The organism is Kribbella sp. NBC_01510, from assembly GCF_045040325.1.
Lineage (GTDB): Bacteria > Actinomycetota > Actinomycetes > Propionibacteriales > Kribbellaceae > Kribbella.
This window is the reverse complement of record NZ_CP109418.1, coordinates 2,437,134-2,892,814: the sequence shown is the minus strand read 5'-3', so window position 1 is coordinate 2,892,814 and position 455,681 is coordinate 2,437,134. Positions and strand designations below refer to the sequence as shown.

Below are 455,681 nucleotides of genomic sequence, written 5' to 3'. Positions count from 1 at the left end.
CCGGCTCTCGGTCGACATCTATCCGCAGGGCAAATCGTCCTTCTCGCTCTACGAGGACGACCGCGTCACCCGCTCGACCAAGTCGGCTCAGCAAACCTTCGCGGTGGACGCGCCGACGCAGTCCCGTGGCGACGTGACCGTGAAGATCGGCGCCAGCGTCGGCTCGTACACCGGCAAGCCGGCGACCCGTCCGTACGAGCTCACCGTCCACACCGGCACCGCGCCGCGTGAGGTCACGGTCGACGGACGCCGAACCAGCTGGAGCTACGAGAACGGCGTCGTCCGGATCGACACCCCACCGATCTCGACCGCACACACCGCGGTCGTCCGGCTCGCCGACACCTCCTCGGTCGGCGGTGGCAGCACGGTCACCAACACCTTCGGCACTCCGGAGCTCACCACTCCCTCGCTGTGGAACGCTCCGGGGCAGGCCACCGAGGTGAGCGCCGCCTTCCGCAACGGGACCACGACGACCGCCCGCGACGTGCGCCTCGACGTCCAGGTCCCCAGCGGCTGGACTGTCACCGGCTCGAACACCTTTGCCGGCGTAGCTCCGGGCAAGACGGTCACGACCAAGCTGCAGGTCACCCCGGCAGCCGACGTCAAACCCGCGAGCTTCACGCTGGAGCTGAAAGCCAGCTATGTTGCCCAGGGCAAGAGCTACACCAACAGTGCGGTGGCAACGGCGCAGTTGCCGTATGCCTCCTTGTCCCAGGCGGCGAATGTCGTCGGGATCAGCGACGCGGCAACCTATGCCCAGGGCAACTTCGACGGATCCGGCGACAGCTACAACGGCGAAGCGCTCGCCACGGCCGGCTACACCCCGGGTGCCACGGTCACCGTCCAGGACGCGCAGTTCACCTGGCCGACCGGAGCGCCCGGAACGCCCAACCTGGTGAAGAACCAGCCGGCCCCGATCCTGGTCTCCGGCACCGGTACGCACCTCGCGCTGCTGGGTGCGGGCGCGAGTCTCAACGCCCGCGGCACGGTGACGATCATCTACACCGACGGCTCCGAGTCCCAGGGCACGTTCCAGCTACCGAACTGGTGCTGCCAGGACCCGGCGACCGGTGGCGCCAAACTCGCGGTGTCGGTGAAGGGCCGCTACACACCAGCGGGTCTGAGCAACACCACGACCGACTACCGGGTCTTCTATACCGCCGTACCGCTCGATCCGGGGAAGACGGTCAAGGCGATCAAACTGCCCGGCGGCGGGCTGGGCTTCTTCGCCGCCACGATCGCCGACAAACCGTTGCCGCCGGCACCTACTGGCGAGCAGTGGGTGAGCGACCTGGAGTTCCTCGACTCGACGAACGGCTGGGGACCTGTCGAGCGGGATCACAGCAACGGCGAGGACGGTGCCGGTGACGGCGGCCCGATCACTCTCGACGGCGTGCAGTACGCGAAGGGCCTCGGCACCCACGCGCCGTCGTCGGCCAGCGTGCGGCTCGGCGGCAACTGCACCACCTTCACCGCCAAGGTCGGGGTGGACGACGAGATGGAGGACCGCGGCAAGGTCAGCTTCAAGGTCCTGGTCGACGGGGTCGCCAAGTACACCTCGGATCTCCTCACCGGTACGTCGCCCACCGCGGACGTCTCGGTGAACGTGGCCGGCGGCCAGACCCTCACCCTGCAGGTCACCGACGGCGGCGACGGCATCACCAGCGATCACGCCGACTGGGCGGACGCCAAGGTGACCTGCAACCCATAATCGCCGGACCTTGCCCACTGAGATCTGGGGTTGCCCCCTCAGATTCTCAGTGGGCAACCCTCCGACTCGGGGGATGACCCCCGAGTCGGAGGGTTCGCGCTGATGGGTGGGGTGGCGGGGGTGGGTGCGAGGATGGGGGTGTGAGTGAGCTGACGGGGACGGATGTGGACGCGCTGCGGCGGGCGTTCACGGCAGCTGGATACACGGTGGACGGTGTGGCCGACCGGCTGGGTCCCCAGGCCAACGGGGCGCTCGCCCGCAACGAGACGACTCTTGCGGGCCGGCGCACCGGCGGCGGTGACGAGCTGGACACGATGATCCGGTTGTTCCTGCTGCAACACGCCGTACCGGAATCCCTTGTCACACAGGCGATTCCGGGCCTGGATTTGGTTGCTCTTGGCATCATCAAGGTCAGCGCCGGGGAAGCGCGGGCCGTCCTGGACATCCGGCCGTTCGCGGAGGACGACCGGCAGTGGTGGGTGATCGCCGACCTGACGCCCGGGCTCGACGGGCGGCGGGAGCCGATGCGGTCGGACTACGTGCTCGGGATCGCGCCGGCCAGCCTGAGCCTGATCCACCTGACCGTGCCGATCAAAGCCGAGCGAGCGCTGGACGTCGGCACCGGCTGCGGGATCCAGTCGCTGCACCTGGCCGACCGGGTCAACCAACTCGTCGCCACCGACGTCAACCCGCGAGCGCTCCAGCTGGCCCGGTGGACGGCCGCGCTGAACCGGATCGACCTCGACGTCCGCGAAGGCAGTCTGTACGAGCCGGTCAGCGGCGAGCGGTTCGACCTGATCGTGAGCAACCCGCCGTACGTGATCTCGCCACCCGGTGGCGGGCTGACCTACCGCGAGACCGGGTTCGCCGGTGATGCCGTCGTAGAGCAACTCGTGCGGCAGGCGCCGTACCACCTGACCGAGGGTGGCTGGTGCCAACTGCTCGCCAACTGGACCTGCGTGCGCGGCGAGGACTGGCAGGACCAGATCGCCGGCTGGACGGGTGACCGGTCCGCGTGGGCGGTGCAGCGCGAGCAGCTCGACCCGTCCGAGTACGTCGAACTCTGGCTGCGTGACGCCGGTCTGCACGGGTCCCCGCAGTACACGGCCCGGTACGACGAATGGATGCGCTGGCTCGACGAGCAAGAGGTCGAGGCGATCGGCATGGGCTGGATCACCGTGCACAACGTGGAAGGCACGCTCGAGGCCGAGGCCTGGCCGTACGAGATCGAGCGGCCGATCGGTCCGCACGTACTGCGCCGGTTCGAGCGGGCGGAGGGGTTGCCGGACGACCTCATCGGCCTGCACCTGGTGCTGGCGGAGGACGTGGTCCAGGAGACGAGCGGTCAGCCGGGTGCCGAGGACCCCGCCACGATCGTGCTCCGGCGGCAGCGTGGGATGCGGCGGGCGGAACAGGCGGACACCGTGCTGGCCGGCTTCGTCGGCGCGTGCGACGGCGACCTGAGTGTCGGGCAGATCCTGGGCGCACTCGCCGACCTGCTCGATCGTCCATTGCAGGATGTATACCGCGAGTACCTGCCGGCGATCAGACGCCTTGTCGTGGAAGGCTTTCTGGACTACTGACGGCGCCGGCGCTTCTCGGCGTACATGCGCCGATCGGCCTCGGTCAGCAGGTCGGCCACCGGCGTACCGTCGGTGCTGCTCGCCTGGCCGATGCTGAGCCGCAGCATGGCGAACCACGGCTCCCGGGCCAGCGCCGCCTCCCGCTCCGCCGCGGCCTTGATCCGCTCCACCAGCTCCCGCGAACCACGCTCGTCCGGCTTGTCCAGTACGACGACGAACTCGTCCCCACCGGCCCGCGCCACCACGTCCTCGGCCCGGCACTGCTCGGACAGCAGTTGCCCGACACGACGCAGTACGTCGTCTCCGCAGGCGTGCCCGTAGCTGTCGTTGATCACCTTGAGGTTGTCCACGTCGATCGCGATCACCGCCACGGACCGCCCGGCGTCGTGCGCGACCGACATCCGCTCGTCCAGCGCGCGGCGATTGCCCACACCGGTCAGCGGATCCTCCCGTGCGGCCCGCCACTCCGCGTCATGCCGGATCGAGAGCTCATGGTTGGCCAATGCGCTGCGTACGGCGTACAGACCACGCAACCGCTCCGCCCACCAGCCTCTGGTGATCGCCCGCGCGTACTGCAGCCCAGCCACCGCTCCCGGATCGCCTGACTCCGCCACGATCAGCACAGTCGTGTGCCGGATCAGTGCCTCGACCGGCGGATCGGATGTGGGTGGCAGGTCGCTCCCGGCTCGGTGCGCAGCCTCCATGGCGTCGTCGAGCCGTCCGATGGTGGCGTACGCCTTCGCCAGATACGCTCCCGCGATCGCAGCGAGCTCCAGGTCGCCCAGCTTGGCCAGCTGGTCCCTGCAGTCCTTGAGGATCACCGCGGCCTCGGCAGCGTCGGTCTGGTCGTTGCTGGCGGCCAGCCACAGCCTTCCGGCGATCGGCCAGTACCCGAGCAGGTCGGCACGGACGATCACCTCGACCGCCTCACCCGCCCACTTGTGCGCGGACCGCCTCCGCTCGCGGATCTCCTCGTCGTACGACGTGTCGCCCAGGCGCTCGAGTTCGTGCGCCCAGCGCAGGTTGGACTCGGCCAGATTGAGCCGGTTGATCGCGGGCGCCTCGGCCAGCCCGAGGGGATCGTGATCGCCTTCCGCGGCGAGCTCGAAGTGCGGGACGCACAGCTCGTACAACCTGAGCAGGTCGTAGGCGTAGCCGAGGCCGGTGTGCGCCCAGCCGGCCAGCCCGAGGTCGCGGGTCCGCGAGAGCGCGTTCTCCGCGGCGACCAGGTCCGCGACCGAGTCGCCGCCCTCGCCGGTGCGGATCAGCGTGACGATCCGGATCGCGATCGCGTTCGCCTCCCAGCCGGGCTCGTCGATCGCGCGGGCGACCCGGATGCAACCTTCGACGGCGTCCAGCGCCTCGACCGCGTCGGTGGCGTGATGCGCCGCGACGGCCCGCACATACTCGGCCGCGGCCCGCTGATGGCTGGGCTCCGGCCCGAGCTCGGTCAGCAGCGCGTTGATCTCGAGCGCGGCCTCGGCCGGACCGCCCGACTGGGCCAGCGTCATCGCCGCCGCGATCCGTGCCGTCACCCCCGACGTCTCGCGCACCACACCTCCCCTGAGTGCCTCACTCGTGCCGCGTCTGCCCGTAAATCATCTTGTGGCGCTTGTCCCCGTACAAGCGCCGATCCGCCGTGGCGACCAACTGATCCACACCGACGCCTTCCGCGGTCGCGGCGTACCCGATGCTCAACCCGAGCCGCCCCAGCCAGGGCTTGTCCGTCGCCGCCCCGATCGCGGCGACCGCGGTCCGGATCCGCTCGGCCAACTGCGCACCACCCTTGGCGTCCGGCTGGTCGAGCACCACGAAGAACTCATCGCCTCCCGATCGAATCACGGCATCGGTCGCTCGCGCCTGTTCTACCAGGAGATTTGCAACAACCTGCAGCAATTCGTCCCCACAGGCGTGCCCATACGTGTCGTTGACCAGCTTCAGGTCGTCGACGTCGATCGCGAGCAGGGTCACCGCGCGCCCCGAGTCCCGGTCCGCGGTGAGCCGCTCGTCGAGGGCGCGCCGATTCCCCACGCCGGTCAGCGGATCGTGCCGCGCCGCATGCCACTCGGCATCGTGCCGCGCGGACAGATCATGCGTGGCAAGCGCGTGCCGTACGGCGTTCAGCGCCCGCTGCCGCTCCTTCCACCAGCCCCGGGCCACCGAGCGCGCGTACTCCAAGCCGGCCTGGGCTCCCGGACCGCCGACGGCCGCCGCGATCTCCGCTCTGGTCTGCAGCACGAGCACATGCGTCGACGGATCGGCCAACGGAATCAAGTCATCCGCGGCCCGGTCCGCCGCGGCTCGCGCTTCCTCGGGTTTGCCATCGGCGTGCAGGGCTCTGGCCAGGTAGGCGCCGGCGATCGCGACGCGCTCGGTCTCACCCAGCTTGCTGATCTGGTCGCGGCACTCGGTCAGCTCGGTGACCGCCGCGGCCGGATCCGCTTCCGTGGCAGCCGCCGCGAGCCACAGCCGGGCCGACAGTCGCCAGAACTCCTGGCTCTCGTCGTCGACGATCACGCGCTCCGCCTCCCGCGACCAGTACGCCGCCGAGGCGAGCCGATCCTGGATCTCCCGGCCGTACGACGGATCACCGAGCCGCTCGAGTTCGTGGGCCCAGCGCAGATACGTCTCGGCCAGGTTGAGCCGGTCGATCGCCAGCGACTCGGCCAGCTCGAACACGTCGTCGTCGAGCTGAGCGGCCAGCTCGTAATGCGGAATGCACAGTTCGAAAAGTCTCAGAACGTCGTACGCGTAGCCGAGACCGGTGTGGGCCCAGGCGGTCAGGCCGGCGTCCTTCGTCCTGTCGAGGGCGTACTCGGCCGCGACCAGGTCGTTGACGGTGTCGCCACCGCGGCCGCTGCGGGCCAGGTTGATGATCCGGATCGGCAGCGCGTTCGCTTCCCAGCCGGGCTCGTCGATCGCCTTCGCGACCGCGATGCAGTCGTCGACCGCACGCAGGGCCTCGTCGGCGTCACTCGCGTGGTGGGCCGTGACGCCGCGCACGTACTCCGCGGCGGCGAGCTGGTAGCTCGGCACCCCACCCAGCTCGGACCGGACCGCCTCGATCTCGGCTGCCGCGGTCGCATGCCCACCGGACTGGGCCGCTGTCATCGCAGCGGCGATCCGGACGGTCAGCGCATCACCCGTCGACATCTCGCCACTACCCATACCCGCCGACGGCCTTCCCCTGTTCCCGTCACCCGCACCTCGGGCCGGACCGCCCATTGTGACCACCCACCCCCACCTCTGTCACGACCCGATCCGGCCAACGACCACCTAGTGCCATCTCAGCACTACTCTCGAGAACCACCAGTTCCGATTTGCCTTGACCCCAAGGGCAGGGTTTTAGGGTCGCGGGATGAAATTCGCCGTGAGCTACAGCACGCCGTTCTACGGGATGGATCCGGACAAGCTGGTCGGGTACGCGCAGCGGGCCGAGGCTTGTGGTTTCGAGGGTTTGTACGTCCCTGAGCACGTGACGCTCTATCGGGGCGCGACCTTCGGCAGCGTGGAGATGCCGACCACGTTGCCGTACGCCGATCCACTCGACCTGCTCGCGTTCGTCGCGGCCGCGACCGAGCGGCTCCTGCTGGGGACCGCGGTGTTGCTGCTGCCGTATCACCATCCGGTCGTGCTGGCGAAGCGGCTCGCGACGATCGACGGGTTGTCGAAGGGCCGGATGCGGTTGCTGAGCGTTGGTCTGGGCAGTCTGCCGGGCGAGGCCGAGGCGATGGGCGTGGATTTCTCGACCCGTGGCCGTCGTACCGACGAGGCGATCGACGTACTGCGGCTGCTGTGGTCAGGGGACGCGGACGGCGTGAGTCACACCGGCGAGTTCTTCGCCTTCGAGGGTTTGTGCAGCTTCCCTCAGCCGCTCGCGCCGCTCCCGATCCACATCGGCGGCTCGTCCCGCGCCGCGGCTCGCCGCGCCGGCCTGCGCGGCGACGGCTACTTCCCCGGCGGCGCGCTCCTGCCTGCTGAACGCACCGCCCAGTGGGACCTCGCCCGTACGACGTCCGGCCGCGACGACCTCGAGTACACCCGCTGGGCCTCCACCGACCTGACCCCGCAATCGGTCGCGGCGTACGAGGCACAAGGCGTCACCCGCCTGGTCGTCAGCCCGCCCACCCTGGACGACCTCTCAGCCTTCGCAGAACGCTTCGGCCTGAACGCCTGAACGCCTGAACGCCTGAACGCCTGACCGCTCAGCCGGCAGCTTGTTCGGCGGGGCTGGCGTGGAGTTGGACGGGGAGGGTCTCGACGCCGTAGACGATGGAGAAGTCGCGGAAGCGGAGTTGTTCCTCGGGGACGGCGAGGCACAGGTCGGGGAAGCGGTGTGCGAGGGCCGTGAAGGCGGCGCGGAGCTCCATCCGCGCCAGTTCGGCGCCGACGCAGCGGTGCATGCCGTGACCGAACGCGAGGTGCGCGGACGACACCGTACGGCGTGGGTAGAAGTCCTCGGCGTCGTCGCCGAACACCTGCTTGTCCCGGTCGGCGCCGGACAGCGACACCGCGACCAGGTCGCCCTTCTTCACCTGCTGGCCGAACAGCTCCTGGTCGTGCCGCGCGAACCGCGGAAACGCCACCTGCACCACGGTCAGATACCGCAGCAGCTCCTCGACGATCCCGTCGACGGCGCCCGGCTCGTTCCGGATCCGTTCGAAGTTCTCCGGATCGCGCAGCAGCACCAGCGTGCCGAGCGCCAGCATGCTCGCGGACGTCTCGTACCCACCCAGGAACACCCCGTCCGCGAGACCGCCGAGCTCGATGTCGTCGATCGCGTCGCCCTGCTCGCGGATGATCGACCCGATCAGCCCGTCGCCGGGGTTCGCCCGCTGCTTGCGGACGATCTCGAACAGGAAGTCCCGCGACTCCGAAGCCGACCCGAACACCCCGATCCCACCGCCGGACAGGTCGAACCGGGCCGGCCCGAGCGCACGGAAACGGTCCCGATCGGACTCCTCGACGCCGAGCAGGTCCGCGATCAGCAGGAACGGCACGTTGAAGGCGAAGTCCGAGACGATGTCGGCGACCGGTCCCTTCGCCTCCATCAGGTCCAGCTGGTCGTTGACGATCTTCTCGATCGCCGGCTCCAGCCGGGCCAGCCGGCGCTTGGTGAACTCGGGCGTCAGCAGCTTGCGGAGCCGGGTGTGGTCCGGCGGATCGGTGAACCCGAGACCGCCGATGCCCTCCGACGGCTTGTTCGGGTCCGAGCCGACCAGCGGCCGGATGTCGTTGCTGAAGTTCGTGGTGTCGGCGAGCACGGACTTCGCCTCGGCGTGACCGCTGACCACCCACACGTTGAGTCCGAACAGGTGGGCCAGTTTGTGCACCGGCTCGGTCTCGCGCACCTGTGCCAGCACCGGCACCGGGTCCACGCCCTCCCGGCGCAGCGGCATCGAGACCGAGCTCGGGATCATCCGCATCTTGGACAGGTCGAGACCACCCCTGCGGGTGGTCCTGCTCAAGATCCGGTTGCCGACCCATCTCTTCAGGTATGTCGCAACCATGACTTCCACGCGCCCTCTCTGAAACTGCTGCCCCCGACGGCTTTCGTCACCTAAAAGCTAACGTTGCCAAGGACCAGATCTAATGGTGTTGGCACTACTTCGGTAATGGCGTTGGCACCACCATGGGAGGGGTCCATGGTTCTGCCAGCACAGACCTTGTCACAGACGAGATCCCCGCAGCCACCGGAAACCACCTGTACACCGCCCTGGACCACGGCACGCCGTACATCAGGGTCACTTCAGGGAAATCACAGCCGAAAGTAGGATGCGCCGACCACCGGTGGTCTGTTGCCCTGTCTCTCAAAGGTAGTACGGCGTCACCATGCGGATGACCTCGGTGATCTTCGCCTTCACCTGATCCCGCTGTGGGATGTGGGCAACGTCCTGAACGCCGGGCAGCCGAAGACCATGGTCGACGAGCAGGTAGAGAGCTCGCAGGGTGCGGATGGTGTTGGTCACCTCAGGGGTGATGCCTTCCGCGGGCGGGGTCGCGAACGCCCGCAGCGCCGGGTCCAGCCACTCGGTGGCGTCCGAGTCGGTCAGGTCCGGGCGGGTCAGAGTCACGGCCAGGGCGTAGCCGAGGCGGTCGTCTTCCATGTCGCGCAGGACGTACGGCGTGGGCGTGAGCAGGCGGCCGATGCCGAGGCGGAGCATCTGGACGGGTTCGACCGCCGGGTGCAGTCCGAGGGTGCCGAGCAGGTCGGCGCCGTGCGCGACGGCGTGCAGCCAGCCGAGTTTGGCGTCGTACCCGCGCAGGTCCTCCTCGGCGACGTACCAGCGCTCGTACGGCGGCACCCAGCTCGCCTCGAAGACACCGGCGGAGACGATCGCGTCCAGGATCAGTGGGGCGAAGGTCCGGGCCTGGATCTCGCTGTCGCCGAACCTCGGAACCATCTCGTCGCCCAGGGCGCGCAACTGCTGGGTGGAGAGCACACCACGGCCGATCCAGGTGGCGAGTACGGAGTACGCCTGCCTGTCCCGCACCAGCGGATCCGGCGACCGCAGCATGCCGGTCAGCTCCGCGACCAGCTCGTCCACCGGACGATCACCCGGAACCGGGTACCCGTCTTCTCTTACCTGCGCCCAGTCGGTCATGCGCGGCACGGTAGACGCTTCCCCAGGCCACCCGCTACCCCATGCCCAGGTACGCCGCCCGACACAGGGAAACGGCCCGTGGCGCGTCCGGTCTCCCAGACGTTCCACGGGCCGCGTAGCGACCAGGACCCCTCAGCCCGGCCGGGCCCCACGCCCCGGCCAGGGCCCCTCAACCTCAGCCGGGGTGGTCTGCATCAGGCGTCGCGCTTGCTCGCCGTGACCAGGGCGATCGTCATCAGTGCGGCCGCCCAGCCGGCGAAGTACAGCAGTGCCCACCAGGGGCCGAGCGCGTACTGGTCGCCCGCGTTCTGGCCGGCCAGGCCGAAGTCCTGGCCCTGGTTCAGGAACGAGCTGCCGTTCGCGAACGGCGCCCACTTGGCCAGGTCGTCGCCGACCTTGGGGATCAGGGTGACCAGGTTCTCGACCAGGAGCGGCCAGAGGATCAGGATCGCGATCGCGCCGGCGCTCTGCCGGATCAGGATGCCGACCGCCACCGCGATCACCGCGGAGATCGCGAAGACCAGGCCCTGTCCGGCCAGCAGCCGCCACTCGGCACCGGTGTTGATGGAAAGGTCGGCGGTGCTCGCGAACAGGCTGCCGACGCCCCAGGCGCCGAACGACGCGATCAGGCCGACGACGGCCGCCAGGAAGGCGACCACGGCGGTCTTGCCGAGCAGCAGCGCGGCGCGCTGCGGGACAGCCTGGAAGCTGGTCCGGATGGTGCCGAACCGGTACTCCGTGGTGACGGCCAGCGCGGCCATCACCATCATCACCATCTGGCTGAGCTGGGCGCCCGGCTGGGTGATGAAGATCGTCGCCTGCTGCTCGTCGGCACCCTTGAGGAAGCCGGTGGTCAGCGCCGCGAAGCCGACGGTCAGGAAGGCCGCGATGACCATGCACCACCACGGCGAACGGGTGGAGAAGAGCTTGATCCGCTCGACTGTGATCACCGACATGTCAGTTGTCCTCCTTCGGACCTGCGGCCACCTCGGTGGCGGTGGGCGCGTCCAGCTGGGTCACCGCAGCGATCTCGTCGTGCGCGTGGTACTCGACCGAGTCGCCGGTCATCTGCATGAAGGCCTGCTCCAGCGAGCCGCGCTGCAGGGTCAGCTCGTGCAGCACGATGCCGTGCGCAGCGGCCGCCTCACCGACGTGGTCGGTGGTCAGGTCGCCCTCGACGAACAGGACCTTGCCCTCGTTCTCGATGTCCTCGATCCGGGTGACCAACTGCTGCTGGTGCAGTACGCCGGCCAACTGGTCGAGCTGCGGCGTCCGCACCTTGACCGTCGTACCGCTGGCGCGGTCGACGAACTCCTGGGTGGTGCTCTGCGCGATCAGCTTGCCGCGGCCGATGACGATCAGTTCCTCGGCGGTGAGCGCCATCTCGGACAGCAGGTGGCTGGACACCAGGATGGTCTTGCCCTCGTCGGCCAGCCGGTGCATGAAGGTGCGGATCCAGACGATGCCCTCCGGGTCGAGGCCGTTGACCGGCTCGTCGAAGAGCAGCACCTCCGGGTCGCCGAGCAGGGCGCCGGCGATGCCGAGCCGCTGCGACATACCCAGCGAGTAGGCGCCGGCCCGCTTGCCGGCGACCGCGGTCAGGCCGACCATCTCCAGGACCTTGTCGACGGAGTCCTTCGGCAACTTGTTGGACGCGGCCATCCAGGCCAGGTGGGCCCGGGCGGACCGGTTCGGGTGCACCCACTTCGCGTCCAGCAGCGCGCCGACCTTGGTCAGCGGCCGGTGCAGGTCGCGGTAGCGCTGGCCGTCGATGGTGACCTCGCCGGCGGTGGGGGCGTCCAGGCCGAGGATCATCCGCATGGTGGTCGACTTACCGGCCCCGTTCGGGCCGAGGAAGCCGGTCACCTTGCCGGGTTTCACCTCGAAAGACAGGTTGTCAACGGCAACGGTTGCGCCGTATCGCTTGGTGAGGCCCTTTGCCTCGATCATCGCCGTACTCCTCGTTCGGGTGGCGCGTCAGTTGGTCGTCGGGACGTTCTGTGTCGCATTCAGTATCGAGGTCGGACGGGGCCAGATCATCGGACCCGGGGCGGATCCGGTGTGTCCACCCGTGGGTTGATTCTGCCGTCGGGCTGGAGACCGCTGCCATCGGTTAAAGCCCTGACCACAACCCCGACGATCCCCCATCCACCCAGCGGGGCGCATCAGCCGAAAGTCGACGGCCGGCGCTACTTCGGGCTGGTTGACCGCGACCGCCAGGGACTACCAGAAAGGCGGAACGGCCCGCCGGGTGATCCGGCGGGCCGTTCCGCTCGAGCTACATCGGTGTACGACGGGTTCCGCCGTACGACTGCGGTCAGGCGGCGGCGTTCACCTCGGCCGGGGTGTCGGAGATGACCGACTCACGGCGCTTGGAGACGATGACGGCCACGGCCAGGATCAGCACCGCCACCAGGGCGATCGCGATCCGCAGCGGGGTGTTGGTGTTCTCGCCGATCGTCGACATACCCACGACGGCAGGGGCGATCAGCAGCGAGACCAGGTTCATCACCTTGATCAGCGGGTTGATGGCCGGACCGGCGGTGTCCTTGAACGGGTCACCGACGGTGTCACCGATGACGGTGGCCTCGTGCGCGGGCGAACCCTTGCCGCCGTGGTTGCCGTCCTCGACCAGCTTCTTCGCGTTGTCCCAGGCACCACCGGAGTTGGCCAGGAAGACCGCCATCAGGGTGCCGGACGCGATCGCACCGGCCAGGTAGCCGGCCAGCGCCGAGGCGCCGAGACCGAAGCCGACGGCGATCGGCGCGGTCAGCGCGAGCAGACCCGGGGTGGCCAGCTCACGCAGCGAGTCGCGGGTGCAGATGTCGACGACCTTGCCGTACTCCGGCTTGCCGGTGCCCTCCATGATCCCGGGGATGTCGCGGAACTGGCGACGTACCTCGTAGACCACCGCGCCCGCGGCGCGGCCGACGGCGTTGATGGCCAGGCCGGAGAACATGAACACCACCGCGGCACCGATGATCAGACCGACCAGGGTGGACGGGTCGAAGACCAGCGCGTCCGCGTTGAACGCCGCGTCGCCCGCGTCGTTCAGGACCGCGTAGATCGAGTCGGTGTAGGAGCCGAACAGCGCGGTGGCGGCCAGTACGGCGGTCGCGATCGCGATGCCCTTGGTGATCGCCTTGGTGGTGTTGCCGACGGCGTCCAGCTCGGTCAGGATCTGGGCCGCTTCGCCGTCGACGTCACCCGACATCTCGGCGATACCCTGCGCATTGTCGGAGACCGGGCCGAAGGTGTCCATCGCGACGATGACGCCGACCGTGGTGAGCAGACCACAACCGGCCAGCGCGATCGCGAACAGGGCGACGACACCGGAGCCGCCGACCAGGAACGCGCCGTACACGGCGGCCGCGATCACCAGCGCGGTGTAGACGGCGGACTCGAAGCCGACCGAGATACCGGACAGGATCACGGTCGCGGCGCCGGTCAGCGATGTCTTGGCGACGTCCTTCACCGGCTTGTCCTCGGTGCCGGTGAAGTAACCGGTCAGGGCCAGGATGATCGCGGCCAGCACGATGCCGATGATCACCGACACGGTGGCGATCAGCCGCGGATCGCCGTCGTGGGCGGCGATCACGTCGGTGGCGCCGGTCAGGTCCCTGAAATGGCTCGGCAGGTAGACGAATGCGGCCACCGTGCACAGGATCGCGGAGATCACGGCGGAGACGTAGAACGCGCGGTTGATCGTGCGCAGCCCGTTCTCGCCGGTCCGCGGGCGGGTCAGGAAGACACCGATGACCGCGGTGACGGCACCGATGGCCGGCACGATCAGCGGGAAGATCAGGCCCTGCTCACCGAAGGCAGCCTTGCCCAGGATCAGCGACGCCACCAGCATCACCGCGTACGACTCGAACAGGTCGGCCGCCATACCGGCGCAGTCACCGACGTTGTCGCCCACGTTGTCGGCGATGGTCGCCGCGTTGCGGGGGTCGTCCTCGGGGATGTTCTGCTCGACCTTGCCGACCAGGTCGGCGCCGACGTCGGCGGCCTTGGTGAAGATACCGCCCCCGACCCGCATGAACATGGCCAGCAGGGCGGCACCGAAACCGAAGCCCTCGAGCACGGTCGGGGCGTTCCCCTGGAACAGCAGGACGACGAGCGCGGCGCCGAACAGGCCGAAGCCCACGGTCATCATGCCGACACTGCCACCGGTACGGAACGCGACCCGCATCGCCGGGTTGCGGCCCTCGTCCCGGGCCGCGGCGGCGACCCGGACGTTGGCACGCGTCGCGAGCCACATACCCATGTAACCGATCAGGGCGGAGAAGCCCGCACCGACCAGGAAGAAGACGGACCGGAAGATCTTCAGCGTGGTCTCGTTGCCACTGTCACTGTGCGCGGGCAGCAGGAACAGCAACAGGAACGCGGCCACGGCGAAGACCGACAACGTCCGGAACTGCCGGTTCAGGTAGGCGGCCGCGCCTTCCTGGACCGCTGCGGCGATCGTTTTCATGTTCTCGGTGCCATCGTTCGCGGCAAGCACCTGGCCCCGGAAGACCATCGCAAGGGCGACCGCGAGGATCGCGATCACTCCGACGACGATCACCAGTGTGGTGTTGCTCGACGAAAGATCCACCGCTTGTGGTGCAAGCAGCGCGGACATCCGTCCTCCTTGTAGGCAACCCATCCAGGCTTGACGGCCCCCATCTGCCGCAACCGAAGGGTTGGGGAAATACGACAGCGCCAGGAACTGGCGCGGTGGGTCACTCTAACGGGTATCCGACCAGACCTGACGACAGGGTGGTCTACGCCATACCCGGGTGTCGGGACACTAGATGACTCCTCGTGGTGGGGTGGATACCTTTTCGCTGTGGTCAGATCGCCGAATCGATGTCCGGATGGATGTCGAAGACCTTGTTCAGGCCGGTGATCCGGAACAACTTCAGCAGCCGTTCACGGGTGCAGACAAGGGACAGCGAGCCGTCGTGGTTACGCACCCGTTTGAGTCCGCCGATGAGCGCACCGAGACCGGTGGAGTCCAGGAACTCCACGCGTTCCAGGTCGAGCACGAGGTCGTAGGAACCCTCGTCGACCAGCGCGGCGATCTTGTCGCCGAGCTGCGGCGCGGTCTCGACATCGATCTCACCCGTCGCCTCGATGACGGTCCGCCCGCCCTCGGCGCGCGCGGTCAGCGACAGACTCACTTCAGCCTCCGATCCGTGAACTGCTGCATTCAACCATGTACGGACCGTGAGAAGGGCCGTTGCCGAAAACTCTTTCATCTCGTCAGACCGAAGTCGATCTCCACCCCGAAAAAGCCGCGTGCATCTGTAGTGTGCACCCGCTCGTGCACGCCGGCTGCTGCTGTCCGTGGCCGGGACTAGGCTCACGGTATGCGTGCGGGTGGTGAGGCGGCGGCCGTACTCAAGCGTTTGGCGAACGGCCGCGACGATCGGCTCACCCATGTCGAGTCCGTGCCACCCCGGGTGGGGCAGACGTGTGCTTGGCCGCGCTGGGTTCCGGACGACGTGCTCAGCCAGCTCGCCGACGCCGGGATCATCACACCCTGGACGCATCAGGTCGCCACTGCGGAAGCGGCGTACTCCGGTCGGCATGTCGTGGTCGCAACCGGTACGGCGTCGGGAAAGTCCCTCGGCTATCTGCTGCCTTCGTTCGCGACGTTGAGCATCGCGCAGGCCGCGTCACCACATCGGCGGACGGCCTCGGTTCTGTACCTGTCCCCGACCAAAGCTCTGGCGCACGACCAGCTCCGCGCGGTCTCGTCGTACACAGTGCCCGGTCTGCGCGCCACGACGCTGGACGGCGACTCGGAGCGCACCGAACGCGACTGGGCCCGCGACCACGCGACGTACGTGCTCAGCAACCCGGACATGTTGCACCGCTCGGTCCTGCCGAACCACCAGCGCTGGGCGCGCTTCCTGGGTTGCCTCCAGTACGTCGTGGTCGACGAGTGTCACCACTATCGCGGCGTCTTCGGTGCGCATGTCGCCGGCGTACTGCGCCGACTGCGTCGAGTCTGCGCGCAGTACGGCGCCCATCCGATCTTCGTCTGCGCTTCGGCGACGGTGGCCGAGCCGGCGGTGTCCGGCGAGCGACTGACCGGTCTGCCGATGGTCGAGGTGGTGGAGGACGGCTCTCCCCGCGGCGGCATCTCTTTCGGCCTGTGGGAACCACCTCTGACCTCACTGCGCGGTGAGAACGGCGCTCCGGTACGGCGTTCTGCCACGGCGGAGGTGGCCGACCTACTGACCGATCTGGTCGTGTCGGGCGTGCGGACTGTGGCGTTCGTGCGCTCTCGTCGTGGCGCGGAGACAGTCGCGATGACAGCCCGGGAGAACCTGGTCGAGGTGGATCCTGCGTTGTCAGAGCAAGTGTCGGCGTACCGGGCGGGCTATCTGCCCGAGGAGCGTCGGCGACTCGAGAGCATGCTGCAGAGTGGTGAGCTCACTGGGGTCGCGGCAACCAACGCTCTGGAGTTGGGCATCGACATCGCCGGACTGGACGCCGTACTGCTGTCAGGTTGGCCTGGCACCCGGGCGTCGTTATGGCAGCAGGCAGGGCGCGCCGGCCGAGCCGGTGGGGACGCCCTGGCCTTGCTGGTGGCCCGCGACGACCCGCTGGACACCTATCTGGTCCGCCATCCGGCCGCCATCTTCGGACGCCCGGTCGAGGCGACGGTCTTCAACCCGGAGAACCCGTATGTCCTCGGTCCGCAGCTGTGCGCCGCCGCGCAAGAGCTGCCACTCACCTCCGATGACTACGAGATCTTCGGCAGTACGACGCCATCCGTGATCGCGCAGCTCGTCCGGCAGGGTTTGCTCCGCGAACGACCGCACGGCTGGTTCTGGACGCGCCGGGAGCGGGCCGTGGATGCCATCGACATCCGATCGGCCGGTGGCAAGACAGTGCAGATCGTCGAGGATCAGACCGGTCGGCTGCTCGGCACTGTCGACGGCGGCTCCGCGCATGCCTCGGTCCACGAGGGCGCTGTCTACGTGCACGCAGGTGAGTCGTATCTGGTCAGGACCCTGGACCTCGAGGAGCACGCAGCCGTCGTCGAGCCGGCGTCGCCCGACTACACCACCTTCGCCCGGGACGTCACCGAGATCAGCATCCTGGCAACCGAAGCGACCTGCACCTGGGGCACGGCGGAGTTGTCGCGCGGCTGGGTCCAGGTGACAAGCCAAGTGATCTCGTACCAACGCAAGCTGATCGCGACTGGCGACGTACTCGACGAGCAGCCCCTCGACCTGCCGGAGCGGACCCTGCGGACCAAGGCGGTCTGGTGGACCGTGCCCGACGCAATCGTCGAGAGTCTCGGGCTGTCCGACGTACCCGGAGCGGCGCACGCGGCCGAGCACGCGTCGATCGGCCTGCTCCCGCTTTTCGCCACCTGCGACCGCTGGGACATCGGTGGCGTCTCCACCGCCCGGCATGCCGACACCGGGAGCCTCACCGTCTTCGTGTACGACGGTCACCCGGGCGGAGCCGGATTCGCCGAACACGGGTACGCCGCGGCGCGCGAGTGGTTGACCGCGACACGCGAGGCGATTGCACACTGTGAGTGCATGGACGGATGTCCGTCGTGCGTACAGTCGCCCAAGTGTGGGAACCAGAACAACCCACTCGACAAGAGCGGCGCGGTCGCGCTGCTCACCGCATTACTGAGCAGTGAGGCCTGAAGAGTCCGGCAGCCCCGGGCGGAGAGGCAGCTTGCCATGGTTGTTCTCGGGATAGTTCTGATCACGCTTGCCGTGTTACTCGGGCTCGGAGTCTCGGTGTCGTCCACCGCCTCCACCACGCTGGAAGTGTTCGGCGTCGACTTCGGCGTCGCCGTACCGACTGTGTTCTTCCTCGGCGTGGCGGCCGGGCTGGCGCTGATGGCCGGCCTGTGGCTGACGAAGAAGGGACTCGGTCGCGGCTACCGCCGCCGCAAGGAGATGCGCGAACTCCGCGCCCAGGCTGCCACTACACCGAGCGACACCGTCGGCGGCGAGATCACGGAAGGTGACGCCGGCGCCGACCAGCCGGCAGCTCTCGAGACCGCCCGAGAGGCGCCGGCCGACGAACGTCTCGCGACCGAGCAGGAGCTCGCTCCGGACCCGGGCGACACCAAACAGCCGCACTGAGAAACTCTGTTGCCGAAGGCATCAACTAACGCGGCGGCGATCCCCTTCATCGCCGGATTGCCGTAATATCTCGATCACCGCACAGCCTCCACACGGCGGACCTGCAGCAGGGTTTCGATGCCTTGCGCAACGACCTTGCCCTGGCAGTTAGTTGCCATTGGCATCAAGTTCCGTGGTCGCGCCATAACCACCGCCGACCCAGCTGTGCCTTACTGGTTGTGGCGTCAACGTCGCGTTGAGTCACTATCGGCCTTCCGGGCCACACCACCTCCTCACGGAGGATCGACCCGCAGTTCGCCCTACGCGCAAGGGGTGTCCGTCGCGGTTCCCGGAACCCGGACCGGCTCACGCCGCGGGGTCCCGACGACCTGACGCGAGCTGAGATGGCACGACCTCTGGAGGTTGTCTTGATCATCCAAAAGGTATTGAGCCGCACCGGCGTGGCGGTGCTCGCGGTCAGCGTGGCCCTGGCCACCGCCGTACCGGCGCAGGCCGCGAACCCGGTCTCCGGCGGCTCGACCGCTCCGGGCGTCGAGGTGGGCTTGGCGCAACAGATCGCCACCCGCGCCGACACGCGGTACTGCCTCACCTTCGTCGCGGCTGCCAAGGTCCCGATGGCGGTCATGATGGCGTGTGCCCCGGGCAAGGAGGGCAAGACCCAGGAGTGGATCTACACCGAGTCAGGCCGGCTGCAGGTCGCCATGAGCAAGAGCGTCGGTGGCGCCCTTGCCAAGACCGGGGCCTGCCTGGACAGCGGTGCAGACCTGGCAAAGGTTCCGGCCTCCGCTCCACTGCTGGTCCTGCCCTGCCGTAGCGGCGACGGCCAGAAGTGGACCTACGACGAGGACGCCGGCACGTTCGTGAACGCGGCCAGTGGTCTCGCCCTGACGTCTCTGCTTGGCAAAGGGAAGGCCAAGCAGGCACAACCGACCGGCACCATGTCCACGGCCGGCACACCGATCCAGGGCTGGAGCGCACTGCCGCTGCCGGGTCTGGACATCCTGGGCGCGGTCCTGGCACTCGTGAACGCACTACTGGCCTCGCTGGGTCTGGCCCTGCCGCTGCCGATCGCGAACGCGGCTGCCAGCCTGCTCCAACTGGTTCGTCCACAGCTCCCGATTCCGGCACAGATGACGGTGCTGCCGAAGCAGATGATGCAGCTGGCGCAACGCTGATCCGCAGTGGATCCTCAGCCAGACGGAGGACAGCCGGCCCCGACGATGTCGGGGCCGGCTGTTTCTCACTCCTTCGCGATCGACGCTGCGTTCAGTTGTCCTGGTGATCTCGTTCGGGGGTGGAGCGGTGCTCGGGGTGATTCCGGGATCCCCGCTGCTTGCGCGTCAGCGGGAGCCCGGCGGGATCGTCACCGGCCCACCAGCCCGGTCGCGGCCGTCACCAGCCGGCCAGGGGGGTCACCACCAGCACCAGTGGTGGCAATGCCTGAGCACGTCGTCGAGAAGGCAGGCAACTCCGTGAAGCAGCCCCATGTCGTTCACCTCCGATCCACTGAACCGATCGGCAAGACCGTACCGCCGCTGCTCACGTTCTGTATCTACTCAACTACCTGTTGCCACACAACCTTGAGCATCCTTTAACTCTTCCGCAACGCGTGCCGCGGACTTCCAGGTTGACAGTTCGCGCTTGGTTGCCTACAGCCCCTGGCAAACGTTCGTCCCAGGGTTGGGAAAAAGTCTTCACATAATCGCCAAGGAGTGCCAATCTTTGACCGGCACTCTTGCTGGACCACTTTCGCTAGGAGCCCCCCAGATGCGATCACTCACGCGGTTGACCACCGCAGGCGTCCTCGGCGCCGCGACCCTTGCCCTGCTCACCGGCTGCCTCGGCTCGTCCGACGCCGGCAGCGGCGATCAGGACGCGAACCGGAACTCCGAGGCCAAGAAGGTCGAGCTGACGATCGGCTCGAACTCGGTCAAGGGCGGCAAGAGCAGCGCCGGCGCCACCTTCCTCGAGGACGTGCTGATCCCGAAGTTCGTCGCCGATCAGAAGGGCAAGGGCGTCGACGTCACGGTCAAGTTCCAGGGTGACGGCTCCGACGACGAGGTCTACAAGCAGAAGCTGTCGCTCGACCTGTCGAACAAGTCCGGTCCGGACCTGTTCCAGATCGACGGAATCTGGGTCGGCGAGTTCGCTCAGGCCGGGTACATCAAGCCGCTCACCGACACCGTCGGCGACACGGCCAAGGTCGACGACTGGGACGGCTGGAAGCAGATCCCGGAGGCGGTGCAGCAGCTCGGCAGCTTCGAGGGCAAGCGGTACGGCGTTCCCGGTGGCACCGACGGCCGGGTGCTGTTCTTCAACAAGAAGCTGTTCCAGCAGGCCGGCCTCCCCGCCGACTGGCAGCCGAAGTCGTGGGACGACATCATCACCGCCGGCCAGGCACTGAAAAAGCTGACCGGCGTCACCCCGATCCAGATCAACGCCGGGACGGCGATGGGCGAGGCGACCACGATGCAGGGCGTTCTGCCGCTCCTGGTCGGCACCGGCGCCACCGTGAACACCGACGGCAAGTGGCTGGGCGACACCCCGCAGCTGCGCCAGGTGCTGGACTTCTACCACCAGATCTACAGCACCGGTCTCGGTGACCCCGTGCTCCAGCGCGAGGCCAAGGGCCGGGACAAGTCGTTCGCCGAGTTCGCCGCGAACAAGGTCGGCATCCTGCTGGAGAGCGACTACTTCTGGCGCAGCGTCGTGGAGCCGAAGGCGGGCGTCGCCAAGATGGCCGACCGCGACACTGCTGTCGGCTACGCGCTGATCCCGGCCAGCAAGCCGGGCGGCGGCGTCAAGGGCCAGGACTTCGTCTCGATGTCCGGCGGCGGCGCGACCGTGATCAACCCGAACACCAAGTTCCCGCAGCAGGCCTGGGAGCTCCTGCAGTTCATGAACTCCGCGGACATGGTGAAGGCATCGCTGGACGGCGCCGCCAAGATCACCCAGCGCAACGACGTCAACAGCGAGGTGCTCGCCGGCGACCCGATGCTGAACTTCGTCGCCACCAAGGTCCTGCCGATCACGCAGTTCCGGCCCGGACTGGCGGAGTACCCGAAGATCTCGGCCGCGCTGCAGCAGTCGACCGCTGACGTGGTCGGTGGCAAGACGACCGACGCGGCGGCGACGGCGTACCAGAAGGCCGTCGAGACCGCGGCCGGCAGCAAGGACAAGGTCACCAGCAACTGATGACTTCCGCTTCCGCACCCGTGCCGGGCGATCCGGTCCGGGAACGCGGTCCGGCAGCCCGCCGGGGCCCCGCTCGTGATGTGGCGGGGCTCGGCGTCGGCCGGGCCTTCGGCTTCGTCGCTCCGGCCCTGCTGCTGGTCGGCGCGTTCCTGGTCTTCCCGGCGGTCTGGACCATCTACATCGGGCTCACCAACTACCGGCTGACCGGTGTCGAGGCCGTGTCGCCGTCGATGGTCGGGCTGTCCAACTACACCAAGGCGCTCAACGACGCGCTCTTCCACAACGCCTTGTGGCTGACGATGTTGTTCGTCCTCGGCTCCGCGATCATCGGCCAGAACATCCTCGGCTTCACGCTGGCCTGGGTGATGCGACGTACCCGGCCGGCCGTTCGCCGTACTGTCGAGGCCTTCGTGCTGCTGGCCTGGATCCTGCCGTCGACGGTGGTCGCGTACCTGTGGGTCGCGTTCTTCGACCGCGACGGCGGCACGCTCAACAGCGTCCTCGGTACGCCGGGGACCGCATGGCTGATCGACTACCCGATGGCGTGCCTGGTGTTCTTCAACACCTGGCGCGGCACGGCGTTCTCGATGATGCTCTACTCCTCCGCGCTGCAGGCGGTCCCGCCGTCGCAACTGGAGTCGGCGCGGATGGTCGGTGCATCCGGCTGGCAGACGCTGCGGGACGTGGTGTTCCCGCACATCCGCGGGCACGTGCTGACGAACACGCTGCTGATCTCGCTGTGGACGGCGAACGACTTCTCGCCGTTCCTGCTCACCAAGGGCGGGCCGAACCACGAGTCCGAGACGGTGCCGGTCTACATCTACAACGTGGCCCTGCAGGGCGGCGAGCTCGGGTACTCCTCGGCCATCTCGTTCCTGCTGCTGATCGCGAACCTGCTGGTCTCGCTCATCTACCTCCGACTGTTGAGGAGGCGCTCGTGAGTACGCGTGCCGCGGCGCTCACGCCGGCGTTCGTCGTACGGCGGATCGGCTTCTACGTGCTGATCTGCGCGATCACGCTGTTCTTCGCCGTACCCATGCTGTGGATCGCGTCGGCGCCGTTCGACAAGAACCCCGGTCTCGGGGTGCGCTGGCCGGACTGGACGCTGGAGAACGTCCGCAAGACGCTCGACCATCCGTACGCGATGCACTCGATGGTCAACTCGCTGCTGATCTGCGTGACGACGGCGGTGGCGGTGACCGCCTTCGCCGCGCTGGCCAGCTATGCGTTGTCGCGCGTCCGTCTCCCCGGCCGGGACGCGTTGCTGTACGGGCTGTTGCTGCTGTCCTCGGTCGTCACCGGGACCGCCGCGATGGTGCCGATCTTCGTGATGATGTTCCAGCTCGGGCTGATCGACTCCCGGTTCGGCGTCGCGCTGGTGATGACCGGCGGGCTGTTGCCGGCGGCAATCTTCATCCTGAAGGACTTCGTCGACGCGGTGCCGAAGTCCTACGAGGAGTCGGCCCGCGTGTTCGGCGCGTCCACGGGACAGATCCTGCGGGACGTCGTACTGCCGGTGGCGCGGCCCGGCCTGGCCACCATCATGGTCTGGGCGTTCGTGAACTCCTGGGGCAACTTCCTGGTGCCCTTCCTGCTCATCCGGTCGATCGACAAGCAGCCCGGTGCGGTGCTGATGCAGACCCTCACCGACGAAGGCGGCAGCGTGAACCTGCAGGTGCTGCCGGTCTTCTCGCTGCTGTTCTCGATCCCGGTCGTCGTGCTGTACCTGCTGGTGAACTCGCGGTATGGGTTCCGCTTCCATGGAGGGATCAAGAGCTGATGGCGGGCATCGACATCGAAGGCCTGGCGACCGTCTACCCGAACGGCGTGCGCGCCGTCGACGGGCTGGACCTGCACGTGGCCCACGGCGAGTTCTTCGCGCTGCTCGGCCCGTCCGGCTGCGGCAAGACCACGCTGCTGCGGACGATCGCCGGACTGGAGGCCGCGACCGAGGGCACGGTCCGGATCAACTCGGCCGACGTGACTCGGACCGAGCCAGGCAAGCGCGGCGTGGCGATGGTCTTCCAGGACTACGCGCTCTTCCCGCACATGAATGTGGCGGAGAACATCACCTACCCCCTGAAGGTACGACGTGTCGCCCTGGCTACTCGTACGGCGACAGCGGAGCGGACCGCTGGTGCGCTGTCGCTGCAAGGACTGCTGGAGCGCAAGCCAGGCCAGTTGTCGGGCGGACAGCAGCAGCGGGTCGCACTGGCCCGCGCCATCGCCTCCCAAGGCAAGGTGCTGCTCTTGGATGAGCCGCTGTCGAACCTCGACGCTCGGCTGCGGCTGGAGGCGCGCACCTTCCTCAAGAAGCTGCAGCGCGATCTGGGCATCACCACCGTCTTCGTCACCCACGACCAGGCCGAGGCGCTCGCGCTGGCCGACCGGATCGCGGTGATGGAGTCCGGCAAGCTGCGGCAACTCGGTTCGCCGCGCGAGGTCTTCGCCCGTCCGGCCAACACCTTCGTCGCCAACTTCATCGGCTCCACCCCGATGAACCTTCTCCCCGGCAAGGTCGCCGCGGGTTCCTCGGGCACCAACGGCTCGTCCGCCGCCGAGGGCTCGGTCACGGTCGCCGGCGGCTCGTTGCCCGCGACAACCTTCTCGGCCCCCGCCGGCGCGGAGGTGACCGTGGGCATCCGCCCCGAGTACCTCACCATCGCGACGGGCGACGTCACCGGCCCGGTCCTGCGTGGCACAGTCGTCGTGGCCGAGAACCTGGGCACCCAGTCCCTGGTCAGCGTCGACTGCGACGGCACCCTGGTCGGCGTGACCGTCCCGGAAGAAGATGAGCCGTCCCCCGGCGCAACCGTCGTCCTCACCGCCCCGGCCTCCCGAGTCCTCCTGTACGACAAGGAGTCCGGCGACCTCCTAGCCCGCCAACCAGCCCCCGTGCCCTCATGACCGACAACCTCCCGACGGTTACGGTCGACTGATGGCTGTCACGTCGTACCGCCGCGTCTGGACCCTCGACGACCGCGCCGAGTCGGTCTACCACTCGTTGCCCGTCGACATCCCGGCCGGTTGCCCGGGCCTACTCGTCACGCTCACCGTCCCGCCGATCGAAGGCGCGGTCATCGACATCGGGTGCGAAGGTGCGGCCGGTTGGCGTGGTTGGTCCGGCGGCGCGCGCCAGACGTTCGCCATCACACCGTCCGCGGCGACGCCCGGCTACGTCCCCGGGGAACTCGAGCCCGGCACCTGGTGGGTCGTCCTCGGCCTCCATCGCATCCCAGTCGAAGGCGTCGAACTCATCGTCGAAGCCGTGACCGGCCCCGTCGACACCGTGCCGGGCCTCGCGGAGTACGCCGACGCCGACGCGGCGATCGCCGTACCCGCAAGACCGCCACGACGGTCGCTGCCCGCAGCGCCAGGGCTGAAGTGGGTCGCGGGCGACTTCCACGCACACTCTCTCCACTCTGACGGCTCGACCCCGATCGCGAACCTCGCCGCCCTCGGCGTCACCGCCGGCCTGGACGTGCTGGCGGTCACCGATCACAACACCGTCGCGCATCACCTCGAACTGCCGTCGCTCAGCAAACGCTTCGGAATCGGCCTGATCCCCGGCCAAGAGGTGACAACCGACACCGGCCACGCGAACGCCTTCGGCGACATCGGCGTCATCGACTTCCGTCAGCCCGCCGCCACCTGGGTCTCCGAGGTCGCGCGCCGTGGCGGCCTGCTCTCGATCAACCACCCACTGGGCGGCGACTGCTCTTGGCGCCACCCACTCCCGGAACACCCACCACTCGCCGAAATCTGGCACTCGTCCTGGCTGGACCACACCTGGGGCGGTCCCATCGCCTGGTGGCAGGCATGGGGCCTGGAGAGCACAACGCCAATCGGCGGTAGCGACTGGCACAACCCAACCTCACTCACCTCACCCGGCACCCCGACCACCTGGATAGCCGTAGACGCCGCAGCCGAAGGCCCCGACGAGCTGCCACTCGCGGTCCTAGCAGGCCTCGCCGCTGGTCGCACAGCCCTCTCCTGGTCCTACACCGCCCCAGTCCTAGTCCGCACCGACAACGAACTGGTCGCCCTGGACGCCCCCAACACCCTCGTGATCTCACCCAACGGCACCCGCCACCCCATCCACACCCCCCGGCAATCCATCCCAGCCAGCCCGGGCCCCCACCTCCTCGTAACCCACACCGGCCAATTCCTCTCCACCTGCGCCTAACCTCACCCACCTGCGCCGCCGGCCTCCCCCGCCTACACCTCGCGACCCCGCGGTCTCCCGCCCCATCTGCGGCTGCCCGCCTCCGCCTGCGGCTTGGCACCTCGAGCACAGCTCCACCTACGCCGACCGAGGCCGCACCTTCTCGGGAGCGCCCAAGACCTGGCCTCCGCCTGACGTGTCCGAGGCCGTGCCTCCACCCGAGCCTGCCCAAGGTCCGACCTTCGCCTGTGACCGTTGGAGACGGCGGAGGGGCAGACTGAGCTGATGACAACCGGACACCGTCAGGTGATCGTCGTCGACGCCGCGAACGTGATCGGCTCCCGCCCCGACGGCTGGTGGCGCGACCGCCCTGGCGCAGCCCGTCGCCTCCTGACGAAACTCGCCGTACTCCAGCAACACCTCGACGACACCGACATCATCGTGATCCTCGAAGGCGCCGCCCGAGCCGCCGTCTCCGGCCCCGACGCCCCCGACACCGGCGAACTGAGTGTCGTCCTCGCCCCCGGCTCCGGCGACGACACCATCGCGGCCATCACCGCCGAGTCCACCGCCCAACCCAACACCCCGGAAGTCACCGTAGTAACCGCCGACCGAGGCCTCCGCCAGCGCATAGAACCCACCGGCGCCACCCCAGTAGGCACCCGCTGGCTCCTAGACCAACTCGACTAACACAGGTCGTGAAGCCGTGACCATCGCAATCCAGAACGTCGTCTACGCCGACCACCCCTTCTGCGTGTAGCCACACCCCGCCAACCGCTCGGATCGACCGTGGGCGGGTGGGTCAGTCGAGGAGCCAGCCGTTGTGTTCGGCTATTTGGATGGCGTCGGAGCGGGTGCGGGCGCCGGTCTTTCCGATTGCCGACCAGAGTCGGGTACGCACTACACGCTCGGAGACGTCGAGCTTTCGTGCCATCAAGGCGACCGAACCACCATCGCGGGCTGCCCGGAGCGTGTCGGTCTCGTCTTCGTTGAGCGGGGTCTCGGAGTACCTGAGTGTCTCGGCCGCGAGGTTTGCGTCGACCACGCGCAGGCCGAGGTGCACCCGTCGTACCGCATCTGCCAACTGCGGAGCCGGACTTCCCTTCAGTGCGAAACCCTTCGCGCCGGCATCGAGACCACGTCGCAGGTGCACCGGGCGCCCGTACGTCGTCAGCATGACGACCCGGCATTCCGGCATCGAAGTACGTAACCTGGTGGTCACGGTGATGCTGTCGTTCCCCGGGCCGGCGGCGTCGAGTAGCGCGACGTTCGCACGATGCCGTTTCGCGGCACTCACCACGTCGTCGCTTCGGTTGAGCTCGGCAACGATCTCCAGATCGCGCTCGCGCTCCAAACCGCTGCGCAGCAAGCCGCGGCTGAGGATCTGGTCATCGACCAGCAGCAGCCGGATCCGGTCGGGCAAACGGACCTCCGAGGTAACCGTCCGGGCGCCGGGGAAGTACGTCCGGGAGGAATGAGCAGGGACTCGGTTCCAGATCATGAAGCCCGGTCCCACGCCCCGTCCACATCAACGCGGCATCTCTACCAGATTGCGACCAGATCGCGACCCCACCAGAACCACCCCAACCCACCACATCCCCACAACCTCCGACCACGCAGTCTCCCAAGCACCAAAGCGCAGCCAACCCGGACGGACCCGCAACGCCATCAACCCTGCAAGCCGACGTATGGCCGCAGGCGCGAATGCAGGGCCCACCGACGGGAGGGGCGCGGGCGCAGATGCAGGAGCCCACCAGCAGAGGAGTGCGGACGGAGGGTTATGGGATGGCCGGGGTGGGTTGGGTGGAGTGGTGGGTGGGGACGGGGTGCGGCAGGCGGGGGCGGAGGTTGAGGTAGACGAGCAGGGCGGTGGCGAGGATCAGGGTTGCGGCTACGGAGAGAGCGAGGTGCATTCCGGTCAGTTGGGTAGCCTGGGTGGCGGCGATCGCGGCGAGGACTGGTGTGCCGACGGTGCAGGCCACCTCTTGAGTCATTGAGGTCAGGCCGGTCGCCAGACCCTGCTCGCTGTCCGCGACCCCAGACGTGCCGATCACCGAGTAGGCGACCATCGCGGCGACGTGACCGAAGAAGCCGATGAACAGCGCGGGGACAAGGATCACCAGCGCGATCCGATGAGCTCCCAGGAACGCCAGCGGCAGCGTCGCGATCCCCTGGATGGACATGCTCACGGCCACGACCCGCCGCCCCCCGAAGCGTCCGATGATTCGCCCTGCCAGGACTCCGGCGGCCACAGACGCCACGCCTGGCACCCCGAACACGATGCCGGTCGTCAACGGTGAGAGCTTCAGCGTCTGCTGCAGGTACAGCGTCGTCAGGAAGATCATCCCGGTCACCATGGAACACGTCACCAACCCGGCCACGTTGCCCCACGTCACCGATGGCCGCTTGAGGATGCGCAGTGGCACGAGCGGCGCCGACGTTCGCAGCTCGATCACGGCGAACGCAGCCAGCAGCAGTACGCCGACACCCGCAGATCGAACGCTCCCCTCGATCACCGCATAGACCACGGCCATCAGCCCGCCGGTTACGGTCACTGCTCCAGCCACATCCAGCTTCGCCCGAACTGCCACCGAGCTCTCCTTGACCACGAACGGGCCGAGCACCAGCACAGCCACCGCGGCCGGAACGTTGATGAAGAACGCCGCCCGCCAGCCAAACAGGCTGACAAGGGTTCCGCCCACCAACGCACCTACGGCGAACCCGGCCGACCCCAGGGCACCTCTCAGCCCGAGGACCCGCTCACGCCGCGCACCCTCGGCAAAAGTCGTCGTGAGCAACGACAGTGCGGCGGGCAGCGCCATCGCGGTAGCGAGCCCCTGCAACGCCCGCGCGGTCAGAAGCACCTCGGCACTGCCCGCGAAACCGCCGAGCAACGACGCTCCAGCCAGGAGAACCATGCCGGCCAGGAAGAACCTGCGCCGACCGTACAGATCGCCCAGCCGGCCGAACAGGAGCGTGAAGCCGGCCGCCGGCAACGCGAACGCCGACGAGATCCACGGCAACCCCTCAGGCCCCAGTCCGACGCCCGCCCCAGCCTCGGGCAGCGCCACATTCAGGATCGAGAAGTCGATCGACAACATGAACCCGGCACCCAGCAGGACCAGCAAAACCAGCTGTTCCCGAGTGCTGAACCGCACCCCAACCCCGCCAGCCATCACAACCTCCGACTATTTAGCAACTGATTGGTTGCTACTTTATAGCAACTGATTGGTTGCGTCAAAGATCGGGCGTCCTGCGCCGATGGCGGCAGGTCAGAGGGGGCCGGCTCGCGCAGTGGTGGTCAGTGTCGGGTGGGTGAAGGGCAGGCGCAGGTCGAGGGCTACCTGGATGGTTACTGAGGTCGGCGTGAGGTGGCAGGCGACCAGATCGACCTTGTGGAGCGCTGCTATTCGAGCCGCGATGGCGCAGGGAATCGTGCGGTCCAGCGCGGAGGAGCTGGAGGTGGTCAGGTCTGGGCCGGGGAGGTCTGACGCCGTGCGCGCTCCGGTGATGTCGAAGGTGGTTGCGCCTGAGGCCGTCGTACTCGCGTCAGCGGCGGCTGGATTGGCTAGGGACTGGGCGGCGCTCAAGGCTGTTAGGTCTGCTGCGGTCGCCAGCTTGTGGCGGGCTGTGGAGATTGTGGACCAGAGGATGGCGGCGGCTAGGGCTGTTAGGAGCAGTACGGCGGCGAAGAGGGAGTGGAGGGTGGCGCTTCCTTTCTCGTTGTGGGTCATGGGGATTCTTCCTGGCTGGGTTCGGACTCGAGGGTGGCGTGCGCGGTGAGGTGGGTGGGGGCTAGGGCTGACAGGAGTGGGGGGTTGTGGGTTGGGGTGGCTGTGACTGTTACGTGGATGTCGGGACCTTCGCGCGAGATGGTGATGCTGCCGGTGGGGATGGTGCGGTGGCCGATGGCCTTGGCTTGGTCGGGAGGTTCGCCTCGGGCTACTGCGCGGGCTACGTCTCGGGCGGCGTCGATGCATTGGATGTTGAGGATGACCAGGCCGATCGACCAGATGCCTAAGAGGAGAAGGGAAAGCAGGACTGGGAGTGTGATCGCGAGCTCAGCGGTGACAGCACCGCGCTCGGACGGTTTGGGTTGCCTGGTGGGATCGCTGTGGTCGGTTGGGTTGGGTTGGGCTGTGGGGACAAGGTGATTCGGGGTGGCGGGGGCTGGGGCTCTGGTGGAGGGCATCTGGGGCTCCTTGGGGCGGCCGGTCGGGTTGAGGGGTGGACTCGACCGGCCGCCTGGTGGGTGGGCGGGTTAGAGCTGGACGCCTTCTACGCCGGCCAGTTTGAGGGCGTAGTTGATGAGCGCTTTGAGGGCGTTGAGCATCACGTCGGACTTGAGGAGTGCGACGAGGATGCCGCCGAAGCCGCAGGCGGCTACGACGCTGACGGCGTACTCAGCGGTGGCGGCGCCGCGCTGGGTGCGGGCGGGGGTGTGGAGATGGTTGCGGACGGCTACTAGTGCCTTGGACATCTGGTACCTCCGGGGGTGCGAAGCGGCTTGTCCGGATCGCTTACTGACAACATGCCGTTGCCGGACGGCCTTTTTTGAAGGAGTTTCGGGGCTGTGGATGACGCACTTTCAGGGGTTGAGCAGGTACGGGACGAGGGCGTCGGCGATGGTGGGGACGATGGAGAGAAGGACGAAGGCCGGCAGGAAGCAGAGGCCTAGCGGGAGGGCGGAGCGGGACTCTGCGGCGCGGGCTCGTTGATCGGCTGCGTGATGGTGCGTTTGGCGGGTGTCGTCGGCTAGGTGTTCGAGGGTCTTTGAGAGCGGTGCGCCTGAGCGGATTGAGCGGTCGATTGCTCGGGCGACGGATGAACAGGCTGGTTCGGAACGTAGGTGGGACCACGCGTCGGCCGGGTCTGCGCCTAGGGCGAGGTGGTGGGCGACCTTGGTGAAGAGGTCGGCTAGTGGGCCAGGGACTGCGGTTGCGACGAGGCTGAGGGCTTGTTGGGGTGGGCGGCCTGCGCGGAGGCAGGCGGTGAGGAGGTCTACGGCTAGTGGGAGGTCGCGGGTGATCCGGGCTGTGCGTTGTCTGATGGCGGTTGGTTCGAGGCGGGAGAGGGCGCGAGGGATTGTGTAGAAGGCGAGGGCCGCAGGTATGGCGCCCCATGGGAGGCCGATGAGCAGGAGTGCGCCGATGGCCGTGGTGACTGCTGCCAGGCGATGGGCTCGGGGTGTTCGGGGTCGGGTGGAACGCGGCGGCGTGGTCAGGCGGCGGAGGTTGGGATGGGGTGCGGTCAGCAGGTAGGTGGTGATCGCCAGAGCTGTGGCTGCGGAGAGGGTCGGGGGCATGAAGAACCTCGGAGGACGGTGGGGGTAAGCGGATCTCGGACGGGTGAGTCGTCCCGTGGGGAGGCGGGTTGTCGCGCGGGGCGCCGGGCAGGCGAGTTGTTACGTGGGGGTGTCGGAGAGGCGGGTTGTCCAGTGGAGGCCTAGGGCGGTGAGGGTTAGGCCGGTGGTTAGGCAGAGCCAGCCGGTGGGGGTGGCGGTGAGGAAGGTCAGGGGGTTGGCGCCTAGGGAGTAGCCGAGGGCTATGCCGAACACGGGGAGGGCGGCGAGGATGCGGGCGGTGGAGCGGGCCCCTGCGAGGCTGGCTTCGGTTTGGCGGTGGATGGCTTCGTCGGCGCGGAGGGAGTCGGCGAGGCGTTCGGTCAGGGCGGCGAAGGCGGCTCCGGATTCTTCGGCTACGCGCCAGGCTGCGGCCAATGCGCGGAGGCCGGTGGCGCCGGGTGACTCGGCTGCGAGTTCTAGGGCGCCGGGAACATCGCCGCCGAGTTTGGCTGCTGCGTGCGGGACGTGGAAGTCGGGGCTGATGGATGCGGCGCCCTCCAAGGCGTCGACGGGTGGGCGGCCGGCGATCAGGTCGGCTGTTAGTACGTCGAGGGCTTCGATGATCTGGGTACGGCGGGCTGCGGCTGTTGTACGGCGTCGGTGTTGGGCTCGTTGTACGGCGACCAGGGCAGCGACCACGGCGATCGCGATGGTCGAGACCAGGATCTGTGCGCCGAGGGTGAGGAGGGTGGCCGTGGCGATGGACGCGACCAGCCAAAGGCGGCTCGGCGAGGGTAGTCGCGTCAGTCGGCGGCCGTCCGGTTTGCTTCGGCGTACGTCCGGTTTGTCACGGCGTGGCGGCGGGTCGGTGAGGCGGTGTAGGCCGCGGCCTGGTTTCGGCAGGATCAGGGCGCTGGCGAGGAACACCAGTAGCCCTGAAACCACGGCGCTGCTCATGCGGCACCGCTCAGACCGGGCTGAAGGCTGGTGAAGAGCTGGGCTGGAGGGAGGAGGGTGATGGTGCCGTTGGGGTGGAATTGGACGGCGGGATGGGTGGTGACGGTGCCGGTCGGGTGACGGGTGAGGGTTTGGATTTCGGTGATTCGGCGGGTGCCGTCGGGAGTTCGGGCCAGGTGGATTACGGCGTGGACGGCTGAGGCGAGTTGGCTGTGGAGGGCTTCGCGGGTCAGGCCGGCCAGGGCGCCCAGGGCTTCCAGGCGGGCTGGTACGTCGGACGCGGAGTTGGCGTGGATTGTGCCGCAGCCGCCTTCATGGCCGGTGTTGAGGGCGGTCAATAGGTCGACTACTTCGGGGCCGCGGACCTCGCCTACTACGAGGCGGTCTGGGCGCATGCGGAGTGCTTGGCGGACCAGGTCGCGGAGGGAGATCTCGCCGGTGCCTTCGATATTGGGAGGGCGTGCCTCCAGGCGCACGACGTGGGGGTGGTCTGGGCGGAGTTCGCTTGCGTCCTCGACGAGGATGAGGCGCTCTGATGGGTCTGCCAAGGAGAGGAGGGAGTTGAGCAGGGTTGTCTTGCCGGTGCCGGTGCCGCCGCTGATAAGGAACGCCAGGCGGGAATTGAGCAGGTCGCGGAGTATCGGCGTACCGGCTGGTGGGAGGGCGCCGGCGGTGACGAGGTCGTCGAGGGTGAAGACGTGGCGGGAGGGGACGCGGAGCGACAGGCAGGTGCCGGGGGCGGCTACCGGTGCCAGTACGGCGTGGAAGCGGGTGCCGTCGGAGAGTCGGACGTCGACGTATGGCGTGGCGTCGTCCAGCCGGCGGCCTGCGGCGGCGGCCAGGCGGGTGGCCAGCCGGCGGATGGCAGGTTCGTCGCCAGTGCGGACGAAGACGCGTTCCAGGCCGTGGCCGCGGTCTATGTAGACCTCATCGGGGCCGTTGACGAGGATGTCGGTGATGCCTGGCTCGGCGAGCAAGGTGTCGAGGGGGCCGGCGCCGAGGGCCTCGCGGCGGAGGGCGGTGACTACTGCGAGGACCATTGCGTCGCCGCAGATGGTGCCGTCGGCGCGGAGGGCGGCTGCTACGTGGGCGGGAGTTGGTTTGGCGCCGGTCAGGGCGAGCGTGCCGCGGACACGGTCGAGGAGCTCGGGCGAGACGGAGGCGCCGTCGAGAGCCGAGATGGATCTGCCGTGGAGCGTGTTGGGGGTTGGGTGTGCGTTCATGCGGTTTCCGATCCGAGTGGCTCCGGCAAGCGGGGGCTCAGGCTGCGGTTGATTCGGGGGTGGGGAAGAGGTCGAGGATCTGGGTGGCGGCTCGGGACAGGGGGCCTCGGGGGTGGGGGTCGAAGCGGCCTTGGTCCATCGAGACCGGGAGGTCGCGTTCGGGCGTCACTTTTGTTGCTAAGGGCAAGGAGAGGTGGGTGGCAACATCGGTGGCCGAGAGGCCGTGGGGGCGGCGGGATTCCCGGGCCACCACTCGGAGGTCGCCGGCTACGGCGCGGAGAGGGCCGACCAAGCGCTTGGCTGCAGCGACGGAGCGGACGTCGCAGGGCACGACGAGGAGGGTTGCCGCCGCACGGATGAAGCCCTCCTCGACGGCGGGATCCGCACGGCGGGGAAGGTCGACCACGACCAGATCGCTGCTGCGTTGGGCGGCGCCGATCACCGAGCTCATCGTGTCGGGTGGCAGGGCGGTCACGTCGGACTGATCCCAGGACAGGACGGCCAGTCCGTCGACTGAGGGCAACGCGGAGCGTAGGGCGGCGGCGCTGACACGGCCTGAGGCGTTGAGGAGCTTGGGCCAACGGTCGCCGGGATCACGTTCGATGCCGAGGGCGAGCTCGATGCCACCGCCCAGGGGATCGCCGTCGATGAGCATCGTCCGGAGGCCGCGCCGGTTGCCGAAGACCGCGACGGCCGACGCGAGCGTGGTGGCACCCGCTCCCCCACAGCCGCCGACGAAGGCGAGAGTGAGAGCTGTCCGGACCGCTCCGTCCACCGCGTCCGCAAGCTTGCCGGCGAGCGCGGATTCGTCGTCGGGCAGGCGGAACACCCCGTCGGCGCCGACGTCGAAGGCACAGCGGTAGAGCTCGTCACCGTCCAGCGCGGAGCCCACCATGACGACACCCGGCCGCGGCGCAGGCTGGGCGCGCGCCAGTGGCTCGGCCAGGTCTCGCCCGACCACGACCAGCGAGCAGGAGTGCCAGCTCCGGCGCAGGCCGATCAGGTCGGGCTCGACCAGTGGTGTGATCGCGGCTGCCGCCGACAGCCGGAGCAGGTCGTCGAGCAGGATCTCGTTGGTAGTTGCCAAGAGCACCGATGTGGGAGGTGAATTCGTGTCCATGCCTTAGAAGATGCCGTTGCCGGACCCACTTCGCGCATCCCACCGGAATCCCTGTGGACAAAGGGTTGTCGGGTTTCCGTCAGCAGCGGGAACCCGCCACGACGAGGCGGCGACCAACCCGCCGGGAACGGTTACGGTTCCTTTCGAAGCGTCTTTAACTAAATTTCACCGGACCGCTTCCGTCCCACGCTCCGGAGGACCCGCCCATGAGTCGATTGCGCATGCTCGCCGCTACGGCCACCGTCGCCGCCACCGCTCTGATCGCCGCCGCCGGCGTCTCGCTGGCCACCCCAGAAGCACGCACCGCCACGGCTGCGACGAGCGGCGGCGTGAAGACGGCGTACTTCACCCAGTGGGGGATCTACGCCAACGCGTTCTATCCGAAGAACCTGGTCACCACCGGTGTGGCCGGCAAACTGGACTTCCTCAACTACGCGTTCGCCAACGTCCACCCGACCGACCACACCTGCTTCATGGCCAACAAGGCCGCCTCGCAGGACGAGAACAACCCGAACGCCGGTGACGGCGCCGGTGACGCGTTCGCCGACTACGGCAAGTCGTATGGCGCGGACATCAGCGTCGACGGGGTCGGTGACGTCTGGAACCAGCCGATCCAGGGCAACTTCAACCAGTTGAGGAAGCTCAAGGCGAAGTACCCGAACCTGAAGATCCTGATCTCGATCGGCGGCTGGACGTACTCGAAGTACTTCTCCGACGCCGCCTCCACCGACGCCAAGCGCAAGGCCTTCGTCAGCTCCTGCGTGAACATGTTCCTCAAGGGCGACCTGCCGGTGGTCGACGGCTTCGGCGGCCCCGGTACGGCGGCCGGCATCTTCGACGGCATCGACATCGACTGGGAGTACCCGGGCTCGCCGAACGGTCACGTCGGCAACCACTACAGCGCCGCCGACAAGCAGAACTTCACCCTGTTGCTCGCCGAGCTGCGTGCCCAGCTTGATGCCTATGGCAACCAGATCGGCAAGCGCTACTACCTGACCGCGGCCACTCCGGCCGGGCAGGACAAGATCGCCACGATCGAGACGAACAAGATCGGGCAGTACCTCGACTACAACAACGTGATGTCGTACGACATGCACGGCGGCTGGGAGGCCACCGGGCCGACCAACTTCCAGGACCCGCTCTACACCGCTCCCAATGACCCGAGCAATCCGATCCCACCGGGCTCGGGCAAGTACTCCGTCGACGCCGCGGTCAAGGCGTGGACGACTGGTGACCCGGCGTACGGCATCCCCGGCGGGTTCCCGGCCGGCAAGCTCACCATCGGCTATCCCTTCTACTACCGGGGATGGAAGGGTGTTCCGAGCACAGCCAACGGCAAGTACCAGACCGCGACCGGACCGGCCGACGGACACGCGCTGAGTGGCAACGTGCCGGGTGTCTCGTTCTACAAGGAGCTCACCGGCTTCGTCGACAACCCGTCCGTGTCGTACTTCGACGACGCCACCAAGTCCTCGTGGTTCTACAGCAACGGCACGTTCTGGTCCGGTGACAACGCCCAGTCGATCAAGGCCAAGGCCGACTACCAGCACTGCAACGGACTGGGCGGCGCGATGATGTACTCCCTCGAGGCGCTGGACCCGAACGTCACGCTCTTCAACGCCGTCGTCAACTCGGTCAACGCCGAGACCCCAGGCTGCAGCGGCCCGCCGACCACACCGCCGACCACGCCTCCCACCACACCCCCGACAACACCGCCCACCACTCCACCGACCACGCCCCCGACCACCCCTCCCACCACACCGCCGACGCCTCCCACGGCCACCCCGTGGGCGCCGAACACGACCTATGCGACCGGTGCGCTGGTGACCTACAACGGCGTCACCTACAAGTGCATCCAGGGTCACACCTCCCTGACCGGCTGGGAGCCACCGAACGTCCCCGCACTCTGGGGCCGGGTCTGATCACGTACCGCCCACTGATCGGAGCATCATGAAACGCATCTCTCTGGCCATAGCGGCCATCACCGCAGTGGTTGTCGCACTGCTGACAGCACAGGCGGCGAACGCGGCAGGAGTCACCGCAGCCTTCACCAAAGTGTCGGACTGGGGCAGTGGCTTCGAAGGCAAGGTGACCGTCACCAACGGCACCACCAGCTCACTGAGCACCTGGTCCGTCGCACTGGACTTCCCGTCCGGTTACACCGTGAGCAGCGCGTGGGACGCCACCCACACGAGCAGCGGCCAGACCCACACCTTCACCCCGCCAAGCTGGGCTGGACCGCTCGCACCGGGCGCTTCGGTCAGCTTCGGGTTCAACGGCAGCCCGGGGAACTTCCCCGGCCTCGCTGCCTGCCGGCTCAACGGCGGCTCCTGCTCGGGCGGCGGTGGCGGGACAGTCCCCGGCGCACCGACAGGCCTCTCGGGTACGGCGTCCTCGAGCTCGGTGAGCCTCAGTTGGTCGGCGACGTCCGGCGCGACCAGCTACAGCGTCTACCGCAACGGCACGAAGGTCGGCAGCCCGACCGGTACGTCGTACACGGACTCCGGGCTCAGCGCGAACACGACGTACAGCTATCAGGTCAGCGCGTCCAACAGCGCCGGAGAGGGTCCGAAGAGCGGCAGCATCTCGGTCAAGACCACGACAGGTGGTGGCGGCAACACGGGCAGCGCGAAGGCAGCGCCGTACCTGTACATGGGCTGGGGAGACCCACCGAGCCCGACCACCGTGATGAACGCCACCGGCATCAAGTGGTTCACCATGGCCTTCATCCTGTCGTCCGGTGGCTGCAACCCGGCCTGGGACGGCTCGAGGCCGCTGCAGGGCAGTGCGGACGCGAACGCGATCGCGGCGATCCACGCGGCCGGCGGTGACGTCGTACCGTCGATCGGCGGCTGGCAGGGCAACAAGCTCGGCCCGAACTGCAGTACGCCGGAAGCACTCGCCGGCGCGTACCAGCAGGTGATCAGCGCCTACGGCCTGAAGGCGATCGACGTCGACATCGAGAACACCGACGAGTTCGAGAACGAGGCGGTCCAGGACCGGATCCTGAGCGCGCTGAAGATCGTCAAGCAGAACAACCCCGGCATCCAGACGATCCTCACCTTCGGCACCTCGACGACCGGCCCGAACTACTACGGCAACCGGCTGATCGAGCGGTCCGCGGCGCTCGGCGCGAACATCGACATCTTCACGCTGATGCCGTTCGACTTCGGCAGCTCGAACGTCTACAACGACACGGTCGGCGCGTCGCAGGGCCTGAACAACAAGCTCAGAGCGACCTTCGGCTGGAGCACCGCGGAGGCCTACGCCCACCAGGGCATCTCCGGGATGAACGGTCTGTCGGACCAGCAGGAGATGACCACGACGGCGACCTGGCAGAACATCACCAACTGGGCCAAGAGCAACGGGCTCGGCCGGCTGGCGTTCTGGTCGGTGAACCGCGACCGCGGCTGTGCCGGCGGCGGTGTGGTCTCCAACTGCAGCGGCATCGCGCAGCCCGACTGGGAGTTCACCCGCATCACGGCAGGGTTCTAACTGGTACGGCGCCGCACGGGAAACCGTGCGGCGCCATCAGCCGGCCTTGATCGCGTCGACGATGAGGCCGTTGCGGGCGTTCTGCCCGAGCGGCATCGAGGGGTGCAGGCCGTCGCGGAGATATCTGGCCAGGCGGTTCGGCTTGGCCGCCAGATGCTCGGCCCAGTGCACGATCCGGAGGTTCTCATACCGGCGCTGCGCTTCCGCGAGCTGCAGGTTGATCCAGGCGCTGTTGCGCTGGTCGGAGACCTGCACGCCGGGCCCGTGCGCCGTCCGGGCCGCCTGCACGTTGACCCAGTAGACCGTCCGCTCGTCGCCGACGATCTGCATCGTCCGGTCGACCTGAGCGGCGACCGCGGGCGGCGTGAAGATGTCGTTGGACCCGACCGACATCAGGATCCGGTGGGGCAGGCCATAGTCCTGCGCCCAGGTGTCCAGGGCGTCGACCGCCGGGGTCACCGGCCGGCCGGCCCAGTTGTGCACGGCGACGCTGATGCCGAGCTGGGACAACTGCCTGGCCAGCGGAGGCCCGTCCTGGACGCCGATGCTGTCGCCGAACATGAAGACGCCGTCGTTCTCCCGCGTCTTGCGGACCTGCGCCTCGCTCGAGATCGCGCGCGCCTGCCGCTCCCAGGCGCCGAGCACGCCCGACCCGTAGTTGCCCAGCGAGGTCAGTCCCGTCACCGACTCGGCCGACGCCGAAGCGGCCGCGACTGTCGACGCCGCGGCCGCCGTACCGGCCGCGAACAGCAGTCGCCGGCTCGGCCGGAACGAACTGAGACTCTTCCTCACGGAGGAAAGCGTGCGGTGGAAAGGCCTCTGACTGCAAGTCGACAGCGGGAAAATTGGACGAACGCTACGGAAGTCGCTGCCGGGGAAGTCAGGTGGACGTCACCGGCCGGGAGCGGACGAATGTCCGGAATCGCTCGGCCGCCGGGGTCAGCTGGGTCCGCAGCCGCCAAGCCATGCCGATCTCGCGACGAGCCTGGACACCGGCCAGCGGCACGGACACGGCTCCACTGTCATTCCCACGGACGGCCCCGGACGGCAGGACGGCCACCCCGAGGCCGGCACCGACCAGACTGTCGATCGTCGCCAGGTCGGTCGCTTCGAAGGCCAGCCGTGGCGTGAAGCCGGCCGCTCGGCACAGCTCCTCACTGATGCGGCGGAATCCGAACCCCGGCCGCAGCCCGATGAACGGCTCGTCCGCCGCCGCGGCCAGCTCCACCCGCCGCCGCGCCGCCAGCGGATGCCCCGGCGGGACGTGCAGGCACAGCCGCTGCTGCTCCAGCAGATGCCAGCCGAACACCTCCGGGTCCGGTCGCGGCGCGACGATGCCGATCTCGGCCTCACCGCTCTCCAGGTCCTGGACGATGTCGTGCGCCGGCTCCTGCCGCAGCGCGAACCCGACACTCGGCGCAACCTCGCGGAACGCCTTCAGCAGATCCGGCACCAGGCTGGTCGCGACCGAGTGCAGGAACCCCAGCCGGACCGTCCCCGACTCCGGATCGAGCAGCGCGTCGATCCGCTGCCGCGCAGCGTCGACCGCCGCCGTCCCGGCCTGGGCCGCTTCCAGCACGAGCCGCCCGTACGGATTCAGTCGCACGCCCCGGTGCTCGCGCTCGAACAACTGCACCCCGAAGGCGCTCTCGACCCGCCGGAGCGCGCGGGACAGATTCGGCTGACTCGTCCCGAGGGTCGCCGCCGCCTCGGTCAGGTGCTCGGTCTCCGCGAGTACGGCGAACCACCGCAGGTCCTCGACATGCATGCCGAAAGTGTATCGATTACTGCCGAGATCGACATTTCACGTATCGCACAAGCTGTGCGACCGTCGAGGACATGCACAAGTCCGCCGCCCTCGAGCCCGGGTACCTGCCCGGCGATCCGGAGTACCGCAGACTTTCCATCGCTCTCTTCGCGGCCGGATTGGCGACGTTCGCACTGCTCTACAGCACACAGCCGCTGCTCCCCGAGCTGGTCGACGCATTCCACGTCTCCCCCAGCCAGAGCGCCTTCACAGTGTCGCTCGCCACGCTCGGGCTCGGCATCGCACTCCTGATCGCCGGTCCGGCCTCCGAGGTGATCGGCCGCACCACACTGATGCGCTGGTCGGTCGCGGCGACTTCCGGCTTCGCCCTCCTCAGCGCAGTCGCCCCGACCTGGCGCACCCTGCTCCTGCTCCGCGGTCTGCAGGGCGTCGCGATGGCTGGGCTGCCTGCGGTCGCCATGGCGTATCTCCGGGAAGAAGTCCACACGGACAGCCATGCACGCGCCAGCGGCCTCTACATCGCCGGGACGGCGGTCGGCGGGATGGCGGGCCGCCTCATCGCTGGAGGCTTAGCGGATATCGCTGGGTGGCGATTCGCGGTCGGTGGCATCGCGATGGTCGGGGTCGTGTGCGCCGCACTGGTCTGGCTCCTGCTCCCCGCTTCGCGGAACTTCCGTCGAAGCTCCGGACGCGTGAGCATCTGGCCTGTACTGCGGGATCCGGCGTTGCTCGCGCTGTACGGCATCGCAGCGACCGCGGTCGGCGCATTCGTCGCCGTCTACAACGGAGCCGTGTTCCGGCTGTCCGGAGCGCCGTACCACCTGAGTGCCGGAGCGGCCGGGCTGGTCTTCTGCGTCTATCTGCTCGGGTCGGCCGGCTCTGCCACCGCGGGGTCGCTCGCGGACCGCTACGGGCGACGTGCGGTCGTACCGGTCGGCTGCCTGATCACGCTGGCCGGTGTGGCGGTCACTCTTGCCGCGCCGCTGCCGCTCATCGTGCTCGGTCTCGCACTGATGACCGCTGGCTTCTTCGCGGTCCATGGTGTGGCCAGCGGCTGGGTCCCCGCCCGGGCACACGCCAGCGGCGGAGGCACAGGCCAGGCGTCCAGCATGTACCTCTTCTCCTTCTACCTGGGCTCGTCTGTCTTCGGAGGTCTGGCAGGTACGGCGTGGAGCCGCGCAGGCTGGAGTGGAGTCGCCCTCGAGGCCGGAGTGCTGTTCCTGGCGACGCTGGTGCTCGCCGTACTGCTGAAGAACGTCCCCAGCAGGGTGCGAAACTGATCGGGTGACGAAAGCGACCGATGCAGCCGATCAGTTGGGTCTCAGCTACCAGGTGACCCGGCACGGCCGAGTGAACTCGCTGGAGGAGGCCGCGGCGGCCCGGGGCATCGAGCCGGCCAGGCTGATCAAGACGATCGTGGTCCGGTTGTCCGACGACGACTACCGGTTCGTGCTGGTCCCCGGTGACCGCGAGATCGCTTGGCCGAAGCTGCGGACGCTGCTGGGCGTCAACCGCATCTCGATGCCCGACAAGGACACCGCGTTCGACGTGACCGGCTATGTTCGCGGCACGATCACCCCGCTGGGCAGCACGCGTCCCTGGCCGGTGATCGCCGACGAGCGGATCACCGGCACGGTCTCGATCGGCGGCGGCGACCACGGCGTCGGCATCACGGTGGACGCCGAGGCGCTGGCCAAGGCGCTCAACGCCACCGTCGCCGATGTCACCGACTAGACGAGCAGGCCACGCTGCCCGGCTCGAAGCCCGGCTTGGAAGCGCGTGGTTGCGTCGAGGGTTTTGAGGATGCGTTGCATCCGGCGTTCTACGGTGCGTTGGGCCACGCCCAGGCGGCGGGCGATGGCTTGATCTGTCAGACCGGCTGCGGCCAGGGAGAGCAGTTGGCGATCGTCGGAGGTCAGGGGGCCTTCGCTGGTCGACGGGGTCAGCGGGGTTGCCTGCTGCCAGAGCAGGTCGAAGAGGCGCAACAGGGCGTCCAGCAGGCTCGAGGGGCCCAGTTCCACGACCACGTCGGGACCAGTGGGGAGTAGGCCGGTGCGGCGGTCCGCCACGAGCAGCTTCAGCGGTACGTCGCGAAGGATCCGGCACCCGGCCGACCTGGCAGCCACCAGGTCACCGGGCTCCGAGAGCGACGCCATGTCGTAGATGGTCCGGTACGACACCCCGTGCGCACGGGGTGGTTCGATCGGCACCACGGCGTACGGCGGCCGGTCCAGGACCAGCACCTCGTCCTGAGCGCACTGCTGTGCCTGGTAGAACCGCTGAGCGATCGCCTCGGCCCCTCGGACCACGGTGAAGGCATTGCGCCGGCGAAACTCGGAAGAGAGCACCGAAGCACCCAGTCGAGCCTCGACGATCGCGGCCTGCTTCCGCAGCGCCAGCAACTCGACAGCAGCCTCCGGCACGGCGGGCACGTAGCGAGCCGGGCGCACCGGCGTCCGCGCGGCCAGGCCGAGGGACAGCAGAGACCGCAGGTGCCGGCCGACGCGGGTGGCCGGCCAGCCGGTGTCCCGGACCAGATCAGTCGTCGTTGACTCCGGGCGGGCCAGAAGCGCCCGGTAGAGCTGCTCGTCCTCCGAGCAGACACCGAGCGCCTCCAGCACCGGAGCGGGGCGGTAACTGTGCATGTCAGGGCAGGGAGTGGACGTGGGCACCGACCTGGTTGGCGAACGCGCTGCCGTTCAACGCGTCCCAGTTGGTCGACCAGGTCATCGCACCGCGCAGCGACGGCCACGTGGTGCTCGGCTTGAAGTTGCCGCAGTTCGTGCCCTTGGTCAGGCAGTCCAGCGCGTTGTTGACGATCGTCGGTGAGACATAGCCGCTCCCGGCTGCCCGGGACGACACCGGCAGGCCGAGACCGACCTGGTCGGGCCGCAGCCCGCCCTGCAGCATGATGCAGGCCTGGGCGGTGATGAAGTCGACCGTGCCCTGGGAGTACACCTGTCCGTCGCAGCCGTTCATCGAGCCGGAGTTGTAGTACTGCACGTTGACCACGGTCAGGATGTCCTTGATCGCCAGCGCGAGCTTGAAGTACTCGAACGAGGTGCTTTGCATGTCGATCGTCTGCGGCGCCATGGCGATGATCAGCCCGCTGCCGAACTGGCTCTGCAAGCTGCGCAGCGCCTGACCCAGGTACTGCGCGTTGACACCGTTCTCGAGGTCGATGTCGATCCCGTCGAAGCCGTACTCGCGCAGCACCGAGAGCGCACTGCTCGCGAAGTTGGCCGCGGCGGTGGGGTCGGCGACCGAGATGGTGCCGTTCTGGCCGCCCACCGACAGGATGACCTTCTTCCCGGCCGTGTGCTTCGCCGCGATGTCGGCCTTGAACTGGGCGACGGTGTAGCCACCCAGCCCGGCACTGTCCAGGGTGAAGGTGATGCCACCGGGCCGCGACAAGTCGGCGTCGGCGAAGGCCACCGCGATCAGGTCGTACGCCGACTGCACATCGGAGATGCGCTGCACGGTCGCACCGTTGTTGAAGTTCTGCCAGTACCCGGTGAGGACGTGTGTCGGCAGGTTGCCGGCTGGCGGCGGGTCGGTGGGACCGCTGGAGGTGATGCCGGACACGGTCGCGCCGTACGGCGAGCAGTTGCCGCTCGGGTCACACGCCCGCACCTTGAAGGAGTACGTCGTACTCGGGCTCAGCCCGGTCGCGGTCCAGTTGGTCACGTTGCCGACGCTCTGCGCGGCGCTCGTGCCCCGGACGACGTCGTAGTGGTCGATGCCGTTGGCGTCGGACGCGGCGGACCAGTTGAGCTGCAGCGAGCTCGAGGTCGGGCTGCCGACGGTCAGTCCACCCGGAGTCGACGGCGGCGTGGTGTCCGCAGTCCCACCCGGTCCATCCAGTACGACGTCATCCGCCTGGTACGGCGGGAGCCCGTACCAGCCATGCAGATAGATGGTGACCGACGTCGCCGACGCACTCGTGGTGAACGGGACGGTCAGCTGGCTCCAGGTGGAGCTGGTGGTCCAGGTGCTGGCCCCACCGTCGACCCCCAGGTACACGTTCGACCCTTTGACCCAGGCAGACAGCGTGTACGCCGTATTGGGTCGGACCGCTATCGACTGGGTGCAGCGCGCAATGTCGTTCGAGCTCGGACTGGACTGGAGCGCGTAGGAGCCCGAGTGCGGGCTGGAGGTGGTGACGCTGCCGGCCGGACAGGACCATCCGGACAGGCTGCCGGACTCGAAGCCGGCGTTGGTGACGAGGTTGGTGGCGGCGGACCCGGTCGAAGGGACCAGGAGCAGGCCCAGGAGGGCCAGAGCAAGCGCGAGCAGGCCGGTGATGATCGCTGCCTGGGGGCGGTGTGCAGGCGGGTTCATGGCTTACAAGCTGTGACCGCGCAACTACATTGTCAAGACCCTGCATAAAGTGAACGCGCTCTCACGCGCGAAAAAGCTGAGAACTGTACAGGTCTTTACACGGGGAACCCGGAGGAGGAAAGGCGACGGCCCCCGGCGGGGGGGTGACCGGGGGCCGTCTTCGGCCACGGGCTCGGGGGGAGGAGCCGGGGGCCGTTCAGGAGGCGACAGTCTGCCACTGTCAGGGGGTATGTACCCCCCAAAACCAGATCTCACACATCTCGATTCGATTGCGAACCAGACCCGTGTCGTCCAAGCGTCAGACCCGCCGGTCAGGCGGTTCCAACCAGTGTCACTGTCACACTGCGAACTAGTCTAACGGGATACCGGCCGACACAAAAGCCCGGGTCTCTCGGCGTTTCGCCCGGCTGCCTATGCTCGACCTCATGGAGCCCTCCAGCCCGCCCCGATCGGCCGCTTTCTTCGATCTGGACAAGACCATAATCGCCCGCTCCAGCACCCTCGCGTTCTCCCGGCCGTTCTACGCCGGCGGGCTGATCAACCGCCGGACGGTGCTCCGCAGCGCGTACGCGCAGTTCGTCTACCTGCTCGGTGGCGCCGACCACGACCAGATGGAGCGGATGCGCGAGTACATCTCCGCGATGTGCACCGGCTGGGACGTCCGGACCGTGCAGGCGATCGTCGCCGACACCCTGCACCACATCGTCACCCCGATGATCCACGACGAGGCGGTGGAGCTGATCGAGCAGCACCACGCGGCCGGCCGGGACGTGGTGATCGTGTCCTCGTCGGGCGCCGAGGTGGTCGAGCCGATCGGCGCGATGCTGGGCGCCGACAAGGTGATCGCCACCCGGATGGTCGTTGCCGACGGCAAATACACGGGTGAGATCGCCGAGTACGCGTACGGTCCGCACAAGGCGACCGCGATCCGCGCGCTGGCCGCGGCCGAGGGCTACGACCTCGCAACCTCCTACGGTTACTCGGATTCCGTCACCGACGAGCCGATGCTGGCCGCGGTCGGTCACCCGTACGTGGTCAATCCGGACAAGGCGCTGCGCCGGCTGGCCGTCGCGCGGGACTGGCCGGTGCTCGACTTCAGCAAGCCGGTCGGCCTGGCCGAACGGTCCCGTTTCCGGGACGTACGGCGCCCCGCCGCAGCCACCGCGGTCGCCGGACTGGCGGCCTTCGCGCTGTTCCTGGCCGCCCGCCGACGCAGCCGCCGGGGGCTCTGAAACTACCCTCCGCCGGAGCCGTCGAGAGGCCCGAAAGCTGAAGGATGCTTCATTGTTCTCAACTCCATGAAGGCCACGCATCCCCTTCACAGGAAGGGTTTTCAGGAGTACAAAGGAAGCACAAAGGATCTTCGGATCCGGTAGAGATTGCACGGCAGTCAGGCACCCACGCGGCGACCAGCCCATCCCAAACGGGCAGCTCGACCCAGGCTTGATCCTGGGCGGCAAAACAGGTGCACGCATGGTAACCAGAATGACGTGCCAGCGGCGGCGTTCTCATCAGAGGACGCCGTTCGCACGTCAGGCCCTGGTCCCCAGCGGCGAGCGCTCGGCACCGAGTGACACGACCTCGCACGACCGCAGCAACCAATCACGAACCCCGGTCAGTCCTCGCGCTGCGTAGTCATCGAGGCCCGATCCATAGGTCGCCGCCAACTCCCAGTGACCGGCCTCCGGCACCGTAACCGCCACCGGATCGATGCCCCTGGCAACTAACAGGCAGCGTTCGGCGGCCCGGGCAACGAGTCCGTTCGCGGTCGGGAAGGGGCGCAGGACGGCCAGTTCGGCGTGCACGATAGCTGCGACGACCAGGCCGGGCGCCTTGGTCGGCCGGGTCAGGTTCTGCGCCAGCGCGCTCAGCCGCTCCCACATCTCGTCCGCCGGCGGCGCCGGCAGCAGACCCGGGATGTCGTCCGGCACCGGCTCCTGAGTGGTCCGCAGATGGCCCAGTTCCTGTTCCGGGCCCAGGTCGGCCGCGGCCAACTGGTGCAGTCTGGTCCAGACCTGCACCGGTGCGGTGTCCACGCGCGGCGCGAGCGCCATCAGCTCGCCGGTCATCCGGACCGCGCCGGAGGACAGTCCGTCGCCGGTACCCCGGCGTACGTCGTCCAGCGTCGCCGTGCTGCCGGCCAGCGCGGCGGACGCGTGCGCGCCGAGCAGCAGCGCCTCGGCAGTCATGTCCGAGCCGACCTTGCGCAGCCCGCGGTCCCGGAGCAGTACGTCGACCGCGTCCCGCGCCGCCCGGGCCGCCGACCCGACCCCCTCCAGACCGGCCAACGGCTCGAACACGTCTGCACTCATAGCTGCACCTTAAGATGACGTGGCATGGCGCTCGGCATCGTCCCCAAGTTCAGCATCGTGGTTCCGTGTCATGGGTCGCGGGCCTGGCTGCGGCCGTGCCTGGACTCGGTGCTGAGCCAGTCGTTCACCGACTTCGAGGTGATCGGGGTGGACGATGCCGACCTGGGCGGCTCCGGGCGGATCCTGGACGAGTACGCCGCCGCCGACCCGCGGGTGCGGGTGCTGCACCTGGACGAGAACGTCGGCCTCGGCTCGACCCGGAACGCCGGGCTGAAGGAGTGCCGCGGCGAGTACGTGCTGTTCCTGGACGCCGACGACCTCTACCTGCCGGGCTCGCTGGAGGCGATCGCCGGCCGGATCGACGCGACCGGGCAGCCGGACATCGTGCTGTTCGACTACGAGCGGGTCTTCTGGGACGGCCGGGTGGTCCGCAACCAGCGGCACGACGCGTTCGCCCGGGAGGGCGCGGGGGTGTTCACCGCGGCCGAGCGGCCGATCTTCCTGACGTTCCTCGAAGTGGTCTGGAACAAGGCCTGCCGGCGGGACTTCCTCAGCCGGCACGGGTTCGCGTTCACGGCCGGCTTCTACGAGGACGCGCCCTGGACCTACTCGACCATGCTGACCGCCGAGCGGATCGCCACCCTGGACCGGGTCGTCGTGCACTACCGGCAGCACCGGACCGGCGGCAACATCCACGCCACCAGCGGCCGCAAGCAGTGGGACATCTTCGACCAGTACGACCAGGTGCACGCGTTCATCCAGTCCGATCCGGAGCTGGCCGGGTGGCGCCGGTTCGCGTTCGACCGGTCGCTCGACCACATCCTCGCCGTACTGGCGAAGCCGGAGCGGATCGATCAGGACGACCGGGCCGACTTCTTCCACGCGGCGCACGCGTTCGCGAAGCGCTGGAAGCCAGATGGGTACACGACTGACCGGACCGGGCGCGGGTTCAAGCGCTGGCTGCTGATCCACGACGACTATGCGACCTACTCGACGCTCAAGCTGAGCGCGAAGGTGTTGCACGTCTCGAGTCCGCGCAAGACGGTCGGCAAGCTGCGGCGGCGCGGCAAACTCGACCCGAACCTGGCGGCCTACACGGCGTACTGGTTCAAGCAGTTCGCGTGCAACCCGCGGGCGATCTACGAGAAGGCCGCCGAACTGGCGCCGCACCTGCGTGGGGTGTGGGTTGTCGACGCCGACCACCTGAGCGCCATCCCGGAGGGTGTCGAGTACGTCGTCGCCGGCTCACCGGCGTACCAGAAGCTGCTGGACCGGGCGACGTACTTCGTCAGCAACATGAACTGGCCCAAGGAGCTGGAGAAACGCGAGGGCCAGATCCACCTGCAGACCCAGCACGGTACGCCGCTCAAGACGATGGGGACCGATCTCCGGTTCTTCCCGGCGGCCGCGAAGGACCTGGATCTTGAGGAGTTGATGCGCCAGGTCGACCGGTGGGACTTCAACCTGTCCTCGAACCGGTACTCCTCGGAGATCTGGGAGCGGACCTACCCGGCGTACTTCGAGGAGCTCGAGTACGGCTACCCGCGGAACGACCGGCTGCTCACCGCGACCGTCGACGACGTCCGCGCGATCCGGGCCGGGTTCGGGTTCGACGACTCGCAGCTGGTCGTGCTCTACGCGCCGACGTTCCGCGACGGCGTCGACTCGATCCGGACGCCCAGCGGCCTGGTCGACCTCGGTGGGGACGGGATCCACCTGGACCTGGACCAGTTGGCGAGCGCGGCCGGTGAGCACGGCCGGGTGCTGGTGCGGACGCACTACTCGTTGTCCAAGGCACCGGATGTGCACTCCGGCAAGGTGATCGACGTGTCCGAGCACCCGCGCGTCGAGGACCTGATGCTGGCGGCGGACGTGCTGATCTCGGACTACTCGTCGATCACCTTCGACTACGCGAACCTGGACCGCCCGATCGTGCTGCTGGTCGACGACAAGGGCTTCTACGACGGGCGCCGGGGGACGTACTTCGACATCACCGAGTTCCCGCCCGGGCTGATCGCGCGGTCGGCCGAGGAGTTGCACGCCGCCTTCCGGACCGGCGCGTTCGCCTCGCCGGAGGCGGCCAAACACCGCCATCTGTACCGGGAGAAGTTCTGCGAATACGACGACGGCCGGGCGGCCGAACGAGTAGTACGACGCGTCTTCCTCGGCGAGACCGACGTACCGGCGATCGTGCCGCTCGCAGATCGCAAGGCGGCACCCTCGCCGCACTTCATGCATAATGGCTGACATGTCGATCAGCCTGGAGTTCGCCCACGCCCTGCGCGTGCGCTCCAGCCTGCGACGACGACGCACTGTCTGAACACCCCAGCCTGTTCCAGTCGCGTCTCCCTTGAAGGACTTCATCATGTCCGCTGTTCTGCCTGTCCTGGCCGCCAGGCTGTCCGCCGCCGCCGCGGCCGCCTTCGGTTCGTCGTACGCCGACCTCGATCCCGAACTGCGGTCGGCGACGAAACCCGAGTTCGGCCACTACCAGAGCAATCTCGCGCTGCGGCTCGGCAATCTGCTGAGCCTGCCGCCGCGGGAAGTCGCGGCACGCCTGGTCGCAGCCCTCGACCTCGCCGACCTGTGCGAGACCCCGTCGATCGCCGGCCCCGGTTTCATCAACCTGACCTTGCTCCCCTCGACCCTCGCGACCGCGGTCAACCAGCCGACCACCTTTGGGCCGAGGAACCAGCGGGTTGTCGTCGACTACTCCCAGCCGAACGTCGCCAAACAGATGCACGTCGGCCACCTGCGGTCCACGGTGATCGGCGACGCGCTCTGCAACGTGCTGCGGTACGTCGGGTACGACGTCATCCGGCAGAACCACGTCGGCGACTGGGGCACGCAGTACGGAATGATGATCGAGCAGTTGCTCGAGGAAGGTCTCGACGCGGAATCCCTTGATCTGCGGGGATTGCAGCTGCTCTACGAGCGGAGCCGGAAGCACTTCGATGTCGATGGCACCTTCGCCGACCTGTCCCGGAGACGGGTGGTGCTGCTGCAGTCCGGTGATCCGGAGGCGCGGGCGATCTGGCAGTGGATGGTCGACGTGTCGCTGGACGACTTCGAGCAGGTCTACGCGCTCCTCGGCTCCAATCTCCAGCGGGCGGATGTGGTCGGCGAGAGTGCGTACAACGATGACCTGCCGACGATCGTCGACGAGCTGACCGAAGCCGGCCTGCTGACCGAATCCGACGGCGCGCTGTGCGCGTTCCTGCCGGGCTTCGTCGGGCGGGACAACCAGCCACTGCCGGTGATCGTGCGGAAGTCCGACGGCGGCTTCGGCTACAGCGCGACCGACCTCGCCGCCATCCGGCACCGGGTGAACACCCTGCACGCAGATCGGATCGTGTACGTCGTCGACCACCGGCAAGCCCTGCACTTCGACCAGATCTTCACGCTCGCCCGGACCGCCGGTTGGTTGCCGCCGGCAATTCCAGCCGAACACGTGTCCTTCGGCACCGTGCTCGGACCGGACGGAAAGCCCTTCAAGACAAGGGCCGGTGGCACGGTGAAGCTGACCGCGCTGCTCGATGACGCCGTCGAACGGGCGGATGCACTGCTCGAGGGCAGAGCGGGCATCGATCGGCCGGCTACCGCGCGAGCGGTCGGGATCGGTGCCGTCAAGTACGCCGACCTGTCCAGCGACCGGGGCAACGACTACGTGTTCGACCTGGACCGGATGGTCGCCATGACCGGCAACACCGGCCCGTACCTGCAGTACGCCCATGCCAGGCTGACCCGGCTCCTCACGAAGGCCGGCTCCGAAGGCGGTGAGGTGGTCGAGCTCAAGGACCCGGCCGAGGAGCGGCTGGCCTTGTTGCTGACCGGCTTCGCGAGCACGGTCGCCCAGGTCGCCGACACCCTGCAGCCGCATCGGCTGTGCACTTATCTCTACGAGGTCGCGTCCGCACTGTCCGTCTTCTACGAGCGGTGTCCGGTCCTGACCAGTGACGGCCAGACCCGGGCGAGCCGGATAGCCCTCTGCACGGCGACGCGGAAGGTGTTGCAGGATGGACTCGGCCTGCTCGGGATCGAGGCCCCTGACGCGATGTGACACTTCGGAGGTTGCCCATGTTGCCGTGGTCCGCTGAGCTCGCCGGGCGGTTGGAGCAGACGACGTACGAGAGCGAGTTGCTCCGCGGGAATCCGCTGGGTGATCCGCACGAGCGGCCGGTGCTGGTCTACCTGCCGCCGGGGTACGACGAGTCGGACCAGCGCTACCCCACGATCTACGTGACGATGGGGTACACCGGTCACGTCGGGATGTGGTTCAACCGGGTGCCGTTCCGGCAGCCGTATCCGGAGTTGCTGGACGCGATGTTCGCGAAAGCGGATGCGCCGCCGGGAATCGTCGTGTTCGTCGACTCGTGGACGAAGTACGGCGGCAGCCAGTGCCTCGACTCACCCGGCACCGGGCAGTACCACTCGTACCTGTGCGAGGAGATCGTCCCCTGGGTGGATGCGACGTACCGGACCATCGCGGACCGCGATCACCGCGCCGTCACCGGCAAGTCCAGCGGCGGCTACACGGCCATGGTGACGCCCCTGCTGCGGCCGGACGTGTTCGGCGCGCTCGCGACGCACGCCGGCGACGCGGCCTTCGACCTGTGCTACCGGCCGGAGTTCCCGGTGCGCGCCCGGACGCTGCGGGACAAGTACGACGGCAGCTACGACAAGTACTTCGAGGAGCTCGCGACCCGGGCCGGCCGAACCACGAACGAGGATCTGCACCTGCTCGAGATGTACGGGTACGCCTCGGCGTATTCGGCCGAACCGGACGGCACGGTGCTGCTGCCCTTCGACGATCTCGGCGCGGTCATCCCGGAGATCTGGGAGCGCTGGCTGTCCCGCGACCCGGTCGAGATGGTCAGCCAGCCGCAGTACGCCGATGCGCTGCGCTCACTGAAGGCCGTGTGGATCGACGCGGGCCGGCAGGACGAGTACTACCTGGACCTCGGCGCCACCGCGTTCCACCGGGCCGCCCAGAAGGCAGGTCTGCCGGACGAACGAGTGCACTTCGAGCTCTTCGAGGGCACCCACGGTGGCATCGAGTACCGCTACCCGCTCGCGGTCCGCTGGTTGTGCGAGCAGATGCGGTAATTCGGATGCCCCGAGCCCACCCGGGCCGTACCTTCGAGCCATGAGCTGGCCGGAGGGGATCGTCGCGCGCCCGATCGACAAGGGTGATGCCGAGGCGTGGGCGGACTTGCTGGCCGCCAGGGAGAAGGTCGATCAGGAGGGCGAGATCTACGGCGCCGAAGACCTGATCGAAGAGCTGCAGGACCCACGCCTGGACGCGGCCCACGACACCATCGGTCTGTGGGACGACGGCCAGATGGTCGGGTATGGGATGGTGCGTATCTCCGAGACCGTGGTGGACGTCGACCGGGTGCACACCGAGGGCACCATTCATCCGGAGTGGCGCCGACGTGGCCTCGGCACGACGCTGGTGCGCTGGCTGATCCACCGAGCCGGTGAGCTGCACGCGGCGAAGCACCCGGACGCGGTCGGAGAGGTCAGCAACGGCACCATCAGCACGAACACCGGCGCCAACCAGTTGCTGCGGAGCTTCGGCTTCGAGGAGGCTCGGTACTTCATCGACATGAAGCGCTCGCTGGACCAGCCGGTCCCCGACGCTGCGCCCGCGGACGGATTCCGCCTCCAGGTGTACGGTCCCGAGCTCGACGAGGCGCTGCGGCTGACCCACAACGAGGTGTTCCTCGACCACTGGGGCTTTACGCCACGGAGCGTGGAGAGCTGGAAGGCGAGGCACGCCGGATCCCGGTCGTTCCGCGGCGGATCGTCGTACCTCGTCCTGGAGGGGGAGACGATCGCGGCGTATGTGCTCTGCTACGAGTGGGACGCCGACACCGCGCTGACCGGGATCCGGGAGCTCTACATCGGCCAGGTCGGCACCCGGCGCCAGTACCGCGGCCGCGGGCTGGCCCGGGCCGCCCTGGCGAAGGTCCTCACCGAGGCCGCACAGGCCGGCTACCAGCGGGCCGGTCTCGGCGTCGATGCCGACAACCCCACCGGTGCGCTCGGCCTGTACGAAAGCCTCGGCTTCACGGTTCACAGCAAGTGGATCACCTACCGCTTGCCGCTCTGATCAGACGTGTGAGTCGGCCACCACGGGCTCGGTGGTCGCCTCGACCGGCTCGGCCTTGCCGCGGAACCAGGTCCACGGGCGGACGCTGACCACGATCATGGTCAGGCTCAGTACGGCGTACACGAGGGAGCCGATGAAGGCGGCGTGGACGCCGTCGACCAGGACCTCGCGCGGGACCCTCGAGGTCGAGTTGCGGCTCGCCGTGCCGAAGATGGTGACCAGGATGCCGAGGCCTAGTGCGCCACCGACCTGCTGGACCACGTTCAGCATGCCGGATGCGGCGCCCGAGTCCTCCGGCGCGACGCCGGAGATGGCCCGGCCGACCAGCGGGATGAAGATCATCCCGGCACCCGCTCCGAACAGCAGCAGCGGTCCGACCACATCGGCCAGATAGGTGCTCTGCGCGTCCAGTCGCGTCAGCCAGACCGTGCCGAGCGCGACCAGCGTCGATCCGGTCAGCATCAACTTGGCGCCGTCGATCCGGGCGACCAGCTTCGGTACGACGCGCGACGCGGTGAACAACAGACCGGTCAGCGGCAGGAAGGCCAGACCGGCCGCCAGCGGGCTGAGCTCGAGCACACCCTGCAGGTACTGCGTCAGGAAGAAGAACATCCCGAACATCGTCCCGACCACCAGCAGCATGGTCAGGTACGCCGTCGACCGGCTGGCGGACCGGAACAGCCGCAGCGGCACGATCGGGTGGCTGACCCGGCGCTCGATCAGCACGAACGAGACCAGCAGGATCACACCGGCCGCGAACGCGGCCAGCACCTCGGGGGACGTCCAGCCGGCGTCGGCGACCCGGATGAAGCCGTACACCAGCGAGGTGATGCCGAGCGTCGAGGTGAGCGCGCCGGCCACGTCGAACCGGCCGGTCTCCGGCTCGGTCTCGGTCAGCACCCGCCGGGCCGCGAAGACCAGGCCGATACCGATCGGGACGTTGACGAACAGGCCCCAGCGCCAGGACGCCCAGTCCGTCAGCATGCCCCCGAGCACCAGGCCGACACTGCCGCCGCCGGACGACACCAGGCTGTAGTAGCCGAGTGCCTTCATCCGCTCCGGGCCTTCCCGGTAGGTGAGCATGAGCAGGGTCAGGGCCGCCGGCGCCGCGATGGCACCGCCGATGCCCTGCAGGACGCGGGCGGCGAGCAGCAGCTCCGCGTTCGGCGCGAGACCGCCGAGCAGCGAGGCGAGAGTGAAGATGCTGACGCCGGTGACGAACACCCGGCGGCGACCGAGCAGGTCCCCTGCGCGGGCGCCGAGCAGGAGCAGACCGCCGAACGCGAGGGCGTAGGCGTTCTGCACCCACGACAGGCTGGACGGGCTGAAGTGGAGGGCGTGCTGGATATGCGGCATCGCGATGTTCACCACGGTGCCGTCGAGGATCACCATCAACTGGGTGATCAGGATGACTGAGAGAACGACCCCGGGCCGCCGGGCAGGCGTGCCTGAGGCGGCGCCGGCCGGCGCCGCGGCTGTTGCCGACATATTGCTCCTTACCCCGAAGGGGCTACAGTTGGGAGGGAAAAGCGGAGCGCTCCTCCGGATACGATACGGAGGCACCCTCCGCTTTAGCAAGCGATATTCTGCGTGAACTTTGAGCGGCATGCCCGCCACGGACAGCGAGGAGGCCGGATGGCGCCGACACCGTTGCCGTCGATGCGGCCGACCCGCGCGGACGCGGCGCGGAACTACGACCTGCTGGTGACGGCTGCGCGGCAGGCGTTCTCCGAGCACGGCACGGACACCTCGCTGGAGGAGATCGCCCGCCGGGCCGGTGTCGGCATCGGCACGCTGTACCGGCGGTTCCCGAGCCGGACCGCGCTGCTCGAGGCGGTCTATGTGGACGAGATCCAGTCCGTCTGCGATCGCGCGTACGACTTCGATCGGGAACTGCAGCCGTTCGAGGCGCTGGCCGCCTGGCTGCGCAGCTTCATCGGGTACGGACTGTCCAAGAAGAGCCTGGCCAGCGAGCTCATTGTTGCCCTAGGCAAGGACTCGCAGTTCTTCCAGGTCTGCAAGCTGAACGTGCAGGACGCCGGGCAGCTGCTGCTGGACAAGGCGAAGGCGGCCGGCGAGGTCCGGCAGGACCTCGACCTGACGGACATCATGCGGCTGGTCGGCGGCATCAACATGGGTCGCGACATGGAGCCTGAGCAGGCGCACCGCCTGCTCGACATCGTGCTGTGCGGCCTCAGGCCCGCTGCTTCCTGACCTTCATCGGCGCACCTGCCGGCGGGCGTCGAGCTGGGCCTGGTCGGCCGCGGTCAGGCCGGCGTGCCAGCCGGCGCCGTTGGTGATGCGCGTCCGTCGGGTCGTCGTGTTCGGGAAGAGCTTGGTGAACAACGCGTCGACCTGTTCCTCCCGCTTCGCGAGCACCGGCAGCAGCCGGCCCGCATCCGCTTCGGGTACGGCGGCCTGCGTCGCGGCCGTGGTCGCCTCCAGCCGCTCGCCGATCCGCTGCGCATACGCCATCAGGAAGGACTGCCGGAACGATCGCGTCCGGGACTCACCCCGATGACCGATGTGCTTGCCTGCAGCAAGCATCGCCCGGTTGGCCTGTACCAGCAGGGAAGTGCTGAGGAGCTCGGTGTGCTGCAGATCCAGCTCGGCCCCGACGATCGTGACCACAGCGAGTGCGTCGATCACGACCGTACGGCATCGATTCGCCGAGGCCACGGCGCCGACGAGCTGCGCCTTGGCCGAGACGTACGGCGTATCGACCCAGAGCCGGCGACCCGCGGAGTCGTCCGGGATCTCCACGTCGGCCTCGAGCAGCGCGCTGTCGAGGGAGAACTTGGCCATCAGTTCCTGAGCCTTGCCGGACAGGGCTTCCGCCTCCTCCGGGAACTCGGTCGCTTCCGCCTTGGCGAGCAGGCTCCGGATCCGCGCCAGCATCTTCCCGTTCGCCGGTACGACGGGTTGTCCGCCGCGGACCGTCGTACCGGGCAACGGGTAGAGCCGGGCCAGGACGGGCAAGGACTGCAGGAAGCCGGACAGCGAGAGGGCGTGGTGAAGGGTGAGGTAGCGGCCGACGCGGGCACCCGCGGCCCAGGCCGTCAGGCTCAGCTCGGTGAACGGCTGCGGGACGCCGAGGTCGGTGAGTTGATCCAGCCAGCGCGGGTCGATGGTGGCGGCTCGGTAGCTCTGGTGTTCCGCGGAGATCGCGGCCAGCAGCAAGGGTTCGACGCCGGGGTCCAGCTTGCGACGGCCGTGCTGGACGACATCGGTGGGCGCCCAGCCGCGCTCCCAGGCGGTCCGGAGCAGACCGCCCAGGAACGTCTGCACGCAACGATCCACCTGCGCCTGGTCGCGTTCGTCGTACGCACCCAGCCGCGCCAGTTGCGCGTCGGCCTGGTCGTCGCGCACGGCAACGACGGCTGCCGCCATCGGTAACAATCGCAGGATTTCCTGGTCACTCACGACGTCGAGTCTGACACCCACCGAAGTTCCCACCCAAACGGGAATGCGTTCCCTTGTGGAAAACCCTGCCGCTCTGAAGGCTGGCCGAAGACAGCGCCCGAAGAGCTGCCCAAAGGACGCTGCCCAAGGGGGATCAGGCACCTGGCCTGGCCGCAACACATCGGGGAGGAACAAGCATGACTCAACTTGCCGACAGTGGCATCGGCGATCTGCGCCGAACGATGGGTGGACCGGTGCTCGGTCCGCACGATCCTGGGTACGACGACGCGCGTCGACTGTGGAATGCGGCGATCGACGGGCATCCCGCCGTGATCGCCCGTTGCCAGAGCGCAGCGGACGTCTGCCGGGCGGTGCTGTTCGCGCGCGACCACGGACTGGAGATCGCGGTCCGTGGCGGCGCCCACAATCCGGGCGGCTCGAGCACCGTCGAGAACGGGCTGATGATCGACCTCAGCCTGCTGAACGAGGTCACGGTCGACCCGGTGGCGAAGCGCGCCCGGGTCGGCGGTGGCGCCCTGCTCGGGCAACTCGACGCGGCGGCCCAGGAGTACGGCCTGGCGACACCGGCCGGCATGATCAGCCACACCGGCGTCGGCGGTCTCACCCTCGGCGGTGGCATGGGGTGGCTGACCCGCAAGCACGGGCTCAGCATCGACAACCTCGTCTCGGTCGCGATCGTCACCGCCGACGGGCAACTCCGGCGCGCCTCCGCCGACGAGAACCCGGACCTGTTCTGGGCTGTTCGCGGCGGCGGCGGCAACTTCGGTGTCGTCACGGAGTTCGAGTTCCAGCTGCACGAGGCCGGGCCGATGATCCAGTTCGGCCTGGCGTTCTGGGATCTCGACCGTGGCGCCGACGTACTCCGGATGGCCCGCGAGGTGATCGCGAAACTTCCCGACGAGGTCAATGTCGTGGTCGGTGCGGTGAACGCGCCGCCGGCTCCGTTCGTGCCCGCCGAGTACCACTTCCGGCCCGGGTACGCGCTGATCGTCACCGGCTTCGGATCGGCCGAGGAGCACGCCCAGGTGATGGACGAGATCCGTTCGGCGGTGCCACCACTGGTCGAGTTCGCGAGCCCGATGCCCTACCTGGCGTTGCAGCAGCTGCTGGACGAGGCGAACGCGTGGGGATTCCACGCCTATGACAAGGGCTTCTACCTCGACGACTTCACCGAGGACGCGATCCAGGTCATCACCGAGCAGGTGCCGCTCAAACAGTCACCGGGATCGGTGCTGTTGTTCTACCGCCTCGACGGCGCCTATTCGAAGGTCCCGGAGGACGCCACCGCGTTCAGTGGCCCCCGCGCGCCCGGCTTCGCCGGCTTCATCATCGCGGTCTGCCCGACGCCGGAGCTGCTCGAGCAGGACCGGGCCTGGGTGCGGTCGTTCTGGGACGCGCTCGTGCCGGTCAGCCGTGGCATCGGCAGCTACGTCAACGCGATCAGCGATGCCGGCGTGGACGATCGGGTCCGGGCGTCGTACGGCACGAAGTACGACCGGCTGGCCGCGATCAAGGCGACGTACGACCCGGACAACATCTTCCACCGGAACGCGAACATCAAACCGGCCTAGATCGAGGCTGCACCATCGATGACCAGGACCTGGCCGTTGATGTTGGTGTTGTCGAGGAGGAGCATCCGGACGACGGGGACGACGTCGTCGGGTTCGGTCAGGTGACCGGTCGGGGTGCGGCGGACGATCTGGTCGAGTTGGGTCTGGCCGAGGACGGCGGACATCTCGGAGGCGAAGAAGCCCGGCGCGACCGCGTTGGCCAGGATGCGGCCGCCCAGTTCACGCGCGAGTGAACGGGTGGCCGCGTCCATGCCACCCTTGGTGGCGGAGTAGGCGACCAGGCCGGGATATCCGCGCTGAGCGCAGATCGAGGTCACGTTGACGATCCGGCCCTTCAGGCCCTTCGCGAGCATGCGGCGCAGGACGAACCGCGTGAGGATCAGCGGCGAGGTCAGGTTGGTCTGGATGATCTCGGCGAGGTGATCGGCCGAGGTGTGCACGTGCAGCGAGTCCTGGCCGATGGCCGCATTGTTGACCAAGGCATCGATCGGACCGAGCTGCGTTTCGACGGCCTTGACGAAGGCCTGGCCGGCGGCGGCATCGTTGATGTCGACGGAGCCGTAGTACAGGTGGTCCGGGTACTTCTCGCCGAGGGCGGTCAGCTCGGGCGTCACGGTGCGGGCGAAGGCGGCGACCTTCAGGCCGGAAGCGAGCAGGTCGGTGACGATCGCCAGGCCGAGGCCGCGGGAGCCACCCGACACCAGCACGACCGACGCGGGCGGGACAGTGCTGGGCTCAGACATCGCTCTTCAAGGTTTCCTTCTGCGGGATCTGATCGAGGAACTTGATCCGCCGCGGTACGCCGTAATCGGGCAGACGGCTCGAGCACCACTGGACCAGGTCGGCGTCCGTGATCGGGCCGAGCGCCCGGTTCGGAACCACTTCGGCCGCGACCATCCGGCCGACCAGCGGCGCCTTGCGCGCGAAAACCCGCGCCCAGGAGACCCCCGGGTGACGCATCAGCACGTTGCGGACCACTCCGGCCGACACCTTCGATCCGCCGACGTTGATCTCGTCGGTGTCCAGCCGCCCGGTGATCAGCACTCGGTCCCCGTCGTACTCGACCCGGTCTCCGGTGTGTACGGCGCCGACCAGGCCGGCACCGTGATGCGGCGAACGGATGACCAACTCGTCGCCTTCGACCGAGAGGATCGGGCGGTCCGGGTCGGGCGTGCGATCGAGCCAGTCTTTCGGGAAGCCGGCCTTGCCGTCGTGCACGACGATCGACGCACCGACCTCGGAGGATGCGTAGATCCAGGAGATCCGCGCCTTCGGGAAGATCTCGTGGAGCTGGTCCAGGATCGCCTGGTCGACAGGCTCACCACCGAGCGTGATTTGCTCCAGCGGTACGGCGCCCAGCGTGTCGGCGTCGCGGTAGATCGCCTGCCGCCAGAAGGTCGGTGTGCCGGAGGCGGCGGTGACACCGTGTTCGGCGGCGATGGCAGGCCAATCCTCGAGTTCGTCCGGCTCGATCACGACGAGGCCCTGATCGGCGTGGGTCAGTGAGAGCGTGACGACCTGCCACCAGGCATACGTGCCGGGAGAATAAGGGAGCAGCCAGGTGCGCGGCGGCTGGTCGCCGGTGACGGTGGTCAGGCTCTCGAGAGTGTGGCCGATGCGCTTCGGGCGACCGGTCGAGCCGGAGGTGAGCAGCCAGGCGCGGCCGGACTCCTCGACCCGCTTGAGTTTTGCCGGTGTCACTTCCCCATCGGGCAGCACGATCGCGAAACCGGACTCGCCCAGTTCTTCGCGCATGCGCTCGTCGACGCGGGTTCGGGTGGCGACGAGAAGCTCGGTGCCGTGCACCGCGTGGTGGCGGAGGGCGGCTAGCGCGTCGGCGCCGTTGTCGACCAGGACGGCGGCCGGCGACGGCAGTTGCGGCAGTTTGTGCAGGGTCCGCCAGGTCAGGCGTTTGCCGGCGACGACAACCGTGTTGTCGTCGCCGATCAAGGCGGTGGTCCGGCGCCGCGCGGTCACGCCGACTGGAGCTGCTCGATGAAATCCAGCACGTCGCCGACAGTGGCGATCCGGCGCAGCCCGGGGGCATCGAAGTTCAGCTCGTCACCGAGCTCGTCCTCCACCCGGAGGGCCAGCTCGGAGAAGTCCAGCGACCGGAACCCGATATCGCGCAGATCCGCCGCGTCCTCACCCGGCAATATCCGTCCCTGAGCCGTCATCACCTCACCCATCAACTCTCTGACCCGACCCCGTGGCACCGAACTCATAAGCCCAAAGCCTAGCGTCCCCATCCGGTGGCACCCCCGGCTAAGGGGGTTCCGGGGGCGGCGCCGCCACCGGCGGGCGGCGGCGTACCCAGGCTTTCAGGCGTTTGATCCGCGCCGAGAGCTCCCAGCCGACCAGGGCGATCAGCGGACTCGCGGCGGCGACGGCGGCGAGCAGGACCTCCTCGACCGGCAGTCCGGCGATGTGGAGGGCGACCATCGGACCTCCCGAACGCTGCGTGATCTGGGAGATTACTGAGTGTAAAGGTGAATTCCCTGGCCGTAAACGGCTTACCGGGCGGGGACGCGACTCGGCAGGCTCATACACTTTGCCGATGATCAGAGGCCGGGGGAAGCGCGTGGCCGCGGTCCGTGGGAAGCGCCTGGCGGCGATGGTGAGCCTTCCGGTGCTGCCACTGGCCTGGTTCGTCGCGTTGCAGGAGCAGCCGCCCTGGATGGCCGGCGCGTATCTCGGGTACCTCCTGCTCATCATCGCCGTACCAGGCACGATGTTCTGGCGGCGGCTCACCGGCGGCACCGGCTGGTTCGCGGCGGACGCGGTCCTGGGGACGGCGTTCGGCCTGGCCGTCGAGACGCTGCTCTATCCGATCGGGATGCTGTTCAGCATGCCGTTCGCGGCGCTGCTGATGCCGGCGCTGGCGTTCGGGATGTGGCGGGCGCTGCCGCGGCGCAAGCTGCCTGAGCGGCCGACGCCGTGGTGGGCGACGGCCGGGGCGATGGTGGCGGTCGGCGTCGCGGCCGCGTGGTTCGTCCGCGTCGGATCGCACCTCATTCCGCTGGTGGGACCGGACGCCCTCCGGCCGAACTCGGACGCCCCGCACAACCTCGCGGTGGCCGCCGAGCTGACGCACCACTTCCCACCACGCATTCCGTACGCCGATGGCAGGTGGCTGACCAGCCACTGGGCGGCGTACGACCACATCGCGTCGTCGCACTGGATCACCAGCGTTCCACTCGACGTACTGACGTTTCGGATCGTGCCGTTCGCCTGGATCTTGCTGACGGTCTTGGGAGCCGCTGCGGTCGGCATGCTCCTCACGGGTCGCGCTGTTGCCGCTCCGATCGCTGCTGGACTCACTGTGGCCGCCGGTAACCTGATCGCTTGGCCGTGGGCGGTGTCGGACCGGGTGTTCGCGGATGGCCCGTTCTCACTGGGCCAGCTGACCAATCCGCCGCAGGCATTCTCCACTGTGCTGTTGCTGCCGCTCATCGCTGTCACTGCGTTGCTCTTGCGCCGTAAGCCGGGTCAGACGCGCGGTCAGGTGTTCCGGCTCTTCGTGGCTGCCGGAGTGTTGATTGCGGCGTTGGCTCTGACGAAGGCGACCACACTGCCCGTCTACGCCACCGGACTGGCCGCTGCGTGGATCTATCTGACGGTCCGGGCCGGACGGCTCAACCTGCGGGCACTGGTGCTCGGTGTGGCGGTCGCGGCCGCGTACGCGGTGACCTTCTTCGTCGTACTGCGTGGCGCCGCGTCCGGTGTGCGATTCGATCCGGGCGCGACGTTCGAGGACCTGGCCGACCAGATGGGTGGCGAGTCCGCGGTGGCGGTCATCGCGGTCGTCGTGGTACTCGGCTGGGTCATGCCGGCAGTCGGCGCACTGCTGATCAGGCGACGCCTGCCACGCGACCCGATGCCGGTGTTCCTGCTCTTCGGCTTCGCCGCCGCGATCCTGGGCGCGTCCCTGCTGTACGACCAGGGCCTGACTCCAGTGTTCTTCGTCCGCACCGGCTTCATCTACGGCGTACTGCTCGCGACCTGGGGTCTCGGGTCGCTGGAGCGTCGCCAGTACTACGTGGCAGCGATCGCACTGGCCATCGGGGCGGCCGCGATCTACTGGGGCCGCGACCGATCGGACGGTTCGTGTACGTCGACCCGCTGCTTCGCACAGGGCCCCGCGGTCGCTCTGGTGATCGCAGCACTCGGCATCGGCGTGCTCGGGCTCGTCCTGCGCGGCTCACGTCGTACCTGGGCTGTCATCGCCGTCGCCGTCCTGTTGGGTACGACGGCGTCGACCACGGTGGCGTCGGTGCGGAAGTTCGCCACACCGCCGTTGACGGAGTACGCCTCGATCGCACCGGGTGGGATCGAGGCGGCGCGCTTCATCCGGCGGAACTCCGGGTCGGAGGACCGGATCGCCACCAACGTGCACTGCCAGCGCGCCCGCGCGTCGCACTGCCTCACTGGCTCCTACTGGATCGCCGGGTACGCCGAACGCCGGGTCCTGGTCGAGGGCTGGGCCTACCAGAGCCGAGTCGACGACACGTACCCCGACGGCGTCCAGAGCGCCTTCTGGGACCAGGAGGAGCTCCGCCTCAACGACGAGGCCTTCACCAACCCCACCCGCGACGTCGTGGAGACGCTGCGAACCAAGTACGGCGTGCAGTGGCTGCTGCTCGACGAACGCGTCAGCGCACCGCCCAAGAACCTGGACCGCCTGACCGAGCTCCGGTTCCAGTACGGCACGGTCCGCGTCTACCAGCTCTACCCGCCCCCGCCGGCCAACCCGTTCCCGTCCCAGACCCCGTCACCGACCGGCACGCCGTCCCAGACGCCGAGCTTCCCCACCGGCTCGCCCAGCCTCCCGACCCAGACGCCCGGTCTCCCGACTCAGACGCCCGGGACCTCGAGCCTGACTCCCGGACAGACCTTTCCGAGCCAGCCCTTCCCGACCGGAAGCTTGCCGACCGGCAGCCTCCCGCCAACCTTCCCCACCGGCCCCCTCCCAATCCAGCTCACCACCACCCCAGGCCTCCGAAGCCCCTGAGACGGGTGCCTGCGCCCGCCCGGAGTGTTGATCGCCGCGACTGCCGCGACCTCGGACAGGTAACTAGGGCCCTCGGACACGGCACAGCCTGTCCGAGGACCCCAGGTGGTGTCCCAGGAGCGTCAGTGCAGGGAGATGGTTGGGATGGGGATGCTCTGGTTGGCGAGGCGGTCCAGGGCGGTGACTGTGTAGAGGTACTTCGTGCCGGGGGTTGCTGTGGTGTCGAGGTAGGACTGGGTGGCACCGGTTGAGCGGAGTGTCGCGATCAGGTTGCGGGCGTCGTTGTCCGGGCAGTGGTCGCCGCCCAGCAGTTCGCGACGGTAGATCGCGTACGACGTGGTGTCGCTCGTCGTACGACGCCACTTGACCTGGACGCCGTCAGCGGTGCGAGTGGCCTGGACGGCCTGGACCGGGAGGGGCGGGCGTGAGTCCAGCGACGGCATCGCGGGGATGAGCGCCGGACGGGTGTACCAGGTGTTGTTCAGCAGTGTGGTCGCACCGAGGCGGTCGGCACGCACGTCCTTGGCGGAGAAGTAGATGTTGCCCTTCACCTCGGGGATCGTGCTGTCGAACGCCAGGTGGTCACTCAGCTCCTGCGGATCCGCCCAGTCCGGCGACTGCGTCGACGTACCGACCTTGTACGTCGCCTCGCCGATGTAGAGGTGCACATGGGTGCCGCGGACCTGGTCGGCCCACCACGGGACGATCTTGTTGTAGTCGGCCGGCGCGAACCCACCAGCCCAGTAGACCTGCGGGACGATGTAGTCGATCCAGTCCTCGCGGACCCACTTGCGGGTGTCCGCGGCCAGGTCGTCGTACGTCTGCACGCCCGCGGTGGTGTCGGAGCCTTCCGGGTCGGTGGCCTTGTTCCGCCAGACCGCGAACGGCGAGATGCCGAACTTCACCCACGGCTTGATCGCCTTGATCCGCTGCTGGATCTCCTGGATCAGCAGGTCGATGTTGTGCCGCCGCCAGTCGGCCAGCGTCGGGAAGCCCGCGCCGTACTGCGCGTACGTCGCGGCGTCGTCGAAGACCTGGCCGGCCACCGGGTACGGGTAGAAGTAGTCGTCGAAGTGCACGCCGTCGATGTCGTAGTTCGACACCGCGTCCATGATCGCGTCCTCGACCAGCTTGCGGGCCGCTGGGATCCCGGGGTTGTAGTAGAGCTTCCCGCCGTACGTGACGACCCAGTCCGGGTGCTGCCGCGCCGGGTGGGTGGGGATGAGGGCGTTGATGTCGGTGCCCATCGAGAGCCGGTACGGGTTGAACCAGGCGTGCAGCTCGAGGTTGCGCTTGTGCGCCTCGGCGACGGCGAAGGCCAGCGGGTCATAGCCGGGGTCGCCGCCCTGCGTGCCGGTCAGGTACCGCGACCAGGGCTCGACCTTGGACGGCCAGAAGGCGTCCGCGGTCGGGCGGACCTGCAGAATGACCGCATTGTGGTGCTGGCGGACCGCGTCGTCGAACCAGGAGATCAGCTCGGCCTGCTGCTGTGCCGCGCTCAGACCGGTCTTGGACGGCCAGTCGATGTTCACCACCGACGACACCCAGCTCGCCCGGAACTGCCGCAGCGGTGTGGTCGGACTCGGGGCACAGCTCTGCTGATCCGCGGGCACCTGCGCGGCCGACGCCGTACCGGCCACGCCGCTCAGCAACAGACCTGCCGTCACGCCTAGAACACCCATGGCTCGCCAGACTCTCATGTCACTCTCCGACCGTCGTTCAAGGTGAAGTCGAAAGATGTTTACACATCAAGGCGCTTGAAGAGAAGACGTAGCGCCTCGTCGAGGGCCGTTGGTGCGCTTAGCGGTGGTCCGGTCGTTCGCTGGCAAGGCGGAGGAGGAGAGCAATGCGGAGCATTGCGCGACGACGACAACGCCGCCAGCGGGCGTCCGGGGCGCCGCTAAGTGTGCCGAACGGTCCTCGACGAGGCGCTAGGTTAGGAACATGTTGCGCGCCGCCACCGAAGACGATGTCGATACCATCCGGCGCCTGCGTAACCAGCAGGCCAATCGCGATGTCAGCATCACGGCGCATGAGATCAGTGCGGACGAGCACGCTGCGTGGTGGGCGAAGGCCTCGGCCGACCCGACGCGGCGGGTGCTGATCTACTCGCGGGACGGCGTGACCGCCGGAGTCGTGAACTTCTTCGACATCGAAGGATCCACCGGAGCGTGGGGGTTCTTCCTCGACGCGGACGGTCTGGCTGAGCGCGGCGAGACGTTGCCCGCGTGGATCGAGGTGATGCGCGAGGCCACGTCGTACGCGTTCGACGAGCTCGGCCTCGACGTACTCACGGGCGAGGTGCTCGAGCACAACACCGTGGTCCGGCAGATGAACCGGCGGTTCCGCTTCACCGAGGGGACGCCGGAGCAGCGGTACGCCGACGGCCGCGAGATCACCGTGATTCCGATCAGCCTGCGCAAGCAGGACCGTAGACAGGGGAAGTAAGTGAGCACCATCGACATCGGCGGAGTGCCGGTCGGGCCAGACCACCAGCCGTTCGTCATCGCGGAGATGTCGGGGAACCACAACGGCGATCTCGAGCGGGCCAAGGACATCGTCCGCGCGGTGGCGGAGTCCGGTGCGCAGGCGCTGAAGCTGCAGACGTACACCGCGGACACGATGACGCTCGACGTCGACCTGCCGGCGTTCCGGCTGCCGGTGGAGCACGAACTGTGGAGCGAGGCGCGGCTGTACGACCTCTACGCGGAGGCGCACACGCCGTGGGCGTGGCACGAGCCGATCTTCGAGCTGGCGACGTCGCTCGGGCTGGTGGCGTTCTCGTCGGCGTTCGACCAGAGCGCGATCGACTTCCTGGAGAAGCTGAACGTCCCGGCGTACAAGGTCGCGTCGAACGAGATCGGCGACCTCCCGCTCGTCCGTGGCATGGCGGAGACCGGGAAGCCGATCATCATCTCCACCGGCTCCGCGACGCTGACCGACATCGACGCCGCCGTCCGCGCGGCCCGCTCGACCGGCAACGAGCAGATCATCGTTCTGTCGTGTACGGCGAGTTACCCGGCGCCGCCCGAGCAGTCCAACCTGCGCGCGATCCCGGTCCTCCGCGACGCGCTCGGCGTCCAGGTCGGCCTCTCCGACCACACCATGGGCATCGGCGCCGCGATCGCCGCCGTGGCGCTCGGCGCGACCGTCATCGAGAAGCACGTCACGCTCAAGCGCGCGGACGGTGGCGTCGACGCGGCCTTCTCCCTGGAACCGCAGGAGCTCGAGTCACTCGTCGAGAACACCCGCATCGCCCAACTCTCCCTGGGCCGCCCGATCATCGGCCCCAAACAGGCCGAACAGAACGTCCTCCGCTTCCGCCGATCCCTCTACGTCACCCAGGACGTCCACGCCGGCGACCCCATCACCCCCGACAACGTCCGCTCCATCCGCCCCGCCGGCGGCCTGGCCCCCGACACCTTCCAACAGATCGAAGGCCGCCCCTTCCGCCTAGACGCCAAGGCCGGCACCCCCCTCACCTGGGACCTCCTCTAGCCGACTCCCCAGGAGGCTGCCAGCAGCCGCGGTGGTTCGTCCGTCGGCGTACCGAAGCACGGGTAGTAGTCACCCCCTGCCGGCCAGCCGCCCGCCTGCGCCCGCCCAGTGGACTCCTGTTTTGAGGACTACTACCCGTCGCTCGGTACGCCCGCCAACCCCAAGACTGTCCAAGATGTCTGGGCCAGCCGATCTGTGGAAACAAATGTGCACCCAGTGACAATTTTGTTCCACAAAGGGACCGGCGGGTGCCGAGCAAACCTAAGGCCGGGGCGTTTGTCGCTCACCGCGGCAGGGGTGCGTCATCCCGAGGCCCCAGCGCAACATGCTCGGCTCGGGCGTCTGCCCCCCGCCGAGCCGGACCGCTCCGTCGCACTCGAGTCCCTCGACGACCCAGCGGCGCGCGTGAGCGGGCTCTCCACGCGGGCGCGGTTCTTCCAGTTCGCCCACGACTTCCGGCGGAACGCGAAGGTGCCGTTCGAGTACGGCGTCCGCGGAGACAGGCTCGTGCTCCGACTGGCCGATGCGATGGACTTTCTCACCCGTAAGGACTACGGCGACAACTGGGTGAGCGAGGCGCACGAGCAGTTCTGCGGCCTGAACCTCGCCGGCTGGTCCGCGGTCGCCGAGCGGGCCGGGTTCCACGTCGACCCGGCGTCGAGGGCCTGGCGCAACGACTGGGTGATCGAGCACAGGATCGCCCCGGTCGCGTCCCTCACCTCACTCGATGGCGACCCGATCGACTGGCCGGACACCCGCCAACTCCTGGTCGCCCGCCGCTGATCAGCGCACCTCGACGTGTAGCGTGCCCGCTAGCGGCCCGACGGCGAGAGCGTGCGAGTCACGCGAGATCGTCAACGGCAACCGGCTGGACAGGAACGGCTCGCACTGCACCGCATGCGACGAACCGTCCAGCGCCGTCGCGAACAAGATCCAGTCCGCCGGGAGCTCGTCCGTCCGCAATGCATCCACGTCCACCACCGCCGCCCACCCGTCGTCCGAGACGGTACGGCGACAGGCCACGTCCACGTAGTCGTCGGAGCCGGCCAGGTACCGCCGCCAGCTGAACCCGACGTCGCCCCAATCCGGCCCGCGCACCACCAACATGTTGCCAGCAGCAACAGCAGCGGTGGCCGTCATCCGGATCGGGGACTCGTGCAGATTCACGTACCCGCCGGTCGACCGGGTCAGCATCACCACCCGGCCACCCTCGGCATGCGAGACCAGTCGGTCGCCGGCCGTCCACAACAGCACCTGCTCCTGGCCCTCGCGACCGCGCATGCGGAACGCCCGCGCCGTCCGCTGGCTGAACGGGTCGTCCGGATTCGTCTCCTCGATGATCGGCCGGATCGGCAACCTCGCGGTGAAATCGCGGCCGTCGATCTCCAGCGGGACTTTTTCCTCGCCGCCCGCCACCGACCGGGTGACGAACAGGGCCGGATGGTCGAACCTCGACCGGCCGTGCAGCACCAGCGCATCAGGCGTCTGCTCGACCGAGGTCAACCGGCAAGGATCGGTCAGCTGCCGAACGACGAAACAGTCATCCTTGCCGGGACCTGGCTGAATCCAGCTCATGTCGTCGATCCACGCGCCCGGCGGCCATCCCGGGCTGCCGGCCCGTGGCCCGCGCAGCCTGTCCCGCCGCCGTACGCGGCCGGACCTCATCGTCACGTCGAAGTGGGCCGGTCCGGCCGTGCACTTGGCGAGCAGCTCACGATCCAGCAGTACTTCGAACCCGACCTGGGCCTCGTCGCCGTGCAGATCGGTCTCGGCATACCGCCGTACCTTCAACGGATAGGGCCTGCCGGCGATGACGAGTGCGATGCGGAGGCTCGAGGCGCGTTTGGTCTCCAGGTGCCGGATCTCGGCTGTGCCTTTGACCGACAACTTGCCGTCGACCCACGTCACCTCGCGCACGCTCGTCGCCAGCGTCAGGTCCTGCTCCGACGCGACGTACAGCTCCTGGGGTACGGCGGCCTCGCGCACGCCCGGGTAGTCGAGCTGCCACCGCCCCGACCGGCGTACCGCACGCACCTCCCGACGCTGTCCGTCGCGGAACACCGCGAGCCGCCGGAGCAGCTCGACGTCACCGGCCCGGAGCGCCGCATACTGCAGCCGGTCGAAGCGAGACGCACCGTCGAGCGCCGATGCGTCCAGTCGTTGGATCAGCGCGTGGGTGAGCTCGACGAGCTGCTGCTCTTCCTCCGCGGGAACCGTGCCGAAAGCCGTCAGCAGGGCCTGCAGGTCGATCTGGGTGAAATGCGAATGCACCCGCTCGCGCACCGGCGGCAGGGCTTCCTCGACCAGGTCCAGCACCATCCCGGCCGAGACGACCCGGTCGCGGAGGTTGCCGAGCTGGAACTTCTGCTGCGTGATCGAGTCGCCCGACTCCCGCTCGCGCCAGTAGTAGACCGGAGCGGCGAGCGTGTCGACGGTGACCGCGGCGAGATGTGCCTTCAGGGTGACCGGGTAGTCCTCGTAGCGGATCGCCGGAAAGTGGAAGCCGAACTCGTCCCAGAACGAGCGCCGGTAGACCTTGTTCCAGACCATCCGATCCAGCACGAGGTCGGGTGTTTCCGACACGTGGGTCGCCAGCCGATCCTGGGTAAAGCACTGCCGGTGGAGCCACGAGGGCCGGACCCCATAGCTGTTGTTGAACCGTCGCGCGTTGCCGCCGGCGAAGTCCGAGCCGGTCCGGTCCAGGGTCCGGACCAGCATCCCGAAGCCGTGCCGAGTGACCAGGTCGTCGCTGTCGACAAAGGCGACGTACTCCCCGACGGCGTGATCGACACCGGTGTTGCGCGCGGGTCCGAGTCCCGCGTTGTCCTGCTGGACGATCCGGAACCGCGAGTCCCGGATGCAGTACTCCTTGGCGATCACCGCACTGTCGTCGGGTGAGCCGTCGTCGACGAGAATCGCCTCGAAATCCGTCCAGGTCTGCCGCGCGATCGAGTCCAGACAGTCGCCGATGTACGCGCCGACGTTGTAGAACGGCACCACCACGCTGAGCCGGGGCCTCACTACCGCAAGCTCCGCAGGCGGCGGGAGAGCTTGCGGGCCATCACCCGCGGCTTGCGCACCTGGGCGGCGTGGAACACGACCCGGGAGAGGGCGTACGTGCGTGATCCGCGGATGCGCTCGTGGTCGGCGGTCAGCTTCTGCAGCTGGATCCGCAGCTCGCGGATGCGGTTCTCGCGCGTCTTCATCGCCTTGTTGCGGAATCCGAGCGTGCGCTCGAGACCGTAGACATGCCCCTTCAGCTCGAACAGCTCACGCCGCGCGGCCTCGGCGTCCGCCAGTGCGGTGCGTACGTCGGCAGCCGCGTGCTCGCGTGTCTCGAGTACGCCGGCCAGCGCGGAAGCCAATTCCTTGCCGCGAGCAACGTGTCCGGCGGAGGCCGGTGCGGTGTCGGGTGAGGTCGCCTGGACGGGCTCCGGCAGTTCGATGCCGGACATGCTCATCCAGGTGGACACCAGATCGTCGCCGACCATCCACGGCGGCCACGGGTGGCGTCGATGGCCGCCGATCAGCCGATCGTGGAACCGATACCAGGCAGCCGCCAGCAGGTCCGCCTTGTCCGTCGGATCCGCAGTCGCCCACGGCGAAACCCCGTAGGCAAAGGTGTCTCCGTCGACCACGACGTCGTCCCACCGAAGCACGACCTGCGAGTCAGCGGCCCAATCCCCGAGGCAGGAGGCCAGTTTCCGGAAGCCGGGAACGTCTTCGGCCGCTGCCAGCCGGAAGAGAACGGACTCGACGGTCACGCCGCCGGGAACGGCCGACGGGACGACGCTCGCGTCGAACACAGGCGTGGTCGCGGACGCCGAGCGGTCGGCTGCGGCCGCGGGGACGCCAGCCGTGGGGCGGTCAGCCGCGGACCTGTCGGCGGTGGGGCTGTCAGCCGTGGGGCTGTCGGCGGCGGGGCTGTCGGCCGCGGGACTGTGGGCCGTGGGCGGTGTGGTGATGGTCGTCCGCCAACCGGCGGGGCCCTGGTCTGCAGTGAGAACGGCCGGGCCGGATTGAGCGTAGACGGCATGGGCGGCCGGGACGCCGGAGATTGCGAGCCACGCGGTGGGGATAGCCGGCAAGAGGCCGGCCCGGGCGGCGGAGTCGACGCCCTGGGCGATGGACGAGAGCAGCGGAACGTCGCCCGCTTCCAACGCATCTGCGGCCAGACGCGTAGGCAACTCCCCCGGCCGAGCGGCCGCGGCGACCTCCGCGGCGACGAAAGCCCGCGAGCCGAAGTCGGCGTAGATCGCCGCCGTCCACGGCAACGCGGCTTCGAACTGAGAGACCGAGACCGGGCGCGACGGGTCGTCGTGCAGCGGCCGCCACTCGTCGTCGCCATGGCGCTCGTCCGCCGGACGGCTGTCCAGCAGATTCACCAGGGAGAACTCGTTCTCGAGACCGAGCACGACCACCGCATCCGGAGCAGCGAGCGCCGCCAACGCGTGCAACCGCTCGGTCCAGCTGAGGTCGCCACTGTCGTAGCCAAGGACCCGATCAAGACCGTCAGCGGCGATGACCACCTCGAACGGCTCGGCGCGGAGGCCGTCCAGTGCGCCGGCGACGACCTGGAGTCGGTCGGCGAACTCCGCGGCCGACTCCTCGGCGTCCGACACCGAGCGGAGCAGGATCGTAGCGTCGGCGGTCCGGTCGAGGACCGTCGAGATCAGCGGGCGAGAGTGCGGCCCGACGATCAGGGTGCGGCGGTCGCCGGGGAGGACGTCGGCCAGCACGGCGGCCAGAGCCGGATGGTTGTCGGCGCGGTCGGTCCAGGGTTGCATCTCGCCGAGGACCACCTGAAGGTCAGACACGCTCTCTCCAATCGAACAGCATCCGCAACTCCGCGGGCGGCATCATCCAGGGCTTGCCGAGCTCCAGGTCGGTGGTCGCCCGGGCGGCTTCGAGGTCGATCGACGTACCGAGCATCTCCGGCCACAGCCGCTCGATCCGGCTCTGCCCACCGAACAAGGGGTTCTCGCCGTCCATCTCCATCGGGTCGCCGTACACCGCGGGTTCGCAGCCGGCCGCGACGCCGTAGAAGATTGCCGTCGACAACCGGTTGGCGGCGACCCGCTTGTGCCGCCGCAGCTCGGCCAGTTGCTTGAACAGGAAGCGCCGATCGGTCCCCTCGTACGAGAACCCGCGGCGCCCGAACGACACCACCCGGAAGCCCGCGTCCTCGTAGAACCCGCGGACTTCGGGACGGTCGTACTCCGTGTAATACAACGAAAAGGTGACCGGCCCGGGCTCGGTCTCGCGGATCTCGTCGATCAGTCGCTGATGGTCGCCGTGGATCTTGCCGCCCTCCCACCCGTGGAAGAGGAACCACAGCGTGCCCTCGCGCTCGACCGGCTCGGCTTCCTTCTCGAGCTCCAGCAGGTAAAGGAACGGCGCGCCGATGCTGTGGTAGTTCCGCCGGCCGAGCGCATGCCCGCGGCGCCGCGGTGCGTCGCTCCAGGTGAAGCGCCAGGCGCCGTCGTAGAACTCGTGCACCGGGTTCCACCCACAGCCGATGTTCCAGCCGTGCTGCAGATAGCCTCGCAGCCGCGGCGGGTGATCGAAGTCGAAACCCGCGTAGCGACTGAGGATGTGCGTCTGGCCGTAGTAGTGGTTGTGGTGATGCATCAGCGGACCTCCACGTGCAACGTGCCGGCATGCGGCCGTACGGCGAGAACGTGCGCGTCTCGCGAGATGGTCAACGGCAACCGGCTGTACAGGAAGGGCTCACACTGCACGGCATGCGATGAGCCGCCGGGCGCGGTCGCGAACAGGATCCAGTCCGCCAGCGAGGCCAACGGGTCGTCAGAGACCCGCTCCGCCGCCGCGGGGATCAGCGCGTCCACCTCGACCGCCGCTTCCCAGCCGTCGCCGGACAGGGTACGGCGGCACGCGACGTCCAGGTGGTCGTCGGAGTCGGCCAGGTAGCGCCGCCAACCGAAGCTGACGTCACGCCAGTGCGACCCGCGCACCACCAACATGTTGCCCATCGCAACGACAGAGGTTGCCGTCGTCCGGATCGGGGACTCGTGCAGGTTCACGTACCCGCCGGTCGACCGCGTCACCGTCACGACCCGATCGCCTTCGGTCCGGGACACCGCGGACTCCCCTGCCGTCCAGAGCAACACCCGCTGCTGTCCCTCGGGGCCACGGAGCCGGAACGATCGCGTCGTCCGCTGACCGAAGGGGTCGTCCGGATTGGCCTGCGCCAGGAGGTCCGCGATCGGCAGTCTCGCCGTGAAGTCGCGGCCGTCGACCTCCAGCGGGATCTCTTCCTCGCCACCCACGATCGGCCGGGTGGCGAACAACGACGGCTCGTCGAACGAAGACCGGCCGTGCAACACCAGCGCATCCGGCGTCGGCTCGACCGACGTCAGGCGGCCAGGATCCGTGAGCCGGCGTACGGCGAACCATCCGTTCTTGCCCGGGCCGGGCTGAATCCAGCTGGCGTCGTCGATCCACGCACCGGGCGGCCACCCAGGACTGCCCGGCCCCTGCCCACCGAGCGTGCCCCGCCGGTGCCGTCGCCCGGACGTCATCTGTACGGCGAAGTGCGCCGGAGCACCCGTGCAGAGAGCGAGTAGTTCGCGATCCAGCACGACCTCGAATCCGACCCGCGTCGTGTCACCGTGCAGGTCCAGCGCGTCGTACCGGCGTACCTGGAGCGGGTGCGGAGTGTCCTCGATGACCAGGGCGATCCTCAGGCTCGAGGAGCGTCCGGTCTCCAGGTGACGGATCTCGGCGGTGCCCTTGACCGACAGCGCGCCGTCGACCCACGCCACCTCGCGCACGCTCGTCGCCAGCGTCAGATCCTTGTCCGACACCCGGTACAACTCCTGCGGTACGACGGCCGCCCGCAGGCCCGGGTAGTTGTAATCGAGCTGCCGTGACCGCGGCCGGGACACTGCCCGGGCACCACCGCGGAGTCCGCCGTCGTTGCGGAACAGGGCGAGCCGCCGGAGCAGCCCGACGTCGCCGGCGCGGAGCGCGGCATGCTGAATCCGGTCATACCGGTGAGTGGCCGCCAGGACTGACGAGTCGAGCCGGTCCAGCAGCAGTCGCGACAGCTCGACGAGGTGCTGCTCCTCGTCGGCCGGCACCGAACCGAACGCGGACATCAGCGTGAGTACGTCGATCTGGGCCAGGTGCGCGTGCACCCGCCGGCGGACCCACGGCAGGCCGTCCTCGACCAGGTCCATCACCATCCCGGCCGAGACGACCCGGTCGCGGAGGTTGGCGAGCTGGAACTTCTGCTGGGTGATCGACTCGCCGGACTCGCGCTCGCGCCAGTAGTAGACCGGCGCCGTGATGGTGTCCACGGTCACGGCGTCCAGGTGCGCCTTCAGCGCGACCGGGTAGTCCTCGTAGCGGATGGGCGGGAAGCGGTAGCCGAACTCGTCCCAGAACGAGCGCCGGTAGACCTTGTTCCAGAGCATCCGGTCCAGCACGAGGTCGGGCACCTCGCAGACGTGGGTCGCGGACCGGGTGCGGGCGAAGGGCTGCCGGTGCAGCCACGACGGCCGGACCCCGAAGCTGTTGTTGAACCGCCGCGCGTTGCCGCCGGCGAAGTCGGACCCGGTCCGGTCGAGGGTCCGGATCAGCGACTCGAACCCGTGCCGCGAGACCAGGTCGTCGCCGTCGACGAACGCCAGGTACTCACCCGTCGCCGCGCGGATCCCGGTGTCGCGGGCCGGCCCGGGCCCGGCGTTGTCCTGCTGGATGAGCCGGAAGCGCGAGTCCCGGGAGCAGAACTCCTTCGCGATCACCGCGCTGTCGTCGGGCGACCCGTCGTCGACCAGGATCGCCTCGAAGTCGCTCCACGTCTGCCGGGCGATCGAGTCCAGGCACGGCTCGACGTACTCACTGACGTTGTAGAGGGGCACGACCACACTCAGCCGCGGCGTCACTCCGGCAAAACCCCCCTCGCTGAAGTTAGGTGTGCACCCCCAAGGCACCTACGGAGCGTAAACGAGGTGAAGGGTCACAAGGTTATGCACCGGCTCGAATCCGTAGCGGGCCCAGACCCGCTGGATGCCGGTGTGGTGCGCCTGCGTGGACACGACCAGGCGCCGGCTCGTGCAGGCGTCCTCGATCGCGGCGAGCAGGTGACCGTACCGGCCGCGGCCCTGCTCGGCCGGGACGACGCCGGCGAGCTGGATCTCGGTCCAGGAGCGCTGCTGGTCGATCGCGGCCAGCGCGAGCACCCGGCGGTCGGGCCCGCGCAGGACCACCGCGCCGGCGTCGGCGATCCGCCGGCGGGCCCAGTCCTGCCGGCCGGCCAGGGCGAGCGTCCGGTCGAACTGCGGGTTGGCGCAGTAATGGTTCCCCGAGTCGCCGAAGACGTCCGCGACCACGTCGTCCACCAAGACGTCGTCGGCCGCGGGTTCGACCTGCGCGCTGAACCCGGCCAGTGGCGCCGGCCGGCGGCCCTTGCCGGTCGGGAGGGACCAGAAGACGACGGTGTCGGCCAGCAGCGCCTGCCGCGGCCCGCTCGTCAGCGCCGCGAACCAGGTGGTCTCGCGGGCGGGGTAGCGCAGCACGATCACGTCGGCGGTCGATCTCTCGACGGCGGACAGCACTTCGGCGAGCGGCGTACCGGCGGAGGCGGACACGGACATCCGGTCGATCGAGACGCCGAACCGCTTCGCCGCGTCCACGGACGGCCGCACGGTCAACTCACCGGCCTCGAGCGCGTCGTACCAACTCATAGAGGAGGGAGCTTAGTCGTTTTCGTCGACTGTTTCGGCGAAGGTGTGGTGTCCGTGGTCCTCGAGGCTGTCGTAGCCGACGAGGAACTGGGGGCGTCGCTGGCTCGACTGGAACAGGCGGGCCACGTACTCGCCGAGCAGGCCGAGGCAGAGCAACTGGATCGCGCCGATCACGCTGACCGCCAGCACGGTCGACGTCCAGCCCGGGATGCTGCGGCCGGTCAGCTTGATGACCAGCGCACCGATCACGAACACGCCCGACAGCATCCCACCGAGCAGCCCGAGCCAGGTCGCCAGCCGCAGCGGCGCGGCCGAGAACGCGGTCACGCTGTCGAAGGCCAGCCGGAGCATCTTCGAGAAGCTGTACTTCGTCGTCCCGGCCGCTCGCTCCGCACGCACATACTTCACTTCCGCGCTCGGGAAGCCGAGCCACGGGATCACCAGCCGGAACACCCGGCCGTCCTCAGGTAGCGCGTTCACGGCATCGACCACCCGGCGCGACACCAGCCGGAAGTCGCCGGCGTCGAACGGGATCTCCTTGCCGACCAGCCGGCACATCAGCCGGTAGTACATCCGCGCGGTCGTCCGCTTCAGCCAGGTGTCACTCGACCGGTCCGAGCGAACGCCGTACACGACATCGACGTCCTGGTCGCGGACGGCGGTGAGGAACTCGGCGATGACCTCCGGCGGATCCTGCAGGTCGGCATCGATCGTCACCACGTACTCGCCCCGGGCCCGGCGGAAGCCGGCCGACTGGGCGGCCTGATGACCGCTGTTCCGGAGCAGCCGGACCACGCGCAGCTGAGCCCAGTCCTTCGCGGCCTCGAGCAGCAGCGTCGCGGTCTGGTCGCGGCTGCCGTCGTCCACCACGATCAGCTCGTAGGTGATCCCGAGTCCGTCCAGCAGCGGCCGCATCCGCGCGAAGAACATCGGCAGCACTTCCTCCTCGTCGTACATCGGTACGACGACGGAGAGCGCCGGCTGATCGGTTCGCATACTCCGGGACATTACTAGCGGTGACACTCCGCATTCGTGACGCAACAGATTTCACATTACTGTTACGACATGCGCGCGAGGGCGAGGCGGCGGGGGCCGCGGACAGCGGGGCCCTCCCTTTCCGGTCTGGTGGCAGGGCTGACGGTGCTGATTCTCGCGATCGTCCTGCTCGCCCTGCACTCGACCTTCTACGAACTCGGCCGGTTCGTCCTGTTCACCGGGCTCGCGGTCGCGCTGCCCGGGTTCGCGCTGTGGCGGCTGATCGGCAGCTACGGACGCAATCTGGTCGAGGACCTCGCCGCCGGGTTCGCAGTCGGCACCGCCGCGCAGGTGATCGTGTATCTGGCCAGCGCGTCGATCGGGCTGCAGGCCTCGTCCTGGGTCTGGGCGCCCGTCGTACTGCTGCTCACCTTCGCGGACAGCGACGTCCGAGCACGGGTCTGGCGGCGGGTCGACCAGCCCCTGCGACCACTGCAGGCGTGGCTGCTCGCCGCGTCGACGGCGGTCGTCGTACTGATCGTCTACCGGCGCGGACCGGGTCAGTTCCTGCCGGCGTACACCGATCCGCTGCGGGCGTACCCAGATCTCGCCTTCCAGCAGGCTCTGGCCGCCAGTGCGAAGTACGACGTACCGATCTCGACGCTGTGGCTCGGTGGCGAGCCGATGAAGTACCACACGTTCTTCCACCAGGCGACCGCAGCGACGGCGTGGGGGACGCGGATCGACCTGACCGACCTGATCCACTCGCTCAGCTGGCTGCCGTTGTTCCTCGCCGGGTGCGGACTGGTCTTCGCACTGACCACCCGGTTCACCCCGACCGCAGAGACGGGCGCGACATGGGCCGGGCCGCTGGCCGTCCTGATCGCCGGGCTGGGTGGGGCTGTGCAACCACTGGCTGATCAGGGACTCGGCGGGATCTCCACCGCGGTCGCGGCGTACCTGAGTCCGACGCAGAACCTCGGCGTCCTGATCGCACTGGCGCTGTGCATCGTCGCGGTCGATCTGCTGCGTTCGGGGGCGCCGCGGAGCCGGTGGGTGCTGTTGATCCTGCTCGCCCTGGTCGCGGCCGGGGCGAAGTCGACGATCCTTCCGCTGCTGGGGCTCGGGTTCGCTTTCGCGTTCCTGCAGTTGGGGATGGCCCGGAAGAGCACGCGTACGGCGCTGCTCGGCGGACTGCTGTCGTTCGTGGTGTTCCTGGCCGCGTTGATCACGATCTTCGGCGGCAGCACGTGGGGGACGCAGATCAAGCCGTTCGAGACGTTCGTCCAGCTGGCGCCGTACCCGACGCTGGTCGCAAACCCGCATGCCAAATCGTTGTCGGCGGCAACGACTCTACTGAGCTGGGGACTGGCGGCGTCCGGGCTACTGTTCGTCGGGCGGAAGTGGCGGGACACCGGGGCGGTGTTCCTGCTGGGCTTCGCGGTCGCCGGGCTGCTCGGGACGATGCTGACGACACAGTCGGGGGTCAGCCAGCTGTACTTCCTGCGGACGGCCTTTCCCGTTGTCGCCGTACTCGCGTCGGTCGGGCTGGCCAATCTGGTCGGACGACTCGGCGATCGGCGGGCTGTGGTGCTCGTGGGTGTGGCCGGACTGCTCGGGCTTGCGGGACTCGCCATCGCCCGAGTGGAGTCGGCGGACCTGCGTGGGATCAAGGGTCCTTGGCTGTGGACGGCTGCTGTGCTCGGGACGGTCGCCGTGGTGGTTGCCCTTGTGTGGAAGGCGTTCCGGCGGCCCGGCAACGTGTTCGTGGCTCTGCTGGCCGGTGCGGTGGCAGCGAGCATGATCGGGGCGACGCTGGTCCCGCTGCAGGCGTTCGTATCGGGCAAGGCGTCCAATCTGGTCTTCGCCCACCCCTTCCGCGGCGGTGCGACCGCTGCCGAGGCCGGTGCGGCTCAATGGCTGCGCCGGAACAGCAGACCGGGCGATCTGGTCGCGACCAACGCGCACTGCATCATCGAACGCAACGGCCTCTGCGACAGCCGGCACTTCTGGCTCGCCGCCCTGTCCGAGCGGCCGGTGCTGATCGAGGGCTGGTCGTACTCCAACCAGGCCAACCGGATCGCCCTCACCACCGGTGGGAACCCGAGCCTGATCCCGTACTGGAACCGTGAGGAGCTGGCCGCCAACGACGCCGCCTTCAAGGCCCCGACGCCCGCGGCGATCGAGCGGCTGCGCAAAGCCGGCGTGCGCTGGCTGTACGCCGACCATCGAGCCGGCGACGTGTCACCAGCACTCCGCAACTACGTCCGGCTCCGCCACGCCACGCTGGACGCCACCATCTACGAGCTCAGATAAGCGCCAGCAGCGCGTCGGCCACGCGTGTGCGCCCGAGGCCGTCCACGAGCTTCCAGCCCGCCGAAGCGAGACGGGCGCGCTCCAGCGGATCGGTCAGCAGACGTTTGAGCACAGCGGCCGCCGACGACGGGTCATCCTTCAGCTCGGACAGCACGCCGACGCCGGCCGCCGTACCGGTGGCTATCGCGCGCTCGTACCCCATCACCTGGTTGTCCACGACACACACGAGTCCACCCGTCGCACCGAGACACAGCAGCTCCCACGTCGACGTACCCGAGGCGCTGATAGTCAGATCGGCCTCGCGAACCGCCGCCGCCAGCTGATCCGTTGGTGCGATCACGTCAACGTGTTGCCCCGGTTGGAGCTGGATCGCGGCGATCCGCGCGGAGAGGTCGGCGGTCGGCGCGACCACGGTGGCCTCGAACGGCACGCCGGTCGCCACGAGCGCGTGGACCACGGGCGCACCGGCGCCGAACGCGTCCGTCCCACCGAAGAACGCGAACACCTTGGGTACGGCGACCTGCCGCGGCGCGGGTGGTGCGGACGGGCGGAGAGCGAGGATCTCGTCGCGGATCATCACGTACTGGAGCCCGGCGAGCCGGATCGTGCCGGGTGGCAGGTTGGGGCGGTCGAGCTCGGCGGAGAGGTTCTGGTCGACCAGCAGGTCCGCCTCTGCGCCGCGGAAGTCGCCGTCGACGACGGCGAGGGTGGGGACACCGGTCGCACGGACGGCACGGTAGACCGACGGGTCCAGGTCGTAGCCGTCGAAGACCACCGCATCAAGGCCGAGCCGGCCGACCAGCTCACCATGCTCGTCCGGTGTCGACACCGCCCGCTCCACGCCGATCCCGCGGGCCGCGATCTGCTCCGCGGCCCACGGCACCGTGTGCGCGTCGCAGACGAACACGATCTCGACGCCGCGTCGCCGTACCTCCTCCGCCAGCGCCAGGCACCGCATCACGTGCCCGATCCCGGCCCCCGGACCGACATCACACCGCATCCCGACGCGCTTCACGCCCCGACCGTATCGGCTGCATATCGGCTTTCGGCCGCGGACCCCGGGTGAGAATCCGCACTTGTGGATAGACTGGTAATACGTAGGAGGCGTACTACGTAGGAGGCTAGGATGCGACTCAACAGCAAGGGCCAGGTGACGATTCCGGCCGAGCTCCGGCGGAAGCACCATCTGCACGAGGGGGACGAGGTGACCGTGATCGAGGCGGCGGACGGACTGCGGATCGTGCGGGTCGCGGAGGCGGAGAGCCGCGGGCAGCGGCTGGTGCGCGAGATGCGCGGGCGGGCGACGAGCGCGATGAGCACCGAGGAGCTGATGGAGCTGCTGCGTGGCGACTGACCGGACCTCCGACCTGCTCGGCGCGCGGCGCGCCGACCCCGCGGCGGGCGAGCAGCCCGTGACCCTCGTCGACACCTGTGTGCTGCTCGACATCCTGACCGACGACCGCGAATGGGGCGAGTGGTCCGCGACCGCGGTGGCGGAGGCCCGGGACCAGGGCGAGCTGGTGATCAACCCGATCGTCTACGCCGAGGTGTCGGCCGGATTCGACCGGATCGAGGACGTCGACGCCGCGCTCCCGGCCGGCGACTTCCGGCGCGAACCGCTGCCGTTCCCGGCCGGATTCCTGGCCGCGCACGCCTTCGTGGCCTACCGGCGCCGCGGCGGCGCGAAGACCTCGCCACTGCCGGATTTCTACATCGGCGCACATGCCGCGGTGCAGCGCTATCAGGTAATCACCCGCGACCACCGTCCGTTCCGGACGTACTTCCCCAGCGTTCGTTTGATCACGCCCGGCTGAGACGCGGGATTGAGAGGGCGGCGGGACGGGCGGCTATTGTTCGAATCTGCACTGCGCGTACGGTGCTAAGAACTGTCCGTCAGAAGGGTCCCGCTCGAGTGTCCATCCTCACCGGCTCCGACATCCTCGTCACCGGAGGCACCGGTTCCTTCGGCCGGGAGTTCGTCCGGCACGCGCTGGACCAGCTGAACCCGCGCCGGATCATCGTCTTCAGCCGCGACGAGCTCAAGCAGTGGGAGGTCCGCCAGCGGTTCGGCGACGACCCCCGGCTGCGGTTCTTCCTCGGTGACATCCGGGATCGGTCCCGGCTGTTGCGCGCCATGCACCGGGTCGACTACGTCATCCACGCGGCCGCCCTGAAGCAGGTCGACAGCGGCGAGTACAACCCGTGGGAGTTCGTCCAGACCAACGTGGTCGGTTCGCAGAACGTCATCGAGGCCGCGATCGACTCCGGCGTGAAGCGCGTGGTGGCGCTGTCCACCGACAAGGCGTCCAGCCCGATCAACCTGTACGGCGCGACCAAGCTGACCGCGGACAAGCTGTTCATCAACGGCAACCACTACGCGGCGGCGTACGACACCCGCTTCAGTGTGGTCCGGTACGGCAACGTGATGGGCAGCCGCGGCTCGATCATCCCGAAGTTCCGGGCCCTGCACGCGGCCGGCCAGTCGCTGCCGATCACCGACCTGCGCTGCACTCGGTTCCTGATCACGCTGCCGCAGGCGGTCGAGTTCGTGGTCGACTCGTTCGACCTGATGACCGGCGGCGAGCTGTACGTGCCGCGGATCCCGTCGATGAAGGTGACCGACCTGGCCGAGGCGATCGCGCCCGGCGCGAAGATGCACGACATGGGCCTGCGCCCGGGCGAGAAGCTGCACGAGGAGATGATCAGCCCGGAGGAAGGCCGGCGCGCGCTCGCGCTCGGCCAGCGGTTCGTGCTCCAGCCCGACCTGGCCAGCTGGGGCTATCTCCCCCCGGCCGACGGCATCCCGGTGGCGGACGGGTTCCACTACGCGTCGGACACCAACGACCTGTGGTACTCGATCGACGAGATCCGCAAGATCCTGGAGAGCGACGTCTAGAACATGATGCCGTACGGGCGTCAGTCGATTTCTGACGCGGATATCGAGGCCGTCACCGCTGTACTGCGAGGTGACTGGCTCACCACGGGGCCGGCGGTCACGGCGTTCGAGCAGGTCGTCTCCCAGCTGGCTGGTGGCCACCGCACGGTCAGTTGTACGTCGGGGACGGCGGCCCTGCACATCGCGTACGCCGCTCTCGGTGTGCGACCGGGTGACGAGGTCATCACCACCCCGATGACCTTTGTCGCAACGGCATCCTGCGCGGCGATGCTCGGGGCGAAGGTGGTCTTCGCGGACGTCGACGAGGACACCGCGTTGATCGATCCCTCGGCCGTCGACGTCGCGCTGACCGAGCGCACGAAGGTGATCGCGGCCGTCGACTACGCCGGCCAGGCCGCGGAGTACGCCGTACTGCAGCCGCTGGCGGACCGGGTCGGCGCGCGCACCCTCGCCGACGCGGCGCACTCGATCGGTGGTTTCGCCGACGGCCGTCCGGTCGGGGATCTGGCCGACGTGACCACGATGTCGTTCTTCCCGACCAAGAACCTCACCACCGGCGAAGGCGGCGCCGTCGTCTGCAAGGACCCGTCGATCGGCCAACGGGCGCACGAGTTCCACTTCATCGGCCTCGTCCGCGACCCGGACCGGTTCGAGATCACCGACGAAGGCCCGTGGCATCAAGAGGTGCACGAGTACGGCGTGAACTACCGGCTCACCGACCTCGGGGCCGCGCTCGGGTTGTCGCAGCTCACCCGACTCGCGGAGTTCAAGCGCCGCCGGTCCGAGATCACCGCCCGCTACAACGAGGCGTTCCATGGAGTGGACGGCCTGCGTACGCCGGTGCAGCGCGCCGGCGTGGATCCAGCCTGGCACCTCTATCCGGTCCGCGTCCTCGGTGGCCGCCGCCGCGAGGTCTTCGAAGGCATGCGGGCGGCGGGCATCGGCGTCCAGGTGAACTACATTCCGGTCTACTGGCACCCGGTGTTCGCGCGGCAGGGGTACCGGCGCGGCCTGTGCCCGAACGCCGAGGCTTTCTACGCTGAGGAGTTGTCACTGCCCCTCTTCCCCGACCTGACCGACGCCGATGTCGACCGGGTGATCGACACTCTGACGAAGCTGGTTCGTTAACGTGACTGATGTGACCCGATCGAACTTGATCGGCGGAGAGATGCTCAACTGGTCGGATCTGCACCCGGTCGACGCCCGCCCCGCGGCCGCCGGACCCGCAGCCACAGCACTCCTGGCCGCCGCCCTCCAGCCCGGGGACTCCGTGCTGATCGCCGGCCCGCACGCCGTCGACGTGATCACCGCTGTCGCCGCCCGGGTCACGTCGGTCGACCTGCTGCTGCGCTCGGCCCCGGACGCGGAGGAGATCGCCGAACTCCTCGACGAGACCAAGGGCCAGGTCTTCTGCGGCGCCCTCGACCGCTTCGGCGCCGACGAGACGTACGACGTGATCGTCGCGCTCGACGGCCTCGAGCGGCTCGTCGGCCCGGACACCCCGAAGCTGACCTGGACCGAGGCCCTCGCCCGTCTCCGGTCCCGGCTCGCTCCGACCGGCCGGTTACTCCTCGGCGCCCAGAACTCCTTCGGCGTCGAACGTTTGATCCAGCCCGCGATCACGGCCGCCCTCCCCCGCGACGAGGACTGGGCCCGCGACGTAGCCGACACCGCTCCCGCCGGCATCAAACCGCTGCAGGCCGCGCTGCGCGACGCAGGTGTCGAGATCGTTCAGACCTACGCAGTCTTCCCGTCCCTGGTCGAAGCTCAACTCGCTGTGACCTCGGTCCATGGTCTGGCGGCTGTCGCCGCCGCCAGGACGGTTGCCGCACGCAACGCAGGCCCGACGCTGATGGACCCCTACCGCCTGGTGCTGGACGCAACTGCGGCGGGCCTGGGCAGCGACCTCGCACCCGCGTGGTACTTCGTCGGCGGGGCCGAGCGGCCGGGGGACGCCGCCTCCACCAGCCCCAGCGTGCTCCCGGAGTGCGCCGTCCCCACCGGTTCCGGTGTCCTCTTGGAGGAGCACCTTCTTGCTGCCCTGCGGGTCGATGACCAGGCGACTGTGCGCCGGATCATTCCTGACTACGTTGCCTGGCTCGGCGACGGGGGTGCGGGATCGCCGGACAACGTGATCCTGGACGGGACGTCGTACCGGCTGTTCGGGGAGGCGCAGGACGGGGATGTGGTCACGCATCTCACCCGGTTCGCGCGGCGGGTGCTGGAAAGTGGCTCACGGCAACCATGGCCTGCGGGTGGCGACCCGCACGCGTTGACCGCACGGCTGGCGTCGATGGCCGGGATCACTGTGACAGAAGAGGTTTCGGCCTCGGCCGAGGTGATCCGGCCGATGGGGAGTGCCGAGCAGCTCGCGACCGTGGCGCGGCTCGCGGACGAGCTGGCGCACGCGAGCGCCCGGGCGATCCTGTTCGAAGGCACGGTCAGCGGGATCCGCCGGTCACTGCCCTACCGGGTCGGCCACGCGGTGCTCAACCCGGCCCGGGTGATCCGCCGCCGCGTGAAGCGCCTGCTGCGGAAGGTGCGCCGCTGATGCACCACGCGAACCACTTCTACGGGCACGCCAACATCATGGCGTCGTACGCCGGACTCGCGAAGCCGCCGCGGATCTGGGGGTACCTGCAGCACGGCTGGAACATCCTGGACGGCTTCGCCCACGGCACCACCTTCGCACCCGGGACGCCGAAGTTCGTCTGGTCCGACAGCGTCCGCCGGCGCGGCCACTCGATGGGCCTGCGCAACTACTCGGTGATCGGCTCGGTCTGGCTCTACCTGCTCGAGGTGCATCCCGAGCTGGCCACGCCGGCAAAAGGTGCCGCGGGCACCATCTTCTACCCGTTCCACGGCTGGGAAGGCCAGCACGTGCTGGGCGACCACGGCCGGCTCATTGCCTCGATCAACGAGCATGAGACCGGCCCGGTGACCGTCTGCCTGTACTGGAACGAGTACGAGAAGCAGGAGATCCGCAACCTCTACCAGGAGGCGGGCTTCCGCGTGATCACCCATGGCTACCGAGGCCTGCACTGGCGCCGGACCGACGCCAAGTTCCTGGTCAAACAGTTGCGCGAACTCCGCAGACACACGCGGGTCGCGTCCAACCGGCTCAGTTCCGCCGTCCTGTACGGCGCGTCGATCGGCCTGCAACCGGGGGTCTACGGCGACCCGATGGTGCTGGAACACGAACATCCCTCCTTCGGCGGGCAGGCCAGGATCAAGCGGCTCTGGCCGGAGCTGGACCAGCCGTTCGTGCCGCCCGCGATCGCCCGCGAGTTCACCGACACCGAGCTGGGCGCCGGCCATCTCGCCGGCCCGGCCGAGATCCGGGAGTTGTTCCGATGGAACCCCTGACCATTGGCATCGTCACGCAGGTCCGGGTGACCAGCTCGCGACTGCCGGCCAAAGTCCTGCTGAGCGTCCGCGGCCGGACCTATCTCGAGCATCACCTCGACCGCCTGCGCGGCACCGGCCTTCCGGTGATCGTGGCGACCACCACGAACTTCAACGACGACGTCGTGCTGGAGGTGGCCGCGCACGCCGGGGTCCCGGTCTTCCGCGGCAGCGAGGACGACGTCCTGAGCCGCTTCGCCGGAGCGGCCCGCGAGCACGGTCTGGACGGGATCGTCCGGGTGACGTCGGACTGCCCGCTGATCGATCCGGAGGTCGTTGCCGCCGGCGTCGATCGCTGGCGGGCCGAGAACGACCTCGATCTCTACGTCTCGAACTGCCTCGAGCGGACCTACCCCCGAGGCATGGACTACGAGATCTTCTCCGCGGCCCGGCTGTACGACGCCGAGGCCAAGGCGACCCTGCGACCTGACCGTGAGCACGTGACGCCGTACCTGCATCAGAACCGGTCCGGCGAGATGCGGCTGCTGAACCTGCCCTGGTCCGGCGGCGGAGCGCAGTACCGGCTGACCCTGGACACCCCGGACGACTGGAAGTTGCTCGACGCCCTCATCGAGGACTTCGACGCGACCACCCTGAACTGCGCCGAACTGGTCGCGATCCTCGACGCGAATCCGCAACTGGCCACGCTCAACGCGCACATCGAACAGAAGAAGCTCGGCGAGTGACGACGCGGCAGGCTGCTGCTACGGCATGATTTGCGGTGATGACCACCGATGATCCAGGTTCCGAGCCGGCGAACGAGGCCCGCGCGAAGTCGTTCGGCGCGGTAGCGGCCGCGTACGACGCCGGCCGGCCGACGTTTCCGGGTGAGGCGCTGACCTGGATCCTGGGCCGGGGCCGCGGACTGCAGGTCCTGGATCTGGGCGCCGGCACCGGCAAGCTCGCCGCGGTGGCCGCCGGGCTCGGGCACGATGTGGTCGCGGTCGACCCGTCGCAGGAGATGCTCGAGGTCTGCCGTCGGCGACCCGGCATCGACACCATGGTCGGAGCGGCCGAGTCGATCCCGCTCGCGCACGCCTCGGTGGACGCGGTGATCGTCGGTCAGGCCTTCCACTGGTTCGACCACGCCCGCGCGCTGCCCGAGATCGCGCGGATCCTGCGGCCGAACGGCGTACTCGGCCTGCTCTGGAACAACGCCGACACCGTCGTCCCCTGGGTCCGCCGGATGGTGCACGCGATGCAGGGCAGTGACCACATCGCCGGCGACCGGTTCGACCCGATGCCGATCCTGCTGCAGTCGGATCTGTTCGCCCTGGTGGAGACCGCCCGGTTCCGGCACTGGCAGGATCTGGACCGGCTGGGCCTGCGGCAGCTGGCCCTGTCGCACTCCCGGATCGCGGTGCTGACCGAGTCCCGTCGCGAGGCCGTGCTCGACCAGGTCAATGCTCTGTACGACACCACCGCGCGTCCTCCCGAGCCGCTGCGGATGCCGTATTTCACCGACTGTTACCGCGCTCGTCCCAGCGATCTGGCGAATTACCGCCGTACTCTCGACGCGCCGGTCGCCCCACATCTCTAAAAGGGCGAAACGTTTTGGTTGCGGTAGGTCACAAACCCGCGACTTGCGGCTAACGTGCACCTGTTCGTGTCCAGCAAAAGGGGATCTCATGGACGAGCAAATGGTGCGCGAGCGCGACGCCCGCGCCTATGAGGCGGTGTACGAGACAGCCGACTTCACCGAGCTGCGACGGCGCTACAAGAACTTCGTGGTGCCGTGGACCATCACGTTCATGGCCTGGTACCTGGCCTATGTCGCCTGCTGCAACTGGGCCCGCGACTTCATGGACCACAAGGTGGTCGGGCACGTCAACGTGGCGCTGATCTTCGGCCTGCTGCAGTTCGTGTCCACCTTCGTGATCGCCGCGCTGTACGGCCGGTTCGCGAACCGGAAGCTCGATCCGCTCGCCCAGGGGCTCAACGCCAAGTACAAGAGGGAGCGCCGCCGGTGAGCGCAATTCCTGTGTTGTTGCCGCTGGCCGACGCCGAGCCGGGCAACCGGGCGCTGACCATCGCGCTGTTCGGCGCGATCGTCGCCGTGACGCTGTACATCACCTGGTGGGCGTCCCGGCAGAACAAGACCGCCGCCGACTACTACGCCGGCGGCCGCTCGTTCAGCGGCGCGCAGAACGGCCTCGCCATCTCCGGTGACTACATGTCCGCGGCGTCGTTCCTCGGCATCTCCGGCTCGATCGCGCTCTACGGGTACGACGGCTTCCTCTACTCGATCGGGTTCCTGGTGGCCTGGCTGGTGGCGCTGCTGCTGGTCGCCGAGCTGCTGCGGAACTCGGGCCGGTTCACGATGGCCGACCAGCTCGCGTACCGGATGCGGCAGCGGCCGGTCCGGACCGCGGCCGCCACCTCCACGATCGTGGTGTCGATCTTCTACCTGCTGGCCCAGATGGTCGGCGCCGGGGCGCTGGTCGGGCTGCTGCTCGGCGTCAAGAGCGAGGGTTTGAAGGCGGGCGTGATCATCCTGGTCGGCGCACTGATGATCATCTATGTGACCTTCGGCGGCATGAAGGGCACCACCTGGGTACAGATCGTCAAGGCCGTGCTGCTGATGTCCGGCGCGGTCCTGATCACCTTCCTGGTGCTGCTGAAGTTCCACTTCAACCTCTCCGAGCTGCTCGGCGCGGCCTCGGCAAAGTCCGGCAAGGGCGAGGCGTTCCTGCAGCCTGGACTGCTGTACGGCAAGGACCTGACCGGTCAGATCGACTTCCTGTCGCTCGGCCTCGCACTGGTCCTCGGTACGGCGGGCCTGCCGCACATCCTGATCCGCTTCTACACCGTGCCGGATTCGCGGGCCGCGCGCCGGTCGGTGCAATGGGCCATCGGTCTGATCGGCGCGTTCTACCTGATGACGCTGGCCCTTGGGTTCGGCGCGGCCGCGCTGTTGGACACCAGCAAGGGGTCGGCTGTGGCCGAGTCGAAGGGTAACGTCGCCTCGCCGCTGCTGGCCGAGTCCGTCGGCGGTGGCGCGGATTCGCTGGGCGGCTCGATCCTGCTCGCGCTGATCGCGGCGGTGGCGTTCGCGACCATTCTCGCGGTGGTCGCCGGTCTGACCTTGACCTCGGCCTCGTCGTTCGCGCATGACCTCTACGCCAACGTCATCGCGAAGGAGAAGCCGTCCGAGCAGAGCGAGCTGCGGGTGGCCCGGTTCGCCGCGATCGGGATCGGCGCGGTCTCGATCGCGCTGGCGATCCCGGCGCAGAAGCTGAACATCGCGTTCCTGGTCGCACTCGCCTTCGCAGTCGCGGCGTCGGCGAACCTGCCGGCACTCCTGTTCAACCTGTTCTGGAAGCGGTTCAACACCGCCGGCGCGGTCTGGAGCATCTACGGCGGCTTGATCTCGGCCGTCGTCCTGGTGGTGTTCTCACCGGTGGTGTCCGGCAAGCCGACCTCGATGATCACCAGCGCCGACTTCGCCTGGTTCCCGCTGTCGAACCCGGGCATCGTGTCGATCCCGCTCGGCTTCCTGTTCGGCATCCTGGGCACGTACCTCGGCCGGGACAAGTCGAGCGAGGACCGCTACCACGAGCTCTCCGTCCGGTCCCACACCGGCGCCGGCGCGGAAGGCGTCGCGAAGCACTAGTTTCTGGCACTCAAAGGGCCGGTTCGCGTTCTGCGAGCCGGCCCTTTCAGTTGATCTGGAAGATCGTCGCGAACACATCCAGGTCCGCGGCGCTTGCCTGCTTGCCGACGATCCCGTCGGCGCGGGCTTTCGCGCCGTCGATCGCACCGGTCAGCAGCGGTGTCAGCGGCGCCATCGCCTCGACGACGACCACGTTGGCCGGCGCGGGCTCGGGGAACTGGCCGGGCGCCGCTGTCAGCGTCGGGCCGGAGCTGAGCGCGTGCACGACGATGTCGCCGAAGCGCAGTTCGTAGGCGAGCTTCCCGGTCCCGCGCTTCGGTGGGTGGTACGTCGACCGCAGCGCCATCACCAGCGAGTCCGCGGTGGCGATCTCGCCCGGCCGGAGCTCCCCGAGTGACCGCGCTCCCCAGCGGCCGAGCGCGAGTACGACGGGCTCCAGGTCCAGCCCGTACGGCGTGAGCTCGTAGACGATCGCGCCCGACGGCCGGGGCTGCACGTGGCGCTCGACCAGGCCGGCGCTCTCGAGCTCCTTGAGCCGGGTGGCGAGGACGTTGGTCGGGATCTTCGGCAGGCCGGAGCGCAGATCCGTGTAGCGCTTCGGGCCGACCAGCAGGTCGCGGACGATCAGCAGCGCCCAGCGCTCCCCGACGAGCTCGAGCGCCCGGGCGACCCCGCAGTACTGGCCGTAGGTCTTCGTCGTCATGTCTCCAGTCTACTTGACAGAGTCTGCTTGTTTTTTACAAGCTTGCTTCATGACGACTATGACGAAGCAGCAGCGCGAGGAGTTCCTGGCCGGTCAGCACATCGGGGTGGTGAGCGTGGGCCGCCCCGACGGATTGCCGCCGACCACCGTGCCGACGTTCTACGCGTTCGAGCCGGGCGGCACGCTGACGATGTTCACCAACACCCAGGGCCGGACCACCGCTCGGGCCGAGGCGATCAAGTCGACGGGCGTCGTCACCTTCCTCGTCCAGGAGGAGACCTGGCCGGCGAAGTACGTCGCGGTCGAGGCGACGCTGGACTCAGCCACCCGGCCGACGATCGAGCAGATGCTGACGATCACGCGCCGGTACATGCCCGAGGAGGCCGCGCAGCAGTTCGCGCACGCCGAGGTCGACAACCCGGACAGCACCATCATCTTCTTCAGCTTCACCCCGACCCGTTGGTTCTCCGGCGACTACTCCTGACTTCCCCTGGATCAGGAAGCAGATCAGCGGCCTGCTCGGCCGCTGACCGCTGTCAAAGCCCCACCAAGCGTCACGAGGCGTTGACGCTCGCGTAGCCATGCCGTAACAATAGGCCAGCGTCGCGCAAGAAACGAGCAAAACTAGAGCAAGTTTCCGACTTTTGCGTGGCGGCTATTTCCTTGCGTCCTCACCCCCGCCCACCAGGAGAGGCCATGCGAATCCCGAAGTGGCGGCTGCCAACCGCCTTGCTCGCCGCGAGTCTCGCGCTCGCGGCCGCCCCGCTCGTCCCCCCGACCCCGGCCGGCACCGCGGCCGCCGCCGTACTGGCCGGACCGAACCTCGCCGCCGGCAAGGCCGCGTCGGCCAGCAGCGTCACCCAGACCTACGTCGCGTCGAACGTGACCGACGGCAACCAGGGCACCTACTGGGAGAGCGCCAACAACGCGTTCCCGCAGTGGGTCCAGGTCGACCTCGGCTCGTCCGTCGCGACCAACCAGGTCGTGCTCAAGCTGCCGACGGCGAACTGGGGTGCCCGCAACGAGACCCTCGCGGTCCAGGGCAGCACCGACGGGCAGAACTTCACTGACCTGTCCGCGTCCGCGTCCCGCGCGTTCAACCCACCGAGCAACACCGTGACGATCGACTACGGCACGGCGACCGCGCGCTACGTCCGGATCCGGATCACCGACAACACCGGCTGGCCGGCCGGACAGCTGTCCGAACTCGAGGTCTACGGTCCGGCGACCGGTGACACCCAGGCTCCCACCGCCCCGGGCAACCTGGCCTTCACCGAACCCGGCACCGGCCAGATCCGGCTTAGCTGGAACGCCTCGACCGACAACGTCGGCGTCACCGGGTACGACGTGTACGCGAACGGGCAACTGCGGACCAGCGTGGCCGGCACCGTGCTCACCTACACGGACAACCAGCCGGGCAGCGCGTCGATCACGTACTTCGTTCGCGCGAAAGATGCCGCTGGCAATCAATCGCCGAACAGCAACACGGTGACCCGCAACGGCAGCAGCGGACCCGGCAGCAACCTCGCGCTGGGCAAGCCGATCACCGCGTCCGGGTACACGTTCACCTATGTCCCGGCCAATGCCAACGACGACAACGTCCAGACCTACTGGGAGGGCGACGCCAACCCGGCCACGCTGACCACCCAGCTCGGCGCCAACGCGGACCTCAGCTCGATCGTGATCCGGCTCAACCCGGACTCGGCCTGGGGACCGCGGACGCAGACCTTCTCGATCCTCGGGCGGGAGCAGAGCGCGTCCGGGTTCACCACGGTCGTGCCGAGCGCGGCGTACAACTTCAGCCCGGCGAGCGGGAACAGCGTGACGATCCCGGTCAGCGCCCGGGTGGCCGACGTACGGCTGAACTTCACCGGCAACACCGGCGCACCGGCCGGCCAGGTCGCCGAACTCCAGGTTATGGGCGTGCCGGCGCCGAACCCGGACCTCACGCTCTCCGACGTGTCCTGGACGCCGACCTCGCCGGTCGAGACGGACACGATCACGGTCCGCGCGACCGTCAACAACGGCGGTACGGCGGGCTCCCCGGCGACCGACGTCAACTTCTACCTCGGTGCCACCAAGGTCGGTACGGCGGCCGTCGGCGCACTCGCGGCCGGGGCGTCGGCCACGGTCAGCGCCTCGATCGGCACCCGAGACGCGGGCAGCTACGCCCTCAGCGCGAAGGTCGACGAGTCGAACACTGTCATCGAGCAGAACGACGGGAACAACACGGCGAATGCGTCCGGACCACTTGTCGTGACCCCGGTTGCGAGCTCGGACCTGATCGCGGCTGCGGTCAACTGGACGCCGGGCAATCCGGCCGCCGGGAACTCCGTCGCCTTCTCGGTCACCTTGAAGAACCAGGGTAGCGTCGCATCGGCATCCGGCGCGCACGGCATCACGTTGACAGTGCTCAACGGCGCCAATGTCGTGACCACCTTGACCGGCTCGTACAACGGCTCGATCGCGGCCGGCGCGACCACTCCTGCTGTTGCCCTCGGCAACTGGATCGCGGTGAACGGTCGCTACACGGTGCGCGTCGTACTCGCGGATGACGCGAACGAACTGCCGGTCAAGCGGACCAACAACACCAGCGAGCGGCCGTTCTTCGTGGGCCGCGGTGCGAACATGCCGTACGACCACATGGAAGCCGAGGACGCCTCCATCGGTGGCGGCGCGTCCGTGATCGGGCCGAACCGGACCATCGGCGACCTGGCCGGCGAGGCGTCCGGACGGCGCGCGGTGACGCTGAACTCGAACGGCTCGTACGTCGAGTTCACCACGCGGGCCAGCACGAACACCCTCGTTACCCGGTTCTCGATCCCGGACTCGGCGGGCGGTGGCGGCCAGACGTCGTCGATCAGCGTCTACGTGAACGGCAGCTTCGCGAAGACGTTGCCGCTGACCTCGAAGTACTCCTGGCTGTACGGCGCGGAGGCTTCGCCGAACAACTCACCAGGGTCCGGGCCGGCCCGGCACATCTACGACGAAGCCAGCATCATGCTGGACCAGACCTACCCGGCCGGGACCAAGATCCGGCTGCAGAAGGATCCGTCGAACGGCACGACGTACTCGATCGACTTCGTCGACACCGAGGCCGCGACGCCGATCGCCAACCCTGGCACGGGTTTCGTGACGCCGGCCGGGTTCACCCAGCAGGACGTGCAGAGCGCACTCGACCGGGTGCGCCAGGACACCACGCTGCAGGGCGTGTACCTGCCGGCGGGTGACTACCAGACGTCGTCGAAGTTCACCGTGTACGGCAAGGCGATCAAGGTGGTCGGCGCGGGACCGTGGTTCACCCGCTTCGTGGCACCGCAGACCCAGTCGAACACCGACGTCGGCTTCGACGCGCAGTCGTCCGCGAACGGATCGACGTTCAGCGGATTCGCGTACTTCGGCAACTACGACAGCCGCAACGACGGACCGGGCAAGGTGTTCAACTTCGCGAACACCTCGAACATGACCATCGACAACGTCTGGGCCGAACACCAGATGTGCCTGTACTGGGGCGCGAACACCGACAACTCGGTGATCAAGAACTCGCGGATCCGGGACTCGTTCGCCGACGGCATCAACATGACCAACGGCTCGGCCGGCAACACCGTCAGCAACAACGACGCCCGGTCCACCGGGGACGACAGTTTCGCGCTCTTCAACGCCACCGACAACGGCGGCGGCGAGGTCCGGGACAACGTCTTCGAGAACCTGTCCGCGTCGCTGACCTGGCGGGCCGCCGGCTTCGCGGTGTACGGCGGGACGAACAACGTGTTCCGCAACCTGTACGCCGCGGACATGCTCACCTATCCCGGCATCACGATCAGCTCACTCGACTTCGGTATCCCGATGAACGGCTTCGGCGCGACCCCGCCGACCCAGTTCCAGAACGTCTCCGTGGTGCGGTCCGGCGGTCACTTCTGGGGCAACCAGGCGTTCCCCGGGATCTGGATCTTCTCGGCGTCGAAGGTCTTCCAGGGCATCCGGGTCAGTGATGTCGACATCGTCGATCCGACGTACAGCGGCATCATGTTCCAGACCAACTACGTCGGCGGGCAACCACAGTTCCCGGTCGCCGACACCGTCCTGACCAACGTCACCATCTCCGGCGCGCAGAAGAGCGGCGACGCCTTCGACGCCAAGTCCGGCTTCGGCATCTGGGCCAACGAACTCCCCGAACCAGGCCAGGGCCCAGCCGTCGGCAACGTCACCTTCAACAACCTCACCCTCACCAACAACGCAGTAGACATCCGCAACACCACCACAACCTTCACCATCACCCGCAACTGACCCACCCCCCACGCATTGCCTTGTTCTGCAGCAGTCTGGGGCAGTTCGATCTGCCCCGACCTGCCCCGGTGTCACACTCGCAGCCCTGCCTCCGCACGTGTAAAGGTCGAACCTTGCACTCAACAGGGCGGGGAAATGCCGATCCACGTATTCGTCGACGAGACCAAGGCTCGAGGGCTGCTGATGGCTGCTGCGCGCTGCCCGTCGGGCGATGTCACCGTTACTCGCAAGGCACTCAAGGGACTGCTGTTGCCGGGACAGGAACGGCTGCACTTCAACCACGAGAGACCCGCACGTCGCAAGCAGATCCTGGAGGTCATTACGGGGTTCCATCTGCTCGTGGATCTGTATCGCGCGGATCGGGACACGCATGCGGATCGCCGTCAGTGTCTCGAGGCGATCGTCAGGGACTGCGCTTCGTCCGCCGAGCGGCTTGTCGTTGAGTTGGAGGAGTCGACGTATGAGCATGATCGCCGGTGGCTGCGTGACGCCACTCGTCGCTTCGGCTGCCACGAGACGCTTCGGTGGGACGTGCTGGTTGCCAAGGCCGACCCGTTGCTTTGGGTGCCGGATGCGGTTGCCTGGAGCTGGATGCGCGGTGGTGAGTGGCGACGAGCCGTGGCGCCGTTCTGTCAGCTGAGAGGGCTGTGAACGCGCGAAACCCGGCTCGTCCACCGTCCGGTGGGCTGCCGGGTTCACTTCCGGGGGACTCTTGTCCCCCGGCGTACTCAACTGTAGCGGGTGTCGGCGGTTTGGGGAGGGGGTTTGGGGATCTGCCCCAGGTTGCCCTGGGTTGCCCCGGACAACAGGTTGTGGGCGGTGGGGGTCAGGGAGTGGAGGGCGGTGCCGTTGGTTCGGTGGGTGGTGAGGAGGCCGGCAGAGCGGAGGACTCGGGTGTGGTCGGAGGTGGAGGCCAGGGAGATGCCGACGCGGCGGGAGAGTTGGGTGGTGGTGGCGGAGTGGCTGAGGGCGCGGAGTACGGCGGCCCTGGTGCGGCCCAAGAGGTCGGCGAGGGCGTCGGGGGTGGCTAGGTCGTCGGTGGGGAGGTCGGCGCAGGGGTAGACGAGGACTGGGCGACGGCCGGGGGCGTCCAGGGCCAGGCAGTCGGCGGTCAGGGACGACGGGTAGAGCTCGAGGCCCCGGCCGTTCAGATGGATGTCCAGCGTCGACCCGCCGGTCAGGCCGTAGCTGGTCAGCACCGGTGTGAACCACTCGACGTCGGGATGGAGTGAGCCGAGGAGCGCGTCGACGCCGCCGTGGAGTACTGCCCGTGAGCGGACCGCCAGGTCGGCGCCGTATCGACGCTGTAGTTCGGACGTCGCGGCGTATTGATGAAGCTCGTGGACGGCGACGCCCAGCGCGCGGCGGGCTCCGGCGCGGCCGCTGAGCAGACCTTGCATGAAGGGGTCGGGCTCGGCCGGGAGCCAGCGGCCGAGCTCGTCGCGGACCACGTCGGCCGGGGTGTTCATAAGGATCTCCACCGCTGGTTCCAGACCAGGCCCCGGCACCTCGGGGGTGAGGAAGTCAGGGAATTGCCCGGTCGGGGCGATCAGCTTGAACAGCGGCCGCATCGACGGCCTGATCCGGTGTCCGATGTGGCGGCGCCACCGCCGCGCGATCGGTGGGATCGCGCGGTCGCCCAGCGCGCGGGCCGCGAGGGCGGTGTCCCACAGCGGATGAGGTTCGGCGGGGAACGTGACCCGGCCGAGGTCCGCGGCGGTGAAGTGGATCCGGATCATCTCCCGATTGTGCCCGCCCGCAGGTCAGCTCACCGACCACTTCGGTTCTGGCCGAATCCGGTCGCGACCGACCGCCGGCCCATCCCACGCTGTCGCGATGAAGCGGATGGTGGTTCTCTCGATCCTGGTCCTGATGGTGTCCGGACAACCCGCGGTGGCTCATGCCAGTCACACGCGACCCTCGACGTACGTCGTCTCGACCACGCCAGGCGAGACGCTCGAAGGGATCGAGGTCACGCGCGACGGCACCATGTATGTCACCAGCGTCGGGACGGGGGCGGTCTATCGCGGCAGCACGTCGTCTCCACGCTTGAAGCTCTTCCTGCCCGCGGGCGCTGACGGCCGGACCTCGGCGACCGGCGTCCACGTCGACCGGTGGGGCCGCGTGCTCGTCGCCGGCGCGAGTACGTCGAAGCTCTTCCTGTACGACGCTCGCGGCCAACTGCTCGTCGTCCGCGAAGCTACCCCGGGCTCGTTCCTCAACGACTTCACGATCACGGGCGACGCGGTCTACGTCACCGATTCCGCGAACAACCAGATCTGGCGCGCGCCCCTCACCCGCCACGGACTGGGCGAGCTGAAGCCCTGGCTCACCCGCGACCAGATCCAGCCGATCCCGTACTTCATCAACGGCATAGTCAGCGACGGCCGCACCCTCCTGGTCGGCGAGCAAGGTCAGGACGTCACCTATCGCATCGACGTGCTGACCAAGCAGGTCAGCGTCCTCGAGGTGCCCAACGGCATCCTCTCCGGCGACGGATACCTGCTTGAAGGACACCACCTGTACGCCGTCTACAACGCGGGCGGCGGCAAGTACGTCGCCAGGCTCGCACTGCTGAACCATGACCTGACCAAGGCGACCCTGATCGCGGACTCGAGCCCGGGAGCGGCCGGCGCCACCCCGACGACGATCGCCCGCGACCGCGGCCGGCTGCTGTGGGTCAACAGCCAGCTCGACGTCGCCCCGGGCACCCCGCCGTACACGGTCTCGGTGGTGCCCGGCCTTCACTAGAGGTCGTCGGCGAGGCGGGAGAGGGCTTGGCCGGCGTTGAGGATCAGGGCCTGGTCGGCTTCGTCGAGGCGGTGGAGGAGTTTGCCCAACTCGTCGGCGGCCTGGCGGCCGGAGGCTTCGACCGTGGCGACGCCGGCCTCGGTGAGGACGACCGCGGTGGCCCGGCCGTCGACGGGGTCGGGCTCGCGGCGAACGAGCCCGGCCTCCTCGAGGGACGCGACCGTGGTCGTTGCGGTGGGCTGTGAGCACGGCACCCGGGCGGCGATCTCGCCGATCCGGATCGGTTGCTCGTCGGCGATCAGCATCAGCGCCAGGAACTGCGTCGGGTGCAGATCCGTGGTGGTTCTGCTCCGGCGCAGGTGCCTGACGATCCGGTGCATGCTCACCAGCAGTTGCAGGGTCTCCTGCGCCATCGCGATCACCTCCGAAGGAAGCGCCATCCTGGCACAGCTGAGAGCGATCTCCTATGACTGGTTCCAGCGGATGTCCGGCTTGTAGAGATCCAGCCACGTCGCGAGGGACAACGTTTGCTCCAAGTGCCTGCGCGCTTCCGGGGCAGCTGAGCGAGCGAGTTGGGTGGCCGCCTCCCGGTCGATGAGGTCGAAGACCGGGTGGTGATCGGAGCGCAGGCCGCGGAGTTGGCCGGCGATGGCCTCGACATACGCATTTCTGACGATGTGTGATCACAAGGGGCGGATCCGGTGACGAACCTCAGAGGTGGACGGCGACCACTCCGAGAGCGAAGGCGAGTCCGGTCAGCCCCAGCATCGTGGTCGCGAGAACGATCAGCCGGCGTTGGAGCGCGGGCACTTCCGATGCGGTCGCGAACACCCGGCGCGGCCAGTGCCGCCAGGAGACGTACCAGAAGATGCCGGTTGCACAGAGCAACAACAAGCCCTTGACGGCGTGGATCCACCAGTGCTCGTGATGCATCAGCAGCAGGACCAGACCGCTGAGCGCGATCGCCGCGATCAGCCCGACCACCTTCCAACGATTGCCTGAGGCAATCACTGCGGTCAGCGTCTCGCGGCCCTCCTGATCGGGACCGAAGTACCTCTTCAGCTTCGGCTGGACGACGAACAGCGAATAGGCCATCCCACCGACCCACGCCGCCGCCAGGCCCGCGTGGATGATTGCGACGAGGGCAGTCATGCCCGGCAGCCTAGGCCGTGCGCGGACCACCCGTCAGGCGGCGACCGCAGCGCGTGTCCGGAGCGGCCGTCAGGCGGTGACCGCCTCGCGCTCGGCGGCGGGCTGCTGCCGGTTCATCCCGCGGAAGCTCGGAATCAGCGCCGGCGCCATGGTCGCGGCGAAGTACGCAAGCCCGATCGTCAACTGTGCGGGCGAGAGCCCGATACCACTGACCAGGATGCCACCGAGCACGCCCCCCAAAGGCATCAGCGACCAGGACAGGGCGCTGGTCAGCGACGTCACCCGGCCGACCATCTCGCGCGGGATCCGTTCGAACTGGACGGCGCCGAGCACCGGGTTGAGGAAGCCCGAGGACAGTCCGCCGATCGCACACATCGCCAGGATCGCCCACAGTGGGACGCCGAGCGCGAACAGGACGAAGCGCGGCAATCCGGTGATCAGGAAGGCGACCAGATACGTCGCGAACCGGGGTAGCCGCGCGCCGTACGCCGCCGCCACGACCGAGCCGAGCATCGACGCTCCTCCCCAGACCGAGAAGACCAGGCCGACGGCACCGGCTCCGGCGCCGGAGTCACGCGCCCAGACCGGGAGCAGGACCGACGACCAGGCCAGGTCGAGCAGGTTGGTCACGGCGACCATCACGCACAGGCTCGTCAGTACGGCGTCACCGCGCAGGAACCGCCAGCCGGCGCGCAACTCCATCGCATACGACGTGCGCTCAGCGACGGACGACGCGACCGCGGGCTCGGCTACGGACGACGCGGACTCGGGAGCGACGGACGAGGTGGGCTCGGGGGCGACGTACGAGGTGGGCTCGGGGGCGACTGTTTCGACCACTTCATGCCGGTCGGGACTGCCGTCGACCAGGCCGCGGGTGGCGAGGACGAGAACGACGGCGCAGACCGCGAACGAGACAGCGTCGACGGCGACGGCGTTCGCCGCGCCGACCGCGACCACCAGACCACCGGCGATCGCGGCGCCGATCATCGTTGCACCGCGCTCGATGGCCGACGAGAGCCCGGTCGCCCGCTCGTACGGCACGCCGGCGCGCTCGACGAGGGCCGGGATGAGGGCCGTGCCGGCTGCGTCGCCTGGACCGCGGAGCGCACCCGCGACCGCGACCAGGCCGAGCAGGATCGGGAAGGTGAGCGCACCGGTGTGGTGCAGCAGCGGGATCATCCCGACCGCGAGGAAGGAGAGCACGTCGGCGTTGATCGCCATCCGGCGCGGTCCGACCCGGTCGACCAGCGGCCCGCCGAACGCCTTCAGCAGCACCATCGGGGTGATCTCAGCGAAGGCGACGAGTCCGGTCCGTGTCGGGGAACCGGTTGTCGTGAGCACGAGCCACGGGATGGCGATCATCGAGACCCGCGTGCCGAGCAGGGAGATCGCCTGGGCGGTCAGCCAGCCGTAGAGCGGGACGCGCCGGCTGCTGACGCTCATGAGTCCTCTCCCTCCAGGACCACGGTGCCGGGGCGCGGGAAGGCGTTGAGGTTGACCACGAACGAACCGGTGCCGGCCGCTTCCTCGCCGTCCTCGCGCCAGTCGTCGATCAGCTTCGCCAGGGCTTCGACCAATTGCTCAGCACGCTTCGGGGTGAGTCGCAGATGCCAGTCACTGGTGGTGCTGGCCGCTTGCCACGGCGCCGGGAGGTAGCGCCGCTCCTCGGCGTGCTGCATCAGCGTCTCGGTGTACATCAGCGCGACGGTGTGCAGGTAGGCCTCGGCACTCTCGGCTTCCTCCTCGCCGGCGCGCGCATCGAGATTGGCGCGGGTGCTCTCGTGGGCCGCCTTCCACCAGCGGTCACGCGCGTCGCCGCGCTCGGTGTCCTCGGCGATGAACCCGTGCTCGGCCAGCTGACGAAGGTGGTACGACGCGGCGCCGGTGTTGAGCTTGAGCTGCTGTGCGAGCTGAGTCGCCGTCGCCGGCCCCTCGAGCCGGAGCAGCATCAGCATCTTCAGCCGGGTCGGGTGGGACAGCGCCCGGAGCCCGGCGGCGGACGGCGTGATCGCGGAGGATGCCATATCCACAACATATCTTTGCAAAGATCCTTTTGCAAAGGTATGCGTGCAGTTTCTTGAACCCGGCACGCAGAAGGCCCCCGGAGCGGCGTTCCGGGGGCCTTCGGAGTACGACGCGGCGGGCCTAGTCCTCGTCAGCCTTGCCGGACTCGAGGTTGGACTTGATCAGGTCCATCACGGTGGAGTCGGCGAGGGTGGTGACGTCGCCGACCTCGCGTTTCTCGGCGATGTCGCGGAGGAGGCGGCGCATGATCTTGCCGGAGCGGGTCTTCGGCAGCTCGGCGACGACCATGATCTGGCGAGGCTTCGCGATCGGGCCGATCTCCTTGGCGACGTGGTTGCGGAGTTCCTGGACGACGTCGGGACCACCGTCACCGGCCTCGGACCTCAGAATCACGAAGGCGGCGATCGCCTGGCCGGTGGTCGGGTCGGAAGCGCCGACGACCGCGGCCTCGGCGACCTTCGGGTGTGAGACCAGCGCGGACTCGATCTCCGTGGTGGACAGCCGGTGGCCGGACACGTTCATCACGTCGTCGACCCGGCCGAGCAGCCACAGGTCGCCGTCCTCGTCCTTCTTCGCACCGTCACCGGCGAAGTACATCCCCGGCCAGCGGGACCAGTAGGTCTCGACGAACCGCTGGTCGTCGCCCCACAGCGTGCGCAGCATGGCCGGCCACGGCTTGGTGATGACCAGGTAACCGCCGGAACCGTCCGGCACCGACTTGCCCGCGTCGTCGACGACGTCCACGCTGACACCCGGGATCGCCTTCATCGCGGCACCCGGCTTACCCGCGGTCACGCCCGGCAACGGCGAGATCATGTGCATGCCGGTCTCGGTCTGCCACCAGGTGTCGACCACCGGCGCCTTGTTCCCGCCGATGTTCTCGCGGTACCAGATGTAGGCCTCCGGGTTGATCGGCTCGCCGACCGACCCGATCACCCGCAGACTCGACAGGTCGAACTTCTCCGGGATGTCCTTGCCCCACTTCATGAAGGTCCGGATCGCGGTCGGCGCGCAGTACAGGATCGAGACCTTGTACTTCTGCACGATCTCCCACCAGCGGCCCTGGTGCGGGGTGTCCGGGGTGCCTTCGTAGAGCACGGACGTGGTCGCGTTCGCGAGGGCGCCGTACACGATGTAGCTGTGGCCGGTGACCCAGCCGATGTCGGCCGCGGTCCAGTACACGTCGGTGTCCGGCTTGAGGTCGAACACGCCCCACTGGGTGTACGACGTACCGACCAGGTAGCCGCCGGTTGTGTGCAGGATGCCCTTCGGCTTGCCGGTGCTGCCGGACGTGTACATCACGTACAGCGGGTGCTCGGCGTCGAAGGCCTCCGGCGTGTGCTCGGGCGACTGCTTCGCGACGAAGTCGTCCCACCACAGGTCGCGGCCGTCCACCATCGCGGTGTCCTGGCCGGTACGGCGTACTACGAGCACGTTGCGCACATCGGGGCAGTCCACCAGCGCGGCGTCCACCGCGGGCTTCAGCGCTGCTGCGGCGCCACGGCGGTAGCCGCCGTCGGAAGTGATCACCACGCGGGCGTCGCAGTCCTGGATGCGGCCCTTCAGTGCGTCCGCGGAGAAGCCGCCGAAGATGACCGTGTGCGGGGCACCGATCCGGGCGCAGGCGAGCATCGCGACCACGGTCTCGGGGATCATCGGCATGTAGATGGCGACGATGTCGCCGGGCCTGACGTTCAGCTCGAGCAGCGCGTTGGCGGCCTGGCTGACCTCGTCCTTGAGCTGGGCATAGGTGATCTCCCGGGTGTCGCCGGGCTCGCCCTCGAAGTAGTACGCGACCTTGTCGCCGAGGCCGTTCTCCACGTGCCGGTCGACGCAGTTGTACGCCGCGTTCAGCTTGCCGTCGGCGTACCACTTCGCGAACGGCGGGTTGCTCCAGTCCAGCGTCTCGGTCGGCTCGGTGGCCCAGGTCAGCCGCTTGGCCTGCTCGGCCCAGAACCCCTCGAAGTCGGCGGCGGCGCGGTCGTAGGCGTCGGCCTTGAGGTTCGCGTGCGCGGCGAGCTCGGCCGGCGGCTCGAACCTGCGCTCCTCGTGCATCAGGTTCGACAGTGCCTCGGACTGGCCCCCTGCCTGGGCGGCTCCGGACTGGGGTGACTCTGCATTCGTCACGTCGACGACTCCTCCTCGCTGGCTTCGGCGCGCTGGCGCGCCCGCCACCTTTCTACCAACGCCGGAGCCGAGGCGGAACCGGTGTATCGCCGAGCAGCCCCCGATCTGCGCCGAACAGGACCAATTCCAGGCCGGGCGGCCGGAGATTCCGGCGTACGACGGAACCGTTCGGACGGCCCGTGCATCGGAGTGGTCGTGAACGCGACGCAGCCGAAACCCCAGATGCCCGAGCCGACTGCTTCCGCCGCGGGGCCCCGGAAGATCTCCCGCGCCGCCCGCCGCCGGGTCCACGCCCGCGAGCACCGCGTTCGCCGTACCCAGAAGGCTGCTCGCGCTCAGCTCCCGGTCTGGTAGCTACTGGTGCTGGGCGAGGAGGCGGCCGAGGAGAGTTGTCAGGCGGCCGCGGTCCGCCGGTGAGAGCGCGGCGAAGATCTCGTCCTGGGCCCTCGTGGCCAGGGTGGTCAGGCGCCTGTACTGCCGGCGGCCCGACGGGGTGATCGTGATGATGTTGCAGCGCCCGTCGTCCGGGTCCGGTGAGCGTTCGACGTACCCGTCCGCCTCGAGTTCGTTGAGAGCGGCAACCACGTCGCTGCGGTCGATGCAGCTGCGCCGGCCGAGCGCCGCCTGACTGGCCGATCCGAACTCGACCAGCGTCGCGAGCAGCCGGAAGTGATAGCCCCGCGCACCACCCGCGGCGAACGCCTCGCCGACGATCCGCTGCGCGTGCGTCGCGCTCTGCGTCAGCAACCAGCTCGGCAACTGCGTCAACACACTCGGCGTCTGCTCGTCCACGCCGCGCAGTCTAACCATTGGCTGACCCTACGAATCCCGCGCGTCGAGCAGTTCGTCCCAGTGCTCGGCCGTCCACTCGCAGACCACCCGCATCGGCTCGAGCAGACTCCGGCCGAGCTCGGTCAGCTCGTACGTCACCCGCCGTACCGGTGTGGTGTGCTCGGTCCGGTGGACGAAACCGTCCCGCTCGAGCGCGCGCAGCGACTGGGTGAGCACCTTGGGACTGACCCGCGCCAACGGCACCCGCAGCTCGGAGAACCGCCGCGGCCCGTCCTCCAGGCAGCGGATCACCAGCCCGGCCCACTTGTCCCCGCCGATCCGGAACGGCAGCAGGGACGACGGGCAGATCTCCTCGAACATGTCCGTCCGCAACGCCTCCATGGCATTCACGGTATCCAACCGGTAACCGGCCCGCCCTTTACGGTCGCGGCATCAGCGGATCGAGGAGGTTGCAGTGAGCAAGATTCTTGTCATCGGGGCTCGTGGCCGAGCCGGGCGGGCAGCTGTGGAGGAGGGGCGCCGGCGAGGTCACGAGGTGACGGCTGTCGCGCGTACGGCGGGAGACGGACTGGTGGGTGGTGACGTGACTGATGCGGAGCGGATCGCCGAGCTCGCGGTGGACCACGACGCCGTGATCGCGGCCGTGTACGACGGCGGCACGGACCCGGCCGTGTTCTTCCCTCGGGCGTCCCGAGCGCTCGTCGACGCTCTGGAGAAGGCTCAGGTCGACCGTCTGATCTGGGTCGGCCTCGCGTCGGTCCTCCCCACTGCCGACGGCACCCTGCTGATGGACACCCGCGGCTACCCGCAGGAGTACCGGTCGTTCTACCTCGCGCACCGCACGGCGCTGGAGACCTTCGCGGCGTCGACACTCGACTGGGTCTCGGTGGCACCGGCCGGCGACTTCGACCATGCCGACCCGACGCGCTCCGGCGGCTACCGCGTCGTACCAGGCGACGCTGCCGGGCTGATCTCGTACGCCGATCTCGCTATCGCGCTCGTGGACGAGGTGGACCAGCCTGCCCATCATCGCGCGGCTCTCGGCGTAGTGGTCTAGACGGGGTTCTCGCGGGCGGGGCGGCGGGGCGGTAGGTTCAGCGGCATGGCTGGGGCCGAGGGGTACTTGCAGAAGGCGTTGGAGATCGCGCAGCGGGCTGCGGAGACGCAGGTCGGGCCGATTCGGGTCGCGGCCGGGTTGGTGGTCGAGGCGCTGACCACCGGGAAGCGGTTCTGGGTGTTCGGGACCGGGCACAGTCACGTGCTCGCCGAGGAGTTGTACGGGCGGGCCGGCGGGCTGGCCGACGTCCGGGCGGTGCTCGAACCCGGGCTGATGCTGCACGAGGGGTTGCAGAAGAGTTCGCTGCTCGAGCGGTTGCCCGGGCTGGCCGACGTACTCCTGGAGATCAACGAGATCGCCTCGGGTGACGTCGTACTGATCGCGTCGAACTCGGGGCGGAACGCCGTACCCGTGGAGTTCGCGCTCGGGGCCCGCAAACGGGGTGCGCAGGTGATCGTGCTGACGTCGATGGCCCACAGTACGGCGACGACGTCGCGGGCCCCGGGTGGTCAGCGGCTGTTCGAGACCGCGGACGTGGTGATCGACAACTGCGGCGTCCCCGGCGACGCCCTGATCGAGGTCGACGGCAGCCCCGAACGCACCGGAGCCACCTCAACCATGGTCGGCGCCATGCTCGTCCAGGCCCTCACGGTCGAGATCGTCACCCGCCTCGCCGAGTCCGGCCAAACCCCAAATGTCCTACGCAGCCTGAACGTATAGGCCGGGTCAGGTCGCGCGGTAGGCGACGGTGATGTCGTAGCGGTCGGAGCGGTAGGTGGAGCGGCCGAACTCGATGACCTCGTCGGAGGCGGTGCGGGGCGCTGAGGTGATGATCAGGCAGGGGGTGGTGGAGTCGATCTCGAGGAGGGCGGCGTCGCCGGGCTCGGGCGGGGCGGCGACGATCGACGCCGAGACCATGCCGAGGGTGACGCCCCAGCGGGACGACAGTTCGCCGTACAGCGAGTTCTCGCCGAAGTCGATGTCTTCGAGGCCGGGGTAGCGGTGCAGGGACAGCGCGGTGCGCTCGATCGCCATCGGCTCGCCGTCGGCGGTGCGTAGCCGGACCAGGTGCAGCACGGGGGTGCCGACCGGCTCCTCCAGCTCGCGGGCCAGGTCCTCGTCGGCCGAGCCGACCCGGTGCTCCAGCACCTTGGCGCCGGGCTTGATACCGCGGTTGATCATGTCCTGGCTGAACGACGACGCGAGCATCCGGGACGGCCGCGGCTCGGCGACGAAGGTGCCGCCACCGGGGCGCCGGGCGGCCAGGCCCTCGGCCACCACTCGGTCCACCTCCTGGCGCACGGTCATCCGGGCCACACCGAAGCGCTCCGCCAGGACGCGCTCGGAGGGCAGCACGGTACCGACGGCGAGGGATCGGGTGAGGTTCTCCAGAATCTCGCGGATCTGGTCACCCTTCGGCCGATCGGTCCGAAGCTCCGTGGGGAGTTCGGCGAGGTCGCCGGGGTTGTTCCTTGGGCGGGCCATGAGGTCAGTATCCCTGGGAATCTGCCCGGCAAACCGGTTGCCGGGGGTCGCGAGCCGCGGTCGTGCTCCTGATCATTCGAGTGCCTCGGCCGCCTTGACATCGCTGTCCCGAACGACCTTGTCAGCCTGACTGTAACGGCTGCTACCACTTCACGGCCAGTGAGCCATCCACAGGTTGCAGGAATTTCGGACCGGGTAGTTTCGTCATCATGACCGCGGCACAGTTCGCACAGGAGAGCTCATCCACCGGCGAGTGGAAGCGGCAGGGCAATCGATTCACTGGCCGGATCACCCGCGATTCCCGATCCGCGCCCGGCCAGGGCCCGGACGATCAGGGCCGCTGGCCGGTCGAGCCCGGTCGGTACCGGCTGGTGGTGAGCCTGGCCTGCCCGTGGGCGCACCGGTCGGTGATCGTCCGGCGTCTGCTCGGCCTGGAGGACGCGATCAGCCTGGCGATCGTCGACCCGATCCGGGACGAGCGCGGCTGGCGGTTCACCCTGGACCCGGACGGCCGCGACCCGGTGCTCGGCATCGAGTTCCTGTCCGAGGCCTACCTGCGGACGGACCCGTCGTACGACGGCCGCGTGACGGTGCCCGCGATCATCGACACCCGCACCGGCGAAGTGGTCACCAACGACTACCCGCAGATCACGCTCGACTTCTCGACCGAGTGGACCGACTTCCACCGCGAGGGCGCACCCCAGTTGATCCCACCGGACCGCGCCGAGATGGACGAGTTGATCGAGGACATCTACCGGGACGTGAACAACGGCGTCTACCGGTGCGGCTTCGCGACCAGCCAGGAGGCGTACGAGGCGGCGTACGACGCTCTGTTCGCGCGGCTCGACGTCCTCGAGGAGCGGCTGGCAGACCGCGCGTACCTGCTCGGGGACACGCTCCGCGAGGTCGACGTCCGCCTCTTCACCACCCTGGTCCGCTTCGACGCGGTCTACCACGGCCATTTCAAGTGCAACCGCCAGAAGCTGACCGAGTTCCCCCACCTGTGGGCCTACGCCCGCCGCCTCTTCCAACTCCCGTCCTTCGGCGAGACGGTCGACTTCGACCAGATCAAGCGCCACTACTACGTCACCCACGACACGATCAACCCCACCGGCATCGTCCCCAAGGGCCCGGACCCGCGCGTCTGGACCACCTGATCAGAGGGCGGGCCTGCCCGTAGGTACTTGCTCTCGGCAACCTTCGGCGCACTGACGAAGGCCTCCTCCAGGCCGATGGTCTTATCGTTGAGGGACTGATCCAAGATGGCGGGAGTCGCGATGATCGACGTGCTGGTCCTCGACGTCAACGAGACGCTGACCGACCTCGAGTCGCTGCGGGACGGATTCGTCGCGGCCGGCCTGCCCGCGCACAGTCTGGACACGTGGTTCGCGGCGACCCTGCGGGACGGGTTCGCGCTGACCGCGGCCGGGGCGTACGCCGACTTCCGCGTGGTCGGCGGTGACGTCCTGGCGAGCCAGTTGGCCGCCGCTGGGATCGACCCCACCGAGGAGACGATCAACGGCGTACTGTCCGGCTTCACGCGTCTTACGCTGCACCCGGACGTCGAGCCGGGACTCCGCCGGCTGCACGAGTCCGGCGTACGGATCATCACCTTGACCAACGGATCGGCGGCGATGTCCGAGCGTGTCTTCACCGAGGGCGGGATCATGCCGTTGCTCGAACACCGACTCGACGTCGCCGCACCCCAACGCTGGAAGCCCCACCCGGACGCCTACCGGTACGCCGCTGACGTGTGCGGCGTGCCCGTGGGGCGGATGGCGCTGGCCGCGGTCCATCCGTGGGACATCGACGGCGCCCAGCGGGCCGGTCTGCAGGGGATCTACATCGACCGGCGGAGTACGCCGTACCCGAAGGCCTTCCTGACACCGGACATCGTGGCCGAGGACTTCCTGGCGCTCGCGGACTCGCTTCAGGCGAAGGCGAAGTAGCGCAGCCAGAGGTACGGCACGGCAATGGCGATCGTGATCGCGGTCATCACCAGCCCCTTTCGGGTGAAGGCCCAGAAGCTGATCGGTGACCCGGCCCGCAGCGCGAGGCCGATCACCACCACGTTGGCGCTCGCGCCGACAGCCGTCGCGTTGCCGCCGAAGTCGGCTCCGATCGCGAGCGCCCACCAGAGTGCGTGTGCCTGAGCGGGGTCCGCGATGCCTTTCGTGAGCTCCAGAACGACCGGACTCATGGTGGCCACGTACGGGATGTTGTCGACGATGCCGGACAGCACCGCGGAGACGACCAGGATCAGCATCACGGTGAGCAGGACGTGTCCCTCGGTCGCCGAGCCGACCCGGTCGGCCAGGTCCGTGATCACACCGGTCTTGACCAGGGCGCCTACCATGACGAACAGGCCGGCGAAGAACAGCAGTGTCTGCCACTCGACGCTCGACATGTAGTCCCGCGTCGGGACCTTCGAGATCAGCACCAGGACGCCCGCCCCGAGCAGCGCCACGATCGACGGCTCGATGTGCAGGAACGACTGCCCGACGAAGCCGACGAAGACGAGCAGCAGGACGGCACCGCACTTGATCAGCAGGGTCCGGTCCTCGATCGCCTCGCGCTCGTTCAGCCGCATCACGTCGTTCACGCGCTCGGGATCGACCTCGAACGACCCTTTGAACAGCCGCGGCAGCACCAGGCAGAACACGATCAGCACGATCACGACCAGCGGGGTCATGTTGATCAGGAAGTCGTTGAAGGTCAGGCCGGACCGGCTCGCGATGATGATGTTCGGCGGGTCGCCGATCAGCGTGGCCGCACCGCCGATGTTCGAGGCCATCACCTGGGCGATCAGGAACGGGATCGGGTCGATGCCGAGCCGGTCGCAGACCAGCAGCGTCACCGGAACAACCAGCAGCACTGTAGTCACGTTGTCCAGGAACGCCGACGCGGTCGCGGTGATCAGCGTCAGCAGGATCATCACCCGCAGCGGCGATCCCTTGGCCCGCTTGGCCGCCCAGATCGCGACGTACTCGAAGACACCGGTACGGCGGAGCACACCGACGATCACCATCATCCCGAACAGCAGGAAGATGACATTCCAGTCGACCCCGGTGTCAGGCGAGTAGAACGCATGATCGGAGTCCGTCACCCTGAGCGCGAGCAGCACGCCGGCACCACCGAGTGCGGCCAGCAGTTTGTGGACCCGCTCGGTCGCGATCAGCACATAGGCGATCACGAACACCGAAACCGCGACGACCGTCATGCGGTCATCGCGCTGTCGGTCAGTGCGGAGTGATCGCCTGCTCGAGCAGGCGGGACGCGGTGATCGCTCCGAGGATGTGACGGTCGCGGACCACGACCACCAGTGGGCTGCGCAGCCGGGCCATGATGGCGGCGATCTCGAGGATCGTGTCGTCGTGGTTGACCACCGCGATCTCGCGGGGCTCGTCCGGCAGCAGCTTGCGGACCGTCAGCCCGGTGAGCTTGTCGGCGATCCGATCCGCGAGGGACTCGTCGATCACCCGGGCCAGCGACGGGTCGTCCTGGACGTAGCGGGGAACCAAGAAGCGGACCACCTGCGAGGCCGGCAGAACGCAGCACGGGCTGCCGTCGGCCTGTGTCACGATCAGCCCGGGCAGCCGATGTGACGCCAGCAGCTCGACCGCCTGCCGGGCGTCGTCGTCCAGGCTCACCACCGGGAACTCTTCGGCCAGTTGCTCTCCGTGCACATCTGCAGCGTACGCCGGGATGCGGCCGCCGGATGATCCCTCTCACGCGGCTCTGACAGACGGTGCGCACAAGACCTCCCGGGCAACGGCGACCGGCTCGCACCCCGGCGTGGGCACGAGCATGCCGACCAGACTTCCCGGCGCACCGCCCCCAACCCTGCCGCAAGCGGGCAGCGCAGGCAAACACCAACAGTTAGAATCGCCCTGTCGGAATCGCCGTCCGGCGGACGCGGCGACCTGATCACACGGTGTGCCGGGAAGCCTGGTCGGCAGTGTCCGAAACGACCCCGAACAAAGGGCTTCGAGCATGAGCCAGACTCGGCGGATCCGGCAGAAGAAGCGCGCGTTCCCGCGAATTCTCGGGCACGAACGAGCCTTCCTGGCCGACACACTCCGTGCTGAGACCACGGGTGGACTGCTACTCCTGGCCGCTGCGGTGGTCGCGCTGGTCTGGGCCAACTCACCCTGGCAGGACAGCTACCACCACCTGCTCGAAACCCAGCTCGGACCGCTGACTGTCGAGGGCTGGACTTCTGACGGAGCTCTGACACTGTTCTTCTACCTGGCCGGTGTCGAGCTGAAGCGGGAGCTGGTGGTCGGCACGCTGTCGAAGCTGAGCGAAGCGGTGGTGCCGGTGGTCGCGGCCCTCGCCGGAATGGTGCTCCCGGCAATCATCTACCTGGCGGTGAACCTGACCGCCAGCCACGGCCGGCCGAGCGGCTGGGCGGTGCCGACGGCAACGGATATCGCGTTCGCCCTGGCCGTGCTGGCGATCGTCGGGTCGTCGTTGCCGAGCGCGCTGCGGGCGTTCCTGCTGACGCTGGCGGTGGTCGACGACTTCGGCGCGATCCTGGTGATCGCGGTGTTCTTCTCGCACGGCTTCCACCTGCTCCCGCTGCTCGCCTCGATCGCCCTGATCGCGCTCTGGTACCTGCTGCAGCACCGCCGCGTCAGGACGCCGTTCCTGTACATTCCGATCGCCATCGGCGCCTGGTGGTTCATGCACGAGTCGGGGATCCACGCGACGATCGCCGGGGTGGCGCTCGGGCTGGTCACGCGGGTGGTGCCGGATCCGGGTGAGGAGCACGCACCGGCCGAGCGGATCGAGCACCGGCTCCGGCCGTGGGTCGCGGGCATCGCCGTACCGCTGTTCGCGCTGTTCGCGGCCGGGGTGACGCTGAGCGGCAGCGCCGTGCGGCAGCTGCTGACCGACCCGGTCGCGATCGGCGTGGTCGCGGGTCTGCTGTTGGGCAAGTCGATCGGGGTGTTCGGCGGGTCGTGGCTGACCGCGCGCTTCACCCGGGCCGAGCTGAACTCCGACCTGGCCTGGCGGGATGTCGCCGCGGTGTCGGTGCTGGCCGGGATCGGGTTCACGGTCGCGCTGCTGATCGCGCAGCTCGCGTTCGGCGCCGATGTCGCCCAGGTCGAGCGCGCGAAGGCCGCCGTACTGATCGCGTCGGTGCTGGCGGCACTGATCGCCGCCATCCTGCTCGCCCGGCGCAACCGGATGTACGCCGACTGAGCCTGGGGTACACGGGGTTGGGGAGTCGCGGCGGTAGTGTCAGGGGACGGACGTGTGGAAGGAGTGCCATGTCGATGGGGCAGAACGGGGATGAGCCCACGATCGGCCAGCTCGTCGCGAACGCCAGCAAGGACCTGTCGGGCCTGGTCCGCGGCGAGATCGAACTGGCGAAGACCGAGCTCAAGAAGACCGCCGTGAAGGCCGGGACCGGCGTCGGCATGTTCGCGGCGGCGGCCTTCCTGCTCGTGCTGGTGATCATCCTGCTGTCGATCGCCGCGGCGTTCGGACTCACCGCGGCCGGGCTGGACCCAGCCATCGCGTTCCTGATCGTTGCCGGGGTCTACCTGCTGATCGCGGTGGTGCTGGTGCTTATCGGGCGGCGGACGTTGGCCGGCGCGAAGGGACCGCAGCGCGCGATAGAGAGCTCGAAGGAGTCGGTCGAGGCGCTCAAGGCGATCGGCAAGGGCGACCAGGAGCCCGCGCTCGAGTCCCGGCCCGAGCCGGGCGTACCGCGCTGAGCCCGGCGGGTGTCGTCGACCTGCTGGTCGACGGGCCTTGGTCGCACTCGCTGGTCGCGGCCAACGGGGCACGGTTCCACGTCGCGGAGTGCGGCGCCGCGGACGACCCGCTCGTCCTCTTCCTGCACGGGTTCCCCGAGTTCTGGTGGGCCTGGCGGCACCAGCTGCCAGTGGTCGCCGAGGCCGGCTACCGCGCCGTGGCCATGGACCTGCGCGGGTACGGCGCCAGCGACAAGACGCCTCGCGGTTACGACCCCTACACCGCCGCTGCTGACGTCTCGGGCGTGATTCGATCCCTCGGCGCCACGGATGCCGTCGTGATCGGCCATGGCTGGGGTGGGTTCATCGCCTGGTCGGCCGCCGTACTCGCACCGCGACAGGTCCGCGGACTGGCGGCTGTCTCCGCGCCACACCCGCTCGTGCTGGCCCGCTCCGGTCTGACGAAGGCGCTGACCCGCACTGCCTGGTTCCAGCTGCCGATCCTCCCGGAGCGCCGGCTGCTGGCTCAGGACGGCATCCACATCGAGGGACTCCTCCGCGCCTGGTCCGCGCCCGGAGGCACGTTCCCGGACGCGGAGGCGTCCCGCCGCTACCGCGCGGCACTGCAGGTCTGGCCGGCCCCGCACTGCGCGCTCGAGTACCACCGCTGGTTCGCCCGCTCCCGGCTACGTCCTGACGGCCGCAAGTACTCGGCCAGGATGCGTACGCCGATCGACGTGCCCGTGCTGCAGCTCCACGGCGCCCAGGACTCCGCGGTGTCCCCCACCGCGACCACCCCTCCTCGCCTGGCCACGGCCTCCCTCCGCCACGAACTGCTCGCCACCGCCGGTCACTTCCCCCACGAAGAGACCCCGGACCTGTTCAACAGCATGCTGGTCAACTGGCTGGCCAGTCTGGAGTGAGACCTACCAGGTCTGCGTCCGTTGGTCCAAGGTCGCCGTGACGACCCAGGTCTTGTGCTTCTCGATGCGATACTTCGCCCACGTCCAGTGGTTGCAGTCGTGAAAGAGGCTCACGTCGACCTCGGCGTGGTCGGCCTCGTCGGCTATCTCGCTGACCAGGGTCACCCCGACCCGACGGTCGCGGCACGTCGGAGGCGCCGGTGACAGATCCTCGTGGAACGCGATCGGGGCGGTCTTGCGAACAATCGCCGCCATCAGCCTCCTCTGCGGGTCGGAGAAGGCAGGGCCTTTTCCGGCTTTCGACTCGTCCAACACGAACACCGTCTTCCAGCCCTGCCCCGGCGTCACCTGCCGAAGCATCGATTCGATGGCAGCAGCCCAGATCATGGCGTCGTCGCCCTCGGACCGCACCGTCGTACTCACCTGGCCGGCGGGTGACACCGCATCCGGGTCGCCGGCGCGATCGACGCCGTACAAGACTCCGGCCAGTACGACGAGGACCGCGGCGGCCGCGAGCAGCACCGGCCCGGGGTTTCGGCGCTTGGTTGCCAGAGGCAACTCGTCGACCAGATTCTCCTTCTCCGCAAAGGTTTCACGGAGCAGCTGTTCGATATCGTCGTCGGTCAGCTTGGCCATGTCAGTGCTCCTCCTCGGCGGGCAGGTGGGTGCGCAGGGCCGCCAGCCCGCGGGCGGCGTTCGACCTGACGGTTCCGGGTGCGACGCCGAGCACCTCGGCGATCTCGTCGTCCGGCAGGTCTTCGTAGTACCGGAGCACCAGGACCGCGCGCTGCTGGCGCGGCAGCCCGGCGAGCAGACGCCACGCGGCGTCGCGCTGGGCCTGCCGGGAACCGATGTCCTCCTCGGACGGCCGGTCGATCGGCTCGGCGAGCGGGACCTCCCGGCTCTTCAGCAAGCGGCGCCAGCTGAGGAACTCGTTGACCACCATCGTGCGCAGGTACGCCTCAGGGCTTTCCACCGCGCTGATCCGGTCCCACTTCCGGTGCGCGCGGGCGAACACCGTCTGGACCAGGTCCTCCGAGCTGTGCACACCGCCGGTCAGCATCAGGCCGAGCCGGAGCAGTCGCCGCTCGCTCGACGTCACCAGTTCGTCGAACGACAACGCCCGTCTCACCCCATCCGTCGTCACCGTCACACCTCTCCAACGCGGCGGCGGCGCCGATCTGCTGCACGACCTAGGTGCAGCTTTGGGTGGAAACCTCCTGGGTGGCGGTGGAGCCGTCCTTGGCGTCGTCGGAGACCTGGTCGGCGGTGAGGACGTAGCCGGTGCGGTTGTCCTCGACCGAGGCGGCGAAGACCACGCCGTACACGGTGCCCTTGTTCGACAGCAGCGGTCCGCCGGAGTTGCCGGGACGGACCGAGGCCCAGATCGAGTACGCCTCCCGGGTGACCGTGCGGTCGCCGTAGATGTCCGGGCCGCGGAGACGTTCCTCGGATCGGATCCGGGCGGGCTCGGAGTCGAACGGACCGTTCTCCGGGTAGCCGAGGACCACAGCCGGGTCGTCGGCCTTGCCGGTGAAGTCGAAGTCCAACGGCGTCTCGGTCAGCTTGGGCACGTACAGTACGGCGATGTCGGTCTCGGGATCGAAGAGGACAACGGTCGCGTCGTACTTCTTGTTGTTCACCTGGACCTGCGGCGAGCTCACCCCGGCGACGACGTGCGCGTTCGTCATCACCCGCTGCGGCGCGTAGACGAATCCACTGCCCTCGAGGCCGCGCGAGCAACTGGCGACCCCGGTCACCTTCGCAATCCGGCTGTACGCGTCCCGGACCGGCTTCTGCCGGGCGATCGCGGCGTCCGGCGGTTGCGTCTCGCGGATCCGCTCGGGCACGAACGGATCGAGGAAGCGCGGGAACAGATCGGTGTTGACCACGTCGTTGAACGACTGCAGGGCCCGGTCGGCGCTGCTCGGCAGCAGCTCGTCGACCTTCGCCAGCACCTGCGAGCCACGCACCGCCGACGTCACGCTGGGGATCCGCGCCCCGCTGACCGCGACGCCGAGCACCCAGGACACGATCAGCACCGACACCGCCGCCAGCGCGGCGCCGCCGAGCGCGTCGAGGAACTTCACCGGCCGCCAGGACATCCTGTTCCGCAGTCTGGACCCGAGGACGGCGCCGAGCGTCCGGCCGATCGAGGCCAGCAGCACCACCAGTACCAGCGCGGCGAACGACACCGACACGCTCGGCGAGAAGTTGTCGAGCACCCGCGGCACGCCCCAGACCCCGATGGCGGCACCGGCGAGCAGGCCGAGGGTGGCGCAGGCGCCCAGCACGAACCCCTCGATGTATCCCGAGATCGCCACCAGCGCGGTCACGATCACCAACGCCCAGTCGAGCTTGCTCACTCCGCACCTTCCGGCTCTTCACCTGTCGACCGGCCGAGGTCGTGCTCGATGGCGGTCAGCCGCCGCACGTCCTCCGGCCGTCGCCCCTCGCTCCGCCAGGCCGCCTCGACCAGTCGGTCGGGCAACGGTACGACGAGCGAGGGGTCCCAGTCGCGCGCCCACCCGCCGAGCAGGAGCAATTTGTCCAGCAGCCCGGCGGTGAAGCCCCAGATGTAGAGGTCGCCGATGGTGAAGGCCGGCCCGGTGAAGCCGGACGGGTGCAGGCAGCTGATCCGGTTCGCCGGGTCGGCCAGCGCGCGCAGCGGCACGGTGTGCACCGAGGCGACCTCGGCCGGGTCGACCACCGCGACCGGCGACGGCTCCCGCCACCAGGCCAGCACCGGCGACACGCCGAAGTTGCTGACCGGCACCCACAACGCCGGCCAGACCGCGAACGGTACGACGCCGGCCGGATCGAGCCCGGTCTCCTCCTCGGCCTCACGCAACGCGGTCCGCACCAGTCCCTCGTCGCCGGTGCCGTCCTCCGGATCGACACCACCGCCGGGGAACGCCATCTGGCCGGCGTGCTTGCGCAACGTCCAGGCCCGCTCGGTCAGCAGCACCTCCGGCCCATCGTTGCCATCAGCAAGCAAAATCAGCACGGCGGACTTCCGCACCGACGGATCGTCCGGCGGCAGGAACCTCGACAACTCGTTCGGATCAACCGCCTCCGACGCCTTCGCCAACGTCTCGAGCCACTCGGGGATCTCCACACCTTCGAACGTCATGGTGTGACCCCTAGCTTGTCCTTCACCAGTTGGTCGAGTTGTTGCTGCGAGGTGAGGACGCCGCGGTGTACGAAGACGACGACGCCGTCCTGGTTCACGAACGCCGTCAATGGCGGACCGCCGACCTTCAACGGTGACTGGATCGCCTTGTCCTGGTCGACCAGGTGTGGGTAGGCGAGTCCTTCGTCGGTCGCGAACCGCACCGCGAGCTCGGGTCGCGGGTCGGCGTAGTCGATCCCCAGCATCCGCACCTTGCCCGACTTGGCCAGCTTCGCCAGGTACGGCGCTTCGTCGCGACAGGGACCGCACCACTGCGCCCACACGTTCACCACCAGCGGACCACGCAGGTCGGCGAGCCGGATGTCCGGTCCGCCGCCCAGGCACGGCAGGCTGACGTCCGGCATCCCGTCGCCGACCGGCGGCTTGGACGGCGTCGCCGGGCAGGGAGCGAGCTTGTCCGCGCCGGCCACCGCAGTCGGAGTGGTGGCCGACGGGGTCGCGGCGGGCTGTTCGGATCCACACGACGCCAGGACCAGTCCGGCGACGAGCCAGCCGATCGCGCACAGCGTCGTACGGAAGTTCACGCGGGGACCTTCACCAGCTTCGCCGCCGCGACGGGGTCGGTCGGGCCGGTGCCGTACGACGGGCACCACTGGGCGACCGGGCAGGCGCCGCAGGCCGGCTTCTTGGCGTGGCAGCGGCGGCGGCCGTGGAAGATCAGCCGGTGCGACAGCATCGTCCAGTCCTTCTTCGGGAACAGGGCGCCGATGATGTGCTCGACCTTGACCGGGTCCTCCTCGGTCGTCCAGCCGAACCGCCGGACCAGCCGGCCGAAGTGCGTGTCGACCGTGATGCCCGGGATGCCGAAGGCGTTGCCGAGGACGACGTTCGCGGTCTTGCGGCCGGTGCCGGGGAGCTTGACCAGCTCGTCCAGCTTGTTCGGCACGATGCCGTCGTACTCGTCGACCAGGGCCTGGCCGAGCTTGATCACGCTGTTGGTCTTGGCCCGGAAGAATCCGGTCGGCTTGAGGATCGCCTCCATCTCCTCCCGGTCGGCCTCGGCGTACGCCTGCGCGGTCGGGTACCTGGCGAAGAGGGTCGGGGTCACCTTGTTCACCGTGACGTCGGTGGTCTGGGCCGACAGGATGGTGGCCACCAGCAACTCGAGCGGGCTGGTGAAGTCCAGCTCGCAGTGAGCGTCCGGATACGCCTCGGTGAGCACCTTGTGCATCTTCCGGGCCCGGCGGACCAGCTGGGTGGGGGTCTCGTCGGTATAGACCGGCGCCTTGCGGGGGAGCTTCAGCGGCACCACCGCGAGGGGCTCCGCGACACGCTGAGATGGCATGGAGGCAAGCCTACGTGGCGGTCCCGACACCGGAGGGGCTACGGTTTTGGGGCAACCGGGTGTGAACGACCCGGTGCCGGGCGGGGTCGATCCCCCGTTCGCAGCCGTGGTCGAAGGTCCTAGGAGGCCCAAAGTGGATGCCGCAGTGCTCCGACAGGCACCGCTGTTCAGTCAGCTCGACGACGAGGCGGCCGACGCCCTGGCCGCATCGATGACCGAGAGCCGGCTGCGCCGCGGTCAGGTGCTGTTCCACGAGGGCGATTCCGGTGACCGGCTGTTCATCGTGGTCGAGGGCAAGGTCAAGCTCGGCCGCACCTCCGCGGACGGCCGGGAGAACCTGATCGCCGTGCTCGGCCCGGGCCAGATGTTCGGTGAGCTGTCGCTGTTCGACCCGGGACCGCGGTCCGCGACCGTCACCGCCGTCACCGACGCCTCGATCATGTCGCTGACCCACGACGAGCTGCTCCGCTGGCTGGACGGCCGCCCCGCGGTGGCCCGTGGCCTGCTGCTCCAGCTGGCCTCCCGGCTGCGCAAGGTCTCCGACGTCGTGGCCGACCTGGTCTTCTCCGACGTACCGGGCCGGGTCGCCAAGGCCCTGCTCGACCTGGCCAGCCGCTTCGGCCGCACTGCCGACGACGGCGTACACGTCCATCACGACCTGACCCAGGAGGAGCTGGCCCAGCTGGTCGGCGCCTCCCGCGAGACCGTCAACAAGGCCCTGGCCGACTTCGCCTCCCGCGGCTGGGTCCGCCTCGAGCCCCGCTCCGTGGTCCTCCTCGACGTAGACCGCCTCCAACGCCGCGCCCGCTAACAGCCCACCCCGTCGACCCGTCGCACCCGGCCGCCGAACCCGCTCGGCCCCGCCGGCCCGCGAACCACGCCCCGCCGAGATGGCTGACCCGCCCGCCCGGGGTTCGGCGAACCCTCCAACTTGGTGGGCATCCCACCAGTTGGAGGGTTGCCCACTGAGAATCTGAGGGGGCAACCCTCCGGCTCGTGGGGCAGGCCGGGCAAGCCCAGCCGGTCAGGCGCGGGCGAAGGCTTGGCGGATGCGGGCCACGACCTGGGCGGGGCGATCGAAGTCGGCCCAGGTCGTACGCACGACCTGCAGGCCGAGCGCCCGCGGCCGGTCCTCCCGAAGCTTCTCCCGGACCAGGCTTTCGGGCGTCCCACCGGCGTACTTGACCAGACCGTCGAACTCGACCACCGTCCGCTGGTCGGGGAAGTAGAAGTCAACCCGGGCCACGAAGCCGTCCGCGTCGGTGAACACCACCTGGAGCAGAGGAGCCGGAAGGCCGTAGGTGTACATCAGGACTCGCAGCCGCGACTCCCCTACGGACTCCGACAACGGATCGCTGAAGTCCAAGGCAGCTCTCGCCGTCGCACTACCGGGCCAGAACTCGGTGACCCCGAGCAAACGCCGCAGCTCATCCGCAACGTCCGGATGATCACGACGTACGGCGTCGGCACTGATCACAGCCGCCTCGAAAGACGACGAACAGGCTGTCTCGAGGAGAGCGCGCGGAACGGCGGTCGCGGGCAGGCCGCTCACCACCGCCAGGTCCGCGTCCGCCAGTTTGCCGCGATGATGGTGCACGCCGCCGATGCGACCGCCGCGGTGGCGGTCGAGTCTGCTGACGTGGACCTCCGCGAGATCCGGTCCCCACAGGGGTACGCCATGCAGCACGAGGGCCGATTGGTGGCTGACGACAACCGTCCCGGGACGCAGGGAGTTCATCACCGCGTGGACAAGGCGCTGGTGCCGCATGATCTGCTGATCCCAGGGCGCGAGGTGGCTCAGATCCACCGCCTCGGCGTACTGGCCGTAGCGGATCCGCTCCCAGCGGCCGTCCCGGATGCGGTCGTGGATCTGGCTGGGCGTATAGCCGGAGTCCGCGGCCTGCACACGGCTGTACACGCCGCCTTGTCCGTCCGCGAGCAGCTTCAACTTCGGGTTCACCCGCCAAGCATGAGCCGCGCCGCCCGTCCCCCGCCGCCCGTCACCCCCAACCTGTGGATAACCGCGCGAACCCACCAGTCCAGTGGACATCCCCTCAGTTGGAGGGTTGCCCACTCAGATTCTCAGTGGGCAACCCTCCAGCTCAGTGGGCAGCCAGCCTCTCAAGGAGCGGAAGCCTCGCGGGACGGGCTAGGAGTTGAGGTAGTCGAGTTGGGCTCGGACGGAGCGTTCGGCGGCGGGCCAGAGGGTTCGGTCTACGTCGGAGTACACGTGTTCGACGACGGCCTCTGGGGTGGTGTGGCCGGCGGCTACTGCTGCGCGGACCTGGTCGAGGCGTTCCTGGCGGTGCTCGAGGTAGAAGTCGAGGACCGCGGTCGGGTCGTCGATGACGGGGCCGTGGCCGGGTAGCAGGCGGTCGACGCCGGCTGGGGAGTTGGCGAAGGCTCGGAGGCGTTCCAGGGAGTCGAGATAGGGGCCGAGGGCACCGTCCGGGTGGGCTACCACGGACGTGCCGCGGCCGAGGACCGTGTCGCCGGTCAGCAGGGAGCCGTCCTGCGGGAGCCAGAAGCAGACCGAGTCCAGGGTGTGACCCGGTGTCGGCAGGACCTCGATCCGGAGGCCGTCGGCGGTGATGACGTCGCCTTCGGACAGTCCGTGAGCGTGGTCGGTGGGGATGCGGAACGCCGGATCCACCGCCCGGACCCCACATCCGGCCTGGTTCGCGAACCAGGCAGCACCCTCGGAGTGATCCGGGTGCTTGTGCGTGAGCAGTACGACGGCGACGTTGCCGGCCGCGTCCAGGACCGCGCGGAGATGGTCCTCCAGCATCGGCCCGGGGTCGACCACCACCGACCGCTCCCCGTCCGGCGCCCGGAGGATCCACGTGTTGGTCCCCTCCAGCGTCATCAGGCCGGGATTGTTCGCGAGCACCCGGCTCGCGTAGTCGGTGACTCTCATGTCGTCTCCAGGTAGGCGTCGTCGCCGTCCACCCGCACGGTCGGCAGGACCGCCCGGATCTCGCGGTCACCCGCCGCGGCCAGGCTGGCGGCGACGTCGGCGTACGGCGTGAGTTCGCGGCAGCACACGTACGTCGGGGGCAGCATCAACAACTCACCGGCCTCGACGGCGGCGACGGCGTCGGCCGGGCGCATCCAGGCGACCTGGTCGGACTCGCTCGTCACGTCCCGAGTGATCTGGCCGGCCGGAAGCGCTGCGACGAAGAAGCAGGTGTCGTACCGCTTGGGCTCGAACTCGGGCGTGATCCAGTGCGCCCACGGACCCAGCAGATCGGCCCGCAGTACCAACCCACGCCCGTGCAGGAACTCGGCAAACCCGAGCTCGCGCGTCTCCAGCGCGATCCGGTCGGCCTCCCAGTCCGCCCCGGTCGTGTCGCCGACCACGGACGAGCTCGACGGCCCCGCCAGCAGTACGCCGGACTCCTCGAACGTCTCCCGTACGGCGGCCGCCACGTAAGCCGCCGCGGTATCGGCCGAGCACCCCAGCCGGTCCGCGAACCAGGCCGGCGACGGCCCGGACCACGAGTCGGCGATGGTCGCGTCGGTCGCGTCGACCCGGCCGCCGGGGAACACGGTCATCCCGGCCGCGAACGCCATCGACCGGTGCCGCCGGAGGAGGTAGACCTCCGGTCCGGCGGCAGTGTCACGCAGCAGGATGACCGTCGACGCCGGCCGCGACTCGACCGGCGTCCGCGCTTCCCGGACGTGCGCCAGCGCCGTCTCGGCCATCCGGCCGGACATCAGCTGCGATGTGAGATCGCGCACTGTCAGCCCACCGCCCCGGTCGGCGGTCAGCCGACCTCGACGATCAGCTCGACCTCGACGGGAGCGTCGAGCGGCAGGACGGGCACGCCGACCGCACTGCGGGCGTGCTGCCCGGCCGCGCCGAAGACCTGGCCGAACAGCTCGGAGGCGCCGTTCGCCACCTGCGGCTGACCGGTGAAGTCCGGCGTGGAGGCGATGAACGCGACCGCCTTGACGATGCGCTTGACGTTCGCCAGGTCGCCGATCTCGGACTTGACCGCGGCCAGCGCGTTCAGCGCGCACTGCTGGGCGCACTCGCTTGCGACCTCGGGGCTGACCGCGTCACCGACCTTGCCGGTCGCGATCAGGGTGCCGTCACGCAGCGGCAGCTGGCCGGACGTGTAGACGAGGTTGCCGGTCCGCACCACCGGGATGTAGGCGGCGACCGGCTTGGCCACCTCGGGCAGCTTCAGGCCGAGCTCGGCCAGCTTCTCCTCGGGGTGGCTCATTTGTCCTCGATCTCCCGCTTGAAGTAGGCGACCAGGTTCTCGGGGTTCAGGCCCGGGACGACCTGGACCAGCTCCCAGCCGTCCTGGCCGAAGTTGTCCAGGATCTCCTTGGTCGAGTGGACCAGCAGCGGTGCGGTGAAGTACTCGAACTTCTTCATGACACGGACTCTAACGGGCTCCGCTCCCGGTGTGCTGTGGGCCACGTCCTACCCTGGAGATCATGGCGAGGCTGCATGTGGTGACCGGTAAAGGGGGCACCGGGAAGACGACTGTTGCGGCTGCCATGGCGTTGTCCCTGGCCGACCAGGGGAAGCGCATTCTGCTGGTCGAGGTCGAAGGACGCCAGGGGCTCGCCCAGCTCTTCGACGTACCCCCGCTTCCGTACGTCGAACGCCGGATCGCCCAGGGGCCCGGTGGCGGCGAGGTGTTCGCGCTGGCCGTGGACGCCGAGGCCGCACTGCTGGAGTACCTCGACATGTACTACCACCTCGGCCGGGCCGGGAAGGCGCTCGAGAAGGTGGGGGCGATCGACTTCGTCACCACGATCGCGCCGGGCCTGCGCGACGTACTGCTGACCGGCAAGGTCTACGAGGCGACGCGACGGAAGTCGCACGGGCGGCTCGCGTACGACGCTGTCGTGCTGGACGCGCCGCCGACCGGGCGGATCGCGCGGTTCCTGAACGTGAACCACGAGGTGGCCGGCCTGGCCAAGGTCGGACCGGTCCGCAACCAGGCGGACGCGATCATGGGCATGATGCGTTCGGACGTCACCCGGATCCACCTGGTCACGCTGCTCGAGGAGATGCCGGTCCAGGAGACCCTGGACGCAGTCGAACAACTCGAGGCCATCGACCTGCGGATCGGATCGATCGTGGTGAACATGGTCCGGAAGAGCCCGCTCGACGACGACGCGCTGGCCCTTGCGGTGAAGGAGAAACTGCCGATCAGCGAGCTGACCAGAGGCCTGCGGGCGGCCGGGCTCACGGCCGGCGGCGAGCTGGTCAAGACGCTGGCCACCGAGGCACACGACCACGCGATCCGGGTCGGACTCGAACGCGAGAACCGCGACCGAATAGATGCCCTGGGCAAGAAGGTCACCGAGCTCGCACTGCAGCCAGAAGGCATCGACCAGGGTGCCCTGGTCGACCTGGCCGAGGAGTTGCGCGGATGAGTGCCCTGCATCTGGATGCGTTGATCGACGACCCGGCGACGCGCATCGTGGTTACCTGCGGCGCGGGCGGGGTCGGCAAGACGACCACGGCCGCGGCACTTGGTCTGCGCGCTGCCGAGCGCGGGCGGAAGGTCGTCGTACTGACGATCGACCCGGCGCGGCGGCTGGCGCAGTCGCTCGGGCTGACCGAGCTGGACAACACCCCGCGGGCGGTGGCCGACGTCGACACCGCGAACGGCGGCCGGCTGGACGCGATGATGCTGGACATGAAGCGCACCTTCGACGACGTGGTGCTCGCGCACGCGACGCCGGAGAAGGCCGAGCAGATCCTGGCGAATCCCTTCTACGTCGCGCTGTCGTCGTCGTTCGCGGGGACGCAGGAGTACATGGCGATGGAGAAGCTCGGCCAGCTGCACAAGCAGGCGGAGGGCACCGGCGAGTGGGACCTGATCGTGGTGGACACCCCGCCGTCGCGGTCGGCGCTGGACTTCCTGGACGCACCGGAGCGGCTGGCGTCCTTGCTGGAGGGACGGTTCCTGCGGTTGCTGCTGGCGCCTGCCCGCGGGCCGTTCAAGCTGATGTCCGCCGGGGTGAACATGGCGATGTCGGTGCTGAACAAAGTGCTCGGTGCTCAGGTGCTGACCGACGTACAGACGTTCGTTGCCGCGTTCGACACGTTGTTCGGTGGTTTCCGACAGCGGGCCGAGCAGACGGTAGCGCTGCTGCGGGAGCCGCACACCGCCTTCCTGGTGGTGGCCGCCCCGCAGAACGACGCGCTCCGGGAGGCGTCGTACTTCGCCGAGCGGTTGCGTGAGGAAGGCATGCCGCTGGCCGGAGTCGTCCTGAACCGGGTGACGAACACGCAGGTGCGGGATCTGTCGGCGGAGCGCTCGCTGGCTGCGGCGGAGCGGCTGGAGGAGGCGGAGAAGTCGCCTCTGACGGCCGCCGTACTGCGGCTGCACGCGGACAAGATGCAGCAGGTGGTCGGCGACCACAAACGCGCGGACCGGTTCCGGCGCGGCCACCGCTCGATCCGGACGGTCGAGGTGCCCGCGCTCGCCGACGATGTGCACGACCTGAGTGGTCTACGCCAGATCGCAGACCTGCTGACTGCCTGATTTCACCGTCAGCGAACGCCGGGAATGACCTGGTGGGGCCTGTGGTTGAGCCTGTCAGACTCAATCTTTGATAAGGGTGTGACAGCGTGACCGATACGTTGAATCTTCCTGTTCTGCCGCTGGACGACGTTGTGGTCCTGCCGGGAATGGTCGTGCCGGTCCGACTGGCCGACCCCGAGGCACGGGCGGCGATCGACGCCGCGCAGGCCTCCGGCGAGGACAAGGTGCTGCTGGTACCGCGGCTGGACGGGAAATATGCAAAGGCCGGGACGCTCGGTGAGATCGAGCAGATCGGCCGGCTGCCGGGCGGAGCCCAGGCGGCCGTGATCCGCGGGACCGCTCGGGTCCTGATCGGCGCCGGGACCACCGGTCCGGGTGCCGCGCTCTGGGTGAGCGCTACCGAGCTGCACGAGATCACCGACTCCAGGTCGGCCGAGCTCGCCCGCGAGTACAAGACCCTGACGACCTCTGTGCTGCAGCGTCGCGGCGCGTACCAGGTGATCGACTCCATCAAGCAGGTGAACGACCCGGCGGAGCTGTCCGACCTGGCCGGCTACGCGTCGTACCTGACCAACGAGCAGAAGTCCTGGCTGGTGGAGAACGCGAACGTCTCCGAGCGGCTGGAGAAGCTGATCGGCTGGGTGAAGGACCACCTCGCTGAGCTGGAGGTCTCCGAGACGATCCAGAAGGACGTCCAGGAGGGCATGGAGAAGCAGCAGCGGGAGTTCCTGCTGCGCCAGCAGATGGCCGCGATCCGCAAGGAACTGGCCGAGCTGGACGGTAAGGCCGAGTCCGAGGAAGAGGACTACCGGGCCCGCGTCGAAGCGGCCGACCTGCCGGAGCACGTCCGCAAGGCCGCGCTCACCGAGGTCGACAAGCTGGAGCGGACCGCGGAGCAGTCTCCCGAGGTCGGCTGGATCCGGACCTGGCTGGACACCGTCCTCGAGCTGCCGTGGAACGAGCGGACCGAGGACAGCTACGACATCCGCGAGGCGCGGGCCGTGCTGGACGCGGACCACTCCGGACTGGATGACGTGAAGGAGCGCATCACCGAGTACCTGGCCGTACGGCGTCGCCGCGCGGACCGTGGTCTCGGTGTGGTCGGTGGGCGTCGTAGTGGCGCCGTACTGGCTCTGGTGGGTCCGCCTGGTGTGGGTAAGACCTCGCTGGGCGAGTCCGTGGCGCGTGCGATGGGACGGAAGTTCGTCCGGGTCGCGCTGGGTGGTGTTCGGGACGAGGCCGAGATCCGCGGTCACCGGCGTACGTACGTCGGTGCTCTGCCGGGCCGGATCGTTCGGGCCATCACCGAGGCCGGGTCGATGAACCCAGTGGTGCTGCTGGACGAGATCGACAAGGTGGGCGCGGACTACCGGGGCGACCCGACCGCCGCGCTGCTGGAGGTCTTGGACCCCGCGCAGAACCACACCTTCCGGGACCACTACCTGGAGGTCGAGCTGGACCTGTCCGACGTGGTCTTCCTGGCCACGGCGAACGTGCTGGACTCCATCCCGGCGCCTCTGCTGGACCGGATGGAACTGGTGCAGCTGGACGGGTACACCGAGGACGAGAAGGTCGTCATCGCCCGTGACCACCTGCTCCCGCGTCAGCTGGAGCGGGCAGGCCTGACGGCGGACGAGGTGACCATCGAGGACTCGGCGCTGCGACTGCTGGCCGGCGAGTACACGCGTGAGGCCGGCGTACGGCAGCTGGAGCGTGGGATCTCCCGGGTGCTGCGCAAGGTGACGGCGAAGCTCGCGCTTGGCGAGGACGTCGGCAACCTGACCGTCGGCGCGGGTGACCTGAAGCAGTACCTGGGCTCGCCGAAGTTCACGCCGGAGACGGCGGAGCGTACGGCGCTGCCGGGTGTGGCCACTGGTCTGGCAGTCACGGGTGCCGGCGGTGATGTGCTCTTCATCGAGGCATCGCTGGCGGACAAGGAGACCGGCCCGACCGGAGTCACGTTGACCGGACAGCTCGGCGACGTGATGAAGGAGTCGGCGCAGATCGCCCTGTCCTACCTGCGGTCGCACGGCGCGGAACTGGGTCTGCCGGTCGGCGATCTCGCCGAACGGAACACCCACATCCACGTGCCTGCCGGTGCCGTCCCGAAGGACGGACCGTCGGCGGGTGTGACCATGACGACGGCGCTGGCGTCGCTGCTGTCCGGGCGGCCGGTTCGTTCGGACGTCGCGATGACCGGTGAGGTGTCGCTGACCGGACGGGTCCTCCCGATCGGTGGGGTGAAGCAGAAGCTGCTCGCCGCGCACCGGGCCGGGCTGACCACGATCCTGATCCCGAAGCGGAACGAGCCGGACCTGGAAGACGTGCCGGAGTCCGTGCTGTCGGAGCTGACCGTTCACCCGGTGAGCGACGTCCGCGAGGTCCTGGAGCTGGCGCTGGAACCGGCCCAGGTCGACGTACACCAGTACGCCGCCTGACCCGTCGTACCGCAGGAGGGCCCGAGCGATTGCTCGGGCCCTCCTCCTTTTGGATGAAACTTGAAGGCGCTCCCCGCAGAGCGTGATGGAGCTCACAAACACGGCGGTAACCCAACCGGGCGTTCCCGTAGTCTCTATAACCATGCGCGTCAGGGAGAAGGGTGACCGGGGAGTCGTCCAATCGGTGGTTCTGTTCCTAGGGGTGAGCGTGCTGTCGGGGGCCTTGGCCGCCGGTCTGGCCATCCCGTTCGCCGGCTTGGCCGGGTTCACCACACAGAAGACCAACGAGACCCTGAAGGACCTGCCGCAGCAGTTCGACGAGGTCCCGCAGAAACAGAAGAGCACCATCCTGGCCGCCGACGGCTCGGTGATCGCCACCCTGGCGGAGCAGAACCGGGTGCCGGTCAAGCTCAGCGCGGTCGCGCCGATCATGCAGAAGGCGATCGTCGCGATCGAGGACGACCGGTTCTACGAGCACGGCGCGCTGGACCTCAAGGGCACCCTGCGCGCGCTGCTGCAGAACAAGTCCTCGGGCGGGATCCAGCAGGGCGGCTCGAGCATCACCCAGCAGTACGTGAAGGTGAGCCTGGTCGAGAAGGCGAAGACGCCCGACGAGGTCGCGGAGGCGACTGCCGACACGTACCAGCGCAAGGTCGCCGAGCTGCGGTACGCGATCGCGGTCGAGAAGCAGTACTCGAAGAACGAGATCCTGGAGAAGTACCTCAACCTGGCGAACTTCGGCGACGGCGCCTGGGGCATCCAGGCCGCCGCGCAGCACTACTTCTCCGTGAACGCCTCCCAGCTGACCCTGCCGCAGGCCGCCCTGCTGGCCGGCCTGGTGAAGAACCCGACCGGCTACGACCCGACCAACGACATGAAGCGCGCCAAGGACCGCCGCGACGTGGTCGTCAAGCGGATGCTCGAGCTCAAGGTCATCTCGGTGGCCCAGGCGAACTCGGCCCTGAAGACGCCGGTGATCGACCCGGCCAAGGTCCGCCCGAACAAACTCGGCTGCGCCAACGGCCCGTACCCGTTCTACTGCGAGTACATCGTCTCCCAGCTCGAGGCGAACCCGGCCTTCGGCAAGACCAAGGTCGACCGCGAGAACTTCCTCAAGACCGCCGGCCTCACCGTCCGGACGTCGCTCGACCCGAAGATCCAGAAGGCCGCGCAGCACTCGATCGACATCCACTCCAAGCCCACCGACTCCGCGATCGCCGCGATCACGATCGTCGAGCCCGGCACCGGCCTGGTGAAGGCGATGGTGCAGAGCAAGCCGTACGGCGGCAAGAAGAACCAGACGTCGTACAACTTCAACGTCGAGAAGTCCTACCCCGGTGGGTACGGCGGCTTCCAGAACGGTTCGACGATGAAGGCCTTCACGATCGCGGCCGCGATCCAGAAGGGCATCCCGCTCAACTACCAGATCGTCTCGCCCAGCCCGATCGACCTGGGCGGGAAGAAGTGGACGACCTGCGACGGACACGTCACGGCCGAGCAGGGCTGGTCGCCGCAGAACTCGACCAAGAACGTAGCGGACCCGACGATGGTCGAGGCGGCGCAGAAGTCGACCAACACCTACTTCATCCAGTTGTCGGAGCAGACCGGCCTGTGCGCGATCTCGAAGATCGCGACCTCCTTGGGCATGGTCGACGCGCAGACCGGCCAACCGCTCGGCCAGTACCCGTCGATGACGCTCGGCGTCGGCCTCGTGACACCGCTGCAGCTGTCCAGCGCGTACGCCGCCTTCGCCGCCCGCGGCATGTACTGCACGCCGTGGCTGGTCACCTCGATCAAGAACGCCGCCGGCAAGTCGGTCGGGTCGCCCGGCGCGAACTGCAAGCAGGCGCTGGCCCCTGAGGTCGCCGACGGCGTGAATGCGGTTCTGCACCAGGTGATGGAGCAGGGCGGCACCGGTCAGCACCTGAAGTTCGGCAACAGCGACCTGGCCGGCAAGACCGGAACGATCCAGGAGAACAAGGCGGTGTGGTTCGCCGGGTACTCCAGCAAGCTGGCTGCCGCCTCGGTGGTCGCCGACGCCTCACTCCCGTACCGGAACCTGATCAACCAGACGCTCAACGGCGACAAGATGAGCGACGCGTCCGGCTCCGGCACGGCCGGGCCGCTGTGGATGACCGCGTTGCAGGGTGCTCTGCAGGGCACCGCGACGACGCACTTCACGGCGCCGTCGGACAAGACCATGCGCGGCAACGTGAAGGATCTGCCGTTCGTGAACGGCATGAACCCGGACGACGCCGCCAACAAGCTGCGCCAGGCCGGCTTCCAGGTCGAGCTCGCCCCCGGCACGGTCGACTCCGAGGAGACCGCCGGCACGGTCGCCTACACGACTCCGCGCCAGCGCGACGGCGCCCCCGAGGGCTCGAAGGTCACCATCTACATCTCCAACGGCAGCAAGCAGAACCAGCCGGGCCAGCCGACCAACACCGCCCAGCCGCCAGGTACCAAACCACCGGGCGCCCCGACCACGATCAACCCCAACTGCCCACCGTGGAACCCGAAGTACCCGAAGTGTGGCGGCAGGGGCCGCTAGCAACTGAGAAGGGCCTCGTCCGCCAGGACGAGGCCCTTCGTCGTCGTTGCGTCAGGCGCCCAGTTGGCGCTTCACCTCGGCGGAGACGACGCCGCCGTCGGCCTTGCCCTTGATCTTGGGCTGGAGGGCGCCCATCACCTTGCCGATCCCGCGGGGACCGAGCTCGGCGGCGCCGGTGCTGGCGATGGTCTCGGTCACCAGGGCGACGATCTCCTCCTGGGACAGCTGCTCCGGCAGGTACTCGGCCAGGATGTCCGCCTCGGCCTGTTCCTTGTCGGCGAGCTCGGTGCGGCCGGCCTCGCGGTAGGCGACGACGGACTCGCGGCGCTTCTTCGCCTCCGAGCTGAGGACGTCGACGACCTCGGCGTCGGAGAGCTCGCGGGCCGCCTTGCCGGCCACCTCCTCCTTGGTGACCGCGGTGAGCGCCATCCGCAGGGTGGACTTGCGGATCTCGTCGCGCGCCTTCAGGGCGGCGGTCATGTCGTCGTGCAGGCGCTGCTTCATTCCGGAGTTGGACATACCTGAGATTGTGGCAGGCTGGTGAAATGAGTCTGCGCGGGATTGCCACCACCACCCTCAAGGCCACGGCGGTCGTCGGTGCCGTGGGCGCCGTCTGCGTCGCGTACGCGGCCGGCGTCGAGGTGCGCTGGTTCACACTGCGCAGAGTGACGGTGCCGGTGCTGCCGGAGGGATCCACGCCGCTGAAGGTGCTGCACCTGTCCGACCTGCACCTGTGGCCGACCCAGGAGCGCAAGATCAACTGGGTCAACGGTCTGGCCGCGCTCGAGCCCGACCTGATCGTGAACACCGGCGACAACCTCTCCCACGAGGATTCGGTCCGGCCACTGCTCCGCGCGTACGGCGATCTGCTCGACGTGCCGGGGGTGTTCGTGTTCGGCTCCAACGACTACTGGAAGCCGCATTTCAAGAACCCGGGCAAGTACTTGCTGCCGGCCCACAAGCAGCGGCACAAGCCGCACGGCCCGGACCTGCCGTACGAGGAGATGCGGCGCGCGTTCACCGGCGCCGGCTGGACCGACCTGAACAACGCCAAGGCGACGGTCAAGGTCAACGGCCTACGGCTGGACTTCGCCGGCACCGACGACCCGCACATCAAGCGCGACCGGTACGACGAGGTCGCGGGTGAGATCGATCCGACGGCCGACCTGTCCATCGGCGTCACGCACGCGCCGTACCAGCGCGTTCTGAACGGCTTCGTCGGCGACGGCTATCCCCTGGTCCTGGCCGGCCACACCCACGGCGGCCAGCTCGCCGTGCCGCTGTACGGCGCCCTCGTGACGAACTGCGACCTGGACACGTCGCGGGTGAAGGGCCTGTCCACGTGGGGCCACAACGGCCGCCAAGCGGCTCTGCACGTGTCCGCGGGTCTCGGCACTTCGCCGTACGCGCCGGTCCGGTTCGCCTGCCGGCCGGAGGCGACATTGCTCACTCTGGTGCCGCGGATAAACCCGATTTCGTCCCCACGGTCGGCGCATGTAAGCTAACGGCGACTTCGGGCTGTGGCGCAGCTTGGTAGCGCGCTTCGTTCGGGACGAAGAGGTCGCAGGTTCAAATCCTGTCAGCCCGACCAACACAAGGCGGTGACTCCGGTCACCGCCTTTGTGCTGTCTACGCTGGCGTCATGCAGCGGGTTGATCTGGGTGAGCTGGAGTACGAGGTCGCGGCCGAGGAGATGCGTGGCTGGGTCGAGGAGCGGGTGGCGGGGGCGGCCGAGGACCGGCTCTTCCTGCTGAGTCATCCGCCGGTGATCACGTACGGGCCGCGGACCGTGCTGGACGACCTGCCCGCGGAGACGACCGGCATCCCCGCCGTGGCGGTCGATCGCGGTGGGTTCGCGACGTACCACGGGCCGGGACAGCTGGTCGGGTATCTGGTCGTCGACCTGAAGTCGCGCGGACCGGTGGACATCGTGCGGTGGGTCGAGAACGGGCTGATCGACGCGCTCGGCTCTCTCGGCTTCCCGCTGGTACGACGGGACACACCGAAGGGGGCGAGCAGTCTGGTCGGGGTGTGGACCGAGGACGGCCGGAAGCTGTGTTCGATCGGGATGCGGATCCGGCGTGGCGTGACCAGCCACGGGTTCTCGGTGAACGTGGATCCGGACATGACGGTGTTTCACACGTTCACGAGTTGCGGGCTGCACGACGTCACGATGGTCTCGCTCGCCGACCTCGCGGCCGAGCGCGGCATCGCCACCCCGACGGACGCGGAGGTCCGCGACGCGATCGCGGACTCCCTGGGAGCCGTGTAATCCCGATAGCCTGCGGCAATGAGTCAGGACGACGACGGCCGGATGCCCGAGGATCTCGAGGCAATTCTGGAGGCCGCCGACGAGGACGAGGCCGAGGAGGGCCGGTTCGACGCGCCGCCGTTGCCGCCACTGCTGATCCTGGCCGTCGTGGGGTTGTTGTGCGGGTTCGCGACCATCGCGCTGGTGTGGCTGAGTGAGCGCAGTTGTGAGCGGTTCCGCGACACCACGAACTGCGGTGCCCTCGGGTTGCCGCTGCTGGTTCTGATCGTGGTCGTGACCATTGTCCTCGGCGGGCTCGCGCTGAGCCGGCTGGCGATGCCGCACCCCCGGCTGATCGCGTTCCTCGGGGTCGCGTTCATGCTGGTCCTCGTACTGGCCTTCCTGACCGGGAACCTCGACTCGCCGTGGACCCTGGCCGTCGTCCCGGTCCTGACCGCGATCACCTTCCTGCTCGCCAATCTCGTCGCCCGACTGCTGGAGCGTGCCGATGCCTGACCTGCCCGTCTACGAGTGCCCGCGGACCCCGGCCACGCCGAACCTCGACGGCACCCTGACCGACCCCGCCTGGGACGTCGCCCCCTGGACCACCGACTTCGTCCCGATCGCCGGCGAGGGCCCGGCGCCGCGGTTCCGGACCCGGGCGAAGCTGATGTACGACGACCAGTACCTGTACGTCGGCGGCGTCCTCGAGGAGCCGCACCTCTGGTCGACGATGACCGAGAAGAACAGCAAGCTCTTCCACGAGAACAACTTCGAGCTGTTCCTCGACCCGGACGGCGACGGCCAGAACTACTACGAGTTCGAGATCAACCCGCTCGGCACGATCTGGGAGCTCACGCTGCCCAAGCCGTACGTCGACGGCGGCGTACCGATCGACCCGACCAACCTGCCCGGGTTGCGGACCGCGATCCACCTCGACGGCACGGTCAACGACCCGTCCGACACCGACACGGCATGGTCCGTGGAGCTCGCCGTACCGTGGGCCGACCTGGCGTCGTACAACGCAGGCCGGGCGACCCCGCCGAACCCGGGTGACGAGTGGCGGATGAACCTGATGCGCTGCGAGTGGCCGGTCGAGGTGGTGGACGGCGCGTACGTGAAGGGTGACGGCATCGAGTTCTGGGTGTGGTCGCCGCAGTACATCGAGGACATGCACCGGCCGGACCGGTGGGGGGTCCTCCGTTTCTGACCCGGTGGCATGGCGTTCACAGGCCCGAGTAACAATGAGTTACGTGACTTTCGGGGGCTCCGGCGAGCTGAACCACCTCGAGGGCGACCAGGTCGTCAGCGCGATCGAACGCGCGTGCGAGAGCGACCTGCGGACCGCCCTCCGGTTGGTGGCGCGGTACTCGGCGTACTGGTGGTCGCGCGGCCTGCAGGACGAGGCCGCCGCGGCCGCCGAGCGGGTGCTCAGCATGCTGGGCCGGACCGTGCCGGTCGGGCTCGACGAGGAGTACCTGCTGGCGGTCATCCACGGGGCCGCGTCGGCCGAGCAGGAGCAGGTGGAGCTGGCCCAGCAGATCGTGCTGACGGCGACCGGACCGTTCCGGTACTCCGTGACTGTGCTGCTGTGGTCGCTGGTGTTCGGACCGTTCGAGCCTGCCGCTGTGGTCGAGGACGTCCTGGAGCGCAACGAGTCCGGCGACGCCTGGGCCCGCGCAGCCGTTGAGCTCTGCCGGGGCTATCCGGGTCTCACGCGCGCAGCGCCGAGTGATGCCGCCCAGGCATTGCGTACGGCGCTGGGACGCTTCCGGATGCTCGAGGACCGCTGGGGCATGTTCCTCGCCCTGACCGCACTCCGGCAGGTGGTCGACGAGCCGCTGGACCTCACGACCGACGCTCTGCGGCTGGCAGAGGAGCTGTGCCTGGGTGAGGAGACCGCGCGGCTGCTGTGTGAGCGCGGCGACCTCTACCGGGCCCTGGGCAAGCTGGAAGACGCGCACGAGGACTACAGCCGCGCTCTGGCCATCGGCGAGCACGCCGACTTCGCGGAAACCGTGGCGGCCGCCCGGCTCGGTCTGGCCCGCACCGCCCGGCACTCCGGCAACCTCCCCGCGGCCCGCGCCCACCTCTCCTCGGTCCTGGCGTTCCCCGAGCTGGAAGACGCCCACTCCGAAGCCCTGCACGAACTCGCGGTGCTGAACGCGTCCGAAGCCTCCGCATAGCACCCGACCACATATCCCAGCGGTACGCCGGTACATCTGTGGCGGCGGCCACATCGCGGGAGGGCAGCGGGCTAGTTAGAGTCGGGGGCGACCCAGCATTGTGACTGCAACGGAGCAGCTGATGGATAAGACGTACGAGTCGCCGCAGGCCGCGGTGGACGACATCGGGGACGGCGCGAGCCTTGCGGTCGGCGGCTTCGGGCTGTGTGGCAACCCGATGGAGCTGATCACCGCTCTGCACGACAAGGGGGTGACCGGGCTCAGCGTGGTGTCGAACAACTGCGGCGTCGACGACTGGGGTCTCGGCATCCTGCTCGCGGACAAGCGGATCGCCAAGATGACCTCGTCGTACGTCGGGGAGAACAAGGAGTTCGCCCGTCAGTTCCTGTCCGGTGAGCTGGAGGTCGAGCTGACCCCACAGGGCACGCTGGCCGAGAAGCTCCGCGCGGGTGGTTGCGGAATCGCCGCGTTCTTCACGCTGGCCGGCGTCGGCACCCAGGTCGCCGACGGCGGGCTGCCGCAGAAGTACAACCCCGACGGCTCGGTCGCGAAGGCCTCCGAGCCGAAGGAGACCCGGGAGATCAGCGGCACGACGTACGTGCTGGAGGAGTCGATCACCACGGACTTCGGCCTGGTGCACGCGCTCAAGGGCGACACCCAGGGCAACCTGGTCTTCGACCGCAGCGCGCGCAATTTCAACCCGCTGGCCGCGATGGCCGGGCGGGTCACCATCGCGCAGGTGGAGGAGCTGGTCCAGCCTGGTGAGCTGGACCCCGACGAGATCCACCTGCCGGGTGTCTACGTCCAGCGAGTAGTTGCCGTTGGCAAAAATATCGAGAAGCGCATCGAGAAGCTCACCGTCCAGAAGAAGGAGGCCTGAGCATGCCACTCACCCGTGAGCAGATGGCCGCCCGGGCCGCTGCCGAGCTGGCCGACGGCGAGTACGTGAACCTCGGCATCGGCCTGCCGACCCTGGTCCCGAACTACATCCCCGACGGCGTCACCGTCGTCCTGCAGAGCGAGAACGGCATCCTCGGCGTCGGCCCGTACCCGGTCGAGGGGGACGAGGACCCGGACCTGATCAACGCCGGCAAGGAGACCGTCACGACGCTGCCGGGGGCGTCGTTCTTCGACTCCGCGCTGTCATTCGGGATGATCCGCGGCGGCGCGATCGACGCGGCCATCCTGGGCGCCATGCAGGTCTCGGCCAAGGGCGATCTGTCCAACTGGATGATCCCCGGCAAGATGGTCAAGGGCATGGGCGGCGCGATGGACCTGGTGCACGGCGCCAAGAAGGTGATCGTGCTGATGGAGCACGTCGCCAAGGACGGTTCGCACAAGATCCTGGAGGAGTGCGACCTGCCGTACACCGGCCGTGGCGTGGTCAACCGGATCATCACCGACCTGGCCGTGCTGGACATCACCGACGACGGGCTGCAACTGGTCGAGCTCGCCGACGGCGTCACCTTCGACGAACTGCAGGAGAAGACCGGAGCCCCGATCAAGCAATAGGCTCCGCCGCGTACGGCCCGGTCAGCCCAGTGCTGGCCTGGCGGTACGACGAGCTCGCCCGGCTCCGGTCCGCGTACTGACCGGTGGGTGTCTGGAGACCGGCGGTGCGGTCGCGGAGGTGTTGGTCGAAACAACCACGCTCCGGGACCTTGTACCCCAACCAGGGGGCTGCGACAGGCAATAACCTGTTCAAGCCAACGACGACCTGTTCAAGCCCCCCGGCGCGTAGTCCACCGCGCCCACCAGCGCTACTGGCAGGGGTGAACAGAAGCGTCAGGTGGGCATGGAGCGAGCCTGCCGTACGGACAGGTTGTGTTCAGCTACCGAAAGACACCTGTCATCCCTGTCGAAAGTCGGGTATACGGGACGGGTGGAGCTGGATGTGCTGGTGATCGGTGGAGTGGGGATCGACACGATCGTGCGTGTGCCGAGCCTGCCGTTGGCGACGGTGGAGACGATCGGGGTCGAGCCGATCGAGTCGTACCTGGGCCACACCGGCCACGGCGTCACCCTCGGCTGCCACCTGCTCGGCCTGCGCACCGCCCTGGTCGACGTGATCGGCGCCGACGCCGAGGGCGATCGCATCCGCCGGGCGTACGACGAACTCCGCCTCCCCCTGCACGTCGCGCTCCACCCCAGCGGCACCCGCCGATCGGTCAACCTGGTCGCACCCGACGGCCAGCGCCTCTCCCTGTACGACGCCCGGCACCCACCCGGATTGCAGGTCGACCCGGACCTGTGGCGGCTGAACGTCGTCCACTCCCAGCACGTCCATGTCTCGATCATGGACTTCGCGCGCTACGCCCTGGGCGACGCGATCGCCGTCGGCTGCACGATCTCGACCGACCTGCACGACTGGGACGGGCGCAACGACTACCACAAGGACTTCGCGACGGCGGCCGACATCGTCTTCGTCTCGACCAGCGCGCTGCCGCCGGACGCGGTCGACTGGATCTTCGCCAACGGCCGCGCCGAGGTCGTCGTCGCGATGGCCGGCGCCGACGGCAGCTACCTGTACGTCCGGAACCAGCCCGCACAGCACCTGCCGGCCATCCAGCTCCCCGACCGGCCGGTGATCGACACCAACGGCGCCGGCGACGCCTACGTCGCCGCGTTCCTGGCGCGGTACCTCGATGGCGTCACCTGGTACGACGCTGCCGTCGCCGGCTCGATCGCGGGCGCCTGGGCCTGCGGCTCCCCCGGCACCCACACCGACCTGATCACCGCCGAGGAACTAGCTGTTCGAAGTAGAAAGCACGGATGAAGCAGTCCCGCGGCTGATCGACCGCGAAGAGCACGCAGTCGACGACCGACTGGGCCGTCAGGGCGGCGCCGGTCTCCCGTGGGCCGTCCTGCACGAAGTCGGGTGGGAACAGCGAGATCACCCGGATCCCTTCCGGCCGCAGCCGCTCGGACAGGATCTCGGCGTACCCGGCCTGGGCGTGCTTGGCGGCGTAGTAGGCCGGGTGGGCGTCGGACCGATGCTGCCCGACCTCGCCCGCAGCGGAGATCAGGTTGACGATGTCCGGCTCGGCCGAGGCTCTGAGCAGCGGCAACAGGCGCTCGGTGAGCAGGACCGTGCCGGTGCCACCCCGGCGATGGTGTCGGTGATGTCCGCCGCGGTCGGGTCGCCGACGAGGTAGCGGGCGCCGCTGTTCACGAGGATGTCGAGCCGGTCGACCGGCAGCTCCTCGATCGACCGCGGGTTGGCGAGATCGAGGACGGCGGGTGTTGCCTGGCCGCCCGCGGCCTGGATCACGGCGACGGTCTCCTCGGCGGCGGCTCTGGTGCGGGAGGTGGCGAGGACGTGGGCGCCGCGGGCGGCGAAGGCGAGGGCGAGTTTGCGGCCGGTGTCGCGGCCCGCGCCGGTGACGAGGACGTGAGTCATGCCGCAGGAAAGCACCTCAACCCGACTGGAGGTCAACCCCGGGTCATCGGTGGGTGGAGCCGGGTGGCGATGGCGCGGTGGAAGAGTTGGGCCGGGCGGCCGCCGTCGCGGGTCGTGGCGCCGACCGTTCGACGAAATCGGGGGTCTTGGTGACCTTGCGATGGAAGTTGCGCGGGTCCAGCGGCGTACCCCAGACCGCTTCGTACACGGCACGCAGCTCGGAGATGGTGAACTCGGGCGGGCAGAAGGCCGCCGCGAGCGGTGAGTACTCGAGCTTGGCCCGGGCGCGCTCGACCCCGTCGCCCAGGATCCGGTGGTGGTCGAACGCGAGCCGGCCCGGACCGTCTTACGAGGCGAACACAGAAAGTTGCAGGCGAAGTCTGTCCCGTGATGTGCACAAGAAGTGACCGAGCGGATCGGATCTGTCCACAGAATAGGCCCTCAGCGGGATACACGCGCCTGGGATCCGGTCAGTTTCACCGGCACGGGCAAGGAGTCGGAGAACACCGTCGCTACTAGATCCGACTACAGGCACGACCGGATCGGGCGGTTACCCCAGGTCGAGGCTCCCCGCTGACCGCGCCCGATCACTCGATGGGATAACCCATCGCGGTGGCGGTTCTCTCTTCGCGTTACGAGAGGAGAACCGACAACTCCATGGGATATCCGGCGCTCCGGTCGGTTCCGCGGGTGTGTGCCCGTGCCGTCGACCGGATCGCCGGGCCATCACAACGAGGCGAGGACGAAGACCTCCCACGTGCGGTCGCAGCGAATCGGTGACTGTGATGGCCTGGAAGTCCGCCCACACCCGGCCTGGCGGGTGTGGCGGTGCCGCGCCGCTGACCGGACCTGCACCACTCACCAAGCGGCGCGACGTCAGAGATGCCTCGCTCGGCCGCGAGTACTCGGTGGCTGACGGACCGGGTTGGTGAGTGCGCCACGTCCGCCCAGGCCGAGACCCACGGGCCGGCCGCCCGGCCCAGGCTGGGGAGGACCTTCCACCCGATCCGGGATCGATCCGGGACGAGATCCTCCCCATCCCAGCGGCAACGCTAGAACACGGCCGACTGCCCGGACGCGCTGGAGGCGAACGAACCACCCACCCACGGATACGTCAGAAGTCAGCGCTGGGGCTGGTTGTTGGAGGTGAGGTCGGCGTAAGCGGTGACGAGGGCCGCCGAATCCTTTTCCCAGTTGAGTTCTGCGGCGGCGGAGCGGACTCCGTCGGCGTAGGTGGTGTAGTTCTCGATCAGGGTTCGGACGGCCGCGGTCAACGACGGCGCGTTGCCGGGCTCGTACAAGGTGCCGAGCTTGTACTGGGTCACCACGGCGCGCATCTCGGGGAGGTCGGCGGCGACGACCGGGACGCCGGCGCGGACGGCGTGGAAGAGTTTGTTGGGGAGCGCTAGCCGGTGGTTCTCGCAGGTGTTGGTGAGCGTGACCAGCGAGATGCCGTACGAGCGGAGTGTGTCGTCGACTTCGTCGATCGAGCGTTCCGCCACCGTCTCCACCGGGCCCAGATCCAAGCGGTAGTTGGGATCCACCGACCCCATCAGGACCGTGCGGAACGGCGCGAGCTCACGCGCGGCCGCGACCACGGTCGGCAGATCCCGGCCGGCACCGACGCGACCGGCGTACAAGAGACCCTCGGGCCGATCTAGCGGCGGTGGCACCTCGTCCGGCTTCGGGAACGTGTTGCGTACGACGCGGACGTCCGGCAATCCCCGGGAACGCAGCCGAGCCGCGATCCCATCGGACACGGTGATGACGAGCCGAGCCTTCGATGCAAGCGAAACCTCGAAGCGACGCCCACGGGCACGCCAGAGCGGCGTCGGCCGACCCGGCAGGGCGCGGTCGAACCACAGCTCATGGGTGTCGTAGACCAATTTCGCCGACCACTTCTCGGCGTACTCCGCGGCGAGCTCGAGCGTGTTGAAGTCATGCGCGTGCACGACGTCGAACGGTCCCGCGGCGGCCACTCGAGGAGCCGCCGCGACGCGCCACTGCTTCTCGGTCCGGTTCCGGTGCTCGGGCAGCAGCAGCCACCGGCCGAACCGCTGCACCAGCACCTTCGGCCCGCTCCGGCCGTGGCCGACCGCAAGACCGCCGTTGCCGGTCCGCAGCCCGGCCGAGCGTGACACGGACTCGACCGTGATGCCCGGACCGACCTCGAAGCCTTCCGGAACATCCCGGCCGATCACATGCAGCACGTGACCGGCCGCGGCCAGCGCCGTCGCCTCCCGCAGGATGCGCGAGTCCCCGGCGATCGGGGACTGCGCGATCATCAGAATCCGCACTACTTGCCGCCGGCCTCGAGCTCGTTGTTGACGAACGGCAGCAGAACCTCCACCGACCGGTGCCCGTCATGCAGCTCACGGACGTATTCCGGCCCGGCGTCGGCGATCTTGCGGGCCGTGTCGCGCTCGGCGACCAGCCGCTCGATCACCTCCGACAGGTCGTCCGGGGTCGCCTCCGCGATCGGCAGGCCGGTCGGCAGCAGGTCGCGGACGGGGTCCGCGATGTGCCCGACGGTGACCCGCCCGGCCGCCATCGCCTCGCACGCGAAGACGCCGTACGAGCCGAGCAGCAGCTGGTCGACCACGATGTCGGCGCTCTTCACCATCTCGGCCAACTCGGAGTGCGGGACACCCTGCACACGCTGGTACTCGATCAGCCCCCGCGCATCCAGGTCCGTCAGCACGGGGTCGACGTACGCCGAGCCCTTCAGAGCCGACGCCGACGGCGCGTGCAGCACCACCGGCACCTCACGCTCGAGCACCGGCTGGGTCGACGCGAACTCCCCGACGTCCACGGTCAGCGGCAGCCAGATGCCGTCCTCGACGAACTCCAGCAGGTCCGGCGTGGTGACGAAGATCGGGCCTTCGTACCCGTCCAGGTGCTTGCGCATCAGGTCGTTCGCCGACTGCAGTCGAGAGGTCAGCTCGTCATCCGGGTTGCGGAACGGCGACCACCGGTACCGCGCCCGGTGCTGCGCGGGATCGCGGATCTCCGACCCGTGGAAGACGAGGCCGTGCTTGATGCCCGCCTGGTCCAGCATCGGTACGTCGTTCGTCCACATCTGCCCGCGCTGCTGGCCGAACATCGGCCGGCCGGCCTCGAACAGCACGTGGGTGACCTCGCGCAACGCGTACGCCGTCAGCTCCAGCTGCCAGCGCAGGTCGGACCGGTACTGCCGGTACGTCCCGGTGCGGTGCACGCGGAAGTCGAACGCGCCGCTGCCCGTGGTCAGCGACTCGGCCTTGAGATCCGGCACCTCACGTTCGAGCGCGGTCGCCCACAGCCACGCCTGACCGGCACTGTTGACCGGGCCGAGCAACAGCCGCCGCTGCTTCTTGATCACGCGGCCGCCCGGCTGGACGACCTCCAGCGACCGGCCGACCAACTCGCCGTACACGCCGCGCAGCTTGGCCGCCTGCCCGGCCCAGGACACCTCCTGCTGGTAGCCGGGATCGGCCACCCGCTCGCGGTAGGTGTCGATGTCGCCGAGGACCGTGCGGACCTTCGACGCGAGATCGTGCGCGTCCGCCGCGACGAACACCTCGCCGATCCGGACCCGGTCGACGAACTCCTTCATGCTCGGCATGTCGCTGACCACCACCGGGAGCCCGGCGAAGGCGTACTCGAACAGCTTGTTCGGCAGCGACATCTCGTGGCTCGGGTAGCGCAGAATCGGGATCAGCCCGACGTCCGCGGTCCGCAGGAACGCGACCACCTCGTCCGGCTTCACCGGGTCGATGCAATGCAACCGGTCCTGAACCTCGAGCGCCACGGCCTGTGCCTGCAGGTCGCGTACGGCGTCGGTCGCGACACCGGGCACGCACACGACTGCCAGATGCACGTTCGGCAGGTCGACCAACGCCTGCACGGCGGTCTGGATGCCCCGCGCCTTCGTGACGCCACCGCTGTAGACCAGCAGCGGTACTTCGGAGGCCAGACCGAGCCGGGTGCGGATGTCCGGTACCTCGACCGACACGTCCGCCGGATTCGGCGTGTTCATGATCACGGTGGGCTCGTGGTCGAGCTTGTGCTCGCGCTGCAACCGTTGAGCGATCGCCGGGCTGACGGTGATCACCCGGTCCGCGTCGTTGATGTACTCACGCTCGTGGTTGGCCCAGGCCGCGATCGAGCGCCGGGTCCGAGCGCCGTACCGGGACAGGCCGGCGACGTACTCGTGCGCGTCGTACACGACCTTGAGGTCCTTGCCGCGCAGCTTCGCGCGGCCGGCGGCGCGGGTGGCGACACCGATCACGTGCATGTCGTGCGCGTGCACCACATCGGGCTCGAGGCGGTCGATCAGGTCGCCGAACGCGATCTCCAGGTCCAGCGCCTCGGGGTGCAGCTTGCGCCACGGCGCCGGCCAGCCCAGCCGGTGGATCACCCCGTCGTACGCGCGCCACCCGAACTTGAACGGTCCGTCGGCCGTGTTGCCGACGCCCTTGCGCACCCAGGTCGCCTTCTTCGCGCCCTGCCAGCGCGACCGGCGCAGCAGCCGGGTGGCCACGCCGAGCTTGAACTTGACCGGATTGCCCTTGCCCGCCTTGGCGCGCGCGATCGCATGCCCGGAGTCGGCCTTCAGCTCTTTCAGCTCGGCCTGGATCCGCTGGCTGCGGGCGACGTACGTCGATCGGTACCTGTACCCCACCAACGGCGGCCGCCAGTCCCGGCGCGCGGTGCGGCTGCGTTTCCGCTCCTCCCGCAGGGAGAACGGCACCGCCACCCGGACGATCAGCGCACCGTCGAGCAGCTCCCTCGACGGCAGGCCGCTGTCCGAGACCCCGAGCACAGTCACCTCTGCTCCGGTCTCGGCCAGTGCTGCGGCCTCTTTGCGGACCCTACTGTCGTTGGTGACGTCGTTGGCGACCATCATCACGACCCGCAGGTCGGCAGTTGTCACTGGCTGACCGACCTTCCGATCACAATCCGGCGGACGCCCGCCCAGCGGGCCGGGTCGGTCCGGTCACGGCCGTCGACGAGCACCTGCACGCCCGGCAGCTCGGCCGGGGTCAGCTGCGCGTACTCGGCGTGGTCCGCCTGCAGCACCGCAGCGTCCACCGGCGTCCCCAGCGCGTACGGCGTGAAGCCGAGCTGCTGGAGTTCCTCGTCGGCGTACAGCGGGTCGTGCACGGACACCTCCGCGCCTCGGGCCTTCAGCGCCTCCACAGCCGGGAAGACCCCGGAGAACGCGGTCTCCTTGACACCACCACGGTACGCCGCACCGAGCACGACCACCTTGGCTCCGGTCAGATCGCCGTACGCGCCCTCGAGCAGGCCGACGGTGTACTCCGGCATGCCGAGGTTCGCCTCGCGGGCGGCGCGGACAACGGTTGCCTCCGGGTCGGTCCACAGGTACAGCCGCGGGTAGACCGGGATGCAGTGGCCGCCGACCGCGATACCGGGCCGGTGGATGTGGCTGTAGGGCTGCGAGTTCGACGCCTCAATCACCTGGTGCACGTCGATGCCGTTCTGGCCGGCGAACCGGGCGAACTGGTTCGCCAAGCCGATGTTGACGTCGCGATAGGTGGTCTCGGCCAGCTTCGCCAGCTCGGCCGCCTCGGCCGAACCCAGGTCCCAGACGCCGTTGGCGCGCTCCAGGTCCGGACGCTCGTCGAAGTCCAGCACGGCCTCGTAGAACGCGGTGGCGCGCTTGGCGCCCTCCTCGGACAGACCGCCGACCAGCTTCGGGTACTTGCGCAGGTCCGCGAAGACGCGGCCGGTCAGGACGCGCTCCGGCGAGAACACCAGGTGGAAGTCCTGGCCCTCGGTCAGGCCGGAGACCTCCTCCAGCAGCGGCTTCCACCGGTTCCGGGTGGTACCGACCGGCAGGGTGGTCTCGTAGCTGACCAGGGTGCCCGGGCTGAGGTGCTCGGCCAGCGAGCGGGTCGCGCTCTCCATCCAGCCGAACTCCGGCTCACCGGTGTTCTCGTCGACGAACAGCGGCACGACCAGCACCACCGCGTCACTGCCGGGGATGGCGTCCGCGTAGTCCGTGGTCGCCCGCAGGCGGCCGTCGGCCACGGTCTCGGCGAGCAACTCGGCCAGGTGGGCCTCACCCGGGAAGGGCTCCTGCCCGGCGTTCACCTGCTCGACCGTCTTCGGGTTGATGTCGACACCGACGACCTGATGACCCTTGGCCGCGAACTGGACCGCCAGCGGCAGTCCGATCTTGCCTAAGGCAACAACACTGACACGCACAGGAACTCCACTAGGTAGTGATTCTTCATCGGGGGCCTCGCAACTTCCGTTCCATCGGGCGCTCGACGAACTTGTAGAGCAGCCACGAGGCGAAGATCGAGATGATCAGGACTCCGGCGTACCAGGTCAGGTTGGACCAGCCGATCGGCCCGGCCACACCGTGGTACTCCTTGATCGCGTACAGGATGGTCGCGTGGATGAGGTAGAACGCGTACGACCACTGGCCGAGTGCGACCAGCGGCCTGCTGCGCAGCAGGGATCGGCCACCGCGCATGTCCCGGGACGCGACGGCCAGGATCAGGAATCCGTACAGCAGCGTGAGAATTTCCTTCTGGCACAGGCCCATGGTGATCGCGAACGGCACCTTCGCCGGGTGCGAGCCGGAGTACCACAGCAGGAGCAGCCCGCCGATGGTCACCCCGAACGCGAACCAGACCGGGATCCGCGGCTTCCAGCCGGACCGCAGCGCGATCGCCAAGCCGATGCCGAACAGGAACGCGACCGAGTGCAGGACCGGTTGCGGTAGCACCGGTACGACGTCCTTGTAATGGAACAAGGCCAGTCGATAGGCCCCGCCGAGCCCGATCACCGCGACACACAGGATCAGGCCACCGGCGGTCTTCAGCGTCCGCGTGGCCCGCCAGACGAACGGGAAGTACGCGTAGAAGAACGCCTCCACCGACAACGTCCACCCGGCCGGGTTGCCGCCGTACAGAATGTCCGGGTTGTTCGACCAGCCGTGCAGCAGGAACACCGACAGCACCAGCACGGTGACCGAGATCGGCTTGATCCAGGACATCCCCGCCGGCGGGTCGACCCGGTAGAAGACGAAGAACGCCAGGAGCAAGGTGAACAGGTACAGCGGGACGATCCGGGCGAACCGGCGCCGGTAGAAGGTCCGGATCTTCGTCCCCGGCTGGGCCGACCAGGTCAGCACGAAACCCGACAGCACGAAAAAGAACGTCACCCCGGACGTGCCGTACTTCAGGAAGCGGAAGATCGGCAGCGGCGCCAGGTTGGTCATGTGGTGGCAGAACACGAAGAACGCCGCCCACCAACGCAAACCAGTGAGCGACTCCACCCGCGGCAACCGTCCCGTCGGGGAGGCCGGCGGCGGGCCGGACTCCCCTGGGAACACACTGACAGGCGCGCCGCGTGGCGGGGTCGCCACGTCGGCCGCCAGTGTCGGCGGCTGCTGCTGGTCTTCTTCGGCGGCCTTCGTCATGTGGTTACTCCGCTAGGGCGGCGACAACCCGGCCGGCGGCCTGGCCATCGCCATAGGGCATTGGGCGATCCCCCGCGGGAGCCGGCCGGGCGGCCAGCTCGGGCAACTTGCTCACATCTGACGTGAGGACGTTCCAGCCGTCCTCCAGCGTCTCCACCCACTCGGTCTCGGTGCGCAGCGTCGTGCACACCCGGCCGAGCAGGAAGGCTTCCTTCTGCAGACCCCCGGAGTCGGTCACCACACCGGCCGAGCCGAGCACGGCCGCGACCATCTCCGGGTAGGCCAGCGGCTCCCGGACGTGCAGCGAACCGTCCGGACGCTCCAGCTTGATCCCGTACTGCGCGCACTTGGCCACCAGCCGCGGGTGCGCGAGCAGCAGCACCGGTACGCCGGCCGCAGCGAGACCGTCGACGATCGCGGCCAGCCGGGCCGGGTCGTCGGTGTTCTCGGCGCGGTGGATCGTCGAGACGACGTACTCGCCACGCTTGAACGGCAGGTCCAGCGGCTTGTCCTGCACCGCGTCGCGGACCCGGAAGCACACATCCGTCATCACGTCGCCGACCAGCCGGGCCCTGTCCTTCAGGCCCTCGTTGGCCAGGTGGTCCATCGCCACCTGGGTCGGGGCGAGCAGGATGTCGGCGGCGTGATCGGTCAGGACCCGGTTGTGCTCCTCCGGCATCCGCCGGTTGAACGACCGCAGCCCGGCCTCCAGGTGCGCCACCGGCAGGTGCATCTTCACCGCCGACAGTGTCCCGGCCAGCGTCGAGTTGGTGTCGCCGTACACGAGCACCCAGTCCGGCTGGTGCTCGTCCAGTACGGCGTCCATCGCGGCCAGCATGGCACCGGTCTGGACCCCGTGGCTGCCGGACCCGACGCCCAGGTGGACGTCGGGCGCCGGGATGCGCAGGTCGGCGAAGAACACGTCGGACATGTTCTTGTCGTAGTGCTGCCCGGTGTGCACGATCACGTGCTGGTGGTCGGTGGCGGCGAACGCCTCCGCCACCGGGGCCAGCTTCACGAACTGTGGGCGAGCCCCGACGACACTCAGGACCTTCATGACTGGGCGGACTCCCCGGCGACCTGGATCGTGCGGTCCTCGGCGGCGGACTGGATCACGGCCTCGGCCACCTTGACGGTGGTCAGACCCTGCTGCAGCGTGACGATGTCGGCTTCCTTGCCGAGCACGGCGTCACGGAACGCCTCGTGCTCGGTGCGGAGCGGCTCCGGCTTGCTGATCGCGTACCGGATCATGTCACCCTCGCTGACACCGCGGAAGTGCGCGACGTCGTCCCAGGCGGTGGCGACGGTGCCGTTGGCGTGGAAGGACAGGTCGGCCGTCAGCGTGTCGGCGATGAACGCGCCCTTCTCACCGGTGACGACGGTGAGCCGCTCCTTCATCGGCGACAGCCAGTTGACCAGGTGGCTGGTCACGGTGCCGTCGGCCAGCTTGCCGGTCACGGCGATCAGGTCCTCGTACTGCCGGCCGGACTTGTGCGCGCTCTGCGCGGACACGGTGACGAACGGCGACTGGGTCACCCACGCGGTCAGGTCGATGTCGTGGGTGGCCAGGTCGAGCACCACGCCGACGTCGGCGATCCGGGATGGGAACGGGCCCTGGCGACGGGTGGTGATCTGGTAGATGTCACCCAGCTCACCGTTCTCCAGCCGCACCCGCAGCGCCTGCAGCGCCGGGTTGTACCGCTCGATGTGACCGACCGCGCCGACCACACCGGAGGCCTCGAACGCCTTGGCGATCTCGGTCGCCTCGGACGAGGAACCGGCCAGCGGCTTCTCGATCATCGCGTGCACGCCGGCCTCGGCCAGCGCCTTCGCGATCTCGGCGTGGTACTGGGTCGGCACCGCGACCATGCAGTAGTCGATGCCCTCGGCAATCAACTGCTCGATCGTCTCGTGCACCGGACGACCGCCGGCCACGCCGAACTTGTCACCACCCGGGTCGGCGACGGCGACCAGGTCGACGCCGTCGAGGGAGGCCAGCACGCGGGCGTGGTGCCGGCCCATCATGCCCAGGCCGATCAGGCCGGCTCGCAGGTTCGCCATCTCACGCGCCAGCCTTCGCCACGGTGTTCACCGCGGCCACGATCCGGTTCAGGTCGTCCTCGGACAGCGAGGGGTGGACCGGCAGCGAGAGCACCTCGGCCGCGGCCTTCTCGGTCTCCGGCAGGTCCAGCTCACGCTTGAACGACGGCAGCCGGTGGTTCGGGATCGGGTAGTAGACGCCGCAGCCGACGCCGTACTCGGTGCGCAGCGCGTTCGCGAAGCCGTCGCGGTCCTCGGTCACCCGGATCGTGTACTGGTGGTACACGTGGGTCGCCTCGGCGGCGACCGCCGGGATGCCGACACCCTGCAGGTTCGCGTCCAGGAAGGCCGCGTTCTCCTGCCGCTGCTTGGTCCAGCCGGCCAGCTTGCCCAGCTGCACCCGGCCGATCGCGGCGTGCAGGTCGGTCATCCGGTTGTTCAGGCCGACGACCTCGTTCTCGTACTGCTTGAGCATGCCCTGGTTGCGGAAGAGCCGCATCCGGCGCTCGAGGTCGGCGTTCGCGACCGAGTTCATGCCGCCCTCACCGGACGTCATGTTCTTGGTCGGGTAGAGGCTGAACATCGCGAACTCGCCGAAGGTGCCGACCTGCGCGCCGTTCCAGGTCGCGCCGTGAGCCTGCGCGGCGTCCTCGTAGATCTGGATGCCGTGCTTGTCGGCGATCGCCTGCAGGGCGGTCATGTTCGCCGGGTGACCGAACAGGTGCACCGGCATGACGGCCTTGGTCTTCTCGGTGATCGCGGCCTCGACCGCGGCCGGGTCCAGGCAGAAGTACGTCGGCTCGACGTCGGCGAACACCGGGGTGGCGCCGGTCAGCGCGACGCTGTTCGCGGTCGCGGCGAAGGTGAAGGACGGAACGATGACCTCGTCACCCGGTCCGACGCCCGCGGCCAGCAGACCGAGGTGCAGGCCTGACGTGCCCGAGTTCGTCGCGACGCACGCACGGCCGGAGACCAGCGCTGCGCCGAACTCCTGCTCGAACGCCGCCACCTCGGGGCCCTGGGCCAGCATGCCGGACTGCATGACACGGTCGACGGCCTCGCGCTCCTCCTTCCCGATGATCGGCTTCGCGGCCGGAATCGGCTGCACCATCAGTTCTCCTCCATGTCTTCACCGGCCGGCCGCAGCCGTCCGTCGGTTTCGATGTATGTCTCGCCCGTGTTCGGGCACTTCCACTCGCCGTTCCCGACGTCGAGCAGCGGAACTCCGGCCTTGCCGACCCACTTGAGCCGGCGGGCCGGAACGCCTGCGACCAGCGCGAAGTCTGGCACGTCCTTGGTGACCACCGCACCCGCGGCGACGGTGGCCCAGCGACCGATGGTGACCGGCGCCACGCAGACGCTGCGCGCCCCCAGCGAGCAGCCTTCCTTCATGGTCACGCCGACCGGTTCCCAGTCGTGCCCGCTCTTCGGTGAACCGTCCGGGTTCACCGCGCGCGGGAAGTAGTCGTTGGTGAGCACCACGGCAGGTCCGATGAACACGCCGTCCTCGAGCGAGGCGGGCTCGTAGACCAGGGCGTAGTTCTGGATCTTGCAGTTGTCGCCCATCCGGACCCCGGTCCCGACATAGGCGCCGCGGCCGACAATGCAGTTCTTCCCCAGGACCGCGTTCTCGCGGATCTGGGCCAGGTGCCAGACCGACGAACCGTCGCCGATCTGGGCGCTGTCGTCGACGTCGGCCGAGGGCGCGATGCGGGACGTCACAAGATCTCCTTCGCAATGAGCCAGCTGGTGAGTGCCTGGGCCGAGCGGCGTCCGTCGTGCAGCTCCGCCACGAAGCCGGGGCCGGCGGCCGCCCGCTCGGCGGCGGCGTCACGATCGGCGATCAGGCCGGTCACGACGTCACCCAGGGTGTCGGGATCCGCCTCCACGATCGGCACCTCTCGCCCCGTCAGACTACGCACCCGGTGGCGCACCGCGTCACCGACGTACGAAACCACGATCCGCCCGGCGGCCAGGGCTTCGGCGGCCGCCACGCCGTACAGGCCGATCCGGAGTTGGTCGACAACGATGTCGGCGTCGCCGATGACGCCCGGCATCCGATCGTGGGCGACTCCGGTGATGCGCCGGTACTCGATCTGACCGCTCTGGTGCAGACCGGTTAGGACGGCGTCGATCTCCTCGGTGCCCTTGAGCTTCGCGTTCGACGGAACGTGCGCGATCACGGGCTTCTCGCCGGAGAACAGCGGGCGAGCGGCCTGCCGCCACGGCGCCGGGTCGATCGCGACCGGGAGCCACTGCGCGTCCGGTACGTCGTCCAGCAGGTCGACCGTGGACACGAAGACCGGCAGGCCGAGGCTGTCGATCAGCTCGGCATGCCGGCGGGCCTGCTTCTCCAGGCGCTCGGTCAGTTCGTCGCCCGGGGTGAACGGAGACCACTGCTCACGCTTCGCGTGCCGACTGGGCAGGCGGATGTCGGAGCCATGGAACAGCAGGGACACGTTGATGCCCTGGTCAAGCATCGTGGCGATGTCGGCCGCCGCGTCCGGGTAGCCGCGGGAGCCCAGGATCGGCCGCAGCGACTCGATCATCACGTGCGAGTACGACGCCAGCACGTGCTGCTGCTGTGCGCGCTGCCAGCGAGGCTGGCCGAACCACGCGAGCGGTACGCCGTAGTCGTTCTGGAACTGGAACTGGCCCTTGCGGTGCAAGGAGAACGAGACGGCGTCGACGTCAGCCAGGGTCTTGGCGGCCTGTGCCCAGGCGTGCCCCTGCCCGGCGGAGTTGGTCGGTCCGACCAGCATCCGCACTCGCGTCGTCGCCACCGGCGGAAAGGCCGGCAGTTGCGCGTACGAGTACCGCAAGCCCCGCAGGCGCCGCCGGACCGCTCCCGCGGTCCGGGCAAGTGGCGCCGGCAGGTGCTCGCGAATCGAACGCGTCACCGTCATCGTGTCACCCATTACCTGCCGGAGCCTTCAGCTTTTCCGGCGCAGCCTTCAGCTTTTCGGGCGCAGCCTTCAACTGATCCAGCTCCCGCCGGGCCGCCGGAATCCCCAGCACGACCGGCGTACTCGCCCGGCGCTGGCCCAGATTCCACCCGGCCCAGATCGCGCCCGCATCCAGCGCGACCACCACATCAGCCTTCTCGATCGTCGCCATCACATCCCGGCGACTCAGCACCCGGCCCCAATACGTCTTCCCCAGATCCTTGCTGGCCCGATTCCCCCGCAGGAACTTCACCGGCGCCGACGTCTTAATTGCCTTAGGCAACATCCGCCCAGCCACCTTCCGAGCCTTCCGCGCCCGCCAGGCCACAGCCTTCCGCACTCGCTTGATCCCAGTCGGTTTGGGTTTCGGGGCGGGTGCGGGCTGGGGTTCTGGTGCGGCTGCGGCTACTTCGGCGGCGGCAGGTGCGACCTCGGCCTCGTCGGCAACCACAGCTTCCGGCTCGGCGACCGCCTCCGGCGCGATGACCGCGTCGGGTGCTTCGTCGGTGGGGTCGGCGACCGGCTCCGGTGTGGGAGCAACTGGCATCCGGCCCGGCCCGATGAGGGTGAAGGTGTGGACCTTGTCGGCGACAGGGCCGGCGGGGGCTACCCAGCCGACGACGTCGAGGGTGATCTCGGCGTTGCCGAGGTCCTCGCGGACGGTGTCGAAGTACGTGGGTGGCAACCGGCGCGTGCTGAGCAGGACGACGTTCTTCATGCCGCCACCCCCTTCACGGCCACGGCCAGCGCTTCGATCCGCGGATCCAGCTGCAGATCACGCCGGTACGACGCACCGAACTCGCGCGCCTTCGCCCGGATCCCCTCGTCGGCCGTCCGGGCAGCGTGCGCGGCCTCGGTCAGCGCCGCCGCGATCGCCTCGGGCGTCACCTCCGACACCGGGAACCACAGTGGATGACCCCGCAGTACGTCGGACGCCGCGTTCTCCGGGTCGTGCACCGACACGACCGGCAATCCGGTCGCCAGGTACTCGAACACCTTGCCGCTCGTCACGTACCGCCCCTTGCCGAGCATCAGCAGCTGGACGTCGAACTCGTCGTACGCCTTGGCGATCTCCGCCTTGCCGACCGGCCCCTCGTAGCTGACCCCGTCCTCGGACGCGCTGTTGATCGTGCCGAGCATGTCCGCGCGCGGCTGCGCGTAGTACCCGAGGTAACCGTGGATCTTGGCCTTCGCGCCGGCCAGCTCCTCCGACGACGAGCGCGCGAGCTGCCAGCCCTCGACGAACTCGGCCAGCGGCACCTTCGGCGACACGGTCCCGACGTACCCGAAGACCAGCGGCCGGTCGGTCACCGGGCCACGGTCGCGGGTGTCCGGCACCAGGTCGGGGTCGAAGCCGTTGGCGACGGTGTGCATCTTCGCGGCCTGCGCCGGGTAGAGCTTCTCGTGCCACTCCTTGATCGGGTCGTTCACGAACCAGACCTCGCGAGCGGACTCGACCAGCTTCTTCTCCCACTTGGCCGCCCGGCTGTTCGGCTCGTGCAGCCGGTCACCGGTGAACACGTCCAACAGCCACGCGTCCCGGTAGTCCATCACGTACTGGACGCCGTGCTTCTTGTGCAGGTGGTACGCGGCGGTGAACGCGACGTGCGGGTTCGCGGTGGCGACCGTCAGGTCGACCTTGTGCGCCTGGTGGATGCGCTCCGCGGCCTTCTCGATGATCGAGCGCCACGGCCCGTACCCGGTCTCCGGGAACGGGATCTGGTCCTGCTTCGTGCGCCACTTGCTCCACAGCTTCGGGTTGGAGGCCCGGCGCTTGGACCACTTGCGCAGGTCGGCTTCCAGGATCGGCCACTCGAACGGGACCCGGACGACCTCGATGGACGGGTCGATCCGCTCCTCGAGGGTCAGGTCGGCGCCGGTGAACCGATGGAAGGTTTCGCGGTCGGCCGTCAGCACGGTCACCTTCCAGCCGAGCGCGGCGAACCGGTTGGCCGTGGCCAGGGCCCGGTAGACACCGCCACCTCGGCAGGGCGGATAGCCCCAGGCGACGTACAGCATGTGTGGGCGGTCGGTCATGCCCTTCCTCTCAGCAGGTTCAGGCTCTTAGCAGGTTGAGAATCGCGTCGGCCAGTTCGTCGTACGGCGTGGTCGCGGGCAGATGGTCAGCCGCCCACTGCAGCGCGTGGTCACGCAGCTTCTCCAGCTCGCCGGGATCCGCGGACCAGCGCCGCAGGGTCTCGGACGCCTCCGCCACCGACTCCACCAGGACTCCGCCACCGGACTCCTCGATCACCCTGGTCTGCCGGGGCAGGCGGGTGGACAGCACGGGAAGACCGCTGGCGAGGTACTCGTAGATCTTGGACGGCATCGCCTCCACGAACGCCGGCGTCGGCTGCAGCATCGCCAGGCTCGCCCAGGCTCCCTGGGTGAGCCGCCACGACTCGGCCGGTGGCTGGCGTCCGTGCAGCCGGACCCGGCCGGCCAGGTCGGACTGCCCGATCCGGGCTTCGAGCCGGTCCCGGTCCGACGGTGCGACCGGGCCGATCAGGTCGAGAGACCAGTCCGGGGCCGCGGCGACGGTCTCGACCATGTCGAACAATCCACGGCTGGCCCGCAGGTCCCCGACGTACACCGCGCGCGGTGAGCCGGACGGCGGCGTCGGGGCCAGGAACGGGATGTACGGCAGGTTCTGCACGACCAGCCGCTGCTTCGCCTCGTGCGGGGCGAGGTGCGAGTCGGCGACGACGGTGAGGTCGGCGCCGGCGGCCAGCTTGGAGCTGGCCCGGACGATCAGCCGGGCGGGCAGACCGGCCGGGCCCTTGGCCCAGGCGCGATCGGCGAGCAGCCGGGTGTAGTCCTCGTGCACGTCGGCGACCATCTTGCGCCGCCGGACGGTGGTGACGAACCGGGTGATCGGGATCATGTCCGGATCGACCGTCATCACCACCTTGGCGTTGGTCCGCCACGGCAGTACGGCGGTCCGCGCCAGCCGCTGGACCAGGTTGCCCCGCGGTCCGGCGTGGATCGTGGCGCCCGCGGGCCCACCGGCCGGCTCACCGAGACCCCAGAGCTCGACGCTGAGGTCCCGGTGCTGCAGCGCCGCGGTGATCTTGTGCAGGCGCGCGTCAGCGACGTCATGACCGGTCGTGATGATCCCCACGTCCGGCGCCGTGCTGCGTGACATCGTCAGAGGTCCTCGAGAGAAACGGCTTCTGCTTCGCCGACCTGCAGGAACTTCGTGTAGGCCTGGATCACCTCGTCCGGCTCGCCCCGCATCATCAGCTTGCCCTTGTGCAACCAGATGCAGTCGTTGCACATCTCGCGGACACTGCTCATCGCGTGGCTGACCAGGAACATGGTCCGGCTGTTCGTGACCAGTTCCGACATCTTGGCCGCGGCCTTGGTCTTGAACGACGCGTCACCGGCGGACAGCGCCTCGTCGATCAGCAGGATGTCCGGATCCATGTGCACGGCCACGGAGAACGCGAGCCGGCTGAACATGCCGGACGAGTATGTCCGCATCGGCATCTCCATGAAGTCGCCGAGCTCGGCGAACTCGGCGATCTCCTCGTACCGCGCCTCGATCTCCTTGCGGCTCAGACCGGCCGCGAGTCCACCCAGTACGACGTTCTCCTTGCCGGACAGCGCCGCGTTGAAGCCGACGCCCAGTGACAGCAGGGTGGAGACCCGGCCGTGCACCTCGATCCGGCCCGAGGTCGGCGGCAGGATGCCGGCGACCGCGCGCATCAGCGTCGACTTGCCGGCGCCGTTCGCGCCGATGATGCCGATGGTGGTGCCGTGGTTGACGTCGAAGGAGACGTTCTGCACGGCCTTGACCTCGCGGACCGCGCGCTCGCCGCGACCGAACCGGACGATCGCGCTCTTGAAGGTGGGTACCCGCTCGAACGTGGTCCGGTAGGTGATGGACACGTCCTGCACCTTGACCGCCGGCATACCCGACGTGCTCTTCTGCATCGGCTTCTTCTCGGTCTCAGAGACGGACAACGAACTCACGCTCCCTCGACATGAAGAACAACGAGCCCACCACGAAGGCAAGGATGGCCCAGAACCCGGCACCGGCCCACATCTGCCACTTCGGGATGTCACCGCGCACCAGGAGGTCGGTCCAGCCGCCGAGCAGCGGATACAGCGGGTTGTACTGAATGAAGCCCTTGAACTTGGCCGGGGCCTGCTCGGCGAACCAGAGCACCGGCGACATGTAGAGCCAGATCCGCACGAAGTACGGCAGGAAGCTCGTGGTGTCGCGGAAGTACACCTGCAGGGCGGCGAAGATCATGCCCATGCCGGCGGCGAAGATCGTCAGCATGATCAGGAAGGCCGGGGCCAGCAGCATCGGCCAGCGCAGCGGCTGACGCATCGCCAGGTGGATACCGAAGTACACGACCAGGGTCGGCAGGAACCGGTGGAATGCCGTCCGCACCGCGGACAGCGGCAGGAGCATCCGCGGGAACGACTGGTTCATCAGTAGCTTGCCGCCACCGACCACGCTGGCCGCACCGGCGGTCATCGCACCGGAGAAGTAGTAGAAGGCGAACAGGCCGCCACACATGTGGGCGAACCGCTCCGCGGCACCGACCCTCGAGGCACCGCCGGCGATGATGTCGGTCAGCAGGTAGTACACCAAGGCGAGCAGCAGCGGGTTCAGGACCAGCCACACCTGTCCGAAGAAGGTGTTGGTGTTGGCCGCCCGGATGTTCGTCCGGGACATCTCGGCCGCGAACTCCCGGCGCTGCCACAGTGCCTTGAAGTAAGGACGCAGCGCCGGTAGGCCGACCTTGTGCGGTTCGTACACGTGCACCGACGGGTTGAACTCCTCGTCGACGCTAGTCGCGTTCATTCAGGCGACGCCTCTCTCTGCCGGAAGTCGAGTCTCTGTGGCCGATCACCTGGGTTTCGGCGGTTGCCGCCCGGTACGACGGCGGGCCACGCAGACCGGGAAGCAGAGTAGCGGATCTGCTCACACGCCGACGACACAGTGGTCCTCCATAGTGAGCAACGACGTACAGACGGCTACCGAACGTCGCACGCCACTATGCCCACAACGCCAGAGTCGTCCTCCGCCGATCGTTACCCGGAATATACATTTGACAGCCATCGACGGCCAAAACGCCTTCCAGCGCAACGGAAACGGCGCAGCGACCATGCTCACCGTCCGCCGGGGCGAACGACAGTGCACAAGGTCAAATCGCGGTCAATTCACCAGTACGACGCTACCCGCGCCCGGGAAGTTGTCGTGACATGTCCCACCCAGCCCCACGACCCGGTCATGGGGCCGCCCGACCTGGACTGAGGAGCGTAGGGAGCCCGGTCATGGGGCCTCCCGGCCTGGACTGAGGAGCGTAGGGAGCCCGGTCATGGGGCCTCCCGGCCTGGACTGAGGAGCGTAGGGAGCGAAGCGACTGGAGCGACGAGGGAAGGGCGGGAGTACAAGCCCCATGACCCGCCGCGCCGGAGGCGTGGCCAAGGGCACAGCGACCGGAGCGACGAGGGAAGGTCGGGCGTAAAGCCCCATGACCGCGCCGAGCCGGAGGCGAGGCCAAAAATCACTGTGGGACCCCAGGAGGTGCTTCCTGGCCGGGGCGAGCCGGGCGGCGGACCTGATGTCCCCGCTCCCCATGGACAGCCTCACCATCCACGGAGCTCCGCTCGGCACCTCCCGGGGCCTCACACGCGATCCAGGGACCCGTCCGCGGTGGGCGGAGGCGGAGCGGGCACGCGCCGGATCGGCCGGCACGATGACCAGGGCGGCGGTCATCGCACCTTGGGCTCGTCCCCAGACGTGCTGCGATCGCCGACAGGTGCGCGCAGCAGATGTGGGGACGGGCCCGAGGCCGGCGGAAGGCAGCGCGGCCCGGCATCCCTGCAAAGATGCCAGGGCGGGTGCGCTGGGGACGGCAGCACCGATGCGAACCGCGGTACGGGGCGGAACCGGTCGCATCGGGCTCTCCTCCTCATCGGCCTCACGATGGAGATGCACAGTTTGTACACCCTCCGGCACAGCCGGTGATGGCACGGGAGTGCGAGGGCACCGATGCGCCGGGATCGAGACCCAACCGAAACGGGCTCCGCTGACGTAGCAGCGAACTCAGGCCAGAATTGGAACAGCAGCCCGGCGGCGCTCAGGTGGTCCGTCGCCGGGCTGCTGGACCTCAATTCTCGCTCACAACTGCGCGGAAATGGTGGCCAGATGGTGACACGGCACAAGAATGCTGACAGGACAACAAATATCGCTAGGCGCATTCACGACGACACGGACAGTGCGATCGGCGCTGGATCGGCCGTCTTATTCTGGAGGGACGGTTGCCGACGGTGACAGCATTCGGAAGGGAGGGGAAGTTGTGAGCACAACGGACACGGAGCGTGCCGACCATCTCAAGGTGCTCGGACTCACTGACGACGAGATCAAGGTCTACCAGCACCTGCTGCGGACCGGTCCGTCGTCGATCACCGAACTGGACGAGGCGGTCCCCGATCGGTCGGCGAGCATCGATTCGACGCTCGGCGGGCTGGTCCAGGCGGGCCTGGCCCGACGGTCCGGATCGGACCGTTCCCGCTTCCTGCCGGTGCCCCCGGACGCCGGTCTGGAGGCGATGACGCTGCGGCGCGAGTCGGAGCTGAAGCAGGCCCGGATCGAGGTCCTGAACGCGTACGACGAGTTCCGCCGGACCGTGCACAACGAGTCGACCACGCACCTGATCGAAGTGGTCACCGGCAGCGCGATCATCGAGCGGATCCACCAGATCAAGGGCGGTGCGCAGCGGGAGATCCTGGCCATCGACTCCCCGCCGTACTACATCGGCGGCCCGAACCAGGAGGAGATCGAGCACCTCAAGCGCGGCATCTCGTACCGGGTCGTGTATTCGCCCGAATCGGTCGAGGTGCCCGGGTATCTGACCGAGAACATCCTCCCGTGTGTGGAGGCCGGTGAGCAGGCCCGGGTGCTGCCCGACGTACCGGCGAAGCTGACCATCATCGACGCGTCGATCGCGTTCGTGTCGATGTCGGTGCGCGACACCGATGTGAACCGGTCGCTGCTGATCATCCGGCCGAGCAGCCTGCTGACCGCGTTGATCGGCATGTTCGAGCTCTGCTGGCGCAACGCGCTGCCGCTGCACGCCTCGGTCGGCACCGAGGACGACCGGCTCGAACCGATCGAGCGCCGGCTGCTGGCCCTGCTCGCGACCGGCGCCGCGGACGACACCATCGCCCGCACGCTGGGCATCAGCCGGCGGACGTTCTTCCGCTATCTCGAGCGCCTGATGAACCGCACCGGCGCCAGCACCCGCTTCCAGCTCGCGTTGCACGCAGCCCGGGAGAACTGGCTCTAGCAGTTGCCGAAGACAACAAAGGGCTCCCACTCGGGAGCCCTTTGTTTGTTGGGAGATTCAGGCCTTGGCGGCGGTGAACTCCTTGGCGACGACCTCGGCGATCTGGGCCGTGTTCAGGGCCGCACCCTTGCGCAGGTTGTCGCCGCAGACGAACAGCTCGAGCGCGTTCGGGTCGTCCAGCGACTTGCGGATCCGGCCGACCCAGGTCGGGTCGGTGCCGACCACGTCGGCCGGGGTCGGGAACTCACCTTCGGCCGGGTTGTCGAACAGCAGCACGCCCGGGGCGTCCCGCAGTACCTCCCGGGCGCCGTCGGCGTCCACCTCCTGGACGAACCGCGCGTGCACCGACAGCGAGTGCGTGGTGATGACCGGGACGCGGACACAGGTCGCGGAGACCTTCAGATCCGGCAGCCCGAGGATCTTGCGCGACTCGTTGCGGACCTTCAGCTCCTCCGACGACCAGCCGTCGTCCTTCAGCGAGCCGGCCCACGGTACGACGTTCAGCGCCAGCGGGGCCGGGAACGGGCCGAGATCGTTGCCGATCACCCGGCGGACGTCGCCCGGCGTGGTGCCGAGGTCGCGATTGCCGGCGACCTTCGTCAGCTGGTCGTAGAGCGCGTCGATGCCGTCCTGACCGGCCCCGGAGGCGGCCTGGTACGACGCGACCACGAGCTGCTCGAGCTCGTAGCGGTGGTGCAGCGCACCCATCGCGACGATCATCGACAGCGTCGTGCAGTTGGGGTTGGAGATGATCCCCTTCGGCCGGTTCCGGGCCGCTTCGGCGTTCACCTCGGGCACCACCAGCGGGACGTCCGGGTCCATCCGGAACGCGCCGGAGTTGTCCACCACGACGGCGCCCTTGGCGGCCGCGATCGGCGCCCAGTGCGCGGACACGTCGTCCGGTACGTCGAACATCGCCACGTCGACGCCGTCGAAGGCGTCCTCGCTGATCGCGACGACCTCGACCTCCTCGCCGCGGACCTTCAGCCGTTTGCCCGCGGAGCGCTCGGACGCGATCAGCCGGATCTCTCCCCAGACGTTCTCCCGGGTCGAGAGCAGGGCCAGCATCACCGACCCGACGGCGCCGGTCGCCCCGACCACCGCCAGCGAGGGCAGGCCCGCCCGGTCTTCGGTCTCGTGATCCAAAGCGCTCACAGGTGTCACCGTCCAGTTCCTCCGTACACGACAGCTTGGGTGTGCTCGTCGTCCAGGTCGAATGCAGTGTGCGCCGCTGTGACGGCTGCGTCTACAAGGTTCTCGTCGATCACCACCGAGATCCTGATCTCCGACGTCGAGATCATCTCGATGTTCACGCCTGCGTCGGCGAGCGCGGAGAAGAATTTCGCCGACACGCCCGGGTGCGAGCGCATGCCGACGCCGATCACCGACACCTTGCCGATCTGGTCGTCGTACAGCAACTGCTCGTAGCCCACTTCGTCCTTCATCCGGGCCAGCGCGGACATCGCCCGGGCGCCGTCGGCGCGGGGCAGCGTGAACGAGATGTCGGTGCGGTTGGTGGCCACGGCCGACACGTTCTGCACGATCATGTCGATGTTGGTCTCGGCGCCGGCGACCGTCTCGAAGATCCGGGCGGCCTCACCAGGCTTGTCGGGCACGCCGACCACGGTGATCTTGGCCTCGCCGCGGTCGTGGGCAACGCCGGAGATGATCGCCTGTTCCATCTGATCCAGTTCCTTCGCATCGACGACCCAGGTGCCTTCCTTCTGCGAGAAGGAGGAGCGCACATGGACAGGGACGTTGTAGCGCCGCGCGTACTCGACGCAACGCAGGTGCAGCACCTTGGCGCCGCAGGCAGCCATCTCGAGCATCTCTTCGTAGGAGATCTTCGGGATCTGCCTCGCGGCCGGCACGATCCGCGGGTCCGCGGTGAAGATGCCGTCCACGTCGGTGTAGATCTCGCAGTAGTCGGCCTCCAGCGCGGCGGCCAGCGCGACCGCGGTGGTGTCGGAGGCGCCGCGGCCCATCGTGGTGATGTCCTTGGTGTCCTGGGCGACGCCCTGGAAACCGGCCACGATCGCGATGTGGCCCTCGCCCAGCGCTCCCTCGATCCGGCCCGGCGTGATGTCGATGATGCGCGCGTTGCCGTGCGCGGACGTGGTGATCACGCCGGCCTGCGAGCCGGTGAAGCTTCGCGCCTCGTAGCCCAGGTTCGCGATCGCCATCGCCAGCAGCGCGGCGGAGATCCGCTCACCCGAGGTGAGCAGCATGTCCAGCTCGCGCGGCGGGGGCAGCGGAGAGACCTGCTGGGCCAGGTCCATCAATTCGTCGGTGGTGTCGCCCATGGCGGAGATGACCACCACCACGTCGTTCCCGGCCTTCTTCGTCGCGACGATCCGTTGGGCCACGCGCTTGATGCCATCGGCGTCGGCGACCGAAGAACCGCCGTACTTGTGTACGACGCGTCCCACAGCTGACTCTCCTCAAACCACTGGTTGCGGTACGCCGTGCGGCGTTGCACCAGGCGTAGTCGTTTCCGGGTCATTCTAGCCGTGACCTGCTCGTTGCCTACCGGCTGACCAGCACCTGGGCGCACAGCACTTGATACCTTCCGCACCCCACCGCCCCGGTCGTCCGGCCGATCCGGACGCCGCCGGAAGGTTCCACGGCGACGCTCCGTACGGGCCGGAAACCGTCCGGCCGGACACGGCTCTTGTTCATATAAGTCATCACTGAAATACTGTGGACGTGCACGCGTTCGACATTCTCGGCGACCCGGTCCGGCGCCGGATCCTGGAGTTGCTGGCCGACGGCGAGTTGCCGGCCGGCAGTATCGCGGCGGCGATCGGCGACGAGTTCGGCATCAGCCAGCCGGCCGTCTCCCAGCATCTGCGGGTGCTGCGCGACAACGGGTTCGCGACCGTCACCGTGGACGGCACCCGGCGGCTGTACGCCGTCGACCCCGGCCCCCTGCGCGAGATCGACACCTGGCTGGACCGGTATCGCAAGTTCTGGATCAACCGCCTGGACGCCCTGGAGACCGAGATCCATCGCGGCCGCCGGAAGAATTCCGTCGACTGACGTGTCGATCCGGCCACCGGCCGGTCGACGCCTCGGTGAAAGGCAACCGATCCCGAGGAGTCACCATGCGCAACATCATCGCCGGACTGTTCATCTCGCTCGACGGAGTCGCCGAGGCGCCGGGCACCTGGCACTTCCCGTACTTCAACGACGAGATGGGCGGCGCGGTCGAGGCGATCTGGTCGCGGTCCGACACCATGCTGCTGGGACGCAAGTCGTGGCAGGAGTTCGCGTCGTACTGGCCTGAGCACCCGGAGGCCGACGGCGCCGACGTGATGAACGGCACACCGAAGCTGGTCGTCTCGAACACGCTCGACCAGGTCGACGCCTGGCAGAACTCGTCACTCCTGAAGGGCGACCCGATCGAGGCCCTGACCGAGCTGAAGCAGGGACCGGGCCGCGACATCAGCATCAGCGGCAGCCTGACGCTGACCCGCTCGCTGCTGCGCGCCAAGCTGATCGACGAACTGCACCTGCTGATCCATCCGATCGCGCTCGGTTCCGGCGCCCGCCTGTTCGACGGCGGCGACCACATCCCGCTCGAACTGGTTTCCTGTACGCCGTTTTCCACCGGCGTGCTGCACACCGTGTACCGATCGGCCTAAACATTCGGCGCCGCCGCTGCATCTGAGTTGGTAAGGAGACTCAGAGGAGCGGTAGAGATGCGCAACATCGTGGCCCGACTGTGCATGTCGGAGGACGGCATCGTCGATCGGCCGGAGCAATGGCTCCCCGACGCCGGCCAGGCGCTCGACCAATTGGTGACCGGTGCGGAAACGGTCCTGCTCGGCCGGAAGACGTTCGAGCAGTACGCCGGTTCCGTCACCGGGCTGGATCTCGCGCGCAAGCTCGTCATCGCGTCCCGGCCGGTGCTTGCGCGGCGGGACACCGAAGTACTGCAAGGTGATCCGCGCCGGGTGCTGACGGCGCTGAAGGACGTGCCCGGCGACGACCTTCACGTCGTCGGCAGTCTGGCGCTGGTCCGTTCGCTGCTGCGATGGAGGTTGATCGACGAGGTGTCGCTCCTGATCCACCCGGTGGCCGCGGGCCGCGGCACGTTGCTGGATCGCCGTACCCTGCGGCTGATCTCGATGTGCGCGCGCGATGGCGGCATACTGGAGGCCAGCTACCGCGTGCTCTACGCCGCGACCGCGGCGCCTTCGAGGTCGGCGGACTCGGCCGGGCGATGGGGCGGCACGCGCAGCACGGACAGCGTCGCGACGAGCGCGAGGCCGGCCATCAGGACCCACGCGTAGCGAACCCCGAACGACTCGACCAACGCACCCGCGATAGCGGAGCCGGCCGCCGAGCCGATCATCCCGCCGCTCAGCATCCAGCCGAAGATCTCCGTCCGGGCGGAGGCCGGCGTCAACCCGCCGAGCCGCTCGTAGATCGCGCCGACCGTCGGCGCGATCAGAGCGCCGGCCGCGAACATCATCACCGACAGCGCCACGACGGAAGAGGTGGCGAAGACGCAGCCGACGACCAGGACCGTCATCGCGAGCATCCGTCGCCAGACGTGCGACTCACGCCGCCCGGGCAGCGCGCCGCCGACGAGACCGCCGGTCAGACTGCCGAGCGCGGCCACCATCTCGAGTACGCCGGCGATCAGCCGGTTGCCGTGCTCGTCGGCGAACGCGACGATGCCGAGCGACATCGCCGCGAAACCCGTGACCATGCAGGCGAAAGCGAACAGGAGCGCGAACCGATGCCGATGGATGAGCAACTCGCGCACGGTCGGCCGGACACTGCCGTCCTCCTCGTGGATCGCCCGCGGCTGCTGCTTGAGACCGAACCACCAGATCGCCCCGGCCGCGGTCGCGGCACAGCCGAGCAGACCTGCCCGCGGGCTGGCGAAGCTGACCACCAGCGCGCCGAGCATCGGACCGATGACGAAGAGGAGTTCTTGGGCGGTCGCGTCCAGCGCATAGATCGCCCGCAACCGCGCACCGTGTACAAGACGCGGCCAGCTCGCCCGCAGCGCCGACGTCACCGGCGCGACGAACATTCCGGCCAGCGCGGCCGCCAGGGGCAGCACCCGATACCAGCTGTCCGGCAGCATGGCGACGACCGCCATCAACACGCCCCACGTCATCCCGGTGGCGATCAGGACCCTACGTGCGCCTCGACGATCCGCGCGCCGCGACCACACCACGCTCGCGACCGCCATACCGACCGAATAGCCACCGGCCACCACACCGGCCCAGCCGAAGTTGCCGGCCGCATCCTTCGCCAGGAACGACAGCGGCACCATCGTCGCCATCACCGGCAGCCGCGCGATCAGAGCCGAAGCCAACAACGCCATCACACCGTGGGTCTTCCAGAGATCGCGGTACGACGTCAGGTCCATGGGCTGCATTCTGTCCTGACAGAGCCGGCCGCGGCCTCGGGATTTCTCCCTATCTTGTTGTCGGCGACGTATGCGAACATGTGTTCGTGTCCGAATCCCGCGGGGCGACCATCCTGCATGCCGACCTGGACGCGTTCTACGCCTCGGTCGAGCAGCGGGACGACCCACGCCTGCGCGGCCGCCCGGTGATCGTCGGCGCCGGCGTCGTCCTCGCCTGCAGCTACGAGGCCAAGGCGCTCGGCGTCCGCACCGCGATGAACGGTGGACAGGCATTGCGCCGCTGCCCCGGCGCGATCGTGGTGGACCCGCGGATGTCGGCGTACTCGGAGGCCAGCAAGGCCGTGTTCAAGGTCTTCGAGGAGACCACGCCGCTGGTCGAGGGATTGTCGATCGACGAGGCGTTCCTCGACGTCGGCGGGTTGCGGAAGATCTCCGGGACGCCATTGGAGATCGCCCAGCGGTTGCGCACCGACGTGCTGTCGAAGGTCGGGCTGCCGATCACGGTCGGGGTGGCGCGGACGAAGTTCCTGGCCAAGGTTGCCAGCGGGGTCGCGAAGCCGGACGGGTTGCTCGAGGTGCAGCCCGAGCGGGAGCTGGAGTTCCTGCATCCGCTGAATGTCGAGCGTCTGTGGGGCGTTGGCGAGGTGACCGCAGAGAAGCTGCGCAGCCGGGGGCTCACCAAGGTCGGTGATGTCGCGATGCTGCCCGAGGCCGCGCTGGTCGCGATGCTCGGGCGGGCTTCCGGGCGGCATCTGCACGCGCTGGCACACAACCGCGATCCCCGGCCGATCGAGGTCGGCCGTCGTCGGCGGTCGATCGGTTCGCAACGAGCCCTCGGCCGTTCACCCAAGTCGCCGGCCACCCTCGACGCCGTACTGGCCGGCCTGGTCGATCGGGTGACGCGCCGGATGCGCACGGCGGGGCGGTCCGGTCGGACTGTCACGTTGCGGCTGCGCTTCGACGACTTCAGCCGGGCGACCCGGTCCCATACGTTGCCGCAGGCGACAGATCAGACGCGGGCGATCCTGATCACCGCGCGGGCGCTGCTGACCACCGCCGGGCCACTCATCGCGGCACAGGGGATCACGATGATCGGCATCTCCGTCGGCAACCTGGAGAACGAGGCGGCACAGCAGCTCGCGCTGCCCTTCGACAAGGCGGCGAACGACGAGCTGGACACGGCCATGGATCGGGTGAAGGACAAGTTCGGCACGAATGCGATCACCCGTGGGATCCTGCTCGGCCGCGACCAGGGACTGACGGTGCCGATGCTGCCCGACTAGGTTCCTCGTCCGAGTAGGTTCTTTGTGCGGCTAGGTTGCTTGCCCGGCTAGTCGAGCCGCAGCTCCAGGGTCAGCTCGTCGCGCAACGGGATGTCGTACGCACCCGTCAGCGGGATTGACGGTTTGAGCTTGCGCGATGCGTCCATCGCGTCCGGAGTGACGCCGACGATCCGCAGCCCACGTCGCTGGTAGAACCGCAGCGCGTCGAGGTTGTCGTTCGTGGTGATCAGCCACAACCGGCGCGCGCCCGCTTCGCGGGCAACTTCCGTCGCGGCCGCCAGCAAGGCGCTGCCCGCACCCAGGTGTCGCACTGGGGCGTCGATGGTGACGACCTCCAGCTCGCCGTCCGCCAGCGTGTAGGTGAGCAGACCCATGATCCGGTCGTCCTGCTCGGCCACCAACGCCGGCAGCGTCGCGGCGTCATACGCGACTCCGTGCGCGACGGCGATCGCGCCGCCCCACGCGGCGGTCAGGATGTCGACGATGGCCGCGTGATCCGCGCCCGTGGCAGCTCGTACCTTCATGTCGGTCAACGCTAGTGCCTCGCCAAGAAACGTCGAGGTCGTCACCGCACTTGCCTTCCGCCTGGGTCAATTTCAGGGGAGTCGTTGTGGCACTGGTGGTGACGTCTTGCGGTCGTGAAAATGGGGTTGGGGTGCCCGTTGACGCCGGTTGGTTCTTGGTCGTAGGAGTCCGTAGGTGGAGTCTGGCGCCGGGGCCCGACCTGATGGGTCATGCATTGTTGCTTCGAGCACGCCGGTCAGAATTTCGGTTCCCGACCGTGGCCCCCGGGCATCCCGCCGAGCGGTGTCGTTGTGGGTGGGAGGGTGGTCGGGGTGAGGTCAGAGCCGGTAGTGGTCGTTGATGCCGAGCAGGAGGAGACTCTCGAGCGGGTTGCCGCGGTCGATGTGGCCAAGGCGACGGGCAGGGTGTGCACCCGGCTGCCTGATCCGGGCCGTCGCGGGAAACGGGTGACCAGGGTGTGGGAGGTGCCGGCCACGACCAACGCGATCATCGAACTGGGTGATCAGTTGATGGTTGAGGGGGTCGAGCGGGTGGTGGTGGAGTCGACCTCGGATTATTGGCGGCCGTTTGTGTATCTGCTCGGTGCGGCTGGGCTGAGGGTGTGGCTGGTGAACGCCCGCGAGGTCAAGAATGTCCCGGGCCGGCCCAAGACCGACACGATCGACGCGGTCTGGCTGGCCAAGCTGAACGAGCGGGGGATGCTGCGGCCCTCGTTCGTGCCACCCGCCCAGATCCGTCAGTTGCGCGACTACACCCGGCTGCGCTCGGATCTGGTCGCGGAACGGTCCCGGCACAAGCAGCGGCTGGAGAAGCTGCTCGAGGACGCGCTGATCAAGCTGTCCACGGTGGCCTCGGACATCTTCGGTGTCTCCGGGCGGGTGATGCTCGAGGCGCTGATCGCCGGCCGCCGCGACCCGCGCCAGCTGGCCGACCTGGCGCGGGGCAAGCTGCGGGTCAAACAGGCCGCGCTGGTCGAGGCGCTGACCGGCCGGTTCGACGACCACCACGCCGAGATCGCCCGGATGCTGCTCGACCAGGTCGACAGCCTCGACGCGCAGATCGACCGCATCACCGCGCGGATCGACCAACTCCTCACCGACATCCCCGAACCTGTCGACCCCACCACCAGTGGCCAGGACAGCGGCGAGGGCGGGGGCGAGGGCAGTGGCGAGGGCAGTGGCGGATCTGCACCGTGCGAGGCCTCGCGGTACTACCCGCCAGCCCAGCGGCTCGCCGAGATCCCTGGCATCGGCCTCAAAGCGGCCCAGGTGATCATCGCCGAGATCGGCCTGGACATGCGCCAATTCCCCACCGCGAAACACCTGGCGTCCTGGGCAAAACTCTCCCCCCGCACCATCCAGTCCGGGCCGAGGAACCGATCCGGGCAGACCGGCAAGGGCAACCCCTACCTCAAAAGCGTCCTCGGCGAAGCCGCCGCCGCAGCCTCCCGGACCGACACCTTCCTCGGCGAACGCTACCGGCGACTGGTCAAACGCCGCGGCAAACTCAAAGCCCTCGTCGCCGTCGCCCGCTCCATCCTCGTCATCATCTGGCAACTCCTCGCCAACCCCCACGCCCGCTACCACGACCTCGGCCGCGACTACCACAACACCCGCATCGACAAGAACCGCAAAGTCCGCACCCACCTCCGCCAACTCCAAGCCCTCGGCTACCACGTAACCCTCACCACCACCTGACCCCCACCACCACCACCACCCCACCGCACACCCAATCCAGCCTCGCCCCACCCGCGAGACCACCCCACCCTGCCCAGCCAAGGTCGTTATTTTCCGGTCAGAACCTCGCAGCTGCACCCTTCTACCCACCGCATACCTGGGGTGAAGGGACCAGATCAGGGGTGAACCCCGCACCTGGCCGCCGGGGCCGGCTTCGGGGTGATGGTCGCTCCGAATTACCTCCCCAACCTTGCTTGACGCGGCATTAGTACGAGTTGTCGTGCAGGTGGCCGGCGTACCAGTTGAGGGCGGCGCGGAGTTCGTCAACCTGGCGGATGCGGCGGTTGACGGTGGCGCCGTGGGCGATCGGGTAGATCCTGATGCCGCCGTGGTGCCGTCGCTTCGGCGCCGGCAGCGTGGATTGGTACGGCGCTTCGAGCCACGCGATCAGCCAGGGACGTCGGACGTCACCGCCGACGCGGAGCCGGGTGACGCCGTCCCAGGGGATCATCCCTTGCTTGTAGCCGCGTTCGACCCTCAATCCCTGTGGGGACAGGCGAAGGACGACGCGACGGCGCAGGACGAGGCGCCAACTGCGGATGGCGAAGTACAGGAAGATCAGGTCGACGATTCCGAAGAATGCGGTGGTTGCCGGGTGCTGGGCTTGCATCTGCGGGTCGCGCTGGATGAAGGCGAGGAAGAGGACGGTGGTGATGCCTGCGATGATCGCCGGCCGCGTCCGGCTGGTAGTGAAGGCAGCGCCCGTCGGTTGTGCCGGCCGCGGTTGCCCTGGTTGCGGTTGCGCCGACTGCGGTTGCAGGGCTTGCGGTTGCAGGGGTTGCGGTTGTGCCGGTCGGGCGGGGAGGAGTTTGGTCGGCGGTAGCGGGTAGGGAATCGTCTCGGCGGGTGGGCTGAGGAGAGCTGGGCTCGCGGGTGATCCGAGCACCTGGAGCAGCTCTTGCGGCGTCGGCCGCTCCGCGGGATCGCGTGCGAGACAACGGCGTACGACGTCCTGCAGTGGATTGGGGAGCGGCGGGATGTGTGGTTGCTCGTGGACGACTCGGTGCAGCAGGGACGCCGGATTCCCGTGCGCGAACGGACCACGTCCGCTGGCGGTGAACACCAGCACGGCCCCGAGCGCGAACACGTCGCTTGGCGAGCCGATCACCGTACCGGTGATCTGCTCCGGCGACAGGTAGCCCGGCGTACCGACCACCACGCCGGTCGCGGTCAGGCTCGCTTCCTCCAGTGCGCGGGCGATGCCGAAGTCGATCACCCGCGGACCGTTGTCGGTCAGGACGATGTTCGACGGTTTGAGATCGCGGTGGATGAGGCCGCTGGCATGGATCGCCATGAGCGCCTCGGCGAGGCCGCCCGCGAGCGATTGCACCCCACCGGGCGTCAACGGGCCGGACGTGTCGATCGCCTTCTGCAGCGTCGGTCCGGGCAGGTACTCCGTGGCCAGCCAGGGATGCTCCGCGTCCGGATCGGCGTCGACGACCGCGGCCGTGAACGCACCACCGACCTTGCGCGCCGCCTCGATCTCGCGGGCGAACCGGGCCCGGAAGGCCGCGTCACCGGCCAGTTCGTCGCGAACCACCTTCACCGCGACCAGCCGGCCACCGGGCGACCGCGCGAGGTAGACGGCGCCCATCGCACCACGACCGAGCCGGCCCTGGATCGTGAACGACCCGATCACCGCCGGATCCTCTAGGTGCGTCATCGGGCGACACGCTAACGCGCTTCAGGACCGCGGGTAACCGATCTCGGCGATCCCCTCGGAGAGATCGGCCAACCGGCGCCTCGGGTTGAGCGAAGTCACGACGTACTCGGTCAGCGGCATCAAGCCGTAGGCGTGCCGGACCGACTCGAGGTCGAGGGCGACCTCGTAGTAGTCCTCCGCGAACGTCAGGTACGCCTCCGGCCGTCCGTCGGCGATCACCTCGAACAGCCAGTCGGCGCCGTCCTTGTCAGCGTTCTCCACCGGACCGCAGCGCCACGCGGAATCCTCCGTCGTACGCCAGAAACACACCGTCGCCCTCGGCACATCGTCACGGAACGCGGGCTCGTCGCGCGCTGTCTGAAAGACCTCCGGGACGCCGTCGAGCAGTCCGGGCCAGGTCCGCATGCCGTTCACCCACGGCGACATCGGCGACTCGTGGTCGAACCCGTACGCGAACGCGCCGGCGGGCGAGAACACGATCGAGTACTCGTTGCCAGACCCGTCCCGCATCAACGCGGCCTCCTCGATCTCCGACCAGCGCGCGTCGAACGAGAAGAAGTTCAGCAGGTCCTCGTCGTCATTGAGGATCAGATCCAGAACTGCGAGCGCACGACTGATCCGCCGTACCGTGGGCGGATCGGGCAGCCGCCGGATCAGGTCATGGACAGACATCGCCCTCCTCCGAGCGTCAGAACCCACTCGTACGGCACTGCCAGGACGAGAAGGACCAGTGTCGCGGTCACCGCGACCACGATCGGTCGGGTTGGCGTGGTTGTGAAGGTAGCGCCGACTTCTAGGTCCAACGGTTGCTGCACCCCAGGCCTCCTGACCGGATCGAATCCTCACCGTAGTGGCTGAGGCACCCCTCGCGGGGTCCGGTCGGAGGCGGCCTGTGGATAACTTCAGCGGCGCTGGACGGCTTCCTCCGCGACCTCGACCAGCTCGCGATCGGTGGCCTCGGTCTCGGCGTCGTGGGCCGGCTCCAGCCGGTCGTGCGCGATCAGCGACTGGATCGCCCGCAGTACGGCGCTCGCCGCGGCACCCCACGTGGACACGTACGAGAACTGCCACCACCACAGTGCCTCGACGATCCGGCCTTCCTCGTAGTGCGCGAGGCCGTGCACGAGGTCGGTCGCGATCGCGGTGAGGTCGTCGGACAGCCGGTTGACGGTGATCTCGGGCGGCGCGGCGTACGGGTCGAAGACCTCGGCGTACTCGTCCAGGCCCTCGAACAGCACCGCGAGCCGGTCCCGCATCGCGTCCAGATCCGGATCCGGTCCGGCGTCGCTCTCGAACCGCTCCTCCGGGACGAAGTCCTCGAACGCGCCGAGCCGGCCGCCGGCGAGCAGCAGCTGGCTCACCTCGAGCAGCAGGTACGGCAGCGAGGCGAGACCCTCGTCCACGCCGTCCTCGTCCGGCTGCGCGGCGATGTCGCGCACCGAGATCAGGAAGCTCTGCACCTGGTCGGCGATCTGTTCGGCGAACTCGGTGAGGTCCTCGGAGTCCGTGCGCAGTGCGCGCTCTGCAATATCGGTTGAATCAGTCATCTATCGATCGTCGCCCTTCAAACGCCCGTCCGAGTGTGACCTCATCCGCGTACTCGAGGTCACCGCCTACTGGAAGTCCACTAGCCAAACGGGTGACGCGCAACCCCATGGGCCGCAGCAGACGGCTCAGGTAGGTGGCCGTCGCCTCACCCTCGAGGTTCGGGTCGGTGGCTAGGATGATCTCGGTGACCTCACCGCTGGCAAGCCGCACCATCAGTTCCTTGATCCGCAGCTCGTCCGGTCCGATCCCCTCGATCGGCGAGATCGCCCCGCCGAGCACGTGGTACCGGCCACGGAATTCGCGGGTCCGCTCGATCGCGACCACGTCCTTGGCCTCTTCGACCACGCAGATCAGGCTCAGGTCGCGGCGCGCGTCACGGCAGATCCGGCACTGCACTTCCTCCGCGACGTTGCCGCAGATCTCGCAGAACTTGACCCGCTCCTTGACCTGCACGAGCACGTGCGCGAGCCGGCGTACGTCGGTCTCGTCGGCGGCGAGCAGGTGGAACGCGATCCGCTGGGCGGATTTCGGACCGACTCCGGGCAACCGGCCGAGCTCGTCGATCAGATCCTGAACGGCCCCCTCGTACACGTCAGCCCGGGTTCTGACCGGATGGGCCGGTCCCACTGCCCGGGTTCGTGAACCCGACGCTGCCGCTGGTGCCCTGGTTGCCGGGCTTGTCGTCACCCTGCTCCACGGCGGGAGCCGACGTACCGGGCAGGCTGAAACCGGCCGGACCACCGGCGCCGGGAACATCCGCTCCGCCGCCGAACCCGGGCAGCCCACCGGCCAGCGGGCCCATCGCCCGCGCCGCGGCTTCCTTCGCGTTCTCCGAGGCGTCGCGCACCGCGGCGACGATCAGATCGGCCAGTGTCTCGGTGTCGTCGGGGTCGACGGCCTCGGGCTTGATGTTCAGGCTGAGCAGCTCACCCGTGCCCGACACCAGCGCGGTCACCAGCCCACCGCCGGCGGAGCCCTCGATCTCCTGGCTCTCCAGGTCGGCCTGAGCCTCCATCAACTGGTTCTGCATCGCCTGCGCTTGCGCGAGCAGGTTGGACATGTCGAAGCCCCCAGCACCGCCACCGTCGAACACCGCGATCTCCTCGTCCCAACCGCTCCGTGTCTAGCCCGAGCCTCAACACTAGCCGGTCCCCCCGACAACCCCACGCTCTCCCAGAAACCGACCAGTCTCCCCAACTTTTCCACACCCCTGTGGACACCCCCAATCCACACCCCGTGATTCCTGTGCACACCCACCGCAACCACCCACACCCCCAGCCCCACCCCTGTGGAAAACCTCCGCCCAGCGACCCACCTCTCACCGGCGCCCCCACAGCGACTTGGCACAGCACGACGCCGGGCGGTTGGTGCTGCGCGCGCGACCCCAGCGTCAACCAGCGAGGTCGACGCCCGAGAACCTAACCGTCCTCCACCGGCCACGACGACGTACCGAGCCCCGACACCGGCCGGTGGGTGCCCGGTGGCCAGCGGGCTTTGCGATCGGCCGGTGGGCGTTTGCGGTTAGCCAGTTGGCGGGTGGTTGTGGCTGAGATCAGTTGGGTTCTTCGGTGATGATTTGGGCGCCTAGGGTCTCGCGCAGGAGGTCTGTGTGGGTGCGGGAGTCTTCTTCCAGCACCACGTCGTCCTCGCCGATCGCGTCCGCTTCCTCCTCCGGAGTCAGCGGCACCACCGGAGCGGCCGGCGCAGCAGCCGCCCGCCGCGCCTGCTCAGCCGCAACCGCCGCCTCTGCAGCGCGCCGCTTACTCGCCGCCTGCTCACGCCGATCACCCCCAGACCCGCCAGCCGACCCACCCGACTGCCTGGTGGTCGCGGCCGACTGCCCAGCTCCCGGCGCCCGCGTCCCGGGCCCGTCTGCGCGAGCGGCTCGCGGACCCTGCCGCGACACCGGTACGTCGTCCCACGGATCAGGCTCCGGCGGTACGTCGTCATACTCCGGATCCGGCGGCTCCTGGAGGGCAACCGCCGTACCTGCGCCATCACCCCACTGCCCAACCCCTGCAGCCCCGCCCGCACCAGCCTGCCCGGCGTTCCGTCCCGGGTTCACCGACGACTGACCACCGCCCGGCTGATCCCCGGCCCCGCCTACAGCGCCCCCACCCGCACCAGGCGTCGCCGCCACACCCGTGCCCCACGCACCGGTCCGAGCCTCCGGGCCAGCGGAACCCACACCACCCGACGCCGATCCCGCGGCGGCAACCCGGCCAGCCGCAGCACCACCACCGCCAGCCGGACCCGCACCTGCTCCACTCGCCCCGAGCCCGCCCGCACCGGATCCACTCGCGCCAGCACCACTCGAGGCCGCACCACCCCTGGATCCGCCCGCACCACCCGCGCCGAGACCACCCGCGCCGGATCTACTAGCCCCCATGCCACCAATGCCGGGAGCACTCGCGCCGGGACCACTGGCCGAACCACCGACTCCAGAACCATCCACGGCCTGTCCACCGACTCCCGGACCGGCCGCAGAACCACCCGCGGCCGAACCACCGGCTCCGGAACCTGCGACCGACCCGTCGGCTCCGCCACCCGTGCTCGTTCCACCCGCCGCCGAGCCGGCTCCGGAACCTCCGGCCGACCCACCGGCTCCGGCGCCCGCGCCCGGACCGCCTGTGCCCGGACCGCCTGCGCCTGGACTACCTGCCTGCGGGCCGCCTGGTCGGGGGCCGGCTGGTTGGTGTGCGCCGCCTGCGCCGGGATCGGTCGATGGGTCGACGACGGCTTCGATCCGGCGGTTCAAGCCGATGGTGTCGATCATCGCCTGCCGGAGGATCTCGTCGCTGCCGGAACGGGCGAAGCTCTCCCGCGCCCCCGCGTTCACCAATCCCAGCGTCAGTGTCTGATCGTCGACGGCGATGACCTGCGCGTTCTGGCTCAGCATGATCCAGGCGAACCGCCGCTTGCTCTTCACCGCCTCGAGCACCTCAGGCCACAACCGCCGAATATCCGCCAGCCCCACAGAACCACCAGACGGCGCCCCCGAGCCCCCACCCACCGGAGCACCAGCCGTCCCCGAAGCACCACCGACCGCCTGCCCAGCACCAACCACGGGCGCCGGAGCCGCAGACTCATCGCCCCACGCTCCGGTACGCCCTGCACCAGCTGCCACCGAACCGGAACCGGAAGCGCCGCCATCAACAGCACCCCCGCGCCCTGCGTCTCCCGTCCCAGCGCCGCGCCGCGACGTACCGGCACCCCCGCTGCCAGCGGTACCAAGTGCACCACCTGTCGCCGTGCCACCACCGGCCCCCGCGCCAGCTGCATCCCCTCCGGCCGCCGCGCTTGAGGAGTCAGCTTCGGACGGGGCGACGCCTGAGCTGGCGGCAGCTGCCGGTGCTGGGTACGCAGCGGCCTCGGCGTCGGCGGCAGCTTCGGTCGCCGTCGCAGCGTCGGGTGTCGTGCCGACCGCACCAGCGGCGGCTCGGACTGCGGCTCGGCTGGCGGCAGCGTCCTGGGAAGCTCCGCCGCCGAGACCCGATGGGGCCGCGGGGGCGGCGTCTGGCGTAGTGGTGGGGACCCCGATGGTTAGGCGTCGTTCCATCCGGTCGAGGCGGGCCTGGATGCCGTTGGTGGAGTCGTCGGCACCGGGGAGGAGGACCTTGGCGCAGATGAGTTCGAGCTGAAGGCGGGGTGCCGTCGCGCCACGCATCTCCAGCAGACCGGCCGCGACGATGTCGGCCGCCCGGGTGAGCTCCGCCGAGCCGATCCCGGCAGCCTGAGTCTGCAGGCGCTCGCCTTGGTCCTCAGCGGCTTCGATCAGACCAGAGGCAACAGCATTCGGTACGGCGGACAGCACCACGAGATCCCGCAGTCGCCGCAGCAAGTCCTCCGCGAACCGCTTCGGGTCCTGCCCGGTCTCGATGACCTTCTCGATCGTTTCGAACACAGCCGCACTGTCATGCGCGGCGAACCCATCAACACACGCGTCGAGCAACGAGTCCGGAGTGAACCCGAGCAGCGCGACGGCCAGCTCGTACGTCACGCCCTCCGGACCCGCCCCACCGATCAGCTGGTCGAGCACACTCAGCGAGTCACGCACCGACCCGGCACCCGCGCGCACGACCAGCGGCAGCGCGGCCGACTCGATCGCGACACCCTCCGACTGACAGAGCGAGGCCATGTAGTCGCCGAGCACCTTCGGGGGCACCAGGCGGAACGGGTAGTGGTGGGTCCGGGACCGGATCGTCCCGATCACCTTGTCGGGCTCGGTGGTGGCGAAGATGAACTTGAGGTGCGGCGGCGGCTCCTCGACCAGCTTCAGCAGGGCGTTGAAGCCCTGCGTGGTCACCATGTGCGCCTCGTCGATGATGTAGATCTTGTAGCGGCTCTCGACCGGCGCGAAGAACGCCCGCTCACGCAGGTCCCGCGCGTCGTCCACACCACCGTGCGACGCGGCGTCGATCTCGATCACGTCGATGCTGCCGGGACCGCCGCGCGCCAGGTCGGTGCATGATTTGCACACCCCGCACGGCTCCGCGATCGGGCCCTTCTCACAGTTGATCGCCCGCGCCAGGATCCGCGCGCTGGTGGTCTTCCCGCACCCGCGGGGCCCGGAGAACAGATAGGCGTGGTTCACCCGGTTGTTGCTCAGCGCGTTCCGCAGCGGCGCCGTGACATGGTCCTGCCCGATCACCTCGGCGAACGTCTCCGGGCGATACCGGCGGTACAACGCAAGGGGTGCTTCCACGCCCGCCACCCTAGCGCCGCGCCCCGACAAAACCAGCCTCGTCCCCGCGGTGCGCGAGTGGGGTGCGAGGGATCGGTGGAACCGGGACCGTTCTAAGGTGAGGCAGGTGGACACTGGGGACGAGTTGCAGCAGGCGGCGATCGGGCGAGCCCGAGAGGTGCTGCCCGAGGACGAGCGCATACTCGCGGTCTACCTGATCGGAAGTTACGGGACCGGCGAGGCGGACAGGTTCAGCGACGTCGACGTGCATCTGGTCGTGACCGACGAGAGCCTGGAGTGGTTCGAGGAGAACTGGGCCGACGTACTGCGGACGGTCGCTGGGCCGACCGTCCTGGCAGATCGGGTGCCCGGGTTGATCGGTGGGCTCGGGATCACCGCCGACTGGCTCCATGTCGACCTGATCGTGCATCCGCTCAAGTCCTTCGATCGGTTCGGGTACGACGGTGTGCGGGTGCTGTTCGACCGGGACGGGACGTTGTTCCCGGAGGGCGATCTCCCACGGAAGGGCGGTCGGCCCGGAGACCCGTACTGGCCGGCGGTCGCGGTCAACCTCTTCTTCTACTTCCTCGGGAACCTGGTCACGGTCCTCGGCCGCGACGAACGGATCGTCGCCAACCAAGGCATCGGGGCGGTCCGCGACCAACTCATCACCCTGATGCTCGCCGAGCGCGGCGTACGTCGTACCGGTGGGGCCAAGCGCCTCAACGCCTACCTCTCCGACGAACAACGCGCCGTCCTAGAAGCAATCCCCGCGGCCGGCGCCGACCCCGCGGCCATCGTCGCGGCCAACCAGTACATCTGCCGCGAGTTCATCCGCCGCGGCACCGCCCTCGCCCACCAAACCGGCGAGCCGTGGCCGACCGAGTTCGTCGACGCGACCCTCGCCTACCTCCGCCGTCAGTTCGACGTGGACTTCAGCTGACGCCCCCGAGGAGCCGATGAGCGCCAGCTGACGCGTCCACCCGAGCTACTCGAGGTGGTAGTTGGCGAAGCGCGTGCGGAGGTCCTTCTTGGAGAACTTCCCCACCGAGGTCTTCGGCACCTCCTCGATGAACTCGACGGCGTCGGGAAGCCACCACTTCGCGACCTGGGGGCGGAGGAAGTCCAGGATCTCCTCGCCGGTCACGGTTTCGCCTTCCTGGCAGACGATGCAGGCGAGGGGGCGTTCGTCCCACTTCGGGTGCGGGACGCCGATGACGGCGGCCTCCTTGACGGCCGGGTGGGCCATCAGGAGGTTCTCGAGCTCGACCGAGCTGATCCACTCGCCGCCTGACTTGACCAGGTCCTTGGTGCGGTCGACCAGGCGAACCGAGCCGAACTGGTCGATCGCGGCGACGTCGCCGGTCTTCATCCAGCCGTCCTCGGTGTTGAGCTGGGCGCCGTCGTCCGGGCGGTAGTACTCGGCGGCGATCCACGGGCCGCGGACCTGCAGCTCCCCGGTGGCCTTGTCGTCCCAGGGCAGCGGAGTGATCGACCCGGGCTCGACGATCCGCACCTCGACCCCCGGCAGCGGCAGCCCCTGGCGGGCACGGAGCCGGGCCTTCTCGTCCTCAGCAAGCGCGTCGTACCGGGCCGGCACGTGCGACGCGGTCGCCACCGGGCTGGTCTCCGTCATGCCCCACGCCTGCAGGATCGGCCGACCGAGCTTCTCCCGGAAAGCCTCCGACAAAGCCGGCGGTACGGCGGATCCGCCACAAGGGATCCGCCTGAGCTTGGGCAACTCGACCCCGTCCAGCAACGGCAGCAGACCCTGCCAGATCGTCGGCACGCCCGCCGACAACGTGACCTCTTGTTCTTGCAGCAACTTGAGGATCCCCTGCGGACTCATGTCCGGTCCCGGGAACACCAGCGACGCGCCGGCCATCGGCGCCGCGTGCGCCAGGCCCCAGGCGTTCGCATGGAACATCGGCACGACCGGCATCACGGTGTCGGTCTCGGCCAGGCCGAGACCGGCGTTCGTCAGGACGCCCATCGAATGCAGCCAGGTCGATCGATGTGAATACACGACGCCCTTGGGATGGCCCGTCGTACCGCTCGTGTAGCACATCGCGGCGGCCTGGTTCTCGTCATCGACGTGGAACTCGACCGGCTCGGCCGCGGCCAGCAGCTCCTCGTAGTCGTGGAACCGGGGATCATCCGGCACCTCCGCACCGGGTGCTCCCGGTGGGAGGTCGTCCATCACGACGACATGGCGGATCAGCGGCAGCCGCTCGAGCAGCGGCAGGAACAGCCCGAGCAGCGATTTGTCGACAAAAACGACCTCGTCCTCGGCATGGTTCGCGATGTAGACGACCTGGTCAGGGAACAGCCTGATGTTGAGCGTGTGCAGGACCCGGCCGGTGCACGGCGCGGCGAAGTACAGCTCGAGGTGGCGCCCAGAGTTCCACGCGAAGGTGGCGACTCGGCCGTCCGGACTAGTCCCGAGCGTGTCCAGGACACCGCCCAGGCGTCTGGTCCGCGCGGCCCAGTCGCCGTACGTCAGCTTCGTCGGCGCCGGCCCGCCGGTGTAAACGGTCTTGTCCGGGTAGAACTGCTCGGCCCGGAGAAAGATGGTGTCCAGGGACAGCTGGTAGCTCTGCATCAGACCCTTCATGCCAACACTGTGCCAGTCGCGATGCCACCTTGACCATGAAGAGTGCCGGACTTTCTCCGGCACTCTTCCGGCACTCGGAGCAACGAACGATCGCGGCACAGATAGATGACACAACATACGTGTCGTGTAATATATCGGCCATGAAGGTTGTCGAGGAGCTGCGTTATCTCGTGCTGGCGATCCAGCGCGAGGGCACCCGGCTGCTCGCCGCCGAGCTGCGACCGCTCGGAATCACACCGTCCCAGGCCGAGGTGCTGCGGGTCCTGCGCGATCACGGGCCGCTGACGCTCAACGCCCTCGGCGACCTGCTGGTCTGCGAGACCGGCAACAGCCCGAGCCGCCTCGTCGATCGGCTGGTCGGGCAAGGGCTGGTGAAACGTGGCATCGACAAGGTTGACCGGCGCTACCTCGCGCTCAGCCTGACCCCGCAGGGCCGGGCGCTGCACCGGCGCGTCGTCACCGCGGAGAACCGCCTGCACCGGACCATGCACGACCTCGTCGCGGGCCAGGCGCTCGACGAGACCATCACCACGCTGCGCGCCATCGCCGACGCGTTCCCCGCCGGGGCCGCGCTGGCCCGCCGGCGAGACCCCGAGTACGACCACCACCTCGCCCAGGAGAGATAGTCATGGAGCAAGCCACCGAGGCCGTCCCCGCCGACCCGACGGCGATCCGGCACGTCCTGCTGGACGCGCTCGCGCTGCCGGAGTGGAACGAGGCGTTCCTGACCATCGACGGACCGGAGCAGGCGGAGCTAGGTACGAGATACGCGCTGCGGGTGCGCCCGGGCCTGGCCGGCGAGTTGCAGTACACGGCGGTCGCGGCGGATCGGATCGAGATCACCTGGCAGGTCCCCGGGTTCCGCGAGGTCGGCATCTGGACCATCGGCCCGGACCGCCAGATCACTCACACGTTCGAGCAGTCCGGGCCGTTGGCAACGGTTCTGCGCCCGGCCTACCGCAACGTCGCCACCATCCGCCTGGCCCGCCTCGCCAACCGGGTCCGCCAGCTCGCGCACACCGCCTGAGCGCTAGACGGCCAGCGGCAGAGCGCGCTTGTGGGCGGTTCGCCGGTGGGTGCCGATGATCGTCGCGGCCGCCTTCTCGTCGATCTCGCGGCCTTCGAGGAAGTCGTCGATCTCGTCGTACGTGACGCCCAGGACGACCTCGTCGGGCACGCCCGGGTTGCTGGTCTCGAGGTCGGCCGTCGGCACCTTGCCGGTGATCTCGTCAGACGCGCCCAGGCGTGAGCCCACCTCACGGACCCGGCGCTTGGTCAGGCCGGACAACGGCGTGAGGTCGCAGGCGCCGTCGCCGTACTTGGTGAAGAACCCCATCACCGCCTCCGCCGCGTGATCCGTGCCGACGACGAGACCGCCGCGTGCCCCGGCGATGACGTACTGCGCGATCATCCGCTGCCGTGCCTTGATGTTGCCGACGTGGAAGTCCTCCCGGGCGCCGAGCCCCGCGTGCCGGACCGACTCGACCATGGCGTCCGTGGCCGGCTTCACGTCGACCACGAGCGTCTCGTCCGGCTTGATGAACTCCAGCGAGCGCTGCGCGTCCACCTCGTCCGCCTGGACGCCGTACGGCAGCCGCATCGCGATGAACGTCGCCTGACCGCCCTCCGACCGCACCCGCTCCACCGCCAGCTGGCAGAGACGGCCCGCAGTCGCAGAGTCGACCCCGCCGCTGATGCCGAGCACGTACGACGTCACGCCGTTCCGCCGGACCTGGTCGGCCAGGAACTCCACCCGGCGCTCGATCTCGGTGTCCGGATCGAACGACGCGGTGACGCCGAGCTCGGCGATGATCAGTTCCTGCAGGTAACGGCGCTCGGCGCTCATCGGGCTCCCTCGCTGTGGTCGGTCGAAGCGCCACCAGCCTAGACAGCCCGGACATGAGGATTCCCCGCGCACCCGGAAGAGCTCACTTACCCTTGCTGCCTTCCGGCCCTGGGGGAGTTGGGCGAGATACCGCCACGCGGGGAACCGGAGACGAGTGTACGGGATCTCCTCCGCAGGCCCGAAATCCCGCCCCCGGACTACTCTGGTTGCGTGACGGATCATCAATTCGGCCCGTTCGGGATCTCGACGGGTCTGGACAGCAGCGAGCAGTCGATCGAGGCCGCGCGGGCGGCCGAGGCGCTCGGGTATCCCGCGATCTGGCTGTCCGGCGGCCCGCTGCCGGGACTCCAGACCATCGTCGATCTGGTCGGCGCGACCACCTCGATCAAATTCGTCAGCGGCATCCTCGCGGTCGTGAGATACAGCGCGGCCGACGTCAGTACGACGTACGCCGCGCTGGAAGCGTCCGCACCGGGCCGGTTCACGGTCGGACTGGGCGGAGCGCACGGCCCCAAGCCGCTCGCCACGCTCAACGCCTATCTGGACGAGATCGACGTACCAGTGGAGCGGCGTGTGCTTGCAGCGCTCGGCCCGCGGATGCTGGAGCTGGCCCGGGACCGGTCCGCCGGTGCGTACCCGTTCCTGATCAGTGCTGCGTACGCCGCTGAGGCACGCAAGGTACTCGGCCCGGACAAGCTGCTGTCGGTCAGCCACCTCGTCGTACTGGAGTCAGACGCGGACCGGGCCCGGGCGATCGCACGGGACACCATCGGCTTCTTCCCACGAATCCCCGGGTACGCCGCCTCCCTCGAGCGGCAGGGGTTCAGTGCGAAGGATCAGGCTGAGCTCCCGGACCACATGGTCGACGCACTGGCCGCATGGGGTACCCCGACCGACATCAAGGCGAAGCTGACCGAGCATCTGGACGCCGGCGTCGACCACGTCGCGGTCAACGTGATCACAGGTGTCACCGGCCCCCAGCCTGTCGAGCAGTGGAGAGCGTTAGCCCCCACGCTGCTTGCGTAGCAGCGCCGGGATCCAGTGGTCGCCGTACCGGCTCTGGAGCTCCGGCTGCTTCCAGTCCTCACCCGTGATGACGCCTCGGCAGAGCGGTGAGCCACAGGTGCAGCGCAGCTCGTAGTCCACACCGGTAGAGGTCCCGTAGTCGCTCGTCACCTCGTCGCCCACCGCGATGTCCCGGCGGGCCTCGAGCGTGACGGCGTCGATCCACCACATGTTCGGGTCACAACTGTGGTTGCCATAAGCAATCACAGGGCGAGGGTCGTTGCTCAGCACAAGGTGTTCGTCCTCGCCGATCGTGATCGTGTCGACGGGCGGACGCTTCAGGAGTTCGCGGAGCTCCGCCGTGTTGACCCGGCGGCCGGACAGTTGGCCGACGACTTCACCCTTGGCGATCGGCTGCGTCGCGAACAGGCCCTTGCCCGCGACGGGCGACTCCCGCACCTCCAGCGCGGGATGCGCCCAGGTCAGCTGCTTCTCGTAGAGGCGTGCGGTCGACTCCAGTTTGTCGTAGCGATACGGCCGCTCCTCACCGGTGGCCGTAAACCCCTGCCGCAGCCAGAAGCCCGTCGCGATCCGCGCGTTCGTGTCCACGATCGCGAGCCGGATCGTCCGCACTTCGGGCCACGAGGTCTCGACGTACCGCTGGACTTCTTCGTACGTCGCTCTGCCGAGACCGCTGCCCTGGTGGTTCCAGTGAACTTCGAGCAGGCCGATGAAGGCGGTGTGGTCGTTCGGATAGCCCCTGAGCAGGTCGACGACGGCAACCAACCGGTTGGTGACAAACGCGCCGAGGACGACCTTCCCCTCCTCGGGCAGGCCCTCCGGTCGCATCATCAACAGGCTCTGCGCGTCCGCAGGCCCCGGCGGGTAGCCGGTGATCCGCTCGGTGTAGCCGGGATCGGATTCGATCAACTCCTGCAACCCATCCACGTCGCCCGGTGCGATCGGGCGCAGTACAAGGCTCATTTCTCCAGTTCCTCGATAGTGCCGGCCATGATCGCCCGGACGTTGGCTGTGACGCGGTCCGCCGGCCAGTCCCACCAGGCGATCCGGAGCAGCCGGGCAACGTCGTCGTCGGAGAACCGCCGGCGGATCAGCTTGGCCGGATTCCCACCGACGATCCCGTACGGCGGTACGTCGTCGACCACCACCGCACCAGACGCGACGATCGCACCGTCCCCGATCGTCACGCCGGGCATCACCAGGCTGCGGTATCCGAACCACACGTCGTTCCCGACCACGGTGTCGCCGCGGCCCGGCAGTCCGGTGATCAGATCGAAGTGCTCCGCCCACGCACCACCCATGATCGGGAACGGGAACGTCGACGGCCCGTCCATCCGGTGGTTCGCACCGTTCATGACGAACGTGGTGCCCTCGCCGAGCGCGCAGTACTTGCCGATGCGCAGCCGCTCCGGACCGTAGTGGTAGAGCACGTTGTTCGCCTCGAAGGCGGTGGGGTCACGCGGGTCGTCGTAGTACGAGTAGTCGCCCACCTCGATCAGCGGCGACGTCACCACCGCTTTCAGCAGCACCACGCGGTCCGTGGCGGGCATCGGGTGTACGACGTTCGGATCCGGTGCACCGTGCATACCGCGACCCTAGATGAGCAGGCTGACCACCAGCAGCCCGATTTCACCTTCCTGTGCACCCTCGCGTATTCTCTGCGCTTGGAGGATTCGCCTAGAGGCCTAGGGCGCACGCTTGGAAAGCGTGTTGGGGGCAACCCCTCACGAGTTCGAATCTCGTATCCTCCGCCACTCCCCCGGAGCCAAGAAGCCGCAGGTCAGAGCGTGGTTTCGGGCTCCAGAGGGACTAACAGAACGAAGGGCCGGTCCTTGCGGCGCGACCGGCCCTTCGTCTGTCAGGGTCTCAACAGGGGTCTCAACGACCCCTTCAAGCCGACTGCTGCGCCCCGCTCGATCCGTTCTCAACGCCTGCTGCCGCGCCGCCCAGATCAGGCCGCCGACTCGCTCAGCGATGTCCATCCGTACCGGCGCGGTGATGTGCTGGTACCGCGTGACCGTCGTGGATGACGACCAGCCCATAACGTCCATTACAGCTCGATCGGGGACGCCCAGCAGAAGTAGCACGGTGGCCGCTGTGTGCCGGGTATCGTCTAGGCGGCCGTCACGGAGTGCAGCGGCGGTGAGGAGAGACTTCCACTCCCGGCGGTCCACGTTCGGGCTGAGCGGCTTCCCGGTCGGCCCGGCGAAAACCCAGCCCTCCTCATTCCAGAGTTGCCGCGCAAGCGCACGTTCCGCGGTTTGCTCCTTCCAGTGCTCTCGCAGGATCTCTGTCAGCTCGGCTGGCAGCCCGATCGTCCGCCGACCTGCTCGCGATTTTGTCGGTGCAGTGTCCGGCCGCGCCAATCTCGAGGCATGTGCCATGGAACCGGCCGATGTCGCAATACGTCAGGTTTGCATGCTGCAGAATTGCTGCAGCTGCAACGAAGGAGTACGGAGAATGACGGACATCGGGGCTGACCCGAAGCCAGCGCCGACGCGCAGGCGTAAAGCGTCGGAGGCCGGCGCGGAGGCGAACGAGCTGGGGCTCCATCGTGTCGACGCTTGTCACCACACTCGGCGTCGGCCTCAGCAGTCCCAATCCGTCTCATCAGTCTTCATGAAGGATACCCTCGGCTCGATATGCAGTGATGGACTAAGCGCGTTTCCACTGTCCCGAGATGTTTGCCGCATCAATGCTTCCCGTATGCCGAATTCTGTTGTAACATCTCGCAACAGCTAGCGCAGATTGCAATTCTGCGAAAGATAATGCACCCCCCCTCGGATGAGAGCAACACGTGAAAGCTAGAGAGAAGATCGAAGATAAGCCCGTAGGTCTGAAGATTCTTTTGAATAGGGCTTTGCGATCACAGAGCTACCGCAAAATAGGCAAAGCTCAGGGTTCGGACTACTCGGTGGGCAGTAGCACGATCAGCAAATTCCTGGTCTCGGCCATCTTCCTTGGGTCGGCCATATCAATCAATCGCATACTTGACTTGACGCTCTGGCATTCCGTTGTCCTCGTCGCCGGAATTTTCGTCGCCTGGATTGCGCTTGTCTTAATCTTCGGCGTGCCGGAGACCTTGATTGTATTCCTGCTCATGTTTTTGTGGCTGGCTGCCGGTGGCTATCTGATCATTTCAGGTGAGCTCTCGACCCTCGTGTTCACCCATCTTCTACCTTTTGGCGTCATCCTGGGCGTGGGATGGGTGGGAGGATCCATAAGGCTTGCTGGACATGTGCCTCTTTTCGTTCCGCTCGCCCTAATTATCGTTCTCCTCCCGTTGCTCACCGAAGATCCATGGAAACTCGCTTCGGAAGCAGGAGCAAGGATAGCGATACTGGCGGCTCTGTCGATAGTCCCGCTCTGCTATGTGCTGATTCTTCGCATTGCGAGGACGGATGTAGGTACGACTTTCGCGCAGGGGGCGAGCCGAATAGGAGCGGAACCATCCAAATTTAGCGCCAGAGCGTCGCGGTTCTTATTGAAGAAGATGCGGCAGAGTGGGGAGGTCGAGCTTCGCGACGATGAAGTTCGGGAAGAGATCGAAGCCGCGTATAGCCGGATGGACAGCTACCTAGAGCAGGCCACATCGCTCGCTGGTCGGGCCTTCCGAGTAAGGGCAGTCCGGCGACTGCTTACGATGGTTATCGGCATATCCCTGGCGGTCTGGTTGCTCATCTACATTCTCGCGTGGGCCGCTATGCCTGTCAGCTTAGCGAAGCAATGGTCAGGTCAGGACGTCGCGTTTTGGACGCCTTCTCCGCTTGGCTTTGAGCTGTCCCTGCCGTTAGGTCCCTATTTGCTCGTCGCCGCCCTGCTCGCGACCGTAGCCTGCGTCGGCTTCCTTGGCTTCGCTCTAACCGAGGATCAGTATTCCGAGGCTCTATGGGGTGCCGTGATTCATCGAACGGCTGAAGATTGCCTAATGTTCGCCGTCCCGTATTTGCACCAGAACGACACGGCTGAGATAGGGGATGGCGAGCCAGTTTTGAGGGCCGCCGGTCAAGGCTCGTGCGTTGAATAGTGCCGCCTAATGTCGCCGACGATCGCTCTCGACTGCACTTGAGATGACTCTTCGCACCCGGGTCGCATCGAACGGCCGGGGCTTGGCCGGACCAGGCGCCGTAGCGCTCGCGCCCTGGAAGCGCTCTTTCCGCGGACGGCGCCGAGGATCGGACTCAGATTGCCTCCTCAGCCGTCGTGCCCGCTTCAGCGCCTTTGAATCCGAGGCCTCACCCGTGAGCCTGCGTAGCTCGGCCCGAAGCGCCGATCTCCGCTGGCCGGCCGATCGTGTTAACGCTCGACCATTGGTCGCAAGGGAGTCGTGTTCCTTCAACACCCGGAGCAGTTCTGGCAGATTTATCGAATCCTTGGACATCAGTCACCCCACTGCCTACATCGTGGTGCGCCGGACGTCGTTACTGAAGTTCAACCGTTCGCGCTTGGAGCGGGAGACTGCAAGTGCTGAGCAAGGGGCACAGCCCCACGTGTTCCAGCAGGGTGGAGACGGCTGGAACAAGACGTTGGCGGGCTTTGTCGGGTAGCCGAAGGTCTCAATGTGGGTCTCATCCGTCATCGTTTGGCAAGGTTCGTAGCCGTTCGTCGCGCCTGCGACAGCGGCCGAGGATAGCCGCTCGGCCCGAACCGAACATTGGATTGCGGTCTTGGAAAGCGTGTTGGGGGCAACCCCTCACGAGTTCGAATCTCGTATCCTCCGCCACTCCCCCGGAGTCAAGAAGCCGCAGGTCAGAGCGTGGTTTCGAGCTCTACAGGGATGAGCAAGGAAGAAGGCCGGTCGCATCCGCGATCGGCCTTCTCTCGTTCAGGGTCTCAACCAGGGTCCGGGACGGGCTCACCAACGGCGGCCGGTGGATGTCCTGTCAACCTGGAGCGATAGCTGCGAGCCTGGGACCGCTACAGCTGATCAACCGCGAGCGCCAGGAGGAGCGATGTCCGAGGAAAAGATAGAGCACGCGGTTCAGCAGGCGCTGGCTCGCGAGGGGATCGCCGATGAGGTGATCGCTGCGGGCCAGTTCAGCCCGCGCGGCCAGACCGGCTCGCTCTTCGCCGGCGGTTTGGCGGGCGGCAGCTTGGGCGAAGTCGGTGGCTCGGTAGGTGAAGCCGTCGGTGAGGCCGCGGGCGTGATCGGTGGCATGCGCGCGAACGCGGCCGCCCACGGGATGCCCGAGTTCATGCTGGTCGGAGTGACCGCCGACGGGGTTTACGGCTTCGAGGGCCGGTCGCGCAGCAAGGAGCCCGGCGCGATGGTCTTCAAGGTCGCGAGGGCGGGGCTGGAGGTGACGGTCCACCAGCGAGTGAACGTCAGGGTGCTCGAGCTGATCCATCCCGAGAGCGACTCGCGGATCGAGCTCGAGGGCAGCAGGATACCGCTGACCCATTCCAAGGACGTGATCGAAGCGCTCTCCGAGGGCTAGTCACAGCGATACGCCCGGGGGCGTTTAGCTTGAGCTTCTGCTCCGCGCCGGGCGTACTTAGAGTGTTCTCGTGAGTCTGTTGTCGAACGGGCGGTACAGGCACGGCCTCAGGTCGATGGTGGGGCGCGATGCCAGCGAAAGTGGACGGGCGGCGACTCCACTCGAGTTGCTCTACGACCTCACATTCGTCGCAGCGTTCGGCGTCGCTGCCGGCGAGCTTGCCCACGGTGTCAGCGGAGGCCACCCCGCCGCTGCGACAGTGAGCTTCATCATTGCGATGACGACCACAGTGTGGGCGTGGACGAACTTCACCTGGTTTGCATCCGCCTTCGACAACGACGACTGGCTTTTTCGAGTTCTCACCATGCTCCAGATGGCCGGAGTCCTGGTCTTGGCCATCGGATTGCCGCCGCTCTTCGCGTCGATCGAGAGCTCCGGAAATGTCGACATCGGACTCGTGGTCGCCGGGTACGTCGTTATTCGGGTGGCCGTCGCGCTCCAGTGGGTACGCGCCGCGCACGATGACCCACAATACCGGCGACCGGCCTTCATCTATGGTGTGGTTGTAGGCCTCGCGCAGCTCGGGTGGATACTTCTCGCGCTGAGTCATTTCACGGTGGTTCCTTCACTCGTGGTTATCGGTGTCCTCTTCACCATCGAATCGCTGGGTCCGGTCGTCGCCGAGGCAAGGGGCAGGTCGAACGGGGGTGTGACGCCGTGGAATCCCCATCACTTGGCTGAGCGATATGCGCTCCTCACGATCATCGCCCTCGGTGAGACGGTCCTGGGGACTCTGTCCGCCGCGACGCAGATCTCGGCGCTCCACGGATGGACGGTCGATGCTGTGGTCGTCATTGCTGCCGGCGTCGCGATGTCCTTCGCACTGTGGTGGGTCTACTTCCTGGTGCCGCACGGACTCGCCCTCCGCGCTCGCCGCAAGAAGGTGGTGCCCTGGGCGTACGGACACATTGCCCTGTTCATTGCCGTCGCGGCGACAGGCGCAGGCCTCCATGTCGTCGGCGGCGTCTATGATCCTGATCATCCCGTCCAAGTGCGGACGGCAGTAGTCGCTATCGCCGGCCCCGTGCTGCTCTTCATGCTCACCCGCTACCTCTTGTTTGCGTGGCTCATCTCCTCACTTCCACGTAGCGTCCTACTTCACTTGGCCGTACTGATTCTCCCGATCATCGCGATCGTCCTTGCGTCTGTCGGGTCGCCGCTGTGGGTGTGCCTTCTTCTCACCCTGGCCTGTCCCGTCACAGTGATCGTGACCTACGAATTGGGCGGATGGCGCGCCCACGAGATGCAGCTCGCCGGACTCCTGGCACCTCCAGCATCGTCCGAACGAAAGGCTTGAGCAGTGGCAGACGCAGAAGCAGCTCATGGCGACCTCACCGACAAGCTGGCGGCAGGAGTCGGCGATCGCGGAATCACACTTGCCTACGGCGACAAGCAGACGATTGATGGGGTCGATATCATCCCCGTCGCGTTCGTCAGCTACGGATTCGGTGGTACCCAGGGCTCGCCGAAACTCGGCGACGGCGGAGGGGGCGGTGGCGTCGCGATTCCGCTGGGCGCGTACGTCGGCGGCGCGGACGGCGTTCGCTTCCGGCCGAACACGATCGCCGCGCTTGCTGTCGCCATTCCCGTCATCAGCACTCTGGGATGGGCTATCTCCAGGGTGATAAAGGCGGCGAAATGAGTATCGTCCCCGCGCGAGCGTGGCTTTGGTCTCTGGGAGGATGACACAAAGCCGGGGCGGCTCTCTGGTTTGGGAGCCGCCCCGGAGTCGGCTCGTTGGTCAGTGAACCGTGGGCCGGGTTGGGGTGATTCGGGTGCTGACGGAGGTCCAGGTGACGATGTCGCCGCGTTTCAGGGGCATCGGGTCACCGTCGCCGTTGAGTGGTGCCGTGATGGTGGCGACTTCGCGAAGCCCGAGGAACTGGCCGGTTCGGGAGTCGATGATCAGTTCCTTGCGGATGCCGAACTGCTCCACGAGGCTGATGGCGCGGCCGCTCTTACCATTGAGGTTCACCGCATCGGCCTGGAGTTGAATGCCGGGAATCTGACGGGCTGCCTCGTACAGGGCAGCGCGAAGATCGGCCGGCGCGATCCCCGAGGCCAGGATGGTGACCATGCTGTCGAACACCCTGGCGTTTGCCACCTTGGGATCCATGTGCGGGTAACGAAGCATGTGATTCTGCTCGCGCAGCGCCGCCAGGAGCGCGGACGGATCCCGTGGCAGCCGGGCGAGATAGTCGCCGGACGGGTGGAACAGGCTGGGTCTGCAGACGTTCCCCCTCCCTCGGGGGGCGATGGATCCGCCCTCCATTCCCACCCCGCAGGCATCGCGGGACCTGAGGGTCTCGGGCTTGATGTTCAAGGGGTCGGTCTTGTTCCAGAGCGTTCTGGCCGCCTCACTGGAGAACGTCTTCTTGGCGTTGAGCACCATAATGACGGTGTACGGCGGGTTCTGGTCAGGGGTGACCCACCAGTCGGTCACGTTGAGGCTGGTGCCATGGAACTTGTTGCCTGGCCCGAAGTTCCACGTGCGCTGGGTTCGTTGGGTGATCTGGCGATAGTGACCGGGTGGGATCGGCGCGTCGGGGTTGGCGCTGGTGTGTGCGGCGGCGGTGGCCAGGAAGGTGCTGGCGTCAGCGATGGCGCCAGGTGTCGCCGTACCGCCGTCACGGGTGACCACATCGTTGACCAGGAAGCCGGCGGCCAGCGTCGCGGCCAACGCACCGGCAACCAGCACCCGGCGCCGGGCCGTGGAGCGGCGGCGGACAGGAGGCTGGGGCACCAGATGCTGGCGGGCGCGGGCCAGTGCGACCGGATTGGGAGGGGGAACGTCGTCGCGCACCCGCTTGAGCAGGTCGATCTCGTTCATGATGGGTTCTCCAGGAAGTCGGGGCCGAGAGCCGCACGCAGGGCTCGCCGGGCTCGGTGCAGGCGGGACGCGACAGTCCCGACGGGGATGTCCAGGGCGTCGGCGATCTCGGGGTAGCTGAGGTCTTCCCAGGCGTAGAGCAGCAAGACGTCCCGCTCACTCTGCCGCAGGCCGGCCAGTACTCCGGCCAGCGCACGAGAGGCGGATTCTGCGTCGACCCGGGAGGCAACCTCCGCCGCGAGGATGTCCGCGCCTTCGAGGGATCCACCCGGATCGGAGCGCGAGTACGCACGGTACTGGCGGACCTCGTCTCGCCGTCGGCGGCGGACCAGATTGGTGGCGATCCCGTAGAGCCAGGGCAGGGCGCCAGCCGAGGACTCGTGGTAACGGTGTCTGCGTTCGAAGGCGATCAGGAACGTCTGACCGACCAGGTCGTCAGCCTCGCTGCTGCCGAGTCGACGGGCGACGTAGCGGTGGATCGCGACGGCATGCCGATCGAACAGCAGGGCGAAGTCCTGCGGTGCATCCTGACTGGACGAGATGAGTTGGGCATCCGGGTCCGTCGTCGGGCTCGGCGCCGGGGCCAGGGCGGGTCTCGGCGGCGGATGGTGTTCGGGTGGCATGCGTTCAAGGGCGAACGATGCCGCTTGGGGTCGGTTCACAATGGCTTCTGCCCGATCGGCCGACAGCACTTCCCGCCCACCCAGAAACCATGCCAGGACCGCGACCGACTCCCTCTCGTTCAAGGGGTGACGTGCGTCACGTCGTGTCAGGGGTTGGGGGTCGGCGGTGTCTTGAGGGCATGAGTGAACACGAGACACAGCACAAGGTCGTCGTCATCGGTGGTGGGTATGCCGGGACGCTCGCGGCCAACCATCTGCGGCAGCGCGACGGAGTCGACATCACCCTGGTCAACCCGCGACCGGACTTCGTCGAACGGGTGCGGCTGCACCAGTTCGTGGCCGGCACCGACGACGCCACGATCGACTACGGGACACTGCTCGGCGAGGGCATCCACCTGGTCGTCGACAGCGCCCTGCGGATCGACACCGCCGCCCGCGCGGTGCAACTGGTGTCGGGCCGAACGCTGCAATACGACTACGTCATCTATGCGCTCGGCAGCACCGCGGCGATCCCGTCATCAGTGCCTGGCGCGGCCGAATTCGCTTACCCGATCGCCGAGTTCGAGGTTGCGCGGCGGCTGCGCGCCAGGCTGGACGAGTTGCCCGTCGACGCTCCGGTCACCGTGGTCGGCGGTGGACTGACCGGCATCGAGACGGCCGCCGAGCTGGCCGAGCAAGGACGCAAGGTCACCCTGGTGTGTGGCGGAACCCTGGTGCCGTCCTGGAGTTCTCCGGGTCGCCGGTACGCCGCCAAGTGGCTGTCCCGGCACGGTGTCACCGTGCGCGAAACTGACGCTGTGACCGAGGTCCGGCGGGATGCGATCGTCGTTGCCGACGGTACGACGCATTCGAGCGCACTGACCATCTGGGCGACCGGTTTCGGCGTACCGGAGTTGGCCGCCGCGAGCGGGCTGCGTACTGACTCGCTCGGCCGGCTGCTCACCGACGAGACGTTGACCAGTGTTGACGACGACCGGGTGATCGCCGCCGGAGATGCCGCGGCACCGTCGGGTCAACCGCTGCGAATGAGCTGCCAGGCCGCCGGACCGCTGGGGGCGCAGGCCGCCAACACTGTGCTGAGCCACATCGCGGGGACCGAACCGGCTGCGATCAACCAGGCACTCACCGGGTCGTGCGTCAGCCTCGGCCGGCACGCCGCCATGCGGCAGCTCGCCCGCAAGGACGACACCGTCGTGAACATCTACATCGGTGGTCGACTGGGCGCCGCGATCAAGGAGAAGACCTGCAAGCTCGCGGTGTCGAGGATCCGTCGCGAGGCCCGCGAGCCAGGTTCCTGGGCCTGGATCAAGGGCGGTCGGCAGCTGGAGCGGCCGCAGGTGGTCACGTCCCCATGACCACCGATGAACATGCCGAGCGGTTCACTCTGTTGCGGCCACTGCTGTTCACGATCGTCTACGAGATCCTCGGCTCCGCCACCGAATCCGACGACGTACTGCAGGACAGCTATCTGCGGTGGCCGAGGTGGACCTCGCGACGGTGCGGGACACCAGGTCGTACCTTGCGCGGCTGGTGACCCGTCAGACGCTCAACACGTTGCGGGCGAGCACACGCCGGCGCGAGGACTACGTCGGCCCCTGGCTGCCCGAACCGCTGCTGCTCGACGAGAACGACCCGTCGGCCGACGTGGTGCTCGCCGAGTCGGTGTCGATGGCCATGCTCGTACTGCTCGAACACTCACCCCCGACGAGCGTGCGGTGTTCGTGCTTCGCGAGGTGTTCGGCTTCGGGTACGACGAAGTCGCCGCCGCGGTGGGCAAATCCGTCGCGGCGGTCCACCAGGTCGCGCACCGCGCGCGCGAACACGTGCAGGCGCGACGCAGGCGATTCCAGCCCGTCGACACCGCGAAGACCGCGCGGATCACCGAGCAGTTCATGACCGCGACGGCGACCGGTGACCTGGCGGGGCTGCTCGACCTGCTCGCGCCGGACGTCGTCTGGACCGCCGACAGCGGCGGCAAGGTCACTGCGTCGCGCCGGCCGGTGGTGGGCGCGCGGAAGGTGGCCGCCGTCCTGATGGATCTCTTCCGCACCGGTCGGGAGAGGCCCGGCCTGCGGCTCCAGATGGCCAACTACAACAACGCGCCCGCGATGGTCGCCAACCTCGGCGACCACCCCGAAGGCGTCCTGCTGATCGAGATCACCGGCGAGAAGATCACCAACCTGTACGTCATCCGCAACCCGGACAAGCTCGTCACGATGACGGTCCCGCGTCAGATCAGCCGCTGAGAATGAGCCCGGAGCCCTGGCAGAGAACCGGTCCGGCCGCATCAGCGGCCGGACCGGTCTCGTGAGTCGTCGAACCGACGAGCTAGTGCGCGATCGGCGCCGGCTCGCGGTGGCCGGTGTCGATGGCCAGATCGCCGACGTAGTTGATGCGCAGCGTGAAGCGGTCCGCGCTGTTGGCCTTGACCCAGTCCGCGGCCTTGGTTGCGGCGGTGTCGGCCTGCGCCCTGGTCTCCCAGGTGCTGATCGAGACGAAGGCGTTCTTGTCGACCTGAGCCACCCCGTAGGACACGAAGCCGTCGCTGCCCTTGAACAAGGGAACCATCTCGGCCTTCGCCTGGGTGACTACCTCGTCGAACGTGCCGGTCTTGATGTCGTAGAGAGCTACGCGCGTACAGCGCATGGTGTGCCTTCCTATCGTGGAGCGGCTTGCGTAGACCCACAAACCAGTTCCACCACCGAACCTACGCTGGTATTTCAATACTAGCAATAGAATTCCTGGATTAAGATTCCGGTATACTCTGTGTCATGGCTTGGGGCTTCCTGACGAACCACGCGCAGGCACTGCTGTGCATTGCCGACGACCCGGGCGTGCGGCTGCGGGAGATCGCCACCACGCTCGGCATCACGGAGCGCGCGGCCTTCGGCATCGTGACCGATCTGGTGGAGGCCGGTTACGTGGTCAAGGACAAGAACGGCCGCCGCAATCGCTACGCAGTCCAGGTCGACAAACCCCTGCCGGGGGCTCTGCTGCGACAGCGAACGGTCGGCCAACTAGTGACCCTCCTCGCCCGCACCGACCTCGAAACTCGCGACCACGCCTGAGCACGGCTCGGCGCTTCAGCGGCTGGCGCGGGTCGAGGCGGTGGCGACGCGGGAGATCACGGCCGGGTCACATCACTCGCCGTTGTAGGCGGCCAGGACACGCATGGAGCCACTGGTGACGCGGATCTTGCGGTCGCGAAGGAAACGGAGGCGTTCCACCGGCGGGACGAGCCGCGAGACCGGGTGGAGCAGCTCCCGGACACGGCGGCTGACGAACGGCAGGGCGTAGTACTGATAAGCGCTGTCGACGGCGCGGACCGTGTAGCCGCTGCGGTTCAGCAGTGTGGTGATAGTTGCCGGGTCGTAGTAGCTGACGTGCTCGGGGATCTTGAACGACACCCAGCGCGATCCGGAGGCGCGGGCCAGCAGGCTCTTGATGTTCGGGGTGACCATGACCACCAGGCCACCGGGCCGGAGCAGGCGGCCGGCCTCGCGGAGGAACTCGGACGGCTCGGTCAAGTGCTCGATGAGGTGCGACCCGAAGATCACGTCGTACTTCTGGTCCTGGATCTCGGGCACCTCCTCGAGCAGACCGCAGAACACGCGGCCGGGGTGGCGCGTCGCGGCCCACTTGACGGCCGCCGGGGAGAGATCGATGCCGTAGGCGTCAAAACCGGCATCGAGCGCACACTGCAGGAAGTAGCCGTACCCGCAGCCGACCTCGAGGATCCGGCCGCTGGGGACGAACTCACGGATCCGGCGCACGTCCTCGCGGAACGTCGCCAGGTACTCCTGCTCCTGGTCCTCGTACTCCGAGTACCCGGTCCCGGCGCCGCCCTCGAAGTACGAGTCCCCCTCGTACAGGGCGCGCAGCACGTCCGCGGTCGGCGTCGGCACCAGCTGCACCAGGCCGCACGACGGGCACTCCTCGATGCCGTAGCCGTCCTTCTCGCCGCGCGGGCGGAAGGCGCCGGTCTCAGCACACAGAATGCAAGTCGCCATGAACAGGCTCCCCCTAGGTCCGCCCCGGGCGGGCGAGGTTTGACGAATCTAGTTGATTCGGCAGTCAATCAGCAACGGATCACGGCTGAGTGCGGTCGCCGGGGCGGACGAGGCCGGTTTCGTAGGCGAGGACCACGGCCTGGGCGCGGTCGCGGAGGCCGAGCTTCGCGAAGATCCGGGCGACGTGGGTCTTCACGGTCGCCTCGCTCAGCGTCAGTTCGGTGGCGAGCTCGGAGTTGGACAATCCGTGGCCCATCAACGTGAGGACCTCGACCTCCCGCGGCGTCAGCGCGGCGAGGTCGCGGTGGATCGCGGGCTGGGCCGGGGCCGGGATCGCGAACCGCTCCACCAGCCGCCGCGTGATCGACGGAGCCAGCAGCGCGTCGCCGGTGGTGACCAGCCGGACGGCTGCGGCGAGGTGCTCAGGGGTGACGTCCTTCAGCAGGAACCCGCTGGCTCCGGCGGCCAAAGCGGCGTACACATAGCGATCCAGGTCGAACGTGGTGAGGATCAGGACGCGGCAGTCGGTGGGCTCGGCCAGGATGCGGCGGGTCGCCTCGAGACCGTCCATCGTCGGCATCCGGATGTCCATCAGTACGACGTCCGGCCGCAGCCGGCGGACCGCATCGACGGCCTCGGCACCGTCGCCGGCCTCACCGACGACCTCGATGCCACGCGCGTTCAGGATCATCCGGAACCCGGTCCGCACCAGGGCCTGGTCATCGGCGATCACCACTCGAAGGGCGCTCGTCACAGGCGCTCCAGCGGGATCTTCGCGCGGACGCGGAACCCGCCACCCAATCGACGCCGCGCATCGAGATCGCCGCCGTAGACGGCCACCCGCTGCCGCAACCCCAGCAGTCCGTGCCCCTCGCCACCACCTGACGGTGCGCGGCCTCCGGTCAGCACGCTCGGCCCGGTGTTGAGGATCTCGACCCGCAACGCGTGGTCGGCGTACCGCACCGTCACCTCGGCCTTCACCCCGTCGCCATGCTTGAGCGCATTGGTCAGCGCCTCCTGGATGATCCGGTACGCCGTGACGTCTACCCCGGCCGGAAGTGGTCGAGGGTCCCCCGAGATGCGCACCTCCACCGGCAACCCGGCGAATGCGATCCGGTCGATCAACGGACTGAGCCGGCTCAGACTCGGCTGTGGGGCCAGTCGCTCGTCCTCCTCACCACTGGCCGACGGTGCGAGCAGGCCGAGCAGATGCCGCAGTTCGGCCATGGTGTCGCGGCCGGCCGCTTCGACCGCGAGCAATGCCGCCTCGGCTTGATCGGGCTGGGTCTCCAGCACATGCCGCGCTGCACCGGCCTGGATCACCATCACGCTGACGTTGTGGCTGACGATGTCGTGCAGGTCGTGAGCGATCCGGGCCCGCTCCGCGTCGACCGCGGTCTGCGCGGCACTCTCCCGTTCGCGCTCGAGCAACCACCCGCGTTCCTCCAAGGCGCGGGTGTGCGCCCGCCGCGCCCGGAGAAGGGCCACAGCGAGCGCCGCTGCGGCCAGGCAGGCCACCGCGGCGACGAGCAGCCAGATCGTGGTCACGAGAACCACTGTCCCAGGGGCGTTCCGGATTCCGCATCATCCGCTGGTGGCACGCCGTACATCTCCAGGATGAGCAGGCGCGGACAGTACGCCGGCAGGCTGACGTCAGACGGGTGCGGGCGGTCCTAGCGTGAACGCATGACGGATGACGAAGGCAACGGACAGGTGGTCGTGCGGCTGACCGACGTACGCAAGGAGTACGGCGACTCCGTCGCACTGGACGGGGTGTCGCTGGAGATCCGCGCCGGCGAGGCGGTCGCCGTCATGGGACCGTCCGGCAGCGGCAAGTCCACGCTGCTCAGCATGGTGGCCGGGCTGGACCGGCCGACCTCGGGCTCCGTCGTGGTGCACGGCGACGACCTCGGCACGCTGGACGAGAAGGGCCTGGCGCTGTACCGACGCCGGCGGATCGGCATGATCTTCCAGTTCTTCAACCTGCTCGACGACCTGTCCGCCCTCGACAACGTCGCACTGGCCGCGCAGCTGACCGGTACGTCGGCCCCGTCCGCCCGGAAGCGCGCCCTCGAACTCTTCGACGAACTCGGCATCGCGGACCGCCGGAACATCTACCCGGCCCAGCTGAGCGGCGGCGAACGGCAACGCGTCGCCGTCGCCCGGGCGCTGATGAACCGCCCCGCCGTACTGCTGGCCGACGAGCCGACCGGTGCCCTGGACACCCGTGCGGGCGAACAGGTCATGGACCTCCTGCTGGACCTCAACCAGATCGGCCAGACCCTGCTGCTGGTGACGCACGACCAGCAACTCGCGACGCGCTGCGCCAGCCGGGTGATCGAGTTCGTCGACGGGCAGATCGCGGGCGAGCGCAGCCTGGAGCGTACGTCGTGAGCGCCGTGTGGCCGGTGTCGCGAGCAGCGGTACGGCGACGCCGGATGCAGACCATGGTGATCGGTGTGGTTGTTTTGCTGTCGACCACGATGATCGTGGTGGCGCTGGGATTGCTGGCCGCGTCGAGCAGGCCCTTCGACCAGGCGTACACGAAGCAAAGTGGTGCACACCTGGTGGCGTCGTACGACAGAAGCAAGGTCAGCGACGCCCAGCTCACCAGCGCGGCGCAGAGTGCCGCGGCTGTAGCCGGACCGTTCGAGCAGGCCACGCTCGACCTGAGTTCGACGCGGATCATGGGGATCCCGCTCTCCCTGGTGGCGGTGGGACGGGCAGATCCCGGCGGCCCGGTCGACCGCCTGAACGTGTGGAAGGGGCGCTGGGCGGACAAGCCGGGCGAGATCGTGCTGAACCGGAACCCGACCGACTCCACTGGCCGTGGTGCGCCGACGGTGGGTTCCACAGTGACCGTGGCCGGCGGTCAGCGGCTGACCATGGTCGGATTCGCCTACAGCGTCAGCGGATCGGCCGATGCGTGGGTCACGCCGGCCCAGATGACTTCGTTGAAGCCGACGTCTACGCAGATGCTCTACCGCTTCGCCCAGGCCGCGACCAACGCACAGGTGTCTGCTGGTCAGTCCGCAGTGACCGCCGGTCTGCCTTCCGGTGCGCTGGTGGGCACTCAGTCGTACCTTGCGCTGCGAGCACTCGCCACGGGCGAACCGAACACGTTTGTGCCGTTCTTGATGGTGTTCGGCTGGCTCGGGCTGGCCGTCGCCGTGCTGATCGTGGCCAACGTGGTCAGTGGTGCTGTGGTCGCCGGCTTCAAGCACATCGGCGTACTCAAGGCGCTGGGGTTCACACCTACGCAGGTGATGACGGTCTATCTGGCCATGGTGTCCATTCCGGCGATCGTCGGCTGCGCTATCGGCACTGTGCTGGGCAATGTGCTCGCGGAGTCCTTGCTGACAAGGGCTTTCGAGAACTATGGCGCGGGCGGCATCGGCGTACCGGTCTGGGTGGACGTGGCTGCGATGCTCGGCGTACCTGCGCTGGTCGCGCTGTCCGCTCTGGTGCCTGCATTGCGAGCGCGGAGTCTGTCGGCGGCTGAGGCGATCAGTGCGGGCAGTGCACCACGGGCCGGGCGTGGGTTGCGGGCGCAGCGGTGGCTGAGTGGTACTCGGTTGCCGCGGGCGGTGAGCCTAGGTCTTGGGCTTCCGTTCGCCAGGCCGGCGCGTACGGCGCTGACGCTCGCGGCCGTCGTACTGGGTGTCACGAGCGTGACGCTGGCGGTCGGGCTCGGGAAATCCTTGACGACCTACCAGACCGCCGCGAGTCGGGTCGGTGCGGTTGACCTGGCGATGTTCGGAGGTGTCCCGGACGGCGGGGCACCACCTCCAGGTGAGGAGGCCCCACCGGGCGCCAAGCTGAGTGACGCGGCTGACGAGGCGTTGCTGCGGTCCACTCCGGGTGCGTCGTCGGTGACGGCGAGCCGGGAGCTGGATATGCGGCTGGCCGGGACGAATACGGATCTGCGGGTGTCGTTCTACCGCGGGGACTTCGAGACGCTCGGCTATCGGATCCTCGACGGGCGGTGGTTCGACGGTCCGGGGCAGGTGGTGGTGTCGGAGCGGTTCCTTCGCCAGCGTGGGTTGGCGGTTGGGGACACAGTCACGTTGCAGGCACAGGGGAAGAGCGTCCAGGTGCGGATCGTCGGTAAGGCGCTCTACAACTCGGGTGACGAGGTGTTGTCGAACTGGCAGACCTTGGCGCTAGTGGCCCCGACCATGCGCGCCTCGCTCTACGAGATCAACCTCAAGCCGGGCACGGATCTGGACGCCTACGTCAAGGCCGTGCAGGCGGGCGACTCCGGACTGCAAGAGACCTCCGGTCAGGACGCGGGCAGCTTCGTCGCGATCGTGCTGGCAACCGTCGTACTGCTGACTCTGATGCTGGGGACCGTGGCTGCGCTCGGCGTCTTCAACACCGTCGTCCTCAACACCCGCGAACGCCGCCGCGATCTCGGGATGCTCAAGTCGATCGGCATGACGCCCAGCCAGGTCACGCTGATGGTTGTGACGTCGATGACTGCTCTGGGCGCGATCGGCGGCCTGCTGGGCATCCCCTTGGGGATCCTCGCGCACCGCTTGGTCGTCCCCGCGATGGCGAACGGCGCCCAGGTGGCAATGCCCGCCTTCATGCTCGACGTCTACCCGCTGTCGCTCCTGGCCCTGCTGGTCCTCGCCGGCATCCTCATCTCCGCCGCCGGCGCCTACATCCCGGCCCGCTCCGCCGCTCACACCACCATCGCCGAGGTTCTCCACAACGAGTGACTGTCGGTTCCCGCTGATAGGAAGACCGGCATGACTGATCGGGCGCGAGTGGTGGTGTCGGTGACGGCGTCGGTGGATGGCCGGGTGACGCTCGGGCGGGATCGGCTGCTGCTGTCCGAAGAGGCCGGGTCGATCTGGCGATCGATCTGGCCCACGGGCGCGGATGCCGCCTCGGCCGCGCGTACGGCGCTCTTGGAGGAGCTGTACGCGCCGACGGCGATCCTCGAGGGCAGCGGCACCTTCGTCACCCCGGACGCCGGCCCGCTCGACCTTCCGCCGGCGGATCACGTCGAGTTGTACGAGGACTACCTGCCCGCAGTGCCGCCGAACCACAGGAAGTGGTTCACAATCGTCGACAGCCGAGGCCGTGTGCACTGGGACATGAAGGGCGGCGACGGGACCGATCTCCTTCTGCTCGTCGCCCGCACGACACCCGCGTCGCACCTTTCCTATCTACGCCGGGAGACCATCCCGTACCTGGTCGCAGGCGAAGACCGAGTCGACCTTTCCCTTGCACTGCAGAGGATGCGCGACGTCCTCGGCGTCACCTGCGTCATCTCCGAAGCCGGCGGCGGCCTGAACGGCGCCCTCCTCCGAGCCGACCTGATCGACGAACTCCACCTCGTCCTCCTCCCCACCGCCATCGGCGGCGCGTCGGTCCCATCCATCTTCGACGGCTCCGAACTCCTCCCCGACACCCTCCCCACCGCCCTGCACCTCCTCTCCACCAACACCACCCCCGACGGCGTCCTGTCCCTCCGCTACGAGGTCATCCGGTGATGCCCGCGGAGCAGGTACTCGAGCTCCTGGACCTGCTGGACGCTCGGGGCATTGATGTCTGGGTCGACGGCGGCTGGGGGGTCGACGCCCTGGCCGGCCGGCAGACGCGAGAACACGGCGACCTGGACCTGGGAGTGGTTCGACCCCACCTCGACACGGCGATAGAGGTGCTGGGAGCGACCGGCTACGCGGTGACAGACGCCCGGTTCGTCGAAGTGACTGTGCAGCTCACGCACGCGGAAGGGCACCGAGTAGACCTACATCCCAGTACGCCGATGCCCGGCGGCGGCACCGAGCAGACCGACTTCGACGGCAACACCTTCCACATCCCACCGCCGGAGATCGGGCGGATCGCCGGTCGCGAGGTGCGCTGCCTGCCGTTGAGTGCGCAGTTCCACACCCACCAGGGCTACGACCTACGCCCGCAAGATCACCACGACCTCGCGTTACTCAATCAGGTGGTGTGGGAGCGGGCCTCGGAGAAGCACGTTCGGGAGTACGACGAGTTGCTGGCGGAGGCGCGGGGGGATGGGCTGCTGGAGCGGCGGGAGGTGGAGTTGCTTGGGCCGGTGCTCGCGACAGGGCCGGTCGTGGTGCATTTTCAGAGTGGGCATGGACTGGATGACGTTGGGCTGGTGAAGGCGGGGGCCCGGCTCGTGGTGGGGGTGGACTACAGCTCGGTGGCTGTCGGTGCGGCTCAACGGCGGGCTGTCGAGCTGGGGGTGAGTTGCCGGTACGCCGTCGCCGAGGTGCCCGGCGTACCCGTGCGAGACGGGTGCGCAGATCTCGTGTACACGGGTAAAGGCGCGTTGATCTGGATGCGTGACATCGCCGCGTGGGCTCGGGATGTGGCACGGGTACTGCGGCCAGGTGGACACCTCTTCGTGTACGAGGCTCACCCCGCCGTCCCGCTGTGGACGTGGGACGAGGACGAGCCGCGGATCCGGCCGGACCGCAGCTACTTCGCCGAGTCACACGTCAACGACACCTTCCCCGGCAACGGCGCCCGCGAATGGCAATGGAACCTCGGCCAGATCGTCACCGCGATCACCACGGCCGGCCTGCACCTGCAAGTCCTCGAGGAGTACGCCGAACCCTTCTGGCGACCCCAGGACGGCACCACCGCGGCCGCGTGATCCGGCCGGCTCCCCAACTTGTTCGGGCTACTGGCCCGCCGCCCGGCCGCGGATCACTAAGTATTCGGCGGGTACGACGACCTGGCTGGAGCTTGACGTGTGGTGCGGGTGAAGAGGTTGATCAGGTCGGCACGGAGGGCGGGCCAGCGCCGACCGACCAGGCGAGCGCAACCCGGCCGGCCGCGACGGCCTCGTCGTACATGAGGACCTCCTACCCCGCCGGCCGACGCCGGCACAAGAGCTCAGAGCAAGGGCAGCAGCGCGGCCTCCTCACGATCCAGGTGGGCGTTGAGGAGGGCGACGATGCGGTCGACCTCGGGCAGGAGATCCGGCTCGGGTCCTATGACCAGCTTCTCCAGTTCGGCCAGGTGTATGGCGATCTGGTCGTGTTCGGACTGGAGTACGGCGATCTCGTCCGATAGCTCGGGGTGTTGTTCGAGCGTGGCCGGGAAGAGGCCGCCGGATTCGCCGGTGTGGTGATAGTGCAAGCCTTGGCACACCGTGAGGCAGTTGACGCGGAGCTGCGCGCCCAGGCCCGCGGTGCCGGATGTCGCGACTTCCTCGCGGATCAAGGTGAGTTCCCGGCGGAACGCGGTGTGGATGAGCTTGAGGGCATCGGCGAACGAGCCACGATCGCCGGTGGGCGGGCCTGGCTGCGGGACGAGGGCGACGACCGGGATGGTCCGGGTGGTGCGGGTCTGGTAGTCACCCCAACCCGAGTCCGCCTCGACGAGTCGCGCGAAGACCTCGTCGCGCTCGGCGTCCCGCAGTACGACCGCGGTGGCTGGGTAGGTGAAGAGGCCGGTCTCCACGGTGACCGCCGGATCGGCGATCAGGTTGTGGTACCAGTCGGGGTGCTTGGGGCCACCGCCGGCCGAGCCGACGACGAGGACCCGCTCACCGTCCGGGTAGTACCCGAGGAGCGTGGTGTGCGGCCGGCCTGAGCGTGCGCCGGTGGTTGTCAACAGCAACAATCTGGCGTCGGTGAACGGGCCGCCGACCTGGCCGTCGTTCGCCCGGAACTCCTTGATGATCTGTTCGGTGAAATCGTTCAGTGGTCGCTTCTCTCGTGAGCTGGGGGTGGAAACCTTGCCGACAGAGAGAAACGAAGGCGGGCCCCGAACGGCCCTCCCGGCGCTCAGAACGCGCCCGGGCACCCAACTCGTGCATGGCCCATGGCCGACCCGGCAGTCACGCGGAGCATCCTAACCACCCACCAGGCCAAACCCGAGGAGAGCCCGTGATCCGGGCACCCATCAGTCTGGTGTGGGCTGCACATTGTGGGTCAGATGAGTCACTCGGCCGGTGAGGTAGCGCAGCGGTCCTTGAGGCAACTGCCAGACGGCGCTGACTCGGCCTGGCACCGGCCGTCCGTCGATGACGGTCCAATCCTGCACAGGAGTGCGCCACTCTGCGCGGACCAGTCCTCCGGCCAGGTCGGCGTACCGGTCGGTGGTGCTGAAGTCGCAGGGCGCGCCCCGTTCATCGAGGAAGACCCTGGCGCGGACGGTACGCCCGGCATCGGTGAGGGCCACGTCGAAACTGTGCCCATCGACCGGCTGCCAGGACGTCGCCGGGCCAAGCAGCAGCGAGGGCGCGAGCAAGATCGCATCGTTGAGGTAGGTCGTCAGCTCACCGATGTCGAACTCATCTCCCTGGCCGTCTGCGACAACGATCCTGTCGAGCAGTTTGCCGAGCATGCGACCGTGCCCGTGCAGATAGGTGTCAGCGCCGACCATCGGCACGACGCGGGCGAAACGCAGCCGCATCACGAAGATGCGGGCGACCTCGATGCCGGAGTTGTACTGCCAGGCTTCGGCGGGCATCCAGCCAAGCCGTGGCCGCAGCCGGAACTTCCCGACGAACCGGGCCCGGAAAGACCACTCCCGTGGCCGGCCGACCACGCCCATGAAGCGCAGGTAGCGCTGAACGACCTCCGGCATCCCGGCCAGGTCGGCGTCGGTTACCAGTGCCTCGTCACCGGTGCCGGCGGGCAGCCCGGCGGCTTGGACCGCCTCGACGAGTCGACGGCTCAGGCGGTCCCGGCCCCAGCCCGCGGGCGTGTCATGTGTTGTTGTCATCACGGTTCCTGCGGCGAGGCGAGAGCGGCATGGCTGGTCCTGTGCGTGCTGAAATCAGGTGGTCTTCTCCACCCTTCACCAGCGGACGTCGCGGCAGTAGGGACGAACGTCCTCAGTTGCGCCACTTCGTAGACAATGTCCAGGTGACCAGCCCCCCGCTACGTGATCGCCTTGTTCAGGCCGGGATCGAACTGCTCGAGGAAGAGGGGCTCGCGAACCTCACTCTGCGCGCCATCACCCGGCGCGCGGGTGTCTCCCACGGCGCTCCCCGCCGGTACTTCCCCACCCACAACTCCCTGCTCGCCGCGATCGCCGCCACCGGCCTCGCCGACCTCGCCTCCCGGCTCGTGCCACAGGACGGCGACAAGGAGGCTGACGAGCTGTTGATCGAGGCAGCGCTGCGCTATCTGGACTTCGCCGCCGAACGCCCAGGCATGTTCGAGCTGTTGTTCCGGCACGACCTGCTGGCAGGTGCCGGCGGCAACCTCCGGGCGACGTCACTGCCGCTCTTCCAGACCTTCGTCGACCTGGTCGCCCAGGTCCGGCCGACCGACGCGCAAGCACGCGCGACCGCCCTCTGGACCAACGTCCACGGACTCGCCACCCTCCGCGCGACGAACGCCCTCGAACTCCTCGGTACGACGGACCTGACGCCGATGGTGAAGCACGTCGTACGCGTCCACCTCAGCTAGCGCGCAGAGCGCCGTACAGATCCCGCACGAAGCAGGTATGTCCGGGATCAGATCATCCAGGTGAGTCCGATGCCTTCACCGCCGACCGCCCACGCGTCGTGATAGCGCGCGCTCAGCCCGGTCCCCTCGACCAACTCGGCCCGCTGGTCGCGGCGGGTCGGGTGGCAGACCGGCAGTGATCCGCCTACCCAGTGTCGTTTGCCAGGTGCTTGATGTAGCTGGGATGGGGGAATTTGGCAAGGTGTTGGAGAAATCATTTCGGGAAGGCGCGAAAAAACCTCACGAATGCTGTAACGGCGGCCACACAGGGACGATAAACGGGTGAGCGACCCGGCAGGGGGGCCTAGCGGGACGCTCCGGTGTTTCTTCGGGACCACCGCATGTGGAGGGGGGCCTCGCAGGTGCTCGCCCGGGGCGGGGTGAGCACCTGTTCGAGGCTTCAGCCCTTGATGCCCACGTTCGCCATTCCCTCGACGAACCGCTTCTGGGCGAACACGAACAACACGATCATCGGCAGCGTCGCGAGCGCCGTACCCGCCATCAGATACGGCCACTGGATCTCGGCCGGGTTCTGCGAGAAGATCGCCAGCCCCAGTTGCAGCGGGCGCATCGTGTCCGACGTGGTGATCATCAGCGGCCAGAGGAAGCCGTTCCAGGCCGCCTCGATCTGGAACACGCAGATGGTGATCAGCGCCGGCTTGATCAGCGGGGTCATGATCCGCCAGAAGATGCCGAACTCACTGAGCCCGTCCACCCGGGCCGCCTGGGCCAGCTCGTCCGGCAGGGAGACGTAGAACTGCCGGGCCAGGAAGGTGAACAGCGGCGCCGCCCCGAGCGGGATGATCAGACCCCACCACGAGTTCAGCCAGCCGATACCGCCGTGGCCGAGGATGTTGTTGCCGCCGAACAGCGGGATCGACTTCACGATCATGAACAGCGGCACCAGGATGATCTGGAACGGCACCAGCAACAGCAGGATGAAGTAGTTCAGCAACATCTTGCCCCCGCGCAACGGCAGCTTCGCCAGCGCGTAGCCGGCCGTCGTACAGACCGCGAGGGTGAACGCGGTCTCGCCGACCGCGATGAACAGGCTGTTGCGGAAGTACCGCAGGAACGACGCGGTCTGCATCGCCTCGGTGAAGTTGCGCCAGCGCAGCTCTTTGGGCAGCCAGCTGAACGTGGCGATCTCCAGATTGTTCTTGAACGCGGTCAGCAGCATCCAGACGAATGGCGTGATCATCAGGATCGCGCCGACCAGCAGCACGACGTACAGCAGGATCCGGCCGGGCCGGAACGCCGACGGCTTGCGGGAATCCACCGCCGGCAACGTAACGCTAGTCATTGGCATCCGCCCTCTGGATCAGGCGCCCGACGCTGATGAAGGCCGCGATCACGAGCATCATGATCACGGTCTCGGCGGACGCGTAGCCGAGTTTCAGGTCCTGGAACGCGTTCTGATAGATGTCCATCACCAACACCCGGGTCTCCGAACCCGGACCGCCCTGCGTCATCACGTAGACCAGGTCGAACACCTGGAACGTGCCGACGATCGAGGTGATCAGCACGAAGAACTGCACCGGACCGATCGCCGGCCAGGTCACGTTGGCGAACTTCTGCCAGCGGTTGGCGCCGTCCAGCTCGGCCGACTCGAGCAGGTCGCGGGAGACGCCCTGCAGCGCGGCCAGGTAGATGATCACCTTGGTCCCGAGGCCCTGCCAGATGCCGACCACCATCAGTGACGGCAGCGCGGTCGCCGGGTCGGCCAGCCAGCGGTTCGGCGCGAACCCGAACAAACTGAGGAACCCGTTCGCCAGCCCGGAGCCGGGGTTGTAGATCCACAGCCAGATCGTGGCCACCGCGACCGTCGCGGTCACGGTCGGGATGTAGAACGCGGTCCGGAAGAACCCGAGTCCCTTGATCCTCTGGTTCAGCCCGATCGCCACCGCGAGCGAGATCGCCATCGAGATCGGGATCACCACGATCGCGTACAGGACCGTGTGCCACAGCGACGCCTGGAAGTCGACGTCGCGGAACAGCTCGGAGTAGTTGCCGAAACCGACCCAGGACCAGGTGTCACCGAAGCTGTAGTCGGTCAGACTCAGCACCAGTACGGCGACGACCGGGATGACGATGAAGATGCCGGAGTGGAGCAGGGCCGGGGTCAGCAGGGCCCAGCCGGTCCGGACCTGACTGCGGAGCAGCGTGCCGCTGTCCTTGGCCGGAGCTACCTTGCGCGGGGTGTCCAGTGCTGGACGTTCAAGTGTTGTGCTCATCGGGACTGTCCTGCCAGGTCGGCCAGCGCCTTGGCGGGATCCTTCTGTCCGAGGACCGCCTGGGTGAGCTGGATGTCGAAGTTGCCGCGCATCTCGAGCCAGTTGGACGGCACCTCGTTCTCGTTGACGGCGTACTGCAGGCCGTCGGCGACGAACTGGCTCAACGGGTTCGATTTCGCCTGCGGCGAGTTGCTCGCGTCCGGGTAGGCCGGGATCTTCTTGTTCAGCTTGGCGATCGCGTCCAGCGTGTCCTTCTTGGTCAGGGTCTGGATGAAGGTCCAGGCCGCGTCCTTGTGCCGCGCGCGTGACCCGATCGACGCCAGGTCGCCACCGACGTACTCGATCTCCTTGCCGCTGTTGAAGCGGAAGAACTTCAGGTCGTCGCAGTTCTTCTGGCCGATGCCCTTGTCCGAGCAGTCGACGCCGCCGTTGACGATCCCCATCGCGGCCTCACCGGTGAGCACGAGGGGTTGCTGGGCGGCGTTCGCCTGGCCGTACGGCTGGACGTTGTTGATCATCGACTTGATCCACAACAAGGTGTCCAGGCCCGCCTTGTTGTTGAAGTTCGGTTCGCCGCCCACGTAGAGCGGCGTACCGGTCGAGGCCAGGAAGGTGGTGAACGACTGCCGGAAGCCGGTGGCCGACGCGAGGTCGAAGCCGCTGCGGGTGATGTTCCCGTTCTTGTCCCGCTTGGTCAGCTTCTCGGCCGCGGTCTTGATGTCGGCCAGCGAGGTCGGCGGCTTGTCCGGGTCCAGGCCCGCTTCACGGAACGCACTCTTGCGCAACGCGACCGCGCGGGTGTCGGCGATCAACGGAAAGGCGTACAGCTTGTTGTCGTACGTCGCCGCCGGGATCAGCGCCCCGAGGCTCTTCTGCTTGATCACGTCTGGGGTCACGCCGTACTTGCCGAGATCCTCGAAGATCCGCTTCGACGCGAACGGCTGGACCCAGCCGACGCCGGTGACCATCACGTCGTACGGGATGCCGGCCGCGATCGAGGTGGACAGCTTCTCGTTCAGATTCTTGTACGTCGCGAAGTCCGGCTCGACCTTCATCTTCGGATAGGTCCGGTGGAAATCGTCGACGACCTTCTGGAACTCCTCCCGGCCCTTGGTACTGGGCGGGAAGGACGGGAGCAGCACGCGCAGCGTCCCGGTGGCCTCGGCCGGCGGAACCCCGTCCGTACTCTTGTCGATCACCCCGTTGCCACAACTGCTGACCACAACGCTGAGCGCTGCGGCCAGCAAGGTCAGTCCCACACCACGTCTCACAGGGGAACTCCTTCGCTGCCGAACCTGTTTCGGCCGGGTCCGGCGGACCGGACCACCACCCAAGTGCAGCGAAAGTATGGGAAAGGGCTTTCCTCGTCAAGGCCTCAGAGCTCGAATGATCAAATCCGATCACTCCCGGAACTAGATCGATCAAAGTTCCGTCCAGAGGGCGCGTCAGCGGTCTGCTGGGAGTGCGCTCACCAGCAGGAACAGATCAGGTCTGGCGGCCCGGATCCTGGCGCTCTTGCCCCGCAGTCGTGGTCGTGCGACGGGAGCCTTGCTGAGCGGCGGGCAAGCGGGTCGCCGACCGCAACGGCTGCGACCCGCCCAAGCCAGCCCGCGCCGCAGCCGCCAGATCAGGCGGCAACGCCGGCCCCCGAGGCCCGCTGGCTCGCATCGGCTCCTGAGGCCCACTGGCCGGCCCTCGACCCTGAGCACCTCGATCCTGAGCCTGCCCTTGAGCAGGCCCCTGCCGACTCCCGCGATTCTGCTCCACCCCGGCCGCCCGCTGCACCTGCTGCTCAGGGGCCGGCATGTTCCACTGCTGCTTGAGGGTCCGGATCTCGTCCTGGCCTGCGCGGGCGGCGGCCGCGCCCGCCTTGGCGGACTTCCGGCGAAGCTGATCCCCGTCCAGCTTGCTGAGATCGTCGACCCCGGCGAACGCCGGCTTCATCGCCGCCTCGATCCGCCGGACGGACGCGTCCCGCTCCTGGTCCGGCACCATTCCCGGGAGCTCGCTGTTGTCGTACAGAAGTTCGGCTGCAACCCGGAACTTCTGCTCGGCGTTGACGACGGCAAGCCTGCGGACGGCCTCCTCGGAGCCCAGACCGGTGTCGCGTCCGATCGCCTCGGTGAATCTCCGCGCGGCCGGGGTGAACTGACGGTACGACGGGTCCGCGTCCGCCGAGCTGATCCCGGGCGCGACCTCCTCGAGCCCGAGGTCGTCGATGTAGCGGTTCAGGTTGTCGTAGCTGTGGACCTCGGTGACGCCCTCCTCCAGCGCACGCACGCTGGGGTCCTTGAACGCCTGCATGGCGTCCTTGTGGTCGCTCCCCTCGGCCGCGAGGAGGTGGGTGTTCTCGTGGAACACCGTCTTGACCGCCTCGCGGTACCACTGCAGCGTCTCGGCGTCCTGGTTGTGGACGCGAGCGTTGGCGAACATCTCCTTGATCGGAGCGTTCACCTTCTCGTCGTTGTACTCGACCGTGTTGTCCCACGTCACCGCTCCGCGAACCTTGCGTTCGGGTGCGGCGGCGACCTGCCGACCGTTCCAGGACGAGTGGTGCGCACCAGAAACCCGGACGGCGGACCTGGCCTGCTCCGCCATCAGCTCCTGGTAGCTGGTGACTTTCACCTGCTGTCGGGTTCCAGGGCCAGAATCAGCATGTACAAGGATTCGTTCAGCTCGAGGATCGGCGCCTGCTCGGTGCGCGGGACGCTCTCGGCGATGCGGTTGATCTCGGCCATGCCGGCCTCGGCGCGGGCGATGCGTTCGGCTGGAGTGCCGTCGCCGACGCCGGCAGCGGAGTGGATCCGGATGGCTTCCATCATCGCCGGGGAGATCGGGGGGCCGTCGGCGGCTTCGGACAGGATGCCCTCGATGTCGGCGATGTCGTTCTCCGCGGAGCGGCGGTCGGCGGGGTCTTCGATGGTGGCGGCGAGGTCTTTCAGGCGGATGACCGCGGCCGGTAGCCAGTCCGGGAGTGTTTCGGCGTCGAGGACGTCGAAGACCGGGTCGTACTCGGTCCGGAACTGGTCGTAGTCCATGTCCTGCCCTTCGTCCTGGTAGCGACCTTCGAATTTACCTGGCCGAGCGGCCAACGGCGGCTGGTTCGAGCGCGCCGCAGGAGGTTCGGATGTTGAGGTGGGGCAGGAGGCTGAGGTGCTGGACGGGTCCGGGTGTGGACTGGAGTTTGCGCAGCAGGAGCTCGCAGGCCGTCTCGCCGAGGGCGTACTTGGGCGGGCAGACCGCCGTCAGCGGTACGACGGCCAGGGCGGCGGTCACGTCGTTGTAGGCGATCACGGCGAGGTCGTCCGGAACGCGCAGACCGCGCTCCATCGCGCGCTCGACCAGGCGGGCGCCGTGCTCGTCGGAGTGCACGAGCACCGCGCGGCTCCCGAACGCCTCACACTCGGCCAGGAACGCGTCCAGCTGCGCGAGCGCCGAGGGATCGTCACCGGCAGCCGGCAGATCCACCGGCGACAGGAACACCTCGACCCCGAGCGCCGCCGCGGCCGTCTCGATCCCGCGCCGCAGCCAGTACGCCGTCACCGTCGCCTGCAGGTTGATCGCGATCCGGCGGTGCCCGAGCGCCGCGAAGTGCCGCAGCGCCAGCATCGCGCCGTACGCGTGATCGGTGCGGACGTGGTCGTACTCGCGCGCCACCTGCGGGAACCCGAACGCCCGCTCCATCAGCACCACCGGTACGTCGATCTCGTCCAGCCGGGCGTCGAGCTTGTCCGCGTCCCCGTCGCCGAGCGCGGTGCTGATCAGCAGCCCGGCCACGCCGATGCCGAGCACCTTGTCGATCCGCTCCCGCTCCATCACCACGTCGTACCCGGACACCCCGAGCACCAGGCGGGCGCCGTACCGGCCGGCCGTCGCCTCGGCGCCGCGGATCACGTCGGAGTAGTACGTCGCCGCACTCGGTACGACGATCCCGATCGTGAGCCGGCTGCCCTGCGCCTGCTGGTCGGCGGGGCCGGCCCCGATCGCGCCGCCGTGCACCCGCCGGAGCAGGCCGCTCGCGTCCAGTTCAGCCAGGTCCCGGCGTACTGTGATCGCGGAGACGCCGAGCTCGGCGACCAGTTCGGCCACCCGGAGCCGGCCGTGCCGGCGCAGGCTCCGCAGGATCAGCTCGTGGCGCTCCGGTGCAAGCATGCGGTCCCCTGTGATCTCGGGTGATTGTTTGTGATCATACGATCAACCAGCGCCCACGCGGAACGAGGAGGCAATCGGTGGCTGTTCCCCCACGTGATGGCAGCGTCGGCCGAACGAACACCGTGATGGCGAAGCTGTCGACGATCGGCGACCTGCTGATGCTGCAGCTCGTCTTCCTGGTGCTCGGCTTCGGGATCATCACGCTGTTCCCGGCGGCGTTCGCGCTGCAGCGGGTGCTGCCGGACGCGATCAGCCAGGACCGGCCGCAGTTGCTGCGGCGGTACTTCAAGGAGTTCGGCTGGGCGATGCGCCGGTTCTGGCTGACCGGTTTCGGGCTGTACGCCGGCGGCGTGATGCTCGCGTTCGGGATCTCGTTCTGGGCGTACTCCGGTGGTGCGGCGCGGGTCTTCGCGCTCGCGATCCTGATCCCGCTGACCGGGATGATCCTCGGCCTCTACCTGAGCGGCCTCGCCGTCCTCCCGGACGCGCCGGAGACAGCGACCATGAAAACGGTCTTCCGGTCGGCGAACCTGTTCCTGCTCCGCCGCCCGATCCCGGTCGCCGGCGGGGTCGTCGTACTGCTCACCTGGTTCGCGCTCGCGTCCCAGGTCCCGACGCTGCTGGTGGTCGGATCCGGGCTGGTGCCGGCATTGACGGCGTACTGGCTGTCGCGGGTGCGTCGGGAAAAAAGTTCTGAGGACGTGTCAATCTGAGGGCTCCGAGTTCGACGTAAGGGTGTAAGGCCCAAACGACGGACTTCAAGGAGACATAGACATGTACGCGACGACCGACTCCCTGGCGACTCCGCCGGCCGCGCAGGGCGGCCGCTCGCGCTGGCTGGCCCTTTACACACTGTGCGCGGGCATGTTGATGATCGTGCTCGACGTCACCGTGGTGAACGTGGCCCTGCCGGCCATCCAGGACGATCTCGGCTTCACCAGCTCCTCGCTGGCCTGGGTGGTGAACGCCTACCTGATCGCGTTCGGCGGCCTGCTCCTGCTGGCCGGTCGCCTCGGCGACCTGCTCGGCCGGCGGAACATCTTCGTTGCCGGACTGATCGTCTTCACCGCCGCCTCGGTGCTGTGCGGGCTGGCCGGGTCCCAGGAGGTGCTCGTGATCGCCCGGTTCATCCAGGGCGTCGGCGGTGCGCTGACCTCCGCGGTGATCCTCGGCATGATCGTGACACTGTTCCCGGAGCCGCGGGAGCAGGCCAAGGCGATCGGTATGTACGCCTTCGTGGCGTCGGCCGGCGGCTCAATCGGTCTGCTCGCCGGTGGTGTTCTGACTCAGGCGATCAGCTGGCACTGGATCTTCTTCGTCAACCTGCCGATCGGCGTGCTGACCACCGTCCTGGCCGTCAGGCTGATCGAGAAGGACAAGGGTCTCGGGCTCGGCCGCGGCACCGACGTACCGGGTGCGGTGCTGATCACCGCCGCGCTGATGGTCGGCGTGTTCACCATCGTCAAGCCGGCCGCCGAGCTCGGTTGGACCGCCCCGCGGACTGTGGTGTTCGGTGTAGTAACGCTGGTTCTCCTGGCGGGCTTCATCGTCCGTGAGGCGACCGCCGCCAACCCGCTGGTCCCGCTGCGGATCTTCCGTTCCCGGACGCTGACCGGTGCGAACCTGATCCAGGCGCTGTCCGCGTCCGGCATGTTCGGCATCTTCTTCCTCGGTTCGCTGTACCTGCAGCGAGTGCTCGGGTACGACGCTCTCGAGATCGGACTGGCGTTCCTGCCGACCACTGTGGTGATGGGACTGCTGTCGGTGAGGTATTCCGAGAAGCTGGTGATGCGGTTCGGTCCGCGCCGCCCGCTGATCGCCGGACTGTCGCTGATCGTGGTCGGATTGGCGCTGTTCACGCAGGCTCCGGTTGGTGGCAACTACTTCGTCCACGTGCTCCCGGTGCTGGTCCTGCTGGGTCTCGGCGGCGGCATCTGCTTCCCGGCGCTGATGGGCCTGTCGATGGCCGACGTCAAGCCCGAGGACGCGGGCCTGGCCTCCGGCCTGATCGGCACCATGGGCGAGGTCGGCGCCGCCCTCGGCCTGGCCATCCTGGCAACGCTGTCCGCCACCCGCACCGCCGCGGTCGCCGACACCAAGCCCGCCCTGGAGGCCCTGACCGACGGCTACCACCTCTCCTTCGCCGTAGCCGCCCTCATCGTCGCCGCCGCGGTAGCCATCGCCATCACGGTGATGCGCCCCACCAAGCAGCAGGCGACCGAGGCTGACACGGAAGAGAACCTCGCCCTCGACGCAGCCTGACACCTAACGAGACGAGGGTTCGCCGTCCACGTCGGACGCCGAACCCTCGTCGACGTTTCGATGCCGCCGACGACCGCTCAGCCGGCTCGATACACCCAGCACAAGACCTAGCGGTGCGGCTATGAGCAGGCTCGTGCGTACTGCGAAGAGATCGGACAGGAACAGAAGACCCAGGAAGACGACGAAGCCCGCAGTCAGAACTGATGCCAACCCTTCGTGCTCACGGGTCCACCGCTCGAACCGCCCGTCGTAGAAGCCTCTGGGCGCGATGGCAACAAAGCCCGTGAGCAGCAACGACCACGTCGCCCAGAGGTAGTCGTGCCAACCCGCTGCCTCCGGTAACGCGTAGAGGCAGACGAGCAGAATCGACAGCGCGAACAGCCGCACCGTCCGACCGGGTCTTCTCAGACTCCAACTCGCGAACGTCTCGTGCCGGTGTTTGAGCACCGAAGCCACCCGCGCCAAGACGGTCATGTCTGATCCGACGATGGTCGTGGCGTGCTCCGTCTCCAGACGACACCAACCACAGCCAGCCCGGCCGCGACCGGAAGAGCAACCGCCGCGCTGAGCCTGCGGTCCAGGAAGTACCTCAGGAGAAGGAAGCCACTGCTCCCGATCACCGCGAGCGCGACGAAGCAATCCAGCACCGGATGGGCCCGCTCCCAACGGCCGATGCGGTCGACCACAGCGGGCGCGATCGCCGCCGGAAGTAGCACCATGGTGAAGAGGACGGCCGCCAGCACATTCTCGAACCGATGGTGGAGCACCGCGCGGACGACGAGCGCCGCCACCATCACCAAGCTCCACCCCCGCATCAGGCCGCGCGGCGGTACGAGTGTGCGCTCGACGAACCGGTCGATCTGCCCCATGTGATCCCCTCCCCGAGGAGATGGTCGCATGTGGCGGGCTCCGGCGTGCGAGTCCGCCATACCGCATCCCACGGACCAGATGATCATTTCCATGGGTGCGCGGCCCGGTCCGGAGGCGTGCCCCGCACCGCCCTCGGTCGGCGTCGGCAGGCTTGAGGAGTTCTACCTCTCGTTTCGGGCGCGCAGCGCTTCCCCAAGCCAGCCAGTCCTCCCTGTGCCACGGGTCACCGCTGGCGGCGGGATCGGCGCGCACCGAAATAAAGCGCAGCTCGACAGGACGTATACGCCCACTGCCGTCCACCGCCCACCTGAGGACACCGCGAATCCGGCTCGATTGCCGGATACCTCCTGTCGAGCTGCCCACGTCACTGATCGGCGTTGCGTGTGCTCCGACTGTCCGGTCCCGTGCCCTCGGGTTGTGAGGCGTGAGGGCGGGGTTGTCCACAGGTGGAGGGGATGGGGTTTCGGGGTGGGGGGTGGGATGGGGAAGGATATGGCTCACGCGGGCGCTGGTGCCGTGGGTTTGTTGTCGGTAGAGGGGAATCGGACAGTGGTGGTGCAGTCGGTCGAGCAGCGGATCGCCGAGGAGCTGGAGGTCGGTGAGAATCAGGTGCGGGCAGCGGTCGCGCTGCTGGACGAGGGATCGACAGTCCCGTTCATCGCGCGGTACCGCAAAGAGGTCACCGGGATGCTCGACGACGCGCAACTGCGTACGCTCGAGGAACGCCTGCGCTACCTGCGCGAGCTGGAGGAACGCCGCCAGACGGTGCTCGAGTCGATCGAGAGTCAGGGCAAGCTCGACGACGCGCTGAAGGCCTCGATCGTCGCCGCGGACACCAAATCGCGGCTGGAGGACATCTACCTTCCGTTCAAGCCCAAACGCCGGACCAAGGCGATGATCGCCCGGGAGAACGGCCTGGAGCCACTCGCCGACGGGTTGATGGCCGACCCGGACGTGGAGCCGATCGCGGCCGCCGCGGTGTTCGTCAACGCGGAGGTCCCGGACCCACAGGCCGCGCTGGACGGCGCGCGGGCGATCCTGGTCGAGCGGTTCGCCGAGGACGCCGACCTGATCGGTGAGTTGCGCGAGCGGCTGTGGACGCAGGGCCGGCTGGCGTCGGCGGTGCGGGAGGGGAAGGAGACCGACGGCGCGAAGTTCTCGGACTACTTCGACTTCGACGAGCCGTTCACCAAGATGCCGTCGCACCGGATTCTCGCCATGTTCCGCGGCGAGAAGGAGGACGTACTGACGCTGACGGTCGAGCCGCTCCCGGCCGGGGTCGAGGCCGACGGACCGACGGAGTACGAGTCGACCATCGCCCGCAAGGTCGGCGTGGAGAACCAGGGCCGTCGCGCCGACAAGTGGCTGGTCGAGACGGTCCGCTGGGCCTGGCGGACGAAGATCCTGGTGCACCTCGGCATCGACCTGCGGATGCGGCTGCGTCAGGTCGCCGAGGACGAGGCGATCCGGGTGTTCGCGGCCAACCTGCGCGACCTGCTGCTGGCCGCCCCGGCCGGCACCCGCGCGACCATGGGCCTCGACCCGGGCTTCCGGACCGGTGTGAAGGTCGCCGTGGTGGACTCGACCGGCAAGGTGGTCAACACCGGCGTCATCTACCCACACCTCCCGCAGAACCAGTGGGACAAGTCGATCGCCACCCTGGCCGCGCTGGCCGCCGCGCACAACGTCGAGCTGATTGCCATCGGCAACGGTACGGCGTCGCGCGAGACCGACAAGCTGGCCGCGGAGCTGATCGCCAAGCACCCGGAGCTGAAGCTCACCAAGGCGGTCGTGTCGGAGGCCGGCGCGTCGGTGTACTCGGCGTCCGCGTTCGCCTCCCAGGAGCTGCCCGGGATGGACGTGTCGCTGCGCGGCGCGGTCTCGATCGCGCGCCGGCTGCAGGACCCGCTGGCCGAACTGGTCAAGATCGACCCGAAGTCGATCGGCGTCGGGCAGTACCAGCACGACCTCCCGGAGAACTCACTGTCCCGCTCCCTCGACGCGGTGGTCGAGGACTGTGTGAACGCGGTCGGCGTCGACCTCAACACCGCGTCCGCGCCGCTGCTCACCCGGGTCTCCGGGATCACTCCGGGCCTGGCCGACAACATCGTCCTGCACCGCGATCAGAACGGTCCGTTCACGTCCCGCACTTCGTTGAAGGACGTCGCGCGGCTGGGCCCGAAGGCGTTCGAGCAGGCGGCCGGATTCCTCCGGATCCCCGAGGGCGACGACCCGCTCGACGCGTCCAGCGTGCACCCCGAGGCCTACCCCGTCGTACGGCGGATCCTCGACGCGACCGGTCAGGACGTGAAGGCGCTGATCGGGTCGGCCGAGCTGAAGCGGCTGAAGGCGGCGGACTTCGTCGACGACTTGTTCGGTCTGCCGACGGTGACGGACATCCTCGCCGAGCTCGAGAAGCCCGGGCGGGACCCGCGGCCGGCGTTCAAGACGGCGGTGTTCGCCGAGGGCGTCGACAAGATCGCCGACCTGAAGCCGGGGATGCGGCTGGAGGGTCAGGTCACCAACGTGGCCGCGTTCGGCGCCTTCATCGACATCGGCGTCCACCAGGACGGGCTCGCGCACGTGTCCGCGCTGTCGAAGAACTTCGTCAAGGACCCGCGCGAGGTGGTCAAGCCCGGCGACATCGTCACCGTGAAGGTGCTCGAGGTCGACATCCCGCGCAAGCGCATCTCCCTCACCCTGCGCCTCGACGACGAGGTCGGCGGCGGCGCCCGTACGCCGGGCGGCCAGGGCAACCGTGGTGCCGGCGGCCAGGGCGGTCGCGGTGCGGGTGGCCAAGGCCGTGGTCCCGGCGGTCAGGGCCGTGGTCCCGGCGGTCAAGGTCGTGGTCCCGGCGGTCAAGGTCGTGGTCCCGGCGGTCAAGGCCGCGGTCCCGGCGGCGGCCAAGGTGGTCAAGGTGGTCAGGGCGGTCAGGGCGGTCAGGGCGGTCAGGGTGGCCGCGGTGGGAACCGTGGACCTGGCGGCGGCCAAGGTCGTGGTGGCTCCCAGACCGAAACCCCGATGGACGAAACGTCTCTCGCCGACGCCTTCCGCAAGGCAGGCTTCACCGTACGCTGACCCGGCTACGCAACACGCCCGCCCCAAGCACCTAGGGGCGGGCGTGTGCGCTTCCGATGTCGAGACGACGCGGACGACTCCGACGTACCCCGGTGAAGCCACCGAGGAGGACAACCTGATGCGCGATCTGATCGTCACCCAGAACATCACTGTCGACGGCGTGATCGGGGCGGGTGACTGGTTCGGCCCGGCCGACGGCGGGCCGGATGTGCTCGAGGCGGTGCGCGAGCAGTCAGCCCGGGCGGACGCGTTCCTGACCGGACGCCACACGTTCGAGGACATGCGCGATTTCTGGCCGAAGCAGACGGACGACACCACCGGCATCACCGCGTACCTCAACCAGGTCCACAAGTACGTCGTGAGCACGACGCTGCAGGAGCCGGGCTGGGAGCCGACCACAGTGCTCCGCGGACTGGACGACGTACGCAAACTGAAGGAGGCTGACGGCCGCGACATCGTGTGCACCGGAAGCATCCAACTGACTCACCAACTGATCGCGGCCGACCTGGTGGATGAGTACCGGCTGTTCGTCTATCCGACGGTGGTCGGCAGCGGGCGGCGGTTATTCGTCGACGGCACACCCCACAAGCTGCGACTCACCACTAGCCGCGCGTTCGCCGGCGGCGTCGTGCTGCTGACCTACCGGTGACAGCTGATCAGTCGGCGACCTCGTAGCCGGCCGCTTCGATCGCCGTACGGATCGCGGCCGGCTCGAGCTCGCGGTCGCTCACCACTGTGACCATCGACGTGGCCAGATCCACGGCCACGGACTCGACCCCCGGCACGGCCTCGAGCTCATCGATCACGAACCGCACGCAATGCCCACAGCTCATCCCCGCCACCCGGACAGTCGTCGTCACACGCTCACATCCCGCGTCGCCTGCGTGGTACGACGGATCCGGCCGTCGGGCGCGAGTTCGCCGAACAGGTACACCTCGGTCGAGATCGTCCGGCCCCGGCGCATCTCCGCGTGGATGGTGAACCGCGCCGCCAGCCGATCGCCGGTGCGCATCGCCTCGTGGACGTCGTACGAGCAGGCCACCAGGTTCTTCCGGATCGGCCGCAGGTGGTCGATCAGCCGCCGCCGATCCAGCGTGACGCCATCGGCGATCTGCTCGACGTCGGGCGTGTAGTACCGGTCCACGACCTCCGCCGCATCGCCGCCGGCCACGACCTCCCGGGTGAACGAGCCGAAGAAGTCCGCGACGAACTCCCGTGCAGTTAACTCTGACATACCGTCAAAGATAGGTGGATCGGCTAATCTTGACAAGGTGTCAAAGAATGAGCCGGTACGACGGAGACGTCGGGCGGACGCGGATCGGAGCCGGGTCGCGATCCTGACCGCGGCGATCACACTGCTGGACGAGCGGATCGACGCGAGCGTGGAGCGGATCGCCGAGACAGCGGGGGTCACGCGACAGACGGTGTACGCGCACTTCCCGTCCCGCGACGTGCTGATGAACGCCGTCGTCGACGAACTCACCCGCGAGACCACGCAGGCGATCGACACCCTCGACCTCGATCACGGCCCCGCGCTCGACACACTCCTGCAGTTGATCGACCTGGGCTGGCGAAGCTTCGAGCAGCATCCCCTGCTCCTGCATCTGCCGCAAACCGCCGGACCGGACGAGCGGCACGACCCTGTGGTCGAGCGGTTCGAACGGCTGATCCGCCGAGGTCAGCGCGCCGGCGAGATCACCCGCGACCTCCCGGTCGCCTGGCTGGTCGACGCGCTGATCGCGCTGGGCCACGCGGCCGGCGAGGCGGTCGCTTCCGATCGCCTGCCGGCCAAGAAGGCCGCCACCGCACTCCGCACGACCGTCCTGCGACTGCTCACTCCGGGATAGGCGAACCACTCAGCTGTGGACGACCTTCAGGACGTTGCCGTTCTTGTCGTAGGCGGTCAGTTTGAACTTGCCGGTGCCGTGCGAGTCGGGGTCGAACCAGGACAATGCGAACCAGCCGTCGTGGAGCGTGATGTCGTGCACGTTGCGGCTGCCGACCGGCGCGATCCGGATCCGCGCGATGTTCGAGTCGGTCCGCCCGGTCCCGTCGTAGTACTTCGTCTCGCACCCGGTGCAGCCCTGGCTGTAGCCGACGTACCACTGCGCGAAGTGGTCGTCGAACTTCAGCCGACCACCGGCGTCAACGGCATAGATGCCTGGCCCGGATCCGGCCGGAGTCGCGGTGCCGTCCGGCTTCGGGACCAGCGCGCAGTCGACGTACTCGCGGCCCGACGGAGACACCGCGATCAGGTGGGTCACTCGCCCGGGTGCTGTGTCCGACGCCATCACCCGCCAGTTCCTCAGGTCGGTCCAGAACATCACCGAGCAGTTCCTCAGCTGGGCTGACGCCTCGGCCGGCATCGGGTCGCGCTGAGCGGCTGCGGCGAGGGCCCTCGACGGCTGATCTCCGCCGGGGATGGTGCACAGCGCGAACCGCTCGCCCTGCTGCTGCGCGTACGGCACTGTATGGGTCGTCGACCAGAAGAAGTTGGGTGTGAGCGGGCGCTTGTTCTGTGGGTACCGCAGCGTGCACAGCCGCGTCGCCTCGGCGAGGGTGAGCTTCACCGCGGCCCCCGCCTCGCCGCGCGGAATGCCCGGGACCGGGGTGAAGTCGGGCTGCACCGCCTTGGTCGCGAGTGCGTTCGTACCGGTCACAGCAGGTTGCCTGTCGGCGGTGTTCAGGTTCGGAAGCAGGCTCGCGGCGATCGCGACCACGGCAACGCCGGCGACGCCTCCGCCGGCCGACAGCAGCCTGCGCCGGCGGCGGCCGCGGTGAGCGCGGGCGAGGAGTGCGGGCGCGTCGATCGGGTCCAGCGGATCCGCGCCTGCGAGGCGGCGGAGTTCGGCGCCGATGTCATCCATGTCGTTCTCCTTCACAGGGCTCGCTCCGTCTGCCGGGCCCGGTCGATGGCGATCCGGAGAGTTGCGAGTCCACGCGCCACCTGGCTCTTCACCGTGCCCTCCGAGCAGCCCAGAATCTGGGCGGTCTGCTCGACGGACAGGTCCTCGTAGTACCGCAGGACCACACAGGCGCGCTGCCGCGGCGCGAGCGCGCCGAGCGCGGTCAGGACCTCGTCCCGCTCGGCGTGCTCGTCGGTATGATCGCCCGGCAGAACCCGGTCGGAGGGCAGGTCAGCGGTCGGCACTTCCCGGCGCCAGGGGCGCCGACCGCTGTCCAGGGCCACGGTGACGACGACGCGGCGGGCGTACGCGAGCGGGTTCCCGCCGCGATCCACCTTCGACCAGGACCGGTACAACTTGTACAGCGCGTCCTGAACGACGTCGTCGGCGCGATGCCAGTCCCCGCAGACCAGGAACGCGGTCCGCCGCAACGACCCACTGGCCGCCGCGACGAACTCGACGTACTCCCGATCCCGATCCACCACCGCCCCTCACTCTCCCTTGTCCCCCTCATTACGGGCAGCGGGTCGTCCGGGGTTGCATCAGGCCAGCAGCAAGAGATCGAGCAGTCGGTTCAGGTCCGCATCCGACAACGGACGATCGAGTACGGCGGTGAGCCCGTCGACGGCTCGAATCACATCGGCCCGGACCGCGGATCGGGAACGCGACTGAGCCACGGCCAAAACCCTGATGACCTGGCCGGATCGATCGGAGCCGCTCAACAAGTCGGCGGAGGCCTGTGACGCCTGGGACGCGTCAGGTGGCTCGTCGGCGATGCCGACCTCGAGCCGGGTCCCCAGGGCGGTGGCGAGCCGGTCGAGCGCGGCCACGGTCGGATTGCCGCGCCCGTTCTCCAGGTTGGCGATATAGGGCACGGACAGTCCCGCGTCGACGGCGACCGACGCGATGGTCCGCCCCGCTGCCTTGCGCCGCTCACGGAGGCGCTCACCCAATTCCACGACCGTCAGCCTATTCTCACAGAACACTCTTGCCAAGATCTATCTCGTCAAGATAGTTTCCCAGGCCGTGAGGACACTCCGGAACCGCGACTTCCGCCGCCTGTGGATCAGCGGCGGGATCTCCGGCATCGGCTCGTGGCTGCTGGTGGTCGCGATCCCCGTTCTACGTGTTCGCGCTGACCGGATCCACGGTCGCGACCGGCCTCACGCTCGCCCTTGAGGCGCTGCCGGCACTGCTGCTCGGACCGTGGGCCGGCGTACTGCTGGATCGCTGGGACCTGAGCCGGGCGATGTGGATCGCTGATCTGGTCAGCGCCGCCGCGGTCGCACTGATCCTGTTCGCCGACGCGGACCGGATCTGGTTGATCTACCTGGCGATCCTCGCCGAGAACATCGCCACCATGGTGTTCCGGCCGGCCTCCCGCGCCCTACTCCCCGCCGTCGTCGGCACCGGCAACGAGCTCGCGGCCGCGAACGCCCTGAACGCCTTGACCAGCAGCACGATCCGGCTCGCCGCACCACCGCTCGGCGCACTGCTGCTGGCCGGTCCGGGTATCGAGTTCGTGCTGGCCGTCGACATCGCCAGCTATTTGTTGTCAGCGGCAATCATCGCGACCGTCCGGACCCACAGACACCCGTCCGGCCGAGAGACATCACGACCCCTCGAAGGATTCCGGTACGTCGTCCGGCACCGCGCACTCCGCGGAGTCCTCGTCGGCCAGACGATCTTCCTCACCGCGAACGCCGGCCTCACCGCACTCCTCGTCCCCTTCGCCGTCGACCGGCTGCACGCACCCGGCTACGTCGTCGGCTACCTGATCTCCGGCCTCGGCGCCGGCTACCTGATCGGCGCCGCCCTGAGCACGAGGGCCGCGACCTGGCTGGGGACTCGCGAACTGCTCGCCGTTACCCAGTTCGCGACGGCCGCGGCCTTCTTCGCCCTCTTCAACGCCCCGAGCATCCCGTGGGCAGTCGTGGCCGCCGGCCTGATCGGCCTTCCCGGCAGCATCCTCCTGATCACCGCGGAGACCACGATCCAACGGACCGCACCGACCGCCATGCTCGGACGCGTCGGCGCACTCTTCTTCGCCGCCGACTCCCTCGCCCTCCTGATCGGCGCCGTCGCCGCCCCGGCCGTGACGCTCGTGCTGGACCTGCCCTTGACCCTCAACCTGCTGGCGGCCTTCGCCGTACTCGCGGCACCTTTGACGCTGGCCGTCGTACCGGGTCATCCGGCGGCTTTCACCAGAATTTCTACCGGTGCGTGAGCAACCGGGTGCAAACGGTTAGCAGGACGTCATATATTCTGCGGCGGTCGAAAAGACACGGTCGCCGAATCGTTATTGGTAAATTACTGCAAACCTTCTTGACAGCGGTTTTCCGCGGTCTACTGGGCCTCTCCGAGAGGGCGCTGACCAGCGGATTCGAATGATTCCCTACTCTGCGTTAGGGCTCTGTAAAGGTCCCTTCGGAAGTGTTCCGGAGGGACGTGCCGGTGAGGTGTTCTTTATCTCAGCACCGGACAAAGCCGTCCGGGGCGCCGACCGACACTGCTGAAGGACCGCTGATGACCGAGACGCTCGAAATCCCTGCCGCGCACCGTCGGGTGCGGGTCTGGTTCGGCGCTCACCCGATTGCGGACCACACCGCCACGGCGGACCAGGCAGCGCAGTACGAGGAAGCCATGCGGCGGCGGTTCGCCTCCCTCCGGGTGACGAGCGAGCCGGTGCTGGCGGAGAGCACCGCGGAGCCGGGACGATGACCACCCGGCCGACGCTGCTCGGGTATGTACGGGCCGACGCGCTGAGCTGCGCGGAGGAGCTGGCCGCGGCGACGGATTCGCTCGTCGCGTTCGCCAGTGCGGAGGGTTTCACCCTCGGCACCGTGTACACCGAGCGCGACGCGGCCGAGTCCGCCGCCTTCCACGCACTGCTCGAGGAAGTGAAGCGGTCCGACGTCCGTGCGGTCGTCGTACCGACGATGAACCACCTCGGCACGGTCGGCACCCCGGCAGCGATGCAGCAACACCTCGAGTTCCACCAGGCGCAGGTCTGGGCGGTCGACTCGAGATAACTCCACACAGGCAAGCGGAGCTGACGTCTTGACCCCTGCATCGGCGTCGGTTCCGCTCTCCACCTCCACAGCTGCACCGGGGATGCCCGGGCGGTAGTGGACTATCAAGGCCCCACCGGCTGCTACCGGTGGGGCCTTGTCGTCGGTACGGCGGTTCAGGCGACGATCGTGTAGCCGTAGCGCTTCATCACCGTGGCAACCGCGGCGTCGAAGCTGCCGGTGTCCTCGAGCTTGAAGTGCACCTGCACCTTGCGGATCACCCGCTGGAAGTGCAGGTGCCACGGCACACCGGCCGGCGGAACGGTCTCGGCCCTGGTGATCGCGCCGACCCTCGGATGCGCCGCCCAGGCGATCACCCGGGCCCGGTCCGCGCCCCACACCCCGGTCATCGCGTCGTGCGTCCGCGCGTACGCCATCGCGGCCAGCGAGATGGTCGAGTCCGGCACCGGCTGCTTGGGCGCGTGCGCCTTGAGGTACAGCTCCCAGGTCATCCCGTAGAACCCGGGCGGCCCGTCGTCCTTGCCCCGGTTGGCCAGGCCGTTGCGTTTGCGGTGGTACTCCACGACCTGGGTCGCCGCGCCCCGGGACAGATCCTTGTCCCCGACCGCGATCGCGTGCACGTGATACGGCCAGTTGCCCTGAGCCGGCGTACGCAGCCAGGCCGCGAACCCGACCGCGCGCATCGCCTTCACGACAGCGACCCGCTGCGCGACACTCTTCGTCCGTACGTCGATGTCGATCGCTCCGCCACCGTCGTGGGTGCCGGCCGACGCCTCTACACCACTCTTGTTGTACGACCCCTGCAGGATCGCGAACTTCGACTTGTACAACTTCTCCGCAGCCTCGACCATCGCCGCGGTCCGCTTGTTCAGCGCCCAGCCCCGCCAGACGATCCTTGCCTCAGGCATCTGCTTCACCGCTGACCGGACCGAGGATCAGGTCCGCGTCCTCCGCGGCCCCGAGCGCCTCCAGTTCGTCCAGGTCGGCCTCGGACAGCTCGTCGTCGAACACATCCGGCATCGTGTTTCCTCCCCTGGCGTCCGCGTACCTCCCCCGGCACGCGAAATCGCCGTCCAGCGTAGGCGGGACCCGGGTCACAGGTCGAGACACCTCCGGGCCGAAGGTTTGAGAAACGTGAAGATTTCCGCTCGGTCCGCGTGCCGGGACGTGTGAGCCGCGCGCGGTTGGGTACGTCTAGGTGGTCCCGCGGTTCGGTCAGTGCCATTCGGGCATGGGTGGTGTTCACCGAGCCGCGAGTTCTCCCACTGAGGGGCGGGAGAACGACCGGCGCCCGGCGGGCGCATCTATCCCAGGATGCGCTCGCCGAGCTCGGCGCTCACAACGCCGACGCGACGACCAGATACCGGTTGAGGCTGAAGAAGTAGCCGGCCCCGAGGCCGCGCAGGTCCGCGGCCCACGCGCGCGCCTCGTCCGCGGTGACGCCGCCATGGCCGGGCACGAACCCGGAGACGATGTCGATCAGGCCGGCGCTGTACGTCCGATTGTCGTACCCGGTGTTGAGGAGCGGCACCACCTGCTGGTGGGTGAGCATGAAACCGGACTTGGCCAGTCCGTCGGCCAGCGTCCGGGGCAGATGCGGATCGGCGAGATGGTCCTCGAACGCGGTCAGCACCCGCGCCATCCGCGCGTCGTCACTCGACCGCCACACCACCGAAGCCCAGTCGGTGTCCAGCAGTACGACGCGACCCGCCGGCCGCAGCACCCGGTGGACCTCGTCCAAGGCACCGGCCACGTCGTCGACGTACTCGAAGACCTGGGTGGACACGACCACGTCGAAGCTCTCGGCCGGATGCGGGATGCGCATCACCGACGCCGCCTCCAACTCGATCCCGGGTCCCGCGCCGGCGCGGGTCCTCGCGATCGCCAGCATGCTGTCGCTGATGTCGATCCCGCAGATCCGCCCGGTCGGCCCCACCTCTTCAGCCATCTCCGCCGCGAGCAACCCCGGCCCGACGCCGACATCCAGCACCCGATCCCCCGGCCGCAACGCCAGCGCCACCCGCACGATCCGCCGCTGCTCGACCATGTCCGACGTCGTGTACATCGCCTCGGTCTTCCGAGACACTTCCGGATCGAACTGCAACCCGCCCATCCCAGCCTCTCCGCCCATGCCCACATCATGGTCCGCCACCCCGCCGTCTGGGAGGCCTCGGTAATTCGGGCGCGTCGCCAGTACTGTCGCGGCTAGCTTGTTCGGGTGATCGAACTGCCTGAGGAGTTCCTGCGGATGCCGCGCTGGTGGACGGAGGGCGCGGACTGGCTGGGTGGGCTGACCCGGGCTGTCGAGGAGCAGTGTGCACGGTGGGGGTTGGAGATCGCCGGGCCGGTCGCGCACGGATCGAACGCGATCGTGGTGCCGGTCATGCGGGGTGGTGACGACTTGGTACTACGCATGTCGCCGCCCGGCCGCGAGGTCGAGGAGCAGGCCCGAGCGCTGCGGTGGTGGGACGGGCGCGGCATGGTCCGGCTGTACGACGCCGACGTCGAAGCCGGTGCGATGTTGCTGGAGCGGCTGACGACGCCGCTGACGAGTCGGCCGGTCGACGAGGCGGTCGCCGTACTGGGGCACCTGATGCGGCGGTTCGCGGTACCGGCTCCGGATGATGTGCCGTCGACCGCTGCGATCGTGGCCCAGCGGTCGGCCGCGTTGGAGCGGCAGTGGGAGCAGTTGGGTCGGCCGTTCGACGTCAGTGTGCTGCGCGAGGCGTTGCGCGTCGCCCCGGACCTGGCCGAGACCACGTCAGATCTCGCAGTGAACGGCGACTTCCACTCCGATCAGGTACTCGCGGGCTCCCGGGAGCCGTGGTTGACGGTCGATCCGGTGTTGTTCCGCGGCGACATCGCGTACGACCTCGGCCGCGTGCTGTGGACGCGCCTCGACGAGATGGCCGACATCGTGCCGCACTTCGACACGGCCGTGGGCGCCGCCGGTCTGGATCGGGATCGCGCGCGGGACTGGGTCGTCTGGCGGACGGTCGACTACTGGCTCTGGGGCTTGTCGGTCGGCCTCACCGAGGACCCGGTGCGGTGCGCCCGGCTGGTCGCCGCCTTCTGACCGCTCAGGCCGACTTCCAGATGAAGCGGCTCCGCATCATCCGTGGGGTGTCGCTCGCGTTGGGCGCGATGGAGTGCAGGATCCACGGATGGGTCACGTAGACGTCACCCGCGCGACCGGTGAGCTCGACCACGCGGACCGGTAGTCCGTCGAGATCGGCCTCGACCATCGGATCGACCGGCCGCTCGCCGGCCGAGGTCAGGTTGCGGAACCACGGATCGGACCGCAGCACCTGGTCGCGGATCGCGGTGAACTCGCGCTCGTCCGTCGTACTCAGGTAGCGAGCGATCACCTGCGGCGATCCGGCCACCTGCGGAGTCCCGCCGCCACCAGGCTCGAGATCATCCAGCAGAGCCCAGATCTTCACCGCCGCCAACTCGTCCGCAGGCTGGTCGAACCCGACATCGGTGTGCCACTGGCGATGCGGCACCGCCCAGCCGTCGCCCGTCGGCATGGTGACCAGCACCTGACCCTGATGCGGCGGCTGCTTCCACTGGCCAAGGAGGTCGTCGAGCGCCGACCGCAGGCGAGGGCCGAGGATCGCGTTCGCGACCGAGTGTCGCTTGGTGGTCTTCAGCCCGGTCGGCCGCAACGTCGTCCAGGTCGAGCGGTCGTCCGGATCCATCCCGTGCCGGTCCTTCAGTTCGGACCACAGCACGTCCCGCATCCGCGCGGCTTCGTCGGCCGAGAACGCCGCCGGGACCTTCACGATCCCGTCGCGCTCGAAGGTTTCCAGATCCTGGGCGCTGAGCATCCACCCATGCTGCGCCGGGCCGCCAGGACCTGCCACCCAATTGACAGGCCCTGGCGATCGATGCCCCGGTCAACGAGGGGACTAGTGCGCGGGGGCGAAGTCGTGGAAGCCGATCAGCTTCTGGATCTTGCCGTCCTCGGTGAGCACGACGATGTCCGTGCCACCTGCCACCGGTTCCTGGCCGTCAGCCTGCAGGTGCCAGGTCCAGCGCAGGTAGGTGTGGTGCTCGTCGATGTCGCCGATGCGGACGAAGGACAGCCCCGGGAACATCTGCTGCGCGGCGCCGACCAGCTTGTTCAGCTCGTCGTGGCCGTTCGTCTCGAAGCTCGGGTCGACGAAGGTCGCGTCCTCGGTCCAGGTCCCCGCGATCAGTTCGGCCCGGCGGTCGGCGTCGGCGGCGTTCCACATCGCGAAGTACCGGTCGGCGAGAGCGTTGGCGTTCATGGTGTTTCCTCCTCGGAAGTTCGGATGACCAGAACCCTGCCGCCGGTCCGTAGGTCCGGTCGATGACGTCCGAGGTAATGGCGTTGTCTATGCAAGCGGTTACGGTCGGACCATGGCAGCGACGATCGAGGAGACGTTCCAGCGCCCGGTGGGTGAGCTTCTGCGTGGCTGGCGGGAGCGCCGCCGGCTCAGTCAGCTGGAGCTGGCGAACCGGGTCGAGGTGTCCACCCGGCACGTGAGTTTCGTGGAGACCGGCCGGTCCAGGCCGAGTCGCGAGATGGTGCTGCGGCTGGCCGAGCATCTCGACGTACCGCTGCGGGATCGCAACCAGCTCCTGCTGGCCGGTGGTTTCGCGCCGATCTACAGCGAGGCGTCGCTGCACTCACCGGCGATGCTCGCGATCCGGACGACGCTGCGCCGGCTACTGAAGGCCCACGAGCCGTACCCGGCCCTCGTCGTCGACCGCTGGTGGAACATCGTCGAGACGAACGCCGGCATCCAGCTGTTCACCGCCGGCGTCGACGAAAAGTTGCTCCAGGCACCGATCAACGCGCTCCGGCTGACCTTGCACCCGGACGGCCTGGCCCGCCGGATCGGCAACATCGCCGACGTGCGCGCCGCCGCCCTCGGCAGCCTGCAGCGCCAGGCCGCGAGCACCGCCGACCCCGAGCTCCAGGATCTGTACGACGAACTCCGCCGGTACGCCGTGGACGACCGGCCGGCGCATCCGGGGCCGGCCGAGATCGTCGTACCGTTCAAACTGATGCACAACGGCCACCAACTGTCGCTGCTGACGATGATCGCCACCTTCGGCACGCCGCTCGACGTCACGGTGTCGGAGCTGATGATCGAGTCCTTCTACCCGGCCGACGCCGAGACGGCCGAGTACCTCAGGGCGCTTTGATGACCACTCCGCCTCGCGACCTGGCCGACACGGTCGAGCTCCACCTGTGGTACCTCGACCAGTACCGCGGCGTCATCGAGACGAAGCTGACGGGCCTGTGTGAGGAAGACCTGCGCGGCAGTCGCCTGCCGTCGGGCTGGTCGCCCCTGGAACTGCTCAGGCACTTGGCCTTCGTGGAGCGACGCTGGCTGCACTGGGGATTCGCGGGTGAGCCGGTGGATCACCCTTGGGGCGACTCGGGCGACGATCCGGACGGCCGGTGGGAGATCGGCCCGGACGACACTCTCGAGGGCCTCTTGGCCGCGCTGCACGAGGGCGGCGAGCTCACCCGGCAGCTGGTCGCCGGGGTGGATCCGGCGACTCTCGGCGCCGCCGGTGGACGGTTCGACGCCGACGACCGCCCGACGCTGAACTGGATCCTGTTCCACGTCCTGCAGGAGTACGCGCGGCACACCGGCCAGCTGGACGTCGCGCGGGAACTGATCGATGGGGTCACCGGCGAGTAGGACTGCAGGGTGCCTACTCGCCGGTGACCACCGGGATGCCCTACCGGCTTGAGGAGGGGTGACCGGTGGGGAGTGCGGTCGGGAGGCTCGGCGTCGGGACGATCGGCTTCGTGGTCGGGAGCGTCGGCAGCGACGGCTTCGTGCCGGGGTGCGACACCTTGCCCGGGTCGATCGTGACCGTGACCTTCACCGTCGGAACGGCGGCCTTCGGCACGGACGGCTTGGTGGTCGGCAGCGACGGCTTGCCCGGCAGGCTCGGCTTCGACTGCGGCAAGGACGGCTGCTCGGTCGGTACGCCGTGCACGCAGTCAGCCACCGACGGAACCGGGACCGGCTTGCCAGGCACCGACGGCACGGTCGTCGGCAGCGACGGCGCGGCGGTCGGAACCGGCAGCTTGCTCGGAAGAGTCGGCTTGCCGGTCGGCACCGACGGAAGCGTGGGCTTGCCCGGCAGCGTCGGCTTGGCGATCGGCAGCGTGGGCTTTGCCGGAAGGGTCGGCTTCGTCGTCGGCAGCGTCGGCTTCCCCAGCAGACTCGGCTTGACAGTCGGCAGCGTCGGCTTGCCCTGGGGGAGCGACGGCAGCGTCGGCTTCGTCGTCGGGAGCGACGGCTTACCCGGCAGCGACGGCAGGGTGGTCGGCACCGACGGCAGGGTCGGCTTGCCGGGCAGGCTCGGCTTGGTCGTCGGCACGCTGTTCGGGTCGATGGTCTTGTCGATCGAGACCTCCACCTTCGGCAGCGCCGGCTTGCTCGGCAGGCAGGTCGGGTCGACCGACGGCGGCTGCGGAGTCGCCGCCGGCACCACCACCGGCACCGGTGGCTTGTCGCCACCGGCCAGCAGGTTCTTCACGTCGGTCGGTCCCCCGACCGCGGCGGACACCGTCGCAACGGTTCCGGCGAGTGCGGTGACGCCCGCCGCGGCCAGTCCGCGGCGAAGCCAGGCCAGCCGCTTGCCGCGCCGCATCAGGTCGGCGGGGTCCGGCTGCCACGGCTCCAGGTCATAGTCGAGAGCGTTGCGAATCCGCTCGTCACTCATCAGTTTCCTCCAACTCCGGTATCGATCAGGTCGGGTGCCAGACGCAGCTTGGCCAGCGCCCGGGAAGCCGTGCTCTTCACGGTCCCGGCCGCCACACCGAGCAGCTCGGCGGTCTCGGCCTCGGAGAGATCCTGCGAGTAGCGCAGCGCGACGACGGCTCTCTCCCGGACGGTCAGGCCGGCGAGAGCCGAGAGCACGGCCTCCCTGGTCTGCACGTCCTGGGCGAAGTCCGCTACCGCTCGCTGGTCCCAATCGTTCTGCACCGGGTCACTGGGTACTTCGTTGTTCCAGCGCCGGCGGGCCTGCGTGAGGAATCGGTTGACCAGCACCCGCCGTACGTACCGCAACGGGTCGCCGCTCAGCCGGTGCCATTTCGGATAGGAGCGCATCAACGCCTGCTGCACCAGGTCCTCGGCGGTGTGCCGATCGCCGCACAGCATCTCCGCGAAGCGGAGCAAGGGGGTCGACTGCGCCAACACGAAGCGCTCGAAGTCGGCGTCCGCGGTCCGGGTCATCGATTCTCCTCTGCCTCTGTCACACCGGTACAAACCCACTGGGTGATCGATCGGGTTCTGTTCGGTCACCAACTCCTTCGAAGAAATTTATTCACGGGCTATGCAGAGTCGCGGTTCATTTGTCACATTGGGTGCACACACCTTCACCGCCCCGGAGGTTCCGCCCATGCGTGTCACCCGAAGTATCAAAGCCCGTCGGCAGGCCATCGCCTGCCTGGCCGCCGCCCTCGCGATCGCGCCGCTCGCCGCCATCGCCCTCCCGAGCTCCGCCGCGGAGACCGACCCCGCCGTCGTCGCCACGCAACCTGTCCAGGGATCCAGCAACGTCAAGGTCGACGGCAACCGGATCGTCCTCGGCGACGCCCCGGCCGCGATCGGCTCGACCGAGATCAAGCAGCGCTCCGGTCTGGCCGAGCTCACCCCGGTCCGCTTCGGCGCCGCCACCTCGGCCGTCGTCGTCGGCTACACCACCGGCACGCCGGACAGTTCGTCGGCGGAGGTCGACGTACGGGCCTGGGTCAACGGCAGGTGGTCCGAATGGACGGCCGCCAAGGCCGGTACGCCGACCGCCCTGCCCGGCACGAGTGACCAGATCCAGCTGCGGATCATCGTCAGCGCACCACCGACCGGCGCGAGCCCGTGGGTCGGTGACGTGACCGTTCAGCCCACCGACCAGGCGGCCCCGAGCGGGATGATCATCCAGGCCGCGCCGCTGCAGTCCCGGGTCTTCGCCACCCGCGAAGGCCTGGTCGGCGGTACGACGGCCAACGGCCACGTGATCGTGAGTCGCGACCACTTCGTCGCGCTGCCGTCACGACGAGGACTGGCCGGCAACGGCTCCGGCACGTACTCGGTCAAGGTCTGCACCGCCTCGCGCTGCGCCTTCGAGCCGGTGTGGGACGTCGGCCCGTGGAACACCAAGGACGACTACTGGAACCCGAGCGCGACCCGCGAGATGTGGAAGGACCTGCCGCAGGGCAAGCCCGAGGCACAGGCGGCGTACCAGAACGGCTACAACGGCGGGAAGGACCAGTTCGGCCGGACCGTCGCGAACCCGGCCGGGATCGACCTCGCGGACGGCGTGTTCTGGGACGCGCTGGCACTGCCGGACAACGGGTTCGTGGATGTGACCTACCTGTGGACCGGCGACGGCGGCCGTGGCACGGTCTCGATCTCGTCCGGCTACCTGAACATCCGGAACTCGGCGAGCTCGTCCGGCGCGGTTGTCGGCATGGCAGGCAAGTCGGCGCAGGTGACGGTCGAGTGCCAGACCACCGGGCAGAGCGTCACCGGCTCACAGGGCACCAGCAGCATCTGGCTGCGGGTCAACGCCGGCATGTATGTCGCGAAGGCCTGGGTGTCGGCCGGATCCTTCGGCACCTGCTGAACCACCAACCCCTCCCCACGGCGGCCGCACGCTCAATGAGCGTGCGGCCGCCGCTTTGGATCCGGGGTCAGCAGCCGTGGCTGATCTGGGCGCAGGTGTCCTCGCCCCAGACCAGGAGGAAGTCACGCAGGGCGTGGCCGTTGGCGCCGTACAGCGTGACCTTGATCAGTGTGGTCGGCGCTGTGCCTTCCTTCCATGGCGTTGTGGTCTGGTGTTGCATCACCCAGTACTTGCCCTGGATGACAGCGTTCGTGGTGCGGCCGTCGGGGAAGGCATACGAGATCTTGGTGACACCGGACGGCAGTTGGCCGGCGGCCCAGTAGTACTCGTACTGCTTGCCGTTGATCGGGATCAGGTTGTTCGCGACGGTGAAGGCTTCCGCGTCGCCAGGCGCCGGATTGGCGAGCTTGGTCGGTTGCCGGATGGAGCCCTGGCCGCCGCCGGTCCGGGCGTAAGCGGTGTCGCAGCCGGCCCAGTAGTTGCTGTCGGCAAGGATCAGCACGGTGCCCGGCGTACCGTCCAGGCGGGCAACGGCCTTCGCCCGGCTGCCGGGATTGCCCTCGCCGGTGTCCTTCAGCCACTGCTTGCACGCGGCGACCGGATCCGCCGGCGGCTGCTGCTCTTGCGGCTTCTGCGGCTTCGGCCTCGGTACGACGACCTTGCTGCTCGGCACCGGGGTCTGCGCAATCCTCGGTGTGGCAGCGGGCGTGACTTTCCGCGTCGCAGGTACAGGGGTTTCCGCGGCACTCGGTGTCGCGGGCGTTTGCAGGACCGGCGTTGCCGGGCCACCGCCCCCGACCGCCACGTCCGGCCTTCCGCTGCGGGCCATCGCCGTCCCCGCGATCGCGACGCCGGCCACCGCCGCGACCGCGAGTCCGCTCACCAGGATCCCGGTCATCCGCCGTTTCCGGCCCGGTTCGATCATCGTTGCCCTCCACAACTTTCTTGGACTCTGTCGGACTGAAGGACGCGCCTCGGGTCCGGAAGGTTCTGGTGCTCAGCAGCCGTGGCTGATCTGGGCGCACGTCTGTAGTCCCCAGGTCAGCCGGAAGTCGTTCACGACGGCACCCGACGCGGACAGCAGGCGGACCCGGATCGTGGTCGTCGGCGGGCCGCTCGGCGGCACCCGGTCGGAGATATGCCGCAGCAGCCAGAAGCCGCCGTGGACCACGGCGTCCTCGGTCGCGCCGTCGGGGAAGGTGTACCGGATTCTCGCCACGCCGTCGGGCAGCATCCCACCGGCCCAGGAGAACTCGCGCTCGCCGTCCGGGCGCGTGATCAGGTCGTCGGCGACCGCGAAGGCGTCCGTGTCCTGTGGGCTCGGCTTCTGCAGGCGCGCCGGCCGCCGCGCCGACACCTGCCGGCCGAACGTGTTGTCGCATGCCACCCAGTAGCGGCTGTCCGCAATCACGATCGCGGTGCCGGTCTCGTCGCTCAGCAGGCTCCGCTGGGTGGCCTTGGGGCCGGGGCCCGGCTCGCTTGCCGCCGCCGCGCGGCAGGCCGCCGCTGTGATCGGGATCGCGCCAGGCGTGCTGGCCGGCGGCCTCGGGGTGGTGGCCGATGGCGTCGGGCTGTTCGGGGACATCAGCGCCGTCGGTCCGGGATTCGCCGGTTCGGGAGCCTGCCCGAGCAACCTGCCGCCGGCCAGGAAGCCGCTGGTCGCGACTCCGGCGACCGCTATCGCGGCGACCGCGGTCGTGGCGAGGCCGCGCACCTTACGCCGGCGGCGAGCTCCCGAGATCACGCGAGCAGGATCGAGGGGCGCGATGCTGCCGTCCGGCGCCAGGGCGGCCCGTAGGTCGTCCTCGGGCAGGGTAGTGCCCTTGTCGTTCATGCTCGCTCTCCTACATAACTACCGCTCAGCTCGGGCGCGGCCCGCAGCTTCGCCAGCGCCCGCGCGTTCGCGCTCTTCACCGTGCCGACCGCGACCCCCAGCAGCGCCGCCGTCTGCTGCTCGGTGAGGTCCTCGACATACCGCAGTACGACGACCGCACGCTCGCGCCGGGTCAGCGTCGACAGCGCAGCGCCGACGGCGAGCTTGCGCTCGACCGCACCCGACGGGTCGGCGACCGTTGCACCGAACCCAGCGGTGTCGCCCGCGTACAGTTCCAGCTCGCTCGCGTCGCCGCTAGGCCGCTCGCGCCACGGCCGGCGTCGTACCCAGGACAGGTGCTGATTGACCACGGCCCGCCGGACATAGCCGAAGGGGTCGGCCAGCTCGATCCGATCCCAGCGCAGGTACGCCTTCTCCAGCGCGGTCTGCACGAGGTCCTCCGCCAGGCCGGCGTCACCACAGAGCATCCGCGCGAAGTGCACCAACCGCGCGGACCTGGCCAGCACGAAGGCCGTGAAGTCGTCGTCGCGACTCCCCGAACCGGCCATGTGTTCTCCGTCCTGCCACCCTCACCCCTGGAGACGCCGTACCGAGGTGAATGGTTCTGCGCCGGCGGCGGAAGATTGCCGACGGGTGCAGGTCGGTCAGCGGCGGTCGGTGGGCGCCGTCGCGCCGGTGGCGACCGCGTGGTCGGCGCCGCGATCGGCCGGGGAGCTGTCGTGCGACCGGACCGGGGTGATCGGGGTCAGCCGTGGGAGAGGCAGCGTGTCGGCGGCCAGGCGAACGCGGTTGCGGCCGGCGGACTTGGCGGCGTACATGGCCCGGTCGGCTCGGAGCAACAGGTCGTCGACAGTGCTGCCGTCGGCCGGGTGGACGGCCACGCCGATCGAGACGGTGAGCCGGAACGTGTCGGGGTCGAGATCCGGCTCGTCCAGTACGCCGGCGCACATCGCGGCGAGCGGGCTGGCGGCGACGGCGTTGCGGAGCCGGTCGGCAGTGACCGTCGCCTCGTCGAGGCCGGTGTCCGGCAGCGCGATCACGAACTCCTCGCCACCGAACCGGCCGATCACGTCCTTCGCCCGGATCGCACTGCGCAGGATCGTCGCGACCGCGCGGAGCGCCTCGTCGCCGACCAGGTGCCCGTGCCGGTCGTTGACCTGCTTGAAGTGGTCGATGTCGATGAGCAGCACCGCCATCGGCTCCCGCTGGGTCCGCGCGGTCCGCAACATCTCCTCAGTACGGCGCCGCCACCAGTCGACCCGGGTCAGGCTGGTCTTCGGATCCGTCTGCGCCTCGGACTCCAACTGGCCGAGCAGCAGGGCTCGCTGCGCGGTCAGCGTGATCGGGATCGCCACGAACGCGAACCACGGGCTGATCAGGCAGGCCGCGGCCAGCAGGCAGCCGAGGGTCGCGGCCGTCACGTCGGTGCAGAGATCGTCCAGCCCACCGACAGCCTCGCGCCAACTGCTGCCGGGGATGATCAGCGAGATCGCCAGGCCACACAGCACGGTGTCGGTCACGACGTACGCCATCGCGCCGGACACCATCGAGACGACCAGGCCGAGACCGCTGTCGCCGGTCAGGTCGCGAGCCCAGACGAAGACCGCGTGGGCCGCTCCGACCGCGAGCACGTACACCGCGGTCGAGAACGCCCATCGATACGGGATGCACTTGCCGGCCCGGATCCGCCACCAGATCCGGAGCAGGACGGCGACCAGGATTGCCAGCGCCGGGTGCAGGATGACGGCGGCCGCGATCATCCAAGCCGGCGCCAGGTCCTTGTGCAGCGCTCCGCCGCGACGCCGCCGGTTCTCGACCCGGCGGGCACCCTCGACCGAGATCAGCGCGGACACGGTCAGTGCGAACACCACGTCCAGGCCGCGCCAGTCCGGCCGGTCGGTGAACGCCTGCACGCCGTACCCGATCGCGGCGAGGTCGACGAGCACCACAACAGCGAACGCCGGGACCGTCAGGGTCCACAGCGCCCAGGACCGTATCGCTCGCCTACTCTGCGCAACCATCCCTCCCACCGTACGACGAGTAGGCGTCTCGTCCCAATCCGCGACGGCGCGCTGTGGATGACGAGTTGGAAACGATGGTCAATGGTTGATGATTCAGTCGTTTGATCAACGATCAAACGACTGAATTCCCTGCCTGCGCAGGGTTTACTTGTGGCGGCGGGCTGCGCCGAAGAGCCCGCGGACGATCTCGCGGCCGGCGGAGCGGGCGAACTGCTTGAAGACCGTCGAGCCGATGACCGCCTCGACCACGGACTTCTCCTGCTTCTGGGCACGCGGCCTCGGGGCCTCCGGCTGCTTGGCCTGCTCCTCCGTCCGGGCCTGCTCGGCGCCGGCCTGCACCTTGGCGGCGAGCATCTCGTACGCCGACTCCCGGTCGATCACCGCGGTGTACTTCGCGTTGTTCGGCGAAGCCTGCACCGAGGCGGTCAGCTGCTCCGCGGAGGCCGGCGCCATCAGCGACTGCGGCGCCCGCAACCGGGTCCACGCCACCGGCGTCGGCGCGCCCTTCTCGTTCATCACCGTCACGATCGCCTCGCCGATCCCGAGCTGGGTCAACACCTCGCCCAGGTCGTACGACGACGTCGGGAACGTCGACACGGTCGCCTTCAACGCCTTCGCGTCGTTCGGCGTGTGCGCCCGCAACTGGTGCTGCACCCGCGAGCCGAGCTGCGCGAGCACGTCGTCCGGCACGTCCTTCGGCGTCTGGGTGACGAAGAAGACGCCGACACCCTTCGACCGGATCAGCCGGACGGTCTGCGCGATCGCCGACAGGAACGCCTTCGACGCGTCCGCGAACAGCAGGTGCGCCTCGTCGAAGAAGAACACCAGCTTCGGCTTGTCCGCATCGCCGATCTCGGGCAGGTCGTGGAACAGGTCGGCCAGCAGCCACATCAGGAACGTCGAGAACAGGGCCGGCCGGTCCTGCAGGTTCGGCAGCTCGAGCAGCGAGATGACGCCCTTGCCGTCGCGCTGCTGCATCAGATCCGCGGTGTCGAACTCCGGCTCGCCGAAGAACGCCTCGGCGCCCTGGTCGGCGAACCCGATCAGCGACCGCAGGATCACGCCGGCGGTCGCCGCGGACAGCCCGCCGAGCTCCTTCAGGTCGTCCTTGCCCTCGTCGGACGTGAGGTGCTGGATGACCGCGCGCAGGTCCTTGATGTCGAGCAGCGTCAGTCCGGCCTTGTCGGCGTAGTGGAAGATCAGTCCGAGCGAGGACTCCTGGACGTCGTTCAGCCCCAGCACCTTGGACAGCAGCACCGGCCCGAACGACGTGATGGTGGCCCGGATCGGGATCCCGGTGCCCTGCCCGCCCAGCGCGTAGAACTCGGTCGGGAACCCGGACGCGGTCCAGTCCTGGCCGATCGACTTGGTCCGGGCCAGCAGCTTGTCGTTGCCCTCACCCGGCTGCGAGATGCCGGACAGGTCGCCCTTGATGTCGGCGGCGAACACCGCGACACCGGCCGCGGACAGCTGCTCGGCCATCAGCTGCAGCGTCTTCGTCTTACCGGTACCGGTGGCGCCCGCGACCAGGCCGTGCCGGTTCACCATCGAGAGCGGGATCCGGACCGCCGCCTCCGGTTTCGGCTCGTCGTCGACCAGCAGCGCGCCCAGCTCGATCGCCGCCCCCTCGAACGCGTAGCCCTGCTTGACGGACTCCACGACGTCGGCTGTCTCGGCCATGTCAGCGTGCCTTTCCCCGGTTGACAGAACTACCCGCTGCGCATGCTAGTGCCCCGGAGCGTGGATCGGACCGTTATCCACACCCCGGGGCACTCGGGGACCTCAGCGCATCACGACCACATGGGTCGCGCCGGCGGCGAAGGACCAGATCGTGGCCGACATCGACGCCGACACCCGGATACAGCCGTGGGAGGCCTTGTAGTTGGTGCCGAGCAGCCAGTCGGCGTGGATCTGCTTCCCGGTGGACTTGTACGTCGGGATCTGGTGGAACCCGATCCCGCAGGGCGCGAACCGGACGAAGTTGTTCAGGTACAGGCTCGCACCGTCGGTGTTCTTCCGGACCCGGGCGGCCCGCCCGCACTTCGCGCCACTCGTGTAGTTACCGGCCTTCAGGTACGTCGGATTGTCGATGATCCCGCCCTGCCGGACGACCTTGCCGCGGGCATCGATGAGCCAGACCCAGTTCTGCGTCTGGCTGATCACGATCCGGCGGCCCGTGCCCGACCGGCGCGGCACCGCCCGGACGTCACACCGCTTCGCGGTCGAGGCCATCAGCCGCGAGTACGTCGTACTGCTGAGCGAACCGGTCTGACTCAAGACGTTGGCGGCCTGGAACCGCACGGTCGCCGCCTGGGTCATGGCGCCGGCCTTGCCGTCGACCGGTCCCGCCATGCAGCCGAGCCGGTTCAGCCGGGTCTGGGCCGCCTTCACCTGGGACACCGTGATCGCGTCCGCCGGCAACGTCATACCGAGTGCGACGACCGTGATCGTGGCCGTCGCGAGGCCGAGTTTGGAAAGAATTCGCATGCGGTTAACCCCCTTGGTCGTGAGCGCTGTATCTGGCTCACTGCTCCCGATCCCGGTGGGACGTCTGACGGCACCGAAAGGTTGAGTCACCTCTCCGGGCTGTTCCGGTGACCTTCACGACCTCTCACAAGACCTTTTACCCCGCTAGACTTCGGGGGGTGATCTTCAAGCGTGTCGGGGAGGAACGCCCGTACCCGGACCATGGGCTCAAGCCGAAGGACTGGTCGTCGCTGCCGCCACGGCAGGTGCGGCTGGACGAGCTCGTGACGACCAAGGGCACTCTCGACCTGAACGCACTGCTCGACGAGGATTCGACGTTCTACGGCGATCTGTTCGCACACGTCGTGGAGTGGAAGGGCGACATGTACCTCGAGGACGGCCTGCACCGCGCCCTGCGCGCCGCGCTGCAGCAGCGTCTGGTCCTGCACGCCCGGGTTCTGGTCGTGGACTGACCATGTCTGCTCACGGGGGGTTGAGCCGATGACAGCGATCCATCCGCAACCGAGGCCACACTCGCGGATCCACTGGCGGACGCCGATCACGATGGTGATCCTGCTCGGCATCCTGGCCGGCGGCGGCTGGTGGGGCTGGAAGTCCCTGATCAACAGCAGCGCCGAGCCGACCTGCGTCGAGCAGAAGCTGCCGAACAACCGGCTGGTGCCCAAGCAGGTCGTGCTGAACGTCTACAACGGCGGTGCGAAGGCGGGCTCGGCGCAGCGGGTCGCGGATGCGTTGCAGAAGCGCGGCTTCAACATCAGCAAGATCGCGAACGAGCCCAAGGGCGACAAGATCGACGTGGTCTCGATCCGCGGCGCCAGCGAGACCGCGCCCGAGATGCTGCTGATCGCCGGCCAGCTGAATCAGAAGGCCCTCCTCATCGGCGACGGCCGCACCGACCACACCGTCGACCTGGTCATCGGCGCCGGCTTCGGCTCGGTGAAGCTCAAGGGCCTCCCCTCCGTCACCGTCCCCCCGAACGCCAACGTCTGCCTGCCCGTCATCCACACCCCCCAACCAGTCCCCTCCGGCCAGAACCCGAACTGATCAGTCGGTCGCCCCGAAGTTGCCCTTCTCTGGCGAGGTCAGGGTAGGTCAGGATCGGCGTAGACCTCCGCAGTGTTGCGCCAACGAGCGATGAGCAGCAGCACCGGGCCCGGGACGCCGAGGTCCACACTGGCCTCCCACACCTCGACGAGCTCCTGCGCGAATTCGGTCTGACCGTCGGTCGGCAGGAATCGAATCCATGGAAATACCTGCGGCAGGATGTCGAGCAGGTGGGTGGAGCGCAGGGTCGGGTTGTCCATCACAGCACGCAGGGTCCGCGCGCCAAGCTCAGCCCACTGACTCTGCACCGTTACGCGATCGACAGTGGTCAGGACCAGGTCGTCCTCGGAGCCGCGGCGGTGGACGCGGAGGGCGCGGTGCCGGCTTGCCTTCAGCTTTTCCACTGTTTCGTTGGGGCGCTGAAGCAGGTCCGAGAAGTTCACTTCCTGCAGGTCTGACATAGTTCAAAGGTAGTTCAGAACTAACCCCTAGGCAACCGAGTCGAGCTCAGAGCTGTTCGCGGCCGCGTTCGCCGAACCAGCCGGCCAGGCGGCCGGCTCGGGAGACGGCGCGGAGCCTGCGGACGGTCTGGTCGCGGAGCGGGCTGGGGGCAACGACGAGGAGGGAGTCGGCGGCGCGGAGGACGGTGCGGCGGTCCGGGACGAAGGCGCGGTCGCCGCGGATGATCAGGGAGACCGAGACGCCGGCCGGGAGGCGGAGTTCGCCGATCTCGACGCCGGCCAGGCGGGACTCGCTCGGCACGTGCACCTGGATCATGTCGGCGCCGAGCGACTCCAGCGGCGCCACGTCGATGTCCACCTCGTACGCCGCGGTCTCGTCGAGCACCCCGAGCCGGCGCGCCAGCCAGGGCAGTGACGGCCCCTGGAGCAGCGTGAACAGCAGCACCAGCACGAACACCACGTCGAAGATCCGGTCCGCCTGCGGTACGCCCTCAGCCAGCGGGATCGTCGCGAGCACGATCGGGACCGCGCCGCGCAACCCCGCCCAGGCGATGAACGTCTGCTCAGCCCACGGCAACCGGAACGGCGCCGCCGACACCGCCACCGATGCGAACCGCCCGACCACCGTCACCGCGATGCCGATCACCAACGCGAGGAGTACGTCGTTCAGCCGGAAGCGACCCGGTGACGCGAGCAGCCCAAGCATCACGAACAGCCCGATCTGGGCCAGCCACGCAATCCCGTCGACGAACGACCGAGTGGCCATCCGGTGCGGCAACTCGGCCCGTCCGAGCACCAGCGAGGTCACGTAGACGGCCGCGAACCCCGACACGTGCAGCAGCACCGCGCCACCGGCGTACGAGATGATCGCCAGCGACAGGACCGCCAGCGGATACAGACCGGCCGAGCCGAGCGCCATCCGGCGGATCAGGCCGACGCTGAGCCACCCGATCACGAACCCGAACAGCGCACCGATCACCAACTCGTAGAGCACCAGGCCGCTGAAGTACAGCAGCCCCTTCTCACCAACCTCGCCCGTGCTGACCAGAGTGACGAGCAAAACGGTTGGCGCGTCGTTCAGACCGGATTCGGCCTCCAGCGCACCCCGCAACCGCGGTCTGACCGGGACCCGCCGCAGTACCGAGAACACCGCGGCCGCGTCCGTCGGTGACGTCACGGCCCCGAGCAGTACGGCGATCTGCCAGTCCAGCCCGAGCACGAAGTGCGCCACGCAGGCCACCACGCCCACGCTGATCGCGACGCCGACAGTCGCCAGTACGACGCCCAGCGGCATCACCGGGCGCACTTCGTTCCACCGGGTGGTCAGACCACCCTCGGTCAGGATCACCACCAGCGCGGCGAACCCGAGCGCATGCGCGAGCTGGGCATTCTCGAAATGAATGTGCCCCGGCCCCGACTCGCCGAGGACGAGCCCCATCCCGAGGTAGATCAGCAGCGACGGGAGCCCGAGCCGCCCCGACAGCCGGACGGCCACCACCGCGACCAGCAGCACCGCGGCCCCGGCCAGCAGGATCCGATCGAGCTCCTCAACATCCATGTGGGGCCCCTCGTCGAGTCAGGTCCCGAGAGACGAAAACCCTGACGCATCACACAGCATCAGGGTCTCCGGCCTAACTTCCACCCGCGAAGGGTGGTTGGCGGTGGCGGAGGGATTTGAACCCTCGGACGGGGGTTGCCCGTCACGCGCTTTCGAGGCGCGCTCCTTCGGCCGCTCGGACACGCCACCGCCGGAGAGGCTATCAAGGTCTGTGCCCGATAAAGAAATCGCGGAGCCGGGCACCCGCCTCGTCGGCCATCACGCCGCCCACGACCTCGGGCCGATGGTTGAGCCGCCGATCCCGGACGACGTCCCAGAGTGAACCCACGGCCCCCGCCTTCTCGTCGTACGCCGCGAAGATCAGCCGGTCCAGCCGGGACAGCACGATCGCGCCGGCGCACATCGTGCACGGCTCCAGCGTGACGACCAGCGTGCACCCGGTCAGCCGCCACTCGCCGACGTGCCGAGCGGCGGCGCGGATCGCGAGCACCTCGGCATGCGCGGTCGGATCGCCGGTCGCCTCCCGCTCGTTGTGGCCGCGGCCGATCACCGTGCCGTCGGCGTCCACGACGATCGCCCCGATCGGTACGTCGGGCCGCGCCTTCTCCCCCTCCGCCAGCGCGAGTGTCATCAACCGCCCCCACTCGCGCCGCAGCGCCGGACTAGCCAACGGCTTCGATCGCCTCGTGGAACTGGTTGCCGAACCCGAGTGCGTCGGCGATCTCCTCCAGCATCTCCTCCGGATAGAGGTCGACGTCGTCGCACAGCGCGCCCAGATCCATCGCGCTCATGCCGAGGTCGGCGATGATCGCCAGGTCGCCGGCCGGGACCTGCTCGTCGTCGTCATCGGCGAGCGGGATGTCGAGCTCGTCCACCACCTGCCGGGCCAGCGGCCACTCGGTCGCGGCGGTGACATCGGAGATCAGCAACCGGGCCCGGCCGCCGATCACCCGCAACAGGATGAAGAAGTCCTCGTCGACCGAGAGCATGCCCAGGACACCGGCCTCGCCCGGGTAGCGCCGGAGCGCGGACACCACCGTGGACAGGTCCGGCTCACCGCGCAGCACCAGCGGTGTGACGGTCCAGACCCCGTCCTCGGTGTAAGCGGCGACCGCGAAATCGAGATCGGTGGTCATCGGCCCAGCCGTGGCATCAGACACCGGATCATCGTCGCAGACAAGCGCTCCGCACGGGAGGCATTCGCGATCTCGACGCGATATCAGATCCACGAACACCGGTCAACGGTCAGTGACCGTACGTCGCTCTCCGCAGGGCTACGCGGAGCCGCCGGAGCCGGGCGCGCCGGCAGGGGGCAGATTCCGGTGCCCGGAAAGCAGAGCACAGTCGAGTCTGACAGCGAGCGCGCTTTCCCGCCGCGAATCGCCGACGGTACCGTTCCGGCTTATGCAGATCCTCGTCGTGGACCACCCGCTCGTCGCCCACAAGCTCACCGCGCTGCGGGATGAGCACACGGACTCACCCACCTTCCGGCGACTGACCGAGGAACTCGTCACGCTGCTCGCCTACGAGGCGACCCGGGACGTCCGCACCGGTCCGGTCACCGTCCAGACGCCGGTCGCGGAGGCCCAGGGCGTCAAGCTGACCGCGCCGAAGCCGCTGGTGGTGCCGATCCTGCGGGCCGGCCTCGGCATGCTCGAGGGCATGTCCCGGCTGCTGCCGACCGCGGAGGTCGGCTTCCTCGGCATGATCCGGAACGAGGAGACCCTGACGGCCTCGACGTACGCCGAACGGCTGCCGGAGGACCTGTCCGGTCGGCAGTGCTACGTGCTCGACCCGATGCTGGCCACCGGCGGCACGCTGGCCGCGGCGATCCAGTTCCTGGTCGACCGGGGCGCCGACCACATCACCGCGATCTGCCTGCTCGCGGCGCCCGAAGGCGTGCAGCGGATCGAGCAGGAGCTGGCCGATCTCCACATCCCGTGCAACCTCGTCATCGCGGGGATGGACTCGCATCTGAACGAGAAGGGCTACATCGTGCCCGGCCTGGGCGACGCCGGGGACCGGCTGTACGGCGTCGCCCAGTAGCAGTCAGACGAGCTTGGTCCGGTAGAAGAGGTTGGCCCGGCGGTCACCAGTGACGCCGGAGGCGAACCCGAAGCAGAGCCGCGGGGCTCCGAGGTGGTCGACGTACACACCGACGCCTTCGGCCTCGCGGTAGACCAGGTCGGCACCGTCCAGGATCTTCACCGACTCGACGACCTCGCCGCAGTTGATGTCGTAGCACCAGAGCTTCGACGTCGCCTTCTCCGGACCGGGTTCGCCGGCGTACGCCTCGCCTTCCCAGAGGTAGACGTACGAGCCGTACAGTGCCCAGCCCTGGAAGTCGATGTCGGCGGTCATCGGCGGTTGCTTGAACGAGGCAACAGGATTCGAGAAGTTGCCCGCCCGCGCGGCCGCCAGCGAGTACACGTTGATGTGAAAGCCGTCCGCCAGCGTGTGGCGGATCCCGATCCGGCCGTGCCGCTGGTCCACCGAGGGTGTGAACACGGCGCCGTCCGCGACCGGCTTCCACTTCCGCAGGCCTGGGGAGTCCTTGGTCAGCGTCGCGCCGTCCTGCCAACGGAAGCGGGCGATCTGCCGGCCACGCCCGTTGGCCGTGTCCACGTCGGTTTCGGTCCACAGGTACGTCGTACGCCCGACGGTCTCGGCCCCGATCGAGACGGCGTGGCCGAACCCACTCAGGTACATCTGGCCGACGACGTCACCGCTCATCGTCAGTTGGGTCAGGGTCAGGTCGCCGCTGTTGGCGCCGGTCTTCGAGCGCAGCTGACCGGTGAAGAGCCGCTGGTTCCAGGTGTCGAACGCGATCGACTGCATGACGGTGACATCGGCCAGCGGTTTGCTGCGGAACAGCTCACCGCCCGGTCCGTCCAAGGCGAAGCGTCGAGTGGGCAGCAGGTCGAGCGTACGGGCGGAGGCCGGTAGGCCGACCGCGCCTGCGACGAGCATCGCACCGGCACCAGTGAGCAATCCACGGCGGGAGAGGTTGTCCATATCGCCCGACCGTAAGCGTTTTACCGCGAACTGTCAGCAGTCCGCACGAATTTTTCTGCGAACTACTCAGAGATCAGTGTTAGAACGCATAGGGGTACGGCGACCAGTCCGCCGGGCGCTTCTCCAGGAACGAGTCGCGACCCTCGGCGGCCTCGTCGGTGCCGTAGGCGAGGCGGGTCGCCTCGCCGGCGAACAGCTGCTGCCCGACCAGTCCGTCGTCGATCAGGTTGAACGCGTACTTCAGCATCCGTTGCGCGGTCGGCGACTTCGCGCAGATCTTCTTGCCCCACTCGAGCGCGACCGTCTCGAGCTCGGCGTGCGGCACGACCTTGTTCACCATGCCCATCCGGTACGCGTCCTCGGCGGAGTACTCGTCACCGAGGAAGAAGATCTCCCGCGCGAACTTCTGCCCGACCTGCCGGGCCAGGTACGCCGACCCGAAGCCACCGTCGAACGACGCGACATCCGCGTCCGTCTGCTTGAACCGCGCATGCTCCGCGGACGCCAGCGTCAGGTCCGCGACCACGTGCAGGCTGTGCCCGCCGCCCGCGGCCCAGCCCGGTACGACGCAGATGACGACCTTCGACATGAAGCGGATCAACCGCTGCACCTCGAGGATGTGCAGCCGCCCGGCCTTCGCCGGATCGATGCTCTCGGCCGTGGTGCCCTCGGCGTACTTGTAACCGTCCTTGCCGCGGATCCGCTGGTCGCCACCCGAGCAGAACGCCCACCCGCCGTCCTTCGGCGACGGGCCGTTGCCGGTGAGCAGCACGCAACCGACGTCGGTCGACATCCGCGCGTGGTCCATCACCCGGTACAACTCGTCGACGGTGTGCGGCCGGAACGCGTTACGTACCTCAGGCCGGTTGAACGCGATCCGCACCACCCCGGCGTCGACCGCCCGGTGATAGGTGATGTCGGTCAGGTCGAAACCGTCCACCTGCTTCCAGGCCGACGGGTCGAAGATCTCGGAGACATGCGCGGCATCGGTCACGCCGCGAGCATATTTCAGCCGCGTGCGGTGCTTTCCCGCAGCACGACCTCGGCCTTGAACGTCTCGGTGGTCGCGTCGCCGCCCTCGATCGCCAGCTCCAGCGCCCGCCGGCCCATCTGCTCCAGCGGCAGCCGGACCGTCGTGAGTCCCGGCCAGACGTCCCGCAGCGTGGCGATGTCGTCGAATCCGGCCACTCCCAGCCGGCCAGGTACGTCGACCCCGCGCGCACGCAAAGCGGACATCGCACCGACCGCCATCACGTCGTTCACCGCGAACAGACAGTCAACGTCGGCCTGCCGATCCAGCAGCACCCCGGCAGCGGCGTACCCACCGTCGCGGGTGAACTCGCCGGCCTCGACCGCCACCGGCTGCAAGCCGGCCTCGGCCAGTCCCGCAACGAATCCGTCCCGGCGGTCCCGCGCCGTGGCGAGAGTGTCCGGCCCACCCAGTACGGCGAACTTCCGCCAGCCGAGCCCGATCAGCTCGCGCGCCAACGCCGCCGCGCCGGAACGGTTGTCCGGCTCGATCGTGTGGGCCGGCATGCCGGACTGGCTGACCAGCGCCAAACCGGCACCGGAGCTGAGGAACGTCTCGACCTCGGTCGCGGTCCGGGCCAGGCTCTCGGCGTCGGTCCGCCGGCTGCCGATCATCACCGCGGCCCGCGCCCGCTGCGCCCGCAACGACGACAGATAAGCGATCTCGCGCTCCGAGTCCCGGAACGTGCTGGCCATCATCACCAGCAGATGGCGCTCGTCCGCGGCGCGCATCACGCCGTTCGCGATCGCGGCGAAGTACGGGTCCTCGATGTCGTGGACCAGGATGCCGACCAGGTTCGTCGACGACTTCGCCAGCGCCTGCGCCTGCGCGTTCGGCGTGTAGCCGAGCTCGTCCGCGGCCGCCTTGACCCGTTCCTGCAACTCGGGGCGGGGCACTCGATCCCCGCCGTTGAGCACGCGGGAGGCAGTCGCCACCGACACGCCCGCGCGCTGTGCCACGTCCAGCAATGTCACCGGTGCTCGCAGATTCACTGGCCTACCCTTTCCTGCTCTCCCCCCAGGGGTGGTGGCGGTCACCTTATCGGAATCAGTGTCTCGTTACGCTGTGTCGCCGGGAAGTGCTTACCAATCTCGGCAGAACCTGGCTTTGCGGCGCGGGAGTGACTAGCCTTCCGAGCCATGACGACCGTCCGCGCCAGGGTGACGATCCTGGTCTCGTCCACCGTGCTCAGCCTGGCGACCGTGACCGGTCCGGCCATGGCTGCCCCGATCCCGGACGACCCCGGTGCCGGCGCCGGACCGGCCGCCACTTCGAGCGTGCCGGAGCACATCGACACGGCCACGAAGAGCACTCAGCCGGTCTACGACTACGACGCCGCGATCCGCGAGTCCGTGTACGTCGACACCACGATGGACACCGACTCCGACGGCAAGGACGACGTGATCGCCGTCGACATCGTCCGGCCGGTCGAGACCGCGCTGGCCGGGGTGAAGATCCCGGTGATCATGGACGCTTCGCCGTACTACTCGTGCTGTGGTCGCGGCAACGAGAGCGAGAAGAAGACGTACGACGAGAACGGCGTCATCCAGAAGATGCCGTTGTACTACGACAACTACTTCGTCCCGCGGGGCTACGCGGTGATCGGCGTCGACATCGTCGGCACCGGCCGCTCGACCGGCTGCGGCGACGTCGGCGGCAAGGACGAGATCGACTCCGTGGTCGACGTGATCGACTGGCTGAACGGCCGCAACACCGCGCACACCGCGGACGGCCGCCAGGTCAAGGCGACCTGGACCACCGGCTCCGTCGGGATGATCGGCAAGTCCTACGACGGCACCCTGGCGAACGGGGTCGCGGCGACCGGCGTCAAAGGCCTGAAGACGATCGTACCGATCTCGGCGATCTCCTCGTGGTACGACTACACCCGCTCCGGCGGCGTACCGTACTCCGACGACTACATGCCCTGGCTGGGCGGCTACGTCGGTCACGACAGCCCTGCCTGTGAAGCGGTTCGGGGCGAGCTCGGTGACAACGACGACGACGAGACCGGCGACTACACCGCCTTCTGGTCCGAGCGTGACTACCTGAAGGACGCCGGCAACGTGAAGGCGTCCGTCTTCATGACGCACGGGCTCAGTGACTACAACGTCCAGACGAACCACTTCTCCCAGTGGTGGACCGCACTGTCGAAGAACAACGTGCCCCGGAAGCTGTGGCTGGGTCTTGAAGACCACGTCGATCCTTTCGAGTTCCGTCGTGACGCCTGGGTGGACGAGCTGCACAAGTGGTTCGACTACTGGCTGCAGGGATTGCAGAACGGCGTCATGAAGGAGCCGATGGCAACGATCGAGACCGCGCCCGATGTCTGGCGCAGCTACCAGACCTGGCCGGCCGTGAACCGTCCCATCTCCGTGCCGCTGTCCGCGGGCAAACTAGGTGCCCAGGGCAAGGGATCGGTGACGATCACGGACGACCCGGACCTGACCGAGGACGACATCGTCGCCGACCCGACCACGGTGATCGCCGGCAGGCAGATGTTCCTGTCCGCGCCACTGCCGGTGCCGATCCGCATCAGCGGTACGTCGTCGGTCACGCTCAAGCTCAAGTCCGACTCGACCACGACGCCGGTCACCGCCCGCCTGATCGAGTACGGCGACGCCCAGCGGTACACCGGGGTCCGGCGTACCGACGTGAGCTCCTGCGAAGGCGCGAGTACGGACTATGACGACAGCTGCTACTACACCGTCGAGAAGCTGACCGCACAGAGCGACCACGGCATCATCAGCCGCGGCTGGATCGACGCCGCCCACAGCAAGTCCCTGAGCAAGCCGACTCCGCTCACCCCCGGCCAGTGGACCACCGTCACCGTTCCCCTCCGCGCCCAGGACGAGGTGATCCCGAAGGGCCGCATCCTAGGCCTCGCGATCACCCTCTCCGACACCGAGTGGACCAGCCCCAACGACACCGGCGCCACCATCGACATCGACCTCGCCGGCAGCAAACTCAACCTCCCCGTCACCTCCGGCACGATCGCCGCCCCCACCAAACTCACCCCCATCGACGTCGACATCACCACCCCCACCCAACGCCCCGACCTCCACGACCCCACCAACTAACCTGGTCCGACCCCGCCCCGTTCGCCGAGTCGTGGATTTGGGTTGATTCCATCGCCGTTGCGCAGCCCTGAGTCACGACTCGGGTTTCGTACCTCCCGCCGGATGCCACGACTCGAAGTCCCTGTGGATAAAGGGGATGGGGTGGTCGTAGGGCTGGGAGAATGGTGGGATGTTGTTCACGGCGGCGCAGGCACAGGCGGCGGGGATGTCGCGCGGGGTGTTGCGTGGTGTGGGATACCGCCGAGTGCTGGGGTCTGTGTACGTGGCTGCCAGTGTCGCGGTGACGCCCCGGTTGCGCGCCGAGGCCGCATTGCTTTTGATGCCTGGTGCCGTGGTGAGCCACCACACCGCCTTGAACTTGTGGGTCGCGGACGCACCGGCCGGTGACGACGTACATGTGAGTGTCCGCCGTGATCCCCATCGAACCCTGCCGCGCATCCATGGTCTGCGCGTTCACGAAGTACACAACCTCGAGTGCGTGCTGCGGGTCGGACTGCCGCTGACGCCCCCCGACCGCACGTTCCTCGACGTCGCCCCGTACTGCGACCTGACCGAACTCGTCACGGCCGGCGATTCGCTGGTACGGCGCGCTGGGGCAGACCCCGAGCACCTGAGAGAGATGGCGTCGGCGGCGATCGGCGTACGTGGTGTCCGGCTCGCCCGGGAAGCGGCCGCACTCGTTCGGCGCGGGGTCGACTCGCCCATGGAATCGCGGCTACGGCTCCTGCTCGTCCTAGCCGGTCTCCCCGAGCCCGCGGTCGGCCGAGTGATCTACGACGCCGACGGAGGCTGGCTGGCGAAACCGGACCTGTGCTACCCGGACCTCAAGGTCGCGATCGAGTACGACGGGCGACACCACGTACTCGATCTCCGCCAATGGCGGCGAGACATCCGCCGGCGCGAGAACCTCGAGCGCGAAGGCTGGCTCGTCCGCGTCATCACAGCCCACGACCTCCTCGAGTCCCCCACCACCGTCATCGCCCGCATCTCCCAAGACCTCCACACCCGCCGCCACCACCTGGCCGCTTAGCCCATCGAGTCGTGAATGGCGGCTCTCATCCGGCCCGGATCCGAGCGCGAACCACGACTCGGCGAGTTACTTGCCTTCGGCTACGTAGTGCATGGGGTCGCCGAAGCCCAGGTCGGTGATGCCGGCGGTGTAGAAGGCGCCGATCAGGAGGGAGCGGCGGTGGGCGGCGAAGGTGAGTACGTGCGCGACCATGCCGCCGTACGTGAAGACTCGTGGTGGTTCGCAGGTCGTGTCGACGAAGCTCTCGTCGAAACGGCCCTCCTCGTTCAACTGGTTGACCAGGGCAACGAAGCGGGAACCCGCGATCGCGTGCCGCTCACGCAGTTCGGAGATCGGCGTGACCACCTGCCGCCCGCACTCCGGCACCTGGAACGGCCGGTCCTCCACCGACGCCAGCCACATCTCCTCCTGCCAGACCAGCCGATCCAGCAGATACCGGATCGAGATGTCGTCGTCGATCCCTTCCACCGACAGCTCGATCGGCCGGTCCAGCGCCGCCGCGTCCAGCCGGGCGCCGCGCTCGATCATCTCGCCGGTCAACCAGACGTGATGCTCGACCATCCTGACCAGTACGTCCATCCCTCTCACCTCTCTCCGCGCCGGCAGCCTCAAACCCGCCGGCGGCTGAAAATGAACCCCACTCGGCGCCGTCAGGAAGAACACCCGCGACGCCTCCCGCCGCCACTCCCGCGGCGACATCCCATAAGCCCTGGCGAACGCCCGAGTGAACGCCTCGTGCGACCCGTACCCCGCCTCCACCGCCACATCCAGTACGGCGACCTGCTCAACCAGCAACCGGTACGCCGCCCGCTCCAGCAACACCCGCCGCCGGAACGCGAACGGCGACTCCCCCGCCACCGCCCCGATCACCCGATCGAAATGGAATCGCGACAAATGCACCCGTCCGGCCAGCCCGGCCCCGTTCACCACCGCAGTTCCCGGCCCGGCCATCCCCTCAGCCACCACCGCCACGAACTCCTCGAACACATCCGCCATGCCCCCACTGTGCCCGACCCACCCCCGCCGCATTTGATCGAAATTGCGGACCTGTCAATCACGCCCGAGGCGATCACTCGCGCACCCCGTGCGGTCGCGCCGGGTGCTGCCTACCGGAGTACTCCGCAGTGTGTAGTAGTGTGGTCAGTAGAGCACCGGGAGGGCGGTCTGAGGGGTCCGGCCTTCCGGTGCGTTAGGGAGGTTGGGATGGACACGAGCCAGTTACTCAAAGGCGTGCTGGATCTGGCGGTGCTTGCCGTGTTGCGGGACGCCGACGGGTACGGGTACGACGTGCTGCGGCGGCTGCGGGCCGCGGGGCTGGAGGATGTCGCGGACGCGTCGGTGTACGGGACGTTGCGGCGGTTGTTCGCGGCCGGCGCGTTGACGTCGTACGTGCAGCCGAGTGAGGAAGGGCCGCACCGGAAGTACTACGGGCTGAACAAGACCGGCCGCGAACTGCTCCAACAGTCCACCAAGACCTGGAACCACTTCGCCGACACCATGTCGGTGTTGCTGCTGGAGAAGGAGGCCGCGTGAACAGCACTCTGACCGGAGCGGTCGCGATCTACCTGGCCCAGGTGCGGGCCGAACTCAGCGACCTGCCACCGGGCGAACTGGAGGATGTGCTCGACGACGTCAGTGGTCACCTCACCGAGGTGGCCGCCGAGTTCGAGGGCGAGTCGACCATCGCGGCCTTGCAGGAGCGTCTGGGCACACCACAGCAGTACGCCGACGAACTGCGCACCGCGGCCGGGTATCCACCGCGGACCCAGCCGGTCGGCGACGCCCATCTCGACGCCGGCTGGAAGGCGCTGCGCTGGGGCCTGATCGCGGCCACCGCCGGACCGTTCTTCATTGCCGTCGGCATCTTCGCGTGGCAGCAGGACGCGACCGCGTTCTTCGGTCTGCTCGGACTCGCGGTGCTGTTCGGCGGGGCCTTCCTCGGCGTACGGGCGCTGCACGGCAACGACCCGCGGATCGTCCTCGACACCCCGCACGGTGCCCGCGGCACCGCCGCCATCCACGCGTGGATCGAGCAGATCCCGCCGCATGCCCGCCGCGAGCTGGTCAGCATCGGCCAGCCGGTCTGGTGGGTCGCCCGCGGTGTGATCGGCGCCGGCGGCTTCTTCGCGTTGTTCGGCGCGAACTCGGTCACCGTGGTCGGCTCGATCGCCGGCGCCGCGGTGTCGATCTGGATCGGCCGCAAGACGCAGCAGGACCGGCGCTGGCTCTGGTACGTCGTACCGCTCAACGTCGTCGCGGCGATCGCGGTCCCGGCCTTCCTCGCCGCCGCGTACGCCGGTACGTCGTTCGGCGTGTTCTCCAACTACAACGACTACCGCGGCGGCTCGTCGGCGTACAACCCGCCGTCGAACGGCCTGACGCTGGACGGGAAGCAGGTCTCGAACATCTACCCGTTCGATGCCCAGGGCAAGCAGGTCGACGTCCGGCTGTACGACCAGGACGGCAACCCGATCAGCCTGCCGCTGCAGGACTGCGCGACGAACTACGGCTCCGGCGACCGGGACACGACCAGCAACCTCTTCCCGCAGGCCGTGGTCAGCCCGGACGAGAACGGCAACTCGGACCCGGAGAACTGCAAGGACACCAGCAAGGCCCCGTTCGTCCCGCCCCCGGCGCCGGCCACCCGCACAGAGCCGAGCCCGACACCGAAGCCCAGCTCCGGACCGACCCCGAAGCCGTCGCCCCCGCGCCCGGGCGTGACGCTGACGGTGCAGCCCAGCCGCTAGGCCGCGAGCAGCTTGGTGAGGCGGACGGCTCCGGCCGGTGCGGGTTCGGTGGAGAGCGTGTAACCGGCCTTTTGGTACAGCTGAATGTTGCGGTCGCTGTGTTCGCCGGTGAACAGCCCAGCGGCCGTGACTCCGTACGGCGCCTGGGCCTCGGCGAAGGCCAGCAAGCGCCGGCCCAAACCGGTGTGACGCTGGTCCGGGGCAACCATCAGCCGGCCGATCTCCCAGCTGTCCCCCTCACGCCGCGCCCGCACCGAGCCGACGAGACGCCCGGCGGATCGCACGCACCAGGTGGACCAGGTGCGCAGACCGGCCACGACCTCGGCCTCCGACTCCACCAGGGCCGGCAGATCGAGCCGTGAGTTGGCGATCGCCTCGTCGACCCAGCAGCACCGCTGCAGCACCAACAGTTCGGCCGCATCCCCGAGCACAGCGGGCACGATCGCGGCCGACTCGAGCGCACTTGTCCCCGTGTCCTCCCGGTACAACGGCCGCAGGACGCCGGCCACCCGACTGAGCTGGCGCAATGCATCGCGGGCCCGCACGGCCAATCGCTCCGAGTTGATCACAACGCCATCCTGCAGATCATCGGCGATCCGGAGAAAGATGTCGCTCCCGATCGGCAGCATCCGCAAGGACGCCGCCACGCCCCGAGCCATCTGGACACCGCGGGTCCCGGCCGAGGTGTTCCCGTACCCGATGAACAGGCACGGCTTCCACGCCCACTCGGCGTACAGATAGTCGAACGCGTTCTTGAGCGTGGCCGGCATCGCGTAGTTGTACTCGCTCGTCACGAAGACGAGGGCGTCCGCCGCCGCCACCCGCCGGCTCCAGGACCGGGTGTGCTCGTGCAGGTAGTTCCCGCTCGACGGATGCTCCGGCTCGTCGAGGAACGGCAGGCCGACCTCGGCCAGATCCGCCACCTCGAGGCGCACCCCGAGCTCGGCCGCCACCTCCGCCGTGGCACCGGCGAACCACTGCGCAACCGCCGGCCCCAGCCGCCCGGGGCGAGTGCTGGCAATGACCAGCAGAATTGTCTTTGACATGTCAACGAGCGTACACCTGTTCTTTGACACGTCAAAGAAGTACGATCGGACCCGTGACCGAGACGCGCTGGCTGGACTCCGACGAGGAGCGGGCCTGGCGTGCGGTACGGCGGTTGCTGACCGTGGTCCCGTCCCGGCTCGCCCGTGACCTGAACCAGCTCGGCCTGTCCACCGCGGACTACGAGGTGCTCAGCACCCTGTCCGAGAAGCCCGGCCGGCGCTGGGGGCTGAGGGACTTCGCGGAGAAGATGCAGTGGTCGCGCAGCCGGTTGTCACACCACGCGGCCCGGATGGAGGCCCGCGGCCTGATCGAGCGCGAACCCGATCCCGCCGACGCGCGCGGCTCGATCTATCACCTGACCGACCACGGCTTCGATGTACTCGCGGAAGCCGCGCCCGGGCACCTCGACTCCGTCCGGCAGCGTTTCATCGACCACCTCAGCCCCGAGGAGCTCGCCGTCCTGGAGCGAGTCTCGACCAGGATCGCCGACCTCCCCGACTGATCAGACGAAGGCGGCGGCGACGCGGTGGTAGGTGTAGCCCAGCTTGCGATAGAGCCCGATAGCAGCAGCGTTGTCACCGTCGACCATCAGAGCGGCCCGGCCGTGCCGCTTGATCAGTTCGGCCGTGACGAACCCGCACACCTGCCGGGACAATCCCTTGCCCCGGGCAACAGGCCGGGTGGCGACGCCGGCCAGAAATCCGACCTCCGGTGCGCTCCACGCGTCCGCCGCGATGCTCAACAGTTCCCCGCCATCACCGCTCACCGCAGCCCAGCGCCGTACGCCGCCACGCCCGGGCCACGCGTACGACGAAGGAGACGCCTCGGCCAGCAACTCCTCGACCCCGGCGTCACCGTCGAGCCAAGCCGCGGTCGTGGTCACGTCCGGAGTCTGCACCGTCTCCATCCAGCCGAACGCGGCCGCGAACTGCATCCCCGGCACGCGATCCGCCAGCTCCCGCAGCAGCTCCTCCGAGCCGAACGGGCGGAAGCTCGGTCCGACCTCGGCCAAGACGCCGGCCGCCAACCGAGCGGCCGGTTCCGCGGACCCGGACACCGCGAGCCGGTCGCGCTTCGAGAGGTCCGGTGACGCCACGGCGACCGCGTCACCGTCGTACCAGGCCCGGACGCCGGGGCCGAAGCCTTGGGCGGCCCAGACGATCAGCGGATCGCCTCCACTCGCCCGGATCAGGTCAGCAGTGGTCTGGATCTCGCGCACCCGATCATTGTCCCCCAGGCCGTTGGAGGGCGTACGGCGTGAGGTGGTGATAGCCACGGACCGAGACCCGGCGGAGGCGGCGCAGGCGGAAGTCGGGGTGACCGTCAAGGGCGGCGGCGAGCTCACGGTCGGCCAGGACACGGCCGGGTTTGCACTCCGACGTGAGGCGGGCGGCGAGGTTGACGACTTCGCCGTACACGTCGCCGAGCCGGATCAGGATCGTGCCGTAGGACAGCCCGATCCGCAGCTCCGGGAGATCCTCGGCCGCGGTCACCGCGTCCTGCAGCGCGAGCGCCACCGCCGCACCCTGGGCCGCGGTGTCGGCGACGAACAGCACCTCGTCGCCGATCGACTTGATCACCCGGCCGCCGTTCAGCGCGACCACGTCGGCGGCCATCCCCTCGAACCGCTCGATCAGCTGCCCGAGCTCGGCCTCCGTCAGCCTTCGCGTCAGCCGGGTGAAGCTGACGATGTCGGCGAACCCGACCGCCCGCACCCCGCGCGCCACCTCGTCCGACCCGGCCATCGCCCGCCCGGCGGCCGCGGCCAGGTGCCGGCGCCACACGTAGGTCTGCAGCCGCTCCATCGCCGGCAGCAGCATCCCCGCCACCTCGAGCGCCTCGTCCGCCGCCAGCTTCGACCCGCCCAGGAACTCCACGAACATCGCCGACTGCCAGGACGCCAGCCTGGACTGCGTCTGGCCGAGCTTCCGCGCCAGCGAGGACTCCATCTCCGGATCGATGAAATCGTCGTCCTCCAGCGCCGCCACCAGCCGCAGCGCCTCGACGTCGTCGTCGGTGAACGCGACCTCGTCGTCCGGCACGGTCGCGAACCCGAGCGCGTGCCACATCCGCTCGGCGCGCGCGCTCGAGATCCCGGCCCGCTCCGACACCTCGATCCGGGTGAACTTCCGCTCCCCACCCAGCAGCGTCCGCTCGAACTCCCGCTGCATGCCCGCCAGATCTACCTGAGCTCCGGCAGCGGGGTCGGCGTCAGGAACCACCGCGGCGCTCGGCGATGGTCGCGTCGATCGCCTCGCGGAAGGCCGGCAGGCGGCGGGTCAGGTCGTCGAACTTCTCCCGGGTGAAGTGCAGCAGCTGCAGCCGGGACTTCGCCGTGACGGTTGCCGTGCGCAACGTGTTCTTCCGGACCGCGACCTCGCCGGCGATGTCGCCGGGCCCGAGCTCGGCGATCTCCTGGCCCTTCTCCCGCACCGCCGCTGTACCACTCAGGATCAGGTACGCCGCGTCCGGCGGGGTCTGCTCCAGGATCAGCGACCAGCCGGCCGGCACCGAGACCTCTTCGCCGGCCCGGAAGATGTCCCTGATGTCGCGTCCGGACAGATCCGCGAACAGCGGCAGGTCGCGCGGGGATGTCCTACCCAGTGCCACGTCGATCCTCCGAGCCCGCCGGGCCACCCCGGCGATCAGCCGATGTTTCCAGTCGGTAACTCTAACGGCTGCCCGGGGCAGAGGTCACTCGACCCTCCGCCGGCGGCGCGGGCGGCCGGCACGACGACGTACCGGGCGGCGTGGTCCGACCAGGCGAGGCCCGGCGAGGCGATCCTCGAGGCGCCGGGCCTCGCGACGGATCGGCTGCGCGACGTACTCGCCGAGGATGACGCCGGACGCGAGCGCGACGCCGATGGCGATGGCCGTCACCAGGCTGAAGATGCCGAGCAGGTTGCCGAGGCCCATCAGCTCGTACAACCCCTTGTAGATGGTCAGTCCCGGCAGCAACGGGATCGAGCCCGACACCACCAGGACCAGCGGCGGTACTCCCGACCGCCGGCCGAGCGAATAGCCTCCGAGACCCACGGCGAAGGCCGCCGCCGCGGTCGACCACGCCGGACCGAACGAGGCTCGCGTCATTAGCGTGAACACCAGCGACCCCAGAGCGCCCATCATTGCGGCCGGCAGCAGCGCTCGGAGCGGCGCGTACGACGCGTAGGCGAAGGCGACCGCCATCAGCGCGCCCGCACCGACCATGATCGGCAGGTTCGCCAGCTGGATCGTCTGCGCCTCGATCCCGACGCTCAGGCCGAACTTGAGCCCGATCGCGAGACCGAGCGACACTCCGGCGATGATCCCGCCGGTCAGCAGCATCGCCTCGAGACTGCGCGCCGCCGCGGTCACGTAGTACCCGGTGATCGCGTCCTGGACCGCACCGGTCAGCGCGATCCCGGCGAGCAGCATGATGATGCCTGCGGCAACGACCAGGGACGGTTTCACCGGCGCGTGGACGGCGTACAGGATCAGGGCGACCGCGGTCGCGACGAAGGCGCCGGCCACCTGCTGGTAGAACGCGGGCAGCCGCTGCCGGTTGAACCACCGGTTGTTCAGGTCGATCACGATCGCCGTGACGACCGCCACCAGCGTGATCAGCCAGCCACCACCCAGCAGGAGCGTGGCGCCACCCGCCATCACACCCCAGGCCAGGACGGCACTCCAGCGCGAGTACGGCGGACCCGCCGAGGTCAGCCGGGCCAGCTCACGGCTCGCCTCGTCCCGGGTCACGTCGCCGCGGGCGAACCGCCGTACCAACTGATCGACGTCGGTCAGCCGGGAGAAGTCCTGGGACCGATAGCGAACCAGACGGACGTGCGTCTCGGGCGCGACGTCCGGCGCGGCCTGGTACGAGATCGTCATCGAGGTGAAGGTGATGTCGACCTCGCACCCGCGCAGCCCACCGGCCGCGGTGACCCCGAGCATGGTCGCGGTCGCGTCCGCCGTACCGGCGCCACTGGACAGCAGCACCTCGCCCACTCGCAACGCCAGATCGATGGTCCGGTAGACCTCCCGCTGCTCGAGCTCCATCACTCGCCGAGCAGCCGGTGGGCCATCGCCAGGTCGGTGATCAGGATGTTGACCCACCCGCCGAGCAGCGCAGCGCGGATCGCGGAGTACTTCCGCTCGCCACCTGCGACCCCGATCCGGCGCGGCACCGCGAGCAACTCCTTCGCGGTCACCCCGATGACTCGCTGGTCGAACGTCGAGCGCACGTGCTTTCCCTCTTCGTCGAAGAACCGGAAACAGACGTCCCCGACCGCGCCGAGCCGGCGCAGCTCGTCCTGGTCGGCCTCGGCGACCGCGTTGCCACTGCGCTGGAGCAGCGGCGAGGGCTCGAGGCTGCCGATTCCCACCAGGGCGTCGGTGAGCTGTCCCCACGTGCCCAGAACGTCCCGAACGGACACGTCGTTCATCATCGCGCGCCGCACCGCGGGCGTCCCGACCAGGCCCGGCGCGGGCAGGTAGACGGGCATCGCACCGGTCAGCTCGGCGAACCGCGCGGTCAGCCGGGTGGCTTGCATCTGCACCGCCGCGTCGCCCAGCCCGCCGACGATCTGGACCACCTTGTCCACCACCGGCACGCTCTTGCGCGGCATCCGGTCCACCGCGCTGATCAGCGTCTCGCTCCAGGACGAGATGCCGATCACGTGTCCGCCGGTCAGCGTCATGTCGAGGTACGCCGCCGTGCCCGAGCCGAGCGCCGGCAGCACCTCGTCCCCGCTCCCCGCGGTGTCGACGACGACCGCGTCCCGCAGTCCGTAGCGGCCCTGCAGCTCGTCCTCGAGGTCGCTGTGCACGCCGCTCGGCATGGTCACCACGGTGTGCACGATGCCGACCTCGACGGCCTGCTTGAGCATCCGCGACACCCGGGCCTGGGAGAGGTTCAGCTCGGCGGCGATGCGCGGCTGCCGGATGCCCTTCTCGTGGTACATCCGGGCCACCTTCGCCAGCAACCGCAGCTCGTCCAGCCCCGGCTGACGCACTGCGCGGTTGGCGTTCACCTCGACCCCCTAACAAACGATCAGGAATCTGGACTATAGGTCAGATAAACTCAGACCGAATCTGCAAGACCACACGTGCTCTGGGGTCGGTGAAATTCCGAGCCGGCGTCTGACACCCTGCCAACGTCCGAAGAAGCGTGGGCTATAGGCCACACTTCTTCGGACGCGAGCGTCAGTGGAGGAGCCGGCGGGCGGCGTCCGCGATCCCCTCGGCGGACAGCCCGTACCGGTCCAGCAGGTAGCCGGCCGACCCCGTGGGCGCGAACTCGGGGATCCCGAGGATCGACACCCGCGCCGGATGCTGCTGTACGACGGTCTCCGCAACGGCACCGCCAAGGCCGCCACCGGACACCGCTTCCTCGGCGGTGACGATTCCGGCCGTCTCCCGCGCGGCCGCGACCACGGCTCCGGTGTCGAGCGGCTTGACCGTCGGCATCGACAGCACCCGGGCCGAGATGCCCTCCTCGGCGAGCCGTTCGGCCGCGGCGATCGCCCGCCACAGCACGGTCCCGTTGCTGATCAGCGTCACGTCGTTCCCGTCCCGGACCGTGATCGCCTTGCCCAACTGGAACTCGTAGTCATCGGCGTAGACCTTCGGCACGCTCATCCGGCTGACCCGGATGAACACCGGCCCGTCCGAGGCGGCCGCCCAGCGCAGCGCCGCCGCCGTCTCGATCGGGTCGGCCGGAACGATGATCGTCAACCCGGAGATCGCCCGCAGCCAGGCGATGTCCTCGATCGAGTGGTGCGTCGGGCCGAGTTCGCCGTACGCGACGCCCGGGCTCATACCGCACAACTTCACGTTGGTGTTCGAGTAGGCGACGTCGGCCTTGATCTGCTCGAGCGCGCGCCCGGTGAGGAAGCACGACGCGGCCGAGACGAACGGGATCCGGCCGCCGTTGGCCAGCCCGGAGGCGACCCCGACCATGTCCTGCTCGGCGATGCCGACGTTGATCAGCCGGTCCGGGAACGCCCTGCGGAAGCTGTTCAGCTTGCTCGAGCCCACCGAGTCGTTCACCACGCCGACGATCCGGTGGTCCGCGTGCGCGAGCTCGGCCAGGGTCTCGACGTACGCGTCCCGGCAGTCGTACCTCGGCTGGTCCGCGATCGAAGAGACTTGCAGGACGGTCATGGGGCCTCCCGGCCTGGACTGAGGAGCGTAGGGAGCGAAGCGACTGCAGCGACGAGGGAAGGCCGGGAGCCAAGGGCCCATGACCACGCCGGCGCCGAAGGCCCGGCCAAAAGCAGGGTCATGCGGACCGCCTGCCGTGGCGCGCCAACTCGGCCAGCGCCTGGTCGAACTCCGCCGCGTCCGGCACCCGGTGGTGCCACGCGACGTTGTCGCTCATGAACGAGATCGGGTGGCCCTTGTGCGTGTGCGCGATCACGAACGTCGGCTTGCCCGGCCGGAACGGTACGGCGGACAGCACGTCGAGCAGCTCGCCGTGGTCGTGACCGTTCACCTCCACCACCGCGAACCCGAACGCCGTCGCCTTCTCCGGCAACGGATCCAGGTCGTTGGTCTCCTTGGTGGTCGCACCTTGCTGCAGCCGGTTCCGGTCCACGATCACGGTCAGCCGATCCAGCTGGTACTGCGAGGCCGCCATCATCGCCTCCCAGTTGCTGCCCTCCTGCAGCTCGCCGTCCCCGACGAGCACATACGTACGGCGCAACGACATGTCGAGCCTGGCCGACAAGGCGTGCCCGACCGCGACTGGCAGGCCATGTCCGAGCGGGCCGGTGTTGGCCTCGACCGCCGCGACCTTGGTCCGGTTCGGGTGACCGTTCAGGGCGGACAACGGCTTCAGGAACGTGACCAGCTCGCTCACCGGCAGGAAGCCGAACGCCGCCAGCGTGGTGTAGAGCGCTCCGGCGACGTGTCCCTTGCTCAGGATGAACCGGTCGCGCTCCGGGTCGGCGACCGTCTCGGGCGAGATGTCGAGCACCGCGCCGTACAGGGTCGTCAGGATGTCGATGGCGGAGAAGTCTCCGCCGATGTGCCCGGCGCCCGCGTGGTGGACCAGCTTGAGGTCCTGGATCCGGATCTGTTTCGCGGCCTCGGCGAGGTGCGCGATCTGCTCGACGCGGCTGCTGTGGATCGGCAGCCGCCCGAGCACGGGCATGGTCGTGTGTTCGACCGTCAGCGTCATGCCAGCTCCGCCATCGAACTCAGCAGCACCTTCTGCACCAGCTTCTGCGCGGCCAGCGCGTCGTGCGAAGCCTGCGCCGCGGCCAGAGCGTCGTCATCGAGTACGTCGAGCGCGTGATGCACCGCCTTCAGAAACCGGATCGCCTGCTTCGCGGCCTCGACACTGTCCTCGCGGAACGGGAACTGGTCCAGCTGCCAGACGCCCTCCCAGTTGTTCTTCCGCAGGGTGTGGAAGAACTCGAACGTCTCGACCAGGTGCACCGAGCCGACGACCATGTCGTCGTCCCAGCCGCGCAGGTTGTCGTTCACGTCGATGGCGAACAGCCGGCCGTAGTCGATCGCCAGCTGGGCCGCGTCGGCGGGCGTCTCCTGGCCGTAGAGCGAATGGCCGAAGTCGAGCAGGATGCCCAGGTTGGGCAGGCCGATCTTCTCGATCCCGAGCAGCGTGCGGGCGACGTTCGGGAAGATGATCTTCACCCGTGGCTCGCGCGGCTTGTACTCGATCACGAAGTTGATGTCCGGGTGCGCGGAGACGAGCTCCTTCAGGCCGTCCAGCGCCAGGTTCCAGATGTCGTGGTAGTCGACCTGGAACGGGTAGTCCCAGCCGTCCTGGCCGGGCCACAGCTTCACGTACGAGCAGCCCAGGTCCTTCGCCAACTCCGTTGCCTGATGCAACAGCTCCATCGCCTGCCCGCGGACGGCGGGGTCCGGGTTGGTGAGCGAGCCCTTGACGAAGTCGCGGGTGTAGATCTCGGGCGTGATCGCGATCGCCTTGAGATTGTTGCGTTTCAGCGCGTCCTTGACGTCGTCGAGGGTCCCGTCGTACCCGGCGAACGGCCAGTTCAGGTCGACCACGGACAGGTCGCCGACGGCGCCGGCCCGGTCGATCTGCTCGAGCAGCCCCACCGGCGGCCCGTAGCCGTCGGTGGCGTAGCGGTCCTTGTAGGTCGCGAAGTGCCAGATACCCGCGCCGAAGACCGGCAGGTCGGTCATGAAGTGCTCCTTTGGTGGGCGAAGCGGCGGATCTTGGCGAACATGTCCTCGAGCAGGAACCGGACGTCGACCTGTTCGACCACACTGATCGGGTTGTTGGTGCCGGGCAGGTACCAGCCGTCGACGCCGAACCGCGGAGCCGGACGGACGCGCAGGTTCCCGCTGCTCGGGTAGAGCATCAGCGCGATCGCCGGCGAGTCGCCAAGGGACCGGGACTCGATCGGTTCGCCGTGGTAGGTCGCGTTCCACTCGTGCAGTTGCTCGATCAGGTACTTGCCCAGCGGACCGGCATCGCCGATCTTCTCGTCCAGCTCGGCGTATCCGACCGACACCTTCGTGTAGACGTCGCTGGGCACCTGCCAGACGGTGATGCCGGAGCCGAACACCACGTTCGCGGCGTGGATGTCGTTCGACAGGTTGAACTCGATCCCGGGGTACGACGTGTGCCCGTAGTACCCGCGCCCGCCGATCCAGATCACGATCACGTCCCGGTGCACGATCTCGGGGTCGAGCAGGATCGCCGACGCCATGTCGGTCAGCGGACCGAGGAAGGACACGAACAGCGGATCGTCCTTCGACGCCAGCTTGGACTCCTCGATGATCAGCCGCGCACCGGGCGAGTCCAGCGGGGTCTGCTCGTCCGCGATGCCGGTCGGCGCGCCGTTCGCGACCGGGACCTGACCGGTCAGGTCCAGCAGGTCCAGCAGGTGATCGATCTCCTCCCGCGACTCCGCCATACTGCGGTCCGACCGCCGCGTGCCGAAGTGGGCCGCGATCAGGCCGCGGATGTCGAGGGTAGGCGACAACAGCCCATGCACGATCGCGAACTGATCGTCCACCTCGTTCTTGGCGTCGGTATCGATGATCACCCGCCGTCTGCTCGGCTTCACCGCGGCTCCCTTACTGCGAATAGATATTCAGTAGTGCATAGTTTATCGCGACGAGTGTCGTCACGAGGCTAGAGTCCCGTCAAGAGCTCGGTTGAAAGTTGTCAGATCCGGAGGGTTCGATGCTGCGAGCGGTACTCGCGATCGACCAGGGCACCACGAACTCGAAGGCGGTCCTGGTGAGCGCGGACGGCGGCGTGCTGGCGACCGGATCCGCGCCGGTCGGCCTCTCCACTCCGCGGCCGGGGTGGGTCGAGCAGGACGCCGATGACCTGTGGAAGAGCGTCTTGCGGGCGATCGCGTCCTGCCTCGCCGCCGCGGAACACAGCGTGCTCGCGGGGCGGGTGGAGATCGTCGGAATCGCCTTGTCCACCCAGCGCGAGTCGATCGTGGGGTGGAGCCGCCAGGGTGAGGCTGTCGGCCCGGTCATCGGCTGGCAAGACGTGCGCACGGCCGCATGGTGTGCATCCTTGCCTCCATCCACTGCTGAACTGGTGCGTTCGCACACCGGGCTGCGAGTGGATGCGATGTTCTCCGCGCCGAAGCTTCACTGGTTGCTGACGGAGACGGGTGCTGATCGTGTCGGCACCGTGGACTCCTGGTTGATCCATCGGCTGACTGGTTGCCGCGAGCACCTGACCGACGCCGGCAACGCGTCACGGACCTTGCTGTACGACGTACGCGAGCTCGACTGGTCGGACGGGCTGCTGGACGCATTCGGCGTACCGCGGTCGGCGCTGCCGGAGGTGCGTGCGTCGAACGCCGGATTCGGCGCGACGGCAGGGGTTCCGGGGCTGCGCGACGGGATCCCGATCGTCGTCGTACTCGCGGACTCGCATGCGGCGATGTACGGACAAGGGTGCGTGCGGGCCGGGATGATCAAGGCGACGTACGGGACCGGGTCGTCGGTGATGACTCCGGTCGATGGCTTCATCCCGGGTGGGTGCACGCTGGCCTGGTTGACCGACCAGCCGTTGTACGCAGTAGAGGGGAACATCGTGTCTTCCGGCGCGGCGCTCGCCTGGACGGCCGCGATGCTCGGTCTGCCGGATGTCGGCGCGTTGATGGAGCTGGCGGCGACGGTTCCTGGTGCGGACGGCCTCGTTCTGGTGCCGGCGTTCGCCGGTCTCGGAGCGCCGCACTGGGACCGGCAGGCCCGGGCCGCGCTGACAGGGATGAGCAACTCCACCACGCGCGCCCACATCGCCCGCGCCGCCGCCGACGCCGTCGCACAGCAGATCTGCGACATCGCGGAAACCATCCCGGCCACGGACGGCACGCCCCGGCGCCTGCGGGCCGACGGCGGCGCGACCGTCTCCGCCCTCCTGATGCAAACCCAGGCCGACCTCCTCGGATACTCGGTCGAGGTCGCCGACGTCCCCGAGATCTCCACCCTCGGCGCCGCCGAACTCGCCTGGACCACTCTCGGCCAGTCGACCACCTGGTCCAGCACCCGCACCTACCGCGTCTTCGAACCCACCCTCGCCACCCCGGCCCGCACCACTTCCCGCGCCCAGTGGGCCGCCGCCGTGGCCTCGGTCCACACCTGAGCGGCGCGTCGGTCGCCTTTCCGGAAACAAACCGGCACCTGGCGACGGTTTCTTTCCGGAAAGCGCAGGATGGCCCCCCGCTCCCGCAACTGAGCGGACGTGGTGCCCCACCTACCCCTCCTCCCACTTGACCCCCTTTCTTCCCCCTCGCCACCGTCGGTTCAGATCCCGAAGTAACTCCTTGTAGCTGACCGGATGTGGTCGGAGATCGCTTTCCGTTACAGGTTGACTCCTCGTGACAGCCCACCTAAGGTTGCGGTCACAAGCCTTGGAAAGGGCTTTCCGGGGCTGGGAGGGAGGCCGGCATGTGCGAATACGCGCCAGGTTCCGCCGCGGCACTGCCCGGCGGCATCGGCATCTCGTTGCTGACGGTGTACGACATCGAGGCACCGGACGGCCTGGTCGGCGGTGCGCCGCACGTCCACCTGGCCTGCTCCGAGGGGTACTACGTGATGGCCGGCTCCGGTGCGGTCCAGACCCTCAACCCGAAGGGCTTCACCGAGACCCCACTGCAGGTGGGCTCCGTCGTCTGGTTCGACCCCGGCACGATCCACCGGCTGATCAACGGCGGCGGTCTCAAGATTCTCGCCCTGATGTCGAACTCCGGTCTCCCCGAGGCCGGCGACGCCGTACTGACGCTCCCGCCCGAGCACCTCACCGACCGCGAGACCTATCTGAACGCGACCACGCTGACCGGCGAGGGTGAGGTCCGGACGCTGTCCGCGATGGCCCGGCGTGACCTCGCGGTCGAGGGGTTCGCCGTACTGCGTAAATCCTTCGACGCCAACGGCCCGTCGGGCCTGGACGACTTCTACGCGGCCGCGGTCCGGATCGTCCAGCCACAACTGGCGGACTGGCGCAAGCGCTGGGAGCAGGGCGCCCGCCGCCTCGCCGACGAGACCGGCGCCGCGCTCGACGCGCTGGAAGCCGGTACGGCGCCCCACCTACAGACCGCTGAACTCCATCAACTCCCCGCCCCCACCGAGCTCGGCCGGCACGGCATGTGCGGTCGCCTCGACATCTACGACATCACTTCGTGAGAGGCAGAACTGTGAACGAGCGACGCGTCGGCATCGTGATGAACGGCGTCACCGGCCGGATGGGCCTGCGCCAGCACCTCGAGCGTTCCATCGTGGCGATCCGCGAGCAGGGCGGCCTGCCCTCCGCCGACGGCACGATGATCATCCCCGAGCCGATCCTGGTCGGCCGCAACGAGCTGAAGCTGCGCCGGATCGCGGAGCAGTACGACCTGACCCGGTGGACCACCGACCTGTCCGAGGCGCTGGCCGAGCCGGACGTCGAGATCTACTTCGACTCCCAGCTCACCCAACTGCGCGAGAAGGGCGTCCGCGCCGCGGTCGAGGCCGGCAAGGCGATCTACTGCGAGAAGCCGATCGCCGAGAGCCTGGAGGCCGCGATCGACCTTGCCCGGCTGGTCCGCGACTCCGGCCTGAAGAACGGCATCGTCCAGGACAAGCTGTCGCTGCCCGGCCTGCGGAAGCTGAAGCGGCTGGTCGACGGCGGGTTCTTCGGCCGGATCCTCTCGGTCCGCGGCGAGTTCGGCTACTGGGTCTTCGAGGGTGACTGGCAGGAAGCCCAGCGGCCGGCCTGGAACTACAAGCAGGAAGAGGGCGGCGGCATCGTCCTCGACATGTTCTGCCACTGGCGGTACGTGCTCGACAACATCTTCGGCCCGGTGAAGTCGGTCTACTGCCAGGGCGCGACCCACATCCCGACCCGGGTCGACGAGCAGGGCAACGAGTACACCGCCACCGCGGACGATGCGGCGTACGGCGTGTTCGAGCTGGAGGGCGGCATCGTCGCGCAGCTGAACTCCTCGTGGGCGACCCGGGTGTTCCGTGACGAGCTGGTCGAGTTCCAGGTCGACGGCACCGAGGGTTCCGCGGTCGCGGGCCTGCGCAACTGCCGGGCTCAGCACCGGTCCGCGACGCCGAAGCCGGTCTGGAACCCGGACCTGCCGGCCACCGAGATGTTCCGCGACCAGTGGGCGACGGTGCCGGACAACGAGGTGTTCGACAACGGCTTCAAGGTGCAGTGGGAGATGTTCCTGCGGCACGTGGTCGAGGACGCGCCGTTCACCTGGGACTTCGTCGAGGCCGCCAAGGGCGTGCAGCTCGCCGAGCTCGGCCTGCAGTCGTGGCGGGAGGGCCGCAAGCTCGAGGTCCCGCCGCTCGACCTCGAGGGCCGGCCGTGACGCTGGAACTGCGCCTGCCGCTCGACGGCGGGCTGGAAGAGTACCGGCTGGCCGGCGAGCCGGTTGCCCAGGGCACCTATACGCCGGCGGCGAGCCGGCTGGCCTTCGCCGCCGCACACGTTGTCGCCGACCCCTTGGGCGACAACTCGCCCGGACAGCCCGCGGTGATCGACTGGGAGCACACGCTGGGATTCCGGCGGCACCTGTGGTCACTCGGGCTGTCCGTGGCGGAGGCGATGGACACCGCGCAACGCGGGATGGGCCTGGACTGGGCGGCGACGGAGGAGCTGATCCGGCGATCCGCCGCCGAGGCGCCCGACGGCCGGATCGCTGTGGGAGTTGGCACAGACCAGCTCACCACCGCGCCTCGACCCGCTGCCGGCTCGCGCGGCGACCACTCCTTGGACGCGGTGACCGCGGCGTACGAGCAGCAGCTTGCGCTTGCCGAGGAGGTCGGGGCTCAGCCGATCTTGATGGCCAGCAGGGCGTTGTGCGCCGCGGCGACCTCACCGGACGACTACCGCAAGGTCTACGACAACCTGCTCGGCCAATCGAGCAGGCCGGTGATTCTGCACTGGCTGGGCCCGATGTTCGACCCGGCGCTGGACGGCTACTGGGGCAGCGACTCGCTCGACACCGCGGCCGACGTCGTGGTCGATCTGATTGTCGACAACGCGACAAAGGTCGACGGCATCAAGGTGTCCCTGCTGGACGCTTCCCGAGAGGTTGCCCTGCGCAACCGTCTGCCGGAGGGCGTTCGGCTCTACACCGGCGACGACTTCAACTACCCCTCGCTGATCAAGGGCGACGAGAACCGCTACAGCGACGCCCTGCTTGGCATCTTCGCCGCGATCGCTCCGGCGGCCGCGGCGGCCCTGAAGGCGCTGGACGACGGCGATCTGGACACCTACGACCGCGTCTTCGCGCCGACGGTCCCATTGGCCCGCCAGATCTTCTCGGCACCGACGTACTACTACAAGACCGGAATCGCCTTCCTGGCTTGGCTGAACGGGCACCAACCCGGATTCTCGATGGTGGGTGGCCTGCAGACCGGGCGGTCGCTCCCGCATCTGGCTGACACCTTCCGCCTTGCCGATCAAGCCGGCGTACTCACGGATCCGGAGCTTGCCGTCGAGCGGTTCGGGCAACTGCTGCGTGTGGGTGGAGTCGACGCGTGAACCGATACAGCCTGAACCAGGCGACGACGAAGTACTGGCCGCTCGAGGACGTGGTCGCGGCCAGCGCCAAGGCCGAGCTGTCGTGGATCGGCCTGTGGCGCGAGCCGATCCAGGAGTACGGCGTCGACAAGGCAGCGCGGCTCGTCACGGACGCGGGCCTGAAGGTCTCGTCGCTGTGCCGGAGTGGATTCTTCACGTCGACCGATCCGGCCGAGCGGAAGGCGAAGATCGAGGACAACCGGCGCGCGATCGACGAGGCCGCGACGCTGGGTACGTCCGTGCTCGTGCTCGTCAGCGGTGGTCTGCCGCCAGGCTCGCGTGATCTCGATGGGGCTCGTTCGATGGTCCGCGATGGGCTGGCCGAGCTGGCGCCGTACGCGGCAGAGCGTGGGGTGAAGCTGGCGGTCGAGGCATTGCATCCGATGTTCTGCTCGGATCGGTGCGTGGTCTCGTCGCTGGGTGGCGCGCTCGAGCTGGCCGAGCAGTTCCCGGCGTCGCAGGTGGGTGTGATCGTGGACGCGTATCACCTGTGGTGGGACGCCGACGTCTATCGGCAGATCGAGCGGGCCGGCGAGCGGATTCTGTCCTACCAGGTGAGCGACTGGGTGGTTCCGTTGCCGGCGGACACGCTGCTCGGGCGCGGCATGATGGGCGACGGTTCGATCGAGCTGCGCCGGCTGCGCGAGGCCTGTGACGCGGCCGGGTACGACGGACCGATCGAAGTGGAGATCTTCAACCAGGAGCTGTGGGACGCGCCGGGACAAGAGGTCTTCGACCTGGCGCTGGCACGCTATCAGGAACACGTCATCTAGTAGCTGAGGAGCTGCCTGTATGAGTATCCCCGCCGACGGCATCGGAATGCACCTCTACACCATGCGGGAGGTGTTGGCCGAGGACTATCCGGGGACGCTGAAGCGGCTCGCCGGGATCGGGTATCGCACGGTGGGGGTGAGTGGGCGGTTCGACCACAGCGCCGAGGAGATCCGCTCCTTCGCCGACGACGCCGGGCTGTCGATCGTGCTCGAGCACGTCGGGTACCCCCGGATGACGGACAACTGGGCCGGTGCGCTGGCCGACGTACAGACGTTGGGCGCGCAGTGGATCGTCGTACCGTCGATTCCTTCCGAGTTGCACTCCGTGGAGGGGTTCAAGACGGCGGCGGCCGCGTTCACCGAGGCCGGCAAGGCCGCGCGGGATGCCGGCCTGAAGCTGCTGTTCCACAACCACGGGCACGACTTCGATGCGGTGGACGGACAGGTTCTGTACGACATCCTGCTCGACGTGAACCCGGAACTTCTGGGCTTCGAGCTGGATCTGTACTGGGTGGTTGACGGTGGCCACGACCCGGCAAAGTACTTCCAGGAGCACCCCGGGCGGTTCCCGGCGCTGCACGTCAAGGACATGGCCGCGGACGGTTCCTGGGAGGACGTCGGTGCGGGCAAGCTCGACTTCGCGGGCATGTTCGCCTACGCGACCGAGGGTGGGGTCGAGCAGTGGCTGGTCGAGCACGACAAGCCGGCCGACGCCTGGCAGTCGGCCGAACGGAGCTACCGCGGGCTGACCGAAATCCGGTACTGACAAGCGCTTAACCGGATCAAAGGTGATTACAACTGCTCACGGCGGGTGAGATCGGCCTATTCTCGACCCGTGCCCAACGACGACCCATCGGTCCGGCTGACGGCTGTCCGCCGCCTCTACGAGGTGAGCGCGCGGATGGGTGCGGGGCGCAGCCTGGCCGAGACCCTGCAGGCGGTGGTCGACGGGGTCGTCGACGGGCTCGGCTTCGGCATCGCCGTACTGAATCTGCGGCATGCCGACGGGAAGTTCGAGGTGTTCGCGGTCGCCGGGTCGCCGGAGGCGCGGGAGGCCCTGCTCGGCCGGGTGAGCGCGGCGGACATCTTCGACGCCGACTTCGCCATCGCGGACGAGTGGGGCGGCCTGCGCTTCGTGCCGCACGAGCGGCTGCCCGAGGGCGAGGTGACCGGCTGGGTGCCCGACGTACCGGTGTCCGACGATCCGGCCGCCTGGCATCCGCTGGACGCACTGTTCGCGCCGCTGTACTCACCGAGCGGTGAGCTGGTCGGGATGCTCTCGGTCGATCTGCCCGAGGACCAGCGCCGGCCCGGGCCGATCCACCGGGAACTGCTGGAGATCTTCGCCACCCAGGCCGGCCTGGCGATCGACAAGGCCCGGCTGACCGATCAGCTGCGGGCCGAGAAGGCACGGCTGGAGGCGAGTGAGACCACGTTCCGGATGGTCTTCGAGGGCGCTGGGAACGGGATGGCGACGATCGCCTTCGACGGGCCCGACGCCGGCCGGGTGCTGCGGGTGAACGACGCCTTCTGCCGGATCACCGGGTACGACGTCGATAAACTGCTCGGCGCCCGCCTGCCGGACTTCCTCCGCGACGAGGAGCCCGGGCAGTCCCGGCGCGAATTCGACGAGGTTGCTGCTGGCAACGCGCCGTACCGGTTCGAGCGGCTCTTCTCGCAGCCCAGCGGGAACGAGATCTGGCTCGGCGGTACGGCGGCGATCGTCGAACAGGGCACCAGCCAGCCGCAGATCCTGCTGATCCAGATCGACGACGTGACTGCCCGCAAGGACGCCGAACGCGAACTGCGCCACCACGCCGCCCACGACCCGCTCACCGGCCTGCCGAACCGGCGGCTGCTCCAGCATCGCTTCACCTCGGTCCTCGAGCGGACCCGAGCGTCCGGCCGGCCCGGCGCCTTGCTGTTCTGCGACCTGAACCACTTCAAGCTCGTGAACGACAGCTACGGACACGAGGCCGGCGACCATGCCCTGCGCGAGATCGCCGCCCGGCTGTCCACCGCGGTCCGCCACGGCGACACCGTGGCCCGTCTCGGTGGCGACGAGTTCGCCGTACTCGCCGAGGACATCGCCGGTGAGGACCTGACGACGTTGATCTCCCGCCTCGAGTCCGCGGTGAGCCGACCGCTGCCGAACATCGCGGTCGAGGTCACGACGAGCATCGGCACCGTCCCGATCACGCCGGACGCGAGCGACCTCGACACCCTCCTCCACGAGGCCGACCAGGCCATGTACGCCGCGAAGCACCGCCGCTCGTAGGCTGCTCGGATGGACGAGGTGGAGTTGCGTGGCGGGTTCGTGAACGTGGTGGTGCGGCAAGGAGACGCCGTACTGCGGAAGCCCGGTGAGCGGGCCGGTTTCGTGCATGATCTGCTGCGGTTGCTGGCGGGGTGGGGTGGCGCGCCGCGGTTTCTCGGTGTGGATGCGGACGGTCGGGAGCGGCTGAGCTTCGTCGACGGGTACGTCGCGTGGGAGCGGCCGTGGCAGCCCGCCGTCATGTCCACTGATGCATTGCACTCGGTGGGCCGCTTGGTCCGCGAGTTCCACGACCTCACCGCGGGTACGGCGCTCGCCGGCGACCAGGAGGTGGTCTGCCACAACGACCTCTCGCCGAAGAACACCGTCTACACCGACGACGGGACGCGCGCCATCGCCTTCATCGACTGGGACATCGCCGCCCCGGGTGCCCGCATCCACGACGTCGCCTTCATCTGCTGGCAGTACGCCGACCTCGTGAGCCTCGACCGGGCTGTCCCGCACTGGAAGGCGCTACTGGCCGGCTACGGTCCGGCCGATCTCACCGCACTTGTCCCCACGGTGCTGTGGTGGCAGTCCCGCGCCGCCGACGGCATCGACGCCCAGGCTGCGGCCGGTGACCAGGCCATGCGGCACCTCCGCGACCTCGACATACCGAACGACATCCGTCGGACGCGCACCTGGGTCGAAGCTCACGCCGACGAATTGCAGGAAGCTGCAACCGGCCAGTCTTGAACCGCCGCCTCCGCGTGTGCTTCAAATAGGGGCTGATCATCAACGTGGGGGGGATCCACAGTGCTACGGAAACTCGGTCTCGGCGGCGTGGTCTGATGCGGACGGTGATGAGTGGGCCTGCATGGGTCGCCTACGCGCAGATCTATGTGGAGAGCTCGGAGAACTACGCCGACCTCGGCGAGTGTTTCGCCGGGCAGCGGAACGGGTTGTGCGGGGCGGCGGTCGAGGGGAAGTTGTTCCTGATCACCGGGCTGCACACTGGCAAGGTCGGGTTCGTGGTCGAGGTGCACGACAAGATGCCGTCGGTCGAGTACAGCGCGGACGAGGTTGTCGAGGCGTCGTACCGGCCGTTGGGTGCGGCGGCGCTGAAGGGTTGGGGCGGTGAGGGGCGCTGGCCGCTGGACCTGGAGCAGGTGAGCTACCGCGTGCGGTATTCCGGCTGGGGAATGGATTCCGGACATCAGGCCGGACCGCCGATGGACGACGAGACGCTGATCGACCGCTACCTCCTGCAGTTCTGGCCGGCACCACCTGCGCCTGACCGCGTGATCAGGCAGACCGGCAAGCAGGCGGCGTACTGGCACAAATACGCGCGGCAACAGCCGACCCCGGCGCAACTCGCGGAGATCAAACGCGAACGCGCGCGCCTCGAGTAGGACCGGCGCCTCTTCGCAGACGGCGGGCAACTGATCAGCGAACTGCGGCGGGCGTTTCCGGGGTTACGAACCCAGTTGGGCGAGGGCGGCGTCGGTTAGACGGTAGACCATCCATTCGTCTTGGGGGCCGGCGCCCAGGGACTTGTAGAAGTCGATGGCGGGGGTGTTCCAGTTGAGGACGGACCATTCGAGGCGTTCGTAGCCGTTGGTGACGCATTCCTGGGCGAGGGCGGTGAGCAGGGCCTTGCCGAGGCCGGTGCCGCGGGTCTCGGGGCGGACGAAAAGGTCTTCGAGGTAGATGCCGTGGACGCCGCGCCACGTGGAGAAGCTGAGGAACCAGAGTGCGCAGCCGGCCACCTCCCCCTCGTGTTCGGCGACGTGGCAGAAGACCGCGGGGGCATCCGCGAACAGGGCGGTCTCCAACTGCGCCGCGGTCAAGTGGCATTCGTCCGGGGCTCGCTCGTAGTAGGCGAGTCCGTAGACCAGTTCCACGATCGCCGGGACGTCCTCTCGCCGGGCTCGCCGTACCCGCTCGTCAATCTGCATGGGAACATCCTGCCCTCGACACCGATTCAGTACCGGGAGTGCTGAGTTTGTGCGGATATTCCTGTTTGAATCGGCGCCCGTCGCGCGCGAGGTTGGAGTCATGGCAGCTGACACGAAGAAGACCCGCCGGATCGGTGACGTCGAGGTGTCCGCGATCGGGCTCGGCGGGATGCCGATGTCGATCGAGGGCCGGCCCGACGAGGAGCGGTCGATCGCGACCATCCACGCCGCGCTCGACGCCGGGATCACCCTGATCGACACCGCCGACGCGTACCACCTGACCGCGACCGACGACGGTCACAACGAATCCCTGATCGCTCAGGCACTGGCGTCGTACGGCGGCGACACGTCGCACGTGCTCGTCGCCACCAAGGGCGGCCACCTCCGGCCCGGGGACGGCAGCTGGACTGTGGACGGCTCACCGAAGCACCTGTTCGAGGCCGCCGACGCGTCCCTGAAGCGGCTGGGTGTCGAGGCGATCGGCCTGTACCAGTTCCACCGGCCCGACCCGAAGACGCCGTACGAGGACTCGATCGGGGCGATCCGCGACCTGCTCGACGCGGGCAAGATCCGGCTGGCCGGCATCTCGAACGCGAACCCGGCCCAGATCAAGCAGGCCAACGAGATCCTCGGCGGCCGCCTCGTCTCGGTGCAGAACCAGTTCTCTCCCGCGTTCCGCTCCAGCGAGCCGGAGCTCGACCTGTGCGACGAGCTCGGCATCGCATTCCTCCCCTGGTCGCCGCTCGGCGGCATCTCCAACGCGGGCAACCTCGGCACCAAGCACCCCGCGTTCCACCAACTCGCCGCCGAACTCGGCGTCAGCCCACAGCGCCTGACACTCGCGTGGATGCTGGCCAAGTCGCCGTACGTCATCCCGATCCCCGGCTCCAGCCGGCCGGAGACCATCCGCGACTCGTACGCCGCGATCGACCTCGAGCTCACCCCCGACCAGGTCGCCACGCTCGACGCCGCCTGACGCCGGACCGCGGCGCGGAATAGCTCCGCGCCGCGTGGTGTTCCTGTCACGTTCCCGAGATGACAGGAGGCCCGCCATGGAAGACATGCGCGCATTGAGCTACGGCCTTGGCCGGCAATACTTCGAGGACCGGGACTACCGCGGCGCCATCCGCGCCCTCCGCCCGGTCGTCGACGAAACCCCCGACGACGTCGGCACCCGGCTGCTGCTGGCCCGCGCCTACTACCACGCGGCCCTCCTCAAGCCCGCCGAAGAGCACCTTCTCGAGGTCGTCGAACGCGAGCCCACCGAGTACTACGCCCACCTCATGCTCGCCCGCACCCTCGAACGCCAGTCCCGCCGCGACGAAGCCACCAAGCACCGCCGCATAGCCGCCGCCCTCACCGGCGACGACGAGCTCCTCGAGCCGCACACAATCTGACCGGCGCAGCCGACGGCCCGCGATCCCCCGTGGATCGCGGGCCGTCGGCGTTCACCGGGCAGGATGGAATGACTCGCGGGGGATTGGCGTTCTCCCAGCAAGAGTAGTTTAATAGTGAACTATCTAGGCGAGGAGGACCGATGCAGTTCGGTGTGTTCAGTGTTGGGGATGTGACCGAGGACCCGACGACTGGGACGACCGTGAGTGAGGGCGAGCGGATCAAGGCGATGGTGGCGATCGCGCTGAAGGCCGAGGAAGTCGGGCTGGACGTGTTCGCGCAGGGTGAGCACCACAACCCGCCGTTCGTGCCGTCGTCGCCGACCACGCAGCTCGGGTACATCGCGGCGAAGACGTCGAAGATCATCCTGTCCACCTCGACGACGCTGATCACGACCAACGACCCGGTGAAGATCGCCGAGGACTACGCGATGCTGCAGCACCTGGCCGACGGCCGGGTCGACCTGATGATGGGTCGCGGCAACACCGGTCCGGTCTACCCGTGGTTCGGTCAGGACATCCGCAACGGCATCGCGCTCGCGGTCGAGAACTACGCCCTGCTGCGCCGGCTCTGGCGCGAGGACGTCGTCGACTGGGAAGGCAAGTTCCGTACGCCGCTGCAGGGGTTCACGTCGACCCCACGGCCGCTCGACGGCGTACCGCCGTTCGTCTGGCACGGTTCGATCCGGTCTCCCGAGATCGCCGAGCAGGCGGCGTACTACGGTGACGGGTTCTTCCACAACAACATCTTCTGGCCGGTCACGCACACCAAGCGGATGATCGAGCTTTACCGCAAGCGCTTCGAGCACTACGGGCATGGCGCCGCCGACCAGGCGATCGTCGGGCTCGGCGGTCAGGTCTTCACGCGGAAGAACTCGCAGGACGCCGTCAACGAGTTCCGGCCGTACTTCGACAACGCGCCGGTGTACGGACACGGCCCGTCGCTGGAGGACTTCACCCGGGAGACACCGCTGACGGTCGGCAGCCCGCAGCAGGTGATCGAGCGGACGCTGACCTTCCGCGAGGAGTTCGGCGACTACCAGCGTCAGTTGTTCCTGATGGACCACGCCGGGTTGCCGCTGAAGACTGTGCTGGAGCAGCTGGACATCCTTGGTGAAGAGGTCGTTCCGGTGCTGCGGAAGGAGTTCGCGGCGAAGAAGCCGGCGCATGTGCCGGACGCGCCGACGCATGCTTCCCTGAAGGCCGCGGCCGAGCGGGCGCACGACCTGGAGACGATCGAGGAGCCGACCCGATGACCGCACCTGCTGAACGGGTGATCGCGGTGGTGACCGCCGGGCTGACGACACCGTCGTCGTCCCGGCTGCTCGCCGACCAACTGGCGGCCGCGGTGCAGGATGAGCTGTCCGGGCGCGGGATCGCGTCCCGGGTCGAGCTGATCGAGGCGCGCGACCACGCCCACGACCTGACCAACAACCTCCTCACCGGCTTCCCGACGGCGTCGTTGCAAACCGTTCTGGACACGGTGACCGAGGCCGATGCGCTGATCGTGGTCAGCCCGACCTTCAGCGCGTCGTACAGCGGTCTGTTCAAGATGTTCTTCGACGTCCTGGACGACCAGGCCCTGGCCGGCAAGCCCGTCCTGCTCGCCGCGACCGGAGGCACCGAGCGCCACTCGCTGGTGCTCGAGTTCGCCCTCCGCCCCCTGTTCGCCTATCTGAAGGCGCTGCCTGTCCCCACCGGCGTGTACGCCGCCTCCACCGACTGGGGCCCCAACGCCGCCAAACTCCGCACCCGCATCACCCAGGCGGCCACTGAACTGGTCGCCGCCCTCCACCATGAGGCCCCCACTCACGCCGATCCCTACGACAACCCCACCCCCTTCGAAGACCTGCTCAACAGCTAATCGATCAGCAGGGAGATGCCGTCGAGGATCCTGGTCAGCCCGAACGTCAGGGCGTGGGCCGGATCGATGACGGATTGGAAGTGTTCGCCGACCGCGGTGCCTACGCGGCCGGCAACGGGGAAGTGTTTGGCGCTGCCGGACATGACGTGGGTGAGCGTCGGGGAGATCTGACGCCACCACTCCTCGTCGGTGAGGCCGGACTCGCGCTGGGTGCGGAGCTGCTCGGCGCCGGCGCGGGCGGTGCCCTGGACGTGGGTGAGGACCAGGGTGAGGGCCGAGTCCATCTCGACGTCGGTCAGGCCGAGGCCGTCGAGGGGGCGTAGCTCGGCCTCGTACTTGGCGGTGATGTTCGGGCCCAGCGCCGTACGCATCGTCGGGACCTCGTGGATCCACGGGTGCGCGGTCAAGACGTCCCAGTTGCGGTGGGCAATGAATTCCAGCGCAGCGCGCCAGCCGCCGGGCTGCCGCGACGGCTCGTCGACGTCGGCGTACAGGTCGCCGTACACGCGGTCGAACATCAGGTCGGTCAGCTCACCCTTGCCGGGCACGTGCGTGTAGAGCGACATCGTGCCGACCTTCAGCCGCTCGGCCACCATCCGCATCGAGAGGGCCTCGAGCCCCCCGCCGTCGGCCAGCTCGATCGCCGCGTCGACGATCGCGCGGACGGTCAGACCGGAGCGGCCGGGCTTCGTGTGGCTCCCCCAGAGCAGCGCCAGACTGCGCGCCGGATCGGACGCTGCCACCTTCTTTCCAGCCAAGGAACTAACTCCAGCCGCTCGTCGTTGTCCCGATCGTACCCGAGCCGTACAGTGTACGGTACACTCTACGACTCAACTCGGGCGAGAGGTGGGACGTGACAACGGAACGTGTGATCGAGGCCGTCGGCGTACGGAAGCACTACAAGGGCGGCACCGAGGGGGCAGGGCTGAACGGGTTCGACCTGGAGGTCACCGCCGGCACGGTGACGGGCCTGCTCGGCCCGAACGGCGCCGGCAAGACGACGGCGGTGCGGATCCTGTCCACGCTGCTGGAGCTCGACTCGGGTACGGCGACCATCGCGGGGTACGACGTCCGACGGCAAGGCGCCGAGGTCAGACGGCGGATCGGACTCGTCGGCCAGTACGCCGCGATCGACGACGTACTGACCGGGAGGCAGAACCTGGTCATGTTCGGCCGGCTGAATCACCTGGGCCACTCGAAGGCGGTCCGCCGGGCGGACGAGTTGCTCGAGCGATTCAGCCTGACGGAGGCGGCCGGGCAGGCGGTCAGCAAGTACTCCGGCGGGATGCGGCGCCGGCTCGATCTGGCGGCGAGCCTGATCGTGGCGCCGGCGGTGTTGTTCGTGGACGAGCCGACGACCGGTCTGGATCCGGCCGGGCGGCTCGAGGTGTGGTCCGCCGTACGCCAGTTGGTCGACGGCGGGACGACGGTGCTGCTCACGACGCAGTACCTGGAGGAGGCGGATCAGCTGGCGGACCGGATCTCGATGCTCAAGGCCGGCAAGGTCGTTGCCGAGGGCACCCCGGACGACCTGAAGACGCAGCTCGGATCCGACTGGCTGGATCTCGTACTCGCGGATCCCACCGACGTGCCGCGGGTGCTGCGGTTGGCGGAACCCTTGGCGGACGGGGAGATCCGGGTCAGCGACGTACGGATCAGCGTGCCGGTCAAGGACCGTACACGGGCGCTCGTGGTGATGGCCAACTCGTTGCACGAGGCAAGGATCGAACCGGAGGACATTACCCTGCGCAGACCGACATTGGACGAGGTCTTCCTGCATCTGACCGGGGCGGAGGTGGCGGCATGACGGCCTTGGGCTGGGCGCTGGCGGACAGTTGGACGATCGCGCGGCGGACGCTCGTGCACTGGCGGATGCAGCCGGGGATCGTGATCTTCAACTGGTTCTTCCCGGTGCTGATGCTGCTGATGTTCGGCGCGCTACTGGGTGGTGCGATGGACTTCCCGGACGGACAGTCGTACTACGAGCTCCTCGTGCCGGGGATCTTCGCGCTGGCGATGCTCTTCGGGCTGGAGGGCACGATGACCGCGGTCACGACGGATGCCGCGAAGGGTGTCACGGACCGGTTCCGATCGTTGCCGATGAGCTCGGCGGCAGTCGTGATGGGGCGGTGCATCGCGGACATGCTCGACTCGGCGGTGACGCTGCTCGTGCTGGCCGCGACCGGGCTCGCGCTCGGCTGGCGGTGGCACGAGGGTGTGCCGTCCGCGCTGGCCGCCTTCGGGTTGCTGTTGCTGCTGCGGTTCGCCTTGCTGCGGGTGGGGATCTTCATCGGGCTGACCGTGAAGAACGCGCAGAGCGTGACGATAGTGCAGGTCCTGGTGTGGCCGATCGGCTTCCTCTCCAGCGCTTTCGTGGCCACATCGACGATGCCGTCCTGGTTGGGCACCATCGCGCAGTGGAACCCACTCTCCGCGACCGCCACCGCCTCTCGCGCCCTCTTCGGCAACCCCGACCCCTCGGCCACCTGGATCGGCGCCCACGCGGAGATCGCCGCGGTGATCGCCCCGTTGCTGCTCATCGCAGTCTTCCTGCCACTCTCCGCACATCGGTTCCGCACCCTTTCGCGATAACTGGGTACTGGACGGTCATGGCCGTTCGGGACGGAGCGGTACGACGAGCGACGTGGAGTCTCGCCTACGCCGTGGGGCGTGTGCTGGGATCACCCGCGGCACGTCGTACCGCCCCCCTGGTCGGCTTCTCCGAAGGACGTCGGCGTCCACGCGCTGACGGTGGCGAAGCGGCTGGAGGAGCTCGGCGGCGGACGGGTGATCGCGGTCGAGCCGGCCGCGGACTGTTTCGCGACGGAGCGATCGTCCAGGAGGTGCCCGTGATCCGGCTGGACGACTGGGCGCCCTCTCCGGAGCGACCCGCACGCTCAAGCGGTTGCAGCCACGCGCTCTGCCGGTCGAGAACAAGCGAAGCGAGTCGAACGCGCGGCTGCACGCGATCCTGGACGAGATGGGCTACCTGCCGGCCGGCGAGACGCTGGACCACAACGCGCTGTTCCGGCCGGAAAGCTTGCTCACGGCATCAATTGGCCGCCGTTGACCTCGATGATCTGGCCGGTGACGTAGGAGGCCATCCGGTCGGAGGCCAGGAAGAGGATGGTGCCGACGCACTCGTGCGGGGTGCCGGTGCGCCCCATCGGGATGGTGGCGATCATCGCGGTCATCTGCTCGTCGCCGGTGTGCCGATCGTGGAACGGGGTCTTGATGACGCCGGGTGAGATCGCGTTCACGCGGATGCCCTCGGGGGCGAGTTCCTTGGCCAGGCCGCGGGTGAACGTGCTGACGGCGCCCTTGCTGGTCGCGTAGACGACCGAACCGCCGCCTCCACCGTGCCGGCCGGCGATCGAGGTCACGTTCACGATCGCGCCGCCGCCCTGCGCGCGGAACACCGGCACGATCCGGCGGCTGAGCGCGAACACCGAGGTCAGGTTCACGTCCAGGATCCGGTGGAACTCCTCGTCCGGTACGTCGGCCACCGGCGACCGCTTGACCAGGTCACCGGCGTTGTTCACGAGCACGTCGATCCGGCCGTGCTGCGCGAGTACGTCGTCGATGAACGCGTCGGCCGACTTCGAGTCGGCCAGGTCCGCCTGGTGCAACGACGCCGTACCGCCGGCCGTCTGCACCGCGCCAACGGTGTGCTTCACGCCCTCCTCGTTGCGGTGGTAGTGCAGCGCGAGCGTCGCCCCGGTCTCCGCGAATCCCACCGCCGCAGCAGCCCCGATCCCGCTGCTGGCGCCCGTCACGACCACGACCTGATCCCTGAAATCCAGATATCCCATACGCCCTATCCTCTCCTAGTGCCACGCACCGTTCTGATTGCCGTGCATGTCGCCTGGCCGGCCGGGATCCTCCTGCTGCGACTGATCACGAGGGTCCGCCGCCGGTGCCTGGCGGCTGCTGGCATCGGGTGGCTGGCTGCGGTCGTGGTGGCGACCACAGCCACGCCGACCTCTCGGGCACTGCCGATCGGGCTCATCCTCGGAGCGGGGATCGCAATCGGCGGCTGCCTCGCGACAGCGCGCGGGGTGACGTTCACCTGGGAGCAGCAGCAGACGTACTGGGCGTACGACGGGAAGATCCCACCCGGCGATCGGCTCGTGGAGGTCCTGACCGGGCTGGTAGGGCTCATCGGCGTGATCGCGCTGGCTTGAACGCGCCGTGAGCGCAGTTGCCATTGGTGGGTGGGCGGTAGATTCGATGGATGGGATACGCGCTCGGGGAGCTGGGGCTGCGGCGGTGGCGGACGGCTGACGCGCTGCGGCTGGCCGCGGCTCACCAGGATCCTGAGATGAGAACCCAGGGCGGGATCGTGGACCGGGCGTCCGCGGTGGACTGGATCGGCCGCGTCGCGGACCTGGACAACGGGCATGTGTACGCCGTCGCCGATGCCGACGACCACCCGATCGGGTGCGTGGCCGTGACGAACATCGACCGCCACCAGGTGGGCTGGACCTGGTACTGGACCCTCGCCGACGTCCGCGGCCACGGCGTCGCCCGGGACGCACTCCGCGCCCTCGCGGACTGGGCCCACCACGACGCCGGCCTCTACCGGCTTGAGCTCGGCCACCAACTCAACAACCCCGCGTCCTGCGCGGTCGCGGCCGGCGCGGGCTTCCTCTCCGAGGGCCTCGAACGCCAACGCCTCGCGTACGACGGCTCCCGGTACGACGTGGAGCGCCACGCCCGCCTGATCACGGACCCGCTGACCCCGCCCGAGCGCCCAGTCTCCATCAGCGTCTGATATCCGCCCTGGTTCTGCGACCCCGCAACAAGGACTCGCGGGTCAGCACCTGGTCGACGGTCCGCTCGATCAGGTCGTGGCCGACGACAAGGTTGGGGGTGCTCGTCGCCGAGGGCAGCAGACGAGCTCGACTGCCGAGTCATCGACAGGCTGATTGGCGGTGAGCAGTCGAGGTCGATCAGGCGGCGTTGCCTACCCCGTTCTCCTCCCGAGAGCCGTGTGATGTTTCCCCTTGTGGATAAGGGCTTTCGGGGCTCGGCGATTTGCCGCAGCTCGATGGCGATGCGTAGAATCGAAGACATGTTCGAAGGAGATCTGGCGACGCTGTCGACGGCCGACCTGCTGGAGTCGGCCGTCGAGTGGCGTGCCGTGGGTGTCCGGGCCGATGTCCGGGTCCTCGAGGTCGCCTTGGTCTATGCCGATCGCTTTCACCCTGACGCGGGCCCGGTCCGCCCGGGCCGCCGTTCCTGCGACGGCCGCGAACGCGCGGTGGTTTTGGGTGGTGACGGGTGTCCGGAGGTCTTGGAGTTCGCGGTCGCGGAGTTCGCGGTGGTGCTGGGGATCTCACCCCGGGTCGCCGCGGACTACCTGGGGCAGGCGTTGGCGTTGCGGCACCGGTTCCCGTTCACCTGGGCGCGGGTCCTGGCCGGTGAGGCGACCGCGTGGAAGGCGTGCCGGATCGTGGCCGACTGCGTGAAGCTGTCCGCGGACGCCGCCGCCTACGTCGACCAGCGGATCGCACCCCTGATCGATTCGATCACCCCGTACCGGTTGGACAAGATCGTGAAGGCCGCGAAGATGCACGCCGATGCCGATTTGGCGCGGGCCGAGGCCGCCGAGAAGGCCCGCGAACGGGGTGTGTTCGTCGGCCGCGCGGATGAGCACGGCACCAAGACCATGTACATCAAGGCCGCCGCCGGTGCAGTGATCCGGACCAAGGCGACCCTCGACGCGATCGCCGAGGCGTTGAAGACCTTCGGCGACACCCGCCCGGTCCAGCATCGCCGCGCGGACGCGGTCGGGATCATCGCCGACCCCCGTTACACCCAAGAACTCCTCACCCAGGCCCGCCACCACCACCTCACCACCCCAGCACAGGACACAACGGCCCCGGACCCCGCGGGGCCGGACGCCGCCGGGCCTGTGAGCACGAGCCCTCGGGGTGCGAGCCACCGGGGCACCGGGTGCCCCGAGGCCGGTGACGACGATCGTCCTCACGCGACCACCGACCTGGCCCGAGCTGATGTCGACCACCAGGTCGACTCGGGCCACGGCATCGCTGCCGCGGGGGCGAGCGGGATGCCCGGCGCGGGCTCGGCATCCCGGAGGGGTGACGAGGACCGGACCAAGAGACACGACGAACCCGGCCCGGACGACGAGGCCGACCGCGACGCACCCCACCCCAGCAGCGCCCTGCCCGACCCCCTCGACACCCCCGACACCGTGCCGATCGAACCCTTCGACCCCTCCGACCCCGGCCTACACCTCGACCCCGACGACGGCCGGCCCCTGAACGCCGCCGCCCGCCGCGCCCTGCACGCCCGCCTCGCCCAAATCAAACAAGACGCCTACACCACCCACGCCACCCGAACCGGCGCCGACCGCGCCGATAGTCCCGACCGTACCCGCGGACGGGTACGTCCGGGCCAGACCCAGATCTATGTCCACCTCACCGACCACACCCTGGCCACCGGCACCGGCGTCCTCCGCGCCGAAACCATCGGGCCCCTGCTCGCCGACCAACTGGCCGACCTCATCGGCCACGGCCCCTACACCGTCAAACCCGTCATCAACCTCAACGACGCCATCAGCGTCGACGCCTACGAAATCCCCGACCGGATCCGCGAACGCATCAAACTCACCCACCCCGTCGAACTGTTCCCGTTCGGCACCCAAGAAACCCACCGCGGCATGGACCTGGACCACCTCCAGCCCTACGACCCCCTCGGCCCACCAGGCCAAACCAGCACCACCAACCTCGCACCGCTCGGCCGGTACGGCCACCGGGTCAAGACCCACGCCCACGGCTGGACCGTCCGCCGCCTCGACCACCAGACCCTGGAATGGACCACGCCCCACGGCTTCGTCTTCCATGTCACGCCTACCGGCACTTTCAGGGCGATACCAGGATCACGATCGCAATAGCCGGCGCCGCGTTCAGCCCCGCCAGACAGGTCAACAGAACTGTCGGAGGCCGCGGATACGGTCCGATTGTGGACACCCATCCCGCGCTCGATGTCGTACTGACCGACGATCCGATCGACGCCGAGGTCGCCGTCGTCGCGGATTCGCTGGACGAATTCAACCTCAGCGCGAGCGGGGTTCAGGACCGACGGGCACTGGCTGTGTTCGTGAAGGACCCCTCGACCGGACGGACCCTCGGCGGGTTGACCGGCCGGACCTCGCTGGGGCTCTGGTTCGTCGATCTGCTCTATCTGCCGGATGCGCTACGCGGGTCAGGCCTGGGGAGCAGGATCCTTCAGGAGGCAGAAGCCGAGGCACGGGATCGGGGCTGTGTCAGCGGCGTCGTCTACACGATCAACTTCCAGGCGCCCGACTTCTACAAACGCCACGGCTGGACCGAGTTCGGGCGAATCCCGAGCGACGCCGGCATCAGCCGGATCTTCCTCAGCAAGAGCCTCGGCTAGAGGAACCGCTGCGGCAGTTTGGGGTGGCGGTTGACGTCTTTGTAGAGGAGATAGCGGAAGCGGCCCGGGCCGCCGGCGTAGCAGGCCTGCGGGCAGAAGGCGCGGAGCCACATGAAGTCGCCCTCCTGGACCTCGACCCAGTCCTTGTTGAGGAGGTAGACCGCCTTGCCTTCGAGGACGTAGAGGCCGTGTTCCATCACGTGCGTCTCCGGGAACGGGATCACCCCGCCCGGCTCGAAGCTGACGATGTTGACGTGCATGTCGTGCCGGACGTCGTCCGGATCGGCGAACCGTTGCGTCTTCCATCGACCCTCGGTGCCCGGCATCTCGCGACCCTCGACGTCGGCCTCGTTGGTGACGAAGGCCGGCGGTACGTCGATGCCCTCGATCCGCTCGTACGCCTTCCGGACCAGGTGGAAGGTCGCGGTCGCGTCGCTCGTGTTCCGCAGAGTCCAGTCGCCGCCCGGCGGCAGGTAGGCGTACCCACCCGGCGCCAGCGCGTGCTTCTCGCCCGCGACCGTGAGTACCAAGTTGCCTTCGACAACGAACAGAACGGCCTCGGCGGCTGGGTCGGTCTCCGGCTTGTCGCTGCCGCCGCCCGGCGCGACCTCGACGATGTACTGCGAGAACGTCTCGGCGAACCCGGACAGCGGCCGGGCGATCACCCACAGCCGGGTGCCGTCCCAGAACGGGAGCCGGCTGGTGACGATGTCGCGCATCGTGCCGCGCGGAAGGACGGCGTACGCCTCGGTGAAGACCGCGCGGTCGGTGGTGAGGTCGGTCTGCGGGGGCAGTCCACCCTTCGGGGCGTAGTAGTTCATCGTTGTGCTCCTCGGGTCAGCAGGCGGCCACGCGGGGCCGCCTCGATGTCGACGGGGTGGCCGCGGAGCCAGGTGCTCCGGACGACACCGTCGAGCGTCCGTCCGTCGTACGGCGTGATGGCGTTCTTGTGCTGCAGGGACTTCGCGTCGACGACGAAGGTGTCGTCGGGGGCGAGGACACAGAAGTCGGCGTCGGAGCCGACCTCGATCCGGCCCTTGGTCTTCAGTCCTACCTGTGCGGACGGAGCGGCGGACATCCAGCGGGCGACATCGGTCAGGGTGAAGCCGCGGCGGCGGGCCTCGGTCCAGACGGCCGGCAGGCTGAGTTGCAGGGAGGCGATGCCGCCCCAGGCGGTGCCGAAGTCGCCGGTGTCGAGGTGTTTGAGGTCGACCGTCGACGGCGAGTGGTCGGAGACGATCATGTCGATCGTGCCGTCGCGGAGCCCTTCCCAGAGCAACTCACGGTTGGCTGCTTCGCGGATCGGGGGGCAGCACTTGTACTGCGTGGCGCCTTCGGGGATGTCCTCGGCGGTGAAGGTCAGGTAGTGCGGGCAGGTCTCCGCGGTGATGCGTACGCCGGTGTCGCGGGCAGTGGCGATCCTGGGCGGGATGTCGGCGCTCGAGACGTGCAGGATGTGGACGCGGCAGCCTGACCGGCGCGCGAGCTCGATGACCTCGACGACGGCGGTGTTCTCGGCCACGCGCGGGCGGGAGCGCAGGAACGCGGGATAGCTGGCGCCGTCCGGCGGCGGCGCCTGATCGATCCGGTGAGCGTCCTCGGCGTGCACGATCAGCAACCCGTCGAACTCGCTGATCTCGGCCATCGCGTCCTCGAGCTGACTCTGGTCCAGCGGCGGGAACTCGTCGACGCCCGAGTGCAGCAGGAAACACTTGAAGCCGAAGACGCCGGCCCCGTGGAGTGGGCGGAGCTCCGGGACATTGTCCGGGATCGCGCCACCCCAGAAGCCGACGTCGACGTACGCCTGAGGCTGCGCGGTCTTGCGCTTCAGCTCGAGCGCCGGGAGGTCGCAAGTCGGCGGGATGCTGTTGAGCGGCATGTCGATGATCGTGGTGACGCCGCCCGCCGCGGCTGCTCGCGTCGCGCTGGTGAAGCCTTCCCACTCGGTCCGACCTGGGTCGTTGACGTGGACGTGGGAGTCCACGAGGCCCGGGAGCAGCACCTCGTCGTCGGCTAGCTCTACGTGCCGCTCGGCCGCGAGGTCGGCGTCGTACGGCGCGATCGCGACGATCCGCCCGTCGCGGACCCCCACGGCAGAGGCCGTCTCCCCCGCGGCACGCACCACCCGGCGGGCCCGGATCAGAAGGTCCAGCGCGCTCATGCGATGCCCCTCTCACTTGCAGTCATCGTAGGTGCTCCCTCGCGATCCACTCCCCAACCCGCTCCAGCAACGGCGCGGGCTCAGCAATACACCGCCGTACGTCGGGCTCCAGGTCGGTGAGCGCGTACGCCGCAACCACGCCAGCCGCTCGTAGTTGCTCGTGGTCCAACCGGTTGACCCCACACACCGCAACCACCGGGATCCCGAGTGCTGCCGGGGAAACAGAGGCTCCAGGTGCCCCGGCGGAGCCAGGTGCTCGAGCGGAGCCGGGTGCTCCGGCCGACCCGGGAGCGGAGCCGGGTGCCCCGACCGAGCCACGTACACGGGCGGCGGCTGCGGCTGCGGCTATGCCGGCTACGGCTTTGCCGTGCAGGGTTTGCTCATCGAGGGCACCTTCCCCGGTGATCACCAGATCCGCACCAACGAGTTGCTCGCGGAAGCCCACCAGATCAAGAACCAGCTCGATCCCCGGGCGGAGGTCGGCATCCAGGAGCGCGAGCGCGGCGAAGCCCACCCCACCTGCTGCTCCAGCGCCCGGCGCGTCGCGCAGGTCGCGGCCGGTCTCGCGGGCGACGAGGTCGGCCCAGCGGGTGAGTGCGGCGTCGAGATCGGCTACCTGCTCGGGGGTGGCGCCTTTCTGTGGGCCGTAGACCGCCGCGGCACCCTTTGGTCCGGTCAGCGGGTTGTCGACGTCGCACGCGACGACGATCTCCACTCCGCGAAGCCGTTGGCGGAGTGCGGGCAGGTCGAGAGACTCGGTCCCGGTGAGGGCGTGGACCAGGCCGGCGCCGCCGTCGGTGGACGCGCTGCCGCCGATGCCGAGGATCACCTTCCGGCAACCGGCATCGATGGCCGCCGCGATCAGCTGGCCGGTGCCGTAGGAGGTGGCGGTCATCGGAGCCGGCCGGCCGCCGGGAAGTCGGACCAGACCGGAGACATCGGCCAGCTCGACGACGGCGACATCGTCACGACCGCCAGAGCGACCGAAACCGCGTGGAGCACCGCGGTCGGCGGATGCGCGGCGGCGGGCGTAGGCGGTGTGGACTGGTTCGCCGGTTGGGCCGGATGCGGTGACCGGCACCAACTGGAAGCCGGCGGCGACGGCGGCGGCCAAGGTGCCGTCGCCGCCGTCGGCTACTGGGATCGCGACCACGGTGGCGTCAGGGCGGACCCGCCGTACGCCCGCATCGACCGCGGCGGCGACCTCCGCGCTGGTCAGGGTGCCCTTGAACTTGTCGGAGGCAACGATCACCCGGGGTGCCGGCATCAGTCGAGCAGCGCCAGGGCGGTGGGCGCGTCCGCGGGGACCTCGGCGAGGTCCTCGAATTCGGTGATGTTGTCGATTTCGAGGCCCATGGAGACGTTGGTGATCCGTTCGAGGATGATCTCGACGACGATCGGGACCTGGTGTTCGACCATCAGCTTCTTCGCCTGCTCGAGGGCGGGGAGGATGCCATCGGGCTCGAAGACGCGGAGGGCCTTGCAGCCCAGGCCTTCGGCGACCTTGACGTGGTCGACGCCATAGCCGTTGAGTTCCGGGCTGTTGATGTTCTCGAACGAGAGTTGCACGCAGAAGTCCATGTCGAACCCGCGCTGCGCCTGCCGGATCAACCCCAGGTACGAGTTGTTCACGACCACGTGGATGTACGGGATGTTGAACTGCGCCCCGACCGCCAACTCCTCGATCAGGAACTGGAAGTCGTAGTCACCCGACAACGCCACCACCATGCTGTCCGGATCCGCGACCGCGACCCCCAGCGTGGCCGGCACGGTCCACCCGAGCGGACCCGCCTGGCCGGCGTTGATCCAGTGCCGCGGCCGGTAGACGTGCAGCATCTGCGCGGCCTGGATCTGCGACAACCCGATCGTGCTGACATACCGGACCTCAGGCCCGAACGCCCGATTCATCTCCTCGTAGACGCGCTGCGGCTTGATCGGCACGACGTCGAAGTGCGTCTTCCGCTGCAACTCCGTACGACGCTTCCGGCACTCGGCCGCCCACGCGGACCGGTCGGCCAGGCGGCCTTCCAAAGCCCTCTCCCGCGCCACCTCGACGAACACTTCCAGCGCGGCGCGAGCATCGGACACGACGCCGTAGTCCGGCGCGAACACCCGCCCGATCTGCGTCGGCTCGATGTCGACGTGGATGAACTTCCGCCGGCCCTGGTACACCTCGAGGCCGCCGGTGTGCCGGTTCGCCCAGCGGTTGCCGATGCCGAGCACCAGATCGGAGGCCAGCAGGGTCGCGTTGCCATAGCGGTGCGACGTCTGCAGCCCCACCATCCCGGCCATCAGCGGGTGGTCGTCCGGCAGCACGCCCCACCCCATCAACGTCGGCACGACGGGAATCCCGGTGAGCTCGGCGAATTCGACCAGCAGGTCGGCCGCGTCCGCGTTGACGATCCCGCCACCGGCGACGATCAGCGGCTGCTCGGCGGCGGCGAGGAAGGACAGCACCTTCTCGGCCTGCGCCCGGGTCGCGGCCGGGCGCGACACCGGCAGCGGCTCGTAGGTGTCGATGTCGAATTCGATCTGCGCTTGCTGCACATCCACCGGCAGATCGATCAGCACCGGCCCCGGACGGCCCTCACGCATCACCTGGAACGCCTTCTGGAACGTCCCCGGCACCTGCGCCGCTTCCATCACCGTGACCGCCCACTTGGTGACCGGCTTGGCGATCGAGGCGATGTCGACGGCCTGGAAGTCCTCCTTGTGCAGCTTGGCGACCGGCGCCTGGCCGGTGATGCACAGGATCGGGATCGAGTCTGCCGACGCCGAGTACAGGCCGGTGATCATGTCGGTCCCGGCGGGCCCCGACGTACCGACGCAGATGCCGATGTTGCCGGCCTTGGCCCGGGTGTAGCCCTCGGCCATGTGCGAGGCGCCCTCGACGTGACGGGCCAGCACATGCTTGATCCCGCCGTGGTTCTTCATTGCGCTGTAGAAGGGGTTGATCGCGGCGCCGGGCAGCCCGAACGCCTGCGTGGACCCTTCCTTCTCCAGGATCAGGACCGCGGCGTCGACCGCGCGCATCCGGGTCATCAGCCGATCTCCTTTCCGGACAGGCGCTCCACGCCACGCAGCAGCGCGGAGTGGTCGAGACCGCCGTCACCGTTGACCCGAGCTGACGCGACCAGCTGCGCCACCAGCGCACCGAGCGGTACGACGACACCCGCCTCACGCGCGGCGGCCGTGACGATGCCCATGTCCTTGTGGTGCAGGTCGATCCGGAAGCCCGGCTGGAAGGAGCGCGACAGCATGTTCTCCTTCTTCTGGTTCAGTACGGCGGAACCGGCCAGCCCACCACCGAGGACTTCCAGGGCCGCCTTGGTGTCGACGCCGTACGCCTCCAGGAAGATGACAGCCTCGGCCACGGCCTGGATGTTGGCGGCGACGATCAGCTGGTTGGCGGCCTTGACCGTCTGGCCGGAGCCGCTCGGACCGACGTGGACGACGGTCTTGCCGACGACGTCGAACAGCGGCTTGGCGGTGGCGAAGTCGTCGGCCTCGCCGCCGACCATGATCGACAGCGCGGCGTTCTTGGCGCCCGCCTCGCCACCGGACACCGGGGCGTCGAGCAGCCGGAAACCGAGCGCCCGCGCCTGCTCGGCGAGCTGCTGCGTGACGTCGGGCCGGATGCTGGAGAAGTCGATGATCAACGTGCCGGTCTCGGCATGCTGGAAGACACCGTCCTCTCCTTCGAGGACGTCCTGGACGTCGGGCGAGTCCGGCACCATCACGCAGATCACGTCCGCGCCCTTGACCGCGTCGGCGATCGAACCGGCGGCCCGGCCGCCGGCGTCGACGAGGGTCTGGGTCCGCTCCGGGCTGCGGTCGAGCCCGGCCACGGTGTGACCGGCGTTGGCGAGGTGAACGGCCATCGGGTTCCCCATGATGCCGAGGCCGATGAAGGCGATGTTCGTCATGTCAGTCTCCTGGTCAGCGGCGCTCGTACGGGAGCCACGCGAAGCTTTCGTCGGTGCTGGTGGACGGCTTGTACTCGAGCCCGACCCAGCCGTCGTACCCCTGCGCCGCGAGGGCGCTGAGCTGCTGGTCGAGCGGGAGGGTGCCGGTGCCGGGCTCGTTGCGGCCCGGCGCGTCGGCGATCTGCACGTGCCCGACCCGGTCGGTGTGCTCCGCGATCACCCGGTCGACGTCGTCGCCGTTGACCGCGAGGTGGTAGAGATCCGCGAGCAGGCCGAGGTTCGGTACGTCGTACGCCGCCTGGACGCGATCGATCACGGCCAGGGCGTCGGCCGCGGTCCGCAGCGGGTACTGGTCCGCACCGCTGACCGGCTCGACCAGCACCGTGGCGCCGATCCGGGCCGCCGCGCGGGCGGCCAGGGCGAGGTTCTCGACCGCGAGCTCGTCCTGCTCGGCCTCGGTGTGAGCGTTGTCCCGGTTGCCGTAGAGGGCGTTGAACCCCTGGGCGCCGAGCCGCTCGCCGATGCCGACGGTGACCTCGACGTTGTCCCGGAACTCACTCGACCGCTTCGGCCAGGACACCAGGCCGCGGTCGCCGCCCGGCATGTCGCCGGCGAAGAAGTTGAGGCCGGTCAGCTGGACGCCGGCATCCGCGATCGCGGTGACGAACGCCTCGACCTGCCGGTCCGGCGGCACCGCCTCGACGAACGGCCACCAGAACTCGACGGCGCTGAAACCGGCGCGCCGGGCGGCCGCGGGCCGCTCCAGCAGGGGCAGCTCGGTGAACAGCAGCGAGCAGTTCACCGTGTGGCGCAGTGGGTGGCTCATGGCAACTCCATGTTTTCCGTATTGCGGAAGTCAAATTCTGTTCTGCGAAATGACCATAAGGCGGTCGTGTCGAGACCGTCAAGCACCCGGCCGAGCCGACAGGCAGCCGGCCGCGAGCGCTGTCTCGCGTACGGGCGCGCGTTGTACGTTCCTCTAAAGACCCCGGATCTGGAGGAGGTGCGTCGTGCTGCTGTCCGAACTGCTCGACGCACCGGAGCTCGGGCTCCGCCTCCTGCACTCCGCCGGCGGTGCGCTCGACCGGCCGACCGGTCGCCTCGTGACCACGGACCTGCTCGAACCCGGCCGCTACCTGAACGGCGGCGAGGTCGTCCTCACCGGCCTGGTCTGGCGCCGGCGACCGGCGGACAGCGAACTGTTCGTCGCCTCGATGGCCGGCCGGGGTGCCGCCACGATCCTGGCCGGCAAGGCGTTACTGGGCGAAGTCCCGGACGACCTGCTCGCGGCCTGCCGCCGGCACGAGGTCACCCTGATCGAAGTGCCGATCGAGATCGCGTTCGCGGACGTGACCGAGTACGTCGCCGCCGCGGGGTCGGCCGAGACCGGAGCCCGCCTGTCCGCGAGTCTGGTCCGGCAGCGCCAACTGCTGTCGTCGATCGCGGCCGGCCGCAGCCTCGACGAGCTCGCGGCCCGGATCTCCGCCGAGATCGGCCACGACTGCCGCGTGCTCACGTCCACCGGGCGGCACGTCGTACCCGGGCCGGGTGAGCTGGACGCCGAGACGCTCGACGTGGTCACGCGGCGGTTCCTGACCGCCGATCGCACACCGGCGGTGGCCGAGGCCGGCGGGGCGTCGTACAGCCTGTTCCCGGTGGGATCGGGGCTCGGCAATCGGCTCACGGCCTGGGTGCTGGTCATCGAAGGGGACCACACGCAGTGGTCCCACGACCATGTCGAGGCCGTGCACGAGTTGTGCGCCATCGCTGCGCTGGACCGAGCGAGGCGCGACGAAGGGCGACGGGCACTGCGGCCGCTGGTGGCTGATGCGCTGGCGTTGGTCGAGTCCGGGGCGCCGCATGCGGAGGTCGCCGTACGACTGCGGCAGGCCGGATCCCACGCGGAGCGGCCGATGGTCGTCGCGGTGGCCGAGCTGCGGGACGACGGACCGAGCGAGGTCGCGCTCAGCCTGTTCGAGGACGTCGCTCTCACCGTCGGTCCGGCGGTGGTCGCGCCTGGCCGCGACGGCTTGCTGGTCGGGTTCCTGCCGTTCGTACCGGGGTTGCCAGAGCAAATGCGGCGGGCCTTCGGGCGACTCGCCCCCGGGCTCGTCCGGGCCCGGCTCGCGGTCGGCATCAGCGGCGAGACCACGATCGACGCGCTCACCGGTGCGCTCGAGGAGGCCCGCTTCGCACAGCGCGCGGCCGGGGCGGGACGCGCGCCAGTGTCGGTGGTCACCTCCGACGAGGTCGCGTCGCATGTGCTCCTGCTCGCCACGCTGCCTGATGACGTACGGCGTACCTACACGCACCGGGTCCTCGGACCGGTGCTCGAGAACGATCGCCGTACGCATGCCGACCTGCTCGCGACGCTGCAGGAGTTCCTCGCCTGCTCGTGCTCCTGGTCGCGTACGGCGGAGTCGCTGCATCTGCACGTCAACACGGTTCGCTACCGGATCGAACGCGTGGAGCAACTGACCGGACGCGATCTGTCGCGGCTCGAGGACCGTGTCGACGTGTTCCTGGCCCTGAAATCGCTCTGATTGTGTGATCCTCCAAAGCCGGCGTTCATCAGCGGTTCAACTTCGGAGGTTCATCGGGTGCAATCCCGGCCGCGCTGAGCAGATGCTGGCGTGCAGGTCAAACCTGCCGACGCCAAGGAGCGTGTCCCGATGAAGGCCACCCTGCGACCGAGCCGCCGTGCCAGCCGCCATCCAGTCGACGAGGTCCTGCCGGTCGGCAAGCTCGCGGTGTACGGCACGCAGCACGTCCTCGCGTTCTACGCCGGCGCCGTGATCGTGCCGATCCTGCTGGCGAACTCGATCGGGCTCACCACCCAGCAACTCATCCACCTGATCAACGCCGACCTGTTCACCTGCGGCATTGCCTCGATCATCCAGTCCGTCGGATTCTGGAAGGTCGGCGTCCGGTTGCCGCTGCTGCAGGGCGTGACGTTCACGGCAGTGTCGCCGATGATCGCGATCGGCCTGGCCGCCGGCGGCGGGACGCAAGGCCTGCTCGTCATCTACGGCGCGGTCCTAGTCGCCGGTCTGGCCACCTTCTTCATCGCGCCGTTCTTCAGCAAGCTGATCCGGTTCTTCCCACCGGTGGTGACCGGCTCGGTGATCACGATCATCGGCCTGGCGCTGCTGCCGGTGGCGGCCGGGGACGCGGTCGGCGGCGCGGGCCCGACGGCCGACCCGACCAGCGGGAAGAACCTGGCGTACGCGCTCGGAACGCTCGGGTTGATCGTGCTGATCCAGCGGGTCTTCAAGGGCTTCATGGCGACGATCGCCGTCCTGGTCGGCCTGGTCGCCGGCACGATGGTCGCGTGGGCCTTCGGCGACACCCACTTCGGCGCGGTCGCCGACTCGGCCTGGGTCGGTGTCACCCAGCCGTTCTACTTCGGCTGGCCGAAGTTCTCGATCGCGGCGATCATCTCGATGGTTGTGGTCATGCTGATCACCGCGGTCGAGACGACTGGTGACGTCTTCGCGACCGGCGAGATCGTGGAGAAGCGGATCGGCAAGGACGACATCGCCCGCGCGCTGCGGGCCGACGGCCTGGCCACCACGATCGGCGGTGTCTTCAACTCCTTCCCCTACACGTGTTTCGCGGAGAACGTCGGCCTGGTCCGGCTGACCCGGGTCCGCAGCCGCTGGGTGGTCGCGGCCGCCGGCGGGATCATGATCCTGATCGGCCTGGTGCCGAAGGCCGGCGCGGTCGTCGCGGGCGTCCCACACCCGGTACTGGGCGGCGCGGCGCTGGCGATGTTCGCCACCGTGGCCGTGGTCGGCATCCAAACCCTGGCCAAGGTCGACTTCCACGATCACCGCAATGTCGTCATCGTCGCGACCAGCCTCGGCCTGGCCATGTACGTCACCGCGCAGCCGGAGGTCGCCCAGGCCGTCCCGGGCTGGGCCGAGATCATCTTCGGCAGCGGCATCACGCTGGGCAGCCTGACCGCGATCGGTCTGAACATCCTGTTCCACCACGTCGGCAAGGACTACGGACCCGCGGTCGCCGGCCAACCGGGCGACTCGATCCGGCTGGACCAGGTGAACAAGATGAGCCGCGACGAGTTCGTCGAGACCTTCGCCGGCCTGTTCCAGGGTCCGCGCTGGGCGGTCGAGCGGGCCTGGGACATGCGGCCCTTCGCCGACACTCACGCCCTGCGTCGTTCCTTCCAGGAGGCTCTGTTCTCCGGCTCGCACGACGAGCAGCGCCAGCTGATCGAGGCCTATCCGCAGCTCGGTTCGCAGTTCGTCGCCGACGGCCTCAGTGGCGAGGCGTCGCTGCGGGACCAGTCGGACAAGGGCCTTACCTTCCTGGCAGATCCGGACCGGGACGAGCTGGCCGCGATCACCGAGGCGTACCGCGAGCGGTTCGGCTTCCCGCTGGTCATCTCGGTTCGGGACGCGAACTCGTTCGACCGGATCGTCGAGCAGGGCCGCGAGCGGCTCGGCAACTGCGAGAACCAGGAGCACGCCGCCGCGCTGCTCGAGATCGCGAAGATCGCCGGATACCGGTTCGACGACTTCCTCTCCGACGCCAACCCGATTCATAGTGCAAGAACACGCTGGAGCAGTAACCGATGACGACACAGGCCCAGACGAGACAGACATCGCGTGCACCTGCAGTGAAGGTGAACGGCGAGGACACCGCGATCGGCGATGTCGCCGTCCACACCACCGTGCTGGACTGGCTCCGCGACCAAGGCCTCACCGGCGCGAAGGAAGGCTGTGCCGAAGGCGAGTGCGGCGCCTGCTCGGTCCTGGTGGCCCGGCCCGGCATCGACACCCAGACCGAGTGGACCGCGGTGAACGCCTGTCTGCTGCCGATCGCCTCCCTGGACGGTCAGGAGATCGTCACCTCGGAGGGGCTGGGCTCGCCGGCGGCACTGCACCCGGTGCAGGAGGAGATGGCCGTCCGCGGTGGATCGCAGTGCGGCTACTGCACCCCGGGCTTCATCTGCAGCATGGCGGCCGAGTACTACCGCCCCGGGCGTACGACGTCCACCGACGGCGATCACGAACACGGTCCGAACGGCTTCGATTTGCATTCGCTCAGCGGGAACCTGTGCCGATGCACCGGCTACCGGCCGATCCGGGACGCGGCGTACGCACTCGGTGACCCGACCGAGAACGACGCACTCGCCGTACGCCGGGACTCGCCGCCACCTCCGCCTGCAGTGACCGGGATGGTGACCGGTGAGGCTGAGTTCGTGCGGCCCGGATCGCTCGATGACGTGCTGGGCTTGCTGGTCGATCGGCCCGGGGCGCAGGTCGTGGCGGGGTCGACCGATCTCGGTGTGCAGGTGAACATCTTCGGCTCCCGCCCGCCGCTGACGGTCGCGATCGACCGGCTGGCCGAGCTGCGCGAGTTCGCGTTCGGGCCGGACGAGGTCCGGCTGGGCGCCGCGCTCACACTGACGGAGATCGAGCGGCGGCTGGCCGGCCGGGTGCCGCTGCTGGCCCAGATGTTCCCGCAGTTCGCGTCCCGGCTGATCCGGAACGGCGCGACCATCGGCGGCAACCTGGGCACCGGTTCGCCGATCGGCGACACCCCGCCCGCGCTGCTCGCCCTGGATGCGTCGATCGTCCTGGCCTCGCGCCGAGGCGAGCGAGTGGTCGCGCTGGCGGACTACTTCACCGGCTACCGGCAGACGCTGAAGGCGCCCGACGAGCTGATCAAGACGATCGTGCTTCCGCTGCCGCTCCAGCCACTGACCGCGTTCCACAAGATCGCCAAGCGGCGCTTCGACGACATCTCCAGCGTCGCCATCGGGTACGCCGTCGACGTGGTGGACGGCGTCGTACGGCAGGCCCGGATCGGGATCGGCGGCGCCGCGGCCACACCGCTGCGGGCACGAGCCACCGAGGCGACACTCATCGGTCAACCGTGGACCGAGCGGACGGTCCGCGAGGCGGCCGCGGTGATGGCTGCCGAGGGTACGCCGATGGACGACCACCGCGCGAGTGCGTCGTACCGCTCGGCGATGCTCGGCCAGTCGCTGCTCCGGTTCTACTTTGCTGAGGGGGCCGGCGCATGAGTTCGTTGTCCGAACGGCCCGCGCAGGCGGTGGTCGGCGTACCACTGCCGCATGAGAGTGCCGCGTTGCATGTGACCGGTACGGCGCTCTACACCGACGATCTCGTGCAACGGACCCGCGATGTCCTGCACGCCTGGCCGGTCCAGTCGTCGCACACACATGCCCGGATCACGGCGCTCCGGGTGAAGCCGGCGTACGACGTGCCTGGCGTGGTGCGGGTGTTGACGGCGGACGACGTACCCGGGGTGAACGACGCGGGGGTGAAGCACGACGAGCCGTTGTTCCCGGGTGAGGTGATGTTCAACGGGCATGCCGTGTGCTGGGTACTCGCGGAGACGTTGGAGGCCGCGCGACTCGGGGCGCTGGCGGTGGAGGTCGAGTACGAGCCGCTGCCCTCGCTGGTGACGGTGCGCGAGGCGATCGCGGCCAACAGCTTCCAGGGCATCGGGCGGCACCTGGAGCGCGGCGAGGTGGATGCTGCGCTGGCCGGAGCAGCGCACGTGTTCCGGGGTGAGTTCGAGTTCGCCGGGCAGGAGCACTTCTATCTGGAGACGCATGCGGCGCTGGCGCTGGTCGACGAGGGCGGTCAGATCTTCGTGCAGAGCAGCACACAGCATCCGTCCGAGACGCAGGAGATCGTCGCGCATGTGCTCGGTCTGGCCAGCCATGCGGTGACCGTGCAGTGCCTCCGGATGGGCGGAGGCTTTGGCGGCAAGGAGATGCAACCGCATGGCTTCGCCGCGATCGCGGCGCTCGGCGCGACGTTGACCGGCCGGCCAGTGCGGTTGCGCCTCAATCGCACGCAGGACATGACGATGTCAGGCAAGCGGCACGGGTTCCACAGCTCGTGGACCGTTGGGTTCGACTCGGAGGGTCGGCTGGTGGCGTTGGATGCGACGCTGACCGCCGACGGCGGGTGGAGTCTGGATCTGTCCGAGCCGGTACTGGCGCGGGCGATGTGTCACATCGACAACGCTTACGAGATCCCGCATATCCGCGTGGACGGGCAGATCGCCAAGACGAACAAAACGTCGCAGACCGCGTTCCGCGGCTTCGGCGGACCGCAGGGCATGCTCGTGATCGAGGACATCCTCGGTCGGTGTGCGCCGCTGCTCGGGTACGACGCTCTGGAGCTGCGCCGGCGAAACTTCTACCAGGTCGGCGACTCGACGCCGTACGGGCAACCCGTGCGGCATGCGGACCGACTGGACTCTTGCTGGAGCCAGGTGATCTCTGGTGGGGACGTCGTGGCGCGCTCTGCCGAGATCGCGGCCTACAACGCTGCGCATCCGCATGTGAAGCGCGGGCTGGCGATGACGCCGGTCAAGTTCGGCATCTCGTTCAACCTGACCGCGTTCAACCAGGCCGGGGCGCTCGTGCACGTCTACAAGGACGGGTCGGTGCTGATCAACCACGGCGGCACCGAGATGGGCCAGGGCCTGCACACCAAGATGCTGCAGGTCGCGGCGACCACGCTCGGCGTGCCGCTGGCCCGGGTCCGGCTGGCTCCGACGCGTACCGACAAGGTGCCGAACACCTCGGCGACCGCGGCCTCGTCCGGCGCGGACCTCAACGGCGCGGCGATCAAGAACGCCTGCGAGCAGATCCGCGAACGGCTCGCGCAGGTCGCGGGCGGGCGGCTCGGCATCAGCCCGCACGATGTCCGCTTCGTCGACGGCGTCGTCCGTGGTCTGTCCGGTGACGGCGTGGAGTGGAATGAACTCGTCCGCGCCGCCTACCTGCAGCGAGTGCAACTCTGGGCGGCCGGCTTCTACCGCACCGAGGGACTGCACTGGGACGCGAACGCCATGCACGGCGAGCCGTTCAAGTACTTCGCGTACGGCGTTGCCGCGGCCGAGGTGGAGGTGGACGGGTTCAGCGGGGCTTACACATTGCGGCGGGTCGACATCGTGCACGACGTGGGCGACAGCCTGAGCCCGTTGATCGACATCGGTCAGATCGAGGGCGGGTTCGTTCAGGGGACGGGCTGGTTGACGCTCGAGGATCTGCGCTGGGACGAGAGCGACGGGGATCGACGCGGACGGCTCGCGACGCAGGCGGCCAGCACCTACAAGCTGCCGAGCTTCTCCGAGATGCCAGAGGTCTTCAACGTCCGGCTGCTGGAGAAGGCCCACGAGGATGGCGCGGTCTACGGCTCCAAGGCGGTTGGTGAGCCGCCGCTGATGCTGGCCTTCGCGGTCCGCGAGGCCCTGCGCCAGGCCGCCGCCGCGTTCGGTCCTGCCGGGACCAGCGTCGACCTCCCGTCGCCTGCCACACCGGAGGCGGTCTATTGGGCGCTGGATCGCGCACGGGGTGGTGACTCATGGAGTGGATGAAGGCTGCCCAGCAACTGCGTACGGGACGCCGGCCGGGCGTGCTGGTCACGGTGATGTCTGTCCGTGGGCACGCGCCGCGGGAGGCCGGGGCCAAGATGGTCGTTGCCTCTGACAACGTTTGGTCGACGGTCGGGGGCGGGAACCTGGAGTCGGTGGCCGTCGAGCGCTGCCGGGCGATGATCGCGGACGGTGTGGTCGAGCCCGAGGTGCTCGAGTTCGCGCTGTCGGACAAAGCGCCGTACCAGCATGGTGTTCAGTGTTGCGGCGGTGAGGTGAAGCTGCTGCTCGAGCCGTTGCCGGTGGTGCCGTCGGTGGCGATCTTCGGGGTCGGCCATGTCGGGCTCGAGCTCGCGCGGATCCTGGCGCGGCATGACATCGAGTTGCATCTGGTCGACTCGCGGCCGGATCAGCTGACCGCGTCCCGGCTCGCGGTTCTCGATGACGCGGTGGCTCAGGTGCACGTCCATCAGGTGCCTTTGCTGCCGGAGCTCGTGGTCGGCGAGTTGCCGCCGGGCACCCACGCGCTGGTGATGACCCACGACCACGCCGAGGACGCCGCGCTGTGCGACGCCGCGATCCGCAACGAGCAGCTCGCCACGATCGGGCTGATCGGATCGCAGGCGAAGTGGGCCCGGTTCCGCCGCAAGCTCGCCGAGGACGGCAACTCATCGAAGGCCATCGATCGGATCACGACTCCGATCGGGCTGCCCGATCTGCCCGGCAAGGAACCGGCCGTCATCGCCGTCAGCGTCGCGGCCTGGCTCCTGCAGCAATTCTCCGCCGAGCGGCATCCCGCGTCGGCCCGATCTGCCGAGCGTCGCTCCACGCCGGCTCAGCGTGAGGCGAAGGCATGACCATCTTCCGAGGCACCTTCCTCGACACCCCGGACAACCCGTTCACCGGCGGCAGTCTGCGGGTCGACTCCGACGCCGGCCTGCTGGTCGAGGACGGCGTCATCGTTGCCCGCGGCCCCTTTCTGGAGATCCGGCAGGCGCATCCGGCCGAACGGGTCGTCGACCTGAGTGGTGGCGTCGTACTGCCTGGTTTCGTGGACACGCACGTGCACTTCCCGCAGATTCGGGCGGTCGGCGGGCTCGGGTTGCCGCTGCTCGAGTGGCTGGATCGGTACGCGCTGCCCGAGGAGGCGCGGATGGCGGACGTCGCCTACGCGACCGGGGTGGCCGGTGAGTTCGTCCGCGGGCTCGCGGCCGCGGGGACGACCTCGGCGCTGGTCTTCGGGGCGCACTACGCCGACGCGGTGGATGCACTCTTCAACGCCGCGTCGAATGTCGGACTGCGGATCACCAGCGGACTGGTCCTGAGTGACCGGCTGCTGCGGCCGGAACTGCTGACCACGCCGGTCCGCGCGTACGCCGAATCGCTTGCCTTGGCCAACCGTTGGCACGGCGTCGGCCGGAACCGGTACGCCGTCACACCTCGCTTCTCGCTGTCCTGCACGGACGACCTCCTCGCGACCTGCCGCGAACTGATGGAGGCGGTCCCGGGCACGCTGTTCACGTCGCACGTCAACGAGAACGAGGCCGAGATCGCGACCGTGGCCGATCTGTTCGGCGGCAGCGACTACGTCACGACGTACGACCGGCACGGATTGGTCGACCGCCGCTGCGTACTCGCCCACAACGTGCACCCGACCGACGTCGAGCTCAAGACGCTCGCCCTCGGTGGCGCGACCGTCGCGCATTGCCCGACCAGCAACGCCGCGCTCGGCAGCGGGTTGTTCCCCCTCGGCCGGCATCTGCAGCACGGCGTACGCGTAGCCCTCGGGTCGGACGTCGGCGCCGGCACGGGCTTCTCGCTCCTCAAAGAAGGCCTCCAGGCCTACTTCTGCCAGCAGTTGCTCGGTGATCACGGGCTCGCCCTGACCTCAGCCCACCTGCTGTATCTGGCCACCGCCGCAGGCGCTGAGGCACTCGGCCTCGACGAGGTCGGCCACCTGAGCGTCGGCCAACGCTTCGACGCCCAACTCCTCCGCCCCGCCGACGGCTCGCCCCTCGCTGTGGGAGTCGCCCACGCCAACGACGCCGACGAAACCCTCTCCCGCATCTTCACCCTCGGCACCCCCGCCGACGTCCAAGCCGTCTGGATCGACGGCGAACTACTCCACGGTTAGCCGTCAGCAGGGACCTCCTCCAGGGGTGACCCCGACGGTCGGACGCTATTTCGGCGCTCCTGTCGTTTCCGTGGGTCTCGGCCCGCCTGCCTTTGCGCACCGATCAAGCACCGAGCCGCCGCCGCGACGCTCGACTGGTGCACACCCGGGCGGAACGACAACCATCACCAGCCGGCGCCGGCGGGCGACGACAGGCGCTGGCGCTGATGGGCAGCGGCAAGCCACAGCGGGCTCGGTCGCCGGCGGGCGGGGCCATCAAGAATTGGGTCGTCGGCAACTCGTGGGCGGCGGCGGGCGGCGGCGGCGGGAGGCGGCGGTGGGAGGGGATTTCGGGCCGGCGCAGGGAGCTTGGACAACATGTCCGCACCCCCGCCCGCCACACGGCGCCCCCGGACGGTGGAGCCGATATCCGACCGCGCGCCGGGTTGTCTGCGGGTGTCCGAGGGGAGAACCCCTCGAGCCGAGGGGTTGTCCGGGCGGTCGTGTCGTATCGGTGGCTGCTCGATCGTGGCGGGGTCGATGCCGCTGTTGCGGGGATGAGTGCGGGTGCGGACCGGAGACACTCAGCGACCCGCCGTCGGCTCACCGCGGCCCGGGATCGGAGCGTGACCGGGGCAGGACCGCGTCTGCTTGGTGAGTGCCAGCACGGCGGCATCGAGCCCGGACCCGTGGCCAATCCGGGTTCGGCCACAGCAGAGATCGACTTTGTGCACCAGATCCGTAGCCGGAGGGCCGGCGCCGTACGGATCTCGTGCACAAAGTGACCGACCAAGCCAGCCCGGCCGGGTAGCCAGGCAGCCGGGCGGGTGAGTGCGCCAACCCCGAGGCATCGAGCCCGGACCCTGGCCGAACGGGGTCGGACACGGCAGAGATCGACTTTGTGCACCAGATCCGTACCCGGAGACTGGCGCCGTACGGATCTCGTGCACAAAGTGACCGATCAAGCCGCCGGGCCGGGCAGCCAGGCAGCCGGGCGAGGCAGCGAGGCAGTCGGGCTGCCGGGCGGGGGTCCCGGGCCGGCTCGTCGGTGGGCCACTGGCGCGGCTCGACGTACGAGTTGCGGCTCAGTCTCAGCCACTGCCCGCTGCGAACCGGATGGCTGTCCGGAGTCCCTAGTACTTGTCGGACCGACCTGTCCGGCCTACTTGTCCGCGCGACCCCGGGCGTCGTCTGTCTTGGACGCCGGGCGCTCAGGTGCCGGCGAGGAGGCGGGTCTGGGTTTTCGCTACCTGGGCAGCCAGGGCGGGTTCGTCGAGTGTGGTGACTGTGTCGTGCTCGACGACGGGGTGTCCGTTGACCAGGAGGAGTTTCAGGGGTGGGGGTGTGCCCAGGACCAAGGCGGCTATGGGGTCGGAGATGCCGGCGTGGGCCAGGGTGTTCAGGTTCCAGACGGCCAGGTCGGCGAGTTTGCCTGGCTCGAGGGAGCCGATGTCGTTCTCGCGGCCGAGGATGCGGGCGCCGTCGAGGGTGGCCATTTCGAGGGCGGCGCGGACGCCGAGGGCCTGGGGACCGCCGCGGGCTCGGGCGAAGAGGAGGGCGTGGCGGAGTTCCTCGATGAGGCTGCCGGCTTCGTTGCTGGCGGCACCGTCTACGCCCAGGCCGACGGGACTGCCGGCGGCGCGGAGGTCGGCGGCTCGGGCTATGCCGGCGCCCAGGCGAGCGTTGGAGCTCGGGCAGTGGGCGACACCGGTGCCCGTCTGGCCCAGGCGCTTGATCTCGGCGTCGTCGAAGTGGATGCCGTGCGCGAACCACACGTCGGATCCGGTCCACCCGAGCTCGGCGGCGTACTCCAAAGGCGTGCAATTGAAGGTCTCGCGGCACCAATGGGTCTCGTCGGTAGTCTCGGCCAGGTGCGTGTGCAGCCGGACGCGCTTACGCCGGGCCAACGAAGCCGCCTCGCGCATCAGGTCACCACTCACGCTGAACGGCGAGCACGGCGCGACCACGATCTGCAGCATCGACTCCGGCGAAGGATCATGCCAGCGGTCGATCGCGGCCTCCGTCGCGGCGAGGATCTCGTCCCGGTCCTCGACCACGGAGTCCGGCGGCAGCCCACCGTCCTTCTGTCCGCGATCCATCGATCCACGCGCCGGGTGGAAGCGCAGCCCGATCTCGGCAGCGGCGGCGATCTCGGCCGCGAGCAGATCTCCACCACCGCGCGGGAAGAGGTAGTGGTGATCCGCCGCGGTCGTGCACCCAGTAAGCGCGAGCCGCGCCAACGCAGCCTGAGCAGCCACATGCACCGACTCGTCAGAGATCCGAGCCCACACCGGATAGAGCGTGGTCAGCCAGCCGAACAACGTCGCATCGGCCGCGAGACCGCGGGTCACCCACTGGTACAGATGCTGATGTGTGTTGACGAAGCCGGGTGTGACGAGACATCCCTGCCCGTCGATCACCCGTGCTCCGTCGTACGCCGGCGCCGGACCAGGGCCGACGGCAACAATACGGTTGCCCTCGACAACCACATGTCCGGTGAACTCACGCCGCTCCGGATCGACCGTGACCACGGCCGCCCCGTCGATCACGATCGTGTTCATCACTGCCTCAGCAGAAGCCCGGTACGGCGTGCCACGCGCTGCCGGCGTCACTCGCGTCGTCCCGGACCACAGTGGCCTCGATCAGGCCGTACGGGCGATCCGCGGCGATGAACACCTCACCCGGGTTCTCCACGTCGAACGGACTCAGATCGACCAGGAAGTGGTGTTTGTTCGGCGCCGAGAACTTGATCTCCGCGACCTCCGGATGCTGCTGCAGGACAGCCTCACCCATCCCGTACAGCGTCTGCTGCAACGCCAGACTGTGGATCTTCGCGAACTGCTCGAGCAGCAGTCCCTTGATCTCGTCGTAGGACTTGTCCCAGTCGACCTCGGTGTGGTCGTACCGCCACCGCGCGACCAGCGACGTGGCCAGGATGCGGTCGTCGGTCTCCGGCAGCGTCGTGTACTTGTCCTTGAGGAACCCGTGGAACTCCGACCCGGTCGACTTCAGCACGACCAGATCGCGAATGCCGGACACGACGTACCGCTTCTGCTCGTCACCGCGGCCCTCCACGTTGACGACCGTCGTACGTACGCCGCTGCCGGCCCGGACGAACGAGTGGTCGTGCGGCGAACCGTCGACGGAGATCCGTTCCCAGGCGTACTCCTCCACCTCGATCCGCGCCCCGTCGGCCGCCGGCGACGCGTCCAGGAAGTGCGCGCCGAGCGTCAGCGCGTAGTCCTCGATCGCCCCGACGCCCTTCTCCTTGGCGAAGGCGAACGCGGTGTTCTTCTGCGTGTCGGTCGGCAACACGTCGCTCTGGTCACCGGTGGTGTGCGCGGACTCGAACCGGCCGCGGAGGGCGGACGAGACGTTCAGGTCGCGGATCTGGTGGCGGGGCGTGTCGCGGTAGATCCGGACGACGCGGCTCTCGGCCTTGCCGTACTGGTTGGCTCCCAGGTGGATGGCCATCGGGCTCAACTCCCTCGGTAGGTAGAAAACGCGAATGGGCTGAGCAGCAACGGGACGTGGTAGTGCCGCTCGTCGGCGACCGTGAAGGTCACGGTGACCTCGGGAAAGAAGATGTCCTGGCCGGACGCGGCCGCGTACGCGGCGACGTCGAACCAGAGCCGATACGTGCCGGCCGGCAGGGCCGGTTCCAGCTCGGCGATCCGCCCGTCGTCATCCGTCGTACCGGTCGCCAGTACGACGTCCTGGTCGCCGGTGACCCGGGACAGGCGAACCGGCACACCGTGCGCCGGGAGCCCCAGCCCGGTGTCGAGAACATGTGTGCTCAGGCTGCTCATGCGTCCACCACCTTGGCGAGTCGGAGCAGCGCGATCTTGCGCAGTTCCTCGCATACGACGGCGACCTCGGTGGCGTCGTCGTGGGTGAGCCGGCGGCGGAGGCTGGTGAGCATCTGCTCCGCCGACAGGCCGGTGGCGCAGATCAGGAACACCCGGCCGAACCGCTGCTCGTACTCACGGTTGCCCTCGGCAAGGGCCTCCCGGACCTCGGGATCCGCGCCGACGCCGGACTGTTCCCGGCGCGACCAGGCGGCCTCGGTGCCGGCGCCCTGTGGGCGGTCCCCGATCCGTGGGTGCGCCTGGAGAGCGCGATCGACCTCGTCGTCGTCGAGCTCTCGCAGCGACTGGTCGGCGACCGCGGTCAGTGCGGCGAGGTCGCCGTACGGCCGCTTGGCCAGGAGTCCGTCGACCCAGCGGGGGACGTCACAGCAGGCCGCCAGCATCGGACGCAGCCGGTCGGCCGGAGCGGAGTTGAACTCCTGCAGGTCCACGGATCACACCTTCTCGAATCCCGAAATCGACTTTCCGTATGACGAGAGTGGCAGCCGCCTCGCCCGTCGTCAACAGTTTGTTGAAAAGCCGGGTCAGTCGCGCGCCCGGTTGAGGTAGTTGTAGACGGTGAAGCGGGTGACGCCGAGCGCCTCCGCGACGATCTCCGCGGACTTCCGGTACTCGAAGGCACCGCGGGCCTCGAGCATGAGGACTGCCTGCTGCTTCTGACCCCGGGAGAGCGTGTTCAGCGGTCCGCCGAGCTCGTCGGCAACCTCCGCGAGCAGTGAGCTCACGCCACCCTCAGAAGCCTTTACGGGGAGGCGGACGGCGACCAGCGGCTCGCCCTCCCACAGCAGTGGTACGTCGTCGTCGCGAGCCTCCTCGGGTACGACGAGTTCGGCGTCCAGTCGCTCGATCAGCGGCGAGATCGCCGTGATCAGCGGATGGACCTCAGGCTCAGGCATCGCGGCGTACCTGCAAGGTCACCTGGCTCGCGCCGCCCGCGAAAGCGGCGGCCAGCACGCCGGGCAGCGCGGGCAGGAGCAGCGCCTCCTCGCCGCGGACCTGTGTGCCCAACGGGCCGAAGTCGCACTCGAGACCGGCTTCCTGCGCCGCTCGCAGAGCCCCGGTGGCGTGAGCGGGTGGCGTTCCTTCGACGTCGAAGGGTTCGGTGGTGAACTCCGCAACCAGTCGCATCTAGTGAGGCTAGCGCTCCGATCGCAGCGGGCGACGGGCCAGCTTCGCGAGTCCCGCGATGTCGACGCCGATGAGCTTGTCGACCTCGGCGGGATCGACCGCACCGCAGTCGAGGCCGCGCAGGACGAAGCCCGCCAGGGCCGCGGCGGTTGCCGGCTCGTCGAGGTAGCCGGACTCGCCCTGGCCGAGGTACGCGCGCAACCGGGTGGCGGCTGTCTCGAGTCCCTCGCGATAGAAGAGATACGTCGCGACGAAGCGAGTCGGCAGCTGAGCCGGGTGCATGTCCCAGCCCTGATAGATGCCGCGCGCGAGTGAGCGTCGTACCAGCCGATAGTGGAGGCGCCAGGCTGCGTGAACGGCGTCGCCGATCGGGAGCACGTTCGTGGAGCCGTCCGAGACGAAGACACCGGTGCCGGCCGCGGCCAACTGCATCACGTCCTTGGCGTGGTCGGCCACGGGATGCTCCATGCTCTGGTACGCCGCGGCGACACCGAGCGAGGCCGAGTAGTCGTACGTGCCGTAGTGCAGGCCGGTGACGCGGCCCGCGCCGGCCTTGATCATCCGCGCGATCAATGCAGTCCCGTCCGACCCGAGGATCGCCTGCGGGGTCTCGACCTGGATCTCGAACTTCAGCTCAGATGCGCCGTACTCGACCTCGAGCGCCTCCAGCACCATCACCATCGCCTCGACCTGCTCGACCGAGGTCACCTTCGGCAATGTGACCACGAATCCATCCGTCAGGCCGCCCGCCGCCGTCAGCTCACGGACGAACAGATCCAGCGTCCGCACCCCACGCCGCCGGGTCGGCACCTCGAGCGACTTGATCCGCAGCCCGTGGTACGGCGCCACCGCGCTGGCGCCGTCCGCCGACGCCCCGGCCCGCACGCTCCGTGTCAAGGCGCGGGCAGCGGCGAAGGCGGCCGCGTCCTCTTCCTCGTCGGATCGGGTCCCGTAGCCGTCCTCGAAGTCGATCCGGAGATCCTCGATCGGCTCCCGCGCCAGCTTGGCGCGAACACGCTCGAAGACCTCGCCCATCAGCCCGGGCGGCAGCTCCAGCACGTCCGCGAGCACCTCGGCCGAGCCGCCGTACTCGCTCAGCACCGCCGTTGCCTCTGCACCCCAGGTGCCGACGGTGTTCACGTCGTACTTGTCGGCCGGCACGTAGACCGTGTGCACCGGCTGCCGGACGCCGCGGTCGCCCGGGTAGTCCGCCGCCAGCGCCACGTCGGCGTCCGCCAACCGCCGATCCAGCTCGCCGACCAGATCCTCCAGGCTCATGCGGGCCACCTCTCGCGCTAGAATTCCGTATTGCGGAGACTAATATCTACTCTGCGGAAGACACAAGATCCACATCTTTCCGGAATCTGGCGCTAAACTTCCGTCATCCGGAAACCCTCGAGAGGCTGGATCCATGGCGGAAGCGAACGGCGGCAAGGGCCGCACCGGCAGTGTGCAGTCCATCGAACGCGCCTTCGGGCTGCTCGAGACCATGGCCGACGCGGGCGGGATGATGGGCCTGTCCCAGCTCGCCACGGCGTCCGGCCTGCCGCTGCCGACGATCCACCGGTTGGTTCGCACCCTGGTCGACCTCGGCTACCTGCGTCAAGAACCCTCGCGCCAGTACGTCCTCGGCCCGAAGCTGATCCGCCTCGGCGAGAGCTCCTCACACATGCTCAGTGTCTGGGCCCGCCCGCACCTCGCGCGGCTGGTCGACGAGCTCGGCGAGTCCGCCAACATGGCGATGCTCGACGGCGACCAGGTCGTCTACCTCGCCCAGGTCCCGTCCCGGCACTCGATGCGCATGTTCACCGAGGTCGGCCGCCGGGTCCTCCCGCACTGCACCGCCGTCGGCAAGGCGATCCTCGCCCAGCTCCCGGAGTCCGAGGTGCGCGACCTCCTCCACCGCACCGGTATGCCGAGGCACACCGACAACACCCTCACTACCCCGGACGCCTTCACCGCGCAGCTGCACAAGGCTGAGGAGAACGGCTACGCCACGGACGAAGGCGAGCAGGAGGTCGGCGTCCGCTGTGTCGCGGTAGCGGTCCCCGACGCTCCGTCCCGACTGGCCATTTCCATCTCCGGCCCTGCCGGCCGCATGACCGAAGATCTGGTCGAGCGAGCCGTCCCTCTCCTCACGCAGGCCGCCAAAGCCCTGTCCGATGACCTGCGCTGAGGTGCGCGGCTAGGGGGCGTAGGTGCGCCAGCGTTCGGTGAGGACGTAGCCGAGGGATTCGTTGGCCTGCAGGCTCGCCTGGTTTGCGGCGGCACCACCGGTGCTGAAGCTCTTGATGCCGAGGTCGAGGAAGGCGAGGATCGACGCCGCCTTCACGGCCTGGCCGACGCCGCGTCTGCGGTACGGCGCCAGCACCGAGGTGAACCTGGTGTCACCGAAGCCTTCGCGGACGCGGATCACCGTGGCGCCGACCAGGCGGCCACCGTCGAACGCGCCGAACACCCGGTGGACCGGCCAGAGGCCCTGGGTGTCGGAGAGGTCACCGACGACGCGATGGGTGGCCGGGGTGTAGGGGTAGTCGCCCTCGTTGGACTTCTCCAGGGCGTGGAGAGCCTTGGCGGACTCCGGGCCGACTTCGCGAATGGTGAGTCCGCCGGCGACCGCACGGCGTACGGCGGAGTCCAGCAGCTCGCGGTCGGGGTTGTGCAGGCGGACGGCCCAGGACTCGGCGACCACGCGGTAGCCGGCGGCTTCCAGCTCGGCACACCGCGGGTCGCCCTCCTGCACAATCACGTAGTCGCCCATCTCGCGATTGTCGCTCCTCAGCCCAGCTTGCGCAGCAGCGGAAGCACGTCCTCGGTGAACTGGGTGAGGAAGCGTTCCTGGTCGTGGCCGGGGCCGTGTACGACGAAGTGGTTGAAGCCGGCGTCCAGGTAGGGCTGGAACTGCTTGACGACCTCGTCGGGATCGGAGGCGACGATCCAGCGCTGCGCGACCTGCTCGATCGGCAGCTCGTCGGCCAGCCGCTCCATCTCGGTCGCGCTCGTGACGCTGTGCTTCTGCTCCGGCGTCAGCGACAGCGGCGCCCAGAACCGGGTGTTCTCCAGCGCGGCGGCGGGGTCGCGGTCGTAGGAGACCTTGACCTCGAGCATCCGGTCGAGATCCTCGAACGTCTTGCCGGCCTTCTCGGCGCCTTCCTTCACGGCGGGGATCAGCTTGTCGGTGTAGAGCTCCATGCCCTTGCCCGACGTCGCGATGAATCCGTCGCCGGCCCGACCGGCGTACTTGGCGACCAGCGGTCCGCCGGCGGCGACGTACACCTTGAGCGGGGTCTCCGGCCGGTCGTAGATGAACGCGTCGACGGTCTTGTAGTACGGGCCCTCGGCGTTGACGCCGTCCTTCGTCCACAGGTCGCGGATCAGCTGCACGGCCTCCCGCAGCCGGGCGAACCGCTCCTTGAACTCCGGCCACTCCATCCCGGACACGGCGATCTCGTTCAGCGCCTCGCCGGTGCCGACGCCGAGCATCACGCGGCCCGGGTACAGCTCGCCGAGCGTGGCGAACGCCTGCGCGATCACCGCCGGGTTGTACCGGAAGGTCGGCGTGAGCACCGACGTCCCGAGCAGCACCCGGTTGGTCCGCTCGCCGACCGCCGCCATCCAGGCGAGCGCGAACGGCGCGTGACCGCCCTCGTGCCGCCACGGCAGGAAGTGGTCCGACACGGTCACACTGTCGAGCCCGAGCTCTTCGGCCCGGACCGAGTACTCCACCAGCTCCCGCGGCCCGAACTGCTCCGCCGAAGCCTTGTACCCGACTCGAATGCTCACCCTCTGCTCCCAACGTCGTCTGCTCGTACTCGGTGGACAACCGCGTCCGGGTCCGACTTTATGCCGCCGGGGGTAACCCACGGCGTGGCGGCGTGGACGTTTGACCAAGGGCATGGGGTCGGGAAGGATATGGGCCCGGCGCGGTCCGCGCCGCACCTTCGCCGACCGGCCCCAGCCTGGTCCTGCTGAGAAGGCAAAGGGACTTCCTGTCTCGGACTGCTCGTCCTGGTCAACTGCCTCGGGCGGGATCGCTGGGGGATCGCGTGCGAGTGCGTGGAAGGCCAGATGACAGCGCACAGGAACTTCAAGCAGCGGGTCCGTGCCCGCGCCGCCAAGACGGGCGAGTCCTACACGGCTGCCCTCCGGCACTTCCGTCCGACTCCCCCAGGAGAAGACATGCCGGAGAACACCCTGCGGATCGCCGTCGCCCAGTCGACGGTCCGCCGAGATCCCACCAACGCCGCCCTGCTCCGCGCGAGTGGCACCGAGGTCCGCGACCTGATGCGGCAGGCGGCCGCGGCAGGCGCCCGCCTCGTCCACTTCACCGAGGGCGCGCTCTGCTTCCCGAGCAAGCACGTGATGTCCGAGCTAGGCCCGGACGAGGTCGGCCCGTCGGACTGGAGCAAGACCGACTGGGCGGTGCTGCACGACGAGCTGGACCAGATCACCAAGCTCTCGCGTGAGCTGAACATCTGGACCGTGATCCCGTCCGTACATCCACTGCCCGGGGCCCGGCCGCACAACAGCATGTACGTCGTCTCGGCCGCGGGCAAGGTGGTCGCGCGGTACGACGAACGCACGCTGTCGACCACGAAGATCACCTGGATGTACACCCCGGGCAGGGAGCCGGTGACCTTCGACATCGACGGCTATCGATTCGGCCTCGCGCTCGGGCTGGACGTGCTCTTCCCGGAGCTGCTCACGGAGTACGACCGCCTCGACGTGGACGCCGTACTCGTGTCGTACGCGAGCACCGGCGTCGGGCAGAACGAGCACATCGGGGTCCAGACCCGCGGGACGGCCGCGACCAACACCTACTGGGTCAGCCTGGCCGTGCCGGCCAATCCGGGGGCCGGTCTGGACTCGGGCGTGAGCGATCCGCACGGGGTTTGGGCGGTGCGGGGACCCGCGGACAGTACGCCGGGGATCGCCGTGACCGACCTGCACCGGGTGGACGTGAGCCAGGTCGGCCGCGACTTCCGGGGCCGGACCCGGGAGCGCATCGGCTCCTGAGGCCTCACACCTCCGGGTGCTGACGCGTTCCATCAGCATGAACAGGCATGCGATCGTCAGCAGCCGGATCGGGGACCTCACGCTGGTCGCCTCGGACAACGCGCTCGCCGGCGTCTACTTCCCGCATCACTGGGTGAAGCCGTCGCCGGACGTGCTCGGTGACCTGGTCGAAGCCACCGACCCGGTCATCGCCGAGGCGGCCCGCGAGCTGAACGAGTACCTGACCGGCAAGCGAACCACGTTCGACCTCCCGACCGTCCTGCGCGGTGACGAGTTCCAGCGCCGCGTCTGGTCGATCCTCGAGGAGATCCCGTACGGCGGGACGACGACGTACGGCGAGATCGCGGCGCGACTCGGTGACAACGCCCAGGCGGTCGGGAAGGCAGTCGGTCAGAACCCGCTGTCGATCGTCGTGCCGTGCCACCGGGTGATCGGGAAGAACGGCTCACTGACCGGGTACGCGGGCGGCCTCGAGCGCAAGCAGTTCCTCCTCGAGTTGGAGGAGCCGGTGGGCGCGCGGCTCTTCTAGGACAGGTCGCCCACCTGCTGGGCGTACCACTCGACCTCGACCAGGTGTTCGGCGATCTGGCGGAGGGTCCAGTTGGCGCCGCGGTCCTTGTCCCACTCGGCCGGGTCGACCGCGGCGTACCGCAGGGCGAACGTCCGTCCCAGCCGGCTCAACCGCTGCTCGGCCTCGCGCACGTCGTCCACCGTGAACGGCGCGAGGTCGGCGGCGGAGGTGAGCGCGCTCGCGTGCCACTCGTCCGGCTGGGTCGGTACGCCGGCCAGCAGCGCCTCCACTTCGGCCAGGTGATCGACGAGGTGGTCCGCGATCCGGCGGACGGCCTTGTGCGGGGTGAAGGTGCGGTCGTCGTCGGAGATGCGGGGCTGCCCGTCCCAAGCCGGCCAGGTGGCGACCAATCGGAGCGAGCGCTCGACCGCCTGCTGAACCAGTTCTCCAGGGTTCTCAGTCATGCCGATCACGCTAAGGCCGTGATACTTCGGCACCCGCCGAAGTGATCCCGAGCCGGCGGGACAGCCCCTCCGCGTCGAACGGCGCCCGGACCTTGGCGTCGTTGTCGAAGTAGACGTAGGCGCTCTGGTCCCAGGCCCGGATCTTCGCGGCCCACCGGTCCAGCGACTCGTCGTCGTATCCGCTGACGTAGAGCTCGTCGGCGCCGTGCAGCCGCACGTAGGCGAAGTCGGAGGTGATGTCGTCGAACATCGGCCACTTCCCGGCGGTGTCCGCGCAGACCAGAGCGATGTCATGCCGGCGGCACAGTTGGACGAAGCCGGGCGTCTGGAAGCTGGAGTGCCGTACTTCGATCGCGTGCCGGAGCGGGATGTCGACCGCGCACTCCAGCAATGAGCGGCCCTCCATCCGCTCGTCGTGGCCCTTGGCAACTTCCGCGGCTACCGCCGTGGACCGCGGCAACGAGGCGAAGAACGCGGTGCAGCGCTCCTCGTCGTACCCGAGGGTCGGCGGGAGCTGCCACAGCACCGGGCCGAGTTTGTTGCCGAGCGCAAGGACTCCGGAGGCGAAGAAGTTGGCCAGCGGCGCGTCCACGTCGGCCAGCTTCTTCAGGTGCGTGACGAACCGCGGGCCCTTGACCGCGAACACGAATCCGTCCGGCGTCTCGTCGTGCCAGCGCTGGTACGACGACGGCCGCTGGAGCGAGTAGAACGAGCCGTTCAGCTCGATCGAGTTCAGCCGGCCGGAGGCGTACTCGAGCTCGGCCCGCTGCGGCAGGCCGTCCGGGTAGTACACCTTCCGCCAGGGCGGGTAGCGCCACCCCGAGATCCCCACCCGGTACGGACCATCCGGCCACCCATCGCTCACGTCCCGATTATGCGGTGTGATCATCCGGAACGCCGCCGGTTGACGGGTCGTGTGGTACGAAGGTCGGCATGTCTGTCACCGACAGTCCCGTCGACGCGCTGCTCGAGAGCGGCCTGCGGATGCTGATCACGTCCATCGTCGACAACGCCGGCATCACCCGCGCGAAGACGGTGCCTGCGGCCCGCGTGCGTACGGCGGTCCGCGACGGGATCGGGCTGTCGCCGGTGTTCGCCCTGATGTGCGCCGACGACGCCATCACCTCGTCGCCGCTGGTGAACGGGCCGGTCGGCGACAACCGGCTGATGCCGGACCTGGGCGCGGTCGCCCCGCTCGGGCCGGACCACACCGTGTTCTGGGCGCCGGCCGACCAGTTGACGCAGGACCACGAGCCGGTCGACATCTGCCAGCGTGCGGCGCTGCGGCGGCAGGAAGCGCGGGCGGTCGCGGCCGGCCTCGACGTCAAGCTCGGGTTCGAGCTGGAGTTCACGGTCTTCACCGGTGATCCCGGCGATCCCGCGGTCGGCACCATCGGACCGGCGTACGGCGTGCTGGCCATGGTGAAGCTGGAGGACTTCGCGGTCGACCTGCTCGAGGCACTCGACGCGGCCGGGGTCCCGGCGGAGCAACTGCATCCGGAGTACGCGCAGGGTCAGGTCGAGGTCGCGCTGCCGCCCGCGACGCCCCTGGCCGCTGCTGACCAGTCGCAGCTCGCGCGGCTCGTCGTCCATCGGGTCGCTCGTGCACATGGGCTGCTGGCGTCGTTCGCGCCGATCACAGTGGCCGGGTTCGTCGGCAATGGCGCGCATATCCACTTCTCCGCGTCGCTGGATGGCGTGCCGTTCGGTGGTGACGACGGTCCGTCCGAGCATGCGCGGCAACTGATCGCCGGAGTGCTCGACGAGCTCGACGGACTGACCGGTGTACTGGCGCCGAGCGTGGTCAGCGCGGATCGCCGCGTGCCCGGGAACTGGGCCGGCGCGTTCGCGTGCTGGGGCGAGGAGAATCGCGAGGCCGCGCTGCGCTACGTGCCGGGCAGCGTGACCAGTCGGCCGGACTCGGCCAACTGCGAGATCAAGATCGGCGATCCGTCGGGCAACGCGTACCTCTCCGCCGCAGCCGTGCTGGCCGCCGCCTTGACCGGGCTGGAGCGGAAGGCGGTCTTGCCGCCCGGCCTCGACCGCGACCCGGCGACGTACCCGGACGACGAACGCCCGCGCCGCTTGCCGCTCACACTCGAGGACGCGCTGTCGGCCCTCGAGCGCTCGGCCGTTCTGCGGGACGCCCTGGGTGACGCGATCGTCGACCCGTTCCTCGCCGTACGGCGTCATGACGCGGAGTCGCTGGGCGGGTTGTCGCTGGAGGACCGGGTCCGCGCGCTGCGCTGGCGGTATTGAGTACGTCGGACCCCGCCGGGGCGAGCTGAAGTGGCCGCCCGGATCACTTACGGTGAACCCCATGGCGTTAGCTGCGAAGGGGAGCAAGGGCGAGTCGTTCCTTGCGGTGGTCGTCGGCGGCGGAGCAGCGTTCGGGCTCGTCGTGATCACTTCGCGGGCGTGGAAGGCGTGTAACGTCGACGTCACCGGCAGCGTCCCCAACGGCCTCACCCTGCTGTTTCTCGGCCTGCCGCTCGCCCTGATCGTGAACCTCGTTCTGTTCACCACCGTCTTCCGCTACGCCGGCAAGGCGTTCCTGTTCTCGCTGCTCGCCGCCGCGATCGCGATCACCATCGCCGATCTCGCCCTGTTCTCCTGGCAAGGCACGCCCGCCGGTTCCCCGGGCACCTGCCCGGGGAACGTTCCACCGTGGTGGCCCACGTGGATTCCGACCTGACGTCAGCGGGCTGAGCGCCGGGTCACCAGGACGAGGGCGACGGCGGCGATCACGCCGAACGGGATGGCCTGCAGTTCCTGGAACGCGATCAGCTTGAAGAGCGTGAAGTAGATCATCCACGTCGCGTAGAGGATGACGCCCGGACGGCCGAGGGAGTGGTTGCGGAGGAACGCGACGACGGCGATCAGGCCGGTCAGCGTGAGGAACTCGTACGCCACGACGAAGCAGACGCCGAGTGCCGTCCAGCCCTCGAGGCCGGTGAAGTAGATCGAGCCGTAGCCGCCGACCGCGGCGATCAGGCCGAGCAGGATCGCGGCGACGAGCACGCTCGCCGGCCGCCGGCGCGTCGCGGTGGAGTGGGTGGTGGTCGCGGTGGTCACAGTGTTTCTCCTGTCGATCGGATTCGGTGCCCCTACGGTCGCGACCGGGCTGTCCCGTCCACCACGGCCGGCCGTCACGATCCGATCCGGGACTCCTTGTCCCGTGACGCCGGGACAAGCTGGCGGCGACGCGTTCACCTCGCCGGGCATGACCATGATGCGGTCATGGGGGTTGTCATCGGTGTACTCGCGGTCCTCGCCGGACTCGTGGGGGCCGGCCTGCACGCGGTCAACGCGGCCGCCGGCCGGACGATCGAGCCGTCGTTCTGGTTGATGGAGCTGGCCGCCGCGCTGGCGTAAGGTCTCGCCTGCCTGCTACTCCGGGCGACCGGCTACACGGCGATCGCCGTACTACTGCCGGTGATGCTGCCCGATGGCCGGCAAACGTCTCGGCCGGCGTTGTGGTTCAACGCAACCGCAGTGGCCGTCATCGCGGTCACCTGGGCGCTGACGCCGTACGAAGGGCCCGAGTATCCCGAAGGTCTGCACGGCGCGACGAATCCGGTCGGCGTCACCGCGACCGGTGAACCGGTCGTCGCGGCTCTGCTCGGCGGAATGCTCCTCGCAGCCGTGGTCGTGGGCTTCGCGTCACTCGTGACCAGGTGGCGGCGGGCCGCCGAGCTGGAGCGGCAGCAGCTGAAGTGGGTGCTCGTCGGCTACGCGTGCACGATCGTGCTGTTCGCGGTGGTGGTCGGTGGCAGCCCGGGGGGTGCGGACGGTGGCTGGGGGTGTGCAAGGTCGACAGGAGGTGTCCGCGCTGCCCCGGCCGGGCCGACCGGGGCCAGGCGTGAATGCCACGCCCGACCGGCAGCCCTGGGCCGATACCTCCTGTCAAGCTTGCACACCGGCCGACGCCGCTCACCTCGCCCACACATCCAGCAGAAGCCGGAGAACCCCCGAGCTGGAGGGTTGCCCCTCACTGGCCGACGGGGCTGGCGTCGGGGTGGTGGTCAGCCCGTCAGAAGGTGAGGGTGGCGCCGACCTCGGCGGTGGTGGTGAGGCCGCCAAACGCCTTGCTGGCTTGGGATGTGGCGGCTTCCGGGGTCAGCAGGGGCCCGACGTGGGTGACGACCAGGCGGTTGGCGTGAGTGCGGCGGGCCAGTTCACCTGCCTGGGTTGGGGTGTGGTGGACTGGGGTGGGATGCGGGTCGTTGGCTTCGCAGAGGAGGAGGTCGGCGTTGATGGCCAGGTCGTCCAGGGCGGGGCAGGGGGCGCAGTCGCCGGAGTACACCAAGGAGCCCGCTCGGAGGGCGTAGGCCTCGGTGCCGTGCTCGACCGCGCGGGTGGTGAGCAGCACATCCCGGATCCGGAGCTCGTGGCCGTCGTGGAGCGGACGCAGGTCCAGTACGTCGGCCAGGAACGCGCCATCTGGTTGGGCGAAGAAGCCGGCCATGCGGTCCGCGAGAGCGGCGGGGGCGTAGACCGGGAGTGGCGCGGGACGTGGCGGGAGTTCGCCGTACGCCAAGGCGTAGTACGCGTTGAGCAGATCGCCGATGTGGTCCAGGTGGAGATGCGAGAGCCAGACAGCGTCCAGCCGCGCCAGAGTCGTGTGGCGCAGGAGTTCGGCGAGTGAGCCCGGGCCCGCGTCGACCCAGACCTCAGCGCCGCCGGCGCGGAGAAGGTAGCCGGAGCAGGGTCGGTCCGGCTGCGGGTACGGCGCCGCTGTACCGAGGACTGTGAGCGTGCTCAGAGTTTGGCGCCGATCAGTTGGTAGATGTCGTCGTGGGCGCCGGGGAGGTCGTCGTGGCCGAAGTCGGGGTAGAGGCGGACGTCTTTGCGGGACGTGATCTTGTTGTACGCCGCGAACTGGGTGGACGGCGGGCAGACCTGGTCCTCGAGGCCGGTAAAGAGGGTGACCTCGGCGCGGATCCGGGGAGCGAGGTGCTGGACGTCGATGTAGCCGAGGGTGGTGAACACCTCGTCCTGGCGCAGGTGCCGGGGGTCGCGCTTCTTGAACCAGGTGACGATCTCGTCGTACGGGCCGGTCTCCAGGTTCAGGTCCCAGGTCCGCTGATAGTCGCACAGGAACGGGAAGACGCTCGCGGTGTACTTGATGCCCGGGGTCAGCGCCGCGGCGACCAGGCTGAGTCCACCGCCCTGGCTCCAGCCCGTGGTTGCGATTCGCGCGGCGTCCACCTCGGGCAGGGCGCCGATGATGTCCGCCAGCCGCCGGGTGTCCAGGAACACGTGCCGGTACAGCAACCCGTCCGGTCCGTCGTCGAGGCCGTGGACCAGGTGGTTGTGCAGCGAGAAACTGTTCACCGCCTGCGACTCGGTCCGGAATCCGACCTGCTCACGCACGTCCAGCGCGGCCACGGTGAACCCGCGGGCGGCGTACGGCAGCAGATCGACCCACTTCGGCTGCTCACCGCCGTACCCGTGGAAGATCAGCACGGCCGGGCCGGTGGGCTCGGCCGGACGGATCACCTTTGCGTGCACGCGGTAGCCGCCGGTGCCGATGAAGTACAGGTGCTGCGCGGTCGCCGTGGTCAGCGGGAAGTCGGTCGCGTCGGCGAACTCGGTCTCCGGGGCGACGGCATCGAGCTCCAGCAGCGCCTTGTCCCAGTACTGGTCGAAGTCCGCCGGCCTGGGGTTGGTGCCCTGGTAGGCGATCAGTTCGTCGTACGACAACTCGAAGGACAGCACCCGGACTCCTCAGGTCGAATCGGCTCGCAAGTCATTCTGCGCGATCGTTGCCGTCCGGGGCAGTGCCGTCCCAGATCGTGTAACCGTGCGCCGCGTTCAGCCGGTCCCGCAGCGCGGTCTCCAGGCTCGCGGAGCGACCAGGCGCCAGCCAGGCGATCGGCAGCAGGATCGAGTGGTCCGGCTGCTTGGTCCGCAGCACGATCGCCTCGCCGTGCGTGGTCTCGACCCGGCCGACCTCGGTGACGTCGGTCCAGGGCGTCCGGACGCCGCGCACCTCGATCCCGGTGTCCCGCAGCTTCGCGATCTTCGGCGGCCAGATCAGGATCCACAGCCCGGCCAGCGTGATCAGCCCACCCAGGGTGACGAACACCGAGACCGCCACGGCCGGCAGCCCGAGTGCCCACAGGATCGCCGCCACGCCGAGGATGATCAGCCCGGCGGCCAGCACCCCGAGGAACCGCCCCGCCCGCATCCGGTACGTCGTACGCATCGCACAAGGATCCCATTCGCGGTCCCGGCCGGTTCCCCCGGGCGGCGGGTCGGACCACCGATCAGAGGCCTGCGGACTCTTCGGGCTGCTGTTGGTCCGGTTGCTGTCAGTTCCCGGTCTGGCTCGGGTTGTACGCGCAGGCGTCGTTCAGGTTCTCGGTGGCGCCTGGTGTCACGGCCGGCTTCGGCGTCGCCTTCTTGGTCGACCCGCTGGACGGCTTCTTCGTCGTGGCGGCCGACGGGGTGGAGACCGGCTGCGTCTTCGGGGCGATGGCCTTCTGGATGATCTCCTGCATCGCGGTGTAGTCGGGGTTCTTGCCGGTCGGGAAGTTCTTGTTCTTGTCCAGGTCGACGTTGGTGACCTTCGCGCCCTTCACCTTCAGACCCAACTGGATGAACGCCGGCAAGATCTCCTGCGGGATGTCGGTCCGCAGCACCTGCTTGCCGGCCGAGGCGATCTGCTGGTACTTCGTCACCAGGGTGGCCGGGTTCACGCTGTTCACCAGCGCGTGGATCGTGCAGCGCTGCCGCTCCTGCCGGGACGGGTCGCTCAGGCCGTAGCGGCCGCGGGCGAACCAGAGCGCGTGGTAGCCGTCGAGCTTCTGGTTCGGGCCCGGCTCGATGTAGCCGGACGGTTTCTTCGCGGTGTTCGACCCCGGGCCGTCGCCGTAGTCGCCGCCGATCGGCACCCGGTAGTTGACGTTGACGGTGATGCCGCCGACCGCGTCGATGATCTGCCGGAACCCGGCCAGGTTGACCTGCATGTAGTAGTCGATGTCGAGGCCGAGCGCCGCGCCCGCGGCCAGCTTGACGACGTCGGCACCCTCATTGTCGGTCTGGCCCAGGATCCCGGGATGCGCCTTCGGGACGTTGTCGTACATCGAGTCCAGGTAGTACTCGGGCTGCTCGACATTGCCCAGCTTCGGGTCCCAGAAGCCGTCCGGGTAGATCTTGTGCAGCGGCGAGTCCTCGGGGAACGGCATCCGCATCCAGTTCCGGCTGAGCGAGATCAGCGCGGTGTCACCGGTCTTGGTGTCGATACTGGCCACGATCACGGTGTCGGTCCGGACACCGGTGCGGCCGACGCCGTCGTCAGCGCCGAGCAGCAGCAGGTTCAGGCGGGGAGTCTTGGCCCACGGGTCCTTGTTGTTGTCCACCTTCGGACGGGTCGCGCTCTTCGAGTTGCCCTCGGACTGGAACACGCTCCCGACCAGGTCGCGCTGCGCCATCACGGTCTGCGCCGCCACGGTCGTCGGTACGGCGATCGCGAAGCAGAGCAGCCCGACGAACATCGACCCGACCAGCCGCCCGGTGTAGGTCATGCTGACCGGGCGGAGCAGTTTGTGCGAGGCAACCACTATCCAGATCCAGCCCACGCCCAGCACCACGACGGCCGCGGTAGCGATCAGCAACTGCCGCGGCGACACCGCGAAGGCGAGAATCGAGTCCCGCCGCGTGAGGCCGACGTACGCGGCGATCAGCAGCAACCCGACGCTGATCGTGAGCACGAACGCACCCAGCTTCTTCCGCCCACCCATCAGCAACCCAGAACCCGGGATCAAGGCGCTGAGCAGCGTCAGGCCGATCGCGTTCGAGGTCGTCCGGGCCCGCTGCGAGCGGTGCCTGGACCGGCTGGCCCGTGGCGCGGATCTGCGTCCGGCTGCGCGAGTACTCCGCGACATAGCTCCGTTCCCTGATCGACGACGTGGCGACCCTCCGTCGGCCGCGCACAGCAGCCCACGGTACTTCTGACGCCCACGACACCTGGTTGGTTGACGTGAAGCTGGCGACCCCCGTCGATGCCCGCCACAGTACAGGTGCCCCGGGCTACTCTCCCAAGGTGCCGCCCCCGGCACGCAGAGTGTCGGTCAGGAGGGTCGGGACCCGCTTTGCCGCCGACAGGGTCGAGCGGATAGTCTTGGCCGTCGTCGTGTCCCCCCAGGGGGATCGTCGGAGGAGGCGTCGCCTAGTCCGGTCGATGGCGCCCGCCTGCTAAGCGGGTTGAGGGTAATCCCCTCTCGCGGGTTCAAATCCCGCCGCCTCCGCTCCCGGGAGCTCCCTGTCCGCAGATAGCGCGGACTAGGGAGCTCCGGCTGTTTTCCGGGGGTGCAACCCCCGGGGCCCGCCCGGCGGGCTTCGCCCCCGGACCCCCGGGGTCGTGCCTGGCTGGCGTTGTCTGTCTGCTCAGCGGGTGCCTGGCGGCGTTGGCTGTTCGCTCAGCAATTGCTTGGCTTCGGCGATGCGTTCGACCGAGCGTGGGGTCATCGGCTCCGGGGAGATGATCAGGTGGTCGACGCCTAGTTTCTGGTATGCGCTCAGCGCCTCGGCGAGTTCCGGGATCGTGCCTTCGATGGCGCGGGGATCGGGGTCCGCGACGGATGGCTGGTCGGCGTCGCGGACGACGATCCCGACCGTGGCGGCCACGGCGCCGTCGGGTTTGCCGGCCGTCTTCACCGCCTCGCGGAGGGTGCCGAGCTTCTCCTCGACCTTGTCGCTCGCGGCGCCGTACCACGCGGTGTTCCAGGCATCGGCCCACTCGGCGACGAGCCGCATCATCCGCGGGCGGTGGCCGGCGACCAGGATCGGGATCCGGTGCGGCGGTGCCGGATCGAGGTTCGCCTCGCTGACCCGGTAGTACGTGCCGTCGAACGTGACCGTCTCGCCACGGACCATCCGCGCCACGATCTCGAGCCATTCCTCGAAGCGCCCGACCCGATGGTCGGTCGGCAGCCCGAACGCCTCGTACTCCGGATCGTGCCAGCCGGCCCCGACGCCGAGGATCAGCCGTCCGCCGGACACCTCGTCCAGCGTCGCGGCCATCTTGGCGGTCAGTCCGGGGTCACGGAACGATGCGCACAGCACCATGTTCCCCACCTCGACGTTCGTGGTGACCGCGGCCACCGCGCTCAGCAGCGTCCACGACTCGTGCATCCCGAACACCCGGCCCTCCGGGTCGCGGTAGAGGAAGTGATCCGCGAGCCACACCGAGTCCAGCCCGTTCTGGTCGGCCGCCTCGGCGACCGCGCGGAGGTCCTTCCACCCCGGCATCCCACCCCCGGGGCCGTCCCCGTCACCCAGCGGAAGCATCACGCCGATCTTCAGGCCCATGGTCCGACACCGCCGATCTTGTCCACCGTGATGTGCGTGACGTACCCCGGCGGCAGGTCCTCGCCGGGCCGGTACTGCGCGTCCGGACCGATGTAGGTCTTGGCGAGCTCACGCAGTACGTCGCCCGCCCCGCCCTCGGTGATCCGGGCAGTGCCCGTGATCACCAGGTACTCGGTCAGGCCCATCTCGTTCCTCCGGTCGGTCTCGACCGACAGCACCACCCGGCCGTCACGCCGGATGTTCTTCACTTTCTGGTTGTTCGGGATGTGGGCGGCGACGATCTCGTCCCCGTCCAGCCCGACCCAGATCACCGACACCTGCGGACTGCCGTCCGCATTGATCGTCACCAGATGCCCAAGAGCATTCGATTCGAGCACGCCCCGCGCGCTCTCCGGGATTCGCATGCGGCCAACGTAGTTGGATGATGGCGTTATGAGGAGGCCGTACCTGGATCGGGCGGCTGCGGGCCGGGCGTTGGTGGAGGAGCTCGGCGAGGTCGGCGGATCCGTTCTGGTGCTGGGGCTGGCGCGGGGCGGGGTGCCCGTGGCGGCTCCGATCGCGGACGCGTTGGACGCGGATCTCGACGTACTGATCGTCCGCAAGCTCGGCCTGCCGGGTCAGCCGGAGCTGGCGATGGGGGCGATCGCGGGCGTCGGCGACTCGACGCACACCGTCCGCAACGAGACGGTGCTGAAGGGCGTCGACGAGCAGACGCTGGAGCAGGTCCGTGAGCGCGAGGTCCGTGAGCTGCGCCGGCGTGAGCGGGAGTATCGCGGCGACCGGCCGCCCATCGACGTCCACGACCGCGTGGTGATCCTGGTCGACGACGGTCTCGCCACCGGTTCGACCATGCGCGCCGCGGTGGAAGCGGTACGACGCCAACGGCCGGCTCGCGTGATCGTCGCCGTACCGGTCGGTGGCGTGGAGAGCTGCCGGTGGCTGTCGCAGGTCGCGGACCAGGTGGTGTGTGCGTGGATCCCGCGCCGCTTCGCCGCCGTCGGGCAGGCGTACCGCGACTTCTCGCCGGTCGGCGACGACGAGGTCCGCCGGGTGCTGGCCGAAAGTACAGCGCGGCGCCCCGGCCGGTGAGCCGGGGCGCCGCGCTTCCTGCCCGACCGCTGGCTTCCGATTCAGCGGCCGGTGTCCTGGGGCGTCAGCCGAGCCGCGCCTTCAGGTGGTCGAGCTCGATCCGCAGCGAGGCCGGCACGGTGTCGCCGAGCTTGGCGAACCACTCCTCGATCAGCGGGATCTCGGCCTTCCACTCCTCGGCGTCGACGGCGAGCGCGATGTCGAGCTCGTCGGCGGTCAGGTCGAGCCCGGACACGTCGAGCGAGTCCGGCGTCGGGATCCGGCCGATCGGGGTCTCGACCGCGTCGGCCTGGCCCTCGATCCGGTCGATCACCCACTTCAGCACCCGGCCGTTCTCGCCGAAGCCCGGCCAGACGAACTTGCCCGCGTCGTCCTTGCGGAACCAGTTCACGTAGAAGATCTTCGGCAGTTGCGCCGCGTCGTGCTCCTTGCCGACGGTCAGCCAGTGGTCGAAGTACTGGCCCGCGTCGTAGCCGAGGAACGGCAGCATCGCCATCGGGTCCCGCCGTACGACGCCGACCTGGCCGACCGCGGCCGCGGTGGTCTCCGACGACAGCGTCGCGCCCATGAACACGCCGTGCGCCCAGTCCCGCGACTCGGTCACCAGCGGCACCGTGGTGGCGCGACGGCCACCGAAGATGATCGCCGAGATCGGTACGCCGTTCGGGTCGTCGTACTCGTCAGCAATGATCGGGCACTGCTTGATCGGGGTGCAGAACCGGCTGTTCGGGTGGCTGGACAGCTCGTCCGAGTCCGGCGTCCACTCCCGGCCCTTCCAGTCGGTCAGGTGGTTCGGCGGGGTCGGCGAGTAGCCCTCCCACCAGACGTCGCCGTCATCGGTGAGCGCGACGTTGGTGAAGACCGAGTTGCCCTTCTCGATCGTGCGCATCGCGTTCGGGTTCGTCTTCCAGCCGGTGCCGGGGGCCACGCCGAACAGGCCGAACTCCGGGTTCACGGCGTACAGCCGGCCGTCCTTGCCGAACCGCATCCAGGCGATGTCGTCGCCGAGCGTCTCGACCTCCCAGCCCTCCAGGGTCGGGTCGAGCATCGCCAGGTTGGTCTTGCCACACGCGCTCGGGAACGCGGCCGCGACATAGTGGACCTTCTTGTCCGGCGAGATCAGCTTCAGGATCAGCATGTGCTCGGCCAGCCAGCCCTCGTCCCGCGCGATCGCCGACGCGATCCGCAGCGAGTAGCACTTCTTGCCCAGCAGCGAGTTGCCGCCGTACCCGGAGCCGTACGACCAGATCGTCCGCTCTTCCGGGAACTGCACGATGTACTTCTCGTCGTTGCACGGCCAGGGGACATCTTTCTGACCGGGAGCGAGCGGAGCGCCGACCGAGTGCAGACAGGGCACGAAGAACGCCTCGTCGCCGAGCTTCGCCAGTACTTCGGCACCGGTCCGGCACATGATCCGCATCGACGCGACCACGTACGCCGAGTCGGTGATCTCGACGCCGAACATCGGCTTGTCCGCGGTCAGCGGGCCCATGCAGAACGGGACGACGTACATCGTCCGGCCACGCATCGAGCCGCGGTACAGCTCGGTCATCAGCGCCTTCATCTCGGCCGGCGCCATCCAGTTGTTGGTCGGGCCGGCGTCGGCCTCGTCGACCGAGCAGATGAACGTCCGCTGCTCGACCCGCGCCACGTCCGAGGGGTCCGTGCGCACCCAGAACGAGTTCGGCTTCTTCCCCTCGTTCAGCCGGACCATGGTGCCGGCCTCGATCAGCTCCGCGGTGAGTCCGGCGTACTCCTCGTCCGAGCCGTCCACCCAGTGGATCCGGTCGGGCTGCGTCAGTTCGGCGACCTCGGCGACCCAGGCCAGCAGGCCGGAGTGGCGGGTCGGGGCGTCGGTCAGGGGGTACGGCGCGGGGGCTGCGGCTGGGAGGGGGTCCGTGGTGGCTGCTCGGGTGGCGGTCTCGGTATGGGTCGGGCTGGCGGTTGTCGTCATCGGCGGCTCATTCCCTCTCGGCTGTCGGGCCCGGCGGCCGTCCGATCCCTCGACACTGAGGGGGGTACGGCTCCGGCCGCCGGGGTCTCCGGCGGTTCGATTCAGCTGGCTGGCGGTGTGAACTCTCGCATACCAGTGCGTCCAGTGGACGTATACCAGTGTGCAAGTGGTACTACGGTACGCGAACGACCCGAGTGCTGAGAACCCCTAGAACGTGAACCCGGTCACAAAGTTTTGGCGACAATCGCTTTCCGGCGAACCTTGTGAAAATGAGAACGGCCCGCGCTGCTCGCGCGGGCCGTTCCTGCAGATCTTGCGGTGGATCAGCTGGTCTGCCGCCAGATGTCGTTCACGATGCGTTGCACGTCCGCTTCCTCGCCGGGCCCGCCGGTGACCACTGAGCCGACGAGCCACCACTGGCCGCCGCTCACATAGGCCCTCGTCATCGTCACGGCGTACGGCGTTGTCTTCACCGTCAGCCACGTCCGCGCGTCCTTCGCCGTCGTGGGTGCCTTCGCCTTGTAGACCTTCGCCCACTGCTTGTCGAACGCGGCCCGGTCGGCCCGGCAGGCGGCGAGGCTCGCGCACGGGTGCAAGGCGATCCGAGCGTCGAGCGAGTTCTTCAGTCCGTCGTTGGAGTAGTCGGAGCGCGTCACGATCCGCCGGTAGACGACCGAGGAGGACTCGCGGAGGAACGTCACCTGCGGCGGCCGCGGCCAGCCGAGCGCGAACGGCAGCTCGGCCGTCGTGATCACCTGCAGGTCGGTGCCGGCGGCGTACGTGGCGCCGAACACGCCGGCGGATCCGTCCGGCCGCTTGTACGGCGCGGTGGTGATCTTCGGGATCGCGGGCAGCAGGACGGGCGACGGGTACGCCTCCGGGCTCACCGCGGCCTGGGGAGCGGCGTCGACCGGCTGGTCGGATTTCACCGAACTGCCGACGGCGGCGCCGATGGAGTAGGTGACCGTGAAGACGAGCAGCACGACGAAGGCGACGACCGCGTAGATCCAGCCGCCGATCTTCCGCTTGTACTCGCGGGCGACCTCGATCGTGGACTGCGGTTGCGCGGTTGGTTGTGGGGCTTGCCCGGGCTCGGCGGTTGCTTGCGGGTGGTCGGCGTACGACGGGATCGTCGTGTCGGCCGTCGGCGGCCTGGCGCCGTACTGGCTGAGCTGGGCGCGGACCGCCTGCAGCGACTCGTCGTCGTTGCCGATGACACCGTCGAGTGGGTCGATCAGGCGCTCGGCGCCGGTCTGGCCGGGGATCAGTTGCGTGACCGCATACGGGCGGTCGGAGCTGAAGTTGGCCGCCCACAATGGGGTCTCGAGCCGCGCGGGTTCGAGCGCGGCGCCGCGGCCGGCCCGGACGAGCCGGTCCCGCACGGTCGCGTCGCGCGCGCCGGCCTCGCTGAGCACCAGAGCGACGATCTCCATCCCGGTGAAGCTGCGGCCGTGCCAGAGCTCGGCCAGCGGGTGCTGCAGCAATCGCTGGTCGAACTGGTAGCCGGGGATCTCCGGCGTACTGTTGCTCACTTCGTCTCCCAGATCGCCCGGTCCGCGAGCGCGATAGCTACCTTCTCCGCCGTGTCCGCATCGATCGGATTGGCCGTGTAGTCCACCTGTACGACGATGTCCGCGCGCTGGACGAGCGCGCGGACGATCCACGACTCAGTGGCCGCGCCGTTCGTGCTCCGGCTGGTCTTGGTCGGGTACGTGCTGTTCGGGACCGCCTTCATCGGCGAACGGGTGAAGGTCTTCTTCGCCACTTGATCGGGCGTCAAAGGCGGATTGCCGGCGCCGGCGTCCTGCCCGGGGCTCGGGGTGATCGTCACCTTCAGCGTCGCGGCGGTGTAGGCGGCGACCTTGGCGCGGCTGCTGCCCGCCTCGCAGGTGATCGACGTACTGCCACCCTGGACCAGCGTGACGGGCGCCGTACTGCTCGATGCCTTGGGCAACAGGCTGGACACGTCGCCGAGCCGCGCACACAGATCGGCCGGCATCGACCGCGCCGGCAGAATGTCCTCCGGCTGCACCGGCTCGCCGACAGCGAACCCGATCCCAGCCCCCGCGATCGCGGCCACACCACACCCGATCGCCGTACCGCGCACCAGTCGACTCGCCATGCCCGCGACCTTAACCACGCGGAGGTCCTCCCTTACCGATCAGCCGACAACCGCCTCCGACGCACCCCGACCCCACCCGGTTCCAGCAACTGTGGTCGACCCACGCGTCCCCTGGTTGTGCGTGCTGCTGCACGCGTTCTCCGCGCGTGCCGCGGAAGCTAGAGCCCCCACCCAGGAGCCGATTGGCACACACCCGCCCCCGCCATGTATCGTTACTCGACGTTGTCCAGCGCTCGTAGCTCAACGGATAGAGCATCTGACTACGGATCAGAAGGTTGGGGGTTCGAATCCCTCCGAGCGCGCTTCCAGACCGCAGGCAGAAACCACTTCTGACCTGCGGTTTCGCGTTTCCGGCGCTGTTCATTGTTGCCACCTCCCTCCTATCTGATCTGGGTTTGCTGCACATCTGCTGCACATGACTACTTGGCGACGATCCCGGACAGTGCAGCGGCCAGCTTGTCCCCGGCTGCCTTCAGCCCCTCATCGAAGGCGTGCTGGTAACGCTCGGTGATGCTGGTCTGCGACTGCCCCAACCACCGGGCCGCATCCACAATCGGAACACCGTTGGCCGCCAGCAGCGACGCCGCTGCGTGTCGCGCACCATGCAGCGGGATCCGCGGCAAGCCGGCATCCGCTGACAGTGCCACGAACAGATCCGAGTAATACTCCGGCCTGTAGGGCTTGCCGATCTCGTCCACCACGACCAGGCCTTGATCGCTGTACGCCTCACCGGCCCGCAGCTTCTCCGCTGCCTGGTGCCGCCTGGTCTCCCGCAGTGCAGCTGCCACTGGTGCCGGCAGCGGGAGGGTGCGGTCCGATGCCTCAGCCTTGGTGTCGGTGTCGTACACCACGCCAGCTGTCACCACGCGGTTGTGGTCCACCGTGAACTGTCCAGCCTCGAAGTCGACCGAGGACCAGCGCAACCCCAGCACCTCGCCGCGGCGTAGCCCGAGCATCGACAGCCACCACGCCCCGGTGAGGCGGTGGTCCGCGATGTGCCGCAGGAACGCCTGGGAGTTTTCCGGCTGCCAGGATCCACGGGTCTGCCGAACCTTGGCCGCGGTGCGCCTGGAGGTCACCCGGGCCACTGCCTCAGCCGGGTTGATGTAGATCAGCTGCTGCTGCAGCGCCGACTTGAGCACGGCGTGAGTGGATCCGATGGTGGCGTTCACGGACCGGGCTGACATCGGCGCACCCCGGCGCCCAACCACCCGGGCCTCCCCCGACAACATCTCCTGCTTCAGCTTCTCCAGATCCCGCGTGGACAGTTCCTGCAGCTTCACCGTGCCGTACCGCTTCACGACCGGCTGCAGGGTGTCGCGGTAGTACCGCAGCGTGGACGGCTTCACGGTCCGGGTGCCGGCTTCATCCGATCCCGCGCCCTTCACCTCGAGCCACTGCTGCACCCACTCGGCCACGGTGATCTTGGTCCGCACCACAGCGGTGCCCCGGTCCCGCTCGGACAGCATCCGACCCCGCTCGGCCTTGGCTTCCTTCCAGGTGTCGAAGGTGTAGCGGGGCCGGACATACCGCCCGGTGCGCGGGTCCTTCATGCCGACCCGGAACCAGTAACGGGTGCGCCCGTCCTGGAGCGTTTCCTTGTGGATGTGTTCCTTGCTGGTCACTGGCGTGATGTTCCTTTCGGGGTTGGCGGGTGGTGGGGGTCAGGTAATGAGGCCGGCCTTTTTGGCCCGGGAGATCCGGTTTCGCACGGTCACGTCGCGGACATCCTCGCCGCGTTCCCGGAGCTTGTTGGCGACGTACAGCGCGACTTTGCGCTCCCCCTTGGCCTTGGCCTCTGCATAGAGGTCGGCCACCAGCTGCAGGCCCTCGGGTATTGGTCGCTGCCGTTGTGCTGCTGCTGCCTCAGACCGCGCCGTCTTGGCCTCAGCAAGGAACGCCTCATCCATCCGGACACCCTCGACCGGTGTCGTAGCGGCGACCAGTTCACTGAGTGCGCGATCGGTGATCTCGCGGGGCCGTAACAGCAGGCGTGCCACGTCGTAGCTGAACCCCTGGTATCCCTTCGGGCCAGGTGTGCGGTGGAGCTCGCCGTCCTCGTGTCGGTGCTCATCGAAGGACCGGACATCGACACCGACCACCTGCAGCGAGCCATCTACAAGGCCCAGGTGGGCACGGATCAGCCATCCACTGGCGTCCCACCATTCGATCGCCTCTTGGCCTGTCATCAGTGGCGTTACCCATCTCATGGACTGTGGTTTCGGGTCTGTAGGGGTCACAGCCGCACGGTAGCCCGTGTTACTGTCACCTGCATCACTACTGTAGCACAGTGGACTGTGCGTACCGTGCTACAGTTAGAGCCACAGACAGGGCACCGCACCTGGCACAGCCGAAAGGAGAGGCACACCGATGCCTGCACTGAAGACCCCGAAGACCCGGGAGCTACCGGACCCGCGGATGGAGCCGACCATCACCATCAACCGGGCCGCCGCGATCCTGGGGATCAGCTACACCAGCATGTCCAACCTGATCGACGCCGGAGACGCCCCAGTCCTCGCACTTGGCCGGCGTCGCGTCGTGCCGACCGCGCAGTTCATCGCCCGGTTCGGCCTCGGGGTCACCGAGCAGCCCGAGCAGGGCAGCGCGGCCTGATCGCGCCCTAGGAGATCCACCCGGGAATGGATGAGGGGCCGGTCCGCCAGAACCGACCCCTATGCACCACCCAACCCGACCCGGGATCCCGCCAGAACCCCGGTGGTTTGTCAGCGACCGCTGGACCTGAGAAAGCCACGCAAACCGGTTCACCGACAGACAGCCCGCCCAGTGTAAGTGCTGTCAGCCGGATTGCCCTTGCCTGAGAGGAATCACCGTGCACGTGCACGAGAGCGACCCGGATGCTGGCGTGCCGGTTGCGTACATGAACGTGGGGGAGGACTACCCAGACCCGTTCGACCCGGGGCCAGATGACAACCCAGCGCTTGCCGATGACAACGGTTTCGCTCTGGCCGTCGAGCATGAGGCGCGGCGGGTTCGGATTCGGGAAGCTACCCGCGCCAAGGTCGCAGCAGAGAGGCAGGGCAGCGACGCACCGCCGATCGACGCTGGGACGCTCGCGGAGATCCTGGCTCGGCCGGCTGAACCGCCGCACCGCGTGGAAGGTCTGATCCCCTCTGAGGCTGGGACCCTGATCGTTGCCCAGCGCAAGACCGGGAAGACGACCCTGGAACTGAACCTGGCCCGGTCGCTGATCCTCGGTGAGGACTTCCTGGGGCGGTTCCCAGTCCGCAAGATCACGGGCCGGGTCACCCTCATGAACTACGAGGTGTCTGCAGCCCAGATAGCCCGGTGGGCCGCTGAGGTCGGCATCCCCGGTGACCGGCTGTTCCTGGTGAACGTTCGGGGGCGCCGCAACCCACTGACCCACCCGGAGGACCGGGCTGCCCTGGTTGCTGCGCTGAAGGCTCAAGCCACCGAGACGTTGATCGTGGACCCCTTTGGGCGTGCCTACACCGGGGCATCCCAGAACGATTCCGGGGAGGTCGGTGCATGGCTGACAGACCTGGACTACTTCACCCGTGGCGAGGTCGGTGCAGTTGATCTGATCCTCGCCACTCACGCCGGTTGGAACGGTGAGCGGTCCCGCGGTTCATCCGCGCTGGAGGACTGGGCCGACAGCATCATCACGTTGACTCGGGACCCCGACGACGAGCGAGTCCGGTTCCTGAAAGCGATGGGCCGTGACGTGGAGGTGGACGAGGACCAGCTGTCGTTCGACCCGGCTACGCGACTCATCACACTTACGGGCTCGGGAAGCCGCAAGGAAGCAGCGAAAACCCGCCACCTGGACGCAGTTGTTCAGGCTGTCGTCAAGGCAGCAGAGGCCCAGCCGGGGATCACCGGGAACAAGCTGCTGGATGCGATCCGGCAGGCCGGTTGCCCGTGCCAGAAGGGCGACGAGCTGAAGGCTGCTGCGCTGGCTGTCCAGCGGGGGGCTCTGCGCATCGAGATGGGTCCACGGAAGGCAAAGCAGTACTACTCAGCTAGTACATCCCCCGACGTACCCCGACGTACCCCAGCGGGGGACGTGCTGACCTCCCCCGACCTCCCCTATATAGACGGGGGAGGTCAGCAAGGGGACGTCAGACCCTCCACCTCCCCCGAGACAAATCCGACCTGTCAGGTCTGCGAGAAGCCTCTACACCCGTCAGTCGTTGATGGCGGGTTCACCACTCACCCCGCCTGCCAGCAGGAAGGGGCCGCAGCCTGATCGGTGCCCAGAGCCACATCCATCCCTTGCTGGCCCCACCCCAACTCCAAGCCCGCCCGCACCTGGAAGGAGCGAAACACCCATGACCGACGTGCAGGAGTACCTGGACAACTTCACCCGCCGTGTCATCCAGGACGCAGCCGCTGAGGCAACCGCCACCTACTGGGTTCACCGAGCCGCCCAGCTGGACCAAGCCCGCCCTCGACCTGGCGACTACACCGGGCAGGCCACGGAACAGCAGCTGGCAGAGCGCGAGCGGCTGCTGGCCGCTCAAGCCGAAGCCTGCCGGCGCCACGCTGACCTCCTGGCCACTACCGGCCTTGCTGCTGACCTGGAGGCCACGGTCCGGGACCAGCAGCGGTTACAGCCAGTCCGAACCTCGCCGGCACGCTCTGCGGCTTAGGCGTCACGTTGGCGCCCAGAGACGACCTCACCCCTACCCAGACCCTCCAACCCCGCAGAAGCCCGCGTGCCGAGCTCCCAGCGGGGCCGCTAGAACCCAGGAAGGAAACACCCCCGATGCATGACTACTCACGAGGACTCCGGCACGGCTGGACCGACGCCCTCCGCGAACTCGCCAAGACGCTCAATGACGACACCCTGACCGATGACCAGAAGGTGGAATCCCTCCACAACTTGGCGAACACCGACCTGTTCACCACTTGGCGGGACACCGGCAGCGGACCAGGCCAGCAACCCCCGACAGGAGACGCCCGATGACCACCAACAGCAACACGGACCAGGCTGCCGATAACAGCCTGGTCCGTGCCCCCAAAGCCTCCCACACCCCACACCGCACCCACACCTGGCCCGTGCTGCTGCTAGCCCTGCCCGCCTTCGTCGCGATCTGGTCCGGCTGGGTAGGGCTCGGACAGATGACCGAGTTCGGCGTGGTCCACCCGCTTCCCGGGATCCTGGACAGCTTCAGCATCAACACCGCGATCACCCTGCCGATTGGGGTGGAGACCTACGCCGCATTCGCGCTGCGAGTGTGGCTCGCCGGTCGCGGCCCGGTCCGGGCACGCCGGTTCGCCAAGCATTCAGCGATCGGCGCCCTGGTGCTGGGTGCGCTCGGCCAGGTCGCCTACCACCTCCTGGAGGCTGCCGGCATCACCCGCGCACCGTGGTGGATCACCACCGTGGTTGCCTGCCTCCCGGTGGGTGTGCTGGGCGCCGGTGCCGCCCTGGCTCACCTGATGCGAGCCGACCACGACCCCGTACAGGTTGCCGACCTCGAGCAGGTGGACCAGCCCGAGCACACTCCGGACAGCCCGCTGTCCCCGTCCCTGGCCGACCCGGACAGCGGGCAGGACAAGCCGACCACCCCGAGCCTGTTCGGTCCGGACAAGCCCACGGACAGCACCCCGGACAAGCCCACGGACAGCCCGGACAAGGGCACGGACAGCACCCCGAACAAGGCCCGGACAACCCGCCGAACAAGCACCCGGAAGACCCCGGACAAGACCACCCGGACACGCCGCCCAAGCCTGACCGATGACCAGATCATCACTGCTATCCGGGCCGCAGAGTCCGATGCCGGACAGGAGCTATCCGTGTCTAAGCTGAGCACGGTGGTCGGCGCCGGCAAGCCCACCATCACCCGGCTGCTGGACCAGGCCCGCCGCCCTGACCTGCACGCGGTAGGTGAGTGACCCAAGCAGCGGCCGCTGGCGGATCGGCGGCGCTGCTGCTGTCTACTCCGGCTGCTACGTTCGGCGGACGATCGAAGTCGACCTGACCGAGACGCTCCGCCAGGTGGATAAGCTCGAGGCCGACCTTCGGGGCTCGAGCTGTAGGGAGGTCAAACACCACCGCCGGGGTTCACTCGCCCCGGGGTAAAGCCGCGGGTAGCGGTACTCGAGGCCCGCGGCGAACCGGCTTGCCTCCCACACAGCAGCACCCCGGTACATGCTCGCCCGGGGGTGCTGCTGTGGTTCAGGACAGGGGGTATGCAACGGCTTGCCACGGTAGCCACACTGGGACCAGACTGCGGGCGATGGGGACGTCGGTCTATCTGGGGCTTATAACCGCCGATCCCGGTATCGAGGCCAAGATTCAGGAGAAGCACCACATAACTCTGGCCGAGGTCAGAGAAGCCTTGCAGTGGCCGGCGCAGGCACAGACGGTGGAAGAGGACGATCCAGAGCATGGGCATCGGTGGGTCGCAGTAGGGCAGAGCGCAGGAGATCGGCTGGTGATCGCATGGCTCCTTCCCCTGCCGCCCTACATGGGATCACTCGCCGATACCTGGACGTTGAAGAGTGCGAGGTGGCTGTGACGTTTCGCCACCATGCGTACACACGACGGTTGATTGGGAGAGGATCCGACCATGGACGAAGACTGGGTTGACGACGAGTCACTCACGCGCGAAGAGACCCTCGCTCGGTTCCGAACGCTTGGGCCCGCTCCAACTCGCGGCCCCCTGCCGGGCGGAGCCGTCATCATGACCACCCCCCAGTCCTATGGGGTCGGTGCAATCACAGTCGTGGGTGGTAACCCACTTCGCGCGTCATCGCGGTCCGGACAGGTGACTGCTTCGGCATGAGCATCTTCTCCGAATGTCGCGCCGTCGTCCTACTCGCGGACTACGCGGTGGCGGACTCAGGTGGCAAGCTGAACATCCTTGGTGCCGGCTTCACCATCACTGCCGTGCAACCCACCACTGGCCTGACCGCCGCGCAGTACGTGGTCGTCATGGTCGACGTCCCCCCGAGATATGTTGGAGAGGACTTTCCTTTGGGGGTCGAACTGAGAGACGAAGCGACGGGTCAGACCGTCGTGATGCCGGGTCCAACGGGCAATCCTGACGCGTTGCGAGTGCAGCAACTCGTCAGAGCAGAGCCTCCGCAAATCGCCGGGGTCTACTTGCCTACATCGCTCTGGTCCCGTGTGCAGTTGGTCCTGGCGTTTCCGAACGGTTTGCCACTGCAGCCCGGCGGCGAGTACCACTGGCGAGTCGAGGTCGAGGCTCAGCACCGCCAGGGGTGGTCGGCTCACTTCCTCGTGGCTGGTCCGCCTCCGCCGCCGGTATTCGGCGGCCCGGCCGGCAATCAAGATATCCAGGACGTGCCTCCGGTCGAGTAAATCGGCCAAGAAGCAGCAGCGCCCCACCGGTTCCCCCGTGCCGGTGGGGCGCTGCTTCATTTTGCGGAAGCGTCGTTGTCTGCCGGGGCTGCTACGTTCGGGACCCAACGGTCTACAAGGGGGACTCGATGAAGCTGGATGTGACGGAACTGCGCGGCGTGGTCGACCGCTTCAAGGATGAGCGCATTGAGCCACCGTTCCCGGTTCTCCACGCGCTGGCGTCACTCATCGGCGACGCGACCGTTTCGACGGCTATCACCGTCCACAAGCTCGCCCGCGCCTCGGAGTCCTCGCAGGAGACAGGCACGACCTGGGAGTGCATGGCGCTCGCAGGCGACGCCGTGGTTCACGTGTCGGGCGCCAGAACGGGTCGGGACTGGTACCTAGGCCGCGTCTATGACGAAGACGAGGATTCAACGCCGGTCGTCATTGGCAGCCTGACACCGTTGCGGGAAATCGCCACGTGCCGGGTGCTGAAGGTGTGGACGATCTCCGAGACCGAATGGATCGCAAAGTGGCAGTTCGAGCTCCGGAACCGCGACCCGCTGGTCATCCCGTGGCCTGATCACCTTTACGGTCAGCAGCAGCACGAGGCGCTTGCGCTCGACGTCGCGAAGCGTCTGCGCTGACAGGTCGCCAGCCCGGATCTGCCTGCCGGCGGAAGTACCTGCGCACCTCGACGCTATGCGGGCTGCGGCTTCCGGGGTGACAACGGATCGGGGCTGGCGACACGTCACAAGTCTGCCGTTTCCCGCAGTCGGTCCGCGGAAGTTACCCACAGCCCCACACGCAAATGCAGCGCTCCCCGATTCCACCGGTCGGGCGCTGCGCTCAGGTGTTCGGTTAGTGCAGGATCCACCACACGATCGGCCCGACGAACACCGCGAGCCAGAAGACGGCGCTCAGGCCACGGACTCGCTCGCCACGGTCCTCCCCACTCTCCAGATGCCGCCGGGCTACCTGTTGCCCTTGGCGCGGTTGTGCGTCACGCACAGCATGGTCAGGTTCGAGAGGTCCGTCGCCCCGCCCCTCGACCAGGCGGTCACGTGGTCGGCGTCCATCTCGTTCTGCTTGTAGATGCGCGTCTTGTTGGCGTCGCCGCCGAGTGCGCACAGCGGGCAGTTCGAGACGCCGTCGACCTTCGCCTTCTGGGTCTGCTGCTCGTAGCCGACGCGCTTCGTCTTGTCGTCGAAGAGCCGGACGTCGAGCAGCTGCGGTGAGGTCTTGCCACCGAGCAGGTACTCGTAGATGCCCTTCGCGTTGTGGACGTAGGGGTCGGCGCGGAGGGCATCGACGCCGGCGTCGATCGCGGCCGCGTTGTACGAGTTCGAGTGGTAGAGCTCGTAGAGCCGCCCCCACTCGAGTCCCTGCATCTGTTTGTCCGGAGGGCGGGTGAAGACGCCGCCGACCCAGTCGATCACCGACGTGAAGTAGGTCTTGAGCTCGGCGATGCCGGCGTTCTGGCGGTGCTGCGCGAGGTAGGCATCGACGCTCAGATCCTGGGCGGACGCGACCCAGTCGAGCGCGACGGCCAGGACTCCCTGCCGCTTCGGGTCGCCCTTGACGTACGACTGCCACTTCTGCATGTTCGCGTTGTTGGAGTTGCTGTACTCCTTCTTCGCCGCGGTGATCAACGGCCCGGAGTAGATCGAGTTCAGCAACTCCTGGGCGTTGAGAGGGACGCCGGCGATGTTGATGGTCTGGAACCACTGCTTGATCTCGACCTCGGAGCCGTCGCACTCGTAGATGTCGAGTCTGGTCTCCAGGATCTTCTGCTGCTGGTCCTTCGACAATGAGGAGAAGGTCTGCTCCTTGCCGTCGACCTTGATCGCGAACTTGCCGGTGACGAAGCGGCCGACGCTGGTGATGCGCTGCTGGCCGTCCAGCACCTCGAGCGACTCGTCTTCGACGTTGAAGTAGATCAGCCCGAGCGGGTAGCCCTTGAGCAGCGAGTCGATGACGGCGACGTCCTTCTTGCCGTCGTTGTAGATGTAGTTGCGCTGGTACTCCGGCTGGACCACGAGCTTGCCGGCGAGCCCGAACAGCCCCTTGCCCTCGAGTTCGTTGTAGACGAAGCCTTCGACGACCTGCTCGACGGTGTAGTGCTTGAGCTCGGTCTTCACGAGGCGTCCTTCCGCCGGATGATGATGCGCTTGTAGGCGGTGTAGTAGTGCGGCCTGGTCAGCCCGAGTCTGCGGTGTCCGGGGCTGTTGCCTCCGGTGCCGCCGCCCTCGTAGTACTTCTTCACGAACGCCTCACCGAGCGTGTCAACGCCGATCTCGCGCATCGCCTCCATGTCGTCGGCGTGCGCGATGATCTCGAACTGGTCGGGGTTGTACTTGTCCAGGAAGGTGATCGGGACGCCCATCGGCCCGTCGTAGTCGCTCGGGATGGAGTCGACCCAGGGGACTTCGATGGCCTCCTGGAAGTTGTAGTAGCGCTGGTAGCCGACGCCGCGGACGTCCTTGTGCTTGGAGTACTTGATGTTGTCGGCCATCGTCATCAGCTGCAGCGGCTCGTGCCTCCGCCCGTGCTCGATGTTCGTGAACCAGCACGAGTGCCCCATCCGGGTGAAGTCGCGATCGTCGGTCGACGGGTAGCCGAGCCGCTCGGCCTTGAGTCGGTCGGCCTCCTTCACTGGTGTGCCCTTGGGGACGCCGAACACCATGTCGGTGCTGTTGCCTGTCGCGCCCTTCCAGAGCCGGTTCTCCTTGATCAGCGGGAAGATCTCGACGTAGGTGGTGGCCCCGTTGTTGCCGATGACAGAGACCTGCTTGCCGGCCTCGACCGCCCACGGGACGAATGTCTTGAAGAGGCTGAATGGCGGGTTGGTGATGATGATGTCTGCCTCGTCGCGCAGCGCCGTGACCTCGGCGCTGCGGAAGTCGCCGTCGCCCTCGAGGTACTCCCACTGCAGGTCGTCGATGTTGACGACGCCGTCGTCGTTGACGTCCTTCGGCTCGAGGGTGAACTTCTTGCCGTTGGCGCGGGTCTTGGTCTCGTCGAACTGCGGGTCGCTCGTCTCGAACAGCGTCGGCTGGTAGTTAAGCTGCGCCGGGTTGCTGTCCGGGGCGTATGAGGTCGAGATGAGCTTCTTGATGCCGTACTCGACCAGATGCAGCGCGAAGAACTTGGCGAAGTTGGACCACTCCGGGTCGTCGCACGGGAGCAGGATGACCTTGTCGCGGAACACGTCCGGGTCGTACTCCAGGTAGGCGTTGACCTCGCGCTCGATGTCGGCCCACTGGGTGTAGAACTCGTCGAACCTGGCGGCCTTCGCCGACTGCAGGTTGGTGTTCTTGGTCCGCACGCGTGTGACGGCCTCGTCCTGCGTGGTCATGCTCGCTGTACTCCGTTCAGGCGGCCGGACGCGCCACCGGTTGGGGCACGTCGTGGGGGCCATCGTATCGACGGGCAGGGACAGGGACTGGTAGACGAGGCGGGTCGTGGTGGCCGGACAATCGAGCAGCGCTAACGGGTGGATATCGTGGTTTGGTGGCTGGCCGTTACGGAGCGTCGGGCTGTCCGGCAGTTCGATGACCCGGAGCCGGGTGGCCACCCCACAGCCGACGTGTCGCCACAACACCAGTAACGAAACCCCCTAAAATCAACACCGGGAGTTGCTGGCTTCGGGCCGAACCACCTTTCACAGAAGGGGTTCGGCCCGATGTCATCTCCAGCCGAAACCACGCCTCCCAGCGACCCGGGGAAGCGCACCATCGTCGTTGGTCTGCGCCTCACCCCCACCGAAGCCGAAGCGCTCCGCGGCTGGGGAACCCGCCACGGACTCAACGATGCAGCTGCTGCCCGCCAGGGACTCCGACAAGCCGGCATCCTCCCCCCGGTAGACCGCGCCCGTACCCCGGGCACGCGGATCTGATGGACACCCAGCCCAGCCTGTTCGATGACCTGGACGCCATCGCCAACGACCTCATCCACGAGCGGGACGCTGACCGGATCCGCCGCGAAATCCTCCGCGTCGGGTGCCTGAGTGGCCAGTTCTCCTCCAACGATGTCCGGTCCCGCTGGTGGACCGCAGAAGGCGACCAGTCCGTGTTCCCCAACCTGATCGGCGCCACGTTCGCCTCGCTGACCAAGCACAAGGTGATCGAGAAGTGCGGCACCACCAAGTCCACGGACCGCAGGGGCCACAACAGGGGCCGGATCATCCCGGTGTACCGGCTTATTGACCGGTCGTGCTGCGGAAAGGCCGGCTGATGGCCCGCAAGCTGGGGCAGCGGGCCGCCGCTGTCCTGGAGTTCGTCCAGCTGCACCCGGCTGGCGTGCGGGCGGCCGAGGTTGATGCTGCTCTCGGGACCACTGGGTCAGCTCGCTACCTGTCCCGGCTCGTCGCGTCAGGCCAGCTGCGCAAGGCTGGGCGCGGCCTGTACGCCGTGTCGGACACTTCCCCCAGTTCGGACACTTCCCGATCCCGCAACCGGACACAATCCGCCAAACCGGACACTTCCGCTCGATCGAAACCGGACACTTCGGCGCCACCCGGCTGGGTCCTGCTCGCGGAGATCCCAGACGGCGACTACCTGGGCCTGCCCCGCAAGGCTCTGGCGTTCCTGGACACACTCCGCGGTCCCCGTGGCCGCGCTGAGATCGTCCTGGACCTGCTGCGCCGTGAATACCGCCGCACCCACGCCCCAGTCGCCCCACCAGTTGACCGTGACAACGACGACCTAGCCGCGGCTCGCTCCGTCGTCGCCAGCGCATTCGCCACCGCCAGCCCAGGCGCCCGGAAGCGGGGCCACACCAAAGGAGACATCCGTTGACAGACGCCCGCGCCGTCTCGCTGTTCACGACCGCGTACCGGCCAGACACCCTCCACCCGCTCACCCCACCTGCGTCCACAGGCTCGGCCTGCGCCGTGTGTGGCGTGCGCGTGGAAGGCAGCGCCCCCGACTGGCCCGCCCGGAGCGGAGTACAGACACTGCTGTGGCGTCGCTGCCCCGACTGCGTGACGTTGGCCGGCCAACTGGCACCGATCCGCGACCCCAACCAGCAGGCACTCATCCTGGCCGCGGACATCCTGGGTCACGCCATCGCGCCGGTAGACCGTGAGGCCACCTGCGCGGTCATGCATCGCGAGTTCTGCACAACAGCCCAGACCACCACGAGCGAGGCCGCCCCAGGTGCTCCACGACGCTGGGAACACCTCAGCGACCTGGAATCCCGCATCGCACAGAAAGCGGTGAACCTCCACACTGAACGCACCGGCATGCCCCACCCAGACGGGACAGGGTGCGGCTACTGCGGACAAACCCACAGCCTGGAGGGGTGGCGGCTGACCATCGCCACAGCGGGCCGACGTATCCGGGAGTGCAGCGAATGCACCGCGGCTGATGAGCAGATCCCTGCCGCCAGCGAGCAGCTGTCCACCAGGCTTGACCGGATCGCCGCCGACTGGAAGCAGGCACCAGCGGTTCCCTACGTCCACGACGGCACCCCGTATGCCCGCACAGTCGGGTACGTGCCGTTCCACCTGGTCCCCGGCGCCCAACCCAGCCGGCAGCGGTTCGCCTACCTCGAGCAGGTGCTCAGCCGTGCCTGACCCACGTGACATGCCAGCACGCCGTGACCTGGGCAACCCGCGTCGTCTCCAGCTGTCCCGCCCAATCGGGGCACTGGTCGCCCTGACCCCGGAGACCGCCGACAAGCTGCGGGATCTGCTGCCACCTGGCCAGAACCTCGCAGACGGCGCAGAGGAACTGATCCACGGGATCCACAGCCTGAAGGAACACACCAACACCGAAGGGAACACCAGCGATGGCTGATCAGAAGTGCGCCAACTGCGGCAAGGCCACCGGCGAGGGCCAGGTGGAGATGGACGGGCAGGTGTACTGCCGGGACTGTGCCACCGACATCGACCCGGGGTCCGGCGTCACCCCCCACTCAGCCGATGACCGGGTGCGTGCCTCGCTGAACGACTGGGCGGAACCGGCACCGCTGACGCACAGACCCCTGGCGCGGGCTGGCGGAGTCTGGTGGCACGATCCAGAAGGACGTGGCGCCTCCGCTGGTCGACACGTCGAAGGGCACCCCGGGCCTCGCGTCCGATCTGTTCAAGCGGGCCAACCGGCTCGACATCTCGCTGCAGAGCAAGGAAGCAGCGGGGTCCGTCACCCTGCCGGATCGAGGTCGACGGCAAGGTGGTCGACGAGGCCACGTCGAGCGGCGCCTACAAGGTCGTCACCTGTGTCGGCAAGGTGCCCTAGCCGACGCGGCGCCCGACCTGCAGCTGGGCGTGCAGCTCCTTGCCCACCCAGTCCCCGGTGAGCTGGCGGACGGTGGCGAAGTATTTGCCGGCCCCAACGTGCACGGGATCCGAGACGACTTCGAAGCGTTCCCCGTCGTCCACGAAGAACACCATGCCCTGGGCAACGATCTCGGCGGCCAGAAAGAACTCCCCGATCCCTGCGCGCGTGGCCGGTACGTCGTCCGATCTGGTCAAGCGGGGTTCCTCCGCTCGAGCCTGCGATTGATCTCCTTGACCAACGCTTCGTTGTCTGCCGGGCTGCGCCACTGGACGAAGGAGGCGTAGTCGAGCTCGCGCATGAGAGTCGCCATGTGGGCCTCCGCGAGGCCGCTCAGTGGGGCGTTCGACACCAGCAGCAATCTGATCGGAGGGCCGAATTCAGTGAGGAACCCCTTCAGGTCCCGGGAGTGCAGCTCTGCGTGGCTCACAAACTTCATCGAGACGGCGAGGTTCTGCTTCTCGGTTTGCCCCCTTAGCCGAACGGCGTCGATCCCGTCGTGGGACACGTATAGGCCGGCGTAGTCATCGGGGAACAGCCGCCGCAGTTCCATGCGGAGGGCCCGCTCGTACATGCTCTGGTTCTGGGCCGCGAACAGTGCGTCGGACAGTGCGCGCCTCGTGCTGGTTGGCAGTTCCGCACGCACCTCGCCGAGCGCGGCAGCGACGTCGCCCTTTACCTCGGTGGGCACGGACTGGTTTTCCAGCACGTTGTAGGTCACGACGTGCGCGAGTTGGTCGAACGCCGCCTCGTACTCGCCCATCTTGAGGCGGTTGAGGCGCTGTCCGGACACCGCGATGTAGCCGAAGAACGCGCTCAGCGCCAGGAGGACGGGCACGCCGATGCTGCTCGCGTCCTTGGTGAAGACGCCGATGACGCCGAGGACGCCGGCCGCCGCACCGACCAGACCGCAGGTTACGCGGGCGATCCAGCCCAGGCGGATCGAGGATGACGGCTGGTTGGGCTGCGATGGCTTGGCAGGCGGCTCAGGCTCGGTCGGGCTCACGGCAAGTGATCATCGCTCAGGCAGTCGGTGAGCGCCAGCGCTGCAGGCCAGCTCACTAGCGCGAGATCAGGACACCACCCGGGCCAGGAACCCGCCGAGGCCTACCCGCCCGATCGCCGGGGTCGCCCTCCCTGCCCCCACCGCTGAGACACCCCGTGACAGTCCGTGTGACGGAACAGCCCTTGTCACACCCCCGTAGCCCGCCTCTTCCGGTACGGGGACAGCTGTCAGGGTGTGACAATCCGTGGGTGGGCTCCCACGACGGCTACCCCGACGCAACAAACCGAGTGACGTGAACTGCACCAAACCGTGTGCAGTTCATGTGCAGCGACCCCCTGTGACCTGCAGGTTTACCCCGGGCATTTGAGACAATCTCAAATGGTTCTCGTGGATCCTGACTTGAGCCACATTAATACGCACAGGCTGAGATGACGCCCACCGATTCAATCCGGGTCAGCCGGCGCGCTCGTGGCTAGACCGGGCTGGACAAATTCTGAGTCGCCAGCGACGGGTCGCCTAGCGGGTGCGTGGTGCTGTCGAAGAACCTCGGCTTGTTCTCACCGAGTAACTCAGTGATGCGGGCCTTCTCCTGGATGATCCACTGGTCGGTGCTGCGTGGGTAGATCGACACGGCGACCTCACGCGGAGCGCCTTCGATCAGCGCAGCGACGATGTGCTTGTCCTGCTCGCCGAGCGAGTGCCCGAATACGACCACGTTCTCCGGGTCGGCCCGGAGTGAGTCTAGGCAGAAGTTCAGATACGGCGACCGCCCGATCGTTTGCAGCTTAGCCTTCGACGATCCCTCGCTGACGAACAGCGGCCACTTACTCGACCCAGGCGGGTAGTTCCCGGCCAGCGACAGCAGGTCCCCGCCGTTGGCGCTCGTCCACTTCCCGTTGTTCCCCTGGTCGTCTTGCCAGAGGTGAATCGCACCGTGAAGGTGATACATGGCCGTGCGCTGCCAGACGTCCACGTTCTCAGGATCGAACGTGTTCCCTGCGTTCCAGAAAAAGTCGATGACGGTCCGTTTCTTAATCCGGTCGGTCGCATCGACACGGGCCCAGTACATGCAGAGGTCGTAGTTCGTCGTGAAGACGGCGTCGTGGTTCTGGATCACACGGGCGATCTTGTCGAATCTGTTGCGCGTGAAGTCGGACCAACTGATGTGCGCGCCATGCACGGCCTCGAAGAGGGCATCCCTGACGTGCTCGTACTGTGCATCTATGGCCTCGGTCGAGTTGCCCAACGCGTCGACGACCACGTGGGCGTGGTGGATTGCTTCCAGCACCGTCTCGAAGTTGGTGACGCCGAGATCCCCGAAGACCGCCTTGGCGACCGCCGAGAGGTTCCCTCGCTCGTACAGGCCCGGGTACGCGAAGCCGTTCCACAGGTTGATTGAGGCTCCGTTCCCGACCAGCAGGGTCGGCCAGGAACAATCGTCCTCGACGTCGGACCACTTCTCGAGCTCGGCGGTCTGCGTGGCAGTCCCCACAGCCCTCCCTCCCATCAACTGATCCCGACCCTTCGTCGACGCGCACCCTACTCCAATGAGCTGGTACATCCTTCGTTCACGCCGACCGCTCCGGCCGGCCTGAGGCCACGGTTCGTGCACAGTTTTGGCGCCTGCGGCGACAACAGCGCACGTCAGCGAGCAGCGCCTGGCGTTCAGGCCGATCTTGTGGCCCAAGTCAGGTCAAATGGTTCTCGTGGGTCGGGGACATGAAACAGCCCCCACCGGAACCATCCCGGTGGAGGATGCCTGCCGTTGAGGGATCAGCCGGCACTGCTGGGTGCTGCGCGCCCCGCGACCGGCGGGGTCCGTTCCCGGGACTGATCCTGGAGTGGAAGCACCAGGGCGGGACTCTATGGTCTGCGCGGGTCGCCTACGTCATCGACCCCGGTCGAGCCAGCTCGGCCGAGGAGTGGTTCGCCCGCGACCACCTGCGCCCGGTCGACTCGTGGCCGAGCGCGCGCGTCCAGAAAGAGGCCGGCGCCCTGGCCGAGGGCATGGCCGTAGACGCCTAGCAGCGAATCGGGCACACTCTGCGCATGAGCGGGGCGGAAATCTGGAATCACATCATTGCGACCTTGAAGGTCGTCCTCTGGCCGGCCGTCGCGGTATGGGCCTTCTTCGTGCTCAAGAACAGCATCAAGAATCGAATGGATGACCTTGAGAGTCTGGACGTGCGAGGAATAATCGCGCGGTTCTCTCGGAAGAAGCTTGATGTCGCATCTGAGGTTGGGCAGATCCTGTCGAAGACCGCAGAGATTGAGGCGACGGCTAGTAATGACGGAAGCGAAGACAAGGTCGAGTCACTCGACTTGCTGTCCGTGCGGGAAGACATTGAAACGATCATCGAACGATCATTCAGTGCAGGAGTCCAGGCGAGCCTGACCGTTGGCGTTGGCACCGAGGGCGGCCCAGAGCCTGAGATCACGTGGGTCGGATCTCAGCCAAAGGTGGGATTCAAGATGGGGGCAGGAACCCGGACCCCAAACTACTTCCAGCCGGCGGCCCCAAACTACTTCCAGCCGGCAGGCCCAAACTACTTGAGCGTGACCCCAAGTAACTGGCGCGCGGCCCTTCGACGCAGGATGGATCGAAGGGACGCGGCGGATCGGGCACAGCCACTCACAACCGACGTGATGGCGCACATGCTGGTCCGTAACTTCGACTCGCTGAAAGATCTCAGCACAGATGAGCAGCTGGCCAACATCAGAGAGGTCGCGAGTCTAGAGACCGAGATGAAGGACCTGGCTCTGTCGATCGCCAATCGTCGGGGAATAGATCGACTAGATCCGATGTCGAGCGAACTCTCCGCAGATCGCCACCTGTGGAGCGAGCTTCAGTTGAAGCTGAGAACCCTCGACCCCACCTCACCTTGGGGGCAGCTGGACCTTGCCGAGGTCGCGAGCATCGGTAAGCCCAGGGACTAGTGGGCTAGTCCCGCCGGCATGATCCTGCAGGGCCGGGACGACGACCGTTCCCGCTCCCTCCGCTGCCTGTCCAGCACGGGACCGGTACGCCACCGCACCCGCGATCAGCAGGGCCAGGACAACGACCAGCTGCACGGTGTTCTTGGCCCTCCGCCAGTTCCGGGACTTTGCCGGCTTCACGCCAGCTGCGTCCAGTGCCCATGCACCGAACCGGCGACGACGCCCCGACCCGCCACACACCCGGCAGCTGCGGAACGCCTTCGGGGACACGTTCCACCGGGACTTGCCGGTGGACTTGCACGCCGGACAGCCGGTGAACGGCCAGATCCGGCACGACACGAGGTAGACGACCAGGGCGACGATCACGACGCCGACCACGGCCAGGATCTGATTGCTGGTGAGGTCCTGCACGGTCCCTCCAGGGGATGAAGTCCGGTGGTCCGGGATGCAGCCGGACCAGTGCATTGGGATGAGGTTTGTCATCCGGGGTGAAAGTGGCTGTGACCTGCAGAAATGCACCGAATGAGCCACCCTCCGGGGGCTGTGCAGGCCCCCGGACCGCGGGATTTCGCGTGGTGGCTCACCCGGTGCATCCGCTTCATTCGCGCTCGGCCAGCGCCTGCCGGATCACAGCCGGGGACACGGGGTACTTCCGGTCCGTGGACGGGATCGTGATGCCGTGGTCCCGCTTCAGCGCGTCCCGCAGCTGGGCCCCGTTCAACCGCTGGTACGGCGCCCAGTCCGGGGCGAGCTCGCGCAGCAACGCGGGCACGTCAGCTGCCTTGACTGGCTCGTCACCGGCCAGCACCTCGGCCAGGTCCTCGAGCAGGTCACGCCGTACCGCGGCCGCCGTGGTCCCGGTCCCGGGGACAGTGCCCTTCACCGCGGCCAGAGACCGCTTGATGACCGGGGACAGCTGGTCGTTGTCCTTCGCCCCTGACACGAAGAACCACTGCAGGACATCGGACCGCTCGCCGGTGAACCCGCGCACCACCGACGTACCGATGTCAGCGCCAGGACGCAGGATCGTGGCCCGGTGGCCAGACTTGTACGCGCCCGCACCCAGCAGCCCGTCATTGGCCACGTGATCGGTGACCGCGAAGGCCACACCGTTGGAACAGTTGCGGGTCACGTCACGCGGGATGCTGGTGGCAGTCGGGGCCTGGGTGGACAGGATCACGTGCACACCGCGCTTCCGGTCCAGCTTGACGATCTGCTCCATCAGGAAGCTGATCTCCTTGCCGTGCGCGGCGTCCTGGAACAGCACGTGGCACTCCTCGAACAGCGCCACGATGGGGTGCAGGCCGACTCCCTTGCTGGCCAGCTTCCGGTCCACCTGCTCGGCCTCGAACTCCCCGAGCAGCCGTCCACGGCGCTGCAGTTCGGCGTGCAGGTCCGCGATCTCGTCGCGGATGCGCTCGATGCTCTCCCGCTCGGCGCCCATGACGTACCGGGAGGACCGCGGCTCGAACCGGGCAAAGTCAAAGTTGGAGTCCGGGACGTAGATCCGCAGTTCACAGGTGGGGTCCAGTGCTGCCCCCGCCATCAGGATCCGGGCGCTGCTGGACTTGCCCTGACCGGGCAGTCCACCCGTGATGGTGTTCCGGCCACTCATCGGGGCGGTGACCACATCCCCGCGCAGGGTGCGACCAGCGGGGAACCCGGCGAAGAAGTCAGCCACGCCCTCGTCCAGCAGCGGGTACATGCCGGCGCCCTCGGCCAGCGCTCCCTTGTCCGCGATCCACAGATCCAGCAGGCCAGCCTCACCGCCCACCGTCAGCCACGTCTCACCCTCGGCGCGGTGGAGAGCACCGGCCACCTTCTGCCGGCGCTTGGCCACCTCCTCCGCGGTCACGCCAGCTGGCAGCCGCACAACAGCGTGGGTGCCGCGGCCATCGACCCGGGCAGGGGTCGGGAACTCCAGGCTCAGCCCTTCCTTCAGGTGGTCGCTGATCGGCTTCAGTCGCAGACTGTCCAGCGCCCGGGCGATCGTGCCCTCATCGATGACGATCGTGGAGGCCAGGTCCCGCTCGGTCAGCAGCCACGTCGGTGGGGCCGCCCGCCGCTGCCCTTCCCGGAACGCGAAGTACAGCAACAGGACCGGCCAGCAGTACCAGAGCACCAGCGAGGTGATGGTGACCGCGATGACACCAGCCCCGAGCACCTTCACGAAGCCGTTCCAGACACCAGAGAACGACCCATTGCCGGTGATCTCGGCCAGGATGCTGATCAGCAGGACCGCACCGGGGATGCCGACCAGGGCCAGCAGCGCGATCCGCAGCAGCCCGCCCAGCATCGTGGGCAGGTCCAGCATCCGCTTCCACCGCCGATCGGTGGCCTGCTCCTTCAGCTGCACCCAGGTCTGCAGGGCCTCACGGTCCCCGGCCTTCTCGGCAGCCTTGATCTGGCGCCGGTAGACACCCATCGTGGATGCGTCCCAGGCTCGGGAGCACCACGACTCGATGCCCTGGGCAACCGTGACGACGGGCCGGACAGCCCGCTTGGTGTAGTCGTGCCGTACAACGACAACAACCGCGGTGGTGACCTGCCGGACCGCTGGCACGTTGGCCGGCTGCTGCGTGGCCGGGGTTTCGAGGTCCACCAGTTCGGCCTCGATCACCTCGGCCTGCAGGTCGCTGGAGTGCTGGTCAGGGATCACCAGCTGGGCGTGAGGCGAGTCCGATTCGACGGGTTCGCCTGGGGGGTCAAAGATGGTGCTCATGCTGAGTGGCCTTTCACTCGGTTAGCGGGTCACTCCGGGTTAGGACCGGGGTGACCCGTGCTTGCGTCATAGGGGGTTGGCTTGCTGCACATCGGGTGCACACGAACCGCCGAAACTCAGCCGGACTCGATGGGCCTGGGCGGGATTTCAGGCGTGCAGAAAGGGCGGAGACGGGTCGGAAACCCTTCCGCGGAACCTTCCGAGTTGGCTACGGATCAGAAGGTTGGGGGTTCGAATCCCTCCGAGCGCGCAAACAAAACCCCAGGTCACGCAGGTGGGTGACCCGGGGTTTTGGCGTTTCTGAGGGTGGTTGACCCCCACGGCTGACCCCAACGTCACTCGGGTTCCTGCTCGAACAGGAACCCGAGCTTGTCCACAGCACCCCGCTGAAGATCCTCCGCCACGTCGACATAGATGGTCTTCGTCGTGCGGGGGTCCTCGTGCCCGAGGATGTCCTGAATCTGCTCCAGCGGAACCCCCTGGCTCCACAGCAGAGAGGCGCAGGAGTGTCGGAGGTCGTGGAATCGAATCCGCCGAACTCCACTCGAGGCACAGAGCTTGTCGAAGTGCCGATTGATGTTCCGAGGCTCAAACGGCGTCCCGAGGCTCGTCGTGAACACGTAGTCGCCCTCCTTCCAGCTTCGGCCGGCCTCCTCACGGTCCGCGTCCTGTGCGCGACGGTGAGCGCGGAGGACCTTGAGCAACGGTGCGGGAAGCGGGATGACCCGAGCCGAGCCGTCGGTCTTGACTGGGCCAAGTTGCAGCTCGCCCTTCACCCGATGCAGACCATGTCGAACTCTGATCAGCCCGTTATCCAGGTCGACATCGGACCACCGGAGGCCGAGAGCTTCACCCCGCCGCAGACCCATAGAGAGTGCCACCGCGTAGAGCGCGTACAGCGGCTGGTCGCGAACTGCCGAAAGGAATTGCTGAGCCTCAGCCGGAGTCCAGGCCACGAACTTCGGACGGTACTTGTGATCCATTCGCAGCTTCTTGGCGACGTTCTCGCTCAGGACCTCATCCTCCGAGACAGCGTCCTGGAGGAGTGCCCGCAGAAGTCGGTGCAGGTACCGGACAGTGCCATCGGAGACCACTGACCGGCAGCACTCCTTCGGGGTCTTTGCACAACACCGGGCGCCCTCGATCTTCCGAGCGTTCTTCCGGGGTGCCTTACCTGCGCGCTTGGCTCGCAGCAGCTCCGCCCGGTCCTCGCGGGCCTGGTCTTTGCCTTGGGCGCAGCACTGGCAGACCTGCTTGAGCTGGAAGAACCCTCGACGGATGTCGCTCGGCCGCAGACCGGTCAGCTTCCTCTTGCGGAACAAAGGCGTCAGGTACATCCGGATCAGCCACTCATAGCTAGCGAAGGTCGTATCCCGGACTCGGTGGCGCGCGTGCTCTTCGAGCCAATAGGCCATGTACTCGCCTACCGTCTGCGACGTGGACGCAACCCGCTTGCCGGACATCGTGTCGGCCTGCAGCTTGGTGAGCTTCGTGTGTACGTCGTCCCAGGACTTGCCGTAGACGCTCTTCCGGATCTCGCGCCCATCGGTGGTGATGACGTACGCCCGACCCTCCCACCGGCCGTCTGACCGCTCTCGGATATTGCCCTCACCATTGACGTTGCGACGGCCCCTCGTGGACTTGTTCGCACGCTTGGGGTCCTCGTCTGGAAACGCGAGCGCGGTCACGGTGCCCATCAGGCGGCGTCCGCGATGAGCGATCGGACGTATTCCCGAACCGACTCGACGGGTACTCGGCGACCATTGCGGACCTTGACGCTGACCAGTTCCCTCTCCTTGATCAGCCGGTAGACAGTCCAGCGCGAAACCTTCAGCAGCTCGGCTGCTTCCTCCACCCTCAACAGAGCCTCCATCGTGCTCATCCCCTCGTGTCATGCCGCCGTGGTGGCGGGGTCGTGGTCAGTTGCCGAATGGGTGTCGTCGGTGGTGGGTCCGGCGCGTTTGGCCTGCTCGTAGTCGGTTCGCCAGCGGATGCGTTCGTTGATGCCTCGGGTCATGAGTCCATGCCAGGTGGGCAGGTCGTCGTCGTTGGCCCGGTCGACGGGTTCCCAGATGAAGCGAGGTGTGCCGTCCTCGAGGGGCTCGGTTGCTGCGCAGCGATTGGTGTCGTGCATGTCGACACCGGCAGCGGCCAGGGTCTGCCGGACAACCTCGGCGCGGTCGGCTTTGTGCTCTGACAGGGTCTTGCCGGTCCACTGGCGCGATACCAGGACGCGGCGGCCACCAAGTCCCAGGTGATGCCGGTCGTGGGCCTTGGAGGGGCACCAGCCGGGGCGCATGCCAGCTTCCGCGGCTTGGGGCTGGACGCCGAACCGGAGCCAGTTGGAGCAGGTCGGGGAGCAAGGCAGCCAGCGGACTTCGCGGTGGAGCCGGTCGAGGTGGATCGCTTGTGGGGTGGTGATTTCGTCGTCGTCGCCGTAGGTGTCGGCGATGGACTTGGCCAGGTACTTGGTCAGGTAGCCGATCGCCTTGCCAACCTTGTCCTCAGCGGTGCCGATGATGCCCTGGTAGTCGAGCTGAGTCCCGAGCTTGACCACGTGCGCAGGCGAGGCGGCCGGGTCGTCACAGATCGCGTCCAACGCCTCATCCCAGGTGGGCAGCGGAGCGCCGTCGACCGGGTCACCAAATCGGCCGGCTACCTCATCCCACCGGGGCAGCTCATCTCCGACGTACACCGGGCGCTCGCACTGCGGCCACCACAGTTGGGCATAGGTGGCGGCGGCAACGTCCTTGACGGTCTGACGGGGAATGACGCCCCGAACGGCGGCATGCAGATGTGGAGCGAGGCGGCGTTGTGCTTCGACGGTGGCGAAGTACTGGACCTTGTACCCGGCGCAGCGGCGCAGGTTCTGCCAGAACCGATCGACGATCTTCGGGAAGTGCAGCGCGTCCATCGCGGCCCGGTGGTAGTCGTACGAGGCCGGGTCAGCAGGCGTCCCATCCGGCCGGACCTTGCCGTACGACGGGAGGGTCAGCGTGAGGAACATCGAAGGCCGGTAGGTCTGGCCGTTCGACCCGGTGAAGGTGGTGCCGACCGTGCGGTTCTCCATCGGCACCCGGGGCAGATCCGGAGCGTCCTGGCGTCGACGGGTCGAGCGGACACGACGGCTGGTTTCGTCCTCCTCGACCTGGTCGTCGACCTCGTCGGCGGGTTCGGCGGCCAATTCCGCGGGAAGGTCCTCGCCCTGGTCGTCAGCGTCGTCGGTGGGGATCTCGTCGTCGCGGTGCCAGCCTTCGCGGCATTGCTGCATGCGGAGCTTCCTGGCCCGGTCGGCGCACGGCGGGCATTGGCGGTGCTGGGTGGAGCCGCACGGGATCGGTACGACGGACTGCTCACCGGTCGTGGTGTCGGTCATCCGGGAGAGCACGGGGCGGACGCAGACCCCGGTGCGGACGGCAAGGTCGTGCAGCACGTCGGGGGCGATTTGTCCGAGGGTGGAGATCATCGGGGACCATCTCCCCGCCGTTGCTGGTCTCGCCCACCGGCCCACGGGATCCGCGCCGTGAGGTAGACGCGGACACCCGAGGCACCGTGGTTGGGGTAGAGGCGGTGCGAGCCGGTGCAGTCGAACACCACCGCGAGGACCTTCAGCATGATCTCGATCTCTTCGGGATCGCCGGAGACGCGGAGGCGGACGGTCATGACGCCTGCCTCCACAGCAGTTCCGGGAGCAGCGTCGAGCGGTCGAGCGCGTCGCCGATCGGGACTCCGGCAGCGATGTCGGTTCGGATCACGTCCCGCTGAATCTCGGTGGTTCCGCCCCAGACGCCGAACTCCTCATCGTTGGCAAGTGCAGCGGCGAGGCAGGAACGCCGTACCGGGCAGAACCCGCAGCGGCCGACAGCGGCGGCGGTGGCCTGACCGGGTTCGGGGAAGCAGGAGTCGTCAGCCACCGAGCGGCATTCGCCCATCGACTGCCAGCCGAGGACGATGTGTGCGCCGATCTCGGCTCGCTGGTCGACAGTCAGGGCCGGGGTCTCGAAGACGAGTTCGAGCTGGCCGGGCACCTCGCGAACATTCATGCTGCCTCTCCTGTCTCGGGGTTGTCGGTGGTGTTGCTGGGGGCATCGATGGAGTGGAGGACCCGACGCGGCCGGTAGTCGCGGGCCATGGCGCGGATCTCGTCGTCGGTGACGTAGGCGGCGCGGACCCGGGTCGCGTGGGCTTGGCCTTCCATCAGGACGTAGCCGATGCCGGGCAGGGATCGAGGGATCGAGTCGCAGAGCGCGCCGTTGTCCCAGGCGTCGTCACCGAGCACCATGTCGACCTCGGTCGCCTTGCCGAGCCGGAGCGCGATCTTGTCCGGGAACAGATCACGCCACTCACAGACCCGCTTGGTCACGTCCTGGACGGCAGCCAAGACGTGGAAGCCAGGAGCACGGCCCTTGGTCAGCAGCAGGCCGAGCGCGTTCTCAGCGCGGCCCTGTAGACGCCGATCGGGTTGGAGCGCAGTCAGGGTCGCCAGCTCGTCGACGACCACCATCACGAGCGGCGTCGCGGTGGTCGGGTTGAACGTCCGGGTCGTTCCGCGGAGCCGCCTGCACCGCTCGTCCATGTCGGTCGCGGCGTCTTCGAGGAGTGCCACCATGGCCTCGTAGTCGTCGCGTTCGTAGCGGGTGAACAGGTCTTTGCCGAACTCCAGCTCCATCCCGCCCTTGGGGTCGACGGCCCAGATCTCGACCAGCCCGGCGCGGATGAACGGGGCCAGCGCCCGCAGCGTCGACCAGATGATCGAGCCCTTGCCCGAGCCGGTCGCGCCAGCGATGAAGACGTGAGAGCCACGGACCCGCAGCCGCCACGGGGTGCCGTCGTCGGCGTACCCGATGACCAGCCCGTCGAGGATCGCGGGGTCGAGCGACTCGACGACGGGGATCGCGGGAATCGTTGCCTGCAACGGATTGCGCATCTCCAGGTCGAGCCAGATCCGGCCGGGACGGTCTTTGCGTGTCCGGGCATCGAGAGCGCGCATCGACTCGGCCAGGTGGATCCGCTTGTCGTCGAGTTCCTTGCTGGTGAGCCCGACCGGGAGCTGAAGCAAGAGCCGGTCGACGCTGGGGGTGTAGCGCAGTTTCACGATCCGGGGACGCATCACCCGGCCGGTGGTCTCGTCGGTGATCCCGAGGCCACAGCGCCCCATCCAGAACCGCCACGCAAGGCCGTAGCGGATCCATCGGCGGTACCACTGCACGGCCGGGATCCAGACCAGCCGGTTGAACGACGACCGGTGCTTGAGCCGCCAGGCCAACCCGCCGGCTAGGACCAGGACGAGCACGGAGGAGCGAGCCACCCAGCCCCACCGGGACACCTGCACGGCCACCACGACGGCGACCAGGAGCGGGCCGGTGAGGCCCGGTCGGCGCAGCAGCGCGAACACCAGGTACGCGAGGGTCTTAACCAGCCGCCCCAGTACTTGAGCCAGTACGGTAACCATGCGCTCATCAGCCCCGTCCTCGTTCGTGCTTGTGGAATCGCCGTTCGACCGTGAGCAGTTCTGCGCCTGCCCGTTCCAGGGAACCCATCGCGAGGACGCAACCGCGTGCCGCGTCAGGGTCGGGTGCGTTCACGAGAAGCCGGTTGGCCTTCTGTAGAACGGATCTGGCGTCGTCGAGCTGGTTCATCAGCCGGTGCAGCTCGACGATCGCGTCCAGGTCGTTGTCGACACCGAGCGCCTTCGCCCAGGCGACCAGGAGCCGACCTTTCGGAGTTACAGCCATTGGTGTCACCGCCTCTCGTGGATCCGGAAGCCGCGCAAGGCGTCCTCGACCGCGATGACCGACAAGTCGATCCGGCCCAGCGCCGTGCTCAGCTCGCCTTGCAGGTCCTTGCTCGGAGCACCAGACACGGCGCGGGCCGCAGACCGGACCCGGTCCTGACCATCCAGCAGACGACCCAGCAGCCGCTGAAGGACCCCGACCGCCTCGTCATCGTTGGCGGCCCCGAGCGAGTCAGCCCACACGTCCAGGTCACGCCGAGTCGCGAACAGCGGCATCAGATCCACCCCTCCGCGTACAGCAGTCGGGAGCCAGAGTCATCCAAAGAGTCGTCGTCGCCTTCGTCGTCCTCGAAGTCGTCCGAATCGTCGTCAAGCGGGTTGTCCTCGACGGTCGGGTCATCGTGCCGCTCCCAAGCGGTGCCGCTGGTGAGCATTGACGCGAGCGACTGCCGAGCCTCGGCGACCAGGTCACCAAGGCGGTCCAGATCGGCCAACTCGTGAGTCATCACCGCGACCTCTCCGGCCCCGTCGCCGATCTGCATCGATACGAACGGCGAACCGGTCGCGGCGCGAGGGAAACTGGACACCCTGAGGCCAGTGGTCGGCCGAAGGTGGACCCCGACCGAGACACGCGCGGTGAGTTCGTCGTACATGTCCGTCACCGCTCTCAGGCCGCAGGCTTGTTCGCGGCGGCGGAGTTGCGCGGAGCCCGGACCTCAGTGGCCCGGAACGACCACGCCAGCCGGGCCCGACCGTTTCCGGTCTCCGCCACGTACGGGGTCGCCGTCATGCCCTCGAAGACCACCTGAGTGAACGGGCTGCCCGGGGCGTGGGCGGGCAGAACCGGCTGCACCTTGGACAGGATCTTGATCGACACCGTCCGGTCGGCCTTGCGGGCGTCGGGGTCGCCGTCGATGACATCGACCGACCAGATCGGCAGACCGGTCTCCTCGTCGGTCGCGAAGACTGCGCGGTCCTTCGTCGAGCGGTCGAAGTCCCTCACCTCGGTCACGGCCGAGACCGCGTACGCGCCGTACGGGAAAGCGTCATCGAAGGTCACCTTGATCTTGCGGGGCATCGCCATGGTGTGATCTCACCTTCACTCTTCGATTCGTACCAACCTTTGGTACATCACCGACCTTAGGTACAGATTGGTGCCGGGTCAAGAGGGATGAGACCATTTGTTGGGACAACTTTTGGAAGGCATGGACATGGCGCAGTCAGACCCGCTCTATCGGCAGATCGCGGCCGACCTTCGCGAGCAGATTCGCGGCGGCCAGCTCAAGGCCGGGGACCGCCTGCCGACCGAGGCCGAGATGCGCGAGCAGTACGGCGTCTCCCGCAACACCGTCCGGCTTGCCTTCGCCCAGCTCCAGAACGAGGGCATGATCACGAGCACCCAGGGGCGCGGCACGATCGTGCGCGAGCAGGTCATCACGACCTATCACGCGAGCTGGGCCGAGAGCCGCGACCGGATGTCCAGCGACCAGGTCGACGCCTTCCACGCCGAGCAGGCCGCGCAGGGGCACAAGTCGGCGTACCGCGACTTTGAGATGCGGATCGTCCCGGCGTCACCGGAGCTGGCCGAGCGGCTGAGCGTCGACGAGGGCGACTCGCTCGTGTCCCGATCCTTCGTCCGCCAGGTCGACGGGGATCCATCGAGCTTGCAGGACAGCTACTACCCGATGGACATCGCTCAGGAGTGCGGCCTGCTCACCCCGCACGACGTAGCAGGCGGAGCGATCCGAGCCATGGCAGCCAAAGGACACGTCGAGATCGGCTACATCGACGAGGTCACGACACGGATGCCCCGGCCGGACGAGTCGCGAAAGCTTGGACTTGGCATCGGCACACCCGTCCTCGTCTACGTGCGCACGACATACAGCGACACCCGACCGCTTCGACTCACGCTGACGATCTTCGCCGGTGACCGCAACCGGCTCGTCTACGAGCTCGGCGATATCAGCGGGTACCACGGCGAGAACGGATACGCCTCGTGATCATCGAACAAGCGACCATCGACGACCTGCCGGCCATCCTCGCGATGCGCCAGGAGGCCAGCGACTGGCTCGCCAAGCAGGGCATCAACCAGTGGGCCGCCGCCTGGCCGACGCCCGAGGCACAGTCCGAGCGCATCCTCAGCAGCATCCGGGCCGGAGAGACATGGATGGTCCGCGACAACGACGGAGCCACCGCCGCCACGGTCGCGCTCGACTCCTTCTCCGACCCCAAGCTCTGGACGCCCGAGGAGCAGCAGCAACCGTCCATGTATCTCCACCGGCTCATCGTCCGGCGCAAGTACTCAGGACTCGGCACCGACGTGATCGAGTGGGCCTGCAAGCGAGCCGGAGAACTCGGCAACGACTGGGTCCGGATCGACGTGTGGACCGACAACGTTGGTCTGCACCGCTACTACGAGCAGCGCGGGTTCAGCCACGTCCGGACGCTCGATCTAGGTGATTACCCATCCGGTGCACTGTTCCAGCGCAAGGCGACCGACAGGCATGGCGCGCGAGCGGACTTGGTGATCGCCGAACAGTCGCGCAATCTACCGACCCGAGGTCGTTAGTCGATACGTCGGGCTAACCACTCACTGGCCGGTAGCCGTCGCTGTGCCCTTCTTCTGCTCATGGGTAATCTTCATCATCAGAACGTCAGAAGCTTTGACGACTACGTACTTCCAGTAGCTGTCCTTCTCTGCCTCCTCCTGCTTCGCCTCGCCCTTCCGTAGGACGGTCAGGCCGGGGCCCTTGAACGAAATTTCTCGCTCGCCGATGACCTGTCCAACCGTGTAAAAGTCCACGTATCCCCAGATTCGCGTGCCGTCGGACAGCTCCGCCTGGACCCAAGCGACCTTATCCTTAGGCAAGTCGCCACGAAAAAGCTGATACCAGATGCTCGTCTTCACAATCGAGGCGTCATCGTCGTCATCCATTTGGCGCACCAACCAATAGTTGGTCAACGCCGCGAGCCCGCAGGCAAGAGCGACAGTCAGCAGCACAGACAGGGCCGCCGTCCAAAGGTGGCCCTTCAAGTAGTCGCTTCCGTCGCCAATCCATGTGGCGAGATCGACGAACGCGCTCGGTATCAACAGACTCAGGAGCGCAAGCAGGCTGACGGCCGCCGTCGTAAAGGCCAAGCTCGTAAAGGCGATGCGGCTGGCCTCCCGAAACGCGGTCTCCTCTAGGCCTGGTCTGGTCTTCTCGCGAAGCAACTGAAAGAGGAGACCGGGTGCGACCAGGCCAAGGAAGCCATACAGGGTGGCTACGCCTTCAGGGATCAACGTCAGTCCTCAAGCTTTCCAGGGCCTGCGCCCTCCCCGCCGCGCGCAGCGTCTCGGATCTCCTGATTTCGCCTTGCATCTTGTTGGGCTTGTTCGGCGGCCTTCCTCGCTGCCTCGTGTGCCGCCCTCGCCGCTTCCCTCGCCGCTTCCTCCGCACGTCGTGCAGCCGCCTCTGCACGCGAACTGGCCTCGCTATCACTCATGGATTCTGATCCTTTCTGGCATCGACAACATCGGGTTGACCAGCGGTCTTCTTGGCTCACCGCTGGATCTACTATTGCCGAATTTGGCTCTCTTGGATCAAGGCGCGCCTTCGGCGCGCGGCGCGGACGTGCGCATGCGGCCTCCGGCCGTTCACCGCCCGCGCCCGCTCTCGGTGTCTTTCAGGAGAGCCAAGAGCAATGCCTCCGGCCGGGGCCTCACGACTCCGGGATGACGGTCGGAATCGGCCGGCGCTTTGGTCGGGGTCGGGGTGCGTCTTCCCGTCTGCCGCTCAGCCCAGTCAGGACCTATCAGGAGCCACCAGAGGGGCCAAGATCGTTCGTCCAGCGGGGCGCTCCATCTTGGCCCCTCTGGTGTCTCCTGATCGCGCTACGCGTGGGCTGAACGGCAGACGGGAAGACACAAGGGCGACCTGTGGGCAGGTGCCGCCTCAGAACTCAGAGCCCCTGCGGCCTGACCGGCGGTGTCTCGGGGGACCGTCTTCGGACTTCCCGCTCCGCCTGGCGACCCACCATCGCGCCACGAGCCACGCGGTTGCTACCACCGCCACCGCGAGCCCGAGCTCTGCCAGCAGCCAGTGCCCGGCATCACCCGCGATGGCGGCGCCGAAGAATCCGCCGTAGAAGCCCACCATCGCTGGCCACGGAGCCTCCATCTCACGAATCGGTGCCCACCAACTGACAGCCGCGAGAGACAGCGTGGCTACGGCAACTAGCCAGGGCGGATCAGCGGTCATGTGCACAGGGTAGGCCGATCAACCGTTTCGGAGCGGTCCGGCCGCTTGCTAACAGCGTCCACGGATCGCGCCGGACAACCCTGGACATTCCGTCAGATCGGCGGGTGCGCTCAGGCGTGCAGTGGTCAACGATGGACGCGTTGAACTCGACTCGGATCAGAAGGCGGTGCCCCCGAGGTGCCCCCGAAAGGCACTTAACAGCCGTCAACGACCCCCGGCCACTGAGCACGATCAGTGCTCAAGGTCGGGGGTCGTCGCGGAGTTGGGGCTCAGGGCAACGGACTCGTAATGAGGAGGTCACCAATGACCCCAGTCCGACCCCAACGACCGCTAACGAGGTGCGTTGGTCGGCACCGCTGGCTGCATGAACGTGTGAAGCGTGGCCGAGGGGATCGAGGTGTGCAGGCTCCTACGGATCAGAAGGTTGGGGGTTCGAATCCCTCCGAGCGCGCAAACCATCAAGCCCAGGCAGACCCGGTCTGACCTGGGCTTCGGTGTTTCCGGGGGGCAGGGCGGCTCGCTTGGGTCAGCTGAACTTTCGTCCGCCCGGCCGGACTGAGCTGGGTAAGAGACCCCAGATGTGTGAGCGAAGTGACAACTGGTGACTGATGGCGCGCAGCTGCGCCGTGTGCAGCTCGACCCGCATCGTGTCATCGATGCCCGGCTGGCTGAAGTGACCGTAGATGTAGGGGTAGGACGGCGGGCCGGTCGCCTCGAGGTACCGCAGGACGGCGTCCCCAGGCACCGTCTCGGGGACGCTCGCGGAGCCTGCGGTGACGCGGTGACCGGCCGCGAGGGCAGCGTTGATCTCGTGGATCTGGAGCAGCTCGGCCGTGTGCGTTGTGGGTGCCAAATCGTGGTGCATCGTGTTCTCCGTCTGCCCGCGGGTGGCCTACCTGGCCACCGTCCTGCATTCAGATTGCGCCGTCCTCGATGGCGCAGCCAGGGCCACAGGTCCCGGCAGGCGACCGCCATGATCCCCCGATCCCTCGCCCGATGACCCAACAGGGCTACCGCCGCGTGACTACCCCCGTAGCGTCGCCGACTCGCCGTCGGCGAGCGTTCCTTGGACCCGGGGTCCTACACACAACGACGTAAACAGCCGAGCAGATTCATCCCGCGCGTCGACTTTGTCGACCACACCGTGGAGTCGACACTCGTGGCTCGCGATCGGACTAACCAGCGTGGCCTTGGACACCTTCTCCGGACCGCGCTGTGGACCCCGGCGTACAGGCCAACCCGGCGAGTAAGTGCACCGCCTCATCGTCCGCCGGCAAGCACACGTCCGCACCCTCGACCTCGGCGACTGCCCCTCAGGCGCGCTCTTTCAGCACCGGACCGGGCCTCGGGGGTTTGCCGTCGTTCGAAGGACGGCACTAGCTCGCCAGCGCGGCGACACTCGCCAGATAGTTCCTGGGTATCTCGGCTCGTGCTTGGATCTCGATCGGATCGGCGTACGGAACGAGACGTAACCACGAGACGAGCCGGTGCACACCGACCAGCGCCTCAGTGGCGGCGAGGTCGCTCCGCAGCACCTGGGGGTCGGCGTCGAGATGGTCACGCCAAACCGTCACGTAGATGTCGAACAGCTCGTCGCGGTGTGCGCGAGACAAGGGCGCTCCGGTCCATTCGACCACTGCTTCGAGGAAGCCGTGCAGCGAGACGAATGGATGACCCCAGATCGCGTTGCCGAAGTCGAAGAACCGCGGCCGGAGTGCGCCAGTCGAGCGCTCGGCAAAGATGTTCGCGGGGTACACATCGTTGAGCTCCAGGTCGAGCGGAACGATGTCGCTGAGGGACGCGATCCGTCGATCCAATACCTCAGCGGCAGCCTCAGCTCGTTTCAGCATGTCTGGCCCGGGCCGCAACGGATGTCCGAGCTGCAGCGACGCCCACTCCTGGGCCACGGCTCGCACTCGGTTACCGGCCGTGCTGGGTGCAAGCTCGATGATCCCGGAGCGCTCAGTCACATTGAGGCGGCCGAGGAAGGCGCACTGAAGGCGGGCCAGCGCGCGTACGACGATGCAACGCGTCGGCTGATCATCAACGTCAAGATGCGTGAGCGTCGTTCCCTGATCGTCCGTGAGCAGCCAACTGCGTTCGCGATCGATTGCGATCGGCACGATCACGTCCTCTGGCGCGAGGCGCGCCAACGCAGCGACCAAACCGGCCTCGAATCGGTGGCCAGGATTGTTCTCCTTGAACCACACCAATCCCTCGACGGACGGATAGCAGCGGACCACGGACCAGAAGCGGGCCCGGTACGTAACCGGCTCGCCGCTGATCCGGCGACCACGCTCGGCGAGGCGACAACCAACCCAAGCATCTGCGGTCTCCGTCCACTCTGGTGATGTCCAGCGGTGGACCCATTGGCCCCCAGCGTCGGGGCCGAGCGGTCTCGCCGGCGGCGGGTAGTGCGGCACCCACGGGACGCTAGCGCTCTGCCCCGACAGGTCGACTAGGAGACACGCGACGCTCGCGGGGCAGGTCGTATCGTCCCACCTAAGCTCGGCGGCGTGTCTGGCTACTTGCAGGTCTATACGGCGACGGCGACTCGTGACGAGACGGTCCAGCTCGCAGGTTCGGCGGTCGGCGCCGGCCTTGCGGCGAGTGCGCAGGTTGTGGGCCCCGTCGTATCGGTCTTCTGGCACGAAGGCCAGTACGGCGAAGGTGAAGAGAGGAAGGTCCTGTTGAAGACCACGGAGCGCCGGTACGCCGAGCTTGAGGCTCACCTGCTGGAGCAACACTCGTGGGCCAACCCCGAGGTGAGCGCTGTACTGATCACCGCAGGCTCCGCCGCCTACCTGGACTGGCTCGATCGAACGACGAAGGGGTAGCCGCGAGCCCGCTCGAGCACGGCCGCAACCTCAGGACCCCAAAGCGTGCATGCGAGCCGGAGAACCTGGCAAATGACTTGGTCCGGAACGACGGTACCGGCCTCCACCGGTACTACGAGCAGCGACGTATGACCGTCAGGAGGTTGGATCTGAGCGACTACCCGTCCGCCCTGTTTCAGGGCAAAGCGACCGACCGGCACAAGACGCGAGCTGACTTGGTGATCACCGAGCAGACGCGCAACCCTGCGGGCAGCTAGTCGTCGTCCTCGCGAAATGCATCGACGGCCCGTTCGCGCAGCATGTCCAGTTGAATGGTGAGAACGCCGATGACTTCCTCGATGTTCATACCGTCGGTCTCGCGGAACGCCCAGCTTGGGTGGCCTTCGGCGTCCAGGCACTTGACCAGCACGATGCCTTCCAGAGCGGTCCAACCTGGCAGCAACTCGGGCACTCGAAATCCGTCGCCCAAGACCTGGCCAATCGGTTGTCCGTAGTCGATAGACATGATCCGCATGCTGCCAGGTGATCGCGACTGCCGCTAACGGCCTCGCTAACAGCGGCACCGAACGGATCGGACGGACGTCGACAATCCGCCAGATCGCTACCTGCGGCCAAGCGCGAAGTGGCCAGGGACGAACGGTTTGAACTCGACTGCGGATCAGAAGGTCGGGGGTTCGAATCCGTCCGAACTCGCAGACTGAAGGCCAAGCAGACCAGGCCTTTCGTGGTTCCGGGGACATGCCGCAAGTACGTCCGGTTGCTCGGCCACCTCTCCGTATCCCGCGCGCGCCCGCCACTCTTTGCTCCGCTGCCCGAAGAGGAAGCCGGGCGCCGCCATCACATCTCCACAGACCCGATCACCAGCAGAGTGCGGATGCACAGTCACTGCCGCATCGATGAGTTCGTCCGACTAGCTCCGCTCACGGGAGATCGTGCGGCAGGTCATGCGCAGATCGGGTGTGTCGCTGCGTTGCAATGCGCCTTCCGGCAGCGGTGGCATCCAGGCGCCGGCTCGGGTGTTCAGCGTTACGCGTGTCGGTCATGCAGTCATCAAGTCGCGAGCAGGGACAAAGATGTTGGCCCGCGCCAGGTAGTCCGGAGTTTGCTCGATGATCTCGTCGCGCTCCAGGAACGGATGCTCGGGAACCCATGGATCCGAGAGAGCCTTCACCTTGCTCCATTCGGGCGGATCTTCGCCTGCCGCCTTGAACTCGTGCGCAGTCAGGACGGCGAGCAAGGCATCGAAGCCCGCGTGACCAGTCGTGGTTGGCGCTGCCTCCCATGCAGCTTCGGAGCCATCGTGACGGTGTAACAGCAAGCGCAGGTGGTCACGGCCCTGAAGCAGCATCCGCCACGCCCAATCCTCATCACTCGCCTCGCGAATAGCCAGCGCGGTAGCCGGGGCAGTCATGATCCGGTACTCACGTGCTGCATGAAGGGCATGAGCAATCCGTCCAGCCCGCAGGAAGAACTGCGCCGTCGGCTTGGTCCTGCCAGAACGGTAAGTGGAGAAGCGGGAAGCGGAAGTGCCGAGGGCAGCGGCGAACGCAGCCTGAGACAGCCCGCTCTCCGCAAGGGCGCGGTTGAGCCGTTCACTGACCGCCCGACTGTCCTTGTCCATCTTGGCACCTCTAGATCCGTTATCTAATCAGATAATAACCTCGCTGTCTCGCTAAGCCAACGTCAGGAAGTTCCCGTCGCCATCGGAGCGGCTTGATCAAGACGCACTCCGTGGGACTCAGCCACATCGTCGAGCAGGGGCTCGTCGACCTGCTCAGGCGTTTGCATGACGGACCAGAAGGTTGGGGTTCGAATCCCTTCGAGCGCGCCATGTGATGTCTCAGGACATCGGCATAGCTCCGAACCCTCATTTGGGTTCGGGGCTTCTTGCTTGGGGCCGGGTGGGGGGCGCGGGGGGTTGCTAGGCCTTGATGGGGTCGAGGGTGAGTTCGCGCAGGGGTTCGCCGGGGGCTGCGTCGATCACGGTCATCTGAAGGTCTTGGATCAGGAGCAGGAGTTCGGGCGTGGGATCTAGCTCAGCGTCTTCTTGTAGAAGACGGCGGAGTCTTCGTAGTCGAGGGCTAGGTAGAAGGGTCCGGCTTGGCGGCTGGCGAGAGCGAGGTAGGCGGCGCCGATGGATCGCGCCCACTGCTCGGCGTGTTCCATCAGGTGGCGTCCAACGCCGGAGCGTCGCGCCTGTCCGTCGACCATGAGTTCCTCGACCCAGGCGACGCGTCCGTTGGCGAGGAAGGTGAGATGGCTGTTGCCCAGCAGGTAGCCGACGATCTCGCCCTCCGGGGTCTCTGCCACCAGCAGGAGTGTGTGCGGGGCGCCGACCAGTTGAGGCCAGGCGGCGTCGAATGCGGCGCGTTCGGATCTGAACGAGGTCGCAAACTCCCGAGCGAGGGGCCAGACACGTTCGTCGTCGTCGATGCGGGCTGGACGGATCAGCGTTTGTCGGTCAAGCACGCACCCAGTTTGCCAACGCGAGGGGCGCAAAGGACTGTTCGCCGGATCACGTCATTGGCGGGGAACCAATCGCGGTCTCTCCATCCAACTGCCTTCACTCGTCCCGCTCGTGAGCGGTCAGGTGAGGCCCCGCGCCGCAGACGTCGTTGCCGGCGGTCTCACTCTCCGGCACTGGGTGCAGCAGCTCGAGGTGTCGCGCAATTGCAGCACTGCGGTGGTCCAGACACACGCCGGGTTGATCCCGGGTGATGAAGATCGATAGGGGCTCAGAGCGTCGATCATGCGAGCTCCTGGATCAACACGGCGTACCCTCGCGCAGATCGGTCCCGGCGGAGGGCGGCTCGGCTGAGGGATGGTGTGGTCAGGGGCGTCGGGACAGGGGTATGTCGACAACCGCCGGTAACCGGTGAGCCCAGGGGTACCAGCGCCCTGACCAGTTCCTGGGTGAGAGCTGAGGGAGACTTGGGGGCATGACCTTCGGTGACCGGCTGCGTGAATTCCGCGAGCATCACGGGTGGTCGCTCGGTGACCTCAGCATGGCCACGCACTTCAGCCGTGGGCACCTGAGCAACGTTGAGAACGATCGGAAGGCACCAACGGACGCCTTGATCAGTGCGTGCGACCGGGCCCTCAGAGCCAAGGGTGAGCTGATAGCGGCGGCCCGCAACGCGGCGCTCCTCAAACTCGATGAGGTGCCGTGGCAGACGGCGGAGCTGGTTCAGCGGATGCAAGCCAGCGACACAACGCCGCACACGCTGGAGATCCTCCGTTCCACAGTCGAGGATCTCTGTTGCCAGTACAGCCGCCGCGATGCTCTGGAGCTGCGCGAGGAGGCTCACGCCTGGCTCGATCACGTTGGCGGTCTCCTCATGCGCCCGGTTGGCTTGAAGGCACATCAGGAGCTCTTGGTTGCAGGCGGCTGGCTGGCGCTGCTAGCTGGTTGCGTCGAGTACGACCTCGGTCTGCGGGCCGCCGCGGAATCGACGCGGACTGCGGCCCTTCAACTCGGGCTCGAGGCGGGTCACCCGGAGATCGCGGGCTGGGGCCATGAGATGACGGCGTGGTTCGCCCTGACCCAAGGACGCTTCCGTCGGGCGATCGCGGCGGCACAGCAGGGTCAGGCTGTCGCGAAGACGTCGAGTGTTCATGTCCAGCTGATCGCCCAGGAGGCGAAGGCCAGGGCGCGTCTCCGTGAAGCTGGACTGCAAGGATTGCTGGAGTCTGGCCGTGAAATGCTAGACCAGCTGCCCCATCCGGACCGCCCTGACAATCACTTCAAGGTAGACCCTGCGAAGTGGGACTGCTACTCGATGGACGTCCACCGCATCGCCGGTGACGACGAGATGGCCAGGCAGCATGCCGAGACCGTCATTCGCGACAACCTCGCGCCGGACGGAACCGAGCTGAGCCCGATGCGCGTCTCCGAATGCCGGATCACCCTCGGCTTCATAGCCGGCCGACAAGGCGACCTCGAACAGGCCGTCGATCTCGGCCTCAACGGCTTGAAGGACGGCCGCCAGTCCCGCCTGCATCTCCTGATGATCGCCGGCGAACTGGACCAGGAACTCCGATCCCGATACCCATCCGAATCCCTCGTCCACCACTTCGAAGACGCCCTCAAAGCTGTCTGACGAGCCGCCTGAGCTCACCCTCGCCAAGGGGGCGCCTTCGAGGAAGTTGGCGGGGCTCAGTCGAGGGGGTCGAACTCGTTGAGTTTCCAGGTTTGGTCGAACCAGGCTTGGAGGGGGCCGTAGAGCCTGAAGAGTTGGAACCAGGACTTGCCGGGGATTGTCTCCACCCAGTTCGACTCCTTGCCGGGTGGGGCGGTGGGGCCGAAGTACAGGTCGTAGGAGCCGTCGTCGTTGGCCTGGAGGGTGCCGGTGTTGCTGGCCAGGGCGGGCCAGATCGTGGAAGGCACCTGCAGCAGGGACCGGGTCTGGGTGTCGTAGACGTCGACGGCCCAGAAGTTCTTCGCCGGTGGGTTCGGGTCGATGTGGAGCCGGTAGGTCCGGGATCCGTCGAGGAGGTCGCCGTTGCTGTCGTGGATCGTGTAGGCGTAGGCGGAACCCGCACCGACCTGGGCGTGCGCCATCGCGGGCGTCACGACCGTGGCGAGGTAATGGAATTGGGTGCGCGCATCGAGGAGGCGGACGCCGTTGCGGAGGAACTCGTAGCTCCCGCCGACGAACGCGACCTTCCACGACCCGTAGAGCACGGCGTCGGGGTCACGAGGCGCATAGGCGAGGGTGCGCGCCAGCCCGGCGCCGATCCCGGCGGCCCGGGAGAGGATGGCGCGCATCCGGTCGTCGGGCGCGAACGGCTGACCGTGGACAAGACCGATGGCCGCGAGCTGTCCGGCGCGCTCCGCATCGAGCGCCTCCGTCGGCTCCTCCTGCACGAGCTCGTCGAGCTCCTCGAAGAAGGAGAAGTCGTTGCTATGCACCGTGTTGAAGATCGACTCCGCCAGGTTGACGAACTCGTTGTCGGCCGGCGCCGCGGCCTCCGAGAGCGGGTAGATCCGGGTCTGCTTCATGGCGGGTACGCCGCCGAGTGCGCGGAGTACGACCCAGTTGGTGTAAGTCGGGCACCGGTAGGCGAAGTACCCGTCCGGGGCCTCACCGTCGTACCCGGGTGGCAGGAACAGGTACTTCCCGCCCTGGCCTCGATCGGGCCCGGCGATGCCCATGTCGGCGACATAGCGGAACCAGAAGTCGTCGACGACACAGAGCGACTCGGCTGGCGCCTCGATCACGGTCGGGCCCCACGCCTTGAGGTCCAGGAACGTGGTTCCGTAGGTGGTTTCGGTGTTCGGGGTCAGAAACAGACTCCGGGAGTTGGCACGGGGGTCGGTGAAGCCGATGATGCGTGCCGAGGTGACGCCCGCGGACCGCAGGCCACGACGCATCGCCACCAGGGAGGCGCCCGGGACCGCGTTGAGGAACACGTCGATGCCGCGCATCAGGTCGAGCGCGTCGTACGCCGTCGACACCGTGTCCGGTCGCGGCACCCCGTCGAAGAATTCGAGCCGCCCGAACGGCGAGTCCACCGTGGGCGCCAACGAGACCTGGGCGATCGCCGCCGCCATCTGCTCCGCCGACAGCCCTGACCCGACTGGGCTCGTACTCACCATGGCGTGCCCCCACTCGCAATCGACGCTCTTGATCAGCCAATCTCGCAAGGCGTGCACGGCGCCGTCCTCATCCGGGACGGGTGAGCTCGCACCGGATCAAGGAAGAGTCAGCGCTGACGAGTCAGGAGCTGCGCAAGGGACTCCAGGTCGGGGGTTTCGTAGTGCACGTGGGTTTGGGGTGGCGTGGTCTTGGCCTTTCGGTTCACCCAGGCGACTGGGATGCCCAGGGCGTTGGCCCCGCGTACGTCGGCAGCCAGTGAGTCACCGATATGCAGTACTTGAGTCGGCGCTAGCCCGAGAAGGTCTAGGGCTAGGTGGAAGGGTTCTGCGCGGGGTTTGTAGGCGCGGATGTCTTCGCTGGTGACCAATAGGTCGATGGTGAGGCCGTGGAAGTTGATTGCAGCCTCCAGCAGAATCGCCTCCGGCCTGTCCACACCTGCATGCTTTCGCGTGCCATGCCGTCGTCACCACCGGGGCCCGGACTGAACCCCGAAGGGGCAGCCGTCGTATTCAGGTTGGTTGCGGTGGGGGGAGATGTGTCTAGGCTTCGTCGGGGGAGGGCGATGGTGCGGATTCGGTTGCTTGGGGGGTTCGGGGTCGATCGCGGAGGGCTGCCTGTCGACGGGCGGGCCTGGCGGCTGCGGAAGGCGCGGACGCTGGTGAAGATGCTGGCGTTGACGCGGAGTCAGCGGCTGCATCGCGACGTACTGCTCGAGGCGTTGTGGCCTGATCGGGCTCCGGTGTCCGCGGTGAACAATCTGCATCAGGCGCTGCACGTTGCGCGGCGGGTGCTGGCCGGCGATGAGCCGAGCAACGGGTTGCTCGAGTTGCGCGACGACTTCGTGGTGCTGCTCGCGGACGGGCTCGTCGAGGTCGACGTACGGACCTTCGAGCGGTTGGCCGCGCTCGGCCGGACCAGCGGTGATCTCGCCGACCTGCGCACCGCTGTCGCTGCGTACGCCGGTGATCTCCTCCCCGAGGATCGCTTCGAGGACTGGGCCGTCGGGCCGCGGGAGGAGCTCCGGGCGAGCTTCTGCGACGTCCTCGTCGACCTCGCGGATACGGCCGCCGACAAAGGGCACGACGTCGAGGCGCTGGATGCCCTGCAGCGCGCGCTCGCCATCGACCCGCGCCACGAGCGCGCCGTCCGGAGCCTGATGCGGCGACATGCGGCAATGGGCCGCTCGTCGGAGGCACTGGCGCAGTACGAACGACTACGCCAAGAGCTGCGTACGACGTACGGCACCGATCCGGACCCGGAGACACAACGGGTCTACCGCGACCTCTTGACCGGCAGCATCGAGGTCGAGGAGCCACCAGCCCAGCCCCGCCACAACCTCGTTCCAGCGCTGACGAGCTTCGTCGGGCGCGAACGGGAGATCGCCGACGTCCACAAATTGCTGGAGCGAGGCCGCCTGGTCACGCTCACCGGGGTCGGCGGTGCCGGCAAGACCCGGCTGGCCGAGGAGGCCGCTCGCCGCCTGCTCAACTCGTACGCCGACGGCATCTGGATCGCCGACCTGGTACCAGTGGCTGATCCACGTCTCGTCCCTGACACGGTCGCCGCCGCGCTCGGGCTGGACCCCGCCGCAGGCTCGGACTCGTTGCGGACACTGATCACCCGCCTCGCCCCACGCAACCTTCTCCTTGTTCTGGACAGCTGCGAACACCTCCTCGCCGCCTGTGCCGGTCTCGCCAGCGCAGTACTGCGAAGCTGCCCCGGAGTCACCGTGCTCGCGACAAGCCGCGAGCCCCTGCACACTCCAGGCGAGGTGACCTTCCGGGTGCCCTCACTCGAGCTCCCCGAGCCGGAGGATGCCGGCGACCTGGGCCGGCTAGGGACTCTGGCCTCGGTACGACTCTTCGTCGACCGGGCGCAGGACGTCCGGCCCGGATTCGTCCTCGATACGGACAACGCCGCGCCGATAGTGGAGATCTGCCGCCGTCTCGACGGCATCCCGCTCGCCCTGGAGTTGGCCGCCGCCCGCGCGTCGCACCTCGAGTCGGCGGAGATCGCCGAGCGGTTGAGCGAGGCACTCCCCCTGCTCGGCCGGCACGGTGAGATCACTCGGCATGCGACGTTGCGAGCCGCGCTCGAGTGGAGCCACGCCTTGCTGTCGGACGACGAGCAGGTCCTGCTGCGGCGGCTCGCTGTCTTCGCCGGCAGCTTCTCACTCCCGTCGGCCGAGCAAGTGTGCGCGGACGAGCGGATTCCCGCCGCGGACGTGCTGGACTGCCTCGGTCGGCTGGTCGACAAGTCCCTGTTGCTCGTCGACCACGACGGTCCTCGTTCCCGCTACCGCCTCCTGGAGACCATCCGGCAGTTCGCGCGGGAGCGGCTCGTCGCCGCGCACGAGGTCGAGCCGCTGGAGACAACTCACTTCCAGCACTTCCTCGACTTGGCCTGCGACCAGGATCCGGAGCGGGCCACCGTCACCGTCGAACGCCCGCAGTCGCTCGACCTCGACCACGACAACCTCCGCGCCGCGCTCGGATGGGCCGTCCACCACGATCACCAACGGGCCTTGCTGCTCGGCGTGAACCTCTCGCAGTACTGGCTGGCGCGAGGTCATTTCGTCGAAGGAGCCGGCTGGCTCGAACGCATTCTCAAAGTGGCCGTCGCACCGTCTCGGGATCGGGTTCGGGCGATCTTCGCACTGGCGGTTCTCGACGCCCGCAGCGGCCTGAGCGACCGACTCCCAGGGCTCGGAGACGAGGGTGTCGCCGTCGCCGAGCAGTCCGACGACCCGGCCGACATCGTGTCCGCTCGGGTACTGCGCGGCACTCTGCTACTCGGGAGCGGAGACCTCAACGAGATCGAGCAGACCGCCACGGAAACACTTGCCCAGGCCGACTCCCTGGGAGCGGCGCCCGTGGCCGCTGCCGCCCAACAACTGGCCGCGATGGCCGCCTTGTTCCGCGAGGACGTTGAGACGGCACAGCAACGATTCGCCCAATGTCTCGAGCGGCTGAGCCTGATCGACTCGACAGCTGTCCCGTTCTTTCCTGCCGTGACGGTGTGTCTGCCGCTCGCCCCCGTCGACGGCTCGATGGTGCCGGTATTCGAGGAGACGTTCTTGCTCGGCCGTCGGGTCGGCGCCGTACGCGGCCGTGGTTATGCCTTGTCGGCCTTCGCCGACGCCCATCGGCTGGCGGGAGACCTCGACGGTGCGCTTGACACCGTACGGCGGTCGGTCGCGGTGTTCGAGCGTGTCGACGACGCGGCGGGGCTCGGCCACGCGCTCAACCATCTGGGCTGCATCGAGCGCGACCAGGGACTGTTCGAGCCGGCCGAGAAGCATCTCCGCGACGCGCTGCGGATCCGGGAGCAGCTCGGCGATCGTCGCGGCGAGAACCTGACGCTGGCCAACCTCGGGCTGCTGTCCGCGGCGGCCGGCGACCCCGCGGCCGGCCGGCGGCTCACCCGTGTCGCCTTCGACCGCGGCGAGGCGGTCGACGATGTGCCCGGCGCGGCGGGCGCGCTGCTGAACCTGGTCGTCGTCGAGCTCTTCGCCGGCCAACGCCAAGCCGCGCGGGCGCTGGCCGAGCAGGTGGTGGAGGCCTTTCACCCGCAGGGTTATCTGCGACTCGAGGCGTGGGCGCGGCTCCTCGCCGCCGAACTCGCGCGCGACGACGGTGACACGGAGACACTCTTCCGACACGGCCGGATAGCGTCCGGGATCTTCGCCCGGCTGGGCTGCCGCATCGGTACGGCGCGGGCTGCCGCCCTGCCACAGCACCCCTGACGACCCTGTCCCGCAAGCACGCTAAGTCACGCTAAGCCATTGCGAAGTCGGTCTTCCTAATGTCGTGCAGGTCCAGGAAAAACCCTGGTCACGACGAATCAGGAGTAGCGCATGACAACGACGCAAGCGCGGCACGACACGCTCGGGGAGGCCACGCTCGGTGAACTGGCCGAGGGACTTCGTGGCGAGCTGGTCCGCCCGTCCGACCCGTCGTACGACGAGGCGCGGTCGATCTGGAACGCCGCGCATGACAAGAGACCCGCGCTGATCGTGCGGTGTCGCGGGGTGGCCGACGTCATCCGGGCTGTCGAGTTCGCCCGGAGCGAGGGGTTGACGTTGGCTGTGCGGGGCGGTGGCCACAGCATCCCCGGTTTCTCGACCACGGACGGCGGCCTGGTGATCGACCTGTCGCCGATGAACGCGGTTCGGGTCGACCCGGACCGGCGCCGGATCGTGGCGCAAGGCGGCTGCGTCTGGGGGGACGTCGACGCCGAGGCACAGGCATTCGGGTTGGCGGTCACCGGTGGCCTGGTGTCCACGACGGGGGTCGCGGGCTTCACACTCGGGGGCGGCATCGGCTGGCTCGTCCGCCGGGCCGGGCTCGCCTGCGACAACCTCGTCGGGGCCGACATCGTCACCGCGGACGGGCGGTATCTGCACACGAGCGAGACCGAGAACCCGGAGCTCCTCTGGGCGTTGCGTGGCGGTGGCGGCAACTTCGGCGTCGTCACATCGTTCGAGTTCAAGGCTCACGAGGTCGGCCCGACGGTCTTCGCCGGTCTCGTCTTCTACCCGGGCGACCAGGCGGCGAACGTCCTTCGCGGCTTCAGTACGGCGGCTGCCGGCGCACCCGACGAGTTGTCGCTGGCCATCAACCTGACGACCGCACCGCCGTTGCCGTTCCTGCCGGAAGAGGTGCACGGGAAGCCGATTGTCGCCGTACTCGGCATGTGGTCAGGGCAGACCGAGGACGGCGATGCGGCGACGAAGCCGTTCCGCGAACTCGCGCCGGTCGTGGCCGACCTGTTCGGTCCGATGCCGTACGTCGCGATGCAGACGTTGCTGGATCCGCTGTTCCCGCGGGGGATGCGGAACTACTTCCGCTCGGCGTTCTTCGACGACCTCGGCGATGCCGCGACCGTCGACGCGATCGTCTCGGCGCACGCCCAAGTGCCGAACGGTGTGTCCGAGCTCCATGTCCACCACCTCGGGGGCGCGATGGGCAGGGTGCCGGCCGACGCCACCGCGTTCGGGACCCGTGACCGCGAGTTCATCCTCAACGTGGTCGCGCGGACTCCCGACGCGGATGGCTTCGACACGGCCGTCCAATGGGCCCGGGCGTCCGGGGCCGCGCTCGGACCGAACGCGGCGTCGTACGTGAACTTCACCGGCGAGACGAACGAGGACATCGTCCGGGCGTCGTACCCGGCGGCGACCTACGAGCGGCTCGTCGCGGTCAAGAACACCTACGACCCGACCAACCTGTTCCAGCTCAACCAGAACATCCGTCCAACCACTCCGGAGCGGCACGCCTAACGCCTCTTCGCGAACACAAGCAGCAGAGGCCCAGGTCGATTCACCAGCCGACCTGGGCCTCTGCCCTGCCTACCGAAGGGGTATTCAGCAGGTTGTGGTGGTGCGTTGGTTGGCGAAGCGGGCGGTGGTCCAGGTGAGGATGTCGGGCATGGCGCCGTCGTCGATGCCTTGCACCCACGGGTAGGTGTCGTGCTCGAGGCCCGGGTAGGTCCGGTACTCCAGGCGCGTGCCGAGCCGGCACAGTGAAGCGACGACCTGATCGGTGACGCTCACCGGTACGACGGTGTCCGCTTCACCCTGGAGCAGCAGAACCGGTCCACCGAGCGGCAGGTGGCCGGTCGAGTTGGTCCGCAGATACCGCACAAAGGCGGGATCGGTCGCGTACGCCGGACTGACCAGTTGCGATCCGGTCAGATCGCCGTACGCCGCCGACACTGCACCAAGACAACCGATGGCAGTGATCCCCAGCCGGGAGTACGCCGCTGGAGTGAGCAGCCGGTCCGGTCGGATCAGCGGATCGCTGGTGTGCGCGCCCTGCGCCAGCAACGCCGCGAAGGCGCCGTACCCAGGCGTGTTGACCACGTGGGCGGCGAGGGCGGGCAAGTCGGCGACCGGCGACGTGACGACCGTGCCGAGGTAACCGGGCTGCGGTACGACGCGCTGCCGCTCAGCCACGGCCAGTGCGGCCCCGCCACCTTGCGAGTGTCCCCACAGGACCCACCGCGGGGAGAGATCCGGCTGGGCTCGCCGAGCGGCACGCTGAGCAAAGATGACGTCGTTGGACTCGGCCGTCTTGTTCACGATCTCCTGCCGACCGTCGGTACCCAGCCCCGCATAGTCCGGCGCGACGATCGCGAACCCACGCTCGACGAAGCGCAGCATCTGGTTGCCGTGGTAGAGGTCGCGCATCAGCGACGGCGCACAGTCCCGGCCGATCCCACTCGCACCGTGCGCGTCCACCACGACCGGCCATCCCCCGGCCGGCGCCTTCCCCGCCGGGACGATGACAACAGCCGACGCAGCCACGTCGCGGCCGGCCGACGTCCGCGAGTGATAGAGGATCCGGGTCGCCGGGACGGCGTAGTCAGCCGTCGCCTGCGCCCGGATCACCGCCCCCGCAGGGGCCCAGGGCAACGGAACCGGCGGATCGTAGAACGCCGTCCGCGGTACGGCGTTCTGCCGCTGCAGATCGAGTTGGCACTGGACATCGCAAGCGGCCGCCTGAGCAGGCAACGCCAGCCCGCCGACAGCCGTGGCCGCGACGGCCAGGGTGATGAGGTATCGCACGTCACTTCTCCAGAGAGCTGAGGCCGCCCCCAACGGGCGGGCCAACGCACCCCAGGACACGGACTACCGCGCCGCTGTGACCCTTCCAGCTCGTGATCTACCTCTCAGGGGCCGACGAGGGCTGCCTCGATGGCGGCGACCAGGAGTTGCTCGTCGCCGGCTCGCCACTGGTGGGCGGCGGGGCAGCACCACTGGTCGGGTTGGGCTGACATGACGCAGCCCGCGAGCTTGACGCGCCCGGCCGAGGCCGCGCGCCGAGCCTTGGCGGTCGGCAGACCGTAGAGGATCGGCACTCCCCGATCCCCACAGGTCGGACAGGCCGGCCCAATCACAGCGACTCCCATACAGCCAAAGTACTCGCCGGTGGATCCGCCGAGGCGTTCGGCTGATGGTGGTCAAGTAGCTCCGCAGTACCCACCCAGGGGACCTTGATGGCCGGTGAGTACTGCGCAGCCGCCTAGTTGGCCTCTTTCGTAGCCCAGTAGTGCCATTGGGGGGACGCGACTGGGGAGCGGGTCAAGCCGTCCGGCCAGGTTGCCGGGAGGTCGTGACTTCGCGCCGCGTAGAGGATCACCTCCGATGCGATGCGGTCGCCGCGAACGGCGACGCGGGCGGCGGTCTCGGCACGCATGTCGGTGAGGTAGTGGATGGCGGGCAGGAACTCGGCGCTCAGCCGTGGACTGAGCCGGCCGACCGGTTCGTCGTCCAGCCGGATCTCGACCACGATCCGGTGCCGGTCCTGGAAGCTGTCCTCCTCCTCGATCGCGTGCATGGTGGCGTACGCCCAGCACTCGCCTTCCGCCCGGAAGAACGGCGCCAGGACATCCGGGTGAACCTCACTGCCCGGTACGACGATGCCACTGCCGGGCGGCAGCAGGTGATAGCTGCCGGGCGGCGGCAGATTCACCGGGACGAGCATGTGCGGCTGGCCGAGGGCCACCGCCACGCTGGCGTGGAACTCGGTACCCTGGTCGCCCTTGCCGTCCCAGTCCGCCGGTTCCCACTCACTGACCCACAGGTGACAGGGCACCTGCGGTTGCAGGCCTTGTGCCACCAGTTCTGACAACACCGGGTGATACCGGTGCGCGTCGTCCCTCGGCAGGTAGCCGACAACCTTCCCCTGCACCCGTACGGCGATCGATCGGGGGTCGAAACGGTTGTGCGGTTCCGGGACGAGGTCCGCATCGGTGTCCAGGTCTGCGCCGCGCGCCGGGATGGGGTCGGGAAACAGGCTTCGGATCGCCTGCTCGTGCGGTGTCTCCCGCACGACCTCCTGACCGCACCACAAGGCGTCGCCCCACAGACTGAACGGAATCAGTTCCATCCTGCCCTCCAGTCCTTCTGACCGGCTTTACTCGGCTCATCCCGTCCAGACCCCTGGCCGTTACACCGAGTGAGCGTATGAAAACTAGACTGCCCAGTGAAGGGCTGTTTCACGCATAGTGCAAGAGTCTGATACGCAAAGGTATCTGCACGTCCGTAGTGTGGACCCGGATTGTCTTGTGCTGCGAGCGAAACTGCGAAGATCGTGCAAATGCACGGGAAGGAACGTCATGCAGGGCAGTAGTTCAGTCGCTCGATCCACCCCGCAATCCCTTGACGCGGAAGCCATCGAGGCGGCAGTCAAGCGACTGGACGGCGTCGCCGTCCGGACGCCGTTGCAACGCAACCTCCGGCTCTCCGAACGCACCGGCGCGCAGGTCTGGCTGAAGCGGGAGGACCTGCAGATCGGCCGCTCCTACAAGCTCCGCGGCGCTTACAACCTGATCGCCCAGCTCGACGACGCGGCCAAGTCGGCGGGTGTCGTCTGCGCGAGCGCAGGCAACCACGGCCAGGGGCTGGCGTACTCGTGCCACATCCTCGGTGTCCACGGCAAGGTCTACGTTCCGCGTACGACGCCACGCCAGAAGCGGGACCGGATCGCGGCGCTCGGCGGCAAGCAGATCAAGGTGATCGTCACCGGCGACACGTACGACGACGCGGCCGCCGCGGCGCACGCGGAAGGCGAGGCCACCGGGGCGACGATGGTCCCGGCGTTCGACGACCTCAGAACCGTTGCAGGGCAAGGGACTGTGGCCGTCGAGCTGGTCGAGCAGCTCGGTCAGGCGCCCGACGTACTGGTGGTTCCGGTCGGCGGTGGCGGGCTGGTGGCAGGTGTCGCGACCTGGCTGACTGAGCGGCATCCCGGCGTACGCATCGTTGGTGTCGAGCCGGCCGGCGCGGCGAGTATGGCTGCGGCGCTGGCGGCCGGTGAGCCGGTGACGTTGCCGCACCTGGACAGCTTCGTGGACGGCGCCGCCGTACGGCGGGTCGGTGAGGTGACGCTGCCGTTGGTCGAGCGGACCGGCGTCGAGATGATGTCGGTGCCCGAGGGTCTGGTGTGCTCGGAGATGCTCGAGCTCTACCAGACGGACGGTTTGATCGCCGAGCCCGCGGGCGCACTGGCGACAGGTGCCTTGGGCAACGATCTGACCGTGCGACCCGGCGAGACCGTGGTCTGCCTGCTGTCCGGTGGGAACAACGACGTCAGCCGGTACGGCGAGATCCTCGAGCGATCGCTCGTCCACAAAGGGCTGAAGCACTACTTCCTGGTGACGTTCCCGCAGGAGCCCGGCGCCCTCCGCCAGTTCCTCGACGAGGCCCTCGGCCCCGACGACGACATCACGCTCTTCGAGTACGTCAAACGCAACAACCGCGAAACCGGCGTCGCCCTGGTCGGCATCGAGATCAGCCGGCCCGACGACCTCGAGGGCTTGCTGGCGCGCATGGACGCCGCGCCGCTCGACATCGAGCGCATCAACCCGAACTCACCAGAATTCAGGTACCTGATCTGAGCAGCAGCCGATCACCTCAATGGTCAGCGGCTGCCAACAGCTCACACCAGGCCGCGGCGGGCGGCCCAGACGATGGCTTCGATGGCGGTGCTGAAGCCGAGGCGGTCGCAGATCAGGCGGGTGCGGCGGCGGACAGTGCGTTCGGAGAGATCGAGACGCCGGGCCACGCCGTCGACCGGGAGGCCGGTGGCGAGCAACCGGAGGAGTTGCAGTTCATCGTGGCTGATCTCGCGGGGTGGGACCCGGCGAGCGAGGGGGCGGAGTTCCTGGGGGAGGACGGTCATGCGGATCACCCTGTTCCGAACATCCGGGACTCGGCGGCGTCCCAGTCGGCCGGTTTGCCCTGCGGCTCGTAGCGCCGCAGGTGAAGCGTGGACCGGACCAGCGCGCGCATCGCGCCCAGATCCGGCAACGGCTCGCCCAGCGCGCGAGCCTGAACCAGAACGTTGCCCAGCGCCGAAGCCTCGACCGGCCCGGCCAGCACAGGCAACCCACACGCGTCGGCGGTCAACTGGCAGAGCAGTTCGTTCTGCGAGCCGCCACCGATGACATGCAGTACGTCGACCTGCCGGTCCGCGATCGTCTGCGCCTGACGCAACGTCCGGCGGTAGGCGAGCGCGAGACTCTCCAGCACACATCGGACGAGGGCGGCGCGCGACGACGGCGGTTCCTGCCCGGTCGCCCGGCAGTGCTCCTCGATCCGCCGCGGCATGTTGCCGGGGGCAAGGAACTCCGGGGCGTCCGGATCGATCAGTACGACGAACGGCGGCACCTCGGCCGCCTCACGCAGCAACCGCGGCAACTCGGTGGTGCCCCAGACCCGCAGGCACTCCTGCAGGATCCACAGGCCCATCACGTTCCGCAGGAATCGGATCCGCCCGTCGACCCCACCCTCGTGCGTGAAGTTGGCCGCCCGGGCCTCGTCCGTCAGCACCGGCTGGTCCAGCTCCAGCCCGACCAGCGACCAAGTGCCCGACGAGATGTACGCGAAGTGCTCGCCCTCCGCAGGCACAGCCACGACGGCCGAAGCCGTGTCGTGCGACCCGACCGCGATCACCCGCGTCGCGGGATCGAGCCCAGTCTCCTCCGCCACCGCCGGCAACAACGTGCCGATCACATCTCCCGGCTCTCGCAACTCCGGCAGAACCCCCGGCGGCACCCCGACGCGCGCCGCCAGTTGCTCACTCCACTCCCGAGCGCGCACGTCGTACAACTGCGTGGTGGACGCGTTCGTCCGCTCGGCCCCGATCTCCCCAGTCAGCCAGTACCCAAGGAGATCCGGGATCATCAGCAAGGTTTCCGCCTGGCTGAGGAACGGCTCGACCACCAATTGGCAGATGGTGTTGAACGGTAGTTGCTGAAGGCCCGTGATGTCGTACAGGTCGGCGGCCGGCACGGATTCCAGGACGCGTTCCATCACGCCGTCGGTGCGGGCGTCGCGGTAGTGGACCGGGTTGCTCAGAAGGCGACCCGCGTTGTCGAGCAAGCCGTAGTCGACAGCCCACGAGTCGATCCCGATGCCGTCCACCGGGCCGGTCGAGCGCAGGCCGTCGAGCATGGCGCGATGGAGATGCAGGATGTCCCAGTGCAAGGTGTCTCGCACCCGGACCGGGCCGTTCCAGAAGCGATGGACCTCGGTCAGGTGGAGGCGGCCGTCACCGACCGCGCCCAGCATCACCCGCCCGCTGGACGCGCCCAGATCGACTGCGGCAACACGCTTCATCGGGACACCTGGCGGACATCCAACTCGGTCATGCGACTCCTATCGCAGGAACGCGGCGGCCACGCCGGCGTCGACAGGCACGTGCAGACCGGTCGTGTGGGTCAGCTCGCCACCGGTCAGCGCGAACACAGCGGCCGCCACGTGTTCCGGCAGAACCTCCCGCTTGAGCAACGTCCGCTGCGCGTAGTACGCGCCGAGCTCCGACTCCGGTACGCCGTACACCGCTGCGCGCTGCGCACCCCAGCCCTTCGCGAAGATCCCGGATCCCCGGACGACGCCGTCCGGGTTCACCCCGTTGACACGGATGCCGTACCCGCCGAGCTCGGCCGCGAGCAGCCGTACCTGATGTGCCTGGTCCGCCTTGGCCGCGCCGTACGCGACGTTGTTCGGGCCGGCGAACACCGAGTTCTTACTGGAGATGTAGACGATGTCGCCGCCGAGGCCCTGATCGATCAGCACCTTCGCGGCCGCCCGGGACACCAGGAACGAACCCTTCGCCATCACGTCGTGCTGCAGGTCCCAGTCGCGCTCGGTGGTCTCCAGCAACGACTTCGAGATCGACAATCCGGCATTGTTGACAATCAGATCGACGCCGCCGAAGGCGAGTACGGCCTCGCGCAGGGCCGCCTCCACCGCCTCGCCCGACGAGACATCGGCGCCCACGGCAACGGCCACGTCGGACGACCCGATCTCCTTCGCCACCGCCTCGGCCGCAGCCAGATCCAGGTCCGCCACCACGACACAGGCGCCCTCGGCCGCCAGCCGCTGAGCGATCGCCTTGCCGATCCCCGACCCGCCACCGGTGACGAACGCGACCCGCGTCGCCAGCGGCTTCGCCTTCGGCATCCGCTGCAGCTTCGCCTCTTCCAGCGCCCAGTACTCGATCCGGAACTTCTCCCGCTCGTCGATCGGCGCGTACGTCGACACCGCTTCGGCGCCCCGCATCACGTTGATCGCGTTCACGTAGAACTCGCCGGCCACCCGCGCGGTCTGCTTGTCCTTGCCGAAGCTGAACATGCCGACCCCGGGCACCAGCACGATCGCCGGATCCGCACCCCGCATCGCCGGGCTGTCCGGTTCCGCGTGCCGGTTGTAGTAGGCGGCGTAGTCCTCGCGGTACGCCGCGTGCAACTCGCGAAGCCGCGCCACCGCATCCTCCAGCGGCGCCGTCGCAGGCAGGTCCAGCACCAACGGCCGGACCTTCGTGCGCAGGAAGTGATCCGGGCAGGAGGTACCCAGCGCGGCCAGCTCGGCCAGCTTCTCCCGCGCGGTGAACTCCAGGACGACCTCGGAGTCGGTGTAGTGACCGACCTGTGGCTTGTCGGTGGACGCCAGGCCGCGGATCACCGGGGACAGGGCGGCAGCGCGCTGACGGCGTTCTTCAGGAGGTAGCGCCTCGAAGCCTTCGACCACAGCACCGAAGGGTTCGGCGACACCACGGTCGGCCAGGAAGGCTTCCGCCGTACGGATGATCTCCAGCGAGTTGGCCTCGCACTCCGCCGATGTGTTGCCCCACGCGGTGATGCCGTGACCGCCGAGGATGCAGCCGATCGCCTCCGGGTTCTCCCGCTTCACGGCCGCGATGTCGAGACCCAGCTGAAACCCGGGCCGCCGCCACGGCACCCAGACCACTCGCTCACCGAAGCACTCCGTGGTCAGCTTCTCCCCGTCGGCCGCGGTCGCCAGCGCGATCCCGGAGTCCGGGTGCAGGTGGTCGACATGCGGAGCGTCGACCAGACCGTGCATCGCGGTGTCGATCGACGGAGCCGCGCCGCCCTTGCCGTGCAGGCAATAGTCGAACGCGGCAACCATCTCGTCCTCGCGGTCGACGCCGGGGTACACGTCGACCAGCGAGTTCAGGCGGTCCAGCCGCAGTACGGCGAGACCCTTCGCCGTCAGCGTGCCGAGGTCGCCACCGGACCCCTTCACCCAGACCAGGTCGACGGGTTGCTGCGTCACCGGGTCGGTCGCCGTCCCCTTCGCCGACGTGTTCCCGCCGGCGTAGTTGGTGTTGCGCGGATCGGCACCGAGTCGGTTGCTCCGCGCAACGAGTTCGGCTGCAGTGCCTGACCGGGGCGGTGGGGTGGGGGAAGAATCAGAAACGGTCATCTGTTTCAGGCTCCCCATCCGGCTTGCTGACCGTCGGCGCGGTCCTTGACGATCTGTTCGTAGTACCCGCTGCGTTGGTAGGCGGCGACCGGGTTCGGATCCAGGCCCTGCGACTCGCGCAGGTCGGCGAGCAGCGGGCGGACGTCGGTGTTGTAGGCATCCATCAGCGCGGCGTTGGCCTCGAGTACGTCACCCGATCGCTGGGCCGCGCGCAACGCGTCCCGGTCGACCAGCAGCGCCTTCGCGGTGGCCTCCTGGACGTTCATCACCGAGCGGATGATGGCCGGGATCTTCATCTCGATGTTGTGGCACTGGTCGAGCATGAAGGCGATCCCGCGGTCCGGGTCGAGCGCGTCGCCACGGACGATCTCGTTCATGATCCGGAACAGCTGGAACGGGTCCGCCGCCCCGACCATCAGGTCGTCGTCGGCGTAGAAGCGGCTGTTGAAGTCGAACGCCCCCAGCTTCTCGACCCGGAGCAGGAAGGCGACGATGAACTCGATGTTGGTGCCCGGCGCATGGTGCCCGGTGTCGATGCAGACCGTTGCCTTCGGCCCCAGTTCGAGACAGTGCGCGTACGACGTACCCCAGTCCGGCACGTCCGTGGTGTAGAAGGCGGGCTCGAACAGCTTGTACTCCAGCAGCATCCGCTGGTCGTCGCCGAGCCGGTCGTACACCTCCTTCAGCGCGGTCGCGAGCCGGTCCTGCCGGTCCTGGATGTCGTCCTGGCCCGGGTAGTTGGTGCCGTCGGAGAACCACAGCTTCAGGTCCCTCGACCCAGTCGCGTCCATGATGTCGACACACTCGAGCAGGTGGTCGGTCGCCTTCCGCCGGACCGCGGGGTCCGGGTTGGTGACGCTGCCCAGCTTGTAGTCGTCGTCCTGGAAGACGTTGCTGTTGATCGCGCCGAGCCGGACGCCCTGCTCCTTCGCATACGCCGAGAGCCGCGCGTAGTCGTCCACCTTGTCCCACGGGATGTGCAGGGCGACGCTCGGCGCGACGCCGGTGTACTTGTGCACGACCGCGGCGTCGGCGATCTTCTCCTCCGGTGAGCGCGGCACCCCCGGCTGGCTGAACACCTTGAACCGGGTGCCGGAGTTCCCGAACGCCCACGAGGGCAGTTCGATCTCCTGGCGGCTGAGGGCGGCCTTCACGGCTTCGGTCGTCATGGTTCAGTCCCCTTCAATATCCAACGCAGTCAGGTGGAAGATCTCGGGCAGCAGCTGGAACAACTCGTCCGGCGGCCGGCCGTCTGTGCCGCTGAAGAACTCGGTCATCTGGGCTTGCCAGCGGGTGTTGACCTCGGTCGCCGCCATCGCCTTCTGCGCGGCCTCCAGGTCCGCGGACTCGACGTACCCGATCAGCAGGCCGTCGTCGCGGAGGAACAGCGAGTAGTTGTGCCAGCCGGAGTCCCGCAGCGCGGCCTGCATGTCCGGCCAGACGTTCCGGTGGCGTTCGACGTACTCGTCGAGGCGGTCGGGTCTGACCTGGAGGCAGAAGCAGTAGCGATTCACAAGATGCCCTCAGAAGTTGAACTGGTCGAGACTGGCGGCGGAGAACTCGGGCCGACCCTCGACACCGGGGAGCCGCGGGCGGGGTCGACCGACACGCCGAGGCGGATAGACAGCCCGTCGGCCATAGTCACCTCCAACTCGGGGCGGCCAGAAGCTGAAAGGTTTCAAGAGGACTGCACGAACGTAAGCGCGGGCCCCTCCAGCCGTCAAGACCTCGCCCACCTGTCGGCGTCCGATCCCGGACCATTACTGCGGAAATCACCCGACAACCAGGTAGGCTTCGCCAGCTAAGACGTTTCAAACCGGTCCGTCGCAGGACTCTTGACGCGGGGAGGATGAGCATGCCGGCAGACAGCGCGCCCGAGCAGACCTCCGGCCCCTCCCGCACGACCTCCCCTTCTCCCTCCTCCTCCGGGGTAGGAGGCCGGCGCCGGCGGGCCGCGAAGCGGCATGCCGCGGGCGTCAAGGCAGTGGCGGCGGCAGCGGGAGTGAGTTTGGGAACTGTTTCCAACGTGCTCAACCGGCCCGAGGTGGTCAGTCCGTTGACGCGGGCGAAGGTCGAGGCGGCGATGGCCTCGCTGGGGTTCGTGCGGAACGAGTCGGCGCGGCAGCTCCGCGCCGGCAGCAGCCGGATCCTCGCCTACCTGATGCTCGACGCCGGGAACCCGTTCTTCACCGACGTCGCGAAGGGCGTCGAGGAGGCGGCCCGCGCGGCCGGCCTGTCGGTCTTCCTCTGCAATAGTAACGAGGACGTCGACCGCGAAGCCGACTACCTCGACCTGCTCGAACAGCAACGCGTGCAGGGCATCCTGATCACCCCGATCGACCAGAACTCCTCCCGCCTGCGCAAACTCCCCTCCCGCGGTACGCCGGTGGTCGTGGTCGACCGCGCCATCGACGACGGCGAGCACTGCTCGGTCGCGGTGAACGACGTACTCGGCGGTGAGCTCGCCATCGCCCACCTGCTCGAGCTCGGCCACGAACGGATCGCGTACGTCGGCGGCCCGAACACGATCGGCCAGGTCATCGACCGCCGTGATGGCGCCCGCAGCGCACTGCGCAAGGCCGGCAAACCACCGGAGAACCTGATCGAACTGACCACCGGCGCCCTCACCGTCGCCGAAGGCAGGGGCGCAGGGCAACGACTCGCCGGCCTCCCGGCGGCCCGCCGCCCGACCGCCGCGTTCTGCGCGAACGACCTGCTCGCCCTCGGCCTCCTGCAGCAGTGCGTCAGCCTCGGCCTGCGTGTTCCCGAGGACCTCGCCATCGTCGGGTACGACGACATCGAGTTCGCCGAGGCGGCCGCCGTACCGCTGACGTCGGTCCGTCAGCCGCGGCAGCTACTCGGCCGGACAGCCGCGGAGCTGCTGCTGGACGAGTCGTCCAACCCGGACCACGAACACCAGCGGGTCACGTTCACCCCCGAGCTCGTCGTACGGACCTCGACCCGCGGCACCCTCTGAGCCGCGGCTCCACCGACCGGCCTCATACTTTGCGGCGGATGGTCGACCCGGCTGGTCGCGCTATGGTGGCGAGGCGAGTGGTCCACTGAGCGAGGTGAGACATGCGCGTCGCTGGCGGGGGTTTGGTGCGGCGATGGGGCGGCCGCGCGGTCGGCTTGGCGATCACCGGTGTCAGCCTGTACATCGTGGCGCCGAGCCTGCTGTCCCTCTTCGGAGCCTGGCCACGCCTCGCGGACGTGGAACCCTGGTGGTTCCCGGTCCTCGCGCTACTGGAGACCTGCAGCTTCGCCGCACTGTGGTGGCTCGCCCGATTGGCCTTGACCCAGCAGGCCGATGACAACGCCGTGGACGAGGCGCCGCCACCAGGCCATCCGGGTTGGGGCACGATCGCCACGGCGCAACTGGCCGGGAACGCAGCCAGCAAGGTCGTCCCCGGCGGCGCCGCCACCGGCAGTGTCGTCCAAGCCAAACTCCTGATCCAAGCCGGGCAGCCGTCGGCAGTCGTCGCCTCCGCTGTCACCGCGATCGGCCTGATGACCACCGGTGTGCTGTTGCTGTTGCCCGTCCTCACGGTGCCCGCGCTGCTGATCGGTCCACCGCCGGCCCGGCAGCTGGAGCTCGGCCTCCTGGTCTCGCTGATCATGGCGATCGTCATCGTCGGTCTCGGGCTCACCGCGCTCACCTGGAGCCGGTTTGTCGTAGTGGTCGGTCGTGCGGCCGGTCGCATCATCCACGTGGTCAAGCGCAGCGTGACCGCCGACAGCTGCGCCGCGCAGTTGGTCACGCAGCGGGACCGGGTTGCCGCTGCGTTCAAGGGCCGCTGGTGGGCTGCGGCCCTCGCGGCGGCCGCGAACCGCATGTTCGACTACGCCGCACTCGTGGTCGCGCTGGTGGCGCTCAATGCGCATGCGCGCCCCTCCGAGGTGCTCCTGGCCTATGTCGTTGCTCAAGCCCTCGCAATGGTCCCGGTGACGCCGGGTGGTCTCGGCTTCGTCGACGCCGGTCTCGCAGCGCTGCTCGTCGTCATCGGAATCCCCGCGGACACAGCACTCATCGGGACGCTCCTGTACCGGCTCGTCTCCTTCTGGCTGCCGATCCCGGTGGGCCTCCTGGCCTGGGCCGGCTGGCGGATCCACCGCCACGTCACCAATCCGTCAAGAACGAAGGCGCCCCCTTCCCTCGGGGACGACGCCTAGCAGTCAGGCGCCGTAGGCGGCGAGGAAGACCTCGGTCGCCTGATCGGCGAGCTTGTCGAGCTCATTTGGCTTCGGGCGCTCCCGGGTGCCGGCGAACATGGCCCGGTTCATCGGCTTGTACATGACCAGCCCGGCGAACTGGTACGCCGCGAGTGTCGGGTCCTCGAGCTCACGGAGCAAACCGCGTTCGGTCAGCCGGGTGAGCGCTTCGCCCAGTGCCTCCAGTGACTTCTCGAAACCGCTGGTGAACCAGGCCCCGCACACCTCGGGGAACCGATCGGCCTCGGCGATCACGAGCCGACGCAACTGGAGGACGCTGGCTGCGGTGAGGCTGTCGAGCAGTCGGCGAGCCAGCGCCTGCAGGCCTTCGCGCGCGTCCACGGCCCCGTCGAGGGTCTCGGCGTACGCCTGGACGAGTCCGTCCATCAGCTGATCGCTGGTGCCGAGGACGATCTCGGCGAACAGGCGTTCCTTGTTCTCGAACTGCTTGTAGACGGTCTGTTTGGAGACGCCGGCCTTCGCGGCGACCTCGTCCATGCTCGCGCCGAGGTACCCGTGCTGGAGGAAAACCTCGGTCGCCGCCGCCAGGATCGCCCGGCGCTTGCGCGGCGTCCGGCCCTCGCCCTCGATCGTGACGGCCTGCTCCGGCTGCCAGACGGCGGCCCGCTGTCGATACTCCACGACGTCCTCCTCTGCGGTCACGGAAATCATACTAGACAGTCCAGTTCCTTTCTGAGTACTGTACGGTCCAGTTCCCAACGATCACAGAGGAGAGGGACTATGAGCACACTGAAGTCCGCCGACGGCACGACGATCGCCTTCGAGGCGTGGGGCGAGGGGCGGCCGCTGATCATGGTCGACGGCGCCACCGCCCACCGCGCGGTCAACCCGGCGAATGCCGAGGTGGCGAAGCTGCTGAGCGACGAATTCCGGGTCTACGCCTACGACCGGCGCGGACGTGGTGAGAGCACCGACACCGCGCCGTACGCGATCCGCCGGGAGGTCGAGGACCTCGCCGCGCTGATCGAGGACGCCGGGCAGCCGGCCATCGTGTTCGGCTGGTCCTCCGGTTCACTCCTCGTTCTGGACGCGGCGGCGGCCGGGCTGCCGATCTCCGCCCTGACCCTGTTCGAGCCGCCGGTGGTGGTCGACGACTCGCGTCCGCCGCTGCCATCCGACTACGTCGAGCAACTCGACGCTTTCGTCGCGGCCGGTCAGCGAGACAAGGCGGCGGAGCTGTTCATGACAGCCGCGGCCGGGATGCCGGCCGAGTTCGTTGCCGGGATCCGGCAGAGTCCGTACTGGGCGCCGGTCGAGGACATCGCGCCCACGATCTCGTACGACGGCCGCATCATGGGGACCACGATGTCCGGCAACCCACTGCCCGCGGATCGCTGGGCGGCGATCGACGTACCGGTCCTGGTCATGCACGGCGACAAGACGGCGCCGTGGCTGGTCTCGGGTGCGGAAGCGATGGCCGCTCACCTCCGGACCGCGACGCTGAAGCCTGTCCCGGGTGAGAACCACAGCACGGAGCCGTCCGTGCTCGCTCCCGTCCTGCGCCAGTTCGCACACGAGGTGTGACTGCCATGGGGACGCTGGTGGTGACGACGTTCATCTCGCTCGACGGGGTCGCCGAGGCGCCGGGCGGGGGCGATTTCAAGTACGCCGAGTGGAGCTTCGAGTTCGACCGTGGTGAGGACGGCGAGCGGTTCAAGCACGACGAGGCGCTCGGCGCGGAGGCGTTGCTGATCGGGCGGACGACGTACGAAGGCTTCGCGGCCGCCTGGCCGAACTACGAGGGCGAGCTGGCCGACAAATACAACAGCATGCCGAAGTACGTCGTCTCCACCACGCTGACCGACCCCGCCTGGAACAACACCAGAGTGCTGTCAGGCGACGTGGTCGCGGAGGTGACCAAGCTCAAGAACGAGGTCACCGGCGAGATCCAGGTCCCGGGCAGCATCCGTCTGGTCCAGGCACTCCTCGCCGCCGACCTGGTCGACGAGATCCACCTGATGACCTTCCCCGTCATCCTCGGCACCGGCCGCCACCTCTTCGCCGAAGGCCCCCAAAAGACCAAGTGGAACCTAACCCAGTCCAAAACCTTCGGCGAAGGCATCCCCGTCACGGTCTACCAACGCGACCTGTCATAAATCACCTGCAATCAGCGCTCCCGTTTGGCCTAGGGGTGGTGAGACGCTTTGGGGGTGGACAGGGATGGATTCTGGGGGCTGGTTGAGGATGCGCGCGGTGGGGTGGATGACACCGTGGCGGATCCGGACGGGGTTGCGGACGCGCTGACCAAGGTGCTGGGTGGGCTGGAGGCCGAGGAGATCGCGGGGTTCGGGGTCGAGCTCGCGCGATTGCAGGTCGAGTCTTTCCGGTGGGATCTGTGGGCGGCGGCGTACCTGATCAACTCGGGGGCCTCGGAGGACGGGTTCGACTCGTTCCGGGGCTGGCTGGTCGCGCAAGGGCGGGAGGTCTGGGAGGCCGCGCTGGCCGAGCCGGACTCGCTCGCCGACGTGGTCGACGAGGACCGGCCGGAAGGCTTCGAGGGATTCGACGGTGAAGGCCTGCTGCATGTCGGCAGTCACGCGTACAAGAACGTGACCGGCGACGAGGCGGCGTACTGGAAGGCGGTCGACGCGGAGGCGCCGGACACGCCGGACCTGCCGGCCGGCAAGGAGATCGACTTCGACGACGAGGACGACCTGGAGACCCGCCTGCCCCGACTGGCCGCGCTCTACCTCGACGCCTAGCGACTAAGCGGGCTGTTTGCAGCGCTAGGCGGGCTCGCCGGACAGGCGTTCGATGGCGGCGCGGAGCCGGCGGCGCCAGCCGGGCTGACCGGCGTCCTGGTCGGCCGCGGCCAGGCTGACCAGGTGCTGCGCCATCTCGAACCCCTCCGTGGTCTGTGGCTCCACATCGGTCAGCGCGGCCTGCGGCTCGTCGTGGTCGAGCTCGATCCGCCGGCTCGTCCACCCGAACCCGTCCGGCACCAGCAACTCCGGCACCAGCGTCTCGTGGCTGAGCGATGTCAGCTCCTTGTCCCCGTTCCCGATGCTGAAGATCGTCGTACCCCGGCGCCGTACGTCGCTGATCCGCTCGAGCAGCGTCTCCGCCGGGTCCTCCTCGGCCACCACCAGCAGCGACTCGCCGCGGCCCGCGTCGCGCAACCGGTCCAGTCCGATCGCCAGGTGCGGCGGTGCGTCCGGTGGCGGCGCCCAGCGGACCAGCGACGGCCGGACGTCGTCGACCCCGGCCCGGTGCAGTTCGTCGTCCAGGTGCGCGGTCAGGTGCCACGGCTCGTCGTCGACCGGCCCGAACAGCATCAGCCCACCGGTCCGGGTGGTGAACCGCCGCAGTGAGTGCGCGAACTCGGTCGTCCGGCTTCCCAGCTCAGTACCGGTCAGCATCTCCCGGAGGAGTGAGGCCCTGGTCAGATCCACGGCTCAAACCTGACACATGTCCGGGAGCACCGCGAGTCAGGTCAGCCGGTCCGCCTTCGACTGCAGGTAGTTGCGTTCCGGGACACTCGTCGTACGGCGGGCCGCCAGCAGGTAACTCTCGCGCGCGGCGGCCAGATCGCCCGACATCTCCAGCAGGTGCGCGCGGACCGCCTCCAGCCGGTGGTGATCGGTCATGCGGTCGTCGGACTCGAGTGGTTCGAGTACGGCGAGTCCCTCCTTCGGACCGACCGCCATGGCCACCGCGACCGCGTGGTTGAGCTTCACCATCGGATTGTCGACCATCTGCTCGAGTACGTCGTACAACGCGACGATCTGCCGCCAGTCCGTGTCCTCAGCCCGTTCGGCGGTGTCATGTACCGCGGCGATCGCGGCCTGCACCTGATACGGGCCCAGCTGCGTACGGGACAGCGCATCCGTCACCAGCGCTTCACCCTCGACGATGACCGCCTTGTTCCACTTGGACCGGTCCTGCTCGGCCAGCGGGATCAGCGAACCTTCCGCACCGGTACGCGCGGGCCGACGCGCATCGGTGAGCAGCATGAGCGCCAGCAACCCCGCCACCTCACCGTCATCGGGCAGCAGCCTGCGCACGCCCCGCACCAGCCGGATCGCTTCCGTCGTGAGCTCCGCGCTGTGCAACGACGTACCCGACGAGGCGGTGTAGCCCTCGTTGAAGATCAGGTAGAGGACGTGCAGTACGGCGCCCATCCGCTCGTCTCGCTCCGCCTCGGGCGGCAGCTCGAACGTACTGCCCGCCTGCTTGATACTGCGTTTCGCCCGGCTGATCCGCTGCGCCATGGTTGCCTCCGGCACCAAGAACGCGGCCGCGATCTGCGCGGTGGTGAGACCACCGACCGCGCGCAGCGTCAGCGCGATCTGCGAGGCCGGCGACAGCGCCGGGTGGCAGCACAGGAACAGCAGCGTCAGCGTGTCGTCCCGGCCGCCCGGATCGTCGATTTCCGGGCCTGCAGCAACGAATTCCTCGGGCGGGGCGAGCTGGGCCACGTTCTCCTCGCGCCGCCGCCGGGCCGACTCGCTGCGCAGCAGATCGGTCAGCCGGCGCGACCCGACCCGGATCAGCCATCCGCGCGGGTTGTCCGGCACGCCCTCGCTCGGCCACTGCTGAGCCGCCGCGAGCAGCGCCTCCTGGACCGCTTCCTCGGCCAGGTCGAAGTGCCCGTAGTGCCGGACCAGCGCGCTCAGCACCTGCGGCGCCTGCTCACGCAGCAGCAGCTCGAAGTCGCCGGACTCGGACCGGCCGGCGGGGTCGCTCACATCTCCAGCCCGGACGCGTCCATCACCGGCCGCACCTCCACGGCGACGTACTCCGCGTCCGGCATCCGGGCCGCGTAGCCGATCGCCTGGTCGATGTCGTCGCACTCGACCAGGTAGAACCCGGCCAGATGCTCCTTGGCCTCGGCGTACGGTCCGTCGGTGGTGGTCGCGGTGTCGTCACGCACCTGCACCGTCCGGGTGGTGATGGGATCCGCCAGTCCGGCCGCACTGACCAGAAGGCCCTGCTCAGTGAGCTCACGCGACAGTGATTCGTGCGCCCGGGACAGACCCTCGCGTTGCTCGGCGGACAGGCTCGCCCAGCTCTCGGCGTTGCTGTAGATCAGCAGCATGTACTTCACAGGCACCATCCTGTCCCTCGCGGAGGCCGCTGTGACCCCCTGTCATCCGGTACGTCGGAACAGGGGTGCACAAGTTCGACAGTTCGAAATGTCGAAGTGGTCCCAGTGAACCCGACGTCTCCACCGAGTGACGCTCAGCCCGGGCGTCCCCGCCGTACTGGAGATGTCAGATGGTTACCGAATCGAAGCGCTGGTTCGCACTGGCGCTGCTCTGCCTGACCGGGTTCATGATCATCCTGGACGCGTCGATCGTGCTGGTCGCCGTACCGTCGATCGAGCGTGAGCTGACCTTCTCGACCGGTGGCGTGCAGTGGGTGCCGAGCGGCTACGCGCTGATGTTCGGCGGCCTGCTCCTGCTCGGTGGCCGCATCTCCGACCTGCTGGGTAGGCGGCGGGTGTTCATCACCGGACTGCTGCTGTTCGCCGGGTCTTCGCTGCTCTGCGGGTTCGCGTGGAGCGGTGACGCCCTGGTCCTCGCGCGAGGGCTGCAGGGCGCGGCGGCCGCCGTACTGGCGCCGAGTGCGCTGTCGATCGTGATGACCACGTTCCCCGAGGGTCCGGATCGCAACAAGGCGCTCGGGATCTGGGGAGCGACCAGTGGTGTCGGTGGTACGGCGGGGTCCCTCATCGGAGGGCCCGTCACGGACGGACTCGGCTGGCAGTGGATCTTCTTCATCAACGTGCCGGTCTGCCTGCTGGTCGCCGTACTGGCTCCCGTTCTGCTGCTGGACAGCCGTGGTCCGGGCCGCCGCGGTTTCGACGTGGCCGGCGCTGTCACGGTGACCGCCGCGCTCATCGTGCTCGTGTACGCCGTCATCGAAGTGCCTGACTCGGCGATCGGGTGGACTGTCTTGCTTGTGCTGTTGTCGGCTGGGCTGTTCGGGCTGTTCGTGGTCGTGGAGAAGCGGTCGGCCGCACCGCTCGTACCGCTGCGGATCTTCCGCTCGCGCGCGCTGGTCGGCGGCAACCTCATCACGATCGCTTGGGGGCTGGCGGCATTCGGGCTGAACTTCATCTATACGCAGTACGCCCAACTGGCGCTGGGAGTCTCCGCGATCCGCTACGGCCTCATGTCCGCCGTACTCGCGGCTGCCGCAGTAGTCGGCTCCATGGTCGGACAGCACCTCGTCACCCGAGTGGGAATGCGCAGGGTCGCGTTCGTCTCGCTACTGCTCGCCGGCGTCGGCACCACCGTGATGACTCAGCTCACCGTGGACTCCGGGTATTTCGAGCTGGCCTTCTGGGGTCTGACGATCTTCGGCGCCGGACTGGGCGCCGGAACGGTCGCAGGGGCCATCGCCGCCCTCAGCGACGTGGCCGGCCCGGACTCCGGCGTCGCCTCCGGTCTGCAGAACGCCAGCTTCCAGATCGGTGGTGCAGTAGGCATCGCCGTACTCTCCGCGGTCGCCACAGCCAGTACGACGGGTGCCACACCGACCGCGCTCACCCACGGCTACCGGGTGGCGTTCATGGCGGTGTGGTTGTTCATCGCGCTGGGTCTGGCGGGCTGCGCACTGCTCCTCGATCGGAAGCGCTCACCGCGGCTCGAACCAGTGGCGTCGTGACATCAAACGATTGTTGGAGGTTCGGAGCCGTGCGACTGGGCACCGGAGTCCCGTGGCTGCCAGCGACCGCCCGGCGGCTCTTAGAAGGAGGCTCCATGCTCATCCTCGGTTTGATCCTGCTGATTCTGGGATTCTTGCTGAGTATTCCGATCCTGTGGACCATCGGCATCGTGTTGCTGGTGGTCGGAGCGGTGCTCTTCCTGCTCGGATCGACAGGCCGTGCCGTCGGCGGACGCCGGCACTGGTACTGATCCACCCCTAGTCCGACCTGACATCAGAACCCCGTGGGCCACTCCGGCCCACGGGGTTCTGTCGGTCCGGGTCGCTACGGTGAGGCCCATGAAGTACGTCGTGATGATCTTCCGGAGCATCGATCGCACCTGGACCGACGAGGACCAGCAGGCGCTCGGCCGGCTGGTGCGGCTCGAGAGCGAGCTCGCGGCCAGCGGCGAGCTGGTCAGTTCCGAGGGCCTGCTGCCGCCCGAGGAGGGCCGGATCGTGCAGATCCGCGACGGCGCGCAAGTCGTCACCGACGGGCCGTTCGGCGAGGCGAAGGAGCAGCTCGCGGGCTTCTACCTGGTCGACGTCACCGACGACGCGCACGCCCAGGCGATCGCCGCCAGGGTCTCGGCCGCGGTCGGCGATCGGGTCGAGCTCCGCGGCACCCTGGTCTCAGCCTGAGTGCCACGGGAAGTCGGGCGAGCGCTTGCGGGTGAACGCCTCGATTCCCTCTGCGAGCTCACCGGAGGCGATCGTCTCCTGATACCGCAATCGGGCCGCGGCGTCCGCGTCCGCGCCGGCCAGCAGCGCGTTGACCGTCTCCTTGGCCGAGCGGATCGTCAGCTGCGAGCGCGAGACCATCGTCTCCGCGAACGCCTCGGCCTCCGCCGCTGGGTCGTCGACGACACGATCCACCAGGCCTTTCAGCTCGGCCTGTTCCGCGGTCAGCAGCTCACCACTGAAGAGCAGGTACTTCGTCGTCGCGGGACCGACCAGGTCCAGCAGCACCTTGATCGCGGCCGGCGGATAGACCACCCCGATCCGCGCCGGCGTCACCCCGAACGTCGCGTCCCGCGCGGCGAACCGGAAGTCGCAGTTCACCGCGATCTCGAGCCCGCCCCCGATGCAGTGCCCCCGCACCACCGCGATCGTCGGCTTCGGGAACTCCCGTAGCGCGGTCTGCGCGCGCAGGTTGAACACGCGCAACTCCGCCATCGGATCGGCCGGATCGTCACCGGAGATCAGTTCGCCGATATCCGCCCCGGCCGAGAAGCTCGGCCCTTCGCCGGTGACGAGCAGCACCTTCACCTGGTCGTCGGCGGCCAACTCCGCGAGCAGTCCGGGCAGCGCCTCCCACATCGCGCGGGTCAACGCATTCCGCTTCGCGACCCGATCGATCACCAGCCGGGCCACGACTCCACGCTCGACCCGCAACCCCAGCTCATCCACGCCCGCAGTCAACCAGGCAGTCACCCCTCTGCGCCGCCAGCTGGATCACACAACCCGACCTTGTGCACCAGATCCGCACGCCGCGCCCCCTCACCGTACGGACCTGATGCACAAAGTCGGCGTATCGGCCGGCGGTCGACGGGAGGCGTGGGCGGTCGGCTGGGGTGGGGCGGGTCAGGCGGCGGCGCGCTTGGTGCGGGACTTGGCGCGGGCCATCCGGAAGAGGTATGCCGGTGTCGGCGGGACCCAGCCGAGTTGCTTGCCCTGGCCGAGGTCGTCGCGGTTGGCCCAGTGATCGACCACCTTGCCGTCCTGGATCCGGAACCAGTGCGACTGCCTGACCGCGAAGGTCTTGCCGGTCGGCGGGAAGACCGTGTCCACCGCGCCGTCCGGGGTGTAGACCGCGAACGGCGCCACATGCCGCCCGCTCATCGTCGAGTTCACCGCCACCAAGTTGCCATCGGCAACCACATGGTGGATCTCGTACGCCAGCCCCTCGAACGCGGTCCGCAGCCAGCGCGCGGTCGCGGAGAAGCCGGCCGGGCCACCCACCCGGCACTCCGGCGGCTCGATCCGCCCCTCCATGGTCGCGAACGCGATCACGGACGCGCTGTGTCGACCAAGCGTTTGATCTCGAGGTGATCACATCCGGATAGCGGCCGGACCACGGCTCCGCCGAGGCTGGTGGACGTTCGTAATGCGTTAAGACTGGGGGCCGATTCGAACCCGCGTCGCGATGTGTGCTTGACTCCTCCGGTCGATAACGTTTTGGTCTCGGCAGATTGGGTTTCCAGAAGTGACTGAAGGACGGCATAGACAGGCGCGGCACCGTCAATCGCGCCCGCAGGTGATCCGCCCAGGTATTGCAAAGGTGGTGATCCCCGGCGCGGCAGTGGCCCTGGTGGCCACCGGTTCGGCGGCCGCGCTCCCCGACCACCACGTCACCTTCGACCCGTCGATCGCCAGCTCGTCCCTGCAGCTGTCGCGCGACACCCAGGTCAGCCGGGACGCGCTGCGACCCCCGTTGAACGTCACCCCGTCGACAGCGGCTCCCAAGCCGAAGACGACTCCGGCGCCCAAGCATCTGAAGAAGCAGGCGCCGATCCCGAAGCCGACCTCGACGCCGACCCGCACCGCGACGCCGCCGAAGGCAACGGGCACGAAGTACACCACCACCGACGTGAACCTGTGGTCCCTTCCGCTGACCGGCCTGCTGCTGGACGTGTTGCCGAAGGGCACCAAGGTCTCCGTCACCGGCAAGGTCGACGGCATCTGGGCCGAGGTCGTCAGCGACAACAAGTCCCGCTGGGTGAAGGCGGTCTACCTGTCCGCCACCAAGCCGGTCGCAACCACCGCCGCCTCCGCCGGTGGCTCGATCTCCCAGGCGGCCTGCAAAGCCGGTTCCTCGGTGGAGAGCGGCCTGACCCAGGACGCGATCCGCGTCCACCGGGCGATCTGCGCCAAGTTCCCGGACATCACGTCGTACGGCGGTCTGCGCTCGGGTGACAGTGGTTCGGAGCACTCGAGCGGGCACGCGCTGGACATCATGGTCAGCGGCTCGGAAGGCCAGGAGGTCGCCGACTGGCTGCACGCGAACTACAAGAAGCTCGGTGTCAGCCAGCTGATCTGGCAGCAGCACATCTGGACGGTCCAGCGCAGCAGCGAAGGCTGGCGCGCGATGGAGGACCGCGGTAGCACCACCGCGAACCACTACGACCACGTCCACGTGACCGTCTACGGCAACTCAGGCACGGTCTGAGCACCCCGAGACGCCCTGAGCGATCCGGTCCCCTGCCCTCCTGGGGACCGGGTCGCTTTTTCACGGCCGGATGTTCGCGTTGAGGTGGAAGAGGTTCGTCGGGTCGTAGGCGCGCTTGACCTCGCGCAGCCGGCGCAGATCCTCCGGCGCGTACGCCGTGTCCGCGCGCTCGGGATCACCGAGGAAGTTCACGAAGGTGCGACCCGAGTCCGGTAGCAGGCCGTGCATCTCCCGGTCCACGATCAGCGAGTACGACGCTTCGCGGTGACCGACCGGTCCTGCGCCGGGACCCGGGTGCGCCATCGCGCCACCCCAGTGCCTGATCTCGACGGTCGGCGCGTCCTCGTCCTCGAATCCGGTGACCACGTCGATCACGTCGTCGGTCAGGGTGTCGAGGAAGTCGAGGTGCCGGGCGGGTGTGCCGCCCATCGCGGCTTCGCCGTACTCGATCGTGGTCAGCTCGCCGGCCAGCCTGGGACCGGCGACCGCGAACAGTGGCTTCAGCAGGTGCTCGGCCAGTTCGGCGGCACCGGCGTACAGAACCTTGATCGCGACGGCGCGCTGTTCGGTGCCGGGGACCCGGGTCAGGAGGACCGCGGTGCTCAGCTCGTTGGGGATCGTGGCGGTCCAGTCGCGGTAGCGGCGCAGGATCGCGGCCGCTCGGTCGATGCCGTAGTACAGGATGCCGGCGTGGACCTGGCGGACCGGGTACAACCGGAACTCGAGCGAGGTCACGATGCCGAAGTTGCCGGTGCCGCCGCGGATCGCCCAGAACAGGTCCGCGTGGTGCTCGGCGCTCGTCGTGACGAGGCGCCCGTCCGCGGTGACGACCTCGGCGCGGATCACGCTGTCGGCCGCGAACCCGTACTTGCGCGCGAGCCAGCCGACTCCGCCGCCGAGCGTGTACCCGGTGACGCCGACGTCGCGGTGCGAGCCCGACAGCGGCGCTAGGCCGAACTGACCGGCTGCGTCCAGGACCGCATCCCAGCGCGCGCCCGGCGCGACCTTGGCGATCCGGCGCTCCGGGTCGACCAGTACGGACGTCATCGGCGTCGTCTTCAGCAGGATCCCGCCGTCGGCCGGAACGCGAGTCCCGTGACCCGTGGCCTGCACCGCGATCGGTACGCCGTACTCCCGTGCCGTCCGCACCGCCGCCTGCACGTCGGTCCGGCTGTGGGCCTCGGCGACCACCAGCGGCCGCGAGTCCACCGTCGGGATCACGGACTTCCGCTGGACGTCGTACTCCGCCTCACCGGGCAGCCGGACGGCACCGTTGAACCCAGCTCCCAGCAGCCCCGCCACGACGTCACATGCACTCGGTGCAACCGCCTGCGTCGTCATCCGAACCCACTCCCTCACGTATTCGCTCCTGCTCATACGTCGAAGGAAAGAGGCGCCAATCGACACGCCCCGGCAAACTTCTCCAGATGACTCACACCGTCGAGGTCACCGACGAGGTCCTCACGAAGCACTACACCTCCTGGTCCCGCGACGAGCCGGGGCGCGAATGGGCCGCCCTCAACCTGCTCTCACAGCACGCGCCGAGCTTGGCACCGGTCCCGCTGGACCGATCCCAACCCGCTTCCCCGGGTCCGTGGGTCTCGATGTCGGTCCTCCCCGGCCAACCCCTCTCCGAGGCGCTCACCCCCAGCCAGCTGGATGCCTTGGGCGACGCCCTCACCACCCTGTGGTCGGTCGATCCCCACGGACTGCCCCTGATCGACACAGCAGCTCTGGTCGACCGCACGCGCACTGCGCTCGCGCTCCTGCGCACCGGCGCCGGTGTGATCGCCGGCGCCGCGACGGCCGCGGCGGCCTGGCTGGACAGCTTTGCCGGGTTCGAGCTGCGCGATCCAGTGGTCGGCTATGGCGATCCCAACCTGGCCAACTACCTCTGGGACGGGAGGCGGATCCGCATCGTCGACTTCGAGGACGCGGGACTGGGCGACCGCACGCTCGAGCTCGCCAATCTCATCGAGCATCTGGCCGGACGCGCGACCGACTGGAGTTCCGTCGTACGGCGCTTCGACGTCGATCCGGACCGCCTCCGCGAAGCCCGCTGCCTGTGGGCGGCGTTCTGGCTGACGCTGATCGGTCCGGGCGGGCCCAGCGCCGACCGGAACCCGCCCGGTACGGCGGAGGCGCAAGCGCGACGCGTGGTCGGGCTGATCAAGCCGGAAGCGGGAGCTCCTTGAGCCGCTCGAGGTCGGCGAGGATGTCCATCTCGGTGATCTTGCCGTCGACGACCGTGACGCCCATGACGCCCATCAGGCGGCCGTTGACGACGGTGATCGCGCCGGGCGTCCCATTGACCACGGCGACCTCCGTGTACGGCGCCATCCGGGTGAAGAGCAGCGCCTGCTCGACCACCGCCAAGGCACCGCGGACCAGCTTCGACACCGCCGGACCGGAGAAGTCCTCGGTCGCATCCCCGGCGTCGGCCCGCAGTACGACGTCCGGATCGAGCAGCGCGAGCAGAGCCTCGAAGTCACCGCTCCGCGACGCCGCCATGAACGCCTCCACGACCGCGCGCTGCCGCCCAGTGTCGCCGTCACTCACCGGCGCACCCTGCACCCGCCGCCTGGCCCGGCTGGCCAGCTGCCGCGTCGCGGCCGGCGACTTGTCCACGATCATCGCGATCTCGTCGAAGCTCACCCCGAACATGTCATGCAGCACGAACGCCAGCCGCTCCGCCGGCGACAGCGTCTCCAGCACGACGAGCAGCGCCAGACCGACCGCATCCGCCTGCAGCGCCTCGTCCTCCGGCCCGACCTCCCGACTGACGATCGGGTCCGGGACGAACGTGTCCAGTGAGTCCTCCCGGCGCGACTTGCGGCTCCGCAGCATGTCCAGGCAGACCCGCGAGACCACAGTGGTCAGCCACCCGGACAGATTGCCGACGTCACTCACGTCGGACCGGCTCAGCCGCAGCCACGCCTCCTGTACAGCGTCCTCGGCCTCGGCGACCGACCCGAGCATCCGGTAGGCGACCGCGCGCAACTGCCCGCGGTTCTGCTCGAACTGGCGCGCTAGCTGATCGTGCTCGTCCACGGGTGCCTTCTCCTGGTCGCAGTCCATCACTACCTAGACGGATCGGAGCACCATGATGTGACAGCCTCCGGCATCGCCCATCATGGGGTCATGAGCGCGACCCGCGGTGACCTGGTGTTCGAGGACGACTTCGAAGCGTCCTCGCTCGACCAATCCGCCTGGTCGCCGTACTACCTGCCGCAGTGGAGTTCCCGTACGGCGTCAGCTGCGACGTACCGGCTGAGAGACTCCTGTTTGACGCTCAGCATCCCACCGGACCAGGGACTCTGGTGCTCCGGCGACCACAAACCGGATCTCCGGGTGTCCGGGATCCAGTCCGGCAACTACTCCGGTCCGGTCGGCAGCGCCGTCGGTCAGCAGCCGTACCGCGAGGGTCTCGTCGTCCGCGAGGAGCAGGAAGCGTTCTGGGGCTGGACTCCGAACGGCGGGTACGTCGAACTGCGCGCACGCGCCGACATCAGTCCGCGCTCGATGGTGTCGCTGTGGATGGTCGGGCTGGAGGACCAGCCGGAGCGGTGCGGCGAGATCTGTGTGATGGAGGTGTTCGGCGACACGGTGGCCCCGGGCTCGGCGGCTGTCGGGATGGGCCTGAAGACCATCCGCGACCCGGCCGTGCCGCAGGACTTCGAGGCGGTCCGCCTGCCGTTGGACCTGGCCGACTTCCACACGTACGCCGTCCAGTGGGCCTCGGGTGAGGCGACGTACTTCGTCGACGGCGCGCCGATCCGCAGTTGCTCAGGCGCCCCGTCGTACCCGGTGCAGTTGATGCTTGCGGTGTTCGACTTCCCCGAGCGGAGTGTCGGTGATGACGGCCGGCTCGTCCCCACCTTCACCGTCGACTACATCCGCGGATGGAACGTTGCGGAGCAGTTGGTCGCGTGACTACAGTTCTGACCATGTTCCTGCGCGCGGGTATGTGGTGGGCCGTCGGCTAGACGGCTGCTTCCGCGCGTAACCCACCCGGCCGTCTCCTTCGAGGCGGCCGTTGTGATGTCTCCTCGTGGGCGGCCCAGCACCCTGAGGATTGCCGATGGCAACAACACTCCGGACCTGGTCCGGACTCATCTCCGCGCTTCTGGCCGGCTCCGACCTGACTGCGGCGGACACCGGCTGGGCCATGGACCAACTGGTGCTCGGCGACGCCTCACCGGCCCAGATCTCCGGCTTCCTGATCGCTCTGCGGGCCAAGGGCGAGACCGCCGACGAAATCGGCGGACTGGCCTCGGTACTACGCTCGCACGCGACGCCGGTGCGGATCGCCGGGCCGTTCGTGGACATCGTCGGGACGGGCGGTGATCGGACCGGTGCGGTCAACGTCTCCACCATGGCCGCGGTGGTGGCAGCATCCACCGGCGTCACCGTGATCAAACACGGCGGTCGGGCTGCATCGTCATCAGCGGGCGGCTCTGCCGACTTGGTGGAGCATCTCGGCGTCTCACTCGACCTGTCGGCGTCTGACGCCGTTCGGTTGGCTGCCGAGGTCGGACTGACCTATCTATTCGCACCACGCTTCAACCCGGCCATACACCAGGTCGCGGTGGTACGCCGCGAGCTGGCAGTCCCCACCGCGTTCAACGTCCTGGCACCGTTGCTCAACCCCGCCGACCCGCAGCATCAACTAGTAGGCGTTGCCAACCCCCGAATGCTCCCCGTGATCGCCCATGCGCTCGCCCAGCAAGGTAAGTCCGCCCTTGTGGCCCGAGGTGACGACGGCCTGGACAAGCTGACCACCACCGGGCCTTCGCGGATGTGGGTGGTGTCTGGAGGCTCCGCTCGCGAAACCGTGTTCGACCCACGCTCACTGGGACTGCGGCCGTCTTCACTGGCCGAGCTGCGTGGTGGCGACGCTGCCTTCAACGCCGGCGTGCTGCGCGGTCTGCTCGACGGCGAGCCCGGGCCGGTGCGGGACGTCGTACTGCTGAATGCTGCGGCTGCACTGGTCACTCTGGAGTTGGAAAACGGCCTGTTGCTTGAACAGTTGGCGGACTGTCTGGAGCGGTGCCGGCAGGCTGTGGACAGCGGCCGGGCCGCCGCGACACTGGAGCGCTGGGCCAGCCATTCGTTAGCGTGCAAGTGATGCGAGAGCTGTTGGACGCCGCACGCGCCGGTGACGAGCACGCCTTCGGACAGCTGGTTGAGCCGTGGCGTGGTGAGCTCCACGCGCACTGCTACCGGATGCTCGGATCCGATGCCGATGCGGAGGACGCCGTACAGGAGACGCTGGTCCGCGCGTGGAGCGGTCTCAGCGGATACGTGGACCGCGGCTCGATCCGGCCATGGCTCTACAAGATCGCCACGAACCGCTGCCTCACCATGATCGAGCGCCGCGGCCGCCGGGAGCTGCCCGTCGACGTCGACGACTCAGCCGAGGTCCTTTGGCTGGAGCCGTACCCGATGAGTCGGCTGTCGTGGACTGCGTCGCTGAGCCCGGAAGCCAGAGTGCTGGCGTTGGAGTCCGTGGAGCTCGCCTTTGTGGCGTCACTACAACACCTGTCCGCGTTGCAGCGTGCGGTGCTGCTTCTGCGCGAGGTGCTGACCTTCACTGCCCGTGAGGTGGCAGAGCTCCTGGACACGTCGGTTGCCGCGGTCAACAGTGCACTGCAACGAGCCCGGGCAGTGGTGAGCTCGGCGCCGAGCCAGCAGGCCACGCTGAACGCGCTTGGGGAATTTGGTGAACGGGAGCTGGTCCGGCGGTACATGGCCGCGTGGGAGGCGCGTGACGTCGACGCGATCGTCGCGATGCTGGCAGAGGACGCGAAGTACTCGATGCCGCCGCTGCCGGAGTGGTTCGCGGGCCGCGCCGCGATCCGGTCGTTCCTGCTCGATGGGCCGTTGGAGTCGGAGTGGCGCTTCCTGCCGGCCCGTGCGAACGGTCAGCTCGCCTTCGGTACCTATCTGTGGGACGGCTCGCGCTACGTCCCGGGAGGGCTCGACGTGGTCGTGCTCCGCGGGACGGAGATCGCCCAGGTCGTGTCGTACCTGGAGGCGGACTTCCCGTCGTTCGGACTGCCGTCATCGCTGCCGCGATGAGTTTGCGTCCGGCGCCGGGTTGTAGGGGTGACAGAGCCGCGAATGGATGGACGAGAGATGACTGACGAGCAGGAGATCCGCACGCTGATCGAGAACTGGGTCACCGCGGTCCACACCGGTGACCTGGCCACGGTCCTGGCCGACCACGCGCCGGACATCGTGATGTTCGACGTACCCCCGCCGTACGACGGAGTGCGGGGCCTGGACGCCTACCGCGAGACGTGGCCGGGTTTCTTCGAGTGGCAACGCTCTGGCGCGACGTTCGCCTTGGAGTCGCTGGAGGTGACCGCCGGCTCGGATGTCGCCTTCGCTTTCGCCCTACTCCGCTGCGGCACCCCGGACGAGAATCCTTCGCTGCGCCTGCGCCTCACCATCGGTCTCCGCAAGACCGGCGACCGCTGGACGGTCACCCACGAACACCACTCGTTCCCGCACGACGACGTACCACCGGCCGTCGCCACTGCCGACGTCCGCAGCATCCTCGACCACTGGACCACCGACACCGCCACCCGCGACCTCGACGCCCTGATGGACCCGATCGCCGAGGACGTCGTCTCGTACGAAGTCAACGGCAACTACGCTGGCAAGCCAGCAGTCCGCGAGGTCTGCAAGTCCGGCCTGGAATCCACCACCGCCCCCATCACCTTCACCACCCCCGACACGGTAGTGAAAGCCTCCGGCAACCTCGCCATCGCCTGGGGCATCGACCACGTCACCACCGCCGGCGTCGACACCGAGTCCCGCTCCACCCGAGTCTTCACCCACACCCCCCAAGGCTGGCAACTCATCCACCAGCACCTGTCCTACCCGTCAACGAGCTAGCCGCAGGATGATGTCGAGCACTTTGGCCGGGTCGCGGAGGCTTGGGAGGTGGTCGGCGCCGGGCATCCAGATGAACTCGGCGCCGGGGATCCGCGCGGCTGTCGCGCCGGCGATGGCTGCCAGGATGGGGCGGTCCTTGTCGCCCACCATGACCGCGGTCGGCACCTGGAGCTCGTGCAGGCGGTCGTAAACGGGCGGATCCTCCTTCAGATACTGCCGTTGCTCGAACCACGCCGGTACGGCGGACCGCAGCTGAGCGACCGCGGCGTCGTCATCCCCCGCCGCAGCCCACAGCCGTAAACCGAGCCGCACCATCCCGTCGACATCCCGAGCCTCTCTCAGCGCGTCCGCCTCGGCGTCTAGCTCCGGCTCCTCGGGCCAGGGGAACCCGGGCACTCCCGGACACAGCAGCGCCAGCCCGACGACCCGTTCGGGCTGCTTGAGCGCCAGTCCGATCGCCGTACCCCCGCCCATCGAGCACCCGACCAGCAGCACGCGCTCCAGCCCGAGCTGATCCAATACGGCGACCAAGTCCCCGAGCAGCGAGAACTCGGCCGTCGGCGGTGCGGACCGGCCGTAACCGCGGACGTCGTACCGCACCACCCGGTGGCCGGTCAGTCCGGGCATCACCAGGTCCCAGACCCGCGAGTCACCGATCCCGGGGTGCAGCAACACCACAGGCACCCCGTCACCCGCCAGATGCTCTGCCCAGACCTCATCCCGACCGACCGGAATCCTCAGCTCCATCCGTCCAGCCTGCCAGGCCGAAGCGCGCCAGGCAGTGCCAGACCCGCTTCAGCTCGTGTCCGTCGTACTCACCAGCCGCCTCACCGATCACCCGCGGCGTCAGCACCCCACCGACCGCGATCCGCTCACCCAGCTCGACGTACTGCGGACCGCCGTAGTCAGCGTGCTCCCGCAGTACGCCAACCCCGAGCCGGAACCGCCGCCGAGTGCACCCGAAGACAGCGCTGCCACATGCTTCAGCGCCCGTTCCGTCAACTCCACGCGAGGTCCGAGCGGAGGATGCCGGTGCGCGTGTGCCAGTGCCGGCCAGAGCGCAGGTGAGTCACGAACGCGCGCTGCAAGCTCGTGTCCTGCGGTATCCGCGCCAGATCCTCGTCGTCCAACGCACTCTCCGGTACCGCTAGTTGCAGACCGAGGCGCATCAGCTCCCGATCACCCTCGCTCGGGTCTTCAGGGGGCACCAGCGGCAGCACGCTGAAGCGACGCTGGAAGCGCAGGATGTTCGAGTCAGGGCGCAAGTACTCGCCCAGCTGTGGATCCAGCAACCACGACGAGCACACGAACCCAGTCAACGGCTCCTCCGGATACCACCGGCCGAACGCCTCCACCGCGTCGGCGATCGACCGCTCGGACTCCTCCGCATCGAGCGGACCGATCGGCGGGATGTGGATCATCAGCACATGCCCGGAGACCCCATCGCCCAACCCCAGGTGCGCGCGAGTGAAGTCGTGCCGGCCGATCTGATAGTCCGCACCCCGGAACCGCAGCGGCGGTCCCCATAGACTCATCGACCCAACGCCCGCCCGACCGGTGATGTGCCGGTGCGTACCCATCACCCCTCCGAGCGCTGACACAGTCGCAACACTCACCGACTCCGGCACACCCCGCTGCGCGTGCAACTCGAGCAGCCGCGGCAAGTTGGCCAGCAGCGCCCACGCCCCGGCGAACAGCCCGACCGGAGACGCCGACCGCGGCATGGTAGGCCACCCCTGGAACCCGGTTGAGGGGATTGCCCGGTCCAGCTCCCGCTCGAGTCCGCCCGCCATGGCGGACATGACCGCCCACCACTCCGGGTCCTTCACCGGATCCGGCCGCGCCGCCAGCATCTCTCGCCGATCCGCGCCCGACACTCCGCAGTACTCAAGGAGACGGTCAGCGTCATCGGGAAGCCGTACGCCGTCACTGTCAGGCAACCCACGCAACCAGGCCCGCGCCGTCCCGGTGAACCCCAACCGCTCCGCAGCATCGTCGACATCCACACCCGTGTCCCTTCGCCGAGGCCAACCCCTGACCTCGACCCCACCACGGGCCGCACCCCGAACGCACGACTCGCGTGAGCCAGCTCACACCGATCGCACTACGCCTAGCCCTCTTCAGTGCGCGGTGATGAGGCGGGCGGCGAGTGCTCCGCAGATGGTTCCGGTGATCTTGTTGAGGATCTGCCGGAAGATGCGGCTGCCGAGCAGAACCCCGCGCAGCCGGCCGGCCAGCAGCCCGATCTGCAGGTCGACCACGAGTCCGACGAGCAGCATCGTTCCACCCAGGACGAACAATTGGCGGGTCACATTACCAACTGCCGGATCCACGAACTGGGGCAGAAAGACGACGTAGAACACAACAATCTTCGGATTTGCCAGGTTGTTGAGCGCCCCTCGGCCGAACAGGCTCCAGAACCGCCTTCCATGTCCAACGGGTTCGATGGCCACGGATTGCTGGCGCGCCCGGAATGCCTGAAGAGCAAGCCAGAGCAGATACAGCCCGCCGATCACCTTGATCACCGCCAACGCTTCTGGCGCTGCTTTGAGCAGGGCAGCAAGCCCAAGCGCCGTCAGAGACGTGTGGACCAGCATCCCAGCTGCCGTTCCGCATGCCACCGCCACGCCGGCGCGCGCCCCGCCGGCGACTCCGTTGGCCAGGAGGAAGAGCATTCCGGGACCGGGGATCACCTGCATGACCAGCACGCCAACGAGAAAGCTACCGAACATCGCTGTATTCATCGCTCTGCTTCATTCCTGGCGACGCGATAACGCAGGTGGGTAGCGGCCCCCGCGACGGGCTTGTCCTCCGGGATCAGCTCAGCCCGTACTCCATCGAACAGCCGCGTGCCCTCCCCCATCAGCCGGGGGACGAGATGGATCCACACCTCGTCGAGCAGACCGGCCGTGATCAGCTGCCCGCCGACGTCCGCACCGAGGACCACAACGTCCTTGTCCCCCGCGGCAGCTTTGGCACGCCGGGCCGCGGCCTCCAGCCCATCGAAGGCGAACGTCCCTCCGTTGTCGCCGAGGAGGTCCTCCCTGGTCCGGTGGGTGACAACAAAGCTCGGTACGCCGGGCCATGGCGTACCGCCCCACGGAGCCAGACCGAGGTCGAAAGTACGCCGTCCAATGATGGTGGCGCCAACCATCGCGTCCAGCTCCCGGCGGATGGCGCTGTCGATCTCGGCGTCCGGTCCCTCTCCGGAGAAAGCCCACTCGTGCAGCCGTTCGCCGCCATCTCCCATCGGCTCCTCCGGCCGGATGTTCGGTCCGGCCGAGAATCCGTCCAGGGACATCGATACATCCATGACTACCTTGCTCATCTCGGGTTCCTTTCGCCTTGTCGGGCCTTCTGGCCCTGTCGTGAGAAAGTCGGAGCCCATTGATCCGACTTGACGACTGTGGCCGGGGCAACGCGAGACGGCGATACTTTTAGCCTGACCTAAAACACGCAGCGGAATGCCGGCGAGGAGGCTCGAGTGATCGAGTGGCGGCTACGTGGGTACGCACGATGACCGGTCGCTTTAAGCCGGGGTACGCCGGCGCCCGCTACCAGCCGATGATCGCCTACCCGGTCCGCGGCGTCGCCACCCTGTGGGAAACCACCCCACCGCCCCCGCCCGACGCACTGGCCGCCCTGATCGGCCGAACCCGCGCCGGCATCCTGACCACACTCGCCGAGCCCGCCACCACCACCGCACTCGCCCGCCGGTTGCGACTCACCCCCGGAGCCATCAGCCAGCACCTGTCGGTCCTGAACGCGAGCGGACTCGTCTCCCGGACCCGAGTCGCAGGCACCGTCCTCTACCGCAGAACCACCCGAGGCGACGCCCTCACCGAGTAGCGCCGAGAGCTGAGACGCTCGGTGATTGGTGTCGTATCACCATTAGAATTGGTGAGATGACATCCAACGCTGGGGAGTACGCCCCGAGTCCGACCGGGTGGGTCCGGGAGGAGGTCGACAAGGTCACCGAGGCCGGGACCACCGACGTGATCGACGTGCGCGGCCTGAAGGTGGTGCTGCTGACCACGCGCGGCGCGAAGTCGGGCAAGATCCGCAAGTCCCCGCTGATGCGCGTCGAGCACGACAGCGTGTACCTCGCCGTCGGGTCGAACAGCGGCGGCCCAAAGAATCCGGTCTGGTACTACAACCTCAAGGCCGACCCGAAGGCCACGGTGCAGGACGGCGAAGTCACCAAGGAGTACGTCGCCCGCGAACTCGAGGGCGAGGAGTACGAGGTGTGGTGGGAGCGGGCCGTCGCCGCGTTCCCTGGGTACGCCGACTACCAGACCATGACCCCCCGCAAGATCCCCCTCTTCGTCCTCGAGCCGGCCGAATAGCCCTCCACCTGGAACTCTCGAGACATCACAAGGCGGAGGGTGTGGGATTCGAACCCACGATGACGGTCACCCGCCATACCGGCTTTCAAGACAAGGCGACTCGACGACCCCAAAGTAGATCTGACCTGCATGTATGCCTCAAATCGCATCGAAGGTGGAACGGTCTAGGGCACCAATAGGGCATGTTGCGCTCGTTTGGGGCGCTCGATTGGGCCTCAGACGGCGTCCCGCGACCACTGCCGCGCCGGAAGCTCCCCAGCCGGTCTCTGCATTACCGACCTTGCGGTATCTCCGGTCAAACCGCTGGCATCAACGCGCCAGAGGTAGGTGACGTGTCGGACTGGGTCGGGTGGTCGAAGGGCGACATCCGAGCTTGAGCCGGTGTCAAACGCTGTGGCTCTGGAATGATCAGTGGCGCGTCCGCGATCGGCACCGCCAGATCAGCCAAGGACACGACATCCGGACCTCTAGAAGAACCTAGTGTCCTGCTTCTGAAGTTCGTTGCATAAGTTGATTGTCGGCGGTTTGTCCTGTGACGCGCTGGAGGTAGCGGCTGAGGGAGTCCAGGATTTCGTCGGCGGTCTTCTTCCAGACGAACGGTTTCGGGTCGTCGTTCCAGGATTTCACCCAGGCGCGGATGTCGGCTTCCAGTGCCTGGACGCTCTTGTGGGTTCCGCGGCGGATCTTCTGATCGGTGAGGTGGGCGAACCAGCGTTCGACCTGGTTGAGCCACGACGAGCCGGTCGGGGTGAAGTGCATGTGGAAGCGGGGGTGTTTGGCCAGCCAGGCTTTGATTGCCGGGGTTTTGTGGGTGCCGTAGTTGTCGGCCACGATGTAGACGTCCAGGCCCTCGGGCACGGTCTTGTCGATCGTGGCCAGGAACTTCTTGAACTCGGTCGCGCGATGCTGGCGATGCAGTTCGGTGATCACGGTGCCGTCGGCAACGTTGAACGCCGCGAACAGCGAGGTGATCCCGTTGCGCCGGTAGTCGTGTGTGCGCCGCTGCGGCATGCCCGGCATCATCGGCAGTACCGGCTGCGACCGATCCAGCGCCTGGATCTGTGACTTCTCGTCCACACACAACACCACCGCCCGTTCCGGCGGATTGTGGTAAAGCCCGACGACATCGACGACCCGCTCCACGAACAAAGGATCGGTGGACACCTTGAACCCGTCGACGCGGTGCGGCTTCAGACCGAAATCGCGCCAGATCCGCCCGATCGTCGACCGCGACAGGCCAGTCCGCTTCGCCATCGACGACTGCGACCAATGCGTGGCATCGGCCGGCTTCGACTCCAGCGTCGCCACAATCACGTCCTCGACCTGATCCAGACTCACCGACGACGGCCGGCCCGGCCGATCCTCATCGACCAGCCCCTCCAGACGCTCCCGCAGGAACCGGCGCCGCCACTTCCCGACCGTGGTCTCCGAACACCCCAACCTCGCCGCGACCTGCTTGCTCACAGACCCCGGCTCGGCACAGGCAAGAACGATCCGCGACCGCAACGCCAGCACCTGCGACGACTTCGCCCGCCGCGCCCAACGCTCCAACTGCGCACGCTCATCAACACTCAACACCAACTCGGCCTTCGGCCGACCAGTCCTAGGCACACCGCCACCCTAGACTTATATGACGAATTTCAGAAGCAGGACACTAGCGGATCTGCGCGTTCCGGCAGTCGCACCGTTCTACTGGCGCCGGCGCACCATAGGGCTGGCACTCTTGAGAACCGGAGACACCTGGCTGGTCCGTCGATACGATGCCCTCCAGCCACGGTGTTCTGTCTGCCTGACGCGCCGCCGATGGCATAGTAAGCAACGACCGCGGGATGTGGGGGTCGCGATTCCGCGTGTGCTAGAGAACGCGTGCGAGGGGGATAGACATGACAGGCGTAGATCCGGTTACTGGGGCGGTAGCCGGTGCGGTGGTTAAGTTGGTGATCGATAGAGGAGCCCCCGCTGGGCTTCGCCTCGTTCGCTCGTGGCTGCGCGGGCAGACGGTCCTGATCGTTGGCCCGGGCGCTTCTGGGAAGACCACGTTCCTACAGTACTTACAATTCGGCATCTTCCTGCACGAGCAGGAACACCAGAAGACTTATCACGCTCTTGAGAGTCCCCGGTTCAATCTTGCCCTCGGACCGAACAAGAACCTCAACGTTTCAATTAAGACGGCCGTTGACTTGCCGGGTCAAGACGCTGACATCACGGACATCGTTGTGGCGCAGCGACCGCATGCTATGGTCGTTATTCTCGACTGCGCTTCGAAGGCGAAACGTGAAGAGTCTGCGAAATGGCTCACTGAATTCTTGCAATTGTTGGATCAGCGATGGCTCGGAAAGTCAACTAAGAAGAACAGGCTGCGCACCATGATCGTTGTCATGAATAAGATTGACAAGCTTTCAGGCGCCTGGGATTCCAAGTTCGAGCGGCCATATCGACAGGCATTCGACCTGCATTTCAAGGCCGCGCGGGGGCCATTAATGCCGGATATCAAATTCAGGCAATGCGTTATGGTAGAATCGTCAGACGGCACGAAATGGGTTGACGCAGTGTTGATCGACCTGGCAACCGGCCTGCAGAGAAAGGCTTGATGGAGCATGGCGGGTGGCGGTAGCGCAGCCGAGTACGTTTTGCCGTTCCTGCTTCAACGCCACAAGTCATCATTGACAGAGCGTTCAGCGGTCGGAATTTCTTCTAGGTTGCTGTTCGTGGTATTGCTCGTCGCTCTGTCTTTCTTGGACGCGGGGACGGTTTATGTTGTAATACCACTCCAACTTGGCGCCGCATTGCTGTTCGCAACTTGGAAGGTCCGCGGAGTTCGTCTTGATTGGGAAATAGCGAGAATCGAAGAAGTCTTGGCGCGGCGGGCTGGAGAACTCGACGAGGATTTGTACATTGCCGCAGGCCTCGGAACGTATCGCCTGCGCAGCGGATCCGGAGCCATCTTGCGGTTCGAGCCTGAGCTCTGGCTTCTTGTCTTCTTCGTCGCTTCCTCCGTCCGCATCTTCCTATTCGACTGACATCTGGCCTGACGGGACGACGCACTCTGCACGAGTCGTTGGATGGCGGACTAAAGCCGTCCGGCGGCCTGGGCAGTGGGCGCTCAGTCCGCCCTCAGACAATGCTGTCGGCCCCAACCCAGGGTCTCGGGTTGAGGCCGACCTCGCGCTATGGGGTCGTCAGCCTCCGAGCACCGTCTCGATGCGGTCCAACGCCTGTTCCTCGAAGCCGTCGAGAACCTTGGCGTAGATCCGCATCAGCACCTCCAGCGATGGCTGGCACGGCTACGTGACATACCTAGAACGCCATCCTCTAGACCCCGGACGGTGGGCTCACGCGTCAGCACTCAGACAGATGTCGCGCAATGAGATCGACGAGTTTGGGAAGGTGTCGGCCTTCCGTCGACCGCCTGCGTAGCCGGCCATCCATGGGTGGGATGCCGAGCGACGCGACCTCGGCTACTTCAGAGAGATTGCAATCTGGCTTGCTGGGAGACTGATAGTCGATCGGCCATCCCGGAAGATCGCCACCCCGTTGGCTGTCCCAAGGCATCGAAGCCGTGACGAGTTCAATGCTGCCGGCCGGACGCTAGCGCTACCGAGCCATTCAACGGTGCATGGCTGTGATCTGATGTCAAGGACTCGAATTCCAGCGAACGTCAACGGGGTTACCGTTTGGCCCTCCGCGGCGGCATCAGCAGCCCTTTCGACCCTGGCCCAACCAACTGTAACAGCGATGGTCAGTCCCACACTGCCGAACACAGCCCACCGGATAGCGAGCTGCAACTTGCTGGGTCGGGGATAGCCTGCTGAACCGAGCACGGCTGGCAGGAGCACAGACATGGGGGGAAGCATAAGGGGAACCCAGAACTCAAAACGCACAAACCACCTGCGAACCCATGTCTGCTGCCACGCCTGTTCCCACACCTGGGCCCAGGTGCTGTCGAACTCCTCCAGGGATCCCTGAGGCAGTTGTGACTTCAGTTTCCTGAAGCTCCAGACGGCAACCCAACCTAATGCCCAGCCGATGAGAGTGAAGAGGACGACGGCTAGCGAGACAACGACGATGAGACCCAGAAGCGCTATCACGCCAGCGACTGCGCGAGACACGATCGCAGTGCGATCCAGCCCCACGTCGCCAGGCTCAATGCCGAGCCGCGAATAGAACTTGTCGTAGTAGATCGACAGAACGAGGTAGAGCAACAGGGCAGCTGTACCCCCGAGCTGCAGCAGAGACTGCCAGTTGATCTCACGTTTTCCGGATGGCTCCGCGGCTCGCGCTGCGCGTCGCTCGGCGGAGGCTGACCGCGATCGACCTGCAATGCTCGATCGTCGCGGCTCAGTAGCATTCACGACGCAAGTACATCCGATAGCGGCTCCGTTGTGGAGCCCTAGCGGTGCATCATTCTCAGAGCCAGGCGCAGCGGGTGCGGGAAGGGTCTCAATGTGGGTCTCATCCGCGACAGTTCGGGACCGTTCGTCTCAGTTCACACCCCTACCCGGCAACGCTGAAAGAAGCGTCCTGAGACATGCATGAACATGGGATTGCGGTCTTGGAAAGTGTGTGGTCGAGGCGCGCCATCGGGTCGCTTGCCATGATTGCGCCATCACGAGTGGTTCGCGCCAGTTTGTGCAGGTGAGAGCCATGCAGAGGCTGGTCTGTTGTAAATCCGCCTCCAACGGCACGACGCTGCCGGGGCTGTTATCGACGCTGATGGGTTCAGCACCACCATTGCCGCATTCGATGACGTGACCTGCAAGGACGTTTCCCCCGCCCCCGAAGACTGCTGACCTGCGTCGGCCTGGCTCGCCCGCCGGTTCCTAACGAACGCGGACCGTGCCCGAGAGCGCGACGAAGCTGCAGAACGAGATGCACGCCTCCATGCTCCCCTGCGCCGCGGCATCGCCCTTCTTAAACGCGATGGCGTCGCCGATCACCCTGACCGTAGCGGTCCGCTCGGCACCGTCGCACACAAGGTCTCTGGTGAACGCGGAACCTTTCGCCAGGCGACCGCCGGCAACACGCTGAGTCAGGCTGACACTGATGAGGGCGGACGTCGCGTCCGACGAACAGCTGTAGAGGACTCGAACGTCGACGGCGGCACCCTTGGCGACCAGCGTTGCGTCGCCGGTCAGGCTGGCAGTGATGATTGGCGTCTCCTGCGCGACCGCTGGTGCAGTTAGGGCGGCGGTCGCAAGGACCGTCCCGAGCGCCACGACGACCGGGATACGGACAAGGTGCCTAAACATGGATCAATCTCCCTCCCAAAGTATGGTCATTGTCGTTGGTCCGGTTTCTGAGTGATCCCGTCTCCGTTGCTCCCCCTGACCACCCATCCCTTTTGTGGGTCATCGCATCGTGCGGGTAGAACGTTCGAAGCTTGCTAGCGAAGGTGTCTGGGACCGACGCCACTAAGCAGACGATGACCGGGATTGCCCATCACGTGCGCCACGCTACCCCCCTTCCCGGGCGCTGCCCATACCAGGATCAAATAGTCAAGCCTCAGACGTACTCGGGAAGTGATCGCGGACGTGGCGCGGGGCGGTGCCCCCATCTGTGCAGCCAGAGATGGACGCACACGTAGATAGGCCGCCTCAACCGTCGCGGCGCATCTCAAGACGGCCAGAACGTCTGGAGAGTGTGTGCAGGCGAAGAAGCCGACATGCGATGTAACTGCCGGGAATCTTCAAAATGCCCGGTACAGGGCAGGCATGTGTTCGGTACGCCGGCCGCACGAGCCGCCATGAAGGCAGTGATGCAGACACTTCCGCCGACACTGGTTGGACCGGCAGGAGTGGCGTTACTCGGACCGGTCGACGCTGATGGGTTCAGCACCACCATTGCCGCATTCGATGACGTGACCTGCAAGGACGTTTCCCCCGCCCCCGAAGACTGCTGACCTGCGTCGGCCTGGCTCGCCCGCACGCCCTATGTTTCAGCCCGAAAGCGCTGGAACATAGGGCGGCGGGCGAGGAAGGGTCTCAATGTGGGTCTCATCCGCGACAGTTCGGGACCGTTCGTCCTAGTTCAAACCCCTACCGGCAACGCTCAGAGGGAGGGTCCTGGGACATGCGTGAACATTGAATTGCGGTCTTGGAAAGCGTGTTGGGGCACACGAGTGACGAGGGCACGCATAGGGCACGAATGGCCGACATCAACAGATGCTTGCCGGACTTGGCCGGACGCAACCGGACAGGTACCCGCGTGAAGGGACAGCAGCGTGTTCTCGCAGGTCACCGGCGGTTTTCTGGTCGTGTGAGCGGAGGGTGTGGGATTCGAACCCACGATGACGGTCACCCGCCATACCGGTTTTCAAGACCAGCGCACTCGGCCACTATGCGAACCCTCCAGGCGACGTGGTCGCCGATCGTCGAGGATAGCGCAGCCGGTCGGGCCGGAACTGGAGTGCGGGGGCAGGTGGCGGCCGGTAGGGTCCTGGGCAGGCGGACGGGCCGCCTGGGGTACGGACGGAGGTGAGGGCAATGTCTCGGTCGTTCGAGGACATGGCACACACCGTCCGGTTGGCGCGCTGACCAGCAGCTGACCGGACCATCCGGCCGGCTGCCGAGCAGCCGATCGGGTCTACCGCCGGCGTCACGCCGGCAGTTCCGGTTGTTCCGTCATGCCCTCTGGAGCCCTCGCATGTCTTCCTTCGGTACGTTCCTGCTGCCGTCCGATCTCGGATCCGATTTCCGCAAGATCTGGCCGGCCGCGATCATCTCCAATCTCGGCGACGGCGCCATGCTCGCCGCCGGCCCGTTGCTGGTCGCCTCGATCACGAGTGAACCGGCCGCGGTCGGCGCCGCCGCATTCGTCCAGCAGTTGCCGTGGTTACTGTTCGCCCTGTTCAGCGGTGCCCTCGTCGACCGGCTCGATCGCCGACTGATGATCGTTGCCGCCGACACCTTTCGCGCACTGGTGCTCGCCGGACTCGGCGCCGCCGTACTGCTCGGCTCGTCGCCACTCTGGGCGATCTACCTGTCCCTGTTCTTGTTGGGTACGGCGGAAACCCTGGCCGACAACGCATCTGGTGCGTTGCTGGTGAGCGCCGTACCCAAAGCCCACCTCGGCAGGGCCAACGCGCGGCTGTTTGCCAGTGGCACCGTCCTGCAACAGCTTGGCGGCCCACCACTCGGCGCACTGCTGTTCGCGGTCGGGGCCGGCATCCCACTGGTCCTCGACGCAGTCACGTTCGCCGCCGCGGCCGCCCTGATCGCGCGGGTCGCTGTACGGCCGCCACTGCCGGAGTCATCGGGTACGGCGATCTGGAGCGAAGTACGCGAGGGAGTGCGCTGGCTGTGGCACCACGCCGGCGTACGAACGCTCGCGTGCTCGATCCTGGTCATGAACATCACCTTCTGCGCGGCCTTCGCGACCTGGGTGCTGTTCGCCCGGGAGCGGCTCGGTCTGAGTGAGACGCAGTTCGGACTACTCATGTCAGTCGGCGCAATCGGAGCCGTCTTCGGCATGCCGGCGTACCACCTGTTGGAACCGCGTGTCGGCTCACTGACTCTGCTGCGCGCCGGTCTGGTGATCGAGACGACGGTCCATCTGATACTCGCGCTCACCCGGAGTCCGTGGGTCGCCGGAGTGACCATGGCTGTGTTCGGCGTCCATGCGGTGGTGTGGGGCATCGTGTCGACCACTGCACGGCAACTGGCGACGCCGGAGCCACTGATGGGCCGAGTGAACAGCGTCTACCTGCTGGCCTCGGTCGGCGGCGCAGCGATCGGTTCGGCGCTGGGCGGCGTACTGGCACAGCGGTTCGGACTCGCCGCGCCGTTCGGCATAGCGTTCGTCGCAATGGTCCTGATGACGGCCGTCGCCTGGCGGCCGCTACGGAATGTCTCGGTACGGCGGGTGCCCGCAGCGGACTGAAATCCGCTGGGGCTATCGGCAAACGGTTGCTATGTTCGTGGTCGCCGAGTCGATGCGATGGGAGCACTCTGTCATGCCCGCAGCCACATCCCTCGGCCTCCCGAACGTCCGTGGGCGCCAACCGCTGCTGGTCGCACTGGCCATCGACTCGTTCGGTGGCGGCTGCGCGGGTCCGCTCCTCCTCCTCTACTTCATCAAGGTCGCCGACATCCCGCTCGGAACAGCCGGACTGCTGCTGACCGTCGCGACACTCTTCTCGATCACCGCACCGGCCGCAGTGGGGATGGTGATCGACAGAGTCGGGCCGCGGAACCTGGTGATCGGCGCGCAGTTCGCACAGGGCCTCGCGTTCACCGGCTTCTTCTTCGGGCGATCGGAGTGGTTGCTGTTCCTCTGCGCACTGGTCATGACGACCGGTCAGCGAACGTTCTGGTCGGCGATCTTCAGTCTGCTGGCGGACATCGCGGACGAGGGCGACCGCGACAGGTGGTTCGGTCTGGGCGGCATGATGCAGGCGGGAGGGTTCGCCCTCGGTGGACTGGCGGCCGGTGCCCTGCTAGCCATGGGTGGCGACACGCCGTTCCTGATCGCCATGGCAATCAACGCGGTGACCTTCTTCGTGGCCGGTCTCCTCCTGCTGCGGCTGCACCCGTCGCACCACAAGGAGGCCGCCAAGGACACCGGTCCGGCACCGCTCCTGCGCAAGGACAAGCCGTTCCTGGTCCTCATCGGTGCCAACACCTTGCTGGCGCTGTGCATGATGACGATGGGTGTCGGACTACCCGTTTACATCACTGAGGCGCTGCCGGTGCCCAAGTGGCTGGTCGGCGTCCTGCTGGCCGCGACTTCCGTCGTACTGGCGACCGGTCAGACGCTCGTAGTTCGGCACACCGAACGGCGACGCCGTATGTATGTGATGGCCGTGGCCGGCGTGGCCTGGGCAGTGTGGGGCTTGCTGATGGCATCGCTGCTGCGTATCCCTGACGGATTCGTGGTGCCCGTGCTCGTCCTGGCCACGGCGTGCTTCGCGTTCGGCGACGTACTGCACGCAGCGACCAACAACGCGGTGTCGGCGGCAGCGGCGCCGGTGGTCGGGCGCGGGAAGTACCTGTCCTACTGGCAGTACTCCTTCACCTTCGCCAGCGTTCTGGCTCCGGCCTTCTTCGCTCAGCTCTTCGAGCTCCATCACGAGCTGCCCTGGCTGGCGGTGTCCGTCGTCGCCCTCGTCGCCGGTGCTTCCATCTTCGCCCTTGACCGCGCGGTCCCTCACCTCGCAACCCAGCGCGCCTAGCTGCGCCGGTGGACGCAGACCGGAGCTAGCGTTGCGGTGTGATGCCGGGGTGGACCACTGTGGCGATCGTCGGCGGCGGGCCGGCCGGTCTGATGCTCGGCGCCCTCTTGGCCCGGCAGGGCGTGAACGTCACCGTGCTCGAGAAGCACGCCGACTTCCTCCGCGACTTCCGCGGCGACACCGTGCACCCGTCGACCATCGAACTGATGCACGAACTCGGCTGGGCAGACGAATTCCTCGCCCTGCCGCATCGACGCATGGACCGAGTCACCATGGGCACGCCGGACGGCCCAGTGACCGTCGCCGACTTCCGCCACCTCCCCGTGCGATTGCCGTACGTCGCGTTCATGCCCCAGTGGGAGTTCCTCAACTTCCTCGCCCAGAAGGCATCTGAGTACGACGCCTTCCGCCTACTCCGGCGCACCACCGCAACCGACCTGATCACCGCGGCCGGCCAGGTGATCGGCGTACGCGCGGAAACGACTACCGGCCCACTCGAGCTGCGTGCCGAACTAGTCGTCTCTGCGGAGGGCCGCGACTCCGTCCTGCGAGAGATCGCCGGGTTGACGTCGGGCGCGGTAGCGCCGGGTGTCGACGTGTTCTGGTTCCGCGTCTCACGCCGTGCCGATGAGTCTGTGCCGTTCTTCCAGAGTGGTCGCGGCGGATCACTGGTGGCCGTGGACCGCGGCACCTATTGGCAGCTGGCCTACGCATTCCCGAAGGGCCGAGCCGACGCCATCAGAGCCGACGGCATCCAGCCCTTTCGCGACCGCATCGCCGCACTCCTTCCGTTGCCGGCCGACCGCGTGGACGAGGTGAGGAGCTTCGACGACGTCCACCTGCTCGGCGTCCGAATGGACCGCCTGACGCAGTGGTACCGCCCCGGCCTCCTCTTCATCGGCGACGCCGCCCACGCCATGTCACCAGCCGGCGGAGTAGGCATCAACCTGGCAATCCAGGACGCCGTAGCCAGCGCCAACCTGCTCGCCCCCGCACTACACCGCGGCCGCGTCACCACCCACACCCTTCGCAGGATCGAACGCCGCCGCACCTTCCCGACGCTCGTAACCCAGCGCTTCCAAGCCGCCGCCACGAAAGCCCTGTACGCCGCCTCTACGTCAGCCGATCCCAAGACACCAAAGTTCCTCCGGGCACTCCCACCCCTGACACGCCTAACCGGCCGCTTCATAGGCCTAGGCATCCGCCCAGAACACCTGAAATAGCCCGCCTCACCCCAGCCCGCGCAGCCCCGCACGCGCAACCGCCGGGCGGCCAACATCTCGGGTATTTGACTCGTCAGGATGCATTGCATCTGATCGAACATCTGTTCTAATGTTTGCAGCGTTCGCGGTTCTCCACCCCGGATCGTCCGGTCGACCGAGCCTCCCACCTCCGATGTGGACGGCCGCCGGACGCCGCCGCCCGGGTTGTGAGGACCCGGGCAGTGGAGAATCCGCTCACCAAACGGGGTACAGCTGAGGAAGATGAGGTGATGCTCAACGGAAGGACAGCTGATGCTGCTCGAACACCGCGGCCGGCGACCGGTCGTGCCCGAATCCGCTTACGTCGCCCCATCAGCCGTGCTCTGCGGAGCCGTCGTGCTGGCCGAGGGCAGCAGAGTCCTGCACGGTGCGGTGCTGACGGCGGAGAACGGCGAGGTCCGTCTCGGTGAGAACAGTGTGGTGATGGAGAACGCCCTGGTACGCGGCCGGGCAGACCATCCCGCCCTGGTCGGCGACGCGGTCCTGGTAGGTCCCCATGCACACGTCAACGGCGCCACGGTCGAGGACGAAGTCTTCATCGCCACGGGCGCAGCGTTGTTCCCTGGTTCCGTCGCCGGCGCGGGCGCGGAGCTCCGGATCAACAGCGTGCTGCACGTGAACTCGCGCCTGGAACCGGGCACGGTCCTCCCGATCGGATGGATCGCGGCCGGCAACCCAGCCCAGCTCTTCTCACCCGACCGGCACGAGGAGCTCTGGGAACTCCAACGCGACCTGGACTTTCCCGGCACCGTCTACGGCGTCCCCCGCGGCACCCCCATGCGCGACATCATGTCCCGCCAATCCACCTACTACGGCACCCACAAGTCCGACCATCGCATCGACCCATAACTTCGTCGACGGGAGGCTTACCTGACTCGGGGCGCTCGTTGCTCGCGAGGCTGTGGTCATCCTGTGCGCACAGTGGAGCCGCACTGAACCTCGCTGAAGTTACAGCGTCAACTCGGTGGGAATGCAGTGCACAAATCAGTCAATCCGTCAGGTCGCGCAGTACCTTCACAAACGCATCGGTCACATCGGCCGGCCGTACGGCGATCCGCAGCCAATCCGGCCCGAGCCCAGGAAACGTATCACCCCGCCGGACCGCAAACCCCTTGTCCCGCAGGGATTCCCGCAGTACGGCGCCCCCCTTGACCTGCACGAGTACGAACGGTCCCCGCGCCACGCCGTACGTCGACAGCCCACTCACCGAACCAAGATTGTCAAGCAGATGGACACGTTGCCGATCGATGTCCAACGCCGCACTTGTTGCCTCGGACAAAGCACGCTCGTTGCTGCAGGCAATCGCCGCCGAAAGTGCAGGAGTGGACACCGGCCAATGCGGCTGGACGGCGGCCAGTTGCTCGATCAATCCGGGTGCGGCGAGGACGTACCCGATGCGCAGCCCCGCCAGTCCCCAGGTCTTGGTCAGGCTGCGGATCACCACGAGGCCCGGGATCGACGCGCCGGCGAGCGACTCGGGCTCGCCCGGTACGGCGTCGATGAACGCCTCGTCGACGACGAGGATCCGGTCGGGCCGCGCGAGTTCGCGCAGGTCGTCCGCCCGGTGCAGCACGGACGTCGGGTTGGTCGGATTGCCGATGACAACGAGATCAGCGTCGGCCGGCACGGCGCGTGGATCGAGCACGAACCCGTCCTCCGGCCGCAGGATCACCCGGTCGACCAGATGCCCGGCGGATCGCAACGCCGCCTCGGGTTCGGTGAACTGTGGATGAACCACTACCGCATGCCGCGGCCGGAACGCCCGCGCGATCAGCACGAACGCCTCGGCGGCCCCCGCAGTCAGCAGGACCCGATCCGGCGCTACGCCGTGCCGTGCGGCGACCGCCGCCACCGCCGCGTCCTGCCGCGGGTACGACGCGAGGTCGCACAGACTGCTCGTGATCTCGTCGACCAACCACGGCGGCGGTGTCCCCGCCCGCACATTGACCGCGAGATCGACCAACCCGTCGCCGACCTCGAGGTCGCCGTGATGCTCCAGATCAAACCCATCCAGCACCCCTGGAGGCTAACCGCTCGGCCGCGATCAGATACGGCCTAGTCCGCGCCTCGGGCGTCAGCGCGGGGTGACTGTGTAACGGCGGTTCTCGAGCGAGGGGTTCCGTCGGCGTACGTCGGCCAGCCGCTCGGCCGAGACCTCCGCGACCGCATGCCCATCCGACTCGCCGACTGACACCACAGCGATGCCCTGTGGATCAATGACCTGGCTGAGCCCGCAATACTTCTTCCCGTTCTGCGCAGCGGCCGCCACATAACAGGTGTTCTCCACAGCCCGAGCCGTAAGCAGAGTGGTCCAGTGGTGCTCCTTCAACGGGCCACGGACCCACGCGGCCGGTACGACGAGCACCTCAGCACCGGCGTCGACCAGAGCGCGAGACAGCTCGGGGAAGCGCAGGTCGTAGCAAGTCATCAGGCCCAGGGACATGCCGCTGACGCCGACGACCACCGGTGCGACATCGCCCGCGGTCAGCTGATCCGATTCCTTGTAGCCGAAGGCGTCGTACAGGTGGATCTTCCGGTAGGCGCCGAGCAGCGATCCCTCCGCGCCGACCGCCAGCAGCGTGTTGTAGGGACGGTGCTGGTCGCAGCTGCGCTCGAACATGCCCGCCACGATCGCCACACCGTGCTCGACCGCACACTTCCGCAGCGTGTCCACGAACTCCCCGTCCAGGGCCTCCGCGGCCTCGGCCACCGAGCCGCCTTCGACCGCGAAGTCGGACATCATCGCTTCCGGGAGGACGACGAGATCCGGCCGGCCCTGAGCCGCGTCGGCGACGACGCGGGTCACCAGGTCGCGGTTGGCGGCCTTGTCGTTGCTGCTGGCGGTCTGCACCACGGCGATCTTCACCCCTCCATGGTGCCGCAGATCCGGGCTTGAACCCCGCGCGATGTGAGGACCTGCTGTCGAGGGAGTGCGCAAGAGGCGGGAAGAGTTGGTCCAGAAGGACCGACCCGGCGAGACTGCTGTCGTGGAGTTCGACGCGGTGGTGCTTGCTGGGGGCGGGTCGACGCGGTTCGGTGGCGTGGACAAGGCGATGTTGGTGCTGGACGGAGTCACACTGCTCGATCGGGTGCTGACGGCAACTGCCGACGCGGTGTCGACCGTGGTGGTCGGCCCGGTCCGCACCACCTGCCGCCCGGTCGACTGGACCGTTGAGGATCCACCGTCCGGTGGTCCGGTTGCAGGGATCGCGGCTGGGCTGAGCCACGGCACCACTCCGGTCGTTGTCCTGTTGAGCTGCGACCTCCCCTGGCTGACGAAGGAAGACGTCACAACACTCCTCAACGGACTGGGCGACCACGACGGATACGGCCTGCGCGACACAGACGCCCGCGAGCAGCAACTCGCGGCCGCCTACCGCCGGACCGCTCTGGCCGAAGCGATCGCGCGCGTCGGCGACCCCAGTGACAAGTCGGTACGACGAACGCTCGCCGGCCTCGACCTCGCCTGGTCCAACCCGACCCGGGCCGGCGACGATGTCGACACCTGGGCAGACTTCGACGACTGAAGACGACTGAAAACCGCTGGACGCGGCTCCTAGCGTGAGGCTGTGGATATCGCAGCGATGGTCGCCAAAGCCTGCCCGGACAGCGAGGTCGCCGAAGTCGTCCAGCGAACCGGCGGCCAACTAAGCACAGTCTTCGAGGTACGACGAACCGACGCCGACCCCTTGATCGTCAAGGTCTACGCACCCGAGTGGGCCTGGAAGCAGTCCAAGGAAGTACACATCTACGGCCGGCTGGCCAAGGAGCTGGACGGCTCGATCCCACGGGTCGTCCACGCCGAGCCGGCCGGTGACCACGACGCCTTCACCGTCCTGACCAAGCTCGACGGCGTACCACTGTCCGAGACCGATCCGCCCGACTGGCGAGCGACGTACGTCGAACTCGGCCAACTGCTCGCCCGTGTCCACCGCATCCCGCAGCCGGCGTACGGATATCTCACCGACCGGATCCTCGATCCGCTGCCGGACAACGACCAGTACATGCGGAGGCAGTTCACCAAGAAGCTCGACGAGTTCGCCGGGGATCCAGGATTGCACGAAGCAATCCGCGCGTACGTCGACGAGCACAGCGGACTGTTCGCGGCGAACCACGCACCAGTCCTGTGCCACAACGACTTCCACGAGGGCAACGTCCTCGTTGATCCGGAGACCTGGCGCGTCACCGGGTTCATCGACGTCGAGAACGCGATCGCCGCCGACCCGCTCATCGACCTCGCCAAGACAGCGTCGTACTCGATCCGTGGCAACGCCGACAAGCTCGCCGGCCTGATCGAGGGGTACGGCGCGCTGCCGCAGGACTGGGAGGACCGGATCCTGCTGTACCGCGTCTACCACTCGCTCGAACTCTGGGACTGGTTCAAGTCCATCGGCGAGACCACTCATCTCGACAGCATCGCCGCCGAGCTTGCTGAGCTGGTGAATCGCTGAGGGTACGGTGTGCAGCATGCGAGCTGTCGTGTGTGAGGGTGCCGGCGGGATCGAGGTCCTGACGGTCGGCGAGATCGAGGACCCGCGGCCGGCCGTGGACGAGGTTGTCATCGACGTGGTCGCGGCCGGTGTGAACCGGGCCGATCTGATGCAGCGGCAGGGGTTCTATCCGCCACCGCCCGGCGCGCCGGGGACGATCGGGCTCGAGGTGTCCGGCACGATCTCCGCGGTCGGCGCCGACGTCGAGGGCTGGTCCGTCGGCGACGAGTGCTGCGCGCTGCTCGCGGGTGGTGGATACGCCGAGAAGGTCGCCGTACCGGTGCCGCAGGTGATGCCCGTGCCCGACGGGCTCGACCTGGTCAGTGCCGCGGCGCTGCCCGAGGTGGTCGCGACGGTGTGGTCGAACGTGTTCATGACCGCGCACCTCAAGTCCGGCGAGACGCTGCTGGTGCACGGCGGTTCGTCCGGCATCGGCTCGATGGCGATCCAGCTCGGGGTCGCGCACGGCGCTCGGGTGCTGACCACGGTCGGCAGCATCGACAAGATGGAGTTCTGCACCCGGCTCGGCGCGGACGTCGCGATCAACTACAAGGAAGCCGAGTGGGCGTCGGTCGTCCAGGAGGCGACCGGCAACGCCGGGGTCGACGTGATCCTCGACATCGTGGGCGCGAAGTACCTGACCGACAACGTCAAGACCCTCGCGTACGACGGGCGCCTGGTGGTGATCGGGATGCAGGGCGGCACGAAGGGCGAACTGGACCTCGGCCGGCTGATGAGCCGCCGCGGCTCGATCACCGGCACCGGCCTCCGCGTCCGTTCGGTGGCGGAGAAGGGGCGCATCCTCGCCGAGGTCGTCGGCCACGTCTGGCCGCTGATCGCCGAGAAGAAGGTCCGACCGATCGTCCACGCCACCTACCCGCTGGCCGAGGTCGCCCGCGCCCACCAAGACCTCGAACAGTCCAATCATCTGGGCAAGATCCTGCTGACGCTCTAGCTTGTCGGCAGGTTGGCGGCCAGCCAGGCCGGGTCGGGTTCGACCAGTTGAATGACGTCGAGCCAGGTGCCTTCGGGGTCGCGGACGAAGAAGTGCCGCTGGCCGAAGACCTCGGTCACCGGCTCGGTCTCCAACCGAACGCCGGCCTCGGTGAGCGCGGCGGCGATCTTGTCCACGTCGTCGACGATGAAGCCGAAGACGCTCGTGCTCTCGGTGGCAGCGGACACGGCGGCCGGGACCGTCGCATGCCCGCGCTCGCAGATGGCGAGCTCCCAGTCGGCCTCGCCCCGGCGCAGGGTGATGAACCAGCCGAGGTCCAGGGTGATCTGCAGGTCGAGGTGCTGCTGGTAGAAGGCGGCGACCTCCGCCGTCCGGTCGGTGACCACGGTCGCGCCGAAAGCGGCGGGATGCATACGTTCTCCTGACTACTACAGCTGTTGTTGTTGTGCACGACAGTTGTAGTAGAACTCTGCTAGCGTTGTCAACGTGCCCCGGAACACGGAACGCCGTACTCAACTCGCCGACGCCGGCCTCGCCGTCCTCGCGGAAGCCGGCGCCCGCGGCCTGACCCATCGAGCCGTCGACGCCGCCGCCGGACTCCCCGCCGGCACGGCGTCCAACTACTTCCGTACGCGCGACGCACTGCTCGGCGCACTCGGCGAGCGCGTCTTCGAGCGGCTCACGCCGGACGAAGCCGTCCTCGAGCCACTCTCGCACCGCCAGCCGACCATCGACCTGGTCGTGGACTACGTGCGCTACATCGTCGAACGCCTTCTCGGCCGCCCCGAACTCTCCCTCGCCCTGTTCGAGCTCCGCCTCGAGGCCGCGCGCCGCCCCGGCCTGGACGAGATCCTGTCCCGCACACTCCGGCAGGGATTCGACGCCGACGTCGCATTCCACGTCAACGCCGGTCTCCCGGGCGGCGCCGAAGAGGTTCGCCTGCTTCGCTTCGCCGTCGACGGGCTCGTCCTCGACCAGCTGACCCCCGGCTCCGGCCGCCCGTACGACGTCGACGCCATCACCACGCAACTGGTCCGGCGTCTGATCCGCGAGGACTAGACAGCTCCCTTGACCGCCCATCCGGGAAGTCCACCCTGCTCACCTGCGCCGGTGGACTCGACCAGCCGACCAGCGGCGAAATACTTGTCGACGGCAACGACCTCGCTACGCTGAGCCGCACACCGCCGCGACGAGCATGGCATCGCCGGATCGACTAGCCCACTCGGGCCACCTCGGGGTGGGCGACGGCGTACGGCGGTGTGCTGGTGACTCTCCATTGACCGCAGGCACACCGCTGGTACACGACCAGGCCTTCGCTGACCTGATGGGAGGACACCACACTCCAGCGGTGTCGATGGGCATCGAGGTTGACTGTCATGGGATCCATGGTGATGTAATGCCATTATGCATCTCAACCCTTACGGTGCCGACGCGGTCCTGCTCGCGGTCAACCTGGCTACCCGGCCGGCGACCACCCCCGAGGAACTGGCCGAGCGCTGCGAGGAAAGCGGGGTCGAGAGCCGCCTGGTCCGTGAGCGCCGCGTTACCACCGCGGACCTGGCGGCCGTTCGCGTCGCGCTCGACGAATGGCTCGCGGTCGTGGACGCGAAGGACGAGCAGACCCGCGTCGATCTGATCAACGCGATGCTGGCCAAGTACACCGAGCATCCGCGCCTGACGAACCATGCCGGCGACGGCTGGCACATGCACTACCGGCCCGACAAGGTCCCGGTCGGCCGGCTCGTCGCGACACTGATCAGCACGGGTACGGCGCTCCACCTGGCGGGCCGTGGCATCAGCCGGCTCGGCCGTTGCGCCGCCGACGGCTGCGGCAAGGTGTACGCCGACCTTTCACGGACCGGCCGTCAGCGCTATTGCAGCCCCGCCTGCGCCAACCGGGACGCCGTCCGACGGCATCGCGCCCGCGCATCGTAGGACCACCGGACGGGTCGTAGGTTCAGTCGACCGGCCTAGGATGGACAGATGACCGAGAGCAGCAGCGAGGGCCAGGGAGTTCCGATGACCGGGGCGCGGACCGAGGACGGCAAGGTGCTGATCGTCGGGCCGGACGGAATGGCTGTCGAGGGGCCGCCGCGCTCCAACCGTGGCGACGACGAGCACGACGAACCGCGGTCGGTGACCGAACTGGTCGAGCAGCCGGCCAAGGTGATGCGGGTCGCGAACATGATCCGCAACCTGCTCGAGGAGGTGAAGTCCGCCCCTCTCGACGAGGCATCGCGGCAGCGACTGAAGGCGATCCACGAGGCGTCCATCAAGGAGCTCGAGTCCGGCCTGGCGCCGGAGCTCGTCGAAGAGCTGGAGCGACTCAGCCTCGACTTCACCGACGACAGCACTCCGACCGACGCCGAGCTCCGGATCGCGCAGGCGCAGCTGGTCGGCTGGCTGGAAGGTTTGTTCCACGGCATCCAGACGGCGCTGTTCGCTCAGCAGATGGCGGCTCGTCAGCAGCTGGAGCAGATGCGGCGCGCACTGCCCGGCGGCCAGCAGCTGCCACCCGAAGACGGCCCCGGCTTCCCCGGTGCGCCGCAGGCCGGAACCACCGACGGCCCGGGCAGCGGCGGGATGTATCTGTAAACGCCTTATTCCAAAGGCTGAAGCAACTCTTCGAGGACGGCGGCGACGCCGTCCTCGTCGTTTGCCGGGCACACCACGTCGACGACGGCCAGTACCTCGGCATGCGCGTTGGCCACGCCGTACGACGTACCGGCCCAGGCGAGCATCGGCAGATCGTTGATCGAGTCGCCGAAGGCGATCGTCGCAGCGGCCGGGATCCCTTGTTCGGCAGCGAAATCGGCCAGCATCGCGGCCTTCGAGACACCGTTGGCGGAGATCTCCACCAACCCGTGACCACCGCTGTGACTCGCGGTCACCCGATCGCCCACCACCGGACCGATCCGGGCGAGCAGTTCGTCGGAGTGCCAGCTCGGATGGCGAACCAGCAGCTTCGCGGCCGGCTCGGACAGCAGCACCTCGACAGCAGCGACCAGTGTGTCTTCGGGCTTCGGCCATCGATTGAGGTAGTCCGGTTCCTGTCCGTAGCGGTTCGATCGCTCGATGGCGAACTGCACGTCGGGAACCTCCGACCGGATCGCCCGCGCGACGTCGAGCGCGACGCCCGGCTCGATCAACCGGGTCCGGATCGCCTTGCGGCGCTCGACGTCGTACAGAATGGCGCCGTTGGCAACTATTGCGACACCGTGATCGCCGACCAGGTCGGACAGGTCGTGCAACCAGCGAGGTGGCCTCGCGGTGACCATCACGAAAACACTCCCCGCGTGTTGCGCGCCGAGCACCGCCGCGCGGGTCCGCGCCGAGATGGTTCCGTCACTGCGGGCAAGCGTTCCGTCGAGGTCGGTGGCGATCAGGCGAGGGAGTTCGGCGGCGGTCACACAGCTACCGTATCCGGCGGGTTCATTACTCCTCCGACCACCTCCGGCGCAAGCCATTGGACATCGGTTTCAGACGTTTCTGATCTTTCTGATTGAGCTTTTGACAACGTCATCAGACCGTTACGGCAGGATGCTGCAAAGGCAGCAAGTTCCCCTGCGCAGCGCGGGGAGCACATGATTTCATGCGGTGGTCTGGCGGGGAACCGGGGGCGATTCGACCGCGTCGTAAGCCTGTTCTGGATCAGCGCGACTGATGCAGCCCCACCACCGGAAGCACACAGAAACGTCGAAGAACTGATGCGGAATTGGCTGCAACCAAAACCGCAGCAGCGGCGTCAACAGTTATGGATCGGTGCGTCCCGCGCCCGGGACGACACGGTGGGTCGGCAACAAAGTTCGCCGGTCCATCAGCTAGTGGATTCGTATGGCCGAACGTCGTTCACCGTTCGTTCACTCGGGTCCTGATACTTGGGGAGCCTTGATGATCGTCAACAGCGCCAATCTAGCGGGGCCGGGGGGCAGCAGCTCCCGAGCGGCTGTCGACACGGCTTCCATCAGGGAAGGGGCGATGACCGGCTGCATCGCCCGACCGGAGATTTTCCAGCACCGCCTGATGGAAGAGCCGCCGCCCGCGTCCGCCACCCGTCGCACCCGGGAGCGGTACGAACAGCTCGTCCGCGAGGCGAAGGCCTTGTGTGCCTCGTGCCCGTTGTTCACCGACTGCTTGTACAGCGCCGTTGCTGAGCACGACGTGAGCGGGTTCGTCGCCGGAACCACTGCCGCACAACGGCGTTCCATCCGCAACCTGCTCGACGTCGAGGTCCAGGCCGACGACTTCGACCAGCTCGCCGGGGCCCGTGGCACCCGCCGGCCGGTCAGCCACGAAGAGGTGCTGCGGCTGCGGACGCAGTACCCGAACGACAGCCTGGAATCTCTGGCCATGCGGCTGGGTTGCTCGCTGTCGACGGTGAAGCGTCACCTGCGCCGCGCCCGCCGCGGGCAGAGCCCGGCCGCCAAGACGCCACGGCCGCGTCCGAAGGTCAGCGCCGTGCTCGACGCATTCGACACGGTCATCGACCACCAGCAGTGCCAGCCACGCCGGACCGGCAGCAGCCGCGTCGCCTGATCCGATACTCGGCCCGCCAGCGGACTATCGGACACTGACAGCGAAGGCCCGGAATCCCTGTGCAGACAGGGATTCCGGGCCTTTCGGTTGCTTTGGACAACTGTCAAGTTTTCGGTTGCGCTTGACAACTGTCAAGTGTTTGGTCAGAACCAGCGGTTCAGCACTGCGGCGACGCCGTCGTCCTGCACCGACTTGGTCACCTCGTCGGCCGCGGCCTTGACCTCGTCCGGCGCGGACCCCATCGAGATGCCGCGACCGGCGTACGTCAGCATCTCGATGTCGTTGCGTCCGTCCCCGATCGCGACCAGGCCGGACGGATCGAGGTCGTACTGCGCCAGCGCCACCTTCAGCCCGGTCGACTTGTCGACTCCCTCAGGCGCGATGTCCAGCCACGCCGTCCAGCCGACGAAGTAGCTCACACCATGCAGACCAAGGCGTTCGGCCAGGTGGACGAAGTCCGCTTCGGACTGCTCCGGGTCGCGGATGATCAACCGCGTCACGGGCTCCGGTGCGAGCTCGTCGTCGCTGACCACGCGGATCCTGGCTCCGACGCCGAGATCGCCGTCCGGGAAGGGCTCGGTGACCAGGTAGCTGCCGTCGTACTCCTCGACTGCCATCCGGGCGTTCGGCGCGTACTTGCGGACCGAGGCGATCACGGTCGTCGGATCGAAGGTCCGCTCGTCCACGACCTTCCCGTCCGGGAACCGCAGCGTGCGCGCACCGTTGCTGCAGACAACGAATCCGCCGGCCGGCAGGCCGAACCGCTCGGCCACCGGCTTGGTGGTCGACCAGGCCCGGCCGGTCGCCAGGATCACCGGCACCTGGGCGGCGGTCCGCCGGACCGCGTCGACGACCGCGGGCGACAGCCCTTCGTCGTGGTCGATCAGCGTGCCATCGATGTCCAGGGCAACGGCCGTCGGCCGCGGGCCGCCGGTCATTGGGCCTCCCGGCCTGGACTGAGGAGCGCAGGGAGCGAAGCGACCGGAGCGACGAGGGAAGGCCGGGAGTTACAGCCCAATGACCCGCCGCGCCGGAGGCGCGGCATCAGCACTGTCATTTGGCAACCGGTTCGAGAACCTCGCGGCCGCCGACGTACGGGCGCAGCGCGGTCGGCACCCGGACCGAGCCGTCGGCCAGCTGGTGGGTCTCCAGGATGGCGACGATCCAGCGGGTGGTGGCCAGTGTGCCGTTCAGCGTCGCGACCGGCTGCGTCTTGCCGTCGGCGTCGCGATGCCGGATGTTCAGCCGGCGGGCCTGGAAGTCCGTGCAGTTGGACGTCGAGGTGAGCTCGCGGTAGCGGTCCTGCGTCGGCACCCACGCCTCGCAGTCGAACTTCCGGTACGCCGAGACGCCGAGGTCACCGGTCGCGGTGTCGATCACCCGGTAGCACAGCTCCATCTTGTCGAGCATCTCCTTCTCCCAGCCGAGCAGCCGCTGGTGTTCGGCGTCCGCCTCGTCCAGGCTGCAGTAGGAGAACATCTCGACCTTGTCGAACTGGTGGACACGGATGATCCCGCGGGTGTCCTTCCCGTGCGACCCGGCCTCCTTGCGGTAGCACGACGACCAGCCGGCGTACCGGATCGGGCCGCCGGACAGATCGAGGATCTCGTCCATGTGGTAACCGGCCAGGGCGACCTCCGACGTACCGGTCAGGTACAGCTCGGGGTCCTCGAGCCGGTAGACGTCGTCGTGCGCCGACAGGTAGCCGGTGCCGCCCATCACCTCGGGCTTGACCAGTGTCGGCGTGATCATCGGGGTGAAGCCGTACTCGACCGCCTGCTGGATCGCCAACTGCAGCATGCCGAGCTGGAGCAGCATGCCTGCGCCCTTGAGGAAGTAGAACCGCGAGCCGGAGATCTTCGCGCCGCGTTCCATGTCGATCGCGCCGAGCAGTTCGCCCAGCTCGAGGTGGTCGCGGGGCTCGAAGCCCTCGGCGGCGAAGTCGCGCGGCTTGCCGACCTCCTCGACCAGGACGAAGTCGTCCTCGCCACCGACCGGGGCCTGGTCCGAGACCAGGTTCGGCAGGGCGCGGGAGAGGTCGTCGAAGCGGTTCCCGGCCTCGTTCGCGGCGGCTTCGTTGGCCTTCACCTCGGCGGCCAGCGCCTTGGTCCGCTCCAGCAGCGCGGTCCGCTCGTCGCCCTTGGCCTGGGCGACCTGCTTGCCGAGCGTCTTCTGCTCGGCCCGGAGCGCCTCGAAGGCGGAGATGGACGATCGACGCTCACTGTCGGCCACCAGGATCTGGTCGACCAGGTCCGTACTTTCGCCGCGCTTGGTCAGGGCCGCACGCACGATATCTGGGTTCTCACGGAGCAGTTTCGCGTCAATCACACCCTGAGGGTATCGGGGCGTGTCAGAACCGGCGAAGTCTATTCGGGATGATGTGGTGGCAGCACGCGATCATCGAGGGGGATCAGAGGCGGCCATGAACCACCATCCACCCAGCTCGCTAGGCCGTGCGCTGACGGTCGTCCTGGGTGCGCTGCCGTTCGCCGTGATCACGCTGCTCGTCTTCAAGGACTGGCCTCCGCTGCAGCACTGGGACCAGTCCGTCGCCGCCCGCGCCGCCGCGTACGGCGCCGGCCACGAGACCGTGATCGACTTCTGGCAGGTCGTCGGCGCGGTGGTCCTGCCCTGGACCTCACGGGCGGTGATCGTCGTGGTCGCGGCGTACCTGTGGCGCCGCCGGGCCCGCGTGTTGGCCTTCTGGCTGCTGGTGTCCGCCGGGGCGGAGCTCGTCCTGGTTCAGTCGGTCGAGTACATCTTCGAGCGGCCCCGGCCGGCCCAGATTCTGGTCGAGAGCGATGGCTGGTCGTACGTCTCGGGCCATGCGACCGCTGCGTTCGTGATGGCCGGCGCGCTGGGCGTCGTCCTGCCGTCGGTCCGGGGCTGGCGGCGCCGGTTCCGCCTGCTGGTGATGCTGCCGGCGATCGCGGTGGTGTGGATCGCGTCCGCCGACCAGATCGCTCTGAACGCGCACTACGTGTCGGATGTGCTCGGCGGATGGGCGCTCGGCCTGGCGATCCTGACCGCCACGTCGATCGGATTCGGCCTCCGGCCCGGGTTGCGGCGTCGGCGTCGGCGTACGCCCTCGGACGGCACCGGTACGACGATCCCGCCCCGGGCGGCCGTGATCGTGAACCCGATCAAGGTCGGCGACGGCGTGGCGTTCCGTCGGAAGGTGACCCGGGCGCTGTCGGTCCGCGGGTACGACGACCCGCTGTGGCTGGAGACGCGCGAGGACGACGCCGGGAACGCGATGGCCAAGCGCGCGATCGAGAACGAGTCGGATCTGGTGCTGATCGCCGGCGGCGACGGTACGGTCCGCGTGGTCTGCGCCGCGCTGGCCTACACCGGGATCCCGGTCGGGGTGATCCCGGCCGGCACCGGCAACCTGCTGGCCCGGAACCTGCACATCCCACTCGACCTGGACGATGCGCTGGAGCGGATCCTGGACGGCCGTGACCGCAGGATCGACCTGGTCAGTGTGCGCGGCGACGATCTGGACACCGACCGGTTCGCGGTGATGGCCGGGCTCGGGCTGGACGCGGCGATCATCTCCGATGCGCCTCCGCACCTGAAGAAGCAGATCGGCTGGACCGCGTACCTGGTGTCGGCGGCGAAGAACATCAACCATCCGTCGGTGCGGGTGAAGCTGACGATCGATGACGCGGAGCCGATCGAGCGGCGGGTGCGCACGGTCGTGATCGGGAACGTCGGCATGCTGCAGGCGAACATCCCGCTGCTCCCGGACGCGCGGCCGGACGACGGGCTGCTCGACGTCGTGGTGATCGCCCCACGCCGGGTGACGCAGTGGCCGATCGTCGTCTGGCGGCTGATGACGCGGACGAACCGGACGGACATGTATCTGGAGCGGTTCACCGGGCGGAGGGTGGAGATCACCGCCGCGGTCGACGTACAGCGCCAGCTGGACGGGGACCCGATCGGGCCCGGGCGCTTCCTGTCGGCGGAGATCGAGCCGGGCGCGCTGACCGCCCGAGTGCCCAAGCGTCGTTAGTCGGTCTGCTCGGATTCCTTGCGCAGGTTCTCGATCGCCTCTTCCTCTTCGGGCGACAGCTTGGCCTCGCTCGCGAACGCCCTGACCTCTTTGGCGTACGTGCGCGCATCCGCCCGGCTGTTGATCGACGTCAGGACAACCCCGTCGCCCTTGTCGTCCAGCAGCGCCATCGACCAGGACAACTTCCCGCCGGTGTCGCCGAACGCGTCGTACCGGACCACCGCCAGATGTTTCAGGGTCTCGCGCAGTTCGCCGCGGGCGACCTCGATCTCCTTGCCCAGCTTGCGGAGCTCGGACCGGACCGTGCCCGGCTTGGACTCCGGCTGTTGCGGCTCCGGCCCGGGCGCCGGGGCCGAGTCGACCTTGGCCGGCTTGGACGCACCGGACTGAGTTCGCAGGGCCTGGATGGCGAACACCAGGGCGAGCGCCGCCACGAACAGGGCGGCGATCCCGAATGCACCGGCTAACGTCGAAGACACGCACTGCAGCCTAAGGCATCGGACGGTATGCCTGAGTACTCAGGCGGTTGCACAGCGTGTGCGTCTGGACCGGAAGAGGTGTTGTCCGTGCAGGCCACGTAGATTCTCGGCGTGACTCATTTGCCAGACCAAGGTCCCCTGCCTGGCGTCCACGACTTGGGATACGCCAGGCTCGACACCGATCGGCTGGAGCGGACCGGCGATGCCGAGGTGGTCTACGGCGCCGGTAAGACGCCCTCCCAGGTCGTCGAACTGCTGCGGACTCTGCACGCCACGCATCCCGATCACGCCGTACTGGCCACCCGGCTGACGGTCGAGGCCCAGGAGGCAGTTGCCGCCGCTCTGCCGGCCGCAGTGATCGATCCGGTCGGTCGTACGGCGGTCCTCGGTGAGCCGCCCGTCCTGCGCGGGACTGTCGCCGTGGTGTCGGCCGGTACGTCGGACGCCCCGGTGGCAGCCGAGGCGGCGACGACGGCTCAGGTCTTCGGCGCCGAGGTCGACCTGGTGACCGACGTGGGTGTCGCGGGGCTGCACCGAGTCATGGGGGTGCGGGAGCGTCTCGACGCCGCGGACTGCCTGATCGTCGTCGCGGGCATGGAGGGTGCGCTGCCCAGCGTGGTCGGCGGACTCGTCGGCGTACCGTTGGTCGCAGTACCGACCTCAGTCGGGTACGGCGCCTCGTTCGGTGGGCTGGCGGCTCTGCTCGGGATGCTCAACTCGTGTGCGCCCGGTGTGACAGTGGTGAACATCGACAACGGCTTCGGCGCCGGGGTCTTCGCCGCGCGCGTCGCCCGCCGTTCCGCACCTCGCGAGTCCAAGGAGACCGAGTGAGAATCGCCTGGATCGACTGTTCGGCGGGCGCCTCCGGCGACATGCTGCTCGGGGCGTTCCTGGACGCGGGCGCGGATCTCGCGGTGGTCAACGCCGCGGTGGCCGCCGTCGACGCGTCCCTGTCAGTGACCGTCGCCCCGACGGCCCGGCACCAGATCGCCGCGACCAAGGCGACGGTCCAGGTCAACGGCACCCCGCACCCGGAGAACATCCCGGACGCCGGCCACGGACATGGTCACGGCCACGGAGATGAGGCTGGACACGGCCATGGGCACGAGGCTGGAGACGGGCATCAGGTGACTCGGGCGTGGGCTGACGTCCGGCAACTGCTCGAACGGGCCGCTTTGAGCGACGCCGTTCGGGCCCGCGCCCTGGACACCTTCGCTCGGCTGGCGCGGGCCGAGGGTGCCGCGCACGGCGTGACACCTGACGAGGTGCACTTCCACGAGGTCGGTGCGCTCGACGCGATCGCGGACATCGTCGGAGTCGCGGCGGCGTCGATCGCGCTCGACCTCGACCGGATCGTCGTCTCCACCATCTCGCTCGGCGGCGGTGGCCAGGTTCGCGGTCAGCACGGCGGGATCCCGGTGCCCGGGCCCGCGGTCCTGGCCCTGCTGTCCGAGGCCGAAGCCCCGGTCGTCGGCGGCGCAGCGCCGTACGAGATGACTACGCCGACCGGCGCGGCCCTGCTGGCCTCGATGGCGAACGAGTTCGGCCAGCTGCCGTCGATGCGGATCGAGCGGACCGGCGTCGGCGCGGGCGGCCGCGATCCGGTCGAGGTGCCGAACGTCGTCCGCGTGGTGGTGGGCGAGTCGGTCGAGCACCCGGCCACCGAACTCGTCTACGAGACCAACGTTGACGACCTGGACCCGCGGATCTGGCCACAGGTCCTCGCCCGGCTGATGGAGGCCGGCGCGGCCGACGCGTGGCTGACACCGATCCTGATGAAGAAGGGACGGCCGGCCCACACGCTGTCGGTCCTCGTCGGCAGCGCGAACGCCGAGGTGGTCCGCTCGGTGATCCTGGCCGAGACGTCGGCGATCGGCCTGCGGGAGTTCAGCATCCGCAAGCACGCCGCGGATCGCGAGTTCGCCAGCGTCGACGTCGACGGCCAGCGCATCCACGTCAAAATCGCCAGGTACGGCGGCCAGGTCGTCAACGTCCAGCCCGAGTACGACGATGTGGCCGCGGCCGCGGCAGTCCTGAAGAAGCCCGTCAAGACCGTTCTGGCCAAGGCGATCGCCGCCGGCCACGACCTCTGGAGCTGACGCCGGCTAGTGGGCTTCGGCCTTCTCCGTGAGGGCTTTCTGTTTGCGGCGGGGCCAGTCGTACGGCCACCACTGTGCTCCGCCGCGGCGCGCCCAGACGATCAGGGCGATCAGGACGCCCAGCTCGACGGCCGGGCAGATCGTGTCGCGGAGCCGGGCGCTGAACCACTCGAGCGAGTCGGACAGGCTCGCGGCCACTTGGCGCGCGTTCGGATCCCGGCCGGGGACATAGGCGATCGCGAGCATCGTCGTCCGGATCACCATCAGCCCGTCCACCTTGGACGCGGCGACCGCGGCCAGCGCGACCCAGGCGATCAGGTCGTACCAGGGCAGTGAGTACATCGCGGTGAGGATCCAGGCGATCGCGTAGATCGCGGTGTAGCGGATCGCGGCCGGCGTCGGGTCGTCCGGATGCGTCTGCGGCACGATCGACTTCGGGAACACCTGCGTCAGCAGGATCGCGACCACGATCAGGCCGACCCACGCGAGGATCGCCAGGACCGTCCGCACCAGCCCGTTCGGCAGGAACAGGGTGAAGAAGCTCAGCAGGACCTTGTGCGGTGTGCCGGTCGAGATGAACGACGTCTGCGACCGCGCCTGCTGGAACGCCTGCAGCCCGACGATCGCGTACAGACCACCCATCGCGAGCGCACCGCCGCCACAGAAGATCAGCGCCTTCCGCCGATCCGCCCGCAGCGACCACAGCATCGCGACCCCGACCAGGCCGATGGACAGCTTCGTACAGCCGGCCACTCCGAGCATGATGCCCGCCCAGAACACATGCCGCCGGAACAGCACCAGCGCGATCACCGCGAACATCACCGCGATCGCGTCGTTGTGCGCGCCGGCCAGAACCGTCCACAGGATCAGCGGATTGGCCAGGCCGAGCATGATCACGCGGCGCCGGTTCGGCAGGTTGGGGCCGACCAGCTTGAGCAGCAGCAGTCCTGTCACGATCAGGCTGATCGCGACGGACAACTGCAGCATCCACACGGTCAGCTGCATCGAGTCGCCACCGATCAGCGACGCGATCCACTGGATCCAGGTCGCGATCGGGCCGTACACGCTCTTCGCGCCCTGCCAGGGCCGCTCGGTCGCCGCGATCACGGGGTCGTAGCCGAGCCGGATCGTGTCCGCCGGCGCGGTCGTGTACGGGTTGCCGCCGAGCGCCATGATCCGCCCGTACGCCGCGTAGATCAGCACGTCGCCGGAGGCCATCGGCGGGACCAGGGTGATGGCCGCCGTCGTACCGATGCCTAGGGCAACCAATCGGTCGACCCGCGGGGACCAGCCGTGTTTCAGGGCCTTGGTGGCGAGGAAGACGCCGTACCCACCGAGCAGGATGGCGACGTAGATCATCACCGTGACGAGCCAGTCGTTCGGCTTCGAGTCGAACCAGTACGACGGAAGCCAGGCGTGCCGGTTGGTCAGGGTCAGCACGACCACCGACGGACCGAGCAGGCCGGCCGCGACGATCAGCGCCGTACAGGCCAGGTAGAGCGCGACGGCGCGACGGCCGTAGCGGTTCGCCAGCTGCGGATCGGCAGTCGTGGTGTCGGGCGTGTCGCCAGTGCTCATTGCACTGTCTTCCGCGGGAACAGGCTGCGCAGCGACGGGCCGCCGCCGTCCGCGGGCAGGGCGCTGCGCGCGGCCAGGGCGCGACGGACGTGCAGGTATTGCTTCGCGCGGTGGAGCTGCCCGCGCAGATCCGTCCCGGTGGCCCGGTGCCGGACCTCGATCGGAACCTCGAGAATGCGGAAACCCTTGCGGCCGAGATCGATGCTCAGCGCGGTCTCGACCCCGAATCCGGCGGCCAGCGGTACGGCGGAGTCGAACGCGGCCCGGGTCAGGCAGCGCTGCCCCGACAGCGGCTGCTCCGGAGCCCAGCCGGTCGCTTCCTCGATGCCGGCCCGGGCCAGCTTGACGACGAACCCGTGGCCGCCGGCCTTGGACCCGTCGGCGCGCAACTGCACCGGCAGCGTGCCGATGGTCATGTCGGCCCGGCCGGTCTGGACCGGCTCGATCAGCGGCGCAGCCGCGGTCGCGGAGTCGGTCAGGTCGGCGTCGAGGAAGAGCAGGTGCCGTGGCCGGGCACCGTCGCGCTCCGCGACCGCCGCCGCTCCGGTCTCCATCGCCGCTGCCTTCCCCCGGTTCCGCTCGTGCCGGACGACGACTGCTCCGGCCTGCTCGGCGGCTTGCGCCGTACCGTCGGCCGAGCCGTCGTCCACGACCACGACCAGGTCGACCCCGATGATCTTGTGCACCGCGTCCACGGTCGCCGCGATCCGCGCCACCTCGTCCTTCGCCGGGATCACACAGGCGACGGCACGCTGATAGGGCTCGGAAGGCAGATCATGACCGGACACAGCACGTCAGCCTAGTTCCTCCGCAGCCGATCGACCTCGTCAGCGCCCACCCGCTGTGGATATCTCGTTCTTTCGAACGACCCTGTGGAAAACCTTCAGGGGCGGGCGCCGATCGCGGCATCTTCTCTGGCGACAGCTTTCATCATCGATCGGAGGAGTTCGGATGACCAGTTCACGTGCTTCAGGAGCGCACGCGGTCGAAGAGCAGGCACACGGCGCCGGACTCGGTCGGCGTCGAGTCGGCCAGTCGCCACGACGAGCCCGGCAGCCCGTCCTCGAACAGGCGGGCCCCGCCGCCGACCAGCTCCGGCGCGAGCGTGATGCTCAGCTGGTCGACTTCGTCCGCGGCCAGCAGCGCCTTGATCACGCTGCCGCTGGCCAGCACGATGATGTCCCCGCCCTCCTCGGCCCGCAACTGCTTGACGACATCGGCTGGGTCGGCGTCGACGACCCGCGAGTTCTGCCACGGCCCCTCGGTCAGCGTTGTCGAGAAGACGACCTTCTCCGTCTCGTTCATCCACTTCGACACCGCCCGGTCCTGCGGCGCCGCGTTCTCGTCGTCGGCCACCGCCGGCCAGAAGCCGCCGAAGCCTTCGTAGTTCTTCCGGCCGAGCAGGATCGTGGTCGCCGGCGACGTCACCCGGATCATGTGATCGCGGGACGCCTCGGTGATCGCGTGCGGGACGATCCAGCTCATGTCGTAATCGCCACCGGCGCCGTTCACCCGTCCGTCGAGCGAGAGCGTGATGTTGGCGGTCACCTTGCGGGTCATCTCGGTACCTCTTCCGATCCGGGTCGCCCTCGTGGCGTCCTCACACCAGAGATCCTGTCGCCCCGGCCCCGGGCGAACATCTGCCATCTGGCCTATATCCCCGCCCGCCGGGCCGATCCACATCCGGGGTGGCCTGACCGACCCCGCATCGCCAGGGAAGTTGGAGGATCAGGGATATTGTCGGACAATCAGACAGAGCAAGTTCCTTCGGCGCGGAGGCGTCGGGCTGCCGTAGCGTGGTTGGCACGATCGGACGAAAGGGCAGGCGCATGACCGAGGCTCGAGCAGTCGACAGGGCGTACGGCGTCGACAGTGAGGTCGGACCGCTGCGGACGGTGATGCTGCACCGCCCCGGGAACGAGCTCCGCCGGCTCACCCCGCGGAACAACGACAAACTGCTGTTCGACGGCATCCCGTGGGTCGGCCGCGCGCAGGAGGAGCACGACGCCTTCGCCCAGGCGCTGCGAGACCGCGACGTCGAGGTGCTGTACCTCGGCGAGCTGCTCACCGAGGCGCTCACGGATCCGGAGGCGCGAGTACGAGCGGTGACCGGCACCACCGAGGACCTCCGGCTCGGCGACACCCTGCGCGACTACCTCCGGGCGTCGCTGGCCGGCCTGGACCCGGCCCAGCTCGCCGAGGTTCTGATGGCCGGGGTCCGGAACGACGAAGTCCGCGTGGGCGGCCTGGTCACGTCGTTGCTGGCCCACGAGGACTTCCTGATCGACCCCCTGCCGAACCTGCTCTTCACCCGCGACTCCAGCGTCTGGATCCGGGACTCGGTCGCCGTCACCTCGCTCGCAATGCCGGCCCGGGCGCGCGAGACCCAGCTGACCGAGTTGATCTACACGTTCCATCCGCGGTTCGCCGGCGCCGACAAGGTGTACGACCACCAGCTCGAGCACGTCGAGGGCGGTGACGTCCTCGCTCTCGGGCCCGGCGTACTGGCGGTGGGGGTCGGGGAGCGGACCACGCCGGCGGGTGTGGAGCGGCTGGCTCGGCGGGTGTTCGCGAAGGATCTGGCCCACACGGTGCTCGCGGTGCCGATCGCTCAGCAGCGGGCCACGATGCACCTAGACACCGTCTGCACGATGGTCGACGTCGACGCCGTACTGATGTATCCGAACATGGCCGAGGAGATGCGTGCGCTCGCGGTCACCACCGATGGCGACGAGCTGCACGTTGCGGAGCCCGAGCCGTTCCTGGTGGCGGCGGCGAAGGCGCTCGGGATCGACACGCTCCGGCGGATCGACACCGGCCTGGACCCGGTCACCGCCGAACGCGAGCAGTGGGACGACGGGAACAACACCCTCGCCGTGGCGCCGCGCGTGTGCATCGCCTACGAGCGGACCGTGGAGACCAACGCGCGCCTGGAAGAGTCCGGGATCGAGGTCATCCGCATCTCCGGCTCCGAGCTGGGCTCCGGCCGCGGCGGACCCCGCTGCATGTCATGCCCCGTCCTCCGCGCCCCACTCGGCGGCTCCTGACCCGCGCCTGAACGTTTGCTCCACCACCCAAGTGAGCCCTACGACACGCGCAGTGAAATCGGGGCTTGTGGCCGACATCCATTCTGAGTACTCTTCATGGCTAGGCCCAGGCCCTGTTGCTCCCCCGTCAGCAGGACTTGGGCCGTCCACGTTCCTAGCCCGGTCCGCAGGTGTACACCCCCTCCCGGCCTAGACCACTCTCAGTAACCCCACCCGGCTGCCCCCAAGGCACCGGGCGCTCGTGTCTCCACCACGCGGGCACCCACCACACCCAGTCGGCGCCCCCAGCCACATGTGCGCTCGCGCCTCCACCACCCCCACGCCGGCCACCCGGCGCCCCCAGCCACACGTGCACACGCGCCTCCACCACGCCCACTCGGGCCTACCCGCCCCACCTTCAGGTCGGCGGCTGGTTGGGAGCAGCCGGCACGTGGTGGAGCAGCCCACGAGCTCCCGGCGCGTGGTGCGGCGAGTCGTGGATTGAGGCTTGTTGGAGGCGAGATTTCTCGCCGATTTTCACGACTCGACGACTCCATGACTCCCGCGCCTCTGGCCGGGCGTCGCCGGCGGCCGGGCGGGCGGGTCGGGGCGGGCCGCTCGCACGTGGGCGGGGTCGGAACGGGGGCTCCCACGTGGGCGGGGTCGGAGCGCGGGCTCGTATGTGGGCGGGAGTTGGGTGGGCGACTGATGCGCGAACACCCGGGTGCTTGGGGGCACCCGGGTGTTCGAGGTGATGGGAGGCGCCGTCGGCGCCGGGGTGTCAGCGGATGGTTAGTTGGCGGCTGGAGAGGCCGGCTCGGGCTGCGCGTTCTTCGGTGGTGAGGGGGGCCTCGGTGGTCAGGGCCTTCTCGAGGGCTACGGCGAAGTCGGCGGCGGGCTTTTCTACGTCGGCGGCTTCGGTGTCGGCGGGGAGTTCCCAGACGGGGGCGAGGACGCCGAGAGCGCGGAAGGAGCCGATCAGACGGCTGCCTTCGGTGAGCGCGGAGGAGCCGGCGGCGTGCAGGCGGGCGAGGGCGTCGAGCAGGGTGTCCTCGCTGTGCGGCATCACCCAGCGCAGGTAGCGGCGGTCACCGATCTGCGTCCAGTACGCCGCCTCGACGGACTCCAGCCGTACGGTCGGGGCAGCGGCCGCGTTGGCCCGCTCAAGACCCGCGGCGACCTCGCCGGTCGGGTCCTCGACGTTCTCGCTGACCCAGAAGTCGAACCCTTCGTGCACCTTGACCTCGATCGGCTTCGAGGTGTCGATCAGGTCCTGCAGCCGCGGGCCGTCCGTCATCAGGTCGCCGAGCTGGATCGGGTTGCCCGGCTCGGTGTCCAGCGCGGCGGTGATCGCGTGGCCGAGGTCGCGGGACGGATCACCCGACGACGCGTGCGTCTGCAGGCCGATCCAGATCGTCTCGTCGTCACGGACCAGGCCCGGCATCGCCATCGGCAGCAGGGTGACCAGGTTGACCACCTTGCCCGCGTGGTCGCCGGTCAGCACGACCTCCGCCGTGCCCGAGGGGACGATCTCGCGGAACGCGATCAGGTCGGACTCCGACGGCAGTCCCTCGAACGGCCGGACCACGAAGGTGTCCGCCGCCTGCGCCCGGTCCTTGCCGTGGCACTGCTTGAACCGCTTGCCCGAACCACACGGGCACGGTTCCCGCGGCCCGACATCCACCAGGTCGGCCGGGTCGAGGGTGACGGTCGTCGTGTTCTTCGCGCGCTGCCGCGACTTCTTTCCCATAGGCGCAGTCTTGCAGCCCACCGCACCAGACAGCCAACCCGATCAGACAGCCAACCCGATCAGGTCGGGGACGATCGCGCGGACGATCAGTTCGGGATGATCGCGTGGACGGTGCGGTGGTTGGCGGCGGTGCGGACGTCCCAGCTCGAGGTGAGGATGTCGACGATCCGCAGGCCGCGGCCACCGATCGACTCGGGGTGGGTGTCGGTGATGGGTTGCGGCTCGGTGTCGCCGCGGCCGTCGGTCACCTCGACATGGATGCCTGCCTTGTCGATCCACCAGGCCGCGCGGACCTCGCCGGCGGGCAGCGCCGGGGCGTACCGGATCGCGTTGGAGAGCAGCTCGGAGAGCACCAGTTGCGCGTCGTCACGGGGGGTTTCGGCGACCCGGTACCGCTTCAGGTAAGCGGCCAGACGGCGGCGGGCGTCCGCGACTGCGGACACTTTGTGCGGCAAGACGACGTCCACGATGCTCACGTCGGCAGGCAGGGTCGCTGAGGACAAGCAGGGTCTCCTCGATGATCGGAACAGCCACAGTGACATCTGCCCACGTTCCAGCCCTGGAAAACAACCCAGATGCATTCCGTTACATAGTCACAGCAGCGTCACAGCTAAACCCGAAGAAACCGTGACGAAATCGACGGAAATGAACGTTGCAATAACCGCCCGCATTCATGCCACTACGTATCTCGACCTGCGTGACACACGCCACACACAACGCCAGTGATGTGTAACAAACTCCGTGTGCACCTGCGACGTCCACTTCTCCCCCGTCGGCACCCCGGGTCAGGACTGACGGCGATCACGGCGTCTCGGGGGGTAGGTGTACGTCGGGACCGGAGCCTTGGCGGGTTCGGCGAGGGTCTTCAGCGCGGCCTCGGGCCGGTCGGTGATGATCGCGTCGACGCCGATGTCGCGGCAGTGCCGGACGTCCGCGTCGGCGTTGACGGTCCACACATGGACCTGGTGCCCGTGCTTCTGCGCGCGATCGACGTACTCGGGGTGTGCGGTGACGATCTCCAGGCTGGGACCGGCGTACGAGACCCCGGTCGGGAGTGAGCCGTCGCGGAAGCGCAGCGGGACACGGTCCATCAGCAGGACCGTCCGGAGGCCGGGCGCCAGCACCCGCATCCGGCGCAGGGACAGCCAGGAGAAGCTCATCACCCGGACCGGAGACTCCGTGCCGACCTTCGGATGCGCCCACCCGTAGCGGTCGAGGGCCTCGATCAGCCGGCGCTCGACCAGACCGGCGTACCGGGTCGGGTGCTTGGTCTCGATGGCGAGCTCGACCGGCCGGCCGGCGTCCCGGACGGTGGCCAGGAGCTCGTCGAGCGTGAGCACCTTCCGCAGGTCGGGGCTCGGCAGCTCGGCCTCGTCGTCGAGCTCCGCCCACGGGTTCTTCCAGGAGCCCCAGTCGAACGCCTCGAGCTCCTCCAGACTCATCGTGGACAGCACGCCGCGACCGTTGGACGTGCGCTCGATGCGGCGGTCGTGGACACAGACCAGATGTCCGTCTGCGGTGAGCCGAACGTCGCATTCGAGACCGTCTGCTCCCGCGTCGACCGCCCGGCGGTACGCCGCGAGCGTGTGTTCGGGACTGACATCACTAGCGCCACGATGGGCCACCACCTTTGGGCGTTTCCCCATAGGGACAACTCTGTCACGCGGCCTTGTGAGGAAGTCACGGAGGCTCGCCGGGTGATGGAAAACGGTTTCTGATCGCACCCTCAGGTGAGGATGGATCGCATGGAGATGCGCGCGATCGTGCTGGACGGGCCGGGGGAGCCCGAGGACATGCGGGTACGGCGGATCGCCGTACCCGAGCCTGAGACCGGGTGGGTGCGGATCAAGGTGGAGGCGTTCGGGCTGAACCGGTCCGAGTACCACCTGCGGGCCGGGCTGGCGACGAACGCGCGGTTCCCGGTGATCCCGGGGATCGAGGCGACCGGGACGGTGGACGCGGCGCCGGGCGGTGAGTTCGAGCCCGGGCAGCAGGTGGTGGCGATGATGGGCGGGATGGGCCGCCGGTTCGACGGTGGGTACGCCGAGTACACCGTCGTACCGGCGTCGTCCGTCATCCCGGTGACGACGGACCTCGACTGGGCCACGCTCGGCGCGTTGCCGGAGATGCTGCAGACGGCGCACGGTTCGCTGCACACCGGGTTGGCGATCGAGCCCGGGCAGACGTTGCTCGTCCGGGGCGGTACGTCGTCCGTCGGGGTGGCGGCCGCCGTACTGGCCAAGGAGCACGGGCTGACCGTGTTCTCGACGACACGGAATCCGGACCGCGCACAGGTGTTGCGCGATCTCGGCGTCGATCACCCGATTGTTGATGATGGCAACGTTGCGGAGAAGGTCCGGGAAATCCTGCCCGGCGGGGTGGACGCGGCCCTCGAACTCGTCGGGACAAATGTTCTGCCGGACACCCTGAAGGCGACCGCGGTACACGGCACGGTGTGTTTCACCGGAATGCTCAGCGACAACTGGACGATCCCCGACTTCTACCCGATCGGCTATCTACCGAACGGGGTCCGGCTGACGGCGTACGGCGGCGAGAGCGGCGACCTGCCGCCCGCGGCCTTCCAGCGGTACGTCGATCTGGTGGCGGAGGGGAAGCTCCCGATCCGCATCGATCGGGTGTTCGGCATGGAGGAGATCGGCGAGGCGCACCGCATCATGCAGGACGGCAAAGCCGTCGGGAAGCTGGTGGTCCGGGTCAACTGAGCCGGGAGTGGTGCCGGGGCCTGCCACCTGACGGGCCCCGGCACCGGATCAGGCGGTGGCCTCCTGCAACGCGGCCCGGGTGGCGGGACGGGCCAGACCGTAGTGGTCGCGCAACGTGGTGCCCGTGTACTCGGTCCGGAAGAGACCGCGGGACTGGAGGATCGGGATCACCTGGTCCACGAAGGTGCTGAGCCCGGACGGCAGGACCGGCGGCATGATGTTGAATCCGTCGGCCGCGCCGGCCTCGAACCAGTCCTGGATCGCGTCCGCGACCTGTTCCGGCGTACCGCTGAAGGTGCGGTGACCGCGGCCGCCGCCCAGCCGGCCGATCAGCTCGCGGACCGTCAGCTTCTCGCGCCGGGCCAGCGTGACGATCAGCGTGTACCGGCTCTTCGCGCCCTCGATCTCGTCCTCGTCGGGGAGATCGGCGGGCAGTTGCTCGTCGAACGGCAGGTCCTCCGGCTTGACCTTCAACGTCTTCGCCAGCGTCAGCCGGGCGTAGTCGGGCCGGATCAGCGAGTCCAGCTCGCGCTCCAGCCGCTGCGCCTCCTCGACCGTCCCACCGATCACCGGCACGATCCCCGGCAGGATCTTGATCGTCGACGGATCACGCCCGAGCGCGGCCGTCCGTGCCTTCAGATCCTGGTAGAACGCCTGCGCGTCCTCGAGCGTCTGCTGCGCGGTGAAGACGGCCTCGGCGTACCGCGCCGCCAGGCCCTTGCCGTCCTCCGACGATCCGGCCTGCACGATCAGCGGGTGCCCCTGCGGGGACCGCGACAGGTTCAGCGGACCGCGCACCTGGAAGTACCGGCCGACGTGGTCGATCGGCACCACGCGGTCGTTCACCGCCCACACGCCGGTCGACTTGTCCGCGATCGCCGCGTCGTCCTGCCACGAGTCCCACAGCTGGTAGGCGACCTCGAGAAACTCCGCCGCCCGCTCGTACCGCTCCGCATGCGCCGGCTGATCAGCCAGATTGAAGTTGCGAGCCGCGTCCGGACCGGCCGTGGTCACCACGTTCCACCCCGCCCGCCCACCACTCACGTGGTCGACGCTGGCGAACCGGCGGGCCAGGTTGTACGGCTCGTTGTACGTCGTCGACGCGGTGGCGATCAGCCCGATCCGTGATGTCACGGCGGCAATCGCGGTCAACAGCACAGTCGGCTCCAGCGATCCGGCCGGGCGACGGCCCACGTCACCGAGGAGCACTGGCGAGTCCGCGAAGAACACCGAGTCGAAGAGACCTCGCTCCGCGATCCGGGCCAGCTCCTGATAGTGCTCCACCGACGTGTTCGCGAACGGGTTGCTCTCCGGCAACCGCCACGACGCCTCGTGATGCCCGGTGCTCATCAGGAACGCGTTCAGATGCAACTGCCTGCTCACAGCGAAACCCCCAATGCGTCGAGAAGCCGCGACCGGACCGCGGCGAATCCTGGATCGGCCGGACTGCGCGGCGTGCTCAGCGAGATCAGTTCCTCGGCGACGAGCTTGCCCTCGTCGAGCACGATCACCCGATCGGCCAGCACGATCGCCTCGTCGACGTCGTGCGTGACCAGCAGTACGGCGGGTTGATGGGCGGCGCACAGCTTCCGGAGCAGCACATGCATCTTCAGCCGGGTCAGCGCGTCCAGCGCGCCGAACGGTTCGTCCGCCAGCAGCAACTCCGGCTCCCGCACCAGCGACCGCGCCAAGGCGACCCGCTGCTGCTCGCCACCGGACAACTCATTGGGCCACGCCTTCTCACGGCCGGCGAGCCCAACCTCCGACAGACTTTCCCGGCCCCGCGCAGCAGCCCCGGACAGCCCGAGTACGACGTTCTCCAACACCCTTGCCCAGGGCAACAATCGGGAATCCTGGAAGACAACCGAAACCTGCGTCGGTACGACGACCTCGCCCGAGCCGGCCACATCCGGGTCCAGCCCGGCCAGCGCCCGCAGCAAGGTGCTCTTCCCGGACCCGCTCTTTCCCAGCAAGGCAACGAACTCACCCGGCGCGATATCCAGGTCGACCCCGTCCAGTACGGCGCGATCGTCGTACCGGCGGACCAGGTCCCGGACCTGGACAGCAGCGGTCAGGAGGCCAGTGTGCGGCGCCATGAGAGGGCCCTCCTCTGAATCAGGCGGACGGCCCCGTCGGACAGCAGGCCGAGGACGCCGTACAGGACCAGGCCGACAATGATGATGTCGGTCTGTCCGTACGTCCGGGCCAGCTCCATCATGTAGCCGATACCGCTGGTGGAATTGATCTGCTCGACGACGACCAGCGACAGCCACGCGCCGGTGACCGCGAACCGCAGCCCGAGCAGGAATCCGGGCAGCGCGCCCGGCAGGACCACCCGGCGGATGAAGTCCCAGCGCGACAGCCCGACGGTTTGCGCGAGTTCGACGTACCGGCTGTCGATGGTGCGGAGTCCGTTATGGGTGTGGATGTAAATCGGCACGAACACCCCGAGGAGGATGGTGACGACCTTCATCGACTCACCGATACCGAGCCAGAGGATCAGCAGCGGCAGCAGCGCCAGCGACGGGATCGCTCGCTTGATCTGAATCGGACCGTCCAGCAGTGCCTCGCCGAGACGGGACAGTCCGGAGAGCAGCGCGAGTACGACGCCCAGCACGATGCCGAGCGCAAGTCCGATCAGCGCGCGCTGGGTGGACGTCCACAGGTTCGGCTGGAGGCGACCGTCGGCGATCAGGTCGCCGGCCGTGGTCACCACGGTCCACGGCGCGGACAGCACCCGCTGGTCGATCCAGCCGGTCGCCGATCCGATGCTCCAGATCACCAGCAGCAGCATGGGTCCGATGGCCGCGCCGAACCTGATCGGCTTGCCCAGTCCGAGGCGACGACGCCGTACGACGGGCGCGACCGAATCGGCTGTACGCAGTCCAGGCAGTGTCGCGGCGCTCATTTGGTGGCTCCCTTGATCGCATCGGCCGCGACGCTCTGGAACCGCAGGTCATACAGGTCCTTGGCCTGGATCACCGGGTTGCCGGTCTCCTTGGCGAGCAACTCGATGGTCTCCTGCTGCCGCTGGATCGCGTCACTCCAGTCCGCGCTGATGTCAGGGTGACCAGCGTTGTCGACCAGCCACTGACCGTCGGACTCGGTGAGTCCCTGGTCCTTCACGTAGTACCCCTGGATCCACTCCTTGGGGTGTTTGTCGATCCAGTCCTGCGCGACGCCCCAGGCAGCGACGTACGCGCGGATCGCGGCCGCCTTCGCCGGGTTCTCGAGCGACTCGGTCACCACGTACAGGTGGCCGGCGTCGTCGCGGAGGCCGTGCGGGATCGTGGTCCCGCCGTCCTTTGCGTACTTGGCCAGATAGCGCTTGATCTGGACGCCGCCGATCGGGGCGACGTCGACCTGCTTCGCGGCCAGCGCGTTCGTGTACACGTCGCCGGTGCTGGGTAGCTCGACCAGTTTGACGTCGTCCTTGGTCAGGCCGGCCTTCTTCAGCACTTTGAGGACGAGCGCGCCCTGCGCCTGGCCCGGGCTGTACGCGATCTTCTTGCCCCGCAGGTCCGGCAGCGTCTTGACGTTCGCGCCGGGCGCGATCCCCAGCTGGTAGATCGGGTGGTCGAGCGGGTCCTGGCGGAACTTGGAGGCGACGATCTTGACATGCAGCCCGGTCCAGGTCGCGTGGATCGGCGGGATCTCCGCGACGGAGCCGACGTCCAGCGCGTGCGCCCGGAACGCCTCGGTCGTCTGCGGACCGCCGCTCAGGTTGGCGAACTGGACGAACTTCGACACCTTGTCGAGCTGTCCGGACAGCTTCAGGGCCACCTGGGTGGCCGGGTCGCCGACGACGATCTTGGTGCCGTCCGGGACGGTCGTCGGCAGCGCGGCGTCCAGCGCGAGCTTCGCGCCGCCGTCGTTGCCGGCCTGGGCAGCGCCTCCGCAGCCGGTGACCAAGGCGGCAATCGCGACGGCCGCGGTCAGAACCTTGTGGGTCTTAAACATGATGTGCCTTCGAATGCGTCGTGACGTAGCGGCCGTCGTGGTACAGCAACGGGTCGTGCTCACGTCGTTCGGTATGGGTGGCGAGGCGGGCGACGACCAGGTGGTGGTCGCCCACGGCGAAGCGGTGCTCGACCTGCGCGCGCAGGTAGCTGGGCGCCTCGTCGAGCACCGGTTCGCCGGTGTGCAGCCGGGACCAGCGGGTCGGCTCGGCGAAGCGGTCGATGCCACTGGTGGCGAACCGGCCGGCGATCGCCTGCTGGTCGGCGGACAGGAAGTTGATCACCAGGCTGTCGGCGGTGCTGACGGTCGGCCAGCTGGACGCACTGGTGGCGATCGCGAACGAGACGAGCGGTGGCAGCAGGCTGACCGAGACCAGTGAGGTCGCGGTGAACCCGGCCGGGCCGCGGCCGGCGTCCGCGGTGATCACCACGACACCGGCGGCGTGGCGACGGAACACGGACCGGAACACGTCGGCGTCGACGATCCGCTCCTCGAGGCGGTCCGGGACGACGGACAGCGGCGGACGATCGGACGGGTTGATCGCATGGACTGACATGTCTCTCCCTCGGATACGGGGGCAGGGACGACCGGCAGCGGGCAGCAGGAAGCACCACAACCGGGCGGGGTGTGGGAGGCGCAGGCTCAGACAGGCCTCGTACGGCGGGAGTCCGCCGGGGCAACGCGGGCAGCAGCGGTCACCGACAGGTGGCGCTCGCCGTCCGCAGAAGATCGATGACGCGACGGCGGGTGAGCAGTGTCGTCGTCATGTCAGCTACCTTCTCATCAATGTCTACTGGACAACTAGACAATCTCGCGATCCGGGACAGCCGTCCGAAACTGACCATCCGCTGGGACGACACGCCGCCAGGTCGCCCTCACACTCCCGGCCGTGCGTGCGTTCTACTTGCGTGATGGCTCGGGAGAAGGTCGTACTGCCGCCGTTCCAGGCGTTGATCGACGCGCACTGGCGCGACGTGGCCCGGCTGGCGCGTGCGATGGCCGGGCCGGTGGACGGCGACGACGCGGCCCAACGCGCCTGGGAGAAGGCGTACGCCGCCTACCCCGACCTCACGTCGGCGAAGAACCTCCGCAGCTGGCTCCTCACCATCACGGCCCGGTGCGCGACCGACGTACACCGTGCACGCAAACCGCAGCGCCCTCTGGACGAGGCTGCACCGGTCGCCGTCGACGGCCCGGAGGCCGCGGACTGGCCGGACCCCGACCTCTGGCGCGCGGTCAACGAGCTGCCGGAGCGGCAACGCTTCGCGATCACGCTCAAATACGTCGGCGACCTGGACCACCACGGCGTGGCCGCCGCCCTCGACACCACGCCTGCCGCGTCGCGCCGGCTCGTCAGCGACGCCCTCGCGGCACTGCGCAGCAAACTCGGAGTAAACGATGACTGACCTCGAGAGCCGGCTGACCCGGCTCACCACCCCAGACCTGACCCCACCGATCCTTCCGGACGCCGACGTCGCCTACACCCTGCACGACACCCCGATCGGCACGATGCTGCTCGCCGTCGCGCACGGCCGGGTGGTGGCCAGCTCCTTCGGCGACGAGGAAACGATGACCACCCGCCTCGCCCGGGCGGTGTCCCCGCGCGTACTCCGCCAGCCCCGCGCGCTGGACGACGTACGGCGGCAACTCGACGAATATCTGGACGGCCGGCGGCACGCCTTCGATCTGAAGGTCGACCTGGCGCTGGCGACTCCGTTCCAGCGACTCGTGCTCACCGATCTGCCGAAGCACACCCGCTACGGCACGACGACGACGTACGGCGCGGTCGCCGGGGAGATCCACAAGCCCAAGGCGGCTCGGGCGGTGGGTACGGCACTCGGCGCGAACCCGGTCTGCGTCGTCCTGCCCTGCCACCGCGTGATCGGCTCGAACGGCGCGCTCACGGGGTACGCCGGCGGACTGGACGCGAAGCGTTTTTTGCTGAATCTCGAAGCAAAAGACTGAATTTTCCTCAGCCTGCCAGGAAGCATTTACACTCGACAGACAAAGGAGCAGATCCCCAGTGTGGAGTGGGGATCTGCTTCTTGTTTTTCCCTTACCTGCAAGGGCCGCTGACGCGTCAGTCAGTGGCGGGCTGGTGGATCTCCAGAATGAGCCGGCGACGGCCGCCCCAGTCCCGCTTGTAGACCTTGTAGTCCTCGATTCCGGCCTTCGCGCAGAGCCGGCCGTAACTGATCTCGTCGTGGATGAAGTGCACGCTGCTGGTGCCGAAGTGCTCGGTCGTGACGATCCGGTGCTCCGGGCCCTGACGCATCCCGTTCGCGATCTCCGCCGCCGTTGCCGGTCCCCAGGCCGGGCCCTCGATGATCGCGATGCCGCCCGGCTTCAGCACCCGGGAGATCTCGCAGATGGTCGACACCTGCTCGTCCTCGGCGAACAGCTCGTGGAACGCGGTCCACAGGCAGATCACCGCGTCGAACGCGTCCCACTTGTACGGCAGGTCCGTCATCGACCCGACCGCCCAGTCGATCGACAGTTCCTCCTCGGCCGCCTTCGCCCGGCCGGCCTCGATCAGGTTCGGCGAGATGTCCAGCGCGCAGACGGCCTTGCCGGCCTTGGCCAGCGGCAACGCGATCCGGCCGTAGCCACAGCACAGGTCGAGCACCGACTCACGCCCGTCCAGCAGTTCCTCGACGGCCTTGACGGTCGCCGCGTCCCGCTCGGGCGTGGTCCGCGCGGCCAGGCCGTCGGCCCCGAGTTCGGCATACTCGGCCCGGCTGCGCAGTGCGGAGTTCAGCATGGGCGCAAGTATCCCGGTTACTCCGGGTCAGTTGTCCAGCGGTCGGCGCCCTACACGACCGAGCACGACCGCGGCCAGCATCGAGACGACGATCGAGGTGACCGTCGCACCCAGCCAGGTCGGCACCGGCTGGTGGTTGAACACCCGCTGCTGGACGTCGGTCCAGAACGGCGACCAACGGCTCACTGTGCCGGGGTTGACCACCTGGTAGGCGACGAATCCGATCAGCCACGCCACGGCCGGCTGCCACCGGAAGCGCGCCGTACCCGAGACGTCCCAGTTCATCTTGCTGACCAGGAAGAAGTCCGCGATCGCGGCCGCGAACAGCGGGACGAAGACCGAGCCGATCAGGAAGAGGAACTGCGTGTAGTTGCCTAGGTCAACCATCAGGGCGAGGCCGGTGGCGAGTACGCCGATCGCGACCGAGATCCAGCGCCGGTCGACCTTGCCGATCAGGTTGTGGGCGGCCATCGTGGTCGAGTAGACATTCGCGTACGCCTCGTCGACCTCGTCCACCAGCAGGACCAACAGTGCGATCGCGCCGGCCGGCAGGACGACGAGCGCGGTGATCACGTCCTCGCTGTTGGTCTGCAAAGTCGCGACCGCGAACACACCGAGTGCGTAGTACGCGATCGCCGCCAGGCCGTAGCCGAGCGAGGAGCCGGCGAACGCCGCCTTGTTGGTGCGCGAGTGCCGGGTGTAGTCGGCGGCCAGCGGCGCGAACGAGACCACGCCCGCGGCGGCCAGGTCGACGGCCGGCCAGAAGCCCAACACGTTGTCCTGCGGCAGGTCGTGCATGGGCTTGCTGAGCACCTGCACGAACAGGTACACCGACGCGATCAGCACCAGCCAGACCATGAACTTCCGCAGCAGCTTCACACTGCCGAGCGGCCGGACCGCCATCGTCGTCGCGATCACCCCGGCCAGCAGGACGAACACCCAGCGCCAGCGCTCACTCGTCACCGCGACCGCGGCCTGCGAGATGATGATGATCTCCATCGTGGCCCAGCCGACGTTCTGCGCGATGTTCAGCACGGTCGGCGCCATCGAACCGCGTCGGCCGAACAAGCCGCGCAGGCACGTCATCGCCGGCGCACCGGTCTGCGATCCGAACACCGCCGCCCCACCGAGCACCAACGCGCCGATCCCACAGCCGACGACGACCGCGAGCAGGCCCTTCCACAGCGAGCCCGTGGTCGCCGCCACCAGCGCACCGGTGACCGGCCCGAACAAGGAGATGCCGAAGTTCCCCCAGAGGGCGAACTGGTCGAGGAATCCGAGCGTCCGCGGGGCGTCCGTGGTCAGGACAAGCGGCGCCTCGATGTCGCTAGCAGGACGAACAGCAGTATTGGTCATGATGACCTGCTCCCTACGCCGGCATTACCCGGTCAGGTTCAGGCGGTCGGCGACCCAGCTGTCGCCCTCTCAGCCCGCGCGTACGGTGCGAGCTCCCGCAAAGGTTGTTAGCGCGTCAACGATAGCGCTTCACTCGCTTTCGGGAAGGGTGGCGGCTCGCTGGATGAGAGCGGCCACCTCGGGACCGTTGGTCAGCACTGGTATGTGCGCGCCCGAATCCAGCGTCCTGGCCTCACCGTGGCTGAGCTCCGCCAACCGCTGTACCCACTCGGCCGGCGAGATCAGATCGTGCTTGCCGCGCACGATGACCACCGGCACGCGCACCTGGGTGATGATCGCGGCCAGGTCGTGGTGCCGGGCGGCTTCCGCGGCTCGGGCGATCGAGGAAAGCGTCGTACGGGCGTACTGCGGGGTGACAACCCGAATCAGGCGGGGTGCTTCCGGTACGGCCGACCCCAGCCATCGGACCGTCCGGTCCACCCAGCCCGACATCCGGATGTCGCCGGTCGGCGCCACCAGCACCAGCGCATGGACGAGCTCGGGGTCGATGATCGCGGTCTCGACCACGATCTGGCAGCTGGCGGAGTGTCCGACCAGGACCGACCGCTCGCGGATCTTGTCGGCGAGTGCCACGCCCAGCGCGCGCGGATGCAGATCTTCGCGGGCCCCGGCCGGTTCGCCGTACCCGGGAAGAGTGACGACGACGTACGGCGTGGTCAGGTGCTCGACCGTTTTGGCGTACGACTCCGGCCCGAGACCGAGGCCCGGGACCAGGACAACGGGTGCGCTCACTCCCAGGGCGCTTTGACCGGCGGGCCCTGGACGACCGGGTTGCTGACGTCGGGCTTCAGCTCGCGGTACCCGATCGCCAGACCCGCCGCGAGGATCAGTAGGCCGGTGCCGCCCCAGCCGTACGCCTTGGGCAGCCGGTCGATCGTCTCGTTGATGGCGCCCAGGCCGGTGGACAGGACGATGCTCAGCCAGATCAGGATCGGGATCGCGGACACCGCGACCAGCAGGAGGCCACCGAGCTCGACCGGGTCGGGCTGGCGCCCTGCCTTGCGGCGGGCGAGCACGTCCCGGATCCACATCCCGATCGCGACCGCGCCGACCACGATCAGCAGCAGTTGGCCGATGGTGTCGATCACGTCGGTGCGGAGCGGGTGGTTCAGCGGTGAGCCGGGGGCCTGGGAGATCTCGCGCAGGGCGACCCGCTGGACGGACACGACGAGCAGTCCGTAGACGGCCGCGATCAGTGCGGCCAGTCCGACCACCCGGGCGGCACGCGGGTCACGGGGCGCGACCGGCTCATCCCGTCCGTACGTCGGGAGCTCGTGCTGCTGCGGATGCGCCGCGGGACCGTAGGGGCTCCCGGGGCGGAAGTTCGGCGGCTGGGTGTACGTCGGGCCCTGGCTCTGCGGCGGACCGGCGTACTGCGGCTGGCTCTGTTGCTGATCGGGCCGGTCTAGTGGCTGGCCCGGCTGGCCTTGAGGTTGGCCCGGCTGGGAGCCGTAGGGCTGCGGCTGGGCGTAGGGGCCGGGCTGCGGGTCCGTGTATGGGCCCACGCCGTAGGTCCCACCGCCGTACGGCGTGGGACGGGCGTAGTGGTGCTCCTCACCGGACTGGTCGGGCTCGTCGCCCCGGCCGTACGTCGGGAAATCCTGTGACGACATCGCTGCTCCCTCCCCTCCGACTCAGCTTCTCACGAACGGATGCTTCGCTCAGGTCGCTTTGATCGTCGGCCAGGCGTTCGGCAGGCAGCCGGCCAGGCCCTTGGTCTGCTGCATCATCACCGGCGCGGGGGTCTTCGCCTTGGTGCAGGTCGAGTGGCCGTGGCCGAGCGCGTGCCCGACCTCGTGGTTGACCAGGTAGCTGCGGTACAGCGAGACGTCGCCGTTGTACGCCGGGATCGCGTACATCCACCGTTTGGCGTTCAGCACGACCCGGTCCTCGACCCGGCAGGACACCTCACCGCCGGTGTCGAGCGGCAGACAGAGCTTGTCCGTCAGCGCCGGCGTGGCCAGGATGATGCGCAGGTCGGCGTCGACCTTGTCGGTCCGCTCGAAGCTGACCGGGTGAACCGCCTGCCAGCCGCGGGGGTCGGCCAGCGTCTTGTGGATGATCGCCGCAACCACGGCACCGTTGACCGACAGTCCCTGCTCGATCTCGACCCGATAGGTCAGCTTGTCCCGGACCCCGGTCGCCTTGTTGAACCCGGGCACTACGGCAAGCTTGCCACTGGACACACTGACATTCGGCTTCGCGCCCTTGGGCTGCCGCGTCAAACTCGGTGCCGGCCGCAACGGAGTGGTGAACTTCTGCGTAGGCGTCGGAACCGGCGTGGGCGTGCTGACCGGCACCTCGGTGACAGGCGCACTCACCCCGGACACCACATCAGCCGCCAGACTCCGCCGGTTGGCCACATCCGGATGCATCACCACCACAGTCCCCAGCACGGCTAACGCAGTCACCGAAAACCACTGCACCTTGTGCGACTTCCGCCGGCTGTGCCGCCCACCCCGCTGGCGTACAGGCGCGTCGCCGCGCTGGCCAGTCCGCCGGGTGGTCATGACAATCGACCCTACCGACTCACCGGTCCTCCACGAAAGGTGAGTTTCGTGAACGACCGGTCAGGGCGTCACGACAAGCTTCCCGATGGCTTCGTTGCTTTCCATGTAGTGGTGAGCCGCAACAATGTCGTCCAGGCCGAAGACCCGGTCGATGTTGGGTCGATAGACGCCGGCCTCGATCTCATGCACGACCCGCTGCAGCACGGTTGCGCCCGCCTCGCCCTTCAGGTTGTCGCTGTGGAAAGCCGTGAGCTTGGTCCCGGACGGAATCATCGCTATTGCTTCGAAGTCCGGGATCAGCCACCCACTGAGCGAGCCCGCGACACACACCGTCCCGCCACGACGGACCAGATGCAGCGAGTCGACCGCAGTACTCGCTCCGACGAGGTCCAGAACATAGTCCGGACCCTCCGGCCAAACCGCGTCCATGGTCGCCGGCGACCCACGGCCGTCGACGAGTACGTGGTCGACACCGGCCGCAGCCAACGCGTCGACCTTGTCCTGCCGCCGGGTCGTCGCCGCCGTCTCGACACCGTAGCCGGACGCGATCGACGCGGCCGCCATCCCGACGGACGAGGTCCCGCCGCGGATCAGCAGTTTGCCGCCGGGCTCGATCCCCAACGTGTCCAGTGAGCCATGTGCGGTCAGGTACGTCTCGGGTAGCGCGGCAAAGACGTCCCACGGCAATGCGGTGGTGATTGGCATCAGCAGGGAGTTCGGCAACAGTGCGTACTCCGCGTAGCCGCCGTCGAACTGACGTCCCATCTCACCCATCACCGCCGCGACGGTCGTCCCATCCGGCAACCCGGGATCGGTCGACGCCGCCACGACTCCCACACATTCGATCCCGAGCACCCGCGGGAACGTCACGCTCGGGGAATACCCCTGCCGGGTCCGCAGCTCCGACCGGTTCAAGCCCGCGCCCATCACCCGCACCAGGCTCCAGCCCGCCCGGACTGCTGGTACCGGCAGTTCACGGATCTCCAGAACCTCCGGGCCACCCGCCCTGACGCAGACCGCCGCGCGCATCGTCGTACTCATGCATTCACTGTCGCCAGCAGGCGGTGTGGCGGGCCACCGATAGAATGCCAAGCGATGCCCGTTCGTCGCCAAGTCGCCCGATCCTCCCAGCTGTGGCCGTCCGGAGGCGTGCACCTCTGGCCGTCCGGGGGAACGAGCTCCGTGCAGTCCCATTCGCGCGGGCATCTGGTGTACGCCGCTCGCGGCGTCCTGTCGGTGCACACCGAACGGGGCACCTCGATCGTGCCGGCCAATCGAGTCGCTTGGACTCCCGCCGGCTTCACGCACTACCACCGCGCCCATGGCAACACCGACATGCGGATCCTGTTCCTCCCGGCATCTCTGGCCCGGCTCGTACCAGCCCATCCCGCCGTGTTCACGGTCTCCGACCTCGCCCGCGAGATCCTGCTGAACCTCACCGGCCCACGCAACTACGACCCCGCCCTACCCGCCTACGACCGGGCCGCGCGCGCCCGCGTCCGCCGAGTCCTGGTCGACGAGCTCCACGAAGCACAGGAGCAGCCACTACACCTGCCGGAACCACAAGACGATCGACTGCAGGCGATCGCCCAACTCCTGTACGACGACCCCGCGGACAACACCCCGCTTGCCGAGCTCGGACGAACCATCGGAGCCAGCCCCCGCACCCTCAGCCGCCTCCTCCACAACGAACTCGGCATGACCTTCTACGAATGGCGCACCCAACTACGCATCCACCAGGCCCTCATCCTCCTCGCCGATGGCCACACCACCACCCACGTAGCCCACGCCTGCGGCTGGTCCAACCCCAGCACCTTCATCACCGCCTTCACCACCCTCCTAGGCACCACCCCAGGCCGCTACCAAACCAACCCCCGGCACCCCACCTAGGCGGTACGGGTGCGGAGGAATTTGCCGAAGTGGGGGACGGTGAAGGCTACGGTGCCGCGTTCGGCGGAGAAGACCAGGCCTTTCTTGATGAGGCCGTCGCGGGCGGGGGAGAGGGACTGGGGTTTGCGGTTGAGGGTGCTGGCTACTTCGGCGGTGGGGACGGAGCCGTCGTCGACGCCGATGCCTAGTTCGGCCATGGCGCGCATGTACTCGCGTTCCGCGGGAGTCGCGCGTTCGTAGCGGGAGCCGAAGAAGCCGACGGTGAGTTCGGCGGAGGCCTCGGGGGCGGCGACCGCGACGTCCTTGATGGTGATCGGGGAGGTCGGGGCGTGGTCCCAGGTGGAGTGGGCGAAGGCCTGGACGAAGTACGGGTACCCGTCCGTCTGGGCGTACAGCTCGTCCAGCGCCTCCTCGTCGTACAGAACGCCCTCGCTCTCCGCCGGCACCATCAGCGCCCGGTCGCACGCTTCCCGCGCCAACCGGTCCACGCGGATGTAGCGGAAGAGCCGCTCGGAGTACGACTTGCTGGCGGACAGTACGGCGGGCAGATGCGGCAACCCGGCGCCCACGACAACCAACGGCGCACTCTGCTGCGAGATCTCGTGACAAGCGGCGCACAGCGCGGACAGGTCGTCCGCACTGATGTCCTGCATCTCGTCGATGAACAGCCCGACCCCCACCGACAGATCACCGGCCAGATCGGCCGCATCGGTGAAGAGCTCGATCAGGTCCATCTCGAGATCACCCGAGTCGGCTCGCCCTTTCGCCGCGGCCACGTCGACCGGCGGATGCCAGCGGATCCCCTTCCGGTCGTTCGCCGCCGTCCGCAACGCGAAGGCCTTCAGTACGGCGCTGAACTGGTCGACCCGCTCGTCGTCACGGTGCCGGTGTCCCAGCTCCCGCATCGCGGTGTGCAGTGCCTGCGCGATCGGCAGCCGGACGCTCTGGTCCGGCCGGGCCTCGATCTTCCCCGTGCCCCACGCCCGCTTGATGGCCTGGCTGCGCAACGTGTTGAGCAACACGGTCTTCCCCACACCACGGAGTCCACTCAGCACCAGACTCCGCTCCGGTCTGCCTGCCGCGACCCGCTCGAGGACTACCTCGAACTGCCGCACCTCGGTGTCGCGTCCGGCCAGCTCAGGCGGCCGCTGACCGGCGCCGGGCGCATAGGGATTCCGGATCGGATCCATGCTGTCACTGTATGAGCCCGTCTAGCGTTTTCCTTAGATTTCACTAGCCACCGCGAGAGCGTGTCGCGAGCCTTGTCTACGGCTTTCTAGTGAAAGAACTAGATTTCGATAGACGCGTCCAGAGAGCGCGTCAGCTGTCGGCACACTAGGGTGCGGCCATGGAGTGGGCTGGTCAGGCGGGCGCGTTGTACGAGCGCGTGCATCAGCAGTACGTCGGTGGTGCGCGCAAGCTCGAGGCCCTGATCGACGAGCTGATCGGCGAAGAGGAAGGCATCAACTACCTCAGCGCGACCGCCCGGGCGAAGGATCCGGAGTCGTTCCTGGCGAAGGCGGCCAAACCGCATCCCGACGACCCGACCAGGCCGAAGTACGACGACCCGCTGAACCAGATCACCGACCTGGTGGCGGCCCGGGTGATCACGTTCCTGGTCGAGGCCGTGGACCGGGTGTGCGAGGTGATCGAGGCCGAGTTCGAGATCGTCGAGCACACCGACATGGGCGCGCACACCCGCGCGCAGGGGGTGTTCGGGTACGCGAGCAAGCACTACCTGGTCCGGCTGAACGCGCATCGCCGGGAGCTGCCGGAGTACGCCGTACTGAAGAACCTGACCATGGAGATCCAGGTCCGGACCGCGGTTCAGCACGCGTGGGCCGAGTTCGAGCACGACATCCGGTACAAGCTGGACATCCCACCGGAGCGCAAGGCGGAGTTCGACCGGCGGTTCCTGCTCGCGGCGGCGTTGATGGAGCTGGCCGACAACGAGTTCACCGAGATCGACCGGCTGTACCGCGAACTCGCGGCCGCCGAGCCGGACAAGACCCCGCGTGACCTGACCACGGCGACCCTGACGTCGTACCTGACCCGTCGCTACCCGGACGCGCCGCACGCCAAGACGAACCACTACGCCTGGATGCTCGGCATCCTCGGCCGGCTCGGCGTCACCACCGAGGAGCAGCTGACCGAGCTTCTCACCGGCATCGACAGCGCCGCGGTGCAGGTCGCGATGACGCACCGCTTCCCGGCCGGCACGGTACGACGGCTCGACGACGACCTGCTCGCCGCAAAGGGGACGGCGTACGTCGAGCTGTTCCCCGACGAGGAGCGCCGGCAGAAGATCCTCCGCGGCCGGCTCAAAGCCCTCGGCCGCGCCGGACTCATCGAGCCCTGACGAGGTCCTCCGCGACAGCTTCCGCCGTACGACGGGCCCACTTGCCGGTCGTGATCAGTCCGAGCACGAGGACCAGGAAGCCGCAGCCCGCGATGATGTACCAGCACAGCACAGCGGCTTCGACGAAGCCGGTCTCGAGCGGGCCGACCAGCCGAGCGGTCAGGACCGTGCCGGCGATCGCGACGCCGAGGGACGCGCCGACCTGGCGACTCGTGGAGGCGAGCGCGGCCGCGACGCCGGCCTGGGAGAGCGGCATCCCGGAGACCGCGGCGTTCGTGATCGGCGCGTTCAGCATCCCGAAGCCGAGGCCGAAGATCAGATAGCCGGCCAGCAGCACGACGGTCGAGGTGGTGAGGTCCAGCCGCGACAGCAGCAGCCCGGAGACCGTGAGCCCGATCCCGGCAACGACCAGCGGCAGCCGCGGTCCTCGATGTCCGACCAGCCAGCCGGACAGCGGCGCGAACACCACCGTCATCGCCGCCATCGGCAACGTCAGCAAGCCGGCGTGCAACGCGGAGAACCCACGCACCGACTGCAGATACAGCGAGTTCAGGAACAGGAACCCGGACAATGCCGAGAACCCGCAGACCGCGATCAGCGTCGCGCCCGAGAACGGTGCGCTCCGGAAGAACCGCGGCTCGAGCAGCGGTTCCTCCCGGCGACGCTCGTACAGGACCAGCGACACCAACGCCGCCGCGCACAGCACGAAGCACCCGATGATCAGCGGCGAGCCCCACCCGGCCGACTGCCCCTCGATGATCGCGTACACCAGGCTGCCGAGCACCAGGACGACGAGCACCTGACCGACCGGATCGATCCGCCGCGGCACCGCGGCCCGCGATTCGGGCACGAAGAAGGCAGTCATCAGTACGGCGGCCACCGTGACCGGCACGTTGATCCAGAAGATGTACCGCCAGCCCGCCGCGTCGACGAGGGCACCACCGACCAACGGGCCGACCGCCATGCTCAGCCCGACCACACCGCCCCAGATCCCGATCGCCTGAGCGCGCTCACGCGGGTTGGTGAACGTGTTGGTGATGATCGACATCGCGACCGGGTTCAGCATCGAGCCGCCGACCGCCTGCACCATCCGGAACACGATCAGCAGGTCGATGGTCGGCGCGAATCCGCACAGCAGCGACCCGATCCCGAAGACCACCAGCCCGGCCTGGAACGTCCGCCGCCGTCCGACCCGGTCCGCGGTCGAACCGGACACCATCAGCAGACAGGCGATCACCAGCGTGTAGGCGTCGATGGTCCACTGCAGCTTCGTCACCGACGCGCCCAGCTCGACCCGGATGGACGGCAGCGCCAGGTTCACGATGGTGGCGTCCAGCCCGACGATGAACAGGCTGGAGCAACAGATGCCGAGAATCAGCAGCCGCCGCCCTCGCGTCAGCTCCGCCACCCAGCTCCCTCCGATCATCTGTTGAAGACTTTACTACCGCCGCCGGAAACGATTCCCCCGGCGTCCGACCACTGGTTGAAAAGGGTTGGCGGACTGTCGGCGGGCCCGCCTAGGCTTGATCCATACGCCTGGTCAGGTGCCTCTTTCTCAACCCTTCTACGCCTCTTGCGAGACGTCATGTCCCTGCGCCTCATTCCGTTCGCCGACCCGGGTGTGCCGGACACCCGGTCGGGTCTCCGACTCATTCTCTGGCTGGAGCACCAGCAACTGCGCGGGCAGGCCCTCGCAGTGTTCTGGGGACTCCTCTATTTCGGCGGTATCGCCGCCGCTCCGATCGCCGTCGGTCTCGCCGTCCAGGCGGTGATCGACCTGTCCTGGCCGAAGCTGATCCTGGCCGGCGTCCTGCTGCTCGCGTTCGGCGCAGCCAAGGCCGGTGCCGACTCGTTCTTCCACCGCGCCGTGGTGACCAACTGGATCAGTACGGCGTCGCGCCTGCAGCAACTGCTGTTCCGCAAGGCTGCGGAGCTGGGCTCGCTGCTGACCCGCCGGATCGCCGCCGGCGAGGTGGTCGCCGTGAGTAGCGGCGACGTCGAGAAGATCGGCTGGTTCGTCGAGGTGCTCGGCCGGTTCGCGGCCGCTCTGCTGACCTGCTTCGCCGTCGTGATCGGTCTGCTGTTCTACGAGCCGCAGCTCGGTCTGGTGGTCGCTGTGGCCGTACCGGTGCTGGCGTTCTCGATCGTTCCGCTGATGGGTCCGGCCGAGCGTCGTGCGGACGCGCAGCGGGCCAAGGGCGGCCGGGCCACCGAGCTGGCCGCCGACACCGTCGCCGGTCTGCGTGTGCTGCGGGGTATCGGTGGTGAGCAGCTGTTCCTGGACCGCTACCGCACCGCATCGCAGGACTACCGGGCCAGTGCGGTCCGCAGTGCCCGGATGTGGTCGCTGATCGCGGCTCTCCAGGTGCTGCTGTTCGGGATCTTCCTGGTAGTCGTCGTGTGGCTGGGCGTCCGGATGGTGATGTCCGGACAGATCTCGGTCGGCGAGCTCGTCACGACGTACGGGTTCGTCACCTTCATGCTCGTGCCGCTGCACACGTTCGAGGAGACGGCGAGCGCGTTCATCTTCTCGAAGGTGTCGGCGCGCCGAGCCGCGCGCGTGCTGTCGCTGCAGCGGACTGACGAGACCAAGGGCACGGGCGAGGCCCAGCTGCCCAACGGTGACCTGCTCGACCCGGTGTCCGGTCTGCACGTTCCGACCGGCAGCTTCACCGCGGTCGTCTGTGGCGACCCGGACGCGGGTGGCCGGCTGGCGGACCGCCTGGGTGGTCACAGCCCGACGGCCGAGGACGGCGAGGCCTCTGTGCTGCTCGACGGTGTCGCGCTGGACGACCTCCCGTTGGAGTCCGCACGGACCGTCGTACTCGTGCAGGACAAGGACCCGGTGCTGCTGTCGGGGACAGTGCGCGAGCTGTTCGACGTACCGGCGAGTGGTGCGGTCTCTCCGGAGATTGCGCTCGACGCAGCGCAGTGCACGGACATTCTCGACGTACTGCGGCAGACGCTGCCGGCCGGTGAGTCGGACGCAATGAAGGCCGTGCTGACCGAGCGTGGACGGTCCCTGTCCGGTGGGCAGCGGCAGCGGGTCGCTCTGGCCCGCTCGCTGTACGTCGACCCGCCGGTGCTGGTGCTGGACGAGCCGACCAGTGCGGTGGACGCGCACACCGAGGCGCGGATCGCCGACGGCCTGCGGCTGCTACGCGCCGGCCGGACCACTGTGGTGTTCACCTCCAGCCCGCTGATGCTGGACCGCGTGGAGCGAGTGGTCTTCGTTCCGGAGGGCCGAGTCGACGCGGTCGGGACCCACCACGAGCTGGTGCTCACCAACCCGCGCTACCGCGCGGTTGTGACCCGTGAAGACGAACCAACCTTCGAGGAGTTGGCGTGAAGCGCCCTCTGTACGACCCGGCGGCGCCGCAGGAAGCGGCCCGGCTGCCGGTGGCGGGCAGCGCGACCGTGCGCGCCTACCTGAAGACACTGTTCCGCCGGCACCGCCGCGCGTTCGGCTGGCTGACGCTGGTGAACGCGGTGGCGGCGCTGAGCGGCATGGTCGGGCCCTGGCTGCTCGGCAACGTGGTGCAGAAGCTGTCGCAGGGCAGCACCGATGTTCAGCTGCCGTCCGTGGTGATCGGGTTCGTCATCGCCCTGCTGGTGCAGACGGTGTTCGTCCGGCTCACCCGGCTGCGCGGTGCGGTGCTCGGCGAGGAGATGCTCGCCGATCTGCGCGAGGACTTCCTGGTCCGCGCGGTCGGGCTGCCGCCTGGTGTCCTGGAGCGGGCCGGCACCGGCGACCTGCTGTCCCGGATCACCACCGACATCGACCGGCTCTCGCACGCGATGCGGGACGCTGTGCCGCAGCTGACCATCGCGGTGATCTGGGGGTCGCTGCTGATCGGCGCGCTGATCGTGACCGCGCCCGTGTTGGCGGTGGCGGTGGTGATCGCGGCGCCCATCCTGATCATCGGTGGCCGCTGGTACTTCCGCCGTGCGCCATCGGGGTACCGGTCGGAGGCCGCCGGGTACGCCGCGGTGGCCTCGGGGCTGGCCGAGACGGTCGACGCCGGCCGGACCGTGGAGTCGCACCGGCTCGGCGACCGCCGGATCAAGTTGGGCGACACCCGGATCGGTCAGTGGGTCGCCTGGGAGCGGTACACCCTCTATCTGCGGATGATCCTGTTCCCCGTGATCAACATGACCCACACGGTCGCGCTGGCCGCCGTACTGGTCATCGGTGGCGGGTTCGCCATCCAGGGCTGGCTCACCGTCGGCGCACTCACCACTGGTGCGCTGTACATCCAGATGCTGGTCGAGCCGGTCAACATGATGATCCGCTGGTACGACGAACTCCAGGTGGCGCAGGTGTCACTGGCCCGGCTGGTCGGGGTCCGTGAGATCGAAGCGGCCGCCGCCGAGGGAGACGCCGAGCCGGAGGGCCGGACTGTGCTGGCCGACGACGTGCGGTTCGGCTATCTGGAAGGCCGGGACGTGCTGCACGGTGTGACGCTGACTGTGCAGCCGGGCGCGCGGGTTGCGCTCGTAGGCCCTTCTGGAGCAGGGAAATCGACGCTGGGCCGGCTGCTGGCAGGCATCTACTCGCCACGGGTCGGTGACATCACCTTGGGTGGTGCCGCCCTGGACCAGATGTCGGCCGAGCAGGTCCGGAGTCACGTTGCTCTGGTCAACCAGGAGCACCACGTGTTCGTGGGCAGTGTGCGGGACAACCTGCGGCTGGCCCGGCCGGAGTCCACCGACGCCGACCTGTGGGCCGCGCTGCGCTCGGTCGACGCCGACGGATGGGTCGCCGGGTTCGACGACGGGCTGGACACCGAGGTGGGGTCCGGTGGGATCTCGCTGACTCCGGCTCAGGCGCAGCAGGTCGCCCTGGCCCGGCTGGTGCTGGCCGACCCGCACACGCTGGTTCTGGACGAGGCGACCTCGTTGATGGACCCGCGGGCCGCACGGCATCTGGAGCGGTCCTTGGCCGGTGTCCTGGCCGGCCGGACCGTAGTGGCGATCGCACACCGGTTGCACACCGCGCACGACGCGGATGTGATCGCTGTCGTGGAGGACGGCAGGATCGTCGAGCTGGGCGGGCACGACGAACTGGTCGATGCCCAGGGCCCCTATGCGGCGCTCTGGCATTCCTGGCACGGCGAGCGCTGACGCGGCGCCGGGGGCAGACCGCACGGGCTGCCCCCGGTGACCGCCACCCATGTGAGGATGGGACGGTGCTGACAACGCTGTTCTCGCTGACGTCCACGATGGCACTCGACGTGAACGACGAGGGTCGCCTGCTCGTCCTCTACGACGGCACCGGTGTCCGCCAGGTCAACGAGATCGCCCCCGACGGGACGTGGCGAGCGCTCACCGACCTCGGCGACACCTGCCGCGGGGCGCGGTTCGTGCCCGGGAGCCGGCGTGTGGTCGTCGAGCACGACAGCGGCGGCGACGAACGTGGCCAGCTGTCGATACTCGACCTCGACGACCCCGGGCTGCCGACGCTCACGCCGCTCGTCCACGACCCGGCGTACAACCACCACCTGGTGGACGCCAAGCCCGACCGGATCCTGTTCACCACCAACCGGCGCAACGGTGTCGACTTCGACCTGGTCGGCCGCGATCTGCCGACCGGTACGGAGAAGGCCCTGTACGACGGCGGTGGCTGGGTGATGGCGGTCAGCCTCTCTCCGGACGGCCACTGGGTCGTGCTGTCTCTGGCCAGCGCACCGGCGAACTCCATGCAACTGCTGCTGGTCGACACGGCTACGCAGGCCGTCACCGAGCTGACCCCGGCCGACGCCCACAACGACCAGACAGCAGTCTCGTGGCTGCCGGACTCCAGCGCGTTCCTGGTATCGAGCAACGCAGACCGGGACCGGATGGCAGTACGGCGCTATGACCTGGCCGACGCGGTGTGGAGCGACGTACTCGTCGACGACGCCCGCGACCTGTCCGGCTGGGTCTCACCCGACGGCGAGCACCTCCTGGTCGGCGTACTGGAGGACGGCGAGGTTTCGCTGGCGCTGCACCGGCTGGACGGCTCGGCGACCGCGCCACTGGACCTGCCCTCGGGCGGCTGCGCCGGGTTGACGATTGCGACGCCGGATCCGCTCTGGTCCGCGGACGGCTCGTTCGCGGCGATCACCTACAACTCACCGATCACGCCGCCGACGGTGTTCCGATACACCCCGGCGACCGGCGAGGTCGTGGAGCTCCGGTCGCCGGGTCAGGTGGAGCCTCCGGCCGAGCTCGAGCACCCGGAGAGCCTGCGGGTGCCGTCGTTCGACGGTGAGCAGGTGCCGGTGTTCGTGTTCCGGCCGACCGGTCCGGACCTGGGTTCCACCGTGGTCCACGTGCACGGTGGTCCGGAGGGCGCGGCGATGCGCCTGTGGAGCCCGATCATCTCGTCGCTCGCCGCCGACGGCCACACGGTCGTCGTACCGAACGTCCGCGGCTCGGCGGGATACGGCAAGCGCTGGTACTCCCTCGACGACCGGGAGCTGCGGCTCGACTCGGTGAAGGACCTGGCCGCGATCCACAGCTGGCTCCCGTCGATCGGCGCCGACCCGCAGCACGCCGCGCTGTGGGGTGGTTCGTACGGCGGCTACATGGTGCTGGCCGGGGTCGCGTTCCAGCCGGACCTGTGGGCGGCCGGTGTCGACATCGTCGGGATCGCCTCACTGGTGACCTTCCTGGAGAACACCTCTGACTACCGCCGGGCCATGCGGGAGCGCGAGTACGGCTATCTCGCGACCGACCGGGACTTCTTGGAGTCCGCGAGCCCACTGAGCCGGGTCGACGACATCCGGGCGCCGCTGTTCGTCATCCACGGCGCCAACGATCCACGGGTGCCGCTGTCAGAGGCTGAGCAGATCACCGAGGCGCTGACCAAGCGCGACGTACCGTGCCGGCTCCTGGTCTACCCGGATGAAGGCCACGGCCTTGCCAAGCTGAAGAACCGCCTGGACGCCTACCCGCAGGCCTTCACCTTCCTGCGGGAGCATCTCACCACAGCGGAGTGAGGGTCCCCGCGGTCGCGTCGAGCCGTACCGGCAGTCCAAGCGGTACGGCGAGGTTCAAAGCCTCATGCCCGATCGCGGCCCCCTCCACAATCGGTACGCCGAGTGGCTCGAGCCGCTCGTGGACCACGTCGTCGATCGGATCGGCCGCTTCACTGAAGTCCCCGACCACGACACCGGTCACCTTGTCGAACCACCCGGACCGCAGCAACTGGGTGAGCAACCGGTCCACCCGATATGCCTCCTCGTTGACGTCCTCCAGGACGACGACACCCGCCGGCGCCGCGTAGGTCGGCGTACCGAGGCTCGACGCAAGCAACGCCAGATTGCCGCCCCGCAGCCGCCCTTCGGCCACGCCATCGACCACAGTGCGAGCTCCAACAGGCGCGAGCAGGTCAGTCACACTCTCCGGCTCGAACAGCAACGCACGCAGCCGCTCCCGTCCCTCCGGAACACCCAACTGCTCCACTGCGGCGGCCATCGGTCCGTGGACCGTGACCAGGCCCCGGGCGTTCAGCGGCTCGTGCAGTGCGCTGATATCGCTGAATCCGATGAACCACTTCGGCACCGCCGCCAACTCGTCGAAGTCGACGTACTCGAGCATCCGCTGCACGCCGTACCCACCGCGCGCACAGAACACCGCGGCGAACCGCTCATCCAGCCAAGCCGCCCGCAAGTCCTCGGCCCGGGCCTTGTCGTCCGCGGCCAGGTAGCTGAACCGCTCATGCCCGGCCAGCACCGCCGGCATCACCTCGACCTCGAGCCCCCACGCCTTCAGGCGCTCGACCCCGATCTCCAGCCGCTCCGCCTGGACCCGCCCCGACGGCGCCACCACAGCAACCCGATCACCAGTCCGCAGCCGCTGCGGCACCACCAGGTCAGTCACCCGTCGGACGCTACCCGACGGCCGGTCGCCGCGTGCAGATGGACAGGTAGTAGTGCCTCATTCCGCCCGAACCACTCGCCCGCTGAGCGTGAACCGAGGACCTACTACATGACTACGTCCTGTTGACCTGCACACCTACCAGCCCACCTCGATGGTGGTGGACTTGGAGACCCCGTTCACCGTGACGCCGAGTTGGGCGGTGCCGGGGCGGAGGGCGGTCAGCTGACCGGTCGCCGGGTCGTACGACGCGACCGCCCAGAACGGCGCGGTCCCGGCCGGGCCGATGTGGAGGGACGCTGAGCCCCACCAGTCCGACGACACCGGGAACGCGACCGGGACCCGGCGACCGTCCTGGACGACGGTCGCCGAGGCAGCTGCCGTCTGACCGCGCTGGAGGGAGGCCGGAGCGGTGAGCTCGAGCGTGTCCACGTGAGGCCGTAGCTCGACCTGGAACCATGATCGCTCGGGCGCCGACCACTTGCGCTCGCCGGCCGGCGCCGCGGTCGCCTTGGGGTCGATCCCGACCAGGGCCCAGCCGGTGAAGCCGCCGGCGTCCGGAGCAGCGGCCGGGCTCTTGCCGGAGTTGCCAGTCAGCGGCAGCAGGACGCCATCCGTCCGGGTGGCCGCGAAGGTCCCGGCGTGCCCCGCCATGTACGCCGCACCCTTGCCGGTCGAGGCCCGGAAGCCGGCCAGCCACTGGACGATCAT

454 protein-coding genes, 6 tRNA genes, 1 other RNA gene and 1 riboswitch (2 of these 462 cut by a window edge) are annotated in these 455,681 nt (G+C 68.3%); of the genes, 207 read left to right on the top strand and 254 right to left on the bottom strand.

All coding sequences use genetic code 11. The annotated features are described in order from the left end of the window. Positions 1–1,711 carry the final stretch of an NPCBM/NEW2 domain-containing protein gene (locus OG558_RS14405; protein ID WP_405070701.1) on the top strand. 1,967 nt of this gene lie to the left of the window's left edge, so only the last 1,711 of its 3,678 coding nucleotides appear in the window; the start codon falls outside the window, past its left edge; it ends in the stop codon at positions 1,709–1,711. A 140-nt stretch (positions 1,712–1,851) separates the two neighbouring features. After that, the gene (locus tag OG558_RS14400) at positions 1,852–3,294 is read left to right on the top strand and encodes a methyltransferase (RefSeq protein WP_405070700.1); all 1,443 of its coding nucleotides are present in this window, start codon (positions 1,852–1,854) and stop codon (positions 3,292–3,294) included. Here OG558_RS14400 and OG558_RS14395 read toward each other — a convergent pair. Both OG558_RS14395 and OG558_RS14390 read right to left on the bottom strand, forming a co-directional pair. After that, on the bottom strand, positions 3,288–4,847 hold the full coding sequence (locus OG558_RS14395) for a diguanylate cyclase (RefSeq protein ID WP_405070699.1): 1,560 nt from the start codon (positions 4,845–4,847) through the stop codon (positions 3,288–3,290). The two genes, OG558_RS14400 and OG558_RS14395, sit on opposite strands and share 7 nt — an antisense overlap. Positions 4,848–4,866: 19 nt before the next feature. Next, positions 4,867–6,447, bottom strand: coding sequence for a diguanylate cyclase domain-containing protein (locus tag OG558_RS14390; protein WP_405070698.1), 1,581 nt, complete (start codon positions 6,445–6,447; stop codon positions 4,867–4,869). A gap of 205 nt (positions 6,448–6,652) precedes the next feature. Between OG558_RS14390 and OG558_RS14385 the strand changes: the two genes are divergently transcribed. Then, positions 6,653–7,471 (top strand): TIGR03619 family F420-dependent LLM class oxidoreductase, encoded by an 819-nt coding sequence (locus OG558_RS14385; RefSeq protein ID WP_405070697.1) that lies wholly within the window; start codon positions 6,653–6,655, stop codon positions 7,469–7,471. 28 nt (positions 7,472–7,499) lie between these two features. On the opposite strand, the gene OG558_RS14380 is transcribed toward OG558_RS14385, so the two are convergent. From OG558_RS14380 to OG558_RS14355, 6 genes are all read right to left on the bottom strand, one after another. Continuing rightward, a complete protein-coding gene (locus tag OG558_RS14380) occupies positions 7,500–8,804 on the bottom strand; it encodes a cytochrome P450 (protein WP_405072163.1) in 1,305 nt (434 codons plus the stop codon). Positions 8,805–9,104: 300 nt separating this feature from the next. Beyond that, positions 9,105–9,899 carry a DUF2785 domain-containing protein gene (locus OG558_RS14375; RefSeq protein ID WP_405070696.1) on the bottom strand — a complete coding sequence of 265 codons (795 nt, stop codon included), beginning with the start codon at positions 9,897–9,899 and terminating at the stop codon, positions 9,105–9,107. 194 nt (positions 9,900–10,093) lie between these two features. Continuing rightward, positions 10,094–10,855, bottom strand: coding sequence for an ABC transporter permease (locus OG558_RS14370; RefSeq protein WP_329483726.1), 762 nt, complete (start codon positions 10,853–10,855; stop codon positions 10,094–10,096). A gap of 1 nt (position 10,856) precedes the next feature. Continuing rightward, positions 10,857–11,849, bottom strand: a complete 993-nt coding sequence (locus OG558_RS14365) for an ABC transporter ATP-binding protein (RefSeq protein ID WP_405070694.1) — start codon at positions 11,847–11,849, stop codon at positions 10,857–10,859. A gap of 367 nt (positions 11,850–12,216) precedes the next feature. Continuing rightward, complete coding sequence (locus tag OG558_RS14360) at positions 12,217–14,523, bottom strand: sodium-translocating pyrophosphatase (protein ID WP_329483724.1); 2,307 nt, start codon at positions 14,521–14,523, stop codon at positions 12,217–12,219. A 211-nt stretch (positions 14,524–14,734) separates the two neighbouring features. Further along, a complete protein-coding gene (locus OG558_RS14355) occupies positions 14,735–15,064 on the bottom strand; it encodes an STAS domain-containing protein (RefSeq protein WP_328525414.1) in 330 nt (109 codons plus the stop codon). Positions 15,065–15,253: 189 nt separating this feature from the next. Here OG558_RS14355 and OG558_RS14350 point away from each other — a divergent pair, with 189 nt between their 5' ends. The 9 genes from OG558_RS14350 (at position 15,254) to OG558_RS14310 (ending at position 26,060) form a co-directional block, all read left to right on the top strand. Further along, complete coding sequence (locus tag OG558_RS14350; RefSeq protein WP_405070692.1) at positions 15,254–17,563, top strand: DEAD/DEAH box helicase; 2,310 nt, start codon at positions 15,254–15,256, stop codon at positions 17,561–17,563. 36 nt (positions 17,564–17,599) lie between these two features. Beyond that, positions 17,600–18,010 (top strand): hypothetical protein, encoded by a 411-nt coding sequence (locus OG558_RS14345; RefSeq protein WP_405070691.1) that lies wholly within the window; start codon positions 17,600–17,602, stop codon positions 18,008–18,010. A gap of 407 nt (positions 18,011–18,417) precedes the next feature. Next, positions 18,418–19,185, top strand: coding sequence for a hypothetical protein (locus tag OG558_RS14340; protein WP_405070689.1), 768 nt, complete (start codon positions 18,418–18,420; stop codon positions 19,183–19,185). A 592-nt stretch (positions 19,186–19,777) separates the two neighbouring features. Then, positions 19,778–21,205 (top strand): extracellular solute-binding protein, encoded by a 1,428-nt coding sequence (locus OG558_RS14335; RefSeq protein ID WP_405070688.1) that lies wholly within the window; start codon positions 19,778–19,780, stop codon positions 21,203–21,205. Continuing rightward, the gene (locus OG558_RS14330; RefSeq protein ID WP_329483719.1) at positions 21,205–22,146 is read left to right on the top strand and encodes a sugar ABC transporter permease; all 942 of its coding nucleotides are present in this window, start codon (positions 21,205–21,207) and stop codon (positions 22,144–22,146) included. Before OG558_RS14335 ends, OG558_RS14330 begins: the two co-directional genes overlap by 1 nt. Continuing rightward, a complete protein-coding gene (locus tag OG558_RS14325) occupies positions 22,143–22,985 on the top strand; it encodes a carbohydrate ABC transporter permease (RefSeq protein ID WP_329483718.1) in 843 nt (280 codons plus the stop codon). The genes OG558_RS14330 and OG558_RS14325 overlap by 4 nt, the downstream gene beginning before the upstream one ends. Next, complete coding sequence (locus tag OG558_RS14320; protein ID WP_405070687.1) at positions 22,985–24,112, top strand: ABC transporter ATP-binding protein; 1,128 nt, start codon at positions 22,985–22,987, stop codon at positions 24,110–24,112. The genes OG558_RS14325 and OG558_RS14320 overlap by 1 nt, the downstream gene beginning before the upstream one ends. A 31-nt stretch (positions 24,113–24,143) precedes the next feature. After that, entirely contained in the window at positions 24,144–25,391 is a 1,248-nt protein-coding gene (locus tag OG558_RS14315; RefSeq protein ID WP_405070686.1) for a CehA/McbA family metallohydrolase, read from the top strand. A 264-nt stretch (positions 25,392–25,655) separates the two neighbouring features. Further along, positions 25,656–26,060: a hypothetical protein gene (locus tag OG558_RS14310; RefSeq protein ID WP_405070685.1), complete on the top strand. Its 405-nt coding sequence runs from the start codon at positions 25,656–25,658 to the stop codon at positions 26,058–26,060. A 112-nt stretch (positions 26,061–26,172) separates the two neighbouring features. On the opposite strand, the gene OG558_RS14305 is transcribed toward OG558_RS14310, so the two are convergent. The 9 genes from OG558_RS14305 to ssd all read right to left on the bottom strand — a co-directional run bounded on the left by OG558_RS14305 (position 26,173) and on the right by ssd (position 33,954). Further along, positions 26,173–26,793, bottom strand: coding sequence for a response regulator transcription factor (locus OG558_RS14305; protein ID WP_329484830.1), 621 nt, complete (start codon positions 26,791–26,793; stop codon positions 26,173–26,175). Positions 26,794–27,148: 355 nt separating this feature from the next. Then, a complete protein-coding gene (locus OG558_RS14300; protein WP_405070684.1) occupies positions 27,149–28,546 on the bottom strand; it encodes an MFS transporter in 1,398 nt (465 codons plus the stop codon). Positions 28,547–28,642: 96 nt separating this feature from the next. Next, positions 28,643–29,104 (bottom strand): pilus assembly protein TadG-related protein, encoded by a 462-nt coding sequence (locus tag OG558_RS14295; protein ID WP_405070683.1) that lies wholly within the window; start codon positions 29,102–29,104, stop codon positions 28,643–28,645. Then, positions 29,101–29,562 carry a TadE family type IV pilus minor pilin gene (locus tag OG558_RS14290; protein WP_405070682.1) on the bottom strand — a complete coding sequence of 154 codons (462 nt, stop codon included), beginning with the start codon at positions 29,560–29,562 and terminating at the stop codon, positions 29,101–29,103. The genes OG558_RS14295 and OG558_RS14290 overlap by 4 nt, the downstream gene beginning before the upstream one ends. A 69-nt stretch (positions 29,563–29,631) precedes the next feature. After that, complete coding sequence (locus OG558_RS14285) at positions 29,632–29,850, bottom strand: DUF4244 domain-containing protein (RefSeq protein WP_405070681.1); 219 nt, start codon at positions 29,848–29,850, stop codon at positions 29,632–29,634. A 108-nt stretch (positions 29,851–29,958) separates the two neighbouring features. After that, the gene (locus tag OG558_RS14280; RefSeq protein ID WP_405070680.1) at positions 29,959–30,675 is read right to left on the bottom strand and encodes a type II secretion system F family protein; all 717 of its coding nucleotides are present in this window, start codon (positions 30,673–30,675) and stop codon (positions 29,959–29,961) included. Positions 30,676–30,774: 99 nt separating this feature from the next. Next, the gene (locus OG558_RS14275; RefSeq protein WP_405070679.1) at positions 30,775–31,611 is read right to left on the bottom strand and encodes a type II secretion system F family protein; all 837 of its coding nucleotides are present in this window, start codon (positions 31,609–31,611) and stop codon (positions 30,775–30,777) included. Continuing rightward, a complete protein-coding gene (locus OG558_RS14270) occupies positions 31,608–32,834 on the bottom strand; it encodes a TadA family conjugal transfer-associated ATPase (protein WP_405070678.1) in 1,227 nt (408 codons plus the stop codon). Before OG558_RS14270 ends, OG558_RS14275 begins: the two co-directional genes overlap by 4 nt. A gap of 37 nt (positions 32,835–32,871) precedes the next feature. Next, entirely contained in the window at positions 32,872–33,954 is a 1,083-nt protein-coding gene (gene ssd, locus OG558_RS14265; protein ID WP_405070677.1) for a septum site-determining protein Ssd, read from the bottom strand. A gap of 206 nt (positions 33,955–34,160) precedes the next feature. Here ssd and OG558_RS14260 point away from each other — a divergent pair, with 206 nt between their 5' ends. Both OG558_RS14260 and OG558_RS14255 read left to right on the top strand, forming a co-directional pair. Then, positions 34,161–35,876, top strand: a complete 1,716-nt coding sequence (locus OG558_RS14260; protein ID WP_405070676.1) for a glycosyl hydrolase family 18 protein — start codon at positions 34,161–34,163, stop codon at positions 35,874–35,876. A gap of 28 nt (positions 35,877–35,904) precedes the next feature. Continuing rightward, positions 35,905–37,449, top strand: a complete 1,545-nt coding sequence (locus OG558_RS14255) for a cellulose binding domain-containing protein (RefSeq protein ID WP_405070675.1) — start codon at positions 35,905–35,907, stop codon at positions 37,447–37,449. A 36-nt stretch (positions 37,450–37,485) separates the two neighbouring features. Here OG558_RS14255 and OG558_RS14250 read toward each other — a convergent pair whose 3' ends face one another. Together OG558_RS14250 and OG558_RS14245 are read right to left on the bottom strand one after the other, a co-directional pair. Further along, on the bottom strand, positions 37,486–38,241 hold the full coding sequence (locus OG558_RS14250; protein WP_405070674.1) for a hypothetical protein: 756 nt from the start codon (positions 38,239–38,241) through the stop codon (positions 37,486–37,488). An 88-nt stretch (positions 38,242–38,329) separates the two neighbouring features. Further along, positions 38,330–39,217 carry a LysR family transcriptional regulator gene (locus OG558_RS14245; protein ID WP_405070672.1) on the bottom strand — a complete coding sequence of 296 codons (888 nt, stop codon included), beginning with the start codon at positions 39,215–39,217 and terminating at the stop codon, positions 38,330–38,332. A gap of 71 nt (positions 39,218–39,288) precedes the next feature. On the opposite strand from OG558_RS14245, the gene OG558_RS14240 reads away from it, so the two are divergent. Further along, the gene (locus tag OG558_RS14240; protein WP_405070671.1) at positions 39,289–40,497 is read left to right on the top strand and encodes an MFS transporter; all 1,209 of its coding nucleotides are present in this window, start codon (positions 39,289–39,291) and stop codon (positions 40,495–40,497) included. A 4-nt stretch (positions 40,498–40,501) separates the two neighbouring features. Further along, on the top strand, positions 40,502–40,951 hold the full coding sequence (locus OG558_RS14235; protein WP_405070670.1) for an aminoacyl-tRNA deacylase: 450 nt from the start codon (positions 40,502–40,504) through the stop codon (positions 40,949–40,951). Here OG558_RS14235 and OG558_RS14230 read toward each other — a convergent pair. Together OG558_RS14230 and OG558_RS14225 are read right to left on the bottom strand one after the other, a co-directional pair. Beyond that, on the bottom strand, positions 40,948–41,862 hold the full coding sequence (locus tag OG558_RS14230; RefSeq protein WP_405070669.1) for a helix-turn-helix domain-containing protein: 915 nt from the start codon (positions 41,860–41,862) through the stop codon (positions 40,948–40,950). The two genes, OG558_RS14235 and OG558_RS14230, sit on opposite strands and share 4 nt — an antisense overlap. A gap of 1 nt (position 41,863) precedes the next feature. Continuing rightward, positions 41,864–43,558 (bottom strand): chitinase, encoded by a 1,695-nt coding sequence (locus tag OG558_RS14225; RefSeq protein ID WP_405070667.1) that lies wholly within the window; start codon positions 43,556–43,558, stop codon positions 41,864–41,866. Between the two features lie 413 nt (positions 43,559–43,971). Between OG558_RS14225 and OG558_RS14220 the strand changes: the two genes are divergently transcribed. Continuing rightward, positions 43,972–44,790, top strand: coding sequence for an HAD family hydrolase (locus OG558_RS14220; protein WP_405070666.1), 819 nt, complete (start codon positions 43,972–43,974; stop codon positions 44,788–44,790). Positions 44,791–45,090: 300 nt separating this feature from the next. Here the strand turns inward: OG558_RS14220 and OG558_RS14215 are convergent, their stop codons facing one another. After that, positions 45,091–45,870, bottom strand: a complete 780-nt coding sequence (locus OG558_RS14215) for a Fic family protein (protein ID WP_405070665.1) — start codon at positions 45,868–45,870, stop codon at positions 45,091–45,093. 24 nt (positions 45,871–45,894) lie between these two features. Between OG558_RS14215 and OG558_RS14210 the strand changes: the two genes are divergently transcribed. From OG558_RS14210 to OG558_RS14195, 4 genes are all read left to right on the top strand, one after another. Next, complete coding sequence (locus OG558_RS14210; RefSeq protein WP_405070663.1) at positions 45,895–48,117, top strand: CDP-glycerol glycerophosphotransferase family protein; 2,223 nt, start codon at positions 45,895–45,897, stop codon at positions 48,115–48,117. Between the two features lie 118 nt (positions 48,118–48,235). Further along, positions 48,236–49,930, top strand: a complete 1,695-nt coding sequence (argS, locus tag OG558_RS14205; protein ID WP_405070662.1) for an arginine--tRNA ligase — start codon at positions 48,236–48,238, stop codon at positions 49,928–49,930. A gap of 17 nt (positions 49,931–49,947) precedes the next feature. Beyond that, positions 49,948–50,976, top strand: coding sequence for an alpha/beta hydrolase-fold protein (locus OG558_RS14200; RefSeq protein WP_405070661.1), 1,029 nt, complete (start codon positions 49,948–49,950; stop codon positions 50,974–50,976). A gap of 40 nt (positions 50,977–51,016) precedes the next feature. Further along, positions 51,017–51,985: a GNAT family N-acetyltransferase gene (locus tag OG558_RS14195; RefSeq protein ID WP_405070660.1), complete on the top strand. Its 969-nt coding sequence runs from the start codon at positions 51,017–51,019 to the stop codon at positions 51,983–51,985. Here OG558_RS14195 and OG558_RS14190 read toward each other — a convergent pair whose 3' ends face one another. Continuing rightward, complete coding sequence (locus OG558_RS14190) at positions 51,986–53,473, bottom strand: MFS transporter (RefSeq protein ID WP_405070659.1); 1,488 nt, start codon at positions 53,471–53,473, stop codon at positions 51,986–51,988. Between the two features lie 147 nt (positions 53,474–53,620). Here OG558_RS14190 and OG558_RS14185 point away from each other — a divergent pair, with 147 nt between their 5' ends. Then, the gene (locus OG558_RS14185) at positions 53,621–54,199 is read left to right on the top strand and encodes a helix-turn-helix domain-containing protein (RefSeq protein WP_329483693.1); all 579 of its coding nucleotides are present in this window, start codon (positions 53,621–53,623) and stop codon (positions 54,197–54,199) included. Positions 54,200–54,202: 3 nt separating this feature from the next. Here the strand turns inward: OG558_RS14185 and OG558_RS14180 are convergent, their stop codons facing one another. Beyond that, the gene (locus OG558_RS14180; RefSeq protein WP_405070658.1) at positions 54,203–55,408 is read right to left on the bottom strand and encodes a DUF2786 domain-containing protein; all 1,206 of its coding nucleotides are present in this window, start codon (positions 55,406–55,408) and stop codon (positions 54,203–54,205) included. 176 nt (positions 55,409–55,584) lie between these two features. On the opposite strand from OG558_RS14180, the gene OG558_RS14175 reads away from it, so the two are divergent. Further along, on the top strand, positions 55,585–56,979 hold the full coding sequence (locus tag OG558_RS14175) for an FAD-binding oxidoreductase (protein ID WP_405070657.1): 1,395 nt from the start codon (positions 55,585–55,587) through the stop codon (positions 56,977–56,979). On the opposite strand, the gene OG558_RS14170 is transcribed toward OG558_RS14175, so the two are convergent. From OG558_RS14170 to OG558_RS14155, 4 genes are all read right to left on the bottom strand, one after another. Beyond that, positions 56,976–57,722 carry an SDR family NAD(P)-dependent oxidoreductase gene (locus OG558_RS14170; RefSeq protein WP_329483690.1) on the bottom strand — a complete coding sequence of 249 codons (747 nt, stop codon included), beginning with the start codon at positions 57,720–57,722 and terminating at the stop codon, positions 56,976–56,978. The two genes, OG558_RS14175 and OG558_RS14170, sit on opposite strands and share 4 nt — an antisense overlap. After that, entirely contained in the window at positions 57,715–58,956 is a 1,242-nt protein-coding gene (locus OG558_RS14165) for an AMP-binding protein (RefSeq protein WP_405070656.1), read from the bottom strand. Before OG558_RS14165 ends, OG558_RS14170 begins: the two co-directional genes overlap by 8 nt. Further along, positions 58,953–59,156, bottom strand: coding sequence for an acyl carrier protein (locus OG558_RS14160; protein WP_328525374.1), 204 nt, complete (start codon positions 59,154–59,156; stop codon positions 58,953–58,955). Before OG558_RS14160 ends, OG558_RS14165 begins: the two co-directional genes overlap by 4 nt. Positions 59,157–59,244: 88 nt before the next feature. Further along, the gene (locus tag OG558_RS14155) at positions 59,245–59,421 is read right to left on the bottom strand and encodes a hypothetical protein (RefSeq protein WP_329483688.1); all 177 of its coding nucleotides are present in this window, start codon (positions 59,419–59,421) and stop codon (positions 59,245–59,247) included. Positions 59,422–59,536: 115 nt separating this feature from the next. On the opposite strand from OG558_RS14155, the gene OG558_RS14150 reads away from it, so the two are divergent. Beyond that, the gene (locus OG558_RS14150; protein WP_405070655.1) at positions 59,537–61,990 is read left to right on the top strand and encodes a hypothetical protein; all 2,454 of its coding nucleotides are present in this window, start codon (positions 59,537–59,539) and stop codon (positions 61,988–61,990) included. A 122-nt stretch (positions 61,991–62,112) separates the two neighbouring features. Here the strand turns inward: OG558_RS14150 and OG558_RS14145 are convergent, their stop codons facing one another. Further along, positions 62,113–63,672: a glycoside hydrolase family 10 protein gene (locus OG558_RS14145; protein WP_405070654.1), complete on the bottom strand. Its 1,560-nt coding sequence runs from the start codon at positions 63,670–63,672 to the stop codon at positions 62,113–62,115. 262 nt (positions 63,673–63,934) lie between these two features. Between OG558_RS14145 and OG558_RS14140 the strand changes: the two genes are divergently transcribed. The 3 genes from OG558_RS14140 (at position 63,935) to OG558_RS14130 (ending at position 66,271) form a co-directional block, all read left to right on the top strand. After that, positions 63,935–64,438 (top strand): GNAT family N-acetyltransferase, encoded by a 504-nt coding sequence (locus OG558_RS14140; RefSeq protein ID WP_405070653.1) that lies wholly within the window; start codon positions 63,935–63,937, stop codon positions 64,436–64,438. After that, positions 64,439–65,488 carry a pseudaminic acid synthase gene (gene pseI, locus OG558_RS14135; protein ID WP_405070652.1) on the top strand — a complete coding sequence of 350 codons (1,050 nt, stop codon included), beginning with the start codon at positions 64,439–64,441 and terminating at the stop codon, positions 65,486–65,488. A 405-nt stretch (positions 65,489–65,893) separates the two neighbouring features. Then, positions 65,894–66,271, top strand: a complete 378-nt coding sequence (locus tag OG558_RS14130) for a hypothetical protein (protein ID WP_405070651.1) — start codon at positions 65,894–65,896, stop codon at positions 66,269–66,271. Here OG558_RS14130 and OG558_RS14125 read toward each other — a convergent pair whose 3' ends face one another. From OG558_RS14125 to OG558_RS14100, 6 genes are read right to left on the bottom strand one after another with little or no spacing between them, the layout of a single operon-like run. Then, positions 66,272–68,509 (bottom strand): glycosyltransferase, encoded by a 2,238-nt coding sequence (locus OG558_RS14125; RefSeq protein ID WP_405070650.1) that lies wholly within the window; start codon positions 68,507–68,509, stop codon positions 66,272–66,274. Then, positions 68,509–70,305 (bottom strand): hypothetical protein, encoded by a 1,797-nt coding sequence (locus tag OG558_RS14120; RefSeq protein ID WP_405070649.1) that lies wholly within the window; start codon positions 70,303–70,305, stop codon positions 68,509–68,511. The genes OG558_RS14125 and OG558_RS14120 overlap by 1 nt, the downstream gene beginning before the upstream one ends. After that, positions 70,298–71,119 carry a hypothetical protein gene (locus OG558_RS14115; RefSeq protein ID WP_405070648.1) on the bottom strand — a complete coding sequence of 274 codons (822 nt, stop codon included), beginning with the start codon at positions 71,117–71,119 and terminating at the stop codon, positions 70,298–70,300. Before OG558_RS14115 ends, OG558_RS14120 begins: the two co-directional genes overlap by 8 nt. Then, complete coding sequence (locus tag OG558_RS14110; protein ID WP_405070647.1) at positions 71,119–73,398, bottom strand: glycosyltransferase; 2,280 nt, start codon at positions 73,396–73,398, stop codon at positions 71,119–71,121. The genes OG558_RS14115 and OG558_RS14110 overlap by 1 nt, the downstream gene beginning before the upstream one ends. Before the next feature lie 48 nt (positions 73,399–73,446). Further along, positions 73,447–74,199 carry an N-acetyltransferase gene (locus OG558_RS14105; protein ID WP_405070646.1) on the bottom strand — a complete coding sequence of 251 codons (753 nt, stop codon included), beginning with the start codon at positions 74,197–74,199 and terminating at the stop codon, positions 73,447–73,449. A 12-nt stretch (positions 74,200–74,211) separates the two neighbouring features. Continuing rightward, on the bottom strand, positions 74,212–75,195 hold the full coding sequence (locus OG558_RS14100; RefSeq protein WP_405070645.1) for a glycosyltransferase family 2 protein: 984 nt from the start codon (positions 75,193–75,195) through the stop codon (positions 74,212–74,214). A 129-nt stretch (positions 75,196–75,324) separates the two neighbouring features. On the opposite strand from OG558_RS14100, the gene OG558_RS14095 reads away from it, so the two are divergent. Beyond that, entirely contained in the window at positions 75,325–77,490 is a 2,166-nt protein-coding gene (locus OG558_RS14095; protein ID WP_405070644.1) for a hypothetical protein, read from the top strand. Here OG558_RS14095 and OG558_RS14090 read toward each other — a convergent pair. After that, complete coding sequence (locus OG558_RS14090) at positions 77,483–78,505, bottom strand: PseG/SpsG family protein (protein WP_405070643.1); 1,023 nt, start codon at positions 78,503–78,505, stop codon at positions 77,483–77,485. The genes OG558_RS14095 and OG558_RS14090 overlap by 8 nt on opposite strands. A gap of 111 nt (positions 78,506–78,616) precedes the next feature. On the opposite strand from OG558_RS14090, the gene OG558_RS14085 reads away from it, so the two are divergent. The 10 genes from OG558_RS14085 (at position 78,617) to OG558_RS14040 (ending at position 87,404) form a co-directional block, all read left to right on the top strand. Next, entirely contained in the window at positions 78,617–78,844 is a 228-nt protein-coding gene (locus tag OG558_RS14085; protein WP_329483674.1) for an AbrB/MazE/SpoVT family DNA-binding domain-containing protein, read from the top strand. Further along, complete coding sequence (locus OG558_RS14080) at positions 78,834–79,304, top strand: type II toxin-antitoxin system VapC family toxin (RefSeq protein WP_405070642.1); 471 nt, start codon at positions 78,834–78,836, stop codon at positions 79,302–79,304. The genes OG558_RS14085 and OG558_RS14080 overlap by 11 nt, the downstream gene beginning before the upstream one ends. A 98-nt stretch (positions 79,305–79,402) precedes the next feature. Continuing rightward, a complete protein-coding gene (gene pseB, locus OG558_RS14075) occupies positions 79,403–80,386 on the top strand; it encodes a UDP-N-acetylglucosamine 4,6-dehydratase (inverting) (protein WP_405070641.1) in 984 nt (327 codons plus the stop codon). A gap of 3 nt (positions 80,387–80,389) precedes the next feature. Further along, on the top strand, positions 80,390–81,514 hold the full coding sequence (locus OG558_RS14070; RefSeq protein ID WP_405070640.1) for an aminotransferase class I/II-fold pyridoxal phosphate-dependent enzyme: 1,125 nt from the start codon (positions 80,390–80,392) through the stop codon (positions 81,512–81,514). Positions 81,515–81,524: 10 nt separating this feature from the next. Continuing rightward, entirely contained in the window at positions 81,525–82,937 is a 1,413-nt protein-coding gene (locus OG558_RS14065) for a hypothetical protein (protein ID WP_405070639.1), read from the top strand. After that, positions 82,937–83,752, top strand: a complete 816-nt coding sequence (locus OG558_RS14060; RefSeq protein WP_405070638.1) for a hypothetical protein — start codon at positions 82,937–82,939, stop codon at positions 83,750–83,752. The genes OG558_RS14065 and OG558_RS14060 overlap by 1 nt, the downstream gene beginning before the upstream one ends. Continuing rightward, entirely contained in the window at positions 83,740–84,477 is a 738-nt protein-coding gene (locus tag OG558_RS14055; protein WP_405070637.1) for a cytidylyltransferase domain-containing protein, read from the top strand. Before OG558_RS14060 ends, OG558_RS14055 begins: the two co-directional genes overlap by 13 nt. 38 nt (positions 84,478–84,515) lie before the next feature. Then, complete coding sequence (locus OG558_RS14050; RefSeq protein ID WP_405070636.1) at positions 84,516–85,331, top strand: class I SAM-dependent methyltransferase; 816 nt, start codon at positions 84,516–84,518, stop codon at positions 85,329–85,331. An 88-nt stretch (positions 85,332–85,419) separates the two neighbouring features. After that, positions 85,420–85,761: a DUF485 domain-containing protein gene (locus OG558_RS14045; RefSeq protein ID WP_329483666.1), complete on the top strand. Its 342-nt coding sequence runs from the start codon at positions 85,420–85,422 to the stop codon at positions 85,759–85,761. Further along, positions 85,758–87,404 (top strand): cation acetate symporter, encoded by a 1,647-nt coding sequence (locus OG558_RS14040; protein WP_405070635.1) that lies wholly within the window; start codon positions 85,758–85,760, stop codon positions 87,402–87,404. Before OG558_RS14045 ends, OG558_RS14040 begins: the two co-directional genes overlap by 4 nt. 46 nt (positions 87,405–87,450) lie before the next feature. Here OG558_RS14040 and OG558_RS14035 read toward each other — a convergent pair whose 3' ends face one another. After that, complete coding sequence (locus OG558_RS14035; RefSeq protein WP_405070634.1) at positions 87,451–88,107, bottom strand: winged helix-turn-helix transcriptional regulator; 657 nt, start codon at positions 88,105–88,107, stop codon at positions 87,451–87,453. Positions 88,108–88,156: 49 nt separating this feature from the next. On the opposite strand from OG558_RS14035, the gene OG558_RS14030 reads away from it, so the two are divergent. From OG558_RS14030 to OG558_RS14020, 3 genes are all read left to right on the top strand, one after another. Then, positions 88,157–88,591: a hypothetical protein gene (locus tag OG558_RS14030; RefSeq protein WP_405070633.1), complete on the top strand. Its 435-nt coding sequence runs from the start codon at positions 88,157–88,159 to the stop codon at positions 88,589–88,591. A 212-nt stretch (positions 88,592–88,803) separates the two neighbouring features. After that, positions 88,804–92,394: a discoidin domain-containing protein gene (locus tag OG558_RS14025; protein WP_405070631.1), complete on the top strand. Its 3,591-nt coding sequence runs from the start codon at positions 88,804–88,806 to the stop codon at positions 92,392–92,394. Positions 92,395–92,529: 135 nt separating this feature from the next. Further along, entirely contained in the window at positions 92,530–93,045 is a 516-nt protein-coding gene (locus OG558_RS14020; protein WP_405070630.1) for a hypothetical protein, read from the top strand. 77 nt (positions 93,046–93,122) lie between these two features. Here OG558_RS14020 and OG558_RS14015 read toward each other — a convergent pair whose 3' ends face one another. Next, complete coding sequence (locus OG558_RS14015) at positions 93,123–94,133, bottom strand: ArsR/SmtB family transcription factor (protein ID WP_405070629.1); 1,011 nt, start codon at positions 94,131–94,133, stop codon at positions 93,123–93,125. 97 nt (positions 94,134–94,230) lie between these two features. Between OG558_RS14015 and OG558_RS14010 the strand changes: the two genes are divergently transcribed. Further along, a complete protein-coding gene (locus tag OG558_RS14010; protein WP_405070628.1) occupies positions 94,231–95,145 on the top strand; it encodes a superoxide dismutase in 915 nt (304 codons plus the stop codon). Here OG558_RS14010 and OG558_RS14005 read toward each other — a convergent pair. The 7 genes from OG558_RS14005 to OG558_RS13975 all read right to left on the bottom strand — a co-directional run bounded on the left by OG558_RS14005 (position 95,142) and on the right by OG558_RS13975 (position 101,622). Continuing rightward, positions 95,142–95,585 carry a MarR family transcriptional regulator gene (locus OG558_RS14005; RefSeq protein WP_329483658.1) on the bottom strand — a complete coding sequence of 148 codons (444 nt, stop codon included), beginning with the start codon at positions 95,583–95,585 and terminating at the stop codon, positions 95,142–95,144. The genes OG558_RS14010 and OG558_RS14005 overlap by 4 nt on opposite strands. Positions 95,586–95,856: 271 nt before the next feature. Beyond that, the gene (locus OG558_RS14000) at positions 95,857–96,297 is read right to left on the bottom strand and encodes a hypothetical protein (protein WP_405070627.1); all 441 of its coding nucleotides are present in this window, start codon (positions 96,295–96,297) and stop codon (positions 95,857–95,859) included. 69 nt (positions 96,298–96,366) lie between these two features. After that, positions 96,367–97,740, bottom strand: coding sequence for an MFS transporter (locus OG558_RS13995; protein ID WP_405070626.1), 1,374 nt, complete (start codon positions 97,738–97,740; stop codon positions 96,367–96,369). Beyond that, positions 97,737–98,321 carry a helix-turn-helix domain-containing protein gene (locus OG558_RS13990; protein ID WP_405070625.1) on the bottom strand — a complete coding sequence of 195 codons (585 nt, stop codon included), beginning with the start codon at positions 98,319–98,321 and terminating at the stop codon, positions 97,737–97,739. Before OG558_RS13990 ends, OG558_RS13995 begins: the two co-directional genes overlap by 4 nt. Before the next feature lie 121 nt (positions 98,322–98,442). After that, positions 98,443–100,377, bottom strand: coding sequence for an acetate--CoA ligase (gene acs, locus OG558_RS13985; RefSeq protein WP_405072162.1), 1,935 nt, complete (start codon positions 100,375–100,377; stop codon positions 98,443–98,445). A 426-nt stretch (positions 100,378–100,803) separates the two neighbouring features. Further along, positions 100,804–101,259 (bottom strand): MarR family winged helix-turn-helix transcriptional regulator, encoded by a 456-nt coding sequence (locus tag OG558_RS13980; RefSeq protein ID WP_405070624.1) that lies wholly within the window; start codon positions 101,257–101,259, stop codon positions 100,804–100,806. A gap of 9 nt (positions 101,260–101,268) precedes the next feature. Next, the gene (locus tag OG558_RS13975; protein WP_405070623.1) at positions 101,269–101,622 is read right to left on the bottom strand and encodes a winged helix-turn-helix transcriptional regulator; all 354 of its coding nucleotides are present in this window, start codon (positions 101,620–101,622) and stop codon (positions 101,269–101,271) included. Positions 101,623–101,695: 73 nt separating this feature from the next. Between OG558_RS13975 and OG558_RS13970 the strand changes: the two genes are divergently transcribed. Further along, positions 101,696–102,298 carry an NAD(P)-dependent oxidoreductase gene (locus OG558_RS13970; protein ID WP_405070622.1) on the top strand — a complete coding sequence of 201 codons (603 nt, stop codon included), beginning with the start codon at positions 101,696–101,698 and terminating at the stop codon, positions 102,296–102,298. A gap of 45 nt (positions 102,299–102,343) precedes the next feature. After that, on the top strand, positions 102,344–103,018 hold the full coding sequence (locus OG558_RS13965) for a sugar isomerase domain-containing protein (protein WP_405070621.1): 675 nt from the start codon (positions 102,344–102,346) through the stop codon (positions 103,016–103,018). 6 nt (positions 103,019–103,024) lie between these two features. On the opposite strand, the gene OG558_RS13960 is transcribed toward OG558_RS13965, so the two are convergent. Next, a complete protein-coding gene (locus tag OG558_RS13960) occupies positions 103,025–103,783 on the bottom strand; it encodes a GntR family transcriptional regulator (RefSeq protein WP_329483650.1) in 759 nt (252 codons plus the stop codon). A 209-nt stretch (positions 103,784–103,992) separates the two neighbouring features. Here OG558_RS13960 and OG558_RS13955 point away from each other — a divergent pair, with 209 nt between their 5' ends. Both OG558_RS13955 and OG558_RS13950 read left to right on the top strand, forming a co-directional pair. Continuing rightward, a complete protein-coding gene (locus tag OG558_RS13955; RefSeq protein WP_405070620.1) occupies positions 103,993–104,940 on the top strand; it encodes a glutathione S-transferase family protein in 948 nt (315 codons plus the stop codon). Positions 104,941–105,060: 120 nt separating this feature from the next. Next, complete coding sequence (locus OG558_RS13950) at positions 105,061–105,732, top strand: haloacid dehalogenase type II (protein ID WP_405070619.1); 672 nt, start codon at positions 105,061–105,063, stop codon at positions 105,730–105,732. Here OG558_RS13950 and OG558_RS13945 read toward each other — a convergent pair. Beyond that, positions 105,714–107,003: an SLC13 family permease gene (locus OG558_RS13945; RefSeq protein WP_405070618.1), complete on the bottom strand. Its 1,290-nt coding sequence runs from the start codon at positions 107,001–107,003 to the stop codon at positions 105,714–105,716. The two genes, OG558_RS13950 and OG558_RS13945, sit on opposite strands and share 19 nt — an antisense overlap. A 19-nt stretch (positions 107,004–107,022) precedes the next feature. Then, positions 107,023–107,469 carry a CBS domain-containing protein gene (locus tag OG558_RS13940; RefSeq protein WP_405070617.1) on the bottom strand — a complete coding sequence of 149 codons (447 nt, stop codon included), beginning with the start codon at positions 107,467–107,469 and terminating at the stop codon, positions 107,023–107,025. Positions 107,470–107,776: 307 nt separating this feature from the next. Here OG558_RS13940 and nhaA point away from each other — a divergent pair, with 307 nt between their 5' ends. The 3 genes from nhaA (at position 107,777) to OG558_RS13925 (ending at position 110,411) form a co-directional block, all read left to right on the top strand. Then, the gene (nhaA, locus tag OG558_RS13935; protein ID WP_405070616.1) at positions 107,777–108,991 is read left to right on the top strand and encodes a Na+/H+ antiporter NhaA; all 1,215 of its coding nucleotides are present in this window, start codon (positions 107,777–107,779) and stop codon (positions 108,989–108,991) included. A gap of 74 nt (positions 108,992–109,065) precedes the next feature. Beyond that, entirely contained in the window at positions 109,066–109,509 is a 444-nt protein-coding gene (locus tag OG558_RS13930; protein WP_405070615.1) for a phage holin family protein, read from the top strand. Then, a complete protein-coding gene (locus tag OG558_RS13925; protein ID WP_405072161.1) occupies positions 109,506–110,411 on the top strand; it encodes an alpha/beta fold hydrolase in 906 nt (301 codons plus the stop codon). Before OG558_RS13930 ends, OG558_RS13925 begins: the two co-directional genes overlap by 4 nt. A gap of 3 nt (positions 110,412–110,414) precedes the next feature. Here the strand turns inward: OG558_RS13925 and OG558_RS13920 are convergent, their stop codons facing one another. The 6 genes from OG558_RS13920 to nth are packed head-to-tail and all read right to left on the bottom strand — an operon-like array spanning position 110,415 to position 114,889. Further along, complete coding sequence (locus OG558_RS13920) at positions 110,415–111,047, bottom strand: hypothetical protein (protein WP_405070614.1); 633 nt, start codon at positions 111,045–111,047, stop codon at positions 110,415–110,417. 1 nt (position 111,048) lies between these two features. Continuing rightward, on the bottom strand, positions 111,049–111,558 hold the full coding sequence (locus OG558_RS13915; RefSeq protein ID WP_405070613.1) for a SigE family RNA polymerase sigma factor: 510 nt from the start codon (positions 111,556–111,558) through the stop codon (positions 111,049–111,051). A gap of 46 nt (positions 111,559–111,604) precedes the next feature. Then, positions 111,605–112,777: a MarP family serine protease gene (locus tag OG558_RS13910; protein ID WP_329483641.1), complete on the bottom strand. Its 1,173-nt coding sequence runs from the start codon at positions 112,775–112,777 to the stop codon at positions 111,605–111,607. Then, positions 112,774–113,544, bottom strand: a complete 771-nt coding sequence (locus tag OG558_RS13905; RefSeq protein WP_405070612.1) for an NUDIX hydrolase — start codon at positions 113,542–113,544, stop codon at positions 112,774–112,776. The genes OG558_RS13910 and OG558_RS13905 overlap by 4 nt, the downstream gene beginning before the upstream one ends. After that, positions 113,541–114,128 carry a TlpA family protein disulfide reductase gene (locus OG558_RS13900; RefSeq protein ID WP_405070611.1) on the bottom strand — a complete coding sequence of 196 codons (588 nt, stop codon included), beginning with the start codon at positions 114,126–114,128 and terminating at the stop codon, positions 113,541–113,543. The genes OG558_RS13905 and OG558_RS13900 overlap by 4 nt, the downstream gene beginning before the upstream one ends. Continuing rightward, a complete protein-coding gene (gene nth / locus OG558_RS13895) occupies positions 114,125–114,889 on the bottom strand; it encodes an endonuclease III (RefSeq protein WP_405070610.1) in 765 nt (254 codons plus the stop codon). Before nth ends, OG558_RS13900 begins: the two co-directional genes overlap by 4 nt. A 133-nt stretch (positions 114,890–115,022) precedes the next feature. Between nth and OG558_RS13890 the strand changes: the two genes are divergently transcribed. After that, entirely contained in the window at positions 115,023–115,700 is a 678-nt protein-coding gene (locus tag OG558_RS13890) for a Crp/Fnr family transcriptional regulator (RefSeq protein WP_328525327.1), read from the top strand. A gap of 213 nt (positions 115,701–115,913) precedes the next feature. Here OG558_RS13890 and OG558_RS13885 read toward each other — a convergent pair whose 3' ends face one another. The 5 genes from OG558_RS13885 to OG558_RS13865 all read right to left on the bottom strand — a co-directional run bounded on the left by OG558_RS13885 (position 115,914) and on the right by OG558_RS13865 (position 119,276). Continuing rightward, positions 115,914–116,849 carry a hypothetical protein gene (locus OG558_RS13885; RefSeq protein ID WP_405070608.1) on the bottom strand — a complete coding sequence of 312 codons (936 nt, stop codon included), beginning with the start codon at positions 116,847–116,849 and terminating at the stop codon, positions 115,914–115,916. A 189-nt stretch (positions 116,850–117,038) separates the two neighbouring features. Next, entirely contained in the window at positions 117,039–117,806 is a 768-nt protein-coding gene (locus tag OG558_RS13880) for an MBL fold metallo-hydrolase (RefSeq protein WP_405070607.1), read from the bottom strand. Beyond that, the gene (locus OG558_RS13875) at positions 117,803–118,630 is read right to left on the bottom strand and encodes an NUDIX hydrolase (protein ID WP_405070606.1); all 828 of its coding nucleotides are present in this window, start codon (positions 118,628–118,630) and stop codon (positions 117,803–117,805) included. Before OG558_RS13875 ends, OG558_RS13880 begins: the two co-directional genes overlap by 4 nt. Positions 118,631–118,656: 26 nt before the next feature. Next, positions 118,657–119,118, bottom strand: coding sequence for a RidA family protein (locus OG558_RS13870; RefSeq protein WP_405070605.1), 462 nt, complete (start codon positions 119,116–119,118; stop codon positions 118,657–118,659). Next, entirely contained in the window at positions 119,115–119,276 is a 162-nt protein-coding gene (locus OG558_RS13865) for a DUF4177 domain-containing protein (protein WP_165553378.1), read from the bottom strand. The genes OG558_RS13870 and OG558_RS13865 overlap by 4 nt, the downstream gene beginning before the upstream one ends. 62 nt (positions 119,277–119,338) lie before the next feature. On the opposite strand from OG558_RS13865, the gene OG558_RS13860 reads away from it, so the two are divergent. From OG558_RS13860 to OG558_RS13845, 4 genes are all read left to right on the top strand, one after another. Beyond that, a complete protein-coding gene (locus tag OG558_RS13860; RefSeq protein WP_329483630.1) occupies positions 119,339–120,289 on the top strand; it encodes an ArsA-related P-loop ATPase in 951 nt (316 codons plus the stop codon). Continuing rightward, positions 120,286–121,407 (top strand): ArsA family ATPase, encoded by a 1,122-nt coding sequence (locus OG558_RS13855; RefSeq protein WP_405070604.1) that lies wholly within the window; start codon positions 120,286–120,288, stop codon positions 121,405–121,407. The genes OG558_RS13860 and OG558_RS13855 overlap by 4 nt, the downstream gene beginning before the upstream one ends. Before the next feature lie 86 nt (positions 121,408–121,493). Then, positions 121,494–123,845 (top strand): endopeptidase La, encoded by a 2,352-nt coding sequence (lon, locus tag OG558_RS13850; protein ID WP_405070603.1) that lies wholly within the window; start codon positions 121,494–121,496, stop codon positions 123,843–123,845. Between the two features lie 142 nt (positions 123,846–123,987). Then, entirely contained in the window at positions 123,988–126,396 is a 2,409-nt protein-coding gene (locus OG558_RS13845) for a penicillin-binding protein (RefSeq protein ID WP_405070601.1), read from the top strand. A 51-nt stretch (positions 126,397–126,447) separates the two neighbouring features. On the opposite strand, the gene OG558_RS13840 is transcribed toward OG558_RS13845, so the two are convergent. After that, complete coding sequence (locus OG558_RS13840) at positions 126,448–126,915, bottom strand: GatB/YqeY domain-containing protein (RefSeq protein WP_405070600.1); 468 nt, start codon at positions 126,913–126,915, stop codon at positions 126,448–126,450. 26 nt (positions 126,916–126,941) lie between these two features. On the opposite strand from OG558_RS13840, the gene OG558_RS13835 reads away from it, so the two are divergent. The 9 genes from OG558_RS13835 to OG558_RS13795 all read left to right on the top strand — a co-directional run bounded on the left by OG558_RS13835 (position 126,942) and on the right by OG558_RS13795 (position 133,609). Next, positions 126,942–127,901: a metallophosphoesterase gene (locus OG558_RS13835; protein ID WP_329483626.1), complete on the top strand. Its 960-nt coding sequence runs from the start codon at positions 126,942–126,944 to the stop codon at positions 127,899–127,901. Positions 127,902–127,910: 9 nt separating this feature from the next. Then, positions 127,911–127,987, top strand: a tRNA-Pro gene (locus OG558_RS13830). 51 nt (positions 127,988–128,038) lie between these two features. Further along, entirely contained in the window at positions 128,039–128,668 is a 630-nt protein-coding gene (lipB, locus tag OG558_RS13825; RefSeq protein ID WP_405070599.1) for a lipoyl(octanoyl) transferase LipB, read from the top strand. Positions 128,669–128,686: 18 nt separating this feature from the next. Beyond that, positions 128,687–129,163, top strand: a complete 477-nt coding sequence (locus OG558_RS13820) for a hypothetical protein (protein WP_405070598.1) — start codon at positions 128,687–128,689, stop codon at positions 129,161–129,163. Continuing rightward, a complete protein-coding gene (locus OG558_RS13815) occupies positions 129,156–129,857 on the top strand; it encodes a carbohydrate-binding family 9-like protein (protein WP_405070597.1) in 702 nt (233 codons plus the stop codon). The genes OG558_RS13820 and OG558_RS13815 overlap by 8 nt, the downstream gene beginning before the upstream one ends. A gap of 43 nt (positions 129,858–129,900) precedes the next feature. Beyond that, positions 129,901–130,833, top strand: coding sequence for a tetratricopeptide repeat protein (locus OG558_RS13810; protein WP_405070596.1), 933 nt, complete (start codon positions 129,901–129,903; stop codon positions 130,831–130,833). A gap of 121 nt (positions 130,834–130,954) precedes the next feature. After that, a complete protein-coding gene (locus OG558_RS13805) occupies positions 130,955–131,713 on the top strand; it encodes a CoA transferase subunit A (protein ID WP_405070595.1) in 759 nt (252 codons plus the stop codon). A 2-nt stretch (positions 131,714–131,715) separates the two neighbouring features. Further along, positions 131,716–132,345 carry a 3-oxoacid CoA-transferase subunit B gene (locus OG558_RS13800; RefSeq protein ID WP_405070594.1) on the top strand — a complete coding sequence of 210 codons (630 nt, stop codon included), beginning with the start codon at positions 131,716–131,718 and terminating at the stop codon, positions 132,343–132,345. A 370-nt stretch (positions 132,346–132,715) separates the two neighbouring features. After that, a complete protein-coding gene (locus OG558_RS13795; RefSeq protein ID WP_329483618.1) occupies positions 132,716–133,609 on the top strand; it encodes a carbohydrate kinase family protein in 894 nt (297 codons plus the stop codon). Here the strand turns inward: OG558_RS13795 and OG558_RS13790 are convergent. The 17 genes from OG558_RS13790 to OG558_RS13710 form a co-directional block, all read right to left on the bottom strand. Further along, the gene (locus OG558_RS13790; protein WP_405070593.1) at positions 133,566–133,901 is read right to left on the bottom strand and encodes an SDR family NAD(P)-dependent oxidoreductase; all 336 of its coding nucleotides are present in this window, start codon (positions 133,899–133,901) and stop codon (positions 133,566–133,568) included. The two genes, OG558_RS13795 and OG558_RS13790, sit on opposite strands and share 44 nt — an antisense overlap. After that, positions 133,856–134,233, bottom strand: a complete 378-nt coding sequence (locus tag OG558_RS13785) for an SDR family NAD(P)-dependent oxidoreductase (RefSeq protein ID WP_405070592.1) — start codon at positions 134,231–134,233, stop codon at positions 133,856–133,858. Before OG558_RS13785 ends, OG558_RS13790 begins: the two co-directional genes overlap by 46 nt. A gap of 43 nt (positions 134,234–134,276) precedes the next feature. After that, positions 134,277–134,441: a hypothetical protein gene (locus OG558_RS13780; RefSeq protein ID WP_405070591.1), complete on the bottom strand. Its 165-nt coding sequence runs from the start codon at positions 134,439–134,441 to the stop codon at positions 134,277–134,279. 913 nt (positions 134,442–135,354) lie between these two features. Continuing rightward, on the bottom strand, positions 135,355–136,518 hold the full coding sequence (locus OG558_RS13775) for a glycosyltransferase (RefSeq protein WP_405070590.1): 1,164 nt from the start codon (positions 136,516–136,518) through the stop codon (positions 135,355–135,357). Positions 136,519–136,529: 11 nt separating this feature from the next. Next, positions 136,530–139,148, bottom strand: a complete 2,619-nt coding sequence (locus OG558_RS13770; protein ID WP_405070589.1) for a glycosyltransferase family 4 protein — start codon at positions 139,146–139,148, stop codon at positions 136,530–136,532. After that, positions 139,145–140,446: a nucleotide sugar dehydrogenase gene (locus tag OG558_RS13765; RefSeq protein WP_329483606.1), complete on the bottom strand. Its 1,302-nt coding sequence runs from the start codon at positions 140,444–140,446 to the stop codon at positions 139,145–139,147. Before OG558_RS13765 ends, OG558_RS13770 begins: the two co-directional genes overlap by 4 nt. Before the next feature lie 25 nt (positions 140,447–140,471). Further along, positions 140,472–141,671 carry an acyltransferase family protein gene (locus tag OG558_RS13760; RefSeq protein WP_405070588.1) on the bottom strand — a complete coding sequence of 400 codons (1,200 nt, stop codon included), beginning with the start codon at positions 141,669–141,671 and terminating at the stop codon, positions 140,472–140,474. A gap of 4 nt (positions 141,672–141,675) precedes the next feature. Continuing rightward, the gene (gene wecB, locus OG558_RS13755) at positions 141,676–142,728 is read right to left on the bottom strand and encodes a non-hydrolyzing UDP-N-acetylglucosamine 2-epimerase (RefSeq protein ID WP_405070587.1); all 1,053 of its coding nucleotides are present in this window, start codon (positions 142,726–142,728) and stop codon (positions 141,676–141,678) included. Beyond that, on the bottom strand, positions 142,725–143,732 hold the full coding sequence (locus tag OG558_RS13750; RefSeq protein WP_405070586.1) for a Gfo/Idh/MocA family protein: 1,008 nt from the start codon (positions 143,730–143,732) through the stop codon (positions 142,725–142,727). Before OG558_RS13750 ends, wecB begins: the two co-directional genes overlap by 4 nt. 1 nt (position 143,733) lies before the next feature. Next, positions 143,734–144,825, bottom strand: a complete 1,092-nt coding sequence (locus OG558_RS13745; protein WP_329484826.1) for a DegT/DnrJ/EryC1/StrS family aminotransferase — start codon at positions 144,823–144,825, stop codon at positions 143,734–143,736. Further along, entirely contained in the window at positions 144,822–145,433 is a 612-nt protein-coding gene (locus OG558_RS13740) for an acyltransferase (RefSeq protein ID WP_405070585.1), read from the bottom strand. Before OG558_RS13740 ends, OG558_RS13745 begins: the two co-directional genes overlap by 4 nt. Continuing rightward, a complete protein-coding gene (locus OG558_RS13735; RefSeq protein WP_405070584.1) occupies positions 145,430–146,617 on the bottom strand; it encodes a hypothetical protein in 1,188 nt (395 codons plus the stop codon). The genes OG558_RS13740 and OG558_RS13735 overlap by 4 nt, the downstream gene beginning before the upstream one ends. A gap of 4 nt (positions 146,618–146,621) precedes the next feature. Further along, positions 146,622–147,374: a hypothetical protein gene (locus tag OG558_RS13730; protein ID WP_405070583.1), complete on the bottom strand. Its 753-nt coding sequence runs from the start codon at positions 147,372–147,374 to the stop codon at positions 146,622–146,624. Further along, positions 147,371–148,693 carry a glycosyltransferase gene (locus tag OG558_RS13725; protein ID WP_405070581.1) on the bottom strand — a complete coding sequence of 441 codons (1,323 nt, stop codon included), beginning with the start codon at positions 148,691–148,693 and terminating at the stop codon, positions 147,371–147,373. Before OG558_RS13725 ends, OG558_RS13730 begins: the two co-directional genes overlap by 4 nt. A 19-nt stretch (positions 148,694–148,712) precedes the next feature. Beyond that, positions 148,713–149,801: a glycosyltransferase gene (locus OG558_RS13720; protein ID WP_329483598.1), complete on the bottom strand. Its 1,089-nt coding sequence runs from the start codon at positions 149,799–149,801 to the stop codon at positions 148,713–148,715. A gap of 2 nt (positions 149,802–149,803) precedes the next feature. Next, the gene (locus OG558_RS13715) at positions 149,804–150,622 is read right to left on the bottom strand and encodes an ABC transporter ATP-binding protein (RefSeq protein ID WP_329483597.1); all 819 of its coding nucleotides are present in this window, start codon (positions 150,620–150,622) and stop codon (positions 149,804–149,806) included. Further along, a complete protein-coding gene (locus tag OG558_RS13710; RefSeq protein WP_405070580.1) occupies positions 150,609–151,475 on the bottom strand; it encodes an ABC transporter permease in 867 nt (288 codons plus the stop codon). Before OG558_RS13710 ends, OG558_RS13715 begins: the two co-directional genes overlap by 14 nt. Positions 151,476–152,976: 1,501 nt before the next feature. Between OG558_RS13710 and OG558_RS13705 the strand changes: the two genes are divergently transcribed. Next, positions 152,977–153,966, top strand: a complete 990-nt coding sequence (locus OG558_RS13705) for a helix-turn-helix domain-containing protein (protein WP_329483595.1) — start codon at positions 152,977–152,979, stop codon at positions 153,964–153,966. Positions 153,967–154,023: 57 nt separating this feature from the next. Here the strand turns inward: OG558_RS13705 and OG558_RS13700 are convergent, their stop codons facing one another. After that, positions 154,024–155,121: an aspartate-semialdehyde dehydrogenase gene (locus OG558_RS13700; protein WP_405070578.1), complete on the bottom strand. Its 1,098-nt coding sequence runs from the start codon at positions 155,119–155,121 to the stop codon at positions 154,024–154,026. A 5-nt stretch (positions 155,122–155,126) separates the two neighbouring features. After that, complete coding sequence (locus tag OG558_RS13695) at positions 155,127–156,395, bottom strand: aspartate kinase (RefSeq protein ID WP_329483592.1); 1,269 nt, start codon at positions 156,393–156,395, stop codon at positions 155,127–155,129. 277 nt (positions 156,396–156,672) lie between these two features. Between OG558_RS13695 and OG558_RS13690 the strand changes: the two genes are divergently transcribed. From OG558_RS13690 to OG558_RS13680, 3 genes are all read left to right on the top strand, one after another. Next, positions 156,673–157,005 (top strand): metalloregulator ArsR/SmtB family transcription factor, encoded by a 333-nt coding sequence (locus OG558_RS13690; protein WP_328525290.1) that lies wholly within the window; start codon positions 156,673–156,675, stop codon positions 157,003–157,005. A gap of 65 nt (positions 157,006–157,070) precedes the next feature. Beyond that, complete coding sequence (locus tag OG558_RS13685) at positions 157,071–157,610, top strand: dihydrofolate reductase family protein (protein WP_329483591.1); 540 nt, start codon at positions 157,071–157,073, stop codon at positions 157,608–157,610. Between the two features lie 57 nt (positions 157,611–157,667). Next, positions 157,668–158,261, top strand: coding sequence for a dihydrofolate reductase family protein (locus OG558_RS13680; RefSeq protein ID WP_405070577.1), 594 nt, complete (start codon positions 157,668–157,670; stop codon positions 158,259–158,261). On the opposite strand, the gene OG558_RS13675 is transcribed toward OG558_RS13680, so the two are convergent. After that, positions 158,144–159,355 (bottom strand): MFS transporter, encoded by a 1,212-nt coding sequence (locus OG558_RS13675; protein ID WP_405070575.1) that lies wholly within the window; start codon positions 159,353–159,355, stop codon positions 158,144–158,146. The genes OG558_RS13680 and OG558_RS13675 overlap by 118 nt on opposite strands. Before the next feature lie 86 nt (positions 159,356–159,441). On the opposite strand from OG558_RS13675, the gene dinB reads away from it, so the two are divergent. Then, positions 159,442–160,638, top strand: a complete 1,197-nt coding sequence (dinB, locus tag OG558_RS13670) for a DNA polymerase IV (RefSeq protein ID WP_405070574.1) — start codon at positions 159,442–159,444, stop codon at positions 160,636–160,638. Between the two features lie 47 nt (positions 160,639–160,685). Here the strand turns inward: dinB and OG558_RS13665 are convergent, their stop codons facing one another. Further along, on the bottom strand, positions 160,686–161,162 hold the full coding sequence (locus OG558_RS13665; RefSeq protein WP_405070573.1) for a GNAT family N-acetyltransferase: 477 nt from the start codon (positions 161,160–161,162) through the stop codon (positions 160,686–160,688). Positions 161,163–161,474: 312 nt separating this feature from the next. On the opposite strand from OG558_RS13665, the gene OG558_RS13660 reads away from it, so the two are divergent. Further along, positions 161,475–162,860, top strand: coding sequence for an IS110 family transposase (locus tag OG558_RS13660; RefSeq protein WP_405067379.1), 1,386 nt, complete (start codon positions 161,475–161,477; stop codon positions 162,858–162,860). Positions 162,861–163,104: 244 nt separating this feature from the next. On the opposite strand, the gene OG558_RS13655 is transcribed toward OG558_RS13660, so the two are convergent. The 6 genes from OG558_RS13655 to OG558_RS13630 form a co-directional block, all read right to left on the bottom strand. Continuing rightward, positions 163,105–164,562, bottom strand: coding sequence for a serine/threonine-protein kinase (locus OG558_RS13655; RefSeq protein WP_405070572.1), 1,458 nt, complete (start codon positions 164,560–164,562; stop codon positions 163,105–163,107). 21 nt (positions 164,563–164,583) lie between these two features. Further along, positions 164,584–165,234 carry a hypothetical protein gene (locus OG558_RS13650; RefSeq protein WP_405070571.1) on the bottom strand — a complete coding sequence of 217 codons (651 nt, stop codon included), beginning with the start codon at positions 165,232–165,234 and terminating at the stop codon, positions 164,584–164,586. 230 nt (positions 165,235–165,464) lie between these two features. Continuing rightward, on the bottom strand, positions 165,465–166,109 hold the full coding sequence (locus tag OG558_RS13645) for a DUF5063 domain-containing protein (RefSeq protein ID WP_328525282.1): 645 nt from the start codon (positions 166,107–166,109) through the stop codon (positions 165,465–165,467). Next, positions 166,102–166,701 carry a recombination mediator RecR gene (recR, locus tag OG558_RS13640; protein WP_405070570.1) on the bottom strand — a complete coding sequence of 200 codons (600 nt, stop codon included), beginning with the start codon at positions 166,699–166,701 and terminating at the stop codon, positions 166,102–166,104. Before recR ends, OG558_RS13645 begins: the two co-directional genes overlap by 8 nt. 1 nt (position 166,702) lies before the next feature. After that, the gene (locus OG558_RS13635) at positions 166,703–167,203 is read right to left on the bottom strand and encodes a YbaB/EbfC family nucleoid-associated protein (protein WP_329483583.1); all 501 of its coding nucleotides are present in this window, start codon (positions 167,201–167,203) and stop codon (positions 166,703–166,705) included. A gap of 459 nt (positions 167,204–167,662) precedes the next feature. Further along, entirely contained in the window at positions 167,663–170,851 is a 3,189-nt protein-coding gene (locus OG558_RS13630; protein WP_405072159.1) for a DNA polymerase III subunit gamma and tau, read from the bottom strand. Positions 170,852–170,921: 70 nt separating this feature from the next. Between OG558_RS13630 and OG558_RS13625 the strand changes: the two genes are divergently transcribed. Beyond that, positions 170,922–171,737: an aminoglycoside 6-adenylyltransferase gene (locus OG558_RS13625; protein ID WP_405070569.1), complete on the top strand. Its 816-nt coding sequence runs from the start codon at positions 170,922–170,924 to the stop codon at positions 171,735–171,737. A 45-nt stretch (positions 171,738–171,782) separates the two neighbouring features. Here OG558_RS13625 and OG558_RS13620 read toward each other — a convergent pair whose 3' ends face one another. After that, complete coding sequence (locus OG558_RS13620) at positions 171,783–173,408, bottom strand: long-chain fatty acid--CoA ligase (protein WP_405070568.1); 1,626 nt, start codon at positions 173,406–173,408, stop codon at positions 171,783–171,785. A gap of 140 nt (positions 173,409–173,548) precedes the next feature. Here OG558_RS13620 and OG558_RS13615 point away from each other — a divergent pair, with 140 nt between their 5' ends. Both OG558_RS13615 and OG558_RS13610 read left to right on the top strand, forming a co-directional pair. Next, entirely contained in the window at positions 173,549–174,034 is a 486-nt protein-coding gene (locus tag OG558_RS13615; protein ID WP_405070567.1) for a MarR family winged helix-turn-helix transcriptional regulator, read from the top strand. A gap of 2 nt (positions 174,035–174,036) precedes the next feature. Further along, positions 174,037–174,435, top strand: a complete 399-nt coding sequence (locus tag OG558_RS13610) for a hypothetical protein (protein WP_405070566.1) — start codon at positions 174,037–174,039, stop codon at positions 174,433–174,435. Between the two features lie 3 nt (positions 174,436–174,438). Here the strand turns inward: OG558_RS13610 and nadE are convergent, their stop codons facing one another. After that, positions 174,439–175,254: an ammonia-dependent NAD(+) synthetase gene (nadE, locus tag OG558_RS13605; protein WP_405070565.1), complete on the bottom strand. Its 816-nt coding sequence runs from the start codon at positions 175,252–175,254 to the stop codon at positions 174,439–174,441. Between the two features lie 52 nt (positions 175,255–175,306). Then, an RNA gene (gene ffs, locus OG558_RS13600) (signal recognition particle sRNA small type) lies at positions 175,307–175,403 on the bottom strand. A 61-nt stretch (positions 175,404–175,464) separates the two neighbouring features. On the opposite strand from ffs, the gene OG558_RS13595 reads away from it, so the two are divergent. Continuing rightward, entirely contained in the window at positions 175,465–176,280 is an 816-nt protein-coding gene (locus OG558_RS13595; RefSeq protein WP_405070564.1) for a TIGR03620 family F420-dependent LLM class oxidoreductase, read from the top strand. On the opposite strand, the gene OG558_RS13590 is transcribed toward OG558_RS13595, so the two are convergent. Beyond that, positions 176,257–177,243, bottom strand: coding sequence for a GNAT family N-acetyltransferase (locus OG558_RS13590; RefSeq protein ID WP_405070563.1), 987 nt, complete (start codon positions 177,241–177,243; stop codon positions 176,257–176,259). The genes OG558_RS13595 and OG558_RS13590 overlap by 24 nt on opposite strands. Beyond that, positions 177,240–177,866, bottom strand: coding sequence for a CatB-related O-acetyltransferase (locus tag OG558_RS13585; protein ID WP_405070562.1), 627 nt, complete (start codon positions 177,864–177,866; stop codon positions 177,240–177,242). Before OG558_RS13585 ends, OG558_RS13590 begins: the two co-directional genes overlap by 4 nt. Before the next feature lie 80 nt (positions 177,867–177,946). Between OG558_RS13585 and OG558_RS13580 the strand changes: the two genes are divergently transcribed. After that, a tRNA-Ser gene (locus OG558_RS13580) sits at positions 177,947–178,034 on the top strand. On the opposite strand, the gene OG558_RS13575 is transcribed toward OG558_RS13580, so the two are convergent. Then, positions 178,005–178,664, bottom strand: a complete 660-nt coding sequence (locus OG558_RS13575; protein ID WP_405070561.1) for a tyrosine-type recombinase/integrase — start codon at positions 178,662–178,664, stop codon at positions 178,005–178,007. The genes OG558_RS13580 and OG558_RS13575 overlap by 30 nt on opposite strands. Positions 178,665–179,077: 413 nt before the next feature. On the opposite strand from OG558_RS13575, the gene OG558_RS13570 reads away from it, so the two are divergent. The 4 genes from OG558_RS13570 to OG558_RS13555 all read left to right on the top strand — a co-directional run bounded on the left by OG558_RS13570 (position 179,078) and on the right by OG558_RS13555 (position 183,420). Then, positions 179,078–180,307: a hypothetical protein gene (locus tag OG558_RS13570; protein WP_405070560.1), complete on the top strand. Its 1,230-nt coding sequence runs from the start codon at positions 179,078–179,080 to the stop codon at positions 180,305–180,307. 925 nt (positions 180,308–181,232) lie between these two features. Beyond that, complete coding sequence (locus tag OG558_RS13565; protein ID WP_405070559.1) at positions 181,233–181,718, top strand: hypothetical protein; 486 nt, start codon at positions 181,233–181,235, stop codon at positions 181,716–181,718. Positions 181,719–181,788: 70 nt separating this feature from the next. Beyond that, positions 181,789–183,075 (top strand): low temperature requirement protein A, encoded by a 1,287-nt coding sequence (locus tag OG558_RS13560; protein ID WP_405070558.1) that lies wholly within the window; start codon positions 181,789–181,791, stop codon positions 183,073–183,075. 3 nt (positions 183,076–183,078) lie between these two features. Then, complete coding sequence (locus OG558_RS13555; RefSeq protein WP_405070557.1) at positions 183,079–183,420, top strand: hypothetical protein; 342 nt, start codon at positions 183,079–183,081, stop codon at positions 183,418–183,420. A 99-nt stretch (positions 183,421–183,519) separates the two neighbouring features. On the opposite strand, the gene OG558_RS13550 is transcribed toward OG558_RS13555, so the two are convergent. Both OG558_RS13550 and OG558_RS13545 read right to left on the bottom strand, forming a co-directional pair. Further along, positions 183,520–184,608 (bottom strand): CU044_5270 family protein, encoded by a 1,089-nt coding sequence (locus tag OG558_RS13550; protein WP_405070556.1) that lies wholly within the window; start codon positions 184,606–184,608, stop codon positions 183,520–183,522. Beyond that, entirely contained in the window at positions 184,605–185,231 is a 627-nt protein-coding gene (locus tag OG558_RS13545; RefSeq protein WP_405070555.1) for an RNA polymerase sigma factor, read from the bottom strand. The genes OG558_RS13550 and OG558_RS13545 overlap by 4 nt, the downstream gene beginning before the upstream one ends. Before the next feature lie 179 nt (positions 185,232–185,410). Here OG558_RS13545 and OG558_RS13540 point away from each other — a divergent pair, with 179 nt between their 5' ends. The 3 genes from OG558_RS13540 to OG558_RS13530 all read left to right on the top strand — a co-directional run bounded on the left by OG558_RS13540 (position 185,411) and on the right by OG558_RS13530 (position 187,477). After that, positions 185,411–186,586, top strand: coding sequence for an NAD(P)/FAD-dependent oxidoreductase (locus OG558_RS13540; RefSeq protein WP_405070554.1), 1,176 nt, complete (start codon positions 185,411–185,413; stop codon positions 186,584–186,586). Next, positions 186,583–186,765 carry a hypothetical protein gene (locus tag OG558_RS13535; RefSeq protein WP_405070553.1) on the top strand — a complete coding sequence of 61 codons (183 nt, stop codon included), beginning with the start codon at positions 186,583–186,585 and terminating at the stop codon, positions 186,763–186,765. Before OG558_RS13540 ends, OG558_RS13535 begins: the two co-directional genes overlap by 4 nt. 181 nt (positions 186,766–186,946) lie before the next feature. After that, positions 186,947–187,477, top strand: coding sequence for a sigma factor-like helix-turn-helix DNA-binding protein (locus OG558_RS13530; protein ID WP_405070552.1), 531 nt, complete (start codon positions 186,947–186,949; stop codon positions 187,475–187,477). 82 nt (positions 187,478–187,559) lie between these two features. On the opposite strand, the gene OG558_RS13525 is transcribed toward OG558_RS13530, so the two are convergent. Beyond that, on the bottom strand, positions 187,560–187,877 hold the full coding sequence (locus OG558_RS13525) for an antibiotic biosynthesis monooxygenase (protein ID WP_329483561.1): 318 nt from the start codon (positions 187,875–187,877) through the stop codon (positions 187,560–187,562). Positions 187,878–188,002: 125 nt separating this feature from the next. Here OG558_RS13525 and OG558_RS13520 point away from each other — a divergent pair, with 125 nt between their 5' ends. Next, positions 188,003–188,299 carry a MarR family transcriptional regulator gene (locus OG558_RS13520; RefSeq protein ID WP_329483560.1) on the top strand — a complete coding sequence of 99 codons (297 nt, stop codon included), beginning with the start codon at positions 188,003–188,005 and terminating at the stop codon, positions 188,297–188,299. A gap of 72 nt (positions 188,300–188,371) precedes the next feature. Here the strand turns inward: OG558_RS13520 and OG558_RS13515 are convergent, their stop codons facing one another. The 3 genes from OG558_RS13515 to OG558_RS13505 form a co-directional block, all read right to left on the bottom strand. Further along, positions 188,372–189,241 (bottom strand): class I SAM-dependent methyltransferase, encoded by an 870-nt coding sequence (locus OG558_RS13515; RefSeq protein WP_405070551.1) that lies wholly within the window; start codon positions 189,239–189,241, stop codon positions 188,372–188,374. A gap of 79 nt (positions 189,242–189,320) precedes the next feature. After that, positions 189,321–189,995 carry a response regulator gene (locus OG558_RS13510; protein ID WP_405070550.1) on the bottom strand — a complete coding sequence of 225 codons (675 nt, stop codon included), beginning with the start codon at positions 189,993–189,995 and terminating at the stop codon, positions 189,321–189,323. Beyond that, entirely contained in the window at positions 189,992–190,789 is a 798-nt protein-coding gene (locus OG558_RS13505) for a sensor histidine kinase (RefSeq protein WP_405070549.1), read from the bottom strand. Before OG558_RS13505 ends, OG558_RS13510 begins: the two co-directional genes overlap by 4 nt. Before the next feature lie 138 nt (positions 190,790–190,927). Here OG558_RS13505 and OG558_RS13500 point away from each other — a divergent pair, with 138 nt between their 5' ends. Genes OG558_RS13500 through OG558_RS13485 form a run of 4 tightly spaced genes read left to right on the top strand, consistent with a single transcriptional unit; the run spans position 190,928 to position 195,881 of the window. After that, positions 190,928–191,635, top strand: coding sequence for an ABC transporter ATP-binding protein (locus OG558_RS13500; protein ID WP_405070548.1), 708 nt, complete (start codon positions 190,928–190,930; stop codon positions 191,633–191,635). Then, entirely contained in the window at positions 191,632–193,965 is a 2,334-nt protein-coding gene (locus OG558_RS13495; protein WP_405070547.1) for an FtsX-like permease family protein, read from the top strand. Before OG558_RS13500 ends, OG558_RS13495 begins: the two co-directional genes overlap by 4 nt. A gap of 30 nt (positions 193,966–193,995) precedes the next feature. Continuing rightward, complete coding sequence (locus tag OG558_RS13490; RefSeq protein WP_405070546.1) at positions 193,996–194,745, top strand: RibD family protein; 750 nt, start codon at positions 193,996–193,998, stop codon at positions 194,743–194,745. Beyond that, positions 194,745–195,881 (top strand): nucleotidyltransferase domain-containing protein, encoded by a 1,137-nt coding sequence (locus tag OG558_RS13485; RefSeq protein ID WP_405070545.1) that lies wholly within the window; start codon positions 194,745–194,747, stop codon positions 195,879–195,881. The genes OG558_RS13490 and OG558_RS13485 overlap by 1 nt, the downstream gene beginning before the upstream one ends. A 242-nt stretch (positions 195,882–196,123) precedes the next feature. On the opposite strand, the gene OG558_RS13480 is transcribed toward OG558_RS13485, so the two are convergent. Together OG558_RS13480 and OG558_RS13475 are read right to left on the bottom strand one after the other, a co-directional pair. Beyond that, positions 196,124–196,912: a nitroreductase/quinone reductase family protein gene (locus OG558_RS13480; RefSeq protein ID WP_405072157.1), complete on the bottom strand. Its 789-nt coding sequence runs from the start codon at positions 196,910–196,912 to the stop codon at positions 196,124–196,126. 225 nt (positions 196,913–197,137) lie between these two features. Next, positions 197,138–197,962, bottom strand: coding sequence for a DUF6544 family protein (locus tag OG558_RS13475; RefSeq protein WP_405070544.1), 825 nt, complete (start codon positions 197,960–197,962; stop codon positions 197,138–197,140). Positions 197,963–198,105: 143 nt separating this feature from the next. Between OG558_RS13475 and OG558_RS13470 the strand changes: the two genes are divergently transcribed. Further along, on the top strand, positions 198,106–198,654 hold the full coding sequence (locus OG558_RS13470; protein ID WP_405070543.1) for a TetR/AcrR family transcriptional regulator: 549 nt from the start codon (positions 198,106–198,108) through the stop codon (positions 198,652–198,654). A 439-nt stretch (positions 198,655–199,093) separates the two neighbouring features. Here the strand turns inward: OG558_RS13470 and OG558_RS13465 are convergent, their stop codons facing one another. The 6 genes from OG558_RS13465 to OG558_RS13440 form a co-directional block, all read right to left on the bottom strand. Continuing rightward, complete coding sequence (locus OG558_RS13465; RefSeq protein WP_405070542.1) at positions 199,094–199,972, bottom strand: carbohydrate ABC transporter permease; 879 nt, start codon at positions 199,970–199,972, stop codon at positions 199,094–199,096. Between the two features lie 16 nt (positions 199,973–199,988). Then, a complete protein-coding gene (locus OG558_RS13460; RefSeq protein WP_405070541.1) occupies positions 199,989–200,927 on the bottom strand; it encodes a carbohydrate ABC transporter permease in 939 nt (312 codons plus the stop codon). Continuing rightward, positions 200,924–202,198, bottom strand: coding sequence for an extracellular solute-binding protein (locus OG558_RS13455; RefSeq protein ID WP_328525252.1), 1,275 nt, complete (start codon positions 202,196–202,198; stop codon positions 200,924–200,926). Before OG558_RS13455 ends, OG558_RS13460 begins: the two co-directional genes overlap by 4 nt. 214 nt (positions 202,199–202,412) lie before the next feature. After that, entirely contained in the window at positions 202,413–203,552 is a 1,140-nt protein-coding gene (locus OG558_RS13450; RefSeq protein WP_405070540.1) for a hypothetical protein, read from the bottom strand. Then, positions 203,549–203,965, bottom strand: coding sequence for a hypothetical protein (locus OG558_RS13445; protein WP_405070539.1), 417 nt, complete (start codon positions 203,963–203,965; stop codon positions 203,549–203,551). The genes OG558_RS13450 and OG558_RS13445 overlap by 4 nt, the downstream gene beginning before the upstream one ends. 34 nt (positions 203,966–203,999) lie before the next feature. Next, the gene (locus tag OG558_RS13440; protein WP_405070538.1) at positions 204,000–205,079 is read right to left on the bottom strand and encodes a substrate-binding domain-containing protein; all 1,080 of its coding nucleotides are present in this window, start codon (positions 205,077–205,079) and stop codon (positions 204,000–204,002) included. A 77-nt stretch (positions 205,080–205,156) separates the two neighbouring features. Between OG558_RS13440 and OG558_RS13435 the strand changes: the two genes are divergently transcribed. After that, positions 205,157–205,792 carry a DUF624 domain-containing protein gene (locus OG558_RS13435; RefSeq protein ID WP_405070537.1) on the top strand — a complete coding sequence of 212 codons (636 nt, stop codon included), beginning with the start codon at positions 205,157–205,159 and terminating at the stop codon, positions 205,790–205,792. 61 nt (positions 205,793–205,853) lie between these two features. Next, positions 205,854–207,341 carry a DHA2 family efflux MFS transporter permease subunit gene (locus OG558_RS13430; RefSeq protein ID WP_405070536.1) on the top strand — a complete coding sequence of 496 codons (1,488 nt, stop codon included), beginning with the start codon at positions 205,854–205,856 and terminating at the stop codon, positions 207,339–207,341. Between the two features lie 3 nt (positions 207,342–207,344). Here OG558_RS13430 and OG558_RS13425 read toward each other — a convergent pair whose 3' ends face one another. Both OG558_RS13425 and OG558_RS13420 read right to left on the bottom strand, forming a co-directional pair. Next, a complete protein-coding gene (locus tag OG558_RS13425) occupies positions 207,345–207,728 on the bottom strand; it encodes a hypothetical protein (protein WP_329483543.1) in 384 nt (127 codons plus the stop codon). An 83-nt stretch (positions 207,729–207,811) separates the two neighbouring features. Beyond that, a complete protein-coding gene (locus OG558_RS13420; protein WP_405070535.1) occupies positions 207,812–208,210 on the bottom strand; it encodes a hypothetical protein in 399 nt (132 codons plus the stop codon). A gap of 550 nt (positions 208,211–208,760) precedes the next feature. Between OG558_RS13420 and OG558_RS13415 the strand changes: the two genes are divergently transcribed. After that, the gene (locus OG558_RS13415; protein ID WP_405070534.1) at positions 208,761–211,289 is read left to right on the top strand and encodes a Tex family protein; all 2,529 of its coding nucleotides are present in this window, start codon (positions 208,761–208,763) and stop codon (positions 211,287–211,289) included. Between the two features lie 43 nt (positions 211,290–211,332). Further along, entirely contained in the window at positions 211,333–211,938 is a 606-nt protein-coding gene (locus tag OG558_RS13410; protein WP_405070533.1) for a dihydrofolate reductase family protein, read from the top strand. A gap of 7 nt (positions 211,939–211,945) precedes the next feature. Here OG558_RS13410 and OG558_RS13405 read toward each other — a convergent pair whose 3' ends face one another. Continuing rightward, positions 211,946–212,149: a heavy-metal-associated domain-containing protein gene (locus OG558_RS13405; RefSeq protein ID WP_405070532.1), complete on the bottom strand. Its 204-nt coding sequence runs from the start codon at positions 212,147–212,149 to the stop codon at positions 211,946–211,948. Then, a complete protein-coding gene (locus tag OG558_RS13400; protein ID WP_405070531.1) occupies positions 212,146–212,523 on the bottom strand; it encodes a nuclear transport factor 2 family protein in 378 nt (125 codons plus the stop codon). The genes OG558_RS13405 and OG558_RS13400 overlap by 4 nt, the downstream gene beginning before the upstream one ends. Before the next feature lie 37 nt (positions 212,524–212,560). On the opposite strand from OG558_RS13400, the gene OG558_RS13395 reads away from it, so the two are divergent. Beyond that, positions 212,561–213,136 carry a TetR/AcrR family transcriptional regulator gene (locus OG558_RS13395; protein ID WP_405070530.1) on the top strand — a complete coding sequence of 192 codons (576 nt, stop codon included), beginning with the start codon at positions 212,561–212,563 and terminating at the stop codon, positions 213,134–213,136. A 9-nt stretch (positions 213,137–213,145) separates the two neighbouring features. On the opposite strand, the gene OG558_RS13390 is transcribed toward OG558_RS13395, so the two are convergent. From OG558_RS13390 to OG558_RS13380, 3 genes are read right to left on the bottom strand one after another with little or no spacing between them, the layout of a single operon-like run. Continuing rightward, positions 213,146–214,156, bottom strand: a complete 1,011-nt coding sequence (locus OG558_RS13390; protein ID WP_405070529.1) for a hypothetical protein — start codon at positions 214,154–214,156, stop codon at positions 213,146–213,148. A gap of 11 nt (positions 214,157–214,167) precedes the next feature. Beyond that, positions 214,168–214,680: a SigE family RNA polymerase sigma factor gene (locus OG558_RS13385; RefSeq protein ID WP_405070528.1), complete on the bottom strand. Its 513-nt coding sequence runs from the start codon at positions 214,678–214,680 to the stop codon at positions 214,168–214,170. 57 nt (positions 214,681–214,737) lie between these two features. Continuing rightward, complete coding sequence (locus tag OG558_RS13380; protein ID WP_405070527.1) at positions 214,738–215,154, bottom strand: helix-turn-helix domain-containing protein; 417 nt, start codon at positions 215,152–215,154, stop codon at positions 214,738–214,740. Between the two features lie 167 nt (positions 215,155–215,321). Between OG558_RS13380 and OG558_RS13375 the strand changes: the two genes are divergently transcribed. From OG558_RS13375 to OG558_RS13365, 3 genes are all read left to right on the top strand, one after another. After that, a complete protein-coding gene (locus OG558_RS13375; RefSeq protein ID WP_405070526.1) occupies positions 215,322–216,422 on the top strand; it encodes an MFS transporter in 1,101 nt (366 codons plus the stop codon). A 299-nt stretch (positions 216,423–216,721) separates the two neighbouring features. Further along, entirely contained in the window at positions 216,722–216,916 is a 195-nt protein-coding gene (locus tag OG558_RS13370; RefSeq protein WP_328525240.1) for a hypothetical protein, read from the top strand. Continuing rightward, positions 216,913–217,227, top strand: a complete 315-nt coding sequence (locus OG558_RS13365) for a hypothetical protein (protein WP_405070525.1) — start codon at positions 216,913–216,915, stop codon at positions 217,225–217,227. The genes OG558_RS13370 and OG558_RS13365 overlap by 4 nt, the downstream gene beginning before the upstream one ends. A gap of 155 nt (positions 217,228–217,382) precedes the next feature. Here OG558_RS13365 and OG558_RS13360 read toward each other — a convergent pair whose 3' ends face one another. Both OG558_RS13360 and OG558_RS13355 read right to left on the bottom strand, forming a co-directional pair. Continuing rightward, positions 217,383–218,135 carry a hypothetical protein gene (locus tag OG558_RS13360; protein ID WP_405070524.1) on the bottom strand — a complete coding sequence of 251 codons (753 nt, stop codon included), beginning with the start codon at positions 218,133–218,135 and terminating at the stop codon, positions 217,383–217,385. Between the two features lie 428 nt (positions 218,136–218,563). Further along, the gene (locus OG558_RS13355; RefSeq protein ID WP_405070523.1) at positions 218,564–219,358 is read right to left on the bottom strand and encodes a methyltransferase domain-containing protein; all 795 of its coding nucleotides are present in this window, start codon (positions 219,356–219,358) and stop codon (positions 218,564–218,566) included. Positions 219,359–219,445: 87 nt separating this feature from the next. Between OG558_RS13355 and OG558_RS13350 the strand changes: the two genes are divergently transcribed. Then, positions 219,446–220,303: an aminoglycoside phosphotransferase family protein gene (locus tag OG558_RS13350; RefSeq protein ID WP_405070522.1), complete on the top strand. Its 858-nt coding sequence runs from the start codon at positions 219,446–219,448 to the stop codon at positions 220,301–220,303. Positions 220,304–220,307: 4 nt separating this feature from the next. On the opposite strand, the gene OG558_RS13345 is transcribed toward OG558_RS13350, so the two are convergent. Further along, positions 220,308–221,057 (bottom strand): phytanoyl-CoA dioxygenase family protein, encoded by a 750-nt coding sequence (locus tag OG558_RS13345; protein ID WP_405070521.1) that lies wholly within the window; start codon positions 221,055–221,057, stop codon positions 220,308–220,310. Between the two features lie 81 nt (positions 221,058–221,138). Then, positions 221,139–221,501, bottom strand: a complete 363-nt coding sequence (locus tag OG558_RS13340; protein ID WP_405070519.1) for a nuclear transport factor 2 family protein — start codon at positions 221,499–221,501, stop codon at positions 221,139–221,141. Between the two features lie 112 nt (positions 221,502–221,613). Between OG558_RS13340 and OG558_RS13335 the strand changes: the two genes are divergently transcribed. Together OG558_RS13335 and OG558_RS13330 are read left to right on the top strand one after the other, a co-directional pair. Beyond that, on the top strand, positions 221,614–222,405 hold the full coding sequence (locus tag OG558_RS13335) for a helix-turn-helix domain-containing protein (protein WP_405070518.1): 792 nt from the start codon (positions 221,614–221,616) through the stop codon (positions 222,403–222,405). Then, positions 222,405–222,911: a DinB family protein gene (locus OG558_RS13330; RefSeq protein ID WP_405070517.1), complete on the top strand. Its 507-nt coding sequence runs from the start codon at positions 222,405–222,407 to the stop codon at positions 222,909–222,911. The genes OG558_RS13335 and OG558_RS13330 overlap by 1 nt, the downstream gene beginning before the upstream one ends. Positions 222,912–222,951: 40 nt before the next feature. On the opposite strand, the gene OG558_RS13325 is transcribed toward OG558_RS13330, so the two are convergent. Continuing rightward, complete coding sequence (locus OG558_RS13325) at positions 222,952–223,947, bottom strand: hypothetical protein (RefSeq protein WP_405070516.1); 996 nt, start codon at positions 223,945–223,947, stop codon at positions 222,952–222,954. After that, positions 223,947–224,462 (bottom strand): SigE family RNA polymerase sigma factor, encoded by a 516-nt coding sequence (locus tag OG558_RS13320; RefSeq protein WP_329483523.1) that lies wholly within the window; start codon positions 224,460–224,462, stop codon positions 223,947–223,949. The genes OG558_RS13325 and OG558_RS13320 overlap by 1 nt, the downstream gene beginning before the upstream one ends. 166 nt (positions 224,463–224,628) lie before the next feature. On the opposite strand from OG558_RS13320, the gene OG558_RS13315 reads away from it, so the two are divergent. Further along, entirely contained in the window at positions 224,629–225,849 is a 1,221-nt protein-coding gene (locus OG558_RS13315; protein WP_405070515.1) for a hypothetical protein, read from the top strand. Positions 225,850–225,916: 67 nt separating this feature from the next. Here the strand turns inward: OG558_RS13315 and OG558_RS13310 are convergent, their stop codons facing one another. The 6 genes from OG558_RS13310 to OG558_RS13285 form a co-directional block, all read right to left on the bottom strand. Next, the gene (locus OG558_RS13310) at positions 225,917–226,774 is read right to left on the bottom strand and encodes a hypothetical protein (RefSeq protein ID WP_405070514.1); all 858 of its coding nucleotides are present in this window, start codon (positions 226,772–226,774) and stop codon (positions 225,917–225,919) included. 72 nt (positions 226,775–226,846) lie between these two features. After that, positions 226,847–227,683, bottom strand: coding sequence for a hypothetical protein (locus OG558_RS13305; RefSeq protein WP_405070513.1), 837 nt, complete (start codon positions 227,681–227,683; stop codon positions 226,847–226,849). Continuing rightward, the gene (locus OG558_RS13300; protein ID WP_329483519.1) at positions 227,680–228,231 is read right to left on the bottom strand and encodes a SigE family RNA polymerase sigma factor; all 552 of its coding nucleotides are present in this window, start codon (positions 228,229–228,231) and stop codon (positions 227,680–227,682) included. Before OG558_RS13300 ends, OG558_RS13305 begins: the two co-directional genes overlap by 4 nt. Positions 228,232–228,327: 96 nt before the next feature. Beyond that, entirely contained in the window at positions 228,328–229,704 is a 1,377-nt protein-coding gene (locus tag OG558_RS13295) for a diguanylate cyclase (protein ID WP_405070512.1), read from the bottom strand. 144 nt (positions 229,705–229,848) lie between these two features. After that, on the bottom strand, positions 229,849–231,384 hold the full coding sequence (locus OG558_RS13290) for a helicase HerA-like domain-containing protein (protein ID WP_405070511.1): 1,536 nt from the start codon (positions 231,382–231,384) through the stop codon (positions 229,849–229,851). Positions 231,385–231,486: 102 nt separating this feature from the next. Next, positions 231,487–232,191: a peptidoglycan-binding protein gene (locus OG558_RS13285; RefSeq protein WP_405070510.1), complete on the bottom strand. Its 705-nt coding sequence runs from the start codon at positions 232,189–232,191 to the stop codon at positions 231,487–231,489. Positions 232,192–232,349: 158 nt separating this feature from the next. On the opposite strand from OG558_RS13285, the gene OG558_RS13280 reads away from it, so the two are divergent. Beyond that, positions 232,350–232,643 carry a type II toxin-antitoxin system VapB family antitoxin gene (locus OG558_RS13280; protein WP_328525222.1) on the top strand — a complete coding sequence of 98 codons (294 nt, stop codon included), beginning with the start codon at positions 232,350–232,352 and terminating at the stop codon, positions 232,641–232,643. Between the two features lie 28 nt (positions 232,644–232,671). Further along, positions 232,672–233,235: a LytR C-terminal domain-containing protein gene (locus OG558_RS13275; RefSeq protein ID WP_329483515.1), complete on the top strand. Its 564-nt coding sequence runs from the start codon at positions 232,672–232,674 to the stop codon at positions 233,233–233,235. Positions 233,236–233,273: 38 nt separating this feature from the next. Here OG558_RS13275 and OG558_RS13270 read toward each other — a convergent pair whose 3' ends face one another. From OG558_RS13270 to OG558_RS13250, 5 genes are all read right to left on the bottom strand, one after another. Further along, on the bottom strand, positions 233,274–233,696 hold the full coding sequence (locus tag OG558_RS13270) for a hypothetical protein (RefSeq protein WP_405070509.1): 423 nt from the start codon (positions 233,694–233,696) through the stop codon (positions 233,274–233,276). 46 nt (positions 233,697–233,742) lie between these two features. Further along, a complete protein-coding gene (locus OG558_RS13265) occupies positions 233,743–235,254 on the bottom strand; it encodes a potassium/proton antiporter (RefSeq protein WP_405070508.1) in 1,512 nt (503 codons plus the stop codon). 98 nt (positions 235,255–235,352) lie between these two features. After that, positions 235,353–235,443 (bottom strand) — tRNA-Ser (locus OG558_RS13260). Between the two features lie 13 nt (positions 235,444–235,456). Next, on the bottom strand, positions 235,457–235,885 hold the full coding sequence (locus tag OG558_RS13255; RefSeq protein ID WP_405070506.1) for a nucleoside deaminase: 429 nt from the start codon (positions 235,883–235,885) through the stop codon (positions 235,457–235,459). Between the two features lie 31 nt (positions 235,886–235,916). Next, positions 235,917–236,414 carry a tRNA adenosine deaminase-associated protein gene (locus OG558_RS13250; protein ID WP_405070505.1) on the bottom strand — a complete coding sequence of 166 codons (498 nt, stop codon included), beginning with the start codon at positions 236,412–236,414 and terminating at the stop codon, positions 235,917–235,919. A 244-nt stretch (positions 236,415–236,658) separates the two neighbouring features. Here OG558_RS13250 and upp point away from each other — a divergent pair, with 244 nt between their 5' ends. After that, positions 236,659–237,300 (top strand): uracil phosphoribosyltransferase, encoded by a 642-nt coding sequence (gene upp / locus OG558_RS13245; RefSeq protein ID WP_329483510.1) that lies wholly within the window; start codon positions 236,659–236,661, stop codon positions 237,298–237,300. Positions 237,301–237,303: 3 nt separating this feature from the next. On the opposite strand, the gene OG558_RS13240 is transcribed toward upp, so the two are convergent. The 3 genes from OG558_RS13240 to OG558_RS13230 all read right to left on the bottom strand — a co-directional run bounded on the left by OG558_RS13240 (position 237,304) and on the right by OG558_RS13230 (position 240,291). Then, a complete protein-coding gene (locus OG558_RS13240; protein WP_405070504.1) occupies positions 237,304–238,269 on the bottom strand; it encodes a hypothetical protein in 966 nt (321 codons plus the stop codon). A gap of 79 nt (positions 238,270–238,348) precedes the next feature. Then, positions 238,349–239,263 carry a 1,4-dihydroxy-2-naphthoyl-CoA synthase gene (locus OG558_RS13235; RefSeq protein ID WP_328525214.1) on the bottom strand — a complete coding sequence of 305 codons (915 nt, stop codon included), beginning with the start codon at positions 239,261–239,263 and terminating at the stop codon, positions 238,349–238,351. A gap of 14 nt (positions 239,264–239,277) precedes the next feature. Next, the gene (locus OG558_RS13230; RefSeq protein WP_329483508.1) at positions 239,278–240,291 is read right to left on the bottom strand and encodes a LacI family DNA-binding transcriptional regulator; all 1,014 of its coding nucleotides are present in this window, start codon (positions 240,289–240,291) and stop codon (positions 239,278–239,280) included. Positions 240,292–240,438: 147 nt separating this feature from the next. On the opposite strand from OG558_RS13230, the gene OG558_RS13225 reads away from it, so the two are divergent. Continuing rightward, on the top strand, positions 240,439–242,376 hold the full coding sequence (locus OG558_RS13225) for a Xaa-Pro dipeptidyl-peptidase (protein WP_405070503.1): 1,938 nt from the start codon (positions 240,439–240,441) through the stop codon (positions 242,374–242,376). Positions 242,377–242,545: 169 nt separating this feature from the next. Beyond that, the gene (locus OG558_RS13220; protein WP_405070502.1) at positions 242,546–243,406 is read left to right on the top strand and encodes a hypothetical protein; all 861 of its coding nucleotides are present in this window, start codon (positions 242,546–242,548) and stop codon (positions 243,404–243,406) included. A gap of 66 nt (positions 243,407–243,472) precedes the next feature. Here OG558_RS13220 and OG558_RS13215 read toward each other — a convergent pair whose 3' ends face one another. Next, positions 243,473–244,402 carry a helix-turn-helix domain-containing protein gene (locus OG558_RS13215; RefSeq protein ID WP_405070501.1) on the bottom strand — a complete coding sequence of 310 codons (930 nt, stop codon included), beginning with the start codon at positions 244,400–244,402 and terminating at the stop codon, positions 243,473–243,475. A gap of 207 nt (positions 244,403–244,609) precedes the next feature. Between OG558_RS13215 and OG558_RS13210 the strand changes: the two genes are divergently transcribed. Next, entirely contained in the window at positions 244,610–244,939 is a 330-nt protein-coding gene (locus OG558_RS13210; RefSeq protein WP_329483504.1) for a PadR family transcriptional regulator, read from the top strand. Then, positions 244,936–246,153 (top strand): DUF1700 domain-containing protein, encoded by a 1,218-nt coding sequence (locus OG558_RS13205; RefSeq protein WP_405070500.1) that lies wholly within the window; start codon positions 244,936–244,938, stop codon positions 246,151–246,153. The genes OG558_RS13210 and OG558_RS13205 overlap by 4 nt, the downstream gene beginning before the upstream one ends. On the opposite strand, the gene OG558_RS13200 is transcribed toward OG558_RS13205, so the two are convergent. Beyond that, positions 246,150–247,199, bottom strand: a complete 1,050-nt coding sequence (locus OG558_RS13200; protein WP_405070499.1) for a GNAT family N-acetyltransferase — start codon at positions 247,197–247,199, stop codon at positions 246,150–246,152. The genes OG558_RS13205 and OG558_RS13200 overlap by 4 nt on opposite strands. Positions 247,200–247,252: 53 nt before the next feature. Between OG558_RS13200 and OG558_RS13195 the strand changes: the two genes are divergently transcribed. Further along, positions 247,253–247,702, top strand: coding sequence for a MarR family winged helix-turn-helix transcriptional regulator (locus OG558_RS13195; RefSeq protein WP_405070498.1), 450 nt, complete (start codon positions 247,253–247,255; stop codon positions 247,700–247,702). On the opposite strand, the gene OG558_RS13190 is transcribed toward OG558_RS13195, so the two are convergent. From OG558_RS13190 to OG558_RS13150, 9 genes are all read right to left on the bottom strand, one after another. Next, on the bottom strand, positions 247,703–248,419 hold the full coding sequence (locus OG558_RS13190) for a GNAT family N-acetyltransferase (RefSeq protein WP_405070497.1): 717 nt from the start codon (positions 248,417–248,419) through the stop codon (positions 247,703–247,705). Between the two features lie 4 nt (positions 248,420–248,423). After that, complete coding sequence (locus OG558_RS13185; protein ID WP_405070496.1) at positions 248,424–249,371, bottom strand: adenylate/guanylate cyclase domain-containing protein; 948 nt, start codon at positions 249,369–249,371, stop codon at positions 248,424–248,426. A 40-nt stretch (positions 249,372–249,411) separates the two neighbouring features. Further along, the gene (locus tag OG558_RS13180; protein ID WP_405070495.1) at positions 249,412–249,810 is read right to left on the bottom strand and encodes a cyclic nucleotide-binding domain-containing protein; all 399 of its coding nucleotides are present in this window, start codon (positions 249,808–249,810) and stop codon (positions 249,412–249,414) included. Positions 249,811–249,894: 84 nt separating this feature from the next. Then, positions 249,895–251,235, bottom strand: coding sequence for a threonine/serine exporter ThrE family protein (locus OG558_RS13175; protein ID WP_405070494.1), 1,341 nt, complete (start codon positions 251,233–251,235; stop codon positions 249,895–249,897). Then, positions 251,235–252,209 (bottom strand): sugar-binding transcriptional regulator, encoded by a 975-nt coding sequence (locus OG558_RS13170; protein ID WP_329483496.1) that lies wholly within the window; start codon positions 252,207–252,209, stop codon positions 251,235–251,237. Before OG558_RS13170 ends, OG558_RS13175 begins: the two co-directional genes overlap by 1 nt. A gap of 172 nt (positions 252,210–252,381) precedes the next feature. After that, a complete protein-coding gene (locus tag OG558_RS13165) occupies positions 252,382–253,341 on the bottom strand; it encodes a transketolase family protein (protein WP_405070493.1) in 960 nt (319 codons plus the stop codon). Positions 253,342–253,459: 118 nt separating this feature from the next. Next, on the bottom strand, positions 253,460–254,359 hold the full coding sequence (locus OG558_RS13160; RefSeq protein ID WP_405070492.1) for a transketolase: 900 nt from the start codon (positions 254,357–254,359) through the stop codon (positions 253,460–253,462). Then, the gene (locus OG558_RS13155; RefSeq protein WP_405070491.1) at positions 254,356–255,351 is read right to left on the bottom strand and encodes a sugar phosphate isomerase/epimerase family protein; all 996 of its coding nucleotides are present in this window, start codon (positions 255,349–255,351) and stop codon (positions 254,356–254,358) included. Before OG558_RS13155 ends, OG558_RS13160 begins: the two co-directional genes overlap by 4 nt. Then, positions 255,348–256,241 (bottom strand): nucleoside hydrolase, encoded by an 894-nt coding sequence (locus tag OG558_RS13150; RefSeq protein ID WP_405070490.1) that lies wholly within the window; start codon positions 256,239–256,241, stop codon positions 255,348–255,350. Before OG558_RS13150 ends, OG558_RS13155 begins: the two co-directional genes overlap by 4 nt. A 119-nt stretch (positions 256,242–256,360) precedes the next feature. Here OG558_RS13150 and OG558_RS13145 point away from each other — a divergent pair, with 119 nt between their 5' ends. The 9 genes from OG558_RS13145 (at position 256,361) to OG558_RS13105 (ending at position 265,659) form a co-directional block, all read left to right on the top strand. Next, positions 256,361–257,788 (top strand): FGGY family carbohydrate kinase, encoded by a 1,428-nt coding sequence (locus OG558_RS13145; RefSeq protein WP_405070489.1) that lies wholly within the window; start codon positions 256,361–256,363, stop codon positions 257,786–257,788. A gap of 305 nt (positions 257,789–258,093) precedes the next feature. Continuing rightward, positions 258,094–258,828, top strand: coding sequence for a cupin domain-containing protein (locus tag OG558_RS13140; protein ID WP_405070488.1), 735 nt, complete (start codon positions 258,094–258,096; stop codon positions 258,826–258,828). A gap of 11 nt (positions 258,829–258,839) precedes the next feature. Beyond that, positions 258,840–260,003, top strand: coding sequence for a Gfo/Idh/MocA family protein (locus OG558_RS13135; protein ID WP_405070487.1), 1,164 nt, complete (start codon positions 258,840–258,842; stop codon positions 260,001–260,003). Continuing rightward, on the top strand, positions 260,000–261,181 hold the full coding sequence (locus tag OG558_RS13130; RefSeq protein ID WP_405070486.1) for a dihydrodipicolinate synthase family protein: 1,182 nt from the start codon (positions 260,000–260,002) through the stop codon (positions 261,179–261,181). The genes OG558_RS13135 and OG558_RS13130 overlap by 4 nt, the downstream gene beginning before the upstream one ends. After that, positions 261,178–261,993 carry a sugar phosphate isomerase/epimerase family protein gene (locus OG558_RS13125; RefSeq protein WP_405070485.1) on the top strand — a complete coding sequence of 272 codons (816 nt, stop codon included), beginning with the start codon at positions 261,178–261,180 and terminating at the stop codon, positions 261,991–261,993. Before OG558_RS13130 ends, OG558_RS13125 begins: the two co-directional genes overlap by 4 nt. A gap of 19 nt (positions 261,994–262,012) precedes the next feature. Further along, entirely contained in the window at positions 262,013–262,759 is a 747-nt protein-coding gene (locus OG558_RS13120; protein WP_405070484.1) for a sugar phosphate isomerase/epimerase family protein, read from the top strand. A 69-nt stretch (positions 262,760–262,828) separates the two neighbouring features. Continuing rightward, on the top strand, positions 262,829–264,271 hold the full coding sequence (locus OG558_RS13115; RefSeq protein ID WP_405070483.1) for a diguanylate cyclase domain-containing protein: 1,443 nt from the start codon (positions 262,829–262,831) through the stop codon (positions 264,269–264,271). Positions 264,272–264,280: 9 nt separating this feature from the next. Further along, positions 264,281–265,003: a phosphotransferase gene (locus OG558_RS13110; protein WP_405070482.1), complete on the top strand. Its 723-nt coding sequence runs from the start codon at positions 264,281–264,283 to the stop codon at positions 265,001–265,003. Between the two features lie 107 nt (positions 265,004–265,110). Then, on the top strand, positions 265,111–265,659 hold the full coding sequence (locus tag OG558_RS13105; protein ID WP_405070481.1) for a hypothetical protein: 549 nt from the start codon (positions 265,111–265,113) through the stop codon (positions 265,657–265,659). 63 nt (positions 265,660–265,722) lie between these two features. Here OG558_RS13105 and OG558_RS13100 read toward each other — a convergent pair whose 3' ends face one another. Beyond that, on the bottom strand, positions 265,723–266,205 hold the full coding sequence (locus OG558_RS13100; protein ID WP_405070480.1) for a GNAT family N-acetyltransferase: 483 nt from the start codon (positions 266,203–266,205) through the stop codon (positions 265,723–265,725). A gap of 100 nt (positions 266,206–266,305) precedes the next feature. On the opposite strand from OG558_RS13100, the gene OG558_RS13095 reads away from it, so the two are divergent. The 4 genes from OG558_RS13095 to OG558_RS13080 all read left to right on the top strand — a co-directional run bounded on the left by OG558_RS13095 (position 266,306) and on the right by OG558_RS13080 (position 269,463). Beyond that, positions 266,306–267,181 carry an aldo/keto reductase gene (locus tag OG558_RS13095; protein WP_329483480.1) on the top strand — a complete coding sequence of 292 codons (876 nt, stop codon included), beginning with the start codon at positions 266,306–266,308 and terminating at the stop codon, positions 267,179–267,181. A gap of 76 nt (positions 267,182–267,257) precedes the next feature. Continuing rightward, entirely contained in the window at positions 267,258–267,602 is a 345-nt protein-coding gene (locus tag OG558_RS13090) for a tetratricopeptide repeat protein (RefSeq protein WP_405070479.1), read from the top strand. 140 nt (positions 267,603–267,742) lie between these two features. Then, positions 267,743–268,855: an LLM class flavin-dependent oxidoreductase gene (locus tag OG558_RS13085; protein WP_405070478.1), complete on the top strand. Its 1,113-nt coding sequence runs from the start codon at positions 267,743–267,745 to the stop codon at positions 268,853–268,855. Then, complete coding sequence (locus OG558_RS13080) at positions 268,852–269,463, top strand: FMN reductase (RefSeq protein ID WP_405070477.1); 612 nt, start codon at positions 268,852–268,854, stop codon at positions 269,461–269,463. Before OG558_RS13085 ends, OG558_RS13080 begins: the two co-directional genes overlap by 4 nt. Here OG558_RS13080 and OG558_RS13075 read toward each other — a convergent pair. Beyond that, positions 269,460–270,221, bottom strand: a complete 762-nt coding sequence (locus OG558_RS13075) for a TetR/AcrR family transcriptional regulator (protein ID WP_405070476.1) — start codon at positions 270,219–270,221, stop codon at positions 269,460–269,462. The two genes, OG558_RS13080 and OG558_RS13075, sit on opposite strands and share 4 nt — an antisense overlap. A 95-nt stretch (positions 270,222–270,316) precedes the next feature. Between OG558_RS13075 and OG558_RS13070 the strand changes: the two genes are divergently transcribed. The 4 genes from OG558_RS13070 to OG558_RS13055 all read left to right on the top strand — a co-directional run bounded on the left by OG558_RS13070 (position 270,317) and on the right by OG558_RS13055 (position 272,533). Further along, positions 270,317–271,270: an ATP-binding cassette domain-containing protein gene (locus tag OG558_RS13070; protein WP_405070475.1), complete on the top strand. Its 954-nt coding sequence runs from the start codon at positions 270,317–270,319 to the stop codon at positions 271,268–271,270. Next, on the top strand, positions 271,267–272,055 hold the full coding sequence (locus OG558_RS13065) for an ABC transporter permease (protein ID WP_405070474.1): 789 nt from the start codon (positions 271,267–271,269) through the stop codon (positions 272,053–272,055). Before OG558_RS13070 ends, OG558_RS13065 begins: the two co-directional genes overlap by 4 nt. Positions 272,056–272,133: 78 nt before the next feature. Continuing rightward, a complete protein-coding gene (locus tag OG558_RS13060) occupies positions 272,134–272,316 on the top strand; it encodes a hypothetical protein (protein WP_405070473.1) in 183 nt (60 codons plus the stop codon). Between the two features lie 52 nt (positions 272,317–272,368). Further along, positions 272,369–272,533, top strand: a complete 165-nt coding sequence (locus tag OG558_RS13055; RefSeq protein WP_405070472.1) for a hypothetical protein — start codon at positions 272,369–272,371, stop codon at positions 272,531–272,533. Here the strand turns inward: OG558_RS13055 and OG558_RS13050 are convergent. Continuing rightward, the gene (locus OG558_RS13050; RefSeq protein WP_405070471.1) at positions 272,508–273,275 is read right to left on the bottom strand and encodes an SDR family NAD(P)-dependent oxidoreductase; all 768 of its coding nucleotides are present in this window, start codon (positions 273,273–273,275) and stop codon (positions 272,508–272,510) included. The two genes, OG558_RS13055 and OG558_RS13050, sit on opposite strands and share 26 nt — an antisense overlap. 18 nt (positions 273,276–273,293) lie before the next feature. Between OG558_RS13050 and OG558_RS13045 the strand changes: the two genes are divergently transcribed. The 4 genes from OG558_RS13045 to OG558_RS13030 all read left to right on the top strand — a co-directional run bounded on the left by OG558_RS13045 (position 273,294) and on the right by OG558_RS13030 (position 276,885). Beyond that, complete coding sequence (locus OG558_RS13045) at positions 273,294–273,647, top strand: hypothetical protein (RefSeq protein WP_405070470.1); 354 nt, start codon at positions 273,294–273,296, stop codon at positions 273,645–273,647. Between the two features lie 50 nt (positions 273,648–273,697). Then, complete coding sequence (locus tag OG558_RS13040) at positions 273,698–274,237, top strand: GNAT family N-acetyltransferase (RefSeq protein ID WP_405070469.1); 540 nt, start codon at positions 273,698–273,700, stop codon at positions 274,235–274,237. Between the two features lie 300 nt (positions 274,238–274,537). Beyond that, positions 274,538–276,382, top strand: a complete 1,845-nt coding sequence (locus OG558_RS13035) for a hypothetical protein (RefSeq protein ID WP_405070468.1) — start codon at positions 274,538–274,540, stop codon at positions 276,380–276,382. A gap of 68 nt (positions 276,383–276,450) precedes the next feature. Then, on the top strand, positions 276,451–276,885 hold the full coding sequence (locus tag OG558_RS13030) for a GNAT family N-acetyltransferase (RefSeq protein ID WP_405070467.1): 435 nt from the start codon (positions 276,451–276,453) through the stop codon (positions 276,883–276,885). On the opposite strand, the gene OG558_RS13025 is transcribed toward OG558_RS13030, so the two are convergent. The 6 genes from OG558_RS13025 to OG558_RS13000 are packed head-to-tail and all read right to left on the bottom strand — an operon-like array spanning position 276,882 to position 283,798. Beyond that, positions 276,882–277,706 carry a bifunctional allantoicase/(S)-ureidoglycine aminohydrolase gene (locus OG558_RS13025; RefSeq protein WP_405070466.1) on the bottom strand — a complete coding sequence of 275 codons (825 nt, stop codon included), beginning with the start codon at positions 277,704–277,706 and terminating at the stop codon, positions 276,882–276,884. The genes OG558_RS13030 and OG558_RS13025 overlap by 4 nt on opposite strands. Next, the gene (allB, locus tag OG558_RS13020; protein WP_405070465.1) at positions 277,703–279,046 is read right to left on the bottom strand and encodes an allantoinase AllB; all 1,344 of its coding nucleotides are present in this window, start codon (positions 279,044–279,046) and stop codon (positions 277,703–277,705) included. Before allB ends, OG558_RS13025 begins: the two co-directional genes overlap by 4 nt. Before the next feature lie 22 nt (positions 279,047–279,068). Further along, positions 279,069–280,313, bottom strand: a complete 1,245-nt coding sequence (locus tag OG558_RS13015; RefSeq protein ID WP_405070464.1) for a glycerate kinase — start codon at positions 280,311–280,313, stop codon at positions 279,069–279,071. Next, positions 280,313–282,088: a glyoxylate carboligase gene (gene gcl, locus OG558_RS13010; protein ID WP_405070463.1), complete on the bottom strand. Its 1,776-nt coding sequence runs from the start codon at positions 282,086–282,088 to the stop codon at positions 280,313–280,315. Before gcl ends, OG558_RS13015 begins: the two co-directional genes overlap by 1 nt. After that, positions 282,088–282,972 (bottom strand): 2-hydroxy-3-oxopropionate reductase, encoded by an 885-nt coding sequence (locus OG558_RS13005; protein ID WP_405070462.1) that lies wholly within the window; start codon positions 282,970–282,972, stop codon positions 282,088–282,090. Before OG558_RS13005 ends, gcl begins: the two co-directional genes overlap by 1 nt. A 13-nt stretch (positions 282,973–282,985) precedes the next feature. Next, on the bottom strand, positions 282,986–283,798 hold the full coding sequence (locus OG558_RS13000; protein ID WP_405070461.1) for a hydroxypyruvate isomerase family protein: 813 nt from the start codon (positions 283,796–283,798) through the stop codon (positions 282,986–282,988). A gap of 184 nt (positions 283,799–283,982) precedes the next feature. On the opposite strand from OG558_RS13000, the gene OG558_RS12995 reads away from it, so the two are divergent. From OG558_RS12995 to guaD, 6 genes are all read left to right on the top strand, one after another. Then, a complete protein-coding gene (locus OG558_RS12995; RefSeq protein ID WP_329483457.1) occupies positions 283,983–285,515 on the top strand; it encodes a helix-turn-helix domain-containing protein in 1,533 nt (510 codons plus the stop codon). A 129-nt stretch (positions 285,516–285,644) separates the two neighbouring features. Further along, the gene (uraD, locus tag OG558_RS12990; RefSeq protein ID WP_405070460.1) at positions 285,645–287,570 is read left to right on the top strand and encodes a 2-oxo-4-hydroxy-4-carboxy-5-ureidoimidazoline decarboxylase; all 1,926 of its coding nucleotides are present in this window, start codon (positions 285,645–285,647) and stop codon (positions 287,568–287,570) included. Beyond that, positions 287,567–289,024 carry a xanthine dehydrogenase small subunit gene (locus OG558_RS12985; protein WP_405070458.1) on the top strand — a complete coding sequence of 486 codons (1,458 nt, stop codon included), beginning with the start codon at positions 287,567–287,569 and terminating at the stop codon, positions 289,022–289,024. The genes uraD (OG558_RS12990) and OG558_RS12985 overlap by 4 nt, the downstream gene beginning before the upstream one ends. Further along, entirely contained in the window at positions 289,021–291,360 is a 2,340-nt protein-coding gene (gene xdhB, locus OG558_RS12980; protein ID WP_405070457.1) for a xanthine dehydrogenase molybdopterin binding subunit, read from the top strand. The genes OG558_RS12985 and xdhB overlap by 4 nt, the downstream gene beginning before the upstream one ends. Then, entirely contained in the window at positions 291,348–292,214 is an 867-nt protein-coding gene (xdhC, locus tag OG558_RS12975; protein WP_405070456.1) for a xanthine dehydrogenase accessory protein XdhC, read from the top strand. The genes xdhB and xdhC overlap by 13 nt, the downstream gene beginning before the upstream one ends. Further along, complete coding sequence (gene guaD, locus OG558_RS12970) at positions 292,211–293,491, top strand: guanine deaminase (protein WP_405070455.1); 1,281 nt, start codon at positions 292,211–292,213, stop codon at positions 293,489–293,491. Before xdhC ends, guaD begins: the two co-directional genes overlap by 4 nt. Before the next feature lie 1,190 nt (positions 293,492–294,681). On the opposite strand, the gene OG558_RS12965 is transcribed toward guaD, so the two are convergent. The 7 genes from OG558_RS12965 to OG558_RS12935 all read right to left on the bottom strand — a co-directional run bounded on the left by OG558_RS12965 (position 294,682) and on the right by OG558_RS12935 (position 299,745). After that, the gene (locus OG558_RS12965) at positions 294,682–296,031 is read right to left on the bottom strand and encodes an 8-oxoguanine deaminase (RefSeq protein WP_405070454.1); all 1,350 of its coding nucleotides are present in this window, start codon (positions 296,029–296,031) and stop codon (positions 294,682–294,684) included. A gap of 7 nt (positions 296,032–296,038) precedes the next feature. After that, positions 296,039–296,944 carry a factor-independent urate hydroxylase gene (gene pucL, locus OG558_RS12960; RefSeq protein ID WP_329483450.1) on the bottom strand — a complete coding sequence of 302 codons (906 nt, stop codon included), beginning with the start codon at positions 296,942–296,944 and terminating at the stop codon, positions 296,039–296,041. 5 nt (positions 296,945–296,949) lie between these two features. Then, the gene (gene uraH / locus OG558_RS12955) at positions 296,950–297,279 is read right to left on the bottom strand and encodes a hydroxyisourate hydrolase (RefSeq protein ID WP_405070453.1); all 330 of its coding nucleotides are present in this window, start codon (positions 297,277–297,279) and stop codon (positions 296,950–296,952) included. Then, positions 297,276–297,770 (bottom strand): 2-oxo-4-hydroxy-4-carboxy-5-ureidoimidazoline decarboxylase, encoded by a 495-nt coding sequence (gene uraD / locus OG558_RS12950; RefSeq protein ID WP_405070452.1) that lies wholly within the window; start codon positions 297,768–297,770, stop codon positions 297,276–297,278. Before uraD (OG558_RS12950) ends, uraH begins: the two co-directional genes overlap by 4 nt. Before the next feature lie 93 nt (positions 297,771–297,863). Beyond that, positions 297,864–298,235: a helix-turn-helix domain-containing protein gene (locus OG558_RS12945; RefSeq protein ID WP_405070451.1), complete on the bottom strand. Its 372-nt coding sequence runs from the start codon at positions 298,233–298,235 to the stop codon at positions 297,864–297,866. Further along, positions 298,228–298,467 carry a hypothetical protein gene (locus tag OG558_RS12940; RefSeq protein ID WP_405070450.1) on the bottom strand — a complete coding sequence of 80 codons (240 nt, stop codon included), beginning with the start codon at positions 298,465–298,467 and terminating at the stop codon, positions 298,228–298,230. Before OG558_RS12940 ends, OG558_RS12945 begins: the two co-directional genes overlap by 8 nt. A gap of 9 nt (positions 298,468–298,476) precedes the next feature. Then, entirely contained in the window at positions 298,477–299,745 is a 1,269-nt protein-coding gene (locus OG558_RS12935; protein ID WP_405070449.1) for a DUF6986 family protein, read from the bottom strand. A gap of 133 nt (positions 299,746–299,878) precedes the next feature. Between OG558_RS12935 and OG558_RS12930 the strand changes: the two genes are divergently transcribed. Continuing rightward, positions 299,879–300,643, top strand: a complete 765-nt coding sequence (locus tag OG558_RS12930; protein WP_405070448.1) for an IclR family transcriptional regulator — start codon at positions 299,879–299,881, stop codon at positions 300,641–300,643. 9 nt (positions 300,644–300,652) lie between these two features. On the opposite strand, the gene OG558_RS12925 is transcribed toward OG558_RS12930, so the two are convergent. Both OG558_RS12925 and fgd read right to left on the bottom strand, forming a co-directional pair. Further along, the gene (locus OG558_RS12925; protein WP_405070447.1) at positions 300,653–301,228 is read right to left on the bottom strand and encodes a GNAT family N-acetyltransferase; all 576 of its coding nucleotides are present in this window, start codon (positions 301,226–301,228) and stop codon (positions 300,653–300,655) included. Positions 301,229–301,245: 17 nt separating this feature from the next. Continuing rightward, positions 301,246–302,250, bottom strand: coding sequence for a glucose-6-phosphate dehydrogenase (coenzyme-F420) (fgd, locus tag OG558_RS12920; RefSeq protein WP_329483443.1), 1,005 nt, complete (start codon positions 302,248–302,250; stop codon positions 301,246–301,248). 285 nt (positions 302,251–302,535) lie between these two features. On the opposite strand from fgd, the gene OG558_RS12915 reads away from it, so the two are divergent. Together OG558_RS12915 and OG558_RS12910 are read left to right on the top strand one after the other, a co-directional pair. Continuing rightward, positions 302,536–303,483 carry a carbon-nitrogen hydrolase family protein gene (locus OG558_RS12915; RefSeq protein WP_405070446.1) on the top strand — a complete coding sequence of 316 codons (948 nt, stop codon included), beginning with the start codon at positions 302,536–302,538 and terminating at the stop codon, positions 303,481–303,483. Positions 303,484–303,520: 37 nt separating this feature from the next. Further along, positions 303,521–304,012, top strand: coding sequence for a methylated-DNA--[protein]-cysteine S-methyltransferase (locus OG558_RS12910; RefSeq protein WP_405070445.1), 492 nt, complete (start codon positions 303,521–303,523; stop codon positions 304,010–304,012). On the opposite strand, the gene OG558_RS12905 is transcribed toward OG558_RS12910, so the two are convergent. Together OG558_RS12905 and OG558_RS12900 are read right to left on the bottom strand one after the other, a co-directional pair. Beyond that, a complete protein-coding gene (locus tag OG558_RS12905; RefSeq protein ID WP_405070444.1) occupies positions 304,009–304,458 on the bottom strand; it encodes a hypothetical protein in 450 nt (149 codons plus the stop codon). The genes OG558_RS12910 and OG558_RS12905 overlap by 4 nt on opposite strands. A 10-nt stretch (positions 304,459–304,468) precedes the next feature. Next, positions 304,469–305,323 (bottom strand): DUF72 domain-containing protein, encoded by an 855-nt coding sequence (locus OG558_RS12900; RefSeq protein WP_405070443.1) that lies wholly within the window; start codon positions 305,321–305,323, stop codon positions 304,469–304,471. A 68-nt stretch (positions 305,324–305,391) separates the two neighbouring features. Between OG558_RS12900 and OG558_RS12895 the strand changes: the two genes are divergently transcribed. Together OG558_RS12895 and OG558_RS12890 are read left to right on the top strand one after the other, a co-directional pair. Beyond that, complete coding sequence (locus tag OG558_RS12895) at positions 305,392–306,717, top strand: glutamine synthetase (protein ID WP_405070442.1); 1,326 nt, start codon at positions 305,392–305,394, stop codon at positions 306,715–306,717. A gap of 61 nt (positions 306,718–306,778) precedes the next feature. Next, positions 306,779–307,153 carry a hypothetical protein gene (locus tag OG558_RS12890; protein ID WP_329483435.1) on the top strand — a complete coding sequence of 125 codons (375 nt, stop codon included), beginning with the start codon at positions 306,779–306,781 and terminating at the stop codon, positions 307,151–307,153. A 2-nt stretch (positions 307,154–307,155) separates the two neighbouring features. Here the strand turns inward: OG558_RS12890 and OG558_RS12885 are convergent, their stop codons facing one another. Beyond that, a complete protein-coding gene (locus OG558_RS12885) occupies positions 307,156–307,533 on the bottom strand; it encodes a hypothetical protein (protein ID WP_405070441.1) in 378 nt (125 codons plus the stop codon). Positions 307,534–307,698: 165 nt separating this feature from the next. Here OG558_RS12885 and OG558_RS12880 point away from each other — a divergent pair, with 165 nt between their 5' ends. Both OG558_RS12880 and OG558_RS12875 read left to right on the top strand, forming a co-directional pair. Then, a complete protein-coding gene (locus OG558_RS12880; RefSeq protein WP_405070439.1) occupies positions 307,699–307,833 on the top strand; it encodes a hypothetical protein in 135 nt (44 codons plus the stop codon). A 120-nt stretch (positions 307,834–307,953) separates the two neighbouring features. Next, positions 307,954–308,502: a hypothetical protein gene (locus tag OG558_RS12875; protein WP_405070437.1), complete on the top strand. Its 549-nt coding sequence runs from the start codon at positions 307,954–307,956 to the stop codon at positions 308,500–308,502. Here the strand turns inward: OG558_RS12875 and OG558_RS12870 are convergent. From OG558_RS12870 to OG558_RS12855, 4 genes are all read right to left on the bottom strand, one after another. After that, positions 308,492–309,223, bottom strand: coding sequence for an MBL fold metallo-hydrolase (locus tag OG558_RS12870; RefSeq protein WP_405072155.1), 732 nt, complete (start codon positions 309,221–309,223; stop codon positions 308,492–308,494). The two genes, OG558_RS12875 and OG558_RS12870, sit on opposite strands and share 11 nt — an antisense overlap. Continuing rightward, positions 309,220–310,179: an acetylxylan esterase gene (locus OG558_RS12865; RefSeq protein ID WP_405070436.1), complete on the bottom strand. Its 960-nt coding sequence runs from the start codon at positions 310,177–310,179 to the stop codon at positions 309,220–309,222. The genes OG558_RS12870 and OG558_RS12865 overlap by 4 nt, the downstream gene beginning before the upstream one ends. 31 nt (positions 310,180–310,210) lie before the next feature. Beyond that, positions 310,211–310,669 carry a hypothetical protein gene (locus OG558_RS12860; protein WP_405070435.1) on the bottom strand — a complete coding sequence of 153 codons (459 nt, stop codon included), beginning with the start codon at positions 310,667–310,669 and terminating at the stop codon, positions 310,211–310,213. A gap of 106 nt (positions 310,670–310,775) precedes the next feature. Further along, on the bottom strand, positions 310,776–312,350 hold the full coding sequence (locus OG558_RS12855) for an LCP family protein (RefSeq protein WP_405070434.1): 1,575 nt from the start codon (positions 312,348–312,350) through the stop codon (positions 310,776–310,778). Positions 312,351–312,623: 273 nt separating this feature from the next. Between OG558_RS12855 and OG558_RS12850 the strand changes: the two genes are divergently transcribed. Further along, a tRNA-Ser gene (locus OG558_RS12850) sits at positions 312,624–312,713 on the top strand. A 139-nt stretch (positions 312,714–312,852) separates the two neighbouring features. Here the strand turns inward: OG558_RS12850 and OG558_RS12845 are convergent. Both OG558_RS12845 and OG558_RS12840 read right to left on the bottom strand, forming a co-directional pair. Further along, positions 312,853–313,776, bottom strand: a complete 924-nt coding sequence (locus OG558_RS12845; RefSeq protein WP_405070433.1) for an LLM class flavin-dependent oxidoreductase — start codon at positions 313,774–313,776, stop codon at positions 312,853–312,855. Continuing rightward, positions 313,767–314,180, bottom strand: a complete 414-nt coding sequence (locus OG558_RS12840) for a PPOX class F420-dependent oxidoreductase (RefSeq protein ID WP_405070432.1) — start codon at positions 314,178–314,180, stop codon at positions 313,767–313,769. The genes OG558_RS12845 and OG558_RS12840 overlap by 10 nt, the downstream gene beginning before the upstream one ends. Positions 314,181–314,208: 28 nt before the next feature. On the opposite strand from OG558_RS12840, the gene OG558_RS12835 reads away from it, so the two are divergent. Further along, positions 314,209–314,865, top strand: a complete 657-nt coding sequence (locus OG558_RS12835; RefSeq protein WP_405070431.1) for a phosphoribosyltransferase — start codon at positions 314,209–314,211, stop codon at positions 314,863–314,865. 64 nt (positions 314,866–314,929) lie between these two features. Here OG558_RS12835 and OG558_RS12830 read toward each other — a convergent pair whose 3' ends face one another. The 3 genes from OG558_RS12830 to OG558_RS12820 all read right to left on the bottom strand — a co-directional run bounded on the left by OG558_RS12830 (position 314,930) and on the right by OG558_RS12820 (position 318,941). After that, positions 314,930–316,819, bottom strand: a complete 1,890-nt coding sequence (locus OG558_RS12830) for a phosphoenolpyruvate carboxykinase (GTP) (RefSeq protein WP_405070430.1) — start codon at positions 316,817–316,819, stop codon at positions 314,930–314,932. Between the two features lie 323 nt (positions 316,820–317,142). Further along, on the bottom strand, positions 317,143–318,351 hold the full coding sequence (locus tag OG558_RS12825) for a hypothetical protein (protein WP_405070429.1): 1,209 nt from the start codon (positions 318,349–318,351) through the stop codon (positions 317,143–317,145). Continuing rightward, positions 318,348–318,941 (bottom strand): hypothetical protein, encoded by a 594-nt coding sequence (locus OG558_RS12820; RefSeq protein WP_405070428.1) that lies wholly within the window; start codon positions 318,939–318,941, stop codon positions 318,348–318,350. Before OG558_RS12820 ends, OG558_RS12825 begins: the two co-directional genes overlap by 4 nt. Before the next feature lie 229 nt (positions 318,942–319,170). Between OG558_RS12820 and OG558_RS12815 the strand changes: the two genes are divergently transcribed. Beyond that, positions 319,171–319,243, top strand: a tRNA-Arg gene (locus tag OG558_RS12815). Positions 319,244–319,360: 117 nt separating this feature from the next. On the opposite strand, the gene OG558_RS12810 is transcribed toward OG558_RS12815, so the two are convergent. Continuing rightward, positions 319,361–320,566 (bottom strand): tyrosine-type recombinase/integrase, encoded by a 1,206-nt coding sequence (locus OG558_RS12810; protein WP_405070427.1) that lies wholly within the window; start codon positions 320,564–320,566, stop codon positions 319,361–319,363. A gap of 39 nt (positions 320,567–320,605) precedes the next feature. Further along, positions 320,606–321,130, bottom strand: coding sequence for a hypothetical protein (locus tag OG558_RS12805; protein ID WP_405070426.1), 525 nt, complete (start codon positions 321,128–321,130; stop codon positions 320,606–320,608). A 181-nt stretch (positions 321,131–321,311) separates the two neighbouring features. Between OG558_RS12805 and OG558_RS12800 the strand changes: the two genes are divergently transcribed. The 8 genes from OG558_RS12800 (at position 321,312) to OG558_RS12765 (ending at position 326,882) form a co-directional block, all read left to right on the top strand. Next, entirely contained in the window at positions 321,312–321,554 is a 243-nt protein-coding gene (locus OG558_RS12800) for a hypothetical protein (protein ID WP_405070425.1), read from the top strand. Positions 321,555–321,777: 223 nt separating this feature from the next. Continuing rightward, complete coding sequence (locus tag OG558_RS12795; RefSeq protein WP_405070424.1) at positions 321,778–323,169, top strand: AAA family ATPase; 1,392 nt, start codon at positions 321,778–321,780, stop codon at positions 323,167–323,169. An 82-nt stretch (positions 323,170–323,251) separates the two neighbouring features. Beyond that, complete coding sequence (locus OG558_RS12790) at positions 323,252–323,572, top strand: hypothetical protein (protein WP_405070423.1); 321 nt, start codon at positions 323,252–323,254, stop codon at positions 323,570–323,572. Positions 323,573–323,688: 116 nt separating this feature from the next. Continuing rightward, positions 323,689–323,889, top strand: a complete 201-nt coding sequence (locus OG558_RS12785) for a hypothetical protein (protein ID WP_405070422.1) — start codon at positions 323,689–323,691, stop codon at positions 323,887–323,889. Continuing rightward, positions 323,886–324,821, top strand: coding sequence for a hypothetical protein (locus OG558_RS12780; protein ID WP_405070421.1), 936 nt, complete (start codon positions 323,886–323,888; stop codon positions 324,819–324,821). Before OG558_RS12785 ends, OG558_RS12780 begins: the two co-directional genes overlap by 4 nt. A gap of 344 nt (positions 324,822–325,165) precedes the next feature. After that, the gene (locus tag OG558_RS12775; RefSeq protein ID WP_405070420.1) at positions 325,166–325,447 is read left to right on the top strand and encodes a hypothetical protein; all 282 of its coding nucleotides are present in this window, start codon (positions 325,166–325,168) and stop codon (positions 325,445–325,447) included. 263 nt (positions 325,448–325,710) lie between these two features. Then, positions 325,711–326,253 (top strand): DUF6941 family protein, encoded by a 543-nt coding sequence (locus OG558_RS12770; RefSeq protein ID WP_405070419.1) that lies wholly within the window; start codon positions 325,711–325,713, stop codon positions 326,251–326,253. Between the two features lie 128 nt (positions 326,254–326,381). After that, positions 326,382–326,882 (top strand): hypothetical protein, encoded by a 501-nt coding sequence (locus OG558_RS12765; RefSeq protein WP_405070418.1) that lies wholly within the window; start codon positions 326,382–326,384, stop codon positions 326,880–326,882. 327 nt (positions 326,883–327,209) lie between these two features. Here the strand turns inward: OG558_RS12765 and OG558_RS12760 are convergent, their stop codons facing one another. Further along, positions 327,210–328,376 (bottom strand): HNH endonuclease family protein, encoded by a 1,167-nt coding sequence (locus OG558_RS12760; RefSeq protein WP_405070416.1) that lies wholly within the window; start codon positions 328,374–328,376, stop codon positions 327,210–327,212. Next, the gene (locus tag OG558_RS12755; protein WP_405070415.1) at positions 328,373–329,593 is read right to left on the bottom strand and encodes an adenine-specific methyltransferase EcoRI family protein; all 1,221 of its coding nucleotides are present in this window, start codon (positions 329,591–329,593) and stop codon (positions 328,373–328,375) included. The genes OG558_RS12760 and OG558_RS12755 overlap by 4 nt, the downstream gene beginning before the upstream one ends. A 539-nt stretch (positions 329,594–330,132) precedes the next feature. Here OG558_RS12755 and OG558_RS12750 point away from each other — a divergent pair. The 4 genes from OG558_RS12750 to OG558_RS12735 are packed head-to-tail and all read left to right on the top strand — an operon-like array spanning position 330,133 to position 332,036. Then, complete coding sequence (locus OG558_RS12750) at positions 330,133–330,471, top strand: hypothetical protein (RefSeq protein WP_405070414.1); 339 nt, start codon at positions 330,133–330,135, stop codon at positions 330,469–330,471. Beyond that, positions 330,450–331,034: a type IV toxin-antitoxin system AbiEi family antitoxin domain-containing protein gene (locus OG558_RS12745; RefSeq protein ID WP_405070413.1), complete on the top strand. Its 585-nt coding sequence runs from the start codon at positions 330,450–330,452 to the stop codon at positions 331,032–331,034. The genes OG558_RS12750 and OG558_RS12745 overlap by 22 nt, the downstream gene beginning before the upstream one ends. Next, positions 331,031–331,813: a hypothetical protein gene (locus OG558_RS12740; RefSeq protein WP_405070412.1), complete on the top strand. Its 783-nt coding sequence runs from the start codon at positions 331,031–331,033 to the stop codon at positions 331,811–331,813. Before OG558_RS12745 ends, OG558_RS12740 begins: the two co-directional genes overlap by 4 nt. Before the next feature lie 10 nt (positions 331,814–331,823). Continuing rightward, a complete protein-coding gene (locus OG558_RS12735; protein ID WP_405070411.1) occupies positions 331,824–332,036 on the top strand; it encodes a hypothetical protein in 213 nt (70 codons plus the stop codon). Positions 332,037–332,473: 437 nt separating this feature from the next. Here OG558_RS12735 and OG558_RS12730 read toward each other — a convergent pair whose 3' ends face one another. The 3 genes from OG558_RS12730 to OG558_RS12720 all read right to left on the bottom strand — a co-directional run bounded on the left by OG558_RS12730 (position 332,474) and on the right by OG558_RS12720 (position 335,209). Beyond that, complete coding sequence (locus tag OG558_RS12730) at positions 332,474–332,713, bottom strand: hypothetical protein (RefSeq protein WP_405070410.1); 240 nt, start codon at positions 332,711–332,713, stop codon at positions 332,474–332,476. Continuing rightward, positions 332,710–333,522, bottom strand: a complete 813-nt coding sequence (locus OG558_RS12725) for a hypothetical protein (RefSeq protein ID WP_405070409.1) — start codon at positions 333,520–333,522, stop codon at positions 332,710–332,712. The genes OG558_RS12730 and OG558_RS12725 overlap by 4 nt, the downstream gene beginning before the upstream one ends. 472 nt (positions 333,523–333,994) lie before the next feature. After that, positions 333,995–335,209 (bottom strand): DUF4917 family protein, encoded by a 1,215-nt coding sequence (locus OG558_RS12720; RefSeq protein ID WP_405070408.1) that lies wholly within the window; start codon positions 335,207–335,209, stop codon positions 333,995–333,997. A 68-nt stretch (positions 335,210–335,277) separates the two neighbouring features. On the opposite strand from OG558_RS12720, the gene OG558_RS12715 reads away from it, so the two are divergent. Continuing rightward, entirely contained in the window at positions 335,278–335,547 is a 270-nt protein-coding gene (locus OG558_RS12715) for a hypothetical protein (RefSeq protein ID WP_405070407.1), read from the top strand. 24 nt (positions 335,548–335,571) lie between these two features. Further along, positions 335,572–336,459, top strand: a complete 888-nt coding sequence (locus tag OG558_RS12710) for a hypothetical protein (protein ID WP_405070406.1) — start codon at positions 335,572–335,574, stop codon at positions 336,457–336,459. Here the strand turns inward: OG558_RS12710 and OG558_RS12705 are convergent. The 12 genes from OG558_RS12705 to OG558_RS12650 form a co-directional block, all read right to left on the bottom strand. Next, entirely contained in the window at positions 336,400–336,870 is a 471-nt protein-coding gene (locus tag OG558_RS12705; RefSeq protein WP_405070405.1) for a hypothetical protein, read from the bottom strand. The genes OG558_RS12710 and OG558_RS12705 overlap by 60 nt on opposite strands. 187 nt (positions 336,871–337,057) lie before the next feature. After that, positions 337,058–339,181, bottom strand: coding sequence for a helicase HerA-like domain-containing protein (locus tag OG558_RS12700; RefSeq protein WP_405070404.1), 2,124 nt, complete (start codon positions 339,179–339,181; stop codon positions 337,058–337,060). Positions 339,182–339,516: 335 nt separating this feature from the next. After that, positions 339,517–340,878, bottom strand: coding sequence for a tyrosine-type recombinase/integrase (locus tag OG558_RS12695; RefSeq protein WP_405070403.1), 1,362 nt, complete (start codon positions 340,876–340,878; stop codon positions 339,517–339,519). Further along, complete coding sequence (locus OG558_RS12690; protein WP_405070402.1) at positions 340,878–341,054, bottom strand: helix-turn-helix domain-containing protein; 177 nt, start codon at positions 341,052–341,054, stop codon at positions 340,878–340,880. Before OG558_RS12690 ends, OG558_RS12695 begins: the two co-directional genes overlap by 1 nt. 18 nt (positions 341,055–341,072) lie before the next feature. Continuing rightward, entirely contained in the window at positions 341,073–342,647 is a 1,575-nt protein-coding gene (locus OG558_RS12685; RefSeq protein WP_405070401.1) for a replication initiator, read from the bottom strand. Next, the gene (locus OG558_RS12680) at positions 342,644–342,844 is read right to left on the bottom strand and encodes a hypothetical protein (RefSeq protein WP_405070399.1); all 201 of its coding nucleotides are present in this window, start codon (positions 342,842–342,844) and stop codon (positions 342,644–342,646) included. Before OG558_RS12680 ends, OG558_RS12685 begins: the two co-directional genes overlap by 4 nt. Then, positions 342,841–343,224: a WhiB family transcriptional regulator gene (locus OG558_RS12675; protein ID WP_405070397.1), complete on the bottom strand. Its 384-nt coding sequence runs from the start codon at positions 343,222–343,224 to the stop codon at positions 342,841–342,843. The genes OG558_RS12680 and OG558_RS12675 overlap by 4 nt, the downstream gene beginning before the upstream one ends. After that, complete coding sequence (locus tag OG558_RS12670) at positions 343,221–344,633, bottom strand: FtsK/SpoIIIE domain-containing protein (protein ID WP_405070396.1); 1,413 nt, start codon at positions 344,631–344,633, stop codon at positions 343,221–343,223. The genes OG558_RS12675 and OG558_RS12670 overlap by 4 nt, the downstream gene beginning before the upstream one ends. A gap of 7 nt (positions 344,634–344,640) precedes the next feature. Then, complete coding sequence (locus OG558_RS12665) at positions 344,641–344,916, bottom strand: hypothetical protein (RefSeq protein WP_360143377.1); 276 nt, start codon at positions 344,914–344,916, stop codon at positions 344,641–344,643. Between the two features lie 5 nt (positions 344,917–344,921). Beyond that, positions 344,922–345,191, bottom strand: coding sequence for a hypothetical protein (locus tag OG558_RS12660; protein WP_405070395.1), 270 nt, complete (start codon positions 345,189–345,191; stop codon positions 344,922–344,924). Continuing rightward, positions 345,191–345,421, bottom strand: coding sequence for a hypothetical protein (locus OG558_RS12655; protein ID WP_405070394.1), 231 nt, complete (start codon positions 345,419–345,421; stop codon positions 345,191–345,193). The genes OG558_RS12660 and OG558_RS12655 overlap by 1 nt, the downstream gene beginning before the upstream one ends. Before the next feature lie 161 nt (positions 345,422–345,582). Then, on the bottom strand, positions 345,583–345,999 hold the full coding sequence (locus tag OG558_RS12650) for a hypothetical protein (RefSeq protein ID WP_405070393.1): 417 nt from the start codon (positions 345,997–345,999) through the stop codon (positions 345,583–345,585). A 127-nt stretch (positions 346,000–346,126) separates the two neighbouring features. Here OG558_RS12650 and OG558_RS12645 point away from each other — a divergent pair, with 127 nt between their 5' ends. Then, positions 346,127–346,915, top strand: a complete 789-nt coding sequence (locus OG558_RS12645) for a GntR family transcriptional regulator (RefSeq protein ID WP_405070392.1) — start codon at positions 346,127–346,129, stop codon at positions 346,913–346,915. Beyond that, a complete protein-coding gene (locus OG558_RS12640) occupies positions 346,912–347,484 on the top strand; it encodes a GNAT family N-acetyltransferase (RefSeq protein WP_405070391.1) in 573 nt (190 codons plus the stop codon). The genes OG558_RS12645 and OG558_RS12640 overlap by 4 nt, the downstream gene beginning before the upstream one ends. 21 nt (positions 347,485–347,505) lie before the next feature. Here the strand turns inward: OG558_RS12640 and OG558_RS12635 are convergent, their stop codons facing one another. The 3 genes from OG558_RS12635 to OG558_RS12625 all read right to left on the bottom strand — a co-directional run bounded on the left by OG558_RS12635 (position 347,506) and on the right by OG558_RS12625 (position 351,279). Continuing rightward, positions 347,506–348,198, bottom strand: a complete 693-nt coding sequence (locus OG558_RS12635) for a DUF6338 family protein (protein ID WP_405070390.1) — start codon at positions 348,196–348,198, stop codon at positions 347,506–347,508. Positions 348,199–349,682: 1,484 nt separating this feature from the next. Next, positions 349,683–350,021, bottom strand: a complete 339-nt coding sequence (locus OG558_RS12630) for a hypothetical protein (RefSeq protein ID WP_405070389.1) — start codon at positions 350,019–350,021, stop codon at positions 349,683–349,685. A 511-nt stretch (positions 350,022–350,532) separates the two neighbouring features. Beyond that, positions 350,533–351,279 carry a hypothetical protein gene (locus OG558_RS12625; protein ID WP_405070388.1) on the bottom strand — a complete coding sequence of 249 codons (747 nt, stop codon included), beginning with the start codon at positions 351,277–351,279 and terminating at the stop codon, positions 350,533–350,535. A 393-nt stretch (positions 351,280–351,672) separates the two neighbouring features. Here OG558_RS12625 and cutA point away from each other — a divergent pair, with 393 nt between their 5' ends. Then, positions 351,673–351,993 carry a divalent-cation tolerance protein CutA gene (gene cutA, locus OG558_RS12620; protein WP_405070387.1) on the top strand — a complete coding sequence of 107 codons (321 nt, stop codon included), beginning with the start codon at positions 351,673–351,675 and terminating at the stop codon, positions 351,991–351,993. 128 nt (positions 351,994–352,121) lie between these two features. Further along, on the top strand, positions 352,122–352,250 hold the full coding sequence (locus tag OG558_RS12615) for a hypothetical protein (protein ID WP_329483403.1): 129 nt from the start codon (positions 352,122–352,124) through the stop codon (positions 352,248–352,250). Here OG558_RS12615 and OG558_RS12610 read toward each other — a convergent pair. The 3 genes from OG558_RS12610 to OG558_RS12600 form a co-directional block, all read right to left on the bottom strand. Continuing rightward, positions 352,247–352,498: a hypothetical protein gene (locus tag OG558_RS12610; protein WP_329483402.1), complete on the bottom strand. Its 252-nt coding sequence runs from the start codon at positions 352,496–352,498 to the stop codon at positions 352,247–352,249. The two genes, OG558_RS12615 and OG558_RS12610, sit on opposite strands and share 4 nt — an antisense overlap. Before the next feature lie 534 nt (positions 352,499–353,032). Then, on the bottom strand, positions 353,033–353,614 hold the full coding sequence (locus tag OG558_RS12605; RefSeq protein ID WP_405070386.1) for a helix-turn-helix domain-containing protein: 582 nt from the start codon (positions 353,612–353,614) through the stop codon (positions 353,033–353,035). Positions 353,615–354,024: 410 nt separating this feature from the next. Continuing rightward, positions 354,025–354,462: a GNAT family N-acetyltransferase gene (locus OG558_RS12600; protein ID WP_405070385.1), complete on the bottom strand. Its 438-nt coding sequence runs from the start codon at positions 354,460–354,462 to the stop codon at positions 354,025–354,027. 470 nt (positions 354,463–354,932) lie between these two features. Between OG558_RS12600 and OG558_RS12595 the strand changes: the two genes are divergently transcribed. Next, on the top strand, positions 354,933–356,093 hold the full coding sequence (locus OG558_RS12595) for a helix-turn-helix domain-containing protein (protein WP_405070384.1): 1,161 nt from the start codon (positions 354,933–354,935) through the stop codon (positions 356,091–356,093). Positions 356,094–356,149: 56 nt separating this feature from the next. Here OG558_RS12595 and OG558_RS12590 read toward each other — a convergent pair whose 3' ends face one another. Together OG558_RS12590 and OG558_RS12585 are read right to left on the bottom strand one after the other, a co-directional pair. Next, on the bottom strand, positions 356,150–357,589 hold the full coding sequence (locus OG558_RS12590; RefSeq protein WP_405070383.1) for a DUF1254 domain-containing protein: 1,440 nt from the start codon (positions 357,587–357,589) through the stop codon (positions 356,150–356,152). Positions 357,590–357,699: 110 nt separating this feature from the next. Next, positions 357,700–358,026, bottom strand: a complete 327-nt coding sequence (locus OG558_RS12585) for an HAD family hydrolase (RefSeq protein WP_405070382.1) — start codon at positions 358,024–358,026, stop codon at positions 357,700–357,702. Between the two features lie 129 nt (positions 358,027–358,155). Here OG558_RS12585 and OG558_RS12580 point away from each other — a divergent pair, with 129 nt between their 5' ends. After that, positions 358,156–361,338 carry a BTAD domain-containing putative transcriptional regulator gene (locus OG558_RS12580; RefSeq protein WP_405070381.1) on the top strand — a complete coding sequence of 1,061 codons (3,183 nt, stop codon included), beginning with the start codon at positions 358,156–358,158 and terminating at the stop codon, positions 361,336–361,338. A 111-nt stretch (positions 361,339–361,449) separates the two neighbouring features. Next, a complete protein-coding gene (locus tag OG558_RS12575) occupies positions 361,450–362,874 on the top strand; it encodes an FAD-binding oxidoreductase (RefSeq protein WP_405070380.1) in 1,425 nt (474 codons plus the stop codon). 84 nt (positions 362,875–362,958) lie between these two features. Here the strand turns inward: OG558_RS12575 and OG558_RS12570 are convergent, their stop codons facing one another. The 3 genes from OG558_RS12570 to OG558_RS12560 all read right to left on the bottom strand — a co-directional run bounded on the left by OG558_RS12570 (position 362,959) and on the right by OG558_RS12560 (position 365,485). Further along, positions 362,959–364,161, bottom strand: coding sequence for an alpha/beta hydrolase family protein (locus tag OG558_RS12570; protein WP_405070379.1), 1,203 nt, complete (start codon positions 364,159–364,161; stop codon positions 362,959–362,961). Between the two features lie 104 nt (positions 364,162–364,265). Further along, positions 364,266–364,454: a hypothetical protein gene (locus OG558_RS12565; RefSeq protein WP_329483395.1), complete on the bottom strand. Its 189-nt coding sequence runs from the start codon at positions 364,452–364,454 to the stop codon at positions 364,266–364,268. A gap of 164 nt (positions 364,455–364,618) precedes the next feature. Beyond that, entirely contained in the window at positions 364,619–365,485 is an 867-nt protein-coding gene (locus OG558_RS12560) for an HIRAN domain-containing protein (RefSeq protein ID WP_405070378.1), read from the bottom strand. Positions 365,486–365,714: 229 nt separating this feature from the next. Between OG558_RS12560 and ilvA the strand changes: the two genes are divergently transcribed. Beyond that, on the top strand, positions 365,715–366,995 hold the full coding sequence (gene ilvA, locus OG558_RS12555) for a threonine ammonia-lyase IlvA (protein WP_405070377.1): 1,281 nt from the start codon (positions 365,715–365,717) through the stop codon (positions 366,993–366,995). A gap of 41 nt (positions 366,996–367,036) precedes the next feature. Here the strand turns inward: ilvA and OG558_RS12550 are convergent, their stop codons facing one another. Genes OG558_RS12550 through OG558_RS12530 form a run of 5 tightly spaced genes read right to left on the bottom strand, consistent with a single transcriptional unit; the run spans position 367,037 to position 372,341 of the window. After that, positions 367,037–367,279 (bottom strand): LuxR C-terminal-related transcriptional regulator, encoded by a 243-nt coding sequence (locus OG558_RS12550; protein WP_329483392.1) that lies wholly within the window; start codon positions 367,277–367,279, stop codon positions 367,037–367,039. Between the two features lie 5 nt (positions 367,280–367,284). Then, complete coding sequence (locus tag OG558_RS12545; protein ID WP_405070376.1) at positions 367,285–368,718, bottom strand: rhamnulokinase family protein; 1,434 nt, start codon at positions 368,716–368,718, stop codon at positions 367,285–367,287. Positions 368,719–368,757: 39 nt separating this feature from the next. Beyond that, complete coding sequence (locus OG558_RS12540) at positions 368,758–370,827, bottom strand: bifunctional aldolase/short-chain dehydrogenase (protein ID WP_405070375.1); 2,070 nt, start codon at positions 370,825–370,827, stop codon at positions 368,758–368,760. A 5-nt stretch (positions 370,828–370,832) separates the two neighbouring features. Further along, a complete protein-coding gene (rhaI, locus tag OG558_RS12535; protein WP_405070374.1) occupies positions 370,833–371,996 on the bottom strand; it encodes an L-rhamnose isomerase in 1,164 nt (387 codons plus the stop codon). Between the two features lie 3 nt (positions 371,997–371,999). Continuing rightward, the gene (locus tag OG558_RS12530; protein ID WP_405070373.1) at positions 372,000–372,341 is read right to left on the bottom strand and encodes an L-rhamnose mutarotase; all 342 of its coding nucleotides are present in this window, start codon (positions 372,339–372,341) and stop codon (positions 372,000–372,002) included. 335 nt (positions 372,342–372,676) lie between these two features. On the opposite strand from OG558_RS12530, the gene OG558_RS12525 reads away from it, so the two are divergent. Both OG558_RS12525 and OG558_RS12520 read left to right on the top strand, forming a co-directional pair. Continuing rightward, on the top strand, positions 372,677–373,804 hold the full coding sequence (locus OG558_RS12525) for a LacI family DNA-binding transcriptional regulator (RefSeq protein WP_405070372.1): 1,128 nt from the start codon (positions 372,677–372,679) through the stop codon (positions 373,802–373,804). A gap of 101 nt (positions 373,805–373,905) precedes the next feature. Then, positions 373,906–375,000 carry a YbhN family protein gene (locus OG558_RS12520; RefSeq protein WP_405070371.1) on the top strand — a complete coding sequence of 365 codons (1,095 nt, stop codon included), beginning with the start codon at positions 373,906–373,908 and terminating at the stop codon, positions 374,998–375,000. A 3-nt stretch (positions 375,001–375,003) separates the two neighbouring features. Here OG558_RS12520 and OG558_RS12515 read toward each other — a convergent pair whose 3' ends face one another. Then, positions 375,004–375,702 carry a TetR/AcrR family transcriptional regulator C-terminal domain-containing protein gene (locus OG558_RS12515; protein WP_405070370.1) on the bottom strand — a complete coding sequence of 233 codons (699 nt, stop codon included), beginning with the start codon at positions 375,700–375,702 and terminating at the stop codon, positions 375,004–375,006. A gap of 78 nt (positions 375,703–375,780) precedes the next feature. On the opposite strand from OG558_RS12515, the gene OG558_RS12510 reads away from it, so the two are divergent. Genes OG558_RS12510 through OG558_RS12500 form a run of 3 tightly spaced genes read left to right on the top strand, consistent with a single transcriptional unit; the run spans position 375,781 to position 377,762 of the window. Next, on the top strand, positions 375,781–376,584 hold the full coding sequence (locus OG558_RS12510; RefSeq protein ID WP_405070369.1) for an alpha/beta fold hydrolase: 804 nt from the start codon (positions 375,781–375,783) through the stop codon (positions 376,582–376,584). Positions 376,585–376,589: 5 nt separating this feature from the next. Further along, positions 376,590–377,156: a dihydrofolate reductase family protein gene (locus OG558_RS12505; RefSeq protein ID WP_405070368.1), complete on the top strand. Its 567-nt coding sequence runs from the start codon at positions 376,590–376,592 to the stop codon at positions 377,154–377,156. Positions 377,157–377,210: 54 nt separating this feature from the next. Next, positions 377,211–377,762, top strand: coding sequence for a DUF4240 domain-containing protein (locus OG558_RS12500; protein ID WP_405070367.1), 552 nt, complete (start codon positions 377,211–377,213; stop codon positions 377,760–377,762). 24 nt (positions 377,763–377,786) lie between these two features. Here OG558_RS12500 and OG558_RS12495 read toward each other — a convergent pair whose 3' ends face one another. Genes OG558_RS12495 through OG558_RS12485 form a run of 3 tightly spaced genes read right to left on the bottom strand, consistent with a single transcriptional unit; the run spans position 377,787 to position 380,098 of the window. After that, positions 377,787–378,452 (bottom strand): hypothetical protein, encoded by a 666-nt coding sequence (locus OG558_RS12495; RefSeq protein ID WP_405070366.1) that lies wholly within the window; start codon positions 378,450–378,452, stop codon positions 377,787–377,789. A gap of 36 nt (positions 378,453–378,488) precedes the next feature. Beyond that, a complete protein-coding gene (locus OG558_RS12490) occupies positions 378,489–379,748 on the bottom strand; it encodes an RNA polymerase sigma factor (protein ID WP_405070365.1) in 1,260 nt (419 codons plus the stop codon). Continuing rightward, positions 379,745–380,098 carry a YciI family protein gene (locus OG558_RS12485; RefSeq protein ID WP_328526901.1) on the bottom strand — a complete coding sequence of 118 codons (354 nt, stop codon included), beginning with the start codon at positions 380,096–380,098 and terminating at the stop codon, positions 379,745–379,747. Before OG558_RS12485 ends, OG558_RS12490 begins: the two co-directional genes overlap by 4 nt. 179 nt (positions 380,099–380,277) lie before the next feature. Between OG558_RS12485 and OG558_RS12480 the strand changes: the two genes are divergently transcribed. The 3 genes from OG558_RS12480 to OG558_RS12470 all read left to right on the top strand — a co-directional run bounded on the left by OG558_RS12480 (position 380,278) and on the right by OG558_RS12470 (position 382,353). Further along, positions 380,278–381,672 (top strand): MFS transporter, encoded by a 1,395-nt coding sequence (locus OG558_RS12480; protein WP_405070364.1) that lies wholly within the window; start codon positions 380,278–380,280, stop codon positions 381,670–381,672. A gap of 95 nt (positions 381,673–381,767) precedes the next feature. Beyond that, positions 381,768–381,923 carry a DUF6131 family protein gene (locus OG558_RS12475; protein ID WP_166679556.1) on the top strand — a complete coding sequence of 52 codons (156 nt, stop codon included), beginning with the start codon at positions 381,768–381,770 and terminating at the stop codon, positions 381,921–381,923. Between the two features lie 88 nt (positions 381,924–382,011). Then, positions 382,012–382,353, top strand: coding sequence for a YciI family protein (locus OG558_RS12470; protein WP_405070363.1), 342 nt, complete (start codon positions 382,012–382,014; stop codon positions 382,351–382,353). On the opposite strand, the gene OG558_RS12465 is transcribed toward OG558_RS12470, so the two are convergent. Both OG558_RS12465 and OG558_RS12460 read right to left on the bottom strand, forming a co-directional pair. Continuing rightward, a complete protein-coding gene (locus OG558_RS12465; protein WP_405070362.1) occupies positions 382,345–383,121 on the bottom strand; it encodes an enoyl-CoA hydratase/isomerase family protein in 777 nt (258 codons plus the stop codon). The two genes, OG558_RS12470 and OG558_RS12465, sit on opposite strands and share 9 nt — an antisense overlap. A 174-nt stretch (positions 383,122–383,295) precedes the next feature. Then, entirely contained in the window at positions 383,296–383,724 is a 429-nt protein-coding gene (locus tag OG558_RS12460) for an ester cyclase (RefSeq protein ID WP_405070361.1), read from the bottom strand. Positions 383,725–383,992: 268 nt separating this feature from the next. Between OG558_RS12460 and OG558_RS12455 the strand changes: the two genes are divergently transcribed. Further along, positions 383,993–384,880 (top strand): SH3 domain-containing protein, encoded by an 888-nt coding sequence (locus OG558_RS12455; protein WP_405070360.1) that lies wholly within the window; start codon positions 383,993–383,995, stop codon positions 384,878–384,880. A 60-nt stretch (positions 384,881–384,940) separates the two neighbouring features. On the opposite strand, the gene OG558_RS12450 is transcribed toward OG558_RS12455, so the two are convergent. After that, positions 384,941–386,221 (bottom strand): FAD-binding oxidoreductase, encoded by a 1,281-nt coding sequence (locus OG558_RS12450; RefSeq protein WP_405070359.1) that lies wholly within the window; start codon positions 386,219–386,221, stop codon positions 384,941–384,943. An 86-nt stretch (positions 386,222–386,307) separates the two neighbouring features. Here OG558_RS12450 and OG558_RS12445 point away from each other — a divergent pair, with 86 nt between their 5' ends. After that, on the top strand, positions 386,308–387,075 hold the full coding sequence (locus OG558_RS12445; protein ID WP_405070358.1) for a phosphotransferase family protein: 768 nt from the start codon (positions 386,308–386,310) through the stop codon (positions 387,073–387,075). Here OG558_RS12445 and sigJ read toward each other — a convergent pair. Then, positions 387,050–387,931, bottom strand: a complete 882-nt coding sequence (gene sigJ / locus OG558_RS12440) for an RNA polymerase sigma factor SigJ (protein WP_405070357.1) — start codon at positions 387,929–387,931, stop codon at positions 387,050–387,052. The two genes, OG558_RS12445 and sigJ, sit on opposite strands and share 26 nt — an antisense overlap. 90 nt (positions 387,932–388,021) lie before the next feature. On the opposite strand from sigJ, the gene OG558_RS12435 reads away from it, so the two are divergent. The 4 genes from OG558_RS12435 (at position 388,022) to OG558_RS12420 (ending at position 391,783) form a co-directional block, all read left to right on the top strand. After that, positions 388,022–388,813 carry a glycoside hydrolase family 16 protein gene (locus tag OG558_RS12435; RefSeq protein ID WP_405070356.1) on the top strand — a complete coding sequence of 264 codons (792 nt, stop codon included), beginning with the start codon at positions 388,022–388,024 and terminating at the stop codon, positions 388,811–388,813. Between the two features lie 148 nt (positions 388,814–388,961). Beyond that, on the top strand, positions 388,962–390,008 hold the full coding sequence (trpD, locus tag OG558_RS12430; RefSeq protein WP_405070355.1) for an anthranilate phosphoribosyltransferase: 1,047 nt from the start codon (positions 388,962–388,964) through the stop codon (positions 390,006–390,008). Next, the gene (locus OG558_RS12425; protein ID WP_405070354.1) at positions 390,008–390,961 is read left to right on the top strand and encodes a sigma-70 family RNA polymerase sigma factor; all 954 of its coding nucleotides are present in this window, start codon (positions 390,008–390,010) and stop codon (positions 390,959–390,961) included. The genes trpD and OG558_RS12425 overlap by 1 nt, the downstream gene beginning before the upstream one ends. A gap of 57 nt (positions 390,962–391,018) precedes the next feature. Further along, entirely contained in the window at positions 391,019–391,783 is a 765-nt protein-coding gene (locus tag OG558_RS12420) for a YybH family protein (protein WP_405070353.1), read from the top strand. On the opposite strand, the gene OG558_RS12415 is transcribed toward OG558_RS12420, so the two are convergent. From OG558_RS12415 to OG558_RS12400, 4 genes are all read right to left on the bottom strand, one after another. Next, positions 391,772–392,530: an alpha/beta fold hydrolase gene (locus tag OG558_RS12415; RefSeq protein WP_405070352.1), complete on the bottom strand. Its 759-nt coding sequence runs from the start codon at positions 392,528–392,530 to the stop codon at positions 391,772–391,774. The two genes, OG558_RS12420 and OG558_RS12415, sit on opposite strands and share 12 nt — an antisense overlap. A 251-nt stretch (positions 392,531–392,781) precedes the next feature. Next, positions 392,782–393,789, bottom strand: a complete 1,008-nt coding sequence (locus OG558_RS12410) for an acyltransferase domain-containing protein (protein WP_405070351.1) — start codon at positions 393,787–393,789, stop codon at positions 392,782–392,784. 114 nt (positions 393,790–393,903) lie between these two features. Then, positions 393,904–394,527: a LysE family translocator gene (locus tag OG558_RS12405; protein ID WP_405070350.1), complete on the bottom strand. Its 624-nt coding sequence runs from the start codon at positions 394,525–394,527 to the stop codon at positions 393,904–393,906. Continuing rightward, positions 394,524–395,111, bottom strand: a complete 588-nt coding sequence (locus tag OG558_RS12400) for a dihydrofolate reductase family protein (protein WP_329483363.1) — start codon at positions 395,109–395,111, stop codon at positions 394,524–394,526. The genes OG558_RS12405 and OG558_RS12400 overlap by 4 nt, the downstream gene beginning before the upstream one ends. 188 nt (positions 395,112–395,299) lie before the next feature. Between OG558_RS12400 and OG558_RS12395 the strand changes: the two genes are divergently transcribed. Next, positions 395,300–395,632, top strand: a complete 333-nt coding sequence (locus OG558_RS12395; RefSeq protein WP_405070348.1) for an ArsR/SmtB family transcription factor — start codon at positions 395,300–395,302, stop codon at positions 395,630–395,632. A 56-nt stretch (positions 395,633–395,688) separates the two neighbouring features. Then, positions 395,689–396,129: a nitroreductase family deazaflavin-dependent oxidoreductase gene (locus OG558_RS12390; protein WP_405070347.1), complete on the top strand. Its 441-nt coding sequence runs from the start codon at positions 395,689–395,691 to the stop codon at positions 396,127–396,129. Between the two features lie 477 nt (positions 396,130–396,606). Here OG558_RS12390 and OG558_RS12385 read toward each other — a convergent pair whose 3' ends face one another. Then, positions 396,607–397,740: an IS630 family transposase gene (locus OG558_RS12385; RefSeq protein ID WP_405070346.1), complete on the bottom strand. Its 1,134-nt coding sequence runs from the start codon at positions 397,738–397,740 to the stop codon at positions 396,607–396,609. A gap of 272 nt (positions 397,741–398,012) precedes the next feature. On the opposite strand from OG558_RS12385, the gene OG558_RS12380 reads away from it, so the two are divergent. Continuing rightward, positions 398,013–398,720 carry a Rab family GTPase gene (locus tag OG558_RS12380; RefSeq protein ID WP_405070345.1) on the top strand — a complete coding sequence of 236 codons (708 nt, stop codon included), beginning with the start codon at positions 398,013–398,015 and terminating at the stop codon, positions 398,718–398,720. A 117-nt stretch (positions 398,721–398,837) separates the two neighbouring features. Next, positions 398,838–399,149: a hypothetical protein gene (locus OG558_RS12375; RefSeq protein ID WP_405070344.1), complete on the top strand. Its 312-nt coding sequence runs from the start codon at positions 398,838–398,840 to the stop codon at positions 399,147–399,149. 1,800 nt (positions 399,150–400,949) lie between these two features. Here OG558_RS12375 and OG558_RS12370 read toward each other — a convergent pair. Both OG558_RS12370 and OG558_RS12365 read right to left on the bottom strand, forming a co-directional pair. Continuing rightward, positions 400,950–401,345, bottom strand: a complete 396-nt coding sequence (locus OG558_RS12370; RefSeq protein ID WP_405070343.1) for a hypothetical protein — start codon at positions 401,343–401,345, stop codon at positions 400,950–400,952. Positions 401,346–402,389: 1,044 nt separating this feature from the next. Beyond that, positions 402,390–402,478, bottom strand: a tRNA-Ser gene (locus OG558_RS12365). Between the two features lie 293 nt (positions 402,479–402,771). On the opposite strand from OG558_RS12365, the gene OG558_RS12360 reads away from it, so the two are divergent. From OG558_RS12360 to OG558_RS12345, 4 genes are all read left to right on the top strand, one after another. Next, complete coding sequence (locus OG558_RS12360; protein ID WP_329483359.1) at positions 402,772–404,007, top strand: MFS transporter; 1,236 nt, start codon at positions 402,772–402,774, stop codon at positions 404,005–404,007. Between the two features lie 73 nt (positions 404,008–404,080). Next, entirely contained in the window at positions 404,081–405,298 is a 1,218-nt protein-coding gene (locus OG558_RS12355; protein WP_405070342.1) for an MFS transporter, read from the top strand. 41 nt (positions 405,299–405,339) lie between these two features. Next, positions 405,340–406,521: an FAD-dependent oxidoreductase gene (locus tag OG558_RS12350; protein WP_405072153.1), complete on the top strand. Its 1,182-nt coding sequence runs from the start codon at positions 405,340–405,342 to the stop codon at positions 406,519–406,521. 291 nt (positions 406,522–406,812) lie between these two features. Beyond that, positions 406,813–407,409 carry a gamma carbonic anhydrase family protein gene (locus OG558_RS12345; protein WP_405070341.1) on the top strand — a complete coding sequence of 199 codons (597 nt, stop codon included), beginning with the start codon at positions 406,813–406,815 and terminating at the stop codon, positions 407,407–407,409. 139 nt (positions 407,410–407,548) lie between these two features. On the opposite strand, the gene cobC is transcribed toward OG558_RS12345, so the two are convergent. Beyond that, complete coding sequence (cobC, locus tag OG558_RS12340; RefSeq protein WP_405070340.1) at positions 407,549–408,577, bottom strand: Rv2231c family pyridoxal phosphate-dependent protein CobC; 1,029 nt, start codon at positions 408,575–408,577, stop codon at positions 407,549–407,551. 57 nt (positions 408,578–408,634) lie between these two features. Beyond that, complete coding sequence (locus OG558_RS12335) at positions 408,635–409,426, bottom strand: carbon-nitrogen hydrolase family protein (protein WP_405070339.1); 792 nt, start codon at positions 409,424–409,426, stop codon at positions 408,635–408,637. 121 nt (positions 409,427–409,547) lie between these two features. On the opposite strand from OG558_RS12335, the gene OG558_RS12330 reads away from it, so the two are divergent. Genes OG558_RS12330 through OG558_RS12320 form a run of 3 tightly spaced genes read left to right on the top strand, consistent with a single transcriptional unit; the run spans position 409,548 to position 412,005 of the window. Continuing rightward, positions 409,548–410,087 carry a molybdenum cofactor guanylyltransferase gene (locus OG558_RS12330; RefSeq protein ID WP_405070338.1) on the top strand — a complete coding sequence of 180 codons (540 nt, stop codon included), beginning with the start codon at positions 409,548–409,550 and terminating at the stop codon, positions 410,085–410,087. Between the two features lie 42 nt (positions 410,088–410,129). Beyond that, on the top strand, positions 410,130–411,011 hold the full coding sequence (locus tag OG558_RS12325; RefSeq protein ID WP_405070337.1) for a phosphotransferase family protein: 882 nt from the start codon (positions 410,130–410,132) through the stop codon (positions 411,009–411,011). Positions 411,012–411,027: 16 nt separating this feature from the next. Next, complete coding sequence (locus tag OG558_RS12320; protein ID WP_405070336.1) at positions 411,028–412,005, top strand: NAD(P)H-quinone oxidoreductase; 978 nt, start codon at positions 411,028–411,030, stop codon at positions 412,003–412,005. On the opposite strand, the gene OG558_RS12315 is transcribed toward OG558_RS12320, so the two are convergent. Beyond that, entirely contained in the window at positions 412,002–412,418 is a 417-nt protein-coding gene (locus OG558_RS12315; RefSeq protein WP_405070335.1) for a VOC family protein, read from the bottom strand. The two genes, OG558_RS12320 and OG558_RS12315, sit on opposite strands and share 4 nt — an antisense overlap. Before the next feature lie 73 nt (positions 412,419–412,491). Here OG558_RS12315 and OG558_RS12310 point away from each other — a divergent pair, with 73 nt between their 5' ends. Continuing rightward, positions 412,492–413,064, top strand: a complete 573-nt coding sequence (locus OG558_RS12310) for a TetR/AcrR family transcriptional regulator (RefSeq protein WP_405070334.1) — start codon at positions 412,492–412,494, stop codon at positions 413,062–413,064. 154 nt (positions 413,065–413,218) lie between these two features. Here OG558_RS12310 and OG558_RS12305 read toward each other — a convergent pair whose 3' ends face one another. Beyond that, positions 413,219–413,383, bottom strand: a complete 165-nt coding sequence (locus tag OG558_RS12305; protein ID WP_329483347.1) for a hypothetical protein — start codon at positions 413,381–413,383, stop codon at positions 413,219–413,221. Between the two features lie 26 nt (positions 413,384–413,409). Between OG558_RS12305 and OG558_RS12300 the strand changes: the two genes are divergently transcribed. Both OG558_RS12300 and OG558_RS12295 read left to right on the top strand, forming a co-directional pair. After that, entirely contained in the window at positions 413,410–413,940 is a 531-nt protein-coding gene (locus OG558_RS12300) for a CGNR zinc finger domain-containing protein (protein WP_405070333.1), read from the top strand. A gap of 48 nt (positions 413,941–413,988) precedes the next feature. After that, positions 413,989–414,600, top strand: a complete 612-nt coding sequence (locus tag OG558_RS12295) for a bacterial proteasome activator family protein (RefSeq protein WP_329483345.1) — start codon at positions 413,989–413,991, stop codon at positions 414,598–414,600. 5 nt (positions 414,601–414,605) lie between these two features. Here OG558_RS12295 and OG558_RS12290 read toward each other — a convergent pair whose 3' ends face one another. Beyond that, positions 414,606–415,415 (bottom strand): HAD family hydrolase, encoded by an 810-nt coding sequence (locus OG558_RS12290; protein WP_405070332.1) that lies wholly within the window; start codon positions 415,413–415,415, stop codon positions 414,606–414,608. A 568-nt stretch (positions 415,416–415,983) separates the two neighbouring features. On the opposite strand from OG558_RS12290, the gene OG558_RS12285 reads away from it, so the two are divergent. Continuing rightward, positions 415,984–416,541 (top strand): WhiB family transcriptional regulator, encoded by a 558-nt coding sequence (locus OG558_RS12285; RefSeq protein WP_328525064.1) that lies wholly within the window; start codon positions 415,984–415,986, stop codon positions 416,539–416,541. A 143-nt stretch (positions 416,542–416,684) separates the two neighbouring features. Here OG558_RS12285 and OG558_RS12280 read toward each other — a convergent pair whose 3' ends face one another. Both OG558_RS12280 and serS read right to left on the bottom strand, forming a co-directional pair. Further along, entirely contained in the window at positions 416,685–417,479 is a 795-nt protein-coding gene (locus OG558_RS12280; protein WP_405070331.1) for an HAD family hydrolase, read from the bottom strand. A 115-nt stretch (positions 417,480–417,594) separates the two neighbouring features. After that, a complete protein-coding gene (gene serS, locus OG558_RS12275; protein WP_405070330.1) occupies positions 417,595–418,869 on the bottom strand; it encodes a serine--tRNA ligase in 1,275 nt (424 codons plus the stop codon). A 94-nt stretch (positions 418,870–418,963) separates the two neighbouring features. Here serS and OG558_RS12270 point away from each other — a divergent pair, with 94 nt between their 5' ends. Further along, the gene (locus tag OG558_RS12270; protein WP_405070329.1) at positions 418,964–420,556 is read left to right on the top strand and encodes a diacylglycerol kinase family protein; all 1,593 of its coding nucleotides are present in this window, start codon (positions 418,964–418,966) and stop codon (positions 420,554–420,556) included. On the opposite strand, the gene OG558_RS12265 is transcribed toward OG558_RS12270, so the two are convergent. Beyond that, a complete protein-coding gene (locus OG558_RS12265) occupies positions 420,553–421,035 on the bottom strand; it encodes a DUF4446 family protein (protein ID WP_405070328.1) in 483 nt (160 codons plus the stop codon). The genes OG558_RS12270 and OG558_RS12265 overlap by 4 nt on opposite strands. 111 nt (positions 421,036–421,146) lie before the next feature. Between OG558_RS12265 and larB the strand changes: the two genes are divergently transcribed. Both larB and larC read left to right on the top strand, forming a co-directional pair. Then, on the top strand, positions 421,147–421,866 hold the full coding sequence (larB, locus tag OG558_RS12260; protein WP_329483338.1) for a nickel pincer cofactor biosynthesis protein LarB: 720 nt from the start codon (positions 421,147–421,149) through the stop codon (positions 421,864–421,866). Continuing rightward, positions 421,863–423,134: a nickel pincer cofactor biosynthesis protein LarC gene (gene larC / locus OG558_RS12255; RefSeq protein WP_405070327.1), complete on the top strand. Its 1,272-nt coding sequence runs from the start codon at positions 421,863–421,865 to the stop codon at positions 423,132–423,134. The genes larB and larC overlap by 4 nt, the downstream gene beginning before the upstream one ends. Before the next feature lie 6 nt (positions 423,135–423,140). Here larC and OG558_RS12250 read toward each other — a convergent pair whose 3' ends face one another. The 3 genes from OG558_RS12250 to OG558_RS12240 form a co-directional block, all read right to left on the bottom strand. Continuing rightward, positions 423,141–424,712, bottom strand: a complete 1,572-nt coding sequence (locus tag OG558_RS12250; protein ID WP_405070325.1) for a DUF2029 domain-containing protein — start codon at positions 424,710–424,712, stop codon at positions 423,141–423,143. Beyond that, on the bottom strand, positions 424,709–425,500 hold the full coding sequence (locus OG558_RS12245; RefSeq protein WP_329483334.1) for a glycosyltransferase: 792 nt from the start codon (positions 425,498–425,500) through the stop codon (positions 424,709–424,711). The genes OG558_RS12250 and OG558_RS12245 overlap by 4 nt, the downstream gene beginning before the upstream one ends. A 181-nt stretch (positions 425,501–425,681) precedes the next feature. Continuing rightward, positions 425,682–426,272 carry a dihydrofolate reductase family protein gene (locus OG558_RS12240; RefSeq protein WP_405070324.1) on the bottom strand — a complete coding sequence of 197 codons (591 nt, stop codon included), beginning with the start codon at positions 426,270–426,272 and terminating at the stop codon, positions 425,682–425,684. A gap of 269 nt (positions 426,273–426,541) precedes the next feature. Here OG558_RS12240 and OG558_RS12235 point away from each other — a divergent pair, with 269 nt between their 5' ends. Beyond that, positions 426,542–427,759 (top strand): arginine deiminase, encoded by a 1,218-nt coding sequence (locus tag OG558_RS12235; RefSeq protein ID WP_329483332.1) that lies wholly within the window; start codon positions 426,542–426,544, stop codon positions 427,757–427,759. 760 nt (positions 427,760–428,519) lie between these two features. Here the strand turns inward: OG558_RS12235 and OG558_RS12230 are convergent. From OG558_RS12230 to OG558_RS12220, 3 genes are all read right to left on the bottom strand, one after another. Further along, positions 428,520–429,488 (bottom strand): DUF5926 family protein, encoded by a 969-nt coding sequence (locus OG558_RS12230; RefSeq protein ID WP_405070323.1) that lies wholly within the window; start codon positions 429,486–429,488, stop codon positions 428,520–428,522. An 86-nt stretch (positions 429,489–429,574) separates the two neighbouring features. Beyond that, positions 429,575–429,991 carry an ATP-binding protein gene (locus tag OG558_RS12225; RefSeq protein ID WP_329483330.1) on the bottom strand — a complete coding sequence of 139 codons (417 nt, stop codon included), beginning with the start codon at positions 429,989–429,991 and terminating at the stop codon, positions 429,575–429,577. A 282-nt stretch (positions 429,992–430,273) separates the two neighbouring features. Then, positions 430,274–431,134 carry a glycerophosphodiester phosphodiesterase gene (locus OG558_RS12220; RefSeq protein WP_405070322.1) on the bottom strand — a complete coding sequence of 287 codons (861 nt, stop codon included), beginning with the start codon at positions 431,132–431,134 and terminating at the stop codon, positions 430,274–430,276. 99 nt (positions 431,135–431,233) lie between these two features. Here OG558_RS12220 and OG558_RS12215 point away from each other — a divergent pair, with 99 nt between their 5' ends. Further along, positions 431,234–432,211, top strand: coding sequence for a zinc-binding alcohol dehydrogenase family protein (locus OG558_RS12215; RefSeq protein WP_405070321.1), 978 nt, complete (start codon positions 431,234–431,236; stop codon positions 432,209–432,211). Positions 432,212–432,259: 48 nt separating this feature from the next. Here the strand turns inward: OG558_RS12215 and OG558_RS12210 are convergent, their stop codons facing one another. Genes OG558_RS12210 through OG558_RS12190 form a run of 5 tightly spaced genes read right to left on the bottom strand, consistent with a single transcriptional unit; the run spans position 432,260 to position 436,727 of the window. Beyond that, on the bottom strand, positions 432,260–433,594 hold the full coding sequence (locus OG558_RS12210) for an LLM class flavin-dependent oxidoreductase (RefSeq protein ID WP_405070320.1): 1,335 nt from the start codon (positions 433,592–433,594) through the stop codon (positions 432,260–432,262). Next, positions 433,591–434,307, bottom strand: coding sequence for an ABC transporter ATP-binding protein (locus tag OG558_RS12205; RefSeq protein WP_405070319.1), 717 nt, complete (start codon positions 434,305–434,307; stop codon positions 433,591–433,593). Before OG558_RS12205 ends, OG558_RS12210 begins: the two co-directional genes overlap by 4 nt. Next, positions 434,283–435,119, bottom strand: a complete 837-nt coding sequence (locus tag OG558_RS12200) for an ABC transporter permease (protein WP_405070318.1) — start codon at positions 435,117–435,119, stop codon at positions 434,283–434,285. Before OG558_RS12200 ends, OG558_RS12205 begins: the two co-directional genes overlap by 25 nt. Next, positions 435,116–436,171, bottom strand: coding sequence for an ABC transporter substrate-binding protein (locus OG558_RS12195; RefSeq protein ID WP_405070317.1), 1,056 nt, complete (start codon positions 436,169–436,171; stop codon positions 435,116–435,118). The genes OG558_RS12200 and OG558_RS12195 overlap by 4 nt, the downstream gene beginning before the upstream one ends. After that, positions 436,164–436,727 (bottom strand): flavin reductase family protein, encoded by a 564-nt coding sequence (locus OG558_RS12190; RefSeq protein ID WP_405070316.1) that lies wholly within the window; start codon positions 436,725–436,727, stop codon positions 436,164–436,166. The genes OG558_RS12195 and OG558_RS12190 overlap by 8 nt, the downstream gene beginning before the upstream one ends. A gap of 355 nt (positions 436,728–437,082) precedes the next feature. On the opposite strand from OG558_RS12190, the gene OG558_RS12185 reads away from it, so the two are divergent. Then, the gene (locus OG558_RS12185; RefSeq protein ID WP_329483321.1) at positions 437,083–437,577 is read left to right on the top strand and encodes a sigma-70 family RNA polymerase sigma factor; all 495 of its coding nucleotides are present in this window, start codon (positions 437,083–437,085) and stop codon (positions 437,575–437,577) included. Continuing rightward, positions 437,570–438,136, top strand: coding sequence for a methylated-DNA--[protein]-cysteine S-methyltransferase (locus OG558_RS12180; RefSeq protein ID WP_329483320.1), 567 nt, complete (start codon positions 437,570–437,572; stop codon positions 438,134–438,136). The genes OG558_RS12185 and OG558_RS12180 overlap by 8 nt, the downstream gene beginning before the upstream one ends. A 115-nt stretch (positions 438,137–438,251) precedes the next feature. On the opposite strand, the gene OG558_RS12175 is transcribed toward OG558_RS12180, so the two are convergent. From OG558_RS12175 to OG558_RS12150, 6 genes are all read right to left on the bottom strand, one after another. Beyond that, positions 438,252–438,932, bottom strand: coding sequence for a class I SAM-dependent methyltransferase (locus OG558_RS12175; RefSeq protein ID WP_405070315.1), 681 nt, complete (start codon positions 438,930–438,932; stop codon positions 438,252–438,254). 27 nt (positions 438,933–438,959) lie between these two features. After that, entirely contained in the window at positions 438,960–440,288 is a 1,329-nt protein-coding gene (locus OG558_RS12170) for a purine-cytosine permease family protein (protein WP_405070314.1), read from the bottom strand. Next, positions 440,282–440,397, bottom strand: a riboswitch (TPP riboswitch). Its footprint overlaps the gene before it by 7 nt. Positions 440,398–440,417: 20 nt before the next feature. Continuing rightward, entirely contained in the window at positions 440,418–441,080 is a 663-nt protein-coding gene (locus OG558_RS12165) for an alpha/beta hydrolase (protein ID WP_329483317.1), read from the bottom strand. Beyond that, on the bottom strand, positions 441,077–441,961 hold the full coding sequence (locus tag OG558_RS12160; protein WP_405070313.1) for a hypothetical protein: 885 nt from the start codon (positions 441,959–441,961) through the stop codon (positions 441,077–441,079). The genes OG558_RS12165 and OG558_RS12160 overlap by 4 nt, the downstream gene beginning before the upstream one ends. A gap of 48 nt (positions 441,962–442,009) precedes the next feature. After that, complete coding sequence (locus OG558_RS12155; RefSeq protein ID WP_405070312.1) at positions 442,010–442,759, bottom strand: DUF3152 domain-containing protein; 750 nt, start codon at positions 442,757–442,759, stop codon at positions 442,010–442,012. Positions 442,760–442,918: 159 nt separating this feature from the next. Continuing rightward, entirely contained in the window at positions 442,919–443,899 is a 981-nt protein-coding gene (locus OG558_RS12150; RefSeq protein WP_405070311.1) for a zinc-binding dehydrogenase, read from the bottom strand. 141 nt (positions 443,900–444,040) lie between these two features. Between OG558_RS12150 and OG558_RS12145 the strand changes: the two genes are divergently transcribed. Then, complete coding sequence (locus tag OG558_RS12145) at positions 444,041–444,748, top strand: AraC family transcriptional regulator (protein ID WP_405070310.1); 708 nt, start codon at positions 444,041–444,043, stop codon at positions 444,746–444,748. Here OG558_RS12145 and OG558_RS12140 read toward each other — a convergent pair. Beyond that, the gene (locus OG558_RS12140) at positions 444,745–445,938 is read right to left on the bottom strand and encodes an ATP-binding protein (RefSeq protein ID WP_328525032.1); all 1,194 of its coding nucleotides are present in this window, start codon (positions 445,936–445,938) and stop codon (positions 444,745–444,747) included. The two genes, OG558_RS12145 and OG558_RS12140, sit on opposite strands and share 4 nt — an antisense overlap. Positions 445,939–446,096: 158 nt before the next feature. Here OG558_RS12140 and OG558_RS12135 point away from each other — a divergent pair, with 158 nt between their 5' ends. Continuing rightward, on the top strand, positions 446,097–447,107 hold the full coding sequence (locus OG558_RS12135) for a (p)ppGpp synthetase (protein WP_329483310.1): 1,011 nt from the start codon (positions 446,097–446,099) through the stop codon (positions 447,105–447,107). Here OG558_RS12135 and OG558_RS12130 read toward each other — a convergent pair. Then, positions 447,094–448,533: an MFS transporter gene (locus OG558_RS12130; RefSeq protein ID WP_405070309.1), complete on the bottom strand. Its 1,440-nt coding sequence runs from the start codon at positions 448,531–448,533 to the stop codon at positions 447,094–447,096. The two genes, OG558_RS12135 and OG558_RS12130, sit on opposite strands and share 14 nt — an antisense overlap. A gap of 159 nt (positions 448,534–448,692) precedes the next feature. Here OG558_RS12130 and OG558_RS12125 point away from each other — a divergent pair, with 159 nt between their 5' ends. The 3 genes from OG558_RS12125 (at position 448,693) to OG558_RS12115 (ending at position 454,090) form a co-directional block, all read left to right on the top strand. Further along, entirely contained in the window at positions 448,693–450,456 is a 1,764-nt protein-coding gene (locus OG558_RS12125; protein ID WP_405070308.1) for an ABC transporter transmembrane domain-containing protein, read from the top strand. After that, the gene (locus OG558_RS12120) at positions 450,453–452,231 is read left to right on the top strand and encodes an ABC transporter ATP-binding protein (RefSeq protein ID WP_405070307.1); all 1,779 of its coding nucleotides are present in this window, start codon (positions 450,453–450,455) and stop codon (positions 452,229–452,231) included. Before OG558_RS12125 ends, OG558_RS12120 begins: the two co-directional genes overlap by 4 nt. A 65-nt stretch (positions 452,232–452,296) precedes the next feature. Beyond that, positions 452,297–454,090, top strand: coding sequence for a S9 family peptidase (locus tag OG558_RS12115; RefSeq protein ID WP_405070306.1), 1,794 nt, complete (start codon positions 452,297–452,299; stop codon positions 454,088–454,090). Here the strand turns inward: OG558_RS12115 and OG558_RS12110 are convergent. After that, positions 454,074–454,973, bottom strand: coding sequence for an LD-carboxypeptidase (locus OG558_RS12110; protein WP_405070305.1), 900 nt, complete (start codon positions 454,971–454,973; stop codon positions 454,074–454,076). The genes OG558_RS12115 and OG558_RS12110 overlap by 17 nt on opposite strands. Positions 454,974–455,108: 135 nt before the next feature. Next, positions 455,109–455,681, bottom strand: the 3' end of a protein-coding gene (locus tag OG558_RS12105) for a phosphodiester glycosidase family protein (protein WP_405070304.1). 2,847 nt of this gene lie beyond the right edge of the window; the window shows 573 of its 3,420 coding nt (coding positions 2,848–3,420); its start codon lies beyond the right edge, outside the window; its stop codon occupies positions 455,109–455,111.

Bases quoted from the DNA above. Each gene is read 5' to 3' on its own strand.
- OG558_RS13185 (WP_405070496.1), bottom strand. From the start codon at position 249,371: ATGCAGCGGGAGTTCGAGCGGACGCTGCTGGGTGGGGAGCGGAAGTTC.
- OG558_RS14255 (WP_405070675.1), top strand. From the start codon at position 35,905: ATGAAACGCATCTCTCTGGCCATAGCGGCCATCACCGCAGTGGTTGTC.
- OG558_RS13210 (WP_329483504.1), top strand. From the start codon at position 244,610: ATGGACACGAGCCAGTTACTCAAAGGCGTGCTGGATCTGGCGGTGCTT.
- OG558_RS13265 (WP_405070508.1), bottom strand. From the start codon at position 235,254: ATGGATGTTGAGGAGCTCGATCGGATCCTGCTGGCCGGGGCCGCGGTG.
- OG558_RS13320 (WP_329483523.1), bottom strand. From the start codon at position 224,462: ATGACCCGGACCGCGGACGCCGACTTCGAGCGCTTCGTGTTGGCGCAG.
- nth (WP_405070610.1), bottom strand. From the start codon at position 114,889: ATGCCATCTCAGCGTGTCGCGGAGCCCCTCGCGGTGGTGCCGCTGAAG.
- OG558_RS12915 (WP_405070446.1), top strand. From the start codon at position 302,536: ATGACAGCGCACAGGAACTTCAAGCAGCGGGTCCGTGCCCGCGCCGCC.
- OG558_RS12220 (WP_405070322.1), bottom strand. From the start codon at position 431,134: ATGGGGAAACGCCCAAAGGTGGTGGCCCATCGTGGCGCTAGTGATGTC.
- OG558_RS14030 (WP_405070633.1), top strand. From the start codon at position 88,157: ATGACGACTATGACGAAGCAGCAGCGCGAGGAGTTCCTGGCCGGTCAG.
- OG558_RS12185 (WP_329483321.1), top strand. From the start codon at position 437,083: ATGGCTCGGGAGAAGGTCGTACTGCCGCCGTTCCAGGCGTTGATCGAC.
- wecB (WP_405070587.1), bottom strand. From the start codon at position 142,728: ATGAAGGTCCTGAGTGTCGTCGGGGCTCGCCCACAGTTCGTGAAGCTG.
- OG558_RS12785 (WP_405070422.1), top strand. From the start codon at position 323,689: ATGCATGACTACTCACGAGGACTCCGGCACGGCTGGACCGACGCCCTC.
- OG558_RS14275 (WP_405070679.1), bottom strand. From the start codon at position 31,611: ATGAGCAGCGCCGTGGTTTCAGGGCTACTGGTGTTCCTCGCCAGCGCC.
- OG558_RS12345 (WP_405070341.1), top strand. From the start codon at position 406,813: ATGCTGCTCGAACACCGCGGCCGGCGACCGGTCGTGCCCGAATCCGCT.
- OG558_RS14160 (WP_328525374.1), bottom strand. From the start codon at position 59,156: ATGACGGCTCAGGGACGGATATTGCCGGGTGAGGACGCGGCGGATCTG.
- OG558_RS14350 (WP_405070692.1), top strand. From the start codon at position 15,254: ATGCGTGCGGGTGGTGAGGCGGCGGCCGTACTCAAGCGTTTGGCGAAC.
- OG558_RS12400 (WP_329483363.1), bottom strand. From the start codon at position 395,111: ATGAGCAAGGTAGTCATGGATGTATCGATGTCCCTGGACGGATTCTCG.
- OG558_RS13315 (WP_405070515.1), top strand. From the start codon at position 224,629: ATGCGTGTCACCCGAAGTATCAAAGCCCGTCGGCAGGCCATCGCCTGC.
- OG558_RS13335 (WP_405070518.1), top strand. From the start codon at position 221,614: ATGGCAGCGACGATCGAGGAGACGTTCCAGCGCCCGGTGGGTGAGCTT.
- OG558_RS13065 (WP_405070474.1), top strand. From the start codon at position 271,267: ATGACGGCCTTGGGCTGGGCGCTGGCGGACAGTTGGACGATCGCGCGG.
- OG558_RS13340 (WP_405070519.1), bottom strand. From the start codon at position 221,501: ATGAACGCCAACGCTCTCGCCGACCGGTACTTCGCGATGTGGAACGCC.
- OG558_RS13905 (WP_405070612.1), bottom strand. From the start codon at position 113,544: ATGACGTTCGAAGGTGTGGAGATCCCCGAGTGGCTCGAGACGTTGGCG.
- OG558_RS14260 (WP_405070676.1), top strand. From the start codon at position 34,161: ATGAGTCGATTGCGCATGCTCGCCGCTACGGCCACCGTCGCCGCCACC.
- OG558_RS12505 (WP_405070368.1), top strand. From the start codon at position 376,590: ATGGGGACGCTGGTGGTGACGACGTTCATCTCGCTCGACGGGGTCGCC.
- OG558_RS14105 (WP_405070646.1), bottom strand. From the start codon at position 74,199: ATGAGTTGGTACGACGCGCTCGAGGCCGGTGAGTTGACCGTGCGGCCG.
- OG558_RS13515 (WP_405070551.1), bottom strand. From the start codon at position 189,241: ATGGCGACTTGCATTCTGTGTGCTGAGACCGGCGCCTTCCGCCCGCGC.
- OG558_RS12805 (WP_405070426.1), bottom strand. From the start codon at position 321,130: ATGACAGGCCAAGAGGCGATCGAATGGTGGGACGCCAGTGGATGGCTG.
- OG558_RS13615 (WP_405070567.1), top strand. From the start codon at position 173,549: ATGAAGGTTGTCGAGGAGCTGCGTTATCTCGTGCTGGCGATCCAGCGC.
- OG558_RS14005 (WP_329483658.1), bottom strand. From the start codon at position 95,585: ATGGCGCTTCCTTCGGAGGTGATCGCGATGGCGCAGGAGACCCTGCAA.
- OG558_RS12540 (WP_405070375.1), bottom strand. From the start codon at position 370,827: ATGACCGTTTCTGATTCTTCCCCCACCCCACCGCCCCGGTCAGGCACT.
- OG558_RS12405 (WP_405070350.1), bottom strand. From the start codon at position 394,527: ATGAATACAGCGATGTTCGGTAGCTTTCTCGTTGGCGTGCTGGTCATG.
- OG558_RS13175 (WP_405070494.1), bottom strand. From the start codon at position 251,235: ATGGAGCTCGAGCAGCGGGAGGTCTACCGGACCATCGATCTGGCGTTG.
- OG558_RS12985 (WP_405070458.1), top strand. From the start codon at position 287,567: ATGACGACACAGGCCCAGACGAGACAGACATCGCGTGCACCTGCAGTG.
- OG558_RS12250 (WP_405070325.1), bottom strand. From the start codon at position 424,712: ATGAGCACTGGCGACACGCCCGACACCACGACTGCCGATCCGCAGCTG.
- nhaA (WP_405070616.1), top strand. From the start codon at position 107,777: ATGAGCCAGACTCGGCGGATCCGGCAGAAGAAGCGCGCGTTCCCGCGA.
- OG558_RS13655 (WP_405070572.1), bottom strand. From the start codon at position 164,562: ATGACGCACCTAGAGGATCCGGCGGTGATCGGGTCGTTCACGATCCAG.
- OG558_RS12125 (WP_405070308.1), top strand. From the start codon at position 448,693: ATGTCCCTGCGCCTCATTCCGTTCGCCGACCCGGGTGTGCCGGACACC.
- OG558_RS13365 (WP_405070525.1), top strand. From the start codon at position 216,913: ATGACCACCCGGCCGACGCTGCTCGGGTATGTACGGGCCGACGCGCTG.
- xdhB (WP_405070457.1), top strand. From the start codon at position 289,021: ATGAGTTCGTTGTCCGAACGGCCCGCGCAGGCGGTGGTCGGCGTACCA.
- OG558_RS13585 (WP_405070562.1), bottom strand. From the start codon at position 177,866: ATGCACGGTGCACCGGATCCGAACGTCGTACACCCGATGCCCGCCACG.
- OG558_RS12780 (WP_405070421.1), top strand. From the start codon at position 323,886: ATGACCACCAACAGCAACACGGACCAGGCTGCCGATAACAGCCTGGTC.
- ssd (WP_405070677.1), bottom strand. From the start codon at position 33,954: ATGGACACGAATTCACCTCCCACATCGGTGCTCTTGGCAACTACCAAC.
- OG558_RS12425 (WP_405070354.1), top strand. From the start codon at position 390,008: ATGCGAGAGCTGTTGGACGCCGCACGCGCCGGTGACGAGCACGCCTTC.
- OG558_RS12880 (WP_405070439.1), top strand. From the start codon at position 307,699: ATGGGGGTTGTCATCGGTGTACTCGCGGTCCTCGCCGGACTCGTGGGG.
- OG558_RS12940 (WP_405070450.1), bottom strand. From the start codon at position 298,467: ATGCGACTGGTTGCGGAGTTCACCACCGAACCCTTCGACGTCGAAGGA.
- OG558_RS13550 (WP_405070556.1), bottom strand. From the start codon at position 184,608: ATGAACGAGATCGACCTGCTCAAGCGGGTGCGCGACGACGTTCCCCCT.
- OG558_RS14390 (WP_405070698.1), bottom strand. From the start codon at position 6,447: ATGTCGACGGGTGATGCGCTGACCGTCCGGATCGCCGCTGCGATGACA.
- OG558_RS13725 (WP_405070581.1), bottom strand. From the start codon at position 148,693: ATGACCGACCGCCCACACATGCTGTACGTCGCCTGGGGCTATCCGCCC.
- OG558_RS13540 (WP_405070554.1), top strand. From the start codon at position 185,411: ATGAGTGAACACGAGACACAGCACAAGGTCGTCGTCATCGGTGGTGGG.
- acs (WP_405072162.1), bottom strand. From the start codon at position 100,377: ATGCACGAGGAGCGCAGGTTCGAGCCGCCGGCCGAGCTCGCCGCGCAC.
- OG558_RS13475 (WP_405070544.1), bottom strand. From the start codon at position 197,962: ATGACAACAACACATGACACGCCCGCGGGCTGGGGCCGGGACCGCCTG.
- OG558_RS12650 (WP_405070393.1), bottom strand. From the start codon at position 345,999: ATGGCGATGCCCCGCAAGATCAAGGTGACCTTCGATGACGCTTTCCCG.
- OG558_RS14070 (WP_405070640.1), top strand. From the start codon at position 80,390: ATGATGCCGTACGGGCGTCAGTCGATTTCTGACGCGGATATCGAGGCC.
- OG558_RS12415 (WP_405070352.1), bottom strand. From the start codon at position 392,530: ATGGAGCTGAGGATTCCGGTCGGTCGGGATGAGGTCTGGGCAGAGCAT.
- OG558_RS12855 (WP_405070434.1), bottom strand. From the start codon at position 312,350: ATGTCGCGGAGTACTCGCGCAGCCGGACGCAGATCCGCGCCACGGGCC.
- OG558_RS14230 (WP_405070669.1), bottom strand. From the start codon at position 41,862: ATGCACAGTTACCGCCCCGCTCCGGTGCTGGAGGCGCTCGGTGTCTGC.
- OG558_RS12895 (WP_405070442.1), top strand. From the start codon at position 305,392: ATGTCTGTCACCGACAGTCCCGTCGACGCGCTGCTCGAGAGCGGCCTG.
- OG558_RS12280 (WP_405070331.1), bottom strand. From the start codon at position 417,479: ATGACCGGCGGCCCGCGGCCGACGGCCGTTGCCCTGGACATCGATGGC.
- OG558_RS14280 (WP_405070680.1), bottom strand. From the start codon at position 30,675: ATGCCCCCGACCCTCTCCGCAGCCACAGCTCTGGCGATCACCACCTAC.
- OG558_RS13285 (WP_405070510.1), bottom strand. From the start codon at position 232,191: ATGCGAATTCTTTCCAAACTCGGCCTCGCGACGGCCACGATCACGGTC.
- OG558_RS12395 (WP_405070348.1), top strand. From the start codon at position 395,300: ATGACCGGTCGCTTTAAGCCGGGGTACGCCGGCGCCCGCTACCAGCCG.
- OG558_RS14175 (WP_405070657.1), top strand. From the start codon at position 55,585: ATGACTCAACTTGCCGACAGTGGCATCGGCGATCTGCGCCGAACGATG.
- OG558_RS12715 (WP_405070407.1), top strand. From the start codon at position 335,278: ATGCCTGCCGTTGAGGGATCAGCCGGCACTGCTGGGTGCTGCGCGCCC.
- OG558_RS13845 (WP_405070601.1), top strand. From the start codon at position 123,988: ATGCGCGTCAGGGAGAAGGGTGACCGGGGAGTCGTCCAATCGGTGGTT.
- upp (WP_329483510.1), top strand. From the start codon at position 236,659: ATGCAGATCCTCGTCGTGGACCACCCGCTCGTCGCCCACAAGCTCACC.
- OG558_RS13355 (WP_405070523.1), bottom strand. From the start codon at position 219,358: ATGGGCGGAGAGGCTGGGATGGGCGGGTTGCAGTTCGATCCGGAAGTG.
- OG558_RS13665 (WP_405070573.1), bottom strand. From the start codon at position 161,162: ATGAAGGTACGAGCTGCCACGGGCGCGGATCACGCGGCCATCGTCGAC.
- OG558_RS12510 (WP_405070369.1), top strand. From the start codon at position 375,781: ATGAGCACACTGAAGTCCGCCGACGGCACGACGATCGCCTTCGAGGCG.
- OG558_RS13955 (WP_405070620.1), top strand. From the start codon at position 103,993: ATGACCGCGGCACAGTTCGCACAGGAGAGCTCATCCACCGGCGAGTGG.
- OG558_RS12905 (WP_405070444.1), bottom strand. From the start codon at position 304,458: ATGACTGAGAACCCTGGAGAACTGGTTCAGCAGGCGGTCGAGCGCTCG.
- OG558_RS12685 (WP_405070401.1), bottom strand. From the start codon at position 342,647: ATGATCTCCACCCTCGGACAAATCGCCCCCGACGTGCTGCACGACCTT.
- OG558_RS14310 (WP_405070685.1), top strand. From the start codon at position 25,656: ATGACAACCGGACACCGTCAGGTGATCGTCGTCGACGCCGCGAACGTG.
- OG558_RS12420 (WP_405070353.1), top strand. From the start codon at position 391,019: ATGACTGACGAGCAGGAGATCCGCACGCTGATCGAGAACTGGGTCACC.
- ilvA (WP_405070377.1), top strand. From the start codon at position 365,715: ATGCAGGGCAGTAGTTCAGTCGCTCGATCCACCCCGCAATCCCTTGAC.
- OG558_RS13995 (WP_405070626.1), bottom strand. From the start codon at position 97,740: ATGAGCGTCAGCAGCCGGCGCGTCCCGCTCTACGGCTGGCTGACCGCC.
- OG558_RS13520 (WP_329483560.1), top strand. From the start codon at position 188,003: ATGGCTTGGGGCTTCCTGACGAACCACGCGCAGGCACTGCTGTGCATT.
- OG558_RS12735 (WP_405070411.1), top strand. From the start codon at position 331,824: ATGCCAGCACGCCGTGACCTGGGCAACCCGCGTCGTCTCCAGCTGTCC.
- OG558_RS13095 (WP_329483480.1), top strand. From the start codon at position 266,306: ATGGCAGCTGACACGAAGAAGACCCGCCGGATCGGTGACGTCGAGGTG.
- OG558_RS12390 (WP_405070347.1), top strand. From the start codon at position 395,689: ATGACATCCAACGCTGGGGAGTACGCCCCGAGTCCGACCGGGTGGGTC.
- OG558_RS14295 (WP_405070683.1), bottom strand. From the start codon at position 29,104: ATGACCCACAACGAGAAAGGAAGCGCCACCCTCCACTCCCTCTTCGCC.
- OG558_RS12830 (WP_405070430.1), bottom strand. From the start codon at position 316,819: ATGACGACAACCGCCAGCCCGACCCATACCGAGACCGCCACCCGAGCA.
- OG558_RS14055 (WP_405070637.1), top strand. From the start codon at position 83,740: ATGGAACCCCTGACCATTGGCATCGTCACGCAGGTCCGGGTGACCAGC.
- OG558_RS12930 (WP_405070448.1), top strand. From the start codon at position 299,879: ATGGCGGAAGCGAACGGCGGCAAGGGCCGCACCGGCAGTGTGCAGTCC.
- trpD (WP_405070355.1), top strand. From the start codon at position 388,962: ATGGCAACAACACTCCGGACCTGGTCCGGACTCATCTCCGCGCTTCTG.
- OG558_RS14140 (WP_405070653.1), top strand. From the start codon at position 63,935: ATGTTGCGCGCCGCCACCGAAGACGATGTCGATACCATCCGGCGCCTG.
- OG558_RS14375 (WP_405070696.1), bottom strand. From the start codon at position 9,899: ATGACCGACTGGGCGCAGGTAAGAGAAGACGGGTACCCGGTTCCGGGT.
- OG558_RS12305 (WP_329483347.1), bottom strand. From the start codon at position 413,383: ATGACAGTCAACCTCGATGCCCATCGACACCGCTGGAGTGTGGTGTCC.
- OG558_RS12765 (WP_405070418.1), top strand. From the start codon at position 326,382: ATGAAGCTGGATGTGACGGAACTGCGCGGCGTGGTCGACCGCTTCAAG.
- OG558_RS13860 (WP_329483630.1), top strand. From the start codon at position 119,339: ATGGCGAGGCTGCATGTGGTGACCGGTAAAGGGGGCACCGGGAAGACG.
- OG558_RS13120 (WP_405070484.1), top strand. From the start codon at position 262,013: ATGAGTATCCCCGCCGACGGCATCGGAATGCACCTCTACACCATGCGG.
- OG558_RS14100 (WP_405070645.1), bottom strand. From the start codon at position 75,195: ATGCGAACCGATCAGCCGGCGCTCTCCGTCGTCGTACCGATGTACGAC.
- OG558_RS12695 (WP_405070403.1), bottom strand. From the start codon at position 340,878: ATGGGCACCGTGACCGCGCTCGCGTTTCCAGACGAGGACCCCAAGCGT.
- OG558_RS13620 (WP_405070568.1), bottom strand. From the start codon at position 173,408: ATGAAGGGTCTGATGCAGAGCTACCAGCTGTCCCTGGACACCATCTTT.
- OG558_RS13960 (WP_329483650.1), bottom strand. From the start codon at position 103,783: ATGGCCCGCCCAAGGAACAACCCCGGCGACCTCGCCGAACTCCCCACG.
- OG558_RS14365 (WP_405070694.1), bottom strand. From the start codon at position 11,849: ATGATCGAGGCAAAGGGCCTCACCAAGCGATACGGCGCAACCGTTGCC.
- OG558_RS12665 (WP_360143377.1), bottom strand. From the start codon at position 344,916: ATGGCTGTAACTCCGAAAGGTCGGCTCCTGGTCGCCTGGGCGAAGGCG.
- OG558_RS14155 (WP_329483688.1), bottom strand. From the start codon at position 59,421: ATGGTCGCCCTCCACATCGCCGGACTGCCGGTCGAGGAGGTCCTGCTC.
- OG558_RS14000 (WP_405070627.1), bottom strand. From the start codon at position 96,297: ATGACTGCCCTCGTCGCAATCATCCACGCGGGCCTGGCGGCGGCGTGG.
- OG558_RS13325 (WP_405070516.1), bottom strand. From the start codon at position 223,947: ATGAGTGACGAGCGGATTCGCAACGCTCTCGACTATGACCTGGAGCCG.
- OG558_RS14385 (WP_405070697.1), top strand. From the start codon at position 6,653: ATGAAATTCGCCGTGAGCTACAGCACGCCGTTCTACGGGATGGATCCG.
- OG558_RS13440 (WP_405070538.1), bottom strand. From the start codon at position 205,079: ATGCTTGCACCGGAGCGCCACGAGCTGATCCTGCGGAGCCTGCGCCGG.
- OG558_RS12300 (WP_405070333.1), top strand. From the start codon at position 413,410: ATGCATCTCAACCCTTACGGTGCCGACGCGGTCCTGCTCGCGGTCAAC.
- OG558_RS13400 (WP_405070531.1), bottom strand. From the start codon at position 212,523: ATGTCAGAGTTAACTGCACGGGAGTTCGTCGCGGACTTCTTCGGCTCG.
- OG558_RS13950 (WP_405070619.1), top strand. From the start codon at position 105,061: ATGATCGACGTGCTGGTCCTCGACGTCAACGAGACGCTGACCGACCTC.
- OG558_RS12965 (WP_405070454.1), bottom strand. From the start codon at position 296,031: ATGAACACGATCGTGATCGACGGGGCGGCCGTGGTCACGGTCGATCCG.
- OG558_RS14170 (WP_329483690.1), bottom strand. From the start codon at position 57,722: ATGTCTGAGCCCAGCACTGTCCCGCCCGCGTCGGTCGTGCTGGTGTCG.
- OG558_RS12820 (WP_405070428.1), bottom strand. From the start codon at position 318,941: ATGGCGAGTCGACTGGTGCGCGGTACGGCGATCGGGTGTGGTGTGGCC.
- OG558_RS12435 (WP_405070356.1), top strand. From the start codon at position 388,022: ATGAGCGCGACCCGCGGTGACCTGGTGTTCGAGGACGACTTCGAAGCG.
- OG558_RS13035 (WP_405070468.1), top strand. From the start codon at position 274,538: ATGTTCGAAGGAGATCTGGCGACGCTGTCGACGGCCGACCTGCTGGAG.
- OG558_RS13685 (WP_329483591.1), top strand. From the start codon at position 157,071: ATGCGCAACATCATCGCCGGACTGTTCATCTCGCTCGACGGAGTCGCC.
- OG558_RS12545 (WP_405070376.1), bottom strand. From the start codon at position 368,718: ATGAAGCGTGTTGCCGCAGTCGATCTGGGCGCGTCCAGCGGGCGGGTG.
- gcl (WP_405070463.1), bottom strand. From the start codon at position 282,088: ATGACCCGGATGCGCGCGGTCGACGCCGCGGTCCTGATCCTGGAGAAG.
- OG558_RS12755 (WP_405070415.1), bottom strand. From the start codon at position 329,593: ATGACCACGCAGGACGAGGCCGTCACACGCGTGCGGACCAAGAACACC.
- OG558_RS13500 (WP_405070548.1), top strand. From the start codon at position 190,928: ATGACGGATGACGAAGGCAACGGACAGGTGGTCGTGCGGCTGACCGAC.
- OG558_RS12550 (WP_329483392.1), bottom strand. From the start codon at position 367,279: ATGACCGTCCTCCCCCAGGAACTCCGCCCCCTCGCTCGCCGGGTCCCA.
- OG558_RS12595 (WP_405070384.1), top strand. From the start codon at position 354,933: ATGACCTTCGGTGACCGGCTGCGTGAATTCCGCGAGCATCACGGGTGG.
- OG558_RS12690 (WP_405070402.1), bottom strand. From the start codon at position 341,054: ATGGAGGCTCTGTTGAGGGTGGAGGAAGCAGCCGAGCTGCTGAAGGTT.
- OG558_RS13270 (WP_405070509.1), bottom strand. From the start codon at position 233,696: ATGTCAGACCTGCAGGAAGTGAACTTCTCGGACCTGCTTCAGCGCCCC.
- OG558_RS13855 (WP_405070604.1), top strand. From the start codon at position 120,286: ATGAGTGCCCTGCATCTGGATGCGTTGATCGACGACCCGGCGACGCGC.
- OG558_RS13295 (WP_405070512.1), bottom strand. From the start codon at position 229,704: ATGGTTGCGCAGAGTAGGCGAGCGATACGGTCCTGGGCGCTGTGGACC.
- OG558_RS13330 (WP_405070517.1), top strand. From the start codon at position 222,405: ATGACCACTCCGCCTCGCGACCTGGCCGACACGGTCGAGCTCCACCTG.
- OG558_RS14380 (WP_405072163.1), bottom strand. From the start codon at position 8,804: ATGGTTGCGACATACCTGAAGAGATGGGTCGGCAACCGGATCTTGAGC.
- OG558_RS14330 (WP_329483719.1), top strand. From the start codon at position 21,205: ATGACTTCCGCTTCCGCACCCGTGCCGGGCGATCCGGTCCGGGAACGC.
- OG558_RS12270 (WP_405070329.1), top strand. From the start codon at position 418,964: ATGAACCACCATCCACCCAGCTCGCTAGGCCGTGCGCTGACGGTCGTC.
- OG558_RS12575 (WP_405070380.1), top strand. From the start codon at position 361,450: ATGACAACGACGCAAGCGCGGCACGACACGCTCGGGGAGGCCACGCTC.
- OG558_RS13275 (WP_329483515.1), top strand. From the start codon at position 232,672: ATGACAGCGATCCATCCGCAACCGAGGCCACACTCGCGGATCCACTGG.
- xdhC (WP_405070456.1), top strand. From the start codon at position 291,348: ATGGAGTGGATGAAGGCTGCCCAGCAACTGCGTACGGGACGCCGGCCG.
- OG558_RS12925 (WP_405070447.1), bottom strand. From the start codon at position 301,228: ATGGGCGACTACGTGATTGTGCAGGAGGGCGACCCGCGGTGTGCCGAG.
- OG558_RS13225 (WP_405070503.1), top strand. From the start codon at position 240,439: ATGACGACCGTCCGCGCCAGGGTGACGATCCTGGTCTCGTCCACCGTG.
- OG558_RS14085 (WP_329483674.1), top strand. From the start codon at position 78,617: ATGCGACTCAACAGCAAGGGCCAGGTGACGATTCCGGCCGAGCTCCGG.
- OG558_RS13080 (WP_405070477.1), top strand. From the start codon at position 268,852: ATGACCGCACCTGCTGAACGGGTGATCGCGGTGGTGACCGCCGGGCTG.
- OG558_RS14290 (WP_405070682.1), bottom strand. From the start codon at position 29,562: ATGCCCTCCACCAGAGCCCCAGCCCCCGCCACCCCGAATCACCTTGTC.
- OG558_RS12670 (WP_405070396.1), bottom strand. From the start codon at position 344,633: ATGGTTACCGTACTGGCTCAAGTACTGGGGCGGCTGGTTAAGACCCTC.
- uraD (WP_405070460.1), top strand. From the start codon at position 285,645: ATGAAGGCCACCCTGCGACCGAGCCGCCGTGCCAGCCGCCATCCAGTC.
- OG558_RS12655 (WP_405070394.1), bottom strand. From the start codon at position 345,421: ATGACTCACGAGTTGGCCGATCTGGACCGCCTTGGTGACCTGGTCGCC.
- OG558_RS13800 (WP_405070594.1), top strand. From the start codon at position 131,716: ATGCCACTCACCCGTGAGCAGATGGCCGCCCGGGCCGCTGCCGAGCTG.
- OG558_RS12295 (WP_329483345.1), top strand. From the start codon at position 413,989: ATGACCGAGAGCAGCAGCGAGGGCCAGGGAGTTCCGATGACCGGGGCG.
- OG558_RS12645 (WP_405070392.1), top strand. From the start codon at position 346,127: ATGGCGCAGTCAGACCCGCTCTATCGGCAGATCGCGGCCGACCTTCGC.
- OG558_RS14185 (WP_329483693.1), top strand. From the start codon at position 53,621: ATGGCGCCGACACCGTTGCCGTCGATGCGGCCGACCCGCGCGGACGCG.
- OG558_RS13360 (WP_405070524.1), bottom strand. From the start codon at position 218,135: ATGCCTGAGGCAAGGATCGTCTGGCGGGGCTGGGCGCTGAACAAGCGG.
- OG558_RS12470 (WP_405070363.1), top strand. From the start codon at position 382,012: ATGAAGTACGTCGTGATGATCTTCCGGAGCATCGATCGCACCTGGACC.
- OG558_RS13025 (WP_405070466.1), bottom strand. From the start codon at position 277,706: ATGAACTACTACGCCCCGAAGGGTGGACTGCCCCCGCAGACCGACCTC.
- OG558_RS14300 (WP_405070684.1), bottom strand. From the start codon at position 28,546: ATGGCTGGCGGGGTTGGGGTGCGGTTCAGCACTCGGGAACAGCTGGTT.
- OG558_RS12170 (WP_405070314.1), bottom strand. From the start codon at position 440,288: ATGACCAATACTGCTGTTCGTCCTGCTAGCGACATCGAGGCGCCGCTT.
- OG558_RS12770 (WP_405070419.1), top strand. From the start codon at position 325,711: ATGAGCATCTTCTCCGAATGTCGCGCCGTCGTCCTACTCGCGGACTAC.
- OG558_RS14360 (WP_329483724.1), bottom strand. From the start codon at position 14,523: ATGTCCGCGCTGCTTGCACCACAAGCGGTGGATCTTTCGTCGAGCAAC.
- OG558_RS13650 (WP_405070571.1), bottom strand. From the start codon at position 165,234: ATGTCTGTCCATGACCTGATCCGGCGGCTGCCCGATCCGCCCACGGTA.
- OG558_RS13735 (WP_405070584.1), bottom strand. From the start codon at position 146,617: ATGACGGTGACGCGTTCGATTCGCGAGCACCTGCCGGCGCCACTTGCC.
- OG558_RS14320 (WP_405070687.1), top strand. From the start codon at position 22,985: ATGGCGGGCATCGACATCGAAGGCCTGGCGACCGTCTACCCGAACGGC.
- OG558_RS13930 (WP_405070615.1), top strand. From the start codon at position 109,066: ATGGGGCAGAACGGGGATGAGCCCACGATCGGCCAGCTCGTCGCGAAC.
- OG558_RS13240 (WP_405070504.1), bottom strand. From the start codon at position 238,269: ATGGACAACCTCTCCCGCCGTGGATTGCTCACTGGTGCCGGTGCGATG.
- OG558_RS13300 (WP_329483519.1), bottom strand. From the start codon at position 228,231: ATGGCCGGTTCGGGGAGTCGCGACGACGACTTCACGGCCTTCGTGCTG.
- OG558_RS13545 (WP_405070555.1), bottom strand. From the start codon at position 185,231: ATGCCACCCGAACACCATCCGCCGCCGAGACCCGCCCTGGCCCCGGCG.
- OG558_RS12190 (WP_405070316.1), bottom strand. From the start codon at position 436,727: ATGTCAGTCCATGCGATCAACCCGTCCGATCGTCCGCCGCTGTCCGTC.
- OG558_RS13835 (WP_329483626.1), top strand. From the start codon at position 126,942: ATGAGTCTGCGCGGGATTGCCACCACCACCCTCAAGGCCACGGCGGTC.
- OG558_RS13750 (WP_405070586.1), bottom strand. From the start codon at position 143,732: ATGGCGAACCTGCGAGCCGGCCTGATCGGCCTGGGCATGATGGGCCGG.
- OG558_RS13050 (WP_405070471.1), bottom strand. From the start codon at position 273,275: ATGGGATATCTGGATTTCAGGGATCAGGTCGTGGTCGTGACGGGCGCC.
- OG558_RS14050 (WP_405070636.1), top strand. From the start codon at position 84,516: ATGACCACCGATGATCCAGGTTCCGAGCCGGCGAACGAGGCCCGCGCG.
- OG558_RS12215 (WP_405070321.1), top strand. From the start codon at position 431,234: ATGGAGATGCGCGCGATCGTGCTGGACGGGCCGGGGGAGCCCGAGGAC.
- OG558_RS12480 (WP_405070364.1), top strand. From the start codon at position 380,278: ATGGTTACCGAATCGAAGCGCTGGTTCGCACTGGCGCTGCTCTGCCTG.
- OG558_RS13645 (WP_328525282.1), bottom strand. From the start codon at position 166,109: ATGACTGATTCAACCGATATTGCAGAGCGCGCACTGCGCACGGACTCC.
- OG558_RS13370 (WP_328525240.1), top strand. From the start codon at position 216,722: ATGACCGAGACGCTCGAAATCCCTGCCGCGCACCGTCGGGTGCGGGTC.
- OG558_RS14335 (WP_405070688.1), top strand. From the start codon at position 19,778: ATGCGATCACTCACGCGGTTGACCACCGCAGGCGTCCTCGGCGCCGCG.
- OG558_RS12380 (WP_405070345.1), top strand. From the start codon at position 398,013: ATGACAGGCGTAGATCCGGTTACTGGGGCGGTAGCCGGTGCGGTGGTT.
- OG558_RS13215 (WP_405070501.1), bottom strand. From the start codon at position 244,402: ATGGCGGATGTGTTCGAGGAGTTCGTGGCGGTGGTGGCTGAGGGGATG.
- OG558_RS13720 (WP_329483598.1), bottom strand. From the start codon at position 149,801: ATGTCACGCAGCACGGCGCCGGACGTGGGGATCATCACGACCGGTCAT.
- OG558_RS12860 (WP_405070435.1), bottom strand. From the start codon at position 310,669: ATGCGTACGACGTACCGGATGCGGGCGGGGCGGTTCCTCGGGGTGCTG.
- OG558_RS13525 (WP_329483561.1), bottom strand. From the start codon at position 187,877: ATGCGCTGTACGCGCGTAGCTCTCTACGACATCAAGACCGGCACGTTC.
- OG558_RS13485 (WP_405070545.1), top strand. From the start codon at position 194,745: ATGCCCGCGGAGCAGGTACTCGAGCTCCTGGACCTGCTGGACGCTCGG.
- OG558_RS14145 (WP_405070654.1), bottom strand. From the start codon at position 63,672: ATGGGTGTTCTAGGCGTGACGGCAGGTCTGTTGCTGAGCGGCGTGGCC.
- OG558_RS13815 (WP_405070597.1), top strand. From the start codon at position 129,156: ATGCCTGACCTGCCCGTCTACGAGTGCCCGCGGACCCCGGCCACGCCG.
- OG558_RS12525 (WP_405070372.1), top strand. From the start codon at position 372,677: ATGAGCATGCCGGCAGACAGCGCGCCCGAGCAGACCTCCGGCCCCTCC.
- OG558_RS14015 (WP_405070629.1), bottom strand. From the start codon at position 94,133: ATGATCCGGATCCACTTCACCGCCGCGGACCTCGGCCGGGTCACGTTC.
- OG558_RS13345 (WP_405070521.1), bottom strand. From the start codon at position 221,057: ATGCTCAGCGCCCAGGATCTGGAAACCTTCGAGCGCGACGGGATCGTG.
- OG558_RS13535 (WP_405070553.1), top strand. From the start codon at position 186,583: ATGACCACCGATGAACATGCCGAGCGGTTCACTCTGTTGCGGCCACTG.
- OG558_RS14195 (WP_405070660.1), top strand. From the start codon at position 51,017: ATGAGCTGGCCGGAGGGGATCGTCGCGCGCCCGATCGACAAGGGTGAT.
- OG558_RS14215 (WP_405070665.1), bottom strand. From the start codon at position 45,870: ATGAGTGCAGACGTGTTCGAGCCGTTGGCCGGTCTGGAGGGGGTCGGG.
- OG558_RS13880 (WP_405070607.1), bottom strand. From the start codon at position 117,806: ATGAGAGTCACCGACTACGCGAGCCGGGTGCTCGCGAACAATCCCGGC.
- OG558_RS13775 (WP_405070590.1), bottom strand. From the start codon at position 136,518: ATGATCGCGCAGTCCCCGATCGCCGGGGACTCGCGCATCCTGCGGGAG.
- OG558_RS12605 (WP_405070386.1), bottom strand. From the start codon at position 353,614: ATGGACAAGGACAGTCGGGCGGTCAGTGAACGGCTCAACCGCGCCCTT.
- OG558_RS13945 (WP_405070618.1), bottom strand. From the start codon at position 107,003: ATGACGGTCGTCGCGGTTTCGGTGTTCGTGATCGCCTATGTGCTGATC.
- OG558_RS12350 (WP_405072153.1), top strand. From the start codon at position 405,340: ATGCCGGGGTGGACCACTGTGGCGATCGTCGGCGGCGGGCCGGCCGGT.
- OG558_RS12610 (WP_329483402.1), bottom strand. From the start codon at position 352,498: ATGTCTATCGACTACGGACAACCGATTGGCCAGGTCTTGGGCGACGGA.
- OG558_RS12285 (WP_328525064.1), top strand. From the start codon at position 415,984: ATGACCGGCTGCATCGCCCGACCGGAGATTTTCCAGCACCGCCTGATG.
- nadE (WP_405070565.1), bottom strand. From the start codon at position 175,254: ATGAGCGCCGAGCGCCGTTACCTGCAGGAACTGATCATCGCCGAGCTC.
- OG558_RS12230 (WP_405070323.1), bottom strand. From the start codon at position 429,488: ATGGGAAAGAAGTCGCGGCAGCGCGCGAAGAACACGACGACCGTCACC.
- OG558_RS14210 (WP_405070663.1), top strand. From the start codon at position 45,895: ATGGCGCTCGGCATCGTCCCCAAGTTCAGCATCGTGGTTCCGTGTCAT.
- allB (WP_405070465.1), bottom strand. From the start codon at position 279,046: ATGAGCGCGCTGGACCTTCTGATCCGGGCCCGCCGGGTGGTGCGTGCC.
- OG558_RS14245 (WP_405070672.1), bottom strand. From the start codon at position 39,217: ATGCATGTCGAGGACCTGCGGTGGTTCGCCGTACTCGCGGAGACCGAG.
- OG558_RS13430 (WP_405070536.1), top strand. From the start codon at position 205,854: ATGTACGCGACGACCGACTCCCTGGCGACTCCGCCGGCCGCGCAGGGC.
- OG558_RS12680 (WP_405070399.1), bottom strand. From the start codon at position 342,844: ATGACCGTCCGCCTCCGCGTCTCCGGCGATCCCGAAGAGATCGAGATC.
- OG558_RS12180 (WP_329483320.1), top strand. From the start codon at position 437,570: ATGACTGACCTCGAGAGCCGGCTGACCCGGCTCACCACCCCAGACCTG.
- OG558_RS13200 (WP_405070499.1), bottom strand. From the start codon at position 247,199: ATGTCAAAGACAATTCTGCTGGTCATTGCCAGCACTCGCCCCGGGCGG.
- OG558_RS12360 (WP_329483359.1), top strand. From the start codon at position 402,772: ATGTCTTCCTTCGGTACGTTCCTGCTGCCGTCCGATCTCGGATCCGAT.
- OG558_RS13140 (WP_405070488.1), top strand. From the start codon at position 258,094: ATGTGCGAATACGCGCCAGGTTCCGCCGCGGCACTGCCCGGCGGCATC.
- OG558_RS13730 (WP_405070583.1), bottom strand. From the start codon at position 147,374: ATGAAGAACGTCGTCCTGCTCAGCACGCGCCGGTTGCCACCCACGTAC.
- argS (WP_405070662.1), top strand. From the start codon at position 48,236: ATGTCCGCTGTTCTGCCTGTCCTGGCCGCCAGGCTGTCCGCCGCCGCC.
- OG558_RS12140 (WP_328525032.1), bottom strand. From the start codon at position 445,938: ATGGATCCGATCCGGAATCCCTATGCGCCCGGCGCCGGTCAGCGGCCG.
- OG558_RS12615 (WP_329483403.1), top strand. From the start codon at position 352,122: ATGACCGTCAGGAGGTTGGATCTGAGCGACTACCCGTCCGCCCTGTTT.
- OG558_RS12560 (WP_405070378.1), bottom strand. From the start codon at position 365,485: ATGGAACTGATTCCGTTCAGTCTGTGGGGCGACGCCTTGTGGTGCGGT.
- OG558_RS14345 (WP_405070691.1), top strand. From the start codon at position 17,600: ATGGTTGTTCTCGGGATAGTTCTGATCACGCTTGCCGTGTTACTCGGG.
- OG558_RS12135 (WP_329483310.1), top strand. From the start codon at position 446,097: ATGGAGTGGGCTGGTCAGGCGGGCGCGTTGTACGAGCGCGTGCATCAG.
- OG558_RS13005 (WP_405070462.1), bottom strand. From the start codon at position 282,972: ATGACGAACATCGCCTTCATCGGCCTCGGCATCATGGGGAACCCGATG.
- OG558_RS13000 (WP_405070461.1), bottom strand. From the start codon at position 283,798: ATGAGCCACCCACTGCGCCACACGGTGAACTGCTCGCTGCTGTTCACC.
- OG558_RS14010 (WP_405070628.1), top strand. From the start codon at position 94,231: ATGAAGCGGATGGTGGTTCTCTCGATCCTGGTCCTGATGGTGTCCGGA.
- OG558_RS13255 (WP_405070506.1), bottom strand. From the start codon at position 235,885: ATGACACTCGCGCTGGCGGAGGGGGAGAAGGCGCGGCCCGACGTACCG.
- OG558_RS13785 (WP_405070592.1), bottom strand. From the start codon at position 134,233: ATGACTCACGTCCTCGTCACCGGCGCGGGCCGCGACACCGGCCGCAAA.
- OG558_RS12790 (WP_405070423.1), top strand. From the start codon at position 323,252: ATGACCGACGTGCAGGAGTACCTGGACAACTTCACCCGCCGTGTCATC.
- OG558_RS12845 (WP_405070433.1), bottom strand. From the start codon at position 313,776: ATGGGCCTGAAGATCGGCGTGATGCTTCCGCTGGGTGACGGGGACGGC.
- OG558_RS13310 (WP_405070514.1), bottom strand. From the start codon at position 226,774: ATGATCGAACCGGGCCGGAAACGGCGGATGACCGGGATCCTGGTGAGC.
- OG558_RS14020 (WP_405070630.1), top strand. From the start codon at position 92,530: ATGCCGATCCACGTATTCGTCGACGAGACCAAGGCTCGAGGGCTGCTG.
- OG558_RS12450 (WP_405070359.1), bottom strand. From the start codon at position 386,221: ATGACGACGCAGGCGGTTGCACCGAGTGCATGTGACGTCGTGGCGGGG.
- OG558_RS12315 (WP_405070335.1), bottom strand. From the start codon at position 412,418: ATGCATCCCGCCGCTTTCGGCGCGACCGTGGTCACCGACCGGACGGCG.
- OG558_RS14190 (WP_405070659.1), bottom strand. From the start codon at position 53,473: ATGTCGGCAACAGCCGCGGCGCCGGCCGGCGCCGCCTCAGGCACGCCT.
- OG558_RS13155 (WP_405070491.1), bottom strand. From the start codon at position 255,351: ATGACCGACCTGCCGGTCTTCGGCGCGGGTATCTGGCACTTCGCGACC.
- OG558_RS12660 (WP_405070395.1), bottom strand. From the start codon at position 345,191: ATGCCGCTGTTCGCGACTCGGCGTGACCTGGACGTGTGGGCTGACTCG.
- OG558_RS12710 (WP_405070406.1), top strand. From the start codon at position 335,572: ATGAGCGGGGCGGAAATCTGGAATCACATCATTGCGACCTTGAAGGTC.
- OG558_RS13840 (WP_405070600.1), bottom strand. From the start codon at position 126,915: ATGTCCAACTCCGGAATGAAGCAGCGCCTGCACGACGACATGACCGCC.
- OG558_RS12195 (WP_405070317.1), bottom strand. From the start codon at position 436,171: ATGTTTAAGACCCACAAGGTTCTGACCGCGGCCGTCGCGATTGCCGCC.
- OG558_RS12840 (WP_405070432.1), bottom strand. From the start codon at position 314,180: ATGCGAATCCCGGAGAGCGCGCGGGGCGTGCTCGAATCGAATGCTCTT.
- OG558_RS14285 (WP_405070681.1), bottom strand. From the start codon at position 29,850: ATGTCCAAGGCACTAGTAGCCGTCCGCAACCATCTCCACACCCCCGCC.
- OG558_RS13975 (WP_405070623.1), bottom strand. From the start codon at position 101,622: ATGGAGGCGTTGCGGACGGACATGTTCGAGGAGATCTGCCCGTCGTCC.
- OG558_RS12750 (WP_405070414.1), top strand. From the start codon at position 330,133: ATGGACACCCAGCCCAGCCTGTTCGATGACCTGGACGCCATCGCCAAC.
- OG558_RS12890 (WP_329483435.1), top strand. From the start codon at position 306,779: ATGGCGTTAGCTGCGAAGGGGAGCAAGGGCGAGTCGTTCCTTGCGGTG.
- OG558_RS13575 (WP_405070561.1), bottom strand. From the start codon at position 178,664: ATGGCACATGCCTCGAGATTGGCGCGGCCGGACACTGCACCGACAAAA.
- OG558_RS13965 (WP_405070621.1), top strand. From the start codon at position 102,344: ATGGCTGGGGCCGAGGGGTACTTGCAGAAGGCGTTGGAGATCGCGCAG.
- OG558_RS14370 (WP_329483726.1), bottom strand. From the start codon at position 10,855: ATGTCGGTGATCACAGTCGAGCGGATCAAGCTCTTCTCCACCCGTTCG.
- OG558_RS13565 (WP_405070559.1), top strand. From the start codon at position 181,233: ATGTCCGAGGAAAAGATAGAGCACGCGGTTCAGCAGGCGCTGGCTCGC.
- lipB (WP_405070599.1), top strand. From the start codon at position 128,039: ATGCAGCGGGTTGATCTGGGTGAGCTGGAGTACGAGGTCGCGGCCGAG.
- OG558_RS13085 (WP_405070478.1), top strand. From the start codon at position 267,743: ATGCAGTTCGGTGTGTTCAGTGTTGGGGATGTGACCGAGGACCCGACG.
- OG558_RS14270 (WP_405070678.1), bottom strand. From the start codon at position 32,834: ATGAACGCACACCCAACCCCCAACACGCTCCACGGCAGATCCATCTCG.
- OG558_RS12175 (WP_405070315.1), bottom strand. From the start codon at position 438,932: ATGCTGAACTCCGCACTGCGCAGCCGGGCCGAGTATGCCGAACTCGGG.
- OG558_RS12800 (WP_405070425.1), top strand. From the start codon at position 321,312: ATGCCTGCACTGAAGACCCCGAAGACCCGGGAGCTACCGGACCCGCGG.
- OG558_RS13675 (WP_405070575.1), bottom strand. From the start codon at position 159,355: ATGGACCTGACGTCGTACCGCGATCTCTGGAAGACCCACGGTGTGATG.
- OG558_RS14150 (WP_405070655.1), top strand. From the start codon at position 59,537: ATGATCAGAGGCCGGGGGAAGCGCGTGGCCGCGGTCCGTGGGAAGCGC.
- OG558_RS13290 (WP_405070511.1), bottom strand. From the start codon at position 231,384: ATGGCCGAGACAGCCGACGTCGTGGAGTCCGTCAAGCAGGGCTACGCG.
- OG558_RS14035 (WP_405070634.1), bottom strand. From the start codon at position 88,107: ATGACGACGAAGACCTACGGCCAGTACTGCGGGGTCGCCCGGGCGCTC.
- OG558_RS14060 (WP_405070638.1), top strand. From the start codon at position 82,937: ATGCACCACGCGAACCACTTCTACGGGCACGCCAACATCATGGCGTCG.
- OG558_RS12675 (WP_405070397.1), bottom strand. From the start codon at position 343,224: ATGAATGTTCGCGAGGTGCCCGGCCAGCTCGAACTCGTCTTCGAGACC.
- OG558_RS13980 (WP_405070624.1), bottom strand. From the start codon at position 101,259: ATGGTTAGACTGCGCGGCGTGGACGAGCAGACGCCGAGTGTGTTGACG.
- OG558_RS13305 (WP_405070513.1), bottom strand. From the start codon at position 227,683: ATGAACGACAAGGGCACTACCCTGCCCGAGGACGACCTACGGGCCGCC.
- OG558_RS13820 (WP_405070598.1), top strand. From the start codon at position 128,687: ATGAGTCAGGACGACGACGGCCGGATGCCCGAGGATCTCGAGGCAATT.
- OG558_RS12630 (WP_405070389.1), bottom strand. From the start codon at position 350,021: ATGCACCACGATTTGGCACCCACAACGCACACGGCCGAGCTGCTCCAG.
- OG558_RS13390 (WP_405070529.1), bottom strand. From the start codon at position 214,156: ATGGATGACATCGGCGCCGAACTCCGCCGCCTCGCAGGCGCGGATCCG.
- OG558_RS13160 (WP_405070492.1), bottom strand. From the start codon at position 254,359: ATGACGCTGACGGTCGAACACACGACCATGCCCGTGCTCGGGCGGCTG.
- OG558_RS14025 (WP_405070631.1), top strand. From the start codon at position 88,804: ATGCGAATCCCGAAGTGGCGGCTGCCAACCGCCTTGCTCGCCGCGAGT.
- OG558_RS14315 (WP_405070686.1), top strand. From the start codon at position 24,144: ATGGCTGTCACGTCGTACCGCCGCGTCTGGACCCTCGACGACCGCGCC.
- OG558_RS12485 (WP_328526901.1), bottom strand. From the start codon at position 380,098: ATGCTGCTGATCTACAGCAACGCCGAGAGCTGGGCGAGCCTGTCCGCC.
- OG558_RS14045 (WP_329483666.1), top strand. From the start codon at position 85,420: ATGGACGAGCAAATGGTGCGCGAGCGCGACGCCCGCGCCTATGAGGCG.
- OG558_RS14240 (WP_405070671.1), top strand. From the start codon at position 39,289: ATGCACAAGTCCGCCGCCCTCGAGCCCGGGTACCTGCCCGGCGATCCG.
- OG558_RS13110 (WP_405070482.1), top strand. From the start codon at position 264,281: ATGGACGAGGTGGAGTTGCGTGGCGGGTTCGTGAACGTGGTGGTGCGG.
- OG558_RS13760 (WP_405070588.1), bottom strand. From the start codon at position 141,671: ATGACGAAGGCCGCCGAAGAAGACCAGCAGCAGCCGCCGACACTGGCG.
- OG558_RS13680 (WP_405070577.1), top strand. From the start codon at position 157,668: ATGCGCAACATCGTGGCCCGACTGTGCATGTCGGAGGACGGCATCGTC.
- OG558_RS12130 (WP_405070309.1), bottom strand. From the start codon at position 448,533: ATGATCGGAGGGAGCTGGGTGGCGGAGCTGACGCGAGGGCGGCGGCTG.
- OG558_RS12160 (WP_405070313.1), bottom strand. From the start codon at position 441,961: ATGTCGTCACAGGATTTCCCGACGTACGGCCGGGGCGACGAGCCCGAC.
- OG558_RS12235 (WP_329483332.1), top strand. From the start codon at position 426,542: ATGACCGAGGCTCGAGCAGTCGACAGGGCGTACGGCGTCGACAGTGAG.
- pucL (WP_329483450.1), bottom strand. From the start codon at position 296,944: ATGGCCATCCACCTGGGAGCCAACCAGTACGGCAAGGCCGAGAGCCGC.
- OG558_RS12445 (WP_405070358.1), top strand. From the start codon at position 386,308: ATGACTCACACCGTCGAGGTCACCGACGAGGTCCTCACGAAGCACTAC.
- OG558_RS13015 (WP_405070464.1), bottom strand. From the start codon at position 280,313: ATGCCGGCACCCCGGGTGATCGTTGCCTCCGACAAGTTCAAGGGCACC.
- OG558_RS14115 (WP_405070648.1), bottom strand. From the start codon at position 71,119: ATGCATCACCACAACCACTACTACGGCCAGACGCACATCCTCAGTCGC.
- OG558_RS13610 (WP_405070566.1), top strand. From the start codon at position 174,037: ATGGAGCAAGCCACCGAGGCCGTCCCCGCCGACCCGACGGCGATCCGG.
- OG558_RS13805 (WP_405070595.1), top strand. From the start codon at position 130,955: ATGGATAAGACGTACGAGTCGCCGCAGGCCGCGGTGGACGACATCGGG.
- OG558_RS12935 (WP_405070449.1), bottom strand. From the start codon at position 299,745: ATGAGCCTGGAGGATCTGGTCGGCGAGCTGGATCGGCGGTTGGCGGAC.
- OG558_RS13590 (WP_405070563.1), bottom strand. From the start codon at position 177,243: ATGAGCCTTGTACTGCGCCCGATCGCACCGGGCGACGTGGATGGGTTG.
- OG558_RS12240 (WP_405070324.1), bottom strand. From the start codon at position 426,272: ATGACCCGCAAGGTGACCGCCAACATCACGCTCTCGCTCGACGGACGG.
- OG558_RS13090 (WP_405070479.1), top strand. From the start codon at position 267,258: ATGGAAGACATGCGCGCATTGAGCTACGGCCTTGGCCGGCAATACTTC.
- OG558_RS12700 (WP_405070404.1), bottom strand. From the start codon at position 339,181: ATGAGCACCATCTTTGACCCCCCAGGCGAACCCGTCGAATCGGACTCG.
- OG558_RS13710 (WP_405070580.1), bottom strand. From the start codon at position 151,475: ATGAACGCGACTAGCGTCGACGAGGAGTTCAACCCGTCGGTGCACGTG.
- OG558_RS12580 (WP_405070381.1), top strand. From the start codon at position 358,156: ATGGTGCGGATTCGGTTGCTTGGGGGGTTCGGGGTCGATCGCGGAGGG.
- OG558_RS14220 (WP_405070666.1), top strand. From the start codon at position 43,972: ATGCTCGACCTCATGGAGCCCTCCAGCCCGCCCCGATCGGCCGCTTTC.
- OG558_RS12945 (WP_405070451.1), bottom strand. From the start codon at position 298,235: ATGCCTGAGCCTGAGGTCCATCCGCTGATCACGGCGATCTCGCCGCTG.
- OG558_RS13445 (WP_405070539.1), bottom strand. From the start codon at position 203,965: ATGGACTACGACCAGTTCCGGACCGAGTACGACCCGGTCTTCGACGTC.
- OG558_RS12150 (WP_405070311.1), bottom strand. From the start codon at position 443,899: ATGAGTACGACGATGCGCGCGGCGGTCTGCGTCAGGGCGGGTGGCCCG.
- OG558_RS12355 (WP_405070342.1), top strand. From the start codon at position 404,081: ATGCCCGCAGCCACATCCCTCGGCCTCCCGAACGTCCGTGGGCGCCAA.
- OG558_RS13420 (WP_405070535.1), bottom strand. From the start codon at position 208,210: ATGGGGCAGATCGACCGGTTCGTCGAGCGCACACTCGTACCGCCGCGC.
- OG558_RS13865 (WP_165553378.1), bottom strand. From the start codon at position 119,276: ATGAAGAAGTTCGAGTACTTCACCGCACCGCTGCTGGTCCACTCGACC.
- OG558_RS13460 (WP_405070541.1), bottom strand. From the start codon at position 200,927: ATGAGCACAACACTTGAACGTCCAGCACTGGACACCCCGCGCAAGGTA.
- OG558_RS13040 (WP_405070469.1), top strand. From the start codon at position 273,698: ATGGGATACGCGCTCGGGGAGCTGGGGCTGCGGCGGTGGCGGACGGCT.
- OG558_RS12775 (WP_405070420.1), top strand. From the start codon at position 325,166: ATGGGGACGTCGGTCTATCTGGGGCTTATAACCGCCGATCCCGGTATC.
- OG558_RS13490 (WP_405070546.1), top strand. From the start codon at position 193,996: ATGACTGATCGGGCGCGAGTGGTGGTGTCGGTGACGGCGTCGGTGGAT.
- OG558_RS14200 (WP_405070661.1), top strand. From the start codon at position 49,948: ATGTTGCCGTGGTCCGCTGAGCTCGCCGGGCGGTTGGAGCAGACGACG.
- OG558_RS12320 (WP_405070336.1), top strand. From the start codon at position 411,028: ATGCGAGCTGTCGTGTGTGAGGGTGCCGGCGGGATCGAGGTCCTGACG.
- OG558_RS12520 (WP_405070371.1), top strand. From the start codon at position 373,906: ATGCGCGTCGCTGGCGGGGGTTTGGTGCGGCGATGGGGCGGCCGCGCG.
- OG558_RS12835 (WP_405070431.1), top strand. From the start codon at position 314,209: ATGAGGAGGCCGTACCTGGATCGGGCGGCTGCGGGCCGGGCGTTGGTG.
- guaD (WP_405070455.1), top strand. From the start codon at position 292,211: ATGACCATCTTCCGAGGCACCTTCCTCGACACCCCGGACAACCCGTTC.
- OG558_RS12200 (WP_405070318.1), bottom strand. From the start codon at position 435,119: ATGAGCGCCGCGACACTGCCTGGACTGCGTACAGCCGATTCGGTCGCG.
- OG558_RS13145 (WP_405070489.1), top strand. From the start codon at position 256,361: ATGCTGCGAGCGGTACTCGCGATCGACCAGGGCACCACGAACTCGAAG.
- OG558_RS12205 (WP_405070319.1), bottom strand. From the start codon at position 434,307: ATGGCGCCGCACACTGGCCTCCTGACCGCTGCTGTCCAGGTCCGGGAC.
- OG558_RS13100 (WP_405070480.1), bottom strand. From the start codon at position 266,205: ATGCAGATTGACGAGCGGGTACGGCGAGCCCGGCGAGAGGACGTCCCG.
- uraH (WP_405070453.1), bottom strand. From the start codon at position 297,279: ATGAGCAGCCTGAGCACACATGTTCTCGACACCGGGCTGGGGCTCCCG.
- rhaI (WP_405070374.1), bottom strand. From the start codon at position 371,996: ATGACGACCGAAGCCGTGAAGGCCGCCCTCAGCCGCCAGGAGATCGAA.
- OG558_RS13990 (WP_405070625.1), bottom strand. From the start codon at position 98,321: ATGGCATCCTCCGCGATCACGCCGTCCGCCGCCGGGCTCCGGGCGCTG.
- OG558_RS13920 (WP_405070614.1), bottom strand. From the start codon at position 111,047: ATGGCCAAGCTGACCGACGACGATATCGAACAGCTGCTCCGTGAAACC.
- OG558_RS13165 (WP_405070493.1), bottom strand. From the start codon at position 253,341: ATGACCGTCCTGCAAGTCTCTTCGATCGCGGACCAGCCGAGGTACGAC.
- OG558_RS14225 (WP_405070667.1), bottom strand. From the start codon at position 43,558: ATGAACCCGCCTGCACACCGCCCCCAGGCAGCGATCATCACCGGCCTG.
- OG558_RS12910 (WP_405070445.1), top strand. From the start codon at position 303,521: ATGAACAGGCATGCGATCGTCAGCAGCCGGATCGGGGACCTCACGCTG.
- OG558_RS13870 (WP_405070605.1), bottom strand. From the start codon at position 119,118: ATGAGCCACCCCGAGGAGAAGCTGGCCGAGCTCGGCCTGAAGCTGCCC.
- OG558_RS13220 (WP_405070502.1), top strand. From the start codon at position 242,546: ATGTTGTTCACGGCGGCGCAGGCACAGGCGGCGGGGATGTCGCGCGGG.
- OG558_RS13105 (WP_405070481.1), top strand. From the start codon at position 265,111: ATGAGTGGGCCTGCATGGGTCGCCTACGCGCAGATCTATGTGGAGAGC.
- OG558_RS12475 (WP_166679556.1), top strand. From the start codon at position 381,768: ATGCTCATCCTCGGTTTGATCCTGCTGATTCTGGGATTCTTGCTGAGT.